Source organism: Burkholderia sp. AU17457, from assembly GCF_002223255.1.
GTDB classification, from domain to species: domain Bacteria; phylum Pseudomonadota; class Gammaproteobacteria; order Burkholderiales; family Burkholderiaceae; genus Burkholderia; species Burkholderia sola.
This window is the reverse complement of the sequence record NZ_NKFB01000003.1, coordinates 228,188-679,032: the sequence shown is the minus strand read 5'-3', so window position 1 is coordinate 679,032 and position 450,845 is coordinate 228,188. Positions and strand designations below refer to the sequence as shown.

At 66.2% G+C, this 450,845-nt stretch carries 443 protein-coding genes, 14 tRNA genes, 1 other RNA gene, 3 pseudogenes and 2 riboswitches (2 of these 463 running past the window's edge); of the genes and pseudogenes, 209 read left to right on the top strand and 252 right to left on the bottom strand.

Annotation, left to right across the window (positions count from 1 at the left end):
* Window positions 1-311: the final stretch of an LLM class flavin-dependent oxidoreductase gene (locus CFB49_RS05700; RefSeq protein WP_069620521.1), read on the top strand. Its footprint begins 688 nt before the window's first position; 311 of the gene's 999 nt are visible here — the last part of the coding sequence; its start codon lies off the left edge, out of view; it ends in the stop codon at window positions 309-311.
* A 36-nt stretch (window positions 312-347) separates the two neighbouring features.
* On the opposite strand, the gene CFB49_RS05695 is transcribed toward CFB49_RS05700, so the two are convergent.
* Window positions 348-1,409, bottom strand: coding sequence for an alpha/beta fold hydrolase (locus tag CFB49_RS05695; protein WP_089490861.1), 1,062 nt, complete (start codon window positions 1,407-1,409; stop codon window positions 348-350).
* A 184-nt stretch (window positions 1,410-1,593) separates the two neighbouring features.
* Between CFB49_RS05695 and pdxY the strand changes: the two genes are divergently transcribed.
* From pdxY to CFB49_RS05680, 3 genes are all read left to right on the top strand, one after another.
* Complete coding sequence (pdxY, locus tag CFB49_RS05690) at window positions 1,594-2,454, top strand: pyridoxal kinase PdxY (RefSeq protein WP_050011428.1); 861 nt, start codon at window positions 1,594-1,596, stop codon at window positions 2,452-2,454.
* 349 nt (window positions 2,455-2,803) lie between these two features.
* Complete coding sequence (locus CFB49_RS05685) at window positions 2,804-4,948, top strand: phosphocholine-specific phospholipase C (protein ID WP_089490860.1); 2,145 nt, start codon at window positions 2,804-2,806, stop codon at window positions 4,946-4,948.
* 368 nt (window positions 4,949-5,316) lie between these two features.
* Window positions 5,317-6,465, top strand: a complete 1,149-nt coding sequence (locus CFB49_RS05680) for a branched-chain amino acid ABC transporter substrate-binding protein (protein WP_069620524.1) — start codon at window positions 5,317-5,319, stop codon at window positions 6,463-6,465.
* 136 nt (window positions 6,466-6,601) lie between these two features.
* On the opposite strand, the gene CFB49_RS05675 is transcribed toward CFB49_RS05680, so the two are convergent.
* Entirely contained in the window at window positions 6,602-7,351 is a 750-nt protein-coding gene (locus tag CFB49_RS05675; protein WP_011544971.1) for a FadR/GntR family transcriptional regulator, read from the bottom strand.
* A 358-nt stretch (window positions 7,352-7,709) separates the two neighbouring features.
* Between CFB49_RS05675 and gudD the strand changes: the two genes are divergently transcribed.
* The gene (gudD, locus tag CFB49_RS05670) at window positions 7,710-9,062 is read left to right on the top strand and encodes a glucarate dehydratase (protein ID WP_089434751.1); all 1,353 of its coding nucleotides are present in this window, start codon (window positions 7,710-7,712) and stop codon (window positions 9,060-9,062) included.
* A 230-nt stretch (window positions 9,063-9,292) separates the two neighbouring features.
* Here gudD and CFB49_RS05665 read toward each other — a convergent pair whose 3' ends face one another.
* The 3 genes from CFB49_RS05665 to CFB49_RS05655 form a co-directional block, all read right to left on the bottom strand.
* Window positions 9,293-9,757 (bottom strand): DUF2214 family protein, encoded by a 465-nt coding sequence (locus CFB49_RS05665; RefSeq protein ID WP_089434750.1) that lies wholly within the window; start codon window positions 9,755-9,757, stop codon window positions 9,293-9,295.
* 39 nt (window positions 9,758-9,796) lie between these two features.
* Window positions 9,797-10,606, bottom strand: coding sequence for a hypothetical protein (locus CFB49_RS05660; protein WP_089490859.1), 810 nt, complete (start codon window positions 10,604-10,606; stop codon window positions 9,797-9,799).
* Between the two features lie 236 nt (window positions 10,607-10,842).
* Window positions 10,843-11,907, bottom strand: a complete 1,065-nt coding sequence (locus CFB49_RS05655; RefSeq protein ID WP_034186533.1) for a glycosyltransferase family 4 protein — start codon at window positions 11,905-11,907, stop codon at window positions 10,843-10,845.
* Between the two features lie 566 nt (window positions 11,908-12,473).
* Between CFB49_RS05655 and CFB49_RS05650 the strand changes: the two genes are divergently transcribed.
* Window positions 12,474-14,306, top strand: coding sequence for an ABC transporter ATP-binding protein (locus CFB49_RS05650; RefSeq protein WP_069620528.1), 1,833 nt, complete (start codon window positions 12,474-12,476; stop codon window positions 14,304-14,306).
* A gap of 80 nt (window positions 14,307-14,386) precedes the next feature.
* Here CFB49_RS05650 and otsA read toward each other — a convergent pair whose 3' ends face one another.
* Entirely contained in the window at window positions 14,387-15,772 is a 1,386-nt protein-coding gene (gene otsA / locus CFB49_RS05645) for an alpha,alpha-trehalose-phosphate synthase (UDP-forming) (RefSeq protein ID WP_069620529.1), read from the bottom strand.
* A complete protein-coding gene (gene otsB, locus CFB49_RS05640; RefSeq protein ID WP_089490858.1) occupies window positions 15,769-16,521 on the bottom strand; it encodes a trehalose-phosphatase in 753 nt (250 codons plus the stop codon). The genes otsA and otsB overlap by 4 nt, the downstream gene beginning before the upstream one ends.
* Before the next feature lie 464 nt (window positions 16,522-16,985).
* Between otsB and CFB49_RS05635 the strand changes: the two genes are divergently transcribed.
* Genes CFB49_RS05635 through CFB49_RS05625 form a run of 3 tightly spaced genes read left to right on the top strand, consistent with a single transcriptional unit; the run spans window position 16,986 to window position 18,956 of the window.
* Complete coding sequence (locus tag CFB49_RS05635; protein ID WP_069620530.1) at window positions 16,986-17,621, top strand: SCO family protein; 636 nt, start codon at window positions 16,986-16,988, stop codon at window positions 17,619-17,621.
* A gap of 8 nt (window positions 17,622-17,629) precedes the next feature.
* A complete protein-coding gene (locus CFB49_RS05630; RefSeq protein WP_089490857.1) occupies window positions 17,630-18,076 on the top strand; it encodes a copper chaperone PCu(A)C in 447 nt (148 codons plus the stop codon).
* 10 nt (window positions 18,077-18,086) lie between these two features.
* Entirely contained in the window at window positions 18,087-18,956 is an 870-nt protein-coding gene (locus CFB49_RS05625; RefSeq protein ID WP_089490856.1) for a cytochrome c oxidase assembly protein, read from the top strand.
* Between the two features lie 22 nt (window positions 18,957-18,978).
* Here the strand turns inward: CFB49_RS05625 and CFB49_RS05620 are convergent, their stop codons facing one another.
* Together CFB49_RS05620 and CFB49_RS05615 are read right to left on the bottom strand one after the other, a co-directional pair.
* A complete protein-coding gene (locus CFB49_RS05620; RefSeq protein WP_089490855.1) occupies window positions 18,979-19,470 on the bottom strand; it encodes a GNAT family N-acetyltransferase in 492 nt (163 codons plus the stop codon).
* Between the two features lie 141 nt (window positions 19,471-19,611).
* A complete protein-coding gene (locus CFB49_RS05615) occupies window positions 19,612-20,478 on the bottom strand; it encodes a pirin family protein (protein ID WP_069620534.1) in 867 nt (288 codons plus the stop codon).
* A 111-nt stretch (window positions 20,479-20,589) separates the two neighbouring features.
* Here CFB49_RS05615 and CFB49_RS05610 point away from each other — a divergent pair, with 111 nt between their 5' ends.
* Window positions 20,590-21,507 (top strand): LysR family transcriptional regulator, encoded by a 918-nt coding sequence (locus CFB49_RS05610; RefSeq protein ID WP_089490854.1) that lies wholly within the window; start codon window positions 20,590-20,592, stop codon window positions 21,505-21,507.
* 103 nt (window positions 21,508-21,610) lie between these two features.
* Complete coding sequence (locus CFB49_RS05605; protein WP_069620536.1) at window positions 21,611-22,114, top strand: GAF domain-containing protein; 504 nt, start codon at window positions 21,611-21,613, stop codon at window positions 22,112-22,114.
* Window positions 22,115-22,208: 94 nt separating this feature from the next.
* Here CFB49_RS05605 and map read toward each other — a convergent pair whose 3' ends face one another.
* Both map and CFB49_RS05595 read right to left on the bottom strand, forming a co-directional pair.
* Window positions 22,209-23,015, bottom strand: coding sequence for a type I methionyl aminopeptidase (gene map, locus CFB49_RS05600; protein ID WP_089490853.1), 807 nt, complete (start codon window positions 23,013-23,015; stop codon window positions 22,209-22,211).
* Window positions 23,015-23,251, bottom strand: a complete 237-nt coding sequence (locus tag CFB49_RS05595) for a ParD-like family protein (protein WP_069620538.1) — start codon at window positions 23,249-23,251, stop codon at window positions 23,015-23,017. Before CFB49_RS05595 ends, map begins: the two co-directional genes overlap by 1 nt.
* Before the next feature lie 145 nt (window positions 23,252-23,396).
* On the opposite strand from CFB49_RS05595, the gene CFB49_RS05590 reads away from it, so the two are divergent.
* From CFB49_RS05590 to CFB49_RS05580, 4 genes are all read left to right on the top strand, one after another.
* On the top strand, window positions 23,397-24,017 hold the full coding sequence (locus tag CFB49_RS05590) for a helix-turn-helix domain-containing protein (protein ID WP_089490852.1): 621 nt from the start codon (window positions 23,397-23,399) through the stop codon (window positions 24,015-24,017).
* Between the two features lie 49 nt (window positions 24,018-24,066).
* Window positions 24,067-24,615, top strand: a complete 549-nt coding sequence (locus CFB49_RS05585; RefSeq protein ID WP_089434743.1) for a GNAT family N-acetyltransferase — start codon at window positions 24,067-24,069, stop codon at window positions 24,613-24,615.
* 673 nt (window positions 24,616-25,288) lie between these two features.
* Window positions 25,289-25,678 (top strand): hypothetical protein, encoded by a 390-nt coding sequence (locus tag CFB49_RS35480; protein WP_143329239.1) that lies wholly within the window; start codon window positions 25,289-25,291, stop codon window positions 25,676-25,678.
* 1 nt (window position 25,679) lies between these two features.
* Window positions 25,680-25,910: a hypothetical protein gene (locus CFB49_RS05580; RefSeq protein ID WP_084044431.1), complete on the top strand. Its 231-nt coding sequence runs from the start codon at window positions 25,680-25,682 to the stop codon at window positions 25,908-25,910.
* A gap of 1,051 nt (window positions 25,911-26,961) precedes the next feature.
* Here CFB49_RS05580 and CFB49_RS05570 read toward each other — a convergent pair.
* Window positions 26,962-27,810: a hypothetical protein gene (locus tag CFB49_RS05570; RefSeq protein WP_179234863.1), complete on the bottom strand. Its 849-nt coding sequence runs from the start codon at window positions 27,808-27,810 to the stop codon at window positions 26,962-26,964.
* Between the two features lie 592 nt (window positions 27,811-28,402).
* Here CFB49_RS05570 and CFB49_RS05565 point away from each other — a divergent pair.
* Window positions 28,403-28,711 (top strand): hypothetical protein, encoded by a 309-nt coding sequence (locus CFB49_RS05565; RefSeq protein WP_043886999.1) that lies wholly within the window; start codon window positions 28,403-28,405, stop codon window positions 28,709-28,711.
* 132 nt (window positions 28,712-28,843) lie between these two features.
* On the opposite strand, the gene CFB49_RS05560 is transcribed toward CFB49_RS05565, so the two are convergent.
* The 3 genes from CFB49_RS05560 to CFB49_RS05550 all read right to left on the bottom strand — a co-directional run bounded on the left by CFB49_RS05560 (window position 28,844) and on the right by CFB49_RS05550 (window position 32,237).
* A complete protein-coding gene (locus CFB49_RS05560; protein ID WP_023475456.1) occupies window positions 28,844-30,940 on the bottom strand; it encodes a helix-turn-helix domain-containing protein in 2,097 nt (698 codons plus the stop codon).
* 211 nt (window positions 30,941-31,151) lie between these two features.
* Window positions 31,152-31,856 (bottom strand): SOS response-associated peptidase family protein, encoded by a 705-nt coding sequence (locus tag CFB49_RS05555; protein WP_089490849.1) that lies wholly within the window; start codon window positions 31,854-31,856, stop codon window positions 31,152-31,154.
* Between the two features lie 39 nt (window positions 31,857-31,895).
* Window positions 31,896-32,237: a hypothetical protein gene (locus CFB49_RS05550; protein WP_143329237.1), complete on the bottom strand. Its 342-nt coding sequence runs from the start codon at window positions 32,235-32,237 to the stop codon at window positions 31,896-31,898.
* A 130-nt stretch (window positions 32,238-32,367) separates the two neighbouring features.
* Here CFB49_RS05550 and CFB49_RS05545 point away from each other — a divergent pair, with 130 nt between their 5' ends.
* From CFB49_RS05545 to CFB49_RS05520, 6 genes are all read left to right on the top strand, one after another.
* Window positions 32,368-32,994: a hypothetical protein gene (locus CFB49_RS05545; RefSeq protein ID WP_089490847.1), complete on the top strand. Its 627-nt coding sequence runs from the start codon at window positions 32,368-32,370 to the stop codon at window positions 32,992-32,994.
* A gap of 90 nt (window positions 32,995-33,084) precedes the next feature.
* Window positions 33,085-33,498, top strand: a complete 414-nt coding sequence (locus tag CFB49_RS05540) for a PAAR domain-containing protein (protein ID WP_089490846.1) — start codon at window positions 33,085-33,087, stop codon at window positions 33,496-33,498.
* 3 nt (window positions 33,499-33,501) lie between these two features.
* Window positions 33,502-34,005 carry a DUF4123 domain-containing protein gene (locus tag CFB49_RS05535; protein WP_089490845.1) on the top strand — a complete coding sequence of 168 codons (504 nt, stop codon included), beginning with the start codon at window positions 33,502-33,504 and terminating at the stop codon, window positions 34,003-34,005.
* Window positions 33,998-34,477: a hypothetical protein gene (locus CFB49_RS36680; protein ID WP_249190256.1), complete on the top strand. Its 480-nt coding sequence runs from the start codon at window positions 33,998-34,000 to the stop codon at window positions 34,475-34,477. Before CFB49_RS05535 ends, CFB49_RS36680 begins: the two co-directional genes overlap by 8 nt.
* Window positions 34,365-34,955, top strand: a complete 591-nt coding sequence (locus CFB49_RS05525) for a restriction endonuclease fold toxin 5 domain-containing protein (RefSeq protein WP_256979903.1) — start codon at window positions 34,365-34,367, stop codon at window positions 34,953-34,955. The genes CFB49_RS36680 and CFB49_RS05525 overlap by 113 nt, the downstream gene beginning before the upstream one ends.
* A 2-nt stretch (window positions 34,956-34,957) precedes the next feature.
* Window positions 34,958-35,665 (top strand): immunity 52 family protein, encoded by a 708-nt coding sequence (locus CFB49_RS05520; RefSeq protein WP_043887008.1) that lies wholly within the window; start codon window positions 34,958-34,960, stop codon window positions 35,663-35,665.
* Between the two features lie 35 nt (window positions 35,666-35,700).
* On the opposite strand, the gene CFB49_RS05515 is transcribed toward CFB49_RS05520, so the two are convergent.
* The 17 genes from CFB49_RS05515 to CFB49_RS05435 all read right to left on the bottom strand — a co-directional run bounded on the left by CFB49_RS05515 (window position 35,701) and on the right by CFB49_RS05435 (window position 49,539).
* The gene (locus CFB49_RS05515; protein ID WP_089490843.1) at window positions 35,701-36,489 is read right to left on the bottom strand and encodes a DNA adenine methylase; all 789 of its coding nucleotides are present in this window, start codon (window positions 36,487-36,489) and stop codon (window positions 35,701-35,703) included.
* 170 nt (window positions 36,490-36,659) lie between these two features.
* On the bottom strand, window positions 36,660-37,154 hold the full coding sequence (locus CFB49_RS05510; protein ID WP_089490842.1) for a DUF2514 family protein: 495 nt from the start codon (window positions 37,152-37,154) through the stop codon (window positions 36,660-36,662).
* Complete coding sequence (locus CFB49_RS05505) at window positions 37,151-37,645, bottom strand: glycoside hydrolase family 24 protein (RefSeq protein ID WP_043887019.1); 495 nt, start codon at window positions 37,643-37,645, stop codon at window positions 37,151-37,153. Before CFB49_RS05505 ends, CFB49_RS05510 begins: the two co-directional genes overlap by 4 nt.
* A 2-nt stretch (window positions 37,646-37,647) precedes the next feature.
* Entirely contained in the window at window positions 37,648-37,932 is a 285-nt protein-coding gene (locus tag CFB49_RS05500; RefSeq protein ID WP_023475464.1) for a phage holin family protein, read from the bottom strand.
* 75 nt (window positions 37,933-38,007) lie between these two features.
* A complete protein-coding gene (locus tag CFB49_RS05495) occupies window positions 38,008-39,057 on the bottom strand; it encodes a phage late control D family protein (protein WP_089490841.1) in 1,050 nt (349 codons plus the stop codon).
* A 9-nt stretch (window positions 39,058-39,066) separates the two neighbouring features.
* The gene (locus CFB49_RS05490; RefSeq protein WP_089490840.1) at window positions 39,067-39,273 is read right to left on the bottom strand and encodes a tail protein X; all 207 of its coding nucleotides are present in this window, start codon (window positions 39,271-39,273) and stop codon (window positions 39,067-39,069) included.
* On the bottom strand, window positions 39,248-40,126 hold the full coding sequence (locus CFB49_RS05485; RefSeq protein WP_069232757.1) for a phage tail protein: 879 nt from the start codon (window positions 40,124-40,126) through the stop codon (window positions 39,248-39,250). Before CFB49_RS05485 ends, CFB49_RS05490 begins: the two co-directional genes overlap by 26 nt.
* A gap of 10 nt (window positions 40,127-40,136) precedes the next feature.
* Window positions 40,137-42,578, bottom strand: coding sequence for a phage tail tape measure protein (locus CFB49_RS05480; protein WP_089490839.1), 2,442 nt, complete (start codon window positions 42,576-42,578; stop codon window positions 40,137-40,139).
* A gap of 80 nt (window positions 42,579-42,658) precedes the next feature.
* On the bottom strand, window positions 42,659-42,961 hold the full coding sequence (locus CFB49_RS05475; RefSeq protein WP_089490838.1) for a phage tail assembly protein: 303 nt from the start codon (window positions 42,959-42,961) through the stop codon (window positions 42,659-42,661).
* Window positions 42,962-43,068: 107 nt separating this feature from the next.
* The gene (locus CFB49_RS05470) at window positions 43,069-43,572 is read right to left on the bottom strand and encodes a phage major tail tube protein (RefSeq protein WP_027808019.1); all 504 of its coding nucleotides are present in this window, start codon (window positions 43,570-43,572) and stop codon (window positions 43,069-43,071) included.
* Window positions 43,573-43,582: 10 nt separating this feature from the next.
* Window positions 43,583-44,752 (bottom strand): phage tail sheath subtilisin-like domain-containing protein, encoded by a 1,170-nt coding sequence (locus CFB49_RS05465; protein WP_089491420.1) that lies wholly within the window; start codon window positions 44,750-44,752, stop codon window positions 43,583-43,585.
* Window positions 44,753-44,837: 85 nt separating this feature from the next.
* Entirely contained in the window at window positions 44,838-45,548 is a 711-nt protein-coding gene (locus CFB49_RS05460; RefSeq protein WP_256979897.1) for a tail fiber assembly protein, read from the bottom strand.
* A 57-nt stretch (window positions 45,549-45,605) separates the two neighbouring features.
* Window positions 45,606-47,555 carry a phage tail protein gene (locus CFB49_RS05455; protein ID WP_089490836.1) on the bottom strand — a complete coding sequence of 650 codons (1,950 nt, stop codon included), beginning with the start codon at window positions 47,553-47,555 and terminating at the stop codon, window positions 45,606-45,608.
* A complete protein-coding gene (locus CFB49_RS05450; RefSeq protein WP_089490835.1) occupies window positions 47,543-48,121 on the bottom strand; it encodes a phage tail protein I in 579 nt (192 codons plus the stop codon). The genes CFB49_RS05455 and CFB49_RS05450 overlap by 13 nt, the downstream gene beginning before the upstream one ends.
* Window positions 48,111-49,007, bottom strand: a complete 897-nt coding sequence (locus tag CFB49_RS05445; protein ID WP_089490834.1) for a baseplate assembly protein — start codon at window positions 49,005-49,007, stop codon at window positions 48,111-48,113. Before CFB49_RS05445 ends, CFB49_RS05450 begins: the two co-directional genes overlap by 11 nt.
* On the bottom strand, window positions 49,004-49,339 hold the full coding sequence (locus tag CFB49_RS05440; protein WP_023475476.1) for a GPW/gp25 family protein: 336 nt from the start codon (window positions 49,337-49,339) through the stop codon (window positions 49,004-49,006). Before CFB49_RS05440 ends, CFB49_RS05445 begins: the two co-directional genes overlap by 4 nt.
* Window positions 49,339-49,539, bottom strand: coding sequence for a hypothetical protein (locus CFB49_RS05435; RefSeq protein ID WP_089490833.1), 201 nt, complete (start codon window positions 49,537-49,539; stop codon window positions 49,339-49,341). The genes CFB49_RS05440 and CFB49_RS05435 overlap by 1 nt, the downstream gene beginning before the upstream one ends.
* Window positions 49,540-49,618: 79 nt before the next feature.
* Here CFB49_RS05435 and CFB49_RS35475 point away from each other — a divergent pair, with 79 nt between their 5' ends.
* Complete coding sequence (locus CFB49_RS35475; protein WP_143329236.1) at window positions 49,619-49,948, top strand: hypothetical protein; 330 nt, start codon at window positions 49,619-49,621, stop codon at window positions 49,946-49,948.
* Here the strand turns inward: CFB49_RS35475 and CFB49_RS05430 are convergent.
* The 11 genes from CFB49_RS05430 to CFB49_RS36220 form a co-directional block, all read right to left on the bottom strand.
* Window positions 49,941-50,621 (bottom strand): phage baseplate assembly protein V, encoded by a 681-nt coding sequence (locus tag CFB49_RS05430; RefSeq protein ID WP_089490832.1) that lies wholly within the window; start codon window positions 50,619-50,621, stop codon window positions 49,941-49,943. The genes CFB49_RS35475 and CFB49_RS05430 overlap by 8 nt on opposite strands.
* A gap of 3 nt (window positions 50,622-50,624) precedes the next feature.
* Window positions 50,625-51,149 carry a hypothetical protein gene (locus CFB49_RS05425; protein WP_089490831.1) on the bottom strand — a complete coding sequence of 175 codons (525 nt, stop codon included), beginning with the start codon at window positions 51,147-51,149 and terminating at the stop codon, window positions 50,625-50,627.
* Window positions 51,139-51,669 carry a phage tail protein gene (locus CFB49_RS05420; protein ID WP_089490830.1) on the bottom strand — a complete coding sequence of 177 codons (531 nt, stop codon included), beginning with the start codon at window positions 51,667-51,669 and terminating at the stop codon, window positions 51,139-51,141. The genes CFB49_RS05425 and CFB49_RS05420 overlap by 11 nt, the downstream gene beginning before the upstream one ends.
* Window positions 51,670-51,671: 2 nt before the next feature.
* Window positions 51,672-51,959, bottom strand: a complete 288-nt coding sequence (locus CFB49_RS05415; RefSeq protein ID WP_089490829.1) for a head-tail joining protein — start codon at window positions 51,957-51,959, stop codon at window positions 51,672-51,674.
* Between the two features lies 1 nt (window position 51,960).
* Complete coding sequence (locus CFB49_RS05410; RefSeq protein ID WP_053524098.1) at window positions 51,961-52,956, bottom strand: major capsid protein; 996 nt, start codon at window positions 52,954-52,956, stop codon at window positions 51,961-51,963.
* A gap of 73 nt (window positions 52,957-53,029) precedes the next feature.
* Window positions 53,030-53,374: a head decoration protein gene (locus tag CFB49_RS05405; RefSeq protein WP_023475482.1), complete on the bottom strand. Its 345-nt coding sequence runs from the start codon at window positions 53,372-53,374 to the stop codon at window positions 53,030-53,032.
* Between the two features lie 30 nt (window positions 53,375-53,404).
* Window positions 53,405-54,472: a head maturation protease, ClpP-related gene (locus CFB49_RS05400; RefSeq protein ID WP_089490828.1), complete on the bottom strand. Its 1,068-nt coding sequence runs from the start codon at window positions 54,470-54,472 to the stop codon at window positions 53,405-53,407.
* On the bottom strand, window positions 54,469-55,962 hold the full coding sequence (locus CFB49_RS05395) for a phage portal protein (protein ID WP_089490827.1): 1,494 nt from the start codon (window positions 55,960-55,962) through the stop codon (window positions 54,469-54,471). Before CFB49_RS05395 ends, CFB49_RS05400 begins: the two co-directional genes overlap by 4 nt.
* Window positions 55,959-56,165 carry a phage head-tail joining protein gene (locus tag CFB49_RS05390; RefSeq protein ID WP_006497114.1) on the bottom strand — a complete coding sequence of 69 codons (207 nt, stop codon included), beginning with the start codon at window positions 56,163-56,165 and terminating at the stop codon, window positions 55,959-55,961. The genes CFB49_RS05395 and CFB49_RS05390 overlap by 4 nt, the downstream gene beginning before the upstream one ends.
* A 13-nt stretch (window positions 56,166-56,178) precedes the next feature.
* Window positions 56,179-58,098, bottom strand: coding sequence for a phage terminase large subunit family protein (locus CFB49_RS05385; RefSeq protein ID WP_315855836.1), 1,920 nt, complete (start codon window positions 58,096-58,098; stop codon window positions 56,179-56,181).
* A gap of 28 nt (window positions 58,099-58,126) precedes the next feature.
* Entirely contained in the window at window positions 58,127-58,696 is a 570-nt protein-coding gene (locus tag CFB49_RS36220) for a MarR family transcriptional regulator (protein ID WP_179234861.1), read from the bottom strand.
* A gap of 265 nt (window positions 58,697-58,961) precedes the next feature.
* Between CFB49_RS36220 and CFB49_RS35470 the strand changes: the two genes are divergently transcribed.
* The gene (locus CFB49_RS35470; RefSeq protein ID WP_143329235.1) at window positions 58,962-60,173 is read left to right on the top strand and encodes a hypothetical protein; all 1,212 of its coding nucleotides are present in this window, start codon (window positions 58,962-58,964) and stop codon (window positions 60,171-60,173) included.
* Between the two features lie 262 nt (window positions 60,174-60,435).
* Here the strand turns inward: CFB49_RS35470 and CFB49_RS05380 are convergent, their stop codons facing one another.
* The 5 genes from CFB49_RS05380 to CFB49_RS05360 form a co-directional block, all read right to left on the bottom strand.
* Window positions 60,436-61,023, bottom strand: coding sequence for a hypothetical protein (locus CFB49_RS05380; RefSeq protein WP_089490825.1), 588 nt, complete (start codon window positions 61,021-61,023; stop codon window positions 60,436-60,438).
* 221 nt (window positions 61,024-61,244) lie between these two features.
* Window positions 61,245-63,752 (bottom strand): VapE domain-containing protein, encoded by a 2,508-nt coding sequence (locus tag CFB49_RS05375; RefSeq protein ID WP_089490824.1) that lies wholly within the window; start codon window positions 63,750-63,752, stop codon window positions 61,245-61,247.
* 260 nt (window positions 63,753-64,012) lie between these two features.
* Window positions 64,013-64,396, bottom strand: a complete 384-nt coding sequence (locus CFB49_RS05370; RefSeq protein ID WP_089490823.1) for a hypothetical protein — start codon at window positions 64,394-64,396, stop codon at window positions 64,013-64,015.
* Complete coding sequence (locus CFB49_RS05365) at window positions 64,383-64,925, bottom strand: phage regulatory CII family protein (RefSeq protein ID WP_060044608.1); 543 nt, start codon at window positions 64,923-64,925, stop codon at window positions 64,383-64,385. Before CFB49_RS05365 ends, CFB49_RS05370 begins: the two co-directional genes overlap by 14 nt.
* An 83-nt stretch (window positions 64,926-65,008) precedes the next feature.
* Window positions 65,009-65,278, bottom strand: a complete 270-nt coding sequence (locus tag CFB49_RS05360; RefSeq protein WP_072465517.1) for a transcriptional regulator — start codon at window positions 65,276-65,278, stop codon at window positions 65,009-65,011.
* Between CFB49_RS05360 and CFB49_RS05355 the strand changes: the two genes are divergently transcribed.
* The 8 genes from CFB49_RS05355 (at window position 65,277) to CFB49_RS05320 (ending at window position 70,029) form a co-directional block, all read left to right on the top strand.
* Complete coding sequence (locus CFB49_RS05355) at window positions 65,277-66,014, top strand: LexA family protein (protein WP_249190258.1); 738 nt, start codon at window positions 65,277-65,279, stop codon at window positions 66,012-66,014. The two genes, CFB49_RS05360 and CFB49_RS05355, sit on opposite strands and share 2 nt — an antisense overlap.
* A 169-nt stretch (window positions 66,015-66,183) precedes the next feature.
* Complete coding sequence (locus CFB49_RS05350; RefSeq protein ID WP_249190259.1) at window positions 66,184-66,462, top strand: hypothetical protein; 279 nt, start codon at window positions 66,184-66,186, stop codon at window positions 66,460-66,462.
* Window positions 66,463-66,513: 51 nt separating this feature from the next.
* Window positions 66,514-66,876 (top strand): beta-hexosaminidase, encoded by a 363-nt coding sequence (locus CFB49_RS05345; protein WP_089491418.1) that lies wholly within the window; start codon window positions 66,514-66,516, stop codon window positions 66,874-66,876.
* Window positions 66,876-68,483 (top strand): ParB/RepB/Spo0J family partition protein, encoded by a 1,608-nt coding sequence (locus tag CFB49_RS05340; protein ID WP_089490822.1) that lies wholly within the window; start codon window positions 66,876-66,878, stop codon window positions 68,481-68,483. Before CFB49_RS05345 ends, CFB49_RS05340 begins: the two co-directional genes overlap by 1 nt.
* Window positions 68,480-68,956, top strand: coding sequence for a hypothetical protein (locus CFB49_RS05335; protein ID WP_249190260.1), 477 nt, complete (start codon window positions 68,480-68,482; stop codon window positions 68,954-68,956). The genes CFB49_RS05340 and CFB49_RS05335 overlap by 4 nt, the downstream gene beginning before the upstream one ends.
* The gene (locus CFB49_RS05330; RefSeq protein WP_089490821.1) at window positions 68,953-69,414 is read left to right on the top strand and encodes a hypothetical protein; all 462 of its coding nucleotides are present in this window, start codon (window positions 68,953-68,955) and stop codon (window positions 69,412-69,414) included. The genes CFB49_RS05335 and CFB49_RS05330 overlap by 4 nt, the downstream gene beginning before the upstream one ends.
* Before the next feature lie 16 nt (window positions 69,415-69,430).
* Window positions 69,431-69,691, top strand: a complete 261-nt coding sequence (locus tag CFB49_RS05325) for a hypothetical protein (protein ID WP_089490820.1) — start codon at window positions 69,431-69,433, stop codon at window positions 69,689-69,691.
* Window positions 69,688-70,029: a helix-turn-helix domain-containing protein gene (locus tag CFB49_RS05320; protein WP_089490819.1), complete on the top strand. Its 342-nt coding sequence runs from the start codon at window positions 69,688-69,690 to the stop codon at window positions 70,027-70,029. The genes CFB49_RS05325 and CFB49_RS05320 overlap by 4 nt, the downstream gene beginning before the upstream one ends.
* A gap of 53 nt (window positions 70,030-70,082) precedes the next feature.
* On the opposite strand, the gene CFB49_RS05315 is transcribed toward CFB49_RS05320, so the two are convergent.
* The 10 genes from CFB49_RS05315 to uvrC all read right to left on the bottom strand — a co-directional run bounded on the left by CFB49_RS05315 (window position 70,083) and on the right by uvrC (window position 76,972).
* Complete coding sequence (locus CFB49_RS05315; protein ID WP_089490818.1) at window positions 70,083-70,775, bottom strand: hypothetical protein; 693 nt, start codon at window positions 70,773-70,775, stop codon at window positions 70,083-70,085.
* A 12-nt stretch (window positions 70,776-70,787) separates the two neighbouring features.
* Complete coding sequence (locus CFB49_RS35465) at window positions 70,788-71,402, bottom strand: hypothetical protein (protein ID WP_143329234.1); 615 nt, start codon at window positions 71,400-71,402, stop codon at window positions 70,788-70,790.
* On the bottom strand, window positions 71,399-72,139 hold the full coding sequence (locus tag CFB49_RS35460) for a hypothetical protein (protein ID WP_143329233.1): 741 nt from the start codon (window positions 72,137-72,139) through the stop codon (window positions 71,399-71,401). The genes CFB49_RS35465 and CFB49_RS35460 overlap by 4 nt, the downstream gene beginning before the upstream one ends.
* Before the next feature lie 94 nt (window positions 72,140-72,233).
* Window positions 72,234-73,433, bottom strand: a complete 1,200-nt coding sequence (locus tag CFB49_RS05310) for a site-specific integrase (RefSeq protein ID WP_089490817.1) — start codon at window positions 73,431-73,433, stop codon at window positions 72,234-72,236.
* Between the two features lie 171 nt (window positions 73,434-73,604).
* Window positions 73,605-73,678 (bottom strand) — tRNA-Cys (locus tag CFB49_RS05305).
* 98 nt (window positions 73,679-73,776) lie between these two features.
* A tRNA-Gly gene (locus CFB49_RS05300) sits at window positions 73,777-73,852 on the bottom strand.
* Between the two features lie 51 nt (window positions 73,853-73,903).
* A tRNA-Gly gene (locus CFB49_RS05295) sits at window positions 73,904-73,979 on the bottom strand.
* A gap of 53 nt (window positions 73,980-74,032) precedes the next feature.
* Window positions 74,033-74,108 (bottom strand) — tRNA-Gly (locus tag CFB49_RS05290).
* Window positions 74,109-74,248: 140 nt separating this feature from the next.
* On the bottom strand, window positions 74,249-74,836 hold the full coding sequence (gene pgsA, locus CFB49_RS05285) for a CDP-diacylglycerol--glycerol-3-phosphate 3-phosphatidyltransferase (RefSeq protein WP_069620541.1): 588 nt from the start codon (window positions 74,834-74,836) through the stop codon (window positions 74,249-74,251).
* A gap of 90 nt (window positions 74,837-74,926) precedes the next feature.
* A complete protein-coding gene (gene uvrC / locus CFB49_RS05280) occupies window positions 74,927-76,972 on the bottom strand; it encodes an excinuclease ABC subunit UvrC (protein ID WP_069620542.1) in 2,046 nt (681 codons plus the stop codon).
* Window positions 76,973-77,048: 76 nt separating this feature from the next.
* Between uvrC and earP the strand changes: the two genes are divergently transcribed.
* The 3 genes from earP (at window position 77,049) to CFB49_RS05265 (ending at window position 80,590) form a co-directional block, all read left to right on the top strand.
* Window positions 77,049-78,242: an elongation factor P maturation arginine rhamnosyltransferase EarP gene (earP, locus tag CFB49_RS05275; RefSeq protein WP_089490816.1), complete on the top strand. Its 1,194-nt coding sequence runs from the start codon at window positions 77,049-77,051 to the stop codon at window positions 78,240-78,242.
* A 137-nt stretch (window positions 78,243-78,379) separates the two neighbouring features.
* Entirely contained in the window at window positions 78,380-78,937 is a 558-nt protein-coding gene (gene efp, locus CFB49_RS05270; RefSeq protein ID WP_044844759.1) for an elongation factor P, read from the top strand.
* A 267-nt stretch (window positions 78,938-79,204) separates the two neighbouring features.
* Entirely contained in the window at window positions 79,205-80,590 is a 1,386-nt protein-coding gene (locus tag CFB49_RS05265; RefSeq protein WP_089490815.1) for a sigma-54-dependent transcriptional regulator, read from the top strand.
* Window positions 80,591-80,766: 176 nt separating this feature from the next.
* On the opposite strand, the gene nagZ is transcribed toward CFB49_RS05265, so the two are convergent.
* From nagZ to CFB49_RS05155, 22 genes are all read right to left on the bottom strand, one after another.
* On the bottom strand, window positions 80,767-81,795 hold the full coding sequence (gene nagZ / locus CFB49_RS05260; protein WP_089490814.1) for a beta-N-acetylhexosaminidase: 1,029 nt from the start codon (window positions 81,793-81,795) through the stop codon (window positions 80,767-80,769).
* 16 nt (window positions 81,796-81,811) lie between these two features.
* Window positions 81,812-82,258, bottom strand: a complete 447-nt coding sequence (gene acpS / locus CFB49_RS05255; protein ID WP_089490813.1) for a holo-ACP synthase — start codon at window positions 82,256-82,258, stop codon at window positions 81,812-81,814.
* A 78-nt stretch (window positions 82,259-82,336) separates the two neighbouring features.
* Window positions 82,337-83,113, bottom strand: a complete 777-nt coding sequence (gene pdxJ / locus CFB49_RS05250) for a pyridoxine 5'-phosphate synthase (protein WP_069620546.1) — start codon at window positions 83,111-83,113, stop codon at window positions 82,337-82,339.
* Window positions 83,110-83,946, bottom strand: coding sequence for a DNA repair protein RecO (gene recO / locus CFB49_RS05245; RefSeq protein ID WP_006476492.1), 837 nt, complete (start codon window positions 83,944-83,946; stop codon window positions 83,110-83,112). Before recO ends, pdxJ begins: the two co-directional genes overlap by 4 nt.
* Complete coding sequence (era, locus tag CFB49_RS05240) at window positions 83,933-84,832, bottom strand: GTPase Era (protein ID WP_069620547.1); 900 nt, start codon at window positions 84,830-84,832, stop codon at window positions 83,933-83,935. Before era ends, recO begins: the two co-directional genes overlap by 14 nt.
* A 60-nt stretch (window positions 84,833-84,892) precedes the next feature.
* Window positions 84,893-86,116 (bottom strand): ribonuclease III, encoded by a 1,224-nt coding sequence (rnc, locus tag CFB49_RS05235; RefSeq protein ID WP_089490812.1) that lies wholly within the window; start codon window positions 86,114-86,116, stop codon window positions 84,893-84,895.
* Window positions 86,117-86,270: 154 nt separating this feature from the next.
* Complete coding sequence (gene lepB, locus CFB49_RS05230; protein ID WP_069620549.1) at window positions 86,271-87,164, bottom strand: signal peptidase I; 894 nt, start codon at window positions 87,162-87,164, stop codon at window positions 86,271-86,273.
* A 16-nt stretch (window positions 87,165-87,180) separates the two neighbouring features.
* On the bottom strand, window positions 87,181-88,974 hold the full coding sequence (lepA, locus tag CFB49_RS05225) for a translation elongation factor 4 (RefSeq protein ID WP_069620550.1): 1,794 nt from the start codon (window positions 88,972-88,974) through the stop codon (window positions 87,181-87,183).
* A gap of 196 nt (window positions 88,975-89,170) precedes the next feature.
* A complete protein-coding gene (locus CFB49_RS05220; RefSeq protein ID WP_069620551.1) occupies window positions 89,171-89,407 on the bottom strand; it encodes a glutaredoxin family protein in 237 nt (78 codons plus the stop codon).
* 8 nt (window positions 89,408-89,415) lie between these two features.
* A complete protein-coding gene (locus CFB49_RS05215; RefSeq protein ID WP_069620552.1) occupies window positions 89,416-90,906 on the bottom strand; it encodes a DegQ family serine endoprotease in 1,491 nt (496 codons plus the stop codon).
* 16 nt (window positions 90,907-90,922) lie between these two features.
* The gene (locus tag CFB49_RS05210; RefSeq protein WP_069620553.1) at window positions 90,923-91,975 is read right to left on the bottom strand and encodes a MucB/RseB C-terminal domain-containing protein; all 1,053 of its coding nucleotides are present in this window, start codon (window positions 91,973-91,975) and stop codon (window positions 90,923-90,925) included.
* 5 nt (window positions 91,976-91,980) lie between these two features.
* Entirely contained in the window at window positions 91,981-92,598 is a 618-nt protein-coding gene (locus tag CFB49_RS05205) for a sigma-E factor negative regulatory protein (protein WP_089490811.1), read from the bottom strand.
* A gap of 86 nt (window positions 92,599-92,684) precedes the next feature.
* Window positions 92,685-93,284 (bottom strand): RNA polymerase sigma factor RpoE, encoded by a 600-nt coding sequence (gene rpoE / locus CFB49_RS05200; RefSeq protein ID WP_006490873.1) that lies wholly within the window; start codon window positions 93,282-93,284, stop codon window positions 92,685-92,687.
* A 91-nt stretch (window positions 93,285-93,375) separates the two neighbouring features.
* On the bottom strand, window positions 93,376-93,840 hold the full coding sequence (locus tag CFB49_RS05195) for a hypothetical protein (RefSeq protein ID WP_069620554.1): 465 nt from the start codon (window positions 93,838-93,840) through the stop codon (window positions 93,376-93,378).
* 11 nt (window positions 93,841-93,851) lie between these two features.
* A complete protein-coding gene (fabF, locus tag CFB49_RS05190; protein WP_050011474.1) occupies window positions 93,852-95,084 on the bottom strand; it encodes a beta-ketoacyl-ACP synthase II in 1,233 nt (410 codons plus the stop codon).
* A gap of 164 nt (window positions 95,085-95,248) precedes the next feature.
* A complete protein-coding gene (acpP, locus tag CFB49_RS05185) occupies window positions 95,249-95,488 on the bottom strand; it encodes an acyl carrier protein (protein WP_004197638.1) in 240 nt (79 codons plus the stop codon).
* Between the two features lie 144 nt (window positions 95,489-95,632).
* Window positions 95,633-96,382 carry a 3-oxoacyl-ACP reductase FabG gene (gene fabG, locus CFB49_RS05180; RefSeq protein WP_069620555.1) on the bottom strand — a complete coding sequence of 250 codons (750 nt, stop codon included), beginning with the start codon at window positions 96,380-96,382 and terminating at the stop codon, window positions 95,633-95,635.
* 36 nt (window positions 96,383-96,418) lie between these two features.
* The gene (gene fabD, locus CFB49_RS05175) at window positions 96,419-97,351 is read right to left on the bottom strand and encodes an ACP S-malonyltransferase (protein ID WP_089434735.1); all 933 of its coding nucleotides are present in this window, start codon (window positions 97,349-97,351) and stop codon (window positions 96,419-96,421) included.
* Window positions 97,352-97,435: 84 nt separating this feature from the next.
* Window positions 97,436-98,425 carry a beta-ketoacyl-ACP synthase III gene (locus CFB49_RS05170; protein ID WP_006476506.1) on the bottom strand — a complete coding sequence of 330 codons (990 nt, stop codon included), beginning with the start codon at window positions 98,423-98,425 and terminating at the stop codon, window positions 97,436-97,438.
* Window positions 98,426-99,532 carry a phosphate acyltransferase PlsX gene (plsX, locus tag CFB49_RS05165; RefSeq protein ID WP_069620557.1) on the bottom strand — a complete coding sequence of 369 codons (1,107 nt, stop codon included), beginning with the start codon at window positions 99,530-99,532 and terminating at the stop codon, window positions 98,426-98,428.
* Window positions 99,533-99,661: 129 nt separating this feature from the next.
* On the bottom strand, window positions 99,662-99,841 hold the full coding sequence (gene rpmF, locus CFB49_RS05160) for a 50S ribosomal protein L32 (RefSeq protein ID WP_006051932.1): 180 nt from the start codon (window positions 99,839-99,841) through the stop codon (window positions 99,662-99,664).
* A gap of 98 nt (window positions 99,842-99,939) precedes the next feature.
* A complete protein-coding gene (locus CFB49_RS05155) occupies window positions 99,940-100,575 on the bottom strand; it encodes a YceD family protein (RefSeq protein ID WP_069620558.1) in 636 nt (211 codons plus the stop codon).
* A 230-nt stretch (window positions 100,576-100,805) separates the two neighbouring features.
* On the opposite strand from CFB49_RS05155, the gene CFB49_RS05150 reads away from it, so the two are divergent.
* Both CFB49_RS05150 and CFB49_RS05145 read left to right on the top strand, forming a co-directional pair.
* Window positions 100,806-101,438 carry a Maf-like protein gene (locus tag CFB49_RS05150; RefSeq protein ID WP_012328148.1) on the top strand — a complete coding sequence of 211 codons (633 nt, stop codon included), beginning with the start codon at window positions 100,806-100,808 and terminating at the stop codon, window positions 101,436-101,438.
* Window positions 101,435-102,157, top strand: coding sequence for an SAM-dependent methyltransferase (locus CFB49_RS05145; protein WP_011544932.1), 723 nt, complete (start codon window positions 101,435-101,437; stop codon window positions 102,155-102,157). Before CFB49_RS05150 ends, CFB49_RS05145 begins: the two co-directional genes overlap by 4 nt.
* 69 nt (window positions 102,158-102,226) lie before the next feature.
* On the opposite strand, the gene CFB49_RS05140 is transcribed toward CFB49_RS05145, so the two are convergent.
* From CFB49_RS05140 to CFB49_RS05125, 4 genes are read right to left on the bottom strand one after another with little or no spacing between them, the layout of a single operon-like run.
* A complete protein-coding gene (locus CFB49_RS05140; protein WP_069620559.1) occupies window positions 102,227-103,219 on the bottom strand; it encodes a S49 family peptidase in 993 nt (330 codons plus the stop codon).
* 12 nt (window positions 103,220-103,231) lie between these two features.
* A complete protein-coding gene (locus CFB49_RS05135; RefSeq protein ID WP_069620560.1) occupies window positions 103,232-103,633 on the bottom strand; it encodes a Rieske (2Fe-2S) protein in 402 nt (133 codons plus the stop codon).
* Window positions 103,630-104,289 carry an HAD-IA family hydrolase gene (locus CFB49_RS05130; RefSeq protein ID WP_069620561.1) on the bottom strand — a complete coding sequence of 220 codons (660 nt, stop codon included), beginning with the start codon at window positions 104,287-104,289 and terminating at the stop codon, window positions 103,630-103,632. The genes CFB49_RS05135 and CFB49_RS05130 overlap by 4 nt, the downstream gene beginning before the upstream one ends.
* Before the next feature lie 5 nt (window positions 104,290-104,294).
* Complete coding sequence (locus CFB49_RS05125) at window positions 104,295-105,299, bottom strand: RluA family pseudouridine synthase (protein WP_069620562.1); 1,005 nt, start codon at window positions 105,297-105,299, stop codon at window positions 104,295-104,297.
* A 721-nt stretch (window positions 105,300-106,020) separates the two neighbouring features.
* Here CFB49_RS05125 and CFB49_RS05115 point away from each other — a divergent pair.
* From CFB49_RS05115 to CFB49_RS05090, 6 genes are all read left to right on the top strand, one after another.
* Window positions 106,021-109,164, top strand: a complete 3,144-nt coding sequence (locus tag CFB49_RS05115; RefSeq protein WP_089490810.1) for an Rne/Rng family ribonuclease — start codon at window positions 106,021-106,023, stop codon at window positions 109,162-109,164.
* Between the two features lie 131 nt (window positions 109,165-109,295).
* Window positions 109,296-110,408 carry a GTP 3',8-cyclase MoaA gene (gene moaA / locus CFB49_RS05110; RefSeq protein ID WP_089490809.1) on the top strand — a complete coding sequence of 371 codons (1,113 nt, stop codon included), beginning with the start codon at window positions 109,296-109,298 and terminating at the stop codon, window positions 110,406-110,408.
* 28 nt (window positions 110,409-110,436) lie between these two features.
* Window positions 110,437-111,054, top strand: a complete 618-nt coding sequence (mobA, locus tag CFB49_RS05105; RefSeq protein WP_089490808.1) for a molybdenum cofactor guanylyltransferase MobA — start codon at window positions 110,437-110,439, stop codon at window positions 111,052-111,054.
* 111 nt (window positions 111,055-111,165) lie between these two features.
* Window positions 111,166-112,464 (top strand): molybdopterin molybdotransferase MoeA, encoded by a 1,299-nt coding sequence (moeA, locus tag CFB49_RS05100; protein WP_089434730.1) that lies wholly within the window; start codon window positions 111,166-111,168, stop codon window positions 112,462-112,464.
* Between the two features lie 37 nt (window positions 112,465-112,501).
* Window positions 112,502-112,777 (top strand): hypothetical protein, encoded by a 276-nt coding sequence (locus tag CFB49_RS05095; protein WP_006476519.1) that lies wholly within the window; start codon window positions 112,502-112,504, stop codon window positions 112,775-112,777.
* Window positions 112,774-113,259, top strand: a complete 486-nt coding sequence (locus CFB49_RS05090; RefSeq protein ID WP_089490807.1) for a GNAT family N-acetyltransferase — start codon at window positions 112,774-112,776, stop codon at window positions 113,257-113,259. The genes CFB49_RS05095 and CFB49_RS05090 overlap by 4 nt, the downstream gene beginning before the upstream one ends.
* An 89-nt stretch (window positions 113,260-113,348) precedes the next feature.
* Here CFB49_RS05090 and rmuC read toward each other — a convergent pair whose 3' ends face one another.
* From rmuC to pncB, 5 genes are all read right to left on the bottom strand, one after another.
* Window positions 113,349-114,827, bottom strand: coding sequence for a DNA recombination protein RmuC (gene rmuC / locus CFB49_RS05085; protein ID WP_089434728.1), 1,479 nt, complete (start codon window positions 114,825-114,827; stop codon window positions 113,349-113,351).
* Window positions 114,824-115,813 carry a 2-hydroxyacid dehydrogenase gene (locus tag CFB49_RS05080; protein WP_089491416.1) on the bottom strand — a complete coding sequence of 330 codons (990 nt, stop codon included), beginning with the start codon at window positions 115,811-115,813 and terminating at the stop codon, window positions 114,824-114,826. The genes rmuC and CFB49_RS05080 overlap by 4 nt, the downstream gene beginning before the upstream one ends.
* A gap of 81 nt (window positions 115,814-115,894) precedes the next feature.
* Window positions 115,895-117,325, bottom strand: coding sequence for a sodium:proton antiporter (locus CFB49_RS05075; protein ID WP_089490806.1), 1,431 nt, complete (start codon window positions 117,323-117,325; stop codon window positions 115,895-115,897).
* A 43-nt stretch (window positions 117,326-117,368) separates the two neighbouring features.
* The gene (locus tag CFB49_RS05070; protein WP_069621037.1) at window positions 117,369-118,031 is read right to left on the bottom strand and encodes a LutC/YkgG family protein; all 663 of its coding nucleotides are present in this window, start codon (window positions 118,029-118,031) and stop codon (window positions 117,369-117,371) included.
* An 87-nt stretch (window positions 118,032-118,118) separates the two neighbouring features.
* On the bottom strand, window positions 118,119-119,318 hold the full coding sequence (pncB, locus tag CFB49_RS05065) for a nicotinate phosphoribosyltransferase (RefSeq protein WP_069621038.1): 1,200 nt from the start codon (window positions 119,316-119,318) through the stop codon (window positions 118,119-118,121).
* A gap of 289 nt (window positions 119,319-119,607) precedes the next feature.
* On the opposite strand from pncB, the gene fdxA reads away from it, so the two are divergent.
* The 8 genes from fdxA (at window position 119,608) to CFB49_RS05020 (ending at window position 124,014) form a co-directional block, all read left to right on the top strand.
* On the top strand, window positions 119,608-119,931 hold the full coding sequence (fdxA, locus tag CFB49_RS05055; RefSeq protein ID WP_011544919.1) for a ferredoxin FdxA: 324 nt from the start codon (window positions 119,608-119,610) through the stop codon (window positions 119,929-119,931).
* A 104-nt stretch (window positions 119,932-120,035) separates the two neighbouring features.
* A tRNA-Asn gene (locus CFB49_RS05050) sits at window positions 120,036-120,111 on the top strand.
* A 72-nt stretch (window positions 120,112-120,183) separates the two neighbouring features.
* Window positions 120,184-120,259 (top strand) — tRNA-Asn (locus tag CFB49_RS05045).
* A gap of 126 nt (window positions 120,260-120,385) precedes the next feature.
* The gene (locus tag CFB49_RS05040; protein WP_069621039.1) at window positions 120,386-120,871 is read left to right on the top strand and encodes a CreA family protein; all 486 of its coding nucleotides are present in this window, start codon (window positions 120,386-120,388) and stop codon (window positions 120,869-120,871) included.
* Between the two features lie 61 nt (window positions 120,872-120,932).
* Complete coding sequence (locus CFB49_RS05035; protein WP_089490805.1) at window positions 120,933-121,841, top strand: AraC family transcriptional regulator; 909 nt, start codon at window positions 120,933-120,935, stop codon at window positions 121,839-121,841.
* 133 nt (window positions 121,842-121,974) lie between these two features.
* Window positions 121,975-122,742 (top strand): AzlC family ABC transporter permease, encoded by a 768-nt coding sequence (locus CFB49_RS05030; protein ID WP_089434724.1) that lies wholly within the window; start codon window positions 121,975-121,977, stop codon window positions 122,740-122,742.
* Complete coding sequence (locus tag CFB49_RS05025) at window positions 122,739-123,077, top strand: AzlD domain-containing protein (protein WP_089434723.1); 339 nt, start codon at window positions 122,739-122,741, stop codon at window positions 123,075-123,077. The genes CFB49_RS05030 and CFB49_RS05025 overlap by 4 nt, the downstream gene beginning before the upstream one ends.
* Before the next feature lie 160 nt (window positions 123,078-123,237).
* Window positions 123,238-124,014 (top strand): DUF4088 family protein, encoded by a 777-nt coding sequence (locus CFB49_RS05020; RefSeq protein WP_050011497.1) that lies wholly within the window; start codon window positions 123,238-123,240, stop codon window positions 124,012-124,014.
* A 131-nt stretch (window positions 124,015-124,145) separates the two neighbouring features.
* Here CFB49_RS05020 and CFB49_RS05015 read toward each other — a convergent pair whose 3' ends face one another.
* The gene (locus CFB49_RS05015; RefSeq protein ID WP_069621043.1) at window positions 124,146-124,547 is read right to left on the bottom strand and encodes a hypothetical protein; all 402 of its coding nucleotides are present in this window, start codon (window positions 124,545-124,547) and stop codon (window positions 124,146-124,148) included.
* 267 nt (window positions 124,548-124,814) lie between these two features.
* Between CFB49_RS05015 and CFB49_RS05010 the strand changes: the two genes are divergently transcribed.
* The 3 genes from CFB49_RS05010 (at window position 124,815) to fumC (ending at window position 128,139) form a co-directional block, all read left to right on the top strand.
* The gene (locus CFB49_RS05010; RefSeq protein WP_006486208.1) at window positions 124,815-125,033 is read left to right on the top strand and encodes an RNA-binding S4 domain-containing protein; all 219 of its coding nucleotides are present in this window, start codon (window positions 124,815-124,817) and stop codon (window positions 125,031-125,033) included.
* Window positions 125,034-125,171: 138 nt separating this feature from the next.
* Window positions 125,172-126,560: a multidrug efflux MATE transporter NorM gene (gene norM, locus CFB49_RS05005; RefSeq protein WP_089490804.1), complete on the top strand. Its 1,389-nt coding sequence runs from the start codon at window positions 125,172-125,174 to the stop codon at window positions 126,558-126,560.
* Between the two features lie 184 nt (window positions 126,561-126,744).
* A complete protein-coding gene (gene fumC, locus CFB49_RS05000) occupies window positions 126,745-128,139 on the top strand; it encodes a class II fumarate hydratase (RefSeq protein ID WP_069621045.1) in 1,395 nt (464 codons plus the stop codon).
* 55 nt (window positions 128,140-128,194) lie between these two features.
* Here fumC and CFB49_RS04995 read toward each other — a convergent pair whose 3' ends face one another.
* Window positions 128,195-128,707 carry an acyl-CoA thioesterase gene (locus CFB49_RS04995; RefSeq protein WP_027811985.1) on the bottom strand — a complete coding sequence of 171 codons (513 nt, stop codon included), beginning with the start codon at window positions 128,705-128,707 and terminating at the stop codon, window positions 128,195-128,197.
* 130 nt (window positions 128,708-128,837) lie between these two features.
* Complete coding sequence (locus CFB49_RS36215) at window positions 128,838-128,978, bottom strand: hypothetical protein (protein ID WP_176730261.1); 141 nt, start codon at window positions 128,976-128,978, stop codon at window positions 128,838-128,840.
* A 187-nt stretch (window positions 128,979-129,165) separates the two neighbouring features.
* Here CFB49_RS36215 and CFB49_RS04990 point away from each other — a divergent pair, with 187 nt between their 5' ends.
* Both CFB49_RS04990 and CFB49_RS04985 read left to right on the top strand, forming a co-directional pair.
* Entirely contained in the window at window positions 129,166-129,873 is a 708-nt protein-coding gene (locus CFB49_RS04990) for an ArsR/SmtB family transcription factor (protein WP_089490803.1), read from the top strand.
* Window positions 129,874-130,035: 162 nt separating this feature from the next.
* Window positions 130,036-132,597, top strand: coding sequence for a DUF6600 domain-containing protein (locus tag CFB49_RS04985; RefSeq protein ID WP_089491414.1), 2,562 nt, complete (start codon window positions 130,036-130,038; stop codon window positions 132,595-132,597).
* A 100-nt stretch (window positions 132,598-132,697) separates the two neighbouring features.
* Here CFB49_RS04985 and CFB49_RS04980 read toward each other — a convergent pair whose 3' ends face one another.
* Both CFB49_RS04980 and CFB49_RS04975 read right to left on the bottom strand, forming a co-directional pair.
* Entirely contained in the window at window positions 132,698-133,669 is a 972-nt protein-coding gene (locus CFB49_RS04980) for a thymidylate synthase (RefSeq protein WP_089434720.1), read from the bottom strand.
* A 42-nt stretch (window positions 133,670-133,711) separates the two neighbouring features.
* Window positions 133,712-135,109, bottom strand: coding sequence for a sigma-54 dependent transcriptional regulator (locus CFB49_RS04975; RefSeq protein ID WP_089490802.1), 1,398 nt, complete (start codon window positions 135,107-135,109; stop codon window positions 133,712-133,714).
* Between the two features lie 500 nt (window positions 135,110-135,609).
* On the opposite strand from CFB49_RS04975, the gene CFB49_RS04970 reads away from it, so the two are divergent.
* Entirely contained in the window at window positions 135,610-135,942 is a 333-nt protein-coding gene (locus CFB49_RS04970; RefSeq protein ID WP_069621050.1) for a hypothetical protein, read from the top strand.
* A gap of 288 nt (window positions 135,943-136,230) precedes the next feature.
* Window positions 136,231-136,731 carry a dihydrofolate reductase gene (locus CFB49_RS04965; RefSeq protein WP_069621051.1) on the top strand — a complete coding sequence of 167 codons (501 nt, stop codon included), beginning with the start codon at window positions 136,231-136,233 and terminating at the stop codon, window positions 136,729-136,731.
* Between the two features lie 89 nt (window positions 136,732-136,820).
* On the opposite strand, the gene pmbA is transcribed toward CFB49_RS04965, so the two are convergent.
* A complete protein-coding gene (pmbA, locus tag CFB49_RS04960) occupies window positions 136,821-138,191 on the bottom strand; it encodes a metalloprotease PmbA (protein WP_048984630.1) in 1,371 nt (456 codons plus the stop codon).
* Between the two features lie 127 nt (window positions 138,192-138,318).
* Here pmbA and yjgA point away from each other — a divergent pair, with 127 nt between their 5' ends.
* Both yjgA and mog read left to right on the top strand, forming a co-directional pair.
* Complete coding sequence (gene yjgA / locus CFB49_RS04955; RefSeq protein ID WP_282983214.1) at window positions 138,319-138,921, top strand: ribosome biogenesis factor YjgA; 603 nt, start codon at window positions 138,319-138,321, stop codon at window positions 138,919-138,921.
* Window positions 138,905-139,513: a molybdopterin adenylyltransferase gene (gene mog, locus CFB49_RS04950; protein ID WP_011544905.1), complete on the top strand. Its 609-nt coding sequence runs from the start codon at window positions 138,905-138,907 to the stop codon at window positions 139,511-139,513. Before yjgA ends, mog begins: the two co-directional genes overlap by 17 nt.
* A gap of 34 nt (window positions 139,514-139,547) precedes the next feature.
* Here the strand turns inward: mog and orn are convergent, their stop codons facing one another.
* Window positions 139,548-140,168 carry an oligoribonuclease gene (gene orn, locus CFB49_RS04945; protein WP_050011510.1) on the bottom strand — a complete coding sequence of 207 codons (621 nt, stop codon included), beginning with the start codon at window positions 140,166-140,168 and terminating at the stop codon, window positions 139,548-139,550.
* A 125-nt stretch (window positions 140,169-140,293) separates the two neighbouring features.
* On the opposite strand from orn, the gene CFB49_RS04940 reads away from it, so the two are divergent.
* The 3 genes from CFB49_RS04940 to CFB49_RS04930 all read left to right on the top strand — a co-directional run bounded on the left by CFB49_RS04940 (window position 140,294) and on the right by CFB49_RS04930 (window position 142,873).
* Window positions 140,294-141,553, top strand: coding sequence for a M48 family metallopeptidase (locus tag CFB49_RS04940; protein ID WP_069621220.1), 1,260 nt, complete (start codon window positions 140,294-140,296; stop codon window positions 141,551-141,553).
* The gene (rsgA, locus tag CFB49_RS04935) at window positions 141,550-142,491 is read left to right on the top strand and encodes a ribosome small subunit-dependent GTPase A (RefSeq protein ID WP_069621054.1); all 942 of its coding nucleotides are present in this window, start codon (window positions 141,550-141,552) and stop codon (window positions 142,489-142,491) included. The genes CFB49_RS04940 and rsgA overlap by 4 nt, the downstream gene beginning before the upstream one ends.
* Window positions 142,492-142,555: 64 nt before the next feature.
* On the top strand, window positions 142,556-142,873 hold the full coding sequence (locus CFB49_RS04930; RefSeq protein ID WP_011351362.1) for a putative signal transducing protein: 318 nt from the start codon (window positions 142,556-142,558) through the stop codon (window positions 142,871-142,873).
* An 81-nt stretch (window positions 142,874-142,954) separates the two neighbouring features.
* On the opposite strand, the gene CFB49_RS04925 is transcribed toward CFB49_RS04930, so the two are convergent.
* The 6 genes from CFB49_RS04925 to rpsP all read right to left on the bottom strand — a co-directional run bounded on the left by CFB49_RS04925 (window position 142,955) and on the right by rpsP (window position 147,084).
* Window positions 142,955-143,893, bottom strand: coding sequence for a CobD/CbiB family protein (locus CFB49_RS04925; RefSeq protein ID WP_069621056.1), 939 nt, complete (start codon window positions 143,891-143,893; stop codon window positions 142,955-142,957).
* A gap of 120 nt (window positions 143,894-144,013) precedes the next feature.
* Complete coding sequence (locus CFB49_RS04920; RefSeq protein ID WP_069621057.1) at window positions 144,014-144,700, bottom strand: CoA pyrophosphatase; 687 nt, start codon at window positions 144,698-144,700, stop codon at window positions 144,014-144,016.
* 87 nt (window positions 144,701-144,787) lie between these two features.
* Window positions 144,788-145,180, bottom strand: coding sequence for a 50S ribosomal protein L19 (gene rplS, locus CFB49_RS04915; RefSeq protein WP_006486838.1), 393 nt, complete (start codon window positions 145,178-145,180; stop codon window positions 144,788-144,790).
* 133 nt (window positions 145,181-145,313) lie between these two features.
* A complete protein-coding gene (trmD, locus tag CFB49_RS04910; protein WP_089434717.1) occupies window positions 145,314-146,108 on the bottom strand; it encodes a tRNA (guanosine(37)-N1)-methyltransferase TrmD in 795 nt (264 codons plus the stop codon).
* A 1-nt stretch (window position 146,109) separates the two neighbouring features.
* Entirely contained in the window at window positions 146,110-146,787 is a 678-nt protein-coding gene (rimM, locus tag CFB49_RS04905; RefSeq protein ID WP_069621059.1) for a ribosome maturation factor RimM, read from the bottom strand.
* Between the two features lie 42 nt (window positions 146,788-146,829).
* Window positions 146,830-147,084, bottom strand: coding sequence for a 30S ribosomal protein S16 (gene rpsP, locus CFB49_RS04900; protein WP_006476550.1), 255 nt, complete (start codon window positions 147,082-147,084; stop codon window positions 146,830-146,832).
* 152 nt (window positions 147,085-147,236) lie between these two features.
* On the opposite strand from rpsP, the gene CFB49_RS04895 reads away from it, so the two are divergent.
* Together CFB49_RS04895 and CFB49_RS04890 are read left to right on the top strand one after the other, a co-directional pair.
* Window positions 147,237-148,376 (top strand): PQQ-dependent sugar dehydrogenase, encoded by a 1,140-nt coding sequence (locus CFB49_RS04895; RefSeq protein ID WP_089491413.1) that lies wholly within the window; start codon window positions 147,237-147,239, stop codon window positions 148,374-148,376.
* 111 nt (window positions 148,377-148,487) lie between these two features.
* Entirely contained in the window at window positions 148,488-148,955 is a 468-nt protein-coding gene (locus tag CFB49_RS04890; RefSeq protein ID WP_069621061.1) for an NINE protein, read from the top strand.
* A gap of 50 nt (window positions 148,956-149,005) precedes the next feature.
* Here the strand turns inward: CFB49_RS04890 and CFB49_RS04885 are convergent, their stop codons facing one another.
* Complete coding sequence (locus CFB49_RS04885; protein ID WP_089490801.1) at window positions 149,006-150,184, bottom strand: PA0069 family radical SAM protein; 1,179 nt, start codon at window positions 150,182-150,184, stop codon at window positions 149,006-149,008.
* A gap of 90 nt (window positions 150,185-150,274) precedes the next feature.
* A complete protein-coding gene (locus CFB49_RS04880) occupies window positions 150,275-150,763 on the bottom strand; it encodes an Lrp/AsnC ligand binding domain-containing protein (protein WP_050011526.1) in 489 nt (162 codons plus the stop codon).
* Window positions 150,764-150,908: 145 nt separating this feature from the next.
* On the opposite strand from CFB49_RS04880, the gene CFB49_RS04875 reads away from it, so the two are divergent.
* A complete protein-coding gene (locus CFB49_RS04875) occupies window positions 150,909-152,195 on the top strand; it encodes a D-amino acid dehydrogenase (protein ID WP_069621063.1) in 1,287 nt (428 codons plus the stop codon).
* Window positions 152,196-152,306: 111 nt separating this feature from the next.
* Here CFB49_RS04875 and CFB49_RS04870 read toward each other — a convergent pair whose 3' ends face one another.
* From CFB49_RS04870 to CFB49_RS04850, 5 genes are all read right to left on the bottom strand, one after another.
* The gene (locus CFB49_RS04870; protein WP_089490800.1) at window positions 152,307-153,242 is read right to left on the bottom strand and encodes an electron transfer flavoprotein subunit alpha/FixB family protein; all 936 of its coding nucleotides are present in this window, start codon (window positions 153,240-153,242) and stop codon (window positions 152,307-152,309) included.
* A gap of 16 nt (window positions 153,243-153,258) precedes the next feature.
* Window positions 153,259-154,008 (bottom strand): electron transfer flavoprotein subunit beta/FixA family protein, encoded by a 750-nt coding sequence (locus CFB49_RS04865; protein ID WP_069621065.1) that lies wholly within the window; start codon window positions 154,006-154,008, stop codon window positions 153,259-153,261.
* Window positions 154,009-154,235: 227 nt separating this feature from the next.
* Window positions 154,236-155,030 carry a MetQ/NlpA family ABC transporter substrate-binding protein gene (locus tag CFB49_RS04860; protein ID WP_089490799.1) on the bottom strand — a complete coding sequence of 265 codons (795 nt, stop codon included), beginning with the start codon at window positions 155,028-155,030 and terminating at the stop codon, window positions 154,236-154,238.
* Between the two features lie 29 nt (window positions 155,031-155,059).
* Window positions 155,060-155,713, bottom strand: coding sequence for a methionine ABC transporter permease (locus CFB49_RS04855; protein ID WP_006476559.1), 654 nt, complete (start codon window positions 155,711-155,713; stop codon window positions 155,060-155,062).
* Entirely contained in the window at window positions 155,703-156,737 is a 1,035-nt protein-coding gene (locus CFB49_RS04850; protein WP_069621068.1) for a methionine ABC transporter ATP-binding protein, read from the bottom strand. The genes CFB49_RS04855 and CFB49_RS04850 overlap by 11 nt, the downstream gene beginning before the upstream one ends.
* A 216-nt stretch (window positions 156,738-156,953) precedes the next feature.
* Between CFB49_RS04850 and CFB49_RS04845 the strand changes: the two genes are divergently transcribed.
* Entirely contained in the window at window positions 156,954-157,871 is a 918-nt protein-coding gene (locus CFB49_RS04845) for an alpha/beta hydrolase (protein WP_089490798.1), read from the top strand.
* A gap of 31 nt (window positions 157,872-157,902) precedes the next feature.
* On the opposite strand, the gene CFB49_RS04840 is transcribed toward CFB49_RS04845, so the two are convergent.
* Window positions 157,903-158,826 carry a histone deacetylase family protein gene (locus CFB49_RS04840; RefSeq protein WP_069621070.1) on the bottom strand — a complete coding sequence of 308 codons (924 nt, stop codon included), beginning with the start codon at window positions 158,824-158,826 and terminating at the stop codon, window positions 157,903-157,905.
* A gap of 43 nt (window positions 158,827-158,869) precedes the next feature.
* On the opposite strand from CFB49_RS04840, the gene mltB reads away from it, so the two are divergent.
* Window positions 158,870-160,213, top strand: coding sequence for a lytic murein transglycosylase B (gene mltB, locus CFB49_RS04835; RefSeq protein ID WP_089490797.1), 1,344 nt, complete (start codon window positions 158,870-158,872; stop codon window positions 160,211-160,213).
* An 85-nt stretch (window positions 160,214-160,298) separates the two neighbouring features.
* Here the strand turns inward: mltB and cysM are convergent, their stop codons facing one another.
* The 16 genes from cysM to gyrA form a co-directional block, all read right to left on the bottom strand.
* Window positions 160,299-161,201: a cysteine synthase CysM gene (cysM, locus tag CFB49_RS04830; protein WP_050011535.1), complete on the bottom strand. Its 903-nt coding sequence runs from the start codon at window positions 161,199-161,201 to the stop codon at window positions 160,299-160,301.
* A gap of 213 nt (window positions 161,202-161,414) precedes the next feature.
* Entirely contained in the window at window positions 161,415-161,762 is a 348-nt protein-coding gene (locus CFB49_RS04825) for a ComEA family DNA-binding protein (protein ID WP_089490796.1), read from the bottom strand.
* Between the two features lie 74 nt (window positions 161,763-161,836).
* A complete protein-coding gene (gene rfaD, locus CFB49_RS04820) occupies window positions 161,837-162,829 on the bottom strand; it encodes an ADP-glyceromanno-heptose 6-epimerase (RefSeq protein ID WP_089490795.1) in 993 nt (330 codons plus the stop codon).
* A gap of 63 nt (window positions 162,830-162,892) precedes the next feature.
* On the bottom strand, window positions 162,893-163,843 hold the full coding sequence (rfaE1, locus tag CFB49_RS04815; RefSeq protein WP_084044486.1) for a D-glycero-beta-D-manno-heptose-7-phosphate kinase: 951 nt from the start codon (window positions 163,841-163,843) through the stop codon (window positions 162,893-162,895).
* 7 nt (window positions 163,844-163,850) lie between these two features.
* Window positions 163,851-165,251, bottom strand: a complete 1,401-nt coding sequence (locus CFB49_RS04810) for a UDP-glucose dehydrogenase family protein (protein ID WP_069621075.1) — start codon at window positions 165,249-165,251, stop codon at window positions 163,851-163,853.
* A gap of 90 nt (window positions 165,252-165,341) precedes the next feature.
* Window positions 165,342-166,514, bottom strand: coding sequence for a lipopolysaccharide assembly protein LapB (lapB, locus tag CFB49_RS04805; RefSeq protein ID WP_089490794.1), 1,173 nt, complete (start codon window positions 166,512-166,514; stop codon window positions 165,342-165,344).
* 55 nt (window positions 166,515-166,569) lie between these two features.
* The gene (locus CFB49_RS04800; protein WP_006486935.1) at window positions 166,570-166,863 is read right to left on the bottom strand and encodes a lipopolysaccharide assembly protein LapA domain-containing protein; all 294 of its coding nucleotides are present in this window, start codon (window positions 166,861-166,863) and stop codon (window positions 166,570-166,572) included.
* A gap of 221 nt (window positions 166,864-167,084) precedes the next feature.
* On the bottom strand, window positions 167,085-167,408 hold the full coding sequence (locus CFB49_RS04795; RefSeq protein ID WP_006486894.1) for an integration host factor subunit beta: 324 nt from the start codon (window positions 167,406-167,408) through the stop codon (window positions 167,085-167,087).
* A gap of 22 nt (window positions 167,409-167,430) precedes the next feature.
* The gene (rpsA, locus tag CFB49_RS04790; RefSeq protein ID WP_011544885.1) at window positions 167,431-169,143 is read right to left on the bottom strand and encodes a 30S ribosomal protein S1; all 1,713 of its coding nucleotides are present in this window, start codon (window positions 169,141-169,143) and stop codon (window positions 167,431-167,433) included.
* 142 nt (window positions 169,144-169,285) lie between these two features.
* Entirely contained in the window at window positions 169,286-169,972 is a 687-nt protein-coding gene (cmk, locus tag CFB49_RS04785; RefSeq protein WP_059574065.1) for a (d)CMP kinase, read from the bottom strand.
* A gap of 13 nt (window positions 169,973-169,985) precedes the next feature.
* Window positions 169,986-171,290: a 3-phosphoshikimate 1-carboxyvinyltransferase gene (gene aroA, locus CFB49_RS04780; protein ID WP_089490793.1), complete on the bottom strand. Its 1,305-nt coding sequence runs from the start codon at window positions 171,288-171,290 to the stop codon at window positions 169,986-169,988.
* A 13-nt stretch (window positions 171,291-171,303) separates the two neighbouring features.
* Window positions 171,304-172,230: a prephenate dehydrogenase gene (locus CFB49_RS04775; protein WP_089490792.1), complete on the bottom strand. Its 927-nt coding sequence runs from the start codon at window positions 172,228-172,230 to the stop codon at window positions 171,304-171,306.
* Between the two features lie 185 nt (window positions 172,231-172,415).
* The gene (pheA, locus tag CFB49_RS04770) at window positions 172,416-173,498 is read right to left on the bottom strand and encodes a prephenate dehydratase (protein WP_089434706.1); all 1,083 of its coding nucleotides are present in this window, start codon (window positions 173,496-173,498) and stop codon (window positions 172,416-172,418) included.
* A gap of 33 nt (window positions 173,499-173,531) precedes the next feature.
* Window positions 173,532-174,614 (bottom strand): 3-phosphoserine/phosphohydroxythreonine transaminase, encoded by a 1,083-nt coding sequence (gene serC, locus CFB49_RS04765; RefSeq protein WP_069621080.1) that lies wholly within the window; start codon window positions 174,612-174,614, stop codon window positions 173,532-173,534.
* Window positions 174,615-174,769: 155 nt separating this feature from the next.
* Entirely contained in the window at window positions 174,770-175,369 is a 600-nt protein-coding gene (locus CFB49_RS04760) for a DUF2059 domain-containing protein (RefSeq protein ID WP_006486966.1), read from the bottom strand.
* Window positions 175,370-175,452: 83 nt separating this feature from the next.
* Complete coding sequence (gene gyrA / locus CFB49_RS04755; RefSeq protein ID WP_050011545.1) at window positions 175,453-178,056, bottom strand: DNA gyrase subunit A; 2,604 nt, start codon at window positions 178,054-178,056, stop codon at window positions 175,453-175,455.
* A gap of 554 nt (window positions 178,057-178,610) precedes the next feature.
* On the opposite strand from gyrA, the gene ompA reads away from it, so the two are divergent.
* From ompA to ssrA, 4 genes are all read left to right on the top strand, one after another.
* Entirely contained in the window at window positions 178,611-179,279 is a 669-nt protein-coding gene (gene ompA / locus CFB49_RS04750) for an outer membrane protein OmpA (protein WP_050011546.1), read from the top strand.
* A 144-nt stretch (window positions 179,280-179,423) separates the two neighbouring features.
* Window positions 179,424-180,122 (top strand): bifunctional 2-polyprenyl-6-hydroxyphenol methylase/3-demethylubiquinol 3-O-methyltransferase UbiG, encoded by a 699-nt coding sequence (ubiG, locus tag CFB49_RS04745; protein ID WP_089490791.1) that lies wholly within the window; start codon window positions 179,424-179,426, stop codon window positions 180,120-180,122.
* A 13-nt stretch (window positions 180,123-180,135) separates the two neighbouring features.
* Window positions 180,136-180,849 carry a phosphoglycolate phosphatase gene (gene gph, locus CFB49_RS04740; protein ID WP_089490790.1) on the top strand — a complete coding sequence of 238 codons (714 nt, stop codon included), beginning with the start codon at window positions 180,136-180,138 and terminating at the stop codon, window positions 180,847-180,849.
* 17 nt (window positions 180,850-180,866) lie between these two features.
* Window positions 180,867-181,236, top strand: a transfer-messenger RNA (tmRNA) gene (gene ssrA, locus CFB49_RS04735).
* Window positions 181,237-181,518: 282 nt separating this feature from the next.
* Here the strand turns inward: ssrA and CFB49_RS04730 are convergent.
* The 3 genes from CFB49_RS04730 to CFB49_RS04720 form a co-directional block, all read right to left on the bottom strand.
* Complete coding sequence (locus tag CFB49_RS04730) at window positions 181,519-181,872, bottom strand: DUF4148 domain-containing protein (protein ID WP_069621083.1); 354 nt, start codon at window positions 181,870-181,872, stop codon at window positions 181,519-181,521.
* A gap of 355 nt (window positions 181,873-182,227) precedes the next feature.
* Window positions 182,228-182,497: a hypothetical protein gene (locus CFB49_RS04725; protein WP_050011550.1), complete on the bottom strand. Its 270-nt coding sequence runs from the start codon at window positions 182,495-182,497 to the stop codon at window positions 182,228-182,230.
* A 101-nt stretch (window positions 182,498-182,598) separates the two neighbouring features.
* Window positions 182,599-183,705: a substrate-binding domain-containing protein gene (locus CFB49_RS04720; protein WP_089490789.1), complete on the bottom strand. Its 1,107-nt coding sequence runs from the start codon at window positions 183,703-183,705 to the stop codon at window positions 182,599-182,601.
* A gap of 131 nt (window positions 183,706-183,836) precedes the next feature.
* Between CFB49_RS04720 and CFB49_RS04715 the strand changes: the two genes are divergently transcribed.
* From CFB49_RS04715 to CFB49_RS04700, 4 genes are read left to right on the top strand one after another with little or no spacing between them, the layout of a single operon-like run.
* A complete protein-coding gene (locus CFB49_RS04715; RefSeq protein ID WP_069621085.1) occupies window positions 183,837-184,337 on the top strand; it encodes an NAD(P)H-dependent oxidoreductase subunit E in 501 nt (166 codons plus the stop codon).
* Window positions 184,334-185,911, top strand: a complete 1,578-nt coding sequence (locus tag CFB49_RS04710) for a formate dehydrogenase beta subunit (protein WP_089434703.1) — start codon at window positions 184,334-184,336, stop codon at window positions 185,909-185,911. The genes CFB49_RS04715 and CFB49_RS04710 overlap by 4 nt, the downstream gene beginning before the upstream one ends.
* A gap of 17 nt (window positions 185,912-185,928) precedes the next feature.
* Entirely contained in the window at window positions 185,929-188,880 is a 2,952-nt protein-coding gene (gene fdhF / locus CFB49_RS04705; RefSeq protein ID WP_089490788.1) for a formate dehydrogenase subunit alpha, read from the top strand.
* A gap of 7 nt (window positions 188,881-188,887) precedes the next feature.
* Complete coding sequence (locus tag CFB49_RS04700; RefSeq protein ID WP_069621088.1) at window positions 188,888-189,139, top strand: formate dehydrogenase subunit delta; 252 nt, start codon at window positions 188,888-188,890, stop codon at window positions 189,137-189,139.
* An 8-nt stretch (window positions 189,140-189,147) separates the two neighbouring features.
* Here the strand turns inward: CFB49_RS04700 and CFB49_RS04695 are convergent, their stop codons facing one another.
* Window positions 189,148-190,794 carry an FAD-dependent monooxygenase gene (locus CFB49_RS04695; RefSeq protein ID WP_089490787.1) on the bottom strand — a complete coding sequence of 549 codons (1,647 nt, stop codon included), beginning with the start codon at window positions 190,792-190,794 and terminating at the stop codon, window positions 189,148-189,150.
* 130 nt (window positions 190,795-190,924) lie between these two features.
* Between CFB49_RS04695 and CFB49_RS04690 the strand changes: the two genes are divergently transcribed.
* Window positions 190,925-192,760, top strand: coding sequence for a tetratricopeptide repeat protein (locus tag CFB49_RS04690; RefSeq protein WP_409996491.1), 1,836 nt, complete (start codon window positions 190,925-190,927; stop codon window positions 192,758-192,760).
* 81 nt (window positions 192,761-192,841) lie between these two features.
* Here the strand turns inward: CFB49_RS04690 and CFB49_RS04685 are convergent, their stop codons facing one another.
* Complete coding sequence (locus CFB49_RS04685) at window positions 192,842-194,137, bottom strand: MFS transporter (RefSeq protein WP_089434698.1); 1,296 nt, start codon at window positions 194,135-194,137, stop codon at window positions 192,842-192,844.
* A 353-nt stretch (window positions 194,138-194,490) separates the two neighbouring features.
* Between CFB49_RS04685 and CFB49_RS04680 the strand changes: the two genes are divergently transcribed.
* The gene (locus tag CFB49_RS04680; RefSeq protein ID WP_179234860.1) at window positions 194,491-195,426 is read left to right on the top strand and encodes a hypothetical protein; all 936 of its coding nucleotides are present in this window, start codon (window positions 194,491-194,493) and stop codon (window positions 195,424-195,426) included.
* Window positions 195,427-195,512: 86 nt separating this feature from the next.
* On the opposite strand, the gene CFB49_RS04675 is transcribed toward CFB49_RS04680, so the two are convergent.
* Complete coding sequence (locus CFB49_RS04675) at window positions 195,513-196,211, bottom strand: DUF2968 domain-containing protein (RefSeq protein WP_069621093.1); 699 nt, start codon at window positions 196,209-196,211, stop codon at window positions 195,513-195,515.
* 115 nt (window positions 196,212-196,326) lie between these two features.
* The gene (locus tag CFB49_RS04670; RefSeq protein WP_089490785.1) at window positions 196,327-197,517 is read right to left on the bottom strand and encodes a gamma-glutamyl-gamma-aminobutyrate hydrolase family protein; all 1,191 of its coding nucleotides are present in this window, start codon (window positions 197,515-197,517) and stop codon (window positions 196,327-196,329) included.
* A 252-nt stretch (window positions 197,518-197,769) separates the two neighbouring features.
* Between CFB49_RS04670 and CFB49_RS04665 the strand changes: the two genes are divergently transcribed.
* The 7 genes from CFB49_RS04665 (at window position 197,770) to CFB49_RS04620 (ending at window position 205,790) form a co-directional block, all read left to right on the top strand.
* Complete coding sequence (locus CFB49_RS04665; protein WP_089490784.1) at window positions 197,770-198,450, top strand: GntR family transcriptional regulator; 681 nt, start codon at window positions 197,770-197,772, stop codon at window positions 198,448-198,450.
* A 6-nt stretch (window positions 198,451-198,456) separates the two neighbouring features.
* On the top strand, window positions 198,457-199,833 hold the full coding sequence (locus CFB49_RS04660) for an amidase (protein WP_089490783.1): 1,377 nt from the start codon (window positions 198,457-198,459) through the stop codon (window positions 199,831-199,833).
* Window positions 199,834-199,991: 158 nt separating this feature from the next.
* Window positions 199,992-200,504, top strand: coding sequence for a disulfide bond formation protein B (locus CFB49_RS04655; RefSeq protein WP_069621097.1), 513 nt, complete (start codon window positions 199,992-199,994; stop codon window positions 200,502-200,504).
* A gap of 619 nt (window positions 200,505-201,123) precedes the next feature.
* The gene (gene xdhC, locus CFB49_RS04645; protein ID WP_089490782.1) at window positions 201,124-202,128 is read left to right on the top strand and encodes a xanthine dehydrogenase accessory protein XdhC; all 1,005 of its coding nucleotides are present in this window, start codon (window positions 201,124-201,126) and stop codon (window positions 202,126-202,128) included.
* A gap of 18 nt (window positions 202,129-202,146) precedes the next feature.
* Window positions 202,147-203,172: an adenosine deaminase gene (locus CFB49_RS04640; RefSeq protein WP_089490781.1), complete on the top strand. Its 1,026-nt coding sequence runs from the start codon at window positions 202,147-202,149 to the stop codon at window positions 203,170-203,172.
* 382 nt (window positions 203,173-203,554) lie between these two features.
* Window positions 203,555-204,874: a guanine deaminase gene (gene guaD / locus CFB49_RS04630; protein WP_069621100.1), complete on the top strand. Its 1,320-nt coding sequence runs from the start codon at window positions 203,555-203,557 to the stop codon at window positions 204,872-204,874.
* Between the two features lie 127 nt (window positions 204,875-205,001).
* Window positions 205,002-205,123: riboswitch (yybP-ykoY riboswitch) on the top strand.
* Window positions 205,124-205,217: 94 nt separating this feature from the next.
* Window positions 205,218-205,790 carry a TMEM165/GDT1 family protein gene (locus CFB49_RS04620; protein WP_069621101.1) on the top strand — a complete coding sequence of 191 codons (573 nt, stop codon included), beginning with the start codon at window positions 205,218-205,220 and terminating at the stop codon, window positions 205,788-205,790.
* A gap of 57 nt (window positions 205,791-205,847) precedes the next feature.
* Here the strand turns inward: CFB49_RS04620 and CFB49_RS04615 are convergent, their stop codons facing one another.
* Entirely contained in the window at window positions 205,848-206,558 is a 711-nt protein-coding gene (locus CFB49_RS04615; RefSeq protein ID WP_069621102.1) for a DUF4136 domain-containing protein, read from the bottom strand.
* Window positions 206,559-206,745: 187 nt separating this feature from the next.
* Here CFB49_RS04615 and pepN point away from each other — a divergent pair, with 187 nt between their 5' ends.
* The 4 genes from pepN to CFB49_RS04595 all read left to right on the top strand — a co-directional run bounded on the left by pepN (window position 206,746) and on the right by CFB49_RS04595 (window position 212,078).
* Window positions 206,746-209,439, top strand: a complete 2,694-nt coding sequence (pepN, locus tag CFB49_RS04610) for an aminopeptidase N (RefSeq protein WP_089490779.1) — start codon at window positions 206,746-206,748, stop codon at window positions 209,437-209,439.
* A gap of 280 nt (window positions 209,440-209,719) precedes the next feature.
* Window positions 209,720-210,733 (top strand): class 1 fructose-bisphosphatase, encoded by a 1,014-nt coding sequence (locus CFB49_RS04605; RefSeq protein ID WP_069621104.1) that lies wholly within the window; start codon window positions 209,720-209,722, stop codon window positions 210,731-210,733.
* A 206-nt stretch (window positions 210,734-210,939) separates the two neighbouring features.
* A tRNA-Thr gene (locus CFB49_RS04600) sits at window positions 210,940-211,015 on the top strand.
* 808 nt (window positions 211,016-211,823) lie between these two features.
* Window positions 211,824-212,078, top strand: a complete 255-nt coding sequence (locus CFB49_RS04595) for a GlsB/YeaQ/YmgE family stress response membrane protein (protein ID WP_006476609.1) — start codon at window positions 211,824-211,826, stop codon at window positions 212,076-212,078.
* 79 nt (window positions 212,079-212,157) lie between these two features.
* On the opposite strand, the pseudogene CFB49_RS36675 reads toward CFB49_RS04595, so the two are convergent.
* The 3 genes and pseudogenes from CFB49_RS36675 to CFB49_RS04580 form a co-directional block, all read right to left on the bottom strand.
* Window positions 212,158-212,301: pseudogene (locus CFB49_RS36675) on the bottom strand (TlpA family protein disulfide reductase); the annotation flags it as partial.
* Between the two features lie 5 nt (window positions 212,302-212,306).
* Entirely contained in the window at window positions 212,307-214,670 is a 2,364-nt protein-coding gene (locus CFB49_RS04585; RefSeq protein WP_089490778.1) for a TonB-dependent receptor, read from the bottom strand.
* Between the two features lie 129 nt (window positions 214,671-214,799).
* Complete coding sequence (locus tag CFB49_RS04580) at window positions 214,800-215,189, bottom strand: DUF2946 domain-containing protein (protein ID WP_069621106.1); 390 nt, start codon at window positions 215,187-215,189, stop codon at window positions 214,800-214,802.
* Window positions 215,190-215,428: 239 nt separating this feature from the next.
* Here CFB49_RS04580 and CFB49_RS36210 point away from each other — a divergent pair, with 239 nt between their 5' ends.
* Complete coding sequence (locus tag CFB49_RS36210; protein ID WP_162484450.1) at window positions 215,429-215,533, top strand: chorismate mutase; 105 nt, start codon at window positions 215,429-215,431, stop codon at window positions 215,531-215,533.
* Window positions 215,534-215,756: 223 nt separating this feature from the next.
* Window positions 215,757-216,350 carry a chorismate mutase gene (locus CFB49_RS04575; protein ID WP_089490777.1) on the top strand — a complete coding sequence of 198 codons (594 nt, stop codon included), beginning with the start codon at window positions 215,757-215,759 and terminating at the stop codon, window positions 216,348-216,350.
* 29 nt (window positions 216,351-216,379) lie between these two features.
* On the opposite strand, the gene CFB49_RS04570 is transcribed toward CFB49_RS04575, so the two are convergent.
* Both CFB49_RS04570 and CFB49_RS04565 read right to left on the bottom strand, forming a co-directional pair.
* Window positions 216,380-217,507, bottom strand: a complete 1,128-nt coding sequence (locus CFB49_RS04570) for an exonuclease domain-containing protein (protein ID WP_069621108.1) — start codon at window positions 217,505-217,507, stop codon at window positions 216,380-216,382.
* A gap of 139 nt (window positions 217,508-217,646) precedes the next feature.
* Window positions 217,647-217,850: a cold-shock protein gene (locus CFB49_RS04565; RefSeq protein ID WP_027783827.1), complete on the bottom strand. Its 204-nt coding sequence runs from the start codon at window positions 217,848-217,850 to the stop codon at window positions 217,647-217,649.
* A gap of 393 nt (window positions 217,851-218,243) precedes the next feature.
* Here CFB49_RS04565 and CFB49_RS04560 point away from each other — a divergent pair, with 393 nt between their 5' ends.
* Both CFB49_RS04560 and CFB49_RS04555 read left to right on the top strand, forming a co-directional pair.
* A complete protein-coding gene (locus CFB49_RS04560) occupies window positions 218,244-218,510 on the top strand; it encodes a hypothetical protein (RefSeq protein ID WP_069621109.1) in 267 nt (88 codons plus the stop codon).
* 500 nt (window positions 218,511-219,010) lie between these two features.
* Complete coding sequence (locus tag CFB49_RS04555; RefSeq protein ID WP_069621110.1) at window positions 219,011-220,156, top strand: porin; 1,146 nt, start codon at window positions 219,011-219,013, stop codon at window positions 220,154-220,156.
* 83 nt (window positions 220,157-220,239) lie between these two features.
* Here CFB49_RS04555 and greB read toward each other — a convergent pair whose 3' ends face one another.
* Window positions 220,240-220,803 (bottom strand): transcription elongation factor GreB, encoded by a 564-nt coding sequence (greB, locus tag CFB49_RS04550; RefSeq protein ID WP_006476618.1) that lies wholly within the window; start codon window positions 220,801-220,803, stop codon window positions 220,240-220,242.
* A gap of 129 nt (window positions 220,804-220,932) precedes the next feature.
* Here greB and CFB49_RS04545 point away from each other — a divergent pair.
* From CFB49_RS04545 to CFB49_RS04535, 3 genes are all read left to right on the top strand, one after another.
* Window positions 220,933-221,009 (top strand) — tRNA-Arg (locus tag CFB49_RS04545).
* A 66-nt stretch (window positions 221,010-221,075) separates the two neighbouring features.
* A tRNA-Arg gene (locus CFB49_RS04540) sits at window positions 221,076-221,152 on the top strand.
* 60 nt (window positions 221,153-221,212) lie between these two features.
* Window positions 221,213-221,289, top strand: a tRNA-Arg gene (locus CFB49_RS04535).
* A gap of 193 nt (window positions 221,290-221,482) precedes the next feature.
* Here CFB49_RS04535 and CFB49_RS04530 read toward each other — a convergent pair.
* The 4 genes from CFB49_RS04530 to CFB49_RS04515 all read right to left on the bottom strand — a co-directional run bounded on the left by CFB49_RS04530 (window position 221,483) and on the right by CFB49_RS04515 (window position 225,890).
* Entirely contained in the window at window positions 221,483-223,849 is a 2,367-nt protein-coding gene (locus tag CFB49_RS04530; protein WP_027783823.1) for a RelA/SpoT family protein, read from the bottom strand.
* A gap of 63 nt (window positions 223,850-223,912) precedes the next feature.
* A complete protein-coding gene (gene rpoZ / locus CFB49_RS04525) occupies window positions 223,913-224,116 on the bottom strand; it encodes a DNA-directed RNA polymerase subunit omega (RefSeq protein ID WP_006025620.1) in 204 nt (67 codons plus the stop codon).
* A gap of 58 nt (window positions 224,117-224,174) precedes the next feature.
* Window positions 224,175-224,858: a guanylate kinase gene (gmk, locus tag CFB49_RS04520; RefSeq protein ID WP_089490776.1), complete on the bottom strand. Its 684-nt coding sequence runs from the start codon at window positions 224,856-224,858 to the stop codon at window positions 224,175-224,177.
* A gap of 108 nt (window positions 224,859-224,966) precedes the next feature.
* Window positions 224,967-225,890: a YicC/YloC family endoribonuclease gene (locus tag CFB49_RS04515; protein ID WP_089490775.1), complete on the bottom strand. Its 924-nt coding sequence runs from the start codon at window positions 225,888-225,890 to the stop codon at window positions 224,967-224,969.
* 173 nt (window positions 225,891-226,063) lie between these two features.
* On the opposite strand from CFB49_RS04515, the gene rph reads away from it, so the two are divergent.
* The 9 genes from rph to CFB49_RS04465 all read left to right on the top strand — a co-directional run bounded on the left by rph (window position 226,064) and on the right by CFB49_RS04465 (window position 232,573).
* Window positions 226,064-226,804: a ribonuclease PH gene (gene rph / locus CFB49_RS04510; RefSeq protein WP_069621113.1), complete on the top strand. Its 741-nt coding sequence runs from the start codon at window positions 226,064-226,066 to the stop codon at window positions 226,802-226,804.
* Complete coding sequence (gene rdgB / locus CFB49_RS04505) at window positions 226,797-227,423, top strand: RdgB/HAM1 family non-canonical purine NTP pyrophosphatase (RefSeq protein ID WP_089490774.1); 627 nt, start codon at window positions 226,797-226,799, stop codon at window positions 227,421-227,423. Before rph ends, rdgB begins: the two co-directional genes overlap by 8 nt.
* A gap of 34 nt (window positions 227,424-227,457) precedes the next feature.
* On the top strand, window positions 227,458-228,672 hold the full coding sequence (gene hemW / locus CFB49_RS04500) for a radical SAM family heme chaperone HemW (RefSeq protein WP_069621115.1): 1,215 nt from the start codon (window positions 227,458-227,460) through the stop codon (window positions 228,670-228,672).
* A gap of 44 nt (window positions 228,673-228,716) precedes the next feature.
* Window positions 228,717-228,804, top strand: a tRNA-Ser gene (locus tag CFB49_RS04495).
* 141 nt (window positions 228,805-228,945) lie between these two features.
* Window positions 228,946-229,341 (top strand): hypothetical protein, encoded by a 396-nt coding sequence (locus tag CFB49_RS04490; RefSeq protein ID WP_089490773.1) that lies wholly within the window; start codon window positions 228,946-228,948, stop codon window positions 229,339-229,341.
* A gap of 241 nt (window positions 229,342-229,582) precedes the next feature.
* Window positions 229,583-229,876 (top strand): hypothetical protein, encoded by a 294-nt coding sequence (locus tag CFB49_RS04485; protein WP_050011588.1) that lies wholly within the window; start codon window positions 229,583-229,585, stop codon window positions 229,874-229,876.
* A 307-nt stretch (window positions 229,877-230,183) separates the two neighbouring features.
* Window positions 230,184-230,675 (top strand): energy transducer TonB family protein, encoded by a 492-nt coding sequence (locus CFB49_RS04480; RefSeq protein ID WP_069621117.1) that lies wholly within the window; start codon window positions 230,184-230,186, stop codon window positions 230,673-230,675.
* A gap of 303 nt (window positions 230,676-230,978) precedes the next feature.
* The gene (locus tag CFB49_RS04470; protein ID WP_069621118.1) at window positions 230,979-232,289 is read left to right on the top strand and encodes an MFS transporter; all 1,311 of its coding nucleotides are present in this window, start codon (window positions 230,979-230,981) and stop codon (window positions 232,287-232,289) included.
* A 104-nt stretch (window positions 232,290-232,393) separates the two neighbouring features.
* Window positions 232,394-232,573: a hypothetical protein gene (locus CFB49_RS04465; RefSeq protein ID WP_006486620.1), complete on the top strand. Its 180-nt coding sequence runs from the start codon at window positions 232,394-232,396 to the stop codon at window positions 232,571-232,573.
* A 19-nt stretch (window positions 232,574-232,592) separates the two neighbouring features.
* Here CFB49_RS04465 and waaC (CFB49_RS04460) read toward each other — a convergent pair whose 3' ends face one another.
* Window positions 232,593-233,591, bottom strand: coding sequence for a lipopolysaccharide heptosyltransferase I (gene waaC / locus CFB49_RS04460; RefSeq protein WP_069621119.1), 999 nt, complete (start codon window positions 233,589-233,591; stop codon window positions 232,593-232,595).
* Window positions 233,592-233,783: 192 nt separating this feature from the next.
* Here waaC (CFB49_RS04460) and CFB49_RS04455 point away from each other — a divergent pair, with 192 nt between their 5' ends.
* Window positions 233,784-235,340, top strand: coding sequence for a chloride channel protein (locus CFB49_RS04455; protein WP_089490772.1), 1,557 nt, complete (start codon window positions 233,784-233,786; stop codon window positions 235,338-235,340).
* 116 nt (window positions 235,341-235,456) lie between these two features.
* Here the strand turns inward: CFB49_RS04455 and CFB49_RS04450 are convergent, their stop codons facing one another.
* The 5 genes from CFB49_RS04450 to CFB49_RS04430 all read right to left on the bottom strand — a co-directional run bounded on the left by CFB49_RS04450 (window position 235,457) and on the right by CFB49_RS04430 (window position 238,741).
* Window positions 235,457-235,858, bottom strand: coding sequence for a YXWGXW repeat-containing protein (locus CFB49_RS04450; protein ID WP_089434685.1), 402 nt, complete (start codon window positions 235,856-235,858; stop codon window positions 235,457-235,459).
* Window positions 235,859-236,019: 161 nt separating this feature from the next.
* On the bottom strand, window positions 236,020-236,274 hold the full coding sequence (gene minE / locus CFB49_RS04445) for a cell division topological specificity factor MinE (RefSeq protein ID WP_006476634.1): 255 nt from the start codon (window positions 236,272-236,274) through the stop codon (window positions 236,020-236,022).
* Between the two features lie 12 nt (window positions 236,275-236,286).
* Window positions 236,287-237,102 (bottom strand): septum site-determining protein MinD, encoded by an 816-nt coding sequence (gene minD, locus CFB49_RS04440; RefSeq protein ID WP_006476635.1) that lies wholly within the window; start codon window positions 237,100-237,102, stop codon window positions 236,287-236,289.
* 59 nt (window positions 237,103-237,161) lie between these two features.
* On the bottom strand, window positions 237,162-237,947 hold the full coding sequence (gene minC / locus CFB49_RS04435) for a septum site-determining protein MinC (RefSeq protein WP_046545139.1): 786 nt from the start codon (window positions 237,945-237,947) through the stop codon (window positions 237,162-237,164).
* A 170-nt stretch (window positions 237,948-238,117) separates the two neighbouring features.
* Window positions 238,118-238,741 (bottom strand): GNAT family N-acetyltransferase, encoded by a 624-nt coding sequence (locus tag CFB49_RS04430; protein WP_226093718.1) that lies wholly within the window; start codon window positions 238,739-238,741, stop codon window positions 238,118-238,120.
* A 554-nt stretch (window positions 238,742-239,295) separates the two neighbouring features.
* Here CFB49_RS04430 and CFB49_RS04420 point away from each other — a divergent pair.
* Window positions 239,296-240,456: an alkane 1-monooxygenase gene (locus CFB49_RS04420; protein WP_089490771.1), complete on the top strand. Its 1,161-nt coding sequence runs from the start codon at window positions 239,296-239,298 to the stop codon at window positions 240,454-240,456.
* Window positions 240,457-240,824: 368 nt separating this feature from the next.
* Here CFB49_RS04420 and CFB49_RS04415 read toward each other — a convergent pair.
* Together CFB49_RS04415 and serS are read right to left on the bottom strand one after the other, a co-directional pair.
* Window positions 240,825-240,915 (bottom strand) — tRNA-Ser (locus CFB49_RS04415).
* A gap of 116 nt (window positions 240,916-241,031) precedes the next feature.
* Window positions 241,032-242,333 (bottom strand): serine--tRNA ligase, encoded by a 1,302-nt coding sequence (gene serS / locus CFB49_RS04410; RefSeq protein WP_089490770.1) that lies wholly within the window; start codon window positions 242,331-242,333, stop codon window positions 241,032-241,034.
* A gap of 246 nt (window positions 242,334-242,579) precedes the next feature.
* Between serS and CFB49_RS04405 the strand changes: the two genes are divergently transcribed.
* Window positions 242,580-242,849, top strand: a complete 270-nt coding sequence (locus CFB49_RS04405) for a DUF2164 domain-containing protein (protein ID WP_050011597.1) — start codon at window positions 242,580-242,582, stop codon at window positions 242,847-242,849.
* Between the two features lie 43 nt (window positions 242,850-242,892).
* Here the strand turns inward: CFB49_RS04405 and CFB49_RS04400 are convergent, their stop codons facing one another.
* The 3 genes from CFB49_RS04400 to CFB49_RS04390 form a co-directional block, all read right to left on the bottom strand.
* Window positions 242,893-244,203: a replication-associated recombination protein A gene (locus CFB49_RS04400; protein ID WP_069621124.1), complete on the bottom strand. Its 1,311-nt coding sequence runs from the start codon at window positions 244,201-244,203 to the stop codon at window positions 242,893-242,895.
* A 213-nt stretch (window positions 244,204-244,416) separates the two neighbouring features.
* On the bottom strand, window positions 244,417-245,106 hold the full coding sequence (lolA, locus tag CFB49_RS04395; protein ID WP_069621125.1) for an outer membrane lipoprotein chaperone LolA: 690 nt from the start codon (window positions 245,104-245,106) through the stop codon (window positions 244,417-244,419).
* A gap of 46 nt (window positions 245,107-245,152) precedes the next feature.
* Entirely contained in the window at window positions 245,153-247,462 is a 2,310-nt protein-coding gene (locus CFB49_RS04390) for a DNA translocase FtsK (protein WP_069621126.1), read from the bottom strand.
* Between the two features lie 387 nt (window positions 247,463-247,849).
* Here CFB49_RS04390 and trxB point away from each other — a divergent pair, with 387 nt between their 5' ends.
* From trxB to CFB49_RS04375, 3 genes are all read left to right on the top strand, one after another.
* Complete coding sequence (gene trxB / locus CFB49_RS04385) at window positions 247,850-248,812, top strand: thioredoxin-disulfide reductase (protein WP_089490769.1); 963 nt, start codon at window positions 247,850-247,852, stop codon at window positions 248,810-248,812.
* 134 nt (window positions 248,813-248,946) lie between these two features.
* Window positions 248,947-249,726 carry a Smr/MutS family protein gene (locus CFB49_RS04380; RefSeq protein WP_069621127.1) on the top strand — a complete coding sequence of 260 codons (780 nt, stop codon included), beginning with the start codon at window positions 248,947-248,949 and terminating at the stop codon, window positions 249,724-249,726.
* Complete coding sequence (locus tag CFB49_RS04375; protein ID WP_069621128.1) at window positions 249,713-250,336, top strand: trimeric intracellular cation channel family protein; 624 nt, start codon at window positions 249,713-249,715, stop codon at window positions 250,334-250,336. Before CFB49_RS04380 ends, CFB49_RS04375 begins: the two co-directional genes overlap by 14 nt.
* Window positions 250,337-250,439: 103 nt before the next feature.
* Here the strand turns inward: CFB49_RS04375 and CFB49_RS04370 are convergent, their stop codons facing one another.
* The 4 genes from CFB49_RS04370 to CFB49_RS04355 form a co-directional block, all read right to left on the bottom strand.
* The gene (locus CFB49_RS04370) at window positions 250,440-251,558 is read right to left on the bottom strand and encodes an ABC transporter ATP-binding protein (RefSeq protein WP_069621129.1); all 1,119 of its coding nucleotides are present in this window, start codon (window positions 251,556-251,558) and stop codon (window positions 250,440-250,442) included.
* A 112-nt stretch (window positions 251,559-251,670) separates the two neighbouring features.
* The gene (locus tag CFB49_RS04365) at window positions 251,671-252,528 is read right to left on the bottom strand and encodes a carbohydrate ABC transporter permease (RefSeq protein ID WP_011544828.1); all 858 of its coding nucleotides are present in this window, start codon (window positions 252,526-252,528) and stop codon (window positions 251,671-251,673) included.
* Window positions 252,518-253,456, bottom strand: a complete 939-nt coding sequence (locus CFB49_RS04360) for a carbohydrate ABC transporter permease (RefSeq protein WP_069621130.1) — start codon at window positions 253,454-253,456, stop codon at window positions 252,518-252,520. Before CFB49_RS04360 ends, CFB49_RS04365 begins: the two co-directional genes overlap by 11 nt.
* Before the next feature lie 138 nt (window positions 253,457-253,594).
* On the bottom strand, window positions 253,595-254,842 hold the full coding sequence (locus CFB49_RS04355; protein WP_089490768.1) for an ABC transporter substrate-binding protein: 1,248 nt from the start codon (window positions 254,840-254,842) through the stop codon (window positions 253,595-253,597).
* A 431-nt stretch (window positions 254,843-255,273) separates the two neighbouring features.
* On the opposite strand from CFB49_RS04355, the gene zwf reads away from it, so the two are divergent.
* The 5 genes and pseudogenes from zwf to CFB49_RS04330 all read left to right on the top strand — a co-directional run bounded on the left by zwf (window position 255,274) and on the right by CFB49_RS04330 (window position 260,773).
* Entirely contained in the window at window positions 255,274-256,743 is a 1,470-nt protein-coding gene (zwf, locus tag CFB49_RS04350; protein WP_069621131.1) for a glucose-6-phosphate dehydrogenase, read from the top strand.
* Window positions 256,744-256,831: 88 nt separating this feature from the next.
* A complete protein-coding gene (gene pgl / locus CFB49_RS04345; protein ID WP_069621132.1) occupies window positions 256,832-257,512 on the top strand; it encodes a 6-phosphogluconolactonase in 681 nt (226 codons plus the stop codon).
* Complete coding sequence (locus tag CFB49_RS04340; protein ID WP_089490767.1) at window positions 257,490-259,418, top strand: bifunctional transcriptional regulator/glucokinase; 1,929 nt, start codon at window positions 257,490-257,492, stop codon at window positions 259,416-259,418. Before pgl ends, CFB49_RS04340 begins: the two co-directional genes overlap by 23 nt.
* A gap of 568 nt (window positions 259,419-259,986) precedes the next feature.
* Window positions 259,987-260,417, top strand: a pseudogene (locus tag CFB49_RS04335) (STM2901 family protein).
* Window positions 260,417-260,773, top strand: a complete 357-nt coding sequence (locus CFB49_RS04330) for a DUF1493 family protein (RefSeq protein ID WP_089490766.1) — start codon at window positions 260,417-260,419, stop codon at window positions 260,771-260,773. The pseudogene CFB49_RS04335 and the gene CFB49_RS04330 overlap by 1 nt, the downstream one beginning before the upstream one ends.
* A 289-nt stretch (window positions 260,774-261,062) precedes the next feature.
* On the opposite strand, the gene CFB49_RS04325 is transcribed toward CFB49_RS04330, so the two are convergent.
* Complete coding sequence (locus CFB49_RS04325) at window positions 261,063-262,280, bottom strand: Bcr/CflA family multidrug efflux MFS transporter (protein WP_069621136.1); 1,218 nt, start codon at window positions 262,278-262,280, stop codon at window positions 261,063-261,065.
* A 249-nt stretch (window positions 262,281-262,529) separates the two neighbouring features.
* On the opposite strand from CFB49_RS04325, the gene CFB49_RS04315 reads away from it, so the two are divergent.
* The 9 genes from CFB49_RS04315 to CFB49_RS04275 all read left to right on the top strand — a co-directional run bounded on the left by CFB49_RS04315 (window position 262,530) and on the right by CFB49_RS04275 (window position 270,580).
* On the top strand, window positions 262,530-262,982 hold the full coding sequence (locus CFB49_RS04315) for a hypothetical protein (RefSeq protein WP_089490765.1): 453 nt from the start codon (window positions 262,530-262,532) through the stop codon (window positions 262,980-262,982).
* Window positions 262,983-263,161: 179 nt separating this feature from the next.
* Complete coding sequence (gene hemL / locus CFB49_RS04310; RefSeq protein WP_089490764.1) at window positions 263,162-264,445, top strand: glutamate-1-semialdehyde 2,1-aminomutase; 1,284 nt, start codon at window positions 263,162-263,164, stop codon at window positions 264,443-264,445.
* 15 nt (window positions 264,446-264,460) lie between these two features.
* Window positions 264,461-265,582 (top strand): bifunctional diaminohydroxyphosphoribosylaminopyrimidine deaminase/5-amino-6-(5-phosphoribosylamino)uracil reductase RibD, encoded by a 1,122-nt coding sequence (ribD, locus tag CFB49_RS04305; RefSeq protein ID WP_089434677.1) that lies wholly within the window; start codon window positions 264,461-264,463, stop codon window positions 265,580-265,582.
* 14 nt (window positions 265,583-265,596) lie between these two features.
* Window positions 265,597-266,226, top strand: a complete 630-nt coding sequence (locus CFB49_RS04300; RefSeq protein ID WP_089490763.1) for a riboflavin synthase — start codon at window positions 265,597-265,599, stop codon at window positions 266,224-266,226.
* A 268-nt stretch (window positions 266,227-266,494) separates the two neighbouring features.
* Window positions 266,495-267,013 (top strand): DUF1993 domain-containing protein, encoded by a 519-nt coding sequence (locus CFB49_RS04295; protein ID WP_089490762.1) that lies wholly within the window; start codon window positions 266,495-266,497, stop codon window positions 267,011-267,013.
* A gap of 156 nt (window positions 267,014-267,169) precedes the next feature.
* Complete coding sequence (ribBA, locus tag CFB49_RS04290; RefSeq protein ID WP_069621141.1) at window positions 267,170-268,312, top strand: bifunctional 3,4-dihydroxy-2-butanone-4-phosphate synthase/GTP cyclohydrolase II; 1,143 nt, start codon at window positions 267,170-267,172, stop codon at window positions 268,310-268,312.
* A 53-nt stretch (window positions 268,313-268,365) separates the two neighbouring features.
* Complete coding sequence (ribH, locus tag CFB49_RS04285; protein ID WP_006476661.1) at window positions 268,366-268,881, top strand: 6,7-dimethyl-8-ribityllumazine synthase; 516 nt, start codon at window positions 268,366-268,368, stop codon at window positions 268,879-268,881.
* Entirely contained in the window at window positions 268,878-269,315 is a 438-nt protein-coding gene (nusB, locus tag CFB49_RS04280) for a transcription antitermination factor NusB (protein ID WP_006476662.1), read from the top strand. The genes ribH and nusB overlap by 4 nt, the downstream gene beginning before the upstream one ends.
* Before the next feature lie 68 nt (window positions 269,316-269,383).
* Window positions 269,384-270,580, top strand: coding sequence for a pyridoxal phosphate-dependent aminotransferase (locus CFB49_RS04275; protein ID WP_089434674.1), 1,197 nt, complete (start codon window positions 269,384-269,386; stop codon window positions 270,578-270,580).
* A 110-nt stretch (window positions 270,581-270,690) separates the two neighbouring features.
* Here CFB49_RS04275 and CFB49_RS04270 read toward each other — a convergent pair whose 3' ends face one another.
* The gene (locus CFB49_RS04270) at window positions 270,691-271,827 is read right to left on the bottom strand and encodes a lytic transglycosylase domain-containing protein (RefSeq protein WP_089490761.1); all 1,137 of its coding nucleotides are present in this window, start codon (window positions 271,825-271,827) and stop codon (window positions 270,691-270,693) included.
* Window positions 271,828-272,424: 597 nt separating this feature from the next.
* Between CFB49_RS04270 and CFB49_RS04265 the strand changes: the two genes are divergently transcribed.
* Window positions 272,425-273,981 (top strand): UbiD family decarboxylase, encoded by a 1,557-nt coding sequence (locus CFB49_RS04265; RefSeq protein WP_069621144.1) that lies wholly within the window; start codon window positions 272,425-272,427, stop codon window positions 273,979-273,981.
* A gap of 58 nt (window positions 273,982-274,039) precedes the next feature.
* On the top strand, window positions 274,040-274,705 hold the full coding sequence (locus CFB49_RS04260; RefSeq protein WP_089490760.1) for a LysE family transporter: 666 nt from the start codon (window positions 274,040-274,042) through the stop codon (window positions 274,703-274,705).
* A gap of 116 nt (window positions 274,706-274,821) precedes the next feature.
* Here CFB49_RS04260 and CFB49_RS04255 read toward each other — a convergent pair whose 3' ends face one another.
* Window positions 274,822-275,118 carry a hypothetical protein gene (locus tag CFB49_RS04255; protein WP_006488565.1) on the bottom strand — a complete coding sequence of 99 codons (297 nt, stop codon included), beginning with the start codon at window positions 275,116-275,118 and terminating at the stop codon, window positions 274,822-274,824.
* Window positions 275,119-275,630: 512 nt separating this feature from the next.
* On the opposite strand from CFB49_RS04255, the gene CFB49_RS04245 reads away from it, so the two are divergent.
* Window positions 275,631-276,560 (top strand): Rossmann-like and DUF2520 domain-containing protein, encoded by a 930-nt coding sequence (locus CFB49_RS04245; protein WP_089490759.1) that lies wholly within the window; start codon window positions 275,631-275,633, stop codon window positions 276,558-276,560.
* A gap of 75 nt (window positions 276,561-276,635) precedes the next feature.
* Window positions 276,636-277,199: a YggT family protein gene (locus CFB49_RS04240; protein ID WP_069621147.1), complete on the top strand. Its 564-nt coding sequence runs from the start codon at window positions 276,636-276,638 to the stop codon at window positions 277,197-277,199.
* A gap of 13 nt (window positions 277,200-277,212) precedes the next feature.
* Here CFB49_RS04240 and CFB49_RS04235 read toward each other — a convergent pair whose 3' ends face one another.
* Window positions 277,213-277,563 carry a DUF190 domain-containing protein gene (locus CFB49_RS04235; RefSeq protein WP_089491411.1) on the bottom strand — a complete coding sequence of 117 codons (351 nt, stop codon included), beginning with the start codon at window positions 277,561-277,563 and terminating at the stop codon, window positions 277,213-277,215.
* Between the two features lie 23 nt (window positions 277,564-277,586).
* Window positions 277,587-277,973, bottom strand: coding sequence for a fluoride efflux transporter CrcB (crcB, locus tag CFB49_RS04230; protein WP_069621148.1), 387 nt, complete (start codon window positions 277,971-277,973; stop codon window positions 277,587-277,589).
* A gap of 407 nt (window positions 277,974-278,380) precedes the next feature.
* Between crcB and CFB49_RS04225 the strand changes: the two genes are divergently transcribed.
* Entirely contained in the window at window positions 278,381-279,592 is a 1,212-nt protein-coding gene (locus tag CFB49_RS04225; RefSeq protein WP_069621149.1) for a S53 family peptidase, read from the top strand.
* 36 nt (window positions 279,593-279,628) lie between these two features.
* Here CFB49_RS04225 and CFB49_RS04220 read toward each other — a convergent pair whose 3' ends face one another.
* The 3 genes from CFB49_RS04220 to CFB49_RS04210 all read right to left on the bottom strand — a co-directional run bounded on the left by CFB49_RS04220 (window position 279,629) and on the right by CFB49_RS04210 (window position 281,703).
* On the bottom strand, window positions 279,629-280,543 hold the full coding sequence (locus tag CFB49_RS04220) for an SIR2 family NAD-dependent protein deacylase (RefSeq protein ID WP_089490758.1): 915 nt from the start codon (window positions 280,541-280,543) through the stop codon (window positions 279,629-279,631).
* Between the two features lie 183 nt (window positions 280,544-280,726).
* Complete coding sequence (locus CFB49_RS04215; protein ID WP_069621151.1) at window positions 280,727-281,107, bottom strand: DUF4406 domain-containing protein; 381 nt, start codon at window positions 281,105-281,107, stop codon at window positions 280,727-280,729.
* The gene (locus CFB49_RS04210) at window positions 281,104-281,703 is read right to left on the bottom strand and encodes an NUDIX domain-containing protein (RefSeq protein ID WP_089490757.1); all 600 of its coding nucleotides are present in this window, start codon (window positions 281,701-281,703) and stop codon (window positions 281,104-281,106) included. The genes CFB49_RS04215 and CFB49_RS04210 overlap by 4 nt, the downstream gene beginning before the upstream one ends.
* A gap of 90 nt (window positions 281,704-281,793) precedes the next feature.
* Between CFB49_RS04210 and CFB49_RS04205 the strand changes: the two genes are divergently transcribed.
* From CFB49_RS04205 to CFB49_RS04195, 3 genes are all read left to right on the top strand, one after another.
* Window positions 281,794-282,549 (top strand): DeoR/GlpR family DNA-binding transcription regulator, encoded by a 756-nt coding sequence (locus tag CFB49_RS04205; RefSeq protein WP_089490756.1) that lies wholly within the window; start codon window positions 281,794-281,796, stop codon window positions 282,547-282,549.
* 140 nt (window positions 282,550-282,689) lie between these two features.
* Window positions 282,690-283,301: a chromate transporter gene (locus tag CFB49_RS04200; RefSeq protein WP_089490755.1), complete on the top strand. Its 612-nt coding sequence runs from the start codon at window positions 282,690-282,692 to the stop codon at window positions 283,299-283,301.
* The gene (locus tag CFB49_RS04195) at window positions 283,298-283,840 is read left to right on the top strand and encodes a chromate transporter (RefSeq protein WP_089490754.1); all 543 of its coding nucleotides are present in this window, start codon (window positions 283,298-283,300) and stop codon (window positions 283,838-283,840) included. The genes CFB49_RS04200 and CFB49_RS04195 overlap by 4 nt, the downstream gene beginning before the upstream one ends.
* A gap of 144 nt (window positions 283,841-283,984) precedes the next feature.
* On the opposite strand, the gene CFB49_RS04190 is transcribed toward CFB49_RS04195, so the two are convergent.
* On the bottom strand, window positions 283,985-285,163 hold the full coding sequence (locus CFB49_RS04190; RefSeq protein WP_089490753.1) for an enolase C-terminal domain-like protein: 1,179 nt from the start codon (window positions 285,161-285,163) through the stop codon (window positions 283,985-283,987).
* 343 nt (window positions 285,164-285,506) lie between these two features.
* On the bottom strand, window positions 285,507-285,851 hold the full coding sequence (locus CFB49_RS04185; protein ID WP_027783759.1) for a cupin domain-containing protein: 345 nt from the start codon (window positions 285,849-285,851) through the stop codon (window positions 285,507-285,509).
* A gap of 200 nt (window positions 285,852-286,051) precedes the next feature.
* Here CFB49_RS04185 and CFB49_RS04180 point away from each other — a divergent pair.
* Both CFB49_RS04180 and trmB read left to right on the top strand, forming a co-directional pair.
* Window positions 286,052-286,126, top strand: a tRNA-Gly gene (locus CFB49_RS04180).
* 131 nt (window positions 286,127-286,257) lie between these two features.
* Entirely contained in the window at window positions 286,258-287,034 is a 777-nt protein-coding gene (gene trmB / locus CFB49_RS04175) for a tRNA (guanosine(46)-N7)-methyltransferase TrmB (RefSeq protein WP_089490752.1), read from the top strand.
* A gap of 93 nt (window positions 287,035-287,127) precedes the next feature.
* Here trmB and CFB49_RS04170 read toward each other — a convergent pair whose 3' ends face one another.
* The 3 genes from CFB49_RS04170 to CFB49_RS04160 all read right to left on the bottom strand — a co-directional run bounded on the left by CFB49_RS04170 (window position 287,128) and on the right by CFB49_RS04160 (window position 288,932).
* Window positions 287,128-287,958 carry an undecaprenyl-diphosphate phosphatase gene (locus CFB49_RS04170; RefSeq protein WP_089490751.1) on the bottom strand — a complete coding sequence of 277 codons (831 nt, stop codon included), beginning with the start codon at window positions 287,956-287,958 and terminating at the stop codon, window positions 287,128-287,130.
* A 78-nt stretch (window positions 287,959-288,036) separates the two neighbouring features.
* Complete coding sequence (locus tag CFB49_RS04165) at window positions 288,037-288,618, bottom strand: DUF1439 domain-containing protein (RefSeq protein ID WP_089434662.1); 582 nt, start codon at window positions 288,616-288,618, stop codon at window positions 288,037-288,039.
* Window positions 288,615-288,932 (bottom strand): YkgJ family cysteine cluster protein, encoded by a 318-nt coding sequence (locus tag CFB49_RS04160; RefSeq protein ID WP_089491410.1) that lies wholly within the window; start codon window positions 288,930-288,932, stop codon window positions 288,615-288,617. Before CFB49_RS04160 ends, CFB49_RS04165 begins: the two co-directional genes overlap by 4 nt.
* A gap of 172 nt (window positions 288,933-289,104) precedes the next feature.
* Here CFB49_RS04160 and hemN point away from each other — a divergent pair, with 172 nt between their 5' ends.
* The 16 genes from hemN (at window position 289,105) to ureG (ending at window position 303,681) form a co-directional block, all read left to right on the top strand.
* Window positions 289,105-290,496 carry an oxygen-independent coproporphyrinogen III oxidase gene (gene hemN / locus CFB49_RS04155; protein ID WP_089490750.1) on the top strand — a complete coding sequence of 464 codons (1,392 nt, stop codon included), beginning with the start codon at window positions 289,105-289,107 and terminating at the stop codon, window positions 290,494-290,496.
* Window positions 290,497-290,584: 88 nt separating this feature from the next.
* Complete coding sequence (locus tag CFB49_RS04150) at window positions 290,585-290,842, top strand: hypothetical protein (protein ID WP_006488573.1); 258 nt, start codon at window positions 290,585-290,587, stop codon at window positions 290,840-290,842.
* A 104-nt stretch (window positions 290,843-290,946) separates the two neighbouring features.
* Window positions 290,947-291,603, top strand: coding sequence for a protein-L-isoaspartate O-methyltransferase family protein (locus tag CFB49_RS04145; protein ID WP_089490749.1), 657 nt, complete (start codon window positions 290,947-290,949; stop codon window positions 291,601-291,603).
* A gap of 14 nt (window positions 291,604-291,617) precedes the next feature.
* Entirely contained in the window at window positions 291,618-291,941 is a 324-nt protein-coding gene (locus CFB49_RS04140) for a rhodanese-like domain-containing protein (protein WP_089490748.1), read from the top strand.
* Between the two features lie 345 nt (window positions 291,942-292,286).
* On the top strand, window positions 292,287-293,594 hold the full coding sequence (gene urtA / locus CFB49_RS04135) for an urea ABC transporter substrate-binding protein (protein ID WP_069621162.1): 1,308 nt from the start codon (window positions 292,287-292,289) through the stop codon (window positions 293,592-293,594).
* A 142-nt stretch (window positions 293,595-293,736) separates the two neighbouring features.
* Window positions 293,737-295,356, top strand: a complete 1,620-nt coding sequence (urtB, locus tag CFB49_RS04130; protein ID WP_089490747.1) for an urea ABC transporter permease subunit UrtB — start codon at window positions 293,737-293,739, stop codon at window positions 295,354-295,356.
* A gap of 1 nt (window position 295,357) precedes the next feature.
* A complete protein-coding gene (gene urtC, locus CFB49_RS04125) occupies window positions 295,358-296,545 on the top strand; it encodes an urea ABC transporter permease subunit UrtC (protein WP_089490746.1) in 1,188 nt (395 codons plus the stop codon).
* Entirely contained in the window at window positions 296,542-297,402 is an 861-nt protein-coding gene (gene urtD / locus CFB49_RS04120; protein WP_069621165.1) for an urea ABC transporter ATP-binding protein UrtD, read from the top strand. Before urtC ends, urtD begins: the two co-directional genes overlap by 4 nt.
* A 4-nt stretch (window positions 297,403-297,406) precedes the next feature.
* Window positions 297,407-298,099, top strand: coding sequence for an urea ABC transporter ATP-binding subunit UrtE (urtE, locus tag CFB49_RS04115; protein WP_069621166.1), 693 nt, complete (start codon window positions 297,407-297,409; stop codon window positions 298,097-298,099).
* A 165-nt stretch (window positions 298,100-298,264) separates the two neighbouring features.
* Window positions 298,265-299,140: an urease accessory protein UreD gene (locus CFB49_RS04110; protein ID WP_089434658.1), complete on the top strand. Its 876-nt coding sequence runs from the start codon at window positions 298,265-298,267 to the stop codon at window positions 299,138-299,140.
* A 231-nt stretch (window positions 299,141-299,371) separates the two neighbouring features.
* Complete coding sequence (gene ureA, locus CFB49_RS04105; protein ID WP_006406310.1) at window positions 299,372-299,674, top strand: urease subunit gamma; 303 nt, start codon at window positions 299,372-299,374, stop codon at window positions 299,672-299,674.
* 10 nt (window positions 299,675-299,684) lie between these two features.
* On the top strand, window positions 299,685-299,990 hold the full coding sequence (locus CFB49_RS04100) for an urease subunit beta (RefSeq protein ID WP_011544772.1): 306 nt from the start codon (window positions 299,685-299,687) through the stop codon (window positions 299,988-299,990).
* Between the two features lie 28 nt (window positions 299,991-300,018).
* The gene (gene ureC / locus CFB49_RS04095; protein ID WP_069621168.1) at window positions 300,019-301,725 is read left to right on the top strand and encodes an urease subunit alpha; all 1,707 of its coding nucleotides are present in this window, start codon (window positions 300,019-300,021) and stop codon (window positions 301,723-301,725) included.
* Window positions 301,726-301,743: 18 nt separating this feature from the next.
* Window positions 301,744-302,352, top strand: coding sequence for an urease accessory protein UreE (gene ureE, locus CFB49_RS04090; RefSeq protein ID WP_089490745.1), 609 nt, complete (start codon window positions 301,744-301,746; stop codon window positions 302,350-302,352).
* Complete coding sequence (locus CFB49_RS04085) at window positions 302,339-303,019, top strand: urease accessory protein UreF (RefSeq protein WP_089491409.1); 681 nt, start codon at window positions 302,339-302,341, stop codon at window positions 303,017-303,019. The genes ureE and CFB49_RS04085 overlap by 14 nt, the downstream gene beginning before the upstream one ends.
* 14 nt (window positions 303,020-303,033) lie before the next feature.
* Window positions 303,034-303,681: an urease accessory protein UreG gene (gene ureG, locus CFB49_RS04080; protein WP_089434654.1), complete on the top strand. Its 648-nt coding sequence runs from the start codon at window positions 303,034-303,036 to the stop codon at window positions 303,679-303,681.
* Between the two features lie 62 nt (window positions 303,682-303,743).
* Here ureG and waaA read toward each other — a convergent pair whose 3' ends face one another.
* The 4 genes from waaA to CFB49_RS04060 form a co-directional block, all read right to left on the bottom strand.
* Window positions 303,744-305,096: a lipid IV(A) 3-deoxy-D-manno-octulosonic acid transferase gene (gene waaA, locus CFB49_RS04075; RefSeq protein WP_089490744.1), complete on the bottom strand. Its 1,353-nt coding sequence runs from the start codon at window positions 305,094-305,096 to the stop codon at window positions 303,744-303,746.
* Between the two features lie 37 nt (window positions 305,097-305,133).
* A complete protein-coding gene (locus CFB49_RS04070; protein WP_089434652.1) occupies window positions 305,134-306,018 on the bottom strand; it encodes a Kdo hydroxylase family protein in 885 nt (294 codons plus the stop codon).
* A gap of 23 nt (window positions 306,019-306,041) precedes the next feature.
* Window positions 306,042-307,037, bottom strand: coding sequence for a lipopolysaccharide heptosyltransferase I (waaC, locus tag CFB49_RS04065; protein WP_069621173.1), 996 nt, complete (start codon window positions 307,035-307,037; stop codon window positions 306,042-306,044).
* A gap of 172 nt (window positions 307,038-307,209) precedes the next feature.
* On the bottom strand, window positions 307,210-308,604 hold the full coding sequence (locus CFB49_RS04060; protein ID WP_006496638.1) for a phosphomannomutase/phosphoglucomutase: 1,395 nt from the start codon (window positions 308,602-308,604) through the stop codon (window positions 307,210-307,212).
* A 246-nt stretch (window positions 308,605-308,850) separates the two neighbouring features.
* On the opposite strand from CFB49_RS04060, the gene CFB49_RS04050 reads away from it, so the two are divergent.
* Genes CFB49_RS04050 through CFB49_RS04030 form a run of 5 tightly spaced genes read left to right on the top strand, consistent with a single transcriptional unit; the run spans window position 308,851 to window position 314,288 of the window.
* Window positions 308,851-310,107: a lipopolysaccharide biosynthesis protein gene (locus tag CFB49_RS04050; RefSeq protein WP_089490743.1), complete on the top strand. Its 1,257-nt coding sequence runs from the start codon at window positions 308,851-308,853 to the stop codon at window positions 310,105-310,107.
* Window positions 310,104-310,928 (top strand): glycosyltransferase, encoded by an 825-nt coding sequence (locus tag CFB49_RS04045; protein WP_089490742.1) that lies wholly within the window; start codon window positions 310,104-310,106, stop codon window positions 310,926-310,928. The genes CFB49_RS04050 and CFB49_RS04045 overlap by 4 nt, the downstream gene beginning before the upstream one ends.
* Window positions 310,929-310,979: 51 nt before the next feature.
* Window positions 310,980-312,116, top strand: a complete 1,137-nt coding sequence (locus CFB49_RS04040) for a glycosyltransferase family 4 protein (protein ID WP_089490741.1) — start codon at window positions 310,980-310,982, stop codon at window positions 312,114-312,116.
* A gap of 15 nt (window positions 312,117-312,131) precedes the next feature.
* Entirely contained in the window at window positions 312,132-313,154 is a 1,023-nt protein-coding gene (galE, locus tag CFB49_RS04035; RefSeq protein WP_089490740.1) for a UDP-glucose 4-epimerase GalE, read from the top strand.
* A gap of 27 nt (window positions 313,155-313,181) precedes the next feature.
* The gene (locus CFB49_RS04030) at window positions 313,182-314,288 is read left to right on the top strand and encodes an MraY family glycosyltransferase (protein ID WP_089434647.1); all 1,107 of its coding nucleotides are present in this window, start codon (window positions 313,182-313,184) and stop codon (window positions 314,286-314,288) included.
* A 91-nt stretch (window positions 314,289-314,379) separates the two neighbouring features.
* Here CFB49_RS04030 and CFB49_RS04025 read toward each other — a convergent pair whose 3' ends face one another.
* From CFB49_RS04025 to CFB49_RS04005, 5 genes are all read right to left on the bottom strand, one after another.
* The gene (locus tag CFB49_RS04025; RefSeq protein WP_089490739.1) at window positions 314,380-316,704 is read right to left on the bottom strand and encodes a protease pro-enzyme activation domain-containing protein; all 2,325 of its coding nucleotides are present in this window, start codon (window positions 316,702-316,704) and stop codon (window positions 314,380-314,382) included.
* A 392-nt stretch (window positions 316,705-317,096) separates the two neighbouring features.
* Complete coding sequence (locus tag CFB49_RS04020) at window positions 317,097-318,977, bottom strand: polysaccharide biosynthesis protein (RefSeq protein WP_089434645.1); 1,881 nt, start codon at window positions 318,975-318,977, stop codon at window positions 317,097-317,099.
* A 12-nt stretch (window positions 318,978-318,989) separates the two neighbouring features.
* Window positions 318,990-320,006 carry an MraY family glycosyltransferase gene (locus tag CFB49_RS04015; protein WP_249190264.1) on the bottom strand — a complete coding sequence of 339 codons (1,017 nt, stop codon included), beginning with the start codon at window positions 320,004-320,006 and terminating at the stop codon, window positions 318,990-318,992.
* A gap of 5 nt (window positions 320,007-320,011) precedes the next feature.
* Complete coding sequence (locus CFB49_RS04010) at window positions 320,012-320,977, bottom strand: UDP-glucose 4-epimerase family protein (protein WP_089435323.1); 966 nt, start codon at window positions 320,975-320,977, stop codon at window positions 320,012-320,014.
* Window positions 320,974-321,819 (bottom strand): glycosyltransferase family 2 protein, encoded by an 846-nt coding sequence (locus CFB49_RS04005; protein ID WP_089434643.1) that lies wholly within the window; start codon window positions 321,817-321,819, stop codon window positions 320,974-320,976. Before CFB49_RS04005 ends, CFB49_RS04010 begins: the two co-directional genes overlap by 4 nt.
* A gap of 312 nt (window positions 321,820-322,131) precedes the next feature.
* Between CFB49_RS04005 and gmd the strand changes: the two genes are divergently transcribed.
* The 5 genes from gmd to CFB49_RS03985 all read left to right on the top strand — a co-directional run bounded on the left by gmd (window position 322,132) and on the right by CFB49_RS03985 (window position 326,924).
* Window positions 322,132-323,166 carry a GDP-mannose 4,6-dehydratase gene (gmd, locus tag CFB49_RS04000; RefSeq protein ID WP_089434642.1) on the top strand — a complete coding sequence of 345 codons (1,035 nt, stop codon included), beginning with the start codon at window positions 322,132-322,134 and terminating at the stop codon, window positions 323,164-323,166.
* A gap of 6 nt (window positions 323,167-323,172) precedes the next feature.
* A complete protein-coding gene (locus tag CFB49_RS03995) occupies window positions 323,173-324,069 on the top strand; it encodes an NAD-dependent epimerase/dehydratase family protein (RefSeq protein WP_089434641.1) in 897 nt (298 codons plus the stop codon).
* A 30-nt stretch (window positions 324,070-324,099) separates the two neighbouring features.
* The gene (locus CFB49_RS03990) at window positions 324,100-325,485 is read left to right on the top strand and encodes an acyltransferase family protein (protein WP_089490738.1); all 1,386 of its coding nucleotides are present in this window, start codon (window positions 324,100-324,102) and stop codon (window positions 325,483-325,485) included.
* A 207-nt stretch (window positions 325,486-325,692) separates the two neighbouring features.
* Entirely contained in the window at window positions 325,693-326,076 is a 384-nt protein-coding gene (locus tag CFB49_RS36670) for a hypothetical protein (protein ID WP_249190265.1), read from the top strand.
* Window positions 326,034-326,924: an acyltransferase family protein gene (locus CFB49_RS03985; protein WP_249190266.1), complete on the top strand. Its 891-nt coding sequence runs from the start codon at window positions 326,034-326,036 to the stop codon at window positions 326,922-326,924. Before CFB49_RS36670 ends, CFB49_RS03985 begins: the two co-directional genes overlap by 43 nt.
* Before the next feature lie 154 nt (window positions 326,925-327,078).
* Here the strand turns inward: CFB49_RS03985 and CFB49_RS03980 are convergent, their stop codons facing one another.
* The 17 genes from CFB49_RS03980 to rfbB form a co-directional block, all read right to left on the bottom strand.
* The gene (locus CFB49_RS03980) at window positions 327,079-327,825 is read right to left on the bottom strand and encodes a sulfotransferase domain-containing protein (protein ID WP_143328560.1); all 747 of its coding nucleotides are present in this window, start codon (window positions 327,823-327,825) and stop codon (window positions 327,079-327,081) included.
* Between the two features lie 86 nt (window positions 327,826-327,911).
* Complete coding sequence (locus tag CFB49_RS03975; protein WP_089490736.1) at window positions 327,912-330,122, bottom strand: glycosyltransferase; 2,211 nt, start codon at window positions 330,120-330,122, stop codon at window positions 327,912-327,914.
* A gap of 2 nt (window positions 330,123-330,124) precedes the next feature.
* Complete coding sequence (locus CFB49_RS03970; protein ID WP_089490735.1) at window positions 330,125-331,546, bottom strand: FkbM family methyltransferase; 1,422 nt, start codon at window positions 331,544-331,546, stop codon at window positions 330,125-330,127.
* An 84-nt stretch (window positions 331,547-331,630) separates the two neighbouring features.
* Complete coding sequence (locus CFB49_RS03965; RefSeq protein ID WP_089435322.1) at window positions 331,631-332,566, bottom strand: GDP-L-fucose synthase family protein; 936 nt, start codon at window positions 332,564-332,566, stop codon at window positions 331,631-331,633.
* 618 nt (window positions 332,567-333,184) lie between these two features.
* Window positions 333,185-335,575 (bottom strand): glycosyltransferase family 4 protein, encoded by a 2,391-nt coding sequence (locus CFB49_RS03960; protein ID WP_179234859.1) that lies wholly within the window; start codon window positions 335,573-335,575, stop codon window positions 333,185-333,187.
* On the bottom strand, window positions 335,572-337,308 hold the full coding sequence (locus CFB49_RS03955; RefSeq protein WP_179234858.1) for a glycosyltransferase family 4 protein: 1,737 nt from the start codon (window positions 337,306-337,308) through the stop codon (window positions 335,572-335,574). Before CFB49_RS03955 ends, CFB49_RS03960 begins: the two co-directional genes overlap by 4 nt.
* Before the next feature lie 66 nt (window positions 337,309-337,374).
* Entirely contained in the window at window positions 337,375-338,454 is a 1,080-nt protein-coding gene (locus tag CFB49_RS03950) for a class I SAM-dependent methyltransferase (RefSeq protein ID WP_179234857.1), read from the bottom strand.
* A 134-nt stretch (window positions 338,455-338,588) separates the two neighbouring features.
* Complete coding sequence (locus tag CFB49_RS03945; protein WP_179234856.1) at window positions 338,589-341,816, bottom strand: glycosyltransferase; 3,228 nt, start codon at window positions 341,814-341,816, stop codon at window positions 338,589-338,591.
* A gap of 208 nt (window positions 341,817-342,024) precedes the next feature.
* Window positions 342,025-343,458 carry a mannose-1-phosphate guanylyltransferase/mannose-6-phosphate isomerase gene (locus CFB49_RS03940; RefSeq protein WP_089490731.1) on the bottom strand — a complete coding sequence of 478 codons (1,434 nt, stop codon included), beginning with the start codon at window positions 343,456-343,458 and terminating at the stop codon, window positions 342,025-342,027.
* Window positions 343,459-343,520: 62 nt separating this feature from the next.
* Window positions 343,521-345,398 (bottom strand): glycosyltransferase family 2 protein, encoded by a 1,878-nt coding sequence (locus CFB49_RS03935; protein WP_089490730.1) that lies wholly within the window; start codon window positions 345,396-345,398, stop codon window positions 343,521-343,523.
* A 167-nt stretch (window positions 345,399-345,565) separates the two neighbouring features.
* Complete coding sequence (locus CFB49_RS03930; protein ID WP_089434630.1) at window positions 345,566-346,315, bottom strand: ABC transporter ATP-binding protein; 750 nt, start codon at window positions 346,313-346,315, stop codon at window positions 345,566-345,568.
* 10 nt (window positions 346,316-346,325) lie between these two features.
* Window positions 346,326-347,108 (bottom strand): ABC transporter permease, encoded by a 783-nt coding sequence (locus tag CFB49_RS03925; protein WP_089434629.1) that lies wholly within the window; start codon window positions 347,106-347,108, stop codon window positions 346,326-346,328.
* Between the two features lie 57 nt (window positions 347,109-347,165).
* A complete protein-coding gene (locus CFB49_RS03920) occupies window positions 347,166-348,074 on the bottom strand; it encodes a glycosyltransferase family 2 protein (protein ID WP_179234855.1) in 909 nt (302 codons plus the stop codon).
* Window positions 348,067-348,966, bottom strand: coding sequence for a dTDP-4-dehydrorhamnose reductase (gene rfbD / locus CFB49_RS03915; RefSeq protein ID WP_089490729.1), 900 nt, complete (start codon window positions 348,964-348,966; stop codon window positions 348,067-348,069). The genes CFB49_RS03920 and rfbD overlap by 8 nt, the downstream gene beginning before the upstream one ends.
* On the bottom strand, window positions 348,959-349,510 hold the full coding sequence (rfbC, locus tag CFB49_RS03910; RefSeq protein ID WP_089490728.1) for a dTDP-4-dehydrorhamnose 3,5-epimerase: 552 nt from the start codon (window positions 349,508-349,510) through the stop codon (window positions 348,959-348,961). The genes rfbD and rfbC overlap by 8 nt, the downstream gene beginning before the upstream one ends.
* Window positions 349,495-350,388, bottom strand: coding sequence for a glucose-1-phosphate thymidylyltransferase RfbA (rfbA, locus tag CFB49_RS03905; RefSeq protein ID WP_089488208.1), 894 nt, complete (start codon window positions 350,386-350,388; stop codon window positions 349,495-349,497). Before rfbA ends, rfbC begins: the two co-directional genes overlap by 16 nt.
* Window positions 350,389-350,399: 11 nt before the next feature.
* Window positions 350,400-351,461, bottom strand: coding sequence for a dTDP-glucose 4,6-dehydratase (gene rfbB / locus CFB49_RS03900; protein WP_089434624.1), 1,062 nt, complete (start codon window positions 351,459-351,461; stop codon window positions 350,400-350,402).
* A 339-nt stretch (window positions 351,462-351,800) separates the two neighbouring features.
* Here rfbB and CFB49_RS03895 point away from each other — a divergent pair, with 339 nt between their 5' ends.
* The gene (locus CFB49_RS03895; protein WP_089490727.1) at window positions 351,801-352,640 is read left to right on the top strand and encodes a symmetrical bis(5'-nucleosyl)-tetraphosphatase; all 840 of its coding nucleotides are present in this window, start codon (window positions 351,801-351,803) and stop codon (window positions 352,638-352,640) included.
* Between the two features lie 32 nt (window positions 352,641-352,672).
* On the opposite strand, the gene CFB49_RS03890 is transcribed toward CFB49_RS03895, so the two are convergent.
* The 8 genes from CFB49_RS03890 to CFB49_RS03855 form a co-directional block, all read right to left on the bottom strand.
* Complete coding sequence (locus CFB49_RS03890; protein ID WP_089490726.1) at window positions 352,673-353,530, bottom strand: lysophospholipid acyltransferase family protein; 858 nt, start codon at window positions 353,528-353,530, stop codon at window positions 352,673-352,675.
* Window positions 353,531-353,549: 19 nt separating this feature from the next.
* Complete coding sequence (locus tag CFB49_RS03885) at window positions 353,550-354,827, bottom strand: dihydroorotase (protein WP_089490725.1); 1,278 nt, start codon at window positions 354,825-354,827, stop codon at window positions 353,550-353,552.
* Window positions 354,828-354,888: 61 nt separating this feature from the next.
* Window positions 354,889-355,920 carry an aspartate carbamoyltransferase catalytic subunit gene (locus tag CFB49_RS03880; protein ID WP_006476735.1) on the bottom strand — a complete coding sequence of 344 codons (1,032 nt, stop codon included), beginning with the start codon at window positions 355,918-355,920 and terminating at the stop codon, window positions 354,889-354,891.
* A 73-nt stretch (window positions 355,921-355,993) separates the two neighbouring features.
* Window positions 355,994-356,518 carry a bifunctional pyr operon transcriptional regulator/uracil phosphoribosyltransferase PyrR gene (gene pyrR, locus CFB49_RS03875; protein ID WP_023475283.1) on the bottom strand — a complete coding sequence of 175 codons (525 nt, stop codon included), beginning with the start codon at window positions 356,516-356,518 and terminating at the stop codon, window positions 355,994-355,996.
* Window positions 356,505-356,954 (bottom strand): Holliday junction resolvase RuvX, encoded by a 450-nt coding sequence (ruvX, locus tag CFB49_RS03870; RefSeq protein WP_034206571.1) that lies wholly within the window; start codon window positions 356,952-356,954, stop codon window positions 356,505-356,507. The genes pyrR and ruvX overlap by 14 nt, the downstream gene beginning before the upstream one ends.
* Window positions 356,951-357,529, bottom strand: a complete 579-nt coding sequence (locus tag CFB49_RS03865) for a YqgE/AlgH family protein (RefSeq protein ID WP_069621202.1) — start codon at window positions 357,527-357,529, stop codon at window positions 356,951-356,953. The genes ruvX and CFB49_RS03865 overlap by 4 nt, the downstream gene beginning before the upstream one ends.
* A gap of 182 nt (window positions 357,530-357,711) precedes the next feature.
* Window positions 357,712-359,013: a hypothetical protein gene (locus tag CFB49_RS03860; RefSeq protein WP_069621203.1), complete on the bottom strand. Its 1,302-nt coding sequence runs from the start codon at window positions 359,011-359,013 to the stop codon at window positions 357,712-357,714.
* 104 nt (window positions 359,014-359,117) lie between these two features.
* Window positions 359,118-359,288: a rubredoxin gene (locus CFB49_RS03855; protein ID WP_004186709.1), complete on the bottom strand. Its 171-nt coding sequence runs from the start codon at window positions 359,286-359,288 to the stop codon at window positions 359,118-359,120.
* 255 nt (window positions 359,289-359,543) lie between these two features.
* On the opposite strand from CFB49_RS03855, the gene CFB49_RS03850 reads away from it, so the two are divergent.
* Window positions 359,544-360,410 carry a hydroxymethylpyrimidine/phosphomethylpyrimidine kinase gene (locus CFB49_RS03850; RefSeq protein WP_050011689.1) on the top strand — a complete coding sequence of 289 codons (867 nt, stop codon included), beginning with the start codon at window positions 359,544-359,546 and terminating at the stop codon, window positions 360,408-360,410.
* A gap of 184 nt (window positions 360,411-360,594) precedes the next feature.
* Here the strand turns inward: CFB49_RS03850 and groL are convergent, their stop codons facing one another.
* The 10 genes from groL to CFB49_RS03795 all read right to left on the bottom strand — a co-directional run bounded on the left by groL (window position 360,595) and on the right by CFB49_RS03795 (window position 368,729).
* On the bottom strand, window positions 360,595-362,235 hold the full coding sequence (gene groL, locus CFB49_RS03845) for a chaperonin GroEL (protein WP_069621205.1): 1,641 nt from the start codon (window positions 362,233-362,235) through the stop codon (window positions 360,595-360,597).
* Window positions 362,236-362,281: 46 nt separating this feature from the next.
* A complete protein-coding gene (gene groES / locus CFB49_RS03840; protein WP_004186661.1) occupies window positions 362,282-362,575 on the bottom strand; it encodes a co-chaperone GroES in 294 nt (97 codons plus the stop codon).
* Window positions 362,576-362,977: 402 nt separating this feature from the next.
* Window positions 362,978-363,490 (bottom strand): SRPBCC family protein, encoded by a 513-nt coding sequence (locus tag CFB49_RS03830; protein ID WP_089490723.1) that lies wholly within the window; start codon window positions 363,488-363,490, stop codon window positions 362,978-362,980.
* Window positions 363,491-363,533: 43 nt separating this feature from the next.
* The gene (locus tag CFB49_RS03825) at window positions 363,534-364,166 is read right to left on the bottom strand and encodes a LolA family protein (RefSeq protein WP_089490722.1); all 633 of its coding nucleotides are present in this window, start codon (window positions 364,164-364,166) and stop codon (window positions 363,534-363,536) included.
* Window positions 364,163-364,582, bottom strand: coding sequence for a quinol oxidase (locus CFB49_RS03820; protein ID WP_089435319.1), 420 nt, complete (start codon window positions 364,580-364,582; stop codon window positions 364,163-364,165). Before CFB49_RS03820 ends, CFB49_RS03825 begins: the two co-directional genes overlap by 4 nt.
* A 26-nt stretch (window positions 364,583-364,608) precedes the next feature.
* Window positions 364,609-365,391, bottom strand: coding sequence for an anti-sigma factor family protein (locus tag CFB49_RS03815; RefSeq protein WP_089490721.1), 783 nt, complete (start codon window positions 365,389-365,391; stop codon window positions 364,609-364,611).
* Entirely contained in the window at window positions 365,388-365,903 is a 516-nt protein-coding gene (locus CFB49_RS03810; protein ID WP_089488204.1) for a sigma-70 family RNA polymerase sigma factor, read from the bottom strand. The genes CFB49_RS03815 and CFB49_RS03810 overlap by 4 nt, the downstream gene beginning before the upstream one ends.
* 68 nt (window positions 365,904-365,971) lie before the next feature.
* A complete protein-coding gene (locus CFB49_RS03805) occupies window positions 365,972-366,331 on the bottom strand; it encodes a COG4315 family predicted lipoprotein (protein WP_089490720.1) in 360 nt (119 codons plus the stop codon).
* A 306-nt stretch (window positions 366,332-366,637) separates the two neighbouring features.
* Window positions 366,638-367,882, bottom strand: a complete 1,245-nt coding sequence (locus CFB49_RS03800; protein ID WP_089490719.1) for an NAD(P)/FAD-dependent oxidoreductase — start codon at window positions 367,880-367,882, stop codon at window positions 366,638-366,640.
* A 67-nt stretch (window positions 367,883-367,949) separates the two neighbouring features.
* Window positions 367,950-368,729: an ABC transporter substrate-binding protein gene (locus CFB49_RS03795; protein ID WP_069621213.1), complete on the bottom strand. Its 780-nt coding sequence runs from the start codon at window positions 368,727-368,729 to the stop codon at window positions 367,950-367,952.
* Window positions 368,730-369,088: 359 nt separating this feature from the next.
* On the opposite strand from CFB49_RS03795, the gene CFB49_RS03790 reads away from it, so the two are divergent.
* The 5 genes from CFB49_RS03790 (at window position 369,089) to CFB49_RS03770 (ending at window position 374,428) form a co-directional block, all read left to right on the top strand.
* On the top strand, window positions 369,089-370,051 hold the full coding sequence (locus CFB49_RS03790) for an ornithine cyclodeaminase family protein (RefSeq protein WP_089490718.1): 963 nt from the start codon (window positions 369,089-369,091) through the stop codon (window positions 370,049-370,051).
* Between the two features lie 151 nt (window positions 370,052-370,202).
* Entirely contained in the window at window positions 370,203-370,850 is a 648-nt protein-coding gene (locus CFB49_RS03785; protein ID WP_011694181.1) for a helix-turn-helix transcriptional regulator, read from the top strand.
* Between the two features lie 181 nt (window positions 370,851-371,031).
* A complete protein-coding gene (locus tag CFB49_RS03780) occupies window positions 371,032-371,763 on the top strand; it encodes a DsbA family oxidoreductase (protein WP_089434613.1) in 732 nt (243 codons plus the stop codon).
* A 133-nt stretch (window positions 371,764-371,896) separates the two neighbouring features.
* Window positions 371,897-373,336, top strand: a complete 1,440-nt coding sequence (locus CFB49_RS03775; RefSeq protein WP_089490717.1) for a DHA2 family efflux MFS transporter permease subunit — start codon at window positions 371,897-371,899, stop codon at window positions 373,334-373,336.
* A gap of 303 nt (window positions 373,337-373,639) precedes the next feature.
* Entirely contained in the window at window positions 373,640-374,428 is a 789-nt protein-coding gene (locus tag CFB49_RS03770) for a sulfite exporter TauE/SafE family protein (RefSeq protein ID WP_089490716.1), read from the top strand.
* Between the two features lie 278 nt (window positions 374,429-374,706).
* Here CFB49_RS03770 and CFB49_RS03765 read toward each other — a convergent pair whose 3' ends face one another.
* The 3 genes from CFB49_RS03765 to CFB49_RS03750 form a co-directional block, all read right to left on the bottom strand.
* On the bottom strand, window positions 374,707-376,542 hold the full coding sequence (locus tag CFB49_RS03765; RefSeq protein WP_089490715.1) for a S10 family peptidase: 1,836 nt from the start codon (window positions 376,540-376,542) through the stop codon (window positions 374,707-374,709).
* Between the two features lie 615 nt (window positions 376,543-377,157).
* Window positions 377,158-379,248 (bottom strand): D-(-)-3-hydroxybutyrate oligomer hydrolase, encoded by a 2,091-nt coding sequence (locus CFB49_RS03755; protein WP_089490714.1) that lies wholly within the window; start codon window positions 379,246-379,248, stop codon window positions 377,158-377,160.
* Window positions 379,249-379,385: 137 nt separating this feature from the next.
* Window positions 379,386-379,751 carry a BON domain-containing protein gene (locus CFB49_RS03750; protein WP_050011705.1) on the bottom strand — a complete coding sequence of 122 codons (366 nt, stop codon included), beginning with the start codon at window positions 379,749-379,751 and terminating at the stop codon, window positions 379,386-379,388.
* Between the two features lie 431 nt (window positions 379,752-380,182).
* Here CFB49_RS03750 and CFB49_RS03745 point away from each other — a divergent pair, with 431 nt between their 5' ends.
* From CFB49_RS03745 to CFB49_RS03735, 3 genes are all read left to right on the top strand, one after another.
* A complete protein-coding gene (locus tag CFB49_RS03745; protein WP_069616634.1) occupies window positions 380,183-381,625 on the top strand; it encodes a TAXI family TRAP transporter solute-binding subunit in 1,443 nt (480 codons plus the stop codon).
* 94 nt (window positions 381,626-381,719) lie between these two features.
* The gene (locus CFB49_RS03740) at window positions 381,720-382,358 is read left to right on the top strand and encodes a 2-hydroxychromene-2-carboxylate isomerase (RefSeq protein ID WP_069616635.1); all 639 of its coding nucleotides are present in this window, start codon (window positions 381,720-381,722) and stop codon (window positions 382,356-382,358) included.
* An 80-nt stretch (window positions 382,359-382,438) separates the two neighbouring features.
* Entirely contained in the window at window positions 382,439-383,383 is a 945-nt protein-coding gene (locus tag CFB49_RS03735; RefSeq protein ID WP_089490713.1) for a LysR family transcriptional regulator, read from the top strand.
* A gap of 44 nt (window positions 383,384-383,427) precedes the next feature.
* On the opposite strand, the gene CFB49_RS03730 is transcribed toward CFB49_RS03735, so the two are convergent.
* The 4 genes from CFB49_RS03730 to xdhA form a co-directional block, all read right to left on the bottom strand.
* Entirely contained in the window at window positions 383,428-383,829 is a 402-nt protein-coding gene (locus CFB49_RS03730; protein ID WP_089434609.1) for a nuclear transport factor 2 family protein, read from the bottom strand.
* Window positions 383,830-383,920: 91 nt separating this feature from the next.
* Window positions 383,921-384,589 (bottom strand): xanthine dehydrogenase accessory protein XdhC, encoded by a 669-nt coding sequence (xdhC, locus tag CFB49_RS03725; RefSeq protein ID WP_089490712.1) that lies wholly within the window; start codon window positions 384,587-384,589, stop codon window positions 383,921-383,923.
* Between the two features lie 69 nt (window positions 384,590-384,658).
* Window positions 384,659-387,022, bottom strand: coding sequence for a xanthine dehydrogenase molybdopterin binding subunit (gene xdhB, locus CFB49_RS03720; protein WP_089490711.1), 2,364 nt, complete (start codon window positions 387,020-387,022; stop codon window positions 384,659-384,661).
* Between the two features lie 18 nt (window positions 387,023-387,040).
* A complete protein-coding gene (gene xdhA / locus CFB49_RS03715) occupies window positions 387,041-388,639 on the bottom strand; it encodes a xanthine dehydrogenase small subunit (protein ID WP_089490710.1) in 1,599 nt (532 codons plus the stop codon).
* Window positions 388,640-388,971: 332 nt separating this feature from the next.
* Between xdhA and CFB49_RS03710 the strand changes: the two genes are divergently transcribed.
* Window positions 388,972-390,186 carry an MFS transporter gene (locus CFB49_RS03710; RefSeq protein WP_089490709.1) on the top strand — a complete coding sequence of 405 codons (1,215 nt, stop codon included), beginning with the start codon at window positions 388,972-388,974 and terminating at the stop codon, window positions 390,184-390,186.
* 246 nt (window positions 390,187-390,432) lie between these two features.
* On the opposite strand, the gene CFB49_RS03705 is transcribed toward CFB49_RS03710, so the two are convergent.
* Window positions 390,433-391,323, bottom strand: a complete 891-nt coding sequence (locus tag CFB49_RS03705) for a DMT family transporter (RefSeq protein ID WP_089490708.1) — start codon at window positions 391,321-391,323, stop codon at window positions 390,433-390,435.
* Between the two features lie 133 nt (window positions 391,324-391,456).
* Between CFB49_RS03705 and CFB49_RS03700 the strand changes: the two genes are divergently transcribed.
* Window positions 391,457-392,392: an AraC family transcriptional regulator gene (locus CFB49_RS03700; RefSeq protein WP_069616642.1), complete on the top strand. Its 936-nt coding sequence runs from the start codon at window positions 391,457-391,459 to the stop codon at window positions 392,390-392,392.
* A gap of 22 nt (window positions 392,393-392,414) precedes the next feature.
* On the opposite strand, the gene CFB49_RS03695 is transcribed toward CFB49_RS03700, so the two are convergent.
* Window positions 392,415-393,626, bottom strand: a complete 1,212-nt coding sequence (locus CFB49_RS03695) for a pyridoxal-phosphate-dependent aminotransferase family protein (protein ID WP_069616643.1) — start codon at window positions 393,624-393,626, stop codon at window positions 392,415-392,417.
* Window positions 393,627-394,388: 762 nt separating this feature from the next.
* Between CFB49_RS03695 and CFB49_RS03685 the strand changes: the two genes are divergently transcribed.
* The 5 genes from CFB49_RS03685 to CFB49_RS03665 all read left to right on the top strand — a co-directional run bounded on the left by CFB49_RS03685 (window position 394,389) and on the right by CFB49_RS03665 (window position 400,130).
* Window positions 394,389-395,372, top strand: coding sequence for a LysR family transcriptional regulator (locus tag CFB49_RS03685; RefSeq protein ID WP_089434603.1), 984 nt, complete (start codon window positions 394,389-394,391; stop codon window positions 395,370-395,372).
* Between the two features lie 30 nt (window positions 395,373-395,402).
* Window positions 395,403-396,401 (top strand): 2-hydroxyacid dehydrogenase, encoded by a 999-nt coding sequence (locus CFB49_RS03680; RefSeq protein ID WP_089490706.1) that lies wholly within the window; start codon window positions 395,403-395,405, stop codon window positions 396,399-396,401.
* Window positions 396,402-396,573: 172 nt separating this feature from the next.
* Entirely contained in the window at window positions 396,574-397,302 is a 729-nt protein-coding gene (gene bluB, locus CFB49_RS03675) for a 5,6-dimethylbenzimidazole synthase (protein ID WP_069616646.1), read from the top strand.
* A 218-nt stretch (window positions 397,303-397,520) separates the two neighbouring features.
* Window positions 397,521-398,690 carry an MFS transporter gene (locus CFB49_RS03670; protein ID WP_089490705.1) on the top strand — a complete coding sequence of 390 codons (1,170 nt, stop codon included), beginning with the start codon at window positions 397,521-397,523 and terminating at the stop codon, window positions 398,688-398,690.
* Window positions 398,691-398,969: 279 nt separating this feature from the next.
* Window positions 398,970-400,130, top strand: coding sequence for an MFS transporter (locus CFB49_RS03665; RefSeq protein WP_089490704.1), 1,161 nt, complete (start codon window positions 398,970-398,972; stop codon window positions 400,128-400,130).
* 190 nt (window positions 400,131-400,320) lie between these two features.
* Here CFB49_RS03665 and fahA read toward each other — a convergent pair whose 3' ends face one another.
* Genes fahA through CFB49_RS03640 form a run of 5 tightly spaced genes read right to left on the bottom strand, consistent with a single transcriptional unit; the run spans window position 400,321 to window position 406,239 of the window.
* A complete protein-coding gene (gene fahA / locus CFB49_RS03660) occupies window positions 400,321-401,625 on the bottom strand; it encodes a fumarylacetoacetase (protein WP_089490703.1) in 1,305 nt (434 codons plus the stop codon).
* Window positions 401,622-402,956 (bottom strand): homogentisate 1,2-dioxygenase, encoded by a 1,335-nt coding sequence (gene hmgA / locus CFB49_RS03655; protein WP_089434600.1) that lies wholly within the window; start codon window positions 402,954-402,956, stop codon window positions 401,622-401,624. The genes fahA and hmgA overlap by 4 nt, the downstream gene beginning before the upstream one ends.
* 16 nt (window positions 402,957-402,972) lie before the next feature.
* The gene (locus tag CFB49_RS03650; RefSeq protein ID WP_089490702.1) at window positions 402,973-404,331 is read right to left on the bottom strand and encodes an MFS transporter; all 1,359 of its coding nucleotides are present in this window, start codon (window positions 404,329-404,331) and stop codon (window positions 402,973-402,975) included.
* Window positions 404,328-404,558: a DUF2783 domain-containing protein gene (locus tag CFB49_RS03645; RefSeq protein ID WP_069616652.1), complete on the bottom strand. Its 231-nt coding sequence runs from the start codon at window positions 404,556-404,558 to the stop codon at window positions 404,328-404,330. The genes CFB49_RS03650 and CFB49_RS03645 overlap by 4 nt, the downstream gene beginning before the upstream one ends.
* 28 nt (window positions 404,559-404,586) lie before the next feature.
* Window positions 404,587-406,239: an FAD-dependent oxidoreductase gene (locus tag CFB49_RS03640; RefSeq protein WP_089491408.1), complete on the bottom strand. Its 1,653-nt coding sequence runs from the start codon at window positions 406,237-406,239 to the stop codon at window positions 404,587-404,589.
* A 363-nt stretch (window positions 406,240-406,602) separates the two neighbouring features.
* Here CFB49_RS03640 and CFB49_RS03635 point away from each other — a divergent pair, with 363 nt between their 5' ends.
* Window positions 406,603-407,406, top strand: a complete 804-nt coding sequence (locus CFB49_RS03635) for an EAL domain-containing protein (protein ID WP_069616654.1) — start codon at window positions 406,603-406,605, stop codon at window positions 407,404-407,406.
* Between the two features lie 198 nt (window positions 407,407-407,604).
* Here CFB49_RS03635 and CFB49_RS03630 read toward each other — a convergent pair whose 3' ends face one another.
* Both CFB49_RS03630 and CFB49_RS03625 read right to left on the bottom strand, forming a co-directional pair.
* Window positions 407,605-408,015: a GFA family protein gene (locus CFB49_RS03630; protein ID WP_069616655.1), complete on the bottom strand. Its 411-nt coding sequence runs from the start codon at window positions 408,013-408,015 to the stop codon at window positions 407,605-407,607.
* Between the two features lie 145 nt (window positions 408,016-408,160).
* Window positions 408,161-408,952, bottom strand: a complete 792-nt coding sequence (locus tag CFB49_RS03625; protein WP_089434597.1) for an IclR family transcriptional regulator — start codon at window positions 408,950-408,952, stop codon at window positions 408,161-408,163.
* A 315-nt stretch (window positions 408,953-409,267) separates the two neighbouring features.
* On the opposite strand from CFB49_RS03625, the gene CFB49_RS03620 reads away from it, so the two are divergent.
* On the top strand, window positions 409,268-410,455 hold the full coding sequence (locus tag CFB49_RS03620; protein WP_059779344.1) for an acyl-CoA dehydrogenase: 1,188 nt from the start codon (window positions 409,268-409,270) through the stop codon (window positions 410,453-410,455).
* Window positions 410,456-410,574: 119 nt separating this feature from the next.
* Here the strand turns inward: CFB49_RS03620 and CFB49_RS03615 are convergent, their stop codons facing one another.
* A complete protein-coding gene (locus tag CFB49_RS03615; RefSeq protein ID WP_006476788.1) occupies window positions 410,575-411,213 on the bottom strand; it encodes a peroxiredoxin in 639 nt (212 codons plus the stop codon).
* Between the two features lie 317 nt (window positions 411,214-411,530).
* Here CFB49_RS03615 and CFB49_RS03610 point away from each other — a divergent pair, with 317 nt between their 5' ends.
* The 3 genes from CFB49_RS03610 (at window position 411,531) to CFB49_RS03600 (ending at window position 412,830) form a co-directional block, all read left to right on the top strand.
* The gene (locus CFB49_RS03610; RefSeq protein WP_006494044.1) at window positions 411,531-411,833 is read left to right on the top strand and encodes a DUF883 family protein; all 303 of its coding nucleotides are present in this window, start codon (window positions 411,531-411,533) and stop codon (window positions 411,831-411,833) included.
* 120 nt (window positions 411,834-411,953) lie between these two features.
* Window positions 411,954-412,343: a phage holin family protein gene (locus CFB49_RS03605; protein WP_069616657.1), complete on the top strand. Its 390-nt coding sequence runs from the start codon at window positions 411,954-411,956 to the stop codon at window positions 412,341-412,343.
* Between the two features lie 43 nt (window positions 412,344-412,386).
* Window positions 412,387-412,830, top strand: a complete 444-nt coding sequence (locus CFB49_RS03600; RefSeq protein WP_089434596.1) for a DUF3318 domain-containing protein — start codon at window positions 412,387-412,389, stop codon at window positions 412,828-412,830.
* A gap of 54 nt (window positions 412,831-412,884) precedes the next feature.
* Here the strand turns inward: CFB49_RS03600 and CFB49_RS03595 are convergent, their stop codons facing one another.
* The 7 genes from CFB49_RS03595 to glyA all read right to left on the bottom strand — a co-directional run bounded on the left by CFB49_RS03595 (window position 412,885) and on the right by glyA (window position 417,679).
* Window positions 412,885-413,331 (bottom strand): type IV pilin protein, encoded by a 447-nt coding sequence (locus CFB49_RS03595; protein WP_069616659.1) that lies wholly within the window; start codon window positions 413,329-413,331, stop codon window positions 412,885-412,887.
* Window positions 413,328-413,792, bottom strand: a complete 465-nt coding sequence (locus CFB49_RS03590) for a pilus assembly protein (protein WP_089435317.1) — start codon at window positions 413,790-413,792, stop codon at window positions 413,328-413,330. The genes CFB49_RS03595 and CFB49_RS03590 overlap by 4 nt, the downstream gene beginning before the upstream one ends.
* A gap of 206 nt (window positions 413,793-413,998) precedes the next feature.
* Window positions 413,999-414,832, bottom strand: coding sequence for a PilW family protein (locus CFB49_RS03585; protein ID WP_089490701.1), 834 nt, complete (start codon window positions 414,830-414,832; stop codon window positions 413,999-414,001).
* Window positions 414,822-415,223, bottom strand: coding sequence for a type IV pilus modification PilV family protein (locus tag CFB49_RS03580; RefSeq protein ID WP_089491407.1), 402 nt, complete (start codon window positions 415,221-415,223; stop codon window positions 414,822-414,824). Before CFB49_RS03580 ends, CFB49_RS03585 begins: the two co-directional genes overlap by 11 nt.
* Window positions 415,224-415,228: 5 nt before the next feature.
* Complete coding sequence (locus CFB49_RS03575) at window positions 415,229-415,792, bottom strand: GspH/FimT family pseudopilin (RefSeq protein WP_089490700.1); 564 nt, start codon at window positions 415,790-415,792, stop codon at window positions 415,229-415,231.
* Window positions 415,793-415,945: 153 nt separating this feature from the next.
* Window positions 415,946-416,425 (bottom strand): transcriptional regulator NrdR, encoded by a 480-nt coding sequence (gene nrdR, locus CFB49_RS03570; protein ID WP_050011738.1) that lies wholly within the window; start codon window positions 416,423-416,425, stop codon window positions 415,946-415,948.
* A 6-nt stretch (window positions 416,426-416,431) separates the two neighbouring features.
* Entirely contained in the window at window positions 416,432-417,679 is a 1,248-nt protein-coding gene (gene glyA, locus CFB49_RS03565; RefSeq protein WP_069616662.1) for a serine hydroxymethyltransferase, read from the bottom strand.
* A gap of 137 nt (window positions 417,680-417,816) precedes the next feature.
* A riboswitch (ZMP/ZTP riboswitch) is annotated at window positions 417,817-417,917 on the bottom strand.
* Between the two features lie 180 nt (window positions 417,918-418,097).
* On the opposite strand from glyA, the gene CFB49_RS03555 reads away from it, so the two are divergent.
* The 9 genes from CFB49_RS03555 (at window position 418,098) to CFB49_RS03515 (ending at window position 424,661) form a co-directional block, all read left to right on the top strand.
* On the top strand, window positions 418,098-418,844 hold the full coding sequence (locus CFB49_RS03555; protein WP_089490699.1) for an SDR family NAD(P)-dependent oxidoreductase: 747 nt from the start codon (window positions 418,098-418,100) through the stop codon (window positions 418,842-418,844).
* A 108-nt stretch (window positions 418,845-418,952) separates the two neighbouring features.
* Window positions 418,953-419,438, top strand: a complete 486-nt coding sequence (ybgC, locus tag CFB49_RS03550; protein ID WP_069616664.1) for a tol-pal system-associated acyl-CoA thioesterase — start codon at window positions 418,953-418,955, stop codon at window positions 419,436-419,438.
* 144 nt (window positions 419,439-419,582) lie between these two features.
* Window positions 419,583-420,260 carry a protein TolQ gene (gene tolQ, locus CFB49_RS03545; RefSeq protein WP_006476795.1) on the top strand — a complete coding sequence of 226 codons (678 nt, stop codon included), beginning with the start codon at window positions 419,583-419,585 and terminating at the stop codon, window positions 420,258-420,260.
* Window positions 420,261-420,270: 10 nt separating this feature from the next.
* On the top strand, window positions 420,271-420,720 hold the full coding sequence (gene tolR / locus CFB49_RS03540) for a protein TolR (RefSeq protein ID WP_006484943.1): 450 nt from the start codon (window positions 420,271-420,273) through the stop codon (window positions 420,718-420,720).
* The gene (tolA, locus tag CFB49_RS03535) at window positions 420,717-421,772 is read left to right on the top strand and encodes a cell envelope integrity protein TolA (protein ID WP_089490698.1); all 1,056 of its coding nucleotides are present in this window, start codon (window positions 420,717-420,719) and stop codon (window positions 421,770-421,772) included. The genes tolR and tolA overlap by 4 nt, the downstream gene beginning before the upstream one ends.
* A gap of 109 nt (window positions 421,773-421,881) precedes the next feature.
* Window positions 421,882-423,177 (top strand): Tol-Pal system beta propeller repeat protein TolB, encoded by a 1,296-nt coding sequence (gene tolB, locus CFB49_RS03530; RefSeq protein ID WP_059574261.1) that lies wholly within the window; start codon window positions 421,882-421,884, stop codon window positions 423,175-423,177.
* Window positions 423,178-423,194: 17 nt separating this feature from the next.
* Window positions 423,195-423,707: a peptidoglycan-associated lipoprotein Pal gene (gene pal / locus CFB49_RS03525; protein WP_050011745.1), complete on the top strand. Its 513-nt coding sequence runs from the start codon at window positions 423,195-423,197 to the stop codon at window positions 423,705-423,707.
* 19 nt (window positions 423,708-423,726) lie between these two features.
* On the top strand, window positions 423,727-424,476 hold the full coding sequence (ybgF, locus tag CFB49_RS03520) for a tol-pal system protein YbgF (RefSeq protein ID WP_006484965.1): 750 nt from the start codon (window positions 423,727-423,729) through the stop codon (window positions 424,474-424,476).
* Between the two features lie 108 nt (window positions 424,477-424,584).
* Window positions 424,585-424,661: transfer RNA gene (locus CFB49_RS03515), tRNA-Lys, on the top strand.
* A gap of 128 nt (window positions 424,662-424,789) precedes the next feature.
* On the opposite strand, the gene CFB49_RS03510 is transcribed toward CFB49_RS03515, so the two are convergent.
* From CFB49_RS03510 to CFB49_RS36665, 5 genes are read right to left on the bottom strand one after another with little or no spacing between them, the layout of a single operon-like run.
* Window positions 424,790-425,737, bottom strand: a complete 948-nt coding sequence (locus tag CFB49_RS03510) for a fatty acid desaturase family protein (protein WP_089490697.1) — start codon at window positions 425,735-425,737, stop codon at window positions 424,790-424,792.
* Entirely contained in the window at window positions 425,734-426,339 is a 606-nt protein-coding gene (locus CFB49_RS03505; protein ID WP_249190270.1) for a phosphatase PAP2 family protein, read from the bottom strand. Before CFB49_RS03505 ends, CFB49_RS03510 begins: the two co-directional genes overlap by 4 nt.
* Window positions 426,340-426,347: 8 nt before the next feature.
* Window positions 426,348-427,502 carry a hypothetical protein gene (locus CFB49_RS03500; RefSeq protein ID WP_089490696.1) on the bottom strand — a complete coding sequence of 385 codons (1,155 nt, stop codon included), beginning with the start codon at window positions 427,500-427,502 and terminating at the stop codon, window positions 426,348-426,350.
* Window positions 427,499-428,248: a hypothetical protein gene (locus tag CFB49_RS03495; RefSeq protein ID WP_089490695.1), complete on the bottom strand. Its 750-nt coding sequence runs from the start codon at window positions 428,246-428,248 to the stop codon at window positions 427,499-427,501. The genes CFB49_RS03500 and CFB49_RS03495 overlap by 4 nt, the downstream gene beginning before the upstream one ends.
* Window positions 428,245-428,913 carry a hypothetical protein gene (locus CFB49_RS36665; RefSeq protein ID WP_249190271.1) on the bottom strand — a complete coding sequence of 223 codons (669 nt, stop codon included), beginning with the start codon at window positions 428,911-428,913 and terminating at the stop codon, window positions 428,245-428,247. Before CFB49_RS36665 ends, CFB49_RS03495 begins: the two co-directional genes overlap by 4 nt.
* 139 nt (window positions 428,914-429,052) lie before the next feature.
* Here CFB49_RS36665 and CFB49_RS36660 point away from each other — a divergent pair, with 139 nt between their 5' ends.
* Entirely contained in the window at window positions 429,053-429,256 is a 204-nt protein-coding gene (locus tag CFB49_RS36660) for a hypothetical protein (protein WP_249190272.1), read from the top strand.
* A gap of 73 nt (window positions 429,257-429,329) precedes the next feature.
* Here the strand turns inward: CFB49_RS36660 and CFB49_RS03485 are convergent, their stop codons facing one another.
* Together CFB49_RS03485 and yiaA are read right to left on the bottom strand one after the other, a co-directional pair.
* Window positions 429,330-430,394 (bottom strand): glycosyltransferase, encoded by a 1,065-nt coding sequence (locus CFB49_RS03485; protein ID WP_089491405.1) that lies wholly within the window; start codon window positions 430,392-430,394, stop codon window positions 429,330-429,332.
* Between the two features lie 138 nt (window positions 430,395-430,532).
* Window positions 430,533-430,976, bottom strand: a complete 444-nt coding sequence (gene yiaA, locus CFB49_RS03480; RefSeq protein WP_050011812.1) for an inner membrane protein YiaA — start codon at window positions 430,974-430,976, stop codon at window positions 430,533-430,535.
* 270 nt (window positions 430,977-431,246) lie between these two features.
* Between yiaA and CFB49_RS03475 the strand changes: the two genes are divergently transcribed.
* The 5 genes and pseudogenes from CFB49_RS03475 (at window position 431,247) to CFB49_RS03450 (ending at window position 434,993) form a co-directional block, all read left to right on the top strand.
* A complete protein-coding gene (locus tag CFB49_RS03475; RefSeq protein ID WP_069616671.1) occupies window positions 431,247-431,576 on the top strand; it encodes a carboxymuconolactone decarboxylase family protein in 330 nt (109 codons plus the stop codon).
* Window positions 431,577-431,775: 199 nt separating this feature from the next.
* Entirely contained in the window at window positions 431,776-432,609 is an 834-nt protein-coding gene (locus CFB49_RS03470; RefSeq protein WP_089435314.1) for a class II glutamine amidotransferase, read from the top strand.
* A 574-nt stretch (window positions 432,610-433,183) separates the two neighbouring features.
* Window positions 433,184-433,747, top strand: coding sequence for an adenylyl-sulfate kinase (cysC, locus tag CFB49_RS03465; RefSeq protein WP_089490694.1), 564 nt, complete (start codon window positions 433,184-433,186; stop codon window positions 433,745-433,747).
* A 102-nt stretch (window positions 433,748-433,849) separates the two neighbouring features.
* Window positions 433,850-433,993, top strand: a pseudogene (locus CFB49_RS03455) (mannose-1-phosphate guanylyltransferase/mannose-6-phosphate isomerase); the annotation flags it as partial.
* Between the two features lie 187 nt (window positions 433,994-434,180).
* Window positions 434,181-434,993 (top strand): mechanosensitive ion channel family protein, encoded by an 813-nt coding sequence (locus CFB49_RS03450; protein WP_069616674.1) that lies wholly within the window; start codon window positions 434,181-434,183, stop codon window positions 434,991-434,993.
* Window positions 434,994-435,079: 86 nt separating this feature from the next.
* On the opposite strand, the gene CFB49_RS03445 is transcribed toward CFB49_RS03450, so the two are convergent.
* Window positions 435,080-435,763: a DedA family protein gene (locus CFB49_RS03445; protein WP_069616675.1), complete on the bottom strand. Its 684-nt coding sequence runs from the start codon at window positions 435,761-435,763 to the stop codon at window positions 435,080-435,082.
* Between the two features lie 183 nt (window positions 435,764-435,946).
* Between CFB49_RS03445 and mutL the strand changes: the two genes are divergently transcribed.
* On the top strand, window positions 435,947-437,965 hold the full coding sequence (gene mutL, locus CFB49_RS03440) for a DNA mismatch repair endonuclease MutL (RefSeq protein WP_089490692.1): 2,019 nt from the start codon (window positions 435,947-435,949) through the stop codon (window positions 437,963-437,965).
* Entirely contained in the window at window positions 437,962-438,936 is a 975-nt protein-coding gene (miaA, locus tag CFB49_RS03435) for a tRNA (adenosine(37)-N6)-dimethylallyltransferase MiaA (protein WP_089434587.1), read from the top strand. Before mutL ends, miaA begins: the two co-directional genes overlap by 4 nt.
* Window positions 438,937-438,940: 4 nt before the next feature.
* Here the strand turns inward: miaA and tetR are convergent, their stop codons facing one another.
* The gene (gene tetR, locus CFB49_RS03430; protein WP_089434586.1) at window positions 438,941-439,573 is read right to left on the bottom strand and encodes a tetracycline resistance transcriptional repressor TetR; all 633 of its coding nucleotides are present in this window, start codon (window positions 439,571-439,573) and stop codon (window positions 438,941-438,943) included.
* A gap of 62 nt (window positions 439,574-439,635) precedes the next feature.
* Between tetR and tet the strand changes: the two genes are divergently transcribed.
* Window positions 439,636-440,829, top strand: a complete 1,194-nt coding sequence (gene tet, locus CFB49_RS03425; RefSeq protein ID WP_089490691.1) for a Tet(A)/Tet(B)/Tet(C) family tetracycline efflux MFS transporter — start codon at window positions 439,636-439,638, stop codon at window positions 440,827-440,829.
* A gap of 96 nt (window positions 440,830-440,925) precedes the next feature.
* Here tet and purM read toward each other — a convergent pair whose 3' ends face one another.
* The gene (gene purM / locus CFB49_RS03420; protein ID WP_006484927.1) at window positions 440,926-441,981 is read right to left on the bottom strand and encodes a phosphoribosylformylglycinamidine cyclo-ligase; all 1,056 of its coding nucleotides are present in this window, start codon (window positions 441,979-441,981) and stop codon (window positions 440,926-440,928) included.
* Window positions 441,982-442,234: 253 nt separating this feature from the next.
* On the opposite strand from purM, the gene hda reads away from it, so the two are divergent.
* The 8 genes from hda to CFB49_RS35430 all read left to right on the top strand — a co-directional run bounded on the left by hda (window position 442,235) and on the right by CFB49_RS35430 (window position 448,354).
* Window positions 442,235-442,969, top strand: a complete 735-nt coding sequence (gene hda, locus CFB49_RS03415; protein ID WP_069616681.1) for a DnaA regulatory inactivator Hda — start codon at window positions 442,235-442,237, stop codon at window positions 442,967-442,969.
* Window positions 442,970-442,980: 11 nt separating this feature from the next.
* Window positions 442,981-443,658, top strand: coding sequence for an HAD family hydrolase (locus CFB49_RS03410; protein WP_069616682.1), 678 nt, complete (start codon window positions 442,981-442,983; stop codon window positions 443,656-443,658).
* 5 nt (window positions 443,659-443,663) lie between these two features.
* Window positions 443,664-445,220 carry a polynucleotide adenylyltransferase PcnB gene (gene pcnB, locus CFB49_RS03405; protein WP_089490690.1) on the top strand — a complete coding sequence of 519 codons (1,557 nt, stop codon included), beginning with the start codon at window positions 443,664-443,666 and terminating at the stop codon, window positions 445,218-445,220.
* A gap of 35 nt (window positions 445,221-445,255) precedes the next feature.
* Window positions 445,256-445,798, top strand: coding sequence for a 2-amino-4-hydroxy-6-hydroxymethyldihydropteridine diphosphokinase (folK, locus tag CFB49_RS03400; protein WP_034187173.1), 543 nt, complete (start codon window positions 445,256-445,258; stop codon window positions 445,796-445,798).
* Complete coding sequence (locus CFB49_RS03395) at window positions 445,795-446,481, top strand: deoxynucleoside kinase (RefSeq protein ID WP_069616684.1); 687 nt, start codon at window positions 445,795-445,797, stop codon at window positions 446,479-446,481. The genes folK and CFB49_RS03395 overlap by 4 nt, the downstream gene beginning before the upstream one ends.
* Before the next feature lie 43 nt (window positions 446,482-446,524).
* Window positions 446,525-447,340 carry a 3-methyl-2-oxobutanoate hydroxymethyltransferase gene (panB, locus tag CFB49_RS03390; RefSeq protein ID WP_069616685.1) on the top strand — a complete coding sequence of 272 codons (816 nt, stop codon included), beginning with the start codon at window positions 446,525-446,527 and terminating at the stop codon, window positions 447,338-447,340.
* Window positions 447,341-447,590: 250 nt separating this feature from the next.
* Window positions 447,591-447,908 carry a BPSL0067 family protein gene (locus CFB49_RS03385; protein WP_256979896.1) on the top strand — a complete coding sequence of 106 codons (318 nt, stop codon included), beginning with the start codon at window positions 447,591-447,593 and terminating at the stop codon, window positions 447,906-447,908.
* An 8-nt stretch (window positions 447,909-447,916) separates the two neighbouring features.
* Complete coding sequence (locus tag CFB49_RS35430; RefSeq protein ID WP_141723330.1) at window positions 447,917-448,354, top strand: STY0301 family protein; 438 nt, start codon at window positions 447,917-447,919, stop codon at window positions 448,352-448,354.
* A gap of 7 nt (window positions 448,355-448,361) precedes the next feature.
* Here CFB49_RS35430 and CFB49_RS03375 read toward each other — a convergent pair whose 3' ends face one another.
* Both CFB49_RS03375 and dnaJ read right to left on the bottom strand, forming a co-directional pair.
* The gene (locus CFB49_RS03375) at window positions 448,362-450,296 is read right to left on the bottom strand and encodes a chorismate-binding protein (RefSeq protein ID WP_089490689.1); all 1,935 of its coding nucleotides are present in this window, start codon (window positions 450,294-450,296) and stop codon (window positions 448,362-448,364) included.
* 4 nt (window positions 450,297-450,300) lie between these two features.
* On the bottom strand, window positions 450,301-450,845 hold the 3' portion of the coding sequence (dnaJ, locus tag CFB49_RS03370; protein ID WP_034206478.1) for a molecular chaperone DnaJ. Its footprint extends 592 nt past the window's final position; only the last 545 of its 1,137 coding nucleotides appear in the window; its start codon lies off the right edge, out of view — the gene reads right to left on this strand; the stop codon is at window positions 450,301-450,303.

The following is a 450,845-nucleotide window of genomic DNA, read 5'->3' as shown; positions in this document are numbered from 1 at the left end:
AGGCGCGGCGCCTGTTCACGTCGCTGCAGCAGCAGTTCATCAACCTGCGGCGCGGCACGCCGGGCAAGCTGCCGCCGCCCGTCGACGCGCTCGAGGCGAACGAACTCGAACTCGCGACCGTCGCGCATTCGCTGTCGTTCGCGGCGGTCGGCTCGCGCGACACGGTCCGCGACAAGCTGCGCGACCGTATCGCGCAGACGGGCGCCGACGAGCTGATCATCACCGCGCAGATCTACGATCATGCCGCGCGGCTGCGCTCGTTCGAACTGGCCGCGCAGATCCGCGACGAACTCGCGAGCGAGGCAAGCTGACGGCGCGACCGCGCACGGCCGGCCGCCTGCGCCGCCTCACTGCGGGCGCACGGCGTCCAGCCCGTCGAGCAGCGCCTTGTGGAACGCGTCCGGGTCCTGGATCTGCGGCGCGTGGCCGAGCGCCGGAAATTCGACGAGCTGCGCGCCGGGAATCGCGGCCTGCGTGCGCTTCGCGAGCTCCGGATAGCGGCCGAGCTTCGCGTGCACGTCGGGCGGCGCGACGTCCTTGCCGATCGCGGTCGTGTCCTTGTCGCCGATCATCAGCAGCGTCGGCACGCGAATCGCGCCGAATTCGTAGACCACCGGCTGCGTGAGGATCATGTCGTAGATCAGCGCGGAGTTCCACGCGACCGCGTCGCGGCCGGCGCCGCGATACATGCCGGCGAGCATCTGCACCCAGCGCTCGTACGACGGCGACCACTTGCCCGCGTAGTAGGTCGCCTGCTCGTAGCGGCGGATGCCGTCGGCGTTGGTCTTCAGCTCGCGCGCATACCAGTAGTCGACCGACAGCGGCGGCACGCCGAGCGCCTTCCAGTCCTCGAGGCCGATCGGGTTCACGAGCACGAGCTGGTCGGTCGCCTTCGGATACATCAGCGCGTAGCGGATCGCGAGCATCCCGCCCGTCGAGTGGCCGATGAGCGTCGCCGACTTCACGCCGACCGATTCGAGCAGCGCGTGCGTGTTGCGCGCGAGTTGCTGGAAGCTGTACTGGTAGCGCTCGGGCTTCGACGACTTGCAGAAGCCGATCTGGTCCGGCGCGATCACGCGATAGCCGGCGCGGCTCAGCACGCCGATCGTGTCCTCCCAGGTTGCCGCGCAGAAGTTCTTGCCGTGCAGCAGCACGACGGTGCGGCCGTTCGGATGCGCGGGCTGCACGTCGAGGTACGCCATCTCGAGGGTTTCGCGCTGCGACACGAACGCATATTCGTGCACGGGCGCCGGATACGCGAACCCTTCCAGGCGCGGGCCGTACGCGGGCCCGTCGTTGGCGGCGGGCGTCGCGGCGACGGTCGCAACGGGCAGCGCGCACGCGGCGGCGGCGCTCGCGCAGCGCACGGCGGCGCGGGCGACAGACAGGATCTTGCAAATCGAAAGCATGGCGATCACGGTGATGGGGGATGCGCGCGGGCAGCCGGGTTGCAGCGGAGCTGTCTCGCGCCTCGCGATTCTACGCGGTCGCGTGACGACGGCGCGCAACACTCCGGGGCCGCGCGACTTCCGCGCGTACGACGAACTCGGGTATCGTGTGACGTGACCCTGAAACGCGTGCAGGCGAATTCCCATGAAAAACGTCCTCAGCATTCAGTCGCACGTCATCTACGGCCATGCCGGCAACAGCGCGGCCGTGTTCCCGATGCAGCGCCTCGGCGTCAACGTCTGGCCGCTCAACACCGTCCAGTTGTCGAATCACATGCAGTACGGCCACTGGGCCGGCAGCGCGATCGACGCCGCGAAGATGGAACAGCTCGTCGACGGCATCGCCGCCATCGGCGCGCTCAAGCGTTGCGACGCGGTGCTGTCCGGCTTCCTCGGCTCGCCGCCGCAGGCGCGTGCCGCGGTCGAGATCGTGCGCTCGGTGAAGGCGATGAATCCGAATGCGTGGTACTTCTGCGATCCGGCGATGGGCCAGACGGGCGGCGTCCGGCCCGAGCCCGGCGTCGAGGAATTCATCGTCCAGGAAGTGCCCGCGCTCGCGGACGGCATGTCGCCGAACCACACCGAACTGCAGAAGCTCGCCGGGCGACGCATCGAGACCGTCGCGGAAGCCGTCGACGCGTGCCGCGCGCTGATCCGCCGCGGCCCGAAGATCATCCTCGTCAAGCACCTGCACGACCGCAACAGCCCGGCCGACCGCTTCAACATGCTCGCCGTCACCGAAACCGAAGCGTGGATCGGCCAGCGGCCGCTGTATGCGTTTCCGCGCCATCCGGTCGGCGTCGGCGACCTGACCAGCGCGATCTTCGTCGCATGCCGGTTGCGCGGCGACTCGGTGCGCGCCGCGTTCGAACACACGCTCGCCGCCGTGCACGCGGTCGTGAAGGCCACCTACGACGCGCGCCGCTACGAGCTCGAACTCGTCGCCGCGCAGGACGAAATCGCGCGGCCGAGCGAATGGTTCGGCGCGTGGGTGACCGACGCCTGACGGTGCGCATCGCCCTCCTCGCCGCGGCCGTCGTCTGCCGCCCTCTGCCGCCCCGCGCTGCCTCCCGCTGCTCCGTCGCTCCTCGCCGCCCCTGCCGTTCTCCGCTCCTCCGGGGTGCCGCGCGCCGCCCGTCTTGCCCGTTGCCGCCGCCCTTCGGCCCGTGCGGCGGCGCACCGCCGGCTGCAACCCGAGCCACGCGTGCAAACGTTTCCGGACTTCACATGAATGACACCGATTCCTCGCTATGCTCGCGGCGGCACGCACCGACGCAGCCGCATCCTGCGATTCGGTGCGCGCCCTTTCCGCAGGTCCCGCCAATCGGCTCCCTCTTTACCCCACGATAACGACCATGACCCGATCGAACCGTCGTGACTTCCTGCGCGTCGCCGCCGGCACTGCCGGCGCCGCCGCGCTGAACCTGTTTCCGCCCGTGATCCGCGATGCGCTCGCCATTCCCGCGAACCGCCGTACCGGCACGATCCGCGACATCGAACACATCGTGATCCTGATGCAGGAGAACCGCTCGTTCGACCACTACTTCGGCACGATGCGCGGTGTCCGCGGCTTCGGTGATCCACGCCCGCTGCGCCTCGCGAACGGCAAGTCGGTGTTTCACCAGCCGGTCGGCCCGGCCGAACTGCTGCCGTTCCACCCGGGCGCCGACAAGCTCGGCCTGCAGTTCCTGCAGGACCTGCCGCACGGCTGGCAGGACATGCACGCCGCCTGGAACAAGGGCCGCTACGACCAGTGGGTGCCGAACAAGGGCACCACGACGATGGCGTACCTGAAGCGCGACGACATCCCGTTCCACTACCAGCTCGCCGACGCGTTCACGATCTGCGACGCGTACCACTGCGCGATCCCGAGCTCGACCGACCCGAACCGCTACTACATGTGGACGGGCTACGTCGGCAACGACGGCACGGGCGGCGGCCCGGTGCTCGGCAACGAGGAAAAGGGCTACGGCTGGACGACCTATCCGGAAGTGCTCGAACAGGCCGGCGTGTCGTGGAAGATCTACCAGGACGTCGGCACCGGGCTCGACGCAAACGGCTCCTGGGGCTGGACGCAAAACCCGTACATCGGCAACTACGGCGACAACGCGCTGCTCTACTTCAACCAGTACCGCACCGCGCTGCCGGGCACGCCGCTGTACGACAAGGCGCGCACCGGCACCAACATCAGCGCCGGCGGCACGCTGTTCGACGTGCTGCAGCAGGACGTGAAGAACGGCACGCTGCCGCAGGTGTCGTGGATCTGCGCGCCGGAAGCGTATTCCGAGCACCCGAACTGGCCGGCCAACTACGGCGCGTGGTACATCGAGCAGGTACTGAAGGCGCTCGTGTCGAATCCGGACGTGTGGAGCAAGACCGCGCTCTTCATCACGTACGACGAAAACGACGGCTTCTTCGACCACGTGCCGCCGCCGTTCGCGCCGCAGTCGCGCGACAACGGGCTGTCGACGGTCGCGACGACCAACGAGGTATTCGCCGGCGACGCATCGCACATGGCCGGCCCGTACGGGCTCGGGCCGCGCGTGCCGATGCTCGTCGTGTCGCCGTGGACCAAGGGCGGCTGGGTCTGCTCGCAGACCTTCGATCACACGTCGCTGCTGCAATTCATCGAGGCGCGGTTCGGCGCGCAATATCCGGTCACGGCCGCCAACGTGTCGCCGTGGCGCCGCGCAGTGTGCGGCGACCTGACGTCGGCGTTCGACTTCGCGACCGCGGACGCCGCATGGCCGACGCTGCCCGACACGAGCGGCTACGCGCCGCCCGACCGCGCGCGCCATCCCGACTACATCCCGGTGCCGCCGGTGCTGCAGAAGCTGCCGAAACAGGAAGCCGGGCTGCGTCCGGCGCGCGCGCTGCCGTACGAGCTGTTCGTGCACGGCCGCGTCGAAGCCGCGAACGGCCAGTTCCGGCTGACTTTCGCGAACACGGGCCGGGCAGGCGCCGCGTTCCAGGTCCAGTCGCGCAACCGCGTCGACGGCCCGTGGGCGTACACGGTCGAAGCCGGCAAACGCATCGCCGATACGTGGAGCGCCGCCGCGTCGCTCGGCCTGTACGACCTCGACGTATACGGCCCGAACGGCTTCTACTGCCATTTCCGCGGCCCGTTCGCGACCGGCGTCGGCAGCGCGAGCGTGAACCCCGAAGTGATCTACGGCTACGACGTCGCGAACGGCAACATCACGCTGCGCCTGATGAACCGCGGCCACAAGGCCGTGCGGCTCAAGGTCACGAACGCGTACGGCCACGGTCACGCGCGCACGTTCGACCTCGCGCCGGGCGCGCACGTCGACGATTACTGGGATCTGCGCGGCAGCCACGGCTGGTATGACCTCACCGTCAGCGACGGCCGCCTGCTCGGCTTCCTGCGCCGCTTCGCGGGCCACGTCGAAACGGGCCGCCCGAGCACCAGCGACCCGCTGATCCGCACGACCGCGTCGCACGACGACGCCGAAGTCGCGTCGGACGCCCTGTCCGACTGACGTCGACCCACGCGCGGCGCGGCCCCGGCGGGCTGCGCCGCGTCTTTGCCCCGCACCGCTCCCCTCTCCGCGCCCGTTCCGTTCGCGACGGGAAACTCCCGATACCGGCCGCCCGCGCTCGCGCGGAAGCTATGCGCAAATCCGCATCGAATGCGCGACAAATTTCCAAGACCCGCGCATATCGGCGACCTATATATCGAAGCAATCGGGGCTCTTCGCGGAGCCTGACGGGAGACGTTTCCGAGGATCACGTTGCCGACCTCCCCGCCCGATTCCGAGAAGCGGTCGAACCGCCCGCCCGTCGCACGCGCCCGGCCCGCCCGGACGCGCGCGGTACCCACTCGCCGGTGTCGAACAAGAGGAACAACATGAAATTCCGTCATTCCCTGCTGTCGGTGTCCATTGCCTCCGCGCTTGCCCTCCTCTCGCAACAGGCCGCTCACGCCGCCGACGCAACCGACGTGAAGGTCGGCTTCGCCGCGCCGCTCACGGGCGTGAACGCCGGCTACGGCAAGGATCTGCAAAACGGCGTGCAGCTCGCGCTCGACGATGCGGTCGCGCAGAAGGTACAGATCGCCGGCAAGCCTGCCCACTTCAATCTCGTCGTGCAGGACGATCAGGCCGACCCGCGCATCGGCGTGCAGGCCGCGCAGGCGCTGGTCGACCAGAACGTGTCGGTCGTGGTCGGCCACTTCAACTCGGGGACGACGATTCCGGCGTCGGTGGTCTACGACAAGGCCGGCATTCCGGTGATCGACCCGGCCGCGACCAATCCGACGCTCACGTCGCGCGGGCTCGCGAACATGTTCATGGTGATCGCGACCGACGGCCAGAACGCGGGCAACGCGGGCAAGTACGCGGTCGACGTGACGAAGGCGAAGCGCATCGCGATCATCGACGACCGCACCGCGTTCGGCCAGGGCGAGGCCGACGAATTCGAGAAGGCCGTGAAGGCCGCCGGCGGCAATCTCATCGGGCGCGAGTTCACCAACAACCAGGCGGTCGATTTCCGCGCGCAGATCACGAGCCTGAAGGGCAAGAACCCGGACCTGATCTTCTTCGGCGGCCTCGATTCGCTGGCCGCGAACTTCATCAAGCAGATGCGTCAGCTCGGGCTGAACGCGCAGTTCGTCGGCGGCGGGGGCGTGAAGGACAACGAGTTCATCAAGATCGCGGGCCCGGCCGCCGAAGGCGCGATGGCGTGGGAATACGGCCGGCCGCTCGACGAACTGCCACAGGGCAAGGATTTCGAGGCGCGCTTCAAGAAGCGCTTCGGCGTCGACGTGCTGTCGTACGCGCAGTTCGGCTATGACGCGGCGTGGGCAGCCATCAAGGCGATGCAGGCGGCCGGTTCGACCGACCCGAAGGCCTATCGCCCTGCGCTCAGGAAAGTCGACTTCGAAGGCGTGACCGGCCGCATCTCGTTCGCGAACGACGGCTCGCTGAAAAGCGGGATGTCGACGCTGTACCAGGTGAAGAACGGCGCGTGGAAGACGATCGTGACGAAGGGAGGCTGATCGGCAAGGCAGGCGGCCGGCGACGGGCACGCCGCCTGGCCGCGGAGATCGACGCGGTCACGTCGATCTCATATGACGACTGATGTTAACGCGATTTCACCCGGCCCGCATCCATGCGGGCTCCGCGACCCGGCGGTCAGCCGGCCTCGGCCTCGGCCGCCTCGTGCGCGCGGCGCAGCCGCTCGCGGCTGTTCGTGAGGTGCGTGCGCATCGCGGCGCGGGCCGCTTCCGGGTCGTGGCGCGCGATCGCCTCGTAGATGTCCTCGTGCTCGTGATTCAGCCGGCCGACGTAGCGCTCCAGGTCGTCGCCGGCAAAGCGCGCCGAATTCACGCGCGTGCGCGGGATGATCGACGTGCCGAGCTGCGTCATGATGTCGACGAAATAGCGGTTGCCGGTGGATTGCGCGATCTGCAGGTGGAACTGAAAGTCGAGCTGCGCGGTGTCGCGGCCGCCGCCCGCGCCCGTCGCGATGGCGTCGAGCGCGCGCCGCAGCGCGGCGAGGTCGGCATCATTGGCGCGCTGCGCGGCGAGGCTCGCGCACTCGCTTTCGAGACTGATGCGCAGCTCCAGCACCGCGAGCACGTCGCGCAGTGTCGTGATCGTCGCGGGATCGATGCCGAGCGTCTGGCGGCGCGACGGCTCGAGCACGAAGCTGCCGATGCCGTGGCGCGTCTCGACGAGGCCGCTCGCCTGCATCCGCGAGATCGCCTCGCGCACGACCGTCCGGCTCACGCCCTGCGCCGCCATGACTTCGGTTTCGGTCGGCAGCTTGTCGCCGGGACGCAGCGTGCCGTTTTCGATCTGCGCGGTCAGCGCGTCGACGACATCTTGTGCGAGGCTGCGTGCGCGACGGCGCGGCGCTGCGGGAAGCGTAGGCACGGACATGTGGCCGGTTCCTTTTTGAATGATCGTCATGTGAGCCGAGGGTTTACGCGGGGTTTGAGCGAAAGCCGATGATTCATTATACTGCGTCACAAGTCATCCGACGACTGATGATCAGCGCACGGTCTCCTGTCGACTCAGGTCGGCTGTTCAGTCCCGCCTGGTCCCGTGCGTGACGATCGGCCCGCGATCGCGTGCTGCGTTCCGCGGGCCCGGTTGTCGCTTCCACCCCGTGTTCGGGTTGCGTCGACATGCGGGGCTGGCGCGCCGCGCACGTCGGTTGTCGAATGATCGCACCTCAAGCCGCGCGCGGCAAAGCTTTTGCCGCCCGGCATCGCCTACTTTTTCGCCATCGCCGCCCATGAACGCCGTCACTGCCTCGCCTTCCCACGACACGCCGCGCATCGTCGACCTGCAAGCGATTCCGGTCGCCGGCCACGACAGCATGCTGCTCAACCTGAGCGGCGCGCACGGCCCGTTCTTCACCCGCAACCTCGTGATCCTGAAGGACAGCGCGGGCCGCACGGGCGTCGGCGAAGTGCCGGGGGGCGAAAGCATCCGCCGCACGCTCGACGACGCGCGCGCGCTCGTCGTCGGCCAGCCGGTCGGCAACTATCACGCGGTGCTCAACGACGTGCGGCGCACCTTCGCCGACCGCGACGCGAGCGGCCGCGGGCTGCAGACCTTCGACCTGCGCACGACGATCCACGCGGTCACCGCGCTCGAAGCCGCGCTGCTCGACCTGCTCGGCCAGCATCTCGGCGTGCCGGTCGCCGCGCTGCTCGGCGAAGGCCAGCAGCGCGAGCGCGTCGAGATGCTCGGCTACCTGTTCTACGTCGGCGATCGCACGAAGACGGCGCTCCCCTATCGCGACGGCCGCGGCGCGACCGACGACTGGACCCGCGTGCGCGACGAAGCGGCGCTGACGCCGGAAGCCGTCGTGCGGCTCGCCGAAGCCGCGCATGCGCGCTACGGCTTCAACGACTTCAAGCTGAAGGGCGGCGTGTTCGACGGGGCGAGCGAGATCGAAGCCGTGACGGCGCTCGCCGAGCGCTTCCCCGACGCGCGCGTGACGCTCGATCCGAACGGCGCATGGTCGCTCGACGAGGCCGTGCGGCTGTGCCGCGATCAGCATCACGTGCTCGCCTATGCGGAAGATCCGTGCGGCGCGGAGAACGGTTACTCGGGCCGCGAGGTGATGGCCGAATTCCGCCGCGCGACGGGGCTGCCGACGGCCACCAACATGATCGCGACCGATTGGCGGCAGATGGGCCACGCGGTGCAGTTGCACGCCGTCGACATCCCGCTCGCCGATCCGCATTTCTGGACGATGCAGGGTTCGGTGCGGGTCGCGCAGATGTGCCGCGACTGGGGCCTCACGTGGGGCTCGCATTCGAACAACCACTTCGACGTGTCGCTCGCGATGTTCACGCACGTCGCGGCCGCGGCGCCGGGCCAGGTCACGGCGATCGACACGCACTGGATCTGGCAGGACGGCGAACGGCTGACGCGCGAGCCGCTGAAGATCGAGAACGGGCTGGTGGAAGTGCCGAAGCGGCCGGGGCTCGGCATCGACATCGACATGGATGCGGTCGCGCTCGCGCACGAGCGGTACAAGCAGCACGGCCTCGGCGCCCGCGACGACGCGGCGGCGATGCAGTATCTGATCCCGGGCTGGACGTTCAACAACAAGCGCCCGTGTCTCGTGCGCTGATGGCGGAGCGAACCGGGCGGCGGGCCCGCCCGGTCGGAACGGAATGATGCGGTTCGCCCGTGGAGCGGCGATCGCCTGCCGGGGAGACCGGCGGAGCAAGAGCGGGATTCGCGAGCGCGCGGCCGGCTGGTCGGCCGTCGACCAATCCTGGCCTGCCGCCTTGAGCGGCGGCACCTACCCAGCCAGCCTTAGCCGGGCGCACCTACCCGGCCAGCCCTAGCCGGGCGCACCTACCCGGCCAGCCCAATCCCCCGCGCCATCCCCGACGCGGCGAACACGATGACGATCACCAGCACCGCCTGCCAGTGGCCGATCCGCACATAGGTGCGCGCACGGCCGGTATCGGGCATCTGCTGCCGCCGCGCGGCGGCACGCCAGCGGATCAGCCCCAGCATCGGCACGACCTCGAGCAGCAGGATCAGCACGAGCGCGGTCATCTTCAGGTGAAAGAGCGGTTCGTGCAGGTAGTACGCGGTGCCTTTCTCGAAACCGCCGAACGCGCGTGCCGCGCCCGTCGCGATCAGCACGAGCGCCGACGCGCCCCAGACCGCATCGGCCTTGAACACGCCGGGCAAATCGACCGCCTGCGCCGACGCGACGAGCCGGCGCAACGCGCGATTACGCGCCGCGATCGCGGCAAACGCGACGCCGAACGCACTCAGGTGAATGGCAGCCAGCAACCAACGGACGATCATCGCGCCTCCTTGTCGCCCGCGCCCGGTGCGCGAGCCCTGTCAGACGATTTGCTTGAGCGCCGCGTCGAGCGCGAGCACCGCGACGCGGTCGCCTTCGGTCGCGAGCGGCGTGCGCATCACGATCTGCCGGTTGTGGCCGACAGCCGCCGGCGAATCCCACAGCAGTTCCACCTTCGGCCGATTGAACAGGCTGCCGCGACGCGGCGGCACGACCGCCGGCTGCGCAGCCTGCTCGCCCGCGGCAGGCGCGGCGGATGCGACCCGGCCGGGCCAGCGCACCGACAGCTCGCGCGCGTCGTACTGGCCGACCTTGCGGCTTTCCATCCAGACGATCGCGGTGCGCGTCAGCACGTCGAGCGAGATCGCATACCGGCCGACCGCGAAGCGGCGCGCGGCCACGTTGGTCCGCCACAGCGGCCGCGGCCGGCAGATCCAGACGATCGCCGCGTACAGCGCCGGCGCGGCGACGAGCCAGCCGTTGGTCGCCGTCACCGCATGCAGCGCGCGGCGCCAGCCGGCCGCCCACGTGAACGCGCCGATCGACCACACGGCGAACAGGAAACCGATCAGCGCGAACACGCGCAGCGCCTGGCGCAGCCACTGCGGCAGCGGATGGAACGGCCGCTCGGCCCGTGCGGCGGCGCCCGGCAGCGCGAGCAGCAGGAAGATCAGGATGAGGTAGATGAATGCCCACGGCGACGACACCATCGCTGACAGCGACGAGCGATAGCCCATCTGGGACATCGAGAACAGCCAGCGCGCGAGCAGCACGAGACCGATCGCACGCAACGCGAAGATCACGCCGGCGCCGGGGGCCGGCGCTGCGCGCGTGGTTTTCGTTCTCGCCAAGACTGCTCTCCTCTGGATAGTCGTACCGGGCCGGATTTCACGGCACGGCCATTATAGGGACATTACCGTCTGGACAGACGGCAGGATGGCGTGCCGGGCCGCTGCGAGGGCGGTTCGCAGCGCCGGGCGCGGCGAGAATACAACAGATCCGCGCCGCAGATGTGACAACGCCCCGCCGGAAAACCCGGACGGGGCGTCGTGGCGGCCGCGCGCCGCCACGCGGCGGCGGCCCGCAATCAGCTTGCGTTGACTTCGCGGAGCACCGTGCGGCGCTTCTGGCGCAGCAGTTCCTCGTAGCCCTTCACGTAGTTCTGCGCCATCACCTTCGACGAGAAACGGGCTTCGAATGCGGCGCGAACCTTCTCGCGCGGCAGCGTATCGAGACGCTTGAGGGCAGCGACGGCCGACAGTTCGTCTTCGACGACGAAGCCCGACACGCCGTTGTCGATCACTTCCGGCACCGAGCCGCGCTTGAACGCGATCACCGGCGTACCACAGGCCATCGCCTCGATCATCACCAGGCCGAAAGGCTCCGGCCAGTCGATCGGGAACAGCAGCGCATGTGCGTTGCCGAGGAATTCGGTCTTCTCCGCCTCGCTGATTTCGCCGATGTACTCGACGTGCGGCAGCGCGAACAGCGGCTTGATCTTCTCTTCGTAGTACGCGCGGTCGGCCTTGTCGAGCTTCGCGGCGATCTTGATCGGCAGGCCGGCCTGCTCGGCGATGCGGATCGCGGTGTCGACGCGCTTCTCCGGCGAGATGCGGCCGAGGAACGCGAGGTAGCTCGGCTTCACGTTCGGGATCGGCGTCAGCAGGTTTTCCGGCAGGCCGTGGTAGACGGTCGACAGCCAGTTCGCCTGCGGCAGCGGGATGCGCTGGTTGTCGGAGATCGACACGACCGGCACGTCGCTGAACGCGTTGAAGATCGGCTGCAGTTCCGGCAGGTCGAGACGGCCGTGCATCGTCGTCAGATGCGGCACCGGCTGGCGCGAGAACAGCGAGAACGGGTAGTAGTCGATGTGGCAGTGCAGGACGTCGAACTCTTCCGCGCGGCGGCGCACCTGCTCGAGGAGCAGCATGTGCGGGGCCATCACGTCGCGGATCGTCGGGTCGAGGCGCAGCGCCTGCGGCCAGCACGCTTCGAGCTTCGCGGAGGTCTGCGAATCGCCGCTCGCGAAGAGCGTGACGTCATGCCCCATCTCGACGAGTGCTTCGGTGAGATAGGACACCACTCGCTCGGTACCGCCGTACAGTTTCGGGGGTACCGCTTCATGCAACGGAGCGATTTGGGCGATTCGCATGCGTAACTCCTAAAAAATCGGCAAAAAACCAGGTATGGGTCGGCAACCTGCCGGTGGTCCGGGCTGGAAACATGTCGTCCGAACCTCGGACGAATCAGCCTGCCGGGGGCGTCGAACCCGCGCTGCTCGAGGAGCGTCGGCGACGCGACAGGCATAGAACGTTTGAAACGAAGACCCGTTGACAGGGGTTCGTAAAAAAACCTGGAATCGAACCCGGAGCCGATTATCTAGGGTTATTCCCGATACGGCGCACGACATTTCAAACACTTTACTTTGTTACAAAGGCGCAACACTTTGCAACCCGCGGACTCGGGCGTCCGTTCTAGAGTGGAAGGCCGTTTTGGCGATCCTTGTTAACCCGCAGTTGCCGGCAGCGTGATTCCGGCACACGGCGCAGGACGGGATGCCGGATTTTATCTCAAAATCGAGCGCGAGCCCCTGGCCAAGGCAAGATTCGCGCAGCGCGACGCGCGGCGTTGTTTACAATGCCGGATTATTCAGTCCGGGCGAACGCCGGCCTGCGACCCAGCCGCCCCGCTCAATCACCGAATCACCGCACCCATATTTTGGAATCTCTCACCCCCGCCCAGCGCAACGCCCACAACGCGAAGCTGTCGAGCTACGCGCATCGGCCGATCGCGTTCCTGTTCCGCTACATCCGCCTCCACCCCGTCGCGCACCTGATCGTGCTCTGCAGCGTGCTGGCCGCCGTCGGCTGCGCGCTTGGCTCGCAATATGCGATCAAGCACCTGATCGACGTGCTCGCGACCGGACGCCATCACCCGGGCCCGCTGTGGAGCGCGTTCGCGCTGCTCGTCGGGCTGATCGCGGCCGACAACCTGCTGTGGCGCGTCGGCGGCTGGGTCGCCGCGCACACGTTCGTCGCGGTCACCGGCGACCTGCGGCGCGACCTGTTCCAGTACCTGATCGGCCATTCGCCGACGTATTACTCGGAGAAGCAGCCCGGCACGCTCGCCAGCCGCATCACGGCCACGTCGAACGCGGTCTACACGTCGGAGAACACGATGGCGTGGAACGTACTGCCGCCGTGCATCGCGGTGATGGGCGCGATCCTGATGATCATCGTCGTCAATCCGCTGATGGCGGCCGGCCTGCTCGGCTGTTCGGCCGTGCTGTCCATCATCCTGTTCAAGCTCGCCGGCCGCGGCTCCGCGCGCCATCACGCGTTCGCGGCGAAGGCCGCGGCGGTCGACGGCGAGCTCGTCGACGTGATCGGCAACATGGGCCTCGTGCGCGCGTTCGGGATGACGCTGCGTGAACAGAAACGCTTCAGCGCGACGGTGAAGGCCGAGATGGATGCGCGCCAGCAGAGCCTGCTCTATCTCGAAAAGCTGCGCCTGCTGCATGCGGTGATCACCGCGATGCTGTCCGCCGGCCTGCTCGGCTGGGCCCTGTGGCTGTGGGACCAGGGCCGCGCGACGTCGGGCGACATCGTGCTCGTCAGCTCGCTCGGCTTCACGATCCTGCACGGCACGCGCGATCTCGCCGTCGCGCTCGTCGACGTCACGCAGCACGTCGCACGCCTGTCCGAAGCGGTGAAGACGCTGCTCGAGCCGCACGGCATGCCGGACCGCTCGGACGCGCAGCCGCTGTCGGCCACGGGCGGCCGCGTCGACTTCGAGCGCGTGACGTTCGCGTACCCGCACCGCCGCGCGATCCTCGACCACTTCGACCTGCATATCGAGCCGGGCCAGCGCGTCGGCCTGATCGGCAAGTCGGGGGCGGGCAAATCGACCGTGCTCGCGCTGCTGCAGCGCTTCTACGATACGCAGGACGGCGTCGTGAAGGTCGACGGCCAGGACGTGAAGGCCATCACGCAGGACAGCCTGCGCCACGCGATCGCGCTGGTGCCGCAGGACATCTCGCTGCTGCACCGGACCATCTACGACAACATCGCATACGGCCGCCCCGACGCGACCCGCGACGAAGTGCTCGCGGCCGCGCGCGACGCGCGCTGCGCGGAGTTCATCGAGGCGATGCCGGAAGGCTATGACACGATCGTCGGCGACCGCGGCGTCAAGCTGTCGGGCGGCCAGCGCCAGCGCATCGCGATCGCGCGCGCGATCCTGAAGAATGCGCCGATCCTGTTGCTCGACGAAGCGACGTCGGCGCTCGACAGCGCCTCCGAGGAAGCGATCCAGAGCGCGCTCGACCGGCTGATGGTCGGCCGCACGGTGATCGCGATCGCGCACCGCCTGTCGACGCTGCGCAACTTCGACCGCATCATCGTGATGAGCAACGGCAAGGTGATCGACGACGGCCCGCCCGAGGTGCTGCGCAACCGCCCCGGCCTGTACCGCGACCTGCTCGCGAAGCAGCACGGCCGCCATCATGCGGCCCCGGACGGCAACACGCCGACCGGCGAACGCGTCGCCTGACGCGCCGGCATCCGGCCGACAAAAAAGCCGCCGTGCTTGCTGCGCACGGCGGCTTTTTCAATTGCAGCGGCAGCAATCGATCAGACCTGCTGCAGATCTCGCAGAAAATTGTCCCGCCACACCGACACGTTGTTCTCGCGCAGCTGCGCGATCATGTCCGCGTAACGCGCGCGCCGTTCGGCGAGCGGCATCGTCAGCGCCTGCGACAGCGCATCGGCCATCCCGTCGATATCGATCGGATTGACGATCAGCGCGCCCGTGAGCTCACGCGCGGCGCCCGCGAAGCGCGACAGCACGAGCACGCCCGGATCGTCCGGATTCTGCGCGGACACGTACTCCTTCGCGACGAGGTTCATCCCGTCGCGCAGCGGCGTCACGAACCCCACGCGCGCGAGCCGGTACAGCGCGGCCAGCACCTGCCGGTCGTACTGGCGGTGAATGTAGAGGATCGGCGCCCAGTCGAGCTCCGCGTAGCGCCCGTTGATGCGCCCCGACTCCGCTTCGAGCTGCAGCCGGATGTCCTGGTACGCACGCAGGTCCGCGCGCGTCGACGGCGCGATCTGCAGGAACGACACGCGGTTGCGGATCGACGCCTGATGCTCGAGCAGCTTCTCGAATGCCCGGAAGCGCTCGACGAGCCCCTTCGAATAATCGAGCCGGTCGACGCTCATGATCAGTTGCCGCCCGCGCAGCGACGTCGCGAGCGTGCGCACCGCCTTGCCGTGTTCGCCCGCCTGCGCGAGCGACGCGATCTCGTCCGGGTACACGCCGATCGGATAGGCGGCCGCGCGCAGCGTCTGGCCGAACGCCCGTACGCGCGCCGTGTGCCCGTCGTGCTCGACTTCGCCGCCCGCCTCGAACTCGACGTAGTCGCAGAACGCGCGCAGATCGGGCTCGGTCTGGAAGCCGAGCAGATCGAATGCGCACAGCGACTCGACGAGCTCGCGGTGCGGCGGCACGTTGACGAGCACCTGCGCGGCCGGAAACGGAATGTGCAGGAAGAAGCCGATGCGGTTCTTCACGCCCGCGTCGCGCAGCGCGCGCGCGAACGGAATCAGGTGATAGTCGTGCACCCAGATCACGTCGTCGTCCTGCAGCAGCGGCACGAGCTGCTGCGCGAGCCACACGTTGACGCGGCGGTAGCCGTCGAATTCGTGGCGGTCGTACTGGATCAGGTCCGCGCGGTAGTGGAACGCGGGCCACAGCGTCGCGTTCGAGAAACCGCGGTAGTACTGGTCGTAATCGCGGCGCGACAGCCCGACGGTCGCGAACGTCACGGGCCCGCGCTCCTCGATGCGGATCTGCGGCTGCGGCGCGCCGGACGCGACCACTTCGCCGCTCCAGCCGAACCACATGCCGCCGGTTTCCTTCAGCGCGTCGTAGACGCCGATCGCGAGGCCGCCCGCCGCCGGTTCGCCTTCCGAAATCGGCGCGACGCGGTTTGAAACGATGATGAGCCGGCTCATGCGTGCGGTTGCCCCGCGCCGAGCCAGCGTGCGATCTGCTCATGCAGTGCGTCGACCGAATCGAGCCGCATCCGCGCGGACGTCTCGCCCGCGCCGACCTTGATCGACAGGCCGCCGCGCGCGTTGACCACCGTGAAGCCCTTCTCGTCGGTCAGATCGTCGCCCGCGAACAGCGGTACGCGGCCCGCAAAGGGCGGCTCGTCGAGGAACGCGGCCAGCGCGCGCCCCTTGTCGACGCCCTTCGGCTTGATCTCGAACACCATCTTGCCGGGTTGCAGCACGTACGCATCCGGATAGTCGGCGACGAGGCGCTCGGCCGCTTCGCGCGCCACCGCCTCGCGCTCGGGCGCATTGCGGAAGTGCAGCGCGACGGCCGCCCCCTTGATCTCGAGCAGCATGCCCGGATGGCGGTCGACCACGCCCGCGAGCTCGCGCTCGATGCGCAGCAGGCGCTCGTCGTTGAAGCCGATGCGCTGCGTGTCGCCGTTCGCGTCGCGGCGCTCCGCGCCGTGCAGGCCGGCGATCGGCAGGCGGGGCATCTTCAGGAACGTGTCGAGGTTGTCGATCCCGCGCCCGGAGACGATCGCGACCGCGCCGTGCGAGCGGCGCGACAACTCGTCGAGCAGCGTCAGCAGCGACGGCGGAACGTGAATGCTGTCGGGGGTCGGCGCCAGCTCGACGAGCGTGCCGTCGAAGTCGAAGAAGAACGCTGTATCGGTCAGGGACAGGGAAGCCGGAACGGATTGCATCGATTCGATAGTCTGAGCGGCGGCCGGCACATGCCGGCCGCCGCTGCGCGAATGGAGTTGTGCGCATCTTACCGCGCCTGCGCCCCCAGATGGGCGAAACGGCGGCAGCGCGGACCTCGCGCCGCCCGCTGCGTCAACTGCGACATATTGCCCCGCTCGCCCGCCCCGTACCGGTTTCAAAAGGACGCAGGCGCGTGAATTGCGCTACAGTCGCAACCGCCTGCCGCGCGACGCATGGCATCGCGCCGGCCGGCTATCCATTGAGTCCGATCGAGCCTAGGGACTGTTTCCATATGGAACGCACATGCGAATGTCCGAGATTGCTCGCAGGGCAACGAGTAAGGAGTGCCGTTTGGCCGAGCCAAGCAAGCGACGCGCGACGCCACCATACGGGCAATCTCGGACATTCCCGTAGAATATTTTTTAATTTGGGGTGCGCGTTCCATATGGAAACAGTCCCTGAGATGCCGTCTGCCTGTCCCGCGCCGCGCCGGCGCCTCTCCCGCTTCATCCGCACGGCCGCGGCCCTCGCCGCCGCCGTGGCGCTCGCCGCGTGCACGCACGACGAGCCGCGCTGGAACCTGACCAACGTCACGGGCCACCTGCCCGACCTGTCGTTCAAGCTGACGGGGGGCGACGGCCGTCCCGTCGACGCCGACGCGTTCCGCGGCCGCGTCGCGCTCGTCTACTTCGGCTACACGCACTGCCCCGACGTCTGCCCCGAAACGCTGGCGCGGCTGATGGAAGTGCTGGCGAAGCTCGGCCCGCAGGCGGACAACGTGCGCATCCTGTTCGTCTCGGTCGACCCCGCGCGCGATACGCCGCAGGCGATGCAGTCCTATGTCGCCGCGTTCGACGCCGCGCATGCGCGCGGCCTGACCGGCACCGACGGCCAGATCGAATCGCTCGCGAAGCGCTATCGCGTCGCGTACCAGATGGAAAAACGCGATCCGTCCGGCGGCTACGAAGTGACGCACAGCTCGGCCGTCTACATCTTCGACGCGACCGGCCGTGCACGCCTGCTCGCGACCGATCGCGATTCGCCCGACGCCATCGCCGCCGATGTGCGCCGGATCATCGACACTGCCTCCACGACCTGAATTCCGCCATGAACACGAAAACGACCCTCAAGACGTTCGCCCTCGTCGCCGCGCTGTGCGCCGGCGCGCACGCGTATGCCGCCGGCGCGATCAGCGCGCAGAATGCGTGGGTGCGCTGGCTGCCGAACAAGCTGCCCGCGGGCGGCTACGTGACGCTCGTGAACACCGGCGACAAGCCGGTCGACCTCGTCGATGTCGACAGCCCCGACTACGGGATGGCGATGCTGCACCAGACGGTATCGAACGGCTCGACGCAGAAGATGGAAATGGTCGACAAGCTGACGATCCCCGCACGCGGCAAGGTCGACATCGCGCCGGGCGGCTATCACTTCATGCTCGAGGAACCGAAGCACGCGATCAAGCCGGGCGACACCGTGCACCTGCGCCTGAAATTCTCCGACGGCGAAACGGTCGATACGCCGTTCGCCGTGAAATCGCCGGCGAAGACGAAGTGATGCGCGCGCGATGAACGTCCTGTACTGGCTCGATCCGTGGGAACCGTCGCCGACCGTGGTCATCGCGGTGCTGACGGCCGCCGTGCTGTTCGTACGCGGCGCGAGGAAGGCGAAGGTGTCGCCGCTGCGGCAGTTCTCGTTCTGGTTCGGGCTGACGGCGCTCTACATCGCGCTGCACACGCGGCTCGACTACTTCTTCGAGCACGAATTCTTCCTGCACCGCGCGCAGCACCTCGTGCTGCATCACCTCGGACCGTTCTTCATCGCGCTGTCCTACCCGGGCGCGGCGATCCGTGCGGGCATTCCGTTCCGCTGGCGGCAGCGCTTCGTGCGTCCCGCGCTTGCATGGGCGCCGGTACGCGCGACGCTCGACGTGGTGTTCCATCCGGTCGTCGCGGTCGTGCTGTTCGTCGGGCTGATCTATTTCTGGCTGCTGTCGCCGATTCACTTCATCGCGATGCTCGACTGGCGCCTCTATCGCGTGATGAACTGGAGCATGGTGATCGACGGGCTGCTGTTCTGGTGGCTCGTCGTCGATCCGCGTCCCGCGCCGCCTGCGCGGCTGTCGCCGGGCCGCCGGATCCTGATCGTCGTCGCGGCGATCCCGCCGCAGATCGCGCTCGGCGCGCTGATCTTCTTCACGCCGCACGAGCTGTACCCGATCTACTCGATCTGCGGCCGCGCGTTCACGTGGCTGAGCCCGCTGCGCGATCAGCAGATCGGCGGCCTGCTGCTGTGGATTCCCGGCTCGATGATGAGCGTGATCGGTGCGCTGATCGCACTGCGGCACTGGCTGCGGCTGTCCGCGCGCGGGCGCCTGATCGGCGAACGGGCCGCGCGGCGCGCGGACAAACCGACGATCGCGCGCGCCGCGCACTGACTGTCGCGGCGCGTCACGCGCGTCATGCTCGCGCGCTGCTCATCCACACGTGCGGGATGCCGTCCTCGTCGTGCACGTCCGAACTCGGCGTGAAGCCGAATGCCCCGTAGAAGCGCTGCAAGTGGGCCTGTGCATGCAGGCTCACCGGCGTATCCGGCCATTGCGCGCGGATATGCTCGAGCGCGCGCGACAGCAACCCGTTGCCGAGGCCCGCGCCGCGAAACGCGGCGGTCGTCAGCACGCGGCCGATGCGCACGTCGGTGTGCCGTGCGTCCGGCAGCAGCACGCGCAGATAGCCGGCCAGGCGGCCGGCCGGATCGAATGCCGCCAGATGCCACGCGGCCTGGTCCGCATCGTCGATGTCGCGATACACGCAGTTCTGTTCGACGACGAATACGGCGCTGCGCGCCTCGAGGATCGAGTAGATTTCGCGCGCCGTCAGCGCGTCGAAGGGTTTCCAGCGCCAGTCGAGATCGGCGGCGCTCGGGGATGCGGCGGGTGAGGGGGCGTTCATGTGCGGTCCTGATTCGGCGCGCCGGCCGGCGCGCGGTAACCGTCGATTATGCCTCGAAGCGCACATCGCGCGCGACCGCCTGCCCGCGCGCGAAAAAAAGCCCCGCATCGCGCGGGGCCTGGTCGTCATGCTGTCATGCCGTCATGCAGGCATCTGGCCGAAGCGGCCACTGTTGAAGTCCTCTATCGCGGTGCGGATCTCCGCTTGCGAGTTCATCACGAACGGGCCGTAGCCGACGACCGGCTCGTCGATCGGCTCGCCGCTCAGGATCAGCAGCTTCGCGTCGCCGTTCGCTTCGATCTCGACGTCGCTGCCGTCGCGGCCGAGTTGCACGAACTGCGCTTCGCGCGCCACCGTCTCGCCGTTCACCAGCACGGTGCCGCTCAGCACGACCACCGCGAGCGTCCGTCCTTCGGCGACCGGGAACCGCGCATGGCCGCCCGCCACGAGCCGCACGTCCCACACGTCGATCGGCGTGTGCGTGCGCGCCGGGCCGCGCCGCCCGTCGAACTCACCGGCAATGATCCGCGCGCGCCCCGCGCCGTCCGGCAGCTCGACCACCGGGATATCGGCGTTCAGCAGCGTCTGGTAGCCGGGCGCGCCCATCTTGTCCGCGGCGGGCAGGTTCACCCACAGCTGCACCATCTCGAGCGGGCCGCCCCGCTTCGTGAACGCCTCCGAGTGGAATTCCTCGTGCAGGATCCCGCTCGCGGCCGTCATCCACTGCACGTCGCCCGGGCCGATCGTGCCGCCCGCGCCGGTCGAATCGCGGTGCGCGACTTCGCCGTCGTAGACGATCGTCACCGTCTCGAACCCGCGGTGCGGATGCTGGCCGACACCGCGCGGCGCGCTCGCCGGTTCGAACGTCGCCGGGCCGGCGTAATCGAGCAGCAGGAACGGGCTCAGGTGCGTGCCGTGAGACTGGTAGCTGAACATCGAACGCACCGGGAAACCGTCGCCGACCCAATGGCCGCGCGGCGCACTGTACACACCCTGGATCTTCTTCATTGCCCTTCTCCATATTGCGGCGAAACCCGTGTTTCGCATCCATGAGTGACAATATAGAGATGGAACGATCAATCCGGTAGACTGCCGAAATCGCACTCAGCGTTCCATTTCATGAACGATAAAGCGAGAGATCTGAACGATCTCTACTACTTCGTGCAGGTCGTCGAACACGGCGGCTTCGCGCCGGCCGGGCGCGCGCTGGACATGCCGAAATCGAAGCTGAGCCGCCGCATCGCGCTGCTCGAGGCGCGGCTCGGGATGCGGCTGATCCAGCGTTCGACGCGCCGCTTCACGGTCACGGACGTCGGCCAGACCTATTACGCGCATTGCCGCGCGATGCTCGTCGAGGCCGACGCCGCCGACGAGGCGATCGCGCTGCTGCACGAGGAGCCGCGCGGCATCGTGCGGGTCAGTTGCCCGATCGTGCTGCTCGATTCGCTGGTCGGCACGATGATCGCCGCGTTCATGGCCGCGTGTCCGCGCGTCGAGATCCACCTGGAAGCCACCAACCGGCGCGTCGACGTGGTCGGCGAAGGAATCGACGTCGCGATCCGCGTGCGGCCGCCGCCGCTCGAGGACAGCGATCTCGCGCTGCGCGTGCTCGCCGAGCGCGGCCAGTGCCTCGTCGCGAGCCCCGCGCTGCTGCACGAGCATGGGGTACCGGCCGTTCCCGCCGATCTGACGCGCCTGCCGAGCCTCGACCACGGCGTGCCGCAGTCCACGCACGTGTGGCGGCTGCGCGGGCCCGACGGCGCGCATGCGGAAATCCATCACCAGCCGCGCTTCGTGACCGGCGGGATGCTCGCGCTGCGCGCGGCCGCCGCCGCAGGCGTCGGCGTCGTGCAGTTGCCGACGATGATGGTGCGCGACGAGGTGTCGCGCGGTGAACTGGTCACGGTGCTGCCCGACTGGGCGCCGCGCCGCGAAATCGTGCACGCGGTGTTCGCGTCGCGCCGCGGGCTGCTGCCCGCGGTGCGGGCACTGCTCGACTTTCTGGCCGAGCGGTTCGCCGAACTCGAACCCGACTGAGCGCGCCGCATCGCCCACGGCCATGCGCTGCAGACCGCGCGCGCGTGCCGTAGACTGCGGTACGCGCAGTGCGCATTTTCACAACCCCTATCGCTTTCCCGCCATGTTCACGCTGTCCAACGACCCTACCGCCTCCAAGGCCGATCAATACGCGACGCTCGTCGAGCAGGCACGCGCGCTCGTCGAATCCGAACGCGATCTGACCGCGAACGCCGCGAATTTCTCCGCGCTCGTCTATCACTCGCTCGATCGGCTGAACTGGGCCGGCTTCTACTTCTTCGACGGCGCCGAGCTCGTGGTCGGCCCATTCCAGGGCAAGCCCGCGTGCGTGCGGATCGCGCTCGGCAAGGGCGTGTGCGGCACGGCCGCGCAAACGCGCGAGACGCAGGTCGTGCGCGACGTGCACGACTTCCCCGGCCATATCGCTTGCGATGCGGCGTCCGAATCGGAAATCGTCGTGCCGCTGGTGGCCGGCGACGGCACGCTGATCGGCGTATGGGACGTCGACAGCCCGGTCGCCGCGCGCTTCGACGACGAAGACCGCAAAGGGATGGAAGCGCTGTGCCGCGTGTTCGTCGAACACGCGTGGCAGAAGGTGCGCGGTTAAGCGTCGCGCGCCGGCCGCCGCGAACGACACGGGCCCCGCGAAGGAGCCCGTTTCATTGCAATGCCGCGCCGCCGTTTGCGGCGCACGGCATCCGTCAGGCCGCGTGCGTGCCGGAAAGCGCCGCGCACGCCTGCGGCTTCGCGTCCTCGGTCAACACCTCGAAGCCCGTTTCCGTCACCACGACCATGTGCTCCCATTGCGCGGACAGCGAATGGTCCGTCGTGACGACCGTCCAGCCATCGGCCAGCACGCGCGTGTCGCGCTTGCCCGCGTTCAGCATCGGCTCGATCGTGAAGATCATCCCCGGCCGCAACGGCAGGCCGGTACCCGGGCGACCGTAATGCAGCACCTGCGGCTCGTCGTGATAGACATCGCCGATGCCGTGCCCGCAATACTCGCGCACCACGCTGAACCCTTCGCGATGGGCAACCTGCTGGATCGCATAGCCGACGTCGCCAAGCGTCGCGCCGGGACGCACCGCGCGGATGCCGGCATGCATCGCCTCGTAGGTCGCCGCGACGAGCCGCCGCGCGAGTTCGTTCGGTTCGCCGACGAAATACATGCGGCTCGTATCGCCGAACCAGCCGTCCTTGATCACCGCGATGTCGAGGTTCACGATATCGCCGTCACGCATCGGCCGCGACGTCGGAATGCCGTGACAGACCACGTGGTTCACCGACGTGCACAGCGTCTTCGGATAGCCGTGGTAGCCGATGTTCGCGGGAATCGCGCCCAACTCGTCGACGATGTATTCGCGGCAGCGCGCATCCAGTTCGTCGGTGGTGACGCCCGGCTTCACGTACTCGGTGATCATCGTCAGCACCTGCGACGCGAGCTTCGCGGCTTCGCGCGACTTGGCGATTTCCGCGGCACCGCGGATCGGAATTTCGCGTTTCGCCATTACGCCACCTGCTCGAGGCTTTGCGCGACCGTCTCGGCCGGCCCCACGTCGGCGCCCCGCGCCTCGGCCTCGATCAACATCTTGCAGATGTCGCCGTAGGAGAGTGCCGGATTGAGTTCCGCCAGCATCCCGACGCGCAGCCAATGTTCGGCCTGCGCATTGATCGAACGGCTCAGCGCCGTGCTCGTCGAGCGCAGCCGCTCGTGCATGTGCTCGGAAATCTTGATGATGCCCATATATCCCCAATTAAACGAAACGTAGCTGTTTCGTATATTACGCCGTGCACGACGACCGGGCAAGCCGTTCGCGCCCGTCGCCACTCCCCCGTGGTCGGAAATGCCGTTGACATCAAATTCCAGTTTGCTGGAAAATCAATCCATCATGAAAGAATCATCGATCACCCCCGCCGACGATACCGGCATCAACGAGCGCATTGCCCGGCGCGTGCGCGATCTGCGCACCGTCCGAGGCTACACGCTCGACGCGCTGGCCGCGCGTTCCGGCGTCAGCCGTTCGATGATCTCGCTCATCGAACGCGCGTCGGCCAGCCCGACGGCCGTCGTGCTCGACAAGCTCGCGGCCGGCCTCGGCGTGTCGCTGGCCGGGCTGTTCGGTGGCGACCGGGACGACGCGCCCGCCCAGCCGCTCGCACGGCGCGCGCAGCAGGCCGAATGGCGCGATCCGGCGTCCGGCTATGTGCGACGCAATCTGTCGCCGGCCGGCTGGCCGTCGCCGATCCAGCTCGTCGAGGTCGATTTCCCGCCCGGCGCGCGCGTCGCGTACGACAGCGGCGGGCGCGAAAGCGCGCTGCATCAGCAGGTGTGGATCATCAGCGGCCGCGTCGACGTCACGTTCGGCGATACGCTTCACGAGCTTCGCGAAGGCGACTGCCTGGCCATGCGGCTCGACCAGCCGCTGATCTTCAGCAATCCGTCGCCGCATGCCGCGCGCTATGTCGTCGCGATTTGCGATGCATCCGCCGCCGGCATGCGCAGCGCGTAATGCACGCGTCGTGTGCACAACCGGTTTAGCCAAACAGGAAGGAACCCGTATGAATTCCCCGACACAGCGCGACGGCGTGCGCCTGATCGATTGCAGCGAGGCCGAACACGCGGCGGCCATTCTCGAGATCCTGAACGACGCGATCGTGAACTCGACCGCGCTGTACGACTACCGGCCGCGCCCGCCAGAGGCGATGGTCGCGTGGTTCGCGACGAAGCGCGCAGGCGGCTTTCCGGTCATCGGCGCCGTCGACGCAGCGGGCACGCTGCTCGGTTTCGCGAGCTGGGGTACGTTCCGCGCGTTTCCGGCGTTCAAGTACACGGTCGAACACAGCGTCTACGTGCGCAAGGATCAGCGCGGTCGCGGGCTCGGCGAACTGCTGCTGCGCGAAGTGGTGCGGCGTGCGCGCGAAGCACAGGTCCACGTGCTGGTCGGCTGCATCGACGCGACCAACGCCGGCAGCATCGCACTGCATACGAAATTGGGGTTCAGGCACTCGGGCACGATCGCGGAGGCGGGATTCAAGTTCGGCCGCTGGCTCGATGCGGCGTTCTATCAATTGAAGCTCGACACACCGGTGCAGCCGGTGGATGGGTAATTGCCTTGCGGCCGTCGCATGCTCCGTGCGCGACGGCCACCAAGCGACATTGAGACGTATAGCGCACAAGCGTGCCACAAACACCTCATCCCGGCAGGAAGACGAACTGCTCGCCTGCTCGTCAGGGCCGCTGGGCAACCCGGGTTACCCAAATAACTTCCCCCGGGTCGGCGCATAAATCGACGCCACGACCTACGCCCACCTATCCGCATCTCTTTGCCAAGAAACGGCCTCCCCTCACCAGTCTCTCGACGCACTGTGTAACAACGCGAGCGGCACGGGCAATTTTCAGCAGAGCGGCAACGGCAGCCGTATTTTTATTTAACGAGCATCCACCTTGATTGTCGCCCTCTTTTACGTGGAAATATAATCGACGCAAGATGCGGCGGTTAGCATTTACTGCGGCCACGGTCTTTAAATGCGCAACAGAGGTCGTTCATGCAAGTACGTCTGATGCAGATATCGTGATCGGCACCTGAGTTCAAAGCCGAAACCACAACAATCAGTGCTGACAAAAATAATCTCCACTCCCAAGAGAGAAACATTCAATTTAATTGGATATAAAAAATCGGGAAATCGATGCCTAGGGGTAAACGATAGAGAGGTTGCCATACCTTATTTAAGGAAATTTCCTAATATGATCTGACGGGGATGCACGATTATTGCCCGCCACATGAAGATCATTACGGCACCACTTTTTAAAATTATCGAGAAATTTCACCAGAACCCCAGACGGCCGCCAACAGGGGTGGAAAGACCTATTGCTGACGAAAAACATTTGCCGGGCACGAGCGCTGGACACTTGCTAAAAATATACAGCCCGAATCTCGGATGCCGCGCATTTTGTCTGCCAAAGAGTATCGGACCGTCAATCGCGGATCGCGGAGGCGCTTATGTAAAAAATCAAGCCATCCATGGACCGAGTGTGGCAAAACACAAACATGGCCAGCAAGTGGCCACCGAAAACAGGGCAACTAAACGGCTACGCGCCCTCCTTATGCGAGAGATAGGCGCCGTTACGGCGCTATCTTGTTACTCAAAATTTTCCGATCCGGACAATTGACATGCGAACCATTGCCAAGATTCTCTTCCCGACCTTGATGGCCTGCCTTGTGTTCAACGGCGAAGCCAGCGCCGCCGAAAAATCCTTTTGCTATTACCATCACAATTGCCCTGCCGACGGAAAGCTGCCGAAAGGTCAGTTGCCCGAGCAATATACCAAACGCCAGTGCACGAACGGGGGTGGAAAGAGCTGGGGCGAAGGCCCGAAGAGCTGCGAGAACGTGAACGATTGACGGGCCCCGGTATCGAGGGGCGACTTCAGGCGTGATTGCACGGATTTCAACGATGCCGGCATTTTCGCCGGACTGAACCGAACGGCACGGGAATCTTCCTGTGACCGGCCCTGGTTTTCCGGAGATTTTCCGTCGATACCGCCTACGTCGATTGGCACGTAGCGATCCATCGCGACGAGATCGATGGTCAATCGCCGTCGAAATCAGGCTGCCTGCCCGGACGATGCAATAGCAGGAAGAATGGCGTAATTATTTAACATCCCAACGACTGCTTTTATATTTGTGGCGCGCCTTTATCTCGTGCCTAAACGGTGCGTTCGCAGCCCCCTGCCACTGCCCTCGTTGTGGCAGGGATCTTTTAGCGTCTTCCGATATTACGGTCGCACGGTCGAGTCCTGCCATAGAAAGACCTCCGGACGGGTTGGCCGAGTTCTGCCAACGCTCGGCATGGGACGAGTTGCGCGACGGCCGAAGCGCAGTCACCTCCAAGAAATGACGCTCGAACAACCCCTCGTGCCGGAACTCCGCATGTGCGCCCGAAGTTGGAGCGCAGCGCGACCGCCGCCTGGTCGTCCGCGACGTTCTCGACGACGTCGGCTCGGGTAACGCGACGACCGGCGTCACTACGTCCGCCCAGTAACGCTGAAACCCGATGCGTTAAGGAACGGTGCCCGTTGCTGGACCATGCCCGAGCCAATGTTGCGCCCGCAGGTGTGGTTACGCGCGCCTCTTGAATGGTTCGAGGCAGCTTTGTACTGCTCGGGGTGATTGACTGACGAGAATGAAAGCGACGCAGAAAAAAGAAAAGCCCTGACGAATCAGGGCTTTGTCTCGTTCTACTTGGAGGCGCGAGCCGGAGTCGAACCGGCCTAAACGGCTTTGCAGGCCGTGGCGAAACGTGCAAATTCAATGATCTACGTTGATTAACCACCCAAATTAGCCACTTTGCGAATGATTGGCGCAGCCCTAGACCGGGACGTCTACTTCCAGCGAATTCTCCAGATCAACGAAATAGTCGATTTAGGAAACGCACACCGCCGACAGATATGTTTCAGCAAGGCACCCGGCCACCGCCCATCATGCACCATCGCTGCGTCTCCTGTTGCGGAGGCGCATATGGTAGTCCGGTCCTCGGATCGATGTGGTCATACTGCCCCGTGGGGTGCCGAGCCCTCCACGCGGCTTGGTCGGCATACTGTTGCTCGATCGCAGCTTGCTCTTGTGCCAGATCAGCCTTCTGCGCATCGTCGAGTTTCTTCGTCATGGTCACGAGCCGCGCGAACTTTGGATCGCGAACATCCTGCAGGGGCGGTAACGGTGGCGCAGGCGGCATGATGAGCACAGGGCCGGTGTATTTCGGTATCGGCAACTTGGATGGTCGGCCAAATTTTGCCGCCATATTCATCTCCCACAAAGCAGCGTCCATTCCGAGCACATGTTCGTAGTCGCGATTGACGACCGCCAGCGTGACCGGCCCCGACGGCGTCGGCAATGGCTGCAGGGAAGGTGGAAGCGTCTGTCGAGCCTCGGGATAAATGGTGCGGGCATAAGCGATTGCTGCGACGGAGTACTGCTGCAGCACTGCCTCGTACGCTTCCAGGATCTGCGCTCGACCATAGCCGCCAGGATTCTCAAACATCGGCTTATATGCCAACACTTTCTGGCTATACAACGCATTCGCATTCCGCTGCTCTGCGGCAAATCGTTGTTGAGGATCCGTCGGCGCAGACGCCGATAGGGGCGCACACCCTGAAAATACGCTGGCGACAAGCAATATCCCGACTGTCGCGCGCACAAGCAACAAGCGTTGACGCGACATATCCACGATCATCTGGTTGACCAAGGCGAGCGGCGACGAGAGTCGCGGGTTTGACGGTGTAATCTTGTGGACCCCTGCCATGTGCGTCCCTCGTTGTGAGATGTTAGTCCGCAGAGTTTAGCGGAAAGGTTGCTCGTGCCGATGTGGGGGAAGTCGCCCACTCGCCCCTGCAGCGGCCATCTAACGTTCAGCACGAATGTCCGCAAACGAAATAGTACGGCTGCGCAAATTCTATCTTTCAATGGCGGTTCTTGGCTGAACTGCGAACTTCGCGAGAGAAGATCTGGGCCGACGCGAGCCCCCAAAAGTAACTTTTCGCCTGCTCCATGACGATCCTCTCGCCCGATGCGATTGCCTCGCTCTGTCAAGCGCTTCGCAGACAGACTGGCTCGCACGCGAGGCCCCAAAATCCAACCAGTAGTTCAGGGGATGGAATGACAAGCGCAAGGCTTGTCCAGCAAGGCTTCCGCCCCTTGATGTAGCAAATTTGTAGCACTTGAAAAAGCCCGCTCGTAGCGGGCTTTTGTGCTTCTAAGCGTCAATACTGGCACTGATTCGAGACTCGGATGGGTCCGCCAGCGGTCGCTCCTCCCAAAGTAACTAGGTTGGCCCACGCGACGACCAATGAGATGATGGTTCGCACCCGGTGTCTTTCCAGCGGGTGGAGAGTCCAATGAGCAAAGGATCAAACGACGTCGCCGATCTGAGACGCTTCGCGATATCGCTGAGCGACGAACTGGAAATTGTCTCTGAGGAGGTGGTCAGATTGATGCATTGCCTCGACGCATATCAAATGGTACTGGAGGGGCTGTGCGTCGCCCACAGAGATCCGCAGACAGTCCTACGGGAGATCGAGAACCAGATCGAGCAGGTTGCCCGGATACTGTCGACCGAGCCGACGGCCCGAGACCGGTACCTCGGCCAGCTCATGGAGCACATCACTCCCCTACTGCTTGCACTTGGACGACCAGGCTGCCCGTAATCAGGAGGTGCAACGGCAGCTTCGCCGCCGGCTACCGCACCCAAACCAAACCGTTGAAGAGGCAGCAGCCGACTCGCCACCGGCTAAACGAATTAAAGCGGTCATTCGGAGCGGTGCGCACCCAAAAAGTACCTATGCCACCATCGTCCCGTCATCTGGCGCTAGTTCGATAATTCGGCATCCCGGATGGATCATGATGCGTACGACGTCACCAGAGTCGTACCCTTGCGTAAGCATCGCTTGTACCAGACGATTAAGGACTGTCGCTCCCGACGAGCGATTGACGCAGTCAACGGTCGACGTAGAATCTCGCACGCTATATTGGCCCTCAGGAACGTGCGGTACAGCGGCCGCCGGTATGACACAAACCTTACTCTCTACGGCGAACTCGGTAACGACGTAAGGAAAGCTCACGCTTCCGTCGGAGTGACGACGTACTTCAATCCGGTTGGGCGCTCCCTCACGTGGCGACGTAGCGCGTGTAAAAGCGGTTGGGGAGACGGGTCTTCCTATGATGGCGTAAATGCCGTGGCTGACCAGGCGTACAACCGGAGTCGTCATAAGGGCCGCCGAGAACGTAATCAACTTGATATCGGGAAGCGCCGATCTCAGCTCAAAACGACTGGCCACGCCGTCCCTCGCCTCCAACGCTGCAACTAAGCGCAACTCTGTCTCCGATAGTTCCACGGCGGGGCTCAGCGTAGTGTTTGCCCGATAATCGTCATGCTGGACAACATGAAGCCACGTAACTCGCTCGAGAACTGCACGCGCTATATGGATCGGCGGAATGAGCATGAGCGTGCGATCACGATCGAACTCCACCGTCGCTGTGCGGCTCCGGAATCGCATGATCGCGGCCAGCAGGTCATCGATGTCGACTCGTCCGCGCGCGACAGCGAAGATCTTCCGGGCGACGCTCAGAATAATATTGTGGCTGGGTTTCTCCGACCCAAACCAGAACCAAGACCTGTCAGCATCAAGCCACTCAAAGCCCTCTACCGACTCCAGCATATTGGTGACACTCGTATAGTCGCGTCCATGCGCGAGTAACGCGGTGCCAGCAACCGTAGGAAGGTGAGCCACGCCGCAGGAGCGGATCATCGCATATGCAACGCTACGCACCGCCTTGACGTCGTCGGCAAGTGTGACGTCATCCTCGCTCAGACCATACGCCCATAAATCGACGCGCAATCCGCCGGGTTGAGCAATCGGCTCGCTTATTCGAACGATGCGTTTTCCAAGCAGGTCATTGGCAAAAGCGCTTGCGCCCTCCAGCGTCAGATATTCGCCCAGTTGAGTACGCAGTTGGCTATTCAGCAAGGACACTGGACAGGGCAAATGAGGGGTGCACTGAAGTACCAAGGCGTCGAGCACCGGAATATCAAATTCAAACTGCGAAGATTTCTCGATCAATTTCTCGATAATCTGACGCACGCGCTCTCTGGTGATTCCGAGCGGAGCAGCAAGTTCGTTTAGCGTATTGCCTTCTGCACCGCTTACGCCATAGCGACATGCAAAAAGATCCGCATCGCGCTGTGCGCCCGAGCCTATCTGCCGATCGGGAAAGGCGAGATTCCGTCCTCGCGTAGCAAGGCAGATCGCAACTTGGCGGATCGCATCGCTTATGGTATCGGCAACAATAGTCACCCGTTGTCGGTTGCTCGCAGGAATCATCGGCTCTTCGCCGCCGGGCGCAAGGAGCCATCCAGCAGGTAGCGCGAGAGCCGTCTCCCATGCGTGCAGGCGGTCGATGTGAATCGTACGGGGAAGCTCTCCTTTTTCCCACTTGAGCAAAGTTTGTATGGATATGCCGGCCGCCTCGCCAACTTGCGCCCGCGTCAGCCCAAGCTTGCGCCGACGTGCGTGCGCACGTAAACCCAATGCATGGCTAGCGTCCGTCGGAATGAACACTCGGTCAGATTGAACTGATGCCGTAATGGAGACGCGATCGGACTCTGCAAAAACAATGTCAGAGACGAGCTTTCCATCCGGTGACAGGAGCCATCCGACGGGTACTTGCAGCGCAGCTTCCCATGCCTCGATTCGAATCGGCGTCATGCTGGCAGGCAAATCACCCGATTCCCATCGAGCAATCGTCGGCGGCGTAACATCGACAAGCGCCGCCATTTCCGACACCGACTTTCCCAATGCCTCACGGCGAATGCGTGCGCGAGCCGCGAGATCGGGCGCCAGAGATCGCGGGATATATATTCGGAATTCGGTTTTCACGGATTAGTGTAGCCGGAGGTGCGATGCTGTCTTTTGATTGGCACCCGAAGTATTCGAACATGCGCTTCAGGCGCGTAAGCGCTATAGCACACAATAATAAACGAATGTGGTAGCTCAACCGAACGAACGGTACTTACCATCCAGTCACATGCCCTGTCCCGTCAAGGGACGGGCGCGCTCCACGAATCTCCGGCGGCTCAGCAATTACAAGTTACTTTGGTTCTGCGAACATTTCGTCCGCCGGATAGAGTTGCAACATCGCTCGCGCTGCCTCAATGTTCGGCGTCGTCAGCCACTCCTCCCAGTCGTCCGGTCGCAGGATCACGACCGAGCGCTTCTCGTCGAAAGGCTTGTGCATTCGCGACATCAAGGGGTGTCCGTCAGCGTTGACCGTAAGCATCGCCATCGCATTGAGCTCCGCGCCATCCCGGCGACGCAGCGTTTGCCAGATACCGGCGACGCACATGGTGGGGCGATCGATCACGCTGATGCGCTGCCACACGCATGGCCCGAGCACCCATTTGCCATCCTCGCCTTCATACGCCTCCGGATACGACGGCTCGACGACGTATTTGGCCGGGATCAGGCAGCGGCCCCCGGCTCGCCATGTTGGAGCGAATAGCCGCGACTTCCCGACGTTGTCATCACGCACGTTCATCAGTGTACGCATGATGTCGGGCTTCTTGCCGGCCGCCTTTGCCGCTTCAATTCGCTCCTTCTGGACCGCGCGCGGCACGAAGCCGAAGCTCGCGATCAACGGCTTGAACTGCCCGTCGACATATCCAACGATCGGGGCGTCGTAGTCTTGGTAAATCTCCGGCTTCCACGGCGTCCACCGGTACAGGTCACGGAAGCTGTCAATCTTCAGCTCACTCAGGCCCGGATCTTCGCCCGGCGCGACATAGTTGGTGCACACAGTTCACGTCCTCTGGTTGTCCGAGATACACGTATCCGGCTAGTCGTAACCCAACTCCGGAGGCGATCGAATCTGGTCCAGCGGTATAACGGGGCCGCTCAACCACTCGTCCAGCGCGGTGCAGATGATGTCGTAATAGACCTCATCGAACCCGGAGCCTTCGGGCTGGCCCGGCGCGTCGGGGAACAATTCTCGGCCGAGCGTCACCTGATGCTCGCAGAAGCCATATTTCCCCACGACGATATTCCCGCCTAGATCGTTGCAGCACCGCGCTTCGTACCCTATGACCGTGACTTCCATGAGGCTCAGGATATGGTATTTGGCATCTGCAATACACATGTCGACGAATGCCGATTGCACGGCTGTCATGGGTCGGAACATATCACCCTCCGTCCGGTGGCCTCCCTCTTCAGATCTTACTGCGCCACTCCTCGATCCCTATTTTTGAGACTTGACGGCACCATCTTGGCACAAGATAAACTGTATATCCATACAGTGTCATCCCCGCATCATGATATTGCCCCCATTTAGTCCGCCGCGCTTCGACGAGTTGTCGAAATGGTGGAACACGTGTACCTACGCCGAGGTTCATCGCCTGATTCTGGAGGTGCTGCACCTGCGGATTACGCTGAGGGAAATGGATTCGCTCACAGACGATGCCAAGCGCATGATCGCGTACCTAGAACAAGCGGACACGTTGAAGTACGCGGCTCCGCTGCGGCGCTTGTCGATCAAGATCGACAAAGAGATTACGCGGGCCGGCCGAATAGGCAACGCACGTGCGCCGGTCGCGCCGTTCTCTGACGAGTGGCGTGCACGCGAAGAGATGAGGCGCAGACTGTACGACACGCCAGGTGAGCCAGATCCGGGTTCCGACAAGGCGACAAAGCTGCCAGAGTTTCAGCGGCTGACATGGGCCGAGCTACGCGATGCGTGGAGCGCGACCCCGTTCAAGAAAAACAAGCTGCCGACTCTCGAACAGCGTTTCGTGCTGGAAGTTGTGCACGTCCGCCGAACACTGCGGCTCATGGAGAAAATGGTCTGCGCGGCCGAACTGGAGCTGAAGAAGAACGGCTATCCCGATTCGTTCGCGCTCGACCAGCTCCGGCGCATGATCGACGGCGCTCGCTTCGATTGACCGTAGTTGATTGAGGGCGATCTAGCCAATCATCAGACGTTCTCCCGGAAATGGTAAATTCATACGAAAACCACACCTACGAGAGAACATATGGCCCGAGCCATGATCTGCGTCGGCGACACGACGACGCATGGCGGCCGCGTGCTGGAGGGCAGCGCGACCGCGACAATTGAGGGAAAGCCCATTGCCGGCGTCGGACACAAGGTACTTTGCCCGCAGTGCAAGGGGATCTTTCCGATCCTTCCCACCGGACGGCAATACTCGCACACGTTCGACGGACGAGAAACCGCCGTCGAGGGTATGAAAACCGCGTGCGGCGCGACGCTGATCGCATCGCAGTCGTCAGCAACGTTCGACGACGTCGGATCGGGCACAGCGACGACTGGAGGCGCAAGTGCCGCCATCGCAACGACTGCCGCTGCGCTCGCTCCCTCGCCGACGCTCTGTCTCGAATGCCTGAAAGCTGCGGCCGAGAATGCCGCGACGATGATCGCGCGCGGGTAGTCTATGACCGAAAATTCGATCGAGGCTTTCTTCTTCAGGCGTCAACAGCAGTTGACCATGCAGGTGCATCTGTACGCGCTTGTCGACGGCCTTCTCTACGCTGATGCGGCCGGCGGTTCATCGCCCCAACGATCGCAGTCGGCCATAGCGGTATTCGACGGCACGCAGGACGCGTCACTCGCAGACGCTGGGCCGTGGCTTTTCGCGTACGAGGCTGCGGCTGGCAACATCCGGCGAACGCTCTCCACAATGGCCAGCAGCTCCACCGGCGTGTCTTGGCTGATCAGCGCATATCCGATCGAATCACTCGCTGACGAGCTGCGCAGCCGCCTCGACGTACGCTTGCCGGATGGACACACCGCCCTCCTCCGCTTCTACGATGCCCGCATCATGACCGACATGGCGTCGCTGATGGAATTCACGCAGCGCATGCAATTCTTCGTGCCGACATTCGACTGGCTCGTCGAAGTGAATGGAAAACTCAGGGGAGTACACCCGCATGCTTGAGCTGACAAGCGAACAGGTCGCGGGCCTTGCCGAGATCGACGCGCGCGGATACGTCGAGCGCGTTAGGCAGGATCTCGTCAAAGCCGATCCCAAACTTGCCGACGACAGCACTCTGTCAACGCGTCTATGGAACGCATACGTTGCTGCTCGACGGTTGGGTATTCAGTCCGACGAGAACATGGCAGCGTTCCTTCGAATCGAGGCATACGCTCCGAAGTTTTACGAAAAGCCGGCCACGCGCGCATGGATAACCCGGCCCGGCCGATCTGCCGACGAACGCTTTCACGACTATTTCCGCGTCATCAAGTGGCGCATCGAACATCCGGAATACGATAGGAGATCAATAGATGGCGGGGTTCGTGGCACCGGTAATCGAAGCGGCAGCAGTGGAGCTTGGGCCGCTATTGGCACGCGCTGGCGTCGCCTTGTTGGGCGGGGCAGCAGTGGCGGGAACGGGGAGTCTGTCGGGTGACACGCCGAAGGACGAAAGCAAGGCGACGCCAGACGTCCGCGCAGTGCCTCGTACTGGTGAAAAATGCCAGCAATGCCCGCCTGAATTGGGCGGTGCTCCGGCCCGACGCCGTTACCACATGAATCGCGGGCCTCGTGAGTATCAAGGAAGAATCACGGGACGGCCATACAGCGTCGAGGAAGGATGGAGCGAGGAATGGGCATGGAACGGCACCGACTTTGATGGATTCCAACAACCGGCATGCCTCCTGCAGGAAGCGAAGGGGGACTATGACCAATTCTTCGACCGCGAGACGAAGAAGCCCGTCACGTGGTTCAAGGGGTTTTCTAAAATCACGGTGGAAATCGAAGAGCGAGCAATGAAGGTCCATGCCAACCCGCCGACCAAACTCCAGTACTATTTTCAGACTCCGCTAACGATGTCCTACTTCCGCACAACTCTCGCAGAAAACGGGATTCCCTACGTTGTCACTGGTTGAATATGAAAATCACCTCCCGCTTCAGAGATCCGCAGCATGATGCATCCGACCTGCCCGTCGTCTTTGAACAGCTCGGGTCGGTCGCGCAGGCAATACACGCTCACGCGCCGCAGCTCTCCCAATGGTTCCTGACAGGCGAGTCGAAAGAGGAAGCCCGTCTATATCCTGCATTTGAGGACTGGAAGCCGACTGCCGCTGCGCTGGCAGTGTTGCGTACCGAGTTCGAAGGCGCGGAACATCGGCCGCAGATTATTTCACTGTGGGATGGCGGCGATGACCAACGGACTGGCGCAACATTGACGTATCTCGTCGCAACGAAAGAGCGCCCGAAGAAAATCGAAGCGGACTTCAATGACGAACGATTGCTTTCGGAAGAACAAGCCATTGCGATCGTCGAATCTATTGTCCAGCACACCGCGCCGGCATACGTAACAGTCGAGCCTCAAGGTTACGTCGACAAGCAGGTCTTCGACGACAAGCCCGGCGTCGGCTGGATGCTGTACTTACCGAAGATCATCACGCAACAACAGGTGCCGGAAGCACGCGGCCTCATCCCGGTCCCCTCTTCCGGAAAGCAAACCGGCACCATCATCGTCAGTGTGATCGACGGCCCGTTCTCCATCGAGAATCCCGAGCACGTCGAAGTCGCAAATCGAATCGAGATCCGCCTCGTTGATCAGGATCTAGTGCCGAACTACGCGGGTATCTGAGGAAAGTGGGGCGCCTGCCCCACAGACCGCCTGTCCTAGAACAGTCCGACGGGCTGCGCCGCGTCGTCCCAACTGAAAATGATCAGCTCGTTTCGCTCGACGCCCCTCCCACCGCCGACTGTGTATTGAATCGGCACGGTCTCGATGTGAAAGCCGTCGAACACGCGCCGAATGTCGGGATGGTCATTGAGGCTCACGATCGCGCGCCCTTTGATCGACCGCAGACGCTGCGCCATCTTCTCGTACTCGCCGAATGCAAACGCCACGCCATAGCCTTCCGTCTCGTAATACGGCGGGTCCAGGTAGAACAGCGTATGCGGGCGGTCGTACCGATCAATGCAGGCAGCCCAATCCAGCCGCTCGATATACGCGTTCGCAAGCCGCAAGTGGGCCGCTGACAACTCTTCCTCAAGCCGCAGCAGGTTCAGTCCCGGCGGATGTTCTGTTCGCGTTCCGAACGTTTGCCCTTCCAGCTTCCCGCCAAAGCAACTTTTCTGCAGGTAGTAGAACCTCGCAGCACGCTGGATATCGGTCACGGTTTCCGGGATCGCCTGCTTCAGCCATTCGAATACCTGCCGGCTCGTCAGCGCCCATTTGAACTGGCGCACAAACTCCTCCAGGTGATGCTGCACGACGCGATAGAGGTTGATCAGCTCGCCGTTCACGTCGTTGATGATTTCGACCTTGGCCGGCGGTCGGAGAAAATACAGCGCAGCCCCGCCCGCGAACACTTCGACATAGCAGTCGTGCGCCGGGAAACGCGGGATGAGATGGTCTGCAAGACGGCGCTTGCCGCCGATCCAAGGAATGATGGGATTTGCCATTGTGAAAGCCGATTTTAAACTTGGTGTAGAATCCGGCCCGCCTACCGGTAGGTAGCAGGGCCTTGGCCGATTCACTGGCGTAGACAGTGGAAAGGCGACCGGGAAGCGTGTTGCCGCACGCTCTCCGGTCGCCCTGTTTCTTTCGAGACCGCCCGGTCTCGATAGCCGCGCTACTGCGGCAGATTGGATTGCGCGTCGCCGATCAACGCGTCATAACTGCGCTCGCACTGCTGGCCGGCGATGCCCCTCTCGTCAGCGATCTTCGCCAGCTCTCCCGCGCGCTCGTCAGACCGGCCGAACACGTCGGCAAGCAGATCGAGGGCGTCGCCGGCTGCCGGGCTTCCGGCCGAAGCGCTGGTACGCCGGACGTCGGCAACGAGCACTGCGACCTGCTTGCGCAGGCCGTCAGCAGCAGCATCGGCAGTAGCGGCATCAGCGACCGCCTGATCACGTTTCTTTGCAGCATCGGTTGCGATCCCCTCTTGTGCCGCCAGCCGGCGGCGAATCTCGTTTCGTTCGTTCCGAAGGTCATCGATCTGCCTCGCCTGATCCGCAACCTTCGCGGATTGATCAGCGTCACGGTGTCCCTTGAAGTAACCGCAGGCCGAGCCGGCAACGACGCCGGCAACGACGAGCAGCCAGATACGCGGATCGATCCATGTCATGCGACCACCTCCCCGCCGGCCGCACGATACGCGGCCAGCAAATGCTCGATGTCGTTCTCATGCTGACCGTAGCCGGCCCCCGGCAAACTGGCCCATACGTTCGACACCTTGGCGATGGCTTCACGAAACCGTCCGGCATCGATCAGCGGCAATGCGCCGTGCTCGCGCAACTGCTGCAGCGCGTACCGATCCTGCGATACCGGCCCGAAGTCGGGCAGCTTCATCTGCGCCTGATAGATCCGCCACCAGCGCGTGAGGATCTGATAGCGGCCGGCCGCCGTCGACGGCACACGGATCTGCCGGTTGAGCACATTCGGATGTGACACGTAGCTGGAGAACAGCAGCGGACGCGACGCGGTCGAACCGACCAACACGTTGTAGCCGTCGTCCGACTTCGCCAGCAACGCCGCGCCGATCTCGCTCACCGCGACTGTGTCGAGAAACGCCACACGGTTCTTTCCGCCTGCGGCGGCAATACTGATTCGAGCCATCGTTACTTCTCCCCAAACACACGCTTCGCGTGCCGACGCAGCAGCACTTCGAGGTACTGCGACCCGACAATGCCGAGCGCACTACCGAGTCCGAGCAGCGCGATCGGCGGCAGATCCGGGATCTGCAGCAGCGCAAGCCCGGCCACCATCGACGTCGCCGACCCCAAAACGGCACGGCCGGCAACGAGCCGGAGCGTCAAATGTTCGTTACCCACCAACACCTTGGCGATGCCAATCAAACCGCCCATGATGATCAGCTCCAGAATCGTCTTTTCATGGTCTTGCATCGGTTCCCCTTGCCCGATAAAAAGAAAGGCCGCTCCGGTTGCCCGTGAGCGGCCTTCGAATAACAGTGCGCGGCGTTACTTCGGCGCCGGCACCACCAGATCGATCTTCTTGCCCTTCTTCTTCCCGTGTCCGACCTTCGCTTTCCCCTTGTTCCCTCCATTTAATGTGACGACCGTGATCCACCCGCGTGACGCGAATGTGTGTTCGACCGACTCGATCAGAAACTCACCGTCCACGCCCTTCTTGAACCCCTTCAGCGCGATCGTCTTCTCGGCCGACAGATCAGCGCGGCCGCGCATCGTCAGCCGGCTCGTCGACGTGTGCCGGTTGAGCGTCGCCATTCGCGACGTCGCCCCAGCCTTCGCCGCTTCCGGGCTGGCAAACGCATGGCGCTCGGTATGCACCGCGGACGCACCTGGCGGGGCGTCCAGATTCGGGATCGTCAGGTCGATCTTCTTCCCCGTCTTGCGGTCATGCACCTTCGTACGTACGGCCGCGAAGCTCGCGCGATCCGGGAAGTTGATGTCGTACTCGAGTAGATCGCCCGGCGTGAGCGTGACGATCGGCAGCGGCTTGCCGCTGGCGCTTTTGCCTCCCCCGCGCGGCAGAACGATCAGCTTGCCTGCCTTGACCGTCGCCGTCGCACCGTACTGCCGAGCCACGCGCGTGATGAAGTGCAAATCGCTCTCGCCGAACTGGTCGATGCGCGGCACGACGACGTCGACGTCGCACGCGGCCGACCACTTGTTACGACGCGCGACGTCGCCGACGATGTCGGCCAGCTTCGCGTTCGACCAGCTCCCGTACCGCTGCGTCTTCGACGTCGCGCGCATGTTCGCGGGCTTGCCACGGATCACGACGCTGGCCGGCGGCCCGCGCAGTCCGACCTCGTCGACGGCATACTCGCCGAGCATCGACAGCCCCTGTCCCTCCCATCCGATCGACACCTTCAACATCGCGCCCTTCGGAGGAAATTCGATGCGGCCGTCACGATCGTCGAGCGTGATCGTGCACTCATCTGCGTCTAAACCGGGTTTGTCGATCGCCCGGATCTCCAGCACGCGGTCCTGAATCACCTTCGTCACGTCCGAGCCGTTCGCGACAACCTGAAAAATCGCTTCCATCGCCCCTCGCTATGTCCAGAGCTGGATCGACTCGACACGCGGCGCATCGAGATCCGGCATCACGATCTCGACGCCGGACGGGAACGGCTGCGGTCGATTCGCCAGCCCCGGATTCGTGTCGTAGACGGCCTCGACGGTGCCCAGCAGCGTCCCGTAGTACCGATAGCAGAGCGTGTCGAGCACGTCGCCGTCAGACGTTCTTAAAGTCTTCGCCATAGCGGCCGAACTCCACTGAGAATGTTTGTTTGCGCGGCATGCCGTCGGCGAGCAGCGCGTCCTGTTCCTCTTCGATCGCCTGCAACAGCCAGCGGCCGAGCACTTCGCCGTCGCCGGTCGTGAGCTGCACGGGCTTCATCCGGCCACCGATCGCACGCAGCCGGCTGATCTGCTTCGTACCGGCCCCCAGCGACGGGAACACGACGCCCGATAGCGTGATCGTCTCGCCCCCTTCACTGACCGGCTGCAGCGCCTCCTGACGATTCAAGCGCTCCTGAGATGCGACTCGATACCGCGTCGCCCGCCGCAACTTGTCGTGAGCGGCCGTCGACAGATTGAAGTGGAACGCGTCGCCGGCATCCGTCGTCATCGTCATCAGGTGCGGCGTGCTCGACGACGCTCCGTCGACCAGACCCGACAGCATCGAGCCGACGCCCGTCGACTTGATCACGTCCATCACCGCCGAGTCCTTCAGGCCGACCGCCGCGTTGAACTGATTCCACGCTCCGCCCAATGCAGACTTCACGCTGTCGGCGGCAGCCCGCACAAGGGGGAAATTCGATCCGTCGACGGCCTTCAGAATCGAGCCGATCGACGCCTGCGTCGCATTGAAGCTGCGCATAACCGCGCCGACCTGCGGAAACAGATCCGACGCCACCGACAGCGCGCTCGTCGCGCCCGTCAGCAGCTCGGCCGCGCTGCTGAGATTGCCGGTCGCGAGACGCTGTAGCACGTCGACCGTCGCCATGCTTGCCGCACGGTTCCGATCGAATATGCGAACCATCTGACGCACGCGCTCGGTCGCGATGCCTGCCTGCGTCGCGGCTCCCGTGATTTGTCGAATCACATCCATAGCGCCCCCCTTACATATGCGGCGCGTCGAACATTGCCGTTCGACTGTTCGCCTTGCGTTGATGCTCGTCCAGCGCCCGCGTCAACAGCGGACTGACCTGCGCGAGGAATTTGTTCGCCATGTCGGCATCGCTCGCTTCGATCTTCACGTGGAAGACCGGTGCGAACGTGTTCTTCTGATCGATACGCGGCCCGAAGCGGCTATCTGCCGCCGGACTCTCAGCAACCTTCGCTGCCTTGGCAACCGCTTCGGCGTTCGCGGGCACCTCGTCCGGTTTCCTGCTCAGAAACTTGTTCGCGATGGCGCTCAATGCCTTGTCGCCGACGAACGTCCCGAGTGCCCCGCCAATCACCCCGACGACTGCAGACCCGATCGGCCCACCGAGCGCACCAATCGTCGCCCCAACCTTCGCGCCGATCACACCGCCCGCGAGACTGCCGGCGATGCCGGCGAAGCGGCTCGCCTTCCGCTCGTTCGTGTCGGTGCTCGACGCGACGGCGTACGCTTCGCGAGCCGCAAGGCCAAACTTCAGCACGGTCCCCGCCACGGCAAGCTTCCCTGCCCACGGCGCGACCCGACCGAAGAGTGCACGTCCCGCGTTGACGACCCGCCCGATCCTCCCGAGCCGCCCCGCCCGAGCTGCGGCACGACGCGCGGCTCGACCGGCACGCCCACCACCCATCAGATCACCCAGCCCGCCACCGCCGATGCCGCCGCCGGGCATGTTCACAACGAACACACGCTGCACGCCACCAGCGGCGCTGGCAGCTCCGCCGAGCGCATCGAGCGCGCGACCGACAGGTCCACCCGCAGCCCCCTTCCGCCCTGCCGAGTCTCGACCACCACGCGCCAACAGCGTGCCGCGCGCGATGTCGAACATGCCGCGACCGATACTCCAAAGTGCCTTTGCTCCGCGCACCGCGAGCACCGTGCCGGCGATGCCGACGACAGCGGCCGTCACCTTCGGGGCACTGTCTGCTGCGGACTGGATGCCGCTGCCGGCTCCCTTCGCGGCCTCACCAACGCGATCCGTGACCGGCCGCAACGCGTCGCCGATGCTGCGCATCGCGTCGTCCCATCGCTGCCCGACCTCGCTCCAGATCTGTTTGGACGTCTCCCGACGCGCTTCCAGATCCTTCTGAATCTCGCCGCTCGCCTGCTGCGCGTTGCGCTTCAGGTTCGAATACAGCTCGGCGTTCTGCATGTACGCCGTCAGCGCCGCCTTGACCTGCATGTCGTTGAACAGGTCGCCGGTCTTCATCGTCTCGGCGAACGCGGCCATCTGCGTCTGACGCTTGGCGGGGTCCATCTCGGAATTGAACTGCTTCGCCGCAGCCGCGAGTTGCTTCGCCTTGGCGGGATCGACGCGCTCGATGTACGCGCGGGCGAGCACGAACGACGCTTCCAGCGTCGACCAGCCCTTGCCGATCGCCTCGCGCATCTTTGCTTGATAGTCGACGCCGGCCTTCGCATAGTTGCGTTCGGTCTCACCCGATCCGATCTTCGAAAACCAGTTCTTCAGGTTGTTCGCGGCTTCGTCCGAGCTACCGGCCGTCTTCATCTGCACCTGGAGCATCGCCCCGAGCTGCGTCACCGAGTCCTGCCCCGTGATGCCGATCTTCTTCATTTCGGCGAGCAGCACCGGGAACCACCGCGCCATGTCGACGGACTCGAACGACCCTTCCTTGCCGAGATACGCGATCGATTCCAGCGCCTTCGACATCTGCTTCGGGTCGACGATCTCCGCGTTCTGCTGCAGCGCTTGGATCATCTTCGCGGTCTCGACCGTCGTCGCCCCTTGGCCGATCGAGAACTTCGCAACCAGCGGCGCGAAGTTGAGCGCGCGATCCAGATCCATGCCGGCTGCAACCATCTGGTTGACGGCGTCCGCCAGCTCGTTACGGCCGATTCCGTTCGCCCCGGCGTCACGCCTGATCCGTGTCCCCATCGCGGCTTCTTGCTGCGTGCGCGCGATGCCGGCCTTGATCGCGATATCGCGAATGATCGCCTGATAGTTCGCCGAGATCGTCGCCGGCACCGCGACTGCCGCCGTCAGCTTCATCGCATCGCCGATCACGCCGCGACCGGCCTCTTGCCCGGCCACCAGCCGCTCGCGGCCGGCCACCTTCAGATCCAGCCCGCGCGCGGTCCGCCCGAGCTGCGCATACGCGCGATCAAGCCGGCCGACCTCGATGCCCGCGTCTCGCAGCGATTTCAGATTGCTGTCGAGCTTGCGGCGAATGCCGTCCGCCGCGCTGTCGCCCGCCAGATGCAACCGGCGGAACTCGTCCTGCAGGCGCATCGTCTCGCCGATCTGGTGCTGCCAGAGCCGCGAGTCGTTCGCCCGCTTCTTCATCGCGTCGATCTTCGACGACGTGTCGGTGATCGCCTTCCCGAACGTCGCCGAGACGGCCCCGCCGATCACGATGCCAAGCGCTAAGTCTTTCGCCATCCCGGCCCCCTCAATCCGTCAACCACCAGAGCATGTCGTCGACCGTCATCTCGTCGATCGACGTCGGCGACATGCTGTATTCACGCACCAGCCGATTCGCCAGTGCCTTGAGCGTCTTTCGGTCCAGCTTCGCGTACGGATCGAAAGGAGTAGTAGGCGTCCTGCACGCGCTCATAATCGGCCATGTCCATCTCTTCGATGTCGTCGGGCGAGACGTCGGCGAGGTTCGCGAACAGGATCAGCTCCTGTTGTTCGGCATCGTTCGGCGCGAGCTTCTGCGCCCCGCGCATGTCGCGCACCTTCGGCCGGCGCATCGTGAATTTGTCGCATTCGACGCCATTGAGTTTGATCGGATAAGCGAGCGGGACCGTGACCTTTTCCATTGCGATTCCTGAAATGAAAAATGGCGAGCCGTCGGCTCGCCATTGATTGAATAAAGTAGCTTTGCTGCATGACGTACGCATGACGTCGAGTGACGCCAACGTGGCACTTACATGCCGAGACCCTTACGGACTTCGGCGAGCTGGTCGACGCCGTTGATCACGCGCTTGCACGCGAAGATGTCGATCTCGTGCACGATCTGGCCCGCGATCTCTAGCTTGTAGTAGTCGCACGACACCGAGAATTTCGCCTCGTACTTGTCGCCCGGCTTCCAGTCGCCCGGATCGATTTCATGCAACATCCCGCGCATATACGCTGCGACGTTCTTCGTCTTGCCGCTACGGTCCATGAAGACTGCACGAAAGACGGCGTTGAATGCGCCCTGATCCACCAGCCCGAAGAAGCGCAGCACTTCGTATTCCATCGTCGACATCGCGAACGATGCGTCGAGCGCTTCCATGCCCTGATCGACCTTGACCGTCGCGTCCATCCCGCCCGCGCGGAAGTCGTCCGTCTTGATCTTCAGCTTCGGCGGCGTCACGCTCGTTGCGCGACCCGCGTATCCGCGGCCGTCGACGTGGGCGGTGCAGTTGTACAGAGTTTCCGGAATCATCGTTCCTCCCTTAGATCTGGTTATCCAGCACTTCGGTCAGCCACTGGTTCGTGACTTCGAAGCGGAAAATCGGGTTTTCGGCCGGCGGGACGTCCGTGAATCGGATGTTCCAGTACACCTTGCCGTCTTCGAGCTGGCTCGCCGTGTTCAGCAGCGGGTCCGGATAGACTTCGAAGTTGATCACTGCGCCCTGACGCTTGAGGTCGCGCATGAACGCGTGCAGCCCTTCGGTCACATCGCTGACGTACGTCGCCGTGATGCCGCGATCGACCGCCCATTTGTGGCCGGCCTGCACGGCGTCCATGACGATGTCGAGCGTGCGCACGCGCGTGACGAACTTCCACTTCGGATCGGCCGACAGCGTGCGGTTCCCCCAAAGGCGATAGCCGCCGTCGCGAATGATCGTCGTGATGTTCGCGTTGTTGAGCAGGTTCGCGCGACACGTCTCGTCTCCGTCGAGGTATTCGATCGGCCGGCCCGTGCCCGTGATCTCGACGATCTCCTTGTTCGACGGCGACGCCCAGAAGCCGATCTTCGCGTCGGTCTGACAAAAGAGCCCCGCCGCGTACGTCGACGCCGGCAGTGCGATCTCGCCGTTCGTCGCGTTGACCCATGCCTTCGCGCCCGGGTCGACCATGTACAGGCGCTTGCTGCCGAAACTCTTCGCGTATGCAATCGCTGCCTCGTCGTCGACGTTCGGACCATCGATTACGGCCACTGCACGCAGCTTGCCGGCGAGCGAGTCAGCGGCCGTCGCGACCGGCTGCTTGGACGTATGCCCAGGTGCGATCAGCAAGCGCGGTTGTGCGTTGAAACGTGACTTCGCGTCGAGCAGCGCCTGCATACCCGTGCGTGCGCCACCGGCCGAGACACCGCCGATAATCGCCGACGTGAGCTGCGCCGCGTCCGCCGCTGCCGGCACGCCAACCGCAATCACAACCGCGCTGCTCTGCGCGTAGATCGCGCGGGCAGCCCGCGCGATCGCGCTGTTTTCGCCAAACGCACGAACCGCCTCGCCGTAGCTGGTCAGTTGGACGGGGACGTTCGGCTGCGCCAGATCGGGACCGGGCGTGTACGTGTCGGCCATACCAACGACCGACGACGACGGCACCGCGATCGTGCGCGGACCGCTGTCGACGATGGTCGTCGTGATGCCGTGGAAAAAGGAAGTCGCTGCCATGCGGATCTCCGGAAACAAAAAAAAGCCGCTCATCGGAGCGGCTTGAAACGAAACGACGCCACCCGGACGAGTGGCGTCGGCAAAGTTACTTTTTGGCGGTCTCGCCCGACTCGGGCAGCGGTTCAGCGTCGTCGACATGAGTCGGCGTCGCTGCCTCTGCTGCCGCGCGATCTGCTTCGGCCTGCTTCGCTTCCGCTTCGCGCTTCGCAGCTTCGTCGGCTTCGCGAGCCGCTTTCGCCGCCCGCTCGGCCTGCACCTTCGCGAGAATGGCGTCCGGATCGGGTTCATCCGGCCACGCGAGCTGCGCCGGAAAATCCGGCGACTCGACAACACGCACCAGTGCGACCTGATAGTCCGTCCACGCATCGAACGTTGCCGCTTCGAGATCCGACAGCCGACCCGTCACGCGTGCGTCCGATTTGCCGAGATTCTGCTTGCGCGCCTTCTCCAGTCTCGCGAAGAAGTCATTCATCGCCGCTTCGCGAACCCTGCCGGCAACGATGTCTTCGTCGATCGCCCATGCACCATCACGCCAAACATGCGCGTCGGACGGTCGCGGGACTTCGGTCAATCCCACCTCATCCGGCGTCACACCTGCGACCGTGATCTCAGCCACAGCACCGGACGCGGTGCGGTAGAGGCGCACACCGCGATAGTCCGGCAGCATTTCCCATTTGTCGTTGCGCCAGAACGGCCACGTACGCGGCTCACGCTCGGGCAGCGGTTCGAGCGTGCAGAACGCGGGCACCAGATAGCGGCTGGAATTCATCGGATCGACGTCGGCCAGAAAACTCACGATGTACTGGCCCGTCAGACTGTCGTATTGATTGCAAAGCATGCTCTACCTCACTAATTAGAATGCCCGGATCATGGCCAGCACGGCGATGTTGCGCATGCGCGCCTCTGCGCCGCCATCTGCCGCCACCGTGATGGCGTGACTGTGTGCCCCGGCTCCGTTCATACCGATGTTGTGCCCATGCGCCCCAGCACCGTCCGTGTCGAACGCGTGTGCGTGGTCGCCGACCGCAGACGTACGCGCATTGCGGACCTCGTTATCAATCGAGAAGACGCTAGCTACACTGCCTCGATCAGTGTCTCCGCCGTATTGAGGAAGCGGATAATTGATCTGGTGATCGTGGCTACCAGCGCCGGCCGTGTTGCCGTGGTGTGCGTGAAAGCCCTGCGAATCAGTCCAGGCGCCGTGCACGTGATCGCCGACCGCGGCAGCCGAAGCGCCGTGCGCGTGCGAGCGGTTCTGGCTGTCCTGCCACGTCCCGACTCGCCGGCCGGGATCGGCACCTCGACCGACGTCGGCACACCGAATGCCCTCACCTCGAAACTCCGGAATCCGGAACGTGGTAGCTCCGTCGCCAGTCGAGAACGAAGCCCAATTGTTGCTCGCCCAGTCCTTCTCTTCGACCAGCGTGCCGCTGCCTTGCGCGTATGCCCATAACGCCGGATAGTCGGCACGATTCAGCAACGCGCCGTTCAACGTGAGGCATCCAGCACGCGGCGCTGTCCGGGACTCGAAAATGATCTGGCCGATTGAAGCTGATGCGATCGCGTCGACGACGAACGCCGTCGACGCTGCGTTGTTTGACCTATCACCGGCGGCAGGAGTCGGAACCTGAACCGCACGATCGAAGATCGTGCCTTTGTTGGCCGTGAATCGTACGTTGACCAATCCGTTGCAGGTCACGCCAAACTCGCCATCGGCGATGTGGTACAGCCCGGTATCCGGCGCACCGTCCTTGTCGAACGTCAGCGACGGATTCTGCGGCGTGCCTTCGGACAGGATGATGCGCGCCCCCGGAGCAAACGAGAGCGTCCCCTTCGAAGTTCCACCGACATTGAGATCGAGCGGCGTCAGGTTTCCCGAATGCCAGGCCGGCTTGCCGTTGATGCGAAACGATCCGTCCGCAGCGTAGTACTGGAACGATCCTGCGTTGACGCCCCACCACCCCACCGAAGTGGCATTACCGTAGAAGTAACCGTCTGCCGCCCCGACCTTGATCTGACCTTCGCCAGCCGCCGGCCCCACCGACAACTGACCTCCGATCCTCGTGCCCAGACCGGTTCCGTCGATGGTGACGTATCCGGTATCCAGCGACCATGCAAACGGCCGGTACGTGTTCCACGTGCCGAGCGGATCGCCCTTCTTCGTCTGCAGCAAATACGCAGACATCCCGTCATGGCGCAACAGCACCCCATAGTTCGGGTCGGTCATCCGAAGATGCCCGCCGTCAGCCCCTTCCAGCCCGGTAATTTGAACGCCGTTCGCGAACGACGCACGGTAAGCGACCTGCATCCCGTCCCGGCCGTTGTCGTCGGTCGTCCCGAGCAGCAATCGACCGGCCGGCGTGAACCGACCGCGTTCGACCCCGCCCGAGTTGAATAACAGGAAGCCACCGGGATTGAGCGTCAGATTGTTGCCGAGCATGACGACGTAGGGCACGCCGTTCGCGCCGAGCTGCAGATGACCATCTGCCGGTGAAAACATGCCCGTATCCGGATCGCCATCGAAGGCATACCCGACGTTCTTCGGGTTGTTGCCAGCGATCGCGCCGGGCTTTCCGAGCAGCGCCCCCGACACCGCACCGCCCGACTTGTCCAGCTTGCCGCTCCCGAGACCCGCGACGACCTTGTCGGCGGCGTCCGCACGATCTTTCAGGTATCGCGTCCGGTTGCCAAGTTGCTTGAGTGCGATGTTGTCGACACCGTCCGGGCCACCCTGCACCGGATCTTCCGTCTCGAACTGGCGAATCCCCGGCTCCCACTTACTCTCTTCCTTCAAATCGGCCATGTTCCGATTACCCCTCGCGTATATTGACCATTGCGCGTCGCGCGTCCGTTATGCCGGATCGCAACCTCCGAAAAATCGAGCCACGCCAGCACACTGCGCGCGGGCGCGTAGCGTTCGATAGCCCGCTTCAGGTTTTCTCCCTGATCCCGCGTCACCGGTTGCCGCAGCGTCACGATGTACTCGGCCCAAGCAGTCGAGCCGCCGTACCGATACCGGCCGTTCCGCTTGAACGATCCGTCGCGGCGCTTGATCTGACGCCCCTCCTGAATATCGATCTCGCCGAAACCGAGCCGCCGCACGATCTCGCGAATCGCCCACGGCGTACCCTTGCGCTGGTAGATCGCCAGCGATGACTTGATCAGTGCGCGTCGCGCGTCTTCGGACTCCGCCAGTTCCCACCCGTCGACCGCGAGCGACCACGCGAGCCACGGCAAAAATGCAACCGGACAGCGATCGGCGTCCCAAAGCGTCCGGATCACGTCGGGATCAACGCTCGGCCGCATCACCTGCGCGAGCGCTGCCTCAAGGCTCGTCTGGTTTGTCGGCAGCAATGCTTCAGTCGTCATCGTTCACCTTCGGATTGAGCACGATCGACGTGCAGCGCGCGAACTCGTCGATCGCACACACGACATCGGCCGCAGGGGCTTGCAAATCGACCCGCACGACGCCCGATTCATTCGGATGCAGCGCCCCGGTTATTGCCGATCTGGGCATCCCGACCCGCAATCCCCCACCTGCCGCAACCGCGATATCGAGATCCTGCCGTCGCGCAGCGAGCACAACACCCGGATCAGGCCCGCGCCCGATGTAGACATCGGCGACGATCGCGTAATTGACCGGCCGCGCCGGCACGACGAGCGGTGTGTCGTTAAGCGGCCGACGATCCTCCGGCGTAAGCGCACGGCGCACTGTGTCGAGCAGTGCAGCGCTCGCGACCCCATCGTTCGAATACGACTTCACGACCACACGCACGACACCCGGCTCGGGATGGTCGACGCGCACGTCGGCGACATCCGGAGACGCGTCCATCGCGAGCGATCGATACGAGCCAGACGGGCCGGCCGTCGATGCGCGCTCGATACCCATCTGCGTACGCAGTCGCAAGCGCTCATCGCGCTCGTACGTGACCGGAATCGGCGGGTGCGCTTCCGGATCGCCGGGATCGACGATCTCTTTCTTCAGGTTCCAGAGCGCCGCGAGGTGTTCGAGATCCGCCCCCGTTGCATAGGCCAGCAGCACGGCGCGGCCGGCGTCGTTGACACGCGCCCGAAACCGGATTTCCTCGTACGCGGCCAGCTCCAGCAGCTTCACGACCGGGTCAGATTCGAGCGCAGCCGACCAATCCGGATAGATGCTTTTGAAGTGCTCCAGCTTGCGCTGATACACCTCTTCGAAGTCGAGCGTTTCGACGAGATCCGGCGGATCAAGCGCCGACAGATCGATCACTGTCATATCGTCACCTCGAATACAACGTCATCGCCGTTGTACTGCCCGGCGATCCGAAAAGTCACTTTGCCGTCCACGACAGACAGCGCCTTCACGCTATCCAGTGCAATACGCGGCTCCCACCGTCCGATTGCACGCGCGGCTTCGGCCTGTGCCGCCGATATCCATCCGCGCGTGACCGGCAGGTCGACCATCGCAGGGAGATCCGAGCCGTAATCCGGCCGCTGGCGACGGGTTCCCTTGCGCGTGCTCAGAATGTCCGCGATGCTCTGCACCAGATGCTCGACTCCGCCGATCAGTCGGCCCGTGCGGCGACACATACCGACCAGCGCGACCATCACTGCGCCTTCGTCGGAATGCGCTTGAAGCACTCGCGCGATTCGAGATACGCGATGTGCTCGGGCTCTGTCACTTCCGTTTTGCCGGCCAGCACGGCAACGTGCGAGCCGTCCGGAAACACGATCACGCGGCTGCGGAACTCGGTATCGAGGAACACCACAGGCACGGTGGCCGCAGGTTGCAATTCGTTTTTCTTCATTTCAGCTCCAAGGGCCAGGAAACCGTGCCCACGCAGGAAATCAAAATAAACACTGAGTAGTGAGAGAATTGCCTACGGGATGGACGACACTCAAACGATCGACAAAGGCCGATCGAGCTTCAACAATCCGGAAGAAGCGAAGTTTTTTCTCGCAACCGTCAACTGGCTTCTCAATGCTGGATACATCGATTTCACGCAGTTGTCCGGGGGATTTCCCGGTAAAGCAGTTCTCACTGCGAAAGGGCTAGAGGTACTTAAAGCCATGCCCGCGACCCTCAGTACGCAAGAATCGCTTGGCGATTTACTTGTGTCCGGCGTTAAGACGGGCGCAAAAGAAGCTCTTCAGAAAGGCGTCACATACGCGCTATCGGCCGGAGCTGCGTTTGCTTGGCAGAGGATCACTACGTAGGCAAGCTCACCAACTGTCCGTCGCCTTGTTCACGATGACTGTGGCGGCTGACCGACTTACCGGCCGCGACGACGTCCTCGGTATACTCGGCACCGCCCGCGATCTTCATCGCGACACCGCCACCCTCGCCCGGCTTGCCCTGCATGCCGCCGTTGAACGTCAGCAGTTGTTCGGTCGTCGTGTTGCCCGTGAACGTCGAGTCCGGCACGTCCGCTAGCAACTTCGCGCTGCGCAGCATTGCGCCGTCCGCCTTCAGCTCGAACTCCGTACCACCGATGCGGAACACGATCCGACCACCGGCCGGCACCGACAGCACGTATTCGTGGCTCGCATGGTTGTACTGCTCGAATGCGCCGTCCGGGAAGTCGGTCGCGGTCTCATCAGGACTCGACCGCCCCGACCCGCCGTGCTGCTCCGTGTAGTAGCCGGGCGCGACGAACGCACCGGCTAGATCGCCGGACGGTGCCCACAGGGCGACCTCTTCGTCCACGGACGGCGGACGCCAATGCCGAACCTTGCCGGCCGCACCGGCCTGCCATTTGAGCCAGTCGCTTACCCAATCGCCGACACGCACTTTCACGCGCGGCGGGTCGTACGTGATCGCCTCCACGACCGCGGATTGCGTCAGGCACGCCATACGGCGATCCATCTCGCCAAGCTCGAAATCGCTCACACGTCACCCCGCTCCGTGTTCGGCCGGATTCCAGTAGCGGCCTTCGTGCCCCGGCCCGGTCTCCGGATCGACGCCCCACAACACCGCGCGCCCCTTCAGCGGTGGCTCATACGTGTCGCCCAGGTCGAATTCGTGCACCCACTCGACGAGCCAAACGAGATACGTATCCAGTTCAGGCCGGAACGGATCTTCGCCAGCCGACCCGACCTGTTTGCCGGGCGTCATCGGCAGTCCCCACGTCGCCCCGTGCACTGTTTGCAGCACGCGCGCGGACAGCTCCCGCACCTGAACCTCGGCACCGTCGACCAGCGGGTCGACGATCACACGGGCCTGCATGCGCGCGATCAGCGGCACCCGGCCCGTGCCGTCGTCGTGTCCCGGTTCCAGCTCCGCAAGCTCGATCGCGACAAACGGCGTGTCGATCGACTTGCCGATCTTCGGGTACGCGTGGATACGTTCGAGATCCGGCAGGCGCGCACGCAAGCCGGCCTCGATGCCGTCATGGAGTTGTTTCAGGTTATCGAGCACGATTCGCCGCCTTCTGGATTTCGTAATTGACCTCTTGCCGCAGCACCGTCATCAGCCGCGCTTCGCACACGCGGGCAGCGCGTCGAAATGCCGGGTCGCCCGTCTGCGACCATTCGACCGTCACCACTTCGAACGGCGTTCGTGCCTTACCGGTACGTCGGTAGATCGCGCCGTCCGGCTGCGCCTTGGTCTTGCGCCACGCGCCCTCGAACAGCGATTTGCCGGCGCGCATCCCCTTCTTCGTGCGCCGAACTGCACCTAGCCGATGCGCCTCGAGCGGGTTCAGACCGAGCCACACCTTGCCCGCGTCGAGCGACCGCATGAAGAAGTACATCCGCTGCCGCAGGAGCTTCTGCTGAATGCCCGTCGCGCCGCTGACCTCTTTGGCCGTCTGACTCCGAATCCATGCGCCTGTCTTGCGCAGCGTCCGACGCCATGCCGCCTGCATTGCTGCAGGCGGCAGGCCCGTGAGCGCTTCGAGCGCCCCCCGTACGTCGATCTCGACCTTCAGCAGATCCATCGTCACCTCAGAATCAGGATTGTCCAGCCCGTGCCAGTCGGGTGAATCTCGAAGACACGGAACCGCTCGCCACCCGCTTCGACGATGCTGCCCTCACGCACGCGTGCCGCGTCGTCGTCCGTGATGTCGAGGATCGGCGCAACGAGCTGTGTGCGTTGCGTCCCGAGATCCGGGCCAAGCCAAGGCGCCTTGAACATGCCCTGCAGCGGTTTGCCGTCGATCGTGACGTCGTCCGACAGGTCTCGCTTCACGGCCGTGTCGACGTCGGCCATCAGATCCCGGAACGCCATGTCACGCCTTCAGCTTGACGAGCGCCTTCGGGCGCGTGCACAGGTGGATCGGGTTCGACTGCGCCTCGATCTCGACGCCCTTGCCGAAGGGCATCAGTTCCTGCTTTGCGTAGTACGGAATCCCGGTCGTGTTCACCGCTTCGACGTAGTCGGCCGGCGCGAAACGCGTGATGAACAGATCGGACACGCCCTCCGGCACCGCATGCGCTTCGTCGTCCGCGACATACCCGACATCGCCGACGCGACCGCGATAACGTTCGAACGTGCAACCGCCGAAGTCGAACGCGTCGCGCGCATCGCCACGAAGCTGCGCGGCCATCACGGACGCGAGATACGTCTCCTTCACCGACTTCGCGACGATCAGCTTGTTCCAGAACTCGCGCCCGCAGAGCACGCGCACGCCCGTGTACGTCACCGCGCCGAGCGAATCTTCGATCGCGTCCTGCACCTCGACGCATTTCTGACGAATCTCGGTGGTCGCGGTCGACAGCTCGAACGGAATGACCGTCTGCTCGATACCGAAGTACTTCAGCAGGTCGATCAACACCGTCTTGCCGTCCGCGTCGAGCACGGCGCCCTTGATTGCGCCGATGCGGTGGAATTCGTGCGTCGCATCGAGCTGCTTACGCATCTTCGCGAGTCGCCGATTCACGACGGTCTGGAGCGCCTCCAGCTCCGTTTCGGAACCGAACGCACGCAGATTCGCGATTTCGTCGGCCATGATCACCGCACGCTGCGGCAGATGCACCGTGTTGAACGGGATCATGCTGCGCTTGCTGCCTGCGACAACAGCGGCCGGTGCACCGCGCTGGCCAGACGCGACGAGCGACAGCGTGTCGCCGTCGCGCTCGATCTGGATCGTAGTCGTGGTGATGCCGTCCTCTTCGAACAGTCCGAGCGTGCCGATCCGGCCGGGAACATACGGCTGCTCGTTGATCGCAGCACTCAGGGACGACAGCGAAAACGCGTCGTCTTGAAACAGGGCGATATCCGCCATACAACCTCCGACATGAAAATGGATACAAAAAAGGCCACGCGGTCGGCGTGGCCTTGAATGGGGCGTGATGCGATCAGCGGACGATCACGTGTCGCTCGGCGAGATCACCGCGACCGGCTGCATCGAGCCCCGTGAGCAGCCCGCCAGCGACTTCAGCGAGCCGGACGACACCCGTCGCCGGTCGCGGCGCTTCGGACGCCGCCAGCGGCGCGTAGAGCACCGCTGCGGCGACTTCGGAACCGTCGTTCGCGGCGTTGTCGTACGGCGCGTATTCGCCGGTACTGGTCACGCCGAGCACCTGCCCGGCCGGCAACGCCGGACCAGCCTTCACGACGATCCGCTCGCGCGAGATCTGCCCGTTACCCTCCGACACGAGAAATTCAGCCGTCAGAGCGGCCTGTACCTTCCAGTTCGACATGAGTTTTCCCCTCCTCGGGTTGCGTCAAAGTTACTTGCCGCTCTTGCGAGCCGCGTAGATGGACGCCGCACGCGGCGCATTCGCGACCACGGGTGCGTCTTGCGACGCAACCGGGGCAGCACGATGGTTGATCGGCTTCTGCGAGGCCGTCATGCGCTCGAACAGCCGCGCGCGAACCTGATCCGGCGACAGGCCATCCGATACGAAGCCGGCCGTCAGCTCGGTCAGGCTCGCGGCCAGACAGATACCGGCGATGTCCTGCGCGTTGCGGATCGCGGCGTCGACGCTCGCGCGATCCCGCAGGCCGGTCGCCAGCACGATGCCTTCCGCGCAGTGTTCGATGCGCGCGTCGCGGCACGCGGCGTACACATGCGCGGCGAGAACCGACACGTCCGGCCCCGGCGCAGGTGTGGGCGTCGGCACCGGATGAGGCGTCGGATCGGGCGTTACCTCGCCGTCGTCCTCCAGCACAGCGCGGATTTCGGCCGGCACCGCCGCATAGCGTGCGGCGAGCCGTGCCGCGCCCGCATATGCTTCGATCCGGATCGGATCGATAATCGCGTCGCAGAAACCTTGCTCCTTCGCCTGAGCGGCCGTAAGCCACGTCTCGGCATCCATGATTGCGCGGACCTCTCCCTCGGTTCGGCCGCTGCGCTCGACGTAGGCCGCCAACATGCTGTCGGACGTGCTGTCCAGCAGATCGGCGAGCTTGCGCAGATCCTCCGCCTCGCCGGCCGCGACCGTATTCGGGTTGTGGATCATCAGCCGCGCATTCGACGGCATCTCGATCGTGTCGCATGCCATCAGGACCAGCGACGCAGCCGATGCGGCAACACCGTCGACGCGCCCCGTCACCTTGCCGCTATGCCGGCGCACCGCGTTGTAGATAGCGAACGCATCGAACACGTCGCCGCCCATCGAGTTGATCGCGAGGACGATCGACGTCGCTGTCGACGCCACCTCGTCCAGCTTCGTCGCGAATAGTTCCGCGTCGGTGCCCCAGAAACCGATGTCGCCGTAGATCCGGATCTCGACCTCGTTCCCGCCCGCCGCATTCGCTTGCGCGCGGATGTCCCACCACCGCTTCTTCCCTTTCATTCGCCATCCCCGTTAGAAAGATCGCCCGCCCCGTCGACCGGATCGAGCGTGTCATATCGAATCCCGAGCCGGCGCTCACGCGCGAGATCGTCCGCGTTCTCCTGATCGACCTGCTCCGGATCGTCACCGCGCGCGAGCACTGCACCTGTCCGGCTCGCGAGGCCGGACCGGATCTCCATCCGCTTCGCCGTGACGTCCTGCACCGGATGGATGTACGGCCAGCCCTGTGGAACCCACCGGACCCGCAGATAGTCGCGACGGTGTCGGTAGTAATCCGCCATCGGCATCGCGCCCGACAATGCGCAGGCGTCGACCCACCAGCGCCACACCTTCCGGCAAAACTGATGAATGAACACATTCCACTGGATCTGCTCGATCGACCGCCGGAACTCGTTCAAGATCACGCGCAGCACGCGATCGCTCACGTCGCGCAGATCGCCGGTCATGACTTCGTACGGCATGCCGACCGAAGCCGCAGCAGCCATCAGTTGCTGACGCATGAACGGCCCGTAGTCGGTCCCCGCGCCCGGCGGTTCGGCAAACTTGACGTCTTCTCCGGGAGCCAGCTCCTGCATGCTCCCCGGTTCGAGCGATACGACCGGCGAAAAGCCGTCGACGTCGTACTCCATCGCCGCGCCCGTGACCGGATCACCCATCAGGCCCGGCTCGGCAGGCGGCTTCGTGATGAATCCGGCAAAGAGGTTGCTGACCTCCTGACGGAACAGCACCGCGTCGTCGAAGTTGTCCAGCGACTTGAGCCGCAGCAGCACGGTCGACAACTCGGGAACACCGCGCACCTGGCCGGGCCGCAACGCGAGGAACACATGCGCGATCTCGTCGGCCGGCACGCGAACCGTCTGCATGTTGGCCGTCGCAGCACGTCCGTACTCGCCGGGGTGACGCTGCAATAGGTGATACGCAACGCGTCGACCCTCGGCATTGAACTCGACGCCGTTGACGATCTCGCCCCCGCCGGGGACGATCTCATTCTTCTCCATCGGCAGCAGATCGCCTTCGAGCAGCCGGATCTGCATCGGGACCGCCAAGCCCTCGCTCGGACTGCGGAACTGGCGACGAACCAGTACCTCGCCATCACTGAAAAACGCCCGTGCGGCAAGCGTCTGCACGCCCGCCATGTCGAACAGATCGTCCGCGTCGATCTCCTCGCAGCTATCCTCCCAAAGTTGCTTTTGCATCTTGCGCACGGCGTCGTTCGGATGCTGCGGGTGCGCTTGGATGCCGTTGCCGATGGTGTTCGATACGAGCCGTGCGATCGCCGTTTTCGCCCACGGATCGTTGCGGATCGCGTCGCGAGCGCGCGAGCGCAGCAGCGGCAGGTTTTGCACCGCCGCCGCATTCGGTCCCGCGCTCGACGTCCGCCACGACTTCGCCCGCGCGCCCGTCGTGCTCGCCGACTCGTAGGCCGCCGCTTTGAGCCGCGTCGGCACCACGAATCCGCGCCGCGCGAGTGACGGAAAGCCCGCCTTCATCGCACCCCCTTGCCGGCGTGACGAATCCGGACGATCGACGAACGCCCGGCCGCGCCGTTCAGGTCGCGAATGATCTCGGTGCGCGCCTCGCGCAGCTCGCCGATCGAGCGATATTTCACGCGCCGGTCGGCATACTGGACTTCCAGCTCGCCCTTCGCGATTGCAGACTGGATGTTCTGCAAATCCTGCTTTGTGTATGCCATGCCATTCCCTCGTTTAGCGCCGCTTCAGGTACGTCGAGCGACCAACACGACGCCCCTGAATGCGCGAAACCCCGCTCGGAGGCGGGGTTTCGGTGGGTTTTGCTACCTGCGGCGACGGCCGCGGCGTCTCGATAATCTCGGGCACGTCCGGTGGATCGGGCGGCACCTCGGCCGGCAGCGCCGCAGGCAATGCCTCCAGCACCGGGACCGCATCGAACAGGGAGACCTGCGACGCACGATGCTGCTCGACCTGCCAGTGCGCCTCGGTCATCAGGTGCACCTTCACGCTCCGAGCCGCGTGCAGCGCGTACCCTTCGCAGTCCAGTGCCTCGTTACGCGGGCTGATCTTCTTCCACACGCGCTTACCGCCACGCGGCCCCGGCACCTTGACCTCCGCCGTGAGCTGCGACAGGTAGTCGCTGCGCACGCCGCTATACCAGTGCATGCGGCCCGGCCCGTCGCCTTCGAGCTTCAGCCGGTTTTCGAGGATCAGATCCTTCGCGCGGCTCACACCGACCATATACGGCCGCAGCCCGTACTTCGCAGCCTTGCTGTTGTTGCGCGTCGAGTCGATCGACGCCTTCGGTACGCTGAAGATCTCCGCGTCGATGTTGCTACTGCCCTTCGCGGCCATGACGTTGTAACCGGCCTTCTGCGCCGCGCGCACGTACTTGTATACCGCGTCCGACGTCGCTCCGTCTGACGAGTCGATCGACGTTGCGCGTACACGCATCAGCCAGCCGTTCTCATGGCGGTATCCGTGCGACAACAGCATCGTCAACGCGCCCCATACCCCGCCTGTCATCGGGTCTTGCTGCTGCTCCGTCACATTGCCGTAGATCTCGCCCCACACGACGAGCCAGCTTTCCTCGCCGCGTCCCCACGCACGCACGACGACCGCGAGCCGGTCGTGTTGCACGTCGACGCCAAGCGTCAACACCAGACCTCCGAGCGGCACCGTCAGCTCCGCGTATGGCAGCGCACGTTGTGCGAGCACGTCCAGCTCGGGCAGATCGGTCTTGTACTTGTACGCCCGGCCCTGCGAGTTGTTCACGAACGAACGCATCTTCGTATCGTCGCCCTCGCGCAGCGCCTTGTCGGCCGTCAGCCACTTCTTGACCAGCTCGGCCATGTTCGAGCCGGGGAACGGCGACACCAGCTCGTTGATGCGGAAGCCGGCAACGCCGTGAAACGGTGCCGTCGCAACCCATCGCCCGCGACGGACAGCGCGAATACGCGTCGCGTCGTCCCACAACGAGCCGCAATGCGGGCAGGTGTAGCGGGCCGTCTCCGGTTGTGCGCGGCCGTAGACCTCATGTACGACTTCGGCGCCCTCGCTCCACGTGACGTTTTCCCACGCCAGCTCATGCTCCTCGTCACAATCAGGGCACGGCACCAGATACACGCGCTGATCCGATGCCGCGTAAGCCTGCTGGATGCGCGACAGGCCGTCGATGGTCGGCGTGCCGCCCAAGATCATCTTGCGTCGCCGGGCCGAATAGCTCTTGTTCCGTTCCTCCAGCAGCGTGATCGAATCGCCCTGCTCGCGAACGTTCGTATTCGCATCGTCCGGCTCCTCAACCGCAACGACCGGGGCCGGCGTCGACTTCACTTCGTCCGGCGCGTTCGACGTGATGAACTTCAGGAAGCCGCGTGCGAACGTCTTGTGATCCCACAAGTTGTTTTTGTCGCGGGCCGCGTGCACCGGCAATTTCGCCGAGAGGCGAGGCGTCACCTCGACCATCGGCTCGAACTTCTCCAGGTTGAACTTCTTCGCCGTCTTCTCTTTCGGGAACATGACGATCATCGGGCACGGGTCAACGTCGATCCGCTTGCCGATGTAGTTCAGCAGCACGCCATCTGTCCACGCGACCTGCGCCGACTTCATACACACGATCTTCTGCACGGTCGGATCGTCCAGCGCTTCGTGCATGCCGAACACCCACGGCGTGATGTTCGGGTTATACCGGCCGGGACTGGCCGATCCCTTCGCACTCAACCGGCGATGTTTGCGCGCCCAATCCGTCGTCCCGATCCGCTCCGGCGGACGCAGCATCGTCGCGATCCGGCGAATCACCGCGTGGACGGTCTGGGTCGTATTCAGAAAGCTGCTCAAGGCATCCATATATGTGCTCGTTCAACCATTCGACGTCCACCTCGACGCCGTATAGCGTGCGCAGCTCCTGCACCAGCTTGTCGGACAGCGACAGCAGCTCCGTTTGAAATGCGCCGACCATCAGGCCGTACGCCTGTTCGAGCTGCGCCGCGTTGACGAGCTGCCCCTTCTTCTCGGCCAGCGTCAGGAGCTTGATCTCGCGATCGACGATCTCGGTCTTCGCCCGTTCGGCGACGAGATCAATTCCCGTACCACTGGACCGGCCGGCCGCGACCTCGCGCAAATGCCGGATGTACGCGACGCGGATCTCGTCGATCGACGCCACGCGGTAATCGAGCTGGACCTTGTCGACGAACCGCGAAACGGCTGACTGGTCAAGGTCGAGATGGTCAGCGATCTGCTGCTGAGTCGGCATGAATATGACCCCCTATGGAGACTCGCCAGTAGAGAAAAAACGCGGGTGCGAGCCCCCGCGTACAAATCTGCCCGGCGGGTCCCCAGCTAGCTTCGCCGACAGCAGCGAATGTCAGCCCCCGCCGCGGAGTTGGTTGCACCTGCCGTGCGCGCCGGGACATCACTAGATCAGCGACCTTGTGTAAGGCATCGCCGATTCCTAATATTTACGAGGCAGGTCGCCTCACAATTATTTCCAATTGATCTGACGATACGCGGGGATTCAAATGAAAAATACGAAAGTCGCGGCACTTACAGGGGTAATACTCAGCCTGCTCGCTGGATGTTCGACACAGCCACCGGAACAAACCGATCTAGCTAAGGCATGGAGCCAAAAGCTGGCTCCATATGATCTCGTCACAATCTTCCCGCCAAGAACAGGCATCGAGCCGGGTGATCTATATGTGTTCTGTGCCAACCCATCCGACGACGCAAAAGTGGCCAGGTTTGCACCAATCTTTGTTACGTCGCTCGACGGCTTCCAAGAACGCCTAAGCAAATTCTTCACCGGCCGGTTGGAACTACCAGCAAATGCCAGTTTCAATAAGACGGCGCAAATATTTGATATCCCGGACGACGCAAAGGGCATCCGATCCCCTGGCAAGTGGACACGCCTCGGGCTAGCCAGCTTCCCAGAGATCTTCCAGATAGAAGGGTCGACAACAACGGCGGGCGCCTCCGCCCCGACCGGCTTCGCAATATTCGGCTTGGGGGGCCAAAGGAGAAGCTTGCAGACGTACGTCTTGTCGATGCCCGCTGCGGAATGGGTCGGCCTTCCGTGGCTTCAAGCCCAAGAACAGGCAGCCACATCGATCAAGAAACTAACCCCGTTAGAGCGTGCCGGCATCGCAAGTCTGCATCAAAACTTACGGAACAAGTTCGAGAACAATGCATGCGGAAGCGTCAGGCTCGCATACGTCCAAGAGGTTTTCTACGCTCGTCACATGACATTGTCATTCGGCACGAATCGTTCGGCTGCAATTAACGCGCAGGCCCGCCTTTACATCAACCCCAATCAAGCGCGGTACAACGTTCTTCAGGCTGCATCACAACCGGCCGCAAGCGCTCCAGCTCCGGCATCCGCACCAAGCGACGCGAAACAGGCTCAGGCCGTGAACGAAATGAACGCAGCACAAGCGGGGGCCAGCGCCGCAGGCAATTTGGGCGTACCCGGGGGCTCGGTTTCATCGGCTTACGTATCGGACGACGGCATGGCATTCGATTACTCGTTTGTACGCCCCGTAGCGGTAGGCGCGAAGGTCATTGACCTCCGTGTAGATACAAATGACATCGTCGTGAGCTGGAACTCTCCCACGCTCGGCCACCATGACGTCGGAGACGGATATCTATCTCAGTACCACACGTTCCCACCTGGCACTATACTGAAAGATCTCGACAATCCTAAGAAACCTAAGGTCGAGATCGTGCCATCCAAATAGGCATGTACAGCATGATCCCCCATGCATTCGATAAGTAGAACTTCGATCAATGCATGTACAAAAGCCCTGATCGCTTACGCAATCAGGGCTTTCAAAATACGTTTCGTATAGGCGAACGCCCCCACACGACCTAACGGGCTCCACTATGTGTTCTTATGTCCCGAGAGGTTTGCACGACTAACGCGCGGTGCCAGCGAATATCCAGTAACGCGGTAAAGGATGTTCGAAGTTTACGCGATCTGCTCTTGGAATGAAAGATGTTTCATTCTCGCAATTGTCGGCGCATTGTGTCGGACACCGATCCATTCACGTGGTCGAGCAGCGCATGCATGTCATGAAAGCGACGCGACCAGTGGCGGCGGTATTCATCGAGCGGGACGCCGATCGCCTGCGCACGCGCTGGTTCGTCCATCGGACGCTTGCCCGAGCCGGCGCAATCCGGGCAGATGTAGCGGCCGTCTCGCCGCACGATGCCGCGCCCTTCGCATCGCGCGCACTGGTCGTTGATCCACTCGTCAAGCAAACGTAACGCGAAACGTTCAACGATATCGACCTTTGCACGCTCGACTTCATGTCCTGCACGCTGATCGCGCCGCTCGTCGCGCTTCAGGCCCGTGAACCGACTGCGCTTGAAACGACCCGACAAGCGGATCATCTGCGCAAACAGCAACGTCGCTTTTCGGATCGTCGCTGGCTTCGTCTCTCGCCCTGCCTTGATCCGAACCAGCAAGCGACCGAGATCGTTCGCAAAGGCGAGTGCGCCCAAAGTAACTTTAGGATCGGCAATCGGGTCGGTGAACTGACCACGAACGCTCATTGCTACACCTGCCCGCTCCATCAAATCAATCATGACTCTCTCCTATTCGTCCTAATGTCTCAATGTCCCAAGGGAAAAAGGCTTGCAGGGGTGCGCGCCCGCGACATGCGACATGCGCCGCTCACGTCGCGCATGTCGCGCCCCTGCACCCGCGCCCGAGACCGCGCCTTGGGACGTTGGGACATGGGACGTCCGCAGCGCGCCAAGACGGGGTACGTGGCGCGCCTGCCGTGCTGGCACAGCGCGCCACGCAATCACAGCGGGCTGTCGTCATCACCCGCTGCGACCAGTTCGCGCTCCGCTTCCGGCTCTTGCTCTTCCTTCACGTAGTACCAGCCACGCGACCCGGTCGACTCGCGCTTGCGCACCCACCCGAGCGACTTCAACGCCTTGCCGATGCGGCGCTGCTCGGCCAGCGTCCACTTCGACGTGTCGAGCTTCAGAATGTCCGCGAGGATCTCTTCCATCGTCGTGCGCGACACAAATTCCAGAGCTTTGGCGATCTTGTCCTCGTACACGTCGCCTTCGTAGCGCTCCGCCTGCTCGATCTCGAACAGCGGACGCTCATGCTCTTCGACGTGCCAAACGACGCCCGAGCGATACAGGTGCATGGCTTCCGCCCAGAGCTGATCGCGAACGGCCACAATGCCGTCGATGTCGACCAGCCCGCCGACACGAAGCGGCCAGTAACGCCGGTTGCCCGATTCGTCTTTCAGGTACGTGTCGAAGTTGACCGAGCCAGCGAACACGCACTGACGCGGGACGTCCGTCGCCCGCTTGCCGTAGAAGTTGCGGAACCGGTCGACGGCCGTCGCGAAGAAGCTCTTCACGGCCGACGAGTCGGCCTTGTTCAACGAGTCCAGCTCGGCCAGCTCGATCACCCACTTACCGGCCAGCACCGCGTACGTGTCTTTATTGCCGATCTGGATCGGCGTATCGGTGAACCACGGTGCGCCAGCCAGCACCTTCAGCGCCGTCGATTTGCGATGCCCCTGCTTGCCTTCGAGGATCAGGACGTTGTCGACCTTGCAGCCCGGCTCCATCACGCGCGCGACGGCGGCGATCATCCATTTCATGAACGCGAGCCGCACATACTCGCTGTCGGCCACGCGCAGGTAGGTCGATGGCATCGAGCGCACACGCGGCACGCCGTCCCATATCAGCCCTTCGAGGTATTCACGCACGTCATGGAAGTGCTTCTCGTCCGCCACCAACAGAACCGCGTTCATCACGATATCGGTGCGCACCGAGAGGCCGTAGCGCTGCGACAACCAAAGCGCGCAGCGCTGATCGTCCATGTCAGTCCACTCTCCCTTCACGCCTTGCCGGAACGGCGGTGCCTTGCGCTTCATCACGCGGCCACCGAAGTCGTCCTGTTCGATGACGCCCTGCCAAGCTTTGTGATTCGCCAGGATCATGTGCACGTTGCCGAGCGTCGGCAGCAGCGTGCCCTTGTCCGAGCGCGCGAGATCCTGCTCCCATGTGTGCGCGCCGTTCTCTGCCTCGCGGCCATCCCATTCCGGCTGTTTCGCGGCAGCGGATGTCACGGCGGATTTCGTCGGCGTGTCGTCCGCGGTCGGCACCGCAACCGTCGCCGGCCGGATCTCTTCGTTCGCTGGCGCGATGACGCGCAAGATCGCCGCCTGCACCTGCGCCTTGACCGCCTCGAAGCCCTCTTCGACGTGGAGGTCGTTGAAATCGGTCAGCTTGCGCGCGCCGCGATTGGCGAATGCCGGATAGACGACGCTGACGTCGGCGACCATCGCTGCTGCCTCGTACGCGCGCTTCAGGCCCGTGTTCTCGAAGCGCTTACGTCGCAACGGCATCACATCGTTTCCGTAGCTCACCTCGACGTACGGCACACCATTGTCGTCACGACGGCGTGACGCGGCGACCATGTACCACGTGTTCTTCGCCTCGATCCGTACCGGATCAGCACCGAATACCAGCTCACCACTGAAGGCGAACTCGTCGGTGAGCCAGTCGCGCATGCGCTGCACGATCTTCCAGTCGTCGTCGGCGCAGACCAGCACATGCACATCCGGATACGTCGCACGCAGGTAGCGCACGGCCGGGAGGATGCCGCCAGCGTCGAAGCAGACATCGACTGCGAACGCCTCGTCGATCGCCATGCGGATCGATCGCGCGGTCGCGTAGCCTTCGGCGACCAGCACGATCTGATCGTCTGCGCCGACCTCGCCGAGCAGATACGTCGCGCCCTTCTTCTCCATGCCTTTGTTGAAGCGCTTCGCGCCGTCCGGCGTGATCTTCTGCAGACCGACGAGCCGAGCGTCGTCGCCGTACTGATACATCGGCACGAAGATCGTGCCGTCCGCGTCGAAACGCACGCCTTCGGCCGTGATGCGCTTGCGTTCGAGATAGGCAGACTCGCCATGCTCTGCTGCACGGTTCCACTGATCGCGCGCGCGGTTCGCGGCGAGCTTTGCCTGACGCGCATCGCGCTCGGCCTGCTCACGGTCGGCCGCTTCCTGCCGGCGACGCGTCTCCGCGAGCACTTCCTCGCTCATCGGTGCGCCGCTCCATTCGAAGCGCTCCGTGCCGGGATCGTCGCCCGAGAAATGTCCGAACGTGCCGCCATAGCCGATTACCGCGCCCTTGCTGATGATCTCGCGAAGCTGATACCAGTATTTCTTGCGCGGCCCATACCGATGATGTTTGCCGTCCGCGATCGGATGGCCGGCAGGCAGGTCGGGATGCCCCGCAGCACGCAATTGCTGAATAATCTGGTCCAGTGTCGCCATACAAGAATTCCCTCGATCAAAGTTACTTTGGCCGCATGTCGCGGCCAGATCACAATTGGTTGCGCTATGCGCTGTTAGCTCGCACGACGAGCCGCCTCCAGCTCGACGAGACGACGGTCGCGCTCGACCTTGTGAGAAAAGCTTCGCCACGCGGCTCGCCCTGCCGCGTAGCACTGGCGTCCGCTCGGCGAGCGGCTGTACTGCGATGCACCGCGTCGCAACGCGCTACTGATTCCGTTCACGTTCACATGGGTCTCCGGTTATTTGCCGCGCAGTCGACGCCATTCCGCCGACATGAGATCGTCGAACGCGGCAAGGTCCAGCGCGCAGAAACGATCGGTAAGCTGGTCGCGGAACGCGTGACGTTCCGCCTTGGTCGCGAGCGCGGCGCATGCGCGCGCAGCTCGCTCGATGAACAAGCGCACGCGCCCCGTTGCGTTCGCTTCCGCAAGAATCGGAGCAAGGCGATCGGGGAACGTGGCGAGCAATTCGGACAGCAAGCGCCCCGCTTCGGCGGGGGCATACTCGAATTGGGATGCGAGTGTCGTGACAGCGCATGCCAATTGCTGCTCGGGCGAGCAGCAAAGGCCGATATGCTCACGGTCGGGACGACAGCACCCCATACCGGGCTTAAACCGCTCCATGACGACGACGTCGACGCGCGGCGAGGTTGCGAGCAGCGTGAATCAAACGCTGGAACAGACGCTGGCCCTTGCGGCCGGTCGCGATGATCTTCTCGGCGTGTTGGTCGTCGATCCGCTGATCAGCCAGCGCACGCGTCACGTCGTCGGCGACGAGGCCAACATGCGCCTGCAGGTGCAGCGCCGTCGAAACAAGGCGCAGCGTGCCGGGTTCGCTGACGTCGTCAGCGGCATGGTCGTCGACGTGTTCGGCAACCAGCCCGAAGCGTGCGTTCAATGCATGCAGCGCGTCGAGCGCGTACGCCTCGCCCTCTGCCTTTTCCTGCATCCACTCGATCAGCAGCTCGAACATTTCCATCGACAAGCGACTGTCGCCAACACCACGCAAGCGAAGGCGAAGCGATTCTGGCGTGATGTTCTTACCGCGTCGGATGGTGAGGTGATTCGCCGCGTCGGCGACACCGCCGGGCGTGTTGCGAACAGACGTATAGAGGACGTCCAGCCATTCGGTACTGTCGTATCGGCAGGTCATAGCGTTTGAGATCGGAGCGTTTCATCCTGTCGCGACGCGCGAAACGTCACTAGGATTCGAGATGTGCGATCGAAACCGCACCGTTAGCTGTTGCAGACATGCGTTGCGCTTGGCGATGGCCCCGATTGACGGACGAAGGCCCAATCGACCCGACTGTTCAGTTCCTCACATCGCACGGCACCGTGGCAAAGCTGCTCAATTGGAGGGCAGTGTTCAGCCGGCACCCGCCGGCCCGCCTGCTTCCATTGCTGGACCGCCGCGCGAGTCACGCCAAGGTGGTCTGCAAGCGATTGCATAGTCAGCCCGGCCGCTTTGGCGGCCCGATCCAAGGGGTGTTCAACGATGTTGTCCATGAGCTTCCATCATCAGCGCAATGATAGAAATTCTAACATTCAAGAGATAGAAAATATAGCCATACGCGCGCAAGATTTTCTTACCATTGAGCGCATGGACATCGGTGAATGGATAAAGGCCAGCCGCGAAGCTGCCAGCCTCAAGCAAGATGAACTCGCGGAGCGATTGGGGAAGACGCGCGGCAACGTGTCAGCGTGGGAGAACGGCCGTCACGAGCCAAGCTTCGGCCAGATTCTTGAGATCGCACGTATTACCAAACATGCAATTCCCATCCCCGGCGTTGCGGGTACGCCCATTGGGAACGTTGTCCCGGCGAATGTCGGCACGCGTCGCATACCGCTGATCAGCAGCGTGCAAGCCGGCCTGATGAGCGAGGCAATCACTCCGTTTCCACCTGGCGGTGCGTTCGAGTACCTGCTAACCGATCTAGAGCTATCGGATCATGCGTTCGCCCTTGAGGTAGAGGGGGAATCGATGGCACCGGAGTTTATGCCCGGCGATAGAATCATCGTTGAGCCAGCCATTGCACCTAGGCCGGGCGACTATGTCGTCGCTAAGAACGGCAAAGAAGAAGCCACGTTCAAGAAGTACAGGCTTCGTGGCGTGAGTACGACTGGCGCGGAAGTGTTTGAGCTGGTCCCACTGAATTCCGACTATCCAACGATAAATAGCGAACACGAACCCGTTCGGATTATTGGCGTGATGGTTGAACACCGTCGATATCGCCGGCGATAACTCGCTCCTCGCAGTCCCGCTTCGGCGGGATTTTTTTTGCACACCCACTCCTGACTATTGCCTACTCGACCTCAATAGATAGATTTTCTACCGGCAAGGATAGTTTTTCTTGCATATGATTGGATAGAAAATCTATCATCCTCACGTCACCACCTATCGTGAGGAACTGATGAATCGCGAACTTCCTGAACTGCACGCCTCGCAACCCGTCGCTCACCACTGTCAAGCGAGCCGCCTGATCGATTGCCAGCTCTACGACCGTCACGAATGGCTCCGCGACGAGCAAACACCCCGCATTACCCTGTCCGAGCCGGCACGCCAAAGCAACTTTGAAAAATCGAAGATCTTCCGCTGGACGGTCGTCGCCGCCCTGCTGTTTGTCGTCGTGAATGTGTTTCAAGACGATCCGGTCGTCGCCCCAACGACCGCTTACAACGTCACCGTCTAAACCGCCCCGACATTGCCGGGGCGAGCCCGCCCCGGCGTCATGGAGACCACCATGCCGCGCATCAAAGTCAAAGCAGAACCCCTATTCGACGTCGAACGTCGCGACACCCTCTCACTCCGCACTTTCACGCGATACGACCGGAGCGCACGCCGTCCGTCGACACCGCTCCTGATCGGCAAGTACGTTGTCGGACGTCGCCCGCTGCCGGACAGGGTGCATACGGAATATTTGATCCTCGACGGTACCGAGATTGCGCGCAGGCAGATCTCGATTCCGGACGAAGGCAACTGCGCCGACGCAATCAAACGCCTGCGCGACGCCAAGCGCGCAGCGGGTGTCGAGGCGTTGAACGCCATCGATAAAGCGAAGAAGCGTGGCAAGACGCGGACGGCGACACCACGGGAGGTTGCGTAATGGACGACCGCACGCAACAGCTCGACCTGACCGCGCCGATCCCGACAGGGAGCGCGAAGGCCGCAGCGGCCGCTGCGGGCGCAACGTCGGCGGATCTGTGGATGGTCCCGTACGACCAACTTCATTACGACCCGTCCGACAACATCCGCCCCGTTGATCCCGAATGGGTGACGCACCTTACTGCCCTCATCATCGAGAACGGGTACGACAAGGGTTCGCCGCTTCATTGCTACGCGCGAAAGGTTGACGGGAAGGATCTGCTGTACGTGTACAAGGGGCAGCACCGCTACCTTGCGGCCGGCAAAGCAATCGAAACAGGCAAGGACATCGGCAAGATCCCGGTCGTCGTCCGTGACGCAAAGACGGTCAACCGCGCCGAAATAGTGATCGACGGCTATCTCAGCAACAATGGTAAACCGTCGTCGCCGCTGGATCTGGCCGCTGCCGTCGCAGAGCTGCGCGACATTCACGGCATGGCGCTCGCAGCCATCTGCAAGCGCTTGAACGTCACCGATCAAACGATCCGCGACGTCGGCCTGCTCGAGCGGGCACCGGCCGAACTGCATCAGCTCATACGGAACGGCCAATGTACCGGCACACTGGCCATCGAGCAGATCCGCCTGCACGGCGGCGACAAGGCGCTCGAACGCATCGTCGTCGGGATCTCCAAAGCCGCTGAAGCCGGCAAGACGAAGGTAACGAAGAAGTACCTCGAAGCAGCGCCCCTGCTCGATACGCATCCGGACGCGGAACCCTCTCCCGAGCACGTATCCGCAGCCGCAGCCGCAGCCGCCAACAGCGACGCCGCACCGCTCGTCGCGTCAACGGCCGCGGATGTCACGATCGAGACGCAGGCGCCGATGCAGGCTGCGTCGCGCCAAAGCGCCCCCGTCAAGATCAGCGAGAAACAGTCAAAGCAACTTTTGCAGGCCCTGCAGGCTGTACTCCATGACAAAAATTTCGGCCGACTGGCAAAGCCGACGATCGAAGCCGTTCATACCGCGCTGCTGCCGCTCGCCGATCTTCTCGGTCGCCCCTCGCCCGGAAAGGTCTGGCCGGTTTCCGAGCCGGATGCAAATGGCGGCTGCGAGCCTATCGATACGGTATGTGGGCCTGAGCGAACCGGGAGGATCAAGGGCCCACTGGCCTATATTCGCGTCGCGCAACCTGCGCCCGGCGCGTGGATTTACGCGATCGAATACAACACCGGGACCAGCTTCGCGAGCGACCCGCTGAAGGTATCGCCCCAGACGCGCGCGGTATGGACGCGCGTTCAAGCGATTCGTTCCGGCGCAGCGCGGCTTATCGAGACGATCAAATCACCAGTCCATGGGCGAACGAAGGCCGAGCAAGCATCATTTAAGCGCATTCTCGAATGGGCGAACGAGGTCATCGGCATGCCTGATCCCGACATGACTGCCGAATTCTCCGCCGCCACCGCGAAGGGTGAACGCCCCGATTTGTCGGATGTGCTGACGGCCATCGGGCATAAGCAACGGATCGCGTCGAATCGGGCGCTGCTCGACGCCGCATTCCCGACTTACAAGGCGAAGCTCGCTCTTGGCCCTGCGTCCGCATGGCCGTTCCCGACCGGAGCCGCTAATTGAACCCGCGCCCGGCCCTTTCTACCCCACGTCCGCTGCCGCGAAAGCGGGAACACGCGAAGAAGCGCCCGGCTATCGCACTGGCGAGCGTCAACGGCACTTCGATGCAATCGGACAACGACGGGCTGACGCCCGTAAAAACGATCCAGTCAGACGAAGCGCCGCTCGCGCGGCGCAAACCAGTCCAGATGAACGAAGCCTTGGCGGATACCCGCCAAGGCACGCTCGCGCGGCTCGACGCTCTGCGCATCGAAATCCGCGCGTTGATTGTCGATATCTCGCACGCGGCCGACGTCGAGCTACTGGACCTGATGGCCGACGAGATCGGATCGTTCGCTCGCCACAAGGCGGCTCAGGACGCACGCACCTGGGCAGCAACCGCCGGCATCACGCTGGAAACTGGCCTGATGCAACTTGGCCGTGCACTGCCGCAACGTGAGACAGATTCAAAGAACCAAGGATTCGAATTGAAATGATCCCATCACGGAACAATCCGGCCGAAGTGTACGGACTTAAGCCAATCAGGCAAGACAGCAAAGGCCCTCTTTTTAGCAACCTCGATACGCTGACGATGGTTGCGAATTACATCAACGCCGATTCTCACTACTTTCAACGACGACTCAAAGACATGAACACCGATTTCGCGAAGGCTGAATCCACCACGCAAGATGCAATCGCCCTCTTTGAACGCTCGCTGTCCCGCATGATCGAGGCCGAAAAGCAAGTCTCTGAGTCGACAAAAAAAGCGGCGGGGAGTGTTCGGAAGTCGGCAAACGAACTCGGCGACACGATGCAACGTCTCCTGAAAACGGCCGACATTGACCGCCTTGAACGTTATGCCACCGTCCTCGAACGCATGGCAACCGCAATGCAAGCATTGGCGACCTTGGAGATCGACGGCAAGCTCGATCGTATCGTCAGCGCAATTCGATAATGGGGAGCGTTAGCCGATGACAACGCCTCCGAAGCGCGCAGTCCAGTTTCGTCTCGAATTGCAGGCAGACACCGTTGATCACCTTGTCACCGCACTTACCGATCTCGCCGCGCAGATCAGTGCTAACCGGTTGAGCGCGCATGCAATCAGCGGCGGGGCCCTCAGCAGCCACGAATGCTGGCTTGCCGTCGCGGATCACCCGACGCACGCCGAATACATCGAGCAACTGGAGCAATGGCGCGACCGCATCACTGCAGATCGAGGAGGTAACGCGTGAGGACGCTTGACCTGATCGAGTGCGCGGAATTCCTGAAGATTGACCGCACGACGCTGCTCGACATCGTCCATCGCGGCGACATCCTTGGTGCCAAGATCGGCCGAGCATGGGTCTTTCTGGAGGACGACGTCGTGGCCTACCTGCGTGAACAGGTGCAGGCGCAAACGCAGAAGCGGATCGAACAGATCCGCAGCGGATCATCCGTGACGGACGAACGGGTGCACCGAGCCATCACAAAGCAGCTTTCGTCGACCGACCCGCGCCGTCCCGGAAGGAAAGCTCGGCCGCTCCCAAGGCTTCCTGACTTCGAGGGTCAACCGACGCACCAAGCAGCATGAGTCCGAGTTCGGTCGGCCTCATGAGGCCGACCGGCAAGCACACCTTGCAGATGTTATGCACCTAGCCCAAGTCTGCGCAATTCAGCAATGGTTTCAAGCCCCGCCGGCTGCACGACACTGTGAGGTAGTGGATCGTCCTCGAAATAGTACGCAGCGCCGACCACTTCTTCGGGACGAAATCGCGGAACCTTACCAATATGATCAAACTGCGCGAGAAACTCGTCAGTCGACGTGGGTCGGGAAGCCTTCAACGTAGTCAGGATCTTGGCCTGCCATCCGGCGTCCTCTTCCGTGATCGGCCACGAAGCCAAGTCGAGCAAGTCGATGCCATAGTGCTCTAACACGGCTAAGACGAAAGTGGCACATGTCAGCCCTGCCCCAAGTTCCGTCTTGATCAGCTGCTTCGTGTCCCTATCAAAGTACTCGCCACCATCGTAGACGATCGAGTATGGCAGTCTAGTAGAGTTAATAGATTGTAGAGTTACCAATAAGCCGATCAGCGCACTGGCCGTAAATGGGTCAAGAAAATCAGAAATTACATATGCGTAACCCGGATCGATCTGTTTGTATCTGCATGTATTGTGCCATGCGAGATCAAATAAGTGGAGGGCATCCCCATCACCCTTCACTACGAAACCGACGTGCCGTTGTCCCTCAGTGTGCGTCACAGCCTCACCGCAGATCACAATTGCGAGAGACAAATCTTCCGGCAACCGATCGTCTACTTTGTGCAGCGCGATTGTCATACGTCAGTATTATTAGCGATCGAGGCCACGAAGCAATTTCGCTGCATTATGTCCACGACTATCGAGTTCTCGTCGAGCCGAATCCAACAACCCTCGCCATGCCGGCAAATGCTTCCGAGCGGAAAATGACGAACGCAACATAGCTATTATCGAGTATTCAGTCAATTCCCGCACCTCGGCCTCTTTCAGAAGGAGGTTTACCATGGCATAGGATCTTTGACGAAAACTTTGCTCGATAAAATATACGAGATAAAACGACGCCAATTGTGGCCTACCTGCCTTTTCGTAGCTCGCGACCATGCCTTTGGCACGACTCAACTCACAGAACATCGCCGTCTCCGATGACTCCGCGCCGGAGGCATCAATAGTCAGGGCGGAGGACCAAATCGTAACGGCACTTTTCAAGATAGTGCGCGACGACCTCATCCAAACGTCAGAGGCATTCAGAGCAGACAGGTCTTCGACGCTAGTTTTCCAAGTTCGGAGTATGGCACGAGCCGCATCAACCTTCACCGCTTGGCTTACCCATTCATCATCCACATCGGATGTAGTCGATGTGCTTAATACACGCTCATAGCTGTGCGGCACCTCAACGCTTCGTGCAAGATCGACACCAATACGCATCATGGCCCCACTCCTTCCTTCATCATTGCTTCAGCCGAATCTGACAACTCATCGAAAATACTAACGATTTTATCGACAGGAAGCCGACTAGTATGTTCAACGGGGGTACTAAAATCCAATTCAGCCCGACAATACATAAAATCAGACACGCTAGGAACCGGACCCGCCGGAGTTATATTTATCAACTGAAGAGAAAGTGTCGAAAGCTTAATCAGGCGATTTATGACATTGCCTTCGAGATTCTTGGAGTCACGCGGATAATTAACCTGCAAAAACAAATCTTTAACATCAGACTCTTTTGCATTGAAAATTGGCAAATAATCGCCTATGGCCGCATTACCGGCCTTGATAGACTCGACAGGCATTAGGAGCACTGCGCCGAATGCAACGCGGATCCACGGGATCTCGCTTCCCTTCGCTTCTAACCATGTCTTCACCGGCTTCCGAAGCGCCGAAAGAAAGTCGGATGCACCTCCAAGAACGGGCAGCTTGGGGCTACCTGCGTCGACTGCCGAATAGATCCAATCGGCTCGGTTGAAAGCGATTCTCATATCCAACCTGCCCGGCCCGAACGCGCCAGTTTCGGAGTGCTCAAGCACATTGGGTTTCGATGTGACCTGCTCCGGAGCAACGCCTACGGCAGTCTGCCACCAGTCCTCGGCCTTTCCAACTGGTTGCTGACTTATGAACGAAGCCCGTAGCAACTGGACTTCCCACGCACCGATGTCCGGCAAAGCCATGAAATTCTCCTGTTTTTGGCGATTGTACACGGCGCGCCGTGAGTTACATATTTTCCTTTCATGCCCAAGGGCCACCTCCGGCATCGGCTCAATATCACCACAACCTAGCCGCTAGATCGCTTCCCCGCAGGTTCACGTACCGCATCAGCACCTTGGGATTGGTGTGGCCGGTGATCTTCGCGATCTGGATATCGCTCAGTGTGGTCCGCTCGAACAGCCGCGACGTCGCCTCATGGCGCAGATCATGGAACACGAGGTCCGAACAGCCCGCTGCGTCGAAGATCCGCCCGAACTGCGCCGATAGCCGGGACGAGACACGGGCAAGCACCTTGCGCTTCAGCAGTTGCACGCCCTCGGCACGTATCGACGCCTCCATATCGTCGACCCACGGGAACAAGCGGCCGGCATCGAAGGTGAAACCGTTCATTTCAGGATCGCTGCTACTCACGGCGGCGACGTACCTGTCGTACGCGGCGATTGCGATCGTCGTGAGCGGCACCGAGCGCTTGCTGCCGTTCTTCGTCTTCTCAAGGGACACCGTCCGCCGACCAACATCAAACTGGTCGACCTCCAGCGTGTACATTTCCCGCATCCGCATGGCGGACTCGATGCCAAGCTCGAAGAGAAACACCAGCGCCGGCCGATACGGGAGATCAAACGCACGCTCGCGTCCGTTTGGCTTCCCGCCGGCCATCAGTCGTCGAATTTCGGCCTGTTCCGCCTCGCTCGGCCGTCGATCCCGGTGTACGTCCTCTTTCGCGTCAACATCCTGCGCCTCGACCGCGACCCGATCTTCATCGGTGTAGGTGGCATATCGCTTCGGGAGCAGGCGGAGAGGGTTAGTCGGCAACATCGGCGTGCCCGATCTCACCACCCAATCGAAACAGCGAGCCAATGCACCGACGTAGTGTCGGATCGTTGACGGCGAAAGGTGGTCGTGTCGCTTCATGGCGGTCACCCACTGCTCGACCCATTGGTAATCAAGTGTCGCGAGCGACTTTGCCTTGATGGCTGCTCGTCCGAGCAGCGCATTGAGCACCTGGACGTCGGAATCAGGGACCGATACCCGGCGCAGGTACGCTCGAATGGCGTCCCCTGTTGTCGCGATCGCTTCGCGCTGCTCGACCACTTCGTCCGGCACGATGCCGGCGTCCAGCAACTGCTCCAATCGGGCGACGTACGCGTCGCCTTCTTCCTCGGTGTCAAAAGTCAGGGAAAGTGGCTTTGGTAGCAGCTTCGCCCGTTTGATCGTGTATTCCCACGTGCCGGACGGCCGTAGTCGTTTGTTCGCCATGCCTAGATGAACTCGCCTCGATTGCCAACTAGCCGATTGACGGGCGGTTGGCGTCGGTTTTCAGTTGGTTACAGGCGACTTTTTACCACTCTAGGCAACTCTATTACAAGAATGAAAGCGACGCAGAAAAAAGAAAAGCCCTGACGAATCAGGGCTTTATCTCGTTCTACTTGGAGGCGCGAGCCGGAGTCGAACCGGCCTAAACGGCTTTGCAGGCCGCTGCATAACCGCTTTGCTATCGCGCCAAAAGCGGACTGTCCGAATGCCGTGAGGCAAGCGGCAGATTTTTATTCGAGGACCGGAAGTCCATCAAATAAAAAGGGAAGCGTGGCTTCCCCATTACTGGAGCGGGAGACGAGTCTCGAACTCGCGACCTCAACCTTGGCAAGGTTGCGCTCTACCAACTGAGCTACTCCCGCATTGTCCTGCACCTGCAGCGCTTCGCCGACCAACACGCTGCCAGAAAAATCTGGAGCGGGAGACGAGTCTCGAACTCGCGACCTCAACCTTGGCAAGGTTGCGCTCTACCAACTGAGCTACTCCCGCATGTGTCCTGCATCTGCAGCGCTTTGCCGACCAACACGCTGCCAGAAAAAATCTGGAGCGGGAGACGAGTCTCGAACTCGCGACCTCAACCTTGGCAAGGTTGCGCTCTACCAACTGAGCTACTCCCGCGTATTGCTGCGCTACTGCTTCCCCGCCACACACTTAATTCGTCGTGCAGCGGAGAAGCGAGATTATGTCGAAGGCACATTCGTGTGTCAAGAGCTTTTCCAGCCCTTTTTACAAAAACCGCCGCCGAGCAGGCGCGCGCGTCACGCGCCGCCACGCTCGCGAATCTGGGGCCATGCGAGCTTCATGTAGTACAGCATCGACCAGATGGTCAGCACCGCGGCCAGATACATCAGCCACTCGCCCCACACGCGCGTATCGATCGTCACGACGCCGAGCGGCAGCGGCCCGTGGAACAGCAGCATCGGAATCGCGACCATCTGGCACGCGGTCTTGAACTTGCCCAGCTGGTTCACCGCGACGCTCTTCGATGCGCCGATCTGCGCCATCCATTCTCGCAGCGCCGAAATCGCGATCTCGCGACCGACGATCACGAGCGCGATCGCCGCGTCGACCCGCGAAATCTGCACGAGGATCAGCAGCGCGGCCGTCACCATCAGCTTGTCCGCCACCGGGTCGAGAAACGCGCCGAACGACGACGTCTGGTTCCACTTGCGCGCAAGGAAGCCGTCGAACCAGTCGGTCAGCGCGGCGAGAATGAAGATCGCCGCCGCCGCAAGATTGCGGTGCGCGCCGCCCATCACCGTGTCCGGCAGGTAGAACACGCCGACGACGAGCGGAATCAGCACGATCCGTACCCACGTCAGGAAAATCGGGAAATTGAACGGCATGGCATGCGGGACAGTAAAGGATTCGCAATTGTGCCGTGTCGACCGGCCTGCCACAAGAACGCTGGCAACGCCGCCGGCCGCACGGCCGCGTCAGTGGAGCTGCTTGTAGATCTGCTCGGCGAGCGCGTGCGAAATGCCTTCGACGCTCGCCAGTTCCTCGACACTCGCGGCCACCACGCCGCGCAGCCCGCCGAAGCGCGCGAGCAGCCGCTGCCGGCGCTTCGCGCCGACGCCTTCGAGCTCTTCGAGCCGCGACGTCTGACGCGCCTTCGCCCGCTTCGCCCGCATGCCGGTGATCGCGAAGCGGTGCGCCTCGTCGCGGATCTGCGCGACGAGCATCAGCGCGGCGCTCTCCTTGCCGAGTTCGAGCGGCGCGCGGCCGTCCGCGAACACGAGCGTTTCGAGGCCGACCTTGCGCCCCTCGCCTTTCGCAACGCCGACCAGCATCGACGTGTCGAGACCGAGCTCGGTGAATACCTGCCGCGCGATCTCGACCTGGCCCTTGCCGCCGTCGATCAGCACGATGTTCGGCAGCAGGCTCGACGCCTCGGCCTCGCGCGTCGATTCGCCGTCGATGCCGGCCGCTTCGTCGGCGGCCGCCGCCTGCGCGGCCTGCTCGACCATCTTCTCGTAGCGGCGCGTGAGCACCTGCCGCATCGCTGCGTAATCGTCGCCCGGCGTGATGCCCGTGATGTTGTAGCGGCGGTATTCGCTCGACTGCATCTTGTGATGGTGATAGACGACGCACGACGCCTGCGTCGCCTCGCCCATCGTATGGCTGATGTCGAAGCATTCGATCCGCAGCGTCGCGAGATCGTCGCTGTCGTAGCTGAGCGTGTCCGCCAGCGCGCGCGTGCGCGCCTGTTGCGAGCCCTGCTCGGACAGCAGTCGCGCGAGCGCGAGCCGCGCGTTCTGCTCGGCCATCGACAGCCAGGCGCGCCGCTGCCCCTGCGGCTGCCGCACCAGCGACACCTTGTAGCCGGCCTGCTCGGACAGCAGCTCCAGCAGGTCGCGGCTCGCCGGCGCATGGCTGACGACGAGCACGGGCGGCACGCGGTTGCCGAGATAGTGTTGCGCGATGAACGCATCGAGCACCTCGGCCTCGACCGACGCTGCCGCCGCGCCGCGCGCGCTGCCCGCCTCTTCCGCAGGCTGATCCGGCCCCGCATCGACCGGCGAGTCGACCGTCGCACCGGCCGCCTCCGCCGTCTCGGCCTCTTCGCCGAGACCGCCCTCGGCGAGCGTCAGTGCGCTTTCGACATGCGTCGGGAAATACGCCTTGTCGCCGAGGTGCCGGCCGCCGCGCACCATCGCGAGGTTCACGCACACGCGCCCGCCCAGCGCGACGACGGCCAGGATGTCGACGTCGCTGTCGCTGCCGACCTCGATCGCCTGCTGGTGCAGCACCGTCGCGAGCGAGCTCATCTGGTTGCGCACGGCCGCCGCCTGCTCGAATTTCAGCTCGGCCGCGAACGCGTGCATCTTCTGCTCGAGTTCCTTCATCACTTCGGACTGCCGGCCAAGCAGGAACCGCGCGGCGTTCGACACGTCGACCGCGTAATCCTCGTCGGAGATCGCGCCGACGCACGGTGCGGTGCAACGCCCGATCTGATGCAGCAGGCACGGCCGCGTGCGGTTGTTGAAGACCGAGTCCTCGCAGGTCCGCAACTGGAACACGCGCTGCAGGATCTGGATGCTTTCGCGCACGGCCCATGCGCTCGGGAACGGCCCGAAGTACTGGTTCTGCTTGTCGACCGAGCCGCGGTAGTAGGCCATCCGCGGAAAGCGGTGCGCGGTGAGTTTCAGGTACGGATACGACTTGTCGTCGCGAAACAGGATGTTGTAACGCGGCGCGAGCGCCTTGATCAGGTTGTTCTCGAGCAGCAGCGCTTCGGCTTCCGAGCGCGTGACGGTCGTTTCGATGCGCGCGATGCGCGTGACCATCATCGCGATGCGCGGCGACAGTTGCGTCTTCGTGAAATAGCTCGACACGCGCTTTTTCAGGTCGCGCGCCTTGCCGACGTAGAGTACGGCGCCCGCCGTGTCGTAATAGCGATAGACGCCCGGCATGTGCGGCAACTGCGCAAGGATCTTCTTTGGTTCGAACGGAGTATCGGAGGCTTCTGGCGATGTCATGCGTGATCCGGGCGCCTTGTAACGCGGAACGGGTCTATTAGAATCGCCAGTTTAGAGCATTCACCCGTCCGCTTCGATGCCACGCCCCGCCGCTGCCCCCCTCCCCGCCGTCCCGCTCGCGCCGGGCGAACCGATCGCCTGCGACCTCTTCTGCGCGGTGATCGACAATTTCGGCGACATCGGCGTGTGCTGGCGCGTCGCGCGCCAGCTCGCGCACGAGCACGGCTGGCAGGTTCGGCTGTTCGTCGACGACCTGCACACGTTCGCGCGCCTGCTGCCGCAGGTCGATCCCGACGCGGAGCGGCAAACGGTCGACGCGATCGCGATCGAGCACTGGCATGCGGAAGTCGGCGACGCGCTCGACATCGCCGATGTCGTGATCGAGGCATTCGGGTGCGAGCTGCCCGGCCCGTATCTCGCGGCGATGGCGCGGCGCGCACGGCGCCCCGTGTGGATCAACCTCGAATACCTGAGCGCCGAGGACTGGGTCGCCGATTTTCATTTGCGGCCGTCGCCGCATCCGCGCTACCCGCTGCTGAAGACGTTCTTCTTCCCTGGCCTGTCGGCCGGCACCGGCGGCGTGCCGAAGGAGCGCGACCTGGACGCGCGCCGCGCGACCTTCGACGCCGATCCGTCAGCCCGCGCCGCGTGGTGGCAGCACGCGACCGGCGGCCCGCCGCCGGCGCCCGGCACGACGGTCGTCAGCCTGTTCGCCTATGAGAACCCGGCCGTCGACGCACTGCTCGTGCAGTGGCGCGACGGTCCGTCGCCCATCGTCGCCCTCGTCCCGGCCGGGCGCCTGTCGCCCGCCGTCGCGCGTTTTTTCGGGGTCGAAGCGTTCGAGGCGGGAGCGCAGGCGCGCAGCGGCAACCTGAGCGCCCATGGCCTCGCGTTCGTGCCGCAGGCCGACTACGACCCGCTGCTATGGATCGCCGATCTCAATTTCGTGCGCGGCGAGGATTCGTTCGTGCGCGCGCAGTGGGCGCGCAAGCCGTTCGTCTGGCACATCTACCCGCAGGCCGACGACGTGCATCTGCCCAAGCTCGACGCCGCGCTCGCACACCTGTCGGCCGGCCTCGCCGATGCGCCGCGCGCGGCGCTCGAACGGTTCTGGCATGCATGGAACGGTGCCGGCACGCCCGACTGGGCGGATTTCTGGCAACACCGCGCCGCGCTGGACGCCAATGCACTTCGCTGGGCCGATGCGCTCGCGGCCGTCGGCGATCTCGCGGGAAAGCTGGCGGAATACGCAAAATCTCAGTTAAAATAAGCGGTTATCCGACGGCTGACCACGCAAGCGCTCGCGCATGGGCACTTGGCGCCCACCGGAACGCCCCGCCGCTTGCGCCGTCAGCCGTTGCGCAACGCTCAGGCACTTATTTATTTGATTGGATCAGGACAGTTTTTATGAAGACCGCACAGGAACTCCGCGTAGGCAACGTCGTGCAGATCGGCAGCGAAGCATGGGTCATCGCAAAGGCGGAATACAACAAGTCGGGCCGTAACTCGGCCGTCGTCAAGATGAAGATGAAGAACCTGCTGACGAACGCAGGTCAGGAATCGGTCTACAAGGCTGACGACAAGTTCGACGTCGTCGTGCTCGACCGCAAGGAAGTGACGTACTCGTACTTCGCCGATCCGATGTACGTGTTCATGGACGCCGACTACAACCAGTACGAAGTCGAAGCCGAAATGATGGGCGAAGCGCTGAACTATCTCGAAGACGGCATGGCTTGCGAAGTCGTGTTCTACAACGAGAAGGCGATCTCGGTCGAACTGCCGACGATCCTCGTTCGCGAAATCACCTACACGGAACCGGCCGTGAAGGGCGACACGTCGTCGGGCAAGGTGCTGAAGAACGCGAAGCTGGCGACCGGCTTCGAACTGCAAGTGCCGCTGTTCTGCAACACCGGCGACAAGATCGAAATCGATACGCGCACGAACGAATACCGCAGCCGCGCGTAATCGTCGGCGATACCCGCATCGAACAAAGCGCCCTTCGGGGCGCTTTTTGTTTGTCTGGCGTCAACAGCTGCCACAACTCGGCGCCAGAAGCAGCACAAAAGCCACCGGTAAAGATATTCAATTTGTATCATCGGTAACTGTTTTATAGCGCCGGAGAAATAATGCGCGTGACGCGTTCGGTGGGGCATAAAATCAATCTTTAATCCGACATGCGGCTGCGGTCCGCTGGCCGACAGCCCGCCTCTCTTGACTCGACTCGCGTCCACCATGCCACACGCCCTGATTGTCGAAGACGATCCCAACAGCCTGTCAGGCCTCACCGCACTGCTCGCCGCAGACGGCTTCTCGGTCGATACGGCCACGTCGCTCGCCGAAGCGCGCACGGCGCTCGGCCGCTCGATCCCCGACGTCGTGCTCGTCGACCTGAACCTGCCTGATGGCAGCGGCTTCGACCTGCTCCAGCACCTGCCGCAGCAACAACCGAACGGCTCGCTGCCCGTGATCGTGCTGACCGGCAACGCGACGGTCGAGAGCGCCATCGAGGGCCTGCGTCACGGCATCTGGGACTACCTGCTGAAGCCGATCAACATCCCGCGCCTGCGCAGCCTGCTCGCGCGGATTCCCCGCCCGTACGAACTGATCGACGAAGTGCAGTCGCTGCGTGCATCGCTGCGCCATCTCGGCCGCTTCGGCGCGCTCGTCGGCCGCAGCGACGCGATGCAGCACGTGTACGACATGATCGAGCACAACGCCCGCACCGAAACGGCCGTGCTGTTCTCGGGCGAAGCCGGCACCGGCAAGAAGCTGGCCGCGCGCACGCTGCACGAACTGAGCCGGCGCCGCAAGGGGCCGTTCGTCTCGTTCGACTGCCGGATGCTCGCGCAGGCCGGCCGGCACGGCGCGTCGCTCGACAGCGTGCTGTTCGGCCATGAACGCGGCGCATTCGACGGCGCCGAGCGCCGCGAATCGGGCCTGTTCGAGCAGGCCGGCGGCGGCACGCTGTTCCTCGACGAAATCACCGCACTGCCGCTCGTGCTCCAGGAAGCGCTGCTGCACGCGCTCGATTCGCAGAACTTCATGCGGATCGGCGGCACGAGTTCGATCACCAGCGATTTCCGGCTGATCGCGGCCACGCGCCGCCCGGCCCGCGAAGCGGTGGCGAACGGCACGCTGCGCGAGGATCTGTGGCTGCGTCTCGACGCGGCGTCGATCACGATGCCGCCGCTGCGCGAGCGCGACGGCGATGCACTCGCGATCGCGGACGCGCAGATCGACGAACTGAACCGCGAAGCGCGCGCGACCGGCCGCAGCACGACCGACAAGCGCGCGGCGCCGGGCTTCGTGCGCGATTGCCTGTCCTACGAATGGCCGGGCAACGTGCGCGAACTGCAGGAACGCGTGCGTTTCGCGTACGACGCATCGGGCGACTTCATCGAGACGCTCCGTGCCGGCGAGGCCACCTTCTCCGCTGGCGCGGCGCTGAACGGCAGCAGCGTGCAGATCAAGGTCGGCACGCCGCTATCGGACGTCGAGGATCTGCTGATCCGCGCGACGCTCGACGCGGTCGGCGGGACGCGCCACCGTGCGGCGACGCTGCTCGGCATCAGCCCGAAGACGCTGTACAACAAGCTGCAGCGGATGAAGGTGAACTGAGCGGGCGCGCCCGGATTACGGGCGCTGGCCGGATTTGACCGTTAGTTGCGCCCAAGTTCACTCCGGCGACCGCACGATCGGGCTGTCGCAGCCTGTAAAAAAGCCGCGCAACTGCGCGGCTTTTCGTTTGGAAGCGACCGAATCGAAACGGCGCGCTGCGCGCGATCCCAGCCCGCTTACGCCAGCGCGCTCTTCAGCAGCGCCTGCGCCTGCAGATACTCGGGCTGCGCGATCAGCTTGTCCCACTTGAGCGCCTTGCCGCGCGCGCGCATCCGCTTGATGCGCCGCATCGACTCGGCCGAAGCCCGCGCCTTCAATCCGTTCAGCACGACTTCAGCCGCGTCCGGCTGGTTACAGACGAGCACCATGTCGCAACCGGCGGCAAGCGCGGCGTCGGCCGCCTGCGTGAGCGTGCCGCCTTCGCGCGCGGCCTCCATCGACAGGTCGTCGCTGAAGATCGCGCCCGTGAAGCCGAGCTTGCCGCGCAGAATGTCCTGCAGCCACACGCGCGAGAACCCGGCCGGCCGCTTGTCGACCTGCGTGTAGATCACGTGCGCGGGAATCACCGCGGACAGCGACAGCCCGAGCCAGTCGTACGGCGCGACGTCCTGCTCGAGGATCGCGTCGAGCGTGCGGTCGTCGGTCGGCAGCGCGACGTGCGAATCGGCCTCCGCGAAGCCGTGCCCCGGAAAATGCTTGCCGCAGTTCGCCATGCCGGCGAGCGACAGCCCGTGATTCAGGCTCTTCGCGAGCAGCGTGACGACGCGCGGGTCGCGATGGAACGCACGATCGCCGATCACCTTCGAGTGCCCGTAGTCGAGGTCGAGCACGGGCGTGAAACTCATGTCGATCCCGCACGCGCGCAATTCGGCGGCCAGGATGTAGCCGACGGCGGTCGCGACCTTCGTCGCGAGCAGCACGTCGCGATCCCACAGTTCGCCCAGGCGGCGCATCGCGGGCAGCACCGTGAAGCCGTCGGTGCGGAACCGTTGCACGCGCCCGCCTTCGTGATCGACGGCGATCAGGATGTCTTCGCGCACCGCGCGGATCGAGTCGGTCAGCGCGGTCAGTTGCGCGCGATTCTCGAAGTGCCGCGCGAACAGGATCACACCGCCGGTATTCGGATGCGCGAGGCGCCGCGCATCGTCGCGCGACAGGGTCGTGCCGACGACGTCGAGCATGACCGGGCCGGGAGTCGTTTTCATCGAATCGGGAATTCCGTCAGGAGGGGGTTCGGGAAACAGGTGCGGGGGCACGCGCGGCGGCCGTTTCAGCGTCGGTTTCGGCGACCACGAACGACACCGCATAGTCGCGTTCGTCGCTGACCGTCACGCGCGCCGTGATGCCGCGCGCGGCCAGCCACTCGGCCAGCTCGCCCGATGCGACCACGTACGGCTCGCCGCTCGGATGGTTCAGGGTTTGCAGCGCGCGCCACGTCATCGGCCAGTGCATGCCGAGCCCGATCGCCTTCGAGAATGCTTCCTTCGCGGAGAAACGCGTCGCGAGAAACGCGATGCCGCGCGCCTCGGAGCGTGCGCGCCGCGCGTGAAACACGCGCAGTTCGTCGGGGCCGAGCACCTTCTCGGCAAACCGGCCGCCCGTGCGTTCGAGCACGGCCGCGACGCGGCTCACCTGTGCGATGTCGGTACCGATGCCGTAGATCGCCATGTCAGTCTCCGCCCGGGCAACCCGGCGAGACCGGGTCAGGCGTGTCGCACACGGCGTGCGTGGCGCAGCCTCGCATCGTCACCGCGCGCCGCCGTGCAGCGCGGCGACGCGTGCGGCGACCATGATCGCCTTCATCTCGCGCACCGCGTTGTCCCAGCCCGCGAAGATCGCATGCGCGACGATCGCGTGGCCGATGTTCAGCTCGACGATGCCGTCGATCGCGGCGATCTGCTGCACGTTCGTGTAGTGCAGCCCGTGGCCCGCATTGACCTTCAGGCCCAGCCGCGCGCCGGCCTGCACGCCCGCGACGATACGCTCGTATTCGCGCTGCTGCTCCGCTTCGTCGTGCGCTTCGGCGTAGCGGCCCGTATGCAGCTCGATCACCGGCGCGCCGGCTTCGTGCGCGGCGCGAATCTGCGTATCCTCCGGGTCGATGAACAGCGACACGCGTACGCCCGCGTCGGCAAGCTGCTTGCACGCCGCGCGCACGGCCTCGAAGTGGCCGGCCACGTCGAGACCGCCTTCGGTCGTCAGCTCCGCGCGCTTCTCCGGCACGAGGCACGCGTCGTGCGGACGCACTTCGCACGCGATGTCGAGCATCTCGGCCGTCACCGCGCATTCGAGGTTCATGCGCGTCTTCAGCAGCGGGCGCAGTTCGCGCACGTCGGCGTCGACGATGTGACGACGATCCTCGCGCAGGTGCAGCGTGATCGCATCCGCACCGGCCTCTTCGGCGGCGAGCGCCGCGCGGATCGGATCGGGATAGCGCGTGCCGCGCGCGTTGCGCAGCGTCGCCACGTGGTCGATGTTCACGCCAAGGTCGATGGCGGTGGGCGTGGTCAGGAAGAAGCTCATAGGTTTTGCAGGTCGATCAGGATCTGACGCGTGGCGAGCGGCGTGCCGCCGAGATAGGTGTTCAGCAGGAAGCGCATCAGCGTCTTGCTCTGCGCGACCGTCTGGGCTCGATGGTAATCGTCCTGCTCCATGTCGAGCAACGTCTGCCCGGTAATCACCGGCCAGTGCGACGGAACGTCGTCGTCCGCATTGCGCACGCCGCGCTCGGGATCGAACACGTAGCGACGCTCGGGTTCGACCGCGCGGCGGGCCACCGTGCGGTTCAGCGCCATCGCATAGCCGGTCTCGCGCAGCAGCACGCGCTCGAACGAGCGCAGCACCTGCACGGCGGGCTCGCCGTGCGCGAGACGCGTGAGGGTCAGCACGTAATGATTGAACAGCGGCGGCTGCGGATCCTCGCGCGCGCAGAATTTCACGAGCAGTTCGTTCGCGTAGAAACCGCACAACAGCCCGTCGCCGCCGAGCGGCAGCATCCCGCCGACCCACTCGGCGCCCGTCAGCGTGCGCACCTCGGATTTGCCCGACCACGACAGCAGCAGCGGCTGGAAGGTCTGCAATACGCCGCGCAACGCGGAATGCGGGCGTTTCGCGCCCTTCGCGACGAGCGCGAGCCGGCCATGGTCGCGCGTCAGCACGTCGACGATCAGGCTCGTTTCCCGATACGGATAGCTGTGCAGCACGAACGCCGGCTGCTCGGCGACGCGGAAATCGGACGTGCGAGACGTCGCACGCCGCGCCTTGCGCGGCGGTTCGGGCGGTGCCGGCAGCGGCGCGTCGTTCGCGCCGGCCGTCACCGCGTCCTCGGTCGACGTCAGCGCGTCATTCGTACCCATAGGCACGCAGCCCCGCCTCGTTGTCGGCCCAGCCGCTCTTCACCTTCACGAAGGTCTCGAGGTACACGGGGCCGTCGAACAGCTTCTCCATGTCCATCCGCGCCTCGGTGCTGATCTGCTTGAGCTTCTCGCCCTTCTTGCCGATCACCATCGCCTTGTGCGAATCGCGCTCGACGAGGATCGTCGCGAAGATGCGCTTCAGGCGCCCCTCCTCCTCGAACTTGTCGATCAGCACGGTGCTCGTGTACGGCAGCTCGTCGCCGGTCCAGCGGAATACCTTCTCGCGCAGGATTTCGGCCGCGAGAAAGCGCGAGCTGCGGTCGGTCAGCTCGTCCTCGCCGTAGATCGGCTCGCCTTCCGGCAGGTATGGCTTGATCGTGTCCAGCAGGCGCTTGATGTCCTCCGGCTTCTGCGCCGACAGCGGCACGAGCTCGGTGAACTCGCGCAGCCCGCTCACCTTCTGCATGAACGGGAACAGCGTGGCCTTGTCGCTCACGCGGTCGATCTTGTTCGCGATCAGCAGCGTCGGCATGCCGGGCGGGATCAGGTCGAGCACCTTCTGGTCGTCGGGCCCGAAGCGGCCGGCCTCGATCACGAACAGGATCACGTCGACCGACGTCAGCGTCGACGTGACCGCGCGGTTCAGCGAACGATTCAGCGCGGTGCTGTGACGGGTCTGGAAGCCGGGCGTGTCGACGAACACGAATTGCGCGTCGTCGAACGTGTTGATGCCGGTGATGCGGTGACGGGTCGTCTGCGCCTTGCGCGACGTGATGCTGATCTTCTGACCGACGAGTGCGTTCATCAACGTCGACTTGCCGACGTTCGGACGGCCCACGATCGCGATCATGCCGCAACGGAAACCGGTAGGAGCGGGAGTGTTCATATCGTTTGGGAGACAGGTTCGGAAACGGCCGCGCGGCGCGCGGCACGATCGATGGGCAATTCAGTGGTCGGCATCGGCCACGCGCGCCTGCGCGGCAGCCAGGCTCGCGCCGCCGGGCGGCGTTTCGGCGTCGGGCGACGCGGCATCGCGTGCGCGCGCCGGCGTGCGCGCGGCGGAATCGGCGCCCGCGGCAGGTTTGTCGGCCGACGACAATGCCGGATCGGCCGCATGGCCGGCCGGCCTGTCGGCTGGGCGCGGCGCGGCCTCGGCGGGCTTTTCCGCGGCCTTGTCGGCCCGCTCGGCCGGTTTGTCGGCAACCTTGTCGGTCGCCGGCTTCGCCGCCCGTTCGCCCTTGTCCGTTGCCGGCTCGACATGCGCCGCGCGAATCGCGGCCATCGGCGCGACGGCCGGCTCGGCGCCCGCAGCCGGCGCGGTTGCCGCCGGCACCGCGCCGGCCGCCCTGGCCTCGCGCGCCGTCGCACGTTCCTTCCGCTCGGGCGAGCGCAGGTCGAGCGCTTCCTGCACGCCCTTCACGCCCGGCACGATTTCGGGCTCGACATGCTTGGACCCGCGCGCGTTTTTCGAGCGCTTCGGCTTCGCGGTCAGCATCGGCGCGGCCGCCATCACTTCGTCGAGCGCCTTCTTCGCGGCGGCCTGCTCGGCCGCGCGCCGGCTCGCGCCGGAGCCCGCTACCTTCACGTCCAGCTTCGGCACCGTGCACTCGACCTCGAACTGCTGATTGTGCGCCGCACCATGCGTCGCGACGACCGTATAGGTCGGCAGCGCGATCTTGTGCCCCTGCAGGTATTCCTGCAGCAGCGTCTTCGCGTCCTTGCCGAGCGTGCGCGGATCGATGTGGTCGAGAATCGGGATATAGAGGCGCTTGATGACCCCTTGGGCGGCTTCGAAGCCGCCATCGAGGAACACGGCCCCGATGATGGCTTCGAATGCGTCCGCGAGGATCGACGGGCGACGGAACCCGCCGCTGCGCAGCTCGCCCTCGCCCAGCCGCAGGCCGTCCGAGATATTCAGGGCCTGAGCAATTTCGTACAGCGACTGCTGTTTGACGAGGTTGGCGCGTACGCGCGACAGGTCGCCTTCATCCAGCTTGCCGAAACGCTGGAACAAAAGGGCGGCCACCGCGCAATTCAGAACGGAATCGCCGAGAAACTCGAGCCGTTCGTTGTGCGTGGCACTGTGACTGCGATGGGTCAAAGCCTGGCGCAACAATTCCGCATTGCGAAATTCGTAGCGCAGCCGGCTTTCCAACTGGGATGAGGGCATGTGCAGGAGTATAACGCGGGCGCCCGGTCGGGCCGAAACGGCACGGCCGGACACGAAAAGGCGTGACGAGGCGGTGTTACCGCCGGTTCTTAAAGTCGTTCGGCAATACGCGACGCGGCCCGTGCGTCGCGTATTGCGGATGAATCGAATGCGGTCAGTTGAAGGAACCGATGCGCTTCAGGTCGCCGAAGTTCATCCAGATGAAGAACGCGCGGCCGACGATGTTCTGGTCCGGCACGAAACCCCAGTAGCGGCTGTCCGCGCTGTTGTCGCGGTTGTCGCCCATCATGAAGTAGTGACCGGGCGGCACCTTGCAGATCACGCCGCGGCTGTTGTACGTGCAGTTGTCGCGATACGGATAGTCGTATGCGCCCATCACGAACGGCGGCACGGCCGGGTTGTTGAGGATCGCGTTCTTCTTGTTGCCGATCGTCTCCTCGAACTGCTTCGCGTAATTCTGGCGCTCGTCGTCGAAGAAATCGGGCAGCGGCGTTTCCGGCACCGGCTGGCCGTTGATCGTCAGCTGCTTGTCCTGGTACGCGACCGTGTCGCCCGGCAGGCCGATCACGCGCTTGATGTAGTCGACCGACTCGTCCTTCGGATAGCGGAACACGACGACGTCGCCGCGCGACAGCGGGCTGCCCTGCGTGATCTTCGTATTGGTGACCGGCAGGCGCAGCCCGTACTCGAACTTGTTGACGAGGATGAAGTCGCCGACGAGCAGCGTCGGGACCATCGAGCCCGACGGAATCTTGAACGGCTCGACGATGAACGAACGCACGACGAACACGGCCAGGATCACCGGGAAGAAGCTCGCCGTGTACTCGAGCCACCACGGCTGGCGCAGCTTTTCGTCACGCAGCTTCGAACGCGTCTGCGCCGCGTTTTCGTCCGCGAAACGCTTGTCGATGCGCGACTGCTGGCGATCGAACTCCTCGATCGCCGAATCGGCCGCCTTGCGACGCCGCGGCAGGAACACCAGTTTGTCCAACACCCACGCTACGCCCGTCACGACGACGAGCACAAAAAGAATCAGCGCAAAATTCATAAAAGGATCAGTCCTGTTATTTGTCTTCGACGCGCAAGATCGCGAGGAACGCCTCCTGCGGGATCTCGACCGAACCCACCTGCTTCATGCGTTTCTTACCTTCTTTCTGCTTCTCGAGCAGTTTCTTCTTCCGCGTGATGTCGCCGCCGTAGCACTTCGCGAGCACGTTCTTGCGGAGCGCCTTGATGTTCTCGCGCGCGACGATGTGCGCGCCGATCGCGGCCTGGATCGCCACGTCGTACATCTGGCGCGGGATGATCTCGCGCATCTTCGCGGCGACCTCGCGGCCGCGGTATTGCGACTGCGACCGGTGCACGATGATCGACAGCGCGTCGACCTTGTCGCCGTTGATCAGCATGTCCACCTTCACGACGTCCGACGAACGGTATTCCTTGAACTCGTAATCCATCGACGCGTAGCCGCGCGACACCGACTTCAGGCGATCGAAGAAGTCGAGCACGATCTCGGCCATCGGGATCTCGTACGTGAGTTGCACCTGGCGGCCGTGATACTGCATGTTGATCTGCGAGCCGCGCTTCTGCTCGCACAGCGTGATCACCGAGCCGACGTAATCCTGCGGCATGTACAGGTTCACGGTGACGATCGGCTCGCGAACTTCGGCGATGCGGCCGGGCTCCGGCATCTTCGCCGGGTTCTCGACCATGATCGTCGAGCCGTCGCTCTGCACGACCTCGTAGACGACCGTCGGCGCGGTCGTGATGAGATCCATGTCGAATTCGCGCTCGAGCCGCTCCTGCACGATTTCCATGTGCAGCAGTCCGAGGAAGCCGCAGCGGAAACCGAAGCCGAGCGCCTGCGACACTTCCGGCTCGTACTGCAGCGATGCGTCGTTCAGCTTCAGCTTCTCGAGCGATTCGCGCAGCGCGTCGTACTGGTTCGCCTCGACCGGATACAGCCCCGCGAACACCTGCGGCTTCACTTCCTTGAAGCCCGGCAGCGGCTCGGCGGCGGGCTTGGTCGCGTGCGTGACGGTATCGCCGACCTTCGCGGCCGTCAGTTCCTTGATGCCGGCGATGATGAAGCCCACCTGCCCGGCCGACAGCGACTCGAGATTGCGCGACTTCGGCGTGAACACGCCGACGTGCTCGACCGGATACTGCGCGCCGGTCGCCATCATCTTGATCTTGTCCTTCGGACGCAGCGTGCCGTTGACGATGCGCACGAGCATCACGACGCCGACGTAGTTGTCGAACCACGAATCGATGATCAGCGCCTGCAGCGGCGCGGCCGGATCGCCCTTCGGCGGCGGCACCTTCGCGATCAGCGACTCGAGCACGTCTTCCACGCCGAGGCCCGTCTTCGCGCTGCAGCGCGTGGCGTCGGTCGCGTCGATGCCGATCACGTCCTCGATCTCCTCGATCGCGTTCTCGGGGTTCGCGGCCGGCAGGTCGATCTTGTTCAGCACGGGCACGACCTCGACGCCGAGCTCGATCGCCGTATAGCAGTTCGCGACCGTCTGCGCCTCGACGCCCTGGCTCGCGTCGACGACCAGCAGCGCGCCTTCGCACGCGGACAGCGAACGGCTGACCTCGTACGAAAAGTCGACGTGCCCCGGCGTGTCGATCAGGTTCAGGTTGTAGACCTTGCCGTCGCGTGCACGATAGGACAACGCGGCCGTCTGCGCCTTGATCGTGATGCCGCGCTCGCGCTCGATATCCATCGAGTCGAGCACCTGCGCTTCCATTTCACGGTCGGCGAGGCCACCGCATACCTGGATGATGCGATCCGCGAGTGTCGACTTGCCATGGTCGATGTGCGCGATGATCGAGAAATTGCGAATATGATCCATTCAGTGCCGATCAAGCGAAAAAGGCGCGCTCGACGACTGCGGAGCACGCCTTGTGTAAGTCGGTGAAAAAACGGCTTATTTTAGCCGAAAAGGCTTACGCCGGGCGGGATTTCGGACGCCCGCCCCGCGGGAGCCGGCACGACGCCCGCCGGATCAAACCCCGTATGAAGCGGCACGGGCCCGCGGCAGGCCAGGCTCAACGCCGGGCCGCCAGCGCGCCGCGCACCCGCGCGTCGTCGAACCGGTGGCGGCACACTTCCGCGCCGTCCAGCAGCAGCACCGGCACATCCTCGTCGTAACGCGCGACGAGCGCCGCATCGGTGTCGATGTCGACGTAGTCGACCGCGACGCCGAATTCGGCCGCCACCGGCGCCAGTGCGTCGCGCATGTCGTCGCACAGGTGGCACCAGCCGCGGCCGTAGAGCGTGAACATCGGCCGCGTTACTTCTGGGTCGCGCGCGGCCGCACGGGCACGAACTGCGTGTTGTCGCCACGCCGCACGAGCACCGCGACCGCCTTCTGCGGATCGAGCTGCGCGGTCACGTCGGCGAACTGCTTCGCGTTCGTGATGTCGGTGTCGCCGACGCGCAGCACGATGTCGCCGCGCTGCAGGCCCGCACGGGCGGCCGGACCGTCGACGCCATCGATCTGCACGCCGTTCTTCAGCTTCAGCGTCTTCAGCTGCTCCGCCGTCAGGTCGCTGACCGTCAGGCCGAGCGAATTGGTCTGACGCGGCTTCTGCGGCGCGTTCTTGCGCTGCTCGGCCTTCGCCGTCGACTCGGCCGGCGTTTCCGCGATCGTGATCGGCAGATCGCGTGCCTGGCCCTTGCGCCACACGCTGACCGTCGCCTTCGTGCCGGGCTTCGTGTCGCCGACCATGCGCGGCAGGTCCGACGCCGCATCGACCGGACGGCCGTTGAACTTCAGGATAATGTCGCCCGGCTGGATGCCGGCCTTGTCGGCCGGGCCGCCCGGCTCGACGCTGCTGACGAGCGCGCCTTCGGCCTTCGGCAGCCCGATCGAGTCGGCCACGTCCTTCGTCACCTCGCCGATCGCCACCGCGATCCGGCCCCGGGTGACCTTGCCGGTCGCCTTCAACTGGTCGGCCACGCGCATCGCCTCGTCGATCGGAATCGCGAACGAAATGCCCATGAAGCCGCCGGTCCGGCTGTAGATCTGCGAGTTGATGCCGATCACCTCGCCCTGCATGTTGATCAGCGGGCCGCCCGAGTTGCCGGGGTTCACGGCGACGTCGGTCTGGATGAACGGCAGATAGTCGCCCGTGTTGCGGCTCTTCGAGCTGACGATGCCGGCGGTGACCGTGTTGTCGAGGCCGAACGGCGAACCGATCGCGACGACCCACTCGCCGACGCGCACCTTGTTCGAATCGCCGATCGCGACGACCGGCAGGTTCGACGCCTGGATCTTGACGACCGCGACGTCCGTGCGGTCGTCGACGCCGATCAGCTTCGCCTTGAATTCGCGCTTGTCGGTCAGCGTCACGTAGATGGTGTCCGCATCGTCGACGACGTGCGCATTGGTCATCACGTAACCGTCGGCCGACACGATGAAGCCCGAGCCGACGCCGCGGTTCTGCTCGGTGTCGGGGCCATTGTCCGGCGCCGGCGCGTTCTTCGGGCTGCCGCCGTTGCCGGGCGCCTGCGGCAGCGGAATGCCGAAGAAGCGCCGGAAGAATTCCGACATGTCGCCGTTGTCGAAGCCTGGCGGGAGCACGCCGCGCGGGCCGGGTACCGGCACGTTCGCGGTGGTCCGGATGTTCACGACCGCGGGGCCGACCTTTTCGACGAGGTCGGCGAAATCGGGCAGGCTGGCAGCGGGAGGCGTGACAGCGACAGCGGTTTGCGGGACGAGCGGCAGGCAGGCACACAGCGCCGCCGCCGCGAGCACTTTGCGCAGCGTGAGTTTCGTCATGTCGGGAGCCGTAGCGTTACTTGGAAGCCTTGTATTCTATGGCAGACGCGAACTGCTGCAACGTTGCCGGCGGCACTTCGCCGAGCACGGTGATCCAGTAGTCGCCGCGGCGCTTCACGAGAACGTGCGTCGCGCCGGTGCTGCCCGCGCCTTCCTTGCGCGTATTTTTCTCGGCCGGCTCGATGAAGACCGAGATCGTCGCGAGGCCGTCGGTGAAGACGGCCTGATCGACCGGGATCGGCGGATCGCCCGCATCGCGCGCGGCCATCGGCCGGCGCACTTCACGAATCTTCTGGAAGCCGGCGACGCTCGGCGCAAGCTGCCAGCCCTGCGCTTCCATGTCGACCGTCGCGACCGGCGGGCGCACGACCGTCCAGCCGCTCAGGTTGCGCATGCCGGCTGCGATCGCGGCCTTGTCGCCGCTTGCGCCGCCCGTCTGCACTTGCGAGAACGCGATCTGTTCGAGCACGCGATCGTTCGCGTCGAGCGTCTGCGAACGCAGCAGCAGCCCGGTGCGCGCATCGGCCCACAGCTTGTACGCAAAACGGTACGCATCCTTCGGCACGAGCTCGACGACCTGCGCGTCGATCCCGGCCACGCGGTCCTTGCCGAGCGACTTCGCATCGTAGACGGACATCACGTGCTCGCCGCTCGCGCCGAGCAGCGCGGGGAACGAGTCGCGCGTCTGACGGCGCTCGACCACGCACAGCTTGCGCTCGGGCACGAACGTGTACAGCTCGTCGTTGTGCCGCAGCAGCTTGCGCGGCTTGCCGTCGAGCGTTTCGATCCGCTCGAACTCGCCGTCGCGGGACGAGACGTGCGCGATGCGCGACGACTGCACGTACCCGCCGCGCTGGTAGACGAACGTACCTTCGTAGCTCTGCTGCTGCGCGGCCTGCTGGACGCGGTCGAGCCAGTCCGCGGCGCCCTTGCGGGTCGCGACGGGATCGTCCGGTTGCTGGGCGCTGGCGGGAAGGGAGTGAACGGACAACAGGGCGGCTGCGCAAAGCAGGAGGGCCGGCAGCCGCTTCCATCCGGAGATGGCGTGATTCAACTGCAATGTCCGCATCGGGTTTATTGGCCTGGCGTGGTGGTCACGGCAGCGCGGATCAGCGGCATCGAGCCCGTGACGACGGGCTGCTGCGCGAACTGCTGGTGCGCTTCAAGGTATTGGTCGAGGCTGGCGTCGCGAATGATGTTGACGTCCTGCAGGCCCGGCTGGGCCGATGCCTGCGCAACCGTCACGCGCTGCAGGTTGCCGTTCTGCGGCGAGCCTGCCGATGCGACCTGAACGGCGCCCGGCGCCCCGGCCGTCTGCATTTGCGGGACGACGATCCACGTCAGCGTGGCGGCCGCGGCGGCCACCGCGAACGCGGGCACGACGCGGCGGCGCAGCGCCAGCAGCTTGCGCGCGACCGGCGCGGCCGCCGGTGCCAGCAGATGCGGCTCGCTTTCGAGCGCGGCCGACATGCGCGCGGTGAACGCGACGCTCAGCGCGGGCGGCAGCGCGAGCTCGTCCGAGCGCAGCGCATCGCCGATCAGGTGGTAATGGGCCCACACGGCGCGATCCGCGCGGTCGAGCTCAGCCAGAAACTGCCCGTGGTCCGGGCCATCGAACATTTCGCCGTCGACCAGCGCGGAAAGGCGCTCGCCGCGCGAGCACGCTTGCGATTGCGTATTGACCGACCCCATGATGCTCCCCATCTTGCACACCCCGTCGTGACTTCACGACTCTATCCGTAACTAGACCCCGACCCGCGTCGTTCCGCCCGCCGCGCTTACCAGCGCTTTCCTTCGGGCGTATCGAGCAGCGGACGCAATTTGGCAGCGATTGCTTCGCGCGCGCGGAAGATCCGCGACCGGACCGTCCCGATTGGACAGCCCATCATTTCCGCGATCTCTTCGTAGCTCAGGCCCTCGATCTCGCGCAGCGTGATTGCCTGGCGCAGTTCTTCGGGCAGCAGAGCCATTGCAGCGTTGACCGTCTCGGCAATCTGCTTGCTCATCAACATCGACTCAGGCGTGTTGATATCCCTTAGTTGGTCTGCGTCGGAGAAAGTTTCCGCTTCCTCCGCATCGGCCTCGGTCGAGGTCGGCGCCCGGCGGCCTTGCGTCGCAAGGTAGTTCTTCGCCGTGTTGACGGCAATTCGGTACAACCACGTATAGAACGCCGATTCGCCGCGGAATTGCGGCAGCGCACGATACGCCTTGATGAACGCGTCCTGGGCCACGTCCTCGACCTCGGCGGGATCCCGCACGAGGCGCGAGATCAGCCGAATGATCTTGCGGTGGTATTTGGAGACCAGGAGTTCGAACGCCGCCTTGTCGCCCTTCTGTACGCGTTCGACCAGAGCCTGATCGATTTCTTTTTCACTCACCTGACAAATCCGTTAACTAGGGATGCAACGCGGAGCGTTATTGTAGCGTTCCGGCGCCGGCCGCTGGTTACGGTCGGTAACCACGCCGCCGTCATGCCCGCGCCGCCGCCCCGGCCGTTCTCGCCAGCACCGACAGCGCGCTGAATGACGCGGCATCGAGCGCGTCGGCCGGAATCAGCAGCGGCCGCGCGCGCCGGGCACCCTGCCCGACCGACAGCACCAGCAGCAGGCTGCTCCAGTGCGCATGGCCCGTCACGCGGCCGCGGGCCAGCAAGCGCCCGGTGCGGCCAAACGCCGCAATCTCCCCGAACGCATCGATTTGCAGCTCGGCCGGCAGCCGGCGGGCGCAAGCCCGCGCCGCGCATACGGCCAGCAGCGCCGCCGTCACGGCCGACACGCCTGCGCCGGCGGCAGCGCCCGCGCGCGGCGCCCAGAACAGGTACGCCGATGCGGCAGCCGACGCGACGAACGCGGCCAGCACGAGATACGACACGGCCGAGGCCCGCAACGCAAAGCGCTGCGGACGCCCGGCCGGAGCATCGAATGGACTCGTCAAGCGATTCGCCGTCAGACGCGCTTGAACACCAGCGTGCCGTTGGTCCCGCCGAAGCCGAAGTTGTTCTTCACGGCCACGTCGATCTTCATGTCACGCGCGGTGTTCGCGCAGTAATCGAGATCGCACTCGGGGTCCTGGTTGAAGATGTTGATGGTCGGCGGCGACACGTTGTTGTGCAGCGCCAGCACCGTGAACACCGATTCGAGGCCGCCCGCGCCGCCCAGCAGGTGGCCCGTCATCGACTTCGTCGAGTTCACGACGAGCTTGTACGCGTGCTCGCCGAACGCCGCCTTCACCGCGTCGGACTCGTTCTTGTCGCCCAGCGGCGTGGACGTGCCATGCGCGTTCAGGTACTGGACCTCGTCGGCGTTCATGCCGGCGTCGCGCAGTGCCGCGACCATGCAGCGGCGCGGACCATCCATGTTCGGCGCGGTCATGTGGTACGCGTCGCCCGTCATGCCGAAGCCGGCGACTTCCGCATAGATCTTCGCGCCGCGCGCCTTCGCCGCCTCGTATTCCTCGAGCACCATCACGCCGGAACCCTCGCCGAGCACGAAGCCGTCGCGGTCCTTGTCCCACGGACGCGACGCGGTAGCCGGATCGTCGTTGCGGGTCGACAGCGCGCGTGCTGCCGCGAAACCGCCGATGCCGAGCGGCGACACCGTCGATTCGGCGCCGCCCGCGACCATCACGTCGGCGTCGCCGGCCTGGATCAGGCGCGCGGCGAGGCCGATGGAGTGCAAGCCGGTCGTGCAGGCCGTGACGGCCGCGAGGTTCGGGCCCTTCAGGCCGAACATGATGCTCAGGTGACCCGAGATCATGTTGATGATCGAACCCGGCACGAAGAACGGCGAAATCCGGCGCGCGCCACGATCGACGTAGGTCTGGTGCGTATCTTCGATCATCGGCAGGCCGCCGATGCCGGAACCGACCAGCACGCCGATGCGTTCCGCATTGGCTTCGGTCACTTCCAGCCCGCTGTCCCGGATGGCCTGGACGCCGGCGGCGATGCCGTAATGGATGAACGTATCCATGTTCCGGGCTTCCTTCGCCGGGATGTACTCCTCGGCGCTGAAACCCTTCACTTCGCCCGCGAAATGGCAGGCGAGGTTCGACGCATCGAACTTCGTGACGGTGGCGATACCGGACTTGCCGGCGACGAGATTGGCCCAGCCGTCGGCAACATTATTGCCAACAGGCGAAATCAGCCCCAGGCCTGTAACGACAACACGACGGCGGCTCACGGTAACCTCTTTTCCATTATTGGATGACAAAAACAAAAGCCACAGTGGCCACAGGAACCAGCCCTGCGAGCCCTGTGGCTGTTAGTCCGTCCGGCGCGAAGCCGGCAGGATGGCGCGTCAATCGCGATGATCGCGGCGACGTGGCGGACAAGCGCGAAAGGCGCTTACGCCTTGACGTTTGCGCGAGCGTAGTCGATCGCTTGCTGAACGGTCGTGATCTTCTCTGCTTCTTCGTCCGGGATTTCCATGCCGAACTCGTCTTCCAGAGCCATCACCAGTTCGACCGTGTCGAGCGAATCGGCGCCCAGATCGTTCACGAACGAAGCTTCGTTCTTGATCTCGGCTTCCGCGACGCCCAGTTGCTCAGCGACGATCTTCTTGACACGTTGTTCGATGTTGTCCATTACCCCTCCGAGGGAAAGTTCAGATTTACAAGTGCGCGCATTTTATCAGGTTTGCTGACGGCAAAACGCGCGTTGGCTTGATGGTCGATCAAGCGCCGGTCCGCCTGAAAAACGGGATACGGCGCGGATGGTAAACGAAAACCGTTACGACATGTACATGCCGCCGTTCACGTGCAGCGTCGTGCCGGTGACGTAACCGGCTTGCGGCGATGCGAGGAACGCGACGGCATGGGCGATGTCCTCCGGGCTGCCGAGGCGGCCGAGCGGAATCTGGGTCTTGAGCGCGGCCTGCTGTTCTTCCGGCAGCGTCTTCGTCATGTCGGTGTCGATGAAGCCCGGCGCCACGCAGTTCACCGTGATGCCGCGGCTGCCGATTTCGCGCGCGAGCGCCCGCGTCATGCCTGCCACGCCGGCCTTCGCGGCCGCGTAGTTGACCTGACCCGGATTGCCGGCCGAGCCGACCACCGACGTGATGTTGATGATACGGCCGCCGCGCGCCTTCATCATCGGGCGCAGCACCGCACGCGACAGGCGGAACACCGACTTCAGGTTGGTGTCGATCACCGCGTCCCAGTCCTCGTCCTTCATCCGCATCGCGAGCTGGTCCTGCGTGATGCCCGCGTTGTTGACGAGCACGTTCAGCGCGCCGAATTCCTTCACGGTCGCATCGATCAGCGCCTCGGCGGCGGCCGCGTCGTTGACGTTCAGCACCGCGCCGCGGCCCGTGACGCCCGCTTCCGCGAACGCCGCGGTGATCGCGGCGGCGCCCGATTCGCTCGTCGCCGTGCCGATGACCGTCGCGCCGAGGCGCGCGAGTTCGAGCGCGATCGCCCGGCCGATGCCGCGCGACGCGCCGGTCACGATCGCAACCTGTTTATCGAGAGTCTTGTCCATGAATCGAATATCCGTCTCTTGAGGAAAGGCGCCGCGTCAGGCGGTCACGAGCTTCAGTGCTTCGTCGAGCGAAGCCGGATCGAACACCGACGCGCCGACCAGGTTGCCGTCGATGCGCTTCGTCAGGCCGGCCAGCACCTTGCCCGGCCCGCATTCGATCACGTGCGTGACGCCGGTGCCCGCGATGTGCCGCACGCATTCGACCCAGCGCACCGGACCCGCGGCCTGGCGTACCAGCGCATCCTTGATCGCGGCCGGATCGCCGACCACCGCGACGTCGATGTTGTTGACGACCGGAATCTGCGGCGCCTTCACGTCGACGCTCGCGAGATAGTCGCGCAGCTGGTCCGACGCCGGCTTGAGCAGCGACGAATGGAACGGCGCCGACACTGGCAGCGGCAGCGCGCGCTTCGCACCCTTCGCCTTCGCGATCTCGCACGCCTTTTCGACCGCGGCCTTGCTGCCGGCGATCACGACCTGCGCGGGCGCATTGAAGTTCACCGCTTCGACGACACCCGCTTCCGCGGCTTCGGCGCATACCGCGCGCACCGTGTCGTCGTCGAGACCCAGGATCGCGGCCATGCCGCCCTGGCCGACCGGCACGGCCGTCTGCATCGCCTGCGCACGGAAGCGCACGAGCGGCACCGCGTCCTTGAACGCGAGCGCGCCGGCCGCGACGAGCGCCGTGTATTCGCCCAGGCTGTGGCCGGCGACGATCGACGGCGCCGGGCCGCCTGCCTGCTGCCACGCGCGGTAGCACGCGTACGCGGCGGTCAGCATCACGGGCTGCGTGTTGGTGGTCAGGTTCAGCTCTTCGGCCGGACCTTCGGCGATCAGCTTGCCGAGATCCTGATTGAGCGCATCGGACGCTTCCTGGAGCGTCTCGCGCACGACGGCCAGATCGGCGAATGCGTTGAGCATGCCGATCGCTTGCGAGCCCTGCCCCGGAAAAACGAATGCAAATTTCATATCGTCCCCAATTGAATCGATTCGGACGGCGCGCACGAACGGCGCGCCGACGGGATCCGCGCGCGGCTTGTCGCGCGCCGCGGATCAGAAGCGGAAGACCGACGCGCCCCAGGTGAAGCCGCCGCCGACGCCTTCGATCAGCACGTGCTGGCCACGCTGGATGCGACCGTCGCGCACCGCGGCGTCGAGCGCCAGCGGAATCGACGCGGCCGACGTGTTGCCGTGCTGGTCGACCGTCACGACCATGCGCTCCTGCGGCAGGCCGAGCTTGCGGCAGGTGCTGGTCATGATGCGGATGTTGGCCTGGTGCGGAATCAGCCAGTCGATTTGCTCGGGCGCGAGATTCGCCTTCGCGAGCGCTTCGATCGCGACCTTTTCGAGCACGTTGACCGCGAGCTTGAACACGGCCTGCCCGTCCATGTGCAGGAACGCGCTGCCGTCGATCACGCCGCGATTGACGTTGCCCGGCGTGCACAGGATGTTCGAGTAGCTGCCGTCCGCGTGCAGCGCGCTGCCGAGCACGCCCGGCTCTTCCGATGCGGACAGGATCACCGCGCCCGCGCCGTCGCCGAACAGCACGCAGGTCGTGCGGTCCTTGAAGTCGAGAATGCGCGAGAACGTCTCCGCGCCGACGATCAGCGCGGTGCGGTGCTGGCCGCTGCGGATGAAGCTGTCGGCCGTGGCCATCGCATACGCGAAGCCCGAGCATACGGCCTGCACGTCGAACGCGGCGCCGCCGTTCTTGATGCCGAGCTTGTTCTGCAGCAGGCACGCGGTGCTCGGGAACACGAAATCGGGGGTCGAAGTCGCGACGATGATCAGGTCGATCGACTGCGGATCGACGCCGGCCGCTTCGATCGCACGACGCGACGCCTCGAGCGCGAGATCGCTCGTCGTGACGTCGGGTGCGGCGAAATGGCGCGCATGGATGCCCGTGCGCGCGACGATCCATTCGTCGCTGGTCTCGATGCCTTCCTTCGCAAGACGATCGGTCAACTGCTGGTTCGTGACGCGGTCGGGCGGCAGGTAGCTGCCCGTGCCGAGCACGCGGGAATAGAGAGTCGATTGGGCCATTTATGCTTTAGAGGATTGCGCAGCGGAAGGTTCGGCGTGATGGCCTGCGGCCGGGCTTGCCTGGCCCGCGCCGCCCGCGTCGTGTCCGCCGTCGCCGAGCGACACTGAATTATCCGCCATCGCGCGCGCGAGGCGCTCCAGCACCCCGTTTTTGACGGCATCATACCCGCGTTTGATCGCCCACTCAAACGCGTAGGCGTCGGCCGAACCGTGGCTCTTGATCACGAGGCTCTTCAGCCCCAGCAGCGCCGCGCCGTTGTACTGGCGGTGATCGACGCGCTTCTTGAAACGCATCAGCACCGGCAGCGCGAGCAGCGCCATCAGCTTCGACATCAGCGAACGGCCGAACTCCTCGCGGATGATGTCCGACAGCATCTGCGCGAGCCCTTCGGACGTCTTCAGCGCGACGTTGCCGACGAAGCCGTCGCAGACGATCACGTCGACGGTGCCCTTGTAGATGTCGTTGCCTTCGACGTTACCGCGGAAATTCAGCGTGCTGGCGCGCAGCAGCTCGCCTGCGCGCTTGATCGTCTCGTTGCCCTTGATGACCTCTTCGCCGATGTTCAGGAGGCCGATCGTCGGGCGCTCCTTGCCTTCGAGCGCGGCCACGAGCGCGTGCCCCATCTCCGCGAACTGCAGCAGGTGCTGCGGCTCGCAGTCGACGTTCGCGCCGAGGTCCAGCATCATCGTGTAGCCGGTCGGGTTCGGCAGCGCGAACGCGATCGCGGGCCGCTCGATGCCGGGCAGCGTCTTGAGTACGTAACGGGAAACGGCCATCAGCGCGCCAGTATTGCCGGCGGAGATGCAGGCCTGCGCGGCGCCTTCCTTGACGTGGTTGAGCGCGACGCGCATCGAAGAATCCTTCTTCTTGCGCAGCGCCACTTCGACAGGGTCGTCCATCGCCACGACTTCGGTGGCGGGCACGACGGTCAACGCGGGATCGTCGAGAGCTTTCAGCTTCTTCAGCTGAGCGCGAATCGCGCTTTCGATGCCGACGAGCATCAGGTGCGCATCGGGATGCGCGCGGACGAACTTGACTGCCGCGGGAACGGTCACGGACGGGCCGTGGTCGCCTCCCATGCAATCGATTGTGAGCTTTACGGTCATGGAATGCGACGAATTTCAGGCACAAAAAAGCGGCAGTTGAATGCCGCCTTTTTGTTGAGCCAGGAAAGTGTCAAGCGAACCAGTTGTCACGCGAACGGCGAGCGTAGCGCGCAACGCGTGACTTGACGCTTAGTCGTTCTTCGTCTTGACGACTTTCTTGCCGCGATAGTAGCCGTTCGGGCTGACGTGGTGACGCAGGTGCACTTCACCCGTGCTCGGCTCGACTGCCAGCGGCGCTGCCGTCAGGAAATCGTGCGAACGATGCATGCCGCGCTTCGACGGCGACTTCTTGTTTTGCTGGACTGCCATGACTAACTCCTAAATAATTTTCCGGATTCTAACACAGCCCGATCCGGCGCTTAACTACCCTGGCCCAAAGCCCTTACGCCTTCCCGCGCCACAACTGCTTAGTGTTTCTTGGTGCCGTCACCGTCCTTCTTCAGCGCTTGCAGCGCTGCGAACGGATTCGGCCGTTTGCCTTCGTCCCCGGCTTCGTCGGACTCCTCGTCCGTTTCTTCCGCGGGACCGCTCGCGCCCGACACGAGGCTTTCGTGAACTGCCGGGCAAACCTCGTGCTTGGGCACGAGCGGCAACGAAAGCAGCAATTCCTCTTCGATCAAGTCGACGAGATCGAACTGGCGTGAGCCCACGATCACATCGGCTTCATCGTCGTCGAGCGGAAATTCTTCAGCTTCTTCTTCGGTCGCGACGACCCGGTACGTCATGTCGACGTCGAACGTCTGGTCGTACGGCGTCATGCAGCGCTGGCACGTGAGCCACGCATGGCCGTGCACCGCGAGGCGCAGATACGGCTGCTGCCCGTCGGCGCCGTCGTCCTGCAACTCCTTCTGCGTGAACCCTTCCGCCTGCCACGTGAACACCGTGTCGCGATCTGGCGCGTCCGCCGGCACTTCGTTTAACATGCGCGGCAGCTGCGAGAGGCGCACCGCCCCGGCTGCCTGCCGCCCGCTGCGGGCGAACTCGAACAGGTCGACCGCGTGCGGATCGAGGGCCGCCGCAGGTTTGCCAGAAGAAGTGTTCATGTGCGCTCCTGCCTACAGGCTGACTTGCGGATCCGGCTTGGCACCGCTCGCGTACGGCTCATCGAAGGATGACGTACTTTACTTCCGAAGACCCGGCAGGCGCCACCACAACGAAAGCCTGCCGACGAAAAGCGGGAAAGCATACCTGTTTTACCTTTTGCGGTCAATCACTTAAGCTTGCGTCCGCGCAACGCCGCGCCACACCTCACGACTCACCGATCCAACCGACCATGCCGGATACCGTTTGCCGCCCGCCGCGGCTGATTCTTGCCTCCAGCTCCCGCTACCGCCGCGCGCTCCTCGAGCGCCTTGGCGTGCCGTTCGACGTCGTGTCGCCGGACCTCGACGAAACCCCGCTCGCCGGCGAAACGCCGGCCGCGACCGCGCTGCGGCTTGCCGGCGCGAAGGCGCGGGCCGTGGCCGCGACGATCGACGCGCCGGACGGCGTGCTCGTGATCGGGTCGGACCAGGTCGCGACCTTCGACGGGCATCAGATCGGCAAGCCCGGCACCCACGAGCGCGCGCTCGCGCAACTCGTGTCGATGCAGGGCCGCGAAGTCGAATTCCACAGTGCGCTCTGCCTGTACGACAGCCGCACCGACGACGCGCAGGTCGAGGACATCGTCACGCACGTGCGCTTCCGTTCGCTGCCCGAGGCCGAACTCGACGCCTACCTGCGGGCGGAAACGCCGTACGACGTGGCCGGCAGCGCGAAGTCCGAAGGGCTCGGCATCGCGCTGCTCGACGCGATCGACTCGGACGACCCGACCGCGCTCGTCGGCCTGCCGTTGATCGCCCTCACGCGGATGCTGCGCGCCGCCGATTACCCGCTGTTTGCCACCACCCGAGGAGACCGCGCATGACCGCCGGCACGCTTTATCTCGTCCCGAACACGCTCGGCGAAGGCGACGAATCGATGCTCGCCGCCGTACTGCCCGCCGCCGTGCAGGCGCGCGCCGGCACGCTCGGCTATTACATCGGCGAGAATGCGAAAACGACGCGCGCGTTTCTGAAGAAGATCGGTACGACGCGGCCGATCCAGGAAATCGAGATCAGCGAGCTGAACGTCAATACGCCGGCCGGCGCCATCGACCGGTTGCTCGCGCCCGTGCTGGCCGGTGCGGACGCCGGCCTCGTGTCGGAAGCCGGCTGCCCGGCCGTCGCCGACCCCGGCGCGCTGCTGGTGCGCCGCGCGCACGAGCGAGGCGTGAAGGTCGTGCCGCTCGTCGGGCCGAGTTCGATCCTGCTCGCGCTGATGGCGTCGGGCCTGAACGGCCAGAGCTTCGCGTTCAACGGCTATCTGCCGGTCGATGCGGCCGCGCGCGCGAAACGGCTGCGCGAACTCGAGCAACTGTCGCGCAAGGCGCGCCAGACGCAGATCTTTATCGAAACGCCGTACCGGAATCACGCGATGCTCGACACGCTGGTCGCGACCTGCGCGCCGTCGACGCAGATCTGCGTCGCGGCCGACCTGACCCTCGCAACCGAGACGATCGCGAGTCGCACGGTGGCCGACTGGAAAAAGGCGCCTGCACCGAATCTGCACAAGCGCCCCGCGATCTTCCTGCTGCTGGCGAATTGATGCCGCGAACGGCGATCAGCTCACCAGATGAAAGGCGGGCCGTCGCGGCCCGCCGATCGTCGCCAGCCGTCAGCGCAGGCTGACCGACGCGCCGCCGGCCGTCAGCGCCTTCATCGCGGCGCCCCCGACGGCCGCGCCGAACTTGCGCGCGACGCGATTCGTCAGGCTTTCCTTCACCGTATAGTCCACCAGATCCGGCGCTTTCAGCACGTCGCGCGCGACCGTGTCGGTCGTGCCGTAGCCGTCGGCAAGGCCCAGTTCGACGCTCTTTTCACCCGTCCAGAACAGGCCCGAGAACATGTCGGGCGTCTCGTGCAGCCGCTTGCCGCGGCCATCCTTCACCGCCTTGATGAACTGCGCATGCACCTGGTCGAGCAGTTCCTGCGCGTGCGCGTCCATCTTCGGCGTTTCCGGCGAGAATGGATCGTAGAAGCCCTTGTTTTCGCCCGACGTGTGCAGGCGCCGCTCGACGCCGAGCTTGCCCATCAGCCCGGTGAAGCCGAACCCGTCCATCAGCACGCCGATCGACCCGACGATGCTCGCCTTGTCGACATAGATCTTGTCGGCGGCGGACGCGATGTAATAGCCGCCCGATGCGCACATGTCGGTCACGACGACGTACAGCGGCTTGTCCGGATACTTGCCGCGCAACCGCCGGATCTCGTCGTAGACCATCCCGGCCTGCACCGGGCTGCCGCCCGGGCTGTTGATCCGCAGCACGACGCCGACCGTGCCGTCGTCGTCGAACGCGGCGTCGAGCGCCGTGTTGATGTCGTCGGCGTTGGCGTTGACGCCGGCCGCGATCTCGCCGTCGATCGTCACGAGCGCCGTATGCCGCCCGCTCGCCGAGAACTTCGAATCGCTCGAGAAATCGATCAGCGCGAACGCGAGCAGCACGAACACGCCGAGAAACGCGAAGCGGAAGAAGATTTTCCAGCGCCGTGCCGCACGCTGCTCCTTGACCGCCGCGAGCGCGATCCGCTCGAGCGCCGCGCGCTCCCAGCTGGGTTCACGGCTGTCGGGACGGGAGGAGGAATCCGGGGAATTCGGTTGGTCGGCCATGCAGTAGTGTCGTCAATCGGTCGTGGCGGAAGTGGCGGGATGCAGGTCCGCATCGGGCACCCAGAATACCGCACGGCCGTCGGGCGTGTCGCGCTCGTCGACCTCGACAGGCCGCAGGCGGCCGCCGCGGCACGGGCCGCCGACGCACTTGCCGGTATCCGGCGCGTAGATCGCGCCGTGCGTCGCGCACATCAGATAGAGGCCCGACGACTCGAAGAACTGCCCTTCGGCCCAGTCGAGTTCCATCGGCACGTGCGCGCAGCGGTTCAGGTAGCCGTAGGCGCGGCCGTCGTAGCGCACGAAGAACACGACGGCCTGCTCGCCGCGCAGCGTCGCGTCGACACGCACGCCGGCGCCGCCGTCGGTCAGCGCGTCCGACGCGCATACGCGCACGGCGTCCGGCGCCGCGCTCATGCGTGCTCCCGCAGCCATGCGGCCAGCGCGCCGACGTCCGGCGCGACGAAGCGCGGCGCGAGCGCCGCCAGCGCATCGGCCGTGTGCGCGCCATACGCGACGCCGACGCCGGCCGCGCCGGCGCTCGCGGCCATCTGCAGGTCGTGCGTGGTGTCACCGATCATCACGGTGCGCGACAGGTCCTGCCCCAATTCCCGCGACAATTCGTGCAGCATCGCCGGATGCGGTTTCGAGAACGTTTCGTCCGCACAGCGCGTCGCATCGAACAGGCTCGTCAGCTTCGACTGGTCGAGCACGCGGTTCAGCCCGACCCGCCCCTTGCCGGTCGCGACGGCGAGCAGGTAGCCCGTGTCGCGCAGTTCGGCGAGCAGCTCGCGCACGCCGGCGAACAGTTCGATGCGCTGGTCGTCGAGCAGATAGTGATAGCGGTAGCGTTCGGCCAGCCGCGCATAGTCGGACGGATCGAGGGTCGGGGCCGTAATCTGCAGCGCGTCGCGCAGCCCGAGGCCGATCACGTAGCGGGAAGCTTCGTCGGACGGCGTGGGCAGGCCGAGATCGCGGCATGCCGCCTGGATGCTGTGCGCGATGTGCGCGGTCGAATCCATCAGCGTGCCGTCCCAGTCGAAGACGATCAGGTCAAATTGCTGTCGAGCCATGCGGTTCAGGCGGTATCGCGCAATGCGCTGAGTTGATCGAGGAAGCGCCGGCATTCGGCCGGCAGCGGCGCATCGAACTGCAGCGCCTCGCCGGTCAGCGGGTGAGCGAGCTTCAGACGGTGCGCATGCAGGAACATCCGTTTCAGCGACGGCTGCGCATTCGCGCGCGCCAGCGCCTTGTTCAGTGCGAAATCGCCATACTTGGCGTCGCCGGCGATCGGCAGGCCGAGATGCGCGAGGTGCACCCGGATCTGATGGGTCCGACCCGTTTTGAGTTCCGCTTCGACGAGCACATAGTCGGACCAGCGGTCGACGAGGTTGAACACCGTATGCGACGGCAGCCCGTCGTCCTGCACGCGCACGCGCCGCTCCCCTTCCGGGGTCGAATACTTGAACAGCGGCGCCTTGACCGCGCGGCGCCGGCCCCAGTCGGGCTGCCATTCGCCGTGCGCGCACGCGAAGTAGCGCTTGTCCATCCGGTTCTCGCGGATCTGCTCGTGCAGGGCGACGAGCGCCGTGCGCTTCTTCGCGAGCATCAGGATGCCGGACGTCTCTCGGTCGAGCCGGTGCACCAGTTCGAGGAATTTCGCGCGCGGGCGCGCCTGGCGCATCTGCTCGATCACGCCGAACGCGACGCCGCTGCCGCCGTGAACCGCGACCCCGGCCGGCTTGTCGATCACGAGCATCGCGTCGTCCTCGTACAGCACGTCGAAATTCGCGGGCGGCACGACCGGCGTATCGGCGCGCGCCAGGTCGGCCGCCGCCACGCGCACCGGCGGCACGCGGACGAGGTCGCCCAGCTCGAGGCGGTACTGCGCGTCGATCCGGCCCTTGTTGACGCGCACTTCGCCGCTGCGGAGGATCCGGTAAATATGGCTTTTCGGCACGCCTTTACAGACGCGCAACAGGAAGTTGTCGATGCGCTGACCGGCCGAGTTTTCGTCGATCTCGATCATCGATACCTGGCCGCTTGCGACCGAATTCTGGGATATTTTGCCTAACTCATTCATACTGAATATAATTTTGCCCAGCCTGACGTTGTGGGTGGCCTGTTCGGCCAGCCCCGGCTGAATCGGGCAAGGCGCAAGCGCAAACTGCTATTTTACTTGCGCCGGGGGTCCGCTGCTCGCCCCTAATCAAAGAGAAGCAGCAAGTTGCACGCACGGCGCCGCCCGTCGGCAAGGATCGCGCCCACAGGCGGATTCGGTCGGCAAGGCGCCGCGGTAACGGAAAGTTGGTTGAAAAGAATTTGATCGGCAGCCCGACGGCGCGCAGTGCGTCCGCAGGCTGCCGGTTGCGAAAATTACGGCGTTGCGCCCGATTTGGCCCCGCGAAGCGTGCGGGGCTTGGCGACGTCAAACCAGGGAAGTACACCCCAAGCGGGAAAGTCGGGCTGGATTCGATACTCCCCGCTGCGGCCCAAGCCGCAGCATCTGCCGCCCGTCGGCGCGCGCGACGCATTGCGCGCGCCCGTGGCGATGCCCGGATCAGGCTTAGCGCGCTTTTGCAGCGTGCGGTGTGTGAACGCCGTGCTTTGAAGCCGTATTCGCAGGTGCCCTATGGCCGCCGGCCCCGTCTTTCGGGCCCAAGCGCCTCTTCAGGCAATTCTCCCCGCCAGCATTCCCGCTCCAGCGTGCTCGTGACAACACAACAAGGTGCGGCCTGCCGTCGTTCCCGCCCTCGCGCCTGACAACCGCGAGGCGTCGGCAGCGGAGCCGCCTGGAGTCGTTCATGAAACGCATGCTGTTCAATGCGACGCAGCAGGAGGAGCTGCGCGTCGCCATCGTCGATGGGCAAAAGCTCATCGACATCGACATCGAAACCGCCGGGCGCGAACAGCGCAAAGGCAATATCTACAAAGGTGTCATCACCCGTATCGAGCCGTCGCTCGAAGCGTGTTTCGTCAACTACGGCGAAGACCGCCACGGCTTCCTGCCGTTCAAGGAAGTCGCCCGCCAGTACTTCAAGGACGGCATCGACATGCGCTCCGCGCGCATTCAGGATGCACTGCGCGAAGGCCAGGAGCTGATCGTCCAGGTCGAGAAGGAAGAGCGTGGCAACAAGGGCGCCGCCCTCACCACCTTCATCTCGCTCGCCGGCCGTTACCTCGTGCTGATGCCGAACAATCCGCGCGGCGGCGGCGTGTCGCGCCGGATCGAAGGCGACGAGCGCCAGGAACTGCGCGAAACGATGGCGCAACTGCAGATCCCGGACGGCATGAGCATGATCGCCCGTACCGCGGGCATCGGCCGCAGCGCCGAGGAACTGCAGTGGGACCTGAACTACCTGTTGCAGCTGTGGCGCGCGATCGAAGCGGCGTCGCAAAGCGGCAACGCCGGCCAGCCGATGCTGATCTATCTGGAATCGAGCCTCGTGATCCGCGCGATCCGGGACTATTTCCAGCCCGATATCGGCGAAATCCTGATCGACACGAACGAAATCCACGATCAGGCCCGTGCATTCATGGACATCGTGATGCCGGACAACGTCGCGAAGGTGAAGCGCTACCACGATGACGTGCCGCTGTTCTCGCGCTTCCAGATCGAGCACCAGATCGAAACCGCGTACTCGCGCACGGTGCCGCTGCCGTCCGGCGGCGCGATCGTGATCGACCACACCGAAGCGCTCGTCGCGATCGACGTGAACTCGGCCCGCGCGACCAAGGGCGCGGACATCGAGGAAACGGCCACCCGCACGAACCTCGAAGCGGCCGACGAAGTCGCTCGCCAACTGCGCCTGCGCGACCTCGGCGGCCTGATCGTGATCGATTTCATCGACATGGAATCGGCGAAGAGCCAGCGTGAAGTCGAGCAGCGCCTGAAGGACGCGCTCAAGCACGACCGTGCGCGCGTGCAGATGGGCAAGATCTCCCGCTTCGGCCTGATGGAGCTGTCGCGCCAGCGCCTGCGTCCGGCGCTGTCGGAAGGCAGCCATGTGACGTGCCCGCGCTGCAACGGCACCGGCCACATCCGCGACACCGAATCGTCCGCGCTGCAGGTCCTGCGGATCATTCAGGAAGAAGCGATGAAGGAAAACACCGCGGCGATCCACTGCCAGGTGCCGGTCGAGGTGACCGCCTTCCTGCTCAACGAAAAGCGTCAGGAAATCAACAAGATCGAGTCGCGCTTCAAGGTCGGCATCGTGCTGATCCCGAACAAGCACCTCGATACGCCGCATTACAAGCTCGAGCGCCTGCGTCACGACGACGCGCGCCTCGACGATCCGCGCGCATCCTGGAAGATGGCCGAGGAAGCGGCCCGCGAACTCGAGTCGGAAACCGGCTACAGCAAGCGTGCGGCCGAAGTGAAGCCGAAGCAGGAAGCCGCGGTCAAGGGCATCACGCCCGAGCGTCCGGCCCCGAGCCCGGCGCCGCAGCGTCCGGTCGAACCCGTTGCCACCCCGGCCCCGGCGCCCGTCGCCGCGGCAAGCGGCGGCTTCATCGGCTGGCTGAAGGGCCTGTTCGGCGTGTCGCCGGCACCGGCGCCCGCACCGGTCGCGCCGGCACCGGCGAAGGAGCAGGCCGCCCGTCCGGCTCGCGAGCGCACCGAAAAGACCGAGCAGCGCGGCGGCGATCGCAACCGCAACCGTCGCGGCGGCGCCCAGCAGGCGCAAGGCGGCCGCGACCAGGCAGCCGCAGGCCGTGGCCAGCCGCAACGCCAGGAACGCGAAGGCAAGGAAGTGCGCGAACCGCGTGAAGGCCGTGAGCCGCGCGAGGGTCGTGAGCTGCGTGAAGGTCGCGAGGGCCGCGAAAACCGCGAAGGTCGTGAAAACCGTGAGGGCCGCGAAGGTCGCGAGGGCCGTGGCCCGCGCGAAGGCCGTGAGCCGCGTGAAGGCCGTGAGCCGCGCGAACCGCGCGAAAACCGCGAACCGCGCGAGCGCGTCGAACAGCCGGAAGGCGTCGACGCAGCCGGCCGTGGCGAGCGCCAGGAACGCGGCGAGCGTCGCGAGCGCGGCGAACGCCGCAAGCCGACCCAGCACGCGGCCACGCTCGAGACCGTCACCCGCGGCGAAAACCATCCGGAACCGGAAACCGACAAGGCTGCGGCAGAAGCGCTGCCCGGCGCGGAACTGGCAGCCGATGCGGAAGCCGGCGCACGTGACGGCGAAGAACGCCGCCGTCGCCGTCGCGGCCGCCGCGGCGGTCGTCGCGAGCGCGAGGAAGACGGCGCAATCGACCAGGCCGAGCAAGGCGCCGAAGGCGAAGTCGCCGCGCAAGCCGTGACGCCGGCCGCACCGGTCGCGGCCGAACCGGCCCACACGGCCGCACCGGCAGTCGTCGCGGCCGTGACCACTGCGGCGGCCGTGGAAACCGTCGCCGAGCAGCATGCCGCACCGGCCGCCGTCGAAGCGCAGCCGGCATCGGCACACGCCGAAGCGGCCCCGGCCGCCCCGGTCGAGCCCGTCGTCGCCGTGCAGGCAGCAGAACCGGCACCGGTCGCACCGGCGGTCGCGGAAGCGGGCCCGGCGCCGGTCGAGGTGTCGCCGACCGATGCGTTCGACGTGCCGGCGGCCGCGCCGGCCGCTGTCGAGGCGCCGCAAGCCGCACCGGCCGTCGCGATCGAAGCCGCTCCGGTGGTTGCCGAACCGGCACCGGTCGAAGCAGCGCCTGTCGAGGCAGCACCGGCCGCGGCCGAGGCCGTCGCCGCACCGGCTCCCGCGCCCGCACAACCGGCAGCCGCGCCCGCTTCGGCGAGCCTGGATGTCGTGCTGGAGCAGGCCGGTCTCGTCTGGGTGAACACGGACGCCGACAAGTTCGCGGCCGCGCAGGAAGCCGCATCGCGACTCCCGCGCCCGGCCCGCGTGCCGCGCGAACGCAAGGTGCTGCCGCCGGTCGATACGGCCCCGATGCAGCAGGTCGAAACGACGCACCACTGAACGGCGTATCGCCCGACCAGGAAAAGCCCGCCTCCGGCGGGCTTTTTCACGTCCGCGCTGCGGGTTTCCGCCCACCGGCCCCGCCGGCCGGTTGCGGCTAAAATAGCAGTCTGCTTCGCACTTCTTTCAACATGTCCCGACGCATCATTCCCCTCGCCGACGTCAGCGGGATGCCGGACGTCTCCGGCGTCGCGCATGCCCCCGACGGCACGCTGGCCGACACGTTCGCCCGGCCGTTGCGCGACCTGCGCATTTCGGTGACGGATCGCTGCAACTTCCGTTGCGTGTACTGCATGCCGCGCGCGGTCTTCGACAAGGACTATCCGTTCCTGCCGCACAGCGCGCTGCTCACGCACGAGGAAATCGAGCGCGTGGCGCGGCTCTTCGTCGCGCACGGCGTCGAGAAGATCCGCATCACGGGCGGCGAACCGCTGCTGCGCAAGAACCTCGAATTCCTGATCGAGCGCCTCGCGCGGCTGACGACGCACGCCGGCCGCCCGCTCGACCTGACGCTGACGACCAACGGTTCGCTGCTCGCACGCAAGGCGCGCGCGCTGAAGGACGCCGGGCTCACGCGCGTCACGGTCAGCCTCGATGCGCTCGACGATACGCTGTTCAAGCGCATGAACGATGCCGAATTCGCGAGCGCCGACGTGCTCGACGGCATCTTCGCCGCGCAGGCCGCGGGCCTCACGCCGGTCAAGGTCAACATGGTCGTGAAGCGCGGCACCAACGACAGCGAGATCCTGCCGATGGCCGAGCGTTTTCGCGGCACCGGCGTGATCCTGCGCTTCATCGAATACATGGACGTCGGCACGTCGAACGGCTGGAACATGACCGAGGTGCTGCCGTCGTCGGACGTCGTCGCGCGCATCGCCGAACATTTCCCGCTCGTGCCGCTCGAGGCGCACACGGCGGCCGAGACCGCGCAGCGCTGGGGCTATGCGGACGGCAGCGGCGAGATCGGCGTGATCTCGAGCGTCACTCAAGCCTTCTGCGGCGACTGCACGCGCGCGCGGCTGTCGACCGAGGGCAAGCTGTACCTGTGCCTGTTCGCGTCGACCGGGCACGACCTGCGTGCGCTCGTGCGCGGCGGCGCGACCGATGCCGAGATCGCGACCGCGATCGCCCGCATCTGGCAGGCGCGCACCGACCGCTATTCGCAACTGCGCGGCAGCGCGCTTGCCGACGCCGCGCCCGAGGGCGCCGGCAAGCGCGTCGAAATGTCGTATATCGGCGGCTGACGCACGCCGCTCTTTCCATCTGCGCACGATGCCCGCCCCCGCCTCCCCGTCGATCGCCGGCCTGCTGCTCGCGGGCGGGCGCGCAACCCGCATGGACGGCGTCGACAAGGGCCTGCAACTGCTCGACGGTACGCCGCTCGCGTTGCATGTACTGCGCCGGCTGTCGCCGCAGGTCGACGAGACGCTGATCAGCGCGAATCGCCATGCCGATCGCTATGCCGAACTCGGTGCGCCGTTCGACGCGCGCATCGTCGCGGATGAAACGCCCGACTTCCCCGGGCCGCTCGCGGGCCTGCTCGCCGGCATGCGCGCGGCGCGCGCGCCGCTGCTCGCGTGCTCGCCGTGCGATACGCCCTACCTGCCCGCCGACCTCGTCGCGCGGCTGCATGCGGCGCTCGACGCGCACCAGGCCGACATCGCGATGGCGGTCACCGTCGACGCGCAGCGGATGCGCTCGCCGCAGCCGACGTTCGCGCTGCTGCGCACGTCGCTGGCGGACGACCTGGCCGCCCGGCTCGCGGCAGGCGACCGGAAGGTACGTGCGTGGTACGCACGCCACACGACGGTCGAAGTCGAGTTTCGCGACGAGCGTGCGTTTTACAATGCCAACTCCTGGCAGGAACTCGCCGCGCTGGCCCGCCGCTGACGGTCCCGCGCCGTTCCCGCCCGACGCCCGCCATACGCGAAACCCGCGTCCAGGCACCCTCCTCGCGCCACCGGCCACGAACCCGATACGCCTTGCGGCGCAGTCCGACTGATGATCACGCAATCCTCGCCCGCCTCCCGAACCGCACCCGACCCCGATGCCCCGCTGTCGCTCGCCGACGCGCAGGCACTCGCGTGCCGCTTCGCGGTGCCCGTCGACGCGTGCGATACGGTGGCGCTGCGCGATGCGCTCGATCGCGTGCTCGCGGCCGACGTGAGCGCGCCGTTCGACATTCCCGCGTACGACAACTCGGCGATGGACGGCTATGCGTTCGACGGCGGCGCCGCGGCACGCGCGTCGGCGCAGGGCGAGGTCGAGATGACGGTCGCCGGCACCGCGTTCGCCGGCCATCCGTTCGACGGGGTCGTGGCGGCCGGTGCATGCGTGCGCATCATGACGGGCGCGCCGATGCCGGCCGGATGCGACACGGTGATTCCACAGGAACGCGTGCGCGTCGACGGAGACACGATTCGCTTCGCCGCGCAGGACGTCGCGCGCGGCGCGAACTGCCGCCGGGCCGGCGAGGATCTCGCGCGCGGCGCCTGTGCGCTCGCCGCGGGCCGCATGCTGCGGCCGTCCGATCTAGGCCTGCTCGCGTCGTTCGGCATCGCCGACGTCACGGTGCGCCGACGCGTGCGCGTCGCCGTGTTCTCGACCGGCGACGAGTTGCGCGAGCCCGGCGAACCGCTCGGCCGCGGCGCGCTGTACGACAGCAATCGCGGGATGCTGATCGCGATGCTCGAACGGGTGCACGTGGACGCGATCGATCTCGGCATCGTCCGGGACGACCCGGCCGCGCTCGAAACCGCATTGCGCGACGCCCTCGCCGCGCAGGCCGATGCGGTGATCACGTCGGGCGGCGTGTCGGTCGGCGAAGCCGATTTCACGCGCGACGTGATGGCCCGGCTCGGCGACGTGACGTTCGCGAGCGTCGCGCTGCGGCCGGGCCGGCCGCTCGCGTGCGGCTCGCTCGCCCGCGCGGCCGACGGCGCCGGTCGCGCGCTGTTCTTCGGCTTGCCCGGCAATCCGGTTGCGTCCGCCGTGACGTTCCATGCGATCGTGCGCCCCGCGCTGCTGACGCTGGCCGGCGCGCGGACGCCGCCGCCGGCCATGTACACGGCGCTCAGCACCCAGGCGCTGAAGAAGCGCCCCGGTCGCACCGACTACCTGCGCGGCATCGCAACGCGCGCCGCCGATGGCCAATGGCACGTCGCACCGGCCGGATCGCAAAGCTCCGCGTCGCTGAGCGGTCTCGCGGCCGCCAACTGTTTCATCGTCCTGGGCCACGATTCCGCGGCAGTCGACGCGGGCACCCCGGTCGACATCCTGCCGCTCGACGGCCTGATCTGAATTCCAATCGGTATATTTCTACGGGGGCAATCCGCACATGAAGAAACAAATCTCGTCGATCGCCGCGGGACAGACCGCAAAGGCGCTGATCCTCGTCTACCTGACGTTCAGCGTGCCGATCGTGCTGCTCGGCATTCTCGTCGCGTATATCCGTTACGGGATGGTCGAGTTGAGCACGATCCTGAGCGCGCTGCTGCTGAACGCGATCCTCGGTTTCGTGCTGCTGTGGATCGCGTGCCATGCGTACAACTGGGTCGCGTCGCGCTTCGGGGGCATCGAGATCGTGCTGTCCGATCCGCCGGAGGAAGCGTGAGCGTCACGCCGCTGATCCGCGCGGCCGACCCGCGCGACGTCGGCGCGATCCTCGCGCTGATGCGCGAGCTGGCCGAGTTCGAGAAGCTCACGGACCTGTTCGTCGCGACCGAATCCGATCTCGCGGACGCGCTGTTCGGCGAGCACCCGGCTGCCGAAGCGCTGGTGGCCGAACGCGACGGCGCGATCGTCGCGTACGCGCTGTTCTTCCACAACTATTCGACGTTCCTCGGCCGCCGCGGACTCTATCTCGAGGATCTGTACGTGCAGCCGTCGCAGCGCGGCACGGGCCTGGGCACCGCGATGCTGCGTCATCTCGCGGCTGTCGCCGTCGAGCGCCGTTGCGGGCGCTTCGAATGGTCGGCCCTCGACTGGAACCAGCCGGCGATCGACTTCTACGAGAAGATGGGCGCGACCGTGCTGCCGGAGTGGCGCATCGTGCGCGTGACGGGCGACGCGCTGGACACGCTCGCCGCGCATTGAGCGCGAGCCGGCCGCGCCGGCCGTCGCTGCAAATGAAAACGGGCGCCGCGGCGCCCGTTTTTTCGTCCGGCGGTTGCCGGCAACGCGCGTCACGCGTCGTCCGCATCGGCGCCTTCGGCCTCTTCCGCGCCGAGCAACCCGGCCGCCGTGTCGCCCGGCAACGCCTCGACCTGCTTCAGCTTGCGGTTCATCACACGCGTGCGCTGCTCGGCGGACTCGATCGAGCGCGTGACCGTTTCGAGCTGCGCCTTCGTGCGCGCGAGCACGTCGCCGAACTTGCCGAACTCCGTCTTGACCGCGCCGAGCACCTGCCAGACCTCGCTGGAACGCTGCTCGATCGCGAGCGTGCGGAACCCCATCTGCAGGCTGTTGAGCAGTGCGGTGAGCGTGGTCGGCCCCGCGACCGTGACGCGATAGTCGCGCTGCAGCAGGTCGGTCAGCCCCGGGCGGCGCAGGATCTCCGCATAGAGCCCTTCGGTCGGCAGGAACAGCAGCGCGAAGTCGGTCGTGTACGGCGGCGCGACGTACTTCTCGGCGATCGTGCGCGCTTCCATCCGCACCCGCGCCTCCAGCGCACGCGCCGCCTCCTCGACGGCCACCGCGTCGGCACGTTCCTGCGCGTCGATCAGCCGCTCGTAGTCTTCGCGCGGGAATTTCGCGTCGATCGGCAGCCATACCGGCGACGCGTCGCGCGTGCCGGCGTCGCGACCCGGCAGCCGGATCGCGAATTCGACGCGCTCGGTACGCTTCGGCACCGTCGCGACGTTCTTCGCGTACTGGTCGGGCGTCAGCATCTGCTCGAGCAGCGCCTCGAGCTGCACCTCGCCCCAGGTGCCGCGCGTCTTCACGTTGGTCAGCACCTTCTTCAGATCGCCGACGCCGGCCGCGAGCGTCTGCATCTCGCCGAGCCCGCGATGCACCTGTTCGAGCCGATCCGATACGAGCTTGAACGATTCGCCGAGCCGCTGCTCGAGCGTCGCGTGCAGCTTCTCGTCGACGGTGCGGCGCATCTCCTCGAGCTTCGCCGCGTTATTCGTCTCGATTTCCTTCAGCCGCTGTTCGAGCGTCGCACGCACTTCGCCGATCCGACGGTCGTTCGCCTCGGTCAGTTGCGTGAGCTGCCGGTTCAGCGTGTCGCCGAACAGCCGCAGCGCGCCCGCCTGTTCCTCGCGCGCCTGTTGAGCCTGGCGCTGCACGCTTTCGCGCATCGCATCGAACTGCTGCGCGTTGCCGGCGACGAGCTTGCCGAGCTGCTGCGCGAACCCCTCGATCTGGTTGTTCTGCACGGTCGCCACGCTGGTCAGTTGCGCGGCGAGCGTTTGCTGCAACTGGGCGAAGCTGCCGGCCAGCTCGGTACGCGAGCCGCGTGCGTTCTCGACGATCTCGCCGCGCAATTCGCGTTCGAGCCGCTCGACCGCGCGCGCCTGCGCATGCGCGGCGTCCTCGATCTGGTCGCCGAGCACGGCCGCGTCGTCGTGGCGGCCGCCGCCGCGCACGAGCGCGACGATCGCCACCGCGAGCGCGACGGCCAGCACGACGACCGCCGCAAGCAACAACGTCGTCGTCATGCGCGCGGCTTCCCGATCACGTCAGGGTTGATCGGATTCGGCGGCTGCCCCGCACGCGGCCCCTCGCCCAGCGCGGCGATCAGGTTGTCGGCGGCGAGATTGGCCATCGCGCGGCGCGTCTTTTCGGTCGCGCTCGCGATATGCGGCGTCAGCACGACGTTCGGCACCTCGAGCAGCGCCGGATGCACGCTCGGCTCGCCCTCGAAGACGTCGAGGCCGGCCGCGGCGATCGTCCCGTCGCGCAGCGCGGCGGCCAGCGCCGCATCGTCGACGATCCCGCCGCGCGCGATGTTGGTCAGCGTCGCCGTGGGTTTCATCTTCGCGAGCTCGGCCGCGCCGATCGTGTGATGGTTCTCCTTCGTGTACGGCAGCACGAGCACGACATGATCGGCTCGCGCGAGCAGCGCGTCCTTCGACACGTATTCGGCATTCAGCTCGGCTTCGATCTCGGGCGCGACCCGCGACCGGTTGTGATAGATCACCTGCATTCCGAAGCCGCGCGCGCGGCGCGCGAGCGCCTGGCCGATACGGCCCATCCCGATCACGCCGAGCGTCGAGCCGTAGATGTCGCTGCCGAGGAAGCCGTCGTACGCCCACTTCCGCCAGTGACCGGCGCGCAGCCAGTGTTCGGATTCGGCGATCCGGCGCGCGGCGGCCATCATCAGCGCCCAGCCGAAATCGGCGGTCGACTCGTTCAGCACGTCGGGCGTGTTGGTGCCGAGCACGTTCGCCGCGTTGAATGCGGCCATGTCGAAGTTGTTGTAGCCGACCGCCATGTTCGCCACCACCCGCAGGCGCGGCGCCGCCGCGAGCGTGGCCGCGCCGATCGGGTCGCCGGCCGTCAGCGCGCCGTCCTTGTCGGCCAGGCGCGCGGCGAGCGCATCGGGCGCGAGCGCGTCGCCGTCGTTCCAGTCGACGTCGAAATACTGCTTGAGCCGTTCGATCACGTCCGGAAAGATCGGACGCGCGACCAGGATCTTCTGCATCGCCATCTCCGCATGCCGCGGACGGATCGCGGCGCGCGATGCGCCACCGGAACCGCCCGCTCGGGGTTGAAAAACGTCAGCTTACGCCGGGAAGAAAAGCCAGGACGTCAGCAGGAATACCGGTATCAGCACGACGAGCGCCCAGCCGAGGTACGCGAAGAAGCTCGGCATCTTCACGCCGCGCGATTCGGCGATCGCCTTCACCATGAAGTTCGGCGCGTTGCCGATATAGCTGTTCGCGCCCATGAACACCGCGCCGGCGGAAATCGCGGCGAGCGTCGACGCGCCGGTCGTCATCAGCGTCTGTGCATCGCCGCCCGCGAGGTTGAAGAACACCAGGTAGGTCGGCGCGTTGTCGAGGAACGACGACAGGATGCCCGTCGCCCAGAAGTACATCGCGTCGATCGGCTTGCCGTCGGGCCCCGTGACGAGATGGACGATCTGCGCGAACGCGCCGTCCGCGCCCGCGCGCAAGATCACGATCACGGGCGCGATCGTCACGAAGATGCCCGCGAACAGCTTCGCGACCTCCTCGATCGGCGCCCAGTTGAACGCGTTGCCCTCGCGCGCGGAACGCGGCGTCAGCGCGAGCGACGCGAGCGTCACGACCACGAGCGCGACGTCGCGCACGAGATTCTGCAGCGCGACGTGCGTGCCCCACACGTCGAACGAGATGCCCGGCTTCCACACGCCGCTCATCAGCACGAGCGCGATCACGGCCGCCAGCAGCACGAAGTTGATCTTGCCGTCGATCGACAGCGCCGCGCCGTCGGGCGTCGGATCGAGCGCGGCCGGCCGCTCCTCGTCGCCCTTCCGGTAGAAGTACGTATCGAGCGCAAAGAACAACGTCAGCAGCACCACGCAGATGAACAGCATCGGCAGCGCGAGATGGGTGGTCGTCCAGAAGAAGCTCACGCCGTTCAGGAAGCCGAGGAATAACGGCGGATCGCCGAGCGGCGACAGCGAGCCGCCCGCGTTCGCGACGAGGAAGATGAAGAAGATCACGACGTGCACGACATGCTTGCGGTTGTCGTTGGCGCGCAGCAGCGGCCGGATCAGCAGCATCGCGGCGCCCGTCGTGCCCATCACGCTCGCGAGCAGCGTGCCGAGCGCGAGGATCGCGGTATTCAGCTTCGGCGAACCATGCAGGTTGCCGTTTACGCAGATGCCGCCCGCGACCGTATAGAGCGCGGTGAGCAGCACGATGAATGGAATGTATTCCTCGAGCAGCGCATGCACGAGCGTGCCGAACGCGGCGCCCGCGCCGAACGCGACCGCGAACGGCGCGAGGAACACGATCGCCCAGCCGGCCGCGATCTTGCCGAAGTGGTGATGCCAGAACACGGGGGCGACGAGCGGGAACAGCGCGATGGACAGCAGGATCCCGGCGAACGGGATGCCCCAGAGCGCGGACAGCGTGGCGCCGTCGAGCGTGGCGGCCGATGCGAGCGCGGGAACGGCGCCAAGTACGATTCCCGACGCCATGCCCGCCCAGGCGGCATGTCGTTTCATGCGGAACTTCCTTGTTCGAGTAACAGTGAATGCGGTAGGCGCGTCATGCGCCCCGTACGACGATCGCGTGCACGCGGTATGGGCCGTGTGCGCCCAGAATGATCGTTTGCTCGATGTCGCCCGTGCGCGACGGGCCCGACACGAAATTGACCGCGCGCGGCAACTCGCCGCGCTCCGCGCGAATCAGCGCGAACGCGTCTTCATGGCCGGCGACGATGCGCGACGCCGGTACGATCGCGATGTGGGTTTCCGGCAGCAGGCCGGCCGATGCGTAAGTGTCGGGGCCGGACAGCAACACCAGCGACCCCGTTTCGGCGGTCGCGCAAAAGCAGCCGGTCAGGCCGACGAGATCGCCGTCGCGCGGCTTGCGGCACTCGACCGACAGGCCGGCGCCGGCCCAGTCGAGATCGGCCAGCGTGCGCCATGCGACGGCCTGCGTCGGCAGACCACGAGCGGCAAGATAGCGGGCGGCGGCGGCCGGCACGTCGGCCAGCGTCGCGACTTCGTCGGCCGTGGTCGACAGGCGCCCCGCTTCGTCGACGAACGCGGCGACGAGGTCGGCCGGCGCCGGCGGGCGCGGGCCCGGCGGATGACGGGCGAGATAGTCGGCGACGCCGTCGCGCTCCGCTGCATCGGGTTCGGCCGCGCGCCCCTGCGCCGCGCGAATGCGCGCGAGGATCTGGCGACGGGCGGCGGAAGTGTCCATGAACGGTCCTCGTGACGTTGGCGTGCAATACGTCAGATTATACCGGCCACCTCTGCCGCGACACACCTTCGGCCGAACGGCCAAAGCCTACTTCGACGCGTCTTCCTCGACCGGCTGCGCGATGCCGAACACCTGGCGCAGGTACGCGAGATAGGCCTTGTCGTCGCACATGCTCTTGCCCGGCGAATCCGACAGCTTCGCGACCGGCTGGCCGTTGCAGCGAACCATCTTGATCACGATCTGCAGCGGCACGTAGCCGAGATCGTTGGTGAGGTTGGTGCCGACGCCGAACGCGAGCTTGCAGCGGCCGCGGAACCGTTCGTACAGCTGCATGACCTTCGGGATGTCGAGCGCGTCCGAGAACACGAGCACCTTGGTGCGCGGGTCGCAGCGGTTCGCCTCGTAGTGGCGCAGCATCCGCTCGCCCCAGTCGAACGGATCGCCCGAATCGTGGCGCGCGCCGTCGAACAGCTTGCAGAAATACATGTCGAAGTCGTTCAGGAACGCGTCCATCCCGTAGACGTCCGACAGCGCGATCCCGAGGTCGCCGCGATATTCCTTCGCCCACATCTCGAAGCCGTAGATCTGCGAATCGCGCAGCCGCGGGCCGAGCGCCTGGCACGCCTGCAGGTATTCGTGCGCCATCGTGCCGAGCGGCGTGATGCCGTGCTTCATCGCGTACAGCACGTTGCTCGTGCCCGCGAACTGCGGGCCGAGCCCGTCGCGCAGCGTGAGCGCGACTTCCTCGTGCCAGACCTTCGAGAAGCGCCGGCGCGTGCCGTAGTCGGCGATCTTGCAGTCGGCGAATTCGGGCTTCGCGCCGAGCAGCTTGATCTTCTCGCGCAGCCGCTCGCGCCCTTCGCGATAGTCGGGCTCGCGCTGCGTATTGCGGAAATAGACTTCGTTGACGATCGCGAGCACCGGGATCTCGAACAGGATCGTATGCAGCCACGGCCCCTCGATGACGACGTCGATCTCGCCGTTGCCCTTCGGCGACGGCGTGATCGAGATGTACTTCTCGTTCAGGTGGAACAGCGCGAGGAAGTCGACGAAGTCGCTCTTGATGAAGCGCATCCGCCGCAGGTAGTCGAGTTCGACGTCGGAAAAGCGCAGCGAGCACAGGCCCCGCACCTCGTCGCGAATCTCGTCGATGTACGGCACGAGATCGACGCCGGGCGTGCGGCAGCGGAAACGGTATTCGACGTTTGCAGCGGGAAAGTGATGCAGGACGACCTGCATCATCGTGAACTTGTAGAGATCCGTGTCCAGCAGCGAAGTGATGATCATGATGACGGCACCGCCAATATCGTGGCCGGGCCCCGGCGCACCGCGCGCCGCCCGGCCTGCCGGCCATGTTACCCGAATGCGGGCCGGACCATCGTGAAACCGCGCCGCCGCGTTGCCGCATTGCGCCGGTGCCCGGCGTGCGGGCAGCCGTGCCGCGCATCCCATAAACTAATCACGAAACGATATAAGCCGGATAGCCGACCTCGTCATGCGGGTTTGGCGCTTCAGTTACAATGCCGCTTTTGGCGCAAACGCCACCCCATATATACCGCCAAGCAGGAGCGTTTTAATGACTCACGTTGTGACCGAAGGCTGCATCAAGTGCAAATACACGGATTGCGTGGATGTGTGCCCGGTGGATTGCTTCCGTGAAGGTCCCAACTTTCTCGCCATCGATCCGGACGAGTGCATCGACTGCGCCGTGTGCGTCGCCGAATGCCCGACCAATGCGATCTATGCCGAAGAAGACGTTCCGGGCGACCAGCAGCAGTTCACCGAGCTGAACGCCGAGCTGGCGAAGAACTGGCCGTCGATCACGAAGACCAAGCCGGCGCCGGCCGACGCGGACGAGTGGAAGGACGTGCAGGACAAGCTGCACCTGCTCGAGCGCTGATCGCACGGCGGCGACTGCAAAAAATTTTATGCTGCGCGGCTCCAAAGTATTGACAGGTTAGCGAACACTCCATACAATCTCGTTTCTCTGCTGTTGTTGTTTGTTCCCCGATAGCTCAGTCGGTAGAGCGCCGGACTGTTAATCCGTAGGTCCCTGGTTCGAGCCCAGGTCGGGGAGCCAAAAACGCAAAGGCCCGTTGAAAGTGGACGGGTTTTTTGTTGAACGACGCAACACGCAGATGTACCGATTTATTCCCCGATAGCTCAGTCGGTAGAGCGCCGGACTGTTAATCCGTAGGTCCCTGGTTCGAGCCCAGGTCGGGGAGCCAAATAGCGAAAGGCCCGTCATTCGACGGGCCTTTTGTTTTTCCGGCCGCCGATCCGCCTTCCTGCTTTTCGTGCCCGGTCATGCGCATGCTAGAGTCTCTGTCTCGCATCCGCATCCGGTCCCATCGATGAAGCATCGCCGCCTCCGTTTCGCCCCCGCCGCCCTCCTGCTCTCCGCCGTCGCCGCCGCACCGCTCGCGTACGCGGAGGAAGTCGGCAGCGTCAACACCCACTTCCGCGTCACGGGTTCCGATCGCGTGGTCGTCGAGGCCTATGACGATCCGGTCGTGAACGGCGTGACCTGCTACGTGTCGCGCGCGCGCACCGGCGGGATCAAGGGCACGCTCGGCGTCGCCGAGGATCCGAGCGAAGCGTCGATCGCGTGCCGGCAAGTCGGCCCGATCAGCTTCAAGGAACCGCTCAAGCAGCAGACCGACGTATTCAGCGAACGCATGTCGTTCATCTTCAAGACGCTGCACGTCGTGCGCGTGGTCGACAAGAAACGCAACACGATCGTCTACCTGACCTACAGCGACCGCATCGTCAGCGGCAGCCCGAAGAACGCCGTCACCGCGGTGCCGATGCCGGCCGGCACGACGATTCCGGTCAAGTAGGCCCGCACCCGCCGGGCGCGCGAGCGATACACTGTCGATTCGACCGCTCCCGCGCCCGATCATGTCCGCCGCCCCCCGCCTCCCCGATTCCGCACGCTACTGGCGCACGCCGCTCGTGCCGGACGCGGACCTGCTCACGGCCACCTATCGCGATCACGCGTTCGCGCCCCACTGGCACGATGCGTACACGATTCCCGTGATTCTCGAAGGCGCGGAACGCTTCACCTATCGCGGCACCGGCTATGTCGCCGAAACGGGCACCGTGCCCGTGATCAATCCCGGCGAAGTGCATACGGGGTCGCGTGCCGCCGACGAGGGCTGGTGCTATCGCGTCAGCTACATGCCGGTGGAATTCATCCGCGAACTCGCGAGTGCCATCGCGGGCCGCCCGCAGGACGCGCCATGGTTCGCGCCCGACGTGATCCGCGACGCCGATCTCGCGGCCCGGCTCACGCTCGCGCACCGGATGCTGGAAGCCGGCAGCGAGCGAGCGCTGTCGTCGCATGCGCATGCGCCCGGGCAGCCGGCCTGCGATCCGGCCGCCGACGCGCCGCGCATCTACGATCCGCTCGCCGCCGAAACCGCGATGCTCGACGCGCTGTCGACGCTGATCGCGCGCCACGCCGACGTGCGGCCGCGGCCGGCGCCGCTCGCCGCCGACGAACCGCGCGTCGACGCGATGCGCGAGCGGCTCGCCGCCGATCTGACCTCCACCGTGACGCTCGACGACGTCGCGCAGGCGGTCGGCCTGTCGCCGTTTCATGCGGCGCGCCTGTTCACGCGTACGACCGGCATGCCGCCGCATGCGTGGCGCAACCAGTTGCGGCTGCAGCGCGCGCTGGCGCCGTTGCGCGCGGGCGTGCCGGTCGCCGACGTCGCGGCGGCCAGCGGCTTCGTCGACCAGAGCCACTTCACGCGGCATTTCAAACGGATGTTCGGCGTGCCGCCCGGGCGCTGGCAGGCAAGCTGACGCACGGGCTTCCCGCCGCCGCCGGCCGCGCCGCGCGGCGACCCGCGCCGGCCGGCACGCGGGCACCGGCCCCGCGCCCGAGAGCGCAAGAACATACAAGCCGGCCCGCCGCCGGCCCGCTATCCTCCCGCTTATGGAGGAGCGCTTCTTGAACAAGACACCCGCATCGTCCGCGCGCCGCCCGCTCAACGAATGGCTCGACGGCGCGCGCGACACGATTCCGATGATGATCGGCGCCGCACCGTTCGGCGTGATTTTCGGCACGCTCGTCGGCGCCGGTCCGCTCGCCGCCTGGCATGGCGCGCTGATGTCGCTCGCCGTGTTCGCGGGCTCCGCGCAGTTCATCGCGCTCGGCCTGATCGCCGGCAGCGCGGGTTTCGCCGTCGTGCTCGCCACGACGCTGATCGTGAACCTGCGCCATCTGCTGTACAGCGCGACGCTCGCGCCCTATGTCGCGCACCTGCCGCTGCGCTGGCGCGCGACGCTCGGCGCGTTGATGACCGACGAGGTGTTCGCGGTCGCGTACGGGCACTACCGGCACTATCCGCCCGGCACGATCGGCCCCCACTACTTTTTCGGCTCCGGGCTCGCGATGTACCTGAACTGGCAGGTCTGGACGCTCGCGGGCATCGGCTTCGGCACGGCGTTCCCCGGTCTGCAGTCGCTCGGCCTCGATTTCGCGATGGCGGCGACCTTCATCGCGATCGTCGTCCCGCAGCTCGGCACGCTGCGCTACTTCGCGGCGGCCGCGACGGCCGGCACGCTCGCATACTTCTGGCAGGGCTGGCCGTACAAGCTCGGGCTGCTCGGCGCGGTCGCCGCCGGCGTCGCGATCGGCGTCGCGCTCACGCTGCGGCACGATCGCACGCGCGCCCGCTCTCGCCCGGAGGCCGCATCGTGAGCTACGCGCTGTTGATCCTCGGGATGGCCGTCATCACGTACGCGATCCGCTCGACGCTGTTCCTGTTCGGCGAGCGGCTGACGTTCCCGCCGCTCGTGCGGACCGCGCTCGGCTTCGTGCCGGTCACCGTGCTGACCGCGATCATCGTGCCGATGGCCGTCTCGCCGCACGGCGGCACGGCCGAGCTGACCTGGCGGAATCCGCAGCTCGTCGGCGCGCTCGCGGCCGTGCTCGTGTCGGCCGCGACCCGCCGCCCGCTCGTGACGATCGCGGCCGGGCTCGCGGTGTTCTTCCTGTGGCAAGGCATCGTCCTGCCGCACTGGCCGCCCGCCTGAGCGTACGCTCCATCGCGCGCGCTCAAGTTTCCGCCCGGTGCGCCGATATAGGAGAGGAAGACCCGCCACCGGCCCCGGCGCGCATCGGTCAGTCGACGCTGCGCCCGCTCCGGTGCGCCGTGCCGGCGCCGGCTTGCGCGGGGCGCCATCGAGACGATTCATGGGCCAGATCACCCTTTCCCTCAAGGACGACACGCTCGAGTCCCTGCGCAAGGACTACGACGCGTTCGTCCGCGTGTCGCTGAAACTCGACCCGCAATTCGCGACGCCGTCGTTCGAGGATTTCCTGCGCGCCAAGCTGCTCGACAACATGGTGCCGCTGACCGAGCACGCCGTGCAGCGGATGCTGCAGGGCGGCCAGTACGCATGGGCCAAGCGCACGCTCGACAAGGAATTTCCGGACGTCGTCGCGATCCTGATGCGGCAGGCCGGTGAATTCGGCTTCGGCTTCGCGTCGCGCTCCGAATGGACGCCCGACGAACTCGCGAAGGCATGCCGCGACTGGGCGAAGGCGATCGTCGCCGAAGCGCAGGGCGACGCGTCGCTGATCGACCCGCTCGCGTCGCAGATCAAGGCCGCGGCGCAGGACATCCAGACGCTCGAGGAACTGATGCAGACGCCTGCGTGGCGGCTCGCGGAATCGCTGCGGCAGCGAATCTACGAGGCCAAGCTCGCGTGCGAGATGAGCGTCGGCAGCACCGCGCGCGACAAGCTCGGCGAACTGCGCGGGCTGCTGCGGCTCGGGCTCGCGCACGGCTCGTTCCAGAAACAGGAAGCGCAGCAGATCATGGAATACCTGCGGCTGTTGAAGCCGGAGATCTTCGTCGAGGAACCGTACGACGTCTTCGCGCGCCTCGCCGCGTGGCTGCGCAGCGTATTCACGCCGGCTGCCGTACGGCCGGCCCAAGGACAGGGGCAAGGCCAGCGCCGGCCGTAAGGACGCGTCCCGCTGGGCGTATCACCTCATGAAAACGGCCCGATTCGCGCGAAGCGAACCGGGCCGTCGGACGATCGCTCGTCGCGACGCACCGTCCGAAAACGAACGTCGCGACAAGCGCCGGGCACCCTTTACTGCGTCGCGCCCTGGGCCGATGCGCCGCCCTGCGCGCCGACCGATGCGCCGCCTTCGGTCGCGTCGTCGGCCTTTGCCTTGGCCGAGCCCGCATGGCTCTTGGCCGACTTCGCCGCATGCTTCGCGTGCTTCTTGGTCGAATGGACGGCCGACGACGTCGTATCCTTCGCGCCATCGGCCGCCGCGCCGACCGCATCGGTCGCGCCGCCCGTCGCATTGCCCGACGCGTTCGCGCCGGCACCACCCTGCACGCCTGCACCGACACCCGCGGCCGGGGTCTGCGCCTGCACGCCGGCGCCGGCCGCGCCTTGCGCCGTCGTGCCCGTCTGGGCGAATGCGGCCGAAGTAGCGAACGCCGTCAGCGCGGCACCGATCAGCATCGTACGAATCTTGGACATGGCAATTCTCCTCAAGAAGTTGTGCGCCCGGTCCGCAGCGATGCGGTCCGTCGCGTTCCCCGCCGCAACACGCAGCAGGTACGACAGAAGACCCGCGGCCCACGCGGCCGGTTCGCGAATCTCTCAGACTGTTACCCACCGTTTCATTTGCTGACGAATCGCTCACAGTCCTTTACAACGTGCGACGGCGGCCCGCGCTCGCGTGCCGGCCCGCGGTGCCGTATGATGCGGAGCGTTTCCTCCCGCGCGCCGCGCACCTTCCTCGTCATGCCCAATCTGGATTTCACGCTGACCGGCGAATACGTCGAGCTGCACAACCTTCTCAAGATCACCGGCCTCGCGGACAGCGGCGGCACCGCGAAGCTGATCGTCGCGTCCGGCGCCGTGAAAGTCGACGGCGCGGTCGAGCTTCGCAAGACGTGCAAGATCCGCGCGGGCCAGGTCGTGCTGCTCGGCGACACGCGCATCGCGGTACGCGAAGCGTAGCGACCGCAGGGGTTCCCCCTGCCCCCGACATGGCCATCGGCGCACGCGTTCGACACGGTACGCATAAAGCCGTAAGCTAGCCGTCTCTCAAAATAACGACATAGCGCGCGGGCCCGCACCCGCGCGAGCGCCCATTCCATGTCGCATTCCGGTCTCACGCGGACGGCCGCCGCGCCGCCGTCCCTGTCCAGTCATGCCGCCGATACCGCGCGCCTCGCCGCCCCGCTCGCGATCGCGCAACTGTCCCAGATGGCGATGAGCGTCACCGACACGGTACTGCTCGGTTCGCTCGGCCCCGATTCGCTCGCGGCGGGCGGACTCGGCGCGAACTTCTTCTTCGTGATCGTGACGATCCTGCAAGGCGTGCTGTCGTCGGTCAGCGTGAGCGTCGCGCACGCGCGCGGCGCGCAGGCCGAGGATCGCGTGCCGCACATCTACTGGACGGGCTTCGCGCTGTCCGTGCTGCTCGCGATTCCGGCGATCGTCGCGCTGTCGCTGGCCGAACCGATCCTGCTGATGTTCCACGAGCCGCCGCTGCTCGCGCATCACGTCGGCGAATACACGGGCATCCTGCGCTTCGCGGCGCTCGGCAGCCTGATCGGCGTCGGGCTGATGCGCGCGTTCCTGCCGGCGATCGGCGCCGCGCGACGGCTCTTGTGGGTGTCGATCGGCGGCGTCGGCGTCAACGGGGTGCTGAACTACGGGCTGATCCACGGCGCATTCGGGCTGCCGCGCGTCGGCTTTCTCGGGTCGGCCGTCGCGACGACGATCACGATCTGGCTCACCGCGCTCGCGCTGATCTGGCTGCTGCACGGCCGGCAGCGCTTCCGCCATTTCGTGACCGCCGCGCGCCCGAAGCTGCCGGTGATGGGCGAACTGATCGGCATCGGCTGGCCGGTCGCGATCACGTATGGCGTCGAATCGACGCTCTTTCTCGCCACCGGCCTCACCGTCGGCGTGCTGGGCGCGACGTCGCTCGCCGCGCACCAGATCGCGCTGAACGTCGCGTCGGTATCGTTCATGGTGCCGCTCGCGATCGGCCAGGCGGCCAACGTGCGCGTCGGCTACTGGATCGGCGCGGGCTCGCCCGTCGCCGCGCGGCACGCGGGCTTCGTCGCGCTCGCGCTCGGCGTCGGCTTCATGTCGCTGTCGGGCGTCGTGATGATCGTCGCGCCGCATACGATCGTCGGCCTGTACCTGCACCTCGACGACCCGGCCAACGCGGCCACGGTGTCGCTCGCCGCGTCGCTGCTCGGCATCGCCGCCGTGTTCCAGATCGTCGACGGGATGCAGACCGTCGGGTCCGGTGCGCTGCGCGGCCTGAAGGACACGCGCATCCCGATGCTCGCCGCGACCCTCGGCTACTGGGGCATCGGCTTCCCGACCGGCTACTGGTTCGCGTTCCACGCGGGCCTGGGCGCGCGCGGCCTGTGGTGGGGGCTCGCGGCGGGCCTCGCGAGCGTCGCCGTGCTGATGGCATGGCGCTTTCACCGCAAGACCGCGTCGCTCATCGCGGCGGCGCGCTAGCGCCGGTTTGCGCGCGTCACGCGCCGTGGGCGCGACACGACACGAAATCGCGGCCGGCGCTATGCTTGTCGGCTGAGCCCCTCGAGACGCCGCGCAAGCGGCGCGACTGCCTCACGATACGTCTGATTACGCCTGACGCCGCGCGACGACGCGCGGCCTTTCCCCTTTCCAGGAGGAGTGCATCATGAATGAAGCAGTTCGGATGGAACGCGACACGTTCGGCGAGATCGCCGTGCCGGCCGACCGGCTCTGGGGCGCGCAGACCGAGCGCTCGCTGCAGAATTTCCGGATCTCGACGGAGAAGCAGTCGCCCGAGCTGATCCATGCGCTCGCGATCGTCAAGCGCGCCGCGGCGACCGTCAACCAGTCGCTCGGCGTGCTCGCCGACGACAAGGCGCACGCGATCATCGAAGCCGCCGACGAGATCATCGCCGGCAAGCATCCGCGCGAATTCCCTCTCGCGGTGTGGCAGACGGGCTCCGGCACGCAGACCAACATGAACCTCAACGAGGTGATCGCGAACCGCGCGAGCGAGCTGCTGGGCGGCGAGCGCGGCGAAGCGCGCAAGGTTCATCCGAACGACGACGTGAATCGCGGCCAGTCGTCGAACGACGTGTTCCCGACCGCGATGCACATCGCGGCCGCGTACGCGATCGTCAATCACCTGCTGCCGGCGCTGCGCACGCTGCGCGCGACGCTCGACGCGAAGTCGAAGGCGTTCGCCGACATCGTGAAGATCGGCCGCACGCACCTGCAGGACGCCACGCCGCTCACGCTCGGCCAGGAGTTCTCCGGCTATGTCGCGCAACTCGACCAGGGCATCCGTCACGTCGAATCGGCGCTGCCGCACCTGTACGAGCTCGCGCTCGGCGGCACCGCGGTCGGCACCGGGCTGAATGCGCATCCGGAGTTCGCGGTGCGCGTGGCCGACGAGATCGGCCGTCTCGCGAAGCTGCCGTTCGTGACGGCGCCGAGCAAGTTCGAGGTGATGGCGGCGGCCGACGCGCTGGTCTTCGCGCACGGTGCGCTGAAGACGGTCGCGGCGAGCCTGATGAAGATCGCGAACGACGTGCGCTGGCTCGCGAGCGGGCCGCGCTGCGGGCTCGGCGAGCTGTCGATCCCGGAAAACGAGCCGGGCAGCTCGATCATGCCGGGCAAGGTGAACCCGACGCAGTCGGAAGCCGTGACGATGCTGTGCTGCCAGGTGTTCGGCAACGACGTCGCGGTCAACGTCGGCGGCGCGAGCGGCAATTTCGAGCTGAACGTGTTCCGGCCGATGATCGCGCACAACGTGCTGCAGTCGGTGCGGCTGCTCGCCGACGGCGCGCAGAGCTTCAACGATCACTGCGCGGTGGGCATCGAGCCGAATCGTTCGCGCATCGACCTGTTGCTGAACGAATCGCTGATGCTCGTGACGGCGCTCAATCCGCACATCGGCTACGACAAGTCCGCGCAGATCGCGAAGAAGGCGCACAAGGAAGGCACGACGCTGAAGGCGGCCGCGCTCGCGCTCGGCTACCTGACCGAGGCGGAATTCGATGCCTGGGTACGCCCCGAGCAGATGATCGGGACGCGATAAAGGCAGTAAAGGCAGGACAGCGGGCGCGGCGCGGCAAGCGCGGCGCCCGCGGCACTCAGACGGTGCCCTTCGCGACCTCTTCCGGCTTCATCTCGACGATCTTGTCGAGCGCGGCCCGCACGTCGGCCGCATATTTGGCGAGCACCTTCTGCTCGTCGGTTTCGGGCACGAACGGCGGCACCGGCACCGGGTTGCCGTTCTCGTCGACCGCGACGAACACGACAAGGCAATCGGTCGTCTGGCGCAGCACGCCGCCCTTCGGATCGCCGGCGTGCACCGACACGTGGATGTGCATGCTGGTACGGCCCGTCGCGACGACACGCGCCTTCAGCTCGACCAGATTGCCGACCAGGATCGGACGCTGGAAACGGATGTTGCCGACGCTGACCGTCACGCAATAGCGGCTCGACCAGACGGCCGCGCACGCATACGCGACTTCGTCGATCCACTTCATCAGCGCGCCGCCGTGCACCTTGCCGCCGAAGTTCACGGACGAAGGCTCGGCAAGAAAGCGGAATACGGTTTCGGTGCGGTCGAGAGCGGCCGGCACGGGGGACGGTTGGGGCATTGTTGTGGCTCCAGGCGGCAGGGGCGCTGTAATCGGGCCATTATACGTTGCACTGCGGCAACGCGTCGCGGCAAGCCCCGCGTGGCGGGGCGCCGGCGGCCATGCCGGCTCGCGCGCGGATCGGCGCCCGTCAGCGGCGCACCGTGATGCCCTGGTCGATCGTCCCGTACATCTCGATACTGCCGCCGCGCCCGCCGGTCGTCCCCGCGCCGCCCGACGCACAGGCCGCACACACGAGCGCGGCCGCCAACACACAGAAAATCGTCTTCATCGTTGCATCGCGTCACATGCGGCGGCCCGCTGCCGCCGCGTCCGGCCATTCTACGCGTGCCCTGCAACGGGCCGCAGCCCGGTCCGCGCAAGCGCGCCGCGGCTGCATCCGACATTTCATCCGGAAGCGAAACATCGAATGCGCGCACGGACTACACTGCCCTCAACCCGCTCGACGAGACACGACGATGACCGATCAAGACGACCACCATTTTCCGGGCCTGAGCCGCATCGGCGCCCTGATCGCCGATCCCGGCCGCGCCGCGATGCTGTGGGTGCTGATGGACGGCAGCGCGCGGCCGGCCGGCGAACTGACGATGATCGCGGGGCTGTCGCCGTCCGCCGCGAGCGCGCACCTCGCGCGCCTGACCGAGGGCGGGCTGCTGGCCCTCGACGTGCGCGGCCGGCACCGCTACTACCGCATCGCGTCGGCCGACGTCGCGGCCTCGCTCGAAGCGCTCGCGAACGTCGCCCGCGCGGCCGCGCCGCATCGCCCGGTTCCGCCGCCGTCGCGCACCGTCCCGGCCGAACTCCGCTATGCACGCACCTGCTACGACCACATGGCCGGGGAGCTCGCGGTGCGCATCTTCGATGGCCTCACCGCGCGCGGCTGGCTGTTCTCGAACGGCGACGCGATCGACACCACCGAGCGCGGCACGCAGGCGCTCGCGCAATGGGGCATCGACGTCACGCAGCAGCGCGCGCGCCGGCGCCGCTTCGCATGCGGCTGTCTCGACTGGAGCGAGCGGCGTTCGCATCTCGGCGGCGCACTCGGCGCGGCGCTGCTCGACAGCTTCTGCGCACACGGCTGGATCGAGCGCGCCGCCCGGCCGCGCGTGCTGCGCGTCACGGTGCCCGGGCAGCAGGTTTTCGATGCGTGGCTTACGTCCGCTTGACGCCGGCATTGCAGCTGCACGACAACGGCGCGCGACGGACAGGTTTTGTTACATCGCGTGCCATTCGACTTACAAAACACCGTGCCTTGAAACAGACCAAGCGGATATCGTGAACTGGACGGCACGAATCGACGCGCCGCGATCACAACGATGACGCTCACCATGGCTTCCCTGTTCGCGCTCAAGCACACCGCCCGCTACACGCTGCTCGCCTTCGCCGCACTGGCGGCGCTGCCGCTCGTCTTCGCGCAATCGGCCGATGCGCCGCCGGCTGCGGCCGCGGCACGGCAACCCGGCGGCGATCCGCCCGGCCGCGTCGCGCGGCTCAATTACCTGTCGGGCGCCGTGACGACCGAACCGGCCGGCACCGATACCTGGTCGTATGCGGCGGTGAACCGGCCGCTGACGACCGGCGACCAGCTCTGGAACGATGCCGGCGCGCGCTCGGAACTGCACATCGGCTCGACCGCGGTGCGGCTCGGCGAATCGACGAGCCTGTCGCTGCTGAACCTCGACGACACGACGACGCAGTTGAAGGTGGGCCTCGGCACCGTCTCGACGCACGTGCGCGGCCTGCCGGCCGGCGGATCGTACGAAATCGACACGCCGAACCTCGCGCTCGGGATCACGGGCCCCGGCGACTATCGCGTCGACGTCGCGCCGAACGGCGCGAGCACGACGGTGACGATGCGCAGCGGCAGCGCGACCGTCTACGGCAGCAACGGACAGTACCCGCTGTCGCCCGGGCAGCAGGTCGTGTTCACCGGCACCGACCTGCAGGTCGCGCAGCAATCGGCCGCACCGGGTCCCGACGCGCTCGACCAGTGGGCCGCCAGCCGCGACGCGGCCGAAGCGCGCTCGGTGTCGGCCCGCTACGTGTCCCGCGACATTCCCGGCTACCAGGATCTCGACGCGAACGGCACGTGGCGCGAAACCCCGAATTACGGCGCGGTATGGGTACCGAACGACACGCCCGCCGACTGGGCGCCGTATCACGACGGCCACTGGATCTGGCAGGCGCCATGGGGCTGGACCTGGGTCGACGACGCGCCGTGGGGCTTCGCGCCGTATCACTACGGCCGCTGGGCGTACGTGGACGACAGCTGGGCCTGGGTGCCCGGCCCGATGGTCGCCAGCCAGCCGCCCGCCTACGCGCCGGCGCTCGTCGCGTTCGTGGGCGGTGGGGGTGGCGGCGGTTCCGACTGGAGCGTCGCGCTCACGGTCGGCGGCGTTGCCGCGGCCGGCTGCGCGTGGTTCGCGCTCGGTCCGGGCGAACCGTGGCATCCGGGCTGGGGCGGCTGGAGCCCGCACTACTACGACCGCGTCAACCGCAACATCGTGGTGAACAACGTCAACGTGAACAAGACCGTGAACGTGACGAACATCACCAATATCACCAACATCAACAAGACGTACGTGAACTTCCGCGCGCCGCACGCGATCACGGTCGTGCCGGCCGCCGCGTTCGTGCACGGCCAGCCGGTCGCGCACTTCTCGCAGCACGTCGATCCGCAGCAATGGCGCAACGCGCACGTCACGCCGGGCACGCCCGGCATCGCGCCGGTGCGTCAGAGCTTCACCGGCGCGCTGCGCACTGCCAGCTACCGTCCGCCGGCGGCGATCGCGCAACACCCGTATGTCGCGACGCGCAATCCGGCCGTGCCGCCCGCGTATCGCGACCAGGCCGCCGCCCACCTCGCGCAGCACGGCGGGCGCGTACCGGGCGCCGGCGCGCCGGTCGTGAAGACGAACGTGCCGGCGGACTATACGGCGCGTCCGGTCCGCGTTCCGGGCCAGCCGGGCGGCAGCGCCTGGGCGATGCACAATGTGCAACTCGTGAATCCGCACGGCCCCGTCGTGCAGCCGGGCCGCGCGCGGCGCGAAGGCCCGCCGGCCGGCGAGCAGGCGGGCCGGCCGGGCGTACCGACGCCGGGCATGCCGAACGTCGCGCGGCCGGTGAACGGCGAAAACCCCACCGCTCCCCGCTTCGCCAATGGCGGGGCGCCGCAGGTGGCCGGCAGCGCGATCCCGCATCAGGCGTTCGCGCCCGGCAACGGCGTTCCGCATCCGCCGGGCGCGAACAACGCGCCGTCGGACATCGGCAATGCACGTGCAGCCGGCGCACCGTCGTCGCCCGCGTGGATGCAGCCGCACACGCCGATGGAGCGTCAGCGCGCCGCGCCGCCCAATGCGCTGCACGCGGCAGGACAGAATGCGCTGCCGCCCGTCCGTAGCGCGGCCGCGGCGCATCCGGACGGCGTGCCGACACCGCAGGGTGTGCAATCCGGCGGCCGGAACGAAACGCCTAGCGCGCAGCAACCGCAGCCGCATTCGGACCATATCGCGCAGATTCCGCAACCGCGTCCGCGCCCCGATCTCCCGACGCCGGCCCACCAAACGCAGCCGCAGCCCGAACGGGCCGCCCCCGCGCCGCGACCGCGCCAGGACTTCGCGCAACCGGCGCCCCATCGCGAAGTCGCGCCGCCGCGCGTGAACGAGTACCGCCCGCCGGCGCCCGCCGTGCATGACGTGCCGCGCCCGCAGCCGCAGGCGCCGCGCATGGAGCCGCGGCCGCAACCCCAGCCGGCGCCCCGGATGGAACCGCGCCCGTCGATGCCCGCCCCGCGGATGGAGCCACGGCCGCAGCCGGCGCCGCACGTCGAGGCGCCGCGTCCGGGCAATCCGCCGCCGCAGGGCGGCCACGAGGAGCGGCATCGCCAGTAAGTGCAGCAAACATGAAACAAAAAGGCTCGACCGGCTGATACCGGTCGAGCCTTTTTGCAGGGGTGCGGATCGATGAAGCCGCGCGGCCCCGGCCGCGCGATCAGACCGCCATCGGCGCGGTCAGCGGCTCATGGTGCCGATAGCCGACGAGCGAGAAATCGGACGGCTCGACCTGCTCCAGCCATTCGGGCGCATAGACGCCCGTCTTCGCGTACTCGGGCACGCGCTCGGCGATCTCCAGCCGCGGGCTTTCGTACGGCTCGCGCGTGAGCTGCTGCTGCAGCATGTCGAGCTGGTTCTCGTAGATGTGCGCGTCGCCGATGAAATACGTGAACCAGCGCGGCGTATAGCCCGTCAGCCGGCCGACGAGCGACAGCAGCGCGGCGCCTTCCGTCAGATTGAACGGCGTGCCGAGGCCGACGTCGTTGCTGCGGATGTACAGGCACAGCGAGATCTCGCGCTTCGTCGCGTTCGGCAGGAACTGGTACAGCAGATGGCACGCGGGCAGCGCGATCTGGTCGAGCACGGCCGGATTCCACGCGTGAAACAGGATGCGGCGATCGGACGGGTTCTCCATGATCGTATCCAGGCACTGGCGCAACTGGTCGATCGCCTTGTACAGCAGCACCTTCGGCGCGCCGTCTTCGTCGAAACGCGTGACGATCCGGAAGCCGCGGCGCGTCGCATCGGCGATCTGCGCGTCGGCGTTCGCGTCGAGCACCTTGTAGCCCGGCCACTGGCGCCATTGCACGCCGTATACGTCGCCGAGATCGTCGACGCCCTGGCGATACGGGTTCGCGAGCCATTGTGCGTTCTCGTTCGCGTTCGCATCCCATACCTTGCAGCCGAGCGCGCGGAAATCGGCCGCGCTGCGCGACGCACGCAGGAACCCGACCAGCTCGCCGATCGCGGACTTGAACGCGAGCTTCTTGGTCGTCACGGCCGGGAAGCCTTGCTGCAGGTCGAAGCGCAGCATCGCGCCCGGCATGCTGATGGTGCGGATTCCCGTGCGGTTCTCCTGCCAGGCGCCGGTATCGAGAATGGTACGAACGAGATCGAGATACTGTTTCATGCGGGTTCCTTCGGCCGCGAGGGGCGGCCGTACCCGCCAATTTTAACAAGCGTGGCGCGGAAGCTCCGGCAACGACGCCGAAAACCCTGCCAGCGTGTCGCCGCGATCGCGCATGCCGTGCGCGCACATCAGCCGGTAGAGCGTGACGCGCGACACGCCGAGCTCACGCGCGGCATCGGCAAAACGGCCGCGATGGCGCAGCAGCGCCTGCTCGATCGCCTGCCGTTCGGCCGCCTCGCGCGCCTCCAGCAGCGACACCGGAGCGAGCGTCGCATAGTCATTCAGCTCGAGATCGGCCGCGGTGATCATCCGGCCTTCCGACATCACGATCGCGCGCCGCACGCGATTGATCAGCTCGCGCACGTTGCCCGGCCACGAATAGCCGTACAGCGACGCGACCGCGTCCGGGGAAAAGCCGCGCAGGCGGCGATGCGCGTCGCCCTTGAAGCGCTCGAGCATGTGGCGCGCGAGCACCTCGATGTCCTTGCCGCGCGCGCGCAGCGGCGGCTCCTCGATCTTCAGCACGCACAGCCGGTGAAACAGGTCCTCGCGAAAGCGCCCTTCGCGCAACGCCGCTTCCATGTCCACGTGCGTCGCGCAGATCACGCGGACATCGACCGGCATCGACACGTGCGCGCCGAGCCGCTCGATCTTGCCTTCCTGCAGGAAGCGCAGCAGGCTCGCCTGGCTTTCGAGCGGCAGGTCGCCGATCTCGTCGAGAAACAGCGTGCCGCCGTTGGCGGCCTCGACGCGGCCGATCTTGCGCTGGTTCGCGCCGGTGAACGCGCCGCGTTCGTAGCCGAACAGTTCGGCCTGCAGCAGCGTCGACGGTATCGCGCCGCAATTGATCGCGATGAACGGCGCCTGCGCGCGCGACGAACGCTCGTGAATCGCGACCGCCGTCAATTCCTTGCCCGTGCCCGACTCGCCGGAGATGAACACCGGCGCGTCGGTCGCCGCGACCCGGCGAATCGTCCTGAAGAGCCCGAGCATCGCATCGCAGGTGCCGACCATCTCGCCTTCGCTGCGCCCGGCGCCGACGGGCGGCGAAACGGGATCGGTCAATGCGACCATGCCGTGCGCATGGCCGACGGTCTCGACGATCCGCCCGGTTTCGTACGGCATCGTCACGTAGTCGAAGCAATAGTCGCGGATGAGATGCCGCAGCGTCGCGTCCTGCAACTGGCCGCGCCGCGTCGCCGCGATCCAGCCGATGTGCTGGATGCTCAGGCAGGCTTCGAGTTCGCGCAGATCCGACGGCTTGAAGCCCGGCGAAAAATCGAGCAAGCCGGCGGTTGCCACGCCGTGCTGCACGACGCGCCGCACGTCGCGCACGGTCTCGGCCAGATCGACGCGCCAGCCGCGTTCGTCGAAATGGCCGCGCAACGCGTCGTTCGGTTCGCGCGAATAGTAGATCACGTGCCGCTGATCGGCTCCCATATGCTCACCCCGTTCATCAACCGTCTAACGATTGCCGCACACGTCAGATCGCGTGCAAAAGGATCGAATCGGGTCAGCCGGAGGTGGCTCGATTCGCCATGCCGATGCGCGGCGACGACAAAGCCTCGCATGATGGCGCTTATCTCGCGTCCAATAATTTTTGGCAAGACAACTTGGTTATAGGCGCTGAATACGACAAACCCGTTTCAGCGCCGATGGCGATGCGGCCGAATTGCTCAGGAGGTCGATGCAGATCAATCCTCTGCACATAATGGATGCGCAGGAATGGCTACGTCACCAACACACGCGCCGATTTTCATCCTTCGAGCGTATTGGTTGAATCAGCAATATTCCCAAGCCCCCTCGTTTCAGGCCTGAAACATTTTCAGGCGTTTTCGGCCGCCATTCGCGACGCTCGATCACGAATCGCAATGGCGGCAACGGTCCCGGTACGGTGGCATGTATTTCGCTGAATACGGAAACGACCGGAGACAGTCGCCATGCGAAAACCTTTTTTACTTTCCTTCGTGCCGATGACGCTCGTGCTGTCGGCCGCCGGCCCGCCTGCACCGGCCTGCGCGGACGAAGGCATGCAGCCGCGTCGCGCGATGCTGCTTGCCGAAAACACGCCGGGCAGGCAACACGGCAACGGGTTCGGTGTCGTGACCGTGTCGGCGCCGCAACCGCTGCCGGCACGCCAGGCCTCCGTGACGCTGTGGGACGAGATTCCACCGCCGCCCCCGTTGCCGATGCCGCTGCCGATGCCGGCGCCGCAACCGGGCGATATCCGACATGCGATGGACGGCAACGCACGAGTCAATACGCATCCCTGATCATTCGACGCGTCGAATCGATCAGGATTGCGTATTGAACCGACGATCCGGTCGAACGGGATGCCATCGGGCGGAGCCGGTATCGCCGATCTCGCGGCACAAAAAGTTTTTGTGCTCCGTCCCCCGGCGGGCACTTTTTTTATTCGAACGGCCGCCGCGGTGCGGGGCATCACGCGTCGCGGCGCACGATGCAAGAAACGCGGATACCCGTGCGGGCACGCGGAATCCGGCGCGCGCCGCCGTTCCGGTAAAATCGGCCCCATTCCGTCTTCCTCTTCCCCCACCTTCATGACGACGTTGACCCTGATCGTCGCGCGCGCCCGCAACGGCATCATCGGCCGCGACAACCAGTTGCCCTGGAAACTTCCCGAGGATCTCGCGTTCTTCAAGCGCACGACGATGGGCGCGCCGATCGTGATGGGCCGCAAGACCCACGAATCGATCGGCCGGCCGCTGCCCGGCCGCCGCAATATCGTCGTCACGCGCGACGCGACGCGCCGTTTCGAAGGCTGCGACACGGTCACGTCGCTCGCCGATGCGCTGGCGCTCGCCGCGCACGACGGCGCGCCCGAGGCATTCCTGATCGGCGGCGCGCAACTCTACGCGGAAGGCCTCACGCTCGCCGACAAGCTGATCGTCACCGAGATCGATGCCGATTTCGACGGCGACGCGTCGTTCCCGGCGCCCGACGCCGCGCACTGGCAGGAAATCTCGCGCGACGCGCATCAGGCTGCCGCGCCGAACACGTTCGGCTACGCATTCGTCGTCTACACGCGCAAGCGCGGCTGACGTCTTCGGCCGCACGATGAAAAAAGCCCGACCGGCTCGCTCGCGCCGGTCGGGCTTTTCGTTTCCTGGCGGCCTGCGCCGCGCGCGGCTTACTGCCCCGCGATCGTCATCTGCTCGATCAGCACCGAGCCGGTTTCCTTCGTCCCGCGCACGATCGAGTCCGCACCGATCGCGACGATATGGCGGAACATCTCCTGCAACGTGCTGGCGACGGTGATTTCCTCGACCGGATACTGGATCACGCCGTTCTCCACCCAGAAACCCGCCGCGCCGCGCGAATAGTCGCCGGTCACGTAGTTCACGCCCTGCCCCATCAGCTCGGTCAGCAGCAGGCCCGTGCCGAGCTTCTTCAGCATCGCGTCGAAGTCGTCGCCCGCCTGCGTGTTCGAGCTGCGCAGCGCGAGGTTGTGCGAGCCGCCCGCGTTGCCGGTGGTTTGCGTGCCGAGCTTGCGTGCCGAATAGGTCGACAGGAAATAGCCTTCGACGACGCCGTCCTTCACGACGCTGCGCGCACGCGTGCGCACGCCTTCCTCGTCGAACGGCGCGCTGCCCATCGCACGCGGCACGTGCGGATCCTCGACAACCTGGACGTGAGGCGCGAACACCGGCTTGCCGAGGCTGTCTACGAGAAACGACGTCTTGCGATACAGCGCGCCGCCGCTCACCGCCTGCACGAACGCGCCGAGCAGGCCGGCCGCGAGCGGCGCCTCGAACAGCACGGGCACCTTGCGCGTGTCGAGACGGCGCGCGCCCATCCGCGCGAGCGCGCGTTCGGCCGCGTAACGGCCCACCGCTTCGGGCGCGGCGAGATCGATCGCGCTGCGCTTCGACGAATACCAGTCGTCGCGCTGCATGTGGCGGCCGCTGCCCGCGATCGGCGCGCATGCGATGTAGTGGCGCGAGTACGGATAGCCGGCCAGGAAGCCGCGCGAGGTCGCGAGCACGAACTGCGAGTGCTGCGCCGACACGCTCGCGCCTTCCGAATTGCGGATCTGCGGGCTGACCGCGAACGCGGCGTCTTCCGCGCGCCGGGCGAGCTCGACGGCTTCGTCGGCGCTCAGCGCCCACGGGTGGTACAGATCGAGGTCGCGCGGATCGGTTTCGAGCAGTTCGGCTTCGGCGAGGCCGGCCGCTTCGTCCTCGGCCGTGAAGCGCGCGATGTTGTAGGCCGCGGCGACGGTATCCTTGATCGCGGCCGGCGAGAAGTCCGACGTGCTCGCGTTGCCGCGCTTCTTGCCGATGAACACGGTGACGCCGACCATCTTGTCGCGGTTGTGCTCGATCGTTTCGACTTCGCCGCGGCGCACCGACACCGACAGGCCGTCGCCCTCGGAGATTTCGGTCGCGGCGTCGGTCGCGCCGAGCGCCTTCGCATGGCGAAGGATGTCCGATGCGATTTCCTTGAGCTGGTCCTGCGTGTGCGGGAAATAGCGCGCTTGTACGTCGAGATTGGCTGCCATCGTCTTGGTATCCGGTGGCGGGCGGGCGCCCGCATGGTCAAAATGTTGCGTATCCCGCGATCATAGCAAGGTCCGGGGCCGCGCACAGACAAGCTTGGGGTGTCCGCGCCGCGATACAATGCGGCCCATGACACGCAAAACCCGAATCCAGCCGATCGAGCCTGTCGCCGAAGAAGACGACAACGGCTACGATCGCCCCAGCAAATCCCAGTTGAAGCGCGAGATGCACGCGCTGCAGGAACTCGGCCAGGCGCTCGTCGACCTGCCGAAAGACGCACTGAAGCGCATGCCGATGCCCGAAGACCTCGCGGACGCCGTGCGCGAGGCGCGCCGGATCACCGATCACGAAGGCAAGCGCCGCCAGCTCCAGTACGTCGGCCGCGTGATGCGCTCGCTGACCGACGACGAAACGGCCGCGCTGCGCACCGCGCTCGACGCGCAACGCGGCGTGAACAAGGCCGCGACGGCTCGCCTGCACTGGATCGAGCGTACGCGCGAACAGTTGCTCGCGAGCGACGACGCGCTGACCGAATTCCTGCGCCAGCACCCCGACGCCGACATCCAGGAAGGCCGCACGCTGATCCGCAACGCGCGCAAGGAAGCGCAGCAAGGCAAGCCGCCGCGCTATTTCCGCGAGCTGTTCCAGTGGATCAAGGCGGCCGGCGGCACGTCCGACGGCGACGACGAGGCGGCCGACGACGCCGGAGACGACCATGACGACGAAGCGTAACCACCCGGACGAGCTCGTGGTCGGCCTCGTGTCGATCAGCGACCGCGCGAGTACGGGGGTCTACGAAGACAAGGGCATTCCGGCGCTGCAGGAATGGCTCGCCGGCACGCTGGTTTCGCCGTGGCGCGCCGAAACGCGCCTGATCCAGGACGACGCGCCGACGATCTCGGCCACGCTGACCGAACTCGTCGACGTCGCCGGCTGCGACCTCGTGCTGACGACGGGCGGCACGGGCCCCGCGCGTCGCGACGTGACGCCGGAAGCCACGCTGGCCGTGGCGACGAAGGAAATGCCGGGATTCGGCGAACAGATGCGGCAGATCAGCCTGAATTTCGTGCCGACCGCGATCCTGTCGCGGCAGGTCGCGGTGATCCGCGAAACGGCCGACCATGCGGCGCTGATCATCAACCTGCCCGGCCAGCCGAAGTCGATCCGGGAAACGCTGGAAGGGCTTCGCGACGCCGACGGCAAGTCGACCGTACCCGGCATCTTCGCCGCGGTGCCCTACTGCATCGACCTGATCGGCGGCCCGTATATCGAGACCGACGCCGCGGTGGTCGCGGCGTTCCGGCCGAAAAGCGCGCGGCGCTGAGCGTTTGCCGAGCGCCCGACGCGTGCCGGCCCGCTCAGGCGGCCGGCACGGAATCGCCTGCCGGCGCCGACGCGGCCGGAATCAGGAAATGCTCGCGGTAGTACTTCAGCTCGTCGATCGACTCGTGGATGTCGGCGAGCGCGGTGTGCATCGCCCGCTTCTGGAAACCCTTGTAGATGGCCGGCTGCCAGCGGCGGCACAGCTCCTTGAGCGTGCTGACGTCGAGGTTGCGGTAGTGAAAGAACCGCTCGAATTCCGGCATCCAGCGCGCCATGAAGCGGCGATCCTGGCAAATCGAGTTGCCGCACATCGGCGACTTGCCCGGCGACACGTACTGCGCGAGGAACGCCTGCAGTTGCGCGGCGGCCTCCGCCTCGGTCACGGTCGATGCGCGCACGCGGTCGATCAGCCCCGAGCGGCCGTGCGTCGACTTGTTCCAGTCGTCCATCTTCGCGAGCGTCTCGTCGCTCTGGTGAATCGCGAACACCGGGCCCTCGACGGCGACGTCGAGCGTGGAATTGGTCACGACGACCGCGATCTCGATGATGCGGTCGTTATCCGGGTCGAGGCCCGTCATCTCCATGTCGAGCCAGACGAGGTTCAACTCGTTGCGCACGAGCGCGGGCTGGCTGGCGGAAGCGGCGGTATCGGTCATGATTCATCCTGGAAAATAGCGAACCGGGCGCGCCGATGCGGCGCCGCCCGGGCGGCCGGCATCGCATCAGCGAGGCCGGTCCGCAAGAACATATAATTCTCGCATAGAACCCTTTGGCGCCTTCGATGTCACCCTTTTCGTTCACCCTGCTGTTCGCGATCGCCGTACTCGCGATGGTCGTCACCAAGCTGTGGCTCGCGTCGCGGCAGATCCGCTTCGTCGCCGCGCACCGCAACGGCGTGCCCGCGCAGTTCAGCGCCACCATCCCGCTGACCGCCCACCAGCGCGCGGCCGATTACACCGTCGAGCGCACCCGGCTGACCATGCTCGAGATCGTCGTCAGCGCGGCCGTGCTGGTCGGCCTCACGCTGCTCGGCGGCGTCGGCGCGCTCGACACGCTGCTGACCGGCTGGCTCGGCCGCGGCTACGGGCAGCAGGTCGCGCTCGTCGCCGCGGTGCTCGCGATCACCGGCGTGATCGACGTGCCGTTCGAGTATTACCGCCAGTTCGGGATCGAGCAGCGCTTCGGCTTCAACCGGATGACGAAGCGGCTGTTCTTCACCGACATGCTGAAAAACACGTTGCTCGGCGCCGTGCTCGGCCTGCCGCTGCTGTTCGTCGTGCTGTGGCTGATGAACCAGGCCGGCAACCTGTGGTGGCTGTGGACCTGGATCGTCTGGGTCGCGTTCCAGATGCTCGTGCTGCTGATCTACCCGACTTTCATCGCGCCGCTGTTCAACAAGTTCGAGCCGCTGAAGGACGACGCGCTGCGCGCGCGCATCGAATCGCTGATGAAGCGCTGCGGCTTCGCGGCCAAGGGGCTGTTCGTGATGGACGGCAGCCGCCGCTCCGCGCACGGCAACGCGTACTTCACGGGCTTCGGCGCATCGAAGCGGATCGTGTTCTTCGACACGCTGCTCGCGCGCCTGTCCGGCCAGGAGATCGAAGCCGTGCTCGCGCACGAGCTCGGCCACTTCAAGCGCCGCCACGTGATGAAGCGGATGCTCGTGTCGTTCGTGCTGAGCCTCGTGCTGCTCGCGCTGCTCGGCTGGCTCGCGCAACGCACGTGGTTCTATACGGGGCTCGGCGTCACGCCGTCGCTCGACACCAGCAACGCGGGCGCCGCGCTCGTCCTGTTCTTCCTCGCGATTCCGGTGTTCCTGTTCTTCGCGACGCCGTTCAGCAGCCTCACGTCGCGCAAGCATGAATTCGAGGCCGACGCGTTCGCGGCCAGCCAGACCGACGCGCAGGATCTCGTCAGCGCGCTCGTGAAGCTCTATGAGGACAACGCGTCGACGCTGACGCCCGACCCCGTCTACACGGCCTTCTACTACTCGCATCCGCCCGCGTCGCAGCGGATCGACCGCCTGCTGCAGCACGCATGAGCCGGCCGACCTCCCGCCAGCCGGCCGCGCGCGCATCGGGCGCGCAGCGGGCCGAAGGCCGCGTGATCGCGGCGCACGGCCGCCACTACATCGTCGCGCCCGACGACGGCGGCCCGATGCTGCAATGCTTCCCGCGCGGCAAGAAAAGCGACATCGCGGTCGGCGACCGCGTCGCGTACGAGCTCGCATCGGCCGACCAGGGCGTGATCGTGGAGATCGGCGAACGGCGCAACCTGCTGTACCGCTCGGACCAGTTCAAGTCGAAGCTGTTCGCGGCGAACCTCGACCAGTTGCTGATCGTGCTCGCGACCGAGCCCTATTTCAGCGAGGATCTGCTGGGCCGCGCGCTGATCGCCGCCGAGGCGAACGAGCTGAAGCCGCTCGTCGTGCTCAACAAGATCGACGTCGAGGCCGCGCTGCCGGTCGCGCGCGAGCGTCTCGCACCGTACCGCGCGCTCGGCTACGACGTGCTCGAACTGTCGGTGAAAGGCGCGCCGGACGACGCGCGCGCGCAGTTGATGCCGCACCTCGCCGGGCATTCGACGATCCTGCTCGGCCAGTCCGGGATGGGCAAGTCGACGCTCGTAAACCTGCTCGTGCCCGACGCCGAGGCCGCGACCCGCGAGATTTCGGCCGCGCTCAACAGCGGCCGTCACACGACCACGTTCACGCGGCTGTACCCGCTGGAAGGCGGCGGTGCGCTGATCGATTCGCCGGGCTTCCAGGAATTCGGTCTCTACCATCTGACCGAAGGCCGCCTCGAGCGCGCGTTTCCGGAATTCCGGCCGCTGCTCGCGGACTGCCGTTTCTATAATTGCCATCATCTGCACGAGCCCGGCTGCGCGATCCTCGAAGCCGTCGCCGACGGCCGCATCGCGCCGTCCCGGCACGCGCTGTATGCGCAGCTCGTGCACGAGGCGAGCCAGATCGTCCGCTGACCGCGCGACGTGTGCGACGGCCGGCCGGCGCCACGCGAGCCAGCCTTCATCGACAGGAGCCGCGATGCGTTTCAAGGCACCCGACCTCGCGACCGCCCAGCATTGGGCCAACGTGCTCCAGGTGGCCGGCATCGGTTGCGAGCTGCACAACTGCTACGCGACCGGCGCGCTCGGCGGCCTGCCCGCCGACGCGTGCACGCCCGAACTGTGGCTCGACGACGAACGCGACGACGCGCTCGCCCGCCGGCTGCTCGATGCCGCGTCGCACGGCCCTTCGGCCGGCGCGGCGCCCTGGCGCTGCCGGCAGTGCGGCGAGGCGCTGGAAGCGCAATTCACCGCCTGCTGGCAATGCGGCGCCGTGCGCGATCCGCTCGACGACTGAACGCACTGCCCCGACGCACAGCGAAAAGGCCGGCATCGAGCCGGCCTTTTCATTTCGGCGAGCGCCGGGCTGGCGCGTCGCTCACGATACCCAGACGGCCAGCGTCAGCATCAACAGCAGGATCATCCACAGGATCACCGCGCGCCATACGAGGCCGACCGCCGACTGCAGCGTGCGCGGCGTGCAATCGTCACCGACCGTCAACGGACCACTGTCGCCGACCGCCAGCGCATCGAGGCTCGACGGCTCCGCGAGCGGCCCCGCGAGACGCGCGCCGAGCGCGCCGCTGCCCGCGGCCAGCAGGACGCCGTCGTTCGGGTCGGGCCACTGGCGTGTATGGTTGCGCCACGCGTAGATCGCATCCTCGAAATTGCCGACGATCGCGAAGCCGAGCGCCGTCAGTCGGGACGGAATCCAGTCGATCACGAAAAACGCGCGCTGCGCGAACGTCGAGAACGCGACCGTGCGGTCGTCGCCCGGCGTCGACCAGCTGCGCGCGAGGTATTCGGAAATCCGGTACAGCACGGCGCCGGCCGGGCCGATCGGCAGCACGTACCAGAAGAACACGCCGAAGACGTGGCGATGCGACGCGACGACCGCGTGAATCAGCGTATGGCGGACGATTTCGCCGACCGGCATGTCGACCGTGTCGATGCCCGTCCACTCGTGCAGGATTTCGCGCGCACGCGGCACGTCGTCGTTGTTGAGCGCGAGATGGATATCGGTGAAGTAGTGGCTGAACTGGCGGAAGCCGAGCGTGAAATACACGACGGCGACGTTCCACAGGAACGCGAGCACGAAGCTCACCTTGTACAGCAGGAAATAGATCAGCGCGACGATCAGCACCCACGGCAGCACGACCGCGAGCCATGCGAGGAGCCCATGCTTCTGCTTGCCGGCGTCGAGGCCATGCGCGACGGTTTCCGCATGAAACTGGAACAGTGCGAACACCGGATTGCTCGGCGACAACGCGCGGACCTGTTCGATGATGAGAGCGAGGAGAACCGAAAAGAAAGTCATGCGTGGCGCCGTCTTCGGAGTTATGTCATTTTTTGCATAACGATAGCACAGCGCCAGCCGCGCATGGCTGCCGGCGCGGTCGCCGGGCAGCCGGTCGCGCACGCCGGCCGGCGCGCCCGCCTAGCCGGCGGCCAAGAAGCGATACAGATTGCGAAACATGGCGGCAGTTGCGCCCCAGATGAAGTAATGCCCGTCCGGTTCGTCGTTCGGGTAAGGCATGGCAAAAAAACGACGCTCGCCGCCTTCCCACCGAAACACGCGGATCTGATGGTTCGCGGGATTCATCACGAACGCGAGCGGCACTTCGAAAATCTCGGCGACTTCGAACGTGTCGGCCTGCACGGTGAACGGCGGATGCACGAGGCCGACCACCGGCGTCACGCAGAAACCCGTGCCGGTCAGGTAGTCGGGCAGCGCGCCGAGAATCTCGACGCGTTCGGCGGCCAGCCCGATCTCTTCCTTCGCCTCGCGCAACGCGGTGGCGGTCGCATCGCGGTCGAACGGCTCGCGACGGCCGCCGGGAAAACTGATCTGTCCGGCGTGGTCGTTCAGGTGATCGGCGCGCTGCGTCAGCAGGACGGTAAGGCCCGACTCGCGGACGACGAGCGGCATGAGAACGGCCGCGCTACGCGGATCGACGCCTTCCTGCAACCTCGCTTCGCCGGGCTCGACGCTCCATTCGAGCGTGCGCGCGAAGCGTTCGCGCAGGCCGGACGGCGTCATCAGCCTGGAATCGATGACAGGCAGGCCGGCGCCGGTGCCTTCGACCGGCAATACTTCGGGATCGATGATGGGGCGGCGATTCAATGGGGCTCTCGGGTTCGTGTCGTATCGAGCATATTGTCGCGCCAGAATGAAAAAAGCACCCGGTTGGGTGCTTTTTCCTTACAGATCTTACTCTTGGGAAGCTGCTGCGGCGCGATCCTTCGACACCAGCTTTTCCTTGATACGAGCCGACTTGCCCGAACGCTCGCGCAGGTAGTACAGCTTCGCACGACGCACATCGCCGCGACGCTTCACGACGATGCTTGCCAGCAGCGGCGAGTACGTCTGGAACGTACGCTCGACGCCTTCGCCCGACGAGATCTTGCGGACGATGAAGTTCGAGTTCAGACCACGATTGCGAATCGCGATCACGACGCCTTCGTAAGCCTGAACGCGCTTGCGGTTACCTTCAACCACGTTCACGTTCACGATCACCGTGTCGCCCGGGGCGAAATCGGGGATCGTCTTGCCGGCGAGCGCGCGCTCGATTTCTTCCTGCTCAAGTTTTGCGATCAGATTCATTACTGACTCCTTATGCCATCGTGTCGGCGTTCACACCCGCCTGCTTCCAGGCCCGGCCCCGATAGAGGATGGATTCACATCAGGCGCCGCACACGCATGTACGGCACCGCCAATTCCCGCTCGCGCAGCCGCCTCAGGAGGCGTCCTTCGCTTCGCGTGCGAGGTTCGCGAGCCACGCCTCGTCGGCCCGGCTCAGCAACTTCTCGCGGCGCGCCCGGACGATCAGGTCCGGCCGCTTCCGCAACGTATTCCTCAATGCTTCCTGACGCCGCCACTTCTCGATCTCGGCATGATGCCCGCCGAGCAGCACGTCCGGCACGCGCACACCGCCGTATTCCTCGGGACGCGTGTAGTGCGGACAATCGAGCAGGCCGTCCGCGAAGCTGTCCTGCACGGCCGACAGCGAATCGTTCAGCACGCCGGGCAGCAACCGCACGACCGCGTCCATCATCGCCATCGCCGGCAATTCGCCGCCCGACAGCACGAAATCGCCGAGGCTGATTTCCTCGTCGACGCAACGGTCGAGCAGGCGCTGGTCGATCGCTTCGTAGCGACCGCACAGCACGACGACGCCGGGTTCCTGCGCCATCCGCACCGCCCGATCGTGCGTGAGCGGCGCGCCTTGCGGCGACATCATCACGACGCGCGTGCTCGCGATGCCCTGCTCCGCCTGCGCCGCTTTCGCGGCGTCGATCGCGGCTTCGAGCGGCCTGGCCAGCATCACCATGCCCGGACCGCCGCCGTACGGACGGTCGTCGACCGTACGGTAGTTGTCCGTCGTGAAATCACGCGGGTTCCAGGTGCGCAACCCGAAGCGCCCCTGCTTCACGGCCCGGCTGGTGATTCCCCAGTCGGTCAGTGCACGGAACATCTCGGGGAAGAGCGTGATGACGTCGAACTGCACCGCGCTCCCGGTAACCTGGTTCATTTCAGTAATCGGCTTCCCAGTCGACGACAATGCGACGCGCCGCCTGATCCACCGTTTTGACGTAGACGCCGACGAACGGAATCAACCGCTCGTCGGTGGTCGGCTGACCGTCTTTGCCGGTTGCCGGATACTCGACACGCATGATCGAATGCACGCCGTTGTCGATCATCCCGCTCACCTTCCCGAGCGCCACCGATTGCTCGTTGACGACCTCGAGACCGATCAGGTCGACCCAATAGAATTCGTCCGCGGCCAATGCCGGGAAATCTTCCCGGCGCACGAACACGCGAAAGCCACGCATGGACAGCGCAGCATCGCGGTCGCTGACGCCCGCGGGTTGCGCAACGACAGTGTCGCTGTGCGTCTTCGACTGCATGATGCGGACGGAAAGCCGCTCCGCACCGCGTTCCAGCCACCAGCGACGCGCGTTGAGCAGCGCGTCGCCGCCGCGACCGGCATCGGCATGCGTCGCCACCTTGACCCAGCCCTTCAGGCCGTAGGCGTCGACCACCGCCCCGACCTCGACGGCATCGTCGGGCCACGCTTGCGTCGCTTCGGGACCGCCTTGTTCGGCAGCCTGACCGGCATTCGCGACCGCGTCGCGCTCGACCGGCTTGCGGACGAATGCGCCGAATGACGCACGCCCGCGCCTTGCATTACCGGAATCGTGACCCGCCATCAATGCACCTCACAGCCGGCACGACCGGCACACCGTGCCATGTCAGGCAGCCGGTTGCGCCTTTTGCGCTTCCTTCACGAGACGCTGGACGGTCGGCGACAGTTGCGCGCCAACGCCTTGCCAGTACGTCAGGCGATCCTGAGCGATACGCAGCGATTCGCCCTTCGTGGCGACCGGGTTGTAGAAGCCGACGCGCTCGATGAAGCGGCCGTCACGACGGTTGCGCGAATCGGTAGCAACGATGTTGTAGAACGGGCGCTTCTTCGAGCCGCCACGAGCCAGACGGATGATAACCATATGATGTCCTTCGGGAAAACCGGGTTCGAAACTACTGAAACACGCGATTATAGCCGGAAACCAGAGGTACAACAAACACTTACGCGTAAAAATCCGCAGGCGCCCCGTCCGCCCGGCATACAATCGTCGTGTCCACGATGCTCCCGACCGTCATGCCGCCCCTTCGCGCCGCCTCGATGCGCCGCGTGCAGCGCCTGTTCGCGGTGCTGCTTGCCGGCCTTGCCTGCCTTGCGTCCGCTCCGGCGTTTACCGCGCCGCTGCCGGTAAACGAACTCGTCGTGCCGCCCGGCTTCCATGTGGACGTGCTGACCGACGCCGTACCGGCCGCACGGGAAATGGCGTGGTCGCCGCGCGGCATCCTGTATGTCGGCGCGCGGGACGGCCGCGTCCATGCGCTGGCGATGCACGAGGGTCGGATCAGCGCACGTTACGTCATCGCGTCCGGGCTCGACATGCCCGTCGGCGTGGCCTACCGCAACGGCGCCCTTTATATATCCGCCGTCTCGCGCATCCTGCGCCTCGACCATATCGACGACCGGCTCCCGAAACCGCCCGCGCCCGTCGTCGTGACCGACGCACTGCCGACCGACCACCATCACGGCTGGAAATTCATCGCGTTCGGCCCCGACGGCAAGCTGTACGTGCCGATCGGCGCGCCGTGCAACGTCTGCCTCGCCGATCGCAGCCGCTACGCGATCATCGCGCGGATGAACGCCGACGGCAGCGGGCGTGAGGTGTTCGCTCGCGGCATACGCAATACGGTCGGCTTTGCATGGCACCCGGATTCGGGCGAGCTCTGGTTCACCGACAACGGGCGCGACCTGATGGGCGACGACGTACCGGACGACAAGCTGAACCGCGCGCCGCGCGCCGGCCTCGACTTCGGCTTTCCATACTGCCACGGCGGCGATACACCCGACCCCGAATTCGGCAGCGCCGACGCGTGCCGCCGTTACGTGCCGCCGGTCCTGAAACTCGGCGCGCATGTCGCGGCGCTCGGAATGCGCTTCTATACCGGACCGATGTTTCCGGCGTCGTATCGCAATAACGTCTTCATTGCCGAACACGGATCGTGGAACCGCAGCACGAAGGTCGGTTACCGCGTGATGCGCGTGGTCGTCTCGGCGGACGGCAGCCACGCTCAGCAAACGCCGTTCGTCACCGGCTGGCTGCGGCCCGACGGCACGGCGTGGGGACGCCCGGCCGATGTACTGCCGCTGCCGGACGGCTCGCTGCTCGTCAGCGACGACTACGCAGGCGCGATCTACCGCGTGACTTATGCGGCACCTTGACGCAGGCGAGGGGTGACCGCTCCCGACCGGGCATCGTAGAATGCGTGCCGGGCCGCGCGCCCGCGCCGGCCTGCCGGCCCCGCCCATGCCAACGACGATACGCCGCCATCCATGTCCAGCAGCACCGCATCGCCCCGCCGCTTCCGCTCCAAGACGCTCACCGCCGCCCTCGCGTTCCTGCTCGGATCGCTCGGTGCGCATCGCTTCTATCTGTACGGCTTTCGCGACGTGTACGGCTGGGCCCACCTGCTCGCGACGATCGTCGGCATCCCGGGCTTCCTCCTGCTCGCAGCCACGCAGCGCAGCGCCGGCCTCGGCTGGTGGCTCGCGGTACCCGGCGCGATCTCGCTGCTGGCGGCATTCCTCGCCGCACTCGTCTACGGGCTGCGCCCCGATGAAAAATGGGATGCGCAATTCAACGCGGACACCGGCAAGCACAGCCGGTCGGGCTGGGCCGTGATCTTCGTCGTGATCTTCTCGCTGCTGATCGGCGCGTTCCTGTTGATGACGGCCCTCGCGCTGTCGTTCCAGACGTACTTCGAATCGCAGGTCGAAGCGGCCAAGCAGATTTCGCAGTAAGCACGACCCGTACGGTTGATACGGCCCACCGACGGCGGGCCGCTCGCCGGTCAGAACAGGTTCAACTGCACGTCGTCGCGCGACTTCGCGCCGGCTGCACGAACCGCGACGCGCGGCGCCGGCACCCCGGCGGCAGGCGCACCGCGGAACCGCGACAGATCGAGGATGCCGTTCGTACGCTCGTTCAACCCGAGCCGCTTGACAGCCTGACGGAAACGCTGCCGCAACAGGTCGGCCCAGATCCCCTCGCCTTTCATCCGTTTCGAGAAATCCGAGTCGTAATCCTTGCCGCCGCGCATGTCGCGCACGCGATTCATCACGCGCTCCGCACGATCGGGAAAATGCGCGGCAAGCCACTGCTTGAACAGCGGCGCGACCTCCCACGGCAACCGCAGGATGATGTAGCTCGCATGCGTCGCACCGGCTTCCGCGCAGGCTTCCAGCACGCGCTCCATGTCGGGTTCGGTCACGAACGGAATCACCGGGGCGATGCTCACGCCGACCGGCACGCCCGCATCGCGCAACGCGCGGATCGTGCGCAACCGCCGCGCCGGCGTGGCCGCGCGCGGCTCGAGCGTGCGCGCGAGTTCGGCATCGAGCGTCGTGATCGTGACCGCCGCCATCATCTGCCCGCGTTCGGCCATCGGCGCGAGCAGGTCGAGATCGCGCTCGATCAGCGACGATTTCGTGATCGCCGCGAACGGCAGCCCGCGGTCGTGCATCACCTGGATCACGCTGCGCGTGATGCGCAGGTCGCGCTCGACCGGCTGGTACGCATCGGTGTTGACGCCGAGCGCGATCGGCTCCGGCACGTAGCGCTTGCGCGAAATCTCGCGCTCGAGCAGTTCGGCGGCGTTCACCTTCGCGTAGATGCGGCTTTCGAAATCGAGCCCCGGCGACAGCCCGAGGTAGCTGTGCGTCGGCCGCGCGAAGCAGTAGATACAACCGTGCTCGCAGCCGCGATACGGATTGAGCGACACGCTGAACGGTATATCGGGCGACTGGTTGTGCGTCAGGATGCTCTTCGCCCGCTCCTCGAAGACCTGCGTGCGCAGCGGCGCGGGGAAATCGGCATCGTCGGACTCGTGCGTCCAGCCGTCGTCCACCGCTTCGCGCTGCGCGATTTCATACCGCCCCTGCAGGTTGTCGACCGCACCGCGCCCCTTGCGGGGCACGGGCGGCGCTATCGGAAATTCGTTGTCGGACCGATCGTCCATGTGCCCACCCATTCGCCTGCGCCCAATACTGTACATTTATACAGTATTGGGCGCAGCATGCCAAGCACGGGATAAAGGGCCGAACGACGGGCCGCCGGCGCGTCACTCGCCGACGGCGATCGTCAGCGTTTCCTTGATTTCTTCCATCACGACATAGCTCTTCGACTGCACGGCGCCGGGCAACTGCAGCAGGATGTCGCCGAGCAGTTTCCGGTAGTCCGCCATCTCGCCGATCCGCGCCTTGATCAGGTAGTCGAAATCGCCGGAGACGAGGTGGCATTCGAGCACCTCGTCGATCTTCATCACTTCCCGCCGGAATTGCTCGAACATGTTGCCGCCCTTGTGGCCGAGCGTGATCTCGACGAACACCAGCAGCGCGGCATCCAGCTGATGCGGGTCGACCCGCGCGTGATAGCCGGTGATCACGCCATCGCGCTCCATGCGCCGCACGCGCTCGATGCACGGCGTGACGGTCAGTCCGACCTGTTCCGCGAGGTCTTTCATCGCCATCCGGCCGTCGTCCTGGAGCAGCTTCAGGATGCGCCGGTCGAGCTTGTCGAGCGTACGTACGGGCTGACGTTGCGTTCTCATTTGTTTATGCTGAAAACCAGAAAAATACAATAACAAAAACTGCACATTCGACAATACCATAGCGCAAAAAACTAGATCAGCTAGAGGTTACACGGAGCCGCAGGTGCGCCCGGCCTCGACCTGGTTCCTTCCATCTGGAGCAGCTATGCGAGTCGTCATTCTGGGCAGCGGTGTGGTGGGCGTGGCAAGCGCGTATTACCTCGCGCGCGCCGGCCATGAAGTCACGGTGATCGACCGGGAAGCCGGCCCGGCGCTGGAGACGAGCTTCGCGAATGCAGGCCAGATCTCGCCCGGCTATGCGGCGCCGTGGGCCGCGCCCGGCGTGCCGCTGAAGGCCGTCAAGTGGATGTTCGAAAAGCATGCGCCGCTCGCGATCCGCCTCGACGGCACGCGCTTCCAGCTCCAGTGGATGGTTCAGATGCTGCGCAACTGCACGGCCGAGCGCTATGCGGTCAACAAGGGCCGGATGGTCCGTCTCGCCGAATACAGCCGCGACTGCCTGCAGGCGCTGCGTGCCGACACCGGCATCGAATACGAAGGTCGCACGGGTGGTACGCTGCAACTGTTCCGCACCCAGCAGCAACTCGACGGCGCGGCGAAGGACATCGCCGTGCTGCAGGAAGCGAACGTGCCGTTCGAACTGCTGTCGCCGGCCGAACTGAAAAATGCCGAGCCGGCGCTCGCCGCCGTCTCGCACAAGCTGACGGGCGGCCTGCGGCTGCCGGGCGACGAAACGGGCGATTGCCAGCTGTTCACGACGCGCCTTGCCGCGCTCGCCGAATCGCTCGGCGTCAAGTTCCGCTACAACACGCCGATCGATGCGCTCGCGATCGCGGGCGGCAAGATCGCCGGCGTGCAGTGCGGCAGCGAGACCGTGCGTGCCGACGCGTACGTCGTCGCGCTCGGCTCGTACTCGACCCGCTTCATCTCCAACCTGATGAAGATTCCCGTCTATCCGCTCAAGGGCTATTCGATCACCGCGCCGATCGTCAACGAGGCCGCCGCGCCCGTGTCGACCGTGCTCGACGAGACCTACAAGATCGCGATCACGCGCTTCGACCAGCGCATTCGCGTCGGCGGCATGGCGGAAATCGTCGGCTTCGACAAGACGCTGCGCGCAGCGCGCCGCGAAACGCTCGAGATGTGCGTGAACGACCTGTTCCCGGGCGGCGGCGACACGTCGAAGGCCACGTTCTGGACGGGCCTGCGCCCGATGACGCCGGACGGCACGCCGATCGTCGGCCGCACGCCGGTGTCGAACCTGTTCCTGAACACCGGCCACGGTACGCTCGGCTGGACGATGTCCTGCGGCTCGGGCCAACTGCTCGCGGACCTGATCTCGGGCAAGATGCCCGCGATCCAGGCCGACGACCTGTCGGTGCATCGTTACCTGAAGGACGTGCCCGGCCAGACGCGTCCGGCCTACGCTTAAACCGGAACGGCCCGCGGCGATGCGGGCCCGTTGCATCGACGACACAACGAAAAAAGGGGCGCTCTTCGCGCCCCTCTTCTCGTGTGCTTACCGCTGAAGCGTCACGCCGCGTCAGCCGAGCTCGTTCACGAGCTCCGGCACGAGCGAGAACAGATCGCCGACGAGGCCGTAATCGGCCACGCTGAAGATCGGCGCTTCCGGATCCTTGTTGATCGCGACGATCACCTTCGAATCCTTCATGCCGGCCAGATGCTGGATCGCCCCCGAGATGCCGACCGCGATGTACAGCTGCGGCGCAACGATCTTGCCGGTCTGGCCGACCTGGTAGTCGTTCGGCACGTAGCCGGCGTCGACTGCCGCGCGCGATGCGCCCAGTGCTGCCGACAGCTTGTCGGCCAGCGGCTCCAGCACCTTCGTGTAGTTCTCGCCGCTGCCCAGACCGCGGCCGCCCGACACGATGATGCTCGCGCTGGTCAGTTCCGGACGGTCCAGCTTCGTCACTTCACGGCTCACGAACTGCGACTTGCCGGCATCTGCCGCTGCATCGATCTTGTCGACCGACGCGCTGCCGCCTTCCGCCGCCACCGGATCGAAACCCGTTGCACGCACCGTGATGACCTTGATCGGGTCGCTCGACTGCACCGTCGCGATCGCGTTGCCCGCGTAGATCGGGCGCTCGAACGTGTCGGCCGAATCGACTGCCGTGATGTCCGAGATTTGCGCGACGTCCAGCTTCGCGGCGATACGCGGCGCGATGTTCTTGCCGTAGGCCGTCGCCGGCGCGAGGATGTGCGAGTAGTCCTTCGCGATGTTCAGCGCGGTCGCTTCGACGTTTTCCGCCAGGCCTTCGGCCAGTTGCGGCGCGTCGGCCAACAGCACCTTCGACACACCTGCGATCTTCGCGGCCGCGTCGGCCGCCGCTTGCGCGTTGTGGCCCGCGACCAGCACGTGGATGTCGCCGCCAATCTTCGCGGCCGCCGCCACCGTGTTCAGCGTCGCGGCCTTGATCGACGCGTTGTCGTGTTCTGCAATCACCAGAATCGTCATTTCTTTCCGCTCCCTCTTACAGCACCTTGGCTTCGGTCTTCAGCTTCTCGACCAGCGTCTTCACGTCCGGCACCTTCACGCCGGCCGCGCGCTTCGGCGGCTCGACCACCTTCAGCGTCTTCAGGCGCGGCGCGACGTCCACGCCAAGGTCTTCCGGCTTCACGGTTTCCAGCGGCTTCTTCTTCGCCTTCATGATGTTCGGCAGCGTCACGTAGCGCGGCTCGTTCAGGCGCAGGTCGGTCGTCACGACCGCCGGCAGCGTCAGCGACAGCGTTTCGGCGCCGCCGTCGACTTCGCGTGCAACCGTCGCCTTGCCGTCGGCCACCGTCACCTTCGACGCGAACGTCGCTTGCGGCAGGCCGGCCAGCGCGGCCAGCATCTGGCCCGTCTGGTTCGAATCGTCGTCGATCGCCTGCTTGCCGAGGATCACCAGTTGCGGCTGTTCCTTGTCGACCAGTGCTTTCAGGATCTTCGCGACGGCCAGCGGCTCGACGCTGTCGTTCGACTCGACGAGGATCGCGCGATCCGCGCCGATCGCCAGCGCCGTGCGCAGCGTTTCCTGCGCTTGCGCGACGCCCACCGACACCGCGATCACTTCGGTCGCGACGCCCGCTTCCTTCAGCCGCACCGCTTCTTCCACCGCGATTTCGTCGAACGGGTTCATCGACATCTTCACGTTCGCGATGTCGACACCCGTGTTGTCCGACTTCACGCGGACCTTCACGTTGTAATCGACCACTCTTTTCACTGGCACCAGGATTTTCATGCACACGCTCCAAAGTTACGAATACGACCAGAGGCCATTTTATAGCGAGGCCTCGTGACTGCGCGGCCAGGCGGACCCAACCATGATGGTTGTCGAGGATACCGCTTCTTGGCGACGCGCCAATGATAGCGAACGGTCGTTCTATTTTAAAAGAGAAAAAACCCGGACGCAAAGCCCGGGTTTTCGATCATCGACTCTAATCCCGCCGGGCGTGCGTGCTCCGCCCGTTACCAGGCGGCGATGACCGCGCCGCCGAACTTGCCTTCGATGAACTGCTTCACGTCGGCCGAGTGATAGGCGGCAATCAGCTTGGCGACCCACGGCTTGTTCCGGTCCGCCTCGCGAATCGCGAGGATGTTGGTGTACGGGCCGCTCGGCCCCTCGATCGCGATCGCATCCTGCTTCGGTTTCAACCCCGCTTCCATCGCGTAATTGGTGTTGATCGCGGCCGCGTCGACGTCGCCGAGCGAGCGCGGAATCTGCGCCGCATCGAGCTCGACGATCTTCAGCTTGCGCGGGTTGTCGACGATATCGATCGGCGTCGCCTTCAGCCCCGCATCCGCGCGCAGCTTCAGCAGCCCCTGCTTCTGCAGCAACAGCAGCGCGCGGCCGCCGTTGGTCGGGTCGTTGGGCACCGCGATGCGCGCGCCCGGCTTCAGTTCGGCCAGCGATTTCACGCGCTTCGAATAGATGCCCATCGGGAACGTGACGGTCTCCGCGACCTTGAGCAGCTTGTAGCCGCGATCCTTCACCTGCGCCTGCAGATACGGGTCGTGCTGGTAGCTGTTCGCGTCGAGGTCGCCCGACGCGAGCGCCGCGTTCGGCTGCACGTAATCGGAGAATTCGACGATGCGGATCTCGAGCCCCTCCTTCGCCGCGACCTTCTTCACCGCTTCCATGATCTGCGCGTGCGGGCCGCCCGTCACGCCGACCTTGATGGTTTCGGCCTGCGCGTGCGCGCCCGCGAACAGCGCGGCCGCACCCAGCGCCGCCGCGAATTTCAGCATGAAGCGTCGTTGCATCGTGTTTCCCCTTTCGAATCGGTTTGGTCTTATTTGTGGCTCAGCCGGCGCACCAGCCAGTCGCCGAACGATTGCACGATCTGCACGAATACGATCAGGATCGCGACGACCGTCCACATCACTTCCGGCAGATAGCGCTGGTAACCGTAACGGATCCCGAGATCGCCGAGCCCGCCGCCGCCGATCGCGCCCGCCATCGCCGAATAGCCGACCAGCGACACGAACGTGATCGTCAGCCCCGCGACGATGCCCGGCAGCGATTCGGGCAACAGCACCTTGAAGACGATCTGCGACGTGGTCGCGCCCATCGATTGCGCGGCCTCGATCAGCCCGCGGTCGACTTCGCGCAGCGCCGTTTCGACGAGACGCGCGATGAACGGCGCGGACGCGAGCGTCAGCGGCACGACCGCCGCGGCCGTGCCGATCGACGAACCCGTGACGAGCCGCGTGAACGGAATGACCGCGACCAGCAGGATGATGAACGGCGTCGAGCGCACCGCGTTCACGATGCCGCCGAGCACGCGGTTCACCGCGAGGTTCTGCAGCACGCCCTGGCGGTCGGTGAGGTACAGCAGCACGCCGAGCGGCAGGCCGACGAGCGCGCCGACCGCCCCGGAGATGCCGACCATGATCAGCGTCTCCCAGAACGACTGCACGAACATATCGAACATCTCACTCAACATACGAAAGCTCCTCTACCACCACACCTTGCTCGCGCAGGAACGCGAGCGCCTGCCCGACCTTGCCCGGTTCGCCGCCCGCGAGCACCGCGAGCGAACCGAACGCCTGCCCCTGGATCTCGTCGATCTGGCCGTGCAGGATGTTGAAATCGAGTTCGTACCGGCGGATCGTCTCCGACAGGATCGGCTGGTCGACCCCCGAGCCCGTGAACGCGAGCCGCAGCAGATGCCCGCTGCCCGTCTTCAGCCGCTCGGCCACGCGCGCCTTCAGCGCGGGCGGCAGTTCCTGCGCGATCACGTCGCCGATCAGCGCGCGCGTCACTTCGTGGTGCGGCTGCAGGAACACGTCGATCACGCGGCCTTCCTCGACCACGCGACCCGCATCGAGCACCGCGACGCGATCGCAGACCTGCTTGATCACTTCCATCTGGTGCGTGATCAGCACGATGGTCAGCCCGAGCTCGCGGTTGATGCGCTTCAGCAGGTCGAGGATCGAACGCGTGGTTTCGGGGTCGAGCGCGGACGTCGCTTCGTCCGACAGCAGCACCTTCGGCTGGCTCGCCAGCGCGCGGGCGATGCCGACGCGCTGCTTCTGCCCGCCGCTGATCTGCGACGGATAGCGGTCCTTCTGCGCGGACAGCCCGACGAGGTCGAGCAGCGGCAGCACGGCGGCTTCGATGTCGGCACGGCTCGCGCCGGCCAGCTCGAGCGGCAGCGCGACGTTGTCGAACACCGTGCGCGACGACAGCAGATTGAAGTGCTGGAAGATCATGCCGATCTCGCGGCGCGCTTCGCGCAGCGCGCTGGCCGACAGCAGCGTGAGATCGCGCCCGCCGACGACCACATTGCCTTCGGTCGGCCGCGTCAGCAGATTGATGGTGCGCACGAGCGTGCTCTTGCCGGCGCCGCTTCGGCCGATGATGCCGAACACCTCGCCTTGCGGGATCGTCAGGTTGACGTTGTGCAACGCTTCGACCCAGCCGCCCGGGCCGGGGAAACGCTGCGAAAGATTGCGTAATTCGATCATGTAAACAAAACGGCGGCCGGCCGGCGAGTTGGCCCGCCAGTCGGCCGCCGATGCATCTGGAATAGCCGGCGATTTTACCGCAAACCCCTCATTCCCCTTAATAATCGATTTCGATCTTTTCATAACCGGACGAAATTAGAGGGGCGCTGTTTGGCCCTCCCGGGAAGGCCGCGACTATGATCCGGAACACAGACCAATGAACAGAGGAGACGCCCGATGAGCACCACCACCCCGCCGGCCGCCGCACCCGCCACCGCCGGATCGGCGCCTTCGGCGCCCGCGCCGCGGATGGGCCGGCTGCGTACCGCGGACGGGCTCGAACTCGCGTCGTACCGCTGGCCGGCCGGCGACGGCACCGCGCCGCCACGCGCGACGATCGCACTGGTGCACGGCCTCGCCGAGCACGCGGGCCGCTATGCCGCGCTCGCCGCCCGGCTGAACGCAGCGGGCATCGACGTGCTGGCGATCGATCTGCGCGGGCATGGCCAGTCGCCCGGCAAGCGCGTGTGGGTCGAGCGTTTCGACGGGTACCTGAACGATGCGCAGGCGTTGGTTGCCGAAGCCGCGCGCGGCGATGCGCCGCTGTTCCTGATGGGGCACAGCATGGGCGGCGCGGTCGCGGCGCTCTACGCGATCGAACGCGCACCGGCCCGCGGCCACGCGCTGGCGGGTCTCGTGCTGTCGAGCCCGGCGCTTGCGCCCGGGCGTGACGTGCCGCGCTGGATGCTCGCGGTCAGCCGCGTCATCAGCCGCGTGTGGCCCACTTTCCCCGCGATCAGGATCGATGCGGCCCTGCTGTCGCGCGATCCGGCCATCGTCGCGGCCAATCGCGCCGACCCGCTCGTGCATCACGGCGCGGTGCCCGCACGCACCGGCGCGGAGATTCTCGACGCGATGGCGCGCATCGAAACCGGCCGCGGCGCGCTGCGCGTGCCGGTGCTCGTCTATCACGGCACCGACGACAAGCTGACCGAACCCGACGGCAGCCGCGCATTCGGCGCGCGCGTCGGCTCGCCCGATCGTACGCTGACGCTGTACGAGGGCGGCTTCCACGAAACGATGAACGATCTCGAACGCGACCGCGTGATCGACGCGCTGATTGCGTGGATCCACGCGCGCGTGCCGGCGCGCTGAGCGCGCCCGGACCAGCCGGCCGAGCCGGGAATCAGATTCCGGCGAGCACGCGCAGGTGCGCGACGACGCTGCGACCGAGCGCGGACAGGTTGTAACCGCCCTCGAGGCAGCTGACGATACGGCCCTGCGCATGCCGGCGCGCGACGTCGACGATCCGCGCGGTCAGCCATTCGAAGTCGGCCTCGACGAGGCCGAGATTGCCGATGTCGTCCTCGCGATGCGCATCGAAGCCGGCCGATACGAACAGCATCTGCGGCTTGAACGCGTCGAGGCGCGGCAGCCACAGCATGTCGACGGCTTCGCGGATCGCCATCCCGTTGCTGCGTGCGGGCATCGGCAGGTTGACCATGTTCGGCGCCTGGTGATCGACGCCCGAGAACGGATACAGCGGATGCTGGAAGAAGCTGCACATCAGCACGCGCTCGTCGTTCGCGAACGCCGCCTCGGTGCCGTTGCCGTGGTGCACGTCGAAATCGACGATCGCGACACGCTCGATGCCGTGTACGTCGAGCGCGTGCCGCGCGGCGATCGCGACGTTGTTGAAGAAGCAGAAGCCCATCGCGCGCGCCGGCTCAGCATGATGACCGGGCGGGCGGACGCTGCAGAACGCATTCGCGTAGCGGCCTTCGATCACCGCGTCGGTCGCCGCGACCGCGGCGCCTGCCGCGCGCAATGCCGCTCGCCACGTGTCGCGATTCATCAGCGTATCGGGATCGATCTCGACGTAACCGTCGACCGGCGTCATGCTGCGGATGTAGTCGATGTGCGCCTGCGTATGCACGCGGCCCAGCGCGACTTCGCTCGCGAACGGCGCGGTTTCGTGCACGATCAGGTCGTCGATGCGGCTCGCGATCAGTTGATCCTGGATCGCCGACAGGCGGGCCGGACATTCCGGATGCCATTCCCCCATCTCGTGCAGCATGCAGTCGGGGTGCGTATAGAAAGCGGTTGCCATAAGCTGTCGTCCGCGGCGCACGGTACGCCGCAGGTCTCCCTCAATGATGTCCATCGTCTGCCGCGAATTCGCCGCTAACTTACCACAACGGCGGCCGGCTTCGGCCCGGCGCGCCGGATGCGTCGGGTATACTGCGCCGAACACAATCGCCCTGTCCGCCCGCTTCGACATGAATTCCAGCAAGCCCGCCGCCCTTCTCTCCGCGCTGCTCCGTGTTCGCGCTCCGCTCGTCGTCGCTGCCGTCGCGACGCCCCTCGGCACCGCGCCCGCCGTCGCGCAGACGCAGCCGGCGAAGCCCGCCGGCACGCTCGTCGCCCAGGCCCAGCCGCAGCAACCGACGCCACAAGGCCAGACCTTCGAAGAGGAAATCGTTCCGCAGCGTTACGCGAGCAACGCGAAGGTCGACGCGTTCATCGACGAGATGGTGAGCCGCAACGGCTTCGATTCGGCGAGCCTGCATGCGCTGTTCTCGCGCGTCAGCTATTCGGCGACCGCCGTCAAGCTCGTGAGGCCCGCACCGACGCCTTCGGTGAAGAACTGGCGCGTCTATCGTTCGCGCTTCATCGAGCCGATCCGCATCAATGCGGGCGTGAAGTTCTGGAAGGCGAACCAGGCGACGCTGCAGCGCGCGTCCGAGCAGTTCGGCGTGCCGCCCGAGGTGATCGTCGGCATCATCGGCGTCGAGACGATCTATGGCCGCTACATGGGCAATTTCCGCGTGCTCGACGCGCTGACCACACTCACGTTCGACTACCCGGACACGCCGAATCGCGACAGCCGCCAGGCCACGTTCCGCAAAAACCTCGAAGACTTCCTGGTCTGGACTCGCGACAACCAGCTCGACCCCACCACCGTGCTCGGCTCGTACACCGGCGCGATCGGGATTCCGCAGTTCCTGCCGAGCAGCATCCGCGAATATGCGGTCGACTTCGACGGCACCGGCCACGTCGATCTGCGCAGCAGTCCTGTCGATGCGATCGGTAGCGTCGCGAACTACCTGAAACAGCACGGCTGGGAAACCGACCGCCCGGTGGTCTGGCAAATTACGCCCGATACGGGCAGCCTGGGCATCGCCCAGGCCGCCGCCGACGGCCAGCCCGAACCGCACTGGGCGCTGTCGCAACTGCTGCGCGCAGGCATGACGCTGAACGAGCCGGCGGTCAACATCACGACCGAAGCCGGCACGCCGGTGACCGTGGTCGACCTGCCGACGCCGGGGCGCGCGACCGAATACATGCTCGGCCTGAAGAACTTCTACGTGCTGACGCGCTACAACCGCAGTTTCTTCTACGCACTCACCGTGTACCAGCTCGGGGAAGCCGTGAAAGCGCAAATGGAAGCCAGTGGCGCGCTGCAACCCGCCGCCGACGACGCGCAGCCGCAGTAAGCGCTGGCCGCCCAAAGAAAAAGCGCCGCAGTTCACGGAACGCGGCGCTTTTTTTATCGATGCGCGAATCGCGCACCCGTCTCGCTCAGGCGGGAAACACGCCCGTGGACAGGTAGCGATCGCCGCGATCGCAGATGATGAATACGATCGTCGCGTTCTCGACCTGACGCGCGATGCGCATCGCGACTTCGCATGCGCCGCCCGACGAAATGCCCGCGAAGATGCCTTCGACCGCCGCGAGCCGGCGCGTCATCGTTTCCGACGCAGCCTGACTCACGCTCTCGACGCGGTCGACACGGCTGCGATCGAAGATGGTCGGCATGTACGCTTCCGGCCACTTGCGGATGCCCGGGATACGCGAGCCGTCTTCCGGCTGCGCACCGACGATCTCGATCGCCGGATTCTGTTCCTTCAGGTAGCGCGACGTGCCCATGATCGTGCCTGTCGTGCCCATCGCGGACACGAAGTGCGTGATGCGCCCTTCGGTATCGCGCCAGATCTCCGGCCCCGTTCCTTCGTAATGCGCGACGGGATTATCGGGATTGCCGAACTGGTCGAGGATCACGCCCTTGCCTTCGCGCTGCATCTGCTCCGCGAGGTCGCGCGCCAGCTCCATCCCGCCCTTCACCGGCGTCAGGATGATTTCGGCGCCGTAGGCCGCCATGCTCTGGCGGCGCTCGACCGACAGATCCTCGGGCATGATCAGCACCATCTTGTAGCCGCGGATCGCCGCTGCCATCGCGAGCGCGATGCCCGTGTTGCCGCTCGTCGCCTCGATCAGCGTATCGCCCGGCTTGATTCGACCGCGCGCCTCGGCCTTGCTGATCATCGACAGCGCCGGGCGATCCTTCACGGAACCGGCCGGATTGTTGCCCTCGAGCTTCGCGAGCAGCACGTTGTTGCGCGCGCGAATCTCGTCGTCCGGCAGGCGGACCAGTTGCACGAGCGGCGTATTGCCGATCGTGTCTTCGATAGTTTTGTAAGCCATGGATATACCGTGAGTGCGAGGCCGATCAATCGATCGATTGTAAACCAGCACCGGCACGCGCGCCGGCAACCCCATTGCAACGATGGAATACGCGTACCGCTCGGTTCTCGATCGCCGCGCACGCGGTCCCACGCAAAAAACCCGCGGCATGCCGCGGGAAGCCGTCGCAACGACGGCGACTGAAGGAGCCCTTTGTCGGGTATGCGCGACCCGTTATTTCTGCGCGGTGCGGGCCGGTGCGGCGGCAGGCTTCGCCGCCGCCGGTTTGGTTGCGGCCGACGGTGTGGCACCCGTACCGGCCGCCGCACCGACCGTCAATCCTTCCTGCTGAAGCCGCTCGACGGTGTGCCCGCCCATGCCCTTCACGCGTGCGGCGAGATCTTCCGCATTCCTGAACGGACCGCGTGCGCCACGCTCGTCGAGAATCGCCTTCGCCCGCGCCGGACCGATGCCCTTGATGCCGACGAGCGCATCCTCGTTCGCGGTGTTGACGTCGACGGCCGCCCAGGCCGACGCCACTGCGCCGAGCATGACCGCTGCGGCAAACCATTTCCTGATCATGTGCTGGATCTCCGAAGAAAAACGGCCGGCGGCTGCCGACCGTGAGACCCAGTCTATCGATGCAACGCGTCGGTTTAAACCTGGCCGGATAGCCAACGCACGTAGCGGTCGACGCCTTCCTGCACGGTCAGGAACGGTGCGTCGTAGCCGGCCGCGCGCAGTTTCGTCTGATCGGCCTGCGTGAAGCACTGGTACTTGCCGCGCAGCGCATCGGGGAACGGCACGTATTCGATCAACCCCTGCTCGACCTGCTGCGCGAGCGTCAGCGGCGGCTGGTTGTCGAGCGCGCGCAGCGTGTTCACGACCGTCGACGCGATATCGTTGAACGGCTGCGCGCGGCCCGTGCCGAGGTTGAAGATGCCCGACTTCTCCGGATGATCGAAGAAGAACAGGTTCACGTTGGTCACGTCCTCGACCGACACGAAATCGCGCGTCTGCTCGCCCGGCGCATAGCCGTTGTACTCGCCGAACAGCTTCACCTTGCCTTCCGCGCGGAACTGGTTGAAGTTGTGGAACGCGACCGACGCCATGCGGCCCTTGTGCGTCTCGCGCGGGCCGTACACGTTGAAATAGCGGAAGCCCGCGATCTGGCTCTTCGCGCTCGGCAGCACGCGACGGATCACCTGGTCGAACAGGAACTTCGAATAGCCGTACACGTTCAGCGGCGCCTCGACGTCGCGCTCCTCGACGAAGCGCGTCGAGCCGCCGTAGATCGCGGCCGACGAGGCATACAGGAACTGCGTGCCCTGCGCGAGGCAGGTATCGAGCACCGCGCGGCTGTAGCGGAAGTTGTTGTCCATCATGTAGCGACCGTCGGTTTCCATCGTGTCCGAACAGGCGCCTTCATGAAATACCGCACGTACCTTGCCGAAATCGCCGCGCGCGAAGCGTTCGACGAATTCGGTCTTGTCGAGATAGTCGTCGATCTCGCAATCGACGAGATTGCGGAACTTGTCCGCGCGCGTCAGATTGTCGACCGCGATGATGCGCGTCTCGCCGCGCGCGTTGAGCGCCTTGACGATGTTCGCGCCGATAAAACCGGCCGCGCCGGTGACGATGAGGGTCATGATCGTCCTGCCTGAAAAGTGCGAGCCATTCGTGCGGCGCGCTCGTCGCGCCGCCGAACGCGCTCAGTGAAACAGTTCGTCGTAGTCCACCGTGGCCGTGCCGAGCTTGCCGACCACGATGCCTGCCGCGCGATTCGCGAGCACCACGGCGTCGACGAGCGGCACACCGGCGCCGAGCATCGTCGCGACCGTCGCGATCACGGTGTCGCCCGCGCCCGACACGTCGAACACTTCGCGTGCGAGCGCCGGCGCATGCAGTTCGCCGCCCGCGGAAAAGAGCGTCATGCCCTCTTCCGAACGCGTGAGCAGCAGCGCGTCGATGCCGAGATCCGCACGCAGGGTCGCGACGCGTGCGCGCAGGTCGTCTTCCGATTTCCACTGCCCGACCACCTCGCGCAGTTCCGCGCGATTCGGCGTGATCAGCGACGCGCCGCGATAGCGTGCCCAGTCGTCGCCCTTCGGGTCGACCAGCACCGCCTTGCCGGCCGCACGCGCCTTCTCGATCATCGTCGTGACGTGCGTGAGGCCGCCTTTGGCGTAATCCGACATCAGCACGACGTCGTGCTGCGGCAGCAGCGCATCGAAGCGCGCGAGCCCCGCGAGCAGCACCTCGTGCGTCGGCATCGCCTCGAAGTCGACGCGCAGCAGTTGCTGCTGGCGCGCGAGCACGCGCAGCTTGATCGTGGTCGGCAACGCCGGATCGCGCTCGAGATGCGGCGTCACGCCGCTGCTGCCGAGCAGCTCGACGATCCGCTCGCCGGGTTCGTCGCAACCGACGACGCACAGCAGCCCGGCCTGGCCGCCAAGCGTCACCGCATTGCGCGCCACGTTGGCCGCGCCGCCGAGCCGCTCCTCCTGACGCTGCACGTGCACGACCGGCACCGGCGCTTCAGGCGAAATGCGATCGACGTTGCCGAACCAGTAGCGGTCGAGCATCACGTCGCCGACGACGAGCACGCGCGAACGCGCGAGTTGCTCGCGCGGCACCGGAACGACTTCGCAAAGAGTATTCATCGTACGTTCAGCCACGGGAAAACGACTGGGGATCGACGTACGGCCGGCCGATCGCGTAGTAGTCGATGCCGAGTTCGGCCATCGCGTCCGGTTCGTACAGGTTGCGCCCATCGAAGATCACCGGCGCTTTCAGCTCGGCCTTCAGGCGCGTGAAATCGGGGCTGCGGAATTCCTTCCACTCGGTCACGATCACGAGCGCATCCGCGCCCGTGACCGCGACGTCCTGCGTGTCGACGAGATGCAATCGCGCCAGCACGTCCGCATCGTCGCCGAAATCCAGCGCGAACACGCGCCGCGCTTCGTCGACGGCGACCGGATCGTAGGCACGCACGGTCGCGCCGCGCTCGAGCAGCGCGGCGATCAGGCGGCGGCTCGGCGCCTCGCGCATGTCGTCGGTGTTCGGCTTGAACGCCAAGCCCCAGACCGCGAATTCGCGGCCCGTCAGGTCGGCGCCGAAGCGCTGCTCGATCTTGCCGATCAGCACGTCCTTCTGCGCATGGTTGGCAGCCTCCACGGCTTCCAGGATGCGCAGCGGCTGGCCGTTCTCGCCCGCGGTGCGGATCAGCGCCTGCACGTCCTTCGGAAAGCACGAGCCGCCGTAGCCGACGCCGGCGTACAGGAAGTGATAGCCGATGCGCGGATCGGAGCCGATCCCGCGGCGCACGGCCTCGATGTCGGCGCCGACCTTGTCGGCGAGATTCGACATCTCGTTCATGAACGAGATGCGCGTCGCGAGCATCGCGTTCGCCGCATACTTCGCGAATTCGGCCGACCGCACGTCCATGTAGATCGTGCGTTCGTGATTGCGGTTGAACGGCGCGTAGAGTTTCTTCATCTTCTCGCGCGCGATCGTGCCGGTTTCGTCGTCGTCGACGCCGATGATGATCCGGTCCGGACGCATGAAGTCCTCGACCGCGGCGCCTTCCTTCAGGAATTCCGGGTTCGACACGACCGAAAAGCGATGCGCGACGCTGCCCGCGAGCCCGCGTGCGGCCAGCGCCTCGTCGACCACGCCGCGCACGCGCCGCGCGGTGCCGACCGGCACCGTCGACTTGTCGACGATCACCTTGAAGCCCGTCATGTGACGGCCGATGTTGCGCGCGGCCTCGAGCACGTATTGCAGGTCGGCCGAGCCGTCCTCGTCGGGCGGCGTGCCGACCGCGATGAACTGGATCTCGCCGTGCGCGACGCTCGCCTCGATGTCCGTCGAGAAGCGCAGGCGTCCCGCCGTGCGGTTGCGCGCGATGATGTCCAGCAGCCCCGGTTCGTGAATCGGCATCCCGCCGTTGTTCAGGATGTCGATCTTGCGCGGATCGACGTCGAGACAGAAGACGTCGTGACCGATCTCCGCGAGGCAGGCGCCCGTGACGAGGCCCACGTAGCCGGTGCCGATGATGGTGATTTTCATAGATGTTCCGGTACTTCCCGGTAATTGACTAACTTGGCCGCCGGGCCGGGCCCGGCGGCAACCGCAGCGCGTTGGCTCCGCGTGCCGGGATCAGCCCGGCATCGCAGGTTCGACGCGGCGCGGCGCATAGGTTTCCCAGCCGCTGCATCCGGGGCACTGCCAGTAGAAGAGCCGTGCCCGGAAACCGCAATTCTGGCACGTATACCGTGGCAGATTTTTCGTGCGCTGCTTGATCAGCGCACGCATCATTTCAAGTTCCTTACGACGCGGTTCGTCGGCCGCCGCGATCTGCGCATCGAGCAGGTGCAGCATCCCCGACAGGTTCGGCGACTTTTCCATCTGCGTGCGCGCGAGCGTGTGCGCGGCATCCTGGCCGCGCAACCCGGCGATATGCTGATAGGCGATGTCGAGCAGGTCGTTCGACGGATAGCGATCGACGTACCCCATCAGCAGCTCGGCGCCTTCGATGTTCTTGCCGAGCGCGACGTACGCCTTCATCAGCTTGTCGGCGACGAGCGGCAGATACGCCGGGTTCTGCGCTTCGACGCGCTTCCAGTGCTCGATCGCGGCCGCGTGGTCGCCCGCCGCTTGCGCCGCGTCGCCGGACAGGATCGTCGCGCGGACGTTCTGCGGATTCACGGTCAGCGCAAGGCGCAACTGTTCGGCGGCCGCATCGGCATGCTTGCGCTGCAGCGCGTCCTGCGCGAGTTCGCAGTGAAACTGCGCAATTTCGATGCCGAGCGGCTTGTCGCTCATCGACTCGATGCGTTTCGCCGTATCGATCGACTTGTTCCAGTCCTTCTCGATCTCGTAGATCGTCAGCAGCGCCCGCTGTGCGCCGAGCGCGTAGTCGCCGTCCGCGAGCTGGTGGAACGCCTCTTCGGCGCGATCCAGCAGGCCGGCTTTCAGAAAATCCTGGCCCAGTTCGTACAGCGCGTGGTCGCGCTCGTTGACCGGCAGGTCGGTGCGGCTCAGCAGGTTCTGGTGCACGCGGATCGCGCGGTCGGTCTCGCCGCGACGGCGAAACAGGTTGCCGAGCGCGAAGTGGAGCTCGACCGTCTCGGGATCGAGCTTGGCCACCTCGATGAACGCATCGATTGCCTTGTCGGGTTGTTCGTTCAACAGAAAATTCAGGCCGCGAAAATACGAACGCGGCAGGTTGGCGCTCTCCGACAGGAGATTCTTCAGGTCATAGCGTGACGCCGCCCAACCGAGCGCGAACGCGACCGGAATCGCGAGCAACCACCAGAAATCCAGATCCATGCGAAATATCGAAGCAGAGACGAAAACCGCGCGATGATCGCGCGGCGTCCGGGGGTTAAATGACGGGCGGCATCGGCGGCTGGTCGATGACGGCAGGCGTTTCGCGCGCCGCACGCAGATCGCGCTTCAAACGTCCGTTCTCGATACGCAGACGGAAGATCGAAGGCAGCGCGGACAGCAGGCCGGCCAGCAGCCCCACGGCGAAGAATGCCAGGCCGATCAGGATCAGCGGCGCTTGCCATGCGTAGCCGGCAACGAAATTCAGCGTCGCGGTTTGTGTATTGGCCAGCGCAAGCACCAGCAGCAGGACGAACACCAATACCCGGATCAGCCAGACGATAAACTTCATGAAGCCCTCTCTTTGTTGAGGTTTGCCGCGGCGCGCGACTCCCCTTCGCCGCACCGAATCGACCCGTATTGTAAAGGAAGCGTTTCCGCGGCTGCGCAGATCCTGTGCGCGGCGTGGCGGGTCGGTTGCCGGACATGCAGCCGGAAATGAAAAAAGCGCCCGCAAGGGGCGCTTTTCTTTTCAGCCTTCGCCGGACAGGTTCCGGGCACACCGAACGACACTCAACGCTCGTCGTCCGGATCGTCAGCCTTCAGCGGTTCACCGGCGCGGCCGTCGACGCGTTCACGCAATTCCTTGCCAGGTTTGAAGTGCGGCACGAACTTCTCGGGTACCTGCACTTTCTCCCCCGACTTCGGGTTGCGTCCGACGCGCGCCGGGCGACGATTGAGGCCGAAGCTGCCGAAACCCCGAATTTCAATGCGATGCCCTTTCGCCAGAGCGTCGGACATCGCATCGAGCATCGTTTTCACCGCGAAATCCGCATCCTTGAGGACAAGTTGCGGAAATCGCGATGCCAGCTGCGCGACCAACTCGGATTTGGTCATACTTCAGCAGACCTCGTAAGGCTTACTGGTTCTGGCCGTCGAGCTTCGCCTTCAGCAGCGCGCCGAGGTTGGTCGTACCGGTCGCAGCAGCGCTGGAATCCGACTGCAGGCCGCGGATCGCTTCCTGTTGTTCAGCCGAATCCTTCGCCTTGATCGACAGGTTGATGCCGCGCGACTTGCGATCGATGTTGATCACCATCGCGTTGACCTTGTCGCCTTCCTTCAGCACGTTGCGTGCATCTTCGACGCGATCCTGCGAGATTTCCGACGCACGCAGGTAGCCTTCGATGTCGCCCGTCAGCGTGACGACCGCACCCTTCGCATCGACCGTCTTCACGACGCCGTCGACGATCGAGCCCTTGTCGTTCATTGCAACGTAGTTGCTGAACGGGTCGCCTTCGAGCTGCTTGATGCCGAGCGAAATGCGCTCCTTCTCGACGTCGATACCGAGCACGATTGCTTCGACTTCGTCGCCCTTCTTGTACTTGCGAACGGCTTCTTCGCCGGCTTCGCTCCACGACAGGTCCGACAGGTGGACCAGGCCGTCGATGCCGCCCGGCAGACCGATGAACACGCCGAAGTCGGTGATCGACTTGATTGCGCCCGTGATCTTGTCGCCCTTCTTGAAGTTGCGGCTGAAGTCATCCCACGGATTCGGCTTGCACTGCTTCATGCCGAGGCTGATACGACGACGGTCTTCGTCGATCTCGAGGACCATGACTTCGACTTCGTCGCCCAGCTGGACAACCTTCGACGGCGCGACGTTCTTGTTGGTCCAGTCCATTTCCGACACGTGGACGAGGCCTTCGATGCCCGATTCCACTTCGACGAATGCGCCGTAGTCGGTGATGTTCGTGACCTTGCCGAACAGGCGCGTGCCCGACGGGTAACGGCGCGAGATGCCTTCCCACGGATCGTCGCCCAGTTGCTTGATGCCCAGCGAGACGCGGTTCTTCTCTTGGTCGAACTTGAGGATCTTCGCGGTGACTTCCTGGCCAACCGACAGGACTTCGCTCGGGTGACGCACACGACGCCATGCGATGTCGGTGATGTGCAGCAGGCCGTCGATGCCGCCGAGGTCGACGAACGCGCCGTAGTCGGTGATGTTCTTGACCACGCCGTTGACGATCGCGCCTTCCTTCAGCGTCTCGAGCAGCTTCGCACGCTCTTCGCCTTGCGTGGCCTCGATCACTGCACGACGCGACAGCACGACGTTGTTACGCTTGCGATCGAGCTTGATCACGCGGAACTCGAGCGTCTTGCCTTCGTACGGGGTCGTGTCCTTGACCGGACGCGTGTCGACCAGCGAACCCGGCAGGAACGCGCGGATGCCGTTGACCATCACGGTCATGCCGCCCTTCACCTTGCCGGTGATCGTGCCGGTGACGAGTTCGTTGTTGTCGAGGGCCTTTTCCAGCGACAGCCACGATGCAAGGCGCTTCGCCTTGTCGCGCGACAGGATCGTGTCGCCGTAGCCGTTTTCGAGTGCGTCGATCGCGACGGACACGAAATCGCCCGACTGCACCTCAACCTCGCCCTGATCGTTCAGGAATTCCTCGATCGGAATGTAAGCCTCGGACTTCAGGCCTGCATTGACGACCACGAAGTTGTGGTCGACGCGCACGACTTCGGCGGAAATCACTTCGCCGGCGCGCATGTCTTGGCGGGTCAGCGACTCTTCGAACAGAGCCGCAAAGGATTCGGTATTCGGGGTGGAGGTTTGCAGGTCGGACATAAAAATCTGATTGTGCATGGCTCGCTGTGCCACGCCGGCCGGAATGGCAGGCTGAAAGGGCCAGATCGAGGACCACACGGGGTTAAGGGTTCGAAACACGCTCCGCGCTTGCGATGCGGAGCACCTACCGCTGCCCGCCTTGTCAGGCGGGCTGGCCGAGCGCCCGGTACCACTGCAGCACCTGGTCGACGGCTTCATCGACCGAAAGCGCCGACGTATCGAGCAGCTTGGCATCTGCCGCAGGCTTCAGCGGCGCGGCTGCGCGATTGCTGTCGCGCGCGTCACGTTCACGAAGATCCCGGAGCAAGTCATCTATATTAGCAGAAAAACCTTTTTGCATCAATTGCTTATGCCGCCTGGTCGCGCGCGCCTCGGCGCTGGCCGTCAGGAACACCTTCAGCACGGCGTCCGGGAAGATCACGGTGCCCATGTCGCGCCCGTCCGCCACGAGGCCCGGCGTCTTGCGGAACGCGCGCTGGCGCGCGACGAGCGCGGTGCGCACGGGGCCGTGCACGGCAATCGCCGACGCGCGGTTGCCGACCGCTTCGGCACGAATGTCGTTCGACACGTCGACGCCGTCGAGCTGCGCACACCCTTCACGGAACGTGATGTGCAGGTCGTCGATCAGCTTAACCAGCGCGTCGACGTCTTCCGCGGCGATTCCGTAGCGCACGCTCGCGAGCGCGGCGAGCCGGTACAGCGCGCCGCTGTCGAGCAGGTGGAAGCCGAGGTGCGCGGCGACGAGCGCCGCGACGGTGCCCTTGCCGGAAGCGGTCGGGCCGTCGATCGTGATGACGGGAGTCGGGTGAAAGGGGCGGGTCGATTTCATCGGAACAGTCGGGTCAGGCTTTGGCGAGCGCGGCGAAGCGGTCGAAATAGTCGGGGAACGTCTTGCCGACGCACTTCGGATCGTTGATCCGCACGGGCACGCCGCCCAGGCTGACGAGCGAGAAGCACATCGCCATCCGGTGATCGTCGTACGTATCGATCGCCGCATTCGGCGTGAGCTTTTCCGGCGGCGTGACGACGAGATAGTCGGGGCCTTCCTCGACGATCGCACCGACCTTGCGCAGCTCGGTCGCCATCGCGGCGATGCGGTCCGTTTCCTTCACGCGCCAGCTCGCGATGTTGCGCAGCGTGCTCGTGCCGCTCGCGAACAGTGCCGCGACCGCGATGGTCATCGCCGCGTCGGGAATCAGGTTGAAGTCCATGTCGATCGGCTCGAGCTTGCCGTGATCGTGGCCGATGCCGCGCACGTCGATCCAGTCGTCGCCCATCGTCACGTTCGCGCCCATCTGCATCAGCGCGTTCGCGAAACCGACGTCGCCCTGGATGCTCGCCCGCCCCACGCCCTCGACCCGCAGCGGGCCGCCGCCCAGCGCGCCGGCCGCGAGGAAGTACGACGCGGACGACGCATCGCCCTCGACCATGATCCGTCCCGGCGACTTGTAGCGAACACCGGCCGGCACGACGAAGCGCTGCCAGCCGTCGCGCTCGACGGTCACGCCGAAGCGCGCCATCAAGCGGATCGTGATGTCGATGTACGGCTTCGAGATCAGCTCGCCGTCGACTTCGACGACGATCCTGCCGTCCTTCGCCTTCACGAGCGGCAGCGTCATCAGCAGCGCGGTGAGGAACTGGCTCGACACGTCGCCGCGCACGCGGATGGGCGCATCGACCGCAATCGTCGCGGGCTTGATCCGCAGCGGCGGGTAGCCTTCGTTCAGCTCGTAGTCGATCTGCGCGCCGATCTGGCGCAAGCCGTCGACGAGATCGCCGATCGGCCGTTCGTGCATGCGCGGCACGCCGTGCACGCGATAGTCGCCGCCGTTCACCGCGAGCGCGGCGGTCAGCGGCCGGACGGCCGTGCCCGCGTTGCCGAGGAACAGGTCGGCCGTCTTCGCGGTGAACGCGCCGCGCGTGCCGGTGACCACGCAGGTGTCGCCGTCGCGCGCGAGCTTCACGCCCAGCTTGCCGAGTGCGTCGAGCATCACGCGCGTGTCGTCGGAGTCGAGCAGGTTGGTGATCGTCGTTTCGCCTTCGGCGAGCGCCGCGAGCAGCAGCACGCGGTTCGAAATGCTCTTCGAGCCGGGCAGGCGCACGGTGCCCGAAGCGCTGGAGTACGGGCCGAGATCGAGGTAGTCCATGGGAATCGTCCTGTTATTTCTTGACCGGTTCGGCAGCGGGCGCGCCGCCGCGCTCCTGCCATGCCTTGCGTGCGGCGCGCGAGCGCGTGAATACGGCTTCGAGCGCCGCGCCGTCGCCGGCGTCGATCGCCGCGCGCAGCCGCGTGAGCACGCGCGTGTAGCCGTCGAGTTCGTCGAGCAGCGCCGCGCGGTTCGCGACGCACACGTCGCGCCACATTTCCGGGTTCGACGCCGCGATGCGCGTGAAATCGCGGAAACCGCCGGCCGCGTACGAGAATTTCAGTTCCGCGTCGGCCTCGCCGAGAATCTGCTCGACGAGCGCGAACGACAGCACATGCGGCAGATGGCTGATCGACGCGAACACGCGATCGTGCTGTTCGGTGCTCATCGTGCGCACGTCGGCGCCGGTCGCGCGCCACATCGCGTCGATCCGGGCCACGGCTTCGGGCGCGTTCTCCGGCAGCGGGCACAGCACGACGTTGCGGCCGACGTAGAGGTCCGGCAACGCCGCCTCGACGCCGCTCGATTCGCGCCCCGCGATCGGGTGACCGGGCACGAACTGCGCGATCCGCGCGCCGAGCGCGTCGCGCGCGGCCGCGACGACGTCGGACTTGGTGCTGCCGGCATCGGTGACGATCGTCGCGCCGTCGAGCCACGGCGCGATACGCGCGAGCAACGGGCCCGTCTGCGCGACGGGCGCGGCCAGCAGGACGAGATCGGCGCCGGCAAGCGCGTCGCGCAATTGCGCGTCGTCGTCGAGCGCCGCCGCGCGGTCGATCACGCCGAGCGAGCGCGCGCGCTCGACCGACACGCGCGAACGGCCGACGCCGACGATCTCGCCTGCGCCGCCCCGCGCGCGCTCGCGCAGCGCGCGGGCCAGCGATCCGCCGATCAGGCCGACGCCGAAGATGACCAGTTTGTTGAATGCAAAGCCTGACACGACAAGAGCCAAGTTACGCGCGCGAAACGACGCCCCGCACGCGGAATTCCAGATTCCGGGCAACGGGCCCGCACCCGGCGCAACCTGCGCCGGATACCGCCCGAACCCGCCTTCGGCAGCGCCGACCGGCCTGCCCTGCCCGCCCGGCCGCCCCGCCTGCGCAAGCAGGCGACGGCCGCCGCGCGTCAGCGCGCGCGCGGATACGAACCGAGTATCTTCAGGAACGCGGCCTTCTGACCGAGTTCCGCGAGCGCGGCCGCCACCGCCGCATCGTCACGGTGCCCTTCGATGTCGATATAGAAGTAGTACTCCCACGTGCCGACGCGCGCCGGACGCGACTCGAAGCGCGTCATCGACACGCCGTGCCGCGCGAGCGGCTCGAGCAGCTTGAACACGGCGCCCGGCTCGTTCTTCACGGACACGATCAGCGACGTCTGGTCGTGCCCGCTCTGCCCGGCCGGCTGCTTGCCGACGATCACGAAGCGCGTGCGATTGTGCGGATCGTCCTGGATCAGCGAGAACGCGATCTGCAATCCATAGTGCGCGGCCGCGCGGTCGCCCGCGATCGCGGCGACGCTCGGATCGGCCGCCGCGAGGCGCGCGGCCTCCGCGTTGCTTGCCACGGCCTGCCGCTCGAGCTGCGGCGCATTCGCCGCGAGCCACTGCTGGCATTGCGCGAGCGCCTGCGCGTGCGCGCAGACGCGCGTCACGCCGTCGAGCGTGCCGCTCTGCGTGAGCAGGTTGTGATGGATCGGCAGCGCGAGTTCGCCGCTGATCACCAGCTGGGTCTGCAGCAGCAGGTCGAGCGTGCGCGACACGGCGCCTTCGGTCGAATTCTCGACCGGCGCGATGCCGAACGCGGACGCACCGGCCTCGACCGAGCGGAACACCTCGTCGATCGACGGGCACGGCAGTCCTTCGATCGACTGGCCGAAATACTCGAGCATCGCCTGCTCGCTATACGTGCCGACCGGCCCGAGGAACGCGACGTGGATCGTCTGCTCGAGCGCACGGCTCGCCGCCATGATCTCGCGCCAGATGGCGCTGATGTGCTCGCTCGCGAGCGGCCCGGCGCTCATGTCCTGCAGCCGCGCGATCACCTGCAGCTCGCGCTCGGGCCGGAACACCGGCGCGTTGAAATGCTTCTTGACCTCGCCCACCTCGAGCGCCACCGCGGCGCGCTGGTTCAGGAGCGCGATCAGCTGCGCGTCGATCGCGTCGATGCGGTCGCGCAGCGGTTTCAGGCGGGAATTCAGTTCGTCGTCCATGCGTTTTGCCGTGCTGTTTGAACAGCGCCGCCGTCAGGCGCCGCGCTGCTCGAAGTCCTTCATGTACTCGACGAGCGCCTTCACGCCCTCGAGCGGCACCGCGTTGTAGATCGACGCCCGCATGCCGCCGACGGACTTGTGGCCCTTCAGCTGCAGCAGCCCGCGCGCCTTTGCGCCGGCAAGGAAGTCTTCGTTGCGCGTTTCGTCGGCCAGGAAAAACGGCACGTTCATCCGCGAACGCGCTGCCGGCTCGACCTTGTTCAGATAGAAGCTGCTCGCGTCGATCGTGTCGTAGAGCAGCTTCGATTTTTCGATATTGCGTGCCTCGATCGCTTCGAGGCCGCCCTGCCGCTTCAGCCACTGGAACACGAGGCCCGCGATGTAGATCGCGTAGGTGGGCGGCGTGTTGTACAGCGAGTTGTTCGCGGCGATGGTCTTCCATTCGAACGCGGACGGGCAGATCGACAGCGCGCGATCGAGCAGATCCTCGCGCACGATCACGACCGTCACGCCGGCCATCCCGATGTTCTTCTGCGCGCCGCCGAACAGCACGCCGTATTTCGCGACGTCCATCGGGCGCGACAGGATGTGCGACGAGACATCCGCGACCAGCGGCACGTCGCCGAGATCGGGGATCTCGAACGTCTCGACGCCGTCGATCGTCTCGTTGGTGCACAGATGCACGTAGGCCGGATCGTCCGACAGCTGCCATTCCGCGCGCGCGGGCGCACGCGTGAAGCCGTCTTCCGTCTTGCCGCTCGCGGCCAGATGCGGCGTGCAGAACTTCTTCGCCTCGCCGAACGATTTCTGCGACCACGAACCGGTCACGACGAAGTCGGCCGTCGTGCGCGCGCCCAGCAGGTTCATCGGCACGATCGCGTTTTCCGCAATGCCGCCGCCCTGCAGAAACAGGATCCGGTGGCTCGCCGGCACGCCGAGCAGGTCGCGCAGGTCGGTCAGCGCGGCCTCGTGGATCGACATGAACTCCTTGCCGCGATGGCTCATCTCCATCACGCTCATGCCGCTGCCGTGCCAGTCGAGCATTTCGTCGGCGGCTTGCCGCAGCACTTCCTCGGGCATCGCCGCAGGGCCGGCGGAGAAATTAAAGACGCGCATCGTGAAAACCTCGGGAGGGACGCGACCGGCTTGCCGCCGGCAAAACGCGCCAGAAAAGAAATGGCCGCTTGCGCTCGCGCGCAAACGGCCATTATCGCACTGTCGTCAGGCTCCCGCCAAACCCGGCCGAACGGCCGGGGGCGCGGCCGGACAGCTTACTTGCCCGGCTTGACTGCTGCGACTTCCTTGTCAGCCTGCGTACGCGTTGCCTGGATCGCTTGCGGCATGTACTTCTGCATCAGGCCGTTGACCACGTCGCGACCGACCTGATCCTGAACCTGGATGAACTTGCGGCCCGTCGGGCTCTTGTAGAACGTCGTCAGATCCTTGATCTCCGACGTGCTGTAGTACTTCGCGTACGCGTCGTACTGAGCCGACATCGCGTCGCTCTGGAACTGTTGCGTGCCGAACACCTTGCCCGCGCCGTCGACCAGCTTCGGCACCGCGTTCTTCTGCAGCGTCGGAACGGCAGCCTGCTTCTGCTTGTCGTTCAGCGTCTTGTTTTCCGACAGCGCGTCCGACAGGATGGCCGGCACGAGCTGCTTCGCCTGCATTTCGGCGCTGTTGCCGATTGCCGACACGAGCTTCGGCGCGTCGATCGCGTCGAGCAGATCCTTGATCGCCGCCTTCTTGTCGGCGTCGATCGGCGCAGCTGCCGCCGGAGCAGCCGGTGCGGAATTCGACAGCGCCTGCGCCATCGCGAAAGTCGGCACCAGTGCAGCCAGCAGAACCAGTTGCTTGAATTGCTTTTGCATCATCACTCCCTTTTGGAAATATGAATGGTTGCTCGCCGGCCGCGGCGCTTTTCGCCCGCGGCGGCCAGAGTCTCATCCGTTCTTCAGGCTTCGCCGTCCGACGCCTCGTCGGCTTCGCCCTCTCCCTCTTCGGCCTCGGCGATCTGCTGGAGGCCAGAGAGCTTCGTACCCTCATCGAGACTGATGAGTGTAACACCTTGCGTGGCGCGCCCCATCTCGCGAATCTCGGACACGCGGGTGCGAATCAACACGCCGGCCGTCGTGATCAGCATGATCTGATCCTCGGCGTCGACGAGCGTGGCAGCCACGACCTTGCCGTTGCGCTCGGACGTCTGGATCGCGATCATACCCTTCGTGCCGCGGCCATGGCGCGTGTACTCGGTGATCGGCGTGCGCTTGCCATAGCCGTTTTCGGTCGCGGTGAGCACGGTCTGCTCCTCGCTGCCCGCGACCAGCATCGCGATGACCTGCTGCCCGTCCTCGAGCTGCATGCCGCGCACGCCGCGCGCCTCGCGCCCCATCGGACGCACGTCGTTCTCGTCGAAACGCACGGCCTTGCCGGAGTCCGAGAACAGCATCACGTCGTGCGCGCCGTCGGTGATCGACGCACCGATCAGGTAGTCGCCGTCGTCGAGGCCGACCGCGATGATGCCCTTCTTCATCGGGCGGCTGAACGCTTCGAGCGGCGTCTTCTTCACGGTGCCGAGCGACGTCGCCATGAAGATGAACTTGTCGGCCGAGAATTCCTTGACCGGCAGCACGACGTTGATCTTCTCGCCTTCCTGCAGCGGGAACATGTTGACGATCGGCCGGCCACGCGAGTTGCGCGAACCCTGCGGCACTTCATAGACCTTGACCCAGTACACGCGGCCGCGATTCGAGAAGCACAGGATGTAGTCGTGCGTGTTCGCGATGAAGAGCGTCTCGATCCAGTCGTCTTCCTTCATTTGCGTCGCCTGCTTGCCGCGACCGCCGCGCTTCTGCGCGCGGTACTCGGACAACGGCTGCGACTTCACGTAGCCCGCGTGCGACATCGTGACGACCATGTCCTGCGGCGTGATCAGATCCTCGGTGTTCAGCTCGGTCGCGTTCAGCTCGATCTTCGAGCGGCGCGCGTCGCCGAATTCGGCCTTCACCGAGGTCAGTTCCTCGCCGATCATCGTCGTGATCCGCTCGGGGCGTGCGAGGATGTCCAGCAGGTCGGCGATCTGGGCCATCACGTCGCGGTACTCGCCGATGATCTTGTCCTGCTCGAGGCCGGTCAGGCGCTGCAGACGCATCTGCAGGATTTCCTGCGCCTGCGTGTCGGACAGGCGGTACAGCCCGTCGGTCTGCATCCCGAACGCCGGGTTCAGGCCTTCCGGACGGTACGCGGAACGGCCGCCGGCCGCGGCGTTCTCGCTCTCGGCGCGCGTCAGCATCTCGCGCACGAGCGACGAATCCCACGGCTTCGCCATCAGTTCCTGCTTCGCGATCGGCGGCGTCGGCGCGGCCTTGATGATCGCGATGAACTCGTCGATGTTCGCGAGCGCGACCGCGAGACCTTCGAGCACGTGGCCGCGTTCGCGGGCCTTGCGCAGTTCGTAGATCGTGCGGCGCGTCAGCACTTCGCGTCGGTGTGACAGGAAGCACTGCAGGATTTCCTTCAGGTTCAGCAGCTTCGGCTGGCCGTCGACGAGCGCGACCATGTTCATGCCGAACGTATCCTGCAGCTGCGTCGCCTTGTACAGGTTGTTCAGCACCACTTCCGGCACTTCGCCACGCTTGAGCTCGATCACGACGCGCATGCCGCTCTTGTCGGATTCGTCGCGGATGTCGGAAATGCCTTCGAGCTTCTTCTCGTTGACGAGCTCGGCGATCCGCTCGAGCAGCGAGCGCTTGTTCACCTGGTACGGCAGCTCGTCGACGATGATCGCCATCCGCTGGCCGCGGTCGATCTCCTCGAAGTGCGTGGCCGCACGCATCACGACGCGGCCGCGCCCGGTGCGGTAGCCGTCGCGCACGCCGGCGACGCCGTAGATGATGCCGGCCGTCGGGAAGTCCGGCGCCGGGATGATCTCGATCAGCTCGTCGATCGTCGCTTCCGGGTTGCCGAGCAGATGCTGGCACGCGTCGACGACTTCGTTCAGGTTGTGCGGCGGGATGTTGGTCGCCATGCCGACCGCGATGCCCGACGAGCCGTTGATCAGCAGGTTCGGAATGCGCGACGGCAGGACCGACGGCTGCATTTCGTTGCCGTCGTAGTTCGGCTCGAAATCGACCGTTTCCTTGTCGATGTCGGCGAGCAGCTCGTGACCGATCTTCGCCATGCGAATTTCGGTGTAACGCATCGCCGCGGCATTGTCGCCGTCGATCGAGCCGAAGTTGCCCTGCCCGTCGATCAGCATGTAGCGCAGCGAGAAATCCTGCGCCATCCGCACAATCGTGTCATAGACCGCGGTATCGCCGTGAGGGTGGTATTTACCGATCACGTCACCGACGATACGCGCCGACTTCTTGTACGCGCGGTTCCAGTCGTTGTTCAGTTCGTGCATCGCGAACAACACGCGCCGGTGCACGGGCTTGAGGCCATCGCGGACATCCGGGAGGGCACGTCCGACGATCACGCTCATCGCGTAATCGAGATACGAACGGCGCATTTCCTCCTCTAGGGAGGTGGGCAGGGTCTCTTTGGCGAATTGATCCATGTATCCGTATCGTTTCGGAGCGAAGACGGCGAACGCCTTTCGCGTGGGCGCTGCATGCGCAACGCAACGCGAGATTCTAACATGCGCCCATCGGCCGCCAATCCGCCTCCCCCTCTATATGTAAACAGCAAAAATCGCGGCCGCGGCGAATCGGCCGAAATCATCGGTCGAAACCGGCCCGGCGAAAGGGTGCGCGACGCGACGTCGCAGGCGATCGCATCCGCCGCGTTTCCTGCGCGCGAGTAAACAACTGCATGCAATCGCGCGATTTCGCCGCCCTGCTCTTGACAATCTCTAAAAGTTACGGCAGGGCGGTGTTGCGCATGCACCACAAAGTTGAAGCGATCTTGGGGTGGGGAGGATTTTTTTTCGTAGGAAGGGAACGATATGGCAAAATGCCAACGCACTGAAAGTTAGACGCTGCTCGAAGTCTACACAGAGCGGTGCCGCGTTTTTTGTGCCGCACCAATGTTATACTTCGAGCAATGTATGACTTGTCACCGTCAACAGGCTCGCAGTAAACCTGCGGTAATCTCAATTTCGAGAGGAGAAATATGAATAAACTTTCAAAGCTCGCGTTCATTGCAGCTACCGCAGTTATGGCTGCATCCGCTTCGGCACAGTCGGTGCCGGCGTCGCGTCAAGCCGTCAATGACAACTGGGTGAACGGCACGGGCGAATGGGTGTGGATGAACGGCACGAACGAGCTCTGCTGGCGCGATGCATTCTGGACGCCGGCCACCGCCAACGCGAAGTGCGATGGCGCACTGGTCGCCCAGGCACCGCAGCCGCCGGTCGCTCCGGTCGCTCCGGCCATCACGAGCCAGAAGATCACGTATCAAGCTGACGCGCTGTTCGACTTCGACAAGGCAACGCTCAAGCCGCTGGGCAAGCAAAAGCTGGACGAACTGTCGTCGAAGATCCAGGGCATGAACACGGAAGTGGTCGTCGCAACGGGCTACACGGACCGCATCGGTTCGGACAAGTACAACGACCGTCTGTCGCTGCGCCGTGCGCAAGCCGTGAAGTCGTACCTGGTCAGCAAGGGTGTGCCGGCCAACAAGATCTACACGGAAGGCAAGGGCAAGCGCAACCCGGTTACGACCGGCTGCAACCAGAAGAACCGCAAGCAACTCATCGCCTGCCTCGCACCGGACCGCCGCGTGGAAGTCGAAGTGGTCGGTACGCAAGAAGTCCAGAAGACGACCGTTCCGGCAAACTAAGCCGCGGTTTTCGACTGCTTCAAAGCCCCGCTCCGGCGGGGCTTTTTCATTGACGCCCGTCCAGGCGCTCGCTGGCCTCGCCGTCCGCCCGCTTATATACTCGGGGCTGACGCACTGCCCTCCTCTCGTAGCCCGTTTGCCGACATGACCAACGCCGATCCGCACGAACTCCAGAAATTCAGCGACCTCGCCCATCGGTGGTGGGACCCGAATGCCGAATTCAAACCGCTGCACGACCTGAACCCGGTACGGCTCGGCTGGATCGACGCACATGCGCATCTGGCCGGCAAGCGCGTGCTCGACATCGGCTGCGGCGGCGGCATCCTGTCCGAGTCGATGGCCGGACTCGGTGCGCAGGTGAAAGGCATCGACCTGTCGACCGAAGCGCTCGGCGTGGCCGACCTGCACAGTCTCGAAAGCGGCATTTCGGTCGATTACGAGGCGATCGCCGCCGAAGCGATCGCCGCGCGCGAACCGGGCAGCTACGACGTCGTCACGTGCATGGAGATGCTCGAGCACGTGCCGTCGCCCGGCGATATCGTGGCCGCGTGCGCGACCCTCGTGAAGCCGGGCGGCTGGGTGTTCTTCTCGACGCTGAACCGCAACCTGAAGTCCTACCTGTTCGCGGTGATCGGCGCGGAATACATCGCACAAATGCTGCCGAAGGGCACGCACGATTACGCGCGCTTCATCCGCCCGTCGGAACTGGCCGGCTTCGTCCGCGCGACGGATCTGCACATCGTCGAGATCAAGGGCATCACGTATCATCCGATCGGCAAGCGCTTCGCGCTGTCGAACGATACCGACATCAACTACCTCGTCGCATGCCGACGCGGCGCATGACCTGTTGACCGGCATGACGACTCCCCTTTCGACCGCGCGGATCGCAGAAGAACCGCGCCTGCTGCACTGCGATGCGGTCCTGTTCGATCTGGACGGCACGCTCGCCGACACGGCGCCCGATCTCGCGGCCGCCGTCAACAAGATGCAGCGCGAGCGCGGCCTGCCCGAAACGTCGCTCGACGTGCTGCGGCCGCTGGCCTCGGCGGGCGCGCGCGGCCTGCTCGGCGGCGCGTTCGGCATCGACCCGCACACGCCCGGCTACGAAGCGATGCGCGACGAGTTCCTGGCCAACTACGCAGCCGACCTCTGCGTGCACACGACGCTGTTTCCCGGCATCGGCGACGTGCTCGACGAACTCGATGCGCGCGGCGTACGCTGGGGCATCGTCACGAACAAGGCGATGCGGCTCACGGCACCGCTCGTCGAGCTGCTGGGCCTCGCGCCGCGCGCGGCCTGCGTCGTCGGGGGCGACACAACGCCGCACCCGAAGCCGCATCCGGCCCCGTTGCTGCATGCGGCCGACCAGTTGACGCTCGAGCCCGCGCGTATCGTCTACGTCGGCGACGACCTGCGGGACATTCAGGCCGGCAGCGCCGCCGGCATGGCCACCGTCGCAGCTGCGTACGGCTATTGCGGCGACGGCGTCGCGCCGGCCAATTGGCAGGCGCAGCACCTCGTCGACACGACGCAGGAACTGCGGGACCTGCTGCGCGATGTTGGGCTATAATGGTTGATCTTATCCGCGGGGGCGACCTGGTTTCGACAGGGGTTGTGAAGCGGCTAGGGCATGTCGAGGACCCGTCACCTCGTTAATCAATGGGAAAATCGTAACTGCAAACGACGATACGTTCGCACTGGCAGCCTAAGGGCCGCCGTCCTCTGCCTAGTTCACTGACGGGCTAGTGTCGCAAGACCGGTAGCAATACCGCCAGAGGTCATTTACGTCAGTTAAGCCCTGTCGGCGTCGCGACGCCGGGGTCGAAAATCTAGCGAATCGCCGTAGTGCAGCGTGTTCGTCCGCGTCGCTGCGGTTAAATCAAAAGACTGGACTAAACATGTAGAACTAGTCGTGGAGCGCTTCTGGACGCGGGTTCGATTCCCGCCGCCTCCACCAAATTCCGCGCTCGTCGCACGAACCCCGCATGACGCAAGTCTGCGGGGTTTTTTGTTGCCGGCGAAACGCGCACGCCCCACTCCTTCCGAAAAAGCGCCCAGCCACGGGCGGGCCGGGGGGAATGCCGCCGGTGTTCGGCGGCCGGAGGTGACGGATGTTCTGCCGCGCCCGCGCCATCATCGATTGCGCCGGGCGGCGGCCAGCCCGGTGGTCAGGCTTCGGGCAGCGCGCGATGCATCGCCGCGCCGGGGCCCGCGCCGCCGATACCGGGCGATGTGCAGCTTAGCTGCCGCGGTACAGCGACTTCATTTCTTCCGCGCTGGCCGGGCGCACGCCCATTGCGCGCGAACCCGACGCCGATGCGCCCTGTGCCTGCGCACCGTAGCCGCTGGCGTCGGCGCCGCGAGCTTGAGCGAGCGCACTGCGCTGCTGCTCCGCGACACGCGCCGTGGCGGCCTGGATCGCTTCCGGATAATGCGGATCCTCGCCGCGGGCGGTGTTGTAACCGGCCTGCTGGAGTTGAACCAGTTCGGCACGGACCTGCGCACGGGTGATCGTCGAACCCGACTGGGCGAACGACGCGACCGGAGCAACGAGAGCGGCAGCAACGACAACGGCTTGAACGAGCGACTTCATGATGACCTACCTCCAGATTTGTCTGATTCGGCGGTGAACACCTTGATCAGCGCCGACAAACCGAAGTTTATGTAGGTGGATGCTTAAGAATAAGGCAGGTTTCAGGAAGACATCCTTCCTGATTTACGGGTTAACCCTTAATCGCTGTCGGCACGGCCACGTGGGCGGACGGCCGCTTCGTTCGTCCCGCGTTACATGAACGCTCGCCGAAAAGCACGAGCCCCGCGAAGCGGCGGGCTTCGCGGGGCTCGAATCACGCGGGATCGGAGCGCAACGCACGCAGCGTCCGCCAGTTGATCAGGCCGCGGCGTAGAAGAGACGCCCCGCTCTCTGGCGCCGATACGCTGCCTGCCCGTTACCGGGTATCCATCGGGCACTTCAGGTTGCAGCCGTTCGGATCGCCCAGGTCACCCTTGCGCCGCAATGCCGACTTCTTGCCGCTCTGGTATTTCTCCGACGGCGCCGACGCCGCGAACGGCATCTGCGGATGTTCGTTCAAGCGGAACTGTTCGCTCAGGATGCCGCCGGGCACACCCGGGGAATTCTGCGCGAACGCAAACGGCGAAGCGACGACCAGCAGCCCCGCGGTCAACGCTGCCGCGGCAAGAGGAACGGAAAATTTCATGTCGGGATGACGCCTGAACGGCGTGCTTGTTGGAACGTTGATCGAGCGGCAAGCGTAGCGCAAATCCCCCGCTGCTGCAGCGCGCTTCGATCGCCGTCTCGTTACCGGGAATTGCCGTCCGTCGCGCGCGCGCCGTCGCCGCCGGCCAGCCCGGTCGCGACGGGTTCCAGCGCGCCGCACGCGGCCGGATCGTAGCCGTCGAGACGCGCGACGCGCTCGACGAAGCGGGCGTCGCGCAACAGCGCCAGCACGTCGGCCAGCGGCCGCACATCGAGCCGCGCGCGTTCGCATGCGAAGTAATAGTCTTCATCGACGACCGGGATGAAGTCGAGCCCGAAATGACGGGCGGCCGGCTCGACGCCGAAACCGAGATCGGCCATGCCGCTCGCGACGAACGCCGCGATCGCCGAATGCGTGAGCTCAGCGGACGCATAGCCGTCGATGCGCTCCGGATCGATGCCGATCGCGCGCAACGCGAGATCGAGCAGCATCCGCGTGCCCGACCCCGGCTGGCGGTTGACGAAGCGGATGTCGTTGCGTGCCAGATCCGCCAGCCCGCGGACCTGCTTCGGGTTGCCGCGCGGGACGAACAGCCCCTGCTGGCGGCGCGTCAGGTGGATCAGCACGTGGCGCGTGTCGTCGAGCCAGGGCCGGTAGATTTGCGCGCACTGCGCGCGAAACGCGCCGCGCGGCAAATGGAAGCCGGCGAGGTCGCATTCGCCACGCGCGAGCGCCTGCACGGCCTCGACGCTCTCGCGGTATTTGATGTCGACGGCCGCCTGCGCATCGACGAGCGCGGAGACGAGCGTCGCCACCGCATACCCGTGCGACGCATGAATGCGCACGGCGCCGTCGCGCTGCGCGAGCCGCCGGTTCAACTCGCTGGCCACCTCGGCCGCCAGCGTGCGCAGGTTTCCGTCGAGGCGGCTGCGCGCAAGGCGCTGCGCATCGACGACCGCCTGCCCGAGCGCCGACAACGTCGAACCCTTGCCACGCGCGGTCTCGATCAACTCGCCGCCGATGCACGACTCCAGCGCGCGGAGCATGCCCCACGCGTGCCGGTACGACAGCCCCTTGGCTTGCGCGGCCTGCGCGATGCTGCCCGTCTCGGCCACGAGCTCCAGCAGCGGCGCGACGTCGGAGAGGCTGGCCGACCGGCCTTCGGTGTCGCGTACGGTCAGATACGCGTCGCATTCGATCCGAATCAATTATGCACTCCGATTTCCTATTGCGACCGCGGAATCTTCCGCTTATCGTTGGCTAAAATCAATCAGAACGAAGTCCCGCTGCGCACTATATGAATTCCTAGCGCATATGAGACTTTGGAGGAGCATAACCGATGTCCCCGAATTCCCCTGCGCCCGACGCGCTCGTCGAGCGCCATGCGCGCGCCGGCCGGTCGCTCGTCGCGATCCTGCATGCGATCCAGGACGACGCGGGCTACGTGCCGCCGGGCTGCGTCGCGCCGCTCGCCAAAGCGCTGAACCTGTCGCGCGCGGAAGTGCACGGCGTCCTGACCTACTACCACCATTTCCGCACCGCGCCGCCCGCGCGCGTGACGATCCAGATGTGTCGCGCCGAAGCGTGCCGCAGCATGGGCTGCGAAACGCTCGCCGCCCACGCGGAAGCCCGCACGGGCTGCCGGTTCGACGCCGCGCACGGCGACGGGGCCGCGGGCCACACGCCGGACGACGTCGCGCTCGAATCGGTCTACTGCCTCGGACTGTGCGCGCAATCGCCGTCGATGACGGTCAACGGCGTGCTCCATGCGAAGGTCACGCCGGAGAAGTTCGACGTGCTGCTGGCCGACGCGGTCGCCCACACGCCGGAGGCCGCATGACGACCCGCATCTACGTTCCGCGCGATTCGTCCGCGCTGGCGCTCGGCGCCGACGCGCTCGCCGCCGCGATCGCGGCCGAAGCCGAACGACGCGGCGTCGCGATCGAACTGGTCCGCAACGGTTCGCGCGGGCTGCTGTGGCTCGAGCCGCTCGTCGAGGTCGGGACGGCCGCGGGCCGCGTCGGCTATGCGAACCTGTCGGCCGCCGACGTGCCGGCCCTGTTCGACGCCAACTGGCTCGACGGCGGCGCGCATCCGAGCGGCGTCGGCCTCGTCGACGCGCTGCCCTATCTGGCGCGCCAGCAGCGGCTCACGTTCGCGCGGATCGGCCTGACCGATCCGCTGTCGATCGACGACTACCTGCAACACGACGGCCTCGCCGGCCTGAAGAACGCCCTGGCGCTCGACGGCGACGCCGCATGCGAAGCGCTGATCGAGTCGGGGCTGCGCGGCCGCGGCGGCGCGGCGTTCCCGGCCGGCATCAAGTGGCGTACCGTGCGGCAAGCCCGCGCCGCGCAGAAATACATCGTCTGCAACGCGGACGAAGGCGACTCGGGCACGTTCTCCGACCGCCTGCTGATGGAATGCGATCCGTATTGCCTGATCGAAGGGATGATCATCGCGGGTGTCGCCACCGGCGCGACGGTCGGCTACATCTACGTGCGCAGCGAATACCCGCACGCGATCGCCATGCTCGAAGCCGCGATCGTCCGCGCGCGCGAAGCCGGCTGGCTCGGCGAGCACGTGCTCGGCTCCGCGCACGCGTTCGAGCTGCACGTCGCGAAAGGCGCGGGCTCGTACGTATGCGGCGAGGAAACGGCGCTGCTCGAATCGCTCGAGGGCAAGCGCGGCGTCGTGCGCGCGAAGCCGCCGCTGCCCGCGCTCGCGGGCCTGTTCGGCCAGCCGACCGTCATCAACAACGTGATCACGCTCGCGACGGCGCCCGTGATCTTCGCGCGCGGCGCCGCGTTCTATCGCGACTACGGGATGGGCCGCTCGCGCGGCACGCTGCCGTTCCAGCTTGCCGGCAACATCCGTCACGGCGGCCTCGTCGAGCTCGCGTTCGGCGTCACGCTGCGCGAGCTGCTGTTCGACTTCGGCGGCGGCACGGCCAGCGGCCGGCCGGCCCGCGCCGCGCAGGTCGGCGGCCCGCTCGGCACCTACCTGCCCGACCACCAGTGGGACGTGCCGCTCGACTACGAAGCGTACACGGCGATCGGCGCGGTGGTCGGCCACGGCGGCATCGTGCTGCACGACGACACGTCGAATCTCGCCGAGCTGGCCGAATACGCGATGAAGTTCTGCGCAATCGAATCGTGCGGCAAGTGCACGCCGTGCCGGATCGGTTCGACGCGCGGCGTCGAGACGATCGCGCGGATTCGCCGCGGCGACACGTCGGAGCGGCAGGTCACGCTGTTGCGCGACCTGTGCGACACGATGCTGGCCGGTTCGCTGTGCGCGATGGGCGGCATGACGCCGTACCCGGTGCTGTCCGCGCTCGACCATTTCCCCGAAGATTTCGGGCTCGCTGCCGGCAAGGATGCCGCGTCGGGCCCGGTCAAGGCCGCGGCCTGACCCAGAAGGAGCCCTGCATGTCCCTCGACACGAACAACGTCCGCCAAGGCGGCTGCGGCTCGGGCCAATGCGCGTGCAAGAGCGCCGCCCAGGCGCGCGCACGCGATCCGCACGACGATACCGACTACGGCACGCCGCAACGGTACGCCGATACCGACGTCACGCTCGAAATCGACGGCCAGCCGGTCACGGTGCCGGCCGGCACGTCGGTGATGCGCGCGGCGATCGAAGCCGGCGTCAACGTCCCGAAGCTGTGCGCGACCGATTCGCTCGAACCGTTCGGCTCGTGCCGGCTGTGCCTCGTCGAGATCGAAGGCCGGCGCGGTTATCCGGCATCGTGCACGACGCCCGCCGAAGCCGGCATGAAGGTGCGCACGCAGTCGGACCGGCTGCAGTCGCTGCGCCGCAACGTGATGGAGCTGTACATCTCCGATCACCCGCTCGACTGCCTCACCTGCCCGGCCAACGGCGACTGCGAGTTGCAGGACATGGCCGGCGTGGTCGGGCTGCGCGAAGTGCGCTACGGCAACGACTGCGCCAATCACCTGAAGGACACGAAGGACGAATCGAATCCGTACTTCACGTACGATCCGTCGAAGTGCATCGTCTGCAACCGCTGCGTGCGCGCGTGCGAGGAAACGCAAGGCACGTTCGCGCTGACGATCGCCGCGCGCGGCTTCGAATCGCGTGTCGCCGCCGGCGAAAGCGAATCGTTCATGGCGTCGGAATGCGTGTCGTGCGGCGCATGCGTCGCAGCATGCCCGACGGCCACGCTGCAGGAAAAATCCGTCGTGCAGCTCGGGCAGGCCGAGCACTCGGTCGTCACGACCTGCGCGTACTGCGGCGTCGGCTGCTCGTTCAAGGCCGAGATGAAGGGCACGCAGGTCGTGCGCATGACGCCGTACAAGAACGGCCTCGCGAACGAAGGCCACGCGTGCGTGAAGGGGCGCTTCGCGTGGGGCTATGCGACGCACAAGGACCGCATCACGAAGCCGATGATCCGCGAGAAGATCACCGACCCGTGGCGCGAAGTGAGCTGGGACGAAGCCCTCACCTACGCGGCGACGCAATTCCGCAAGCTGCAGCAGAAGTACGGCCGCGATTCGATCGGCGGGATCACGTCGTCGCGCTGCACGAACGAGGAAACCTATCTCGTGCAGAAGCTCGTGCGCGCCGCGTTCGGCAACAACAACGTCGATACCTGCGCACGCGTGTGCCACTCGCCGACCGGCTATGGCCTCAAGACGACGCTCGGCGAATCGGCCGGCACGCAGACGTTCGCATCGGTCGGCCAGGCCGACGTGATCGTCGTGATGGGCGCGAACCCGACCGACGGTCATCCGGTGTTCGGCTCGCGACTGAAGCGGCGCGTGCGCGAAGGCGCGAAGCTGATCGTGATCGACCCGCGCCGCATCGACGTCGTCGACGGCCCGCACGTGAAGGCCACGCATCATCTGCAGTTGCGCCCGGGCACCAACGTCGCGATCGTCAACGCACTGGCGCACGTGATCGTCACCGAAGGGCTGGTGGCCGACGCATTCGTCGCCGAGCGCTGCGACACGCGCGCGTTCGAGCAATGGCGCGACTTCGTCGCGCAGGCAGACAATTCGCCCGAGGCGACCGCGGACGTGACGGGCGTGCCGGCCGGGTTGGTGCGCGAGGCCGCGCGCCTGTACGCGACGGGCGGCAACGCCGCGATCTACTACGGCCTGGGCGTCACCGAACACGCGCAAGGCTCGACGACGGTGATGGGCATCGCGAACCTCGCGATGGCGACCGGCAACGTCGGCCGCGAAGGCGTCGGCGTCAATCCGCTGCGTGGTCAGAACAACGTGCAGGGTTCGTGCGACATGGGCTCGTTCCCGCACGAACTGCCCGGCTACCGACACATCAGCGACGAGGTCGTGCGCACGCAGTTCGAACAGGCCTGGTCGGCCACGCTGCAGCCGGAGCCGGGGCTGCGCATCCCGAACATGTTCGACGCGGCGCTCGACGGCAGCTTCAAGGGGCTTTACTGCCAGGGCGAGGACATCGTCCAGTCGGACCCGAACACGCAGCACGTCGCGGCCGCGCTGTCGGCGATGGAATGCATCGTCGTGCAGGACATCTTCCTGAACGAAACCGCGAAATACGCGCACGTGCTGCTGCCGGGCTCGACGTTCCTCGAAAAGGACGGCACGTTCACGAACGCGGAGCGCCGGATCTCGCGCGTGCGCAAGGTGATGCCGCCGCTCGCGGGCTACGCGGACTGGGAAGTCACGCTGCTGCTGTCGCAGGCGCTCGGCTACGACATGCACTACGCGCATCCGTCGGAAATCATGGACGAGATCGCACGGCTCACGCCGACCTTCTCGGGCGTGTCGTACGAGAAGCTCGACGCGCTCGGCAGCATCCAGTGGCCGTGCAACGAACACGCGCCGGAAGGCACGCCGACCATGCACATCGACACGTTCGTGCGCGGCAAGGGCCGGTTCGTGATCACCAAGTTCATTCCGACGCCGGAGAAAGTCACGCAGCGCTATCCGCTGATCCTGACGACGGGCCGCATCCTGTCGCAATACAACGTCGGCGCGCAGACGCGCCGAACCGAAAACGTCCGATGGCATGAAGAGGATCGGCTCGAGATCCATCCGCACGACGCGCAGGATCGCGGGATCCGCACCGGCGACTGGGTCGGCATCGAATCGCGCGCGGGGCAGACGGTGCTGCGCGCGCTCGTGACGGAGCGCATGCAGCCGGGCGTCGTGTACACGACGTTCCACTTCCCTGAATCGGGCGCGAACGTGATCACGACGGACAGCTCCGACTGGGCGACCAACTGCCCCGAATACAAGGTCACGGCCGTGCAGGTGATGCCGGTTGCGCAGCCGTCCGACTGGCAGCGCGCGTACGCGCGCTTCAACTCGGAGCAGCTCGACCTGCTCGAGCGCCGCGCGGCCGCGCCGGCCGCCGTGACGACAGGCAAGTGAGGCAATCATGGACCACGACCACCTGATCGACATGGCCAACCAGATCGGCGCGTTCTTCGAATCGATGCCCGATCGCGACGAAGCGCTGGCCGGCATCGCCGAGCATATCCGGCGCTTCTGGGAGCCGCGGATGCGTCGGGCGTTGCTCGCCGCGCTCGACGACCCGTCGAGCGAAGCCGGACGACGCGCGGCGCCGATCGTGCGCGACGCGATCGCCACGCATCGCGCGTCGCTCGCCCCTGCCGCGGCGCCCGCCTGAGCGCGCGGCTACGCGGATACCGGCATGCCCGCGAACCAGCTTTCGCAGTGGCGCAGCAACGCGTTCGCGTCGGTCGCCGTGCGCCCGCGCGCGGCGACATAGCCGTCGGGCCGCAGCAGATAGAACGACGGCCGCGAGCGGCCGTATTCCTGCGCGAGCCCCGCCGCACCGTCGCCTTCGGCATCGGCGACGCGCCACGCGCGCACCGCTTCCGGCATGATCCGTTCGAGCCCCTGCACGAGCGCTTGCGCATCGGCCGGGATCGGCGGCACCTCGCCGGCGTCGGTATTCGCCGGCTCTTCCAGCAGCAACAGCGTGAAACTCGCCGGATCGTGAAGATCGTATAGCCGCGCCGTGCCGGGCGCGCGACCGAGCGGCCCGTCGAGCACGTGCACGAGTGCATCGGGCGCGCGCTCGCCCGCGCGCGGGCCGCCGTCGAGCACGCGCTCGAGCGTGAGCGGACTCTTCCGGTACTGCACGCCGAGTTCGCTCACCGTGCGCCTGACCGCGTCGCGCATCGGCCCGAACGACGCGAGCAGCGGCACGACGTGATCACGCAACAGCTTCATCGCACCGCGCTCGGCTTCGACGACCTGCGTGACGAAACCGGTCTGCCGCAACACGTCGCGCTCGATCGGATGGCGCTCCGCGTGATACGTGTCGAGCAACCGCTCGGGCGCGCCTGCGCGGAGGACACGTGCAAGCTTCCAGCCGAGGTTGAACGCCTCCTGGATGCCGGTATTCATGCCCTGCGCGCCGGCCGGGCTGTGGACGTGCGCGGCGTCGCCCGCGAAAAACACGCGGCCGTGACGCAGCCGGTCGACCATCCGGCTGTGCAGATGGAAATAGGACGACCACGCGAGATCGCTCGGCGAGATCGATGCGCCGACGCGCGCGCGGACGATTGCGTCGCATTCGTCGAGCGACGGCGGCGCCGCGTCGGGCGATGCGCCGCTGCCGGGCGGCCGGTCCGCGACGAGCCGATAACGGCCGCCGCCCATCGGAAACAGGCCCGCGATGCCCGCGGGCGTCGTGAACAGATGGATCTCCTCGTCCGGCCAGTCGGGTATCGCCGCGAAATCGGCCAGCAGGAAAGTCTGTTCGAACGCATGCCCGGGAAAGCCCAGGCCGAGCAGGTGCCTGACCGTGCTGTGCGCGCCGTCGGCGGCAATCAGGTACGACGGGGCGAACGACTCGTCGCGGCCGTCGGCGCGGCGCAACGTCACGTCGAGCGACGTGCCGCCCGCGTCGCACGCGGTCAGCGCCGTACCGCGTTCGACGGTCACGCCCATCCCGGCCAGGTGCTCGGCGAGCAGCCGCTCGGTGATGCTCTGGTCGAGAAACATCAGATACGGATAGCGCGTTTGCAGCGGATCGAAATCGAGCCGCGCGATCACGCGACCGTCGGCATGCAGCTCCGCCGCATGTGCGCGATGGCCGAGCGCGAGAAACGGTTCGACCGCGCGATGCTGCTCCAGCAGTTCGAGCGTGCGCGCCTGGATGCCGATCGCACGCGAGAACGGCGCGGGCGCGACGAGACGATCGATGATGCGCACCGGCACGCGGGCCCGCGCGAGGCTCATCGCCGCGGCAAGGCCGGTCGGCCCCGCGCCGACGATCAGCACGGGCGGGATATCGGATAGTGTGTCAGCCATGGAGACCTCGATGACACGCGACCCTGCCAGTCTACGCCGCTCCGCGTGACGGGGCCATATGCCAACCGGCCGATGCGCGGCCTCGCCGCGCGGTGTGGGAAAATACGCGCTTTCCGCCCCTTTTCGCGTCATGGATTCCGCATTCGACCGGGCGTACGCCGCGCATCGCGCGGGCCGCCTCGCCGAGGCCGAGCACGGCTATCGCCACGCGCTCGCCTCCAACCCCGCCGACGCCGACGCACTGCACCTGTTCGGCGTGCTGCGGCACCAGCAGGGCCAGCACGCCGAGGCAGCCGATCTCGTCGGCCGCGCCGTCGCGCTGCGTCCGGACGATGCCGCGCTGCAGCTCAATCTCGGCAACGCGTTGAAAGCGCTCGGCCGGCTCGACGAAGCGATCGACCGCTTCCGCAACGCGCTGACGCTCGCGCCCGAATTTCCGCTCGCGCACTACAACCTCGGCAACGCATATGCGGCGCTGCAGCGTCACGACGATGCGATCGACGCGTTCGGCCGTGCGCTGCGGCTCACGCCCGACGACGCGTCGATCCACAATAATCTCGGCAACGCGCTGAACGCGCTCGGCCGCCACGACGACGCGCTCGCCGCGTTCGGTCGCGCGCTCGAGCTCCGGCCCGGGCATGCGGGCGCGCACAACAACCTCGCGATGGCGCTAAGCGCGATGGGTCGCGCCGACGATGCGATCGCGCACTTCCAGGCCGCGATCGCCGCGCAGCCGCGGTTCGTCGCCGCGCATTTCAATCTCGGCAACACGTTCGATGCGATCGGCCGGCATGCCGAGGCAGCCGCGGCGTTCGAAGCCGCGCTCGCGCTGCACCCGCCGTTTCCGCTCGCGCTGTTCGGGCTCGCGAATGCACTCTGCGCGCAAGCGCGCCACCGCGACGCGCTGCCCTACTACGAACGCGCCGTCGGGCTCGATCCGTCGTTCGGGCTCGCCTGGCTGAATCTCGGCAACGCACATCACGCGCTCGGCGCGCACGAGATGGCGCTGCGCGCATTCGACCAGGCGCTGCGCGTCGCGCCCGATCTCACGCTCGCACGGCTGCATCGCGCGGTCACGCTGCTGACGCTGCGCGACTTCACGCGCGGCCTGCCCGCGTACGAAGCGCGCCACGAGACGCCCGGCGCGACGCCGCTCGGCGCACTGCCGCGCTGGCAAGGCGAGCCGATTGCGGCGCGCACGCTGCTGATCCGCGCGGAACAGGGGTTCGGCGACACCCTGCAGTTCGTCCGCTTCGTGCCGCAGGTGCGCGCACGCTGCGCGCGCGTCGTCCTCGAAGTCCAGCCGGAACTCGTCGCGCTGCTGACGCCGGCCGCGTCGCGCTGGCGCGTGACGCTCGTCCCGCAAGACGCGGCGAAGCCGCCCGCCGCGGACGTCGCCTGCACGCTGATGAGCCTGCCGTTCCTGCTCGGGCTTCAGCCGGAAGACATCGTCGGCTCCCGCTACCTCGACGCGCCCGACGGCGCCCGGCGGCGCTTTCGCGGCTCGCTCGGCGGGCAGTCGAAGCGCAAGTTCGGCCTCGCGTGGTCGGGGCGCCGGCAGGCGCAGGAAAACCGCTCGATGCCGTTCGACGCGCTCGCGCCGCTACTCGCGCTGCCGGACATCGACTGGATCGTGTTGCAGCCCGCGCTCGACGACGACGAACGCGCGCGCGTCGACGCGCATCCGCGCGTGCATCGTCTCGATGGCCGGCTGAACGACTTTGCCGATACGGCCGCACTGATCGAGCGCCTCGACGGCGTCGTCACGATCGACACGGCGGTCGCGCACCTCACGGGTGCGCTCGGCAAGCCGCTGTGGGTCATGCTGCCGTTCGCGGCCGACTGGCGCTGGTTCACCGGCGGCGACTGCCCGTGGTACGCGCACGCCAGAATCGCCCGTCAGCCTGCGCCGGGCGCGTGGCCCGACGTGGCGGCCGCGGTGGCCGACATGCTGCGCGAAGCATGACCGCAAACGAACAAGGGAGCGCAATGCGCTCCCTTGTTCAAGGTGATCCGCGGCCGACGCCGCGCGCCATGCCGGCCGCCGTCACGCCGACTTGTACTGGTTGCGCGCGGCGGACGTGCGGTACAGCACGAGCGTCGCGATCAAGCCGCAGATCGCGGCCACACTCAGCCACAACCCCGGCGCCGCCTTGTTGCCCGTCTGGTGGATCAGCAGCGTCGAGATCGCCGGCGTGAAACCGCCGATCGTCGTGGCCAGGCTGTACGCGAGCGAGAAGCCGGCCGTTCGCACGTCGGCCGGCATCACTTCGGTCAGCGCGACGACCATCGCGCCGTTGTACGACGCGTACAGGAACGACAGCCACAGCTCGACCGCCAGCAGCCGCAGGAACGACGGATCGCCGACGAGCCACAGCACGGCCGGGTAAGCCGACAGCAGCGTCAGCACGGTGAACGCGATCAGCACCGGGCGGCGGCCGATGCGGTCGGACAGCGCACCGGACAGCGGCAGCCACACGAGATTCGAGATCCCGACGCAAACGGTCACGACGAGCGCGTCGAGCGACGACAGGTGCAGCACTTCCTTGCCGAAGGTCGGCGTGTACGCGGTAATCATGTAGAACGACACCGTCGTCATGATCACCATCCCCATGCCGGCCACCACGACGCCCCAGTTATCAAGCATCGAGCGCATGATCTCGCCCATCGTCGGGCGGTGGCGCTTCGCCAGGAATTCGTCGGTCTCCTTCAGCGAACGGCGGATCAGGAACAGGAACGGCACGATCAGGCAGCCGATCAGGAACGGAATGCGCCAGCCCCACGCGGTCATTTCCTCGACCGGCAACGCGCGGTTCAGCACGACACCGACGAACGCGGCGAACACGACGGCCACCTGCTGGCTGCCCGACTGCCACGACGTATAGAACCCCTTGTGGCCCTTCGTCGCGATCTCCGACAGGTAGACCGACACGCCGCCGAGTTCGACGCCCGCCGAGAAGCCCTGCAACAATCGGCCGAGCAGCACGAGTACCGGCGCGAGCACGCCGATCGTCGCATAGCCCGGTATCGCGGCCACCGCGAGCGTGCCGATCGCCATCAGCCCGAGCGTCAGGATCAGTCCTTTGCGGCGGCCGTGATGATCGATATACGCGCCGAGCACGATCGCGCCGACCGGTCGCATCAGGAAGCCGGCGCCGAATACCGACAGCGACAGCATCAGCGACGCGAACGCGTTGCCGCTCGGAAAGTACGTTTTCGCGATGGCCGACGCGTAATACCCGTAGACCATGAAGTCGTACATTTCCAGGAAGTTGCCGCTGACGACCCGGAACACGGTGCGGACTTTCGATTCCTGCGCGATGGCAGGCGACGCTGTGGACATGTCTTCTCGCTCAGCTCGGATGGCGCGAATACCGCGCCGCATGAATCCGGCGACGCGCGCCGCGCCGGGGCGGGCCGACGCGCACGGGCATCGCTGCCCACCGGCGGCACGGCGCGTAACGGCGCGCCGCCGGCATGATTCGCGAATCATGCCACGGCAAGCCGACATTTGCCTTGTAGCGGCCCCGTCACTGACGTCACGGTATCCGCCTCGTACAAGTCGCCCCGAAACGGGTACAAGAATCAGATCGATCTGATCGACCGACCTTCGCCGGCTGACCACAATGTCACGATTTGCGACGACATTTTCACGCCGCGCCGGCACGGTCGCCCGTGTCGCACGACGCCCCCGCCATGATCCCATCGCCCCTCGTCCCGGTCGAAGGCGCGCTTGCCCGCCCTCGCGCCACCCCGCTCGACCACGTCCCGCCGTTCGGCCGCGAATGGCGATTTCGCGGCGCACCCGGTGTAGGGCCCGCTCGGAACTGCCTTGCGACGCTGACGACATCCTGTATCGATGTCGAACGGCCGCACCATGCGTGCCAATGGCAGCCGCTCTCCATGGCGGCGGCGCTGCCGGCCTCGGCCGGGTTGCCGGTCACGCCGGCAGTCGTCCCCGGCCGGCGCTCGCGCCATCCGGCCCGCCGTCCTCGCGACCGGCGCGCGATGTACGCCGTCTGCTGGAGCATCGGCACACTCGGCATCATCGGCTGGCTGATCGGCGCATACGAGCCACCGGCGGGTTTCGGTCCCGCGCACGCGATTCAAGCCGCCGGCGGCCCGCTCGATCACGTCGCGACATCGAGGGGCCCCGTACGTGCCGCCGCGGCCGAATCGACCACGTCGACGAACACCATGCCGCAGCGCAAGGTCGCGACGCCTGACGCGAACACGACGGAATCGCCGCCCGCCACTCAGCGCCCCGCACCGCTTCATCCGCGAGCGACGGCCGACGTGCGGCATGCCGCCCCTGCTTCGCCACGTCGGGCAGTCGGCCAGCGCACGGCGAAAGCCTCGCCCCGCACACCGGTCATACCGAGGTTGGCTGGACATCCGCCGATCCAGCGCGCCGCGGGCGACACCGGCACACGCGATCGGCTCGCCCGGCCGCCGCGCATGGCAGACACGCGCGAGACGCGCGACTCGCTCGCCGATCCGGCCACGTTGATTGCCATCGCGAACGCGCTGCGCGCCACTCGGCCGGCGCACCCGAGCGCGGCCGGCGTCGACTGGACATCGCACCTGTCGCACCGCCGCGTGACCGACGTGCCGGACGCATTCGCGCATTGACGCCCGCCCAATAAAAAACCCGGCGAAGATCGCTTCGCCGGGTTTTCGCTCGTCTCGCTTCGTCCGCTCGTCCGCTCGTCCGCTCGTTACTTGTGCACGGGCAGCCCCGTCTCGGTCTGCTTCTCGAGTTGTCGCACCTGCTCCTGCAGATCGCGCAACTGCAACTGCGCCGCCCGCTTCTCGACCTGCAGCGCCTGCGCCTGCTCCTGCGCCGACTTCTGCCGCTGCGCGACTTCGGCCTGCTGGCTGCGCGCGACGCTCAGGTCGGCCTGCAACTGCTGCGCACGATTCGCCTGCAGCGCGATCACGCGTTCGAGAAATGCCTTCTGCGCCTGCAGCTCGGTCCGGCGAATCTCGATATCGGCGAGTTGCGCCGTCTGCTGGACGAAGTTCGCGTACACCATCTCCGCGCGATTCTTTTCCTGCGAACGGATCACGCGCCACAGGTTCTTGTCCTGGAACAGCGCGACGTAATACGTCATCTCGCGCGGATCGAACATCAGGCTCGCGCCGTAGCTGCCGTTGTACGTCGTGCGCATCTCGACGATCCGGCCGTCGTGCAGCATCTGCGTCAGCTCGGCGACGTTGCCTTGCGCGGCGGCGTCCGTCGCGACCGCGGCCGATGCAGGCGGCGACACGCCGCCGCTCAGGCTCGTGACCGCCGGACGCGTACCGGCGACGGGTGCGGTCACATCGGCGGACCAGGCCATACCCGCTTGCGCGCAGGCGGCCAGCGCAACGATCCACGTTGCGCATCGTGCAGGGGAGAAATTTCGGAAGGCCAACGTCAGACTCCGGCGAACGAATCGGAACTGGCGATTATCGTGCAAAACGAAACGGCCGCATCTCGAATTTATCGGGATGCGGCCGCCCTTGGTGCGACGCGAAAAAGACGGCGTGCTACAGACGCGTTTCGCGCGCCGCGCGCAGGAACGCATCGAGCAGCGGCGTGCAGTCGAGCAGTTCGGAACCGCCCGCGCGATGGAACTCCGGATGCCACTGCACGCCGACGACGAACGGCGAACGCCGATGGCGAATGCCTTCGATGATCCCGTCGCCGGCCGATACGGCCTCGATGTTCAGATCGCGGCCGAGATCGCGGATCGCCTGGTGGTGAATCGAGTTGACGATCGCTTCGCTGCGCCCCGGGAACATGCTCGCGAGCGTCGACGAATCGGGAAAGCGGATCGCGTGACGATGCTGGTCGTAATGCTCGCTCACGTGCGCGTTCGCAGTCGGCACGTCGGTGGCGATGTCCTGGTACAGCGAGCCGCCGAACGCGACGTTGATCAGCTGGCAGCCGCGACACACGCCGAGCACGGGTTTGCCGGACTCGACGAATTCGTGCAGCAGCTCGAGCTCGTACATGTCGCGCACGCGATCGCCGGGCCATTCGGGACGCGCATCCGACGCCGCGTAGGTCTGCGGCGACACGTCGGCGCCGCCTTGCAGCAGCAGGCCGTCGAGATGCTTCGCGTAATCGCGCAGGCGGATGTTGCTCGGATGGATCATGCCTTGATGGCCGACGGTCGGAATCATGAACACGAGCACGTCGCGCGACATCACCCAGTGGGCAATCGATTCCTCGAGATACTGCAGCGTCTTGCCGCGCAGCCCCTTCGCGCCCGGCTCCGGATGGAAGATCCGCGCCGATACGCCGATGCGCAGCGTGCGCTGCGTGATGCGCTGGCCGGCGCGGTCGAACAGCCGCCGCGCACGTGCCGCGACGATCCGGCCGAACACCGACCACGGCGTGTCGCTCTGCTTCAGATAGGCAGGCGGCGCATTCTGCGCGCTCGCGGGCGGCGGCCGCGGCGTGTCGAAATCGGGCGGCGCGCCGAATCCGGGCGGCGGCGCGCCTGGCTTCAGCGGTGCTGCCGCGGCGGCGCCATCACCGACGGCGCCTGCGGCACCGGGCGCACCCGGCTCGGATGCAGCCGTGACGGGCGACGCGCCGTCATCGGCGACATTCTCGGCGGCGGCCTGCGTGGCCGGCGCATCGGGCGTTTTCACCGGATCGGGACGAGGAGAATCGGAAGAAGCGGAAGAGGTGCCGGGCAGACCGGCCGGGGAAGGCGTGTTTTCGCTCATGACGATAGTCTGATGCGTCGCTCGCGCGTAGGGATAGACGAGGATTCATTATGCTTCAGCGCACGATCGCGCGGCAAACCTGCAACATCCTGTCGATATTGTTGCAAGTCGGCGCCCGCGCGCGCCGGCACCGCTACCCGCTTCGCGCGCTGGACATCAGTGATATATCACAATAATATCCAGCGATCGTCCACGCTTCCCGAGCCTCCGCGCCATGATCGCGCCCCTCCCGGCCGCCGCGCCGCAACCGGCATGAGTACCGTGACCGACCTCACCCGCGACCGGGCCGCCGCGTCGCCGGCCAGCCTCGCCGACCGCGCGTACGCGCTGATCCAGCGCGACATCATCACGATGCGCCTGAAGCCGGGGGCCGCGCTCAACGAAGCCGATCTCGTCGCGCGCACGGGAATCGGCCGCACGCCGGTGCATCAGGCCGTGCATCGGCTCGTGCTCGAAGGGCTGCTGTCCGTGATGCCGCGCAAGGGCTTGATGGTGCAGCCGCTGTCGCTCGACGACATCGTCGCGGTGATCGACGTGCGGCGCATCAACGAAGCGCACTGCGCCGAACTCGCCGCGCGCCATGCGATGCCCGACGATCTCGCGCGCCTGGCCGCGCTGCTCGACGACGGGCAGGCCTGCGTCGACACGCACGACGTCGAGGGCATGATGGAGCTCGACCGCGCGTTTCATCAGACGATCGCCGCGGCCGCGCGCAATGCCGTGCTCGCCGACATCCTGCGCGCGCTGCACGAGCGCTCGCTGCGCTTCTGGTTCGTCACGCTGTCCGAACCGCACCATCTCGCCGACGTCCAGCACGAGCACCGCGCGCTGTTCGACCGGCTGTCCGCGCGCGACGCCGCCGGTGCGCGCGCGGCCGTCGAAAGCCATATCGATTCGTTCCGCTCCACGCTCCTTCAACATCTTCGCCCCTGAGCCGCCATGACCACTTTCACGCCCTTCCCCCCGCTCGCCCAGCTCGCCGCCGACCTCGCCGCCGGCCGGACCACGAGCCGCGTGCTCGTCGACACCGCGCTCGACCGGATCGCCGATCCGTCGGGCCAGGGCGCCGTCGTCTTCACCGAGGTCGATGCCGACAACGCCCGCGCGGCCGCCGACGCGCACGACCGGCTGCGCGCCGCGGGCACCGTGCTGTCGCCGCTCGCGGGCATTCCGGTGTCGGTCAAGGACCTGTTCGACGTCGCGGGCCAGGTCACGCGCGCGGGGTCGCGCGTACTCGACGGCGCGCCGGCCGCGCGCACCGATGCGGTCGCCGTCGCCCGGCTCAAGCGCGCGGGCGCGGTGCTGGTCGGCCGCACCAACATGAGCGAGTTCGCGTTCTCGGGGCTCGGGCTGAATCCGCACTTCGGCAACCCGCGCTCGCCGTACCACCGCGACGTGCCGGGCGATGCGCGGATTTCGGGCGGCTCGTCGTCGGGGGCGGCCGCGTCGGTCGCCGACGGGATGGCCGCCGTCGCGCTCGGCACCGATACCGGCGGCTCGATCCGCATTCCGGCCGCGCTGTGCGGGCTGACGGGCTTCAAGCCGACCGCGAGCCGGATCCCGACGCAAGGCGGCGTGCCGCTGTCGACGACGCTCGACTCGTTCGGCCCGATCGGCCTGACGGTCGCGTGCTGCGCGCTCGTCGACCGGATGCTCGCGGGGCTCGAGCCGCACGTGCCGGCCGCGCGGCCGCTCGAAGGCGTGCGGCTCGGCGTGCTGACGAACTACGTGACGGACGGCGTCGATGCCGAAGTCGCGGCCGCGCTCGACACCGCGCTCAAGCATCTCGAAGCGGCCGGCGCGATCGTCACCGAAGTGCGCTTCCCCGCGCTCGACCGGCTGCCGGAGATCAACCGCTTCGGCTTCTCGCCGATCGAGGCGTACGCGTGGCATCGTCCGCTGCTCGCCAAGCATCGCGACCAGTACGATCCGCGCGTACTGACGCGGATCCTGAAGGGCGAACCCGCAAGCGCGGCCGACTATCTCGACCTGCTCGCCGCGCGCGCCGCGATGCTCGACGAAGCCGCGCACACGGTCTGGTCGCGCTTCGATGCGCTCGTCGCGCCGACGGTGCCGGTCGTGCCGCCGCGTATCGCCGAACTCGAAACGGACGACGACGCGTTCACGCGTACCAACGCGCTGATCCTGCGCAACCCGAGCGCGTTCAACTTCCTCGACGCGTGCGGGCTGTCGCTGCCGTGCCATCCGCGCGATGCGGCGCCGGTCGGCCTGATGCTCGCGGCGGCGCCGCATCGCGACGACGCGCTGCTTGCGATCGGCCAGTCGGTCGAGGCCGTGCTGAACACGATCCGCTGACCGCGCCGGCCGGGCGCAAGCCGCTGGCCGGCCGATCGCCGTCGGCCCGCGCGCGATGCGGCAGGCTGCCGCACGCGCGCCGTCAGTTTCGTGCCAGATCATTCGCGCTAAAATCGCGCGATTGTTTTCCGGACCGACCGACGAGGAACTCCGCCGACATGAACGACTACACGCTTGCACTCCGCCGCGAACGCCGCCTGCTGATGCTGCTCGGATGGGTGTGCATCGCCCTGCTGGCCGGCGCGCTGTACCTGCAGTACGTGAAAAACGAAGACCCATGCCCGCTGTGCATCATCCAGCGCTACTTCTTCTGCGCGATCGGGATCTTCGCGTTCCTGGCCGCCGGGATCCGCCACTGGCGCGGCGTCTGGGTGCTCGAACTGCTGATCGCGATCGCCGCGGCCGGCGGCGTCGGCACCGCCGCGCGACACCTGTCGATCCAGATGAATCCGGGCTTCAGCTGCGGCTTCGACACGCTGCAGCCGATCGTCGACAGCCTGCCGCCTGCGCAGTGGTTCCCCGGCATGTTCAAGGTCGCCGGGCTGTGCGAGACCGTCTACCCGCCGATCCTCGGCATCCTGCTGCCCGGCTGGGCGCTGATCGGCTTCGCCGCGATCCTGATCGCGGTCGTCGCGAGCCTCTGGCGCCATCGCCGCAAGCTCGCGGGCTGACCAACCGGCCGCGGTGCCGGCCCATCGCACGGGCGGCCCCGATCGAACGGGCCGCGCCGCCGGCGAGTCGTCTCCCGGCTGCGGCCTGCGCCGTCCCCGCCCGGCCATCGCGCGTAAACACCTATCCCGCCGCCACCCGGATTGCCGGGCTGGCGCGCGTCGCGCGATCGCCGCGCCCCCGCCCCGTCACACGTGCGTTTCGGCCCGATGTGCACGCATCGGTCCCCCGATCCCGCGCGGCCGGCCTATGATCGACATGATCGCCGCCTGATAGCCCGGATCACCGCCCGGCCATGTTCCCGCCGCGTGGCGGTGCTATCTTCGGGACTGGATGGCGATCTACGTGCGCGAGGCCAGGCGGTCTCACCGCTGCCTGCGTAACGCGCGCCCGATCCGCAATGTCGACTGGATTCATCATGACAACGCAAACCATCCGCATCCGTCACCCTCATGGCGTCCGCACGTCCGGCGGCGCCGTTCGCGCACGCCGTCAGTCCGCGGCCGCCGCACGGCATCGGCCGTGCAGCCGGCCTGCCCCGCTCCTGTCCGCCCTCGTTGCCGTCGTGCCCGCCAGCCCGCGCCGCGCGTCGTGCCGCGTCGTCCCGAACGGAGCGTGCTGATGGAAGCCTGGCTCGGCGATCTGCAGCAACTGCTCGCGCACGGCGAAGCGGCCGTGCTCGTGACGGTCGCGCATACCGACGGCTCCGCGCCGCGCGAGGCCGGCACCAAGATGCTCGTCACGCGCGACACGGCCCGCCATACGATCGGCGGCGGTCATCTGGAATGGAAGGCGATCGAGATCGCGCGGCACCTGCTGAAGGACGGCGCGCACGTCCCGCACGCGCGCCGGCTCGAGCGGCTCGCGCTCGGCCCGAGCCTCGGCCAGTGCTGCGGCGGCGCCGTGGTGCTCGCGTTCGAGCGGCTCGACGTCGGCGACCTCGGCTGGATCATGTCGCTCGCGAAGCGCGTCGCGGCCGGCGCCGCGACCGTGCGTAGCGTATCATTCGGCCCCTCGCCGGGCGCGCCGCTGTTGAGCGAGCCCGAATCGGAAGCCGCGCGCGCCGACTGCCTGCTGTGGGAAACCGGCGGCGTATCGCTGATGACCGAAACGATCGCGCCGTATGCGTTCCCCGTCATGCTGTTCGGCACGGGGCACATCGGCACGGCGCTCGTGAAGGTGCTGGCGACGCTGCCGTGCCACGTGCGCTGGATCGACCGGCCCGATGCGGTGTTCCCGCCGGCCGACGCGCTCGCCGGCATCGGCAATCTCGCGATCGACGCGGCCGCTTCCCCGGCGGACGCGGTCGACGCAGCGCCGCCGCAGTCCTACTTCGTCGTGATGACGCATGACCACGCGCTCGATTTCGTGCTGGCCGAGCGCATCCTGCGACGCGGCGACTATGCGTATTTCGGGATGACCGGCTCGCATACGAAACGCGCGCAGTTCGATCATCGCCTCGCCGCGATCGGCATCGACCCGGCCCAGGTCGCGCGCATGCGCTGCCCGATCGGCGTCGAAGGCATCATCGACAAGGCGCCCGAAGTGATCGCGATCTCGGTGGCCGCGCAGTTGCTGCAGGCCGTCGAGGCGAATGCGTCCGCGCAGGCTTCCCTTACCTATTGACCGACCCAAAACGACGCCATGACCCCGACATTCAAGAACAAGATTGCCCGCGCGCCGAAAGCGGAGCTGCACATCCATATCGAAGGCTCGCTCGAGCCCGAACTGATTTTCGCGCTCGCGCAGCGCAACGGCGTGAAGCTCGCGTACGACTCGATCGACGCGCTGCGCGCCGCGTACGCGTTCACCGACCTGCAGTCGTTCCTCGACATCTACTACGCCGGCGCGAGCGTGCTGCTCACCGAGCAGGATTTCTACGACATGACGGCCGCGTACTGTGAGCGCGCGCTCGCCGACAACGTCGTCCACACCGAACTGTTCTTCGACCCGCAGACGCACACCGAGCGCGGCGTGCCGATCGAAACGGTCGTCGCGGGCATCGAGTGCGCGCTCGCCGATGCCGAAGCGCGCGGGCTGTCGAGCAAGCTGATTCTGTGCTTCCTGCGCCACCTGTCCGAAGACGACGCGCTCGCGACGTTCGAATCCGCGTTGCCGCTATTCGAGCGCTATCGCCATCGGCTGATCGGCGTGGGCCTCGATTCGTCCGAGCTCGGCCATCCGCCGACGAAATTCGCGCGCGTGTTCGAGAAGGCGCGCGCGCTCGGGCTGAAGCTGGTCGCGCACGCAGGCGAGGAAGGCCCGCCCGCCTACATCTACGAGGCGCTCGACGTGCTGAAGGTCGACCGGATCGACCACGGCGTGCGCAGCATCGAGGATGCGGCGCTCGTCGAGCGTCTCGCGAAAACGCGTACGGCGCTCACCGTGTGTCCGCTGTCGAACCTGAAGCTGTGCGTGTTCGACGACATGGCGAAGCACACGCTGAAGGCGCTGCTCGACCGCGGCGTGGCGGTGACGATCAACTCCGACGATCCGGCCTATTTCGGCGGCTACGTCAACGAAAACTACTTCGCGACGGTCGAAGGGCTGCAACTTACGGATGCCGAAGTCCATGCGGTGATCCGCAACGGCTTCGAGGCGTCGTTCATCGAACCGGCGCAGCGCGATGCACTGTACGCGCGCCTCGACGCGTACTGGCAGGCCGCGTGACGGCCCGCATCGAGACTCGCTGACAGATGAAACACGGCAACGGCATCCGCTTCGCGACTCCCCGGCCGGCCTTGCGCCGGGCCGGTCGGCTGCGTGCATGCGGCGCGATCGCGCAGTACGGCGTCGCTCGCACCCGCCGGTCGTCGCGGCTTGCCGTGCCGTTCGCCGTCGTATGGGTTGCGGACGTATCGGTTGCGCGCTCAACGGCCGCGAGGTGCGCCCGCAACCACTCGCGGGCGGCTTCGGCCGCCACGTTCGGCCGTGCCGTCGCCTCCGGCGGTGCCGCACATCACGTGCCACCGCTCGCGACGCCCCGCCCCGCCCCCGTGCGGCATCGATCGCTTTCTTCTGTTCGCCTTACCTTGATGCAGGACCCTTCGTCATGACGCAAACCGCTTTCCGTTCCCAGCTGCTGACCTTCAACGGCGACCCGGCGCAATCGAGCCAGGCCGCGAACCACGAAACCGACGGGCTCCTGATCGTCGACGACGGCAAGGTCGTCGCGGCCGGCCCGTATGCGCCGCTCGCCGCGACGCTCGCGCGCGATGCGGTGGTCCACGATCTGCGCGACAAGCTGATCGTGCCCGGCTTCATCGACACGCACATCCACTATCCGCAGACGGACATGATCGCGTCGCCAGCCCCCGGGCTGCTGCCGTGGCTCGACAAGTACACGTTCCCGACCGAGCGCCAGTTCGGCGACCCCGAGCATGCGCGCGAAGTCGCCGACTTCTTCGTCGACGAACTCCTCGCGTGCGGCACGACGAGCGCGCTCGTCTACTGCACCGTGCACAAGCAGTCGGCCGATGCGCTGTTCGCGGCGAGCGACGCGCGCGACCTGCGGATGATCGCGGGCAAGGTGCTGATGGACCGCAACTGCCCCGAATTCCTGCGCGACACCGCGCAGTCGGGCTATGACGACAGCGCCGAGCTGATCGACCGCTGGCACGGCAAGGGGCGCCAGATGTACGCGCTCACGCCGCGCTTCGCGCCGACGTCGACCGAGGCGCAACTCGAGGCGTGCGGCGAACTCGCGCGCCGCCATCCGGACGTGTTCGTGCAAAGCCACGTCGCCGAAAACGTCGACGAGGTGAAATGGGTGGCCGGGCTGTTCCCCGGCCATCGCAGCTATCTCGACATCTATGACCGCTACGGGCTGCTGCGGCCGCGCGCGGTGTACGGCCACTGCATTCATCTCGACGACGAGGATCGCCGCCGGATGGCCGAGACGCGCACCGTCGTCGCGCACTGCCCGACGTCGAACTTCTTCCTCGGCAGCGGGCTGTTCGATTTCGACAAGGCCGGCGAATACGACGTGCCCGTCACGCTCGCGACCGACGTCGGCGGCGGCACGTCGTTCTCGATGCTGCAGACGATGAACGAGGCGCACAAGGTCGCGCGGCTGTCGGGCCATCACCTGACCGCCACGCGGATGTTCTGGCTCGCGACGGCCGGCGCCGCACAGGCGCTCGACCTTGCCGACACGGTCGGCACCCTCAAGCCGCGCACCGAAGCCGACTTCGTCGTGCTCGATCCGCAGGCGACGCCGCTGCTCGCGCGCCGCACGCAGCGCGCGGATTCGCTCGAGGAATTGCTGTTCGCGTTCGCGCTGCTCGGCGACGACCGCGCGGTGTACCGCACCTATGCGGCCGGCGAACTCGTGCACGAACGCGGCGCCGCGCGCCGCCCGGCCGCCGCGTAACGCCCCGCGGGTACGCCGTTCCGGCCGCGCGGCCGCTTCGCCGTCGCGCGTGCCGGAAATCGATGCGCATTGCGCGCCGTACGGCGGCTCCGGCTGCTTTCCCGCGCGCGATGCACCGTGCTAGAATTCGCCGCTCATTGGGGAGTAGCCGCTCCGCTCGATGTCCCGCGCCCGCGGCGCGCATCGTGACGGAGGCGTCCGTCAACAGACTTGGCCGTTCGGCCATGGCGGGCGCAGCCACGTTGGCCTGGCGAGACCGATGGTTCACTGCGCGCCGCATCAGGGCCCGGCGCGCGGTGGATCGTCGCTCGCACGCACAACAACGGCCCGTGGAACCCCATCCGTGTCTCAAGCCTTCCTGATCTCCACCGGCGCCGTCGCCCTCGCTGAAATCGGCGACAAGACCCAGCTGCTTTCCCTCGTTCTGGCCGCGCGCTATCGCAAGCCGGTGCCGATCATTCTCGGCGTGCTCGTCGCGACGCTCGTCAACCACGGTTTCGCCGGCGCGCTCGGCGAATGGCTGGGCGTGCTCGTCACGCCGTCGATCATGCGCTGGGCGCTCGCGTTCTCGTTCATCGCGATGGGACTGTGGATTCTCGTGCCGGACAAGCTCGACGAGAACGAAGCCAATGCGACCCGCTCGCGGCTCGGCGTGTTCGGCGCGACGCTCGTCGCGTTCTTCCTCGCGGAGATGGGCGACAAGACGCAGATCGCGACCGTCGCGCTCGCCGCCCGCTTCCAGGATTACATCGGCGTGGTGGCCGGCACGACGCTCGGGATGATGCTCGCGAACGTGCCGGCGATCCTGCTCGGCGACCGCTTCGCGCACCGTCTGCCGACGAAGCTCGTGCACGGGATCGCGGCCGTGCTGTTCGTTGCGCTCGGCGCGCTGGCGCTGCTGGGTATCGGGGTCTGACGGAAGGGAAACGGGCTGGCGCGGCCGGGCGGCGGCCGCGCCCAGAGGGATGCCGCGTTACTTCGCGACGGCCGCGCCCGAGGCTGGCGCCGCCGGCACCGCGCGCTCGTTGGCGGCCGGCGCCGCCGGCCCGCCGCGCTTGTCGACCGGCAGCCTGACCGTGCGGACCGCGCCGTTCGACAACGGGAAATCGGCGAGCGCGCTGCGCGCGAGGAACGGCATCGCGTACAGCAGCGTGCCGTTGTCGCCGGTCGTGCGCGCGGACACGTTGTAGACCTCCTTGCCCGTCGCGCGCTCGGTGATGCGGATGCCGAGCATGTAGTCGAACACCTGGTACGTCTGCGCGACATAGCCGGACGGCACCGGCCCCCAGGGACCCCACGGGCCCCAGGGACTCCACGGCCCGCCTCGCCAGTACGGCCCCGGCCCCATGAACCACGGGTCATAGTAGACCGGCTGCGGCACCGTCACGAGATCGCTGCCGACCGAATAGGTCAGCCCGACGAGATAGCGCGCCTGCGATTGCGGCACCTGCCGGAATGCATACGCGGACAGCTCGTTCGCGACGATCGGCTCGTAGGTCGACTGCTCGATGCTGTTCTTCTGCGCGTCCGTGCGCGTGAACGCATAGGTGCGGGTCGCGTCGCTGCCGCTCCAGTCGGAGAAGGCCGTGACCTGGGTGGTCACGTAGCTGGTGCAGCCGGTCAGCAGCGCGACGCACAGCGCCGCCGCCCAGCCCGCACCGCGAAAAATCCATTCGCGTTTCATGTTGATCCTCGTCGATCCGTCACCCGTTCGTCGCACCGCGCGAAGCACAACGGGATGCCGATAATACGCGGACTCCCGGGAGCGGTAAAAAGTTCGCCCGGCACGCAGCCGCAAGCCTTTGTACAATGGCCCGGTTCGCCCGGCCCGCGCGACGGGCCCGTCCCCCACTCCACCGATCTCGACGACCATGTCCGACAACGCCTCCTCCACCGTGATCCGCCGCGCCGACTACACGCCGCCGGCCTTCCTCATCGATTCCGTCGCACTCGAATTCGATCTCGCGCCGGCCCGCACGATCGTCAGGAACACGATGCGCGTGCGCCGCAATCCGGACGCCGCGCCCACGCCCCACCTGGAACTGATGGGCGAGGCGCTCGAATTCGTCGGCGCGCAGCTCGACGGCGCGCCGTACGGCGCGGTGCGCGCACACGAACACGGGCTGACGGTCGAGAACGTGCCCGACGCGTTCGAGCTGACGCTCGAAAACGCGTGCGCGCCCGATCAGAATACGACGCTGTCGGGCCTCTACGTGTCGAGCGGCAACTTCTTCACGCAGTGCGAAGCGGAAGGCTTTCGCCGCATCACCTACTTCCTCGATCGCCCCGACGTGATGGCGTCGTACACGGTCACGCTGCGCGCCGACAAGGCCGCATACCCGGTGCTGCTGTCGAACGGCAACCTCGTCGATTCGGGCGACCTGCCCGACGGCCGCCACTTCGCGAAGTGGGAAGACCCGTTCCGCAAGCCGAGCTACCTGTTCGCGCTGGTCGCGGGCAAGCTCGTCGCGATCGAGGAAACGATCACGACCGGCTCCGGCAAGGAAAAGCTGCTGCAGGTATGGGTCGAACCGGCCGATCTCGACAAGACGCGTCACGCGATGGATTCGCTGATCCACTCGATCCGCTGGGACGAAAAGCGCTTCGGCCTCGAGCTCGATCTCGACCGCTTCATGATCGTCGCGGTCGGCGATTTCAACATGGGCGCGATGGAGAACAAGGGGCTCAACATCTTCAACACGAAGTACGTGCTCGCGAACCCCGAGACCGCGACCGACACCGATTTCGCGAACATCGAATCGGTGGTCGGCCACGAATATTTCCACAACTGGACCGGCAACCGCGTGACCTGCCGCGACTGGTTCCAGCTGAGCCTGAAGGAAGGGCTGACGGTATTCCGCGACCAGGAATTCTCGGCCGACATGGCCGCCGGCGACGACGTCGAATCGGCGGCCCGCGCGGTCAAGCGGATCGAGGACGTGCGCGTGCTGCGCCAGTTGCAGTTCGCCGAGGACGCCGGCCCGATGGCGCACCCGGTGCGCCCGGAGAGCTACGTCGAGATCAACAACTTCTACACGATGACCGTCTACGAGAAAGGCTCGGAAGTCGTGCGGATGTACCAGACGCTGTTCGGCCGCGACGGCTTCCGCAAGGGGATGGATCTCTACTTCAAGCGCCACGACGGCCACGCGGTGACCTGCGACGACTTCCGTCACGCGATGGCCGACGCGAACGGGCGCGACCTCGCGCAGTTCGAGCGCTGGTACAGCCAGGCCGGCACGCCGCGCGTGTCGGTGCGCACCGCGTACGACGCGGCCGCGCGCCGCTATACGGTCACCCTCGCGCAAGGCTACGGCGACGCGTCGCCGGCCGCGCGCGAAACGCAGCAAGGGCCGCTGCTGATTCCGTTCGCGATCGGCCTGATCGGCCGCGACGGCCGCGACCTGCCGCTGCGTCTCGACGGCGAAGCCGCCGCGTCGGGCACGACGCGCGTGCTCGAGTTCACCGACACCGAGCAGACCTTCACGTTCGTCGACGTGCCGGAAGCGCCGCTGCCGTCGCTGCTGCGCAACTTCTCGTCGCCGGTCATCGTCGAGTACGACTACAGCGACGACGATCTCGCGTTCCTGCTCGCGCACGACAGCGATCCGTTCAACCGCTGGGAAGCCGGCCAGCGCCTCGCGACGCGCGCGCTCCTGACGCTCGCCGCCCGTGCCGCCGCCGACGCGCCGCTCGCGCTCGGCGAGAACTTCGTCGCCGCGTTCCGCCGCGTGCTGACCGATGAAAGCCTGTCGCCGGCGTTCCGCGAACTCGCGCTGACGCTGCCGTCGGAAACCTACCTCGCCGACCAGATGGCCGAGGCCGACCCGGCCGCCGTGCATCGCGCGCGCCAGTTCGTGCGCCGCCAGCTCGCGACCGCGCTGCGCGCCGACTGGCTCGCAGCGTACGAGCAGCACCAGACGCCCGGCGCCTACGAGCCGACGCCGGAAGCGTCGGGCCGCCGCGCGCTGAAGAACCTCGCGCTCGCGTATCTCGCCGAACTCGACGATCCGGCCGACGCCGTGCGCCTCGCCACCACCCAGTACGACGCGGCGAACAACATGACCGATCGCGCAGCGGCGCTCGGCGCGCTGCTGTCCGCGGCCGCCGCAGGTGCGAACGGGCCGGCCGAGCATGCGCTCGACGACTTCTACCGTCGCTTCGAGAAGGAGGCGCTCGTGATCGACAAGTGGTTCGCGATGCAGGCGGCGCAACGCGGTACGGCCGCGCAGCCGACACTCGCGAAGGTGCGCAAGCTGCTCGCGCACCCGGCGTTCAACCTGAAGAACCCGAACCGCGCGCGCTCGCTGATCTTCAGCTTCTGCGCGGCCAACCCCGCGCAATTCCATGCGGCCGACGGTTCCGGCTACGCGTTCTGGGCCGAACAGGTCCTCGCGCTCGATGCGATCAATCCGCAGGTCGCGGCACGCCTCGCGCGCTCGCTCGAACTGTGGCGCCGCTTCACGCCGGCGCTGCGCGACCGGATGCGCGAAGCCCTCGAACAGGTCGCCGCCGGCGCGAAGTCGCGCGACGTGCGCGAGATCGTCGAGAAGGCGCTCGCGTAAGTCGCGCGATCGCCCCAATCGCGTCCGCGCGCTCGAGCCGGCACCGCCTCATGCGGTGCCGGCTTTTTGATTGCACGCGCGCGGCTGAAACCGCGTGCACGGGGTCGGACCGCTCGGCGCGCCTCCGCGGCGACACGCGCCCCCGCCCGTCATCGCCGCCCGATACCGGTCCGATTCGACGGCCACGCCATGTAACCGGACGAAAAAAGCCGGCGGCACCGCAGGCGCGGCGGGTAAAATTGCGGCCATTCAAGGATTCTTTGGCCTTTCGGAGTCTGTCATGTCCATTGCCCGCCGCACCACGCTGTCGAAGTTCCTGATCGAACAGCAACGTGAGACCAACAACCTCCCCGCCGACCTGCGCCTGTTGATCGAAGTCGTCGCCCGCGCGTGCAAGGCGATCAGCTACAACGTGTCGAAGGGCGCGCTCGGTGAAGCGCTCGGCACCGCCGGCAGCGAGAACGTCCAGGGCGAAGTGCAGAAGAAGCTCGACATCCTGTCGAACGAAATCCTGCTCGACGCGAACGAATGGGGCGGCAACCTCGCCGCGATGGCGTCGGAAGAAATGGAAACGTTCTTCCCGATCCCGGCGAACTACCCGCGCGGCGAATACCTGCTCGTGTTCGATCCGCTCGACGGCTCGTCGAACATCGACGTGAACGTGTCGATCGGCACGATCTTTTCGGTGCTGCGCTGCCCGGACGGCCAGCAGGCGACCGAGGAATCGTTCCTGCAGCCCGGCACCGAGCAGGTCGCGGCCGGCTATGCCGTGTACGGCCCGCAGACGGTATTCGTGCTGACGACCGGCAACGGCGTGAACTGCTTCACGCTCGACCGCGAAGTCGGCTCGTGGGTGCTCACGCAAAGCAACATGCAGATCCCCGTCGACACGCGCGAATACGCGATCAACGCATCGAACGCCCGCCACTGGTACGACCCGGTCAAGCGCTACGTCGACGAGCTGAACGCCGGCAAGGACGGCCCGCGCGGCGACAACTTCAACATGCGCTGGATCGCGTCGATGGTGGCCGACGTGCATCGGATCCTGAACCGCGGCGGCATCTTCATGTATCCGGCCGACAAGCGCACGCCCGATCGTCCGGGCAAGCTGCGGCTGATGTACGAAGCGAACCCGATGTCGTTCATCGTCGAACAGGCGGGCGGCGCCGCGACGACCGGTACGCAGCGGATCATGGAAGTGCAGCCGACCGGCCTGCACCAGCGCGTGCCCGTGTTCCTCGGTTCGAAGAACGAAGTCGAGCGCGTGACCGGCTATCACGACGAAGCAAAATAATTGCACTGCAGCACTGGACGGAGGTGCGAGACATCAGTACAATCGCGCCTTCGCGATGTGGCCCTAACGGGTCGCATCGCAGTGAAGTGAAAGCGGAAAGTCCGCCGGATCGAGGGTTTCGCGAAGCAGCCGCAGCAAGCTGAAAAAATTTCGCAAAACCTATTGCCAAGATCGCGGATTTCACCATATAATTTCATTTCTCTGCTGCCGGTGTAGCTCAGTTGGTAGAGCAGCGCATTCGTAATGCGAAGGTCGTAGGTTCGACTCCTATCTCCGGCACCAAGACATAAAGGTCTGACAAGCATTGCTTGTCAGACCTTTTCTCTTTTCCGGCGTCGAAATCCTGAAGTCGTTCGACGGCGCGCACTACCGATCACGCCGTGCACGATCTTCGTGTACGGATTCGGCAATCGCTCCCCTACACGTTGTCCGGCGCCAGTCCTCGCGGCGGCCGGCCGATCGAGCTGGACAGCCCACGCAACGGCACCGCATTTGTCGCGCGTCCCGACCGGCTCGCGCTCGGCCGCCGGGACGCGCGTCGGCGACATGGCTGCCACGCTCGATCTCCCGCTCCCTCCTCACGCGTCGTCCGAAGCAAATCCATCAGGACACCGAATGAGGGTGGACATCGGATACGGCACACGCTGCACCAATCCGTGCCACACGATGCCCCGGATCGGCGAAGCGATGCCGCCGCGCGTCCCATCCGTTTCGCGCTGCTGTCGACCGCAGCGAGAAGCGATGCCGCGACCGTCGGGCGCCTGATCGCCGACGCAGCGGACGGCCTGCCCCGAAGCCACCTTGCCGGCAACGACGCTCGAGCGATGATGTGCCCGACGGACGGACTTCGGCGACAGCCATCCTTACAGACTCATTTCGCCATGCGTCGCGCGCGCACGGAACATGCGCTACGCAGACAAATCCCCTGGAAAATCTGCTTAAGGGTGCATAACATTACTTAACGATCCTGACCCGTCTATCGCGTTACATTGCGTGGGCGGCGCCACGGCCGCATGTCGCTTGCGACCCGCTCGCGGCGTGCACCGGCCGGTGCCCGGTCATTTCGACTCAACCCAAGGAGAGGACCACCATGACTCATGGCTTGATTATGTGGCTCATCATCGGCGCGATCGCCGGCTGGCTCGCCGGCTTGCTCGTGAAGGGCGGCGGCTTCGGGCTGATCGTCGACATCATCGTCGGGATCGTCGGTGCGGTGATCGGCGGCTGGCTTGCCGGGTTGCTCGGCATCAGCATCGGCAGCGGCTTCATCGGCTCGGTGATCGTCGCGGTCATCGGCGCGGTGATCCTGCTGTTCGTGATCCGGCTATTCAGGCGAGCGGCCTGACGTTTCTCTCCACGCGCCTTCGGGCGCGTTTTCGCATCGGGCCGGCGCGCGGCCGGTTCGCCGCGCGCCACCGGCTCCGTCAGCGCTTCGCGTGCCGCAACCCGCCGTCGAGCACGTCGGCCTTCCGCAATCCGCGGCGCGCTTCATGCATACCATCGCGCCCGCTCCACACGGTGCGCGACATCTCCCCTCGCCATCCCGCATCGAGCGCCGCCCGCAGCCTCGCTTTCACAGCGACCATTTCAGTTCTCCATAGAAAGTGCGGCCCGGATACGGGTGGAACACGTAATAGCGGCGATCCGTCACGTTGTCGATGCCGGCCGACGCGGTCCAGTGACGACCGAAGCGATAGCGCGCCTTCAGATCGACGACCGTGAACGAACTCGTGCCGCCGTAGACGTCCGGATTCACGTCGCTGTTGTCCAGCGTGTTGAACTGGCGACCCGAGTAGCGCACGCCGACGCTCGCGAGCCAGCGCTCGTCGAAGCGATACGACGCGAGCAGGTTCGCGCGCATGCGCGGAATGCGCGGGAAACGCGAACCGACGTAGGCCGGATTCGCGGCATCGGCGAGAATCTGCGCGTTGCTCGCCGACACGTTCGCGTCGACGTTGAGCCCGCGCAGCCCGACGTTCTCGCCGCTGAACGCGAGTTCGACGCCGCGCACGCGCACGCGGTCGACGTTCGAGATGTTGGTGACGGTGCTCGCGCCCGACACCGTTGTCTGGCTATAGATCGAATCGCGCAGGTCGCTCTGGAACACGCTCGCGCGCACGACGCCAACGCCCACATCGCGTTCGGCCGTGAAGTCCCAGTCGATCGCCTTTTCCGGCCGCAGGTTCGGGTTGTTGTTGACGATCGCGTTGTTCGAAATCGTGCCCTGGAACAGCTCGCCGACCGTCGGGAACCGCGTGCCGGTCGCGAACGACAGCCGGAAGCGCCAGACTTCCGTCGCATCCCACTGCAGCGCGATTTTCGGCGACAGCGCATTCGCGCCGCGATCCGCGTAGCCGAGCGTGCCCTTCGCATTGCCGAGCGCGCCGCCGTACGCATCCCAGCGCTCGTAGCGCAGCCCGAGCGTCGCGAGCCAACCGGGCGCGAAGCGCCACGCATCCTGCCCGAACAGCGCGTGCGTGCGGGTGTCGCCGCGATAGACGCTCGCGAGCGACGTGCTCGGCCCGGCCAGCCAGTCGGCCGTGTTGTACGTGACATTGCGCAGGAAGTAGTTGTCGTAGTGATAGCCGAACGTGAACGTATGGCCTTTCACTTCCGGCGCCTCGGCCTTCAGGTCGAGCGTGCGCCAGCCAGTGCCGTCGCCCTGGAACAGCGTGCCCGCCCCACCCTGCACGGTCGAGGCCGCACGCAACACGTCGCGCGACACGTCGTACGCGGACACCACGCCCGACAGCCGCCAGCCGGAATCGAGTCGGCCGTTCAGCCCGAGCGCATACAGCCAGTTCTCCTGGTCGCCGCGCTGCGGCGCGAACGCGTTTGGCGCGACCGTCATTTTCTGTCCGCCGATCGACACGTTGCCGCCGTAAACCGGCTCGCCCGTCGCATCGCGCAGGAAGGTCTCGCCGTGCTGCCGGTAATGGTTCTCCCAGTGCCCGAGCGTCAGCGTCGCATCGACATGATCGGTGAACGCATAGCCCATCCGGACCGTCTCGTTGAGCTGCTCGGTCCGCTCGATCGTCTGCGCGCCGACGATGGTTCGCGGCTTGCCGTTGGGTCCGATGTCGGTCACGGCGCCCGTCACGGGGACGGCGACGCCGGGTTTCGGGTTGTAGACCGAATTGGGGCTCGCGTACTGCATCGGCTGGCCGTCGTTCTCCAGCCGGTCGAGCGACAGCGCGAACCAGAACCGGCCGACGCGGTTCGCGATCCGCGCGGTCTGATGATTGCCGCCGAAGCTGTCCGCGAACCCGTAGCCGTCGTGGTAGCGCTGCGTGAAGAACTGCGTCGACAGCGACGCCTCGAGCTGTTCGGGGCGGCGCGTGGTGAGCAGCACGGTCGAGCCGATCGCGTTGCCCGGGTACAGCGCGGAAAAGGGGCCGTAGAGCACGTCGACGCGCGCGATGTCGTCGGGCGGAATCAGCGACCAGCGCGGCGGGTACGCATAGCTCGACCCGAGCAGGTTCGACAGCAGCACGCCGTCGGCATAGACGAGCCCGCGCGCGCTCTGTAGTTCATTGAAGTCGCGGCCCGCGAATACGCTGTTGCGGTCGCCGATGTAGCGCTTGCGAACCATCAGGTTCGGCGCGTACTTCAGCGCGTCCTCGGTGGTGACGTTGGTGTGCGCATCGATCTGCTCGCGCGTGACCGACGCGACGACGGCCGGCGTATCCGGATCGACCGGTTGCCGCTGCGCGGTCACGCTGACGGCGGTCAGCGTGTCGCCCGCTGGGGCGGCCGCTACAGCGACATCCATGGACGCCGACGCCGCGGCGGCGGGACGATCGATGCCACCGCCGCGGGCCGCGTCGGCGCGGGCATCGTCGGTCGAAGCCGCGTGGGCGGCCGCGCATGCGAAAGCGGCCGCGCATGCGAGCGCGAGCCGGCCGCGCGACGAACGCGCGGCAAGGGTAGACGACATGAGTGAGTTCCTGAAAACGTGATCGGGCGCCGTCGGACACGGGCGCGCGAGCCGCGCACGCACGGCGCGACGCGCGGGCCGGGGCCGCGAGCGGCTCGCGCGCCACCGGGGGCGCGCGGATGACATCAATCAGACCGGAACGTTTTCAGGCGGGGCGCGCGGCTGCGCGAGACGGATGCCCTTGCGACGCACATCGGGAACGATCGGGGCAGCCGCCCGATACGCGAACGTCCGCACGAAGCCCGGCATCGCGGGCAGGCTCGAGCCCAGCGCGACGTTCGCCGCGAAGCCCGGGCAGTACACGCAATGCGGGACGCCGGCATGGTCGAACGACGAGGTATCGCGGTCGTCGCGCGCGTGCGCGAGCACGACCTGACGCGCGCCCGCTGCACTGCACAACTCGAGCGTGAGCGCGCCGGAACCGCTCGACGCAAGACGCGCGTAGCCGACGACGGGCGACAGTACGTTCAGTACCAGCGCCAGCCATACGAGGCCCATCCATCGCGTCGTTCGTCTCATCGCGGTCCGGGAAAAAGTGCGCGCAAGTATAACAAGCGGCCCGACTGTCGCCATCGCGCCGCGCGCGATAGCGGGCATCACACTTCGCGCCGGAGCGCATGTGCCGTTAATACAACAGAGACAAAATCTAACGATTCGCCGCTGGCATAAATCCGAGCGCGAGGTTGATAATCATTGAACCTGCTGGAGAAACGATCATGGACGAAAGACCGACTCGCATGCCACCGCCCGAGCAAGTGATGAGCCCGGATCCGGAACCCGTCGGCGTGGAATTCCTCGCCGAATTGCCCGAGCACGTTCGGGCATTCTTCGACGAGCAGCACAAGCTGTACTCGCCGAAGTGAACGCCAGTTCGGTTCTGTAACCGCCACGTGTCGATCCTCGCTATCGTGCGGTTCATCCAGGCGCTTCGCGCGCAATTCGCCTCGCACCCGGGCCGCAACAGCCTGACGGTGCCGGATCAGCTCGCCTGCTGATTCTCCTGTCGCGACGCTACGCCGCGCGACTGTCTTCGTCTATCCTTCTGGTTTTCCACGTCCGGCCCGCCCGGCTCTCCCGATCGTTCCGATGAAGCAAGCCATTCGTGCCAGCGTCGCTGTCGCCGCGCTCGGCGTCGCCCTCCTTTCGTTGCCGCCTGCCGTCCGCGCAGACGGCGACGACACCGCCCTCACCAATATCGTTGCGCTCGCGTCGCAGCGCCTCGCGCTCGCCGAACCGGTCGCACGATGGAAATGGGCGAATCACAAGGCCATCGAGGACCAGCCGCGCGAAGCGGCCCTGCTCACTGCAGTCGAAAAGCGCGCGGTCCAGGCCGGCGTCGATCCCGCCTTCGCCCGCACGTTCTTCGAGGATCAGATCACCGCAAGCAAGGACGTGCAGAACGCACTGTTCACGACCTGGCGCACGACGCGGCCGCCGGAAGGCACGCCGCCCGATCTCGCGACCAGCACGCGGCCGGCACTCGACCGGCTGACGCAGAAAATGCTCGCCGGTCTCGCGCAGGTCGCCCCGCTGCGCGACGCGCCCGATTGCCAGGCGCGGCTCGCGCGCAGCATCGCGAACTGGAAGACGCTCACGCGCTACGATTCCACGCAGACGCGGGCACTCGATACCGCGCTGTCGCATGTCTGCTCCGCCGGCGGAGCCAGCGCGATCGGCTGACGCAGCGGGCGCGGATCGCCCTGCGGCGCTCAGTCCGCGGGGGTCAGCGCCACGAGCGGAATCACCTGCAGGCCGCGCGCGAGGTGCGTCTGCAGCAGGCGATGGGTGAAGGGTTCGAACGCGCCGCCTGCCGCATCGGCCACGAGCCGTGCGGCCGCATCGAGCGAGTCCGCCGAACCGAGATAGCACCAACCGTCGATCACATGAAACAGGCGGCGCTCACCGGTCGCCTCGAACGCGACGGCACCTTCGAACGGCCAGGGCGCACCGCCCGCGCGGGCGGCATCGGCCGTGGGGCGCCGGTTGTACGACGGGCGCAAGCGGGCGATCCATTGCGCTTCGGCAAGCATCGCCCCCAGCTCGTTGCCGGTCTCGCGCCATTCGACGCGCCGCACCTGCTGCGCGAGTCGCATTTCCTTCGACGAGCGGCGCTCGCCGGTCAGCAGCGCGCGCAGCCGCTGCCGCACGCGCACGCTGCGGCCGACATACAGCGCTTCGTCACGCTCCCCGAATAGCGCATACGCGCCGCACCCTGCCGGCGCGGTATCCAGCCACGCCTCGGTCAGGTCGCCGCCGAGACGGAAGTGGCGCGTCGTGCGCGCGATCTGGTCACGCAGCCGCTCGAGCGGCACGATGTCGTGCAGCTGGCGCCAGAACTGCCAGATCAGGTCGGCATCGGCCAGCGCGCGGTGACGCGCGGCCGGAACGAGCCCGTGCCGTTCGATCAACGCATCGAGCCCGTGCCGCGATTCGCGCGGAAACAGCGCGCGCGACAGTCGCACCGTACAGAGCACATCGGGATTGAACGCCAGGCCGGCGCGCTCGAATTCGGCGCGCAGGAAGCCACGGTCGAAGCTCGCGTTGTGCGCGACGAACAGCTTGCCGTCGAGCCGCTCGAACAGCGCCGGCGCGAGCGATGCGAACGTCGGTGCGTCGCGCACCATCGCGTCCGAAATGCCCGTCAGTTGCTGGATGAACGGCGGAATCGCCTGCCCCGGATTGACGAGGCTCGTCCACGTCGACACGCCGAGCGGTCCGATTTCGACCACGCCGATTTCGGTGATGCGGTGCTCGGCGGACGAGCCGCCGGTGGTTTCAAGGTCGACGAAGACGAGTGGTTGCTCGCTGCCGGGATCGGACGGAACGAAATCGGACATGAAAAGACAGGGAAACGATGCTTTCGTGAGTATGCACCGGCAGGCGTACTCGGGCCAGCCCGGACGGCGTACTCCGTCCCCGGAAAACAAAAAGCCCCCGCCATGCGGGGGCCGGACGTGATCGGCAATGCGTGGCGCGTCAGACCGCCTGGATATTCGCTGCCTGCTTGCCTTTCGGCCCGACTTTCACCTCGAACGAAACACGCTGGTTTTCCTTCAGCGTCTTGAAGCCGTCCATCCGGATTTCGGAAAAGTGCGCAAACAAATCTTCACCGCCATTGTCCGACGTAATAAAGCCAAAACCTTTAGCATCGTTAAACCATTTCACGATACCGGTATCCATGTCTTCGTTCCCCACTCTATAAGATCAAAAAAGCTATTTTTATAGCCGTTTTCCGAAATCCCGAAACATTGCGCCAGCACCCGCACCAGCACGCCGCCCGAGGACGGAGTGCTGACTTTATAAATTGGACAATCCGGGTGCGTCAAGAAAATTTTTAGCAACTGCTTTCTCGAAAAGACGCTAATACCACTGGAATCGGTACACCATCGCCGATGATTAATTGATTCGCATCAAAAACCTGTCAACATTACCGGGATCGGATCGCTAATAATCGCGGAAAGCGAAATTTCTACCGGGGACAAATCGACTCGGTAAAGTCCTCGGGTTTTTTCGGGTTGCAGAAATCCGGGGACGTTGCGATCCTGAATCAACGCCGAAAGGAAGGAGAGGGTCATGTGGCTGGACGGAATCAAGCGCTTCGCGAGCCGGCTCGGACGCGTACGTCGCAAGTCCCGCGCCCTGGCCGAGTCCGCGCGCGAAGCGCCGTGCGATACCGAATTCGATTTGACGTGGCACGGCGATCACTGGCAAAACCTGCTCGCATCGCCTCTGGATGCCCGTCACTACGTGATGGAAGACTGGACCAACACGCCGCCACCGATCGAAGCAGAGAACGCCGCGCCCGCGGGCAAGCGCAAGCGTCGCTCGTACACGTCGTAGCGCGCCGAGCAGCCGGGCAAAAAAAAAGCGCGACTGGGAAGTCGCGCCGACAAAGGTTTGGAGATCTTTTCCGTCAACGAAAAAGTCTGCTTCGGAAAGCAGAGACCGCAGTATAGCGAGAGAACTACCTTTCATTATCCATGCTCGACACAAACCTCTATTGCCGATGTGTCAATAATCGCGCTATAGCCGCCCTCGCCCGCCTCTGACGCCTGTCGCAAACGCGCAACGTCCGCTACGCAATCCCGATCGTCATTTCGTTTCGCCGCACCGCAGCGAACCCTTGCGCGGCAATCGTTTACGGGACCTTCCCGATTTTTGCGGATTCCAAAACACACTGTTTCTTAAAGTGTGGGCCGCTCCCGCTCCGCGCACTTCGTACACTGCAGATGGATTTCTGATAAGCGCACCGCCGTTCTGCCGGACCGGCTACAGCGTCAAGCAAAACACGGCCGGCCGCCCCAGGTTCGATCGACATCATCGTGTTTGGAGACAGATCCATGAAGAAAGCTCTGATCGTCACCGCGTTGTCGGGTGTGTTCGTGACCGCCGCCCACGCTCAAAGCAGCGTGACGCTGTACGGCCTGATCGACGCAGGCATCACCTACACGAACAATCAGGGCGGACACAGCGCCTGGCAGGAAACGAGCGGTTCGATCAACGGCAGCCGATGGGGCTTGCGCGGCACCGAAGATCTCGGCGGCGGCCTGAAAGCCATCTTCACGCTGGAAAACGGTTTCGGCATCAACAACGGCACGCTGAAGCAGAACGGTCGCGAATTCGGCCGGCAAGCGTTCGTGGGCCTCGCGCACACCACCTACGGTTCGCTGACGCTGGGCCGGCAGTATGACAGCGTCGTCGACTATCTCGGGCCGCTGTCGCTGACCGGTACCCAGTATGGCGGCACCCAGTTCGCCCACCCGTTCGACAACGACAACCTGAACAACTCGTTCCGGATCAACAACTCGGTCAAGTACCAGAGCGCGAACTACGGCGGCCTCAAGTTCGGTGCGTTGTACGGGTTCTCGAACTCGTCGGCGTTCGCGAACAACCGCGCGTATAGCGGCGGCGTGTCGTACAGCTACCTCGGCTTCAACGTGGCCGCAGCCTACTTGCAGCTGAACAGCGACGTGAACGCGCTCGCGCAGGCCGCGTCCGACCCGGGCGCGGTCGCCGGCGACTGGACCTTTGCGTCGCGCGTGCAGCGCACCTGGGGTGCCGGCCTGAATTACGGGTTCGGCCCCGCCACGGTCGGCTTCGTGTTCACCCAGACGCGCCTGAGCGGCCTGCGCGCGATCAGCGCCGGCCAGTCGGGCGTGGTGGGCGGCATCACGGGCCTCGGCGACACCGGGCGCTTCAGCAACTACGAAGTCAACGGCCGCTACGCGCTGACGCCGGCCCTGTCGCTCGCCGGCTCGTACACGTACACCCAGGGCCGCCTGTCCGGCGACAAGCCCACCTGGCACCAGTTCAACCTGCAAGCCGACTACGCACTGTCGAAGCGCACGGACGTGTACCTGCAGGGCGAGTTCCAGAAGGTCAACAGCGACGGACTCGACCTCGGCGCCAACATCAACGGGCTGGGCGCCGCGTCATCGACCAACAAGCAGATCGCGGTCACGGCCGGCCTGCGTCACCGCTTCTGAGCGACCGGCACATTCGCCGTACGCCGAAAGACGAAGCGCCCCATCGGGGCGCTTTTTCCTGGTCGCGGCGCGCGAGCCGCCACTCAGGCGTCGCCCCGCGCCGGATACCGGACATCGAGTATGTCGATCGGCTGCGGGCCGGCCGGCGTCATCAGCGTGACGGTGTCGCCGATCTTCGCCTTGATCAGCGCACGCGCGACCGGCGAAATCCAGCTGACGCAGCCGCGATCGAGATCGACCTCGTCGATCCCGACGATCGTCACCGTGTGATCCTCGCCGTCCGGCGTCTCGTAATCGACCGTCGCGCCGAAGAACACCTGGTCGACGTTCTCCTGCCGGCTCGCGTCGACGACTTCGGCGAGGTCGAGCCGCTTCGTCAGGAAGCGGATACGGCGATCGATCTCGCGAAGCCGCCGCTTGCCGTAGATGTAGTCGCCGTTTTCGGACCGGTCGCCGTTCGAGGCCGCCCACGACACGAGCCGCACGACCTCGGGACGTTCGACGTCGATCAGGTTCAGCAGCTCGTCCCTCAGCCGCTTGTGGCCGGCCGGCGTGATGTAGTTCTTCGCGCCCGCCGGAATCGCGGGTTGAGCCTGGTCGAGATCGTCGTCGTCACCGTCCGACTCTTTGACAAACGCCTTGTTCATGATGCAGATTCAACGTGAATGACTGATCCCCCAAGGGTACACGATGGGCGGCCGGCCAAGGCCATGGCACCAAATTCGCGAATAAGGCTTCCCTTTTTATACGACTCTGCTATACTTCCGCTTCTGCGTGCGGCTGTAGCTCAGTTGGATAGAGTACTTGGCTACGAACCAAGGGGTCGTGGGTTCGAATCCTGCCAGCCGCGCCACTTTTTCGAGGGCCTTCCGAACCGAAGGCCCTTTCAGTTCGAAGCAGTAGAAGTTTGTTTTTGCGTGCGGCTGTAGCTCAGTTGGATAGAGTACTTGGCTACGAACCAAGGGGTCGTGGGTTCGAATCCTGCCAGCCGCGCCACTTTTTGGGGGCCTTCCCATCGCAGAAGGTTCCGACAGTTGAAGCAGTACCGTTTTGCGTGCGGCTGTAGCTCAGTTGGATAGAGTACTTGGCTACGAACCAAGGGGTCGTGGGTTCGAATCCTGCCAGCCGCGCCACCTTAAAAGGGCTTTCCTTCGGGAAAGCCCTTTTTCTTTTTGCACCCGCCCTCCCGTCGTTCGCACCATCACCCCGCACGCGTTCGGCAAGCGCCGGCAACATCGCACACCCTTTCGGCGGCCCCAATGAAAACGGCGGCCATAAGCCGCCGTCCGTCGATCATCGAATCCGCCCGCCGCCGCGCGTGCGGCGTCAGTAATCCTGCCGCTCGCGCTCGATACGCATGCCGCCGTCATGGCGCGCGTGCGCACCGTCGTCGGTCGAACGCTCGCGCATGATCCGCATCACGTCCGGATTGGTTCTCACGCGCCGCATCACGTTCGCGAGATGCACGCGGTCGCTGACCTGGATCACGAAGCGCAGCACCGTCGACTCGTGCGTCAGATCCTCGTCCATCGCGATATGGACGATGTTCGCGTCGGCCGACGTGATGTCCGCCGCGACGCGCGCGAAGATGCCCTTCGTGTTCTTCACGAGCGCCTTCACCGCGACATCGAACAGGCGGCCCGGCTGCGGCGCCCATTCGACGTCGATCCAGCGCCCCGGATCGCGACGATGGATGCGCTGCGCGACGCGGCAATCCGTCGTATGAATCGCCATGCCCAGACCGATGCCGATGTAACCCATGATCGCATCGCCCGGGATCGGCCGGCAGCATGCGGACAACTGCACGGACATCCCTTCGGTGCCGGTAATCACGACCGGCGGCGCGTGATGCGCGGGGTGCCGCTCGGACTTCGGCAGATCGTCGTCCGCGTCGCGGCCGCTCATCAACACTTCGATGCGCTTGGCCATCACCGCCGCGACGCGACGACCGAGGCCGATATCCGCGAAAATTTCCTGACGGCTCTTGTTGCCCGTCCACTGCACGAGCTTCTCCCACACTTCCGGCTCGACGTCGGCCAGCGCGAGACCGTAGCCCTTCAGGCTCTGGTCGACGAGCCGCTCGCCCAGCTGCACGGACTCGTTCAGGCGCATCGTCTTCAGGTAGTGGCGGATCGCCGAGCGCGCCTTGCCGGTGCGCACGAAGCCGAGCCACGCGGGGTTCGGCTTCGAATACGGCGCGGTGATCACCTCGACGATGTCGCCACTCTTCAGCTCGGTGCGCAGCGGCAACAGCTCGTTGTTGATCTTCACGGCCACACACTGGTTGCCGAGATCGCTGTGGATCGAATACGCGAAATCGAGCGCCGTCGCGCCGCGCGGCAGCGCCATGATCTTCGACTTCGGCGTGAACACGTAGACCGCGTCGGGGAACAGGTCGATCTTCACGTGCTCGAGGAATTCGCTCGAATCGCCCGCTTCGCTCTGGATGTCGAGCAGCGACTTCAGCCACTGGTGCGCGCGCTTCTGCACGTCGCTGAGATCGGCGCTGCCGTTCTTGTACAGCCAGTGCGCGGCGACGCCCGCCTCGGCGATCTCGTGCATCTTGCGCGTACGCACCTGGAACTCGATCGGCGCGCCGAACGGGCCGACGAGCGTCGTGTGCAGCGACTGATAGCCGTTGATCTTCGGGATCGCGATGTAATCCTTGAACTTGCCGGGCACGGGCTTGTACAGCGCGTGCAGCGCACCGATGCACGTGTAGCAGTCGAGCGGGCTGTCGACGACGACACGGAAGCCGTACACGTCGAGCACCTGCGAGAACGACAGCTGCTTGTCGCGCATCTTGCGGTAGACGCTGTAGATGGTCTTCTCGCGGCCGGTGATCTCGGCGTCGATCTTCGCGTCGGCCATCGCGCGCTGCGCGGCCTCGAGGATCTTGCTGATCACTTCGCGGCGGTTGCCGCGCGCGGCCTTCACGGCTTTCTCGAGCGTCGCGTAGCGATGCGGGTTGAAGTTCGCGAAGCTCATGTCCTGCAGCTCGCGATACGTGTTGTTCAACCCGAGCCGGTGCGCGATCGGCGCGTAGATGTCCAGCGTTTCGCGCGCGACGCGGCGGCGCTTTTCCATCGGCACCGCGCCGAGCGTGCGCATGTTGTGCAGGCGGTCGGCGAGCTTGACGAGAATGACGCGCACGTCGCGCGCCATCGCGAGCAGCATCTTGCGGAAGTTTTCCGCCTGCGCTTCCTCGCGGCTGCGGAATTCCATCTTGTCGAGCTTCGACAGGCCGTCGACCAGTTCGGCGACCTTCGGGCCGAACCGCTCGGCCAGCTCGTTCTTGGTCACGCCCTGGTCTTCCATCACGTCGTGCAGCAACGCGGCCATCACGGCCTGCGCGTCGAGCTTCCAGCCGGCGCAGATTTCCGCGACGGCGACGGGATGGGTGATGTAGGGTTCGCCGCTCTGGCGATATTGACCGAGGTGGGCTTCGTCGCTGAAGTGGAACGCCGCCTTGACCTCTTTGATTTCGTCCGGAGCGAGATACTCGGCAAGCGCGGCCGTCAGTTTCGCGATCGAAACGACGCCGTGCTTGCGCGGCTGCTCCGGGGTGGCGGTCGGCCCGAACAGATGCCGGAAGGACTGTTCGAGGACCGCGTCGATGTACTGGCGCGCAGGCGACTGGGCCGTGGCTTCGGTGGTCGGATCCGCGGAGGCGGACGATGGGGTGGTGCTCATATTCGCCTCCAGGTCGAGTCGTTGCGCGCGTGGACTACATGGCTGGAACGGGCCGGATGCGCGTTACACCGGCACCTTCTTCAGCATCTCGACGCCGACCTGGCCGGCAGCGATTTCGCGCAGCGCGACGACGGTCGGCTTGTCGCGGCTTTCGATCTTCGGCGTATGGCCTTGCGCGAGCTGCCGCGCGCGATAGGTGGCGGCGAGCGCCAGTTCGAAGCGATTCGGGATTTGCTTCAGGCAGTCTTCGACGGTAATGCGAGCCATGTTGGTAATTCCTTCTGAATATAGTCCTTATTCTACCTTATGTCCCTCGTGCCCCGCGTCATTCCGCGTGGGGCAGATGGATACCGAGCTCGATGAACAGCTCCGCGTGTCGCGCGTACTGCGAAGCAAATCGCAGGCGCGTCGCCGCGACGATGCATTCGAGTTCCGCGAGCGCACGCTCGAAATTCTCGTTGATCACCACGTATTCCGCTTCCGACGCGTGCGCGATCTCGCTGCCGGCGGCCAGCAGGCGTCGCGTGATCACGTTCGGCTCGTCCTGGCCGCGCTTCTTCAGGCGTTCCTCGAGGGCGTCGAGCGACGGCGGCAGGATGAAGATGCCGACCGCGTTGCGGAACTGCTTCTTCACCTGCAACGCACCCTGCCAGTCGATTTCGAGCAGCACGTCGTGGCCGCTCTTCATCTGCTCTTCGATCCAGACGCGCGACGTGCCGTAGTAGTTGCCGTGCACTTCCGCACTCTCGAGGAATTCGTGCGCCGCATGACGCGCGCGGAAATCGTCGACGGTCGTGAAGTGGTAGTGCTGGCCGTCCTGCTCGCCCGAGCGCGGCTTGCGCGTCGTGTACGAGATCGACAGGCAGATGTCGCTGTCCTTCGACAGCAGCGCATTCACGAGCGTCGACTTGCCGGCGCCCGACGGCGCGACGACCATGAACAGGTTACCGGGATAGACGCCGCCGTGCAGCGAATGCGACGCGTGGCCGTCGCGAGTGGATTCGGTCATGACAGCCTCCGCCGGGCCTGGCCACATCCGCATGAATCAGCTTTCGAAGGATGGGGGGGCTGCGCCCCCCCAAGCGAACGTAGTGAGCGTGGGGGTCGTTTCATCTCTTTACTCCAGGTTTTGCACTTGCTCGCGCATCTGCTCGATCAGCAGCTTCAGCGCCATCGACGCGTCGGCGAGTTCCTTCGCCGCCGCCTTCGAGCCGAGCGTGTTCGCTTCGCGATTCAGTTCCTGCATCATGAAGTCGAGACGCTTGCCGACGCGGCCGCCCTTCTCGATCACGTGACGCGTTTCGTTCAGGTGCGCGGTGAGCCGCGACAGCTCTTCCGCGATGTCGATCCGGATCCCGTACATCGTCACTTCCTGACGGATGCGCTCCGCCGCTTCCTCGCGCGTGACGACCGTCGAGCCGCCTTCGGGCGCCGCGAGGCCGAGCGCTTCCTGCAGACGCTCGACGATCTTCTGCTGGTGCTTCGCGATCAGCTCCGGCACGAGCGGCGTGATGCGCGCGACGATCGCTTCCATCTCGGTGACGTTCGACAGCAGCATCGTCGCCAGTTGCGCGCCTTCGCGCGAACGTACGACGACGAGCTCGCCGATCGCTTCCTTGCCGCAGGCGAGCACCGCGTCGCGGATCGCTTCGGCCGACACGCCGCTCTCCGTGAGCACGCCGGGCCAGCGCAGGATCTCGCCCGCGCGCAGACGGCCGACGCCGGGGAACGAATCGAGCACCGCGCGTTCGAGATCGGCAAGCTGGCCGAGCGCCGACTGGTTCAGCGCGCCCGCGCCGATGCTCTGCTCGCCGCGCTGCAGGTTGATGCGCACGTCGACCTTGCCGCGCGACAGCTTGTTCATCAGCATTTCGCGCAGCGCGGGTTCGCACGCACGCACGTCGTCCGGCATCCGGAAGTTGAGATCGAGGAAGCGCGAGTTCACGGTGCGCAGTTCGACCGACACGCTAGTGCCGCCATTGCCGGCAGCCGTCGCGAGTTCGCGCGTCGCGCTCGCATAGCCCGTCATGCTGTAGATCATGGTTCGTCTCGCCGTCTGGTGCCCTCGCGGGCGGGGAATACATCGAGGCACCCGGCGCATCGGAAGGCGCGGGGCGGGAAGCGCGCATTATCCCATTTTTGCGGACCACCCCGCCGGGCAAGCGCGCCGTTCGGCGCTAAAATCGGGGTTTCCTCCCCTTCCGCGATTTCCCCATGACGTCTCCCGTTTCCCGCCCGAGCGGCCGCCGCGCCGACGAACTGCGCAAGGTCGCCCTCACGCGCCACTACACGAAACACGCCGAAGGCTCCGTGCTGGTCGAATTCGGCGACACCAAGGTGCTCTGCACCGCCAGCGTCGCCGAGCGCGTGCCCGAGTTCCTGCGCGAGCGCGGGCAAGGCTGGCTGACCGCCGAATACGGGATGCTGCCGCGCGCGACCCACACGCGCAGCGACCGCGAAGCGGCGCGCGGCAAGCAGACGGGCCGCACGCAGGAAATTCAGCGCCTGATCGGCCGCGCGCTGCGCGCGGTGTTCGATCTCGAGGCGCTCGGCCCGCGCACGATCCACCTCGACTGCGACGTGATCCAGGCCGACGGCGGCACGCGCACGGCCAGCATCACCGGCGCGTTCGTCGCCGCGCACGACGCGGTGTCGAAGCTGATCGCGGCCGGCAAGCTCGCGCGCTCGCCGATCACCGACCACGTCGCCGCGATCTCGGTCGGCGTGTACGAAGGCGCGCCCGTGCTCGACCTCGACTACGCGGAAGACTCGCGCTGCGACACCGACATGAACGTCGTGATGACAGGCGCGGGCGGCTTCGTCGAAGTCCAGGGCACGGCCGAAGGCGTGCCGTTCTCGCGCGCCGAGATGAACGCGCTGCTCGACCTCGCGCAGGGCGGGATCGCCGAGCTCGTGCGGCTGCAGAAAGAGGTCCTGGGTGCGACCCATGCCTGACGACCGCACCGTCGCGCCGCTGTCGCGCATCGTTCTCGCGTCGAACAACGCAGGCAAGCTGCGCGAATTCACCGCGCTGTTCTCGACGGTCGGCATCGAGATCGTCCCGCAGGGCGACCTCGCGGTGCCCGAGGCGGAAGAGCCGTTCGGCACGTTCATCGAGAACGCGCTGACCAAGGCGCGCCACGCGTCGCGGCTCACCGGGTTGCCGGCGATCGCCGACGATTCCGGCCTGTGCGTGCGCGTGCTGCGCGGCGCGCCAGGCGTCTATTCGGCGCGCTATGCGCAGCGCGCGGGCCGCGACAAGGGCGACGCGGCGAACAACGCGTATCTCGTCGAGCAGTTGCGCGGCGTCGCCGACCGGCGCGCGTACTACTGCTGCGTGCTTGCGCTCGTCCGCCATGCGGACGATCCGGAACCGCTGTTCGCCGAAGGGCGCTGGGCCGGCGAGATCGTCGATACGCCGCGCGGTGATCACGGATTCGGCTACGACCCGTATTTCTACCTGCCGTCGCTCGGCGCGACGGCCGCCGAACTCGAGCCGGCCGTGAAGAACACGCACAGCCACCGCGCGCTGGCGCTGAAGGCGCTGCTCGCGCGGCTCGCGGAGGAAGCATGAGCCTGCCCGATACCCCTTCGCTGCGGGAGGCGGCATGAGCCAGGCCGCGGAAACCGGCGCGCGCGTCGTCGCGACCTTCACGTCGCCCGGCCAGGTGCGCCTCACGTCGCTGCCGCCGCTCGCGCTGTACGTGCATTTCCCGTGGTGCGTACGCAAGTGCCCGTACTGCGATTTCAACTCGCACGAATGGAAAGGCGAACGGTTTCCGGAAGCCGACTATCTCGACGCGTTGCGCGCCGATCTCGAGCAGGCGCTGCCGCTCGTGTGGGGGCGGCAGGTGCATACGGTGTTCATCGGCGGCGGCACGCCGAGCCTGCTGTCGGCGGCCGGCCTCGACCGGATGCTGTCCGACGTGCGCGCGCTGCTGCCCCTCGACGCCGATGCCGAGATCACGCTCGAGGCGAATCCGGGCACGTTCGAAGCCGCGAAGTTCGCGCAGTTCCGCGCAAGCGGCGTGAACCGCCTGTCGGTCGGCATCCAGAGCTTCAACGAAGCGCACCTGAAGGCGCTCGGCCGGATTCACGACACCGCGCAGGCGCGCGCGGCCGTCGACATCGCCGCGAAGAACTTCGACAACTTCAACCTCGACCTGATGTTTGCGCTGCCGAACCAGACGCTCGACGAATGCCGCACCGACATCGAGACCGCGCTGTCGTTCGCGCCGCCGCACCTGTCGCTGTATCACCTGACGCTCGAGCCGAATACGCTGTTCGCGAAGTTTCCGCCCGTCGTCCCCGACGACGACGCGTCGGCCGACATGCAGGAATGGATTCACGCGCGCACGGCCGAAGCCGGCTACGGGCGCTACGAAGTATCCGCGTACGCGAAGCCGAATCATCAGTGCAAGCACAACCTGAACTACTGGCGCTTCGGCGACTATCTCGGGATCGGCGCGGGCGCCCACACGAAGCTGTCGTTCCCCAACCGGGTCCTGCGGCAAGCACGCTACAAACATCCGGCAACCTTCATCGAACAGGCGAAGGCCGGCACGGCCGTGCAGGAGGAGCGTGAAGTCGGCGCGCGCGACCTGCCGTTCGAATTCATGCTGAACACGCTGCGGCTCGTCGAGGGCTTTCCCGTGCACAGCTTCGTCGAACGCACGGGCCTGCCGATGAGCACGATCGAGCCCGCGCTGAAGGAAGCGGAACGGCGCGGATTGATCACGCGCGATTTCACCCAAATCGCGCCGACGCCGCTCGGCCAGCGTTTCCTCAACGACCTGCAGGAATTGTTCCTGCGCGACGACTGAACGGATGAACGAGGCGGCATTTCGGTTACAATGCCGCCTCGTGTGGAAGCGTGGCCGAGCGGTTTAAGGCACTGGTCTTGAAAACCAGCGACGGGAAACTGTCCGTGAGTTCGAATCTCACCGCTTCCGCCAGGAAATTCGCCGAACCCCGTCCATTCGCAGAATGACGGGGTTTTTGTTTGTCCGCACGCGTGCGCCCCGCACGTCCCGACGCATCGCGCCGGATGCCGTTACAATCCCGCGCTCCGATTCGCGAAACGGGAAATCCACGTCATGAAGCCCTTCCTCGCCTCGTCGCTCGTCGCCGTGCTGGCCGCCGTCAGCACGCATGCGGCGGCCGACACCGTCTCCGGCAGCGACGCGCAAGCGTCGTGCGCGATCGCGTACGTGACCGGCGTCGGCGGTTCGCCGCGCGGGCTGAGCGAATATCTCGCGAGCCCGTCGCCGTACAACTACCTGAAGGACAACGAGCTTCAGTGCAAGGTGGCGGACGACGGACGCACGTCGAACTGCACCGGCGTGACCTATCTGCGCAACGAACAGGTCAGCGTGTACGACGATTCCGATCCGGCGACGCTGACCGTCGTCGCGCGCGTGGAACTCGATCATGGCCAGAAGTATCCGGTAATCGTCGTCGTGCAGCGCAAGGACGCGCGCTGCAAGCAATGACGCCCGCCATGTGATGCCCCCTTTACGTCGCCCGCTGATGGAATCGGCGCCGGATCGTCGACGCGCCGAAGCGACGGGGTGCGAGCGTCCCGGACGCCCGCGGCCGCACACAGCCGGACACCTCCCGGCCCGCCCCGCCATCGCCTAGAATTCGTTCAACACGGCGACACGAACGCCGCCGCGTGTTCGATGTATTCGATGCCGCACGCGCCACTCCTGCGCGCGGCACACGGAGATCGCCATGACCGACCTGTCGACCGCGACGGACCACGTCGATTACGAAGGCTTCGAAATCCATGTCGTGCCGGCCGCGATGCCCGGCAGCGACACGCGCTATACCTACACCGGCTACGTGTGCCATCCGGGCGTGAATCCCGCGCTGCCCGGCCATGCAGTGCCGTTCCATGCGGACGGCGAGGAAAGCTTCGCGAGCGTCGACGAGGCGACCCACGAAGCCGTGCACATCGGCAAGAGCATCATCGACGGCACGCACCCCGACCTGTCGGTCCTGTCGCTCGTGACGCACGGCTTCTGACGCGGCCCGAACGCATCGCCGACGATTCCCCGGAAGGCCGCCGAGGTTGCCGCGTCGGCTGACCGCGCCGCGCGACCGGACGATCGCAGCGTGCCGCGGCTTTCAGCCTTCCAACACGCGCGTGCGCCGCGGACGCTGTCGCATGTCGCGTCACATCGCGTTGCTCGACGCGCGTTGCCCGACGCGACGTCCGGCCGGCGTCATCCGCGATCGCAACGACCGATCCCGCGCGCTATGCGTTTCCCCCCATATCGTCTCGCGCCGGTACGCCTATCATTTTTTTATCGTCCCTCACGGCCATCACGTCATGCGCCCCCTTCTCCGTCCGCGCGTCCCCCGGCTGCGTGTTGCTGCGCTGGCCGCGGTCGCCCTGCTCGCCGCGTGCACGATCACGCCGCCTTCGTCGTTACGCTCGGTCCTGACGATTCCGTCGGTCATACGCAGCGGCAATCTCGACCAGTATCGCGTCGAGGTCGCGCACCGCGTCGCCGAACGCAATCCGTCCGGCATGCTGCACGGTACACCGCAGGCCATGCTGCGTTCGCTCGTCGTCGTGGCCTTCACCGTCGACGGCAGCGGCCGCGTGATCAACGCATCCGTCTATCGCAGCAACGGCGACAGCGAGGCGGAAGCGCTCGCGCTCGCGTCGCTGCGCCGCTCGGCGCCGCTGCCGGCGCCGCCGTCGCGGCTGCTCGACGGCAACGGCCGGCTCGAACTGATGGAAGGCTGGCTCTTCAACGACGACGGCCACTTCCAGCTGCAAAGCACCGCGTCCGCGCAGGCGCAATCGATCGACTGACGCGCCGCCGCGGCCCGATTGCCGGTGGGCGCCGCCGCTGGCTATAATTTTCCGCACTCGCGCGGCCATCACGCCGCGCGCGCGTTCGCGCGCCCCACCCGGCAAGCGAGCCGACCACGCCGGCACCGGGCGGCGGCGACGTACCCGTCTCCATCGTCGACCGGCGGGTGACGTCCGCGCCACGGCGCACGTCCACGCCGCCACCGCGTCATCCGCATCAATCATTTGCCCGGCTATCGGCAGGCAGTCGCTTGCCCCGGCGCACGCCCAGCCGGCTGCCCCAACGACAAAACGGAGACATCCATGTCCGCATCCCCCGCAACCGTTGCACACGCAACCGGTTCGGCCGGCGCCGTCAGCCACCGGCGCATCGTGTTCGCGAGCTTCATCGGCACCGCGATCGAGTTCTACGATTTCTACGTGTACGCGACGGCCGCCGCGCTCGTCATCGGCCCCGTATTCTTCCCGCACGGCTCCGCGACGGCGCAAGCGCTGTCAGCGTTCGTCACGTTCGGGATCGCGTTCATCGCGCGCCCGATCGGCTCGTTCCTGTTCGGGCACTTCGGCGACCGCATCGGCCGCAAGTCGACACTCGTCGCATCGTTGCTCGTGATGGGCGTGTCCACCACCGCGATCGGCTTCGTGCCCGGCTACGACGCGATCGGCGCGCTCGCGCCGGTGCTGCTGTGCGTGCTGCGCTTCGGCCAGGGGATCGGCCTCGGCGGCGAATGGGGCGGCGCGGCGCTCCTCGCGACCGAGCACGCGCCGCAGGGCAAGCGCGGCTGGTTCGGGATGTTCCCGCAACTGGGGCCGTCGGTCGGCTTCCTGATGTCGAACGGGCTGTTCTTCGCGCTCGCGCTGTCGCTGTCCGACGCGCAGTTCCGCAGCTGGGGCTGGCGCATCCCGTTCCTCGTCAGCGCGGTGCTCGTCGCGCTCGGCCTGTACGTGCGGCTCAAGATCACCGAAACGCCCGCGTTCCAGGCGGCGCTCGACCGCAACGAGCGCGTGCGCGTGCCGGTCGCGACGCTCGTCACGCAACACTGGCGGCCGACGCTGCTCGGCGCGCTCGCGATGGTCGTCTGCTACACGCTGTTCTACATCTCGACGGTGTTCTCGCTGTCGTACGGCGTGTCGGCGCTGCATATTCCGCGCCAGAGCTTCCTCGGCCTGCTGTGTTTCGCAGTCGTCTTCATGGGCCTCGCGACGCCGCTGTCCGCATGGGCGTCGGACCGCTTCGGCCGCAAGCCGGTGCTGGTCGTCGGCGCGATCGCCGCGCTGCTGTCGGGGTTCGCGATGGAGCCGCTGCTCGGCAGCGGCTCGATGCCGCTCGTTGCGCTGTTCCTGACGATCGAGCTGTTTCTGATGGGCGTGACGTTCGCACCGATGGGCGCGCTGCTGCCGGAATTGTTCCCGACCAACGTCCGCTACACGGGCGCGGGCGTCGCGTACAACCTCGGCGGGATCCTCGGCGCGTCGATCGCGCCGTATATCGCCCAACTGCTGGCCGCGCGCGGCGGGCTGTCGTGGGTCGGCGGCTACGTGTCGGTGGCGGCGGCGATCAGCCTGATCGGCGTGCTGCTGATGCGCGAAACGCGCGACGCGTCGCTCGTCTGACCCTTCGGGGCGACCCGGGTTGTACGGCGGCGGGCGCTGCCTATACTCGATCCTGGGCGCGTCGTTGCGCGCCCGGGGATCCCGCCCCGAAAGGAGCCGTCGCCATGAATATCCGCCTTGCCAATGCCGATCTCGTGCTGATCCTTGCGCTCGCGCTCGGTGGCGCGCTGTTGCTCGCGCTGCGGTTCCGGCCGAAGACCTGGCGCGGCCTCGTGTTCGAGGCGCTGCTGGCGAATCTGGCGGCCATCGCAGCCGTCGTCACGGTCGAAGCACTGCTCGCCTGACCGCGGCCGCCGCGCCGCGTCAGGCCAACAGCCGCGCGCGCACCGCGCCGTAGGCCGGGCAAACCGTATCGATCGCATCCAGCGCCTCGTCGACGGTCGGCATCGCGCCCGGCTCGCCGATCGACAGCGCATTCGGCACGCCGCCGATGCCGCAATGGTGGCGCGACGTCGCGACGAAAATCATGACGGTGGGCCGCTGCAGTGCGTGCGCCATGTGCACGAACCCCGTATCGACACCCACCACGAGCGCGGCCCGGCCAAGCGCCGCGCCGAGCTCACGCACCGTCATCGCCGGTAACACGACCGCGCCCGGCGCCCGCGCGGCGATATCGCGCGCATCGTCGTGCTCGGCCGCCGATCCCCACGGCAACAGCACGCGCACGCCGCGCGCCATCATCTGCGTCGCAAGGGCGGCCCAGTGCTCGGCCGGCCACTTCTTGTCGGGATTGGACGTCGCATGGAACAGCAGCATGAACGGCCCGCCGTCGGTCACGGCGGCCGGCAGGTTCGCATCCTGCGGCGCGACGATGCCGTGCGTGGCAGGCCCTTCCGGCACGTAGCCGAGCGCTTCGCCGGCACTCACGCGCATCCCGTGCCATGCGTCGCAGTCCGGCCGCGGACCGAAACGGTGCGAATACGCGAAGCGCGCACCCGTTTCACCGAGATCCTGCGTCTGGTAGCCGAAGCGACGCGCGCCACGCGCCAGCGACGAAATGATCGCGCTCTTGTACACGCCGTGCAGATCGATGATCGCGTCGTAGCGGTGCGCACGCAACGCACCGATCGATGCCGAGATGGCCTTCAGGTCGCCGGCATTGCGCAGTTTCTTGAAACGGCGCAGCGGCGCGCACAGGACGGCGCTCACACCCGGATGCCAGCGTACGACCTCCGCGCACGATTCGTCGACGGCCCAGTCGACCGTCACGCCGGGGAAAGCGCGATGCAGGTCGGCGACGACAGGCAGCGTCTGGACGACATCGCCGAGCGACGTCACTTTCACGATAAGGATACGTTTCACGATGTGCGGGGACTCTCGACTGGCCATTCTGGCATGCTAACGACCGTTGCTATGCACAGACATTACGCGAGCATTACATTTGCAACAAATTGCATCTCTTTTGTGAATTTTTGTCGTCCTTCGCGGAGCATCGTCGCCCCCGTGGCATCCGGTTCTTTTTATAATTCCCTCTTTGCCCTCCGGCCCGAGCCCATGCCGCGCCCTGCCCTTCCCGCGCTGTTTCCCGCCCTTACCCGCCGCTCGCTGCGAATCTGGCGCCAGTATGGTGTTTTCTGGCTCGGCGCGATCGTCGTCGGCCTCGCGGCCGTACTGTATGCCCGATTGATCGACTGGGGTTACGAGACTTTTCGCGCGATGCGCGATCACGCCGTCTGGCTGCCGCTGCTGCTGACGCCGGCGATCGCCGCCTTGTCGGCATGGATCACGCGCCGCTTTTTCCGCGGCGCCGAGGGCAGCGGCATCCCGCAGGTGATCGCGACGCTGCATGCGCGCCCGAGCGCATTCGGCGCGCGGCTGCTGACGCTGCGCATCCTGTTCGGCAAGGTGCTGATCTCGTTCCTCGGCATCCTCGGCGGCTTCACGATCGGCCGCGAGGGGCCGACCGTGCAGGTCGGTGCGGCGCTGATGTTCAACCTGCGGCGCTTCTACCCGCGCTCGAACGCGCAGATCGAACGCCAGCTCGTGCTCGCTGGCGCGGCGGCCGGACTGTCGGCCGCATTCAATACGCCGCTCGCGGGCATCGTGTTCGCGATCGAGGAACTGACCCGCAGCTTCTCCGCACGCGCCAGCGGCGTACTGATCACCGCGATCATCCTCGCCGGCGTCGTCGCGCTCGGGCTGAACGGCAACTACACGTATTTCGGCACGATCAACGCCGGGCTCCATTTCCCGAAGCTGCTGGCGGTGGCGGTGCTGGTCACCGCGATCGTGACGGGCATCGCGGGCGGCTTGTTCTGCTGGCTGCTGCTGAACACGGGGCGCTGGCTGCCCGCGCAACTGCTGGGCCTGTACCGTGAGCGGCCGGTCGCGTTCGCCGCGCTGTGCGGCTTCACGATCGCCGTCGTCGGACTCGTGTCCGGCGGCACGACGTTCGGCAGCGGCTATGCGGAGGCGCGCGGCCTGCTCGACGGCAGTCAGCAGCTGTCGGTGTTCTATCCGCTCCTGAAGATGGTGTCGATGGTCGCGTCGTACCTGCCGGGCATCCCGGGCGGGATCTTCGCGCCGTCGCTGTCGATCGGCGCCGGCTTCGGCAACGTGCTGCATGCCGTGTTCAGCAACATGAGCCTGCCGATGCTGATCGCGCTCGCGATGGTCGGCTATCTGGCCGCCGTCACGCAGTCGCCGATCACGTCGTTCGTGATCGTGATGGAAATGATCAACGGTCACGCGCTCGTGATTTCGCTGATGGCGACCGCACTGGTATCGAGCCGGGTATCGCGCTTTTTCGCGCCGCCGCTCTACGAGACGCTCGCGCAGCGCTATCTCGCGCCGCCCGTCGCGCCGGCCTCGGCAACCGCAGCGCCCGCGGCGGGCAACACGACCGACGTGACCGAACCCCGGGATGCAACGGCGGCCCCCGCCGATCCGCTCGACACGCTGCGCGACGAAGGCGACGAAGGCGACGAGGAGCCGGCCGCTGCGGCGCCGGCCGACAGCGCTGCGGACACGGCGGCGCCGCACGATGCCGGGCCCGCTGCAACCGATGCGAACGGCCCGACGCAACAGCACGGCCCGCGCGACGCTCAGTAGATCACGACGGGCGCCGGTCGGTAGTAGACCGGCCGCGCCGGCACGACGATGCACCCGGCCAGTGTGATCGCGACGAGCGCGATGGCGATTGCGGTTCTTTTCATCGCGCGCCGCCATCAAGCCCAGTGGCCGCGGGTCCAGAACCAGTTCGGACCGCGCTGGTCCCAATGCCCGGGCACCCACTGCATGCCGACGCGCTCGGCCTCCCAGTGGCCGCCGATCCACACGTAGCGCCCATGCTCCCAATGCCAGTGCCCGCGCTCCCACACGTAGCCCACGCGCGTGGCCGGTACGACCTCGTAGCGCACGGGCGGCGGCGCATTCGGCGCGACGGCGACGATTTCCCCGCTAGGCACGGCGACCGGCTCCGCGATGACCATGCGCCCCTGCGGCGCGATCACGGGCGTGCCGACGAGAATCTCGTCCGCATGCGCGGCGAACGGCGCGACGACGGCCGACAGGCCCGCGGCGAACAGCGCGAGCGAAACGATACGACGTGAAACGGTAGAGACAGCCATCACAACCTCCTGGTTGAACAACACACGTGAGCGTATTCGTTCAATGCGGGAGGGTCGATGACGGACGACAGGCGTCGTGTTACGGCGTGCCCGAAAGTGCAACAGGGCGTAAGACGCGCACGGCGGCGGGCGCCGCCGTGCGGAGGGACACGCGCTCAGCGTCAGGCTTGCGGGATCTCGATCTTCACTTCGAGGACTTCGAGATCGTCCTGGCGCTCGAGGCTCACGCGGATGTCATCGTCCGAAATATGGACGTACTTCGAGATGACCGCGACGAGCTCTTTCTGCAGCGCCGGCAGGTAATCGGCAGGCGGCCGGCCGCCGACCCGCTCGTGCGCGATGATGAGCTGCAGGCGCTCCTTCGCGACCGATGCGGACTTCTTCTTCTCGCCGAGGAGAAACGAAAGGATGGACATGGGCGGCCTCCGTTACTTGCTGCCGAAGAGGCGCTGCAGCAGGCCCGGCTTCTGGTAATCGGTGAAGCGCAGCGGCTTGTCCTCGCCGAGAAAGCGGGCAACGACGTCCTTGTACGCTTCCGCAACGTCGGTACCGTCGATATGCACGGCCGGCAGACCCTGGTTCGACGCATGCAGCACGGCTTCCGACTCGGGCACCACGCCGATCAGCTTGATGCGCAGGATCTCGCTGATGTCCTCGAGCGACAGCATCTCGCCTTCGCTCACGCGCTTCGGGCTGTAACGCGTGATCAGCAGGTGTTCCTTGATCGGCTCCTTGCCTTCGGTCGCGCGCTTCGTCTTCGACGACAGGATGCCGAGAATGCGGTCCGAGTCGCGCACCGACGACACTTCCGGGTTCGTGACGATCAGCGCTTCATCCGCGAAGTACATCGCATGCAGCGCGCCGGCTTCGATACCGGCCGGCGAATCGCAGACGATGTATTCGAAGTCCATCGCGACGAGGTCGTTCAGCACCTTCTCGACGCCGTCGCGCGTCAGCGCATCCTTGTCGCGCGTCTGCGACGCCGGCAGGATGAACAGGTTCTCGCACTTCTTGTCCTTGATCAGCGCCTGGTTCAGGTTCGCTTCGCCCTGGATCACGTTCACGAGGTCATACACGACGCGACGCTCGCAGCCCATGATGAGATCGAGGTTGCGCAGGCCGACGTCGAAGTCGATCACGGCCGTCTTGTGGCCGCGCAGCGCGAGACCCGACGCGAAGCTCGCGCTCGTCGTCGTCTTGCCCACGCCGCCCTTGCCCGAGGTCACCACGATGATTTTTGCCATTTACCCAATACCCTGTGTTCGTCAATGAGAGCCGATCGATCCGGAGCGCACCGCGTGAATCACGTCAGGCGCAGCGGTTCGATCATCAGTTTTTCCTCTTCGAGCCGGATCTGTACCGATTTGCCCAGTACGTCGGCGGGCAGCGGGTTCTCGGTCGTTCGATAGATACCCGCGATCGAAATCAGTTCCGGTTCGAGACACGTGCAGAAAATGCGCGCGTCGTGATTGCCGTGCACGCCCGCGAGCGCGCGGCCGCGCAACGGCGCGTAGATGTGGATATTGCCTTCCGCGATGATTTCCGCGCCGTGACTGACCGGCGCGAGCACCACGAGGTCTCCTTTCGCGTAAATCTGCTGCCCCGAACGCAACGGCCGGTCGATCACCAGCGTCTGGCCGCCGGCCTGCACGAGCGTCGGCGCGGGCTCCGACGGCTGTTCGGGCGCCGCAGCGGCTGCCGCAGCGGCGGCGGGCTCGACGGCTGGCACGGCCGCCGGCTCCGCTTCGTCGGCAGGTTTCGCGGCCGGCGCGCGGCGATCGCGCGCCTCCAGCAACGGCAGGCCGGCTTCCCCCGCCCAGCCCTGCGTTGCCAGTGCGACGACGCCCACCGGACGCATCCGCACGTCGTTCAGCATCTGGCGGATGTCCGCGAGCGCGACGCGCTCGCCGTCAGCCAGGCGGCGAACGTCGATCGCGACGACATCGTCGGCGAAAAACTCGGGAGTCGCTTCGAAGCGCTTGACCAGTTCGGTACGCAACGCGTCGAGATCGGTCGTCTTCACGGTGAACAGCAACGTATCGACCGATCCGCTGCGCAGCTCGAAGAATGGCGATTTTTTAAGCGACATGGACACTCTGCAAAAATTTTTTGCGTATTTTACAGGCGTCCACGCGGGCGGCCATTATTTTTGGGACTCAGGGTTGCGGCGGCCCGGGCGGACGCGCAACCGGCAGGCGGGCAGGCCAGCGGGCGATCGGGCTTTCGTCGCGCCGCGCGGCGGGCTATTTCGAGGTCGGCTCAGTGCTTCACCTGCGACACGAACAGCGATTTCATCGCGCCGGGCATCCGCGCGATCGGCGCATGTTCGCCGGTGTTGCCGAAACCGGCACGCTCGTAGAAACGGATCGCGTTGCGATTCGCATCGGCGATCCACGCGTAGACGTCGGTGGCGCCGCGCTCGGCGAGCCATGCGGTGGCCGTCTCCAGCAGCAGCACGCCGCCCCGCAGATGACGCACCGCATGCGCGACCCACAGTTCGCTGACGAACGCGCGCCGATCGGGCGTGTTGTCGAAATACGCGCCGATCATGCCCGCCGGGTGGCCTTCGGTGTACAGCAGGAAAGTCGTCGACTCGTCGGACACGGCGCGCTGCGCGGCGATCGCCGACGCCGCGTCCGTTTCGACGGTCAGCAATTCGGCCTCCGGCGCTTCGCCGGGCGCATAGGGCTCACGCAGCGATGCGGCGCGGAGTTCGCGATACACGCCGCCCTGGTCGGCAGCGATACGACGAACGGTCAAGGTCGAACTCATGCAGGCACAGCCCCCTTCGGACAGCAAGCTAGTAGCTTCAACCGAAAGCGGGGCATGAGTCAAATCGTAATTTTCAAATGGCGGCGCGGATCGAAAGGCGGCAGATGTCATCAGCGACGACCCGCACCGCTCGGTGTGCAGGTGCAGCATCGGGGCATCGACGCGGACGACGGGAGGGTGAGCGCGATCGCGTGATCCGGCGCTACGCGTCGTTCTCCTTGCGATGCTCGGCCGGCCGGTCTCGAACCGCGTTGCAACGCGTCGCCGCGGCCGTAACGCTACGTAATATAAGCGAACCAAAGCGCACGGCGCCCATATTTCGGCAGCCTCATTATTGCGATGCAACATTTGTTGCAGCCCCGTCACACCGGCCTGTGCGCGCCGCACGCCGAGCCAATCGTCTGACGAACGCGCCGCCGCGCGGGCCGATCCGCCGTCATCGGTACGTTTCAATCCGCGCGTAGCGGCCCCGCCCCGCCCTGCGTCTCGCGCACCCCGCCGTTTGGAGCGCCACGCCTAGCGCGCGGGTTTGGCAAGCGCGCGCACCGGTCGTATAACAGGCAGAACCGGGCAAAGATCCGGCGCTGCCGCGCGCGTCGCGGACCACGTGGAGTCGAACAATCTTGCATGCGGCCGCCCGCGGGCCGGCCGACTGGAGGGAGACAATGGCAATGACCGACGGATCGGCCTCGGGCTGGTCGGATGGCAAGCGTTACCTGTGGCTGCTCGGCGCGCTGACGATCACGCTGCCGATCCTCGCCGCGCAACTCGCGCTGTCGACGGGCCTTCACGTGTTCTGGTGGTTCGGCCCGCTGTTCGCGTTCGGCGTGATCCCGATTCTCGACACGCTGATCGGCGACGATCGCGACAATCCTCCCGAGGCCGTCGTGCCGCGCCTCGAACGCGAGCGCTATTACCGGTACATCGTCTATCTCGCGACTTTCGTCGAATACGTCGCATTCTTCATGTGCGTCTGGATCGTCGGCACGCACACGCTCGCGTGGTACGACTACGTCGGCTTCGCGCTGTCTCTCGGCGCCGCGACGGGCATCTCGATCAACACCGCGCACGAACTCGGGCACAAGACCGACCGCTTCGAACGCTGGCTCGCGAAGATCACGCTCGCGCCGGTCGCGTACGGCCACTTCTACGTCGAGCACAATCGCGGCCATCACGTGCGCGTCGCGACGGCCGAGGATCCGGCGAGCGCGCGCTACGGCGAGTCGTTCTGGGCGTTCCTGCCGCGTACGGTGACGGGCAGCATCCGCTCCGCGTGGCGGCTCGAGAAGGCTCGCCTCGAACGGCTCGGCCATTCGCCGTGGACCTGGCGCAACGAAGTGCTTCACGCATGGGCGATGACTGTCGTCGTGTGGGGCATCGCGATCGCGATGGCCGGCAAGGTCGTGATCCCGTTCCTCGTGATCCAGGCCGTCTACGGCGCGTCGCTGCTCGAAGTCGTGAATTACGTCGAGCACTACGGGCTCGGCCGCCGCAAACTGCCGAACGGGCGCTACGAGCGCTGCACGCCGCAGCATTCGTGGAACAGCAATCACGTCGTCACGAACCTGTTCCTGTACCAGTTGCAGCGACACGCCGACCATCACGCGAATCCGACGCGCTCGTACCAGGCGCTGCGCCACTTCGACGATGCGCCGCAATTGCCGGCCGGCTACGCGACGATGATCCTGTTCGCGTACGTACCGCCGCTCTGGTATCGCGTGATGAATCCGCGAGTCGTCGCGCACTATCGCGGCGACATGGCGCAATCGAATATCAAGCCGTCGATCCGCGACAGGGTGCTGGCGCAGTATCCGGCGGCGGGGTGATGGGTCGGCAGGACTGTGTAGAAGCCGGCGAGCGCTGTGGGAGACGGTTGGCGCGCCGGCAACCGGTTTGCATGCGCACGGTGCGACAGCGACGCCGTCACGCCATTTCGGGCAACGCGGACATGGCCCGGTGACGACGGCAGTCAGCCATGCAAACCCGTCAGGACTTCCGACAGTCGGTGCGTCACGGGGCCGCGGTATTCGTCATGCAGCGAGCCGGCATCGAAGATGCGGCAGGATCGCGCCGGCACGATCCGATGCAGCCGTCGTAGCCAGCCTGTCGTCACCGCATCCGTAATCGACACATTGCACCGACGACCCAAAACGAAAAACCCCTTGATCCTTCCGGATCAAGGGGCTTCGTATTTTGGCGGAGAGGGTGGGATTCGAACCCACGGTACGGGGAAACCGTACGCCTGATTTCGAGTCAGGTACATTCGACCACTCTGCCACCTCTCCTTCCTTGCTGCATTTCGCGGCTGGTCGTTTCCGCGAGAAAAAGATTATAAGACGATCGCTTCGAGGCTGACAAGCCCTTTCTGCAATTTTTTTGCGAAGACTCCGAAAGACCCGCGTTACGACGCCTGTGCCGGCGCGTCGATCCGCTCCATGCCGCCCATGTACGGACGCAGCACTTCCGGCACCGTGACCGAGCCGTCCGCGTTCTGGTAGTTCTCCAGCACCGCGACGAGCGTGCGGCCGACCGCCAGACCCGAACCGTTCAGCGTATGCACGAGCTCCGGCTTGCCCTGCGCGTTGCGGAACCGCGCCTGCATCCGGCGCGCCTGGAACGCCTCGGTGTTCGAGCAGCTCGAGATCTCGCGATAGGTGTTCTGCGCGGGCAGCCACACCTCGAGATCGAACGTCTTCGCGGCCGAAAAGCCCATGTCGCCCGTGCACAGCGTGATCACGCGGTACGGCAGGCCGAGCTTCCGCAGGATCGCTTCCGCGTGGCCGACCATTTCGTCGAGCGCCGCGTACGACGTTTCCGGCGCGACGACCTGCACCATCTCGACCTTGTCGAACTGGTGCTGACGGATCATCCCGCGCGTGTCGCGGCCGTACGAACCGGCTTCCGAGCGGAAGCACGGGGAATGCGCGGTGAGCTTGATCGGCAGCGCGGAGGCGTCGACGATCGACTCGCGCACGGTATTCGTCAGCGAAATCTCGGACGTGGAGATCAGGTATTGCGTGACCGTGTTTTCCGCACCGCCCTTCTCGACGCGGAACATGTCGTCCGCGAACTTCGGCAACTGGCCCGTGCCGTACAGGATCTCCGGGTTCACGATGTACGGCGTATACGTTTCGGTATAGCCGTGCTGCTGCGTGTGCGTATCGATCATGAACTGCGCGAGTGCGCGGTGCAGGCGCGCGATCGGGCCGCGCAGCATCGTGAAGCGCGCACCGGCGAGCTTCGCGCCCGTCTCGAAATCGAGGCCGAGCGGCGTGCCGACGTCGACGTGATCCTTCACCGCGAAGTCGAACTGGCGCGGCGTGCCCCAGCGGCGCACCTCGACGTTGTCGGCTTCGTCCTTGCCGACCGGCACGCTTTCGTGCGCGACGTTCGGCATGCCCAGCATCAGGTCGGACAGGCGCGCCTGGATCTCGCCCAGCTTGGCTTCCGACGCCTTCATGTCATCGCCGATCCCGCTGACCTCGGCCATCACGGCCGACGTGTCCTCGCCCTTGCCCTTCATCGCGCCGATCTGCTTCGACAGGCTGTTGCGGCGCGCCTGGAGCTCTTCGGTATGGGTCTGGATCGCGCGGCGTTCCGCTTCGAGTGCGGAGAACGCGGCGACGTCGAGGGTGTAGCCGCGATCGGCGAGGCGCTTGGCGACGCCGTCGAGGTCTTTGCGCAGCAACTGGATGTCGAGCATGGGAGGACTTGGAAAATCGTTGTGTAAGACGGGAATTCTAACGCACCGCGCGGCCGCCACGGCGTCGGCCGGATGGACAATGCCGCAAATGGGCAGCCATGGCAATATCGCATTCGCGGTCCGCCGCATCGGCGGCCGGCGAATTGCCGAGCGCGTGGCCATGACGGGATCGCACAACGCCCGCGCCGGCTGGCGGCAACCGAATCGGGCGGAGCGTCGGCTCCGCGTCACAGCCCAAGGAATCCGATGACCATCGAACTCGACAAGGATGTTCGCGACCGCGCGATCGCGTCGCTGCAACGCTATTTCACAGAAAACATGGACGAGCCGATCGGCAACATCCAGGCCGGCGCGCTGCTGCATTTCTTCATTCAGGAAGTCGCGCCGGCGATCTACAACCTCGCGATCGCCGACGCGCAGGAACGCCTGCATGCGCGGGTCGCCGAACTCGACATCGAATGCCACGAAGAGCCGTTCGAATACTGGAAGAAACAGCAGCCGGCCCGCAAGCGCTGACGCCTGCACGGCAGCGCGGATCGAACCGGCGCGGGCGGCGCCGTCAATCCTTCTTGCCGGCCTCGCGATCGAGCTCGCGCAGCCATGCGAGCTTCTCGGCGATCTTCGACTCCAGCCCGCGCGGCACCGGCTGATACCAGCGCGGCTCGCGCATCCCGTCCGGCAGGTACGTCTCGCCGGCCGCGTACGCGTTCGGCTCGTCGTGCGCGTAACGATAAGCGTGACCGTAGCCGAGCTCCTTCATCAGCCTGGTCGGCGCGTTGCGCAGGTGCACGGGCACCTCGCGCGACTTGTCCTGCTTCACGAACGCCATCGCCTGGTTGAACGCGTTGTAGCCGGCGTTGCTCTTCGCCGCGCACGCGAGATAGATCACGGCCTGCCCGAGCGCGAGTTCGCCTTCCGGCGAGCCGAGCCGTTCATAGGTTTCGGCCGCATCGTTCGCCACCTGCAACGCGCGTGGGTCGGCCAGGCCGATGTCTTCCCACGCCATCCGCACGATGCGCCGCGCGAGATACTTCGGATCCGCGCCGCCGTCGATCATCCGGCAGAACCAGTACAGCGCGCCGTCCGGGCTCGATCCGCGCACCGACTTGTGCAGCGCCGAAATCTGGTCGTAGAAGTTGTCGCCGCCCTTGTCGAAGCGCCGCGCGTTCAGCGTCATCGCGTTGCTGACGAAATCGGCATCGATCGTCGTGACCCCGGCCGACGTCGCCGCCGTCTGCGCCTGTTCGAGCAGGTTCAGGAAGCGGCGCGCGTCGCCGTCCGCGTAGCCGACCAACGTATCGATCGCCTTGTCGTCGAACGCGAGGCCGTCGAGCGCGATTTCCTGCGCACGCTTCAGCAACTGGCGCATCTCGTCGTCGTTCAGCGACTTCAGCACGTACACCTGCGCCCGCGACAGCAATGCCGAATTGACCTCGAAACTCGGGTTTTCGGTCGTCGCGCCAATGAAGGTCACGAGGCCCGACTCGACGAACGGCAGCAGCGCATCCTGCTGCCCCTTGTTGAAACGGTGGATCTCGTCGACGAACAGGATCGTGTGGCGGCCGGTACGGTTCAGCGTGTCCTTCGCCTGCTCCATCGACTCGCGGATGTCCTTCACGCCGCCGAGCACCGCGGACAGCGCGATGAACTCGCAGTCGAACGCAAGCGCGGTGAGCCGCGCGAGCGTCGTCTTGCCGACGCCGGGCGGCCCCCACAGGATCATCGAATGCGGCTTGCCGGATTCGAACGCGAGCCGCAACGGCTTGCCTTCGCCCAGCAAATGCGTCTGGCCGATCACCTCGGCGAGCGTTTTCGGCCGCAGCGCCTCGGCGAGCGGGCGGCGCGGCTCGACTTGAAACAGGTCGGACATGAACCCTCGCTCCACATCAAACGGTCGCGGCCGAACCGGCCGCCGGACCTGACATTATGACAGCCGCGCGAACGCGCCGCCGGGCCTGGTGCCCGCGCCTGTTGCACGCGTCCGTTACACGCGTCCGTTACACGTGTCCGTTACACGCGTCCCAAAACAACACGGGCCTGCCGTTGCCGGCAGGCCCGTGTCGGGAAAACGGCGCGGCGAAGGTCAGCCGTTGATCACGTCCGCGCCCTTCGGCACGACAAACTTGAACGTATCGCCCTTCAGCGACGGGTTCGTCTGGATGTTCGTGAAGGTCAGCAGCGTCACGTTGCCGAACACGTCGTGCAGTTCCATCGCGGCGAGCGTGCCGTTGCGGAAACCGATGCCGATCCGCTGGAACTGCGTGTCCTGCGCCTTCGGCAACATCTCGAGCCATTCGATGCCGCCCTTCTCGCCGGCATCGCGCAGCGTGTAGTTCTTGTCGAGATCGTTGCTGCCGAACAGGATCGCCGCCGGGCTCGCGCCCAGCGCGCCGTTCAGCTTGCGCTCGGTGACCTGGTTCAGGTCGCGGTCGTACACGTAGAGCTTGTCGCCGTCGGCCTGCAGCACCTGCTGGTACGGCTTCTGGTACGTCCAGATGAACTTGCCCGGCCGCGCGAACACGAACGTGCCGCTCGAATTGTCGGTGGGCTTCGGCGCGGCCTGCGCGGCGCTCGCGCCCTTGGCCGGCGCCTTGACGATCTGCTGCGTGAAATCGCCCTTCGCCGAACGGACCTGCGACACGAAGGCCTTCAGTTGCTCGGTGCCGCCCGCGAACGCGTGCGTCGCCGCGAGCATCAGCGACGCGCCGGCGAGCGCCGCGCCAAGCCAGCGCCGCGTCGAACGAAGGGAAGGGGCGAACGAAAGTTGCTGCATGATGCGGTTTTCTCCGTGGGTGGCCGGCGCCGCGGGCGCCGCGGACTCATTCCGCGTCGCGCGCCGGCACAAGAATTTCGCGGTTGCCGCTCGACGACATCGCCGACACGAGCCCCGACTGCTCCATCTGCTCGAGCAGCCGCGCCGCGCGGTTGTAGCCGATCCGCAGATGACGCTGCACGAGCGAGATCGACGCGCGGCGGTTCTTGATGACGATCTCGACCGCCTGGTCGTACAGCGGATCAGACTCGCCGCCGCCTTCGCCGGTTCCCGCGCCGGCCGAGCCCTCGTCGCCGTCGGCGGTGCCGCCTTCGAGCAGACCCTCGACGTAGTTCGGCTCGCCCTGCTCCTTGAGCTTCTCGACGACACGATGCACTTCGTCGTCGGCGACGAACGCGCCGTGCACGCGCACGGGCAGCCCCGAGCCAGGCGGCAGATACAGCATGTCGCCCATCCCGAGCAGCGATTCGGCGCCCATCTGGTCGAGAATCGTGCGCGAGTCGATCTTCGACGACACCTGGAACGCGATCCGCGTCGGCACGTTCGCCTTGATCAGGCCCGTGATCACGTCGACCGACGGCCGCTGCGTCGCGAGGATCAGGTGGATGCCGGCCGCGCGCGCCTTCTGCGCGATCCGCGCGATCAGCTCCTCGACCTTCTTGCCGACGACCATCATCAGGTCGGCCAGCTCGTCGATCACGACGACGATGTTCGGCAGGCGGCCGAGCGGCTCAGGATCTTCCGGCGTCAGGCTGAACGGGTTCGGGATCTTCTCCTCGCGCTTCGCCGCCTCGTCGATCTTGTTGTTGTAGCCGGCGAGGTTGCGCACGCCGAGCTTGCTCATCAGCTTGTAGCGGCGCTCCATCTCCGCGACCGTCCAGTTCAGCGCGTGGCCAGCCTGGCGCATGTCGGTGACGACCGGGCACAGCAGGTGCGGAATGCCTTCGTAGACGCTCATTTCGAGCATCTTCGGATCGATCAGGATCAGGCGCACCTGCTCGGCGGTGGCCTTGTACAGCAGCGACAGGATCATCGCGTTGATCCCGACCGACTTGCCCGAACCGGTCGTGCCGGCCACCAGCAAGTGCGGCATCTTCGCGAGATCCGCGCACACCGGCTTGCCGCCGATGTCCTTGCCGAGGCTCAGCGTCAGCGCCGACGATGCGGCCGCATACACCTCGGAGCCGATGATCTCGGACAGGTGCACCGTCTGCCGACGCTGGTTCGGCAGCTCGAGCGCCATGTAGTTCTTGCCGGGAATCGTCTCGACCACGCGGATCGACACGAGCGACAGCGAACGCGCGAGATCCTTCGCGAGGTTGACGATCTGGCTGCCCTTCACGCCGGTGGCCGGCTCGATCTCGTAGCGCGTGACGACCGGGCCCGGATACGCGGCGACGACGCTCGCCTCGACGCCGAAGTCCTTCAGCTTCTTCTCGATCAGCCGCGACGTGAATTCGAGCGTATCGGCGGAAATCGCTTCCTGCGTCTTCGGCGCCGGGTCGAGCAGCGACACCGGCGGCAGCGTCGAATCGCCCGGCAGGTCGGTAAAGAGCGGCACCTGGCGTTCGCGCTCGACGCGCTCGGACTTCGCCGGCGTGACGACCGGCGGCACGATCGTCACCGGCTCGTGATCCTCGATGCGCACGCGCTCCTCCTCGACCTTGCCTTCACGGCGCACGGCAGCGGCCTCGCCGAGCTTGCGGTCGCGCTCGGCCTCGCGGCGCAGCTTCGCGACGTTGACCGCGGACAGGATCGCGCCGCCGACGCGCTCGGCGACCGACAGCCACGAGAAACGGAAATACAGCGACAGGCCGATCGCGAGCGCGATCAGCAGCAGCAGCGTGCCGCCCGTGAAGCCGAACGCGTGCGACATCGCACCGGCGACGGCCTCGCCGACGACGCCGCCCGGCGCGCGCGGCAACTGCACCTTCAGCGACCACATGCGCAGCGCCTCGATGCCGTCGCATGCGAGCACGACCAGCACGAACGCGAAGATCTCGGTGAGCCAGCCGATCGGCCGCTCCGGTTCGTCCGGAATCGCGTCGTGGCGCGTGATGCGGCGGTAGTTGACGGCGATGCGCCGCCCGAGCGGCACGATCAGCCAGTAGGCCGACAGGCCGAACAGCAGCAGGATGATGTCGGCCGTCCACGCGCCGACGCGACCGGCCCAGTTCGAGATGTGATCGACCTGGGCGGCGTGCGTCCAGCTCGGATCGCGCCGGCTGTAGCTCAGCAGGGCCATCACCAGAAAAGCGCAGAGCGCAACCTGGAGAATCCAGCGGATCTCCGTGAGGAGCTTCGACATCCGGTGCGGCAACGCCTGTGCCTGGGCGGAATAAGGAGCTTTTGCCATGAATCCGTATAAAGAGGACGGGCCGTGCGCCCGCCTGTCGTTCGATCGCGCTTATTGTAAACGCTGCACCGCGCCGCCAAGTGTAAATGACGGTTACATAGCGGGGACCGGGTGCCGAACCGGCATGGCCGGCCGCGCCATGCGGAGCCGAGGCCCACGTCTGCGACAACGCGCCGCCGCCGGCCAAGCTGCCGCCCGCCTCGCCGCCGCGATACGCGGGGCACGCCGCGAAACGCTATCGCCACGATTGAAACTCTCGTTCGGCAGCGCAGCAACGGGGCCTTTATAATGCGCGTCTGATACCCATCTATGACGGCATCCCGGTCACCCCGGACCGTCCGGCGAGCCGCATCCCGCCCGCCGCAGCCGCCTTTTACGGATTCGCACATGTCCACGCCCAAACACGCCAAAGTCCTGATTCTCGGTTCCGGCCCCGCCGGCTACACGGCCGCCGTCTATGCGGCACGCGCCAACCTGTCCCCGGTGCTGATCACCGGCATCGCGCAGGGCGGCCAGCTGATGACCACGACCGACGTCGAAAACTGGCCGGCGGACGCGAAGGGCGTGCAAGGGCCGGAACTGATGGCGCGCTTCCAGGAGCACGCGGAGCGCTTCAACACCGAAATCGTCTTCGACCACATCCACACCGCGAAGCTGCACGAAAAGCCGATCCGGCTGATCGGCGACTCGGGCGAATACACGTGCGACTCGCTGATCATCGCGACCGGCGCGTCCGCGCAGTATCTCGGCCTGGCCTCCGAGGAAGCGTTCATGGGCAAGGGCGTGTCGGCCTGCGCGACGTGCGACGGCTTCTTCTATCGCAACCAGGAAGTCGCGGTGATCGGCGGCGGCAACACGGCGGTCGAGGAAGCGCTCTACCTGACCGGCATCGCGAAGAAGGTCACGGTGATCCACCGCCGCGACAAGTTCCGCGCGGAGCCGATCCTGATCGACCGCCTGCTGGAAAAGCAAAAGGAAGGCGTCGTCGACATCAAGTGGGATCACGTGCTCGACGAAGTGACGGGCGAGGAATCGGGCGTCACGGGCCTGCGTATCAAGAACGTGAAGACCGGCTCGACGGAAGACCTGCACGTGCAGGGCGTGTTCGTCGCGATCGGCCACAAGCCGAACACCGACCTGTTCCAGGGCCAGCTGGAGATGAAGGACGGCTACATCCTGACGAAGAGCGGCCTGCAAGGCAACGCGACGTCGACGAGCGTGCCGGGCGTGTTCGCCGCGGGCGACGTGCAGGACAACGTGTACCGCCAGGCGATCACCAGCGCGGGCACGGGCTGCATGGCCGCGCTCGACGCGCAGCGCTACCTCGAAAGCCTGCACGACAAGAAGTAAGCCGGAAGGCTTGCCGCGGCGGGCGCTACAATGGCGTCCGCTGCCGCGAAGCGGGCTCGACCGGAAAGCCGCTGCCGCCGCGCAGCGGCTTTTTTTGCCCGCGCGCCCGAACGCGCCTGCCCTGTTACCGAATCATGGCGAAGAACCAGCCCCATCCGAGCGATCCCGCGAAGCGGAAGATCGCTGCCCGTCCCGTGACCCCGGCGCCCGCCGCGCCGCCGCCCGCGCCCGATGCGGCCGCGTTGCGCGGCCAGGGGCTCGCGGGCCTCGGCGCGTTGCGCAAATCGCTGCAAGGCGAGGCCGATCGTCGCGAACGCGCACGCGTCGAAGCCGCGCAGGCCGAGCGCAAGGCGGAAGCCGACGCGAACCTGTTCCGCAACGAAATCGGCACGATCCGGCCGCTGAACGCGCCGCCGCGCGCGTCGTCGGGCCGCATGCCGCCCGACCCGGTGCCGAAGCAGACGCAGCGCGACGAGGAAGCCGTGCTGAACGCGACGCTGTCCGACGAATTCGATCCCGAGACGCTGCTCGACAGCGACGACTCGCTCTATTACCACCGCCCCGGCATCAGCCGCGACGTCGTGCGCAAGCTGCGCAGCGGTGCGTGGATCGTGCAGGCGCAGATCGATCTGCACGGCATGCGGCGCGACGAAGCGCGCGATGCGCTCGCCGAATTCATCCGCGAAGCCGGCAAGAAAGGGCTGCGCTGCCTGCGCGTGATCCACGGCAAGGGGCTCGGCTCGATCGGCAAGGAACCGGTGCTGAAGGGCAAGGTGCGCGCGTGGCTCGTGCAGAAGGAAGAAGTGATCGCGTTCTGCGAGGCGCGTGGCCACGACGGCGGCGCGGGCGCGGTGCTCGTGCTGCTGCAGCCGCACGCGGCGCCGGCCGACCGGGGGCCGCGTGCCGCATCCTAGGCTGACGCTCGCGATCGCGGTACTGGAGGCGATCGCCACGTTGGCTTTCGCGATTTCGGGGTTCATCGAGGCGCGCAAGAATCGCCTCGACTCGGTCGGCACGTTCGTCGTCGCGCTCGCGACCGCCTTCGGCGGCGGCACGCTGCGCGACATCCTGCTCGAGCGCCGGCCGTTCTACTGGGTCGTGCACGACGACTACGTGATCGCGATCTTCGTGCTCGCGCTGTTCGCGCCGTTCGTGCTGCGGATGCTGTCGCGGCTGTCGGCCGAACGGCTGCTGCTGATCGCCGACGCGATCGGGCTCGGCATTTTCAGCATCTCGGGCACGTCGATCGCGCTCGACGCCGAGATGCCGCGCTTCATCGCGGTGATGATGGGCGTGATCACCGGCGTGGTCGGCGGGATCGTCCGCGACGTGCTGTGCAACGACATTCCGCTGATCCTGCGCGATTCCCGGCCGTACGCGACCTGTGCGTTCGTCGGCTGCTGGTTCTACCTGCTGCTCGTGTGGCTGCAGTTCGACTCGGTGTACAGCGTGCTGCTCGCGACCGGCTTCATCCTCGTCGCACGGCTCGCGACGTTCAAGTTCGACGTACGGTTACCGCATTGACCTGACCGGCGCATCCGCGGACGCGTCAGCCGCATCGCCGAAACGAAAAAGGGGCCGTTCATCGAAACGGCCCCTTCGTCTTTCGTTCAGCGCAAGCGTCGCGTCACGCGATCCGCTCTTCCGACGCCGGATCGAACAGCACGGCCTTCGACACGTCGAACAGCAGCGACTGCGTCTGCCCCGGCTGCGGGTTCGCGGCCGGGTGCACGCGGCTCACGATCCGTTTGCCGTTCACCTGCGCGAACACGTGCGTGTCCGGGCCGGTCGGCTCCGTCACGTCGACGCGCACGTCGATCGGCTGCAGCTTCGATGCCTCGCCGTGATGTGCGTTGCGCGCGTCGGTGATGCGCTCCGGACGCAGGCCGAGGATCACCTCGCGGCCGACGTGCGACTTCAGCTTCGCCGCGTCGAACGGCAGGATCAGCGCGCTGCGCGCGAGGCCCGTGTCGATCTCGAGCGCGATCCCGCTGCCCTGCTCGACCAGCTTGCCGTTGATGAAGTTCATCGGCGGCGCGCCGATGAAGCCAGCGACGAACAGGTTCGACGGCGAATCGTAGATGTCCTGCGGCGCGCCGAACTGCTGGACCACGCCGTCCTTCATCACCGCGATCCGGTCGCCGAGCGTCATCGCCTCGATCTGGTCGTGCGTCACGTAGACGATCGTCGTCCCGAGACGCTGGTGCAGCAGCTTGATTTCCGCGCGCATCTCGATGCGCAGCTTCGCGTCGAGGTTCGACAGCGGCTCGTCGAACAGGAACAGCGACGGATCGCGCGCGAGCGCGCGGCCCATCGCGACGCGCTGGCGCTGGCCGCCCGACAGCTGGCCCGGCTTGCGGTCGAGCAGGTGCTGGATCTGCAGCATCGCCGACACGCGGTCGACGATCTGCTGCTGTTCGTTCTTCGGCACCTTGCGGATGTTCAGGCCGAACGAGATGTTCTCGCGCACCGTCATCGACGGATACAGCGCGTACGACTGGAACACCATCGCGATGTCGCGATCCTTCGGCGACAGGTCGTTGACGACCTTGCCGTCGATGCAGATCTCGCCGCTCGTGACGGTCTCGAGCCCGGCGATCATGTTGAGCAACGTCGATTTCCCGCAGCCCGAACCGCCGACCAGGATCAGGAACTGTCCGTCCTCGATCTCGATGTCGACACCCTTCAGGACCGGCACCCCGTTCGGGTAGGTCTTGTACACGTCACGGATGGAAAGGCTTGCCATGCTGTGAATCCTCTGTCTCGTCTCGCGCGGCGCGCTCGGGCGCCGCGTCGGGTTCGTTTCGATGCGCCGCGCGTGGTGCGCAGCCGGTTCGTCGTATCGGATGAAGCCGCGCCTACCCCTTCACCGCGCCCGCCGTCAGCCCGCGCACGAAGTAGCGGCCGGCGACGATGTAGACGAGCAGCGTCGGCAGCGCGGCGATGATCGCGCCGGCCATGTCGACGTTGTATTCCTTCACGCCCGTCGACGTGTTGACGAGGTTGTTCAGCGCGACCGTGATCGGCATCGAATCGACGCCGGAGAACACGATCCCGAACAGGAAGTCGTTCCAGATTTGCGTGAATTGCCAGATCAGGCACACCATGAAGATCGGCAGCGACACCGGCAGCAGGATCTTCGTGAAGATCGTGAAGAAGCCGGCGCCGTCGATGCGCGCGGCCTTCACGAGTTCAGCCGGCACGCTCACGTAGAAGTTGCGGAAGAACATCGTCGTGAACGCGATCCCGTACACGACGTGCACGAACACGAGGCCCGGAATCGTGTTCGCGAGGCCGAGCATCCCCTGCAGGCGCGCCATCGGCAGCAGGATCACCTGGAACGGGATGAAGCAGCCGACCAGCATCATCGTGAACAGCGCGTCGGCGCCGCGAAAGCGCCAGTGGGTGAGCACGTAGCCGTTGAACGCGCCGATCAGCGACGAGATCAGCACGGCAGGGATCACCATCTGCAGCGAGTTCAGGAAGAACGGCTTCATCCCGTCGCAGCGCACGCCGGTACAGGCGCCGCTCCATGCCTTCACCCACGGGTCGACGGTCCACGTGGTGGGCGGCGTCAGCAGGTTGCCGGTGCGCAGCTGGTCGAGGTCCTTGAACGACGTCGACAGCATCACGTAGATCGGGAACAGGAAATACAGCGCGAACAGGATCAGTGCCGCATAGATCACTGCCCGGCTGATCGTCATCTTAGGCTGCATTGCGGGTGCTCCTCGATTCCATATACATCAGCGGCACCAGCACCGCGACCACGGTCGCGAGCATCATCACCGAGGACGCCGCGCCGAGCCCGAGCTGGCCGCGGTTGAACGAAAACGTGTACATGAACATGGCCGGCAGCGACGACGACGTGCCCGGGCCGCCCGCCGTCAGCGCGACGACGAGGTCGAAGGTCTTGATCGTGATGTGGCAGAGGATCAGCAGCACCGAGAAGAACACCGGGCGCATGCTCGGGATCACGATCTTGCGGTAGATGGTCGGCAGCGTCGCGCCGTCGACCTGAGCGGCCTTGAAGATCTCGCCGTCGACGCCGCGCAGCCCCGCGAGGAACAGCGCCATCACGAAGCCGGTCGACTGCCACACGGCCGCGATCACCACGCAGAAGATCGCCTTGTCCGGATCGTCGAGCCAGCCGAACGAGAAGCTCGTCCAGCCCCAGTCGTGCATCACCTTCTCGAGGCCGAGGCCCGGGTTCAGGATCCACTGCCATGCGGTGCCGGTCACGATGAACGACAGCGCCATCGGGTACAGGAAGATCGCGCGCAGCGCGCCTTCGTTGCGGATCCGCTGGTCGAGCAGGATCGCGAGGAACAGGCCGAGCCCGACGCAGATCGCGATGAACGGGATCCCGAACCACCCGAGGTTCGCGGCGGAGGTCCACCACACGTCGTTCTGGAACAGGTCCGTGTAACGGCCGAAGCCGTCGAATTCGTAGTTGGGCAACAGCCGCGAGCGGGTCAGCGACAGATAGCCGGTAATCAGGATGAAGCCGTAGATGAACACCACGGCGATCGCGACGCTCGGCGCGAGCACGAGCTTCGGGATCCAGCGATCGGCGAAGGCCGACATCGGCGACGCACGCCGTGCGGCGGCAGCGCCGGATCCGTTTCCGCTAAGAGGGGCAGCCACTTGATTCGACTCCTGGAACGAGGGCGACGCAGGCCGGGCCGGCGCCGGGTACGGCACGGGCCCGCGGGCGAGCCCGTTTGCTGCACATGCAAAAACGCCCGGCCGACGAAGCGTTTCCGGCCGGGCGCCTGGCGCGCGTTACTTGACCTTCGCGGCCTTCGCGAGCGCGGCGACCGCGCTCTTCGAATCCTGCTGCGAGTTCATGAACTTCGTCACGACGTCCGTAATCGCGCCGGCGGTCGCGTCGCCTTGCGCCATGCCGTGCGCGAGCGACGGCACGAAGCCGCCCGACTTGATCGCGGTCTGCTCGTCGGCATACGACTTCTTCGCGCAATCGTCGAACTTGTCCATCTTCACGCCGAGACGCACCGGCACCGAACCCTTCAGCAGGCTGAACTGCTCCTGGAAGTCCGGCGTCATGATCGTCTTCGCGAGCGCGAGCTGGCCCGGCGTCGCGTTCTTCTCGCCCTTCTGCTGGAAGAACACGAACGAGTCGACGTTGAACGTGTACGAATTCGCGGTGCCCGGCACCGGCGCGCACACGTAGTCCTTGCCCGCCTTCTTGCCGGCGTTCTCGAACTCGCCCTTCGCCCAGTCGCCCATGAACTGCATGCCGGCCTTGCCGTTGATGACCATCGCGGTCGCGAGGTTCCAGTCGCGGCCGTTACGGCCGGTGTCGAAGTAGCCCTGGATCTTGCGCACCGTGTCGAACACCGACAGCATCTGCGGCGACGTCAGCGTCGCCTGGTCGAGGTCGACCAGCGCCTTCTTGTAGAACGCCGGGCCCTGCGACAGCACGACGTCTTCCCACAGCGTCAGGTCCTGCCACGGCTGGCCGCCCATCGCGACCGGCTGGATGCCCGCGGCCTTCAGCTTGTCGGCCACCGCGAAGAATTCCGGCCAGGTGGTCGGCACCTTCGCGCCGACCTTGTCGAGCGCGGCCTTGTTGATGTACAGCCAGTTGACGCGGTGCACCGAGAACGGCGCGGCGACGGTATGGCCCTTGTACTTGATGATCTTGTCGATTTCCGGCGGCAGGTTCTGCTTCCAGTCGCCGGTAGCCGAATCGATGTTGACGAGCACGCCCTGGTCGGCCCAGTCCTGGATCAGCGGGCCCTTGATCTGCGCAGCCGACGGAGAATCGCCGCTGATCACCTTGGTCTTCAGCGCGGTCATCGCCGCGGCGCCGGCGCCGCCCGCGACCGCGAAGTCCTTCCACACGTAGCCCTGCTTCTGCAGGTCGTCCTTCAGCACGCCGACGGCCTTCGACTCGCCGCCCGAGGTCCACCAGTGCAGCACGGTTACGTTCTCGGCTGCCTGCGCCGCCACGGCGCCAGCCATCAGGCCTGCGGCGCAGAGCGCGCCCATGATCGAGCGAACTTTCATTACTTATCTCCTCCAGACTGAATCAACTCGTGAGGTTCCCTGACCGGGAACCGGCTTCTTGATAACGACGGGGAAATCGAGCCGCGGGACGCATGCAGCGTACGGGGCCGATGACCGGCCGGGCTCTTACAGAAAGCGTGAATCGAGATTCAACGGCGTGTCTCCTCTTTGTGTTTCTGGCCCGCCGCGATGATGCGACGCGAGCCCGGGGCCGACGGCGCGCCAACGATGCGCGCCGCCAATGTCCGATAACATTCGGCACAAGGCGTTCCCGAAGGCGAAGCTCGCGCAGTTCATCGACCGCACTTCTTTTTTTCTTCACCCAGGTGCTACCCCTTGCGGCGGATTGTAGTTAAACTACAATTCAGTGTCAAAAATATTTTTATCGCACTACGGATCGCTTCCGAGCACCCCCAACACGGCGGAGACACATGCATACCGATTCCAGCTTTACCTTCGTACTTTTCGGCGGCACCGGCGATTTGTCGATGCGCAAGATCCTGCCCGCGCTGTTCGAAGCGCACCGCGCGAGCATGCTGGCGGCGAGCGGCCGGATCGTCGCCGTGGCGCGACACGAATCGGATCGGGCGGCCTATCTCGAATGGGTCGACACGCACGTGAAGCCGCATGCGGCGAAGGCGGCCGGCAACGCATTCGACGACGCGGCATGGAAGTCGTTTCTCGACCGCATCGAGTACGTGAAGCTCGATCTCGGCCGCGCGGAGGACTACGTCGTGCTGCGCGACGCGATCGCGTCGCTGCCCGGCATCCGCGTGTTCTATCTCGCGACGGGCCCGTCGCTGTTCGTGCCGATCTGCAACGCGCTCGCGTCGGTCGGCCTGAGCGAAGGCTCGCGCATCGTGCTCGAGAAGCCGCTCGGCTACGACCTGAAATCGTCGAATGCGATCAACGACGCGGTCGGCGAGATCTTCGCGGAAGGCCAGATCTACCGGATCGACCACTACCTCGGCAAGGAGCCGGTACAGAACCTGCTCGCGCTGCGCTTCGGCAATGCGCTGTTCGAGCCGCTGTGGCGCCGCGAATGGGTCGAGAGCATCCAGATCACGATCGCCGAGGAGCTCGGCGTCGAGGCGCGCGGCGATTTCTACGACAATACGGGCGCGCTGCGCGACATGGTGCAGAACCACCTGCTGCAGTTGTTGTCGATCGTCGCGATGGAGCCGCCGCACTCGATGGATTCCGACTCGGTGCGCGACGAAAAGCTGCGCGTGCTGCGTGCGCTGAAGCCGGTCGACCCGCGCGACATCGGCAAGGTTGCCGTGCGCGGCCAGTATCATGCGGGCGTGATCAAGGGCGCGCAGGTGCCGGCCTATGCGACCGAGCCGGGCGTGAAGCCCGACAGCCAGACCGAAACCTTCGTCGCGCTGAAAGTCGAGATCGAGAACTGGCGCTGGGCCGGCGTGCCGTTCTTCCTGCGCACCGGCAAGCGTCTGGCCGACCGCGTCGCGGAGATCGTCGTCAACTTCCGCCCGGTGCCACACTCGGCGCTTGGGGCCTCCGCGCTGCGCGCCGGTGCGAATCGTCTCGTAATCCGGCTGCAGCCGAACGAGACGATCCGCCTGTACTGTCTCGCGAAGCAGCCGGGCGAAGGGATGAATCTCGCGAGCGTGCACCTCGATCTCGCGTTCGACCAGTTCTTCAAGGAAGGGCAGATGGAGGCGTACCAGCGTCTGCTGCTCGACGTGATCAACGGCCGGCTCGCGCTGTTCGTGCGTCGCGACGAACAGGAAGCCGCATGGCAGTGGGTCGAGCCGATCCTGAACGAATGGGCGCGCACGCTGAAGCCGCCGAAGCCGTATGCGGCGGGCACGTGGGGGCCGGCCGCGTCGAGCGCGATGCTCGCGCAGCACGACACCTGCTGGCTCGAAGAAGAAAACTGATACAAACCGTTGCCGCGTACGCCACCGTACGCGGCAACGTGCGTCACGATTCGTACGATTTGAACAGACAAAGCAGTCCGGAGGAGATGTGATCGAGATCCACGCTTTCGACACCCAGGAAGCGCAAAGCGAAGCGCTCGCGCGCGCCGTCGGCGATGCGCTGCGCGCGGCGCTCGCCCGCCCCGCGCGTCCGACGCTCGCGGTGTCCGGCGGCACCAGCCCGCGCCCGTTCCTGCACACGCTGTCGCACGCGGCGCTCGACTGGGCCGGCGTCGACGTCACGCTGGTCGACGACCGCTGGGTACCGGACGACGACGCGGCCAGCAACGCGCAGCTCGTGCGCGACACGCTGCTGCAACACGCGGCGGCCCCTGCCCGCTTCCTGCCGCTCGTCGACACGCGCACCACGCTCGACGCGCACGTCGCCGCGCTCAACGCGAACGCCGACTACCGCGTGCCGACCGTCGCCGTGCTCGGCATGGGCGAGGACGGCCACACCGCGTCGATCTTCGCCGACGCGCCCGAATGGGACCACGCGATCACGACACCCGAGCGGTTCGTCGCCGTGCATCCGGGCGCCGCGCCCCATGCACGCGTGAGCTATTCGCTCGATGCGCTGAAGCGTGTCGACCGGCTGTTCCTGCTGATCGCGGGCGCCCGCAAACGCGACGTGCTCGACGCCGCGGCCGCGTCGCTGCAGAAGAACGCGATTTCCCAACTGGCCAACGACAAGGGGACCCAGCTCGATGTCTACTGGTGCGCAAAGTAAGGCGGTCGTCGCGGGTCAGCATGCCGACGGCCCGCGCCTGCTCGCGGACGTCGGCGGCACCAACGCGCGCTTCGCGCTGGAAACCGGCCCGGGCGAGATCACGCAGATCCGCGTGTATCCCGGCGCCGACTATCCGACGATCACCGACGCGATCCGCAAGTATCTGAAGGACGTGAAGATCAGCCGCGTGAACCACGCGGCGATCGCGATCGCAAACCCGGTCGACGGCGACCAGGTCACGATGACCAATCACGACTGGAGCTTCTCGATCGAGGCAACGCGCCGCGCGCTCGGCTTCGACACGCTGCTGGTCGTCAACGACTTCACCGCGCTCGCGATGGCGCTGCCGGGCCTGACCGATGCGCAGCGCGTACAGGTGGGCGGCGGCGCGCGCCGCCAGAACAGCGTGATCGGTCTGCTCGGGCCCGGTACCGGGCTCGGCGTGTCGGGCCTGATCCCGGCCGACGACCGCTGGATCGCGCTCGGCAGCGAAGGCGGTCACGCATCGTTCGCGCCGCAGGACGAGCGCGAGGATCTGGTGCTGCAGTATGCGCGCAAGAAGTTTCCGCACGTGTCGTTCGAACGCGTGTGCGCGGGCCCGGGCATGGAGATCATCTATCGTGCGCTCGCCGCGCGCGACAAGAAGCGGGTGGCCGCGTCCGTCGACACGGTCGAGATCGTCGAGCGCGCGCATGCGGGCGACGCGCTCGCGCTCGAGACGGTCGAATGCTTCTGCGGGATTCTCGGCGCGTTCGCCGGCAGCGTCGCGCTCACGCTCGGCGCGCTCGGCGGCGTGTACATCGGCGGCGGCGTCGCGCTGAAGCTCGGCGAACTGTTCACGCGCTCGTCGTTCCGCGCGCGCTTCGAGGCGAAGGGCCGCTTCACGCACTATCTCGAGAACATCCCGACCTACCTGATCACCGCCGAATACCCGGCGTTCCTCGGCGTATCGGCGATTCTCGCGGAGCAGTTGTCGAACCGTTCCGGCGGCGCGTCGTCGGCCGTGTTCGAGCGGATCCGCCAGATGCGCGACGCGCTGACGCCGGCCGAGCGCCGCGTGGCCGATCTCGCGCTGAACCATCCGCGCTCGATCATCAACGACCCGATCGTCGACATCGCGCGCAAGGCCGACGTGAGCCAGCCGACGGTGATCCGCTTCTGCCGCTCGCTCGGCTGCCAGGGGTTGTCGGATTTCAAGCTGAAGCTCGCGACCGGCCTCACCGGCACGATCCCGATGAGCCACAGCCAGGTGCATCTCGGCGATACGGCCACCGACTTCGGCGCGAAAGTGCTCGACAACACGGTGTCCGCGATCCTGCAGCTGCGCGAGCACCTGAATTTCGAGCACGTCGAAAACGCGATCGAGATCCTGAACGGCGCGCGCCGCATCGAGTTCTACGGGCTCGGCAACTCGAACATCGTCGCGCAGGATGCGCACTACAAGTTCTTCCGCTTCGGGATCCCGACGATCGCGTACGGCGACCTGTACATGCAGGCCGCGTCGGCCGCGCTGCTCGGCAAGGGCGACGTGATCGTCGCGGTGTCGAAGTCGGGACGCGCGCCCGAGCTGCTGCGCGTGCTCGACGTCGCGATGCAGGCCGGCGCGAAGGTGATCGCGATCACGTCGAGCAACACGCCGCTCGCGAAGCGAGCGACCGTCGCGCTCGAGACCGATCACATCGAGATGCGCGAGTCGCAGCTGTCGATGATCTCGCGGGTCCTGCATCTGCTGATGATCGACATTCTCGCGGTCGGCGTCGCGATCCGTCGCGCGTCGACCAACGGCGAATTGCCGGAGGCCGTCGCGCAGGCGCGCGCGCGGGCGAACGACGACGAAACGGCCGACGTGCTCGACTGGCTGAGCCACGGCGCGTCGCCGGCGGCGAAGGACGTCGCGCGGGATTGACGCTCGGCGAAATACCGTCGACCCACGACACCCCGAACGCTGGATTCAAGCCCGGCGTTCGGGGTGTTTTGCATGAGCGCCCCCGGAACCACAGCGACTCGGCATGCATCGACGATGCCTTCTGCCGAGGGCTGCGCGTGACGTCATACGTTCGTACACGCTCCCATTTTCGAACAAGTCCAATTGTCAGCAGTTGTCCAGGCTCGGTAACTTCCTTCACTCCGCGTGACGCCGCCATCCCGGTCCGACGCGAGAAATGACACGTTTCTCACAGAACCCCGATTGGCACCGACAGCATCACGTTCATCCAGTTTGCGGAGAGGGATATGCCTAGACCACGTTTTTCAGCCGCATGGGCAGCAGCAATGCGCATTTACGCGCCGATAAATTCCGCGGAGCAAGTTGCGCTAACGATTGGGGCCAACGTGGCCACCAATATCCAGCGATGGGACAAAGCAGAAGGGATCAAATTCCCGCCTTCGCTGGGAGCCAGTACCCTGGACGGTAGGCAGGGATCGTTCTCTTCGAGGTATCAGCCTCGTCGATAGCCTGAGAGAGGAATACTATAATAAACAATACCTATGCCTTTGGTACACATCGAGATCTCACGCCGATGGAGCTGTTTTTCTCGTCTTTATCGATGAGACATGCAAGGAGCTTGGTGTTGACGATGTAGCAGCAGTGGTTGCGATTGTGGCCGGTCAAAATTGGATGCCAACACGAGCGAAGCCCTTTGGTACCACGCCGGGTACTTCTGTTGCGTCGATATTGAGTCGCAAGTATCTGGACTACGATTTGAAGAAGAAGATCCTCCCAACGCTGACCAATGCCAGCGTCAAGCGCTTGAAGTTCATTCTGGTAAGAAACATTGGGGTTTTCGTTGGGCGCGCGGTTCCTGTCGTTGGCTGGGTCATTGCTGCCAAGGATGTCACGACGATCAGCATTCGTTCCGTGTCGCGCTATAACGCGCTTGTTAAGCCTGAAGACAAGGTATTCTGATGAGCCAGTTCACATGGAACGAGTTTGAAGATTTTGTGAGAAGGGAGGCCGGCGTTAGTCCCAAGAAAATTCTCACAAAAAATCATGCCATCGAGGGTGATTTGGATATCACTGGCGACGATGCGGTCGAGTTCATGGAGCGCTTCTTCGATAAATTTCCGGTGCAAGTTGGAGATTTTGAGTTCAATCGCTACTTCTCGGGAGAGGGCTTTAGCTTGATTGAAGTGGCGCGGATGGTCTTCTCCAGAAAACACCGAAAAAAGTATGACAAAGTGCCACTGACTCTAGGCATGCTCTATCAGGCTATTTTGGATGGACAGTGGAACAATCAGCGTTTGGAAAGCCTGCCACGCTGATTGCACCTCGCCAAATAGACCGGTTTATTGTTTAGGCGATGCGTCGGATCCGTGCATACCTCTGGAGTCCGCCATGAGACAAAATCCGCTGCTCCGTGTGTGTCGTGCCCCACCCGAAGCGCAGCTATCGACTCGACAATCGCTCGTCAGACCGTTCCAAGTGATGCGGACGCGGAAATGACCCGCGTCGCCGGCTGACCGGGTTACATCGGCATGGTGTTCGCTCGGGTTGCCGGTTGCGCGAATATCGTCGACATACTCGCGCCCTCCGCCAGTTCCGCCGCGCCGCTCAGGCGCCCGCCTTCACCGGCCGTCCATGCCAGCGCAGCACCAGATAGCGCCCGACGAAGCACAGCACGCCGGTAACGCCGATCGTCACGCCCATCGCGAACGGCGTGCCGTCCGCGAGTGCGCCGATCGCGACGCTCGCGAGCGCGCCGAGCGCGAGCTGCATCGCGCCGAACACGGCCGCCGACGCGCCCGCGTTGTGCGGATAGCGGTGCATCAGGTCGGTCGTGCAGTTCGCGGACAGGATCCCGACCACGCCGACGACGAAGAACAGGCACACGACGATCGACCACAGCCCGCCCAACCCCGTCAGCGCGACGAACGCGACCGCGAGCGACGCGATGCAGCTCACGAGCGACGCGGCCGAAATGATGCGCAGCGAGCCGATGCGGCCGACGAGCCGCGTGTTCGCGAAGTTGCCGATCATGATCCCGACGACGTTCAGGCCGAACAGCAGCCCGTAGTGCTGCGGCGACACGTGGAAATACTCGATGTACACGAACGGCGTCGCGGTGATGTACGAGAACATCGACGCGAACGCCATCCCGCCGCACAGCATGTGCCCCCATGCGACGGGGTCGGACAGGATGCGCCCGTACGATGCGAACGACGCGAGTACGGCCGCGCTCTTGCGCCGCTCCTTCGGCCAGGTTTCGGGCACACGCAGGTACGCGGTCGTCGCGCATATCGCGCCGAACACGGCCAGCACGACGAACACGCCGCGCCAGCCGGAGAAACGCAGGATCTGGCCGCCGATCAGCGGCGCGAGCAGCGGCCCGACCGCGGTGACGATCGCGACCATCGACAGCACCTTCGCCGCGTCGCTCGGCTCGTGCGCGTCGCGCGCGATCGCCCGCGCGAGCACCGACGCGGCGCCGGCGCCGAGCGCCTGCAAAAAGCGCACGACGATCAGCATGTCGATCGAGCCCGACACGAAGCAGCCGATGCTCGCGAGCGTGAACAGCGCGATCCCGCCGAGCAGCACGGGACGGCGGCCCCACGTGTCGGACAGCGGGCCGTACAGCAGCATCCCGATCGAGAAGCCGGCCATGAAGCTCGTCAGCGTGCGTTGCGCGGCGCCGGGGCTGACGGAGAAGCCGGCGGCGATCGACGGCAGGCTCGGCAGGTACATGTCGGTGGCGATCGGCCCGCAGGCCGCGAGCGCGCCGAGCAACAGGATCAGCCGGGCATCGGGCCGGCGCCGGACGACGTGAGACATGGGTATCCGGAATGGGAGCCCGCGCGCATCGGGGCGCGCGTGACGGTGAAGACGGGAGGCCGCGCCGCAAGCGGCGCGCTCAGGTCCATGATTGTACGCGCAACTTTTTTGCCTGCCTCGAGCCCGGTGCGGCGGCGGGCGGAGATACGCCCACAGTCGCCATGCGCCGAACGAGCGCGCGGGCGGATTCGATTAAGCTTGCTGCTGCTCGCCCCTCTTGTCTGATCAATTCGACGCACGACCGAACCGATGACCGCTTTCCTGCTGATCTGGAGCCCCAAGAAATGGCCATGGCCCGAGTTGCCCGACGTCGCCGCGCGCGTGAAGGCCGGCGAGGCCGTGCATGACGTGTGGGGCTGCGGCTTCGCGCGCGGCATCCTGCCGGGCGACCGCGTGTTCCTGCACCGCGTCGCGAAGGAACCGAAGGGCGTGTTCGGCTCCGGCTATGTGACGCGCGCGCCGTACGAGGTGCCCGATCCGTCGACCAAGCGCGGCTACCGGCTGTGCATCGACTTCGTGTACGACTGGCTCGTCGACGCGCATCGGGATGTCGTGATTCCGCGTGATGCGCTGCGTGTGCATCCGTACTCGGTGCAGACGTGGGACGCGCAGAGTTCCGGCACGTCGATCAAGCCGATGGTCGAAGGTCCGCTCGAAAAGCGCTGGGCCGAGCTGACGGGCAAGCGCAAGCCGCCGCGATAAGCGAAAACCGGGGCGAATCGGGGCCGCCTTCCGCTCGGCCCTCCCCGTCGCGCGCCGAAAGGCCGCAGACCGCCCGGCGGGCTTGGCGCGCGCGTCTCCGGTACAATCAGACGATCGTTCCGCCCAGGCGCCGCGGCCCGTGCACTGGCCCCCGCGCCCTTCTCTCGCAGGTTTCGCTCATGTCCAACAATCAGATCCTCTTCGAACGCGCCCAGAAGACCATTCCCGGCGGCGTCAACTCGCCGGTGCGTGCGTTCCGCTCGGTCGGCGGCACGCCGCGTTTCGTCGCGCGCGCGCAAGGCCCGTATTTCTGGGATGCCGACGGCAAGCAGTACATCGACTACATCGGCTCGTGGGGCCCGATGATCGTCGGCCACGTCCATCCGGACGTGCTGTCGGCCGTGCAGAACGTGCTCGCCGACGGCTTCTCGTTCGGCGCGCCGACCGAAGCCGAGATCGAGATCGCCGAGGAAATCTGCAAGCTCGTGCCGTCGATCGAACAGGTGCGGATGGTGTCGAGCGGCACCGAGGCCACGATGAGCGCGCTGCGTCTCGCGCGCGGCTTCACGGGCCGCAGCCGCATCGTGAAGTTCGAGGGCTGCTACCACGGCCACGCGGACAGCCTGCTGGTCAAGGCCGGCTCGGGCCTGCTGACGTTCGGCAATCCGACGTCGGCCGGCGTGCCCGCCGACATCGCGAAGCATACGACCGTCCTCGAATACAACAACGTCGCCGCGCTGGAAGAGGCGTTCGGCGCGTTCGGCGACGAGATCGCCGCGGTGATCGTCGAGCCGGTCGCCGGCAACATGAACCTCGTGCGCGGCACGCCCGAATTCCTGAACGCGCTGCGCGCGCTGTGCACGAAGCATGGCGCCGTGCTGATCTTCGACGAGGTGATGTGCGGGTTCCGCGTCGCGCTCGGCGGCGCGCAGGCGCACTACGGGATCGCGGCCGACCTCACCTGCCTCGGCAAGGTGATCGGCGGCGGGATGCCGGCCGCCGCGTTCGGCGGCCGCCGCGACATCATGGCCCATCTCGCGCCGCTCGGCGGCGTGTACCAGGCCGGCACGCTGTCGGGCAACCCGATCGCGGTCGCCGCGGGCCTGAAGACGCTGCAACTGATCCAGGCGCCGGGCTTCTACGACGCGCTCACCGCGCAGACCAAGCGGCTCGCCGACGGCCTCGCGGCCGAAGCGCGCGCGGCCGGCGTGCCGTTCGCGGCCGATTCGATCGGCGCGATGTTCGGCCTGTACTTCGCCGAGCGCGTACCGACCAGCTTCGCGGAAGTCACGAAGAGCGACACCGAGCGCTTCAACCGCTTCTTCCACCTGATGCTCGACGAGGGCGTGTACTTCGCGCCGTCCGCGTACGAAGCCGGCTTCGTGTCGAGCACGCACGACGACGCGGTGATCGACGCGACGCTCGCGGCCGCGCGCCGCGCGTTCGCGGCGCTCGCCGCCTGACCCGGGGGCGCGCGCATGTTCTCGGACACCGATTTCGCCCACATGCAGCGCGCGCTCGCGCTCGCCGCGCGCGGCATGTACACGACCGCGCCGAATCCGCGCGTCGGCTGCGTGATCGTCAAGGACGGCGACGTGATCGGCGAAGGCTTCACGCAGCCGGCCGGCCAGGACCACGCGGAAGTGCAGGCGCTGAAGGACGCACGCTCGCGCGGCTACGACGTCGCGGGCTCGACCGTCTACGTGACGCTCGAACCGTGCAGCCATTTCGGCCGCACGCCGCCGTGCGCGAACGCGCTGATCGACGCGCGCGTCGCGAAGGTCGTCGCGGCGATGGAAGACCCGAATCCGCAGGTGTCGGGCCGCGGCCTCGGGATGCTGCGCGATGCGGGCATCGACGTGCGCTGCGGGCTGCTCGCGCATGAAGCGGGCGAGCTGAACATCGGGTTCGTGTCGCGGATGACGCGCGGCCGGCCGTGGGTGCGGATGAAGACCGCCGCATCGCTCGACGGCCGCACCGCGCTGCCGTCCGGCGAGAGCCAGTGGATCACCGGCGAGGCCGCGCGCCTCGACGGGCACGCATGGCGCGCACGCGCGTGTGCAATCCTCACCGGCATCGGCACCGTGCGCGAGGACAATCCGCTGCTGACCGTGCGCGGCATCGACACGCCGCGCCAGCCGCAACGCATCCTGGTGGACAGCCGCCTCGACCTGCCGCTCGACGCGCGGCTGCTCGAAGGCGCGCCGCTGCTGATCTTCTGCGGCCGGCTCGACGCCGCCGGCGAAGTCCGCGCGAACGTGCTGAAGTCGCGCGGCGCGGAAATCGTGCCGCTCGCGAATGCGCACGGCAAGGTCGACCTGCCCGCGATGCTGGCGGCGCTCGGCGCGCGCGGCGTCAACGAGCTGCACGTCGAGGCGGGCCACAAGCTGAACGGTTCGCTGCTGCGCGAGCACTGCGTCGACGAATTGCTGGTGTATCTGGCGCCGAGCCTGCTGGGCGCCGACGCGGCCGGCATGTTCGATCTCGCCGCGCCGGCCAGCCTCGATGCGCGCACGCGGCTGTCGTTCCACGGTATCGAGCGGATCGGCGACGACCTGCGGATCCTCGCGCGCATCGCGCCGCCCGACGCCTCTCACTGAACGGAATCGTCACGATGTTTACCGGAATTGTCGCGGCCGTCGGCCGCATCGAAACGATCGCCCCGCTCGGCACGTCGGCCGATGCCGGCGTGCGGCTGACCGTGCACGCCGGCGGGCTCGACCTGGCCGATGTCGCGCTTGGCGACAGCATCGCGATCCAGGGCGCGTGCATGACGGTGATCGAAAAGACCGACGCCACATTCGACGTCGACGTGTCGCGCGAAAGCCTGAACCGGACGGTCGGCCTCGCGCAGCCCGGCGCAGTGAACCTCGAGAAGGCGCTGCGCGCGCACGATCGCCTCGGCGGGCATATCGTGTCGGGTCATGTGGACGGCCTCGGTACCGTCACGCGCTTCGCGCCGGTCGGCGAGTCGCATGAACTGCGGATCGTCGCGCCGCGCGAACTCGGCCGCTATCTCGCGTACAAGGGCTCGATCACGGTGAACGGTGTGAGCCTGACCGTCAATACGGTCGACGACCGCGCGGACGGCTGCGAATTCTCGATCAACCTGATTCCGCATACGGTCGAAGTCACGACGCTGCGTCACATGAAGGCCGGCGACAAGGTCAACCTCGAAGTCGACATGATCGCGCGGTATGTGGAGCGGATGCTGTCGTCGTCGCAGGGCGTGCATCAGGACTGATCGGCCAACTCGGTCCCCTACATGAAATGACGGCTGACGGTTCGGCCCGGCATTGTCCGGGCGTCGCCGCAGCCCTGTCGCTCCACCGGGCGTTGCTCCCACCCTACTTCGTGCCGGGCCGCCCCGTCGGCCAGCCGACACCTGGCCGAACGGCCAACGACGCGCACGGGTCATGCCATCGCGCTAAGATGCGTCGACAGCGGTTTCCACGCCGCCACGCACGACGCGCCGCGTAGCGGCCGCCCCTCTTCCCATTGGAGTCGTCCCCATGTCCATCTCGATGTACCAGGCTTCGCTGCCCGTCCTGATCCGCGGCCTCACCAACCTGCAACACATCCTCGGCAAAGCGCAGGCGCATGCGGCCGAAAAGCAGATCGATCCGTCGGTGTTCATCGGCGCACGCCTCTACCCGGACATGCTGCCGCTCGTCCGCCAGATCTATATCGCGACCGACACGGCCAAGGGCTGCGCCGCGCGGCTCGCCGGCGCCGAGATCCCGAGCTACCCGGATGTCGAGCAGACCTTCGACGAGCTGCATGCGCGCATTCAGAAGACGATCGACTACCTGAAGAGCTTCGACGCCGCGCAGATCGACGGCAGCGAGGCGCGCCAGGTCGTGCTGAAGATGCGCGTCGGCCCGATCGAGTTCACCGGCCAGTCATACCTGCTGAATTTCGTGCTGCCCAATTTCTTCTTCCACGTGACGACCGCGTACGACATCCTGCGCCACAGCGGCGTCGAACTCGGCAAGCTCGATTACCTCGGCGGGCGCAACGAACACGCGTGACGCGCGGCCGGGACACGCCCGGCCCGCAACCGTCCGCACCCGCGCGCAGGCCGGCCGCGGCGCTTTCCGGCGCCTCGCCGGCCGCACGCGGCCCGCGCCAGCCGAAACGCCGTCCGGCTGGCGTAAAATACGCACTTTCCTCTTTCTCGCCCCCTTATGACGCTCGCCTCCACGCTCGACATCATCGCCGAGCTGAAAGCCGGCCGGATGGTGATCCTGGTCGACGAAGAAGACCGCGAAAACGAGGGCGACCTCGTGATCGCCGCCGAATTCGTCACGCCGGAAGCGATCAACTTCATGGCCAAGTACGGCCGCGGCCTGATTTGTCTGACGTTGACGCAGGAACGCTGCAAGCAGCTTCACCTGCCGCTGATGACCTATCGCAACGGCACGCAGTACGGCACCGCGTTCACGGTCAGCATCGAAGCGGCCGAAGGCGTGACGACCGGCATCTCGGCCGCCGACCGTGCGCACACGATCGCCACGGCGGTCGCGCACGACGTGCGCCCCGAGCACATCGTGCAGCCGGGCCACGTGTTCCCGATCATGGCGCAGCCGGGCGGCGTACTCGTGCGCGCCGGCCATACCGAGGCCGGCTGCGACTTCACCGCGCTCGCGGGGCTGACCCCGGCCGCGGTGATCTGCGAGGTGATCAAGGACGACGGCACGATGGCGCGCCTGCCCGACCTGCTCGAATTCGCGAAGGAACACAACCTGAAGATCGGCACGATCGCCGACCTGATCCAGTACCGCAGCCGCACCGAATCGATCATCGAGCGGATCGCCGAGCGCACGATGCAAACCGCGCACGGCACGTTCCGCGCGGTGCTGTACCGCGACCAGCCGAGCGGCTCGCCGCACATCGCGCTGGTGCGCGGCACGCCGACGCCCGACGTCGATACGCCGGCGCGCGTGCACGAGCCGCTGTCGGTGCTCGATCTGCTCGAGACGGGCGTGTCGACCCATTCGTGGACGCTCGACGCGGCGATGCGCGAGATCGCGGCGCGCGACCTCGGCGTGATCGTGCTGCTCAACTGCGGCGATACGAAGGAACACCTGATCGACGTCTTCAAGGCGTTCGACGAGGAAGAAAAGGCCGCTGCGCTCAAGCGCCGGCCGGTCGATTTCAAGACGTTCGGCATCGGCGCGCAGATCCTGCGCGATGTCGGCGTCGGCAAGATGCAGGTGCTGTCGAATCCGCGCAAGCTGGGCAGCATGTCCGGCTACGGCCTCGAAGTCACGGGCTTCATTCCGATGCCCGGCGGCGAAGCCACGTCCTGCCCGGCGTCCCACGCGTAACCCGCCACGGCGCTTTCGCCCTATAACCGTTCATCCACACCACGGACCAGATCATGGAAATCGGACAATACCAACCGAATCTCGAAGGCGACGGCCTGCGTATCGGCATCGTGCAATCGCGCTTCAACGAACCCGTGTGCAACGGCCTCGCCGACGCGTGCGTCGAGGAACTGGAACGCCTCGGCGTCACCGGTGAAGACGTGCTGCTCGTGTCGGTGCCCGGCGCGCTGGAAATCCCGCTCGCGCTGCAGAAGCTCGCCGAAAGCGGCCAGTTCGACGCACTGATCGCGCTCGGCGCGGTGATCCGCGGCGAGACCTACCATTTCGAACTCGTGTCGAACGAGAGCGGCGCGGGCATCACCCGCATCGGCCTCGACTTCAACCTGCCGATCGCGAACGCGGTCCTGACGACCGAAAACGACGAGCAGGCCGTCGCGCGCATGACCGAAAAGGGTCGTGACGCCGCGCGCGTCGCCGTCGAGATGGCGAACCTGACGATGGCGCTCGACCAGCTCGGCGACGACGAGGACGAAGAGGAAGACGAAGACGACGAAGAGGAGCGCGCATGAAGAAGAGCGCCCGCCGACAATCGCGCGAGCTGGCGACGCAGGGCCTGTATCAGTGGCTGCTGTCGAACGCGCCCTCCGGCGAGATCGACGCGCAACTGCGCGGCGCGCTCGGTTACGACAAGGCTGACAAGGAACTGCTCGAAGCGATCCTGCACGGCGTGATCCGCGAGCATGCGACGCTCGTCGAAGCGCTGGCGCCGTCGCTGGACCGTCCGATCGATCAGCTGTCGCCGGTCGAGCGCGCGGTGCTACTGATCGCGACGTTCGAGCTCACGCACCATGTCGAAACGCCGTACCGCGTGATCATCAACGAAGCCGTCGAACTCGCGAAGACGTTCGGCGGCTCCGACGGCTACAAGTACGTGAACGGCGTGCTGGACAAGCTGGCCGCGAAGCTGCGCCCCGCCGAAACGCAGGCGCGTCGCAACGGCTGATACCGTTCGTTTGTCCACGGGCGCGCAAGCGCCCGTTTTTCATTCTTTTCCCTCCGCCCTGCCCGCCGATGAATACCACCGCCGATTCGCTCGTCACGCTCGCCGCACGCGTCGACGCGATCCAGCCCTTCTACGTGATGGAACTGATGAAGGAGGCACAGCGGCTCGAGTCCTTGGGGCGCGATGTTATCCACATGGGCATCGGCGAGCCGGATTTCACCGCGCCGGAGCCGGTTGTCGAGGCCGCCGCGGCCGCGCTGCGCCGTGGCGTCACGCAGTACACGAGCGCGCTCGGCATCGCGCCGCTGCGCGAGGCGATCGCCGCGCACTACGCGCGCGCGTACGGCCTCGCGATCGCCCCCGAGCGGATCGTCGTGACGGCCGGCGCATCGGCCGCGCTGCTGCTCGCGTGCCTCGCGCTGGTCGGCCGCGACGACGAAGTGCTGATGCCCGACCCGTCGTACCCGTGCAACCGGCACTTCGTCGCGGCGGCCGAAGGTCGCCCGGTGCTCGTCCCGAGCGGCCCGGACGCGCGCTTCCAGCTCACCGAAAACGACGTCCGCACGCACTGGAACGACCGCACGCGCGGCGTGCTGCTCGCGTCGCCGTCGAACCCGACCGGCACGTCGCTCGAACCGGACGAACTGAAGCGGATCGTCGAAGCCGTGCGTGCACGCGGCGGCTTCACGATCGTCGACGAGATCTACCAGGGGCTCAGCTACGACGCCGCGCCCGTGTCGGCGCTGTCGTTCGGCGACGACGTGATCACCGTGAACAGCTTCTCGAAGTATTTCAGCATGACGGGCTGGCGGCTTGGCTGGCTCGTCGTGCCGCCGGCGCTCGTCGGCACGTTCGAAAAGCTGTCGCAGAACCTGTTCATCTGCCCGTCCGCGCTCGCGCAACATGCGGCGCTCGCCTGCTTCGAGCCGGCGACGCTCGACATCTACGAAACGCGCCGGCTCGAATTCAAGCGCCGCCGCGACTTCATCGCACCGGCACTCGAACGGCTCGGCTTCACGGTGCCGGTAATGCCGGACGGCGCATTCTATGTGTATGCGCATTGCGGCGGCGTCGCCCACCCGGCGGCCGGCGACAGCGCCGCGCTCACGCAGGCGATGCTGCACGACGCAGGCGTGGTGCTGGTGCCAGGGATGGACTTCGGTGTCCATGCGCCGCGCGACTACATCCGCCTGTCCTATGCGACCGCCTACTCGCGGCTCGAAGCGGCCGTCGACCGGCTCGCGACGCTGTTCGGCCAACACTGACGCCACGGCCGGCGCACCGGCCGCTTCACGTCCCGCAAAACGAAAAGGCACCCGATTCGGGTGCCTTTTGCATGTCCTGCCGGCCGGAGCCGCGCGGAGCGCGTGACGCGTTACGCGCCGAGCTCCGAGTGATCGCCGTGCGACTGCTTCGCGGTATCGACGCTGGCGTCGTCCTGCGACGCCGCTTCCTTCGGCGCCGCCTTGATCGACGTCGTGCCGTCGAGCGTCGCATGCACGCGCTTCGCGCCGCCTGCCGCGGCCGTCACGGCAGCGGCGGTGACGATCGGCTTCGCGGGCTGCGCGGGCGCCTGCGGCGCGTTGATCGGCACGCTGCGGCCGCGCGCGACGTCGCGCAGGCGACCGCGCTCGGCCATCACCTTCGAGCCGTAGCCGTTGTCGTCAGGGTTCGTCGAGCCGTTGTACAGGCGCAGGCCGCTCGCCAGCGAGCCGCCGCGCGCGATGCAGTCCTTCAGCACCAGGGCGCCGACCTGCAGGTTCGCGAGCGGTTGCAGCGCGGTGTCGGTGCCGCCGAAATACTCGAACTTGTCGGAGTGAACCTTCGACATCACCTGCATCAGCCCCTTCGCGCCGACGCCGCTTTCGGCGTACGGGTTGAAGCCCGATTCGATCGCCATCACGGACAGCAGCAGCAACGGATCGAGGCCGACGTCACGCCCGGTCTGGAACGCGGCCTTGACGAGCTGGCCGAGCGGCTCCTGCGCGACGCGGTAACGGCGCGACAGATAGGTGGCGACGAGCGCCTGTTCGCGGTTCGACGCGAGTGCGCGATCGTCGCGGGCATCCGCCGCCACGCGCTGAATCGGAATCAGCTTGGCCAGTGCGACGGGCGACGGGCCGTTGCGGGCCGCGTCGGACGCATCGCCCTGGGCGCCTTGAGCGCCCGGTGCGGCGGTTTCCGGTGCGACATCGAGGCCGACCGCAAGCGCATCCGCTTCGGGCGTGTCTTCCTGCTGCGGCTGCGCGCCGGCAGGCGCGAAGTTCGGCAGCGGATGGCCGGACAGCAGACGGGCCGGACCGGCCTGCACGGCCGCGGACACGACCGGCATCAGCTTCGCGGCGAGCGTGCCGCGGACGGTTGGCAGCAGCCACAGTGCAAGCGCAACCGCGACAGCGAAACAGCCGACAACGCTGAATAGATGGTGACTGACACGCGTCCCGCGACGCAGCAAGTTGCGCACGATTTGCGCATGCTGCTCAGTGGGACGCCACGATAACCAAGCGTTCATTCAGATCATCTCCCATGAACATGACTCGTGCGGCTCGCTCAGCTCGATGGCGAGACAGAAAACGCGCCGCGGAATCACGACGCCGCACGCCTTGGTTGGGACGCGCAAGCATCGGGGAAACGGTATAAGTACCGTTCGAGGCCACGGTGTAAGAAGGCCGGCGCCTTCGCACACTGGGCGAGGCGGGCATACGCGGTGGCACCCACGCAAAAAACCAGCGTCTGGTGGCGCTGGCTGGGACTACGACATAAGCCGTCGAAGACGCCGTGCAGGATTCGGCGGACGGTGACGCGCTGCGTCAAAGATCGGTGATTGGCGGCTCGAAGCCTTTTACCCTGCAACCAATGTGAGCGGATTCTAGCAGGGTTTTATAGATCGTCAACACTATAAAACTTAAAAACTATAACAAAAAGTAATTTAAAACCCCTCTTCAGAACGCAATCCCCGTGCCGTAGGGGGTTTGCGCGCGGTCGACTTTTTTCTGCGCCGGGCGGCCAGGCGGCTGCACGGGTAAAATCGTCGGTCGATTCGGGGTCGCAGCCGGCCGCTGCGCCCGCCCATCGCTGCCCGTCCCTGCGGGTAGCTCGGACCTTCTTCATGAAATACAAAGACTTACGCGATTTCATTCAGCGCCTCGAGGCGCTCGGCGAGCTGCGGCGCGTCACGCAGCCCGTGTCGCCCGTGCTCGAAATGACCGAGCTGTGCGACCGCGTGCTGCGCGCCGGCGGCCCCGCGCTGCTGTTCAACGCGCCGCCCGGCAACGCGTTTCCGGTGCTCGGCAACCTGTTCGGCACGCCGCGCCGCGTCGCGCTCGGGATGGGCGTCGATGCGGGCGACGATGCCGCGCTCGGCTCGCTGCGCGATCTCGGACGCCTGCTGTCCGCGCTGAAGGAACCCGATCCGCCGAAGAGCCTGAAGGACGCCGGCAAGCTGCTGTCGCTCGCGAAGGCGGTGTGGGACATGGCGCCGAAGTCGGTGTCGTCGCCGCCGTGCCAGGAGATCGTCTGGGAAGGCGCCGACGTCGATCTGGACAAGCTGCCGATCCAGACCTGCTGGCCTGGCGATGCGGGGCCGCTCGTCACGTGGGGCCTGACGGTCACGCGCGGGCCGAACAAGTCGCGCCAGAATCTCGGCATCTACCGTCAGCAGCTGATCGGCCGCAACAAGCTGATCATGCGCTGGCTCGCCCATCGCGGCGGCGCGCTCGACTTCCGCGAGTTCGCGCTGCAGAACCCGGGCAAGCCGTATCCGGTCGCGGTCGTGCTCGGCGCCGATCCGGCGACGACGCTCGGCGCGGTGACGCCGGTGCCCGATTCGCTGTCCGAGTATCAGTTCGCCGGCCTGCTGCGCGGCAGCCGCACGGAACTCGCGAAGTGCCTGACGCCCGGCGTCGACACGCTGCAGGTGCCGGCGCGCGCGGAGATCGTGCTCGAAGGCTTCATTCATCCGCAGGAAGGCGCTCCCGGCCCCGCTCCGGCCGGCGCGCCGCCACGCCCGGCCGGCCATGCGGCGGCCGCATACGAGCACGCGCTCGAAGGGCCGTACGGCGACCATACCGGCTATTACAACGAGCAGGAGTGGTTTCCGGTGTTCACCGTCGAGCGCATCACGATGCGCCGCGACGCGATCTACCACTCGACCTACACGGGCAAGCCGCCCGACGAGCCCGCGGTGCTCGGCGTCGCGCTCAACGAGGTGTTCGTGCCGCTGCTGCAGAAGCAGTTCACGGAAATCACCGACTTCTACCTGCCGCCCGAAGGCTGCAGCTACCGGATGGCCATCGTCCAGATGAAGAAGAGCTACGCGGGCCATGCGAAGCGCGTGATGTTCGGCGTGTGGAGCTTCCTGCGGCAGTTCATGTATACGAAGTTCATCGTGGTCGTCGACGAGGACGTGAACATCCGCGACTGGAAGGAAGTGATCTGGGCGATCACGACACGTGTCGACCCCGTGCGCGACACGGTGATGGTCGACAGCACGCCGATCGACTATCTCGACTTCGCGTCGCCGGTGGCCGGACTCGGCTCGAAGATGGGGCTCGACGCGACCAACAAGTGGCCGGGCGAAACGAGCCGCGAATGGGGCCGCCCGATCGAGATGGACGCGGCCGTGAAGGCGCGCGTCGACCGGCTGTGGCAGGAGATCGGCCTCTGACGCCACACGGCCGGCGCGCGCCGGCCCGCGCATCGCAATCGCCGCAGGCATCCAGAAGATGAGCTTTCCACCCGCCTCCATGCTGTCCGACGGATTCTTTCTGTCGCTGTCGTTGTGTCTCGACATCGGCCTCGTGAACGTCGCGATGCTGTCGCTCACGCTGTCGCATGGCTTCCGGCCGGGCTTCTGGCTCGGCGTCGGGTCGTGCGTCGGCGATCTCGTCTACGCGGCGCTCGCGCTCGCGGGGATGGCCGTGCTGCTGCAGTTCGAACCCGTGCGCTGGATCGTGTGGATCGGCGGCGGCGCGGTGCTGCTGTTCCTGACGTGGAAGATGGCGCGCGAAGCACTGACGCCCGCAAAGTCGACCGACGACGCGGACGACGCACCTCAACCGCGGGCGAGCGCGCGGCGCAGCTTTCTGCGCGGGATGCTGCTCGCGATGTCGTCGCCGAGCGCGATCCTGTGGTTCGCGGCGGTCGGCGGTGCGCTGATCGCGAAAGCCGGTGCGACCACGCCGGCCACCGCGTCGATGTTCCTGTCGGGCTTTTTCCTCGGCGGCCTCGCGTGGACGCTCTTCATGTGCACGCTCGCGAGCCAGGGCCGCAAGCGCGCGGGCGCCGGGCTGATGCGGGCGTGTCACGTCGCGTCGGCGCTGCTGTTCGCGTACTTCTCGTACAGCGTGATCGCCGGCGGCTACCGCGACCTGATCGTGCACGCGGTGTAATCGCGGCCGCGCCGGCGACGGCGCCATATGTCACAGCCCCAATGAAAAACGGCGCAGCGCCCCTCGCGGGACGTTGCGCCGTTTTGCCGCGCGCGGTCGGGCCGCGCGGAGACGAATCAGCGACGCCAGTAGCCGTGATGGCCCCAGCCGCCGTAACCATGGCGCCAGTACGGGCGACCGTAGTAGCCGCCGACGACCACCGCGGGCGGCGGCGCATAGTAGGCCGGCGCCGGCGCGTAATAGACGGGCGGAGGCGGCGGCGCGTAGTACACGGGCGGCGGCGGTGCGTAGACGGGGTAAGCGGGTGCGACCGGGATGCCGATGCCGACCCCGATCGACACGTGAGCCTGCGCGGCGCTTGCGGCACCCAGGCCCAGCGCGGCGGCGGCGATGAACGGAATGAGCTTTTTCACTTCGATTCTCCTGCTGGAGCGGTATTTTAGGCGCTCCTGTCGGCAACGGCGGGCATGCACGTCGCATGCAAGCAATGTAGCGAAAACCCGCCCCGCGCGTATCGTGCATTTGTTGCAAATTGCAATTGCACGCGGCCGCAGCGGGCCGTCCGGCGCGGTGCCGGGCGTCGGCCGCGCGCCTTGCGGGTCGCGCGATTCCGTCCGAGGAGTCGGGTCCCGGCACGCCGACCGGTCAGTCTTACCGGATGCAGCGCGCACAGCGCGCACGCATACGTAATGAACGATTACAAATTCGACACAACATGCCGACATTCCACACCGGATGTGGCGGCGCAGTGTTTAGGGGTCGGATTCTACGATCCTGATTCGGCCGCGATGCCGGGCGGCGGCCCATCGACCTCTCTGCGTACCGGTAATTCATACACGCGGCAGCCCCGCAGCCGGTCTTCCGCGAAACGGCCGTCATTCCTGCGATACTGGCGGCTGCTTCGTTTTTGCTTACATCCGCCGCCATGCCGCTTCCCGACACACCCCGCCTCGGCTTCATCGGCGCCGGCCGCCTCGCGCGCTGTGTCGCGCAGCGTTTCGCGCAGGCCGGCTTCCCCGTCGTCGCGATCGCGAGCCGCACACCCGCGTCGGCCGCCGGCCTCGCCGCGCGCATCGACGGCTGCCGCGCGGTCGCCACCCCGCAGCAGGTGGTCGACGCCGCCGACCTGATCTTCGTGACGACGCCCGACGATCATCTCGCGTCGAGCGCCGCGGCGCTGCGCTTCGACGCACCGCGCGCCGCCGGCCAGGCGGTCGTCCATTGCAGCGGCGCATCGCCGGTCGCGCTGCTCGATCCGGCAAAGCAACAAGGCGCGGCCACCGGCGGCTTCCATCCGCTCTATCTGTTCGGCGGCAGCGACGCCGACCTCGCACGCATCGACGGCTGCTCGGTCACGATCGAAGCGGACGGTGCGCTGCACGCGACGCTGCTGCGACTTGCCGCCGCACTCGGCTGTCATCCGCTGTCGATTCCGGCCGGCGGCCGGATGCTGTATCACGCAGCCGCCCACTACGCGGCGAGCTTCGCGCTGTGCGGGCTGTCGGAAGCGGTCGAGCTGTGGCGCGGCCTCGGTTTCGACGAGGACGCCGCGCTGCGCGCGCTGCTGCCGATGCTCGCCGGCACGATCGAAACCGCGCGCGACAAGGGGCTCGCGAATGCGCTGGCCGGGCCGGTATCGCGCGGCGACACGGCCATCGTCGAGCGCCAGCTCGCGCTGCTCGAAGCGCGCGGCGGCGATCACGCGATGCTGTACGCGCTGCTGACGCGCCGCGCGGTCGCGCTCGCGGCAAAACGCGCGGCGCCGCCGGCGTCGCTGCCGGCGCTGGCCGAAGCCGTTGAAACGTCCCTCGCGCGCGCGACCACGCCCCCCTCCCCGTCGCGAGACGAGGCGTGATAAGGTGTCGGCCGATGCGCCGCCAACCGGCGTTGGCGGCCGCACGCTACTGACTGTATAAAAAGGATGCCAACGATGTTCGGCGAGATCGCCCGTTTTCTGCTCAATACCGTCTTCACGCTATTCGGCGCCGCGCTGATTCTGCGCGTCTGGATGCAGGCCGTCCGCGTGCCGCCGTACAACCCCGTCACGCAAGCCGTGCTGCAGGCGACCAACTGGCTCGTACTGCCGCTGCGCCGCGTGATCGCGGGCGTACGCGGCATCGACTGGGCCAGCGTCGTCGCCGCGCTGCTCACCGCGCTCGTCTATGTCGTGCTGATGGTCGTGATGGCCGGCTTCGATCCGGCCGCCGTGATCGCGACGCTCGTCGTGGTCGCGCTGCTCACCGTCGTGAAATGGGCGCTCAACCTCGTGATCTGGATGACGATCCTGATGGCGCTGCTGTCGTGGCTCAACCCGCGCTCGCCGGCGATGCCGATCCTCTACCAGCTCACCGCGCCGTTCCTGAACCCGCTGCGCCGCGTGATTCCGAACCTCGGCGGCATCGACCTGTCGCCGATCCTGCTGTTCGTGATCGTGCAGGTGCTGCTGATGGTCGTCACACGCGCCGCCGTGTCGCTGACGATGTTCGGCATCTGATCCGGCGCGACGCCTACGCCGCCGGCCCCTGCGCCGGCGGTGCGCCGAGTGTGTCGATCACGCCGAACTGCGCGGGCATCATCGCGTAGCACACGCGCACTTTCTCGTGCGACAACCGCTCGAGCAGCCGCTGCGCTTCGTCCTCGGTGACGATGAATTCGACCTCGATCGCAAGCGAACCCTGCAGTTCGAAAAAACGATCCTCGTGCAGCACGCGATGCTGGCCGAAACCGGCCATCGCGCGAAACGCGGAACCGCCCGCGACGCCCATTCGGTTCGCCTCGTCCAACAGCCATTCCCACAGCGGCTTCCAGTGCAACCGATGCTGCTCGTGCACGTAGAAGCGCAACAAGACCCTGTCCATCGCTCCCTCCGATGGCAGCCCGTTCAGGCCGCCGCGAGCCACGCGCGCGCGGTCCACATGCCGAGCGCCGTCAGCGCGAACGATCCAGTCAAGTGTAGGACAGCCACCGCCAACGCCCATCCGAATTCGCCGTCGAGCGCGTGCGTCATCACTTCGACCGAATAGGTCGAGAACGTCGTGAGGCCGCCGAGAAAGCCCGTGATCACGAACAGCCGCCACTCGGGCGGCAACCCGACGCGAACGGTGAACACGACGGCGGCCACGCCGATCACGTAGCCGCCGAGCAGGTTCGACGCGAGCGTGCCGAGCGGCACCGCGGGAAAGAACGCGTTGAGCGCGAGGCTCAGGAACCAGCGCAGCAACGCGCCGAGCCCGGCGCCGACGAAGATCGCGACGATCGAATAGAACAAGGGCACCCCTCACGGACAACGCCGCGCACGCGGCTACGCTGAACTGTATGCGGAATCGCGCCGCGCCGGCAATGCCGACGGGCCGCGCACGCAGGCGGCGGATCGTATCGCGATCGCATGACGCGTTTCACGATTTCCCCCGCGCGCGGCCGTGGATATTTACCGAACGATTACATCCGACATGACGAACCAATTTTGAATTCACCGATTATTCATCAGCTTTTTCAAAACCGATAAAGCAGCTCGACCGCGCGCAGGTTAATCCTGCAAACGCTTGTCCCATCAAGGCTCCACGTACTTTCCCTTATCAGACATTCCCGTATTCAGCCGATATTCGATGTAGTTATCGTCGTCGATTTCGTAGAATTGTTTCGCCACTCCACTCCATCGACATGGAGACTCGAAAAATGAACAATATCCGCCTGTCATCCATGTTGATCCCGGCGCTGTGCGCGTCGCTGCTCGCGTCGGGCGTCGCGCTCGCCGACGGCAACGGGCCGCCGTCCTACGTCGAAGGCAACCGCGCACCGAAAGGATTCGCACGCCCGCCGTTCCACACGAAACCGCGCGCGAGCACCGCCACGATCGCCGGTCTCACGCCGGCGCTCACCCGACATGCATACGGATTCGACACGATCGCGAACCAGGGCGACGGGATGATCGTCGCGATCGTCGACGCGTACGACGACCCGAAGATCGAAGCCGATCTCGGCGTGTTCAGCAATGCGTTCTCGCTGCCGCCCTGCACGTCGTCGAACGGCTGTTTCACCAAGGTGTACGCCCGCGGTGCCCGGCCCAAGCCCAATGCAGGCTGGTCACTCGAGATCTCGCTCGACGTCGAATGGGTGCATGCGATCGCGCCGAAGGCGAAGATCGTGCTCGTCGAGGCGGCATCGGCCAGCTTCAACGACCTGATGGCCGCGGTGGACGTCGCGGTCAAGCGCGGCGCGTCGGTCGTGTCGATGAGTTTCGGCGGCAACGAATTCAGCAGCGAGACCGGCTTCGACAGCCACTTCAACGTACCGGGCGTCACGTTCGTAGCGTCGTCCGGCGACAGCGGCACCGGCACCGAATACCCGGCCGCGTCGCCTTACGTGGTGTCCGTCGGCGGCACGACGCTGTCGTCGGATACGGCCGGCAATTACATCGGCGAGGCGGCGTGGAGCGGCAGCGGCGGCGGCGTGAGCAGCGTCGAGGCCGAGCCGGCCGGCCAGACCGCCTGGCCGATTCCGGTGGCCGGCAAGCGCGGCGTGCCCGACGTCAGTTACGACGCGAATCCGTCCAGCGGTTTCGCGGTGTACGACTCGGTCACCTATCAGGGGCAGGCCGGCTGGTTCCAGGTGGGCGGCACGAGCGCGGGTGCGCCGCAATGGGCGGCGCTCGTCGCGATCGCGAATTCGCTGCGCACGGCGGCCGGCAAGACATCGTTGAGCGGCGCCTACGACACGCTCTATGCGGTCGGCAAAACCGCGTACGGCAGCGACTTCCACGACGTGACGACCGGGTCCAACGGCAATTGCGGCAGCGTCTGCAGCGCGGCGGGCGGCTACGACTACGTGACGGGCCTCGGTTCGCCGATCGCGCCGGCGCTCGTGCAGGCGCTCGTCGCGCGGCCGTAAACCCGGGCCCCGGCCGGTCGCCTCGTGGCGCGTGGCTCAGCCGCCGCGCCACGCGCGGTCGAGCGCGTTCAACGTCGCCCGCGCACCGCCCTTCAGCCCGATCACGTCCGCCCGGCGCGCATGCGCGTCGCGCGTGTTGATGCGGATCACGTCGGCGCCGAGCCGTTCGCTCAGCAGACGCACGGTCGGAATCGCGGTGCCCGCGCCGATCTCGACCACGGCGACGCGCCCGGCCCGCGCGATCCAGTCTTCGAGCGCGCGCTCCTGCGCGTCGTAGCGCGCACCGAGCCAGCCGGTGTCGCCGAACATCAGGATGTTCGGTCGCGCGAGACCGCCGCAGTGCGGGCAGCGCGGCATGTCGCCAACGAGGCGGCACGTCGCTTCGTCGACCGCCGGCACGAATGTCGCCGCGTCCCACGTGTCGTCCGTGCACGGGCGCAGGCACTGCATCGCATGAATCGAACCGTGGATCTCGACGATGCGCGCCGGATCGAAGCCGGCCGTCTGGAACTGGCCGTCGACGTTGCTCGTCAGCACGAAGCCGCCGTTCGGCATCGCATCGATCCAGCGGCGCAGGATCGCGAAGCCCGCATGCGGCGTCGTCGCGCGGTAAAGCGCGAGACGATGCCCGTAGAAGCCCCATGCGAGCGCCGCACGCGCACGAAACGCGTGCGGCGACGCGATCTCGTGGAATTCGAAACGCTCGTGGCGCAGCGCCGGATACGCGCGCCAGAAACCGTCCGTACCGCGAAAATCGGGCAGCCCGGAATCGACGCCGATGCCCGCGCCGGCCGTGACGAGCAATGCGTCGGCGCGCGCGAGTGCGGCGACGGCGGACGCGACGAGATCGGCGGGAAGCGGCGCGGCGGCGGAGTCGGCGGAGTCGGCGGAGTCGGCGGGATCAGCGGGATCAGCGGGATCAGCGGGATCAGCGGGATCGGAAAGCGGCATGATGGAAAAACGGTGGCGTCGAACGTTGCGCGGGTGGCGTCGCGATCATACGCCGGTTCGGGTGTCGCGCCGCATCGGCGACGCAACGGCGTGGCGCTGCGCGCGTGCGGCAGCCGGCGATGCGAATGCGCGCCGTCCGCAAGCGCCGCACCGGCGATGCCGCGATCCGGCGCCTACACTTGCTCAGTGAGCCGATTCGTCCTGCGCAACCGGCATCTCGTCGACCGCGAAATAGACCGGCTTGCCGAGTTGCCGCGCGAGCGCGACGTCCGCATCCGCCCCGCGCGACGCGCCATCGATGCGCAGTACCGCATCGCAACGCCGCAGCAGCCGGTGCGCGGCCGGATACAGGAACGCCTCGCCGATCGCGTCGCCCACCTGCGTCGAGCCGGCCGCGGCCGCGAGCGGCAACGACACCCATTCGCCGATCATCGGCACGTGCCCGCGGCGATACACGGCGAGCGCCGCTGCTTCCAGCCGGTGCAGGTTCGCGGCGATGCGCGCCGGGTCGCCGTCCGTGCCGCTGCGATACGGGCCGGCGATCAGCACGAGCCGCGGCGTCATGCGGCGCGCGCGCCGGCGGTTTCCCGCAGCGCGACGTACTGCAGCAGCATGATCGTCTTCGCGTCGACGATCTCGCCGCGCTCGATCGCGTCCAGCGCCGCCTGCAGCGGCATCTCGACGACCTCCAGATCCTCGCCCTCTTCCGCGACGCCGCCGCCCGCGCCGGTGCGCAGCGACGCATCGTATTCGCCGACGAAGAAATGCAGCTTCTCCGTCACGGAACCCGGGCTCATGAACGCCTCGAACACCTTGCGCACGCCGCGCACGCGATAGCCGGTCTCCTCCTCGGCCTCCGCGCGGATGCGCGCCTCGGGCGTGTCGTCGTCGAGCAGCCCGGCGGCCGCCTCGAGCAGCATGCCGTCGTGTCCGCTCACGAACGCCGGCATCCGGAACTGGCGCGTCAGCAGCACGTCGCCCGTCTCGGCATGACGCAGCAGGATCGTCGCGCCGTTGCCGCGATCGTAGGTCTCGCGGCTCAGGCGCTGCCACGTTCCGTCGCGGCGCAGGAAATCGAACGTCACCTTGCGCAGCACATACCAGTCGTCGGACAGCACCGTCGTATCGACGATGCGCACCCGCTCCCGCGTTGCAGCCATTCCAGCCATTGCAGCCTCCGGTTCGACAAAGGACGGCGCTCATGGTAACGTGCATATTCGTGCAATTTCAAGAATTTTCGTGCAAACACGATGCTGACGACGCAACGCAAGAAGGCGATCCTCGATGCGCTCGCGCGCGACGGCCAGGTACTGGCCGCCGAGCTGAGCGTGCAATTCGGCGTGTCCGAAGACACGGTGCGCCGCGACCTGCGCGAGCTCGCGGCCGAAGGGCTGTTGCAGCGCGTGCATGGCGGTGCGCTGCCGGCGTCGCCGACCGTCGCGCCGTTCGCGCAGCGCGAGGCGCTCGACACCACGGAGAAGCGGCGCATCGCGCGGCGAGCCGCGCAGATGATCGCGCCCGGACAGGTGGCGATCGTCGATGGCGGCACGACCTCCGCGCTACTCGTCAGCCAGTTGCCGGCCGACCTGCGCGCGACGATCGTCACGCACAGCCCGAGCGTCGCGGTCGCGCTGGCCGCGCATCCGTCGATCGACGTGATCCTGATCGGCGGGCGGCTCTACAAGCACTCGATCGTCGCGGTCGGCGCGGCGGCGATGGAAGGCATCGCGCGCATTCATGCGGACCTGTATTTCATGGGCGTCACGGGCGTGCATCCGGTCGCCGGCCTGAGCACCGGCGATTTCGAGGAAGCGGCGATCAAGCGCGCGCTGAGCGAACGCGCGGCCGAGACGATCGTGCTCGCGTCGCAATCGAAGCTGCGCGCGGCATCGCAGTTCGTGATCGGTGACATCTCGCTGGCGCAGACGGTCGTCGTCGAGAAGGAAACCGACGCCGCGCTGACGAAGCCGATCGAGGCGGCGGGCGTGACGGTGGTGCGCGCGTAGCGTGCGATGCATTGGTATTCGCGCTTGTCAGCTCGGTTGCAAAGTGTCGTCGCGCAGGCGCCCGAATCGATGTCAGCGTGCTGACAGGCACCGCTTGCTAACATGGGCGATCGCCCGATCGCCACGTGTCCGCCCGCCCGATGCCCTCGCCCTCCGCCCCGACTTCCTCGGCACCGCCCGCAGGCGACGCACCGTCGCCGGGCGTCCTCGCGCTGTTCGTCGCGTTCGCGCAGATCGGCCTGACCAGCTTCGGCGGCGGGCTCAGCGGCCGAATGATGCGCGACTTCGTGCACGAGCGACGCTGGCTCGACGAAGAGGCGTTCCTCAACGGTCTCGCGCTGTCGCAGGCGTTGCCGGGCGTCAACGTGAAGAACCTCGCGATCTGGATCGGCTACCGGCTCGCCGGATGGCGCGGCGCGGTGGCCGGCTTCACCGGCATCATCGCGCCGCCGGCCGTGCTGATCGTGCTGTTCGGCGTCGCGTTCTCGACGCTTACGCGCTTTCCGCTCACGCATGTCGCGCTCGCCGGGGCGGCGGCCGCGGCGATCGGGCTGTCGATCTCGATGGCCGTCACCGCGGTGCGCCGGCTGCCGCGCCGCGTGCTGCCGTTCGCGATCATGACGCTCACCTTCGTGTCGGTTGCGGTACTGCACTGGCCGCTCGTGTGGACCGTGCTGATCGGCGGCACGCTGAGCGTCGCGCTCGAATACCGTCGCGCGGCCGCCGCGCCGGTCGGGAGCGACGCACGATGAACGCATCTTCGCGGTACGCAGCACTGTTCGGCGTGTTCGCGCCGCTATCGATTGCAACGATCGGCGGCGGGCAGGCGGTCATCGCGGATATCCAGCGGCAGGTTGTCGACGTGCATCACTGGATGAGCGCCACACAATTCGTCAACGACTTCGCGATCGCACGGATGGCGCCTGGCCCCGGCTCGCTGCTGGCTACGCTGATCGGCTGGCAGGTGGCCGGCTTCTGGGGCGCGGTGATCGCGACGCTCGCGCTGTTCGGCCCGACCGCGTTCCTGATCTACGGCGTCGCGCATCTATGGCGGCGGCACCGGGGCGCGCGCTGGCAGATCGCGCTCGAAGCCGGCCTGCGTCCGGTTGCGGCCGGCATGATCCTCGCGTCGGTGTGCGTGCTGCTGCAGGCGCTCGACGGCGGGTGGGCCGCACGCGCGATCGCGATTGTGTCGACGCTGTGCGTGATGTACACGCGCGTTCATGCGCTGCTGTTGATCGCGGTGGGTGCACTGTTGCTCGTCGGCTTGCACGTGCTCGGCGGCGTGTAGCGCGGCGCCATTGCCTTTACGTTGCGACGCTGCCTGGGCGCCTAGACGTCCTGACGCCTGGACGGCGGCGACACACCGGCGCGCTCGGACAACAGCCGGAGTAGCGCGGGAATGCCGCGGTGCGCGATCGACGCGCTGTAGGCGTCAGCGGCCCGCTATCGACACCGATCCCGATACCGCGCGGAATACGTCGTGCGCGTGGGCATGCAGCTCGAATCCGATGCCCGGCGCTTGCGGCACGCGCGCGTATCCCGCATCGACGATTTCGCCATCGGCGAGTCCGCTGAACGGATGGAATGCGAACGGGCTGACTTCCGCACCGCCGAGCCCGAGCGCCGCGACGACGTGCAACGAGAACAGATGGCCGCCGTGCGGCCAGAACGCGTCGTGCCGCCAGCCGCGCGATACGAAGTGATCGACGATCTGCAGATAGCCCGGCAACCCGTAGCCGTGCACGGGATCGAACACCAGTACGTCGCGGTCGTTGCGCAAGCCGCCGTAACGGTCGAGCAGCTTCGCTTCCGCGAGCGAGAACAGCGCTTCGCCTGCCGCGATCGGCGGCGCGTATCGCGTGGCCACGTCTGCCTGGAGCGGCAGGTCGAGCGGATCGCAGATGTCCTCGAACCACCAGAGGCCGAACGGCGCGAGCATGTTGGCCGCCTCGTGGGCGGTCGTCGCGTCGTACGCGTTCATCGCGTCGACTGCGAGATGCGCAGGGCTGGCGAGCTGAGCGGCCGCGGTTTCGATGCGGCGCCGGTCCTGCTCGAGATCCGCGCCGCCGATCTTGATCTTCGCGTGCGTGTAACCGAGATCGACGATCCGGCGCATCTCGTCCGACAGGCGCGCGAGATCGTCATGCGGATAGCGGTAGCCGCCGCCCGCGTACACGCGCACGCGCGACTGCGGCGTGCGTTCGAGACGATCGGCGAGAAAGCCGTGCAACGGCAGGTCGGCGATCTTCGCGGCGGCGTCCCAGATCGCCATGTCGAGCGTGCCGACCGCGACGCAGCGTTCGCCGTGCCCGCCCGGCTTCTCGCCGGCCATCATCGCGCGCCACGCGCGGAACGGGTCGAGGTTGGTGCCGGCTTCGTCGGCGAGTGCGTCGGCGGCGGCGAGCAGACGCGGCGCGAACCGTTCGCGGATGAGGCCACCCTGCGCGAAGCGGCCGATCGACGCGTAGCCGTAGCCCGTCACCGGGCGGCCGCCGCGCACGATGTCGGTAACGACCGCGACGACGCTCGTCGTCAGGCCGCCGGACGGAATCGCCGGATCGGCATAGCGGGACACGGGAATCGCACGTTCGTGGATCGCGGTGATGCGCATGGTCGGGGCTCCGGAGGGGTGTCCGGCGCAGACGGAAGGTTCAGGCGCTGCAGCGGAAACGGTGGGCGGATCGCTGCATCTTAGGGGTTTGCGCGACAGCGTGCAGGACCGGTAGCGAGCGTCATCGCGTCGTCGCAGAACAACCGCGCGTCGAATTCGTCATGGGGGGCGATCGGATAGCGGAGCGCGCCGAGCACGCGCCCATCCTCGGCGCGCTGCTTCCGAACTGGGTGACTTTTATTGAGCCGGAATCTTCGCTCGCCCCTTCCGGCTTCGTGAACCGCGAAGACGCGGGGCGATGACGGTATGCATGGGTCGGGTCGGGTCGAATCGACCGCCCCGCTCAGGCGAAGACGAAGTACTTGCGGACCGTCTCCACCACTTCCCACGTGCCTTTCATGCCGGGTTCGATCACGAACACGTCGCCGGCTTTGAGGTGCACCGGCTCCTCACCTTCCGGCGTGATGATGCAGTAGCCATCGAGGAAGTGGCAGTACTCCCATTTTTCATAATTCACCTCGAACTTGCCCGGCGTGCAGATCCAGGTGCCCATGATCTTGCTGCCGTCCTTCGAGACGTACGCGTTGAGGTTCACGGTGTGCGGATCGCCGCCAATGCGCTTCCATTTGGTCGCGTCGAGGACAGGCGTCGGGCAGGTTTTGCGCAGAACGGTGATGAAATCGGACATGTCGGCTCCAGACTGATGATCGTATGAGAGACCTGTCACGTTAGTTCGAAAGCTTTACCCGGGCTTGTATGCTTCCGACGCCGACTCGTCCATTTTCGACATGGGCTGGCGGGCCGGCCGGGCCGCACCCGTTTCGATACCGGCGGCCAAGACGCCCCGCTTGCCATCCCCACCCAAACCCCTGTAGAATCGCCAATTCTGCGGGCGTCGTATAATGGCCATTACCTCAGCTTCCCAAGCTGATGACGTGGGTTCGATTCCCATCGCCCGCTCCACTTTGCGGCTGCACGACAGCCTGCGCATGAGCCGCCTCGTCGAAGGCGGCTTTTTTGTACCATGCGCCGAATCGCCCGGCAGCATTGCTGCGCAACGGGCCCTCGCCCGAACCGAGCCTTTCTCTGTACCGATGATGCACGACGATCCGAACGAAGCCGGCCTGCCGCCGCACGACGACGCCATTCCCGACGAAGCCGACCAAGCCGGCGCAGGCGCCGACGAAGTCAATCCGCTGCACCGCCGCCGCATCCGCAGCTTCGTGACGCGTGCCGGCCGCGTGTCGACCGGCCAGCGCCGCGCGCTCGACGAATTCGGCCCGCGCTTCGTCGTCCCGTATGCGCCGGAACTGCCGGACTGGAACGCGATCTTCGGCCGCAGCGCGCCGCGCATCCTCGAGATCGGTTTCGGGATGGGCGCATCGACCGCGGAAATCGCCGCGCATCGCCCGGGTGACGATTTCCTCGGCGTCGAGGTACACGAGCCGGGCGTCGGCGCGCTGCTGAAGCTGATCGGCGAGCAGGATCTGACGAACATCCGCATCATCCAGCACGACGCGGTCGAGGTGCTCGAGCACATGATCGCGCCGGAAAGCCTCGACGGCGTCCACATCTTCTTCCCCGACCCGTGGCACAAGGCGCGTCACCACAAGCGCCGGCTGATCCAGCCGCCGCTCGTCGCGCATCTCGCATCGCGCCTGAAGCCCGGCGCGTACCTGCACTGCGCGACCGACTGGCAGAACTACGCGGAGCAGATGCTGGACGTGCTCGGCGCGGAACCGACGCTCGAAAACACGGCCGCCGATTACGCGCCGCGCCCCGACTACCGCCCGGTGACGAAGTTCGAACGGCGTGGGCTGCGGCTCGGCCACGGCGTGTGGGACCTGGTGTTCCGCAAGCGCGCAAGCTGAGCGTCCCACCCTGCGCAGAATGAAAAATCCCGACCGGCGTCTCGCGCCGGTCGGGATTTTTTCATGGAGCGGCGCATCGACCGCTCGCCAGCCTCACGCCCAGTTCAGCCAGCCGCTGTAACCCACCAGCAACACGAACAGCCCGAACGCGATCCGGTACCACGCGAACACCGTGAAATCGTGCGTCGCGACGTAGCGCAGCAGCCAGCGCACGCACACGAACGCGCTGACGAACGCCGACACGAGCCCGAGCGCGAACAGGCCGAGCGAATCGACGGTGAACGCCTGCCAGTCCTTCACGGTTTCGTAGAGCGTCGCGCCGAAGATGATCGGAATCGCGAGGAAGAACGAGAATTCGGTGGCCACGCGTCGGTCGAGACCGAACAGCATCCCGCCGATGATCGTCGAGCCCGAGCGCGACATGCCGGGCACCAGCGCGAAGCACTGCGCGAGTCCGACCTTGAGCGCGTCGAGCGGCGTCAGCGCGTCGACCGACATCACGCGCGGCGGCTCGCCGCGTTCGCGCTGCCGCGCCTCGGCCCACAGGATGATCGCGCCGCCCACGACGAGCGCGAACGCGACGGGCACCGGCGAGAACAGCACGGCCTTGATCTTCTTCTCGAACAGGAGGCCGAGCGCGATCGCGGGAATCGTCGCGATCACGACGTTCAGCGCGAAGCGCTGCGCGTCGGGCCGGCTCGGCAGCCCGGACACGACGGACACGATCCGCTGCCGGTATTCCCAGCAGACCGCGAGGATCGCGCCGAACTGGATCACGACGTCGAACGTCTTCGCGTGCGAATCGTTGAAATTGAGGAAGCTGCCCGCGACGATCAGGTGACCGGTGCTCGACACCGGCAGGAATTCCGTCAGCCCCTCGACGACGCCGAGGATCAATGCCTTGCAGATCAGGATCCAGTCCATCCGTGGCCCAACTCCGAAATGGTCGAAAGAAAAGGCCACTCTTGCGCGCGCGGCCCGCCCGGCCGTGCGCGCCCGTCGTCACTTTTCGACGATCGCCACGCGTATGCCGTTTGTAAGGATCGTAATTGTACCGGGTTCGTAGTTCACCCCGGCAAATTGCAGTTGTTCCGGCTTGAACGTGTAGATCGGATAGTTGGTCAGCAGCTGCGTCGCGAGCAGGCCGGCGGCCGCGCCGACCTGCTGCGCGTACATCTGCGCGTCGCCGTCGAGCGCGAGGCTGTCGACGGCCGGCGCCTTCAGCACGACGGAGCGGCTCGGCGCGTCGTACGCGAGCTGGCCCGACACGGTGAACTTGCCGCTGACGGGCCCGCGCAGGAACGGGCTCACGAAGTTCGCGTCGAGCTGCACGGCGACGCGGTTCTGGTCGGGCAGCAGGTTGACGGCCGGATTCGCGAGCGACACGTCGACAACCTGGGCGACCGTCTTCTGGTACGGAAACTTCCGCGCGACGGCCTTCTGCACGTCGCCGCGCGAGAACGTGTAGTGGTCGGGAATGAACGGGAACGTCGACGCGCACGCGGCAAGCGATACGCACACGCCGACGGCGCCGATGGCGGCAGCGAGAAAACGGCGCCGGCCGGGCGCGCGAGGGGCGGTCATGCTGATTTCTCTCCTGGATGCGCCGGCCGCGTCGCGGCCTCGAGGCGCGTGAGCCACGCGAGCGCGTCGTCGCGCGACGCGCCGCACATGTCGGCGGACGGCTGCAGCCCGGAACAGCACGCGGGGCGCTCGGGCCGGCCGAAGATCATGCAGCGCAGGTCGTCGCCGAGCTGCACGCAGCGCACGCCCGCCGGCTTGCCGTCGGACATGCCCGGAATCGGGCTGGAAATCGACGGCGCGATGCAGCACGCGCCGCAGCGCTCGCGGCACGCATGCGGCGGCGGGGCTTCGGCGGGCGCCGGGCGGACAGGCATTTCGACGGACACTCGGCTCTCTCGACGAACACGAAAAACGGTGCGGCAACCGGACGCGGCGTCCGGCAGCCCCACCCCGCATTGTGCCATCGCCGCTGCGACGTTATTACACAATGCAGCCCGACCGCGGGTTCATATACTCGAAAGCATCTAAAAAAAGCGCGAGACCGCCATGCGTTCTGGTTCTGCCGACCCGATGTTCCGTCCCGATTTGCTCACGAAATACGGCGTGAACGGGCCGCGCTATACGTCGTACCCGACCGCGCTGCAGTTCCGCGACGATTTCGATCCGGCCGACTACGTCCGCGCGGCCGGCGACCCCGGCGCGTCGTCGAGCGACCTGTCGCTGTACTTCCACATCCCGTTCTGCAACACCGCGTGCTTCTACTGCGGCTGCAACAAGATCGCGACCAACAACCGCCGCCGCGCGCGCCCGTATCTCGACCAGATCAAGCGCGAAATGGCGCTGCAGGCCGCGCTGTTCGATCCGTCCCGCCCCGTCACGCAACTGCACTGGGGCGGCGGCACGCCGACCTTCCTGTCCGACGACGAAACGGCCGAGCTGATGGCGGCCACGCGCGAGCATTTCGCGCTCGCGCCGGACACCGACGCCGAGTTCTCGATCGAGATCGATCCGCGCACGGTCACGCCGGCGACGCTCGTCCACCTGCGCACGATCGGCTTCAACCGGCTGAGCCTCGGCGTGCAGGATTTCGACCCGCTCGTGCAGCAGGCGATCAACCGCATCCAGCCGCGCGCGATGACGGCGGACCTGCTCGCAGCCGCACGGGCGACGGGCTTCCATTCGGTCAGCGTCGACCTGATCTACGGGCTGCCGCACCAGACGATCGCCGTGTTCGCACGCACGCTGGAGACGATCATCGAGCTCGCGCCCGATCGCCTGTCGGTGTTCGGCTACGCGCACATGCCGCATCTGTTCAAGATGCAGCGGCAGATCGACGATGCGACGCTGCCGCCGCCGGAAACGCGCATCGCGCTGCTCGGCCTCGCAATCGACATGCTGACGTCGGCCGGCTACGTGTACATCGGGATGGACCACTTCGCGCGGCCGTCCGACGAACTCGTGCGCGCGCAGCGCAACGGCACGCTGCAACGCAATTTCCAGGGCTACAGCACGCGCGCGGATGCCGACCTGATCGGCTTCGGCGTGTCGTCGATCGGCAAGGTCGGCGACGTCTACGCGCAGAACGCGAAGGACCTGCCCGCATACGGCGCCGCGCTCGACGCGGGCCGGCTGCCGATCGCGCGCGGCGTGCGGCTCACGCCGGACGACCGGCTGCGCCGCGACGTGATCACGCAACTGATGTGCAACCTCGAACTGCCGTTCTCGCATGTCGAGGCCGCGCACGGCATCCGCTTCGCCGATCATTTCGCGCGCGAGCTGGACGCGCTGCGTCCGTTCGAGCGCGACGGGCTGCTGACGATCGCGCGCGACCGGCTGACGATCCATCCGGCCGGCCGGATGGTCGTGCGCAACATCGCGATGGCGTTCGACGCGTACCTCGGCCAGACGCCGCGGCAGCGCTACTCGCGCACGGTCTAGCGCGCGCTTCGCGCCGGCCACGGGCGGGCGCCGGCCCGGCCGGTTTGATAGAGTGTGAGGCTTACATCCGCTTCGCCTGCCCTCCAAGATGCGCACCACCAAAGCGACCCACGCGGTCGAACGCCTGAAGACCCGCTCCGGCAACCCGCAATTCGCGGCCGTCGCGATGGCGGGCGGCCTGTTCTATCTCGTCGACCGCTCGGGCGGCACCGCCGAGAAGCGCTGCGAGCCGCTGCCGCTCGACGAGTTCGTCAAGTTCGTCGACGAATTTGGCCCTAAAAAACCGCGCAAGGCGAGCAAGCTCGACCTCGCGTTCGAGGCGCAGATCAAGAAGAGCAAAGGGTAAAGGTCTGTTGCAGGCCGCCTGAAGGCTTCGCGGCCGTGCCGTTTGGTACAATCACGAAGTTTCTCTACCCCCGCTGATGGCCGACCAGGCTGCGTGACCACACCATGAATATCGAAAACGCGCGTTTCAACATGATCGAACAGCAGATCCGTCCGTGGGACGTGCTGGATCTGGATGTCCTGGGCCTGCTGTCGATCGTCAAGCGTGAAAACTACGTGCCGGCCCAATACCGCGATCTCGCGTTCGCCGATCTCGAACTCCCGCTGCCGGGCGGCGCGAGCAAGATGCTGTTCCCGCGCGTCGAAGCGCGCGTGCTGCAGGAGCTGGCGGTCAAGAAGCACGAGAACGTGCTCGTGATCGGCGCGGGCTCGGGCTACCTGGCCGCGCTGTTCGCGCATCGCGCACAGCACGTTACGGCCGTCGAGATCGATCCGGCGATCGCGAAGTTCGCGGAAGACAACCTGCGCAACGACGGCGTGACCAATGCCGAAGTCGTGCTCGGCGACGGCTCGCGCGGCTGGGCGGCCAAGGCGCCGTACGACGTGATCTGCGTCGCGGGCGGCCTGCCGGTCGTGCCGCAGGAAATGCTCGAGCAGCTGAAGGTCGGCGGTCGCCTGTCGGCGTTCGTCGGCGGCCGTCCGGTGATGAAGGCGCAGATCATCACACGCATCGACGACAAGCAGTACCGCGTCGCCGACGTGTTCGAAACGTACATCGACCACCTCGTCAACGCGATCGAGCCGTCGCGCTTCAAGTTCTGAGCCGCGGAGCCTCCATGCAGATCCTGACGCCCGCGATGCTCGCGGAATGGCTCGGCGACACGGCGCGCCCCGCGCCCGTCGTGCTCGACGTGCGCGAGCCGTGGGAAATCGCGACCGCGCAGATCGCCGGCAGCGTGTCGATTCCGATGCAGCAGATTCCCGCGCGCAGCGAAGAACTCGACGACGACGCGGAAATCGTCTGCGTGTGCCATCACGGGATGCGCAGCGCGCAGGTCGCGATGTTCCTCGAATCGCGCGGCTTCACGAAGCTGTACAACCTGCAAGGCGGGATCGACGCGTGGTCGCGCGACGTCGATCCGTCCGTGCCGCGCTACTGATCGATCCTTCCGGCGGCGCATCGCGCGCCGCCGCGCCGCCCGGCACGCCGCCGCCGGCCGCACCGATCCGCCGAACGGGCGCGCACCGCGCGCCCGTTTCGCTTTCCTCCCCGGTTTCCCTGCATTTCGACGCCGCGGCACCGCCGTGCACCATTTGCGCCCGTGCGTCTGCACCGCAACGGACCGCGCATGCTGCACGGCGCGTCATCCGCACCGCGCCGATGCCCGCCGATGGTCCGCGCAGGCACGCCGGGCGTGCATCCGCGCGACTGGCACATGCCTTGCGTTACACGATGGCCGGCGCCGCCACGGCGCACGCGCATCCAACACGACAAGGGGATACCGATGAAACGTCGCAGTCTGTTGAAGTTCGGTTCGATGGCCGGCGCGCTCGCGCTGGCGGGCAAGAGCCCGTTCGCGCACGCGGCCGATGCGGGCACCGGCCCGATCAAGGTCGGCATCCTGCATTCGCTGTCGGGCACCATGGCGATCTCGGAGACGTCGCTGAAGGACACCGCGCTGATGACGATCGCCGACATCAACAAGAGCGGCGGCGTGATGGGCCGCAAGCTCGAACCGGTGGTGGTCGACCCGGCGTCGAACTGGCCGCTGTTCGCCGAGAAGGCGCGCCAGCTGCTCACGCAGGACAAGGTCGCCTGCGTGTTCGGCTGCTGGACGTCGGTGTCGCGCAAGTCGGTGCTGCCGGTGTTCGAGGAACTGAACGGGCTGCTCTACTACCCGGTGCAGTATGAAGGCGAGGAAATGTCGCGCAACGTGTTCTACACGGGCGCCGCGCCGAACCAGCAGGCGATTCCGGCAGTCGAGTACCTGATGAGCGCGGAAGGCGGCGGCGCGAAGCGCTTCTTCCTGCTCGGCACCGACTACGTATATCCGCGCACGACCAACAAGATCCTGCGCGCGTTCCTGAAATCGAAGGGCGTGAAGGACGCCGACATTCAGGAGGTCTACACGCCGTTCGGCCACAGCGATTACCAGACCATCGTCGCGAACATCAAGACCTTCGCGCAGGGCGGCAAGACGACCGTGATCTCGACGATCAACGGCGATTCGAACGTACCGTTCTACAAGGAGCTCGGCAACCAGGGGCTCAAGGCGACCGACGTGCCGGTCGTCGCGTTCTCGGTCGGCGAGGAAGAGCTGCGCGGGATCGATACGAAGCCGCTCGTCGGCCATCTCGCCGCGTGGAACTACTTCATGTCGGTGAAGAATCCGACCAACACGAAGTTCAAGGACCAGTTCGCCGCGTGGGTAAAGGCGAACAACCTGCCGGGCGGCGCGAAGCGCGTGACCAACGATCCGATGGAAGCCACCTACGTCGGGATCCATATGTGGAAGCAGGCCGTCGAGAAAGCGAAGAGCACCGACGTCGACAAGGTGCGCGTCGCGATGATCGGCCAGACGGTGGCCGCCCCGTCGGGCTTCACGCTCTCGATGGACGGCAACCACCACCTGCACAAGCCGGTGATGATCGGCGAGATCCGCGGCGACGGACAGTTCAACGTCGTGTGGAAGACGAAGACGGCCGTGCGCGCGCAGCCGTGGAGCCCGTACATCGCGGGCAACCAGGGCAAGCCGGACGTCGTGAGCTCGATCCCGGCGTTCCTGCGCCGGCAGCGCGCGGCGCTGGCGTGATGCCGAGCGGCGCGTCGCGCTTCGTGTGCGACGTGCCGCTCGCTTGCCCGCCCGCTGCCGATGCGCCGGCCGCGCTTGCCGTGACCCATCGCCGGCGCCACGCCGCACCGCTCCCCTTCCCCACGTCCGACAGGATTCCCCGATGCCTACACGCTTTCGCCGAGCCGCCCGCGCGATCGCGGCATGCGCCGCCCTCGCGGGCCTGCTGCCGCACGCCGCGTTCGCGCTGACCGCGGCCGACACCGCCGCGCTCGCCGGCGACGACTTCGACGCGAAGACGGCGGCGATCGAACGGCTCGCCGCCGACACCGACCCGCGCGCCGTTGCGGTGCTCAACGCGCTGTCGAGCGGCGATGCGCTCGCGACCGGCGACGGCCGGCTGCTGATCCAGTCCGGCGACACCGCGCACGACGCGCTCACGCAGGCCGCGACGCCGGCCGGCGACGCGCAGCCGGTGATGCTGAACAACCTGCTGCGCACGAAGATCGCCGGCGCGCTGTCGGGCCTCGCGCTCGCGTCGCCCGACGTGGCCGCGCGCCGCGACGCGATCGACGCGCTGCTGAAGTCGCCCGACCCGGCGCTCAAGCCGATGATCGACCGCGCCCGTGCAAAGGAAACCGATCCGGCATTGAAACGTCGCCTCGATGCGCTGTGGGCGATCGCCGCGCTGCACGATGCCGATCCGGCGAAACGCCTCGAAGCCGTGCAGGTGGTGGCCGCGCGCAGCGATCTCGACATGATCGAACAACTGCGCCCGCTCGTCGCGAAGAACGCCGACGGCAGCTACGCGGAACCCGACGCGCGCGTGCGCGACGCCGCGCAACACGGGCTCGATACGTTGCACGCGCTGCAGCGCCGCGGCGAAATCGTCGGCACGGTGTTCGCCGGCCTGTCGCTCGGCAGCGTGCTGCTGCTCGCCGCGCTCGGCCTCGCGATCACGTACGGGCTGATCGGCGTGATCAACATGGCGCACGGCGAATTCCTGATGATCGGTGCGTACGCAACCTATGTCGTGCAGACGCTGATCCAGCGCTACGCGCCCGGCGCATTCGACTGGTATCCGCTCGTCGCCGTGCCGGTGTCGTTCGCGGTGGCCGCGCTGGTCGGCATCGTGCTCGAACGGCTCGTACTGCGGCATCTGTACGGCCGCCCGCTCGAAACGCTGCTCGCGACCTTCGGCGTGAGCCTGATCCTGATCCAGGCGACGCGCATGCTGTTCGGCGCGCAGAACGTGCAGGTCGTGAACCCGTCGTGGATGAGCGGCGGCGTGACCGTGATGCAGAACCTGATCCTGCCGTACAACCGGCTCGCGATCCTCGCGTTCGCGCTCGCGGTGGTGTTCGTCGCGTGGGCCGTGCTGACGAAGACGCGGCTCGGCCTGTTCGTGCGCGCGGTCACGCAGAACCGCCGGATGGCCGCCTGCGTCGGCGTGAAGACCGCCCGCGTCGACGCGTATGCGTTCGCATTCGGCGCGGGGATCGCGGGCCTCGGCGGCTGCGCGCTGTCGCAGATCGGCAACGTGGGTCCCGACCTCGGCCAGAACTACATCATCGATTCGTTCATGGCCGTCGTGCTCGGCGGCGTCGGGCAGATCGCCGGCACCGTGCTCGGCGGCTTCGGGCTCGGCCTCGCGAGCAAGGCGATCGAACCGTTCTGGGGCGCCGTGCTCGCGAAGATCGCGGTGCTCGTGATGATCGTGCTGTTCATCCAGAAACGCCCGCAGGGCATGTTCGCGCCGAAGGGCCGCAGCGCGGAGGCTTGACGTGACTTCATACACCGATTCGATGTCGAACCCGGTCGCCGACGCGGCGAGGCCCGCCGGCGGCGCGCGCGCGGCGGACGGCTTCGCGCTCGGCCTGCCGCCCCGCCCCGCGCTGCTGTCGCGCCGCGCGTGGCTCGCGCTCGTCGCGCTGTGCGTGGCGATCGGCGTCGGCGTGCCGCTCGCCGCGCTCGTCGCGCCGGAAGCCAGCGCGTTCCATCTGTCCGCCTACACGATGACGCTCGCCGGCAAGCTGATGTGCTACGCGATCGCCGCGCTCGCGCTCGATCTCGTGTGGGGCTACTGCGGGATCCTGAGCCTCGGCCACGGCTTGTTCTTCGCGCTCGGCGGCTATGCGATCGGCATGTACTTGATGCGCGAGATCGGCCGCGACGGCAAGTACGGCAGCGACCTGCCCGACTTCATGGTGTTTCTCGACTGGCACCAGTTGCCGTGGTACTGGAGCGGCACGCAGCATCTCGCATGGGCGCTCGCGCTCGTCGTGCTCGTGCCGGCCGTGCTCGCGTGGGTGTTCGGCTTCTTCACGTTCCGCTCGCGCGTGAAGGGCGTGTACCTGTCGATCATCACGCAGGCCATGACGTTCGCCGCGATGCTGCTGTTCTATCGCAACGAGACGGGCTTCGGCGGCAACAACGGCTTCACCGATTTCAAGCGCATCGCCGGTTTCGCGATCACGTCGCCGGGCACGCGCACGGTGCTGTTGCTGCTGACCTTCGCGACGCTCGTGCTCGCGTTCGTCGCCGCGCGCGCGATCGTCACGAGCAAGCTCGGGCGCGTGGTGACCGCGGTGCGCGACGGCGAGACGCGGCTGATGTTCCTCGGCTACAGCCCGCTCGCGTACAAGCTGTTCGTGTGGACCGTGTCGGCCGTGCTGTGCGGCATCGCCGGCGCGCTGTACGTGCCGCAGGTCGGCATCATCAATCCCGGCGAGATGTCGCCCGGCAATTCGATCGAAATGGCGATCTGGGTCGCGGTGGGCGGGCGCGGCACGCTGATCGGGCCGATCGTCGGCGCGTTCGCGGTGAACGGCGCGAAGAGTTTCTTCACCGCGTATTTCGCCGAATACTGGCTGTTCTTCCTCGGCCTGATTTTCGTGCTCGTGCCGCTCTTGCTGCCGCGCGGAATCATGGGCCTCGTCGAAACCGTGCTCGCGAAGGGGAAACGCGCATGAACGGAACGGCTCTCTATCAGTTCACGCCACCGCCGCCCGAAGACGAGCTGCTCGCCGTCAGCGGCAGTGCGTCGATGGGGCGCGTCGTGCCGGCCGGCATCGACACGTCGCACGGGACGATCCTCTATCTCGAGGATATCGAGGTGAGCTTCGACGGCTTTCGCGCGCTGAAGAAGCTGTCGCTCGCGATCGACGCGGGCGAGCTGCGCTGCGTGATCGGCCCGAACGGCGCGGGCAAGACGACGATGATGGACGTCATCACCGGCAAGACGCGGCCCGATGCGGGCAAGGTGTTTCTCGGCCAGACCATCGATCTCGCGCGGATGAACGAACCCGAGATCGCGCGTGCGGGCATCGGCCGCAAGTTCCAGAAGCCGACCGTGTTCGAACAGCATCCGGTGTGGGAAAACCTCGAGCTCGCGATGCAGACCGACAAGGGCTGGCTCGCGTCGCTGCGCGCGCGGCTCGACCGCACCGCGCAGGCGAAGATCGAGGAGACGCTCGCGCTGATCGGCCTCGAAAGCCACGCGTATCGCGCGGCCGGCGAGCTGTCGCACGGGCAGAAGCAGCGGCTCGAAATCGGCATGCTGCTGATGCAGCGTCCCGCGCTGCTGCTGCTCGACGAGCCGGCGGCCGGGATGACCGACCACGAGACGATGGAACTCGCCGAGCTGCTGAACACGCTGCGCGGCACCTGCTCGATGATGGTCGTCGAGCACGACATGGAGTTCGTCGCGGCGCTCGCGGGCGACACGGGACGCGTGACGGTGATGGCCGAAGGCGCGGTGCTCGCGCACGGCACGCTCGACCAGGTCAAGCGCGACGAAGCGGTGATCGAGTCTTACCTCGGACGATGATGCGATGCTGAAAATCGAAGCGCTGAACCAGTACTACGGCGGCAGCCATATCCTGCGCAACGTGAACCTCGCGGCCGACGACGGCAAGCTGACCGTGCTGCTCGGCCGCAACGGCGTCGGCAAGAGCACGCTGCTGCGCTGCCTGATGGGGGTCGTCGCCGCGAAAAGCGGCAGCGTGTCGTGGCGCGGCACCGCGCTCGGCGCACTGCCGCCGTATGCGCGCGTCGCGGCCGGACTCGCGTACGTACCGCAGGGCCGCGACATCTTTCCGCGGCTCACCGTCGAGGAGAACCTGCTCGTCGGCGCGGCGAGCCGCAAGGCGCCGTCGAAGGTACCGGACCGCATCTACGACCTGTTCCCGGTGCTGAAGGACATGCGCGCGCGGCGCGGCGGCGACCTGTCGGGCGGCCAGCAGCAACAGCTCGCGATCGGCCGCGCGCTGATGAGCGAGCCGCAATTGCTGATCCTCGACGAGCCGACCGAAGGCATCCAGCCGTCGATCATCCAGGACATCGGCCGCACGCTGCGCCAGCTCGTCGACGAATCGAAGATGACCGTGCTGCTCGTCGAACAGTATTACGATTTCGCGCGATCGATCGCCGATCGCTACTGGGTGATGAGCCGCGGCGAGATCGTCGCGGGTGGTGACGCGCACGACATGGAGACGAACGGCGTGCGCGAGTTGATCGCGGTGTGACGGGCGGCACGGCAGTAGGCACCGCGGTAGGCACCGCGGGGGACATGTACGGCCGGCTCGCGGGGCGCACGCACGCGGCGCTTCCTGCGAACGCGGCATCTGCATTATTGTTCCGGTAGCATCCACGTTCTTCGCACCCGCTTCCTCGTTTCCCGTTCGCCGCCGATGTCTGCCCCCGATTCGCATGCCTCGCTGTCCCGCCCCGCCGTCGCCAAGTCGTGGCGCGGCCGCCTCGAACTCGGCTTCGAGCGGCACGGTGCGCGCACGACGCTCGCGCACCGGCTGCACGACGGCCCGCTGCGCGTGCAGCGGCCGCTGTATCCGGAAGGCGACGCGATCTGCCACGCCGTGATCGTCCATCCGCCGGGCGGCGTCGCGGGCGGCGACCGGCTCGACATCGACATCGCGCTCGGCGACGGCACGCACGCGGTGCTGACGACGCCCGGCGCGACCAAGTGGTACAAGTCGAACGGCCTCGACGCGACGCAGCGCATCGGCATCGCGGTCGGTGCGCACGCGAAGCTCGACTGGCTGCCGCAGAACAACCTGTTCTTCGACGCGGCGCACGCGGCGCTCGACTTCACGGTGACGCTCGGCGCAGGCGCGAGCGCGATCGGCTGGGACGCGACGCAGCTCGGCCGGCAGGCGGCCGGCGAAACGTGGTCGGCGGGACGCATCGCGTCGACGTCCGCGCTCGTCGATGCCGACGGCCGGCCGCTGTGGACCGAGCGCGCGCTGCTCGACGCGCGCGATCCGCTGCGCGGCGCGCTGCAGGGCCTCGCCGGCTTTCCCGCGTACGGCACGCTGTGGGCGGCCGGCGCCGCGTGCGACGCCGCGCTCGCCGAATCGCTCGCCGCGCGCATGCCGTTCGACGACACGCTGCGCGCGGGCGCCACCTGCGTGACGCCCGGCGTCGTGCTCGTCCGGGCGCTGGCGACGTCGATGGAAGCGCTGCAGCGCCACTTCACCGACTGCTGGCTGCAGTTGCGACCGATCGTGCACGGCGTCGACGCGCGGCCACTGCGCCTCTGGCAAACCTGAGCGCGCATCGCGCACCGTTTCGGCGCAACGCCGCCCCGCGCGGCGCACCCTCTACATGCATCACGCACCATGAATGCGCACGGCGGCACGCCGGATGCACATGGCACGCACCTTGCTGCTTACATAAGCGATACACGACGCACGCCGAACAGCGCGGTGCTACGATGATCCGCCCCCTGCCCGGTTGCGTGCGCACCGATAAAAATTACGTTTTCCTGAACGCCTGCCTTCATGAAACTGACTCCCCGCGAAAAGGACAAGCTGCTGATCTTCACGGCGGCGTTGCTTGCCGAACGCCGCCGCGCGCGCGGCCTGAAGCTCAACTATCCGGAGGCGGTGGCCTTCATCACCGCGGCGCTGATGGAAGCCGCGCGCGACGGCAAGACCGTGGCCGAGGTCATGCATTACGGCACGACGCTGCTCACGCGCGACGACGTGATGGACGGCGTGCCGGAAATGATTCCCGACATCCAGGTCGAGGCGACCTTCCCCGACGGCACGAAGCTCGTGACCGTCCACCACCCGATTCCGTGAGGCCCCCCGCATGATCCCCGGCGAAATCCTCACCGACGACGGCGAACACGAACTGAACGCGGGCCGCGCGACGCTGTCGCTCGTCGTCGCGAACACCGGCGATCGCCCGGTGCAGGTCGGCTCGCACTACCACTTCTTCGAAGTCAACGACGCGCTGTCGTTCGACCGCGCGGCCGCACGCGGCTTCCGGCTCAACATCGCGGCCGGCACGGCCGTGCGCTTCGAGCCGGGCCAGACGCGCACCGTCGAGCTCGTCGCCCTCGCGGGCGAGCGCGCCGTCTACGGTTTTCAGGGCAAGGTGATGGGGCCGCTGTAAGCCGCGCCCCGCTCTTCAGGAACAGCACATGACACTACGCTTGAGCCGCCGCGCGTACGCGGAAATGTTCGGGCCGACGACGGGCGACCGCGTGCGGCTCGCCGATACCGAACTGCTGATCGAGATCGAACGCGACTTCACGACCTATGGCGAGGAAGTGAAGTTCGGCGGCGGAAAAGTGATCCGCGACGGGATGGGCCAGTCGCAGCGCGTCGCCGCCGACGTACCCGATACCGTCATCACGAACGCGGTGATCCTCGATCACTGGGGTATCGTGAAGGCCGACATCGCGATCAAGCACGGCCGCATCGCCGCGATCGGCAAGGCCGGCAACCCCGACATCCAGCCGGGCGTGACGATCGCGATCGGCGCGGCCACCGAAGTGATCGCCGGCGAAGGGCTGATCGTGACGGCGGGCGGCATCGACACGCACATCCACTTCATCAGCCCGCAGCAGATCGACGAGGCGCTCGCGTCCGGCGTCACGACGATGCTCGGCGGCGGCACGGGGCCGGCCACCGGCACCAACGCGACCACCTGCACGCCGGGCCCGTGGCACATGGAGCGGATGCTGCAGGCGGCCGACGGCTGGCCGATCAACCTCGGCTTCCTCGGCAAGGGCAACGCGAGCCTGCCGCAGCCGCTCGTCGAGCAGATCGCGGCCGGCGCGATCGGCCTGAAGCTGCACGAGGACTGGGGCACGACGCCCGCCGCGATCGACAATTGCCTGTCGGTCGCCGACGACACCGACACGCAGGTCGCGATCCACACAGACACGCTGAACGAGGCCGGCTTCGTCGAATCGACGGTCGCCGCGTTCAAGGGCCGCACGATCCACACGTACCACACCGAAGGCGCGGGCGGCGGCCATGCGCCCGACATCCTGAAGGTGTGCGGCGAGATGAACGTGCTGCCGTCGTCAACCAATCCGACGCGTCCGTACACGATCAACACGCTCGACGAGCATCTCGACATGCTGATGGTGTGCCATCACCTCGATCCGTCGATCGCCGAGGATCTCGCGTTCGCCGAATCGCGCATTCGCCGCGAGACGATCGCGGCCGAGGACATCCTGCACGATCTCGGTGCGCTGTCGATGCTGTCGTCCGATTCGCAGGCGATGGGCCGCGTCGGCGAAGTGATCATCCGCACGTGGCAGACCGCGCACAAGATGAAGGTGCAACGCGGCGCGCTGCCGGAAGACAACGCGCGCAACGACAACTTTCGCGCGAAGCGCTACGTCGCGAAGTACACGATCAACCCGGCGCTCACGCACGGCATCGCGCACGAAGTCGGCTCGATCGAGCCCGGCAAGTGGGCCGACCTCGTGCTGTGGGAGCCCGCGTTCTTCGGGATCAAGCCGTCGATGATCCTCAAGGGCGGGATGATCGCCGTCGCGCAGATGGGCGACCCGAACGCGTCGATCCCGACGCCGCAGCCGGTTCACTATCGCGAGATGTTCGCGACGCGCGGCGGCGCGCTCGCGCGCACGTCGCTGACCTTCGTGTCGCAGCTGGCGGCCGATGCGGGCATCGCGGAGCGTTACGGCCTCGCGAAGCGGATCGTGCCGGTACGCAACTGCCGCAACGTGACGAAGGCCGACATGATCCACAACGCATGGCGTCCGTCGATCAGCGTCGATCCGGAAACCTACGACGTGATCGCCGACGGCCAGTTGCTCACCTGCGAACCGGCAACGGTGCTGCCGATGGCGCAGCGCTATTTCCTGTTCTGATCCGGAATCCTCGGTTTCATGCGCACCCTCGACAAACGCATTGCCCCGAACGTGAAACTCGCCGCGTCGCTCGTCGCGCGCGCGCCGACGCTCACGCTCGCCTATGACGCCCGCTGCAAGAGCCGCCTCGCGGCGACGCTCGACACCGGCGAGGACGTCGCGGTCCTGCTGCCGCGCGGCACCGTGCTGCGCGACGGCGACGTGCTCGTCGCCGACGACGGCGCGCTCGTGCGTATCGCCGCTGCACCCGAAACCGTGCTGCTCGTGCGCGCGGCCGACCCGCTCACGCTGATGCGCGCCGCCTACCATCTCGGCAACCGCCACACGCCGGTCGAGATCGGCGACGGCTACCTGAAGCTCGAGGCCGATCCCGTGCTCGCGGACATGCTGCGCCGGCTCGGCACGCAGGTCGAAGAGGCACGCGCGCCGTTCCAGCCGGAAGCCGGCGCGTACGGCGGCGGTCACAAGCACGGGCACGACGCGACGTTCGCCGAGGATTACGCGCTCGCGCAGCAGGTGTTCGGCGAGCACCACGGGCACTCGCACTCGCATTCGCATTCGCACGATCACGATCATCAGCATGGTCCCGGCTGCACGCACGGCCACCACGGTCATGACCACCACTGAACTCGTCGCGCTGCTGCACCTCGCGTCGCCCGCCTTGCCGATCGGCGCGTATAGCTACTCGCAGGGCCTCGAAGCCGCGCTCGACGCGAACCTGATCCGCGACGCCGATTCCGCGCGCGACTGGATCGCCAGCGGCCTGACCGACGTGCTCGCGCACGGCGAGTTGCCGTTCCTCGCGCACCAGCTCGCCCGCTGGCAGACGCACGACATTCGCGCACTCGGTGCCGAAAACGCGTGGTTCGTCGCGAGCCGCGAATCGGCCGAACTGCGCCGCGAAACCGAACAGATGGGCTGGTCGCTCGCGCAGCTGTGCGCGTCGCTCGACTGGGGCGACGCAGCACGCCGCGCGACGCTCGCATCGCTGTCGCCGATCGCGCTGCCGACCGCGTTCGCGTACGCGGCTGCCGCACACGACGCCAGCGCCGACGCGACGCTCGCCGCGTACGCATTCGGCTGGGTCGAGAACCAGACGTCCGCCGCGCTGAAGGCCGTGCCGCTCGGCCAGCTCGCCGGGCAACGCATCATCGTCGCGCTGCGCGGCGCGATCGACGCAGCCGTGCGCCGCGCGCTCGCGACGCCGCCCGACGCCGTCAACACGTTCGCGCCGCAGCTCGGCATCCTGTCCGCGCGGCACGAAACCCAGTACTCGCGGTTGTTCCGCTCCTGAATCTGATCCACACCATGAACGCACCCGCTCCCTCCTCCGCTCGCCGCACGAAGAAACTGCCGCCGCTGCGCGTCGGCATCGGCGGCCCCGTCGGCTCCGGCAAGACCACGCTGCTCGAAATGCTGTGCAAGGCGATGCGCGACCGGTACGACCTCGTCGCGATCACGAACGACATCTATACGAAGGAAGACCAGCGGCTGCTGACGGTCGCGGGCGCGCTGCCCGAGGAACGCATCATGGGCGTCGAGACGGGCGGCTGCCCGCACACGGCGATCCGCGAGGATGCGTCGATCAACCTCGAGGCCGTCGACCGGATGCTCGCGCGCTTTCCGGATGCCGACATCGTCTTCATCGAGTCGGGCGGCGACAATCTCGCGGCGACCTTCAGCCCCGAGCTGTCGGACCTGACGATCTACGTGATCGACGTGGCCGGCGGCGAGAAGATTCCGCGCAAGGGCGGCCCCGGCATCACGAAGTCCGACCTGCTCGTGATCAACAAGACCGACCTCGCGCCGCTGGTCGGCGCGAACCTCGACGTGATGGCGTCCGACACGCAAAAAATGCGCGGCGAGCGGCCTTACGTGATGACGAACCTGAAGGCGCTCGACGGCGTCTCCGACGTGATCGCGTTCATCGAGAAGAAGGGCTTGCTGACGGTGTGAGCGGCACGGCGGCGACCAGCGACGCCGCCACGCACGCGGGGCGGCGTCGCGCCGCCCGCCGTCTAAGCGTCGTCGTCGGAAGCGCCCGGCAGCCCACGCGCACCGGCTTCGCCGGCCGGCAGCAGCGCGGCGAGCACGTCGACCGTGCGCGCGGTCGCGCCGCGGTGACGAGACGCGAAGGCCGCGCCGGCCGCGCCCATCGCGATGCGCCGCGCCTTGTCGGCGAACAGCGCGTCGAGCACGTGCGCGAGATCGAGCGGATCCGCGACCTGCATCGCCGCACCGGCCGCGACCGCATCGGCGGTCGCCTGCGTGAAGTTGAACACGTGCGACCCGATCAGCACCGGCACGCCGACCGCGCACGCTTCGATCAGGTTCTGCCCGCCGAGCGGCAGCAGGCTGCCGCCGATGAACGCGATATCGGCCGCCGCGTAGTACGCGCCGAGCTCGCCCATCGAATCGCCGAGCAGCACCGTCACGTCGGCCGGCAGCGGTTCGGCGGCCGGCCGGCCGGCCGCGAGCGCGGCCGCATCGGCTGCCCAGGCGGAGCGCCGCACACACTTGAGCCCGCTGCGCACGACGAGCGCCTCGACTTCGGCGAAGCGCTGCGGATGACGCGGCACGAGCACCAGCAGCGCACCGGGCGTGCGCATTTCCGCGAACGCCTGCAGCACCAGCGCTTCCTCGTTCTCGCGCGTGCTGGCGGCGACCCACACCGGCCGCGCGCCGATTGCGTCGCGCCACGCATGGCCGCGTGCCGCGAGTTCCGGCGGCGTCGTCATGTCGAACTTCAGGTTGCCGAGCACGGTCACGTTGCGCGCGCCGAGCGACGTCAGCCGTTCCGCATCGGCCGGGCTCTGCGCGAGCACGCGCGAGAAGCCGCCGAACACGTCGCGCGTCGCCGCGCCGAACTTCGCCGCGCGCCGGAACGAACGCGCGGACATCCGCGCATTGGTCAGCACGAGCGGCACGTCCGCGCGGCGGCACTCGTCGATCAGCGTCGGCCACACCTCGGTTTCCATCACGAGACCGAGCGTCGGCCGCCATGCGTGCAGGAAGCGCCGCACCGCGCCCGGCATGTCGTACGGCAGGTAGCAGCGCAGCACGCGATCGCCGAAGATCTGTTCGCCCGTCGCGCGCCCGCTCGGCGTCATGTGCGTGAGCAGGATGCGCGCGTCGGGACGCGCGTGCATCAACGCGTCGATCAGCGGCTGCGCGGCGCGCGTCTCGCCGACCGACACCGCATGCACCCAGATCAGCGGCGCGCGATCGTCCGGCGAGCGGCCTGCGACGTGGCCGAAGCGCTCGCCGATATGCTCGCGATAGCCGCGCTCCTTGCGCGAACGCACATAGAGCCGGATGACGGCGGCCGGCGCGACGAGCCACCACAGCGCGCGATAGATCGCCCTCAGCATGCGGCCGCCCGGATGTTGCGTCGAAGCAGGTGCGCGCTCAAACCAGCGCCCTGCCCGTCAGGCGTTCGAGAATGCCGAGCGGCGCGCACTCGCGGCGCACCATCGCATCGACCGGCAGGAAGAAGGTCTGCTCGAGCATGAACTGGCCGGACATCACAGCGTGCGAAGTCTGATCGGAGAAACATATCCACACGCTGCCCGGCGGAAACGGCATCGTCTGTTGCGGGCAAGTTTTCTGGTAGTCGAGATCGGCCTTCATCCCGTCGTGCAGGTTCAGCATCAGGTGGTCGTATGCGCTGCGCGGCGATTTCGTCACGTGCAGCAGGTTCAGCAGCCACGCCGAGCCCGGCAACTGCGGCCGGATCTTCGGCAGAAAGCGCTTCGCGACGTCCTCGAACGGCTCGCCGACACGCCACACGCGCGGCGCGCCGGCCGGGTTCACGTTCGTGAACACGCGCAGGATCCGCTCGCCGTAGTTCGGCCGCGATGGAAAAGCGTCGACGTGCAGGCGGCTGTCGTCCTTGCGCCACGACGTCTGGCGCGTTTCGACCTGCATCAGCCGCAAGCTTGTCGGCGCGACGCGCAGCTTGCCGCGGTATTCGGGAAAGAGGCCGTCGACGAGCGTGCCGGCCTGCTGCTGGAAGCGCGCGACGAGCGCGCGCACAGCGGATTGCGTGACGCTGTCGCCGAGCACGCCGGCGAGCGCGCCGCCGTTCGGCGCGAGGCTGATGTTCTTGCGTTTCGGATCGGCGAGCGCCGGATCGAGCAGCGCTTCCTCGCCGCCTTCGATCGCGAAGCGCAGGTGCGGGAAATACAGCACCTTGCCTTCCTCGACCGCGGCGAGCAACTGCTCGCGCGGCGCCGACAGGTTGTGTCCGCTCCAGTCGGCGGACGGGACTTCGATGATCTGGGATTCGCTCATGATCGGTTCGCGTGTGGACAGCGTTACAGGAGACCGAAGCCCGCGAGCGCCGACTTCACCTGCGCGATCGACGGGGGCTGCCCCGCCGTGCCGAGATTGACGACGTTCGGCGACCAGTAGCCGCCGGTCCGCCAGGCCGTCGCGAAATTGTACAGTTCGACCGTCGGACGCTTCAGCGCGGCCGCGATGTGAACCAGACCTGTATCAACCCCGATCGTCGCGGCCGCGCCGTCGATCAGACCGACCACGGCCGGCAGCGACAGCTTCGGCGGCACGATCGCCGCCGCGCCGAATTCCTTCGCGAGCCGCTCGCTGGTCGCGCGTTCCGCGTCGTTGCCCCACGGCAGCACGAGCGACGCGCCGCGCCGCACGAGCGCCTGGCCGAGCTCGATCCATGCGGCGTCCGGCCACTGCTTGTCGGCGCGCGACGTCGCGTGGACGAACACGACGTACGGCACCGGCAGGTTCAGGCCGAGCGCGGCCACCGCGAGCGCCGCCGCCCGCGTGTCGAGGCCGAACTCGACCGGATCGGCCGGGGTCGGCGCCGGGTCGTCCAGCGCGGCCGCGACGAGCTGCCGCGAGCGCTCGACCACGTGCGTGCGCGGCGCGATCGGCACGCGCTTGCGGTAGAAGAAGCGCACCGGCCATTCGTAGCCGGCGCCGTCGGTCCGGTTGCCGAGCCCGACGAGCGGGCCGCGCGCCCAGCTCGCGACCCACGCCGTCTTGATGAGGCCCTGGCAGTCGATCACGAGGTCGTACTGCTCGGCCGCGAGGCGCCGACGGAACGCGCGGATCTCGCGCCACGTCGCGCCCGAGAACGGCTTCTTGCGCCAGCGGCGCAGCGAGAACGGCAGCACGTTGCGCACGCCGTCGACGAGCCGCACGAGGTCGACGAAGCTTTCCTCGACGAGCCAGTCGATCTGCGCATCGGGGTGACGGCGCCGGATATCGGCGATCACCGGCATGTTGTGCACGACGTCGCCCAGCGACGACACGCGCACGATCAGGATCTTTTGCACGCTGAAAAAACGCCGGCTGACAGCCGGCGACAGACATAAAGGGGGGATTTTATCCCGGCCGGACGACCGGACAGACAAAAAGCGGCCGCGCGCCCGTGGCACGCGCCGCTTTTCGAGATAAACACGGCCGACGAACCGGCCGTCGTACGGGCGGCCCGCCGGCCGCCGGCGCTCAGAACGGCAGCTTGACGTCCGGCTTCGCGGCCGTCAGCACGCGGCGGAAGTCTTCCTGGATGCGCTTGAGCCCTTCCTGCGTCTCGGCTTCGAAGCGCATCACGACGACCGGCGTCGTGTTCGACGAACGCGCGAGGCCGAAGCCGTCCGGGTACTCGACACGCAGGCCGTCGATCGTCACGACTTCGTCGGCGCCGTCGAACTTCGCCTCTTTCTGCAGTTGCTCGATCAGGCGGAAATTCTCGCCTTCGTCGAGCCAGAGCTGCAGTTCGGGCGTGCTCATCGCGTCCGGCAGGCTGTTGAGCAGCGCGCTCGGATCGGCCGTCTTCGCGAGGATTTCCAGCAGGCGCGCGCCGGTGTACAGGCCGTCGTCGAAGCCGTACCAGCGATCCTTGAAGAATACGTGGCCGCTCATTTCGCCGGCGAGCGGCGCACCCGTCTCGCGCAGCTTCGCCTTCACGAGCGAGTGGCCCGTCTTCCACATCAACGGCTCGCCGCCCTTCGACTTCACCCACTGCGCGAGGTGGCGCGTGCATTTCACGTCGTAGATGATCTGGGCGCCCGGGTTGCGCGACAGCACTTCTTCCGCGAACAGCATCAGCTGGCGGTCCGGATAGATGATCTGGCCGTCTTTCGTAACGACGCCCAGGCGATCGCCGTCGCCGTCGAACGCGAAGCCGAGCTCCGCATCGGTGTCCTTCAGCGCCTGGATCACGTCCTGCAGGTTTTCCGGGTGGGCGGGATCGGGGTGGTGATTCGGGAACGTGCCGTCGATGTCGGTGAAGCGCTCGACGAGTTCGCAGCCGAGCGCCTTGAACAGGCGCGTCGCGAGCGGGCCGGCCACGCCGTTGCCGGCGTCGACGACGAGCTTCAGCGGCCGCGCGAGCTTCACGTCGCCGACGATACGCGCGATGTACTGATCGGCAACGTCGATTGCTTCATACGTGCCGCTGCCCGTCTCGAACCGCTCGTCGACGATGCGGCGATACAGCGCCTGGATCTGCTCGCCGTAGATCGCCGCGCCGCGCAGCACCATCTTGAAGCCGTTGTAGTCGGGCGGGTTGTGGCTGCCCGTGACGACGATGCACGAATCGACGCGGCGCTCGCCGCCCTTCAGCGCCAGCGGCACGTTCGCCGCGAAATAGCCGACCGGCGTCGGCACCATGCCGACGTCGACGACGTCGACACCGGCCGCACGCAGGCCGTCTGCCAGCGCGCCGACGAGTTCCGGCCCGGACAGGCGGCCGTCGCGCGCGACGACGACCGCATCGCCGCCCTGCGCACGCACTTCGCTGCCGAATGCGCGGCCGATCCCGCGCGCCGTGTCGACGTCGAGCGTCTTGCCGACCACGCCACGGATGTCATATGCCTTGAAGATGGATTGGGAGATCATCGATTCTCTTCTCTCTCAGTTGCGTGCATGGAAAATTGTCTGGCTTGGCTGGCCGCCTCTCGCCGGTGCCGCGCATGATACATGCGGCCCCGCAAAACAAGGAACGGAACGGCTGGAGCGGTCGCGATCCCACTTATAATCGCGGGTTTCGATGACGCGCATACCGCCCATTTTAATGCCTAGCCGTCCCGCCGCCGCCCACCCGCCGCTTCCGGCCGCCCCCCGCGCGCGCCACCGCTGCCGCGCATGCTGAAGCGCTTCGGCAACCCGGACGTCGCGAAGGCCGTCGCGAACCTCGTCTGGCTGGGGCTCGAACGGCTCACGCAAATCGGCGTCGCGATCGCGATCAGCGGCCTGCTGGCCCGTTATTTCGGGCCAGATGTGTTCGGCAAATGGCAGTATGCGAATACGCTTCTCCTGGTACTGGCGCCGCTCACCTGGGTGTGCGGCGCGGAAATCCTCGTCCCGACCATCGTCCAGCGCCCGCCCGCCCAGCTCGGCGCGGTGCTCGGCAGCGCGTTCGTGCTGCGCATCGCCGTGTCGGTCGCCGCGCTCGCCGCGACCTGGATCGCGATCGCCGCGGGCGCGTTCGACCCGCTGGTCGGCGCGATGCTCGCGGGCCTCGCGGTCACGATGGTGTTTCGCGAACCGTTCGTCGGCGCGATCAACGCGTGGCTGCAGAGCATGACCTACAGCAAGCCGCAGCTCGTCACCAGCATGGTCACCGCGCTCGCGAAGGCGCTGCTCGTGTGGCTCTTGGTGCGCGCGGCCGCCGGCCCCGCCCGCTTCGCGTGGCTGTGGGCGCTGGAAGCCGCCGCGATCGGCCTCGCGCTGCTGCTGTACTACCGCCATCGTAACGGCGGTGCGCTCGGCTGGACGTTCGACACACCGCTGTTCCGGCACTTTGCAACGGCCGGCACCGTGTTCTGGCTCGGCCTCATCTGCATGTACCTGTTCCTGAAACTCGACCGCCTGATGCTCGAGCGCCACGTGTCGTTCGCCGATCTCGGCCGCTATTCGGCCGCGCAGCAGCTCAACGAGAACTGGATCACGCTCGCGCTGATGCTCGCGCAGACCATCGCGCCCGCGTTCGTGTACCGCGTGCAGGACGTCGCGCGGCTGCGCCGCAACATCGTCCGGCTGATCGCGATGACGGCCGGCCTGATGATGGCCGGCGCGCTCGTGCTCGACGCGGCCGCCCCGCTGATCGTCGGCAAGGTGTTCGGCCGCGGCTACGAGGCGTCCGTCGACATCTTCCGCTGGGCCGTCTGGCTGTCCGTGCCGGCCGGCATCGAGGCGATAGGCAATCTTATCGTTCTCAAATATCAAGCAAAATTCGTGTTGCTCACGAAATGGCTGCTCGCGCTGGCGATCGCCGCGCTCGTCAACCTGTTCGCGATCCCGCGGCTCGGCCTGTACGGCGCGCTCGTCGGGCTGGCGGCCGGCTACCTGGCTGCTGCCGCCGTCAACTTTTATTACATCCGTTTCAAGCTGCGAACATGACGTCCCCTGATTGCCCGCTCCCGCTCGACGACGTGGCCGTGCTGATGCCGGCCTACAACGGGCACGACGACGTCGCCCGCACCCTCGCGTCGTTTCGCGAGGATGCGCGCGTGCACGTGCTGATCGTCGACGACGGCAGCACGCCGCCGATCGTCGCGCCCGACCTGCCGGGCCTCGCGATCGACGTGCTGCGCATGCCGCAAAACGGCGGCATCGAACGCGCGCTGGCGGCCGGCATCGACGCGCTCGCCGCGCGCGGCTTCCGCTATGCGGCCCGCATCGATGCGGGCGATCTCGCCGCGCCGCGGCGCCTCGCGAAGCAGCGCGCCTATCTCGGCGCCCACCCGCGCGTGGCCTGCGTCGGCATGTGGACGCAGGTCGTGTCGCGCGCCGGCGAGCCGCGCTTCATGCTGACGCCGCCCGCCGACCCGCGCACGTTGCGCCGCACGCGCTTCCTGCGCTCGCCGCTCGTGCATCCGTCGGTCATGTTGCGCATCGACGCCGTGCGCGAAGTGGGCAACTATCGGGCGAAGTACCGTGCGGCCGAGGATCTCGATCTTTTTTTACGGTTAATGCAACGCTACGATTGCGCGAACCTGCCGGAACTCGGCCTGTATTACGAGCTTAACGAGGGCGGGATCAGCGCGACCAAACGCCGGCGCCAGCTGGTGTCGACGCTCACGCTGCTGCTGCGCCACTTCAACGTGCTGAACCCGTACGACTGGGCCGGCCTCGCCAAGAACCTGCTGCATTTCGTGACGCCGTACCGTACGCTGCAGCGCATCAAGCAGACGCTGTTCGGCGCACGGCCGTCCGCCTGACGCGTATCCGGCCCGTTCGGCAATTTCGACGCTTTATTTTTTCTTTTTTTCATGTCCGCCACCTCCCCGCTGCGCATCGCGCTCGTCTGCAACACGGCCTGGGCGATCCATACGTATCGCCACGGGCTGATCCGTGCGCTCGTCGCGCGCGGCGCCGAGGTCATCGTGATCGCCCCGCACGATCGCACGGTGCCGCTGCTCGAGCAGATGGGCTGCCGTTACGTGGCGCTTGCCGTCGCGTCGAAAGGCACGAGCCCGCGCGAGGATCTCGGCACGCTCGCCGCGCTCGCGCGGCACTACCGCGCGCTGCGGCCCGATCTCGTGTTCCATTACACGATCAAGCCGAACATCTACGGGTCCGTCGCCGCATGGCTCGCGCGCGTGCCGTCGATCGCGGTGACGACGGGCCTCGGCTACGTGTTCATCCAGAAGAGCCGCGCGGCGAGCGTCGCGAAGCGCCTGTACCGGTTCGCGTTCCGCTTCCCGCGCGAGGTGTGGTTCCTCAATCGCGACGATCTCGCGACCTTCACCGACGAGCGCTTGCTCGCGCATCCCGAGCGCGCGCGGCTGCTGCACGGCGAAGGCGTCGATCTCGAACAGTTCTCGCCCGTGCCGTTGCCGGGCGGCGACGCGCCCGTCTTCATCCTGATCGGCCGGCTGCTGTGGGACAAGGGCGTGCGCGAATACGTGGAAGCCGCGCGTCTCGTGCGCGAACGCTTCCCGGACGCGCGCTTCCAGCTGCTCGGGCCGCTCGGCGTCGACAATCCGAGCGCGATCGGTCGCGCGGACGTCGACGCGTGGGTCGACGAAGGCATCGTCGAGTATCTCGGCGAAGCGCACGACGTGCGCCCGCACATCGCGGCGGCCGACTGCGTCGTGCTGCCGTCGTACCGCGAAGGCGTGCCGCGCACGTTGATGGAAGCATCGGCGATGGGCCGCCCGATCGTCGCGACCGACGTGCCGGGCTGCCGCGACGTCGTCACCGACGGCGAAACGGGGTTCCTGTGCCGCGTGCGGGACAGCGCGAGCCTCGCCGAACAACTGAATCGCATGATCGCGCTCGGGCCGCAAGGCCGTGCGGCGATGGGCGCACGCGGCCGGCACAAGGTCGCGGCGGAATTCGACGAACAGCAGGTCGTCGAACGCTACAGGGAGACCATCCATTCGTTGACGGGATTCACACTCTGAAGGAGCGCATCTGCAATGACCGCTAAAGGCACCATCCTCGTTACCGGCGGCGCGGGCTATATCGGCTCGCACACGGCCGTCGAGCTGCTCGACAACGGCTACGACGTCGTGATCGTCGACAACCTCGTGAACAGCAAGGCCGAATCGGTGCGCCGCATCGAGCGGATCACGGGCAAGACGCCCGCGTTCCACCAGGTCGACGTGTGCGACGAAGCCGCGCTCGCGAAGGTGTTCGACGCGCACCCGATCACCGGCACGATTCACTTCGCGGCGCTCAAGGCCGTCGGCGAATCGGTCGCGAAGCCGCTCGAGTACTACCAGAACAACATCAGCGGCCTGCTCGCCGTGCTCAAGGTCATGCGCGAGCGCAACGTCAGGCAGTTCGTGTTCAGTTCGTCCGCGACCGTATACGGCGTGCCCGAACGCTCGCCGATCGACGAATCGTTCCCGCTGTCCGCGACGAACCCGTACGGCCAGTCGAAGCTGATCGCCGAGCAGATCCTGCGCGATCTCGAAGTCTCGGACCCGTCGTGGCGCATCGCGACGCTGCGCTACTTCAACCCGGTCGGCGCGCACGCGAGCGGGCTGATCGGCGAGGATCCGGCCGGCATCCCGAACAACCTGATGCCGTACGTCGCGCAGGTCGCGGTCGGCAAGCTGGAAAAGCTGCGGGTGTTCGGTTCGGATTATCCGACGCCGGACGGCACCGGCGTGCGCGACTACATCCACGTCGTCGATCTCGCGAAGGGGCACATCGCCGCGCTCGACGCACTGGCGAAGCGCGACGCGAGCTTCGTCGTGAACCTCGGCACCGGGCAGGGCTACAGCGTGCTGGAAGTCGTGCGCGCGTTCGAGAAGGCGTCGGGCCGGCCGGTGCCGTACGAACTCGTCGCGCGCCGCCCGGGCGACATTGCCGAGTGCTATGCGAACCCGCAGGCCGCGGCCGACATCATCGGCTGGCGTGCGACGCTCGGCATCGAGGAAATGTGCGCCGACCACTGGCGATGGCAGGAGGGGAACCCGCGCGGTTTTGTATAATCCGCTGTCCATTTTTCGAGCGATCCCATGCTCAGCTTCGCGTCCGGCTTCATCGTCTCCTTGCTCGTCACGCTGTTCATCGTGCGCTACGCGCACCTTCACGAGAAATTCTCGATCGACAGCGACCTGGCCGGCGTGCAGAAATTCCACGTGCGGCCCGTGCCGCGCGTCGGGGGCATCGGGATCCTCGCCGGGGTCGTCGTGGCCGCGCTGCTCGTGTCGCGGCGCTATCCGACGATCGCCGGCAGCATTCTCGGGATCGTCGCCTGCGGGATGCCGGCGTTCCTGTCGGGCCTGGTCGAGGACCTGACCAAGCGCGTATCGCCGCGCGCACGGCTGCTGTGCACGATGGGCGCGGCCGCGCTGGCGTTCTGGCTACTGGGCATCGCGGTCAAGCGCATCAGCGTGCCGCCGCTCGACTTCCTGCTCGGCTACGTGGCCATCTCGGCGTTCATCACGGTGCTCGCGGTCGCGGCGCTCGCGAACGCGATCAACATCATCGACGGCTTCAACGGGCTCGCATCGATGGTCAGCTTCATGATGTTCGCGTCGCTCGCGTATGTCGCGTTCCATGTGAACGACCCGGTCGTGATGTCGGCGTCGATCATCATGATGGGCGCGGTGCTCGGCTTCTTCCTGTGGAATTTCCCGGCGGGGTTGATCTTTCTTGGCGACGGCGGCGCATATTTCATCGGCTTCATGCTCGCGGAGCTCGCGATCATGCTCGTGATGCGCAATCGCGAGGTGTCCGCGTGGTATCCGGTGCTGCTGTTCATGTATCCGATCTTCGAGACGTGCTTCTCGATCTACCGGAAGAAGTTCATCCGCGGGATGTCGCCGGGGATTCCCGACGGCGTGCATCTGCATATGCTCGTGTACAAGCGGCTGATGCGGTGGGCCGTGGGGACGAAGCACGCGCATGATCTGACGCGGCGGAATTCGTTGACTTCACCTTATCTGTGGCTGCTGTGCCTCGTCGCGGTGATTCCGGCGACGCTGTTCTGGCGGCATACGGTGCATTTGTTCGTGTTTGTTGTGGTGTTTGCGCTCACGTATGTGTGGCTTTATCTCAGCATCGTCAGGTTCAGGGCGCCGCGGTGGATGGTGGTGAGGAGGGAGAAGCGGGGGCACTGAGGAGCCGCGGCCAGCGTGTTGTCCGGCTCGCACGGCCCGCCGCCGGTGACGGGGGCCGTACGATTCAGCCGCGAAGCGACGAGTGAAACTGCTAGGCCCCCGCTGTATTCGTGCTCCAGCGCGGCAGTGGCGCATAGATCACGACGTTACCGTCGTCCTGAACATAAGTCGCCGCGCCTGAATTGCCGCTCGTGCCGGAATACCAGAGCGGGACTCCCGTCGAGCTGTAGACGACCAAATTGCCATCCGCTTGCATCGCCGCGAATGCGCCCGGATGACTATAAGTACCCGAATTCCATTGCACAACGCCCTGGCGGAGCAGCACGAGATTTCCGTCTCCCTGCATGACCAGCACGTTCGCGCCATTGCCCGAAGTAAAACTCTGGCCACTACCGAGAGCAACGCCGCCCTTCCAGACGCCCGGGCCGGTCGTGGAGTTCGCATATGCACTGGAAGCAGTCGATGTGGCGAATACCGGGACGAACGATCGGTAGATCACCAGGTTGCCGTCGTCCTGCACGGCAAGAAACTGGCTGTAGGACGTGCTGCTGGTCGCCGAGTTCCACAGCGCGTTGCCGCTCGCGCCGTACACCACGAAGTTGCCATCGCCCTGGAAGACGGCATACGCTCCGGGATTTCCGTAAGTGCCTGAATTCCACACCGCAGCACCATTGGTCGTGTTGTAAAGCACGAGGTTGCCGTCATTCTGCATCGCCAGCTGATGGCTTCCGGACCCCGAATACACGATTTGCCCCGGCCTGAGCGTCGTACCTTGGTTGATCACACCGCCGTAAATCGCCGCCGTCGGAACACATATCGCGGAATACATCGCGCTGACGTTCGGCGTGCCCCAGCCGGTCACGAAATCCCATCCCGAACCAGCACTGTATGCGCCGTTCGACCCGTAAGTGATATCGCGAAAGATCGATGGCGTCTTGGCCTGGGCGCTGTACAGCATGGGCGCCGCAAAACCGAGATTCGTCGTGCAGGCCCCGGACAGCATGCGCGCCCAGGTCGCAGCAAACAGCGGCGCGGACAGGCTGGTCCCCCCCATTATCACGACTTGTCCGCCCGCGATAACTGCTTCGCCGCTGTTCGGATCGGCGTCGAACGCGATGTCCGGCATGCCCCGAAACGCGCGCCCCTTGAGCGCCGGAACATTCGACTGCCACGACGGAATCGGCTCGATGCCACTAATGCCGCCCCCACTCGAGTCCCAGGCCGTCTCGCCTGCGTAGCTGCCGTTCCCGTTCGTATAGAGCGTCGTGCCGCCAACGGCCACCACGTACGGTGATGTTGCGGGATATTGCACCGATGTGCCACTGCAGCCGTACGCCACGCTGCCTGAATCGCCGGAACTGACCGAAAAAGTCTGCCCCTGCGCGACGGCGAGCTGGAACAGCGTGTCGATGACCGCCGTCGGCGCCCAGTTCTCGCAGCCGCCGATCGACATGTTGATGACCCGGGCGGTGTTGTCGGTCACGGCGCGATTGATCGCAAGCGCCATATCGCTCCAGGCAAACGACCGCGCAACGTAGAAATTCAGTTGCTTGAGGCCGCCGGACATCCCGACGATGGTCTGACTATCGAGCGACCATTCCGTGGTTGCGCTCGTGTCCCCGCTCGACAGCCCGGCATGAATCACGGAAACGGGTACGGCGGGCAGATGGTTATTGCTTTCGAACGTCGCCAAGTCGATGACGGACTGCGTCACGTCTCCTTCGGCAATGATGCCGACAGTGGTGTTCACCGCCGCCGGGGCGCTGCCGACGGAATAGATGCGGGGAAAATCCGTCGGATTGTGACCCACCGTGACGGCGGAAGTCGTCGGCGATGCGTTCGCAGTCGGCACAGCGACGGCATTGGACGCGCGTACGAAATTCGGGCGCAGGCGAGTCGCGGTATCGAGCCCGAGAACCCCTTGAACGACACCGCCGAGCGCATCGGGCAACGTCTCCGGGGCGGTATTGATATGCGTGCTGGTGCCGTCCGCCATCGCAACCGGTACAAGAGTCGTCTGGAACACACCCGATATCACGCCGGCCGGGGCATCGGCTTCGACGATCATGTTGTTGCCGGCCACGCTGATGTTCGTGAAGCCCTTACTTGCCAAGTAAGTCTTCACGGCGGCGACCTGGCCCGCGGTGGGGGCGTATCGTGCGGCGATCTGCGCAGAGGTCAGCACGGCCCCGAAATTCGCGCTTCCCGCGGTTCGCGCTTGCTGCAGAAAGCGGTTCAACCCGGCTTCGTCATTCAGCTTGAGCACCAGCACAACATGGACCGGCGCCGTTGCGCTCATCGGCGCAGCGCTCACCAAGTTGCCCGTGGCGCGCAGCGCCGATAGTTTGACCGCCTGCGCGGTATTCGCAGTCGGACCAGCGTCGTCGCCGCCGCAGCCTGCAAGCGCGAGCACCATGAGTGCCGCGCCTATTCCCCTGACAAGTTGTTCCGTTTTCATCGAATTGGTATGGACCGTAGAGCCTCGTATTTGGCTGTTCGCCTTTTTTCTTTACGGCAATCACACGGCTACCTTGAGGAAAACATAGGAAGGAATCGGTTGGTAGTCAAATACTCCGATGTATCGAACCAGAAGTGCGGGCAGCACAATTTGCCCTGCGGTCACGCTCCGATAGACGTCGCACGAGCCTCGGATGTTGCACGACCGCAAGCATCGCCTCCGCAACGCGTCCTGCGCCAAGCCGGCTGTGCTTGCGGCGAACCCACCAATAAAAATGCCGTTCAGTTCGCTACTGAACGGCATCGATTCCGCGATCGCATGTTATTTCACCGCGACCGATTACGGCGCGATCACTCGGTGGCAATCGCCCTTCTTGGCACGCTCTGAAGCACCGGGGTCATCGTCGTCTGATATTCCGGCACCCAACGCCGCAGATCGCGCCGCACTTCGTCGTCGCTGAGCACGCGGTGCTGCATCAGCCAAGGCAATAGCTCATCGAGCAGATGGTCCGGCACTTCCCGCGCACGCGCGATTCGCAGCTTCGGATGCGGCGTGCGTGTGGTGGTCTCATCGTCCGCGAGCAGTTCCTCGTAGAGCTTCTCGCCGGGCCGCAGCCCCGTGAATTCGATTCGGATCTGACCTTCAGACAAGCCGTACAGACGAATCAGGTCACGCGCGAGATCGACGATCTTGACCGGCTCGCCCATGTCGAGGATGAAGATCTCTCCGCCGCGTCCCATGCTCGACGCCTGCAGCACGAGTTGCGACGCTTCCGGAATCGTCATGAAGAAGCGCGTGATCTCGGGATGCGTGACAGTTACCGGACCGCCCTTCGCGATCTGTTGCTGAAACTTCGGAATCACGCTGCCGGCACTACCGAGCACATTGCCGAACCGCACCGTCTCGAACTGCGTGCTGTCGCTCGTCTGCTGCAACGCCTGGCACGCCATCTCGGCGAGCCGCTTGCTAGCGCCCATCACGTTGGTCGGATTGACGGCCTTGTCGGTGGAGATCAACACGAAGTGACGTACGTCGTGGCGGATCGCCGCGCGGGCCACGCGATAGGTGCCGAGCACGTTGTTACGCAGCGCCTGCCATGCGTTGTGCTCTTCCATCAGCGGCACGTGCTTGTAGGCAGCCGCGTGGAACACGATGTGCGGTGCGTGGCGCGACATCACCTGGTCGAGCAGCAGCGAATCCTTCGCGTCGCCAATGATCGGCACCACGGGCAGATCCGGAAAACGCTCGCGCAATTCCTCGGTCAGCCGATACATCGCGTATTCGGACAGATCGAACGCGACCAGTTGCGCCGGTGCGAAGCGCAGTATCTGCCGGCACAGCTCGGAGCCGATCGAGCCGCCCGCGCCCGTCACCATCACGACGCGGCCGCGCAGCAGCGCCTCAACGTGCGGCGTGTCGATCGTCACCGCGTCGCGGCCGAGCAAATCCTCGAGATCGATGTTCCGGACTTGCGACAGGAACCCTTGCCCTGGCATCAACGCAGTCAGCGACGGCAGCACCATCGCCTTGATGCCGGCGCGCACGCATAGCGTCGCGACGCGGCGCTGTGTTTCGACCGAGGCCGACGGAATCGCGATGATCGCGTATTCCACCTTCAGCGCGTCGGTCCAATGCTTCAGGTCGTTGAACGAGCCGAGTACCTTGTAGCCGTAGATTTCGCGGCCCTGCTTCGTGACGTCGTCGTCGAGCAGGCCCACCAGGCGCCATTCGCCGGAACGCGATAGCTCGCGCGCAAGGCTCGCGCCGGCCGTGCCGGCGCCAAGCACCAACACCGGCTTGCCCTTGCCGACGAGCCCGCCATACAGGTAGTACTCCTTCGTCGCGCGGTACAGCGCCCGGGCGCCGCCCATTGCAAGGAACAGCATCAGCGGCGACACGAGCAGTACCGAACGTGGAATGATCGGCTGCGGCTGGAACATCACGGCGCCGATCATCACGATCACGCCGCCGCCGATCACCGCTTTCGAGATTCGAACCAGGTCGGGAAGGCTCGCGAATACCCAAAGGCCGCGATAGAGGCCAAAGACGAGGAACATCAGCGCGTAGACCGGCAGCACCCAGACGAGCGCCGTCAGCGCGCCACCCATGAAGTCGGACGGAACGCTGCCGTTGAATCGGACGAGATAGGCGAACAACCACGCGGCGGTGACCGCCGTCAGGTCAAACAGGAAAGCGCTCAACGAAAGCCATGATGCTTTGGATCGCAACATCGGCAGGAAACCTCAAGAGTTATTTTCGGCGGCGGACTGAAACCGGCGCCAACGCATGTCGATCACCCATCCGAACCATGCCAGGACGCCGTACCACGCGAAGAACGACAGCCACTGCTGCAGTTCCGGGCGGCCCGTTGCCCACATGGCGACGATTATGCCTGCGAGCATGATGAGGTACCAATAAAGAGCAGTCCGGCGGTGACCTACGCCCGCCCGGACCATCCTCTGATAATAGTGCTCCCGGTGCGCCTGCCAGAACTTTTCGCCACGTAACAGACGTCTCAAAAGTGTTACAGATGCGTCGGCAATAAAGGGCGCGAACACCAGCGCCGGAAACCAGAGCGGCCACACGCCGCCGCGCCAGCCCCAGTAGCCGAGGGCGCCGGCCAGGAATCCGAGCGGAATCGAACCGGCATCGCCCAGGAACAGCCGCGCCGGGTGGAAATTCAGCAGCAGGAAGCCAAGCGCGGCGCCGGCGACGGCCGACCCAGCGACGATCAGATCCGGCGACGGCGTCGGGGCGGTCAGCGCCGCAACCGCGTAAGCGCCGAAGCCTAACAGCGCCATGCCGCCCGCGAGGCCATCGGCGCCGTCCATGAAGTTGTACAGGTTCGTCAGCCAGACCATCACGAAGCCGATGCCGACCAGCAGCCACCACGGTGCGTCGGCCGGAAACGCGACGATCAGCGCGACGACCGCCGCGAGGTGGGCCGAGAATCGCACGCGCGCAGGCAGGCCGCGCCGGTCGTCGATCTGGGACATCGCGGCAAGCCCGGCGGCACCGATGGCGATCAGCCACAAATGCGGCGCCAGCACGAGCAGGGCGACGACGCAGACCGGTACGATGCCCCACCCGCCGACGCGCGGCGTCGGCAGCGTGTGGAGCGAACGGTCGTTCGGAATATCGGTGGCAAGGCGCCACGCAAGGCCGGTCGCGAGCAGCATGCGCAGGATGGCCGTCGACCCGATGGCAGCGGCCAGCGCCACCGCAGCCGCTTCGGGCCAGGTAGATATCGGGAAATGCATGTCAGCTATTGTTGTGTATCGCGCGAACGATACCATGCGGCGGTCGCTTCGAGGCCCTGTCTTGTCGTATACGGCGGATGCCAGCCGAGCACGCGCGTGATCCGGCCCGTATCGAGCTGGAGGCTGCCGGTCAGACGGTCGATCGCCGCGCGGCGGCCGGTCAGCGTCCCGAGCGCACGCAGCACGGCGGACGGGACAGCGATCAGGCGGGCCGGCTTGCCGAGCGCATCGCCGACCAGATGTAACAGGCCCGTGACCGACGGCGCATCGTCGTCGGCGACGTGGAAACATTCTCCGGCGGCACGCGGATCGATCGCGCATTGCAGCAGCGCGTCGGCGAGATTGTCGATATAGATGATGCTGCGACGTGCCGCGATGGAACCGAGCGGCAGCGGTATCCCGCGCGCTACCGCGTCCATCATGCGCAGGAAGTTCGCGCGGACTGTCGGACCGTAGACGAGCGGTGGCCGAACGACCACGACGTCGAGCCCGTTCGACGCACCGAATTGCGCGAGTTCGCGCTCCGCGCGCAGCTTCGAGCGACCGTAGGCGTCGTGCGGGTTGGGTTTCACCACTTCCGATAGCGGCACCCCGCCGTCACCCTCGCCGACCGCCTTGATGCTGCTCGCGTAGACGATGCGGCGCACGCCATGCTGGCGCGCGGCTTTGGCGAGACGTAAGGTACCGGCGACATTGGTGGCATCGAACGCAGCGTCGGGATCGGGCGACTCGTCGCGCATCACGTGTACGCGTGCGGCGAGGTGGATCACGCAATCGGCGACAAGATCCGTTGGCCATCCTTCGTCGAGGCCGTCGAAATCGGTGGCGTCGTGCACCCATTCACGCACGCCTTCAATGGATCCGCCCGGGCGTCTCACCAGGGCGGTCACGGTATGCCCGGCGTCCAGCGCGCGGCGGCAGACCGCGCGACCGACGAAGCCGTTTGCGCCGGTGACGATGAGGTGGCTCACCACAGCCTCCAGCCAAAGCGGTTGTAGAACTTGAAGGCTGACGCGGCGAACATGCGGATGTGTGCGAAGCCCTTGCGGGACGCACCGCCGCCGTGGTGGATCACGCGGACCGAGGGGACGTACGCGACGCGCGCGACGTCATGGGTGCGGAGGCTGAGGTCGTAGTCCTCGAAGTAGAGAAAGTAGCGCGGGTCGAAGCCGCCGAGCCTCTTCAGGACGTCGGTGCGGAACAGCATGAAGCAGCCGCTGATGATCGGCGGGTCCCAGACGATGTCGTGATCGTTGATCAGGTCGCGCATTTCGTAGTGAGCGAGACGACCAGCAAACCACCGGCGCATACGTACGGGCAGGAAGCCGCGGACAAGCAGGTCGAGCACCGTTGGATAGCGGCGACACAGATACTGCTGATCGCCCACGTCGTGGCCGATCCATGGCGCGACCAAACCGGTGTCGGGGTTCGTGTCGAAGAACTCGCAGCCGCGTGCGAGCGCATGTAGGTCCAGATCGATGTCCGGGTTCAATATCAGATGAAAGCGACCGGTAGTTTGCCTGATGGCGAGATTGTGACCGCGACCGTAACCTACGTTGCCGTGCCCCGTCAGCAACCGGCAATCGATGCCATGCTCACGTAGCCGATCAGTCATCACGCGCACGTCGCCGAGGCCACCATTATCGACCAGGAACAATTCGACCGAATGCTCTGCCGAGATGGCACGCATGCGCTCACACGCGGCGGCCAGGCTCACGAGCGTCTGCTCGAGCCGGGCGATATCGGGTTGATAAACGACGATGGAGACCGAGAGTCCGCAATTGGACGGAGGCGACGCGCTTGTAGGATTCATGCGGGCTTCGATTGCGCGCTGGCGTTGGATTGGCCAACGTTAAAAGTACCGGGATTCGTTGCAGACAGATGCGACCCGGGTTCCGGCTCCGGATCACGCAGGCTCGCCAATTGTAACCTTCGCGGCCCCATCACTGCGGAACAGCGCTTCTTGGGTGATAGAATCCGTCCGTTGCTGCCAGCCAGACTTCGCTGTCCTGACGCAGGCGAGCGCCGGCCGCTACGGCCGACTCGACGCGTTCCTGAAGCAGGTACGCGCTCCAGTATGTAGCGGTGTACCGAAACCTTAATACACGAACCAACCGAATATCAAATGACTGTTGCAATTATCACCGGCATTACAGGTCAGGATGGAGCTTACCTCGCACAGCTTCTCCTTGAGAAAGGCTATACCGTGTATGGCACTTATCGCCGTACGAGCTCGGTGAACACCTGGCGAATCGAGGAAATCGGCGTTGCCGATCACCCCCAGCTTCACCTCGTCGAATACGATTTGACTGATCTTGGATCCAGCATCCGCCTGCTTCAAACCACGCAAGCGACGGAAGTCTATAACCTCGCGGCGCAAAGTTTCGTCGGCGTCTCGTTCGACCAACCCACGACCACTGCACAGATCACCGGTCTGGGTGCGCTGAACCTGCTCGAAGCCATTCGAATCGTCAATCCTGCGATTCGCTTCTACCAGGCCAGCACGTCCGAGATGTTCGGTAAGGTCCAGGCCGTCCCCCAGACGGAAACCACCCCGTTCTATCCCCGCAGCCCGTACGGCGTCGCCAAGCTTTATGCGCACTGGCTCACGGTCAATTACCGCGAGAGCTACAACATCTTCGGTGCCAGCGGGATCCTGTTCAATCACGAATCGCCTCTGCGCGGGCAGGAATTCGTCACGCGCAAGATCACGGACAGCCTCGCGAAGATTCGCCTCGGCAAACTTGACGTGCTGGAACTCGGCAACCTCGACGCCAAGCGCGATTGGGGTTTCGCGAAGGAATATGTCGAAGGTATGTGGCGCATGCTTCAGGCCGAGCGCCCCGATACGTACGTGCTCGCGACCAATCGCACCGAAACCGTTCGCGACTTCGTGTCCATGGCTGCCCAAGCGGCAGGCTTCGAGCTCGCCTGGCAAGGTAGCGGCGAACAGGAGGCTGGCGTCGATGCGCGCTCGGGCAAGACGATCGTCAGGATCAGCCCGAAGTTTTACCGACCCGCCGAAGTCGATTTGCTGATCGGCGATCCGGCCAAGGCGCGCAAAGAACTCGGCTGGGAGCCGAAAACAACGCTTGAACAACTTTGCCAGATGATGGTCGAGGCGGATATTCGCCGGAACGAAGCCGGGTTCTCCTTTTAAAAAAGCATGGCAAAGGTCTTCGTAACGGGGCTGGATGGGTTTACCGGCCGCTATCTCGCGGAAGAGTTGACCCGATTCGGTCACGACGTGTGTGGTGTCGTTCGCTCGAAGAAAGCAGATATTCCATGGCGAGCGCACGTCTGTGATCTGCTCGACCGCGAAGGCCTTACCCATACGTTATCTGCTGAAAAACCCGACGCGGTCGTGCATCTTGCCGCGATCGCATTCGTGCAACATGGCGACGTTGGCGGGATCTATCAGACCAACGTCGTCGGTACCCGCAACGTGCTCGACGCACTCGAACGCGCCGGATGCCGCCCCCGGTCGATATTGCTCGCGAGTAGTGCAAACGTCTATGGCAATAGCGAACGGGAAATAATCGATGAAAGCGTCCCGCCCGCGCCGGTAAACGATTATGCGATTAGTAAGTACGCAATGGAGCTGGTTGCGCGGATGTGGGCGGGAAAGCTTCCGATCGTCGTTGCAAGACCATTCAATTACACGGGTGCGGGGCAGGACGACAGATTCGTGCTGCCGAAGATCGTTCGTCACTTCCGAGACAAGACGCCCCGAATCGAGTTGGGCAATCTGCACGTCGTGCGCGATTTCTCGGACGTTCGCTCCGTGGCTTCCGCCTACCGCCGGCTGATTGAAGGTGATTTTGCCGGCCGCACTTTCAACGTTTGCTCCGGCACAGGACATTCACTTCATGATGTTCTGTCCATCATGCAGGAGTTGACTGGGCAGGCACCGGAAATATGCATCAACCCGCAGTTCGTGCGGGAAAACGAGGTTTTCAAGCTGATCGGAAATTGCGCGCAACTCGAGCAAGCGATCGGAAGCGTCCAGTCCATTCCATTGAAGGCCACGCTCGCATGGATGCTCGAAAACTCACCGGAATAATCCGGTCAAGGCTCTGACGTCGACAAGTGCGTGGGCAGCATCTCGGGCCTCGTCGCGACGCGCTACCTCTGCGAACCAGCGCCCGCGACGCTTGAAGCGCGGGCATCGATGAACATCGAATCGGGCGGGTATCGCGCATCCACGGCGATTTGGCGAATGTTCATCGCGGCCGGCGCGTTCGTCTATCGTGAGAGGCACGACATAATCCCCCAGACCGCGCATCTCGGTGACCGCGGTCGCGACGACACATGCGCCGCCCCGGGAAAACTCCAAGCATTCCGCAGGATCGACATGAGAAACACACAACTTGATGGTCTTCGAGGCTGGGCAGCGTTGTCGGTGGCGATTTATCACGGCATCAATATTCCGTCGAAAGCTGCTCATGAAGCACTGATGCTGCCCATGCAGGCCCAAACCTCCTCGTATGCCGTCGCCACCAAGTTGCTCGTCGCGACTTTCAACGGAAGCCTCGCGGTCGTCATCTTCTTTGTCTTAAGCGGGAAGGTATTGCTTGAGTCGCTCATGCGATCTCGGAAAAGTATGCCGGAGAGCTCAATCGATTTTACGATCAAGCGAATCCTTCGCATCTATCCCCCGCTTTGGGTAGCGCTCGCTGCCTACGTGCTCATGTTCTTCGTCATGCGTAAATTCGCTGGATGGGGAGCGGTGCCCGACCTACACCTCGTCCTGGTCAATGCGACATTGACCAAGATCACGATGTACGGCGTCGCTTGGACATTGGTTGTCGAGCTGCTGGCAGCCCCGTTGATCTTGATGGCCGCATGGTCTTACAAAAAATATGGGGCTCAGGCGCTCTTCATTCTGCTTGCTCTGCTCCTGCTATTCAAAGACAGTCCGATTCTCGGATTCCTGCCATATTTTTCGACATATGCGTTTCTCTTCGCGCTGGGCTTTCTCACTTGCACCAATTTTGGAAAGCAACTCGCCAAGGATGTACCAGGCGTAAGTGCCTCAGTCGTCATGCTGCTGATGATCTACGGCGTCCTGTTTACTCAATACGATTCGCCCAATGTCGTCGTCTTTCAAGGACTTGCTGCATTCCTGCTTATCGCAATGATCTCTGAAGACAAGGATACCTGGCCAAAGCGATTCTTCAATCTGCCAATATCCCAATTCCTAGGACATATTTCGTTCAGTCTCTACCTACTGCACCCGCTCGCTCTCGAGTTGCTGGAGCATTGGGCCGACCGCCTGACCGGAAACGGCTTCAGGGAGCACTATCTTGCCTCCGGTGTTGTCATTGGAATCCTGACTCCCATGCTCACCATCCCGATTGCCGCACTAATGTACAAATATGTCGAGACGACAAGCATAACTCTCGGCAAGGTGGTCTCGGACAAGATTTGCGGAGCTTTGTTCGGAAATACCATCAAGGCGACGAATAATTTGCGATAACCCTAGCCGCGGAACGCGCTGAATCTATCCGCTAATAAGCGTAATGCGGTAACTCCGAGGGCACTCCTTCCGGGCACCGGGGAGGCGCGACGGCAACGAGCACACGAATCCAGCACCATCTCCGTGCCGCCGTTTGTGGTTCCGAGCCGTTTGCAAGGACGTAGCGAATCCGCACTCGCTCCCAAAAAAAGAAAGGCGACGAAGTCAATGGCGCTCGAGCGCGGCAAGCAGCTCTTTTCATTTGTAAATGGCCTGCGAGGCATTGCAGCGTCACAGGTCGTTGTACTGCACTACGGCGCCGCGTTTCTTCCTGCGCTCGTACGAGCCGAATCTCCCGTCCACTTTGATTGGGAGCAGTCCGCAAGCGTTTCGCCGATGTTTCTGCTCGCGCAGGGCTACACAGCCGTCTACGTTTTCTTTGTGATGAGCGGATTCGTGCTCGGATCTGCCTTTATTCGATCGCAGGCCTCGGTTCCCGCAGAGATTGCAAGCGGTTCGTACGTCTCTTTCTTCCCGTCTTCGCTGCGGTCATACTCGGATTTGCCCTCTTGCGTCTGGCACCACTGGCACGGACCGAAGCATGGACGGTGAGTCAGTCGACATGGTTGGCCGGTCTCTATCAGACGCCCCTGAATACTCGTCTCGTCTGCAGCGATGCTCTCCTCCATTCGTTGCTGCTGGGATATGGTCCCAACTCGCTGTTCGAGAATGCGGGTGTTCTGAGTCCGGTCATTCAGATCTCGCAAGCCATTGACCCGCCCCTGTGGACCGTACACTATGAATTCTGGGGGTCGATCGCACTCATCGGGTTATCCGCGCTCTACAAGCGTGTCGCGAGGTGGGCGGCGATAGCAACGATCCTGACAGCGATCGCGGTCGCGGGAACCAGTTTCCTGTGCCTGTTCGTGCTCGGATTTGTTCTTTATCTGGTTCACGATCGCCTGTTTTCGGTACACAGGCCTTTGGCTGAAACGGCCGGGATCGCGCTACTGGTGACCGGCATCTGGCTGAGCGTGTCGTCCAACCAGAGAGTCATTGCCGACGTGTTTGAACTGTCTCGGAAGCTTCCGGTCATGCATGCCTTCGATGCATTTCAGTTCCAATGGCAAATCAGCGCGCTTTGCCTGTTTACCGGGTTTCATTTGAGTGCGAGGCTGAGATGTCTGGGATCTGGCCGAGCGGTCCAATGGCTCGGCAAAATCTCCTTCAGTCTTTATCTCATACACTTTCCGGTTCTGATGACACTGGGCTGCTGGTTGTTCGCGAGGCTGCAAAGCAAAGGCTATCTGTTTGCCTCCGGCGCGTCGCTCATCCTTGGCTTTACTGCCCCACTGCTTCTCGCCACGCTGGTTGAGAAGCTCGTCGACAGGCCGTCGGTAGCGCTCTCGCGGATGTGTGCCGAAAGCAACCAGCGCCCTTACCTTGACGCACGGAGTTAGCATGAACTGCCGGTAGGTGGCGGCAAGTCGACGATCTCAGCCGTCGGCCATGCCGGTCGACCAAAATCCGGCAGCACGCAGACACCGGGCAGTCGATGCACGCTCGCCAATGGATCCATCGGCCGCACCGCTCGCGGACGGCCAAAGACACGATCTACAGCAACTGCAACCAGTGCTTGTGTGCGGATCCGCGAGTCAGAAAGTATGGCTTTACGGAATATCCAAGACAATCGAACACACGCTGATGTCGCTTGTATATCCGAAATGCATCCTGCGGGACAATCAAGCGACGCCACAGACCTGGCTTCCCCTGCCAGCCGTGTCGGTTCGGCGTCGCGCGCATTTTCTCCATGCTGAGGCTGTCGAGCAACGGGCGAACCCGCTGCGCATCCCCGCCTAGGGCAGTGACCTGCGAGCCGAGCACATGCTCGGGATCACGCACCGCATCCTCGTACCGCAAGCGCATCACCTGCGCATCGTTCCACCATTGATAGGTGACCGATAGCAGATCTTCGGCCCCCGTACTTAACGCGTATTCAAGGAACTCGCGCGACGTGGGGCTCGCAGTCGCGAGGTTACCAGGCAGGTTCGTGTTCCCCTCCAGCCACCTCGATGTTCCCGGTTCGTATTTGATGTAGTGCAGCGCCGAGATAAGGACATCGAGCGGATGCCTTGCCACCGTAAGCACGGTGAATCGATTGGCGCGAAGCCACGCCTGAAAATTCGGTTCACGGTACCAGTGAATCTGCAGAAAACATCTCGCCGGCAATGTGGACGGTGCATCGAGATAATTGTGGACCGCGATTTCCTCCATCTGGAGTGCTCCCGCGATCGTCGACCGAATCCACGAATTGCCACTTCTTGGCGAGCTCACAACCGCGATGCGCGATACTTCGTCCATTGATGTTTCCAGAGATGCAACTGTCTCAAGTCGTATGGCGACGGCCATCGGCCGCGCCACGCTTTCTCAAATAAAAAACGCAGTCGTCACGCGCCTGCCTTGCTGAGCTCGTCTGCTGAACAAAAGACGAGCTCGATGTCGGGATTCATGTACGACACCGCCGTTGAAACATTGCTCACGATATGCAGCAGTATGTGGCAATAAGACATCGTCATCGCATCCCGGATTACTTCCCACGCCATTCTGGCGTCCCAGTTAGCCTGGTTCGCGGCGACAAGGTGCTGCACCTGGAATCCTTCTGCTCGTCGCTGTTCGGGTGTGAGCTGATCGTAGCGCGCATCTTCCGCGTTCGTCGTTCGACGGACGTCGGAATAGCACGCCATCCGGTCACCAAACTCGGCCCGGAATGCATCGACGACGCGATCCTGATCCGTCGCGAGAAATACTGCCCACTCCGACGAGTGCTCGTCGATTCCTCGAGCGTTCAGCTGAGAGCGGACCTTGTCTATATACGCCTGCACGTGTGCGATCTTGCCGTCGGGTTGTTCGATGACGTGACTCGGATGCTTGACGTGCGCCGCAATGACGAATTTGCCTTCGAAGTGGCGAGCACGAAATTCGTCGAGTTCGCTCTGATATTTTTCCTGAAGGCGAACGTGATCCTTGAAGACTTTGTGATACTGCCGGCGAAATCGAGCAAATTGTCCGCTCGTATACAGCTTATAGGCGTGAATATAGGTGAGCTGCGGTTCACGGTCCGCATTGAAGGTCGCAAGCGGTGGGCGCCCCTTTTTGTATAGAAAATCTGGGTCGTCCATTTCCTCTTCGGTGAGACCGTAAAGGGGCTGGAAAAGTTTGGACCAGACATTCCCCTCGCCCGGGCGCCCATAGCAGAAGCTCGTAAACTTGTCGGTGCCCAGCCGATCGATCATGCGATCCACATTCCAGTCGGGCAAAACCATGTGACATCTCTTGTCACCTTGGTCCCACACCAAATGACTCATGAATGCATTGAAGACCGAGAAGAAGCCGCCGTCATGCGCTTGCGCGATAACGCGATCCACACCCGGCAAGGCGGCGGAACGAGAACCGATCACACGCTCGACCGTTGCAAGCAATTGCGCCGGAGGTCTGGCGAAACGCGACCCTTTTTCCCGGGGGCGAAAGGACCGGAGCCGAGTGTCGATCAATTCGCCATAGTTCACCGCCAGGTTCGTAAAGCTGAATTCGGCAGCAAGCTCGCGCCGCACGCGCATCGTCTGTCCACTCAGGCCGGATGACACGTACTCGAAAGCATCCGTCAGCGCAGTCGCTATATCGGCAATGTCAGCCGCATATTGCCGTCCTGCAACCAAGTTGTCGATCTCCGGATAACGCGCAGGCATCGCGATCGTCGCCGGTATCGCGAACACCCCAGGCGCCGGGTACAGATCGTTATGACCGCCGACGTTGGTGATTGCCAGCACCTTGCCCAATGCGAGTGCCTCTCGCGGGCCGATGGAATAGCCTTCCCCACGGGAGCAATTGACAAAAATGTCGCAACCTTCGATCAGCGCGTTCTTTTCCTGATCGCTGAGCGGTGCACAACTGATCACGATATTTCGTGCATCCCGACCCTCTACCAGTCGTCGGACGCGCTCAAGGCTGTCGCCGATTGCAAGATTCGAGTGAATGGTCAGTTCAACATCATCGCGAGATCCGAACGCCTTGATGAACCCCTCAACAAGTGCCTCGACACCCTTGCGCGCATGAAACGCAGCGATCGAGCAGAACTTGATCTTGCCGCCCGACTGCGCTCTGAAGGGTCGGCTCAATAGCCGTTCGATGTCCAGCGCGAGCGGCAGCGTACCGACGCCGATCTCGACACCCGACTTCAACGCGACATCTTCCAGATGTCGACTCATGAATAGCGCGAAATCGAAATGCTCGTTGAGAATATTGACCCACTGCGACGGCAACTCGTCGGAATCGTAAGCCACATGGGCAAAACTCAACGCATCGCGCGGAACAAGCGTGTAGTTGAAGTCGTATGCACCGTTCCACAGCACGTCCGTGTAAAAAGCGACCTTCACCCTCGACAGATCCGTGCATACAGGAATCGCAGTGCCGTTCGGCAGGACGATCTCGCGTTCCGAACGGAAGTGAGGCTCAGTCGGAAAAATGGAGATCGAATAATATCGACTCAGCAACTCACACGCGGCGAAAGTGACCGCGCCAATGCCCGTCCCAAACGTACACCGCCCGATCACGCAAATCGAATCTGATTCAGCTGCCAAAACTTGCTCCGTAGAAACCATGACTATCGTCGAATTGCGAGCTTGATACTACGAAGTGGTTTCGTCAGCCGCCACGACGTACTGGCAAATACTGCTCGAAGTGCATCCGCCGATTTCCGTGCCTCGGCGGCGATCTCCGCTGACAACTGTTGGTTTTGCGATTGCAGGACTGCCACGAGCCCTTCCAGCTCTTCGTTCCGCGATTGAAGAGCTGCACTTCGCTGCTCGAATTCTTCTTTTTGCGACCGAAGCGTCATAATGAGCCGTTCGGACTCGTCGACACGCGAGAGGAGACGAATTCTTTCGTGACTCAGCCATGCGGCGTGTCTCGACGACTCGTAGAGTTCCTGATAGCAACTGTCGCTTTCGCGACCGAGCGCCGACACCCGCTTCTCACTGTCCTCAAGCTGTGCACGCAGCGCTTCGACCTCTGCCCGAAGAGACGCACCGAGGTCTTCATTACCCATGGAGCGCTTCGCGTCCGGCTCGGAATCGTCGGCCTCCCGCGTCGATTCACCATTGGATTTGTGTGTACCATTGCCCGTCTGAAAATCAATGGCGCTCAGCCTTGCCTCCAGATTCTCACGTGCGCCCTTCTCCAGAGCCCATCCCTTTTGTGCTTCGGCCAACATATTCTCCATATTCTGGCGGCCTTCCCTTTCCATCAACCAGCCATCTCGCACTTCGTGCAATTGCCGTGTCACATCCGAGAGATTTGCCTCCAAATCTGCCGTTTTTCGCACGGCGTTTGCCTCGGCAGCACGAACGAAGCCATCGAACCAGTTTGGCGGCGTCGCAAAAGCCGGTGCGAGTTCTGCGAATTTCTCATCGGCAACATAAAACCGATTCAATCCGTCGAAATAGACGAAACGATATTTCGCGTTCAGCAGGAGCTCCTCCCAATCGTAATGGGAGGGAACGGGTGAGTTCGGCTCCGTTGCCTCCACCAGTACGATCCACGGGCGGAATCTGTCGAAATCCGCACTCGCGAGCACCTCGCGCTCATTCCCCTCGACATCTATCTTCAGGAAGTGAATCGATCGATCGCCAACATATTTCTCGCAAATGTCGCTCAGCTTTGTGACGGCAACCGTTATCTGACTGACATCCCAATTCGAGTCCCGGTACGAGTCGGCCAGCCTTTTCACGCCGGTTGAAATCCCGTTACCGCCGTCGACCGCGAAATATCGTGCAGCCGTTCGTTTATTCTCGATCGCGATTTCCAGATTGACATCCTCCGGTCGCGCTTCGACGAGACGACCAAAGGGGCCGCTCATGGGTTCGATATTTATGCCACGCCAGCCACGCTCATAAAAGGCCGCAGTGACTGAATCCGCATACGGCTCCGAGGCGCCAACGTCTATGTAAAAACCACGCTCTACCTTGGCAAGAGCGCGCCACAGCATGACGTCTTCGAAGTTCTGTGCGTACGATACAAATTTCATCTGTTGGACAACGCTCGGCAACGATGGATTGAGGGGACAGCGAGTTCGCGCGCGAAGCAACGAGCCCACTCCGTGCGAAGCGTCTTACTTTCTGGCGGTTGCAACGTTGTTGCAATACCAGTCATAGGTGGCTGCAAGAGCGTCCTCGAACGGCACCCTGGGCTTGAATCCCAAGGCCTTCAGGCGCGACACGTCGTATGCACGCAATTTCTGTCCGTCCGGCTTCGTCGCATCCCACTCGACGGTGCCTTGGTAGCCCGAGATGCGGCACAGCGTATCGACCGTATCGCGGATCGTGTGCGACTCACCTGTCGCGATATTGATCGCACCGCTATGTTTTTCCGCGACGAGACGCATGGCATAGGCAGCGTCCGAGCTGAACAGGAAATCGCGCTCGGCCTTCCCCGTTCCCCAAACCGTGAGGGGTTGACCCAAGTCGACGGCCCGTTGAAACTTTGACACGAGCGACGGGATGACGTGGCCGAACTTCTCGTCAAACTTGTCGTAAGGCCCAAACAGGTTGGTGGATACGCAAAATGCGTAGTCGATACCGTACTGCTCCTTGTATGCCTCCAGTTGCGCAAGCATGCTCCGCTTGCTATGCGCATACGGCGCTTCGGAATGATGCGGCTCGCCAACCCAGATTTCGTCCTCGGACATCGGCAAGCGAACGCGATCCGAGTAAATTGCCGTGGAACCCATTGCGACAATCTTGCGGCAACCGGTCTGGCGAGCTGCATCGATCACGTTGGTGTTGATCCGGACGTTGTCGAGGTATGCAACACCGCGGTTGGACATGTTCCCCATAATTCCATAGACGCGCGCGGCCAAATGGAACACAAGTGTGGGACGCAACTCGTCGAAGGCGCGCTCCGTCGCGATCTGATCCCTTAAATCAACGTCTCCGCTTGCAATTGCAACAACGTTCTGGTATCCAGCATCGCTCAACTCCTTCTTCAGGGCGCGGCCGATTACGCCGCCTGCCCCGGTGATCAAAACTCGCTCGCTCGATACGGTCATGCCTAGCCTCTCTTTATAGCGCGCCGATCCGAGCATTCACGTAGTTGCCACAAATCGGGGAAATTGACACAAGATGGTTGTCTGACAACCTTCGCAACTTTACAGCGAGCGAAAATTATAAAGAAATTTTAAATCACTGAACTGTGCGCCCGGGAGCATTTTTGAGATGAGACAGTCCGAACCGGACAAATCCGTTGCCCAGATTACCGCCGGAAGGCGTATTTTTTGATGACGTCGTGCGGTTGTGATCGTTGCCCCGCGCAGCGGGCACGCCCCTCGTTCCGCGGCGGACCGCCATGCAGCACGTTCTACCCGGAAAATCTCGTCACTGGATCCACGCCAGATTACCGATTGACAGGTATCGGCCATATTGAGATTAGGGTCGCATTAAAGTTCGAGTATGAACCACCGAACGCCCAGGATGCGCCAAGAACGGCACGAGCATTTTGACCGTCAAATCACCCGGCACCGGGCCTTTCGGGTTGAATCCATCCCCCTCCCGTCCGCGTGGCGACCAGAAGAATTATCTGAAAGCACTTGGCCTATGGTCGACGCGGAGTGAAGCGGCGACGAGCGCCGCCTGCCCCAAGCCTCGCCATCGAAGCAGGTCGCGACGCCTTAGCCGACGCACTCCGCGATTCGCGCCTCGATTTCCGAGCCGTAATCCGCCCAATCGAAGATCTCGCGATCAAGGGCATCTTGCGCCAAGCGGCGACGCAACTCCGGCTGCGTGGCCAACTGTTCCATCGCTGCTGCAAGCGCATGTTCGTCAAGCATGTTCACGGTCATGCAGCCGCCTTTTTCCGCGAGTTCGGCCATGACTCCCTCGGAATGGCACAGACATGGTGTACCCATCCAAAGACTCTCCATGATCGGCAACCCGTATCCCTCGACAATTGACGGATAGACGGTAAAGGCGGCACGGCGAAACTCCTCGGCAAGCGCTTCATCGGTCAGCAAGCCTGCCCATTTGATACTTGGATCCTCCGCCATCATGTGCTGGAGCCATGCAATCAGGTCGTCCGCTTCGGCGAAGCGATGACCCACCAGAACGAGTTGCAACGGTAGATCCGGGCGACGCGCTCGCAGCAATCGATAGGCCTCCACCAATGTCCGGTGATTCTTGCGCGGTTCGATGCTGCAGACACAAAGGATCGTCAATGCCCCGTTACCGGGCTCGTCGGCGAATGCCTGCACACGCGGCCGGGCACCGAACTGCCCAGGCAGATAGACAGCTTCCCCCGACGGGCATGGAAGTCCAACTCGCGCGGCATAGCCCTGGAATTCCTTGAGACTCTCGCGGGAAATCGACCAGATGGTATCGAATGAAGCCAGTGCCTCCAGATAGCCGGGAAACTTCTCGACGACTTCTCGTGCACAAAACGGCGGATGCGATATCGGGATGACATCGTACAAAATACCGCCGATAACGAGATTCCGCGCGCGAGCCCATAAGACCCGCTTGTGCACCGTACCGTCCAAGGCGACCTCGGGGAAAAAGAATACCGGCGCCTTGCCATTACCGAGCACCTTCATGCAATTTTCGACAGTCCCGAACGCGTCCCGCAACGAGACGTGCACAGGTCCGTCATAGGTCGCCAACGTCTCTCCCTCGCGATCGGTGAGCAGCCGATAGCCTTCGATGTCCGGATCCCAGCGCACGAACACCGGCATCACCCCGGCCGAACCCTGAAGCGCTCGGCACAAACGTCGTGTGACGCGAATCACGCCGGGGTTGGCTGGATCGACGGCCGAATTGGTGCAATCCACCAGCACCAGTCTCGGGGCGGCAGACGCCGCGGATTCCGCAGAGAGCGTCTCGCGCACAGGTTGATCCGCGATGCGCGCCAACGCGGACAGATATTGGTCAAGCGTCGCTTTCCAACCAAAGGACGAGCGAAACCGTTCGAACCGCGCCTCGGTCAGATGAGACGGAATGCCCTGCGTCAAAATATGCACGGCCTTGTAGACCATGTCGTCCGGTTGACCACAAAGCAGCCATGGATCCGCAATGACTTCCGGGTGGGCGCCGAGGCTGAATGCAAGTACCGGGCGACTCAACCACTGCATTTCCGCCAGTGGCAAATTGAAGCCTTCCCACAGTGACACCGTTATGCCCAGTTCGCACTGGCGCATGATCTCGTTGAGCGCGGCATCCCCGACGAAACCGAGGAATACGATTGCATCGGCGATTTTTTCGGGTACCGCGAATTCTCCTTCGCGCGCCAGCACCAGCAGCCGCGCTTCAGGAACAATCTCGTGGATACGTTCGAATACCTGCAGACCGACCGGGCCATTCTTGTAGCCCAGCGGCTCGAAACGCCCAAGCAACATCACCGGTTTGAAACCGGTCGCGACGAGAGATCGTACGTGACTCAATGCCTCGTCATCGACGTGACTGCCGTCAGGCGCACCAAACAGGGAACTCTGCAAATGATCTGCGCCAAGCAGGATCGTCTCCACGCCCGCCGCGCTTCCCCGGTCCGGCAGGGTCTGGGTTTCGCGAATGAACGCACTGATTGGCAGGACGGCGCTGAAGCGGGGAAGTTCGCGCGCCCGGATGCGCCGCAATTCGCGCTGCGTCGGCAGCACGCCCTCCGGCATGCCGTCCTGAGGCACCGCGCCGGCGTCGATAAAGACAGACTTGGCGCCGCGCTCCGCGCACACCGACGCTGCCGAGAAAAAGGGCCAACCGCCAACGATGACGACATCGGGACCCTGCTCGGCAAACATCTGATTCCAGCGTTCACGCAAATGCTCGGCCGCGCGCTCCTCCGCGTACACGATCGACAGACGCCCGACGTCGTCCCATATCTGCAAGGCGGGCGAAACCTGTCGAACCGCGGCCTCGTCGCAGCGTAGACACACGAACGTAACGAGATGCCCTTGCCGCACAAGGCTTTGGCCCAGCACCAACAGGAGACGATCCACCCCGAAACGCGGTAACAAGCGCTCGTTGCAGATAACGAAGTGACGCCTCCGCACCTGATCTACTTTCGTCAAATTCATGGCCAAATGTCCGGGCAAGGGATATGGAAGGACGCTTGCGGCGCGATTGTCGCAAGCATGTCGGCAGCGCCGCGCGGATTCCACGCGCGAGGCAATGCCGCGGGATCGACCGCGACGCTCGCCAGCAGGTCCCGAACATCGGCACCGGACTCGACCGCACGAACGCCACCGAACATCTGCCCCACCACCGACAGGGATTTGCATTCGGCGGAGACAATGATCGGCAGTCCCCACCGGATGGCCTGCAATGCAGCCGCAAACTCGATGTCCTCGCTCCAGTTCCAGAAGGCAGCCGCGTCCGCCCACGCGTCCGCAGGCAACCAGTCGTGCCACAGCAAGCGTACGCGTCGCCCTGCGCCGACCTCGTCTTCCGTCTGATGGAGCGACTGCACCGCATCAACAATTTCCCGGCTCGGTGCGCCGCCCGCGCACAACACCATCGGTTCGCTGGGCAATGAGCGCGGATCCGCCAGCACGTCCTCATATACGTCAAGCAGGCGGGCAACAGCGGCTTCTTCCGCATATCCTTCGCGACGAGCCACGTTCCTTTCGCCCTCTTGGCGGGCGCGCTCGGGTGCGTCGATGTATGCCCGCATGGCTTCGGCAAGCCGGTCAGGAGCCCAGGGCGGCACAAGCGTCCCCGTCTTTCCCTGCTCGATCAACGCGCCGATACCACCAACGTCCGTTGCCAGTTGCGCCATACCCGCAGCCATTGCCTCAAGAAGCGACACAGGCTCGTTCTCGGGCCAACGTGAGGGCAATACGATCACGTCACTGGCGCTCATCAATTCAATGATCCGATCGCGCGGCACGCGCCCCAGGCACTGGACAGTCTTATCGAGTCCCCAATCGGCAATCTGACGCTGGATATCTCCCAGCAAGTGGCCGTCACCTGCGATGGTGAGCGACCAACGCCCTTTCAACGATGCGTCGTCAGACAGACGTTTCGCCGCTTCGATGAGATCGGGAATTCCCTTGTGCTCCCCCATGTAGGCGACGCACAGAAAGCGGATCGTCGAGGAAGGCACTCGCTTCAATTCCCGGAACGGGCGGAGATCAATGCCGTTCGAAATCACGAAGGTTCGATCGCGCTGGGCTGCGCCCGCCTGCACGTACGCATCGGCGAGGGAGGCGCTCGGCGACACGAGTGCCGAAGCGTGCCCGAGACACCAGACGATATAGTCTCGCCGCAAACGCATCGGCACCGAATGCGCCAGATCATGCGGGTGAATCGATGCGCTGCAATGGGTTCCGCACTCTTCGGTATTGCCGCAAATCGAACCATCGTCGCGAAGCTTCGTTCCGCGGTAGCAAACCCCCCAAAGGTCGTGGAGCGTGACCACCACCGGAATGCCTCGACGTCGCGCTAATGGAATGAGATGCATCCCAAGTCCGGCCATATTATGAAAATGGACCAAGTCTGGTTGCTCGGAATTCAATATGGCCCTGAAGTGCTCCGCGACGCGGTCGTTCCTGAAATTGTCGCTGGCTTCGAACGACGTCACGCTGGTGCGCCATACAACCATCCCGTCGTCATCTTCCCGATCGAGACGGCCGCGGGCGTCTGCGTTTTCCGCAATTCTTCCCGTAAAGACGATCACGTCATGACCGCTCGCCGCCAGGCCGAGAGCCTGACGGCGAGCCACGACCTCGGCACCACCCAACACATGTGGCGGAAACAGATTGCTGACGACAAGGATTCGCCTGCGGCGCTTCTTGGTATCTGAAAGCACGATTGGATCTTCTAATGACGAGTACGCACGCCGGTACGATTCAGCACGCCGGTTTCCCGTCTGCACTCATTGATGTTGGTCCGCCGACCCCAAGCGAATCGCGGACAGCTCGAATTCGAAGCACTGACCGTTGCGGCGGCCGCGGACCGGCACTTCGACCTGCCCGAATCCGGCTTCTTCGACCAATTTCTTGAGACTTTCCGGTGTCAACAGGTTGAAATGGAAATCGCCGTTGTAGTCCTGACTTCCGAACAACACCTCGCGGAAATCGTCGAAAGAGTAGCTGCCTGCCGCAACCCCGTTGAGCATGGCCTCGCCATCGGGCACGATCGCTCGCAAGCGTCCGCCGGGTTTCAACATGGACCGCCAGTGCGGTAACAATCGCCGACGCAGTTCCTCCTGCGGGAAATGCTCGACGAGATGCGATGAAAACACTTCGTCGACACTCCCCTTGTCAAAAGGCAAACCGCCGACATCGGCCACCACATCGACGCCCGGAACCTCACGGGCATCGACATTGACATACTCCGGCATCGCGATGTGACCACATCCCAAGTTAACCTTGAAGTTGCCCGCAGCCTTGGCGCGCTCCACTTTGTCCGGCGCCAGCACCTTCGCGACGACATCATCCGATACGGCGCCCGGTCGGGCATTGCGTCCGGCGCCGTAGCTCAGTTCGTACATCATTTCGCGACGTACGAATTCGACGCGGTCGAGCAAGTAGCGCAATGTGTCATCGACCTGGGCACTGCGCCGCGCCATGTCTTGACGAAGACCGTCGATCGGCTGCGCAGAGCCGTTCGCCACCATTTCAAGGCGCTTTTCGACTGCTGTTGCGATAGCCGCATCGAGCCGAGCTTGCAGCCGTTCTTCGATGTCCGACAGATGCGTGAGCCGATTGTCGATTCCGCTCATGTCGTTGCGCACTCGCAACCAGACCTTGGTCAGATCGTCGATCGTCCGCTGGCTACGGCTGCACTCCTGCTTCAGGCGATCCGTGGTTGCCGACGACGATCGCAGTTCGTTTTCGAGATGTTGGAGCCGGGGTTCGATCACCATCAACGGCCGATTCAAGCGAAACAGCAGCGGACCCAGCAAAGGTCGCGCGAAGCGTTTCAGGGTTTGCTTCAGTTGACTCACAGTCATAAGGTGCTCCGAATTGCGTTTGAGATGTTGGAGGAGCATCAACTTGCCCCTTCACGCGATCTCGACAGGAACTTGGCAAAATCAATTAAGCGAACGTCATGCGCTCAAGCGATGCGATGTCGATCGACCGATTCTCAATCGCGTGACAACCGTTCGGATCGACGTTTCGCCCAAATCACTTCGAGCCGGCCACGCATCGCCTCGCCCACCGGAACGGAGCCGTAGCTGCGCCAGATGCGTTCGCGCGCGAACTTGCCACGCCTGCGCCCTTCCGACGGATCCGCTGCAACGTGCCGCATCACCTCGACTGCGGCGGCTTGATCGGGCTCCGCCCAGGACTGCCCTTCCGACCACGGATATTCGTTGGACGCCACCGGCCGCAACTGGTACGGAATCGGATAGCCTGTCTCGGCGGTCAGGAAATCGGTGCAACCGGAATAATCGGTACCAATGACGATCCGCTCGAACGTCATCGCTTCCGCCATGCCGAGCCCGAAACCTTCGGCACGATGCAACGACACATAAGCATCCGACGAACGGATCAGGCCAAGCATCTCGTCGCGCGCCATGTTCGAGTCGAACATGAGAATCCGGGGATCCTGTCGCATTGCATCGCTCACGATGGCCTTGATGTCGGGGAAATGATCGGGTGCCCCGGTCGACTTGATCACCAGCCCGACATTCTCGTCGCCGAGCGGGAAAGCTTCCTGGAATGCCCGCAGGACACCCAGTGGATTCTTCCGGAACGGCGACGAGTAGTAATCGAAGCTGAACATGAAATAAAAGCGCTCCTCGTCCATGCCGAAGTGCGCCCGCCCCGGATGATCTCCGTCGGTATCGTCCATCGCGGGCGGCATGACGGTGATGGGCCCGTCGAAGATATGCGCAAACGCATCGGCAATGAACGTGTTGGGAGCCCAGATCTCATGAATGTGAGCAAGATTTCCGCGCCAGGCCTCCGGCGCCCTCGCAAGCTCCCAATACGGACACAGGATGTTATAGGACTGCGCCAATAGTCGTGGATCCAGTTCCCGAAACACGGCGGGAACCTGATCGCAAGCGACCTCGATCATGTTGACGTCGTAAGGATGCTTCTTGTCGTACCGGTGGGGCATGTATTCCCCGATCAATCGGCTTTCGATCCCCACTCGGAACGGATAGACAGCAAACGGTAAGTCGACCGCTTCGGCCGCCGTCAGGTTCGCACGGAATGCTTGCCCCAGGCCCAATGCGCCCTCGGCATAGCCGATAAACAGGACCCCGTCCCGCAGTTCCAGCGGTTCGCTCGTGAAGCGAATGGGGAGAACCAGCGCCTGCTGATCCGATGCCTGCCCTTCGCCTGCGATGCGCTGCCTGAGCCACTGCATCCGCGTCCGGAAAAAAGGAGCGACCAGTTGCTTCGACGATATCGCAAGCGCGCGCTTCCAACCCTGTTGCTCCAGACGGTCCGCAAAGAAGTTCGCCAGAAAGCCGCTACGACGGAATCCTCGCACGACAACGCCCTTCCATCTCATGGACGCGCCCGCACCCGTCGTGTTCCAGCCCGCTTCGCCAGACGACGGCGACTGCATTCCGGCCATGCCGCGTGCATTCGCAGACGTCTTCGACCGCTTTGTCGATACCTCGAACTTTCCTTCATTTTCCGCAATCAGCGCTCGACGGATCGACAGACTGCATTCGCGCCACGAGAATTTCGCGCGAATGGCTCGAACGCCCGCCTCCGAAAGAAGCCGGTATCGCGCCGCGTCCATGTCGTTCGCCTCCAGCAGCAACGTCGCCAGATGCTCGGCGGACGGCTCCCACCAGGTTCCGATCGTGCCGAAACCCTTGTCAGAGTAATCGGCCGGGATTTCGATTCCGTTCAACAACAACGCACCGGGAATCGCAAAGTCGGCCATTCCGCTGAAATTCCCGAAAATGGCTGGCGTACCGCATGCCATGGATTCGGCAATCCCGAACCCGAATCCCTCCGAGCGCGACGAGCAAACCGTGAAATCCGCACTGCGATAGAGCGTCGCCAAAAACTCCTCGTCCATGCCTGCGACGCTTTCGTAAACCGCGATCCCTTCCGAAAGGTATTCGGCTATGCGAAAGTTCCTCCAGATGCGCGTGCTGTCAGGACTCGGCATGGCTTTCAAGATGCCCGTGCCCATCAGGATCAGCCTGGCGTCAGGTCGCAAACGATGAAAGGAACGCCATGCCTTGACCATGACGTCGAGCCCCTTCCGGTACTGATTGCTGGCAAACCACAGAAAGGTTTTTCCGTCCGAAAAGCGCATCGACGGCCCCCAAGGCTGAAAGACATCGCTTTCGATACCGAGAGGAGCGTAATGAACGCGATCGAAACCGGCGCGCGTCAGTACCTCTACCCCCCAACGGGAGGACGTCAGCACCATCTTGTAGCGCTCTTTGAATGCCAGCCACGACTCGGGCAAACGCGACGTCTCCCAAACCGTATAAAGACAATCGAGAGGCTTTGCACCTGGATGCGAAAAGACAAGCTCGGGTGCGGCAGGATGAACGAGACCGTAGCGTCTCAAATACGGATGAAGATTCTTGTTGACGATGTTCCAGGAATTCGTCTCTTTCGAGTGGTGATTCCTGTGAGAAACGGAGTGCCCAAGAAACTTCTGCGCAAACAGGAGCTTGTTCTTCGCGAGGTAGTTGCGCTTGAATTCACTCGGCTTCTCCGCAACGGTCGAACTCGTCCAGTGCTCGATCTGCGAGTAAGTCAGATATGCACAGGTGTATCCGGCGTCGCGCACGCGAAAACCGAAGTCCGCATCCTCGTGATAGAACCCATATTCGTTATCGAGAAAACCGATCTTGTCGATGACCGACATGCGCACGCCCGCAAGAGTCAGCTCGCAAAAATCGGCTTCCAGACGTTTCGTATCGCCCGGAGGCGGGATGAAATCGTGCTTGAAAGTCAACGTCTCGAGATCCCAGCAGACCCGGTAGGCCAGCTTTCTCTGCGCGGCGGTCTTGTCGATGAGGATCTGTGCCGGCGCCACGATGGCGAGGTCCGGATCCGTCAAAAGCTCCGCAAGCAACTCGCGAATTACATCGGTTGTAAACGTGAGATCGTTGTTGGCGACAAAGACAAAATCACACCCGCGCTCCTTGGCCATTTCCGCGCCAATGTTGCACGCCTCGGTGTACGTGTGCGCTCGCCCAAGCTGCAGCAGGCCGACACCTGCGCTGCGACATACTTCTTCAGTATTGTCCGCACTCCCCTGATCCAGCACCACGACCAGTTCACCAGGAATCCGAAGCGTCGGCAGCATCCGCTCCAGAAGTTTGGCGCCATTGATCGATGGAATGACGAGCAGGGTTTTTCTCAGTGCAGTTTCAATAGTCATGTTTGCTTTACGTTGGCAGCCGGGGAAGACCCTCGTCCCAACCGTGGCTACGTTCATTTCCAGACCGGCCGACAGCGGCTCCGTTCATGGGGGGCACGGATGCTCGAGCGCCACCTTTCCGCCTTCGCCACCGGGCCTTCGGTTACCGGCACGCGTCCAAGACGAACCTGCCGGATGTGACCAAAAGCCTCGGCGATTGACGTGGCGCTTACGACGACGCGGGCACCCGCCCATAGTGATCCTCGAAGCGGACGATGTCGTCTTCGCCGAGGTACGCCCCGGATTGGACCTCGATCAGTTCGAGCGGGATCTTGCCGGGATTTTCAAGACGATGCGTCACACCGAGCGGAATGTAGGTCGACTGGTTTTCGCTCAGCAACGTCACCAGGTCGCCATTGAAAACGCGTGCCGTCCCACGGACGACGATCCAGTGTTCCGCGCGATGATGATGCATTTGCAGACTCAGCGATGAGCCCGGATTGACGATGATGCGCTTTACCTGAAAGCGCTCGCCCTGATCGATGCTTTCATAAGAGCCCCAAGGCCGAACGACTTTCCGGTGCGTGACCGATTCATGCCGACCCATCGCGCTGAGCCGTTCGACGATCTTCTTCACGCGTTCCGACTCGTCGCGATGCGTGACGAGCACCGCATCCGCCGTTTCGACGATGACGAGATCCTTGACGCCGATCGCGGCAACCATCCTGTGATCCGCGCGAATGTAGCTGTCGGTCACTTCGTCCGTCAGCACGTCACCCAGCACGGTATTGCCTTCCTCGTCGGCGGCGGAAATCTCTGCGAGTGCTGCCCACGAACCGATGTCGCTCCAGTTGAGGCCGGTTGTCGCGACCATCACTGCGCGATGAGTCTTCTCCATCACCGCATAGTCGATCGAGATATTCGGGCTTTCCTGGAACGCATCGGGATCGAGTCGCACGAAGTCGTCGTCGCGCTTCGCCTGCGCAAGCGCCAGTTCGACCTGCTTGAGAACGGCGGGCTCGAAGCGCGCCAGTTCTTCGAGGTACACGGACGCCTTGAGCATGAACATGCCGCTGTTCCAATAGTAGTCGCCGTCCGCGAGAAACCGCTCCGCCGTGGCGCTGTCCGGTTTCTCGATGAACGCATCCACACCGTAGGCGCCTTCATGCGACGCAAGTGCGTCGCTGCGACGAATATAGCCATAACCGGTATGCGGTTTTGTCGGTTCGATACCGAAAGTCACCAGATGCCCCTCGTTCGCGATGTCCCGGGCGGTCGACGCGATTCGTGCGAAGACTGCTTCGTCGAGAATGACGTGGTCCGAAGGCAGCACGAGCAGCAAGGCGTCCGGCGTCTGTTCCAGCGCGAGCAGCGCGGCGGCGGCCACCGCCGGCGCCGTATTCCTTCCAACCGGCTCGAGTACGACCGCAGAAGGCGTCACGTCGATGCTGCGCAATTGGTCGGCAACGAGGAAGCGCTGCTCCGTATTGGTGATCACGATCGGCGAATTCACGTCCGCCATACCATGCAAACGCCGGACCGTCTGCTGTACGAGCGTGTGACTGCCCGTCAGTTTCAGATATTGCTTCGGGTACCCGCCGCGTGACATCGGCCAGAGTCGGGTACCGCTGCCGCCACACAAGACAACCGGATATACGTTCACGTCAACTCCGTAAAATGATGATGCTCTAAGAACTGCATGTGCGAGAAGTTCGGCACAAGCGGCTATGCGGGTACTTCCACCCGCGGCGGCCATGCCAAACCAAAGTCGTCACGCGCCAAAGTCAGATTCGGGCTGTAGAAAGGATCGTGCTTCAGGCGGTCCCCCCAACGTCCCTTCATATACTCGAACTCGCGCTCGAAGCGCGCTCGCCTGACAGGATCGTCGTCACGTCCGCGCGTGGCCGACTCGTGGTGGTACAACTCTGCAAATGGGGTCCAAACGTTTCGGTAGCCGGCCTCACCGATGCGAAGGCAAAAGTCGACATCGTTATAGGCAATCGCCAGATCCCGCTCGTTCAACCCGCCCACCTCGCGATAGATCGACGTGCGCACGACAAGGCAAGCCGCAGTGACTGCCGAGAAGGCGTTGATGAGGCCTGCTCTGCCGAAATATCCACGCGCCGCGCGTGGCAGGTGTTTATGGGCGTTCCCGGCCACACCCAGAATGCCCAGGACTAGTCCGGCATGCTGAATTGTATCGTCCGGATAAAGAAGCTTCGCCCCGACGGCCCCAACTTCCGATTGCAACGCCAGCGCAACCATTTCCGACAACCAGTCCGGCGATATGACCTCGACATCGTTGTTCAGCAGCCCGACCAACTCACCGTTCGCCTGTTCGACGGCCGCATTGTTCAACGCGGAATAATTGAACGGACTGTCATCGCGCAAGACGCGGATACGGGGATCCCCGGCTATCGATTCAAAATAGCGCAAGGCTTCCGGATCGTCAGAACCATTGTCGATCAGGATGACTTCATAGTTCGCGTACGTCGTTTTCTCGAAAATGCTGGTGATACATCGGCGCACCAGTTGAGCGGCATTGCGCGTCGGGATGATCAGGCTGACGAGCGGCTGCCTCGCCGGCAACGCATACCGGGCCCGATAGCCATAGCCGATGTACTCCACTTTGCAGTCCACGCCCCGCCGCTCGAAATGCTCGTTGAGGGCCCGCTCTCCGGCGACCGCGGCATAAGGTTTCGCGTCCGAGCTGAAAGCGGTGCTCTCCGAATGAACCCGCCAGTGATAAAGCACGCGTGGAATGTGATGGATTGCCGCGACGTCCGTGCGTTCGATACAGCGCAACGCCAGATCGTAGTCTTGCGACCCTTCATATCCGACGCGGAACCCTCCCACTTCATTCAGCAACGCTCTCTCGTAAACGCCAAGATGGCTGAACATGTTGTGGGAGTAGAACAAGTCGGGATTCCACGCGCACTTGAAATAAGGGTCGTGACGCACTCCCGACTCGTCGATCTTGTCCTCATCCGAGTAGATCATGCGCGCGGAAGGATTCTGCTCGATGACGTTAGCCACATGGTAAAGCGCATGTTCCGGAAGCAAATCGTCGTGATCGAGAAGTGCGACCCACTCGCCCGTCGCCAACGCCAGAGCGCTGTTCGAGGCGGCAGAAATATGCCCGTTTTGTTCGCGAAATACAGCCTTGATACGCTGATCCTCGCTCATGTAACGCTCGATCAACGGACGAACGGCCGGATCGGTCGATACGTCATCGGCGATGCACAATTCCCAATGAGGATAAAGCTGGCCGCGTACCGATTCGATCGCTGCTGCAAACCATTCGGGCGTGGGGTTGTACACGGGCATGACCACGGAAATCACCGGCAGGCGATTGAAACCGGCGATGTGCTGCCGAATGGTATCCCGCGTCGCATCATCGATCCGATCGTAGCGACGTACCCAATCGACATAGTCGTCACGGCCAATGATTCCGGGCGCGCCGGCCCGCAGCCAAACGAGTTTGTGCATCACGCCAGCGATGCCCTCGCGGCGATATACGCCATATGCCTTGCGCAGGACGGCGCGGAGGCCACCACCTCCGGCTGCCCGTTTCGCCAGCGAATGTATCTCCAACAGTTTCAATTTGCCCCACACCTTGCCATATCTTCCGGCGCGCCGATTGCAACGCCTGCGATTCGACGACTCTCGATGTTGCGCCCGACCTTCCCGCTGCCATCGCGCCCGCCTGCCTCACGAGCCCGCGAACGGCCAACGCGACGTCCGTCAGCTTCGGAGCTTACGACGATCGCTCAGGCCGTTGCCGCTTCATATGCCGACACGATCTCTTCCGTCGGCCCGAACGCCCGTACACTTCCGCGCTCCATCCAGAGCACCTTGTTGCAAACCTTACGGATTTCCGAGTTGGAGTGCATCGCAAGCACGACGATTTCCGCGCGACTGTGCAGATCCGCCAGTCGTGCCTCGGCCTTATGCATGAACGATGCGTCACCAACGCCCATGACTTCGTCAAGCAACAGGATTTCGGCGTCGACCGCGGTCGACACTGCGAACGCAAGTCGCACCTTCATCCCGCTAGAATACGTGCGAATGGGCAGATCGAGATAATCGCCGAGCTCGCAAAATTCGGCGATGTCCCGTTGCTTCTCGCGAATCTCCGAATCGGACATGCCGAGCAGCAGCCCTCGAAGCCGGATGTTCTGCATCCCGGTCGAATTCTCGTCCATGCCGAGGCCAATATCGAGCAGCGGCACGACTTTCCCATCGCGCGCGAGCGTACCGGCGGTGGGCGGATAGATACCCGCCATCGCGCGAAGCAGCGTCGACTTCCCCGCGCCGTTATGCCCGATCAGGCCGACGCGGTCACCACGTTCGAAACGCAGATTCACGTTATCGAGCGCGCGCACGACGATCACGCCGTCGTTGCCCTCGGCGATCCGGTTACGCCGCCCCATGCGGAGCACTTGTTTCTTGAGTGATCGCCCCTGCACATCGAAGATCGGCAGATCGAGCGTCACATTGTTCAATTCAATGTATGCCATGGTACGCACCTCAAACCCAGTACGGAATGCGCTTGAGATAGCGCCCGGTCATGAGCAACGCGACAGGCCATCCAATCAGCGCCATGCCAATCGTGACCGCCCATGTCGTCACGCTCGGGACCTGCCCGATCAACGGACTACGCACGAGGTCGATCAGATATGCGAGCGGATTCCATTCGACGATGAACGAAAAGCGGGTCAGCGAGTCCGGCCGGAAGATGATCGGCGTCACGTAGAACGCAACCTGAAGCAATGCGCCGACAATCTGCGGGAGGTCGCGAAAACGCGCGGACAGCAGGCTGATCGTCATTGCGATCCACATCGCGTTGATGACATAAATCAGAAGCGCCGGTATGAAGATCGGCAACGTGTCCCACCGCTTTACACCAAAAATCGCCAGCAACACGATCACAATCAGGAAATTGTGGGCGAGCACAATAAGATTTCGCCAGACGACTTGCAGGATATAGATCAGCTTCGGGGTCGCCATCTGGCGGATATAGGACGCGCTATTGATGTATGCGACGCTCCCTTCTTGGATGGTCGCCGAAAACATGCCCCACAGCACAAGACTGCACGCCAGGAACGGCAGATACTCGTTGATCTTCTGTCCGAACAGCGTGCCGTAGACGATACCCAGAGACGTGATCATCACGCCCATGCTGATCGTGAGCCAGAAGGGCCCGAGACGCGAGCGCGCATAGCGTTGCCGGATTTCAAGCCACCCGAGCAGCGTCCACAATCGCCACGATGCGATACTTTTCTTGAGGTCAGCGAGTGAGAGATTCAGCATGCAAGCTTTCGAGAAATGAATGAATAGGGAATCATCGGACAATTATCGCCGACGAAATCAGAGCGCTCCGGCACGGCCGAGTATCCCGTGCCAGATGCCCAGCAGCGACAGCCGCAAGTGAGTCAGGCGAGGCTGCATGAAAAGCGCATAGATCGCAAGACGAAACGGCATCTTGACGAGTTCGGTCGATTTCCAGGTCCAGGGCACGTAACTGCGTCTGATCAGCGCCACGGCATTACGGAACAGGTAGTAATGGCGCACCGCACTATGCCCTGGATACTTTCTGCCGAACACGCGCACGGGTTCACCGCCAAGTTCGTGCGCAAGCCGCAGTGTCGGCGCGCCCAGTACCGCGTAGCCTTTCGAACGCGCGCGAACGCACCACTCCAAATCAACGAAATCGATGAACAGCGTATCGTCCATGGGACCGATGTCGCGCCACGCCGCGAGATTGATGCACGAACCTGACGTAATCAGAAAATCGACGTCGACCGGTCGTGTCCCGGTCGGCTCGATGCGTTGCAGCTTCAGGTAGCCAAAACGGACAAACGGTGCGATTCCGCCCAAGCGCGCATCTTCGTATGCCGGCCCGATGAGCGCCACGCGCTGATTGCGTGCGCGCTCATCGTCGAGTAGTTGCGGCAGTTCCGTCAGCAGCTGCGCCGAGGGTTCGCTGTCCTGATCGAACAGCAGCGCACTCGTGCAACCTGCGTCAAGCAATCGCTCGACGCCCTGGTTGAGCGCCGTGGCAATGCCCCGGTTCGCACCGTTTGCCAGGTAGTCGATTCCGTCGTCCAACCCCAACGCATCCGCCGTGGATACGGATTCGGTATTGTCGACGACCACGCATGGCCACGTAGCCGCGAGCCGGTTCGCCCGGGCCACGCAATCGCGGTCCGGTCGATAGAAGACGATCACGATGCCCGTGCGCTTCCGACGGGCCGATAGTTCGTTGGAGTTACTCACTCAGACAGAGCCGTAATGCATCGTCCCAAACCGGCATATGCAGGCCGAACGTCCCGGCCAGCTTGTCGAGAGACAATCTCGAATTTGCCGGACGCTTCGCAGGCACCGGATAGTCGCTTGCCGGAATCGGCACGACCTTCGGCGCACGCTCGCCCATCGCCTCCGCAAAGATGGCTTCGGCAAACCCGTGCCACGATGTCGCACCGGCCGACGTGAAGTGATACACGCCGGAACGCTGCGCCCACCAGTGCGCATCACCAGCAGCCAACGCCTGTGCGACGATGTGCGACGTAGCCGTGGCGATAGTCTTCGACCAGGTCGGCGCGCCGATCTGATCCGCGACTACCCGCAGTTCCGGACGCTCGCTCGCTAGCTTCAGCATCGTCAGCAGGAAGTTCTTGCCGCGCCGCCCGTACACCCAGCTCGTCCGCAGAACCACGTGCGCACATCCTGTCGCCGCGACCGCCTGCTCGCCTTCGAGCTTGGTCAGCCCATAGACGTTCTGCGGGTTGGTCGCGTCCGTTTCGACATAGGCGCCCTCTTTGGTGCCGTCGAACACGTAATCGGTCGAGTAATGAACCAGCGCCGCGCCGCTGCGCGCCGCTTCCTCCGCGAAGACACGCGGCACATCGGCGTTCATCCGACGCGCGGCATCGATGTCCGTCTCGGCCTTGTCGACGGCCGTATAGGCGGCCGGATTCAAGATGATCGACGGCTTCAACTCGCGCACGACACTACGCACGCGCTCGAGATCGGACAGGTCGAGCATCGAACGATCGCACGCCACTACACGCCCCAACCCTTGCAACGCGCGCAACAATTCGAATCCGACCTGACCGTTCACGCCCGTCACGAGGATCGTCGGCTCAGGTTTCACGCCCATCTCATGCATAGACTTCGGCTTCGCTCAAACGCTTGCCCGCCGCGTCCTTCGCGGCCAGCAGCGGCTCGAAATCAATCGGCCATTCGATCCTGATCGCCGGGTCGTTCCACACGATGCTGCGCTCGTGCTCCGGAAACCAGTAATCGGTCGTCTTGTAAAGGAACTGCGCAGCGTCCGACAGCACGACGAAACCGTGCGCGAACCCAGGTGGCACCCATAGCTGACGATGATTGTCGTTCGACAGGAGAACGCCGACCCACTTGCCGAAGTTCGGCGAACGCTTACGAATATCGACCGCGACGTCGAACACCTCGCCTTCGACAACACGCACGAGTTTGCCCTGCGCGTGCTGGATCTGATAGTGCAGCCCGCGCAGCACGCCCTTCGACGACCGCGAATGGTTGTCCTGCACGAATTCGACACCAGCCTCGACCTGCTCGGCGAATTCTTTCCCGTTGAAACTTTCGTAGAAGAACCCGCGTGCGTCGCCGAACACCTTCGGCTCGATGATCTTGACTTCGGGCAGCGCCGTCGCCGTTACTTGGATGGCCATGCAACTCTGTCCGTAAGAATGTTCTTGAGATACTGGCCGTACGCGTTCTTCGCGAGCGGCTGTGCGAGCTTCAGCACCTGTTCCGCGTCGATCCAGTTGCGGCGGTAGGCGATTTCCTCCGGGCACGCGACAACGAGGCCTTGCCGCTTCTGCAGCGTCGCGATGAAGCTGGCTGCCTCGATCAAGGAATCGTGCGTGCCGGTATCGAGCCACGCGTAACCGCGCCCCATGATCTCGACATTAAGCGCGCCATCCTTGAGATATCGCGAGTTGACGTCGGTGATTTCCAACTCACCGCGCGGCGACGGCTCGATGTCGGCCGCGATGTCGCACACGCGGTTATCGTAGAAATACAGGCCCGTCACCGCGTAGTTCGAACGCGGCTTTGCGGGCTTCTCCTCGATCGACAACGCGCGGAACGACTTGTCGAATTCGACGACGCCGTAACGTTCCGGATCATGCACGTGATACGCGAACACGGTCGCGCCGGCTTCCTGCGCATGCGCGCGCTCGAGCTGCTTCGCGAGATCGTGGCCGTAGAAGATGTTGTCGCCAAGGATCAGCGCCGACGGATCGTTGCCCACGAATTCCTTGCCGATGATGAACGCCTGCGCGAGTCCATCAGGCGACGGCTGCACCGCATACTGGATGTTCATCCCCCACTGGCTACCGTCGCCGAGCATCGACTCGAAACGCGGTGTGTCCTGCGGCGTCGAAATGATCAGAACGTCGCGGATACCCGAGATCATCAGCGTCGATAGCGGGTAATAGATCATCGGCTTGTCGTACACCGGCAGCAACTGCTTCGACACGACGTGCGTGATCGGATACAGCCGGGTGCCGGAGCCGCCGGCGAGGATTATGCCTTTACGTGCCATCGCATTGCTCCTCAGGCTCGTTTCGCGTAGTTGGTCTCGACCCATTTGCGATACTCGCCCGACGCCACTTCGTCAGCCCAAGCCTGATTGCCGAGATACCAGTCGACCGTCTTCGCGAGGCCTGTCTCGAACGTTTCCGCAGGCTTCCAGCCGAGTTCGCGTTCGAGCTTACGCGCATCGATTGCGTAGCGGCGATCGTGGCCGGGGCGATCGGTCACATAGGCGATCTGGTCGCGATAAGAACCGGCCGCCTTCGGGCGTGCCTTGTCGAGCAGGTCGCACAGCGTGTGCACGACTTCGAGGTTCTTCTTCTCGTTCCAGCCGCCGACGTTGTACGTCTCGCCGGGCACGCCGCGGGCGAGCACCTCGCGGATCGCGCTGCAATGGTCTCCGACATACAACCAGTCGCGCACGTTCTGCCCGTCGCCATACACCGGCAGCGGCTTGCCGGCGAGCGCATTCGCGATCATCAGCGGAATCAGCTTCTCGGGGAACTGGTACGGACCGTAGTTGTTCGAACAGTTCGTCGTCAGCGTCGGCAGGCCGTACGTATGATGGTAGGCTCGCACCAGGTGGTCCGAGCCGGCCTTCGTCGCGGAATACGGGCTGTTCGGCGCGTACGGCGTCGTCTCGGAGAATTGCGGATCGGTCGCCGACAGCGAACCGAACACTTCGTCGGTCGACACGTGGAGGAAGCGGAACGCAGCCTTGTCGGCGTCGTTGAGGCCGTTCCAGTACTGTCGGGTCGCCTCGAGCAGCGTGAACGTGCCGACGACGTTGGTCTGCACGAAGTCCGCAGGACCGTGAATCGAACGATCGACGTGGCTTTCGGCGGCAAAGTGCAGCACCGCGCGCGGCTTGTACTCGGCGAACAGCGCGTCGAGAGCGTCACGGTCACATATATCGACGCGCGCGAACACATGCTTCGGGTCTCCGTCCAACGACTTGAGCGTGCGAAGATTCCCTGCATACGTCAGCTTGTCGACGTTGAGCACGGCCTCGTCGGAATCGCGCAGCCAGTCGAGTACAAAGTTGGCACCGATAAAACCCGCGCCGCCCGTAACCAGGATCATGAGGCTCCCTCTAGTAATGCGCGGCCGGCGCCGTTGGACACCGGCCGCTTCAGATTCATAGCAAGCAACCGTGGTCGCCGCATCAGACCGGGAATTTTAACCGGTCGACATGACCGCCAAAGTCATGAAATGCTAATTTTGTTCGGGAAAACGACAATTATAGGGAGCCAAGCCACGCAAAAGCCATGCCGCTAACAACTTGATACAGCGCTCCGCACCCGGACTGGGAACGAAATTTCTTTTCAAATCAATGGCATTTTAGAGAACAAGAATCCCGAAAATTCCGGCATCCGCCAAGTACTCTTCTTTTATCCGAGAACCCCGCAGGATTCGCCTCTCATGACCCTCCCCCCCATCGCCATCGGCGACATCCAAGGCTGCCATTCCGCTTTCCAGTCGCTGCTTGACAAGCTTTCAGCCCCCGCCGACACGCCCCTCTGGATTGCCGGCGACGTCGTCAACCGCGGGCCGGGCTCTCTGGCCGCGCTGCGCGCGGTCGTCGACCTCGGCCCGCGCGCGACCGTCGTGCTCGGCAACCATGACCTCCACCTGCTCGCGGTCTCCGCCGGCCTGCGCACCGAGCGCCCGGGCGACACCATCGGCGAGATCCTCGACGCGCCCGACGCCGACGCGCTGCTCGACTGGGTGCGCCACCGCCCGTTCGTGCATGTCGAAGACGGAAAGCTGCTCGTCCACGCCGGCGTGCTACCGCAATGGGACACCACGCTCGCGCTCGAACTCGCCGACGAACTCCAGCGCGCACTCCGCGCCCCCGACTGGCGCGACACACTTCAAGGCCTGTACGGCAACGAGCCGAACCAATGGAGTCCGAACCTGAAAAAACGCGACCGGATGCGTGTCGCGTTCAACGCGTTCACGCGCCTGCGCTTCTGTACGCCCGATGGCGCGATGGAATTCAAGGCGAACGGCGGCCCCGACAGCGCGCCGCCCGGCTACCTGCCGTGGTTCGACGTGCCGGGGCGCCGCACCGAGGACGTGACGGTCGTGTTCGGGCACTGGGCCGCGCTCGGCCTGATGCTGCGCGACAACGTCGTCGCGCTCGATTCGGGATGCGTATGGGGGAATCAGTTGTCAGCCGTGCGGCTGACGGCCGATCCGGCCCAGCGCACGGTCACGCAGGTGCAGTGCGAAGCGTGCCGCACGCCGGGCGGCGAATGACGGCACGCTGATTCACGCGCGCCGCCGACGCGTCAGCCTTCGCGCCCCGGCACGGGCGCATCGGCAGTCGCATCCCCCGCCCCGTCGGCGCCGAGCTCGGTCGCCGGATACGCATGCTTCTGCAACTCGGCGAGCGACTCGGCCGTCGGCTTGCCGACCTTCTCCTGCAACGTCGCCAGCGCAGTTGCGATTGCATCGCGCGCCGCCGCGGATGTCGCACGACGATCACCGCCCGGCGGGATCGGCTCGCACACGTACAGATGCGCGACGAGCGGGCCGCCGCGCAGCACCATGTCGAGCGACTTGCCGAGCGACAGATCGCCCGTATAGGCCGGCGCGACCGACTGCCGCCCGTGCGCGTCCTCGTACATCAGGCAGATCGGCTGCACCGCGCACCCGGCCGACACCGCGGCCTGGAACAGGTTCGCATGGAACGGCAGCAGATCCTGGCCGTCGGACGTCGTCCCTTCCGGAAACACGCACATCACACCGCCGTTGCGCAGGCGCTCGGCCATCTCGTGCATGATCCGCATCGCCTCGGTGCGCTTCTCGCGCTGCAGGAACACGGTGTCGAGCTTTTCGGCGAGCCAGCCGACGACCGGCCACTGCCGCACCTCCGCTTTCGACACGAACGGCGTCGGCCGCCACGCATTGACCGCATAGATGTCGAGCCACGACACGTGGTTGCCCACGACGAGCGCGCTCGCATCGAGCCGCGCGCCGTCGTTGTGGACGACGAGGCGCATCCCGCAGATGCGCAGCATCTTGAGCGACCAGCGACGCGTCAACTCGGCGCGGTGCGCCGGCGTGACGTGCGAAAAACGCAGCGCGACGATCACCATGCCGCGCAACAGGTGAAAGACGAGACGCAGCTTGCGAAGAGCGGTCATGGCGAAGGTCCGGCGTGGTTCAGTGGCGCTCGAACGCGACCTGCCCGGCCACGAGCGTCGCGCGTACGGTGGCCGGCAGTTCGTAGCCGAGGAACGGCGAGTTGTGGCCCTGGCTCTTCAGTGCACGCGGCTCGACGCGCCAGTGCGCGCGCGGATCGAACACGCACAGGTCGGCCGCGCCGCCTTCGGCGAGGCGCCCTGCCGGCAGTTGCAGCACGTCGGCCGGCGCGGACGTGATGCGGCGCAGCGCCTGCGCGAGCGGCGTGCGCGTCTCGTCCGCCCACTTCAGCGTCAGCGACAGCAACAGCTCGAGCCCCGTCGCGCCCGGCGTCGCTTCACCGAACGGCAGCAGCTTCTCGTCGTCGTCGACCGGCGTGTGATCGGAGCAGATCGCGTCGACCGTGCCGTCGGCGAGCGCCACGCGGATCGCTTCACGATCGCGCTCGCCGCGCAGCGGCGGATCGAGCCGGAACTGCGAATCGAAGTAGCCGATGTCGACGTCGATCAGGTGGACGTGGTTCACGCCGACGTCGCAGGTCACGGGCAGCCCCTCGGCCTTCGCTGCACGCACGAGCGCCAGCCCGGCCGCCGACGACAGCCGCGCGAGGTGCACGCGCGCGCCCGTCACGCGCATCAGTTCGAAAATCGTGTGCAGCGCGATCGTCTCGGCCGCGACCGGCACGCCGGACAGCCCGAGCCGCGACGCGAGCGCGCCGCTCGCGGCCACGCCGCCGCGGCCGATGAACGCGTCGAGCGGACGCAGCCACGTCGTGTAGCCGTAGGTGCTCGCGTATTGCAGCGCGCGCAGCAGCACCTGCGTGTCGCGCACCGGCACGTTCGCATGCGTGAAGCCGACGCAGCCGGATTCGGTCAGCGCGACCATCTCGGTGATGACTTCGCCCTTGAGGCCGACGGTCAGCGCGCCGAGCGGATGCACGTTCGCCTGATGCAGGTTGCGCGCGCGGAACTTGAGCATCTCGACGAGGCCAGGCTCGTCGAGCACGGGATCGGTGTCGGGCGGGCACACGAGGGTCGTGACGCCGCCCGCGACGGCCGCGGCCATCTCGGACGCGAGCGTCGCCTTGTGTTCGTAGCCGGGCTCGCGCAGCCGCGCGCACAGGTCGACGAGGCCGGGCGCGACGATCAGGCCCGATGCGTCGATCGTCTTGTCCGCGGTGAAACCGGCCGGTGCGCTGCCCAGCGCGGCGATCTTGCCGTCCGCGACGAATACGTCGGCCTGTCGTTCGGTGCCGGCGACCGGGTCGATCAGCGTGCCGCCTTGGATATGAATCTTCATGCGCTGTCTGTAAATGCGTTGATTGCGTTGAATGCCTGAACGAGGATGCGCGAAAGCGCGCTCAGTCGCTGTTGCCGGCGACGATGCCCATTACCGCCATCCGCACGGCGATGCCGAACGTGACCTGGTTGAGGATCACCGATTGCGGACCGTCGGCGACCTGCGAATCGATCTCGACGCCGCGGTTCATCGGGCCCGGGTGCATGACGATCGCGTCGGGCGCGGCGAGCGCGAGGCGCTCGGGCGTCAGGCCCCACGTCTTGAAATACTCCTGCGCCGACGGCAGCAGCGCGCCGCTCATCCGTTCGTTCTGCAGGCGCAGCATGATGATCACGTCGACGCCCTTCAGCCCCTCGTCGAGGTTGTGGAACACCTTCACGCCCATCTGCTCGAGGCCGCCCGGCAGCAGCGTGCGCGGGCCGATCGCGCGCACTTCCGGCACGCCGAGCGTGGTGAGCGCATGGATGTCGGAGCGCGCGACGCGCGAATGCAGGATGTCGCCGACGATCGCCACGCGCAGCTTCGTGAAGTCGCGCTTGTAGTGACGGATCGTGTACATGTCGAGCAGGCCCTGCGTCGGGTGCGCGTGGCGGCCGTCGCCGGCGTTGATCACGTGCACGTGCGGCGCGCAGTGCTCGGCGATCAGGTACGGCGCGCCGCTGGACGCGTGGCGCACGACGAACAGGTCGGCATGCATCGCCGACAGGTTGTTGATCGTGTCGAGCAGCGATTCGCCCTTGCTCGTCGACGACGCATTGATGTTCAGGTTCAGCACGTCGGCCGACAGGCGGGTCGCGGCGATCTCGAAGGTCGTGCGCGTGCGCGTCGAGTTCTCGAAAAACAGGTTGAACACGGACTTGCCGCGCAGCAGCGGCACCTTCTTCACTTCACGGTCCGTCACGCTGACGAACTGCTCGGCCGTATCGAGGATGTGATTGACGATCGAGCGCGGCAGGCCCTCGATCGACAGCAGGTGCTTCAGCTCGCCGTTTTTCGTGAGCTGCGGGTTGCCCTTCAGGAAACCGTAGCGGAACCGGTCGGGGCTCGCGGCCGCCGCGGGATTGCCGGTGCGGCCAGTGGTGTCGGTGGTCATGGTGTGCGTGATTCCAACTATGCAAACGGGCCGCGGTGCAAACCAGCGGCCCGGGATACGGTTCGCGTGTCGTTCAGGCGCCGTGCGACTCGCTGTGGGCCTCGATACGCAGCGTGAAGCGCGCATCGTCGCGCGCGAGCACGAGCGTCGCGTCGGCCGGCACGTCGAGCGTGCCGCCCGCGAAGCGTGCGGCGACCGGCAGCTCGCGGCCGCCGCGATCGGCGAGCACCGCGAGCTCGACCGCGGCCGGACGACCGTAGTCGAACAGCTCGTTGAGCGCCGCGCGCACGGTGCGCCCGGTGTACAGCACGTCGTCGACGAGCACGATGCGCGCGCCGTCGATCTCGAACGGCAGCGACGTCGGGCTGGCCTGGCTGTGCAGCCCCTTCTTCGCGTAGTCGTCGCGATGCAGCGCGACGTTGACGACGCCGAACGCCGGCGCGCCGAGATCGCGCGCGAGGCGCTCGGCGAGCCACGCGCCGCCGCTGTAAATGCCGGCGAGCCGCGGGCCGCCCGGTTCGGCGAACGCCGTGCCGTACGCGGCGCGGATCTGGTCGAGCAGGACGCGGTAAAGCGCCTCGGCGTCAATGGTGCTCATGGTCGGACAATTGATCGAGATACTGTTGAAGGATGACGCGCGCGGCTTCGGCATCGAGCATGTCGGTGCGGGCGCGGCCGCGCACGTTGCGCTCGCGCAGCCCGGCCTCGGCCTCGACCGACGAATAGCGCTCGTCGATCCACGTGACGGGCAGCCCGAAGCGGCCGTTCAGCTGGTTGCCGAAGCGCTTCGCCTGCTGCGTCATGTCGTGCGGCGTGCCGTCCGGATGCATCGGCAGGCCCACGACAAGCGCGTCCGGCCGCCATTCGGCCAGCAGGTCGCCGACCGCCTTGAAGCGGTGTTCGCGGTTCAGGTTCTGGATCACGACGAGCGCACGGGCCGAGCGCGTCAGCGCGTTGCCGATCGCGACGCCGATCCGTTTTTCGCCGTAGTCGAACGCCAGGAGCGTCGCATCGCGCGCGCTCGCGCCACTCATGCGTGCCCTGCTTCGCCGGACAGCATCGACGAACTGACGCCGAGCAGGCCGAGCGCGGCTTCGAAGCGCTCTTCGGCCGGCGTGTCGAACACGATGCGCGGATCGGCGGCGACCGTCAGCCAGCCGTTGCGGGAAATTTCTTCCTCGAGCTGCCCGGCGCCCCAGCCCGCATGGCCGAGCGTCAGCAGGAAGCGTTTCGGGCCGTTGCCCGTTGCGACCGCCTCGAGCACGTCCTTCGACGTCGTCATCTCGAGCCCGCCGTCGACGGACATCGACGAGTTGTAGCTCGCGCCCTCGACCGGCTCGTGCAGCACGAAGCCGCGCTCGGTCTGGACCGGGCCGCCGAAGTACACGGGAATGTGCAGCAGCGGCTCGATGTCGAGCTTCAGGTCGATGCGGTTGAACAGCGATTCGAGGTCGATGTCGGTAGGACGGTTGATGACGAGGCCGAGCGCACCGCGCTCGCTGTGATCGCAAAGATAGATCACCGTTCCCGAGAACGTCGGATCGGCCATGTTCGGCATGGCGATCAGGAACTGGTTGGTGAGATTGATGCGATCGGAAGGCTTTGACATGGTTTGAATTTTAGCAAAGACGCCGCGACCTGACCGGGCCGCGATCAACAAGCAACGCCGCGCCGCGCTGGCAACGGCGCGCGCGGATCACACGGCACTCTAACACGCGCGCGGGCGCTGTCGGCAGCGTGTTGCGGGCCCGCGCGGCACGGGCCGCCGTCGCGTGTTCGCCCCCTTGTTCGTCAGGCCCGGCCGAGGGCCGTGCCGAGCGCTTCGGACGCCGCCGTGAGATCCGGCGGCGCGACGCCGGCCGCGATCTTCAGGAGCGCCGCGCGCAGCATATCGGACGCGTGGCGGTGCGCATCGAGGCCGCCGTCGGCGAGCGGCACGCCGTGCGCCGCACGGCGCCACGCCAGGCCCAGCGTGTCGGCCAGCAGCGCCGCGTGGCCGAGCCCGAGCGCGCACGCGGCCGTGCCGACCCGGTAGGCGGCGGCGGACGCATGCCATGCGGCGCCGGCGTCGGCCGTGGCCGGGTTGGCCGCCAGGTCGGCCATCGACGCATCGGCGGTCTGCAGGAAATCCTCATAGGCATGCGCGTTGACGGTCACGACGCCGAGCGCGCGCGTGGGCGCGGCGGCGAGCGCATCGTGCTCGGCCCGCGCGGCATCGGCTTCCCACAACGCTTCGGATGCGGGCGTGCCGGCGACGTGCCAGTCGACCGTCAACCCGTAGTCGTGCAGCACGTCGACGAGCGCGACGTCCTCGGCCGCGGCGCCGAACAGCGCGAAATCGCGCCATAGCAGCGCGACCGTTTCCCGCACCAGCTCGGGCGGCGCGCTGCGCCGGCCCTGCGCGTGTTCGCCCAGCAGCAGGTTGATTCGCGCGAGAAAGCGCTTCAGCTCGGGGGCGCCGCTCGCGCGCAGCGCGCGCACGCACGCGGCCGCGAGTCGCCAGAAATCGTACGGTCCGTCGTCAGTAAGCACGGCCAGCATCGCGTCGACTTCGTCGAGCGCCGCGCCCGGCACGCCGTGTTCGGTGCGCAGCACGCCGAGCAGCGCCTGCTCGTAGCGGGCGCGAATACGGGGCGCGAAGGCGTCGGGCAGCGCACGCAGCGTGGCAGGCGGCACCGCGCGGCCGACCAGCGCGAGCGCATCGAGCGGCGTGCTCGCGCGCAGGTCGGCGGCGCTTTGCGCGCGCAACGCACGGAAATGCTCGAAGAGAACCGGCGAGCACGCGAGCTCGCGCAGGTTGTGGCGCCCGACGGCCGCACGAAAATCGTGCAGCGCCGCGCGCCAGCCGGCCGACGTCGGCTCGGTGGCGACGAGTGGCACGGCGGCCGACAGTTGGCCGGCAAAACGGGCGGCCGGCAGCCAGCCGGCTTCCGCGAGCACGGCCGCGGCCGCCGCAAGCGGCGCTGCGGCATCGTCGCGCCGCTCGAATGCGTCGGCGGCCGCCGCCAGCCACGCGTCGGCCGCGCGTACGGCCCCGCCGCGCGGGTTGGGCAATGCGTCAGGGTGGGGAACGTTCGCCGGATCGGACGTCATGGACACGCGCGCCTGTCATCGTCAAGTCGCTCGCGCGAACCGCGGCGCGCAAGCGCCGGGCCGGTGCGAGGCCTGAGCGGAGTGTCCGTGGGCCAGCGGTCCGATCAGATCTGGACCATCTCGAAGTCTTCCTTGCGGGCGCCGCATTCGGGACACGTCCAGTTGATCGGGACGTCTTCCCAGCGCGTGCCCGGGGCAATGCCCTCTTCCGGCAGCCCGGCTTCTTCGTCGTAAATCCAGCCACAAATCAGGCACATCCAGCTCTTGTATTCCATCTTAAGCCGCGTCGGGGAAAAGTCGGTAAATTCGGGAGCCATGATGGTACCGTGTCGGGGCCGGACTGCCTAGCAATCGCGCTGGAGGACGGCAACTACGTTGCGCTGCGCTAAAAAATCCGTCGTACCGGCCGGATTCCACCGCATAATGGTTGAAAAGTGCGGCCTGCCGGGCAACACAGGGCCAAACAAGCCCATTCGCCTCGCCGTCCGCATCTCCGTCGCTTGTCCGTTTTTCTCTTGCCCCATTTTTACATGTCCAGCAACGCCCCTCCGATCGTCCTCACCTTCGGCCTGTCCGATCCCACCGGCGGCTCCGGCCTCCAAGCCGATCTGATGACCCTGGCGAGCATGGGCTGTCACGGCGTGTCCGTCCTGACCGGCTATACCGTGCGCGACTCGGCCGCCTGCGATGAAGTGACCGGCCTCGACCCCGACGTCGTCGCCGCACAGGCGCGCATGCTGCTCGAGGACATGCCGGTTGCCGCGTTCAAGATCGGCGCGGCGACGCGCGCGGAAGTCGTGAGCGCGATCGCCGAAGTCGTTGCCGACTACGACGGCGTGCCGCTCGTGCTCGCGCCGGACTTCACGCTCGACGACGAACACGTGCTCGCCGCCGACGACCTGCGCGAATCGATCGCGGACCTGCTCGCGCCGCAAACCACGCTGCTGGTGGCCGACCACGCGACGCTGATCGCGCTCGCGCAGCCGGACGGCGATGCCGAGGCGCCGAATCTCGACGCGGCCGTGTCGCACCTGCTGTCGCAGGGCTGCGAATACATCCTGTCGTCGGAAACGGGCTCGCACCGGCTCGTCAATACGCTGTACGGCGAGGAAGGCCAGCTTCGCGAGGACATGTGGGATCGCTCGCCGCACCGGCTGATGGGCATCACCGATACGCTCGGCGCGGCCATCGCGGCGCTGCTCGCGAACGGCCAGGAACCGCCGGAAGCCGTGCGCGAGGCGCAGGAATACCTGTATCAGGCCGTGCGCGACGCGTTCCGGCCCGGCATGGGCGCGTACCTGCCCGACCGGTTCTTCTGGGCGCGCAGCAACGACGAGTCGGACACGCCGCCGGCCGTGAAGGCCGACCTGGTGCCGAGGACGTCGCATCGGCATTGAGTCGCGACGCGGCAGGCCGGTCTCGCCGCCGCACGCCGCGCCGCGTTGACGCGTGACGTATCCGGCCGCCCCGCGCCCGCATCAAACCTCGCACGCATAAAAAAAGACCCGCATCGCTGCGGGTCTTTTCTTTTGGCTGGAACGCGCATCGCTGCGCGCTCCGGACACCGTCGACCGAAGTCGATTACATGTCCATGCCCATGCCGCCCATGCCGCCCGGCATGCCGCCCGGCATCGGTGCGTCTTCCTTCGGCAGTTCCGCGACAGCTGCGTCCGTCGTCAGCAGCAGGCCTGCAACCGAAGCTGCGTTCTGCAGTGCGGTGCGCGTGACCTTGGTCGGGTCGACGACGCCGGCTTCAACCATGTCGACATACTCGCCCGTTGCTGCGTTGTAGCCGTAGTTGCCCTTGCCTGCAGCAACCGCCGCCACCACGACGCTGGCTTCTTCGCCACCGTTCGTGACGATCTGGCGCAGCGGCTCTTCCATTGCGCGCAGCACGATCTTGATGCCGGCGTTCTGGTCGGCGTTCGCGCCGGTCAGGCCTGCGATCGCGGTGCGTGCGCGGATCAGCGCAACGCCGCCACCTGCGACGATGCCTTCTTCCACAGCTGCGCGCGTCGCGTGCAGTGCGTCTTCGACACGTGCCTTCTTTTCCTTCATTTCGACTTCGGTCGCAGCACCGACCTTGATCACCGCAACGCCGCCAGCCAGCTTGGCCACGCGCTCTTGCAGCTTTTCACGGTCGTAATCCGACGTCGCTTCTTCGATTTGCGCGCGCACTTGCTTCACGCGTGCTTCGATGCTTGCAGCTTCGCCTGCGCCGTCGATGATCGTCGTGTTTTCCTTGCCCACTTCGATGCGCTTCGCCTGGCCCAGTTCTGCCAGCGTTGCCTTCTCGAGCGTCAGGCCGGTTTCTTCCGCGATGACTTGACCGCCGGTCAGGATCGCGATGTCTTCCAGCATCGCCTTGCGACGATCGCCGAAGCCCGGCGCCTTGACCGCAACGGTCTTCAGGATGCCGCGGATGTTGTTGACGACCAGCGTGGCCAGTGCCTCGCCTTCGACGTCTTCAGCGATGATCAGCAGCGGACGGCCAGCCTTCGCGACTTGCTCGAGCACCGGCAGCAGATCACGGATGTTCGACACCTTCTTGTCGTGCAGCAGCACGAACGGGTTGTCGAGGACGGCGACTTGCTTGTCCGGGTTGTTGATGAAGTACGGCGACAGGTAGCCGCGGTCGAATTGCATGCCTTCGACGACGTCGAGCTCGTCGGCCAGCGACTTGCCGTCTTCGACGGTGATCACGCCTTCCTTGCCGACCTTGTCCATCGCTTCAGCGATGCGATCGCCGATCGACGAGTCGCTGTTCGCCGAGATCGAGCCGACCTGTGCGATTTCCTTGTTGGTCGTGCACGGCTTGCTGATCTTCTTCAGCTCGTCGACAGCCGCTGCGACCGCCTTGTCGATGCCGCGCTTCAGGTCCATCGGGTTCATGCCCGATGCGACGTACTTCATGCCTTCGCGAACGATCGATTGCGCGAGGACGGTTGCCGTCGTCGTGCCGTCGCCTGCGTTGTCGCTGGTCTTGGAAGCGACTTCCTTGACCATTTGCGCGCCCATGTTCTGGAGCTTGTCCTTCAGCTCGATTTCCTTCGCGACCGACACACCGTCCTTGGTGACCGTCGGGCCGCCGAAGCTGCGCTCGAGCACGACGTTGCGGCCCTTCGGACCGAGCGTGACCTTGACTGCGTTGGCGAGAATGTTCACGCCTTCGACCATCTTCGAACGGGCGGAATCGCCGAATACGACGTCTTTAGCTGCCATCTTCTAACTCCTTGAATTCTTGGGAATATGTACCGTCGGAGGACGCTTACTTGGCGTTGACCACGGCCATGATGTCTTCTTCGCGCATGACCAGCAGTTCCTGGCCGTCGACCTTCACGGTCTGACCTGCGTACTTGCCGAACAGGACACGATCGCCGACCTTCACGTCGAGCGCGATCGGGGCGCCCTTGTCGTCGCGCTTGCCCGGGCCGATGGCCAGGACTTCGCCCTGATCCGGCTTTTCAGCAGCGGCGTCGGGGATCACGATGCCCGAGGCGGTCTTGGTTTCCTGATCCAGGCGCTTGACGATCACGCGATCGTGCAAAGGACGAAGGTTCATATTCACTCCTCTCTTGACTGAGATTGAAGAACGCTTAGGGAAGCTGCCCGGCTTGGCGCCCGGCAGAGAATTGTTAGCACTCTCGTGCAGCGAGTGCTAATTATATGGACGGGTTTTGACAAATTCAAGAAGGGAAACCGGAGGAATTTTCGGGACGGCGACGCGGCGGGAAAAACGGACAAAAACAACAAAAACAACAAAAACCCCTTTTAAAACAAAGCGATGACGAATGTGGCCGCCCCGGCAGGCAGGCCCGTGCGGCCCGCTGACCCCATCCAGCCCCGTTTGGACACCGGGTAAGCCCGGAGTTCCTGGAACCGGCGACATTGCATCAAAAAAACCGTGCGGGCGTCGATTTCGTCTGCCGCGACGTGCTCGCTGGCCGGCATCGCCGGGCCGGTTTCACGCGTCGGCGCAGTCCGCGCCGGCCAGCGGCCGGAAGGTCCGGCCGTCGGTCTCGACGATCGCGCCCAGCCGGCGCGCGAGCCCCTTCGCGCCTTCGCGCATCACGACGTCGTGGTTCCATCGGAACAGCGGCCGCGCGAGCGGCTCCAGCCAGTTCATCCAGCCGTGCGTGCGGATGTGCCAGTCGTAGCGCACGACGGTGCGCGCGCCGTCGGCGGCGAACGACCAGCAGCCGTCGCCCTCGATCGCGCCGCTCGCATGGCCTTCGAGCGCATGCGGCCGCTCGACGCGCCGCACGCGCATGTCGAAGGTCAACCGGTACGGCAGCGCGCCCTTCCAGGTATACCGGTGCAACGCGCCGACGCCGCGCGCGTCGCCAGGCTCGAGCTCGACGGTGCGCACGGCGCCCTTCCACCAGTCGGGCCAGCGATCGACCTGGTAGATCGCGTCCCAGACCGCCGCGAGCGGCGCATCCACCCGCCAGGTCGTCGAAAACCGGTACTCCGCCATGCAGCCTCCGGCATGCGCGTCAGGAACGCGGCTCGGCGCGCCGTCAGGGCGCGAAGAAACGCTCGGGAAACGCGACGTCGATCTCCACGTCGTCGAGCGTCACGGTTTCGAGCGGCACGTCGTCGTCGCCGGCATAGCTGACGACCTTCAGCGGAAAACCGTCCGCGGTGTCGAGCCACAACCGGTAGCGGTGCACGCCGTCGACCGCGTGCGCGGGCGCGCCCGTGACCAGCACGCGCTGCGCGGTCCGGCCGCCGACGGCCTCCTCGCCTTCGGTCACCGTCGCACCGCCCTGCTGCAGCGCATGAACGTTGCGCAGCAGTTCGCCGACGTCCGAGCGGTCGACCCGGTGGCCGGTGCGGTCGCGCACGAGCGGATTGGACGGCGACAGCGTCAGCGCGGGCGGCGCGTGCGTGCCGAACGGGCGCAGCCTGACCTTGCCGTCGCCGGGATCGTACGCGAGCACCGCGCCGCGATGCGGCGACACGAAATCCATCCGGACGAAGCCCGGTTTCAGGTACGCGTAACGGATTTCGGTGCGCTCGCCGTCGCGCGCCGACGAGCGGATCGTCGCGCGGTACGAGCGGACGTGGTCGAAATGCGCCTGCGCGACGGTCACGGGATCGGCTGTCATGCTCGCTCCTATCAGGCTCGCGGCCAGCAACGCGGCGATCACGGCGCCGCCTCGACTTCGAGCACGCCTTCCATCCCGCGCTCGCGATGGCTGCTGAAAAACAGCAGCCGGTGCGTGCAATAGTAGGCGAATCGCCCCGGCTGCACCGGCGTGAAACGAAACGTCCTCGGCGTCGTGCCGAGCTCGGTGCGTACCGCGATGCCGGCCTGCGGCGCGTCGATTTCGAAACTGTGCGGCACCACGCCGGGCTCGGCCGACACGGTCAGTTCGACCGGCGCGTGCGCGCGGACGATCACGCGATTCGGCCGGAAGAAATAACTGCCGCCGACGATCGTCACACGCTGCACACCGTCCGCGTCGACCGGCACGCGCACGGGCGTGTCGCCATCCGCCTGCGCAAGCACCGTGCCCGCGGCGAACACCGCGAGCACGAGCGCCTTCATCATCGTCATCTTCATCGCCTGCTCCCCGCGGGCGCCGTGCGTCATCCTTTCCACGCGTCGGTCGGCCCGCCCAGCGCACCGCATGCGTCGATCGCGAGCTCGCGCAGACGCCGTTCGTCGCCACGGCCGGACAGCGCATAACCCATGCCGCGATCCGACCAGAAATACGTGTAGCGGCCGTCGGCCGACAGCGCCTGCGGCGCGAGACGCCGCACTTCGTATGCGGTCATGTACAGCGTCACGCGTGCGCCGTCCGCGCGCTGGTACATGAGCTGCGCGGCCGGCCCCGCGTCGCCTGGCAGCAGCCGGCCGCCGAGCAGCGCGTAACCGTATTCGTCCAGCGACGGTGCGCGCACCGGCCGGCCGACGCGCGCCGACAACCACGCGGCGAGACGCTCGGGATCGGTCGCACCGACTTCCACCGGATGCTCGCGGTCGGCCGCGTACACGGCGTAGGCGACATCGGCGCGCGCGACGAACGCCGGTTCGCGGCCGAACGCCGCCCAGCCCGCATGCAGCGCGACACCGATCAGCAGCCCGGCCGCCAGCCCCGCGAACGCGTGCGCGACGGCACGCCAGCGCGGCGCGCGGCGCTGCACGAACAACGCGGGCGCCGCGCCCGGCAACGGAAACAGCGCCTTCAGCGCATCGCGCTGTGCGCGGTAATGCGCGAATCGCTCGGCTTCCTGCGGATCGGCCTGCAGGCGCGCGAGCATCTCGCGCCGCTCGTGCCCGGACAGTTCGCCGTCCAGCAGCGCGGACAGCAGTTGCGCCGACGCATCGTCTTCCTGCTCGTTCGACGGCTTGCGCGGATCGTCCATCATGGCTTCCCGATCACCCGTAACGTGGCCGTGCCGTGCGTCGACGGCGCGTCCGACAGCAACGCGCGCATCTGCGCGCGCGCCCGCGCGAGCCGCGACATCACCGTGCCCACCGGCACGCCGAGCACCTGCGCGGCATCGCGATAGCTCAACTCCTCCAGCGCGACCAGCAGCAGCACCTCGCGCTGTTCGACCGGCAGCCGGTACAGCGCGCGCTGCACGTCGCGCAATTCGAGCCCGCCGACCTCGCCGGCCGGCGCGGCCATCGTCTGCCACGGCGCCGTCGCGTCGTCGACCGCGATCTCGTGCCGCGCGCGCAACTGGTCGATGAAGCGGTGCCGCAACAGCGTCAGCAACCATGCGCGCAGGTTGCCGCCGTCGCGCGGCGGCCGGTTCAGCGCGCGCTCGAGCGTGTCCTGCACGAGATCGTCGGCCCACGCACGCTCGCCCGTCAGCGCACGCGCATAGCGCGTGAGATGCGGAAGCCACACCAGCAGGTCCGATTCATAGCTCATCGGGACGCCTCGCGCGTCGCCGCGCGGCCACGGTCACGGTCACGGTCACGGTCACGCCACGGCCACGGTCACGGCCGCGCGACGTGCCACATGCCGCCGATTCCGTCGCCGCCCGCGTCGCCGGCCTTGTGGTCCATCTTCCAGCGATACAGCGGGCGGCCGCGGTATGCCCATTGCGTTTTGCCGTCGTCGCGGGCGACGAGGCTCAGTTCGCCCGACGCCTTGTCGTACGCGTCGGCGAGCGCGGGCGGCCAATTGGCCGCGCAGGTGCCGTCGCACATGCTCTTGCCCGGCGCATCGCGATCGAACACGTACAGCGTCATGTGCGCTTCGTCGACCAGTTTCCCGTCGCCGACCCGGGGCGGTTCCGCGGCCGCCGGCCGCACGATCGCCGCCGTCAGCGCGGCAGCGAAGAGCATCCGTTTCATTCCCGTTCTCCTTGGCGTCGTGTCGCGACACGGCGCCGCCGAACGGGACGATCGGCTTCGTCGCGATCATTATCCCGCCGGCCGGCTGTGCCGGAACTTGGTATGTAAACGGACGGCGGCGGCCGGTTATTCCATGCGGCGGCGCGACGACGAGCGGTGGCGACCATTCATGCGACGAAAGAACGCCGGACGCGTGAAGGTCTTTCTTGTCGATTACGCAGATCGTTTCGACAGCGCGAATTTCCAAACACGCGCGTTGCCACCGGCGCGTGCCGGCGGCCGACGCCGCATCGGCGTGCGGCCGGTTCAGCCGAAACGTGCGGGCCGATACGGACGGGGATCGATATAAGTCGGCGCGCCGGTCATCATTTCGGCGAGCAGGCGGCCGGTCGCGGGCCCAAGCGTGAGCCCGTGATGGCAGTGGCCGAACGCGAACCACAAATGGCGATGGCGCGGCGCGGGCCCGATCACCGGACGCATGTCGGGCGTGCACGGCCGCATCCCGAGCCACGGTTCCGGATCGAGCCGCTCGCCGATGCCGAACGCGTCGCGCGCCAGCGGTTCGGCGCGCGCGAGTTGCACGCCGGTCGGCGGCGCGTCGCGCGGGGCGATCTCGACGCCCGTCGTGAGCCGCAAGCGACCGCCCTCCATCGGCGCGACGACGAAACCGGCCTCGGTATCGCACACGGGCACGTTCAGCGGCGTGCGCGTCGGCCGGTAATGCATGTGATAGCCGCGCTTCGCGCGCAGCGGAATCCGGTAGCCGAGCGGCGCGAATACCTGATCGGACCACGGCCCGAGCGCGACCACGGCCGAACGCGCCGAGATCGGCCCGTGTTCGGATCGAACCTGCCAGCCGTCATCCACTTGCACGAGCGTCGTTGCGTCGCCGTGCACGAACGTGCCGCCGTCGCGCTCGAACAGCCGCGCATAGGCCTTGGTCAGCCCGCCCGGGCTCGACACGGTCTTCGGGTCCTGCCAGTGGAAGGCGCCGCAGAATGCGTCGCCGATACCGGGCTCGCGCGCGCGCAACGCATGCGCGTCGAGCACGGTCATCCGCAGCCCGTGCGCGGCGGCGACCTGCTGCTGCGCGCGCGCTTGCGCGTCGAACAGCGCGGACGAACGGAACGCCTCGATCCATCCGCCGTCGTGCACGAGCGGCTGCGCGTCAGTGCGCGCGAGCAGCGCATCGTGCTCGACGACGCTCGCCGCGACGAGCGGCAGCAGGTCGCGCGCGGCGGCCGCGAGCCGCCGCGGCGACGATTCGCGCCAGAAGCGCGCGAGCCAGCCCGCATACGCCGGCAGCGCGCGGGCGTCCCAATAGAGGTCGACCGAACGGTTGCGCGCGTAGCGCAGCAGCGTGCCGAGCCGGCGCGGAAACGCATACGGCACGACCGACGAGCGCTCGATCAGCCCCGCATTGCCGTGGCTGGTTTCCTCGCCGGGCGCGCGCCGGTCGACGAGCGCGACGCGCAGCCCGCGATCCTGCAGATGCAGCGCCGACGACACGCCGACGATGCCGGCCCCCAGAACGATGACGTCGAAATCCATGGTTCCCCGCACTGCGTCGAGATGGGATGCGCCGTGCGCCGGCCCCGCGGCCGGCACGCGGCAGCGCTTACTTCGCGATGATGTCGCGCTTGAAGTACTTCTGCGACAGCGCGCTCAGCGTGCCGTCCTGCTTCAGCGCATCGAGCGCGCCGACGATCTTCGCCTGCAGCGCCTTGTCGTTCTTGCGCATCCCGAAGCCGGTGCCTTCGCCGAGCGTCGCCGGATCCTTCAGCGGCTCGCCGACGATCCGGTAGTCGCGGCCGGCGGGCTTGTCGAGAAACCCGTCCTGCGCGGTCTGCGCTTCCTGCACGGCCGCGTCGAGACGCCCCGCGACGAGATCGGCGTAGATCTGGTCCTGATCCTGATACGACACGACGGCCACGCCCGCATTGGCCCAGTGCGCCTTCAGGAAATCCTCCTGCGACGAGCCCTGCAGTACACCGACGTGCTTGCCGCGCAGGCTCGCGACGTCGGGCTTCAGCGGCGAGCCGCGCTTCGCGACCATCACGATCGGCACCACGTAGATCGCCGGCGTGAAGTCGATGCTTTGCTTGCGCTTCGCGGTGATGTTCATCGCCGAGTTGATCGCGTCGAACTTGCGCGCCTGCAGCGCCGGGATCAGCCCGTCGAACGCATTCTCGACCCACACGCACTTCATGTTCAGCTTCGCGCATACCGCGTTGCCGACATCGACGTCGAAACCCTGCAGCTGACCGGCCGGCGTCTTGCTCTCGAACGGCGGATAGGCGGCTTCGATCCCGAAGCGCAACGTGGTCTGTTCCGCATGAGCGGTGACGACCGCGCACGCGAGCGCCGCAGCGGCGCAGAGGGAAAGTTTCCAGTTCATGACGGTCCTTCCGTTCTGGAGTGAGGCGATGAAGATCGGTCGCGCGCCGGGTCGGCATTCGACGCAGGCGGCTGCATGCCAAGGTGTCGGGTCCTGCACGCGAAATATAGACTAAAAGTCTACTGTAGACTATAGGGGATACGAGAAGATCACCGTGTCGCTCGACATCCAAATTTCGTCGATCACGCAAAATACCGTTGATTCCATGACGTTTTTCATGAGTCCGGCCCGACCACGACGTCTCGAAAAGAAAAACCATCCCGGTTTCGTTTGTCTATATTAGACTTTTAATCCACAACAAACCCCGCCGGACACCGTCTTTCGAGACTTTCTGTCCAGCCCGCACCGGAGATGTCCCGATGACGCAAACCGTCCCCACCCTGCCGCTGACCGTCGACGAAGCCGCAGTGCGCGCGGCGCTGCCGTCGCTCGACGTGCTCGGCACGCTGCGCCGCATGTTCGCGTCGCTCGCCGCGGCGCGCGCGGTGCAGCCGCCGCAAACGCTCACGCTGTTTCCCGACCAGGCCGGCGACTTCATCACGTATCTCGGCGCGCTCGCCGATGCGCAGGTATTCGGCGCGAAGCTGTCGCCGTACATCGTGACGGGCGGCAAACCCGTCGTCACCGCATGGACCGCATTGATGTCGATGCAAACCGGCCAGCCGCTGATGTGGTGCGACGCGGGGCTGCTGACCGTCGAACGCACGGCCGGCACGACGGCGCTCGCGCTCGACTGCCTCGCGTCGCGCGACGCGCGTCGTCTGGCGATCGTCGGCGCGGGCGCGGTCGGCCTCGCACACCTGCGGCACACGGCGGCGCTGCGCGACTGGGACTCGATCCGCGTGTACTCGCCCGCGCTGGCCGGCGATGCGGCGCTGCAGGCGAGCCTCGCCGCGCTCGACCCGCGCGCCCGCGCGGCGGCGAGCGTCGAGGCGTGCGTGCGCGACGCGGACGTGGTGATGCTGTGCACGTCGTCGGGCACGCCCGTGCTCGGCGACGGGATGCTCACGCGCCCCGCGCTCGTCACGTCGATCAGCACGAACGTCGCGCGCGCGCACGAAATCCCGCCCGCGTGGCTGCCGGACATGGACGTCTACTGCGACTACCGGCACACGACGCCCGCGAGCGCCGGCGAAATGCAGATCGCGGCGGCCGAGTACGGCTGGGATGCCGGCCGGATCGTCGGCGACCTGCCCGCGCTCGTCGCCGGCACCTGCGGGGCGCCGTCGCGCACGCGTCACGCGTTGTTCCGCTCGATCGGCCTCGGACTCGAGGACATCGCGATCGCGCACGCGCTGTACACGCATCTGACGCGCGGATGAGCGCCCCGCGCGCGCGGGGCCGATACAATGGCGCAACCGCCGCGGCGGCCGCGCGCGGGCGCGCGGGCGCACGGGCATGCCGGCCGACGGTGCGCCGGCCCGCCGACCCGACACGCTGCCCGGCTCCCGCCCACCCGAGATCGCGATACCGATGCGCAAGAAGAAATCTCCCGTCAAAGACCTGCTGCTCACCCGCTATGCGCCGATCGCCGACGGTATCGCCGCGCTGTTCTTTCCGTACGCGGAAGTCGTGATCCACGACCTGCACGACCAGACCGTGCTGTATCTGGCGAACAACCTGTCGAAGCGCGAGGTCGGCGACGATTCCGCGCTCGAGGAAATCGATCATTCGGCGCGCGAGCGCGTGATCGGCCCGTACGAGAAGCTGAACTGGGACGGCCGACGGATGCGCTGCGTGAGCAACGTGCTGTTCGACGACGAAGGCCGCCCGGCCGGGATGATGTGCATCAACTTCAACATCGCGGTGTTCGACGAGGTGCGCGCGACGCTCGACCTGTTCATCAAGGGCGCGGGCGTCGTCGCACAGCCCGACGAACTGTTCCGCGACGACTGGCAGGAGCGCATCAACACGTTCCTGCACGGCTGGCTGCGCGAGCGGCAGGTCGGGCTGAACGGGCTCACGCGCGAGCATCGACGCGAACTCGTCGAGGCGCTGTACGCGGAAGGCGCGTTTCGGGGCAAGAGCGCGGCGAACTACGTCGCGAACGTGCTCGGGATGGGGCGCGCGACGGTCTACAAGCATCTGAAGCATCTGAAGGAAACGCAGGGCGACGCCTGAGCGCGCAGCGGCGGCCGCAAGGACGGTCGGGCCCGGCCATCGGCACCGGGCGACCGTTTCCGCGTCGACGCTTCGCGATACGCGGGCGCGGCTGCATGCCGCACGGGCCGCGGACGACGGAGCCTCGAAGCATAAAGTGATATAGTCTCAGTTACACTTTTTTGCCGTCCCCGGACCGCCCATGACGACCGCTCCCGCCCCGACCGACCGCCCGACCCTGACCGTCGAAATCTGGTCCGACCTGATCTGCCCGTGGTGCTGGATCGGCAAGCGCCGCTTCGACGAGGCGCTGGCCGCGTTCGCGCACGCCGATCGCGTCGACGTCGTGCTGCGCGCGTACCGGCTGATGCCCGGCCAGCCCGTCGAGCCGGTCGAAGCGATGCTCGCGAGCAAGTACCGGATGGCGCCCGCGCAGGTCGACCAGATGCTGCGCCAGGTGACCGACGCGGCCGCGAGCGTCGGGCTGCGCTACGACCTGCCCGGCACGCTGGTCGGCGACACGCTCGACGGCCACCGGCTCGTGAAGCTCGCGCAAGCGACGGGCCGCGCGCATGCGCTGACCGAGCGCCTGTATCGCGCGTATTTCTGCGAGCACGGCTCGCTGTTCGATCATGCCGAACTGACCGAATTCGCGGTCGAAGCCGGGCTCGAGCGCTCGGCCGTCGAAGCCGTACTGCGCAGCGACGCGTACCGCGACGAAGTCGACGCCGACATCGCGCGCGCCGCGCGGATCGGCGGGCGCGGCGTGCCGCTGTTCGTGTTCGGCGGCCGCTACGCGGTATCGGGCGCGCAGCCGGCCGACGCGTTCGCGCAAGCACTCGACCAGGCGTGGCGCGACGGCATCGTCGAACTCGGCGACGGCGATGCAGCCGCCTGCGGCCCCGACGGCTGCGAACTGCCGGCGCGCGCGTAACGCGCATCCCGCTTCACGCGCGCCGGGCCACGCGCGCCACTACGCGACGCTCCTGCCACAAACCGGCAGGAGGCCCGTGCCGGTGGCGTCTACAATGCATCCTTCCCTATAACGACTAGAAGGCTGCGAGCCCATGACCCACGGGATACACGGCGAGAAGCGCTGGTATGCGCTGATCGTGCTCTGCCTCGGCGTGCTGATGATCGTGCTCGACAGCACGATCGTGAACGTTGCGCTGCCGTCGATCAGTACCGACCTCCACTTCACCGAAACGGCCCTCGTGTGGGTCGTCAATGCATACCTGCTGACGTTCGGCGGCTGCCTGCTGCTCGGCGGCCGGCTCGGCGACCTGTACGGGCAGCGGCGCATGTTTCTCGCGGGCCTCGTCGTGTTCACGCTCGCGTCGCTCGCCTGCGGGCTCGCGCAATCGCAGGCGATGCTGATCGCCGCGCGCGCGGTGCAGGGGCTCGGCGGCGCGGTCGTGTCGGCCGTCTCGCTGTCGCTGATCATGAACCTGTTCACCAAGCCCGGCGAACGCGCTCGTGCGATGGGCGTCTACGGCTTCGTGTGCGCGGGCGGCGGCAGCATCGGCGTGCTGCTCGGCGGACTGCTGACGAGTTCGCTGTCGTGGCACTGGATCTTCCTCGTCAACCTGCCGATCGGCGTCGCGGTCTACGCGATGTGCGCCGCGCTGCTGCCGCGCATGCGCGCGCCGGCCGGAGCCGCGCGGCTCGACGTCGCGGGCGCGATCACGGTGACGGCATCGCTGATGCTGGCCGTCTACGGGATCGTCGGCGGCAACGAGGCCGGCTGGCTGTCGACGCAAACCGTCGCGTTGATCGGCGCGGCCGGCGTGCTGCTGGCGCTGTTCATCGCGATCGAGTCGCGTGCCGCGCACCCGCTGATGCCGCTCACGCTGTTCGCCGCGCGCAACGTCGCGCTCGCGAACGCGATCGCCGTGCTGTGGGCGGCCGCGATGTTCGCGTGGTTCTTCCTGTCCGCGCTGTACATGCAGCGCGTGCTCGGCTACGGGCCGCTGCAGGTCGGCCTCGCGTTCCTGCCGGCCAACCTGATCATGGCCGCGTTCTCGCTCGGGCTGTCGGCGCGGATCGTGATGCGCTTCGGGATCCGCGGCCCGATCGCCGCCGGCCTGCTGATCGCCGCGTGCGGCCTTGCGCTGTTCTCGCGCGCGCCGGTCGACGGCGGTTTCGTATGGCACGTGCTGCCCGGCATGACGCTGCTGGGCATCGGTGCCGGCGTCGCGTTCAATCCGGTGCTGCTCGCCGCGATGAGCGACGTCGACCCGGCCGATTCCGGGCTCGCGTCGGGCATCGTCAACACCGCGTTCATGATGGGTGGCGCGCTGGGGCTCGCGGTCCTCGCGAGTCTCGCCGGCGCCCGCACCGATGCGCTCGCGGCAGCGCAAGCGACGCCGCTCGACGCGCTGAACGGCGGCTACCACGCGGCCTTCGCGTTCGGCGCAGTGTTTGCGGCCGTGGCCGCGCTGACCGGTTTGGCGCTGCGCATCCGGCCGCCACGCGCGGTCGAAGGCGCCGGGCCCGCGATGCACTGACTGTCGACGGGGGGCCGGAACCGGCATCGCGTCGGGGCGCGCATTGTCGCGCCCTTTCTTATGCGCGCCGGATACGCGGCGTCCGCCCCCGATTCGTCATCGCTTTCAGGCCGGTCGCCATTCTCGGCCCCGCTTCCGTTCAAACGCCCGTTTTACGTCCCGCCGGCCGCCTACCGGGCGGACCTTCCCGGCCGATTTTTAACGCGGTCGTACATTGACGCGCCACTTTTGCGACAATGGCGGACTTTGATGCGCGCCACGGCCGCGCGCCGCCGCCGAACGCCACATAACCGCCTGCCTCCGATGTCGCTTCCCCATATCGATCTGCTGTACTCGCTGTCCGGCCTGTTCGTCGGCATTCTCGTCGGCCTGACGGGCGTCGGCGGCGGTTCGTTGATGACGCCGATCCTCGTGCTGCTGTTCGGCGTCCACCCGGCGACGGCCGTGGGCACGGACCTGCTGTACGCAGCCGCGACCAAGGCCACCGGCACGCTCGTCCACGGCCTGAAAGGCTCGGTCGACTGGCGCATCACGGGCCGGCTCGCGGTGGGCAGCGTACCGGCGGCGGCGCTCACGCTGTGGTGGCTGCACACGCACGGGATGAACACGCCGGGCACCGCGCGGATGATCCAGCTCGTGCTCGGTGTCGCGCTGCTGCTCACGTCGCTCGCGCTGATCTTCCGCCCTCAGCTCACGGCATTCGCCGCGCGCAACCCGCTCACGCCGAACCCCACGCGCACGCTGTGGTCGACCGTGCTGACGGGCGCCGTGCTCGGCGTGCTCGTGTCGATGACGTCGGTCGGCGCCGGCGCGATCGGCGTGACCGTGCTCCTGCTGCTGTATCCGCTGCTGGCGACGACCCGCATCGTCGGTTCCGACATCGCGCATGCGGTGCCGCTCACGCTGGTCGCGGGCATGGGCCACTGGCTGCTCGGCTCGGTCGACTGGTCGATGCTGCTGTCGCTGCTGCTCGGTTCGCTGCCGGGCATCGTGATCGGCAGCCTGCTGTCGGCGCGCGCGCCCGAGCGGCTGCTGCGCAACCTGCTCGCGTCGACCCTGGTCGCGGTCGGCGTGCGGCTCGTGCTGGCGTAAGCGGGCGCCTCGCGTCCGGTGACCAATGCCGCCGTCGGCGCATGCATCCACTCATCCTCAATAGAGGGCCTTTCGTCCCTGTTTTGAGGATTAAGGAAGCCATCCCCTGCGACTTCCGGGCGACGCCCCCTCCGACGCAAAAATGCCCCCGGAGTCCACGACTCTCGGGGGCATCCTGAGGAACGACAGCCACACCATCCACGCACACGCCCCGCAACGTCGGGACGCATGCGCGAGTGCATGTCGTTGCGGCGGGCGGCGCCCGCCGCCCGCCCCGCTTACTGCCCCTGCTGCTGCAGTTTCTGCTGCTTCATCTGCTGCGTGCGCGCCTGCAGCTTCAGCACGCGTTGCAGCGCGGTGCGGTTCGCGAGGATGCCGTCGTAGAAGTTGGCGAGATCGCCCTTCAGCGCGGTCCGCGACGCGTCGTTCAGGTAGATCATGTGACCCGACGGGTAATTCTTGATCGTCAGGTTCCGCGCCTTGAGCACCGGATCGAGCGGCATCTGCGCGAGCGTCAGCTCCGTCTGGTGGAACGGCGTGACGGCGTCGAAATAGCCGTTCGCCGACAGCACCTTCAGGTCCGGGTTCACGCTCATCGTCGACGCCAGGTCGCCGGCCGTGTACAGCGTGTTGCCGCCGCCCTTGTTCGCGCCGGTCGGGTCCGTGTGGCTGAAGTCCCAGTTGTTGAAGACCTGGTCGTTCAGATCCACGAACGACGACGTCGACGTGTACTTGAGGTCGGTGTTGATGTAGCTGTTCCACAGCACCGTGTACGCGCCGCCGACGTTCGTGATCGACGGATCGTTGCTGCCCGAGTTCGGCAGGATGTACGGCGCGATGCCCTTGCCCGTGAAGTTCGCGCGACCGTCGTACTGGCCGATCTGCGTGCCCGGCACGAGCGTCAGGAAGAACGTGTACGGCGGATTGTCGTCCGACGACGGCACGTTGCCGAGCGCGGCCGGGTTGCCGAAGGTCTGGATCAGCGACGTCGGATCCGTGCCGATGTACGCGCCCATCTGCTGCGCGGTCTGCAGCTTCAGGTTCAGCCGCACGTTCACGAAGCCGCCGTCCTGCGGGTTCGGCTTCTGCGCGAGCGGCGCGAGCGTGTTGTCCGCGTAGTCGCGGGCCTGGACCATGTACGCGTCGAGATCGGTCGGCGTCGGATTGAGCGTCGTCTTCTTCCAGTAGAACGCGTCGGCCGCGAGCGTCGGGAACGTGCCCGGCGCGGACAGCGCGTTCGCATAGTCGAGAATCGACGACTGCAGCGTGATCCCGTTCAGGTCGATGCCGTCCTCGTGCAGCACCCACGACACGACCGCGCTGCGCGCGGTGCCGTACGACTCGCCGTACAGGAACTTCGGCGAATTCCAGCGCGAATACTTGGTCAGGTAGCGCTGGATGAAGCGGTCGATCGAGCGCGCATCCTGGTCGGTGCCCCAGAAGTCCTTGTTCTTCGCCGGCGCGATCGCGGTCGAGTAACCGGTGCCGACCGGGTTGATGAACACGAGGTCGGTGCGGTCGAGCAGGCTGTCCGGGTTGTCGAGCAGCTTGTACGGCGCGGGCGGCGTAAAGTTCGGGAACGACGACTGCAGGCGCTTCGGCCCGTACGAACCGAGCAGCAGGTAGACCGACGACGAGCCCGGGCCGCCGTTGTAGAAGAACGTGACCGGGCGCGGCTTCGAAGGGTCGGGATTGTCCTGCGTGTATGCGACGTAGAACATCTTCGCGTTCGGCGCCGACGTGACCGGATCGATCGTCGTCAGGTGGCCCGTGGTGGCCGTGTACGCGATCGTCTTGCCGCCGATCGTGACCTGGCGGTGCACGACCGCCGCGCCTTCCGTCGAATCCGTGACGGCATCGTTCGGCCCGGTGCCGTACACGTCGGTGTCGACGTACGGCTGGTCGGCCGCGGCGGCGGCCGTTGCGTCGGTGGCGGCCGACGTGCCGCCGCTGGACGTCGCGGCCGCGGTGGCCGCGGACGCGCTCGGGCTCGGCCCGTCGTCGCCGCCACACCCCGTGACGAGCAGCGCCGCGGCCGCCGCGGCGGCGAGCGGTACGCTCAGGGTCGTTCCGAATAGCGCGAAACCGTCTTTCAAGGACTTCCGTGTCGTCATTATTGCCTCTCGAACAGAACGATAAATACCGCCGATCGCAAAGGATCATTTGCGCCGGCGCTCCGCACCGGGAATGCATTCGTTATGCGACGCATTCCGAGTTTTTTACCGGATCGGCAAATACCGATCGGCACGATTTACCCCACCCATGTTTTTTTGCAACCGCACAATGACGTCAATTCCATTGACAACGACAATTCAACGATCCGCGGCAATACGGATTGATTCCGTGGATTTGCCGGCACAACAAAAGCGACGGACCAAAGAATGCCGCGCAAAGCCCGCCCGGCAACGCGTCTTCACTTCGAACAGACGAACGATCCCCGTCGGCGAGATACCGATTAATCGCGAAACGGCGATCAATCGCGACTCGAGCCGATTAAATAAAATCGAAAGGATCGATTAACTAAATGGAAAGGAATATTCTCGTAACCGGATTTATTAAATTAAGTGAAAATACCGGCGCATAATAGGTTCCGGATTTATCGCCGTAAAGTAAGAATTTGTTACAGCGCTCGCCATTCGGATAAAAGACAGTCCGGGACCGATTCCAGAGACGCACATTAAAAAAGCCGGACGGCTGTCCGGCTTGCGGGAGGGACGTGACGGGCGCCGTCAGAGCGGCACGTCGATCGTGCCGACGCCGACGGAAATCGCGTTCGCGCCCGGCGCGGCCGAGATCGGCGGCAGGTTCGCGCTCGTCAGCGCGGGCGCGGCGCCCGGCGTGCCGCCGCGCGGCACCGTGCGGATCACCTGCGACGGCGGCAGCGGCGCGCCGTTCTTCAAGCGCTTCCACATCAGGTTCAACGCCTGCACGTTGTAGTAGTGAACCGGCACGAAGCGCGTGTCGAAGCCCGGAACCGACAGGAACGCGTCGAAGTGCTGGCCGTTCGTCACTTCGTAGAACACCAGCTGGCTGCGCCCGGCTTCGCTGATGCCGTTCTGCGCGACGTACGCGCGCGACGCGTGGTTCACGGGCACGAGCGCGTCGCTGCGGCCCTGCACGATGATCGCCGGCTTGCCGTGCAGGTTCGCGTTCACGCGCACCGCGTCGACGTTCGCGGGCATCCCGAGCATCCCGTTCGTCCACAGCTGGCGCAGGCACAGCGCGCCCGCGAAACTTGCATCGGGCGTCGCGAGCCGGTGGTCGACACCCGCGCCGTTGTTGAACACGAGATTGATGCCGGCCGTCGGCGGCACGCCGTTGCCGGCGCCGAACACGGCCGGCATCGGCGATGCGGCGGGCGCCGCGACCGCGCCCGTCGCCGCGTTCGTCGTCGCGAAGCTGAAGTTGCACAGGTTGTCGGTGACGCGCGAGCGCGTGTACGCGTTCGCATAGGTGACCGCGATCGCGGGAATCGCCTGCGAATCCCACATCGACGCCTGCAGCAGGTCGGAATCGGCCAGATAGCCGGCCGCATGGAGCTGCGCGAGCGCGTCGGCCGCCTGACTCTGCGTGTCGGCGCCCGCCACCAGCCCGGCCGCGGCGAGCGTCGCGCAGCGCTGCGTGCGGATCGACTGCGTGGTCGCGGACGGCAGCGCGCTCAGGTACGGCGCGCCGGCGAGCGACGCCGACGCGGCCGCGCACGGTTCCAGCAGGTTCGCGAGCGTCGCGTAATCGGCCAGCGGCCGGCCGAACGACGGCGCCGGCTGGCCGCCCGTGCGGACGACCGCATTCGGCGCCATCCGCACGTTGATCTGCGGCTCGCCGACCACGACCGCGGTAATCCAGCCGCGGTTGTCCTGCTCGGCCGCCGCGAGCGACGCGCCGCCGCCGTTGCTGACCGACGCGGCGATCGTCGTGATGTCGCCCGCGCGATAGCGCACGCCGTGATGCGCGCCGTCGATCAGCGGGCCGAACTGCTCGTTGAGCGCCCAGTACGCGAACTCGACCGCCTGCAGCGTCGCGCGCCCCCAGTCCTGCTCCGGATTCTGTTGCGAATGCGCGTGCTTGAACGCATAGCGGTTCGGGAAGCGGCTGTTGAACGCGGCGAGATCGCCGCTCGTCACGTTCGCGGTGAACAGGCTCGCGGTGCCGGCCAGCACCGCGTCGGCGAGCGTGCCGTCGATCAGCGTGACGGTGTCGGAGCCGAGCTCGTGCGCGCCGTTGCCGCCGCCCTTGTCGTTGTAGGCCACCGCGCAGCCGCGCTTGAGCGCCCATTCGCCGGCCGCGGAAATCGCGCCGTACACGCCGCGCGAGCCGGACGACGTCGCGGTGACGATGCACGGCTGCGCGGGATTGAAGCTGGCGGGCACCTGCACGAGCAGCGTCACGTTCTTGGTGCCGCTGCCGTCGTCGGCATACGCGAGATATTCGGTGCCGGGGATCTTGCCTTCGCCGAGCGTGTCGTTGCCGTCGAGGTCGACGTTCGGCCCCCAGAAACGGCCGTAGCCGCCGTTCGCGCTCATGTCGACGAGCGCGCGGTAGTTCGACCAGATCGCGAGGCGGCGCAATTCGGCGCTCGTCGGCCGCGACGGGTTCGCGAAGCCCGGCGCGGTCGCCGCCGCGAGGCCCGTCTTGCCGAGGCCGGCCGTCAGCAGGTCGTCGCTCGCGCCGTCGTAGGCCGTCGTGCGCACGCTGCCGGACACGAAGCCGGGCAACCGGTTGCGCTCGGCCGACTCGTCGCCGTTGCAGGCGCCGAGCATCGCGATCGCGGCCAGCGCCGCCCCACACACCACCCGCCTGCCCCACCCGAACTTCGTCATCGCCGCCCCCTCGATATCGTTATCGGTCCGCCGCCGCGCCGCGCGCGGCTGCCGGCCTCTGAAGCGCAAACGGGCCCCGGCATGCCGGGACCCGCCTGAAACGGGCGCGCGCGGCGCTCGCGCGCCGCCGCCCGGCGTTACTGCTGCTGGACCGTCAGCTTGTTCGTGACCGACGTCACGCCGCTCACGCCCTTCGCCGCCTCTTCCGCCTTGTCGATCTGAGCCTGGTCGGGCACCGTGCCCTCCAGCGTGATCGCGCCGCCCTTCGAGCGCACGACGAGGTTCGCCACGTCGATGCCGCCTGCCTTCGTAATGGCCTTGCGCACCGCGTAGCCGAGCTTGCGGTTCGCCTTCTTCGCGGTTTTCGCGGCGGCCTTCGGCGCGCTCGTCGCGGCCGCCGGCGCTTCCGTTGCCGCTGCGTCGCTCGACTGCGCATATACGCTGCCCGACAGACAGGCCGCCACGGCGGCGACGCCCAACGCTCTCAACACGATCGACTTCATGCTATCTCCTTATCACTCCGGAACGGCCGTGCACAGTACGGCCGGATACCCCCAAAAACAGCCGGCCCGCGCGCGAACGGGCGGGACAGCCGGTGTTTTCCACGGCGATACGAGAGAGGCGTCACGGGCCGGCGGCCGGCGCACGCGAAAGCGGGCCGGCCGGGCCGGGCAGCCGCCGGCCGGACGCGCCCGGTCTCATGACGTGCCGGGTCGCGCGCGAATCGGGCGCGGCTGCGTCGCACAATGTAATCCAGCGCCCGCCGAAGCGCAAAGCTTTTGACGCGACGGCGCCCGCAGCCGTCGCCGCGCAGCCGCGCGAGCCCACCCGATTCGCGCATGCGCGGCGAAACCGGGTACCATCGCCGCGAGCATCCGCGTCGTCCCGCGACGACCGTCATCGATGCGTCACGCCAGCGTCATCCGCCGATCCCATGAAGCCTGCCCGCCCCCGCCCGCCGCGCCGCATCCTCGCCCGCTTCGTCGCCGTCTCGTGGCGCGACCTCGCGCTGTCGATCGGCCCGACCGTGCTGCTCGCCGGCGCGGCCGTCTGGCTCGCGGTCAAGCTGATCCAGCCGGCGCCGCCGTCCTCGCTCGTGATCTCGGCCGGGCCGCCCGGCAGCACGTACTGGAACGCCGCGCAGAAATACAAGACGATCCTCGCGAAAAACGGCGTCACGCTCGACGTTCAATCGTCCGAAGGTTCCGCGCAGAACCTCGCGCGGTTGTCGAACCCGAACGCGCCGGTCGACGTCGGCTTCGTGCAGAGCGGCATCGGCCCGAAGGAGCGCGACGAGCATCTGGTGTCGCTCGGCAGCATCGGCTACGTGCCGCTCGCGATCATGTACCGCGGCCCGGTCGTCGCGCGCCTGTCCGACTTCAAGGGCAAGCGGCTCGCGCTCGGCGCCGAAGGCAGCGGCGCGCGCGAACTGAGCCTCGCGCTGCTGAAGATGAACGGCATCGTGCCGGGCGGCCCGACCGAGCTCCTGCCGACCGCCGGCGAGGACGCCGCGACCGCGCTGCTCGACGGCAAGATCGACGCCGCGTTCCTGTCCGGCGACTCGACGCAGATCCCGGTGATGGCGAAGCTGTTCCGCGCGCCCGGCGTGCACGTGTATTCGTTCACGCAGGCCGAGGCGTACGCGCGGCGCTTTCCGTACCTCACCGCGATCACGCTGCCGATGGGCGTCTACGATCTCGGCCGCAACCTGCCGCCCGCCGACATCCACACGGTCGCGCCGACGATCGAACTCGTCGCGCGCGACTCGCTGCATCCGGCGCTGTCCGACCTGCTGATCGAGGCCGCGCGCGAAGTGCACGGCCACGCGACGATCCTCCAGCACGCGGGCGAATTTCCGTCGTCGGTCACGCGCGGCTTCCCGCTGTCCGACGACGCCGCGCGCTACTACAAGTCGGGCAAGAGCTTCCTGTACCGGCGGCTGCCGTTCTGGGTCGCGAGCCTCGTCGACCGGCTGCTGGTCGTGGTCGTGCCGCTGATCGTCGTGCTGATCCCCGGGCTGCGGCTCGTGCCGTCGCTGTACGGCTGGCGCGTGCGCTCGCGCATCTACCGATGGTACGGCGCGCTGATCGCGCTCGAGCGCCGCGCGCTCGGCGAACATACGGCCGAGGAGCGCGTGCAGCTGCTCGACGAGCTCGACGACATCGAGGAAGCCGTGAACCGGATGAAGATGCCGCTCGCGTATGCCGGGCAGTTCTACGTGCTGCGCGAGCACATCGGCTTCGTGCGCGAACGGCTCACCGCGCACGACCAGGATGCGCCGGCGGGGCCGCCCGGCGCCGGCAACCCGCCGGCGCGCGCGGAAACCGGCCCGCCGCCGGCCGGCGATGGCCCCCGGGCGACTCCCGGTTCCGCGTGAGCGAACGATCCGCGATCATTGCTGCATGCGCGCGCTGCCGCGTAACATGGAGGCCGCCGCCAGGCGCCGCACGCCCCACCTTCTGGAGAACGACATGACCACCGGCCTCGATACCGCCCAACCCGCCTGGTTCTTCGACTTCGTGTCGCCGTTCTCGTATCTGCTGCTCGAGCAGCACGACAAATGGCCGGACGTGCCGTTCGACCCCGTCGCCGTGTCGTTGACCGACCTCCAGCGCCACTGGGGCCAGCGCCCGACCGCCGACGTGCCGGCCAAGCGCGTGTTCACGTACCGTCACGCGCTGTTTCGCGCGGAACAGCTCGGCATCCGCTTCAAGATGCCGCCCGCGCACCCGTTCGATTCGGACAAGGTGCTGCGCCTCGCGATCGCGCTGCGCGCCGATATCGCGACGGTGCTGGAAATGTTCCGCTTCATCTGGCGCGAAGGCAACGATCCGTCGACGCCGGAAGGCTTCGCGGCACTGTGCGAACGCGTCGGCGTGAGCCACGGCGACGAGCTGATCGAGTTCGAGGAAACCGCTGCGCAGCTGGCGCGCAACACGGCCGACGCGATCGCGCTCGGCGTGTTCGGCGTGCCCACCTTCTGGATGAACCAGCAGCTGTTCTGGGGCGAGGACGCGCTGCCGATGGTGCTGTACTGCGCGCGCACGCCGAACTGGCTCGAATCGCGCGAGGTCAAGCGGATCAGCACGCTGCCGAAGGGCCGCGCGTGATGGCGTGCGTGATGGCCGGTATCACGCACGGCAACGCGCGGCTGCGGTAAGGTTACGCGTCCCCCGAATCACCCCCACCAATGGACGACGACCGTACCGCCTCGCTCGACATCTGGCTCGTGCGCGTGTTGCGCACGCTGCTGCTCGAGCGCAGCGTCACGCAGGCCGCGCTGCGGCTGAACCAGACCCAGCCCGCGATCAGCACCGCGCTGCGCAAGCTGCGCGAGACGCTGAACGACCCGATCCTCGTGCGCGGCAAATCCGGCATGGTGCCGACCGAATATGGCGCGTCGCTGCTCGAAGCCGCGTCGCGCGCGCTGCGCGAGGTCGACTTCATCGCGACGCCGCACGGCGACTTCGATCCGTCGTCCGCGCGGCGCACGTTCCGCGTCGCCGCGCCCGACTACCTGAACGATTTCTTCATGCCGACGCTGATCGAGCGCTTTCGCGACGCGGCGCCGCATGCGCATCTGGAAATCGATTCGCTGAATCCCGCGCTCGACCACGCGGGCGCGCTCGAATCGGGCGCGCTCGATCTCGTGATCGGCAACTGGCCCAAGCCCGACCCGCAGTTCGCGCGCCAGGACCTGTTCTCCGACACGATCGTGTGCCTGATGCGCGACGCGCATCCGCTCGCCCGCGAGCCGCTCACGCGCGACGCGTATGCGGCGGCCGCGCACGTCGCGCCGACGCCGTACACCGGCGACAAGCGCAACGCGATCGAGATCGGCCTGGCGCGCGCGCGCCTCACGCGGCGCATCGTGACGACGCTGCCGTACTTCGGGATCGTGCCGCAGGTGCTGCTGCAGTCGGACCTGATCTTCACGACGACGCGCCGCTTCGCGACGCACTATGCGCAACTGCTGCCGCTCGTCGTCGTCACGCCGCCCGTGCCGTTCCCGCGCATCAAGAGCTACCTGCTCACGCACCCGCAACCCGATCGGCCGACCGACATCGCGTGGCTGTGCGCGCTGATGCAGAGCGTGTCCGACGGGCTGACGGTCTCTCGCACGCGCAAGCGCTGACGCGCGACCAAGGCACGGCGCGGCTGGTCAGGCAACACGGCCGCTCAGGCCGTGCAGAAGGTTTCCTGCAGATGGGTCCAGCGCACGACGCCCGCCGCGTCGCGCGCGAACACGGCGGTCGCGCGGCGCGCCGGCAGTTCGCCCGCCGCCGCGTGCTGCGCTTCGAGATAGGTGATCACCGCATGCGCTGCATCGGCCGCGAGCACGCGCATCTCCGACAGCGTGATGCGCAGCCCCGGCTTCGCGCCGGCCAGCTTCGCGAACAGCGCGCGCATGCCGTCACGGTCGACCATGCGGCCGTCGGTCAGGATCATCGTGAAGTCGGCGGAAAACGCGGCGAGCAGCGCATCGAGCGCCGCCGGCGCGGTATCGACGCCGGACAGCCAGCGCTCGATGGCGACGAGGCTCGCATCGAGCGCGTCGAGATAGACGGAGTGATCGGACATGAGTGCGTGCACGGTGACGTGAAGCGCGGCCCGCTGCCGCGCGTTGTCGTGCAGTGTATGCAAAAACGCGCGGCCGTGCGGCGTCGGCGTTTCAGCGCGCGCAGGACACGTCGTCGCGTGCGCGACCGGCCGCGGCCGCCTTCGCCTCGGCCACCGGCATGCCCGAGCGGGCCTGCAGCAGCTCCGCGCAGACGGCCACCGCGATCGCGCCCGGCGCCTTGTCGACGATGCCCGCGACGCCGATCGGACACACCATGTCGACGAGCCGCGCCGGGTCGACGCCGCGCGCGGCGAGCCGGCGCTCGAACTTCACGCGCTTGGTGCGCGAGCCGATCATCCCGAAGTACGCGTAGTCGCGCCGCCGCATGATCTGCGCGGCGAGCGCGAAGTCGAGCGCGTGGTTGTGCGTCATCACGAGGAAGTACGCGCCGGGCGGCGCCGCGTCGACGACGGCCTCCGGCGTGTCGGTCGGCTCGGGCTGCACGTTCGGCGGACATTCGTCCGGGAACAGCTCGTCGCGCGTGTCGACCCACTGCACGACGCACGGTAGCGCGCCGAGCAGCGCGACGAGCGCGTGGCCGACGTGCCCCGCGCCGAACAGCACGACGTGCATCGGCGGCGGCGCCGCGGTCGCGCGGTTGCGCTGGCCGGTGCCCGGCGCGAACGGCTGCGGATGCGACGGCGCGTTGCCGCACGCGCCGTCGCATCCGGCGGCGGGCGCGGGCGACGCGGCACGCGGCGAACGAGCGGGGCCGTTCATGCGCGCCTCCGCCGGGCCGGGCCGCCGTGAGCGAGCAACGAACGAAGCAGGCACGAAGCGCGTTTCATCTCACCCTGCCTCGCTCGCGCTCGCCGCGCGCACCGCGCCGATCGCGCGCAGGATCGACTCGCCGGTGGCCGGCGCGTCGAGCGGCGGGTTCACCCGGTAGTCGCCGACCGCGGCCACGGCGTCGCGCACCGCGAAGAACACCGAGAACGGCAGCAGCAGCGGCGGCTCGCCGACGGCCTTCGAGCGGTGGATGCTGTCCTCGACGTTGCGGTTCCGGAACAGCCGCACGTTGAACTCGGGCGGCGTGTCGTTCACCGTCGGGATCTTGTACGTGGACGGCGCATGCGTCATCAGTTTGCCGCCTGCGTTCCACCAAAGCTCCTCGGTCGTGAGCCAGCCCATTCCCTGGATGAACGCGCCTTCGACCTGACCGATGTCGAGCGCCGGGTTCAGCGACGCGCCCACGTCGTGCAGCGCATCGACGCGCAGCGTGCGCATCTCGCCCGTCAGCGTGTCGATCACGACTTCCGACACGGCCGCGCCGTACGAGTAGTAGTAGAACGGCCGGCCCTGCAGCTTCGATTGATCCCAGTGCAGCTTCGGCGTCGCATAGAAGCCGTCGGACCACAGCTGCACGCGCGCGAGATACGCCTTCGCGACCACTTCGCCGAACGGCACGCGATGGCCGCCGACCCACACGACGTCGTTGCCGAACTTCACGTCGGCCGCATCGACCTTGCCGTCGCCGAACTGCTTCGCCGCGAACGCCGCGAGCCGCTCGCGCAACTGGCGCGCCGCATCCTGCGCGGCCTTGCCGTTCAGGTCGGAGCCCGTCGACGCGGCGGTCGCGGACGTGTTCGCGACCTTGCTCGTGTCGGTCGCGGTCACGCGGATCCGGTCGAAACGGATGCCGAGTTCGTGCGCGACGACCTGCGCGACCTTCGTGTTGAGCCCCTGGCCCATCTCCGTGCCGCCGTGGTTCACGAGCACCGAGCCGTCGGTGTAGATGTGCACCAGCGCGCCGGCCTGATTGAAGTGCGTGACGTTGAACGCGATGCCGAACTTCACCGGCGTGAGCGCGATGCCCTTCTTCAGCACCGTGTTGCGTGCGTTGAATGCGCGCACGCCCGCGCGCCGCGCGCGGTAGTCGCTCGTCGTCTCGAGTTCGCCGAGCAGCTCCTGCAGCACGTTGTCCTCGATCGTCTGCCCGTACGGCGTCACGTTGCGTTCGGTCTTGCCGTACAGGTTCGCGTAGCGGACGTCGAGCGGATCGCGGCCGAGCGATCGCGCGATGTCGTCGAGGATGTATTCGATCGCGAACGCGCCCTGCGGGCCGCCGAAGCCGCGAAACGCGGTGTTCGACTGCGTGTTGGTCTTGCCGCAGTAGCCGGCGATGTCGACGTCGCCGAGCCAGTACGCGTTGTCGAAGTGGCACACCGCGCGCGTCATCACCGGGCCCGACAGGTCGGCCGAGAAGCCGCAGCGCGACGTCATGTCGAGCGCGACGCCGTCGATGCGGCCGTCGTCGTCGTAGCCGACGTCGAAGCGGTAATGGAAGTCGTGCCGCTTGCCGGTGATCATCATGTCGTCGTCGCGGTCCGGACGCAGCTTCACCGGGCACAGCAGCTTCCATGCGGCGAGCGCCGCGCAGCACGCGAACAGGCCCGACTGCGATTCCTTGCCGCCGAAGCCGCCGCCCATCCGGCGGCATTCGACCAGCACGTTGTGCGATGCGACGCCGAGCACGTGCGCGACGAGGTGCTGCATCTCGCTCGGGTGCTGCGTCGAGCAGTACACGTGCATCCCGTCGTCGTCCTTCGGCACCGCGTACGCGATCTGCCCTTCCAGGTAGAACTGCTCCTGCCCGCCGAGCAGCATCTCGCCCGCCTCGCGATGCGGCGCGACGGCGAGCCGCGCCGCCGCGTCGCCGCGCGCGAGCTTCAGCGGCGGGATCACGTAGGTTTCGGCCTTGCGCGCTTCCTGCGCGGTCAGGATCGCGGGCAACTCCTCGTAGTCGACCTGCGCGCGGCGCGCGGCGAGCCGCGCGGTTTCATGCGACGTCGCGACGACGATGAACATCGGCTGGCCGACGAACTGCACGACGCCTTTGGCGAGCACCGGATCGTCGTGGACGATCGGGCCGCAATCGTTGACGCCCGGGATGTCGTCGGCCGTGAACACGGCGACCACGCCCGGCGTCGCGCGCACCGCGTCGAAGTTCATCGACACGATCTTCGCGTGCGGCTTCGCGGACAACCCGAGCGCCGCGTGCAGCGTGCCGGCGACGAGCGGGATGTCGTCGGTGTAGGTCGCGCGCCCGCTCACGTGCAGGTGAGCGGATTCGTGCGCGCGCGACACGTGCACTTGCGCGGCGTCGGCCTGCGGATCGAGGGTGCTGAGGAACGGTTCTGCTTGCTGGTTCATGTTCGGTGTTCTCCGTCGTCAGACGCGTGCCGCGTCGTCGGCAACTTCAGCGCCTGCTTCGGCGGCCACTTCGCGCACGTTCAGCGCCTGCGGCGGCAGCGGATCGTGCGCACGCGTCTCCAGCCAGAAGCGATACATCAGGTTCTTCGCGGTCTCGAGGCGGTACGCGCTCGTCGCGCGCATGTCGGACAGCGGCTGGTAATCGCGCTCGAGCGCCTGCATCGCGGCCTGCGCGGTGGCTTCGTGCCACTGCGCGCCGTCGAGCACGGCTTCCGTACTGGAAGCGCGCTTCGGCGTCGCGGCCATCCCGCCGAACGCGATGCGCGGCTCACGGATCGTGTCGCCGTCCGCGATGAACGCGAATGCGGCGCACACCGCGGAAATGTCGGAGTCGAAGCGCTTCGACAGCTTGTAGGTGCGGAACCGCAGCTTTTCGCGCGCACCGCTGCGGGTCGGCACCTTCAGGCCAGCGACGAATTCGTGCGGCGCCATGTCCTTCTGCTGATAGCCGGTGTACAGCGCCTCGAGGGGCAGCTCGCGCACGGTGTCGCCGCCGCGCAGCACGACGCGCGCGCCGAGCGCGATGAGGCCCGGCATCGAATCGCCGATCGGCGAGCCGTTCGCGACGTTGCCGCCGAGCGTGCCCGCGTTGCGGATCGGCAGCGACGCGAAGCGCTTCCACATCTCGGTCAGCTCCGGATAGGTGCCGGCCAGCGCCGCATAGGCCTTCTCGACCGTCACGCCCGCGCCGATCCCGATCCAGTCGTCGCCGTGCACGATCTGCTGCAGTTCGGCGATCTGGCCGACGTAGATCAGGTCGTCGAGGCGGCGCATCTGCTTGGTGACCCACAGGCCGATGTCGGTGCTGCCCGCGAGAATGCGCGCGTCGGGACGCTCGGCCTTCAGCGCGGCCAGCGCGTCGAGCGTGCGCGGCGCCGCGAAACGCGCGCCGTTGACCGCCGTGTAGTCGAACGTATCGTCGCGCTTCAGCGATGCGAGCGTGCGGGCGAGCGCGGCCGTGTCGACCGGCGCCGACGGTGCCGACGCGGCTTCGCCGGCCGCGCCGTCGGTCGCACCTTCGCCGGCCGCGTCGAACATCCGCACCGCCGCATCGACGATCGGGCGATAGCCGGTACAGCGGCACAGGTTGCCCGTCAGCGCATCGGCGATCTCGGTGCGCGTCGGCACGTCCTTCGCCTTCGCGCACGCACTGCCGCAGCCTTCGTGGCCATGCTTCTCGTACAGCGCCCACATCGACATCACGAAGCCGGGCGTGCAGAACCCGCACTGCGAACCGTGGCAATCGACCATCGCCTGCTGCACCGGGTGCAGCGAACCGTCCGGCCGGCGCAGGTCCTCGACCGTGAGCAGCGCCTTGCCGTCGAGCGTCGGCAGGAACTGGATGCATGCGTTGACGGCCTTGAACTCGACCGCGCCGGCGTCGGTCAGCTCGCCGACGACGACCGTGCACGCGCCGCAGTCGCCTTCCGCGCAGCCTTCCTTGGTGCCGGTGCAATGCGCGTCCTCGCGCAGGTATTGCAGCACGGTGCGGGTCACGTCCGCGCCGCTGACTTCGCGGATCGCGTGACGGTGGTAGAAGCGGATCGGCTCACTCATGTCTCGGTGTTTCTTCAAATGGGGGCAAGGCGGCCTGCGCGGAGCGCTCGACCGACGTTTTTCCGACAGTTTGCACGCTATCACCGTCAAATTCCGCAACCCATAGCCCATCACGCATGCGGCTCATATAACTGCCGCGATATGCGCGCCCGACCGGCCGACGCCCTTGCCGCACGGGGCGCGCCGTCCGTTCCCGGCCCGCGCGACCGTCGGCCCCTTCACGAACGGCGGGCGGTTAACTAAGCGGTACCTGCGTGAAAACCGGTTCCATGGGAAAATCCCGATTCCCTTTTCCGCCGTTTTCCGTTCGTTTCGCCATTCGTTCCGACCCCATGTCATCCGATTCCGCCACACCGCCGCGCAGCGGGTTCGCGGTCACGCTGCAAATCGTGTCCGTCGTCTGCTTCACGTTCATCTGCTACCTGACCATCGGCCTGCCGCTCGCGGTGCTGCCGGGCTTCGTCCACGACGACCTCGGCTTTTCCGCGATCGTCGCGGGCGGCGCGATCAGCGTCCAGTATTTCGCGACGCTCGCGTCGCGCCCGCTCGCCGGCCGCCTCGCCGATACGCTCGGGCCGAAGCAGACGGTGCTGCGCGGGCTGGTCGGCTGCGGCGTGTCGGGCGTGCTGCTGCTCGTCGCGCTGCTGCTCGCGCACTGGCCGGTCGCGAGCCTCGCGCTGCTCGTCGCGAGCCGGCTCGTGCTCGGCGTCGGCGAAAGCCTGTGCGGCACCGGTGCGATCCTGTGGGGCATCGGCCGGGTCGGCGTCGCGCACAACGCGAAGGTGATCTCGTGGAACGGCATCGCGACCTACGGCGCGCTCGCGCTCGGCGCGCCGGTCGGCGTCGCGATCGCGCACACGCTGAATCCGGCGCTGATCGGCGTGATCGTGATCGCGCTCGCCGCGCTCGGCTTCTACCTCGCCCGCCTGATCGCACCGGTGCCGCTCGTGCACGGCGAACGGATGTCGTATGCGAGTGTGTTCACGCGCGTGCTGCCGCACGGCCTCGGCCTCGCGCTCGGTTCGGCCGGCTTCGGCTCGATCGCCACGTTCGTCACGCTGTACTACGCGGCGCGCCACTGGCCGAACGCCGCGCTGTCGCTGACCGTGTTCGGCACGCTGTTCATCGGCGCGCGCCTGCTGTTCGCGAACACGATCAAGACCTACGGCGGGTTCCGCGTCGCGATCGTGTCGTTCGCGTTCGAATCCGCGGGCCTGCTGCTGCTGTGGCTCGCGCCGGTGCCGCACGTCGCGCTGGTCGGCGCCGCGCTGACGGGCTTCGGCTTCGCGCTGATCTTCCCGGCGCTCGGCGTCGAGGCCGTCGCGCTCGTGCCGCCCGCGAGCCGCGGCGCAGCGCTGTCCGCGTATTCGGTGTTCCTCGACCTGTCGCTCGGCATCACGGGCCCGCTCGCCGGCTATGTCGCGGGCGCGTTCGGCTATCCGCAGGTGTTCCTGTTCGCGGCGGTGGCCGCGGCCGCGGGTGTCGCGCTGTCGATGGTGCTGTACCAGCGGCAGGCGCGCATGGCGGGGAGCGGCGCGGCGGCGTGAGCTGGGTGACGCGCGTTGCGCACCGGTCACGCGAAACGTGGGTCAACGCAGCAATACGTTGAAATCCCGCAATACGCGGGCCGCATCGGGATGACGCCAGCGTAGGCGCTCGCGCAATCATCATCCCCTCCCGTTACGACCGGAATGATCGAGCGCAGCGCCGAATCGAAACCAAGTCAACCGCGTCAACTTAATCGACCGTTCACCGGGTTTCTCGATCGCGGCTTCGCGCAACCGCGAACTTCATCAGGCCGTGCGCAGAAACAACCGTCGCGTGAGGTCGAACGCGACGAGATTGCCGGCCACCACCAGCAGCAGCCCGATCACCGCGAGCGGCGACCACTGGTAGCCCTCGAACACCGTCGACACGGCCAGCGCGACGATCGGGAACAGCACCGTGCAGTATGCGGCGCGCTCCGGCCCGATCCGGCCGACGAGCGTCAGGTACGCGGTGAAGCCGATCACCGAGCCCGGCACGGCGAGGTACACGAGCGCGCCGAGATAGCGGGGGCTCATGTCGAGCGTGAACGGCATCCCGGCCACCGCGCCGCCGACGGTCAGGATCGCCGCGCCGATCAGCATCGCCCAGCCGTTGGTCGCGAGCGGGTGCAGCCCCATCGACTGCATCCGGCTCGACAGCAGGTTGCCCGCCGAGAAGCACATCGTGCCGGCGAACGCGATCGCGAGCCCCGTCCACGTCGCGTGGTCGTCGAGATGGCCGGCCATCTGCTGCCAGAACAGGCACGCGATGCCGGTCAGGCCGAGCAGCGCGCCGGCGATCGCCGACGGCCGCAGCGGGCGGCCCATGAACAGCCGGCCGTTGATCGAGTTCAGCAGCGGCGCGGTCGAGAAGATCACCGCGACGAGCCCGCTGGGCACGACCTGCTCCGCATAGTAAAAACACAGGAAATTCAGGCAGAACAGCGCGAAGCCCTGCGCGACGAGGAAGCGCCACGCTTCGCGCGGCGGGCGCACCGGGCGGCGCATCGTGCGCAGCAGCGCGAACAGCACGGCGGCCGCGAGCCAGAAGCGCCACGCGATCGACACGGGCGGCGGCACCGAGCCGAGCTGCCACTTGATCGCGATCCAGGTGGTGCCCCAGATCAGCACGGTGACGAAATAAAGCGACAGGTTCATGGCGGCGTTCCGGAAAATCGATGAATCGGGATCCCGACTATGCCGTCGCGCCGCGCGCGCCGATTGTCCGGAATTGCGGTCTTTTTCGGGACGCCGCACGCGGCGCCGCGCGCCCGCTTATACTCGGCGCATCATGAGTCTCTCCCTCTGCGCCCCGCCCGTCGACCGCGCCGCCGCCCTGGCCGGCGGCGATCTGCCGTTCGGCCTGCAGTCGGTCTGCCGCACGCTCGCCGACGCGAACGCGACGCTCGAGCGCTTCGCGTGGCTCGGCGACCACCTCGCGATCGCCGAATGGACGCGGATCACCGACGAAAGCGAGACGGTCTACGAGCAGCCCGGCCACCACACGCTGTCGTGCTACCTCGACGGCGGCTACCGGACCGAGCGCCAGCGCGTGCCGCGCTACGGCGCGCCGAGCCTGCTGTGCGCGTTGCCGGGCGACCATGAATCGCGCTGGTGGGTGCGCGGCGAAATGCATTTCATCCACCTGTATTTCCTGCCCGAGCACTTCACGCAGCGCGCGATCCGCGAGCTCGACCGCGAGCCGCGCGAGCTGAAGCTCGCCGACCGCACCTATTTCGAGGATGCGCGCGTCGCCGCGCTGCTGCGCTCGCTCGCGCTCGACGGCTGGGACAATGCCGACGATCGGCTGCGCGTGAACGAGACCGCGCACGACGTGCTGAGCCTGCTGCTGCGCGGGCAGAGCGCGACGCGCACCGACACGTCGTTCCGCGGCGGGCTCGCGCCGGCCGTGCGCCGCCGCGTGCGCGACTACATCGACACGTATCTCACGCAGCCGCTGACGCTCGGCGAACTCGCCGAGGTGGCCGCGCTGTCCGAATACCATTTCTCGCGGATGTTCCGGCTGTCGTTCGGCCGCGCGCCGCACGCGTGGGTGGCCGAGCAACGGCTCGCCCGGGCCCGAGAGCTGCTGCGCACGACGGCGTTGCCGCTCGCGCAGATCGCGGCCGACTGCGGCTACGCGAACGCCGGCCACTTCAGCCATCGCTTTCGCGACGCGCACGGCACGACGCCGAATACATACCGGCGCGCGATGCAGGGCCGCTGAGCGCGGCCCGTTTCCTCGCTGCTTACGCGCCGCGCCGCGACAGTTCCTGTTCGAGCGCCGCGACGCCGGCCGGCAGGTCGACCGGCACTTTCAGGTCGACCATCGTGCGGCCGAACGCATGCAGCGTGCGGAACAGGTTGTGTTCGCGGCACTGCTCGCCCATCTGCCCGATCCGCACGATCGGCAAGCCGAACGAGCCCGAGATCTCGACCTGGTACTGCTTCGAGATATGACCGCAGACCATCCCGGGCGTGAGCCCCTCCGGCGTCTCGATCCCGACCACCGAATTGAGCCGGCAGTCCTTCGGCGCATAGAGCTTGAGCCCCATCGATTCGACGCCAGCCTGCAGCGCCAGCGAGCAGCGCAGGTGGCGCGCGAAGCGGCTTTCGAGCGTCTCCGCGCAGACGAGCCGCAGCGCCTCGTGCAGTGCGAGCACGCCCGACACGGGCGCCGTGTAGTGATAGCCGGCGTTGTGCCAGAAGTTCTCCGCGAGCGCCATGTCGAGGCACCAGTGCGCGTTCGGCTCGGGGCGATGCTTCATGCGGTCCCACGCGGCATCGGAGAACGCGATCAGCGACACGCCCGGGATCGACGACAGCCCCTTCTGGCCGCCGGTGATCACCGCGTCGATGCCCCACGCATCCATCTCGAGCGGCATCGTCGACAGCGTGCACACCGCGTCGACGACCACCAGCGCGCCGGCCGCCTTCGCGAGCGCGGCGATGTCGCGCAGGTCGCGGTTCCACACGGTATTCGACGTCTCGCCCTGCACGATCGTGACGATCTCGGGCCGCTCGCGCGCGATCGCGTCGGCGATCTCGTCGAGGCTCGCGACCGCGCGGTCGGCCACTTCGAGCGTCGCGACGTCGGCGCCGACGCGCGTGGCCATCTCGGCCATCCGCGCGCTGAAGAAGCCGTTGCGGATCGACAGCACGCGCGTGCCGCGCCATGCGAGGTTCGAGATCGCCATTTCCATCGCGGCGGAGCCCGGACCCGCGACGCCGAGCACCCACTTCGTGCGGGTCTGGAACACGTAGCGCGCCATCTCCTTCACCTGCTCGATGATCTTCGCCATCGTCGCGCCGAGGTGGTTGATCACGATCGTGTTCGCCTTGGCCACCGCGGCCGGGATCGGAACCGGGCCGGCTCCCATCATCAGCAGCGGTTCTTCGGGCAGGATCGCGTCGAGCGGCACGACGACGGGACAGGGAATCGGCGAATAATCGATGGACATGGCTGGAAAAGGATCAGGAAAGGAAGGGCCCGGCCGCCCGCGGCACGGCGCCCGCGGCACGGCGCGGCCAACTGATCGATCATTCCGTGTTCCGCCGCCTCGCGCAAGAGGCACGCACGTCCGGACAGCACGACGGTGGCCCGGTCGCCGGACCGGGCCAGCCGGCCGCGCACTGCGCGCACGATGGCAGGCCGGATTGAAAAGGGATTGCCCGCCGGCCGCGAAACGGTTCCACTCGGGTTCCGAACGCCCGATTTTCTCCTCCAATATCGAGATGATTCGGTCGAAAACGGCGGTTCAGCCTCATTCGCGGGCCGAACGAAATGGACCGGCCACCTGATACAAATCGCGGAACGAATGCGATACACAAAATCCGAACGTGGAAAAAACATCCACTATTGCAGCATGTATTGGGGAACGACGCCGAAACCGCTCCGCCTCCGTCTGCTCTAATTTTTCACAACACTTTGATTTAAATAGAAAATTTTCGCATCGTCGTTGCACACTCCAATACCCCGCCGGTTTTTCCGGCGCGTCCTTGCTGCATTGCAGCGTTAAACCGGTACTCGCGATTTCGATTTTACGCAAGCCGCCCGTTTTCTCAGGTTGACGGATATCTGCTCTGTATTGAACAATCGTCTGCGGAATCGAAAATTCTATTTTCGAGACGAGGGAGAGCTGGGGCCGCGCAATGCGCTTTCGACGTTGTGCGGCGATAAATCACAACCAAAATCAATCAACCGGGCCAGAAATACGCAAGCCATGAACCAGATTCAGACCATGCGTGTATTCGTCTGCGTCGCCGAGCAGCAAAGCTTCCGGCGCGCGGCGCACCATCTCGGCGTGTCCAATGCGCTCGTCACGCGTTCGATCGCGATGCTCGAGGGCCACCTGAACACACGGCTGATCCATCGCACCACGCGCAACCTGTCGCTTACCGAGGCCGGCGTGCGCTACCTCGACGGTTGCCGTGCGTTGCTCGAGGAATTCGACCACCTCGAATCGTCCGTCGCGCATGCCGTGCGCGAACCGGCCGGCACGCTGCGCGTCGTGGCGTCGGGGCTGCTGTCGCCGCTCGCGCTGACGCCGCTCGTCAGCAGCTTCCGGCACCGCTACCCGGAGCTGCGCGTGCAGCTGACCGTCGCCGAAGGGCCGCTCGACGTGCTCGATTCGGGCTACGACGTCGGCATCGTCACGGGCACCCGGCTCGACGGCAACCCGTCGCTGATCGGCCATGCGCTCGCGCCGAACCCGTTCGTCGCGTGCGCGGCGCCGGCCTATCTCGACCGCCGCGGCGAGCCGCGCGTGCCCGACGATCTGCCGGGCCACGACTGGGTCACGCTCGCCCCGCACCAGCACGCGCCGACGTGGCAACTCGTCGGTCACGACGGCGTCGCCCATACGGTCACGGTGCGCCCGGCCTGCACGGTCAATCAGCTCGCGCTCGTGCAGGCGGCGGCCGTGGCCGGCGCCGGCATCGCGGTGCTGCCCGAGCCGTGCGTGGCCGACGCGCTCAACCACGGCACGCTCGTGCGGCTGATGGCCGGCTACCGGATCGACGATCCCGACGCGCAATTGTCGCTCGTCTATCCGAACCGCCAGTACGTGCCGGCCCGTACGCGCAGCTTCGTCGAGCACGCGCTCGAGCACTTCGGCGCGCCGTCCGCCCGCGGGCAGACGGACTACGACTTCCTGCGGCCGGTGCGCGGCCCCGAACGCTCCGACATCGTCACGGGCCTGCAGTAAACTGCGCGCGTCAGCCATCGGAGGTGCAGCGTGCGCGTGATCCTGTTCAGCAGCCGGCAGTACGACGACGATTCGTTCACAGCCGCCAACCGGCAGTTCGGCTATCGGCTGCACTTCCAGCCGTCGCACCTCGACGCGGAAACGGCGATCCTCGCGCACGGCTATGACGTCGTCTGCCCGTTCGTCAACGACACCGTCGACGCAGCCGTGCTCGAACGGCTCGCCGACGGCGGCACGCGGCTGATCGCGCTGCGCTCGGCGGGCTTCAACCACGTCGACCTCGCCGCCGCCGAACGGCTCGGCATCACGGTCGTGCGCGTGCCCGCGTATTCGCCGCACGCGGTGGCCGAGCACGCGGTCGCGCTGATTCTCGCGCTCAACCGCCGCCTGCCGCGCGCGGTCGCCCGTACGCGAGAAGGCGATTTCTCGCTGAACGGCCTGCTCGGCTTCGACCTGCACGGCAAGACCGTCGGCGTGATCGGCACCGGCATCATCGGCAGCGTGTTCGCGAAGATCATGATGGGCTTCGGGATGCACGTGCTCGCGCACTCGGTACCGCCGTACGACGACGAGCTGATCGCGTTCGGCGCGCGCTACGTCGAGCTCGACGAATTGCTGCATCACGCCGACATCGTGAGCCTGCATTGCCCGCTGCTGCCGTCGACGCACCACCTGATCAACGCGCGGACGCTCGCGCGGATGAAGCACGGCGCGATGCTGATCAACACGGGGCGCGGCGGGCTCGTCGATGCGCAGGCGCTGGTCGACGCGCTCAAGAGCGGCCAGCTCGGCCATCTCGGGCTGGACGTGTACGAGGAGGAAAGCGGGCTGTTCTTCGAGGATCACTCCGACCTGCCGCTGCAGGACGACGTGCTCGCACGCCTGCTGACGTTCCCGAACGTGATCGTCACGTCGCACCAGGCGTTCTTCACGCGCGAGGCGCTGGCCGAGATCGCGCACACGACGCTGCTGAACATCGAGGCGTGGCATGCGCGGGCGCCGCAGAACGTCGTGGTGGCAAATCGCTGAAAAACCGCACATTTGAGGGGTCGCGGCGCATCCGCAATCGTTTGCTCGCGCATCCCGCCGCGCACTGCACCCATCATCGTCAACAATTCAGCGCATTGTTTCGGTTGAGGTAACGTTTCGAGCGCGTCGTCTGCTATCGTTGCGCCGACGTCCTTCCCTGCCTTTGCCGCTCATGCGTTTCGACGACTCCGACATCGCTGCTGTCTACCGCGCCATCTTCGAACGGCGCGACATGCGTCACTTCACGCCGGCGCCCGTCGATCCGGCCGTGCTCGCGCGGCTGCTGCGCGCGGCGCACCACGCGCCGAGCGTGGGCTTCATGCAGCCGTGGCGCTTCATCCGCATCACCGATCCCGCATTGCGCACCGCCATTCACGCGCTGGTCGAGGCCGAGCGCCGCGCGACCGCCGACGCGCTCGGCGAGCGCCAGGACGAATTCATGCGGTTGAAGGTCGAGGGCGTACGCGAATGCGGCGAGTTGCTGGTCGTCGCGCTCGCCGACGGCCGCGAGCGCCACGTGTTCGGCCGCCGCACGCTGCCGGAGATGGATCTGGCATCCGCCGCGTGCGCGATCCAGAACATGTGGCTCGCGGCGCGCGCCGAAGGGCTCGGGATGGGCTGGGTGTCGTTGTTCGACGTCGATGCGCTGCGCACGCTGCTGCGGATGCCCGACGGCGCGAAGCCGATCGCCGTGCTCTGCATCGGGCACGTCGATGCGTTCTATGCGAAGCCGATGCTCGAAGCAGAACGCTGGGCCGCGCGGATGCCGATCGAAGCGTGCCTGTTCGAGAACGGCTGGGATGATCCGGCGGCGATCGACGGGGCCGGATCCGCGGCGTCGCGAGACGATACCGAAACGTCGGACGCGCTGCTCGACGGGGCTGCGGAGCCCACCGTCTGACCCGGTTCGGCCGGCTCCTCGCCTACAGTCGAGCCACCGCCAATCTCACAGTGTGAGCACACCGCCGGCCGCCCGTCGCACGCCGGCAACACGTATTTTGGCGCCCAGCATCAGGGTTTTCACTGAAGTAGAATCGCGGCTGACTCTCGCCTCACCGACCGCCCGTCCCGCGCATCCCGCGCCCGGCTCGAGCGGCCTTCTTTCCCGAGCCTACCGCGATGCCCCTGCCTCTTTTCGCCCTTGCCGTCGCCGCATTTGGAATCGGTACCACCGAATTCGTGATCATGGGGCTGCTGCCCGATGTCGCGCGCGACCTCGGCGTGTCGATCCCGGCCGCCGGGATGCTCGTGTCGGGCTACGCGCTCGGCGTGACGATCGGCGCGCCGATCCTCGCGATCGTCACCGCGAAGATGCCGCGCAAGCGTGCGCTGATGGGGCTGATCGGGCTGTTCATCGCCGGCAACCTGTTCTGCGCGATTGCGCCCGGCTACGCGGTGCTGATGGCCGCGCGCGTCGTCACCGCGTTCTGCCACGGCGCGTTCTTCGGCATCGGTTCGGTGGTCGCGAGCAACCTCGTCGCGCCGAACCGCCGCGCACAGGCGATCGCGCTGATGTTCACCGGCCTCACGCTCGCGAACGTGCTCGGCGTGCCGCTCGGCACCGCGCTCGGCCAGGCGTTCGGCTGGCGCGCGACATTCTGGGCCGTCACCGGCATCGGCATCGCCGCGGCCGCCGCGCTTGCGGTGTGTCTGCCGAAAAACCTCGCGATGCCGGACACCAGCATCACGCGCGAGTTCAGCGTGCTGAAGCACCCGCAGGTGCTGATGGTGCTCGGCATCAGCGTGCTCGCGTCCGCGAGCCTGTTCAGCGTGTTCACGTACATCACGCCGATCCTCGAGGACGTGACGGGCTTCTCGCCGCATCAGGTCACCTACGTGCTGCTGCTGTTCGGCCTCGGCCTGACGGTCGGCGGCACGCTCGGCGGCAGGCTCGCCGACTGGCGCCGGATGCCGTCGCTGATCGCGACGCTCGCGCTGATCGGCATTGTCCTCGCGCTGTTCGCCGGCACGATGCACCTGCCGTTCGCCGCGCTCGCGACGGTTTTCGTGTGGGGCATGCTCGCGTTCGCGATCGTGCCGCCGCTGCAGATCATGATCGTCGATCGCGCGAGCGACGCGCCGAACCTCGCGTCGACGCTGAACCAGGGCGCGTTCAACCTCGGCAACGCGACCGGCGCATGGCTCGGCGGGATGGCGATCGGCTCCGGCGTGTCGCTCGTGAGCCTGCCGTGGGTCGGCGTCGCGATGGCCGTCGCGGCGCTCGCGCTCACGCTGTGGTCGGCGTCGCTCGAACGCCGGCCGATGGCCGTACCGACCGAATACGTGTAACGCAACCCTGCGGCAATCGTTGCGTCCGCAACTCCTATAGGGCCTGTTCACGCCAATAACGGGCTTGCGAACGTGCGTTGCCGGCTGCAGTGCAAGAAGCAAGGAGCGCCGTTTGGCCGAGCCAAACAAGCGACGCGCGACGCCGCAATGCGGCCGGCAACGCACGTTCCCCTGATTGAAAAAATCCTTTGTGGGGCTGGCCCGTTATTAGCGTGAACAGGCCCCAGACGTGACGGCGTTCATGGACCTTTCAAGGGCCGCGGTGTAGCATCGCGGCCGATGAAAGCCATTCTCAATCGCGATTTCCTCGCGCTGATCCTGAGTGTCGCGGTCGTCGGCCTCGGCACCGGCGCCACGCTGCCCCTCACCGCACTTGCCCTGACCGAAGCCGGGCACGGCACCAATGTCGTCGGCATGCTGACCGCCGCGCAGGCCCTCGGCGGCCTCGCGATCGTCCCGTTCGTCACCGCGCTCGCGCGGCATATCGGCGCGCGCCGCGCGATCGTCGTGGCGGTCGTGCTGCTCGCGGCCGCCACCGCGCTGATGCAGTTCATGTCGAACCTGATCCTGTGGGGCGTGCTGCGCGTGCTGTGCGGCGCCGCGCTGATGCTGCTGTTCACGATCGGCGAGGCATGGGTCAACCAGCTCGCCGACGATTCGACGCGCGGCCGCGTCGTCGCGATCTACGCGACCAATTTCACGCTGTTCCAGATGGCCGGCCCCGTGCTCGTCAGCCAGATCGCCGGCGCGACGAGCATCCGCTTCGCGCTGTGCGGCGCGCTGTTCCTGCTCGCGCTGCCGACGCTCGCGACGATCCGCCGTGCGCCGCTCGCCGGCGACGACGCACATCACGAAGCGCACGGCCGCTGGCTCGACGTGCTGCCGCGCATGCCCGCGTTGATCATCGGCACCGGCTTCTTCGCGCTGTTCGACACGCTCGCGCTGTCGCTGCTGCCGCTCTATGCGATGGATCACGGCGTCGCGAGCGCGACCGCCGTGCTGCTCGCGTCGATCATGCTGTTCGGCGATACCGCGATGCAGTTCCCGATCGGCTGGCTCGCGGACAAGCTCGGCCGCGAACGCGTGCACCTCGGCGCGGGCTGGATCGTGCTGGCCGGCCTGCCGCTGCTGCCGTTCGTGATCGCGAATCCGTGGCTGTGCTGGCCGCTGCTGTTCGTGCTCGGCGCGGCGGCCGGCAGCATTTATACGCTGTCGCTCGTCGCCTGCGGCGAGCGTTTCCGCGGTGCGACGCTCGTCACCGCGAGCTCGCTCGTGTCGGCGTCGTGGAGCGCGGCGAGCTTCGGCGGCCCGCTGGTGGCCGGCGCGTTGATGGAGCAACTGGGCAGCAATGCGCTGGTCGGCGTGCTGGCGGCCTGCGTCGCCGCGTTCGTCGCGGCCGCGTTGTGGGAACGACGCGCGGCGGTGCAGCGCGCGGTCTGATGACGATTGGCGTTGGCGTTGGCGTTGGCGTTGGCGTTGGCGTTGGCGTTGGCGCGCAGCATCATGCACCGGTGCGCATCGGCCCGCTCGTGCCCGTCCCGCGGTCAACGAAAACGGCCCGCGCAAGGCGGGCCGCCCCGTCCTTCCGGACGACGCTTGACCTACACGTAACGTCCGGCGCTGCGATCCGTCACGCGCCGCGCGCCGGCAAAACCTTGCCCGCACAGGTGCCGAAGCCGACGCGATAGCCGTCGCCCTGGCACCAGCCGGCGAGCGTGAGCTCGTCGCCGTCCTCGATGAACGTGCGGCTGCCGCCGCCGTTCAGCGCGACCGGCTCCTTGCCGTTCCACGTCAGTTCGAGCAGGCTGCCGAACGAATCCTTCGTCGGCCCGCTGATCGTGCCCGAGCCCATCAGGTCGCCCACGCGCGTGTTGCAGCCGGCCACCGTGTGATGCGCGAGCTGCTGCGCCATCGTCCAGTACATGTGCCTGAAGTTCGTGCGGCAGATCGACGTCGCGTCGGCGGCGCCCTCCGCCCGCAGCGTCACTTCGAGCGCGATGTCGAACGCATGCTTGCCCGCATGCCGCAGATATGCGAGCGGCTGCGGCGACTGCTCGGACTGCGCGACACGGAACGGTTCGAGCGCGTCGAGTGTGACGATCCATGGCGAAATCGTCGTCGCGAACCCCTTCGAGTTGAACGGACCAAGCGGCACGTATTCCCACTGCTGGATGTCGCGCGCGCTCCAGTCGTTCAGCAGCACCATCCCGAAGATATGCGCTTCCGCGTCCTCGCACGCGATCGGCTCGCCGAGCGCGTTGCCCTTCCCGACGATGAAGCCCGTTTCCAGTTCGATATCGAGCTTGCGGCACGCGCCGAACACCGGACGCTCCTGGTCGGGCAGCTTCAGTTGCCCGTTCGGGCGCCGCACCGGCGTGCCGCTCACGACCACCGACGACGCACGGCCGTTGTAGCCGATCGGCATCTCCGACCAGTTCGGCAGCAGCGCATGCTTCGGATCGCGGAACATCGAGCCGACGTTGGTCGCATGCTCCTTCGACGAATAGAAATCGGTGTAGCCGGGAATCTCGACCGGCAGATGCAGCGTCGCGTCGCGCTGCGCGACGAGCACCTGCGCGCGCAGCGCCGCATCGTCACGCAGCGTCGCGTTGTCGCGCGAGAACAGCGCCGACAGCTGCACGCGCACGCTGCGCCACGTGTCGCGACCGAGCGCGATGAACGCGTTGAGCGTCGGCGCGGCGAACGCATCGGCATCGGCCGGCAACGTCACGAGGCCCGCACGCGCGAGCGCCGCGAGATCGACGATCTGGTCGCCGAGCGCGACGCCCGCACGGCGCGCGCGCTGCTTCGCATCGCTGAAGATTCCGAACGGCAGGTTCTGGATCGGGAAATCGCAGGCGGGATCGTTCGCCGTGTCGACCCAGCTCTTGCGAGCCGGGTCGAGCGTCGCGCGCCAGTCTTGGGTATCGCTCACTTTTGCTCCGGATTGAAGTGTTTCTTGATGCCTTGCCAGCATTCGAAGTAGTCGGCCTGCAGCTGCGCGGTGTCGAGCGCGTAGCGCGTCGGCCGGATCAGCGTGCGGGTTTCGAACATGAACGCCATCGTCGCGTCGACCTTGTGCGGCTTCGTCGTGTCGCTCGCCGACGCCTTCTCGAACGTGTCCGCATCGGGCCCGTGGCCCGACATGCAGTTGTGCAGGCTCGCGCCGCCCGGCACGAAGCCCTCGGCCTTCGCGTCGTACGCGCCGTGCACGAGCCCCATGAACTCGCTCGCGACGTTGCGGTGGAACCAGGGCGGGCGGAACGTATCTTCGGCCGCGAGCCAGCGCGGCGGGAAGATCACGAAGTCGATCGTGTCGACGCCCGGCGTGTCGCTCTGCGATTGCAGCACGAGGAAGATCGACGGATCGGGATGGTCGAAGCTGATCGAGCCGATCGTGTTGAACAGGCGCAGGTCGTATTTATACGGCGCGTAGTTGCCGTGCCACGCGACGACATCGAGCGGCGAATGACCGATGTCCGCGCGCCACAACCGGCCGTTCAGCTTCGCGATCAGCTCGAACGCGCCTTCGCGATCCTCGTACGCGGCCTGCGGCGTGAGGAAGTCGCGCGGGTTCGCGAGCCCGTTCGAGCCGATCGGGCCGAGATCCGGCAGGCGCAGCAGCGCACCGAAGTTCTCGCAGATGTAGCCGCGCGCGTCGCCATCCGGCAGCGCGACGGCAAAACGCACGCCACGCGGAATCACCGCGATCTCGAACGGCTCGACGTCGAGCCGGCCGAATTCCGTCGCGATGAACAGGCGCCCCTGCTGCGGCACGATCAGCAGCTCGCCGTCCGCGCTGTAGAAGAAGCGGTCCTGCATCGACCGGTTCGCCGCGTACAGGTGGATCGCGCAGCCGTTCATCGCCGCGGCCGACCCGTTGCCGGCCATCGTCACGAGGCCATCGATGAAATCGGTCGGCTCGACCGGCATCGGCAGCGGATCCCAGCGCAGCTGGTTCGGCGGCGTCGGCGGCACGTCGGTCGAATCGCCGAATTCCGACACGAGCCGCTGCGCGCCCGCATACGGCTCGAACGGCCGGTGCACGGCGGCCGGACGGATCCTATACAGCCACGAGCGGCGGTTGTGGCCGCGCGGCGCGGTGAACGCGGTGCCCGACAGTTGCTCCGCGTACAGCCCGTACGGCGCGCGCTGCGGCGAGTTGCGGCCGTGCGGCAGCGCGCCGGGCAACGCCTCGGTCGCGAATTCGTTCGCGAAACCGCTCAGGTAGCCGGCTTCCGCCGGTTTCGACAGGTCAAGCGTCATCGTTTTCCTTTCTCCTTCAATTCAGGGCGGCGTGCGGCGCCTGCGCGCCGCTGCGCCGCGTGACGCCGGCCAGGCCCAGCACGAACAGCGCCGAGCACAGCACCGGCACCGCGGCCGCGTGGAACAGCGCGCCGTTCGACCAGTTGAGCGCAATCAGTTGCCCGCCGACGAGCGGACCGAGCACCGAGCCGATCCGGCCGATGCCGAGGCTCCAGCCGATGCCCGTCGAGCGCAGCGATGTCGGGTAATACTGGCCCGCGAGCGCGTTCACGGCCGGCTGTCCGCCGACCACGCAGAACCCGCCCGCGAACACGACCACCAGCAGCCACGGCAGCGCATGCGCGACCGAGCCGATCAATCCCACCGACACGGCCGCGCACGCGAAGCATGCGAACAGCACGCGCACGAAGCCGTAACGTTCGATGAACCAGCCGAGCGACAGCGTGCCGATCACGCCGCCCGTCTGCAGCACCGTGCCGACGAGCACCGCCGTGCCCGGCGAATAGCCGGCTTCGCGCATCACGGTCGGCAGCCAGTTCGACAGGAAGTACAGGTCGATCAGGTTCATGAAGCTGATCGACCACAGCAGCAGCGTGACCGGCAGGCGGCCATGGCGGAACAGTTCGGCGACCGGCGCGCCGCTCGCCGCGCGCTCGCGCACGACGAGCCGCGTGTTCGCATCGATGCCGGCGTGCGGCGCGAAGCGCGCGAGCCAGTCGCGCGCCTGCGCGACGCGCCCCTTCAGCACCAGGAACTGCAGCGATTCCGGCAGCCGCGCGAGCATCGCGATCGTCAGCACGAGCGGCACCGCGCCGCCGACGAAGAACACCGAGCGCCAGCCGAGCGCCGGAATCAGCGCCGCGCTGATGAAGCCGCCGATCGCCGCGCCGAGCGTGAAGCCGCACGACACGATCATCATCCGCTTCACGCGATGCGCGGCCGGGCTGAATTCGCCGACGAGCGCCATCGCGTTCGGCATGATGCAGCCGAGGCCGAGGCCCGTGACGAAGCGCAGCGCCATCAGCATGGGGATCGAGCTCGCGAACGGCGTCGCGAGCATCGTCACCGCGAAGAACAGCGTCGAGCCGATCAGCACCGGGCGCCGCCCGATCCGGTCGGCCAGCACCGACAGCCCGAGCGCGCCGAGCAGCATCCCGAACAGGCTCGCGCTGAACACGGGCCCCAGCGCCTGCTTCGGCACGCCCCATTCGGCGATCACGCTCGGCGCGACGTAGCCCATCGCCTGCGCATCGAAACCGTCGATCACGAGGCACAGCCCGCACAGCGCGAGCAGCATCGCGTGAAAACCCGGGCGATGGGTCTCGTCGATCACGCGCTCGACTTCGAGCACGCGCGTATCGGCCGCCGCGCTCATTGCGCGACCTCGGCGGACGGATGCACGGGCGGCGTCACGCCCTGGCGCGCGAGCGCCATCGCTTCGCGCAGCACGTCGGCGTCGCCGATCTGGTTCGCGAGCAACAGGATCAGCTTCGCGTTGACGAGCTGGCTGTCGGCGTCCGACAGGTCGCGATGCATGTCGATCAGCGCTTCGTAGAACGCATCGGGGTCGGCCAGACGCGGGCGGGTATCGAGCGGGGGCATGACGGTGTCTCCGGTGTCTTTATCGTATTCAGCGTGCGCAGGTCGCGCGCGCCAGTGCGTCGGCGATCGCCTGACGGTCGAGCGTGCGCGTGCGTGCGCACACGTGCTGGTCGGGACGCAGCAGGTAGAACGTGCCGGGCTGCGCGTCGTAGCGCCGCGCGGCGAGCCCGTCGACGTCCTCCACGACGTCGACGCCGGCCGCCGGCTGCGCGTGCCCGGCCGGCACGACGAGGACCGGCCGCACCGGCAGCGCGAGACCGTCGACGGCCTGCGCGAGCGCGGCCGCGTCGCCCGGCAAGCCGAACAGCACGCCGGTGAAGCCGCCGCACAAATGCTGCAGCAGCCAGCCCGGCGCACCCTGCACGCGCACCGGCGCATCGGCCGCCGCCGCGCCCGGCCGCATCGCACATGCAAACGTGTCGCCGTTGCGGTCCGGCGTGTTCAGCGGCGAATCGGCCAGCACGGCCGGCACCGACAGGCGCCCGCTGTTCACCAGCTTGCGCGCGAACTCGCAGTCGCGCGCGAGCTTCAGCGTCGCGTCGCGGAACACGCGCGACACCGCGCTCTTCGGCGTGATGAAGTCGGTCGAGCGCGTCGAGTTGCGGATGTTCTCGTCGGCCGCGAACTCGCGCTCGCTTGCATACGTGTCGAGCAGGCGGTCGTGCGCGCGCCCGTCGAGCACCAGCTTCAGCTTCCACGCGAGGTTGTCCGCGTCCTGCACGCCGCTGTTCGCGCCGCGCGCGCCGAACGGCGACACCCCGTGCGCGGAATCGCCCGCGAACAGCACGCGGCCGTGGCGGAACGTGTCCATCCGCTGGCAGCGGAACGTGTAGACGCTCACCCACTCGAGCTCGAACTCGACGTCCGGCCCGAGCAGCGCGCGCACGCGCGGGATCACGCGCTCCGGCTGCTTCTCCGCGACGGGATCGGCATCCCAGCCGAGCTGGAAGTCGATGCGCCACACGTTGTCCGGCTGGCGGTGCAGCAGCACCGACTGGTTGCGGTGAAACGGCGGATCGAACCAGAACCAGCGCTCGGTCGGAAATTCCGCCTTCATCTTCACGTCGGCGATCAGGAAGCGATCCTTGAACGTGCGGCCACGGCTTTCCAGGCCCATCATCGTGCGCATCGGGCTGCGCGAGCCGTCGGCCGCGATCACGTACTGCGCGCGCAGCGTCGCGACGCCGTCCGGCGTCTCGATCGTCAGCACCGCGTGTTCGGCCGACTGGTCGACGCCCGTCACCTTGTGCTTCCAGCGAATGTCGATGTTCGGCAGCTCGAACGCGCGATCGGCCAGATAGCCTTCGACGTAGTACTGCTGCAAATTGATGAACGCCGGGCGCGCATGCCCTTCCTCGGGCAGCAGGTCGAACGCGTAAAGCTGCTCGTCCTGCAGGAACACCTTGCCGACATGCCAGCTCACGCCCTTGTCGACGAAGCGCTCGCCGCAGCCGAGCCGGTCGAAGATCTCGAGGGTGCGCTTCGCGAAGCAGATCGCGCGCGAGCCGGTCGACAGCGTGTCGTCGTCGTCGAGCAGCACGACCGGCACGCCCTGCTGCGCGAGGTCGATCGCGGCCGCGAGGCCCACCGGCCCCGCGCCGACGACGATCACCGGGTGGACGGCCGCGTCGTGCGCGCGGGCGCGGTACTCGAATTTCAGCGTCTGGTAATCGATGCTCATGGTCGCCATCCGCGCCTCACCCCCGCCGTGCGCGCACCGCCGCGCCCGTCGTCCCGTCCGTCTGCCGCCGGCGCGCGCGCCCGCCCGTCCTGTCAACCGCCACGTCTCGCTCCTTGCTTCCTGTTGATTCGCGAACGGCGCCGTTGCTCGGCGCCTGCCTGCCGCATTTCTTGATCGGCGACACATTCTTGGATTTACGAATAGTAAAACCAATTACGGATAGTTAAATCAACGTAAACCCTGATCGCTCGCTCGGGAACGGGATAACCATATGAGTGAAACGGCAAGCCGAGCGCGGCGCGCACTGCTAATATCAAGTCAACGAGGCGGCCCTTTCGGCCGCCATTTTTCCTTTTCACGCCGATGATTCCGCCTACCATCCCCGAGCTGGTCACCCGTGCCGGGCAACTGCCGTATCTGCGGGAGCACCTCGCGCTTGCCGAAGGCGGGACCGCGTGCGCGAATCTGCCCGAGCGCACGCTCGCCAGCGCGTACGAGCCGATCTACGACGTGACGATGCCCGGCTCGCCGCAATCGACGTCGTTCGCCGACGCGATCGAGCGCTACGGCGACGAGCTCGGCTTTCAGGCCGTCACGCTCGTCACCGGCGCGCAGCACGATCCGGTCGACGCGGCCGTCGACGACCAGACGCTGGTCGCGATCGACCGCCTGTCGCGCGCGCTGCACGCGATCAATTTCTTCGGTGCGCAACGCCACGGGCTGCTGTTCCTGCGCGTGCACGAGCGGCTGCTCAAGAGCGTGAAGTACGACCACGGCAAGCATTTCTCGTCGGTGCTGCAGCGCTTCGGGCTGCCGACCGAGCGGATCGTGATCGAGCTGCCGGCGGTCGCGGTCGCCCACAAGACGTTCCTCGGCTACCTGACCCGCAGCTACCAGCATCACGGTTTCAAGGTCGCGGACAAGCTGCCGGACCCGGGCCGCATCCTCGCGGTCGAATCGGACATGGCGCGGCCCGACTACATCAAGATGGATGCGGGCATCGCATTGCGCGACGGGATGGTCAAGGCGCTCGTCGCCTATGCGCAGCGCGTGCGGATTCCGCTGATCTTCGACGGCGTCGTCGACGAGACGCAGTGCGAGTTGCTTCGCCAGCACGACGTGCGGTTCATGCAGGGGCCGGTGTTCGCGAAGGTCGTGACGGTCTGAGCGGCGAGGCGGGAAGCGGACGCCGCGCGCGGGGCGTGGCCCGCCGGATAGCGGACTCCGGTATCGCGTTGCTTCGGGAATCGGGTTTCAGCACGCGGCGTCGCTCGACGCCGGCCGGTTTCCCGTTCGTTCATGCAGGAAGGTCGGCCCCCGCTTGCACGCGAGCCCGACATCGGTGCATCGACGCCGATGTGCGGCCTATTCTCTGCCACCATCGTCGTACTTCGGTAGATCGTCGTCGATCTCGATGCCCGGGAAACGGTCGCCGTACCAGACGTGCCACGCCGGACGCAGCCGCGACGGTTCGTCGAGCGTCGCGTAATTGATCTCGACCGTCTGCGGTGCGTCGGAACGCCGGTATTCGAGCTGCGCGCCGCAACGGCCGCAGAAGCGCCGCTCACCCCACGCGCTCGACGCGTAGACGGTCGGTTCGCCCTGCAGGTATGCGAATGCGTCGATCGGCACCGATGCCGATGCGACGACCGCCGCCCCGGTCGTGCGCTGGCAGAGCCGGCAGTGGCAGAAGCCGGCATCGGTCGGGACGTCGGCGATACGGTAGCGGATCGCGCCGCACGCGCATCCGCCTTCCATCGGTTCGGGGTGCGCCATGGCAGACCTCGTCGTCGGGAAGCAGGCGAACGATGATGAGCGCGGTTCGCCCGTCGCGCAATACGCGAGGCGACGCCTCTGTTTCCGCCCCCGCCGCGAACGAACCGGTTGGCGCGCGACGGCAACGCCCGCGCGCGCGGGTTGCTCAGACCGTCGGCCCGAGCCGCTGCGCGAGTGCCTTCAGTCGCGGTCCGACCTGCGTGCGAAACACGTCCTCGTCCATCGACGACGCGGGGCCGCTGCAGCTCAGGATCAGCCAGCGCCCCTCGCGCGGCTCGCGAAACGGCACGGCCGCCGCATTCACGTCCATGTGCCACGCGCGGAACGAATAGCAGCACCCGCCTTCGGAAAACTCGGCCACCGCGTGCTGCGCGGCCGCGACGAGCGCATCGGCGTCGGCCGCGCCGCCGGCCGCGCGGTGCAGTTCGGCATAGAGCGCGCGGCGCACGTCCTCCGGCTGCACGGCCAGGTACGCGCGCCCCATCGAGCTCGTCAGCATCGACAGCCGCGAACCGGGTGCGAGCCCGAGCGTCAGCGCGGTCTCGCTGCGGATCGTCTCCAGATAGATCATGTCGAGCCCGTCGCGGCAGCCGAGCGACACGGCCGCGCCGATCTCGCGCGCGAGCGCCTGCATGTGCGGCCGCGCGAGATCGATCGTCCCCGAGCCCGACAGCAGCGCGTAGCCGAGCGACAGCACGCCGGCGTCCAGCGCATACTTTCCGAGCGTCTCGTCGTAGCGCAGATAGCCGAGCACGGTCAGCGTATAGGCGAGCCGGTTCACCGTCGCCTTCGGCAGGCCCGTGCGTTCCGCGAAATCACGATTGCCCAGCATCGTCTCGCCGGGCCGGAAGGCGCGCAGCAGGTCGAGTCCGCGCGCGAGCGCGACGACGAACTTGCGCTCGTCGATGGCGGTGTCGTCGATGGTTGAAAGTGTCATCCGGTGCTACACTGAGGTCGATTTGCAAAACATTGTTCCGCACAGCGAAACGCAAGTCAAGCGAACTTCAGGTATCAGCCCGGAGCAAGCGCCGAAGCGCGACCTCTGCCGGACCGGCATGCACGGGCTGGCAGGCTGCGTCGAGGCGCCCGCCCCGACCGACCGCAATGCATGGAGCCGAGTGAGCGCTGACCCGGGTCGACCGCAATGCATGGAGCCCGAGTAAGCGCTGAAGCGCTAACTCGGCGCCGACCGCGATGCATGGGGCCCGAGTAAGCGCTGAAGCGCTAACTCGGGCCGACAGGAGATGAGACGATGAGTGCTGCAACTTTTCATTGGGACGATCCGCTGCTGCTCGACCAGCAACTGACCGAAGAAGAGCGGATGGTCCGCGATGCCGCGCAGGCGTACGCACAGGACAAGCTCGCGCCGCGCGTCACCGAAGCGTTCCGCCACGAACGCACCGACGCGGCCATCTTTCGCGAAATGGGCGAAGTCGGCCTGCTCGGCCCGACGATCCCCGAGGAATACGGCGGCCCCGGCCTCAACTACGTGAGCTACGGGCTGATCGCGCGCGAAGTCGAGCGGGTCGATTCGGGCTACCGGTCGATGATGTCCGTGCAGTCGTCGCTCGTGATGGTGCCGATCCACGAATTCGGCTCCGACGCGCAGAAGCAGAAATACCTGCCGAAGCTCGCGACCGGCGAATGGATCGGCTGCTTCGGCCTGACCGAGCCGAATCACGGCTCCGATCCGGGCAGCATGGTCACGCGCGCGAAGAAGGTGCCGGGCGGCTACTCGCTGTCCGGCGCGAAGATGTGGATCACCAACTCGCCGATCGCCGACGTGTTCGTCGTGTGGGCGAAGCTGGAAGAGAACGGCAAGGACGCGATCCGCGGCTTCATCCTCGAGAAGGGCTGGAAGGGTTTGTCAGCGCCGGCGATCCACGGCAAGGTCGGGCTGCGCGCGTCGATCACCGGCGAGATCGTCCTCGACGAGGTATTCGTGCCCGAAGAGAACCTGATGCCGAACGTGAGCGGCCTGCGCGGCCCGTTCACCTGCCTGAACTCGGCGCGCTACGGGATCGCGTGGGGTGCGCTCGGCGCGGCCGAGTCCTGCTGGCACACCGCGCGCCAGTACGTGCTCGACCGCCAGCAGTTCGGCCGGCCGCTCGCCGCGAACCAGTTGATCCAGAAGAAGCTCGCCGACATGCAGACCGAAATCACGCTCGGCCTGCAAGGCGTGCTGCGCCTCGGCCGGATGAAGGACGAAGGCACGGCCGCCGTCGAGATCACGTCGATCATGAAGCGCAATTCATGTGGCAAGGCGCTCGACATCGCCCGCCTCGCCCGCGACATGCTCGGCGGCAACGGCATCTCCGACGAATTCGGCGTCGCGCGCCATCTCGTGAATCTCGAAGTGGTCAACACGTACGAAGGCACGCATGACATCCACGCGCTGATCCTCGGCCGCGCGCAGACGGGCATCCAGGCATTCTTCTGACGATCCGGCCATGACGCGGCCGGCGACGACGCCGCGCCCGCCACCATGCAAAAGCCCGCCCGGCATCGCTGCCGGGCGGGCTTTTCTTCATCGGAGCCGCTGCGCCGGGCCGCCGATGCTTACTTGTTCGGCTGCGGCGTCAGGCGCAGATACGGGCGCACCGCGTTGAAGCCCTTCGGGAAGCGTTTCTTCAGCTCTTCCGGATCCTGCAGCGACGGCACGATCACGACGTCGTCGCCGTCCTTCCAGTTACCGGGTGTCGCGACCTTGTAATTGTCGGTCAGTTGCAGCGAATCGATCACGCGCAGCACTTCGTCGAAGTTGCGCCCCGTGCTGGCCGGATAGGTGATCGTGAGCCGCACCTTCTTGTTCGGGTCGATCACGAACAGCGAACGCACCGTCAGCGTTTCGTTCGCATTCGGATGAATCATGTCGTACAGCTGCGACACCTTGCGGTCCGCGTCGGCGATGATCGGGAAGCCCACGACCGTCGACTGCGTTTCGTTGATGTCGTTGATCCAGCCTTTGTGCGATTCGACGCCGTCGACCGACAGCGCGATCACCTTCACGTTGCGTTTCTCGAATTCACCCTTCAGCTTCGAGGTCAGCCCGAGTTCGGTCGTGCACACCGGCGTGTAGTCGGCCGGATGGGAGAACAGCACGCCCCAGCTGTTGCCGAGCCACTCGTGAAACTTGATGGTGCCCAGGCTCGATTCCTGCTCGAAATCCGGTGCGATGTCACCAAGACGCAGACTCATGATGTTCCCTCCTCGAACGATGCTGGTTGAAACCGCGCGCCGGACAGCGCGGGGCAGTCCATCAGCTTACGGGAAGCAATGGGCCGTGCGAACGAATATTCCGTTTGATATTCATACTTTTTTGTCATTTTTACCCGGCGTCGTGGCAGGACGGTGGGCGGCAAGGGAAACTTTTCAATCCTTTGTCGCTCTGTTCATGATTACAAGTCGTTTACCATGCAGTCTTGCGCTGCCGCCGTGTGTCTTCCCGGCTCGCCAGCAGGCAGGGGTTTCGCTACGATGTGAACCTGCAGCATGACAGCACGAAGGGAGTTGCAATGTCGGAAATCAACAAGGAGAAACTGATGTCGGATATCAAAACCGTTCTCTCGGACGCCGAAGACCTGCTCAAGCAAGCAGCGAGCAGCACGGGCGACCGTGCGGCCGAGCTGCGCGAGAAGGCCATGTCTCGCCTGAAGCAGGCCAAGGAAAAGGCTGCCGACGTCCAGGTCGTGGTGGTCGAGAAAGGCAAGAAGGCCGCGCGGGCAACCGACGACTACGTGCACGAGCATCCGTGGACGTCGATCGGCGTGGCTGCCGGCGTCGGCGTGCTGATCGGCTTGCTGATCAACCGCAAGTAACGCGCTCTGCGCCGTTTCGCCCCGCGGGCCGCGTCGCGCGACCCGCGGGCGTCGAAGTCAGCCGGCTTGCGCCGGCCGGCTTGGTCCTAGCTGCTTACTGCACGCGCAAGCACCTCATCCATGACGACAGACACCCCCTCGCAGCCGTCCGGTCAAGGACCGCTGCGCCGCCTCGTCGGCTCCGCCATCGGCCTTCTGCAGACGCGCCTCGAACTGGTGGGCATCGAGCTTGCCGAGGAGAAGGAGCGCCTGATGGGCGTGCTGTTCCTCGGCCTCGCCGCGATGATGCTCGCGACGATGGCGCTCATCAGCCTGACCGTGCTGATCGCGATCGCGTTCTGGGATACCTACCGCTGGCAGGCGCTTGCCGCGATCACCGCGCTGTATGCCATTGGCGGCATCGCGTGCGCGCTGAAGGCGCGCTCGGGCCTGCGCGACGCGCCGACCGTGTTCGAGGCGACGCTGGCCGAGCTCGAGAAAGACCGCGACCTGTTCCGCGGCAAGCCGTGAGCGCGCTCGCGCTCGTCCCTCCCACCTACTTCGCCGACGCGCCATGAGCCAGAACATCACGGGCAATCCCTCCCGCTCCCATTCGTCGCGATCGAACTGGAGCGCGTCGCAGCACCGTGCGCTTCGCAAGGAATTACTGATCCTGCGATCCGAAGTCGAGCGGCTCGAATTTGCGGAGGCCGCCGCCGAAATGCGCCAGGCCGTCACGCGCTTCAGCTGGCTCAAGGTGTTCATCCCCGGGCTGTCGACCAGCAGGTTCGGCCAGTCGGCCAGGAACCTGAACGCAAGCCTCGGCCAGCTCGTCAACCAGTATCCGATGCTGAGCTCGCTCGCATCGCTCGTGCTGGCGAAACCCGTTCGCTCGCTGCTGCGCGCAAGCACGGGCCCCGCGTTGAAGTGGGGCACGCTCGGCTTCGCCGCATGGGAGGTCTACCGGATCTGGAAGCAGTCCCGCGACGAGCGCGGGCTGGACCCACGCGACGACTGACCGTCGGCACCCCGCGCGCGCGGCCACGCGCCGCTGCGCGCGCTCCCGGCGAACTCAGCGCACGCCCCAGCAGACAGCGCCCGGTTCGTCGACACCCTCGCTTCCCGCATTGCCTTTCGTCCCGTCCGAGCGCAGCGTGAACGTGCCGCACGCATCGTCGCGCATCGGACCGGTGTCGAGCGGCGTCGCCGCCAGTTCGTAGCTCACCGGCGAATCGTCGCCGTCCGGCCGCCCCAGCGCCAATCGATACACGGCATGCCCATCCGGCGGCGCCTGCGCGAGCGCGTCCGGCAACGCCGCAGGTGGCGCACCGTCCAGCGTTTCGAGATATTGGGCCGCACGGTACAGCGCGGATACCGCCGACGCGCGGTGAACCCGTGCGACATGCTCGCGATACGACGGGATACCCCACCCGGCCAGCACCGCGACGATCGCGAGCACGATCATCAGCTCGATCAGCGTGAATCCGGCCGCTCGGCACAGGGACAGGCGGCCGTTCATCGAAGCACCGCGGCGACACGACGCCAGCGCAACACGACGATGTGGCCGTCGCGCATCACGACCTGGTGTTGCAGCCACACGGCGCTCGACGCGTGCGCGCCGACGCCACGCGCGGTGACGAGGTAAGCGCGGTCGCCGGCCTGCGCTGACGGGCGCCGCCACGCCTCGATCAGACATCGCGGCGATTGCGCGGCCATCGGCCATTCGGCGAAAGGCGCGAACGCTTCGGCAGCCGCCAGCGGCGGCATGCGACGCCAGGCGTCGGGCTCCGCGTGCCAGTCCCTTTCGTTCACATACGGTGCCGAGCCGTGCAGCAATCGCGCAGTGCACGCGGCAAGCGCGGCATCGGCCGCGTGGAATGCGATCAGCCGATCCGATAACGCACGGGTGCGGCGCGACTCCGTCAATGCGGCATCGAACCATGTGCCGGTCAGTGCCGCGACTGCTGCGCCGACCGCGATCACCGCGGGCAACGCAAGGCCTGCGTCGCGGCGCCACGCGCGGCGGGCGAGCCGGAAACGCATGTGCGGCTCGCGCGGGCTCGCAGGCGAAACGCCCGCGCCTGCAGCCGGCTGCTGGTTGTCATCACGTGCGACGGTGCGCGCTTGGGCGTGGCTCGCCTTCACGCGTGTGGAGATGTCGTCCCGCGCGCACTGCGTTGCGCCGCTCATCGCGCCACCTCGCTTGCTCGAGTTGCATCATGCAACGCAGCGTCGGATGCGGGCGCGACGTTCCGCAACGCGACGATGCGATCGAGCGTCAAACGTGCGCGGCCGTCCGGTGCAACGACGACGCGGCCGTCGCAGTCGACATGCCGCGTCGGTTCGGGCATCGGCTCGCCGCGCGCGCGCACGCAGACATGCACGGCCACGACCTCGCGCCAGTCGTCGGCACGCATCGCATCGGCGTCGACGAACTGCGTGGCGCCGCGACGCAAATAACGCAGGCGCAATTGATCGATTCCCGCCGCGACAGGCTGCGGCGTGCCCGGACGGCCGCTTCCTTCGCAATACAGTTCGGGCTCGCCCGTCGACGGGCTGACATGTACGTCGAAGCGATTCTCCACCGGCGCAGGTTCGCCCGGCTCGCCGACACCCTGCCCGAGGCAATCCGACGCGTGGCCGCTCACCGTCGTCCACGTCGATACGGCATCGCCGACATACCGGACCAGCACCGCGTCGGACGACAGACGCGCAAGCTCGCAGCGCACCTCTGCGCCGCTACCCCGCACGCGCGCCGTCGAACACCCGAACACCGGCGGCAACGACGATGGCGCTTGTGCATCGAGCGGCAGGAATCCTGCCATCTGGATCTGCTGACCGATCATCGTCAGCGCGGTCGCGGCGGCGTCGCGCATCCTGAACCCGTCTTCCGCGCGCCGCTGCGCAATGCGCTGCGCATGGTACAGCGCACCGGCCGCCGCGAGCACGAGGAGCCCGACGGTCATCGCGATCAGCACTTCGAGCAGCGTATGGCCACGCATACGGCGATCAACGTTCATCGCCCGCCCGCTCGTGAAATGGAATACGGACACACGACGGCAGCTGCGCCGACATTCCCGCGGCATCGCAGCGCACCGACGCGAGTCCATCGCCGCCACGCCAGCGGACAACCACGTAGCGCACGCCGCCCGGCCCGCCATCGAGCGTCATCGCGCCGCCCGGCAACGATGCGGCCGCCAGCGCCGCGAGGCCGTCGTCGGCCGCCGCGGCAGCATGCAGACGTTCGATGCGCGCATCGGCCAGCCACAGCGCGCGTTCGCGCCAGATCGTCGCGCGCTGCGCACGCGCCATCGCGAGCTGGCTGCCGGCCGCTGCCAGCATCACGGTGGCGAGCAGCGCGATGGCCAGCGTCGCCTCGATCAACGACGTCCCGCGCATGGCATTGCGCATGACGGTCACGCCGCGTCGCAACGGCCGGCGACCATCCGCGCGCGACCGCCTGCCGCAATCCGCACGCAACGCGATGCGCGCGCGTCGTCGGCGCCCGATACGCTGCGCCGCGGACGCACCTCGAAACGCCGGATTCCGCCGACCGCCTGACCGACCGGCGGCGCAAACGCGAGCTCATGCGCGGCGCCCGCGACGGCCACTTCGGCATCGCGCGGGTAGCGTCGCAGCACACGCGACTGCCCGTCGACATGCCCACTGACGATCCAGTCGCACGACCACTCGGCCAGATCGCATCGCTCTTCGGCACGCAGACAGGCGCCGTCGCGCCCGGCACGGCACAGCGTGACGCGCGCGCCGAGACGCGTTGCCTCGGCACGCGCAAACGACAGCGCACCGAGCAGCGCGCGCGAGCGGGCATCCACGCGTTCGCGCATGCGCCACTGGTCGAACGCGGGCACCGCATAGAGCGCGAGCCCCGCTGCCAGCGACATGGCGACCATCAGCTCGACGAGCGTGAATCCGCCCGGCCGTTGCACCACATTCTTCAGGGGTTGAGCGCCCGGTTTCATCGCAATCGTCCTCCGCAACAGTGATGCGACGACTGTAGCGGCGCGTGCGGATGCGCGCCATTGGCCGAACGGCCGACTGGCGACATGCGATCGCAACCGACACAATCGGCGCGAATCGAACCAATGGAGCAGACGATGAACGAACGTAGCGCGTCAGCGCTTACGCGGGGTCTTGGCGGGAGAGGCGCGACGGAACTCTTCGATCACGTCGGCAAATTCGGAAACGTCCTCGAACTGGCGATACACCGATGCGAAGCGCACATACGCGATCGTATCGAGGCCGCGCAACTCGTTCATCACGAGTTCGCCCAGCTTCTCGCTACGCACTTCGCGCTCGCCAGTCGCGAGCAGTTGATACTCGATGCGGGCAACCGCCGCGTCGATCGCGTCGGCGGCAACCGGCCGCTTGCGCAGCGCGAGTTGCATGCTGGCGACGATCTTGCGACGGTCGAATTCCGTGCGGCTGCCGTCCTTCTTCACGACGAACGGCAGGGACAACTCGACCCGCTCGTACGTCGTGAAACGCTTGTCGCAAGCCGAACAGCGACGGCGCCGCCGAATCGCGGCGCCATCTTCGGACACGCGCGAGTCCACCACCTGCGTGTCGTCATGCCGGCAGAACGGGCAGCGCATCGGCGATCAGCGATAGACCGGGAAACGCTTGGTCAGCTCGGCGACCTGCGCGCGCACGCGCTCGATCGTCGCTGCGTCTTCCGGGTTCTCCAGCACGTCGGCGATCAGGTTGCCGACCTGCTCGGCTTCCGCCGGCCCGAAACCGCGCGTCGTCATTGCCGGCGAACCCAGCCGCACGCCGCTCGTCACGAACGGCTTTTCCGGGTCGTTCGGGATCGCGTTCTTGTTCACCGTGATGTGCGCCGCGCCGAGCGCCGCTTCCGCTGCCTTGCCCGTGATGTTCTTCGCGCGCAGGTCGACCAGCATCACGTGGCTTTCCGTGCGGCCCGACACGATCCGCAGCCCGCGCTTCACCAGCGTTTCGGCCAGCACGCGTGCATTCTCGACGACCTTCTGCTGATATTCCTTGAACTCCGGCGACAGTGCTTCCTTGAACGCCACGGCCTTCGCCGCGATCACGTGCATCAGCGGGCCGCCCTGGATCCCCGGGAAGATCGCCGAGTTGATCGGCTTCTCGTACTCGGCCTTCATCAGGATCACGCCGCCGCGCGGGCCGCGCAGGCTCTTGTGCGTCGTCGTCGTCACGAAGTCCGCGTGCGGCACCGGGTTCGGATACACGCCCGCCGCGATCAGACCGGCGTAGTGCGCCATGTCGACCATCAGGTACGCGCCCACCGACTTCGCGATCTTCGCCAGACGCTCGAAGTCGATCTTCAGCGCAAACGCCGACGCGCCCGCGACGATCAGCTTCGGCTTGTGTTCCTGCGCGAGCTGCTCGGCCGCTTCGTAGTCGATGTCTTCGTTTTCGTTCAGGCCGTAGCTCACCACGTTGAACCACTTGCCCGACATGTTCACCGGCGAGCCGTGCGTCAGGTGGCCGCCATGCGCGAGGCTCATGCCCATGATCGTGTCGCCCGGCTTGAGCATCGCGAAGAACACGCCCTGGTTCGCCTGCGAGCCCGAGTTCGGCTGCACGTTCGCGGCTTCCGCGCCGAACAGTTGCTTCACACGGTCGATCGCCAGCTGCTCGACCACGTCGACGTACTCGCAGCCGCCGTAGTAGCGCTTGCCCGGATACCCTTCCGCGTACTTGTTCGTGAGCTGCGAGCCCTGTGCGGCCATCACGGCCGGGCTCGTGTAGTTTTCCGACGCGATCAGCTCGATGTGATCTTCCTGGCGGCGGTTTTCGTGCTCGATCGCTGCAAAGATTTCGGGATCGACGTTCGCAATGGTGCTTTGGGCTCTGTCAAACATACGGTTTCCGTTAAGTGTGTACAGGTTGACCGGAGCGGCCGAGTACGGTGCGCTGCTGGCGAGACCAGCTCGACGTGGCGGAAGAATCCGTATGACGCGAGGCAGGACAGCCACCGGCGATGCACGCGACGGCGCACAACGGCTGCCCAGGCGAACGGCAAAAACGGCGCCCCGCGCTTCACGGTGGGATGCTCCACCTTGAACCCGAAGGGTTCTATCGCCAGTCACGCAGGGGTGATGAGCGCATTAGTGTATTGGATGCGTCATGAATAGGCAACCGCCCGGCAGCGGCCTCCAAACAATAAGGGCCGGACTCTACGCGCCCGTGCCGAAACGCTTCGCCGTCTTGCCGCGGTGCGGCATTCTCAGTAGGCTTGCGGGATTCCACCCGCTATTCCGTTACCGACCAGGAGCAGCAATGATCGTGTTCGTCACAGGTGCGTCCGCCGGCTTCGGCGCCGCCATCGCCCGCGCCTTCGTCAAGGGCGGCCATCGCGTCGTCGCCACCGCACGCCGCAAGGATCGCCTCGACGCGCTCGCGGCCGAACTCGGCGACGCGCTGCTGCCGCTCGAGCTCGACGTGCGCGACCGCGCAGCAGTCGAGGTCGTGCCGGCCGCCCTCCCCGCCGAATTCGCCGCGCTCGACGTGCTCGTCAACAACGCCGGCCTCGCGCTCGGCGTCGAGCCGGCCCAGAACGCGAGCCTCGACGAGTGGCAGACCATGATCGACACGAACTGCTCGGGCCTCGTGACCGTCACGCACGCATTGCTGCCCGGCATGATCGCGCGCGGTCGCGGCCATATCTTCAATCTGGGCTCGGTGGCCGGCACGTATCCGTATCCGGGCGGGAACGTATACGGCGCGACCAAGGCTTTCGTCAGACAATTCAGCCTGAACCTGCGTACCGACCTGATCGGCACGCCGTTGCGCGTCACCGACATCGAGCCGGGCCTGTGCGGCGGCACGGAATTCTCGAACGTCCGCTTCCGTGGCGACGATGCAAAGGCGGCGAACGTCTACCAGAACGTCCAGCCGCTCACGGCCGAGGACATCGCCGACACGATCTACTGGATCGCCACGCGTCCCGCGCACGTCAATATCAATACGATCGAAATGATGCCGGTCGCGCAAGCCCCGGCCGGGCTCACGATCCATCGCGGCTGACACGTCGCCCGCAGCCGCAGGCCCGGCTCCGGCCGGCCCGCGGTGTGCTACGACGCACTACATTCCGTTACGAATCGGTTACGAATCCGGTCTTTGCCTTCCGGTAGAATGCGCGCCATGACTCAGCCTACCCGCTCCCCGGAAGCGCCGTCCGGCTTTACCTGGCCGGTGCGCGTGTACTACGAGGATACCGATGCAGGCGGCATCGTCTTCTATGCCAACTACCTGAAGTTCTTCGAGCGCGCCCGCACCGAGTGGCTTCGCGCGTGCGGCGTCGACCAGCGTCGGCTCGCCGACGATACCGATGCGATCTTCATCGTACGCAGCACGTCGCTCGACTACCGCGCGCCGGCGCGACTCGACGACACGCTGACGATCACGAGCCGGCCCGGACGCATCGGTCGCGCATCGGTGGAATTCACGCAGGAAGCCTGGTGCGGCGACACGCTGCTCGTGGCCGGGCAGATCCGCCTCGGCTGCGTCGACCGTCACGGTATCCGGCCGGCGGCCATCCCGCCGGCCGTGCTCGACGCGCTGCAACGCGGGCCCGTCATCGAGGCCGGGCAGACTGGTTTGTCAACGAAGCTCGCATGAGCGCCGTTTAGACACAGCCTATGAACTTGCCGTTCTGATTCGATACTAAGCAAGGTTCGGCGTCAGGCATGGCCGGCGCGCCGCGCCGCACGCACACCGGACGCCCTTGCCGGGCACTCCCGAAGGGACGTTACTCAAACCTCTATGAATACTGTTCAAGACCTGTCGATCATTTCCCTCGTCCTCAACGCGAGCGTGCTGGCCCAGGCCGTGATGGGGCTGCTGCTGCTGCTGTCGCTGATGTCGTGGACCTTCATCTTTCGCAAGTGGTTCGCGATCCGCCGCGCGCGCGCACAGACGGAACGCTTCGAGAAGGATTTCTGGTCGGGCGGCGACCTGCAGGCGCTGTATCAAAGCGCGGCCAACAACCGCCATACGATCGGTGCGCTCGAGCGGATCTTCGAATCCGGGATGCGCGAATTCCTGAAGGCGAAGGAAAAGCGCCTCAGCGATCCGGGTCTCGTGCTCGACGGTGCGCGCCGCGCGATGCGTGCGTCGTTCCAGCGTGAAATGGACGTGCTCGAAGCCAATCTCGCGTTCCTCGCGTCGGTCGGCTCGGTCAGCCCGTACATCGGCCTGTTCGGCACGGTCTGGGGGATCATGAACTCGTTCCGCGGCCTCGCGAACGTGCAGCAGGCCACGCTCGCGAACGTCGCGCCGGGCATCGCCGAGGCGCTCGTCGCCACCGCGATCGGCCTGTTCGCCGCGATTCCGGCGGTGGTCGCGTACAACCGCTACGCGCACGACATCGATCGCCTCGCGATCCGCTTCGAGACCTTCATCGAAGAGTTCTCGAACATCCTGCAGCGTCAGGCCCAGTAAGGAGCGCGCCATGGCAGGAAGCCCCATTCGATCCAGCATGCGCGGCGGCCGCTCGCGCCGCGCGATGGCCGACATCAACGTCGTGCCGTACATCGACGTGATGCTGGTGCTGCTCGTGATCTTCATGGTCACCGCACCGCTCGTCGCGCCGTCGATCATCAACCTGCCGACCGTCGGCAATGCCGCGCCGCAGGAGCAGACGCCGCCCGTCGTCGTCAACATCAAGGCCGACCGCACGATGAGCGTCAAGTACAAGGGCGACTCGGGCGCGACCCAGGAAGACACGATGACGAAGGCCGAGCTCGACAGCTTCATCTCGGCCCGGCAGGCCGATCATCCTGACCAGCCGGTCGTGATCGCAGCCGACAAGACCGTGCAGTACGATGCCGTCATGACCGTGATGTCCGATCTGAAGGCGCGCGGCGTCAAGCGCGTCGGCCTCCTCGTCAAATCGCAATGAACCGGCAGCAATCCACGCGCAGGTCCGCCTACCCGCTCCAGCCTCCCCGGGAGCGCGGGACGTGGCGCGCGTTCGCGCTCGCCGCGCTGATGCACGTGCTGCTCGCGCTGTTCCTCTATCACGGCGTGCAGTGGCAGAACAGCACGCCGGCCGGCGCCGAGGCCGAGCTGTGGACCGACGTGCCCGACGTCCCCGCGCCGCGGCCCGTCGTTACCCCCACGCCGCCCGCGAAGGTCGCGCCGCCCCCGCCGCCGGTGCGCGACGAGCAGGCCGACATCGCGCTGCAGCAGAAGAAGCGACAGCAGGAAGCGGCCGCGCGCGAAGCGCAGCTCGAACAGCAGCGCCGCGCGCAGCAACTGAAGGCCCGGGAGCAAGAGGAAGCCCGGCGCGCGCAGCTCGCCGCGCAACAGGCCGCCGCGCTCGCCGCCCAGAAAGCCGCGGAGCGCGACAAACAGAAGCAGGCCGACAAGCTCAAGCAACAGCAGCTCGCCGAGCAGCAGAAGCTCGAACAGCAGAAACTCCAGCAGCAAAAGCAGGCGCAGCTCGAAGCGCAGCAGGTGGCGAAGGCGAAGGCCGACGCAGCCGCGAAGGCCAAGGCGGAAGCCCAGGCCAAGGCGAAGGCCGAAGCCGCGGCGCGCGCGAAGGCCAATGCGGCGGCGAACGCGAAGCTCGACCGCGAGCGCAGCGCACGACTCGCGCAGTTGCAGGGGCTGTCCGGCGCCGGCGAAGGCGGCGGCGAAGGCCTCGCGAAAAGCGGCACCGGCACGGGCTCCGGCGGCAATGCCGCGACGCCCGGCTATGCCGACAAGGTGCGCCGTCGCGTCAAGCCGAACATCGTTTGGGGCGGCGAGCGGGCAGGCCTGACCACCGTCGTCAAGATTCGGTGCACGCCGTCCGGTGACGTATTGAGCGCATCGGTCTCCCGCTCGAGCGGGAATTCGGGGTGGGACCAAGCCGTGGTCAATGCGATCCACGCATCGGTCCCGTTGCCGCCCGATTCTAACGGCCGGACCCCGTCCGACATTACGATTACCTTCAAGGCGGCGGAGTGAAACGAAATGCGCTTACACTCCGAGCGTCGCTGTAGGACGGGAACGAATCGGGTATTTTTACTGTCTCTGCGGTTGCGCAGCGATCCAAGCCATACGGGAAGCAAGAAGCATGAGTTTGATGACAAAGCTAGGTTTCAGGGCACTCGTGGCCTCGTGTCTGATTACGGCGGGCAGCGCCGCTAACGCCCAGGTCAACGTGCTGATCACCGGCGTCGGGTCGACCCAGTTCCCCATTGCCACCGCGAATTTCACGAACGAGGCGAACCTGCCGCAGCAGGTCACGTCGATCGTGCGCGCCGACCTCGCCCGCAGCGGCAAATTCACCAACATCGACGCGGGCAGCACGCCCGTGCCCGAGACCGCATCGGTCGATCTCGGCGCATGGAAGGCCAAGGGCGCGAATGCGTTCGTCGCCGGCAGCGTGAACCGCGACGCCAACGGCCAGTACAAGGTCAACTTCATCCTGTACGACACCGTGAAGCAGCAAAGCCTCGGCGGCCTGTCGCTGACGGCCACCGACACCACGCTGCGCACGGCCGGCCACAAGATCGCCGACTACATCTACCAGAAGCTGCTCGGCGTGCGTGGCGTGTTCGCCACGCGCCTGTCGTACGTGATCAAGACCGGCAACCGCTACCAGCTGCAGATTTCGGATTCGGACGGCCAGAACGCGCGCATCGCGCTGTCGAGCACCGAACCGATCATCTCGCCGGCCTGGTCGCCGAGCGGCACGAAGGTCGCGTACGTGTCGTTCGAGCGCAAGAAGCCGATCGTCTACATCCACGACCTGCCGACCGGCCGCCGCTACATGGTCTCGGACCAGAAGGGCAACAACAGCGCACCGGCGTGGTCGCCGGACAGCAACACGCTCGCCGTCGCGCTGTCGCTGACGGGCAATACGCAAATCTATACGGTCAACGCGAACGGCGGCGGCCTGCGCCGTCTCACGCAGAGCAGCTCGATCGACACCGAACCGTTCTACTCGCCGGACGGCCGCTGGATCTACTTCACGAGCGACCGCGGCGGCGCGCCGCAAATCTACCGGATGCCCGCACAGGGTGAGAGCGCCGGCGCCGCGCAGCGCGTGACCTTCACCGGCAGCTACAACACGAGCCCGCGCGTGAGCCCGGACGGCAAGCTGCTCGCTTACATCTCCCGCACGGGTGGGGGCTTCAAGCTGTACGTTCAGGATCTGCAGACTGGCGCGGCGAACGCCATCACGAATACCAATCGCGACGAATCGCCGAGCTTCGCGGCAAACGGCCAGTACCTTCTGTACGCTACCCAGTCGGGTGGCCGCAACGTGCTGGCTGCAGTGCCCTCCGACGGCAGCGCGCCGCCGCAGATCCTGTCCGTCCAGGGCGGCTCCGTTCGCGAGCCGTCGTGGGGGCCCTTCATGCAATGACCACAAGGAGAGTAACCATGATGTCGAATAAAGCTCGTCTGGCCCTGGCCGTGATGATGATCAGCGCGCTCGCAGCGTGCAAGTCGGGCGTGAAGCTCGACGACAAGGCGAACAACGCGGGCGCAATCGGCACGCAGCCGAGCGCCGACAACGTCGCGCAAGTGAACGTCGATCCGCTGAACGACCCGAACAGCCCGCTCGCGAAGCGCAGCATCTACTTCGACTTCGACAGCTATTCGGTGAAGGACGAGTACCAGCCGCTGATGCAGCAGCACGCGCAGTACCTGAAGAGCCATCCGCAGCGTCACGTGCTGATCCAGGGCAACACCGACGAACGCGGCACGAGCGAGTACAACCTCGCGCTGGGCCAGAAGCGTGCGGAAGCCGTCCGCCGTGCGATGGCCCTGCTCGGCGTGAACGACTCGCAAATGGAAGCCGTGAGCCTCGGCAAGGAAAAGCCGCAGGCAACGGGTCACGACGAAGCATCGTGGGCGCAGAACCGTCGCGCCGATCTCGTCTACCAACAGTAAGTAACGGAAGAATCGCCGTATGACGCACCGTTCAACCTGGCTGCGCGTTGCCGCAGCATTCTGCGTCGCGGGCGCGGCGTGGTCCGCCGCGCCCGCGCACGCCGGCATGTTCGACGACAACGAAGCGCGCCGTGCCGTGCTCGATCTGCGCAGCAAGAGCGACAACCTGTCGAGCCAGTTGTCGGCCGCCCAGCGTACGATCCTCGATCAATCCGGCCGTATCGACCAGCTGAACCAGCAGGTCGCGACGCTGCGCGGCGAGAACGAGGATCTGACGAACCGGCTGACGACGCTCGAGCGGCAGCAGAAGGAGTACTACCAGGATCTCGACACGCGGCTCAAGAAGTTCGAGCCGCAGCAGGCGACGATCGATGGTGTCGAAGGCACGGTGCAGCCGGGTGAAACGGATGCGCTCAGCGCGGCGCAGCAGCAGTTCCGCAACGGCAACTTCAAGGCGGCGGCGGCTTCGTTCCGCGCGTTCATCGCGAAGTATCCGCAGAGCCCCTATCAGCCGACCGCGCAGTACTGGTACGGCAACGCGCAATACGCGCTGCGCGACTACCGCGGCTCGACCGCAACGTGGCAAGGGATCGTCAGCAAGTTCCCGCAACACCCGCGCGCGGCCGACGCCCTCGTGGCGATCGGCACGAACCAGCTCGAACAAGGCCAGAAGGCGGCCGCGAAGAAGACGTTCGAGCAGGTCGTGTCGCAGTACGCCGGGTCGAACGCGGCGCAGACGGCGCAGGGCAAGCTCGAAACCATCAAATAATTATCGTGACGGGTTGTTGACAGTCCTGCAACCCGTCGCTATAATCTTTTGCTCTTTAGGTCGTTGCCCAGCTTGTTGAAGCAACGAACCGACAGGTTTCAAGAACGTGGGGTGGTAACTCAGTTGGTTAGAGTATCTGACTTTTAATCAGAGAGTCGAGGGTTCGAGTCCCTCCCACCCTACCAACTATCTTCGATAGTGTAGAAAAGCCTCCCTCGCGGAGGCTTTTTTGCGTCTGTCGCTTTGTCGTTCGGGCTTGAATGCTCGACGATGGTCGTCACGCACTCGGCCGCGCACGCCTGGGTCCCGCCGATCACCGCGCACTCACGTCCCGCAGTACCGCACCATACCCCGCATAGAGATTGCCGTCGGGCAGCAACCGCAACTGCGCGAGTTGCCGATGCACGACCGGCAGGTTATGGAACGGCATCCGCGTGAACAAATGATGTTCGATATGGAAATGAATGCCGTGCGGGCCGAACAGGAACGTCTGCCATGAACGCCGGACGATCGTGCGCGCGTTGCGGCTCTGATCGGCGCCAGCCGGCAGCCCCGCGTGCTCGAAGATCGCGCGCACCTGCCCGGCGAACGGCAACAAGGTGATGGACGGCACGATCCACAACGCGACGTACAGCAGCGGATGTCCGACCAGCGCGAGCGCGCCGAACAGCCCGCCGTTGCCGGCCAGCATCGACGCGATCTCCCACGCCGCATACGCACGCGATTTTTCCGCCTTCGGCAACGCATGCGCGAACGCGCCGCGCGCGAGCTTCACGACGCTCGTCACGTAGCCGATCCCGCACGCGTACGCGAGCAGGCGGACGATCAACCGCCCGCGCGTCACCGGATAGTCGTGCACGCCGAACAGCAGCGCGACGGGGTCGTCCGCTTGCATCGGCGCGCGATGGTGCTTCAGATGGCCGGCCCGATACGTGCGCAGCGACAGCCATAGCGGACCGGCCGCGAGCAGTTGCCCGAGTACGTCGTTGACGCGCCGGTTCCGTGCAAGCGACCCGTGCGCCCCTTCGTGCATCATGACCGCGAGCGCGAGCTGACTGCGCGCGATCACGATCGCCGCGCAGGCGTAGGCCAGCGGATGCGCAAACGCGACCGCGGCGGCAAACGCGGCGGCGATCATCAGCCAGTCACCCGCCAGCGCCATGCCGACACGCGCCGCGCTCACGCGAAACAGCCCCGGATCGGGCACGAACCGGGCGAGCCCGACGTTCGATCCGGCGTGGTGAACGTCCGTCTGCGTCATGCGAGCCTCCTGCGCAGCGAACGCCGCCCGACCCACAGCGCACTAACCGCCGCGAGCACGAACCCACCCAGCACGTCGGCGACCGTATGCTGCTTGAGCGTCAGCGTCGACGCGCAGATCAGCAGCCCGATCGCCGCAGCGACGATCCGGCGCCGGTCCACCAGCATCCGGCACGCGAGACACGTCACCGCGACATGCAGGCTCGGGAAGCCGTTGGCCGCAAGATCGAGCTGCCACATGCGCGCAAGACGCCGACGCACGAACGCATTGCCGATCTCCGCGATGTCGGGCCGCGGCACGGCTTCCGGAAACATCAGGAAACAGGCCACGCCGAGCACGAACACGATCAGCACGGCCTCCCTGAACGCGGCGAACGCGGACGGCCGCGCGTACGCGGCGAGCGCAATCACGAACGGAAAGAACGCGACATAGACGAACCACGACCATGCGATGAACGGAATCCGCGCGTCGATCGCCGTGGTCAGCACGTAGCGCGGCGTGACGCTGCGCTCCAGCAGAAAGAAGATCGCGAGGCCCGCGATCAAGCCGAATGTCGCGGCCAGCATCTGCCGGACATCGGGCCGGCGATCGTCCTGAAACATTCGCGTTTTCATCGCGGCGTCGGTGCCTCGCATCGGGTTGCCGCGTCGGCCGCTCGAGCATGCGGACACAGCGCGAGGAGGTGCGACGTCCACGCGTCGACACGCGCACGCGCATGCTCGCGGCCCGCTCGCATCCCCGCCGGCGTACCGGGATCGCGCATCAGTTCGATCGACGCCTGCCCGACCTCGCGCCGGAATGCCGCCGCATCGCCCCGCCATGTGACCACGCGGTGCGCGAGCTGCAGCCGTGCCGCGCGCGCGGCGTTGCTTGCCTGTTCGGGCTGATCGGTCTGCACGAGCAGGATCGGGCGGCGATACACGCGCGCGATCGACAGCGCGGCCATGCCGGGCGCCGACACGATCAGCGACGCTTGCGCGGCGCGCGTCGGCCAGTCGGCATCGACGCCGGTCCAGCCGTCGTGTCCGGCGTAGCCCTCGCCCACGCGGTGGGCGGCGAGCCCCGCGTCGCGCATGCCGGCCGACAGCGCATCGGCGAGCGCGGCGTCGCGAAAGTGCGGGTTCAGATAAACGGCCGCGGCAACGCATTCGTGCGCCGGCCGTTCGGCGACGATCGGCACCGGCGTCGGCAGCCGGCGATGCCGGTGCAGCTGCGCATCGTCGGCGAAGTCGTACGCGAAATCGTGCTCGATACGGGCCCGCGCCGCGTCGATCTGCCAGTCGACGATCCGCGCGAAAGCGCGCGCCAGCATGCGCGGCAGCCGCGCATCGAAATTCGCGGTCAACGCACGGCGCAGGCTGCCGCCATACACGTGGACGACGCGACGCCGCCAGCCCGGCACCGCCCCCATGAACAGCAACGCCGGATGAAACGAGTCGTTGACCACGAGATCCGCATCGCGAACGATCGCACGCAGCCGCACGATGTCGCGCAGCATGCGGGTCGGCCTGAACACGTAGTGCGCGACATTGCGATCGGTCGCGTCGCGCAGCATGTTCTGCCACTCGTCGAACTGCACCGCGTAGTGCCGCGACAATACGCGCGCGTCGATGCCGAACGCGGCGAGAAACGCCTGGCCGGCGTCGGACGTCGTCAGCACGTCGACCTGCGCGCCGGCCGCGCGCAACGCATGCACGAGCAGTTGCGCGCGCATCAGATGGCCGCGCGCGTCGGCGGTCGCGAGATAGACGATGCGCGGCATCATGCGCGCGGACGAAGCGACTGGAGCCAGCCGGCCGCGACCATCGCCAGCGCGCCCGTCACGCCGAACCCGGCTTCGATCGCGCGGATCTCGTCCAGCAACGCGGCGAGCGACGCGGCCTCGGACGGCTCGACGAGACGGCGCAGCGTATCGGCGCAAAGCCGGACGTGGCGCGTCTCGTCGGCGAGCACGCGCGACAGCAACGGATACAGCGGATGCGCTTCGCCGATCGTCGCGCAGTGGCGCATGAGCACGCGCGTCGCCATCTGTTCCGCGCACAGGCCGGTCGCATACGCCGGCACGAGTACGCCTTGCGCGAAATGCGGTGCGTAGCGCTGCGCGAGACGACGCCATCGCATGATCTTGCGCCGGCTCAGCCAGTCGGGTTCGCGCGAGCCGGTCGACACGTCGACGCCGCGCCGGCGCAACGCATCGGCAAATGCGGCCGCGTGACGGCGCTCGTCCGCGAGATGCTGCCCGATGCGCGGCGCGAGCCAGTCCGGCGGCTGTCCGGCCCAGTCCTCGTGCAACGCGCACTCGGTCGCTTCTTCGCCGATCAGGTACATGCGCAGCATCCAGCGCTCGCCATGCGTGCTGCGATGCAGTTGCCGGATCGCCGCACGCTTGATGCGATCGACGAGATACGCACGTATCCGCGCCGTACCGCGTGGCACGGGCGCATCGAGACAATCGAAGCGTTCGCCGTGTGTCGCCTGCGACGAAGTGGGCAGTGCCCGTGTCGTGATCATGCCGGCTCGCCCCGTGCCGATGAAGATTGCGTCGCGGCAGCCGCGGCGGCCGCCGGATCGCGACGCCAGCCGAGGATCAGGCCGACGAAGCTTTCCTGCATGAATGCATGCGCCGAGGCGGCCGCGCGCGCGAACGCTTCCTCCCGGCCATTCACGCGCAGATAGCCGGTGCCGTCGCGCGCGCCGAACTCGATCCGGTCGTTCTTCCGAAAGCCGCGTTCGCGCACGTCCTTCACGAGTGCGCTGCCGTCGAGGCCGAACAGGAACAGCTCGCGCTGCGCGACCCACACCGGAATGTGATTGCTCAGCGCATCGAAGCGGATCGACCACGTACCGGACGCAAGGGCGCGATCGACGTCGGCATCGCGCGGCGCGTTCGACGTGAAGCTCGCACGCGCGACCGTCTTCGTCAGGCCGCCCACACCGAGCGCGATCGTGATGTCGTCCGCTAACGGCTGCTTCGGATCGGTCGCACTCACCTTCACGAGATGGCGCGCCAGCCGCGATGCGAGCGACGGATGCGCGAACAGCGCAAGCGTTTCGTCCGGCGTGAGCACGTCGCGCTCACGATCGCCGTCCTTCACGCGCACACGATATGGATCGATCCGCACATCGGTGAACTTGCCGTGCACGGGAGCGTGGACGTACACGTCGCGGTCCCACATCCCGGCCGTCGCGACGCAGCAGAACGTGCACGCTCAACGGCACGCGCCGCCCGTCGGCGTCGATGCCCGTGCCCTGCAGCAGCACGTCGCCGAGCACGTCCTTCGTGCGGCGGTTCGCATCGCTCGAGAAGACGATCGCATGCGCATCGGTATCGATGCTCGCGTGTGCGTCGGGCGCATCGAGCGCGACGCGATTGCAGTCCGACGCGGCCGCATTCGCGAACGGGCAGCCGCTTTGCGACGTGAAGTGATAAACCCCGCGCCCCGCATGATCGACCGGTGCGGCATCGGCGCCCACGCTGGCGGCAAACAGGGCGAGACAGGCAACGCGGGTGGCGAGTGAGGGCATGGTCGTCGTCGGAAGGGAATCAGGATATCGAAGTGTCGTTGGCCGCGCCACGAGGCGCGGCGCCGTTTCAATGACGGTGATAGGACAGCACGTCGAGATCGCGCCGGGCCGATGCGCGTCCCGTGATCCCGAAACCGCGCGCGAGCGCGCCGAGCGTATCGATGGCGGACGCGGCGATCGTGACGCCGACGGCCGCGAGATAGCGACCAGCGCCCAATGGCGGCAACTGCTGGCGATCGAGCGCGCGCAGGCTGTAGCCGAGCCGCATCGCCATCACGCAGAACGGGCCGAGCGGGCCGCTGCGGCCAAGCCACTGCCATCGACGCGGCAGGTACGCGTTCACCAAATACGGCGTCAGCCCGACGCTGTCCTCGCCGCGCATCCAGCGCAACTTCAGCGATTCGCGATGCGTGTCCGGCAGCCGATGCTCGGTGTGCGCGGCCGGCGCGAATTCGACGGCCACGCCGGCCGCCTGCATCCGCAGCCCCATCACCTGGCAATGCGCGCGATAGACGCCGTCGAGCGGCTCGTAGCGGAACCGCGCGAACACGTCGCGCCGGAACGCGACGTTGTTCGCGTAGAAGTTGCGCGTCGCGCCGTCGCGCAGCGGGCTCGGGAAATACATGAAATCGATCGACGTCAGCGCGATGCCGAGCACGTTGGGCGCGTAGCTGGTCCGCCCCGCCACCGCGACGGGCGCGTCGCCCGCGTCGCGTGCGAACGGCGCGAGCAGGTGCTCGAGCCAGTCGTCTGCCGGCCGGCAATCGGCATCGCCGAATACGACGATGTCGCTGCGATCGGCATCGACGCGATCGAAGCCGTCGTTCTTCGCATCGTAGTAGCCGGTGCTTGCGCCGATCTCGACGAAGTCGATCGGGCGGCCGGCCAGCGCGGCGATTTCCGCGCACGCGTCGGCGGGCAGGCCGTCGTGCGTGATGATCCATTGCGCAAGGGCGGCCGGCGGCACGGTCTGCTTCGACAGCACCGCCACGACGCGTTTCAGGCTGTCGATGGCCTGCGCAAGGCCCGCGCCGCCGCGCAGGTTATTGGTCTCCAGCACAAGCGCGGCCCGCGCGGCCACGGAACGGGCGGCCGCGCGCGGCCCCGCTGCGGTGTCGGCAAGGTTCGGCATCCGGAGTATCTCCATCGTCATGCGCGACGGCATGGACAAAACGAAAGGACGGCGGGCCCGCGGCACGCCGGCGAATGCGGGTGCCGCGGACATCGTCGCGCAGTGGGCGGCCTCGGCGGGCGCCCGCTGCGCGTGCCGTCACTCCTGGATCGACGGCGCGGAATCGGCGTCGGTATAGCGCGGCTTCGCGTTCTGCAAGTCGCGCGTGTTCTTCTGCACGGCCACCGAGCCGAACAGCGCGAGCACGAACGACATCGCGTAAAAGCCCTTTTCGCTCAATTGCAGCGTCGCGTTGAAGAGGCCGACGATCAGCAGCGCGATCGACAGCAGCAGCGCGATCCAGCTGAGGCCGTAGTAGATGCCGGTGACGGGGATGCCTTCCGCGCGGTCGCGCACGCTCTTCTGCAGCGAGATCGCCGCATAGAGGCCGAACACCAGCACGGTGAAGTAGTAACCCTTCTCGTTGAGCTGCATGCCGGCGTTCCAGAGCCCGATCAGGAAGGCCGCGAAACCGGCGATCAGCGCGGCCCACGACGCGGCCACGAACGCGAACGACGGTTGCTGGATGGTGGTCTGGTTCATTGCGTTGCCCTCTCTTTCTTGTTGTTCGAAATCGTTTTCGTTGAACGGCGTTTTGCGCATGGTAGCAGCTTTGACGCGCGTCACGACAGGCGAGCCGCGCATCCGCCGCGAGCGCGAGCCGCGGTTGACGCACTGCATCATGAGACGATTGCGCTGAAAATCGACACCCTGACGTATCCACACCCTCATCGAGAGCGATCAGAATAGCGTTGCATCGCCCGAGATCGCGGCGCCCGCCGCCCTCCTCACTCTTCTCGACAAGGACGCATCATGCTGAACTGGAACGAATACCGGAAGGAACTCTCGACGCGGATCGGCGACATCGCCAAGCTGTCGCCCGATACGCTGGCCGGCTACAACGCGCTGTCCGGCGCGGGCGCCAAGACCGGCCATCTCGACGCGAAAACGCGCGAGCTGATCGCGCTCGCGGTGGCCGTCACGACGCGCTGCGACGGCTGTATCGCCGTGCATACGGCCGAAGCGGCCAAGCATGGCGCGACCAAGGAGGAAGTGGCGGAAGCGCTCGGCGTCGCGATCGCGTTGAATGCGGGCGCGGCGCTCGTCTATTCGGCGCGCGTGATGGACGCGCTCGGCGACTGAGCCCGCGCGGTGCGGCACGACCGTCGTGCCGCACCGCATCGTCGCGTTGCGCTGCGTGGCGCCCGGCCGCTTGGCCGGGCGGTTGCACATCGCGCCCACGAGCCCGACATGTGTGACGAATGTCGGCGACTCGCGCGGACGCGCGAGCGTCGCGGAGTCGGCTACCATGCGCGAACGATACATCGTGAAGGAGCGCTCCATGTGCCGCTGGCTCGCTTATACGGGTAATCCGATCCATCTGGAAACCGTGCTGTTCCGCGCGAAGCATTCGCTGATCGACCAGAGCCTGCATGCGGAGCTGGGCGCGACGACCACCAACGGTGACGGCTTCGGCATCGGCTGGTACGGGCACCCCGACGAACTTCCGTTCCGCTATCGCTCCGTGCATCCCGCATGGAACGACCGCAACCTGCGCGAGGCCGCGCGTGCGATCCGCTCGCCGATGTTCGTCGCGCACATTCGCGCGGCGACCGACACGCCCGTGCAGGAAACCAACTGCCATCCGTTCCGCCACGGCCGCTGGCTATTCGCGCACAACGGGCTGATCCGCGACTTCCACAAGCTGCGCCGCGACCTGACGATGAAGGTCGATCCTGCGCTGTTCCCGACGCTCGAAGGCTCGACCGACTCCGAACTGATGTTTCGCCTCGCGCTGACGTACGGTCTCGAGCAGGCGCCACTGCCGGCGCTCGAACGGATGGTCGGCGTGGTGGAGGAAACCGCCGCGCGGCATCGCGTCGCCGATCCGCTCAACATGACGATCTGCGCGACCGACGGCGAACGGATCGTCGCGGCGCGCTATTCGAGCGAACGGCAATCGCGCTCGCTGTTCCACAGCACGTCGTTCAAGCATCTGCACGAACTGTATCCGCATAACCCGCGCATCGCCGAAGCCGGCGACGATGCGTTCATGGTCGTGTCGGAGCCGCTCGTCGACCTGCGCGGCGCGTGGGAGGAAGTGCCGGAGGGAATGGCGATCGTCGCGCACGGCGCCGATGTGCAGCAGCGGCCGTTCGGACCGCGGCACAGGTGACGTGCCGCCTTCCTGACGCAATCCAGCGTATTCAGGTGGCGAATACTTCAGCGCGACAAGGCAATCGCGGCGATCCGGCTTTCAAGGAGACCGGCGCTCGGCGCTGCCGACGCAATCGGAAGGGATGCCAAGCGTCGCCCGGCAAATAAGGTTGGAAAACATGCCCCCGGATAATTTCCCAATTCGATAATGAGTGACAGAGACGCATCGCAAAAGCAGCGCTGTACCGACTATTGCGATTTTTCGCCGAATAAAAGATTAATTCCCTTGTGACTTCATGCCGCCCCGGAACCCCGGGCGATAAATCGACTCACGGTCAAGAACCCTGTCGACGACACACATTTATTTCGAATTATTACGCCGGACCGGCAATCATTACCGGACAGATGAGGGTCGCACACCGTCGCGCCGCCTGAAGGCGAACGCTTATTCCCGATCAAAATATTCAGGTTACAAATTTTTAAAGGCCCCGTTACAATTCGGCGACGAATGAATTCGCATCAATAAAGTACGACGCAGCTGCCGGCACATCGAATCCGAGATGACGCAAGATCTCCCAAATTCCCGCCCTGTCATGTCGACGGCCAATCAATCCGTGCTTTCCAGCATGAAGCAGGACCATGCCTTCGTGGTATGGCTCACTGGTGTGTCCGGTGCCGGTAAATCGACGCTCTCGAATCTTCTGAAGGAACAGCTCGATGCGCGCGGCCTTCGGACTTTTCTGCTGGACGGCGACCAGCTTCGCGAAGGATTGAATCAGGATCTGGGATTCAGCGACGCAGACCGCCACGAGAACATTCGCCGGACGGCCGAGGTCGCGCGCCTGATGGTAGCTGCCGGGCTCGTCGTCATCGTTGCGCTGATCTCGCCGTTTCGGGAGGCACGCGCCAAAGCGCGCGCACGTTTCCCGCAGGGCATGTTTTTCGAAGTCTTCGTCGACGTTGCGCTGGATGTGGCGGAAGCGCGCGACCCCAAAGGGCTCTACGCACGGGCAAGGCAAGGGACGCTTCGGCAGTTCACCGGCATCGAATCGACCTATGAAAAACCGGTATCGCCCGACGTGCATGTGCGCACGGGCGAAGCAGGTCCGCGGGAATGCGTGCACGCGATCATGCAGAAATTGCCGTTGAACAGCTGATGCACGTCGTCGAACGTCGCCGGCCGCCCGTCGTGAACCCCCATCACCGCGAGCACCGGGCCATCGTCGGCCACCGCGACGCGATCTGACCGAAAACCCGTCACCCCCTTCCCGCGCGGCGCGACGCACCGGCTGACGAACCCCGGCAAGATTCCGCCCGAACTGATCGAAGTCCAGTGGGGCACATATCCCGGCGAGCACGACGTCGTCCGCGTCGAGGACACCTACGGCCGCGCAGCGCAGTGAGCGACGCTATACCCGGCGCGCCACGACAGGCCGGACTTCAAACGGGCAGCACGCACCCACGTCGTGCCGGCTTTTCATTACGTCAACCAATGTCAGCCCGGTTGCCCGCCGCTCACAGGTCAGGTTATAAAAGCGCCTCCCATTCCGGTGCATGCGCCGCCCTTTTACCCTTGACTTCGGAGAACGCGTGATCGATCTCGCCACCGCCCAGCAATTCCTGATGACCCGCGGCCTCGACTTCGGCCTCAACCTCCTCGCCGCCATCGTGTTGTGGTTCGTCGGCCGCTGGGCGATCCGCATCGGTACCCGCCTGCTCGGCAAGGTCGTTCGCCGCAGCGGCAAGGTCGACCCGACGCTCACCGACTACCTGACGTCCGTCGTCGGCGTGCTGCTGACGATCCTGCTGATCCTCGCGATCCTGCAGATCTTCGGCGTACAGACGACCTCGTTCGCCGCACTGCTCGCCGGCCTCGGCCTCGCGATCGGCACCGCCTGGGGTGGTCTGCTCGCGCATTTCGCCGCCGGCGTGTTCATGCAGGTGCTGCGCCCGTTCAAGATCGGCGACGTGATCAGCGCGGGCGGCGTCACGGGCACCGTGAAGGAGCTCGGCCTGTTCGGCACGACGATCATCACCGCCGACAACATCGTGACGATCGTCGGCAACAACAAGATCTTCTCGGACAACATCGCGAACTACAGCGCGACGCCGCATCGCCGCGTCGACCTGACCGCGAAGATCGCGCACAGCGTGGACGCGGCCGATGCGATCAACCGTCTGAAGACGCAGATCCAGCTGGTGCCGAACGTGCTGAAAGTGCCGGCGCCGGACGTCGGCGTGCTGCAGTTCACGCCGGAAGGCCCGCTGCTGTTCGTGCGGCCGTCGACTCAGCCGGAGCACTACTGGCAGGTGTACTGCGACACCAATCGCGTGATCCTCGATACGTTCCGCGAAGCCGGCTATCCGACGCCCGAAACCCCGGTCTCGCAACGCAACGCGTGACGGAAGCGGCGGCCGAACCGCACGAAAAAAAAGCGTGGCACTCTCGCCACGCTTTTTTATTGCGCGTCGAAACCCGTCGCGCCGCGTCAGCGCCCGCCCGCCTTCGGCGCCCCGTCCGAGCGCCGCCCGCGCACGAGCTTCCACACCGCGCCGAGCGCGACCGGCACGATCGCCGCGCCGATCCCGACCAGCACGATCACGTTCAGGTACTGGCGGATGAACGGGATGTTGCCGAAGAAATAGCCGAGCAGCACAAGCAGCAGCACCCACACCAGCGCGCCGATCACGTTGAACAACTGGAAGCGTGCGACGCTCATCGACGACGCCCCCGCGACGAACGGCGCGAACGTGCGCACGACGGGAATGAAGCGCGCGAGCACGATCGTCTTGCCGCCGTGCTTGTCGTAGAACGTGTGGGTCTTCTGCAGCGCGGCGCGATCGAGGAACCGCTCGAGCACCGGGATATGCGTATTGAACACCTTCGGGCCGACCCAGCGGCCGATCAGATAGTTCACGGTGTTGCCGGCAATCGCCGCGACGAGCAGCAGCACGATCAGCAGGCCGACGTTCATTTCGCCCGTCGCCGCGAACGCGCCGCCGATGAACAGCAGCGAATCGCCGGGCAGGAACGGGAATACGACGAGGCCCGTCTCGCAGAACACGATCAGGAACAGCACGAGATAGACCCATGCACCGTACTGCCGGATGAAATCGCCGAGGAAAGCGTCGATATGCAGGACAAGGTTGACGAAATGAAGCAGCGTATCCAAATGCGATTCCTCGAAGGCGATGGGGCCGGAACGGCCGGAACAGGCCAGACATGGCCGAGGCGGCCGCCAGCCAAGGCGGCGCGTGCAACCCAGCGATGATACCGAAACTACCTTAAGGCTCCGTGAAAAAACGTAACGGCCGGCAGCCCCGGCACGCGTTCGCCGCCTCGCTATAATTCGGCCATGTCCGATATCACCGAAACGGCCGCGGGCGCCGCACCCGCCCCTGCCGCGCGCCCGCTGCGCGCGATCCAGCCCCTGCCCGACCAGCTGATCAGCCAGATCGCCGCCGGCGAGGTCGTCGAACGCCCGGCGTCGGTCGTCAAGGAGCTGCTCGAGAACGCAATGGACGCCGGCGCGACGACGCTGCGCATCGTGCTGGAAGAAGGCGGCGTCAAGCGCATCTCGATCACCGACGACGGCTGCGGGATTCCGCCGGACGAACTGGCGCTCGCGCTGATGCGCCACGCGACCAGCAAGATCCGCTCGCTCGAGGAGCTCGAGGCGGTCGCGACGCTGGGTTTTCGCGGCGAAGCGCTCGCGTCGATCGCGTCGGTCGCCGAAATGTCGATCACGAGCCGGACGGCCGATGCCGCGCATGCGATGAAGATCGATGCGCAGACGGGCGTGCTGTCGCCCGCCGCCGGCTCGATCGGCACGACGATCGAGGTACGCGAGCTGTACTTCAACACGCCCGCGCGGCGCAAGTTCCTGAAGAGCGAGCAGACCGAATTCGGCCACTGCCTGGAAATGATCCGCCGCGCGGCGCTCGCGCGGCCGGACGTCGCGATCTCGGTGCTGCACAACGGCAAGGCCGTCGAGCACTGGAATGCGACCGAGCCCGCGCAGCGCGTCGCGAAGATTCTCGGCGACGGCTTCGCGACCGCGCACCTGCCGCTCGACGAGCAGGCCGGCCCGCTCGCCGTGTACGGCTGCGCCGGCTTGCCGACCGCGAGCCGCGGGCGCGCCGACCAGCAGTACTTCTTCGTGAACGGCCGCTTCGTGCGCGACAAGCTGCTGACGCACGCGGTGCGTGCGGCCTACGAGGACGTGCTGCACGGCGACCGCTACCCGTCGTACGTGCTGTTCCTCGACCTGCCGCCCGAAGCCGTCGACGTGAACGTGCATCCGTCGAAGATCGAAGTGCGGTTCCGCGATTCGCGCTCGATCCACCAGTACGTGTTCCACGCGGTGCAGCGGGCGCTCGCGCGCCATGCGGGCGCGTCGCCGGAAACCACGGCGGGCGGCCATGCCGCGCATCTCGAACCCGCGCCGCGCGGGCCCGCATCGTTTCTCGATACGCCGCTCGGCCAAAGCCCGGGCCACGCGACAGGCGGCAGCGGCGGAGTCGGCGGTAGCGGCTTCTCGTCGCCGTCTTCGTCATCGTCATCGTCGTCCGGCAACACGTGGATGCGCCAGGCGCGGATGACGCAAGGCACGCTGCCCGTCGCGCAGCCGCTCGCGCTCTATGACGCGCTGTTCGGCCGCAAGGACAGCGGCGCGGGCACGCCCGCCGGCACGACGCTCATCGCCCGCGATGCGGCCGACGCGGCCGACGTGCCGGTCGCGCCGCTGTCGGGTGTCGCCGCGTCGCCGCTCGCCGCCGGCGCGCACGACGAGCAGCCGCTCGGCTTCGCGCTCGGCCAGATCCACGGGATCTACGTGTTGGCACAGAACGCATACGGCCTCGTGATCGTCGACATGCACGCGGCGCACGAGCGGATCCTGTACGAGCAGTTCAAGAACGCGCTCGCCGACCGCACGGTCGCCGTGCAGTCGCTGCTGCTGCCGATCTCGATGACGGCCACGCCGGTCGAGATCGGCACGGTCGAGGAAGAGCGCGACACGCTCGAATCGCTCGGCTTCGACCTCGCGGTGCTGTCGCCGACGACGCTCGCCATCCGCGCGGTGCCGGCGCTGCTGAAGGATGCCGACCTGCAGTCGCTCGCGCGCGCCGTGCTCGCCGACCTGCATGCATTCGGCGGCTCGCGCGTGCTCACCGAGCGCCAGCACGAACTGCTCGGCACGCTCGCGTGCCATCACGCGGTGCGCGCGAACCGGCGCCTGACGCTCGACGAGATGAACGCGCTGCTGCGCCAGATGGAAGCGACCGAGCGCGCGGACCAGTGCAATCACGGCCGGCCGACCTGGTATCAGCTCACGCTGAACGATCTCGACCGTCTCTTCATGCGCGGGCAATGAGCGCTTCTTCGCAGCCCGCTCAGACGACGATCGCCTGCCTGCTCGGCCCCACCGCTTCGGGGAAGACCGCCGCGGCGCTGGCGCTCGCCGCGCGCCGCCCGATCGAGATCGTCAGCGTCGATTCGGCGCTCGTCTACCGCGACATGGATATCGGTACCGCGAAACCGTCGCGCGACGAGCGCGCGAGCGTGCCGCATCACCTGATCGACATCATCGACCCGGCCGACGCGTATTCGGCCGCGGAATTCCGTGCGGACACGCTGCGGCTGATCGGCGAGATCGTCGCGCGCGGCCGCACGCCGCTGCTCGCGGGCGGCACGATGCTGTACTACAAGGCGCTGACGCAAGGGCTCAACGACCTGCCGGGCGCCGACCCGGAGGTCCGCGCGGCACTCGACGCCGACGCCGCGCGCGATGGCTGGCCCGCGCTGCACGCGCGGCTCGCGCAGGTCGATCCCGACACGGCCGCGCGGCTTGCGCCGAACGATTCGCAGCGGATCCAGCGTGCGCTCGAAATCTTCATGCTGAGCGGGCAACCGATGTCGGCGCTGCTCGCCGCGCCGCGCCGTACGGACGATGCGGCCGCCGCGTACCGCTTCGTGCCGGTCGCACTCGAGCCGTCGGACCGCGCGGTGCTGCACGCGCGGATCGCGCAGCGCTTCGACGCGATGCTCGACGCGGGCTTCATCGACGAAGTCGAACGGCTGCGCCGCCGCGACGATCTCCATCCCGACCTGCCGTCGATGCGTTGCGTCGGCTACCGGCAGGCGTGGGAATTCCTCGACGGCGCCACCGACTACCGGACGATGCGCGACAAGGGCATCTTCGCGACACGCCAGCTGTGCAAGCGCCAGATCACGTGGCTGCGCGCGATGCCGGAGCGGATCATCGTCGATTGCATCGCGCCGGATTCGACGGCCCGCGCGCTCGACGCCCTCGAACGCGTGCTCGACGGCCGCATGCCCGGCTGACGCGTCAGCCGGCCCGACGCACCGCCAGGCGCGCGCGGGCGCCGTCGACGATCCACGCGATACCGCGCTCGAACGCTTCGTCGTCGCTGCGCTCGCGCAGCGCGGCCCAGCCTTTCGCGAGCAACGGGTACTCTGCCGCGTCCGGCAGCGGCGCATCGGCACCTGCACCCGGCCCCGCCTGCTCTTCCAGCACCCATCCGACCACGAAGCGGCTGATCGCGACCATCACGTCGACCGCCTCGTCCGGCGTGAACCCCGCGTCGCCGAGCAGCGCGACCTTGCGTTCGATCGAGCTGAAATGCAGCGCGCGCGGCCGCGTGCCGGCATGCAGGCGCGCGCCGTCGCGATAGGCCAGCAGCGCGCGGCGAAAACTGCGTGCATTCTCCGCGAGCCACGCATCCCACACGTCGTCCGGCTGCGGCAGCGACGCGCCGTGACGCTCCAGCATGATCGCTTCGGCCATCGCGTCGAGCAGCTCGGCCTTGTTCCTGAAATGCCAGTACAGCGTTGGCGACTGCACGCCGAGCCGTTCGGCGAGCCGCCGCGTCGACAGCCCGTCGATCCCCACCTCGTCCAGCAATTCGAGCGCCGCGCGCAATACGGTGTCGCGCGTCAATCGCGCGCCTGTGTCCTTCATCTCTATCACCGATAGGGAAACTGTGGAATACTTCACACTCTATCATCGATAGAGTGACACCCTTGAATCCGTCCCTGATTGCCATCCTGGCCACGGTCCTGCTCGACGCGATCGGCGTCGGGATCGTGATGCCGATCCTGCCCGGGCTGCTGCGCTCGCTCGCCGCGTCGGGCAGCACCGACACCCACTACGGAATCCTGCTCGCGCTGTACGCGTGCGCGCAGTTCCTGTGCGCACCGCTGCTCGGCGCGCTGAGCGACCGTTTCGGCCGCCGCCCGGTACTGCTCGCATCGCTCGCGGGCGCGGCGCTCGACTATCTGCTGATGGCGCTCGCGCCGACGCTCGCATGGCTTTACGTCGGCCGGCTGATCGCGGGCATCACCGGTGCGAACGTCGCGGTCGCGACCGCGTACGTGACCGACGTGACGGCCGAACCCGACCGCGCACGACGCTACGGCCAGCTCGGCGCGATGATGGGCATCGGCTTCATCGCCGGCCCGCTGATCGGCGGGCTGCTCGGCGCACTGCACCTGCGTGCGCCGTTCGTCGCGGCCGCGTTGCTCAACGCGCTGAATCTCGTGCTCGTGTGGCGCGTGCTGCCGGAATCGCGGCCGCGCCCGGCCCGGGAAGGCCGGACGGTCGGCGCGCTCAACCCGTTCGCAAGCCTGCGCCGGCTGAGCGGCGCGCCCGCGCTCGCGCCGCTGGTCGGCATCTACGTAATCGTGGCACTCGTGTCGCAGGCGCCCGCGACGCTGTGGATCCTGTACGGCCAGGCACATTTCGGCTGGTCGACGCCGGTCGCGGGGCTGTCGCTCGCCGGTTACGGCGCGTGCCACGCGCTCGCGCAGGCATTCGCGATCGGGCCGCTGATCGCGCGGCTCGGCGAGCGGCGCGCGCTCGCGCTCGGCCTCGCGGGCGACGCGCTCGGGCTTGCGGTCATCGCGTTCGCGACCGCCCCATGGGTGCCGTTCGCGCTGCTGCCGTTGTTCGCGGCCGGCGGCATGACGCTGCCGGCCTTGCAGGCGATGCTCGCGCGGCAGGTCGACGATACGCGCCAGGGCGAACTGCAAGGCGCGCTGGCGAGCGTGGCGAGCCTGATCGGCATCGCAGGGCCGCTGGTCGTCACCGCGACCTACGCGGCGACGCGCGCGACCTGGCCGGGCCTCGTGTGGGCCGCGGCCGCGCTGCTGTACCTGTTCGTGCCACCGTTGCTGGCCGGCGCGCGCCCGGCGAACGCACCGCGCGCATCCGCGTAAGCGTCGCCGCGCGCCGGCCCGCCACGCAGCGCCCGAAAAAAAAGCCGCCCGGATCGACTCCGGGCGGCTTTTCCTGCTGCATCTGCTTGTGGTGCGTCAGACCACGACCGTCTGGGCCTCGCCTTCGCGGGTCGCACGCACGGTGCCGATCTTCCACACCTGTTCGCCGGCGGCGGTCAGGTCGGCGATCGCTGCGTCGGCATCGGCCGCCGAGACGATCACGGCCATCCCGATCCCGCAATTGAACACGCGATGCATTTCCGCGTCGGCGACGCCGCCGTGCTCCTGCAGCCACTTGAACAGCGGCGGCAGCGGCCATGCGTTCTGGTCGAGCTCGGCGGTGAGGCCTTCGCGCAGCACGCGCGGGATGTTCTCGACGAGGCCGCCCCCGGTGATGTGCGCCATGCCCTTCACCGACAGCTTCTGCATCAGCGCGAGCAGCGGCTTCACGTAGATGCGCGTCGGCGCCATCAGCGCGTCAGCCAGCGAGCGGCCATGGAAATCGGCCGATAGATCCGGGTTCGCGCGCTCGATGATCTTGCGCACCAGCGAAAAGCCGTTCGAGTGGATGCCGCTCGATGCGAGGCCCAGCACGACGTCGCCTTCGGCGATCGTGCTGCCGTCGATGATCTTGCTCTTCTCGACCGCGCCGACCGCGAAGCCGGCAAGGTCGTATTCGCCGTCCGGGTACATGCCCGGCATTTCGGCCGTTTCGCCGCCGATCAGCGCGCAGCCCGACAGCTCGCAGCCCTGCGCGATGCCCTTGACGACGGTGGCGGCCGTGTCGACGTCGAGCTTGCCGCATGCGAAGTAGTCGAGGAAGAACAGCGGCTCGGCGCCCTGGACGAGGATGTCGTTCACGCTCATCGCGACGAGATCCTGGCCGACGGTGTCGTGTTTGTTCAGATGAAAGGCCAGCTTGAGCTTGGTGCCCACGCCGTCGGTGCCGGACACGAGCACGGGCTCCTTGTACTTCTTCGGCACTTCGAACAGCGCGCCGAACCCGCCGATGCCGCCGAGCACGCCGTCGCGCAGGGTTTTCTTCGCAAAAGGCTTGATCTTGTCGATGAGCGCGTCGCCTGCGTCGATGTCGACACCTGCGTCGCGATAGGACAGACCCTGAGCGTCGGGAGCGGATTTCGGAGGATTCATGGGGGAATGCGAGAAGGTCGGTAAAATGCGATTTTACCCGAAGCCGGCCCGTTGGCCGGAATTCCCAGCACCGAATCGTCAGGGATTGCATCTTGGTCAACACGTCCCCGTTTTCATCGCCGGGCGAAGCGCGCCGAAACCCGCGCCGCGCCGCCGTGCGTACGGTCGCGCGTGAAGCCAGCCCAGGCGCCTTCCCCCGCGCGTGCCCGGCGTACGGCACGCGTTTTTTCAACCGATCCGCATTGTGACTGCTGTGTCCCGTCAACTGACGCTCGATCTCGGCACGCCGCCGCCCGCCACGTTCGACAACTTCATCATGAGCGACGAGAACGACGAGCTCGTCACGCGCCTGCAGAAGCTCGATCTCGCGCTCGCGGCCGGCCCCGTGCCGGACCGGTCGTTCTACATCTGGGGCGAACCCGGCAGCGGCCGTACCCACTTGCTGCAGGCGCTCGTGAGCGACGCGTCGTACGGCTATGCACGCTACCTGACGCCGCAGAGCCCGCTCGGCGCGTTCACGTTCGACCCGCGCATCGGCATCTACGCGATCGACGATTGCGACCGGATGAGCGACACGCAGCAGGTCGCGCTGTTCAACCTGTTCAACGAAGTGCGCGCACACCCGTCGAGCGCGTTCGTCGCGGCGGGCCCGGCGGCGCCGCTCGCGCTCGACGTACGCGAGGATCTGCGCACGCGCCTCGGCTGGGGGCTCGTGTTCCACCTGACGCCGCCGTCCGACGCCGGCAAGATCGCGGTGCTCAAGCTCGCGGCGAAGGAGCGCGGGATCGCGCTCACCGACGACATCGCCGCCTACCTGCTGACCCATTTTCGCCGCGACATGCCGAGCCTGATGGCGTTGCTCGACGCGCTCGACCGCTTTTCGCTCGAGCAGAAACGCGCGGTCACGCTGCCGCTGCTGCGCCGGATGCTCGCGCGCCCGGGCGACGACATCACACCACCGGGCACGGGCCCGAACCGCTTCGAGTAAAATGCGCTTCCATGACTAATCTGGCACTCTTTGACCTCGATCACACGCTGATCCCGACCGATAGCGACCACGAATGGGGCCGCTTCATGGTGAAGCTCGGCATCGTCGACGCGGAAAGCTTCTCGCGTCAGAACGACCAGTTCTTCGCCGACTACAAGGCCGGCCGGCTCGACATCCACGCGTACCTCACGGCGATGCTCACGCCGCTCGCGAAGTATTCGCGCGCGCAGCTGGCCGAATGGCACGAGCAGTACATGCACGAGGTGATCCGGCCCGCGATGACGCCCGCCGCGCTCGAACTCGTGCGCCAGCACCTCGACGCGGGCGACCTGTGCTGCGTCGTGACGGCGACCAACGAATTCATCACGCGCCCGATCGCGACCGCGTTCGGCGTCGACACGCTGATCGCGTGCGAGGTCGAAACGACCGACGGGCATCCCGATTCGCCGTACACGGGCCGGCCGACCGGCACGCCGAGCTATCGCGAAGGCAAGATCGTGCGCACCGAAGCATGGCTCGCGTCGCTCGGCAAGCACTGGGACGACTTCGAACACAGCTACTTCTACAGCGACTCGCACAACGACATCCCGCTGCTCGAGAAAGTCACCGACCCGATCGCGACCAACCCTGACGACACGCTGCGTGCGCATGCAAGCACCCGCGGCTGGCGTATCCTCGATCTCTTCTGAACGTCGTGATCAAAAAATTCATTCGAAAGCTGCTCGGCCAGGACGAAACCGAGAAAACGCCTTCCGCACCGGCCCGGGCCGACGAAGCGGCCCCTGCTGCCCCGCGCGCCCCGAAGGGCGCCCGCGGCGGCGGCACGAAAAAACCGCGCAGCAACCATGAGCCGACCGTCGTGCCGGCCAGCGTGCACGGCATCAATCCGGCGCTGATCTCGAAGAACGCGGTGCGCGTGACCGACACGCTGCAACAGGCAGGTTTTCGCGCGTTCATCGTCGGCGGCGCGGTGCGCGACCTGCTGCTCGGCATCGCGCCGAAGGACTTCGACGTCGCGACCGACGCGACGCCGACCGAGGTGCAGCGCCTGTTCCGCCGCGCGCGCCTGATCGGCCGCCGCTTCCAGATCGTCCACGTGCAGTTCGGCCAGGAACTGATCGAGGTGTCGACGTTCCGCGCGCTGGTCGACGCGCCGCCCGAGGCAGCCGCGGCAACGACCGAGCCGCCGAGGCGCCTGAAGCGCGACGAACTCGATCGCCGCACGCACGCGGTCGACGCGAGCGGCCGCGTGCTGCGCGACAACGTGTGGGGCGAGCAGCACGAGGACGCCGCGCGCCGCGACTTCACGATCAACGCGATGTACTACGACCCGTCGACGCAGACGGTGCTCGACTATCACGACGGGATGGCCGACGTACGCGCCCGCCTGTTGCGGATGATCGGCGATCCGGCCACCCGCTTCCGCGAGGATCCGGTGCGGATGCTGCGCGTCGTGCGCTTCGCGGCGAAGCTCGATTTCGAGATCGAGCCGCATACGCGCGAGCCGATCCACGCGCTCGCCGACCTGATCAACAACGTGCCGGCCGCGCGCCTGTTCGACGAAATGCTGAAGCTGCTGCTGTCGGGCCACGCGCTCGCGTGCCTGCAGCGGCTGCGCAAGGAAGGGCTGCACCACGGGCTGCTGCCGCTGCTCGACGTCGTGCTCGAACAGCCGCAGGGCGAGAAGTTCATCACGCTCGCGCTGAACAACACCGACGCGCGCGTGCGCGCCGGCAAGCCGGTGTCACCGGGCTTCCTGTTCGCGACGCTGCTGTGGCACGACATGCGCCAACGCTTCGAGCAATACACGGCGGCGGGCGAAATTCCGGTGCCGGCGCTCCATCGCGCGATGGACGACGTGCTCGACATGCAGACCGAGAAACTCGCGATCCACAAGCGCTACTCGGCCGACATGCGCGAGATCTGGGGCCTGCAGTTGCGCCTGGAGAAACGCTCGGGCCGCAGCGCGATGCGGCTGCTGGAACACCAAAGGTTTAGAGCGGGGTATGATTTCCTCCTGTTACGCTGCGAATCCGGCGAGCTCGATACGGAAGTCGGACAGTGGTGGACGGATTTCATCGAAGGCGACGCGGCCGCTCGCGAGGCATTGCTCACGCAGGGCGGCTCGAAGGAAAAATCGCCCCGCAAGCGCCGCCGCCGCGGCGGTGCGCGAAACCGCAAGCCGGGTGAAGGCGCCGCCGAGCAGGCGCCGGATACCGCCGGCGATACCGCGAGCGGTTCCGACGACTGACGCGCGCGCCGGCGAACGACGTAGGAAGTGATGCCATGACGGTTGCATATATCGGACTGGGGGCGAATCTCGGCGATGCGCGCCAGACCCTGAAGGACGCGGTGGTGTGCCTCGCGCAGCAGCGCACCATCTCGATCCTCGGGAAATCGAGCCTGTATCGCACGGCGCCGTTCGAAGCGGGCGGCGACGACTACTACAACTGCGTCGTCAAGCTCGACACGACGCTGTCGGCCCGCGAGCTGCTCGCGCTCTGCCAGAAGATCGAACATCACTTCGGCCGCGAGCGCCCGTATCGCAATGCGCCGCGTACGCTCGACCTCGACATCCTGCTGTTCGGCGCCGATTCGATCGACGAACCCGACCTGATCGTCCCGCACCCGCGCCTCACCGACCGCGCCTTCGCGCTCGTGCCGCTCGTCGAGATCGAGCCGGCGCTCGACATCCCCGCGCGCGGCCGTGCCGACGCCTTTCTCGCCGCCGTCGCGGATCAGCGCGTCGAAAAGGTGCAAACCTGCCAGTGCCCGATGCAAAAGGCGCTTGCTGCCGGCGAAGACGCCGACAAGACCCGCTGCCGATGAACGCCACTCCGCTGACCGTCACCGCGCCCGACCTGCGCGCCCCGCACCGCTATCTCGTGATCGAAGGCCCGATCGGCGTCGGCAAGACGACGCTCGCGCGCCTGCTCGGCGAGCGCTGGTCGATGCAGGCGCTGCTCGAGCGCCCGCAGGACAACCCGTTCCTCGAACGCTTCTATCGCGACACCGCGCGCTACGCGTTGCCGGTCCAGCTGTCGTTCGCGCTGCAGCGCGCCCAGCAGGCGCGCGAGCTGATCGGCGCGCTCGACACGGGCCGCCCCGTCATCGCCGATTTCATGCCGCAGAAGAACGACATCTTCGCGCGGCTGAACCTGCCGGAAGACGAGTGGCAGCTGTATCGCTCGGTCGCCACGCACGTCGACGTGCCACAGGCGCCGTCGCCCGATCTCGTCGTCTACCTGCAGGCCAGCCCCGAGGTGCTGTTCTCGCGCATCCAGAAGCGCGGGACGCCGATGGAGCTGCAGATCAGCGACGCGTACCTGCGCTCGCTCGTCGACGCGTACAACGAATTCTTCTACCACTACGACCGCACGCCGGTGCTGACGGTCGCGGCCGAACACCTGAATCCGCTGGATTCCCCCGAAGATCTCGCCCTGCTGGTCGAGCGCATCGAGACGATGCGCGGCCGCAAGGAATTCTTCGTCAAGGGCGAGACGACGCGCTGACGCGTCCCGCCTGTCGTTTCTCACCCACCGACCCGGATTTCCCATGACCTATCTCCAGGAATCGAGCCGGCCTGCCGTGACGGTCCCCAAGCTGCAGGCAATGCGCGACGCCGGCGAGAAGATCGCGATGCTCACGTGCTACGACGCGAGCTTTTCCGCGCTGCTCGATCGCGCCGGCACCGACGTGCTGCTGATCGGCGATTCGCTCGGCAACGTGTTGCAGGGCCACACGACCACGCTGCCCGTGTCGATCGACGACATCGCGTACCACACCGCCTGTGTCGCCCGGGCGCAGCCGCGCGCGCTCGTCGTCGCCGATCTGCCGTTCGGCACGTACGGGACGCCGGCCGACGCGTTCGCGAACGCGGTCAAGCTGATGCGCGCGGGCGCGCAGATGGTCAAGCTCGAAGGCGGCGAATGGCTCGCCGATACGATCCGCTTCCTCGTCGAACGCTCGGTGCCCGTGTGCGCGCACCTCGGCCTCACGCCGCAGTCGGTGCATGCGTTCGGCGGCTTCAAGGTGCAGGGCAAGACCGAAGCCGGCGCCGCGCAATTGCTGCGCGACGCGCGCGCGATCGAGGATGCCGGTGCGCAGCTCGTCGTGCTCGAAGCCGTGCCGACGCTCGTCGCGGCCGAGGTCACGCACATGCTGAAGATTCCGACAATCGGCATCGGCGCGGGCGTCGACTGCTCGGGGCAGGTGCTCGTGCTGCACGACATGCTCGGCGTGTTCCCCGGCAAGCGGCCGCGCTTCGTGAAGGATTTCATGCACGGGCAGCCGAACATTCAGGCGGCCGTCGAAGCGTACGTGAGCGCGGTGAAGGATCGGTCGTTTCCGGGCCCGGAACATTCGTTCTGAGTGGGCCGGCAGCGCCGTGGCACACTGCCGACGTTCGCTGCAGCACACTCGCTGAGCTGACCGGCAATGCGGTACGCCGTTTCTCGTACTGCATGACCGGACAACGCGTACTTTCTAAATCGTCCTATTTCTACACGCCTTCGTCGCGGCGACCATCGAACCTTCGTCAATCGAAGGAGCGGCAAAAGATGGCTCATGTGTATGAAAAGGCGGCTGAACTCGTCGGGCAAAAGCTGGCAGGCGATGGCGAGTGCGTCGCGCTGGTCAAGATCTATACTTCCGTCGGCCCTACCGCCATCTGGCGACCGGAAAAAAAGCAGGCGGCGACCGGAGTATCCGCGTCGGAACCGTCATTGCAACTTTCGAGAACGACCGCTACCCGAGCCGATCGCATGGCAATCATGCGGCGTTCTATCTGGGCCAGGATGTGCGTGGCATCCACGTCGTTGAACAGTGGCGCTCACTCAAGGCCATTCAGAGAAGATGCATACCGTTCAAAGGCAAGGACAAGAATGGCCGCTACATCGATCCGAGCAATAACGCCGATGCATTCTCGGTCGTGAAATGAGGATGCGCATGCGCCAAACATCGCATCGACTGCTCGCCATCGCCGCGCTCGCGTACAGTTCGCTCGTCGCATTACCCGCGTCAGCTGCAGCAGCAGAGTGCCCCGCACGCGTTGCCGTTACCCAGCAGCTCGATGGCCAACCGCCCAATGGCTGGAAAAACTTCGACACGCAAGATACTTATCCGCTTGCCGCCGTCAGGTTCTGGTCAGGACCGCCGGACCGGATGACGTCGTTGGTGCCGAACCGCTCGCGTTCCGAGTCCAACAGCGATATTTATATCTGGTCGCTCGGCGAAAACAGTGAAGACTATTGGGTTTCGTGCGACTACGGCAATACGAGCGTCGTGATCGCACGGCCACTGGGCAAACAGGCACAGACCTGCGTCGCGCGCTACCGACGTGGGCACGCTATCGTACAAAGCTGGCAATGTACGCCGCAGAAGTAATCCGCGTTCAGGCCGGTGCGCAGCCGTGAAGCAAGCGCGCTGCCATCGGCCCGCGCAACGCATTGCAGATCATCAGCTCATCCGCGTTCAGCACATCGTCGAGCGTCAGCACGCGCTCTTTGGCGCCTACTGCCGGATCGTCGAGCAGCACACCGCGCAGCACGCCGGGCAGCACGCCGCACGACAGCGGTGGCGTCACCCACACACCATCCAGCTTCACGAACACGTTCGAGCGCCCGCCTTCCGTCACCTCGCCGCGCTCGTTGACGAACAGCATGTCGAACCCGCCTAGCGCCTCCGCCGCTTGCCACGCGCGGTCGTATTCGGTGCGGCGCGTGGTCTTGTGCAGCAGCAGTGGGTCGTCGGCCCGAGTCGGCGCGAAGCCGTGCGCAGAGGCCAGCAGCACGCCGACCGGCCCTGCCGGCAGCGCCTTGAGCGGCGCCGCTGCGATCTCGATCGTGCCGTCCTTCGCGAGCGCGAGCTTCATCCGATACGCGCCGTCGCCGTCGAGCGCCGCGCAGCGCGCATCGATCTCGCGACGCAACGCGTCGGCGTCGAAGCGGAAGCCGAATGCATCGGCGCTGCGCTGCAGCCGTGCGAGATGGCGATCGAGATGCCGGATGCCGTCCGTCCGCGTGGCGGCCGTCGTTTCGAACAACTGGAAGCCGGGATCGGCGTCCGTCAGGAATCGCGCTTTCAATTCGCACTCCGCATATTCGTCGGCCGCGACGCTGTCGAGCACGATGCCCGCGCCAACGCCCATCGTGCCGCGTCGCCGGCCGGCTACCGCGATGGCGGTGCCCGTGTCGTCCGTGTCGTCCGTGTCGTTGCCGATACCGTCCGCACCGACCGTCAGCGTCCGGATCGCCACCGACAGGCAGAAATCGCCGCAACCGTCCGCCGCACCGTGCAACGCCTCGCACGCGTCTTCCTTCGGTGCGTCGAGCCAGCCAATCGCACCGGTATACAACCCGCGCGGCGTCGACTCGATCGCGTCGATCAGCTGCATCGTCTTGTACTTCGGCGCGCCCGTAATCGACCCGCAAGGAAACAGCGCGCGCAGCATCTGCGCGAACGTCGTGCCGTCGCGCCAGCCGGCCTCGACCGTCGACGTCATCTGCCACACAGATGCATACGGCTCGACCGAGAACAGCGCCGGCACCTTGACGGTGCCCGTGCGCGCGATCCGCGACACGTCGTTGCGCAGCAGGTCGACGATCATCACGTTTTCCGCACGGTTCTTCGGGTCATTCGCGAGGAACGCGGCCGCTGCCGTGTCTTCACGTGGATCGGCCGAACGCGGCGCGGTGCCCTTCATCGGCCGCGCGCGCAGCACGTCGCCGTGCTTCTCGACGAACAGCTCCGGCGAGCACGATACGACCCATGCGCCGTCCGGCAGCGCGATCAGCGCGCCGTACCGCACGGGTTGGCGCGCGCGCAGCCGCCGGTACAGCGCGAGCGGCGTGCCGAACACGTCGAAATTCAGCCGGTACGTGTAGTTGACCTGATACGAATCGCCCGCGCGCAACGCGTCGTGCACCGCGGCGATCGCCGCGTCGAACGCATCGCGCGACACGCTCTTCGCGACGTGCGCGACACCCGCGATCGACGGCGTGCCGCCGCCGTCCTGCTGCACGAGCCATGCATCGACGTCGTCGCGCGACAGCCGCTCGCAGCGTGCATACAGCAAAAAGCGCAGCGGGGCATGGCCCGGCTGCGCCCGTTGCAGGTTGCGTCCGAATTCGTAATCGCCGACGACGACCGCATGCAGCCCGTCGCGCAGATCCTGCGCAACCGCCGCATCGATGGCGTCGAGCTGCGCCGGGTCCGTGCACACGCGTTCGCGCACGAAGTCCGAATACAAACGACTCGACCGCGCGGACGCGGTCGAGTCGCAATCGTCCAAGAGCGCGAACGACGCGCTCTCGTTGCCTTCAGTCATGCCATTACTCGAAGAAGCTCTTCACACGGTCGAACCAGCTCTTGCTCTGCGGGCTGTGACGCGCGCCGCCCTCGGCCAGCGACTTCTCGAACTGCTTGAGCAGGTCGCGCTGGTGGTCGGTCAGCTTCACGGGCGTCTCGACCTGCACGTGTACGTACAGATCGCCCGCAATGCTCGAACGCAGCCCCTTGATCCCCTTGCCGCGCAGGCGGAACGTCTTGCCCGACTGCGTGCCTTCCGGCACCGGGAACGACGCACGGCCTGCCAGCGTCGGTACCTCGATCTCGCCGCCAAGTGCGGCGGTCGTGAACGGAATCGGCATCTGGCAGTGGAGATCGTCGCCGTCGCGCTCGAACACCGCATGCGGCTTGATGTGGATCTCGACGTACAGGTCGCCTGGCGGCCCGCCGTTGATGCCCGGCTCGCCGTTGCCGGCCGAGCGGATCCGCATCCCGTCGTCGATCCCGGCCGGAATCTTCACTTCGAGCGTCTTGGTTTCCTTCACCTTGCCCGACCCGTGGCAATGCGCGCACGGCTCGGGGATGTAGG

Bases quoted from the DNA above. Each gene is read 5' to 3' on its own strand.
- CFB49_RS05675 (WP_011544971.1), bottom strand. From the start codon at position 7,351: ATGTCCGTGCCTACGCTTCCCGCAGCGCCGCGCCGTCGCGCACGCAGC.
- hemW (WP_069621115.1), top strand. From the start codon at position 227,458: ATGAGCCAGGCCGCGGAAACCGGCGCGCGCGTCGTCGCGACCTTCACG.
- CFB49_RS03775 (WP_089490717.1), top strand. From the start codon at position 371,897: ATGACCCACGGGATACACGGCGAGAAGCGCTGGTATGCGCTGATCGTG.
- CFB49_RS04885 (WP_089490801.1), bottom strand. From the start codon at position 150,184: ATGGGTGGGCACATGGACGATCGGTCCGACAACGAATTTCCGATAGCG.
- CFB49_RS03730 (WP_089434609.1), bottom strand. From the start codon at position 383,829: ATGTCCGATCACTCCGTCTATCTCGACGCGCTCGATGCGAGCCTCGTC.
- lepA (WP_069620550.1), bottom strand. From the start codon at position 88,974: ATGGATCATATTCGCAATTTCTCGATCATCGCGCACATCGACCATGGC.
- rplS (WP_006486838.1), bottom strand. From the start codon at position 145,180: ATGAATCTGATCGCAAAACTTGAGCAGGAAGAAATCGAGCGCGCGCTC.
- map (WP_089490853.1), bottom strand. From the start codon at position 23,015: ATGGCGAAACGCGAAATTCCGATCCGCGGTGCCGCGGAAATCGCCAAG.
- CFB49_RS04170 (WP_089490751.1), bottom strand. From the start codon at position 287,958: ATGGACTGGATCCTGATCTGCAAGGCATTGATCCTCGGCGTCGTCGAG.
- CFB49_RS05310 (WP_089490817.1), bottom strand. From the start codon at position 73,433: ATGGCGAACAAACGACTACGGCCGTCCGGCACGTGGGAATACACGATC.
- CFB49_RS04810 (WP_069621075.1), bottom strand. From the start codon at position 165,251: ATGAAAATCACCATCATCGGCACCGGCTACGTGGGCCTCGTCACGGGC.
- CFB49_RS04880 (WP_050011526.1), bottom strand. From the start codon at position 150,763: ATGAGAACGCAACGTCAGCCCGTACGTACGCTCGACAAGCTCGACCGG.
- bluB (WP_069616646.1), top strand. From the start codon at position 396,574: ATGCGTTTCGACGACTCCGACATCGCTGCTGTCTACCGCGCCATCTTC.
- pgsA (WP_069620541.1), bottom strand. From the start codon at position 74,836: ATGCCGTTCAATTTCCCGATTTTCCTGACGTGGGTACGGATCGTGCTG.
- fdxA (WP_011544919.1), top strand. From the start codon at position 119,608: ATGACTCACGTTGTGACCGAAGGCTGCATCAAGTGCAAATACACGGAT.
- CFB49_RS03485 (WP_089491405.1), bottom strand. From the start codon at position 430,394: ATGCCGAACCTTGCCGACACCGCAGCGGGGCCGCGCGCGGCCGCCCGT.
- CFB49_RS04330 (WP_089490766.1), top strand. From the start codon at position 260,417: ATGAGCCAGTTCACATGGAACGAGTTTGAAGATTTTGTGAGAAGGGAG.
- CFB49_RS03850 (WP_050011689.1), top strand. From the start codon at position 359,544: ATGTCCAGCAACGCCCCTCCGATCGTCCTCACCTTCGGCCTGTCCGAT.
- CFB49_RS05355 (WP_249190258.1), top strand. From the start codon at position 65,277: ATGAGCTTCCATCATCAGCGCAATGATAGAAATTCTAACATTCAAGAG.
- CFB49_RS03495 (WP_089490695.1), bottom strand. From the start codon at position 428,248: ATGATCACGACACGGGCACTGCCCACTTCGTCGCAGGCGACACACGGC.
- CFB49_RS05380 (WP_089490825.1), bottom strand. From the start codon at position 61,023: ATGATTGATTTGATGGAGCGGGCAGGTGTAGCAATGAGCGTTCGTGGT.
- CFB49_RS03880 (WP_006476735.1), bottom strand. From the start codon at position 355,920: ATGACCACCGACACCACTGGCCGCACCGGCAATCCCGCGGCGGCCGCG.
- CFB49_RS05020 (WP_050011497.1), top strand. From the start codon at position 123,238: ATGGGCCAGATCACCCTTTCCCTCAAGGACGACACGCTCGAGTCCCTG.
- ribH (WP_006476661.1), top strand. From the start codon at position 268,366: ATGGAAATCGGACAATACCAACCGAATCTCGAAGGCGACGGCCTGCGT.
- CFB49_RS04715 (WP_069621085.1), top strand. From the start codon at position 183,837: ATGTCCCCGAATTCCCCTGCGCCCGACGCGCTCGTCGAGCGCCATGCG.
- CFB49_RS05550 (WP_143329237.1), bottom strand. From the start codon at position 32,237: ATGTTCCGACCCATGACAGCCGTGCAATCGGCATTCGTCGACATGTGT.
- CFB49_RS03885 (WP_089490725.1), bottom strand. From the start codon at position 354,827: ATGAAGATTCATATCCAAGGCGGCACGCTGATCGACCCGGTCGCCGGC.
- CFB49_RS04050 (WP_089490743.1), top strand. From the start codon at position 308,851: ATGCTGAAGCGCTTCGGCAACCCGGACGTCGCGAAGGCCGTCGCGAAC.
- CFB49_RS35470 (WP_143329235.1), top strand. From the start codon at position 58,962: ATGAAAAATACGAAAGTCGCGGCACTTACAGGGGTAATACTCAGCCTG.
- gmk (WP_089490776.1), bottom strand. From the start codon at position 224,858: ATGACCGAATCCACTCGCGACGGCCACGCGTCGCATTCGCTGCACGGC.
- CFB49_RS04695 (WP_089490787.1), bottom strand. From the start codon at position 190,794: ATGGCTGACACACTATCCGATATCCCGCCCGTGCTGATCGTCGGCGCG.
- CFB49_RS04300 (WP_089490763.1), top strand. From the start codon at position 265,597: ATGTTTACCGGAATTGTCGCGGCCGTCGGCCGCATCGAAACGATCGCC.
- CFB49_RS03620 (WP_059779344.1), top strand. From the start codon at position 409,268: ATGAGTGCTGCAACTTTTCATTGGGACGATCCGCTGCTGCTCGACCAG.
- miaA (WP_089434587.1), top strand. From the start codon at position 437,962: ATGAGCGCTTCTTCGCAGCCCGCTCAGACGACGATCGCCTGCCTGCTC.
- CFB49_RS03395 (WP_069616684.1), top strand. From the start codon at position 445,795: ATGAACGCCACTCCGCTGACCGTCACCGCGCCCGACCTGCGCGCCCCG.
- nagZ (WP_089490814.1), bottom strand. From the start codon at position 81,795: ATGAAAACGACTCCCGGCCCGGTCATGCTCGACGTCGTCGGCACGACC.
- CFB49_RS04990 (WP_089490803.1), top strand. From the start codon at position 129,166: ATGACCGATCAAGACGACCACCATTTTCCGGGCCTGAGCCGCATCGGC.
- ureA (WP_006406310.1), top strand. From the start codon at position 299,372: ATGAAACTGACTCCCCGCGAAAAGGACAAGCTGCTGATCTTCACGGCG.
- CFB49_RS04355 (WP_089490768.1), bottom strand. From the start codon at position 254,842: ATGAAAGTTCGCTCGATCATGGGCGCGCTCTGCGCCGCAGGCCTGATG.
- CFB49_RS04595 (WP_006476609.1), top strand. From the start codon at position 211,824: ATGACTCATGGCTTGATTATGTGGCTCATCATCGGCGCGATCGCCGGC.
- CFB49_RS05520 (WP_043887008.1), top strand. From the start codon at position 34,958: ATGAAAATCACCTCCCGCTTCAGAGATCCGCAGCATGATGCATCCGAC.
- tolR (WP_006484943.1), top strand. From the start codon at position 420,271: ATGGCAGGAAGCCCCATTCGATCCAGCATGCGCGGCGGCCGCTCGCGC.
- CFB49_RS04030 (WP_089434647.1), top strand. From the start codon at position 313,182: ATGCTCAGCTTCGCGTCCGGCTTCATCGTCTCCTTGCTCGTCACGCTG.
- rpmF (WP_006051932.1), bottom strand. From the start codon at position 99,841: ATGGCAGTCCAGCAAAACAAGAAGTCGCCGTCGAAGCGCGGCATGCAT.
- CFB49_RS05445 (WP_089490834.1), bottom strand. From the start codon at position 49,007: ATGACAGTGATCGATCTGTCGGCGCTTGATCCGCCGGATCTCGTCGAA.
- CFB49_RS04965 (WP_069621051.1), top strand. From the start codon at position 136,231: ATGACGACGTTGACCCTGATCGTCGCGCGCGCCCGCAACGGCATCATC.
- CFB49_RS05340 (WP_089490822.1), top strand. From the start codon at position 66,876: ATGGACGACCGCACGCAACAGCTCGACCTGACCGCGCCGATCCCGACA.
- rmuC (WP_089434728.1), bottom strand. From the start codon at position 114,827: ATGACGACGACGTTGTTGCTTGCGGCGGTCGTCGTGCTGGCCGTCGCG.
- CFB49_RS04220 (WP_089490758.1), bottom strand. From the start codon at position 280,543: ATGCCGCTTTCCGATCCCGCTGATCCCGCTGATCCCGCTGATCCCGCT.
- CFB49_RS04265 (WP_069621144.1), top strand. From the start codon at position 272,425: ATGAAATACAAAGACTTACGCGATTTCATTCAGCGCCTCGAGGCGCTC.
- ribD (WP_089434677.1), top strand. From the start codon at position 264,461: ATGTTCTCGGACACCGATTTCGCCCACATGCAGCGCGCGCTCGCGCTC.
- CFB49_RS05375 (WP_089490824.1), bottom strand. From the start codon at position 63,752: ATGGCGACACTGGACCAGATTATTCAGCAATTGCGTGCTGCGGGGCAT.
- CFB49_RS05395 (WP_089490827.1), bottom strand. From the start codon at position 55,962: ATGAAGGCGGGCTTTCCGTCACTCGCGCGGCGCGGATTCGTGGTGCCG.
- CFB49_RS03635 (WP_069616654.1), top strand. From the start codon at position 406,603: ATGATTCCGCCTACCATCCCCGAGCTGGTCACCCGTGCCGGGCAACTG.
- CFB49_RS04985 (WP_089491414.1), top strand. From the start codon at position 130,036: ATGGCTTCCCTGTTCGCGCTCAAGCACACCGCCCGCTACACGCTGCTC.
- ybgF (WP_006484965.1), top strand. From the start codon at position 423,727: ATGACGCACCGTTCAACCTGGCTGCGCGTTGCCGCAGCATTCTGCGTC.
- rfbD (WP_089490729.1), bottom strand. From the start codon at position 348,966: ATGCATGAGATGGGCGTGAAACCTGAGCCGACGATCCTCGTGACGGGC.
- CFB49_RS05130 (WP_069620561.1), bottom strand. From the start codon at position 104,289: ATGGCTCGACAGCAATTTGACCTGATCGTCTTCGACTGGGACGGCACG.
- CFB49_RS04085 (WP_089491409.1), top strand. From the start codon at position 302,339: ATGACCACCACTGAACTCGTCGCGCTGCTGCACCTCGCGTCGCCCGCC.
- CFB49_RS05360 (WP_072465517.1), bottom strand. From the start codon at position 65,278: ATGGACAACATCGTTGAACACCCCTTGGATCGGGCCGCCAAAGCGGCC.
- CFB49_RS04570 (WP_069621108.1), bottom strand. From the start codon at position 217,507: ATGTCCGATTTCGTTCCGTCCGATCCCGGCAGCGAGCAACCACTCGTC.
- CFB49_RS05315 (WP_089490818.1), bottom strand. From the start codon at position 70,775: ATGACAATCGCGCTGCACAAAGTAGACGATCGGTTGCCGGAAGATTTG.
- CFB49_RS04850 (WP_069621068.1), bottom strand. From the start codon at position 156,737: ATGATCGAATTACGCAATCTTTCGCAGCGTTTCCCCGGCCCGGGCGGC.
- CFB49_RS05465 (WP_089491420.1), bottom strand. From the start codon at position 44,752: ATGGCAGCGACTTCCTTTTTCCACGGCATCACGACGACCATCGTCGAC.
- fabD (WP_089434735.1), bottom strand. From the start codon at position 97,351: ATGAAATTTGCATTCGTTTTTCCGGGGCAGGGCTCGCAAGCGATCGGC.
- CFB49_RS04455 (WP_089490772.1), top strand. From the start codon at position 233,784: ATGCCGCGCCCTGCCCTTCCCGCGCTGTTTCCCGCCCTTACCCGCCGC.
- CFB49_RS05140 (WP_069620559.1), bottom strand. From the start codon at position 103,219: ATGGCCGACCAACCGAATTCCCCGGATTCCTCCTCCCGTCCCGACAGC.
- CFB49_RS05655 (WP_034186533.1), bottom strand. From the start codon at position 11,907: ATGCGAATCGCCCAAATCGCTCCGTTGCATGAAGCGGTACCCCCGAAA.
- pyrR (WP_023475283.1), bottom strand. From the start codon at position 356,518: ATGAGCACCATTGACGCCGAGGCGCTTTACCGCGTCCTGCTCGACCAG.
- CFB49_RS04325 (WP_069621136.1), bottom strand. From the start codon at position 262,280: ATGTCTCACGTCGTCCGGCGCCGGCCCGATGCCCGGCTGATCCTGTTG.
- CFB49_RS03625 (WP_089434597.1), bottom strand. From the start codon at position 408,952: ATGACACTTTCAACCATCGACGACACCGCCATCGACGAGCGCAAGTTC.
- ribBA (WP_069621141.1), top strand. From the start codon at position 267,170: ATGACGCTCGCCTCCACGCTCGACATCATCGCCGAGCTGAAAGCCGGC.
- CFB49_RS03975 (WP_089490736.1), bottom strand. From the start codon at position 330,122: ATGGTTTCTACGGAGCAAGTTTTGGCAGCTGAATCAGATTCGATTTGC.
- CFB49_RS04165 (WP_089434662.1), bottom strand. From the start codon at position 288,618: ATGACCGCCCCTCGCGCGCCCGGCCGGCGCCGTTTTCTCGCTGCCGCC.
- CFB49_RS03650 (WP_089490702.1), bottom strand. From the start codon at position 404,331: ATGAGCGCGGCGGCCGATACGCGCGTGCTCGAAGTCGAGCGCGTGATC.
- CFB49_RS03475 (WP_069616671.1), top strand. From the start codon at position 431,247: ATGCTGAACTGGAACGAATACCGGAAGGAACTCTCGACGCGGATCGGC.
- CFB49_RS05510 (WP_089490842.1), bottom strand. From the start codon at position 37,154: ATGACATGGATCGATCCGCGTATCTGGCTGCTCGTCGTTGCCGGCGTC.
- CFB49_RS05475 (WP_089490838.1), bottom strand. From the start codon at position 42,961: ATGGAAAAGGTCACGGTCCCGCTCGCTTATCCGATCAAACTCAATGGC.
- rpoZ (WP_006025620.1), bottom strand. From the start codon at position 224,116: ATGGCTCGCATTACCGTCGAAGACTGCCTGAAGCAAATCCCGAATCGC.
- CFB49_RS04405 (WP_050011597.1), top strand. From the start codon at position 242,580: ATGACCATCGAACTCGACAAGGATGTTCGCGACCGCGCGATCGCGTCG.
- CFB49_RS04710 (WP_089434703.1), top strand. From the start codon at position 184,334: ATGACGACCCGCATCTACGTTCCGCGCGATTCGTCCGCGCTGGCGCTC.
- CFB49_RS03510 (WP_089490697.1), bottom strand. From the start codon at position 425,737: ATGACGCAGACGGACGTTCACCACGCCGGATCGAACGTCGGGCTCGCC.
- acpP (WP_004197638.1), bottom strand. From the start codon at position 95,488: ATGGACAACATCGAACAACGTGTCAAGAAGATCGTCGCTGAGCAACTG.
- CFB49_RS05685 (WP_089490860.1), top strand. From the start codon at position 2,804: ATGACCCGATCGAACCGTCGTGACTTCCTGCGCGTCGCCGCCGGCACT.
- CFB49_RS05420 (WP_089490830.1), bottom strand. From the start codon at position 51,669: ATGGATCTGCTGAAGGTCGAGATCGACGTACGGGGGGCGCTCGAAGCG.
- CFB49_RS03710 (WP_089490709.1), top strand. From the start codon at position 388,972: ATGTCATCCGATTCCGCCACACCGCCGCGCAGCGGGTTCGCGGTCACG.
- CFB49_RS05415 (WP_089490829.1), bottom strand. From the start codon at position 51,959: ATGGCGTTCCGGGATCTGATGGCCGACGTCGACACGGCCGTGAAGCGA.
- CFB49_RS03585 (WP_089490701.1), bottom strand. From the start codon at position 414,832: ATGAACGTTGATCGCCGTATGCGTGGCCATACGCTGCTCGAAGTGCTG.
- CFB49_RS36670 (WP_249190265.1), top strand. From the start codon at position 325,693: ATGGCGCTCGAGCGCGGCAAGCAGCTCTTTTCATTTGTAAATGGCCTG.
- mobA (WP_089490808.1), top strand. From the start codon at position 110,437: ATGCCCGCCCCCGCCTCCCCGTCGATCGCCGGCCTGCTGCTCGCGGGC.
- rfbA (WP_089488208.1), bottom strand. From the start codon at position 350,388: ATGGCACGTAAAGGCATAATCCTCGCCGGCGGCTCCGGCACCCGGCTG.
- CFB49_RS04685 (WP_089434698.1), bottom strand. From the start codon at position 194,137: ATGTCCACAGCGTCGCCTGCCATCGCGCAGGAATCGAAAGTCCGCACC.
- CFB49_RS05390 (WP_006497114.1), bottom strand. From the start codon at position 56,165: ATGGCATACACAAAGCAGGATTTGCAGAACATCCAGTCTGCAATCGCG.
- CFB49_RS04340 (WP_089490767.1), top strand. From the start codon at position 257,490: ATGTCTACTGGTGCGCAAAGTAAGGCGGTCGTCGCGGGTCAGCATGCC.
- era (WP_069620547.1), bottom strand. From the start codon at position 84,832: ATGAACACTCCCGCTCCTACCGGTTTCCGTTGCGGCATGATCGCGATC.
- CFB49_RS04465 (WP_006486620.1), top strand. From the start codon at position 232,394: ATGAATATCCGCCTTGCCAATGCCGATCTCGTGCTGATCCTTGCGCTC.
- glyA (WP_069616662.1), bottom strand. From the start codon at position 417,679: ATGTTTGACAGAGCCCAAAGCACCATTGCGAACGTCGATCCCGAAATC.
- CFB49_RS04560 (WP_069621109.1), top strand. From the start codon at position 218,244: ATGTGGCTGGACGGAATCAAGCGCTTCGCGAGCCGGCTCGGACGCGTA.
- CFB49_RS03410 (WP_069616682.1), top strand. From the start codon at position 442,981: ATGACTAATCTGGCACTCTTTGACCTCGATCACACGCTGATCCCGACC.
- rfbC (WP_089490728.1), bottom strand. From the start codon at position 349,510: ATGGCCATCCAAGTAACGGCGACGGCGCTGCCCGAAGTCAAGATCATC.
- CFB49_RS03740 (WP_069616635.1), top strand. From the start codon at position 381,720: ATGACCACCGGCCTCGATACCGCCCAACCCGCCTGGTTCTTCGACTTC.
- mltB (WP_089490797.1), top strand. From the start codon at position 158,870: ATGATGTCCATCGTCTGCCGCGAATTCGCCGCTAACTTACCACAACGG.
- fdhF (WP_089490788.1), top strand. From the start codon at position 185,929: ATGTCCCTCGACACGAACAACGTCCGCCAAGGCGGCTGCGGCTCGGGC.
- CFB49_RS04195 (WP_089490754.1), top strand. From the start codon at position 283,298: ATGAACGCATCTTCGCGGTACGCAGCACTGTTCGGCGTGTTCGCGCCG.
- trmD (WP_089434717.1), bottom strand. From the start codon at position 146,108: ATGAACCAGGTTACCGGGAGCGCGGTGCAGTTCGACGTCATCACGCTC.
- CFB49_RS03810 (WP_089488204.1), bottom strand. From the start codon at position 365,903: ATGAGCTATGAATCGGACCTGCTGGTGTGGCTTCCGCATCTCACGCGC.
- zwf (WP_069621131.1), top strand. From the start codon at position 255,274: ATGCATACCGATTCCAGCTTTACCTTCGTACTTTTCGGCGGCACCGGC.
- CFB49_RS03595 (WP_069616659.1), bottom strand. From the start codon at position 413,331: ATGAACGGCCGCCTGTCCCTGTGCCGAGCGGCCGGATTCACGCTGATC.
- ruvX (WP_034206571.1), bottom strand. From the start codon at position 356,954: ATGAGTGGCGCGAGCGCGCGCGATGCGACGCTCCTGGCGTTCGACTAC.
- CFB49_RS04485 (WP_050011588.1), top strand. From the start codon at position 229,583: ATGACCGACCTGTCGACCGCGACGGACCACGTCGATTACGAAGGCTTC.
- CFB49_RS05695 (WP_089490861.1), bottom strand. From the start codon at position 1,409: ATGCTTTCGATTTGCAAGATCCTGTCTGTCGCCCGCGCCGCCGTGCGC.
- CFB49_RS04420 (WP_089490771.1), top strand. From the start codon at position 239,296: ATGGCAATGACCGACGGATCGGCCTCGGGCTGGTCGGATGGCAAGCGT.
- rpsA (WP_011544885.1), bottom strand. From the start codon at position 169,143: ATGTCCGACCTGCAAACCTCCACCCCGAATACCGAATCCTTTGCGGCT.
- CFB49_RS05545 (WP_089490847.1), top strand. From the start codon at position 32,368: ATGATATTGCCCCCATTTAGTCCGCCGCGCTTCGACGAGTTGTCGAAA.
- rfaE1 (WP_084044486.1), bottom strand. From the start codon at position 163,843: ATGAATACTCTTTGCGAAGTCGTTCCGGTGCCGCGCGAGCAACTCGCG.
- lolA (WP_069621125.1), bottom strand. From the start codon at position 245,106: ATGCAGCAACTTTCGTTCGCCCCTTCCCTTCGTTCGACGCGGCGCTGG.
- otsB (WP_089490858.1), bottom strand. From the start codon at position 16,521: ATGCAATCCGTTCCGGCTTCCCTGTCCCTGACCGATACAGCGTTCTTC.
- CFB49_RS04640 (WP_089490781.1), top strand. From the start codon at position 202,147: ATGACCCCGACATTCAAGAACAAGATTGCCCGCGCGCCGAAAGCGGAG.
- CFB49_RS03820 (WP_089435319.1), bottom strand. From the start codon at position 364,582: ATGAAGATGACGATGATGAAGGCGCTCGTGCTCGCGGTGTTCGCCGCG.
- panB (WP_069616685.1), top strand. From the start codon at position 446,525: ATGACCTATCTCCAGGAATCGAGCCGGCCTGCCGTGACGGTCCCCAAG.
- CFB49_RS04235 (WP_089491411.1), bottom strand. From the start codon at position 277,563: ATGGACAGGGTCTTGTTGCGCTTCTACGTGCACGAGCAGCATCGGTTG.
- CFB49_RS36210 (WP_162484450.1), top strand. From the start codon at position 215,429: ATGAGCCCGGATCCGGAACCCGTCGGCGTGGAATTCCTCGCCGAATTG.
- CFB49_RS05440 (WP_023475476.1), bottom strand. From the start codon at position 49,339: ATGGTCGCGCTGGTCGGTATGTGTCGCCGCACGGGCCGACTGATCGGC.
- CFB49_RS04100 (WP_011544772.1), top strand. From the start codon at position 299,685: ATGATCCCCGGCGAAATCCTCACCGACGACGGCGAACACGAACTGAAC.
- CFB49_RS03375 (WP_089490689.1), bottom strand. From the start codon at position 450,296: ATGACTGAAGGCAACGAGAGCGCGTCGTTCGCGCTCTTGGACGATTGC.
- CFB49_RS03685 (WP_089434603.1), top strand. From the start codon at position 394,389: ATGAACCAGATTCAGACCATGCGTGTATTCGTCTGCGTCGCCGAGCAG.
- cysC (WP_089490694.1), top strand. From the start codon at position 433,184: ATGTCGACGGCCAATCAATCCGTGCTTTCCAGCATGAAGCAGGACCAT.
- CFB49_RS05030 (WP_089434724.1), top strand. From the start codon at position 121,975: ATGGAGGAGCGCTTCTTGAACAAGACACCCGCATCGTCCGCGCGCCGC.
- CFB49_RS04015 (WP_249190264.1), bottom strand. From the start codon at position 320,006: ATGCATTTCCCGATATCTACCTGGCCCGAAGCGGCTGCGGTGGCGCTG.
- CFB49_RS05620 (WP_089490855.1), bottom strand. From the start codon at position 19,470: ATGAACGCCCCCTCACCCGCCGCATCCCCGAGCGCCGCCGATCTCGAC.
- cysM (WP_050011535.1), bottom strand. From the start codon at position 161,201: ATGGCTTACAAAACTATCGAAGACACGATCGGCAATACGCCGCTCGTG.
- CFB49_RS04725 (WP_050011550.1), bottom strand. From the start codon at position 182,497: ATGAAATTTTCCGTTCCTCTTGCCGCGGCAGCGTTGACCGCGGGGCTG.
- CFB49_RS05040 (WP_069621039.1), top strand. From the start codon at position 120,386: ATGAAGCATCGCCGCCTCCGTTTCGCCCCCGCCGCCCTCCTGCTCTCC.
- CFB49_RS03970 (WP_089490735.1), bottom strand. From the start codon at position 331,546: ATGAAATTTGTATCGTACGCACAGAACTTCGAAGACGTCATGCTGTGG.
- acpS (WP_089490813.1), bottom strand. From the start codon at position 82,258: ATGGCGATCTACGGCATCGGTACCGACATCGCACAGGTGAGCCGCGTC.
- CFB49_RS05470 (WP_027808019.1), bottom strand. From the start codon at position 43,572: ATGATTCCGGAAACTCTGTACAACTGCACCGCCCACGTCGACGGCCGC.
- CFB49_RS03865 (WP_069621202.1), bottom strand. From the start codon at position 357,529: ATGTCAAAGCCTTCCGATCGCATCAATCTCACCAACCAGTTCCTGATC.
- CFB49_RS05485 (WP_069232757.1), bottom strand. From the start codon at position 40,126: ATGGATGTGATTCGACAAATCACGGGAGCCGCGACGCAGGCAGGCATC.
- CFB49_RS05515 (WP_089490843.1), bottom strand. From the start codon at position 36,489: ATGGCAAATCCCATCATTCCTTGGATCGGCGGCAAGCGCCGTCTTGCA.
- CFB49_RS04555 (WP_069621110.1), top strand. From the start codon at position 219,011: ATGAAGAAAGCTCTGATCGTCACCGCGTTGTCGGGTGTGTTCGTGACC.
- CFB49_RS03735 (WP_089490713.1), top strand. From the start codon at position 382,439: ATGGACGACGACCGTACCGCCTCGCTCGACATCTGGCTCGTGCGCGTG.
- CFB49_RS04580 (WP_069621106.1), bottom strand. From the start codon at position 215,189: ATGAGACGAACGACGCGATGGATGGGCCTCGTATGGCTGGCGCTGGTA.
- CFB49_RS05350 (WP_249190259.1), top strand. From the start codon at position 66,184: ATGAATCGCGAACTTCCTGAACTGCACGCCTCGCAACCCGTCGCTCAC.
- rnc (WP_089490812.1), bottom strand. From the start codon at position 86,116: ATGCCCTCATCCCAGTTGGAAAGCCGGCTGCGCTACGAATTTCGCAAT.
- CFB49_RS04470 (WP_069621118.1), top strand. From the start codon at position 230,979: ATGTCCGCATCCCCCGCAACCGTTGCACACGCAACCGGTTCGGCCGGC.
- CFB49_RS05115 (WP_089490810.1), top strand. From the start codon at position 106,021: ATGAAACGCATGCTGTTCAATGCGACGCAGCAGGAGGAGCTGCGCGTC.
- minC (WP_046545139.1), bottom strand. From the start codon at position 237,947: ATGTCGCTTAAAAAATCGCCATTCTTCGAGCTGCGCAGCGGATCGGTC.
- pncB (WP_069621038.1), bottom strand. From the start codon at position 119,318: ATGATCATCACTTCGCTGCTGGACACGGATCTCTACAAGTTCACGATG.
- CFB49_RS04365 (WP_011544828.1), bottom strand. From the start codon at position 252,528: ATGCAGCCTAAGATGACGATCAGCCGGGCAGTGATCTATGCGGCACTG.
- CFB49_RS04585 (WP_089490778.1), bottom strand. From the start codon at position 214,670: ATGTCGTCTACCCTTGCCGCGCGTTCGTCGCGCGGCCGGCTCGCGCTC.
- CFB49_RS03790 (WP_089490718.1), top strand. From the start codon at position 369,089: ATGACGCAAACCGTCCCCACCCTGCCGCTGACCGTCGACGAAGCCGCA.
- CFB49_RS04860 (WP_089490799.1), bottom strand. From the start codon at position 155,030: ATGCAACGACGCTTCATGCTGAAATTCGCGGCGGCGCTGGGTGCGGCC.
- CFB49_RS04875 (WP_069621063.1), top strand. From the start codon at position 150,909: ATGCGAGTCGTCATTCTGGGCAGCGGTGTGGTGGGCGTGGCAAGCGCG.
- CFB49_RS04575 (WP_089490777.1), top strand. From the start codon at position 215,757: ATGAAGCAAGCCATTCGTGCCAGCGTCGCTGTCGCCGCGCTCGGCGTC.
- CFB49_RS05615 (WP_069620534.1), bottom strand. From the start codon at position 20,478: ATGAAGAAGATCCAGGGTGTGTACAGTGCGCCGCGCGGCCATTGGGTC.
- CFB49_RS03640 (WP_089491408.1), bottom strand. From the start codon at position 406,239: ATGAGCATCGATTACCAGACGCTGAAATTCGAGTACCGCGCCCGCGCG.
- CFB49_RS05505 (WP_043887019.1), bottom strand. From the start codon at position 37,645: ATGGCTCGAATCAGTATTGCCGCCGCAGGCGGAAAGAACCGTGTGGCG.
- CFB49_RS03795 (WP_069621213.1), bottom strand. From the start codon at position 368,729: ATGAACTGGAAACTTTCCCTCTGCGCCGCTGCGGCGCTCGCGTGCGCG.
- CFB49_RS03645 (WP_069616652.1), bottom strand. From the start codon at position 404,558: ATGCCCCCGCTCGATACCCGCCCGCGTCTGGCCGACCCCGATGCGTTC.
- CFB49_RS04515 (WP_089490775.1), bottom strand. From the start codon at position 225,890: ATGATCTACAGCATGACGGGCTATGCGAGCGCGACGCGCGAACTCGCG.
- CFB49_RS04865 (WP_069621065.1), bottom strand. From the start codon at position 154,008: ATGAAAATCCTGGTGCCAGTGAAAAGAGTGGTCGATTACAACGTGAAG.
- cmk (WP_059574065.1), bottom strand. From the start codon at position 169,972: ATGAAATCGACCCGCCCCTTTCACCCGACTCCCGTCATCACGATCGAC.
- tetR (WP_089434586.1), bottom strand. From the start codon at position 439,573: ATGAAGGACACAGGCGCGCGATTGACGCGCGACACCGTATTGCGCGCG.
- CFB49_RS36665 (WP_249190271.1), bottom strand. From the start codon at position 428,913: ATGTGGGACCGCGACGTGTACGTCCACGCTCCCGTGCACGGCAAGTTC.
- CFB49_RS04855 (WP_006476559.1), bottom strand. From the start codon at position 155,713: ATGTTGAGTGAGATGTTCGATATGTTCGTGCAGTCGTTCTGGGAGACG.
- CFB49_RS04150 (WP_006488573.1), top strand. From the start codon at position 290,585: ATGCGCACCACCAAAGCGACCCACGCGGTCGAACGCCTGAAGACCCGC.
- efp (WP_044844759.1), top strand. From the start codon at position 78,380: ATGAAGACCGCACAGGAACTCCGCGTAGGCAACGTCGTGCAGATCGGC.
- CFB49_RS05220 (WP_069620551.1), bottom strand. From the start codon at position 89,407: ATGTTCACGCTCTACGGCCGCGGCTGGTGCCACCTGTGCGACGACATG.
- CFB49_RS03800 (WP_089490719.1), bottom strand. From the start codon at position 367,882: ATGGATTTCGACGTCATCGTTCTGGGGGCCGGCATCGTCGGCGTGTCG.
- hemL (WP_089490764.1), top strand. From the start codon at position 263,162: ATGTCCAACAATCAGATCCTCTTCGAACGCGCCCAGAAGACCATTCCC.
- waaA (WP_089490744.1), bottom strand. From the start codon at position 305,096: ATGCTGAGGGCGATCTATCGCGCGCTGTGGTGGCTCGTCGCGCCGGCC.
- CFB49_RS04530 (WP_027783823.1), bottom strand. From the start codon at position 223,849: ATGAGCACCACCCCATCGTCCGCCTCCGCGGATCCGACCACCGAAGCC.
- yjgA (WP_282983214.1), top strand. From the start codon at position 138,319: ATGACACGCAAAACCCGAATCCAGCCGATCGAGCCTGTCGCCGAAGAA.
- CFB49_RS04480 (WP_069621117.1), top strand. From the start codon at position 230,184: ATGCGCCCCCTTCTCCGTCCGCGCGTCCCCCGGCTGCGTGTTGCTGCG.
- CFB49_RS05405 (WP_023475482.1), bottom strand. From the start codon at position 53,374: ATGTCGAACTGGAAGGTACAGGCCGCTCTGACGGCTGAATTTCTCGTG.
- CFB49_RS05500 (WP_023475464.1), bottom strand. From the start codon at position 37,932: ATGCAAGACCATGAAAAGACGATTCTGGAGCTGATCATCATGGGCGGT.
- folK (WP_034187173.1), top strand. From the start codon at position 445,256: ATGACGGTTGCATATATCGGACTGGGGGCGAATCTCGGCGATGCGCGC.
- CFB49_RS04040 (WP_089490741.1), top strand. From the start codon at position 310,980: ATGTCCGCCACCTCCCCGCTGCGCATCGCGCTCGTCTGCAACACGGCC.
- pheA (WP_089434706.1), bottom strand. From the start codon at position 173,498: ATGGACGACGAACTGAATTCCCGCCTGAAACCGCTGCGCGACCGCATC.
- CFB49_RS04490 (WP_089490773.1), top strand. From the start codon at position 228,946: ATGAAGCCCTTCCTCGCCTCGTCGCTCGTCGCCGTGCTGGCCGCCGTC.
- CFB49_RS05540 (WP_089490846.1), top strand. From the start codon at position 33,085: ATGGCCCGAGCCATGATCTGCGTCGGCGACACGACGACGCATGGCGGC.
- trxB (WP_089490769.1), top strand. From the start codon at position 247,850: ATGTCCACGCCCAAACACGCCAAAGTCCTGATTCTCGGTTCCGGCCCC.
- CFB49_RS03745 (WP_069616634.1), top strand. From the start codon at position 380,183: ATGAAGCCTGCCCGCCCCCGCCCGCCGCGCCGCATCCTCGCCCGCTTC.
- CFB49_RS04060 (WP_006496638.1), bottom strand. From the start codon at position 308,604: ATGATCTCCCAATCCATCTTCAAGGCATATGACATCCGTGGCGTGGTC.
- CFB49_RS03960 (WP_179234859.1), bottom strand. From the start codon at position 335,575: ATGAATTTGACGAAAGTAGATCAGGTGCGGAGGCGTCACTTCGTTATC.
- pdxJ (WP_069620546.1), bottom strand. From the start codon at position 83,113: ATGAGCTTCTTCCTGACCACGCCCACCGCCATCGACCTTGGCGTGAAC.
- CFB49_RS04615 (WP_069621102.1), bottom strand. From the start codon at position 206,558: ATGAAACGCGAATGGATTTTTCGCGGTGCGGGCTGGGCGGCGGCGCTG.
- CFB49_RS05150 (WP_012328148.1), top strand. From the start codon at position 100,806: ATGCCGGATACCGTTTGCCGCCCGCCGCGGCTGATTCTTGCCTCCAGC.
- CFB49_RS03755 (WP_089490714.1), bottom strand. From the start codon at position 379,248: ATGACGAAGTTCGGGTGGGGCAGGCGGGTGGTGTGTGGGGCGGCGCTG.
- CFB49_RS04370 (WP_069621129.1), bottom strand. From the start codon at position 251,558: ATGGCAAGCCTTTCCATCCGTGACGTGTACAAGACCTACCCGAACGGG.
- gmd (WP_089434642.1), top strand. From the start codon at position 322,132: ATGACTGTTGCAATTATCACCGGCATTACAGGTCAGGATGGAGCTTAC.
- CFB49_RS03555 (WP_089490699.1), top strand. From the start codon at position 418,098: ATGATCGTGTTCGTCACAGGTGCGTCCGCCGGCTTCGGCGCCGCCATC.
- CFB49_RS05610 (WP_089490854.1), top strand. From the start codon at position 20,590: ATGAACGATAAAGCGAGAGATCTGAACGATCTCTACTACTTCGTGCAG.
- CFB49_RS04700 (WP_069621088.1), top strand. From the start codon at position 188,888: ATGGACCACGACCACCTGATCGACATGGCCAACCAGATCGGCGCGTTC.
- CFB49_RS05370 (WP_089490823.1), bottom strand. From the start codon at position 64,396: ATGGAGCGGTTTAAGCCCGGTATGGGGTGCTGTCGTCCCGACCGTGAG.
- CFB49_RS05590 (WP_089490852.1), top strand. From the start codon at position 23,397: ATGAAAGAATCATCGATCACCCCCGCCGACGATACCGGCATCAACGAG.
- CFB49_RS04145 (WP_089490749.1), top strand. From the start codon at position 290,947: ATGAATATCGAAAACGCGCGTTTCAACATGATCGAACAGCAGATCCGT.
- CFB49_RS03805 (WP_089490720.1), bottom strand. From the start codon at position 366,331: ATGAAACGGATGCTCTTCGCTGCCGCGCTGACGGCGGCGATCGTGCGG.
- CFB49_RS05155 (WP_069620558.1), bottom strand. From the start codon at position 100,575: ATGAACACTTCTTCTGGCAAACCTGCGGCGGCCCTCGATCCGCACGCG.
- gph (WP_089490790.1), top strand. From the start codon at position 180,136: ATGACGACTCCCCTTTCGACCGCGCGGATCGCAGAAGAACCGCGCCTG.
- CFB49_RS35430 (WP_141723330.1), top strand. From the start codon at position 447,917: ATGCGCCAAACATCGCATCGACTGCTCGCCATCGCCGCGCTCGCGTAC.
- pepN (WP_089490779.1), top strand. From the start codon at position 206,746: ATGTCCGACAACGCCTCCTCCACCGTGATCCGCCGCGCCGACTACACG.
- otsA (WP_069620529.1), bottom strand. From the start codon at position 15,772: ATGAGCCGGCTCATCATCGTTTCAAACCGCGTCGCGCCGATTTCGGAA.
- ureE (WP_089490745.1), top strand. From the start codon at position 301,744: ATGCGCACCCTCGACAAACGCATTGCCCCGAACGTGAAACTCGCCGCG.
- CFB49_RS04840 (WP_069621070.1), bottom strand. From the start codon at position 158,826: ATGGCAACCGCTTTCTATACGCACCCCGACTGCATGCTGCACGAGATG.
- CFB49_RS05215 (WP_069620552.1), bottom strand. From the start codon at position 90,906: ATGACGAAACTCACGCTGCGCAAAGTGCTCGCGGCGGCGGCGCTGTGT.
- CFB49_RS05095 (WP_006476519.1), top strand. From the start codon at position 112,502: ATGAAGAAACAAATCTCGTCGATCGCCGCGGGACAGACCGCAAAGGCG.
- yiaA (WP_050011812.1), bottom strand. From the start codon at position 430,976: ATGAACCAGACCACCATCCAGCAACCGTCGTTCGCGTTCGTGGCCGCG.
- CFB49_RS05605 (WP_069620536.1), top strand. From the start codon at position 21,611: ATGTTCACGCTGTCCAACGACCCTACCGCCTCCAAGGCCGATCAATAC.
- CFB49_RS35460 (WP_143329233.1), bottom strand. From the start codon at position 72,139: ATGGCTTTGCCGGACATCGGTGCGTGGGAAGTCCAGTTGCTACGGGCT.
- pmbA (WP_048984630.1), bottom strand. From the start codon at position 138,191: ATGGCAGCCAATCTCGACGTACAAGCGCGCTATTTCCCGCACACGCAG.
- CFB49_RS04200 (WP_089490755.1), top strand. From the start codon at position 282,690: ATGCCCTCGCCCTCCGCCCCGACTTCCTCGGCACCGCCCGCAGGCGAC.
- gyrA (WP_050011545.1), bottom strand. From the start codon at position 178,056: ATGGATCAATTCGCCAAAGAGACCCTGCCCACCTCCCTAGAGGAGGAA.
- CFB49_RS04390 (WP_069621126.1), bottom strand. From the start codon at position 247,462: ATGGCAAAAGCTCCTTATTCCGCCCAGGCACAGGCGTTGCCGCACCGG.
- CFB49_RS04210 (WP_089490757.1), bottom strand. From the start codon at position 281,703: ATGGCTGCAACGCGGGAGCGGGTGCGCATCGTCGATACGACGGTGCTG.
- CFB49_RS05535 (WP_089490845.1), top strand. From the start codon at position 33,502: ATGACCGAAAATTCGATCGAGGCTTTCTTCTTCAGGCGTCAACAGCAG.
- CFB49_RS36660 (WP_249190272.1), top strand. From the start codon at position 429,053: ATGCGCATCGGTATCGATGCTCGCGTGTGCGTCGGGCGCATCGAGCGC.
- CFB49_RS03695 (WP_069616643.1), bottom strand. From the start codon at position 393,626: ATGTCCATCGATTATTCGCCGATTCCCTGTCCCGTCGTCGTGCCGCTC.
- CFB49_RS04895 (WP_089491413.1), top strand. From the start codon at position 147,237: ATGCCGCCCCTTCGCGCCGCCTCGATGCGCCGCGTGCAGCGCCTGTTC.
- CFB49_RS05585 (WP_089434743.1), top strand. From the start codon at position 24,067: ATGAATTCCCCGACACAGCGCGACGGCGTGCGCCTGATCGATTGCAGC.
- CFB49_RS04760 (WP_006486966.1), bottom strand. From the start codon at position 175,369: ATGCAAAAGCAATTCAAGCAACTGGTTCTGCTGGCTGCACTGGTGCCG.
- CFB49_RS05495 (WP_089490841.1), bottom strand. From the start codon at position 39,057: ATGGAAGCGATTTTTCAGGTTGTCGCGAACGGCTCGGACGTGACGAAG.
- orn (WP_050011510.1), bottom strand. From the start codon at position 140,168: ATGACCGATACCGCCGCTTCCGCCAGCCAGCCCGCGCTCGTGCGCAAC.
- CFB49_RS04270 (WP_089490761.1), bottom strand. From the start codon at position 271,827: ATGAACGCTTGGTTATCGTGGCGTCCCACTGAGCAGCATGCGCAAATC.
- CFB49_RS03500 (WP_089490696.1), bottom strand. From the start codon at position 427,502: ATGATGCCGCGCATCGTCTATCTCGCGACCGCCGACGCGCGCGGCCAT.
- CFB49_RS03765 (WP_089490715.1), bottom strand. From the start codon at position 376,542: ATGACGACACGGAAGTCCTTGAAAGACGGTTTCGCGCTATTCGGAACG.
- groL (WP_069621205.1), bottom strand. From the start codon at position 362,235: ATGGCAGCTAAAGACGTCGTATTCGGCGATTCCGCCCGTTCGAAGATG.
- CFB49_RS03980 (WP_143328560.1), bottom strand. From the start codon at position 327,825: ATGGACGAAGTATCGCGCATCGCGGTTGTGAGCTCGCCAAGAAGTGGC.
- rfbB (WP_089434624.1), bottom strand. From the start codon at position 351,461: ATGATCCTGGTTACGGGCGGCGCGGGTTTTATCGGTGCCAACTTTGTA.
- ompA (WP_050011546.1), top strand. From the start codon at position 178,611: ATGAATAAACTTTCAAAGCTCGCGTTCATTGCAGCTACCGCAGTTATG.
- gudD (WP_089434751.1), top strand. From the start codon at position 7,710: ATGAACGCCGTCACTGCCTCGCCTTCCCACGACACGCCGCGCATCGTC.
- nrdR (WP_050011738.1), bottom strand. From the start codon at position 416,425: ATGCGCTGCCCGTTCTGCCGGCATGACGACACGCAGGTGGTGGACTCG.
- urtE (WP_069621166.1), top strand. From the start codon at position 297,407: ATGCTGAAAATCGAAGCGCTGAACCAGTACTACGGCGGCAGCCATATC.
- CFB49_RS03815 (WP_089490721.1), bottom strand. From the start codon at position 365,391: ATGATGGACGATCCGCGCAAGCCGTCGAACGAGCAGGAAGACGATGCG.
- CFB49_RS05010 (WP_006486208.1), top strand. From the start codon at position 124,815: ATGCCCAATCTGGATTTCACGCTGACCGGCGAATACGTCGAGCTGCAC.
- CFB49_RS04845 (WP_089490798.1), top strand. From the start codon at position 156,954: ATGAGCACCACCACCCCGCCGGCCGCCGCACCCGCCACCGCCGGATCG.
- CFB49_RS04025 (WP_089490739.1), bottom strand. From the start codon at position 316,704: ATGGTGCTCGCGCTTGCAGGCTGCGGCGGCGACGACGCTGGTCCGACT.
- CFB49_RS03700 (WP_069616642.1), top strand. From the start codon at position 391,457: ATGAGTCTCTCCCTCTGCGCCCCGCCCGTCGACCGCGCCGCCGCCCTG.
- earP (WP_089490816.1), top strand. From the start codon at position 77,049: ATGCCACGCCCCGCCGCTGCCCCCCTCCCCGCCGTCCCGCTCGCGCCG.
- CFB49_RS03580 (WP_089491407.1), bottom strand. From the start codon at position 415,223: ATGCGCAATGCCATGCGCGGGACGTCGTTGATCGAGGCGACGCTGGCC.
- CFB49_RS04665 (WP_089490784.1), top strand. From the start codon at position 197,770: ATGAGTACCGTGACCGACCTCACCCGCGACCGGGCCGCCGCGTCGCCG.
- CFB49_RS03785 (WP_011694181.1), top strand. From the start codon at position 370,203: ATGCGCAAGAAGAAATCTCCCGTCAAAGACCTGCTGCTCACCCGCTAT.
- trmB (WP_089490752.1), top strand. From the start codon at position 286,258: ATGATGCACGACGATCCGAACGAAGCCGGCCTGCCGCCGCACGACGAC.
- CFB49_RS03670 (WP_089490705.1), top strand. From the start codon at position 397,521: ATGCCCCTGCCTCTTTTCGCCCTTGCCGTCGCCGCATTTGGAATCGGT.
- CFB49_RS04980 (WP_089434720.1), bottom strand. From the start codon at position 133,669: ATGAAACAGTATCTCGATCTCGTTCGTACCATTCTCGATACCGGCGCC.
- CFB49_RS04380 (WP_069621127.1), top strand. From the start codon at position 248,947: ATGGCGAAGAACCAGCCCCATCCGAGCGATCCCGCGAAGCGGAAGATC.
- CFB49_RS05015 (WP_069621043.1), bottom strand. From the start codon at position 124,547: ATGTCCAAGATTCGTACGATGCTGATCGGTGCCGCGCTGACGGCGTTC.
- CFB49_RS05400 (WP_089490828.1), bottom strand. From the start codon at position 54,472: ATGAAAGGGAAGAAGCGGTGGTGGGACATCCGCGCGCAAGCGAATGCG.
- CFB49_RS05570 (WP_179234863.1), bottom strand. From the start codon at position 27,810: ATGGCAGGGGTCCACAAGATTACACCGTCAAACCCGCGACTCTCGTCG.
- greB (WP_006476618.1), bottom strand. From the start codon at position 220,803: ATGAACAAGGCGTTTGTCAAAGAGTCGGACGGTGACGACGACGATCTC.
- galE (WP_089490740.1), top strand. From the start codon at position 312,132: ATGACCGCTAAAGGCACCATCCTCGTTACCGGCGGCGCGGGCTATATC.
- plsX (WP_069620557.1), bottom strand. From the start codon at position 99,532: ATGACCGTAAAGCTCACAATCGATTGCATGGGAGGCGACCACGGCCCG.
- CFB49_RS04450 (WP_089434685.1), bottom strand. From the start codon at position 235,858: ATGGCTGTCTCTACCGTTTCACGTCGTATCGTTTCGCTCGCGCTGTTC.
- CFB49_RS03705 (WP_089490708.1), bottom strand. From the start codon at position 391,323: ATGAACCTGTCGCTTTATTTCGTCACCGTGCTGATCTGGGGCACCACC.
- CFB49_RS05330 (WP_089490821.1), top strand. From the start codon at position 68,953: ATGATCCCATCACGGAACAATCCGGCCGAAGTGTACGGACTTAAGCCA.
- urtA (WP_069621162.1), top strand. From the start codon at position 292,287: ATGAAACGTCGCAGTCTGTTGAAGTTCGGTTCGATGGCCGGCGCGCTC.
- CFB49_RS04315 (WP_089490765.1), top strand. From the start codon at position 262,530: ATGACCGCTTTCCTGCTGATCTGGAGCCCCAAGAAATGGCCATGGCCC.
- CFB49_RS04110 (WP_089434658.1), top strand. From the start codon at position 298,265: ATGTCTGCCCCCGATTCGCATGCCTCGCTGTCCCGCCCCGCCGTCGCC.
- ubiG (WP_089490791.1), top strand. From the start codon at position 179,424: ATGACCAACGCCGATCCGCACGAACTCCAGAAATTCAGCGACCTCGCC.
- CFB49_RS05680 (WP_069620524.1), top strand. From the start codon at position 5,317: ATGAAATTCCGTCATTCCCTGCTGTCGGTGTCCATTGCCTCCGCGCTT.
- CFB49_RS03575 (WP_089490700.1), bottom strand. From the start codon at position 415,792: ATGAAACCGGGCGCTCAACCCCTGAAGAATGTGGTGCAACGGCCGGGC.
- CFB49_RS05365 (WP_060044608.1), bottom strand. From the start codon at position 64,925: ATGACCTGCCGATACGACAGTACCGAATGGCTGGACGTCCTCTATACG.
- mog (WP_011544905.1), top strand. From the start codon at position 138,905: ATGACGACGAAGCGTAACCACCCGGACGAGCTCGTGGTCGGCCTCGTG.
- moaA (WP_089490809.1), top strand. From the start codon at position 109,296: ATGTCCCGACGCATCATTCCCCTCGCCGACGTCAGCGGGATGCCGGAC.
- CFB49_RS04870 (WP_089490800.1), bottom strand. From the start codon at position 153,242: ATGACGATTCTGGTGATTGCAGAACACGACAACGCGTCGATCAAGGCC.
- CFB49_RS05630 (WP_089490857.1), top strand. From the start codon at position 17,630: ATGAACACGAAAACGACCCTCAAGACGTTCGCCCTCGTCGCCGCGCTG.
- minE (WP_006476634.1), bottom strand. From the start codon at position 236,274: ATGTCCATCCTTTCGTTTCTCCTCGGCGAGAAGAAGAAGTCCGCATCG.
- CFB49_RS03615 (WP_006476788.1), bottom strand. From the start codon at position 411,213: ATGAGTCTGCGTCTTGGTGACATCGCACCGGATTTCGAGCAGGAATCG.
- CFB49_RS03770 (WP_089490716.1), top strand. From the start codon at position 373,640: ATGTCGCTTCCCCATATCGATCTGCTGTACTCGCTGTCCGGCCTGTTC.
- lapB (WP_089490794.1), bottom strand. From the start codon at position 166,514: ATGGATCTGGATTTCTGGTGGTTGCTCGCGATTCCGGTCGCGTTCGCG.
- xdhC (WP_089490712.1), bottom strand. From the start codon at position 384,589: ATGAACGGCCCCGCTCGTTCGCCGCGTGCCGCGTCGCCCGCGCCCGCC.
- CFB49_RS05345 (WP_089491418.1), top strand. From the start codon at position 66,514: ATGCCGCGCATCAAAGTCAAAGCAGAACCCCTATTCGACGTCGAACGT.
- CFB49_RS04680 (WP_179234860.1), top strand. From the start codon at position 194,491: ATGATCCCATCGCCCCTCGTCCCGGTCGAAGGCGCGCTTGCCCGCCCT.
- CFB49_RS04225 (WP_069621149.1), top strand. From the start codon at position 278,381: ATGAACAATATCCGCCTGTCATCCATGTTGATCCCGGCGCTGTGCGCG.
- CFB49_RS05325 (WP_089490820.1), top strand. From the start codon at position 69,431: ATGACAACGCCTCCGAAGCGCGCAGTCCAGTTTCGTCTCGAATTGCAG.
- CFB49_RS03750 (WP_050011705.1), bottom strand. From the start codon at position 379,751: ATGAAGTCGATCGTGTTGAGAGCGTTGGGCGTCGCCGCCGTGGCGGCC.
- uvrC (WP_069620542.1), bottom strand. From the start codon at position 76,972: ATGACATCGCCAGAAGCCTCCGATACTCCGTTCGAACCAAAGAAGATC.
- CFB49_RS04245 (WP_089490759.1), top strand. From the start codon at position 275,631: ATGCCGCTTCCCGACACACCCCGCCTCGGCTTCATCGGCGCCGGCCGC.
- CFB49_RS04690 (WP_409996491.1), top strand. From the start codon at position 190,925: ATGGATTCCGCATTCGACCGGGCGTACGCCGCGCATCGCGCGGGCCGC.
- rfaD (WP_089490795.1), bottom strand. From the start codon at position 162,829: ATGACCCTCATCGTCACCGGCGCGGCCGGTTTTATCGGCGCGAACATC.
- CFB49_RS36220 (WP_179234861.1), bottom strand. From the start codon at position 58,696: ATGCCGACTCAGCAGCAGATCGCTGACCATCTCGACCTTGACCAGTCA.
- CFB49_RS05410 (WP_053524098.1), bottom strand. From the start codon at position 52,956: ATGGCGGATATCGCCCTGTTTCAAGACGACGCGTTTTCGCTGTCGTCC.
- norM (WP_089490804.1), top strand. From the start codon at position 125,172: ATGTCGCATTCCGGTCTCACGCGGACGGCCGCCGCGCCGCCGTCCCTG.
- CFB49_RS04930 (WP_011351362.1), top strand. From the start codon at position 142,556: ATGCGTTTCAAGGCACCCGACCTCGCGACCGCCCAGCATTGGGCCAAC.
- rsgA (WP_069621054.1), top strand. From the start codon at position 141,550: ATGAGCCGGCCGACCTCCCGCCAGCCGGCCGCGCGCGCATCGGGCGCG.
- CFB49_RS03890 (WP_089490726.1), bottom strand. From the start codon at position 353,530: ATGACCGCTCTTCGCAAGCTGCGTCTCGTCTTTCACCTGTTGCGCGGC.
- CFB49_RS05665 (WP_089434750.1), bottom strand. From the start codon at position 9,757: ATGATCGTCCGTTGGTTGCTGGCTGCCATTCACCTGAGTGCGTTCGGC.
- CFB49_RS05565 (WP_043886999.1), top strand. From the start codon at position 28,403: ATGAGCAAAGGATCAAACGACGTCGCCGATCTGAGACGCTTCGCGATA.
- CFB49_RS03950 (WP_179234857.1), bottom strand. From the start codon at position 338,454: ATGACTGTGAGTCAACTGAAGCAAACCCTGAAACGCTTCGCGCGACCT.
- purM (WP_006484927.1), bottom strand. From the start codon at position 441,981: ATGAATCCTCCGAAATCCGCTCCCGACGCTCAGGGTCTGTCCTATCGC.
- CFB49_RS05450 (WP_089490835.1), bottom strand. From the start codon at position 48,121: ATGACGACTGAAGCATTGCTGCCGACAAACCAGACGAGCCTTGAGGCA.
- CFB49_RS03600 (WP_089434596.1), top strand. From the start codon at position 412,387: ATGAGCCAGAACATCACGGGCAATCCCTCCCGCTCCCATTCGTCGCGA.
- CFB49_RS05205 (WP_089490811.1), bottom strand. From the start codon at position 92,598: ATGGGGTCGGTCAATACGCAATCGCAAGCGTGCTCGCGCGGCGAGCGC.
- CFB49_RS04800 (WP_006486935.1), bottom strand. From the start codon at position 166,863: ATGAAGTTTATCGTCTGGCTGATCCGGGTATTGGTGTTCGTCCTGCTG.
- CFB49_RS04825 (WP_089490796.1), bottom strand. From the start codon at position 161,762: ATGATCAGGAAATGGTTTGCCGCAGCGGTCATGCTCGGCGCAGTGGCG.
- CFB49_RS05210 (WP_069620553.1), bottom strand. From the start codon at position 91,975: ATGCGGACATTGCAGTTGAATCACGCCATCTCCGGATGGAAGCGGCTG.
- CFB49_RS03965 (WP_089435322.1), bottom strand. From the start codon at position 332,566: ATGACCGTATCGAGCGAGCGAGTTTTGATCACCGGGGCAGGCGGCGTA.
- CFB49_RS04660 (WP_089490783.1), top strand. From the start codon at position 198,457: ATGACCACTTTCACGCCCTTCCCCCCGCTCGCCCAGCTCGCCGCCGAC.
- CFB49_RS04890 (WP_069621061.1), top strand. From the start codon at position 148,488: ATGTCCAGCAGCACCGCATCGCCCCGCCGCTTCCGCTCCAAGACGCTC.
- CFB49_RS04655 (WP_069621097.1), top strand. From the start codon at position 199,992: ATGAACGACTACACGCTTGCACTCCGCCGCGAACGCCGCCTGCTGATG.
- CFB49_RS05595 (WP_069620538.1), bottom strand. From the start codon at position 23,251: ATGGGCATCATCAAGATTTCCGAGCACATGCACGAGCGGCTGCGCTCG.
- CFB49_RS04070 (WP_089434652.1), bottom strand. From the start codon at position 306,018: ATGAGCGAATCCCAGATCATCGAAGTCCCGTCCGCCGACTGGAGCGGA.
- CFB49_RS04795 (WP_006486894.1), bottom strand. From the start codon at position 167,408: ATGACCAAATCCGAGTTGGTCGCGCAGCTGGCATCGCGATTTCCGCAA.
- CFB49_RS04975 (WP_089490802.1), bottom strand. From the start codon at position 135,109: ATGGGAGCCGATCAGCGGCACGTGATCTACTATTCGCGCGAACCGAAC.
- xdhA (WP_089490710.1), bottom strand. From the start codon at position 388,639: ATGAGTGAGCCGATCCGCTTCTACCACCGTCACGCGATCCGCGAAGTC.
- minD (WP_006476635.1), bottom strand. From the start codon at position 237,102: ATGGCAAAAATCATCGTGGTGACCTCGGGCAAGGGCGGCGTGGGCAAG.
- CFB49_RS03860 (WP_069621203.1), bottom strand. From the start codon at position 359,013: ATGACGTCCGATCCGGCGAACGTTCCCCACCCTGACGCATTGCCCAAC.
- CFB49_RS05385 (WP_315855836.1), bottom strand. From the start codon at position 58,098: ATGCACGAAGCGCTGGACGATCCGACCGTGCAGAAGATCGTGTGTATG.
- CFB49_RS04970 (WP_069621050.1), top strand. From the start codon at position 135,610: ATGCGAAAACCTTTTTTACTTTCCTTCGTGCCGATGACGCTCGTGCTG.
- CFB49_RS03930 (WP_089434630.1), bottom strand. From the start codon at position 346,315: ATGGCATACATTGAATTGAACAATGTGACGCTCGATCTGCCGATCTTC.
- CFB49_RS04205 (WP_089490756.1), top strand. From the start codon at position 281,794: ATGCTGACGACGCAACGCAAGAAGGCGATCCTCGATGCGCTCGCGCGC.
- CFB49_RS03995 (WP_089434641.1), top strand. From the start codon at position 323,173: ATGGCAAAGGTCTTCGTAACGGGGCTGGATGGGTTTACCGGCCGCTAT.
- hemN (WP_089490750.1), top strand. From the start codon at position 289,105: ATGCGTTCTGGTTCTGCCGACCCGATGTTCCGTCCCGATTTGCTCACG.
- CFB49_RS04670 (WP_089490785.1), bottom strand. From the start codon at position 197,517: ATGAGCGAAAACACGCCTTCCCCGGCCGGTCTGCCCGGCACCTCTTCC.
- aroA (WP_089490793.1), bottom strand. From the start codon at position 171,290: ATGGACTACCTCGATCTCGGCCCGTACTCCAGCGCTTCGGGCACCGTG.
- CFB49_RS05480 (WP_089490839.1), bottom strand. From the start codon at position 42,578: ATGGCGAAAGACTTAGCGCTTGGCATCGTGATCGGCGGGGCCGTCTCG.
- CFB49_RS05265 (WP_089490815.1), top strand. From the start codon at position 79,205: ATGCCACACGCCCTGATTGTCGAAGACGATCCCAACAGCCTGTCAGGC.
- CFB49_RS03895 (WP_089490727.1), top strand. From the start codon at position 351,801: ATGACCCTCCCCCCCATCGCCATCGGCGACATCCAAGGCTGCCATTCC.
- CFB49_RS05125 (WP_069620562.1), bottom strand. From the start codon at position 105,299: ATGAATGAGTTAGGCAAAATATCCCAGAATTCGGTCGCAAGCGGCCAG.
- CFB49_RS03665 (WP_089490704.1), top strand. From the start codon at position 398,970: ATGAAAGCCATTCTCAATCGCGATTTCCTCGCGCTGATCCTGAGTGTC.
- CFB49_RS04215 (WP_069621151.1), bottom strand. From the start codon at position 281,107: ATGACGCCGCGGCTCGTGCTGATCGCCGGCCCGTATCGCAGCGGCACG.
- lepB (WP_069620549.1), bottom strand. From the start codon at position 87,164: ATGAATTTTGCGCTGATTCTTTTTGTGCTCGTCGTCGTGACGGGCGTA.
- pal (WP_050011745.1), top strand. From the start codon at position 423,195: ATGATGTCGAATAAAGCTCGTCTGGCCCTGGCCGTGATGATGATCAGC.
- fabG (WP_069620555.1), bottom strand. From the start codon at position 96,382: ATGGACAAGACTCTCGATAAACAGGTTGCGATCGTGACCGGCGCGTCG.
- CFB49_RS04140 (WP_089490748.1), top strand. From the start codon at position 291,618: ATGCAGATCCTGACGCCCGCGATGCTCGCGGAATGGCTCGGCGACACG.
- xdhB (WP_089490711.1), bottom strand. From the start codon at position 387,022: ATGAACCAGCAAGCAGAACCGTTCCTCAGCACCCTCGATCCGCAGGCC.
- CFB49_RS05455 (WP_089490836.1), bottom strand. From the start codon at position 47,555: ATGGCCGATTTGAAGGAAGAGAGTAAGTGGGAGCCGGGGATTCGCCAG.
- CFB49_RS05635 (WP_069620530.1), top strand. From the start codon at position 16,986: ATGCCGTCTGCCTGTCCCGCGCCGCGCCGGCGCCTCTCCCGCTTCATC.
- ybgC (WP_069616664.1), top strand. From the start codon at position 418,953: ATGCGCGCCATGACTCAGCCTACCCGCTCCCCGGAAGCGCCGTCCGGC.
- rdgB (WP_089490774.1), top strand. From the start codon at position 226,797: ATGCCTGACGACCGCACCGTCGCGCCGCTGTCGCGCATCGTTCTCGCG.
- CFB49_RS04275 (WP_089434674.1), top strand. From the start codon at position 269,384: ATGAATACCACCGCCGATTCGCTCGTCACGCTCGCCGCACGCGTCGAC.
- CFB49_RS03605 (WP_069616657.1), top strand. From the start codon at position 411,954: ATGACGACAGACACCCCCTCGCAGCCGTCCGGTCAAGGACCGCTGCGC.
- rimM (WP_069621059.1), bottom strand. From the start codon at position 146,787: ATGGCGGGTCACGATTCCGGTAATGCAAGGCGCGGGCGTGCGTCATTC.
- CFB49_RS04240 (WP_069621147.1), top strand. From the start codon at position 276,636: ATGTTCGGCGAGATCGCCCGTTTTCTGCTCAATACCGTCTTCACGCTA.
- rpsP (WP_006476550.1), bottom strand. From the start codon at position 147,084: ATGGTTATCATCCGTCTGGCTCGTGGCGGCTCGAAGAAGCGCCCGTTC.
- tolB (WP_059574261.1), top strand. From the start codon at position 421,882: ATGAGTTTGATGACAAAGCTAGGTTTCAGGGCACTCGTGGCCTCGTGT.
- CFB49_RS05135 (WP_069620560.1), bottom strand. From the start codon at position 103,633: ATGAGCGCGGCGCCGGACGCCGTGCGCGTATGCGCGTCGGACGCGCTG.
- CFB49_RS05075 (WP_089490806.1), bottom strand. From the start codon at position 117,325: ATGAAACGACATGCCGCCTGGGCGGGCATGGCGTCGGGAATCGTACTT.
- CFB49_RS35475 (WP_143329236.1), top strand. From the start codon at position 49,619: ATGGACGACACTCAAACGATCGACAAAGGCCGATCGAGCTTCAACAAT.
- CFB49_RS04430 (WP_226093718.1), bottom strand. From the start codon at position 238,741: ATGACATCTGCCGCCTTTCGATCCGCGCCGCCATTTGAAAATTACGAT.
- CFB49_RS05580 (WP_084044431.1), top strand. From the start codon at position 25,680: ATGCGAACCATTGCCAAGATTCTCTTCCCGACCTTGATGGCCTGCCTT.
- CFB49_RS36680 (WP_249190256.1), top strand. From the start codon at position 33,998: ATGCTTGAGCTGACAAGCGAACAGGTCGCGGGCCTTGCCGAGATCGAC.
- hmgA (WP_089434600.1), bottom strand. From the start codon at position 402,956: ATGACGCTTGACCTGTCGAAACCGGCGGAAGCCGGCTACCTGAGCGGT.
- CFB49_RS03470 (WP_089435314.1), top strand. From the start codon at position 431,776: ATGTGCCGCTGGCTCGCTTATACGGGTAATCCGATCCATCTGGAAACC.
- CFB49_RS04925 (WP_069621056.1), bottom strand. From the start codon at position 143,893: ATGACTTTCTTTTCGGTTCTCCTCGCTCTCATCATCGAACAGGTCCGC.
- tolA (WP_089490698.1), top strand. From the start codon at position 420,717: ATGAACCGGCAGCAATCCACGCGCAGGTCCGCCTACCCGCTCCAGCCT.
- rph (WP_069621113.1), top strand. From the start codon at position 226,064: ATGACGTCTCCCGTTTCCCGCCCGAGCGGCCGCCGCGCCGACGAACTG.
- CFB49_RS03855 (WP_004186709.1), bottom strand. From the start codon at position 359,288: ATGGAATACAAGAGCTGGATGTGCCTGATTTGTGGCTGGATTTACGAC.
- CFB49_RS04940 (WP_069621220.1), top strand. From the start codon at position 140,294: ATGTCACCCTTTTCGTTCACCCTGCTGTTCGCGATCGCCGTACTCGCG.
- xdhC (WP_089490782.1), top strand. From the start codon at position 201,124: ATGGAAGCCTGGCTCGGCGATCTGCAGCAACTGCTCGCGCACGGCGAA.
- fumC (WP_069621045.1), top strand. From the start codon at position 126,745: ATGAATGAAGCAGTTCGGATGGAACGCGACACGTTCGGCGAGATCGCC.
- CFB49_RS03780 (WP_089434613.1), top strand. From the start codon at position 371,032: ATGACGACCGCTCCCGCCCCGACCGACCGCCCGACCCTGACCGTCGAA.
- CFB49_RS05145 (WP_011544932.1), top strand. From the start codon at position 101,435: ATGACCGCCGGCACGCTTTATCTCGTCCCGAACACGCTCGGCGAAGGC.
- serS (WP_089490770.1), bottom strand. From the start codon at position 242,333: ATGCTCGACATCCAGTTGCTGCGCAAAGACCTCGACGGCGTCGCCAAG.
- CFB49_RS04260 (WP_089490760.1), top strand. From the start codon at position 274,040: ATGAGCTTTCCACCCGCCTCCATGCTGTCCGACGGATTCTTTCTGTCG.
- CFB49_RS05035 (WP_089490805.1), top strand. From the start codon at position 120,933: ATGTCCGCCGCCCCCCGCCTCCCCGATTCCGCACGCTACTGGCGCACG.
- nusB (WP_006476662.1), top strand. From the start codon at position 268,878: ATGAAGAAGAGCGCCCGCCGACAATCGCGCGAGCTGGCGACGCAGGGC.
- CFB49_RS04295 (WP_089490762.1), top strand. From the start codon at position 266,495: ATGTCCATCTCGATGTACCAGGCTTCGCTGCCCGTCCTGATCCGCGGC.
- CFB49_RS05435 (WP_089490833.1), bottom strand. From the start codon at position 49,539: ATGAAGAAAAACGAATTGCAACCTGCGGCCACCGTGCCTGTGGTGTTC.
- CFB49_RS04005 (WP_089434643.1), bottom strand. From the start codon at position 321,819: ATGAATCCTACAAGCGCGTCGCCTCCGTCCAATTGCGGACTCTCGGTC.
- CFB49_RS03830 (WP_089490723.1), bottom strand. From the start codon at position 363,490: ATGGCGGAGTACCGGTTTTCGACGACCTGGCGGGTGGATGCGCCGCTC.
- CFB49_RS04400 (WP_069621124.1), bottom strand. From the start codon at position 244,203: ATGTCCGACCTGTTTCAAGTCGAGCCGCGCCGCCCGCTCGCCGAGGCG.
- CFB49_RS03945 (WP_179234856.1), bottom strand. From the start codon at position 341,816: ATGACTATTGAAACTGCACTGAGAAAAACCCTGCTCGTCATTCCATCG.
- guaD (WP_069621100.1), top strand. From the start codon at position 203,555: ATGACGCAAACCGCTTTCCGTTCCCAGCTGCTGACCTTCAACGGCGAC.
- CFB49_RS04565 (WP_027783827.1), bottom strand. From the start codon at position 217,850: ATGGATACCGGTATCGTGAAATGGTTTAACGATGCTAAAGGTTTTGGC.
- CFB49_RS05490 (WP_089490840.1), bottom strand. From the start codon at position 39,273: ATGGCGAAGACTTTAAGAACGTCTGACGGCGACGTGCTCGACACGCTC.
- CFB49_RS05170 (WP_006476506.1), bottom strand. From the start codon at position 98,425: ATGGCCCAATCGACTCTCTATTCCCGCGTGCTCGGCACGGGCAGCTAC.
- CFB49_RS03630 (WP_069616655.1), bottom strand. From the start codon at position 408,015: ATGGCGCACCCCGAACCGATGGAAGGCGGATGCGCGTGCGGCGCGATC.
- CFB49_RS04730 (WP_069621083.1), bottom strand. From the start codon at position 181,872: ATGAAGTCGCTCGTTCAAGCCGTTGTCGTTGCTGCCGCTCTCGTTGCT.
- CFB49_RS03505 (WP_249190270.1), bottom strand. From the start codon at position 426,339: ATGTTTCAGGACGATCGCCGGCCCGATGTCCGGCAGATGCTGGCCGCG.
- CFB49_RS05625 (WP_089490856.1), top strand. From the start codon at position 18,087: ATGAACGTCCTGTACTGGCTCGATCCGTGGGAACCGTCGCCGACCGTG.
- mutL (WP_089490692.1), top strand. From the start codon at position 435,947: ATGTCCGATATCACCGAAACGGCCGCGGGCGCCGCACCCGCCCCTGCC.
- CFB49_RS04185 (WP_027783759.1), bottom strand. From the start codon at position 285,851: ATGTCCGATTTCATCACCGTTCTGCGCAAAACCTGCCCGACGCCTGTC.
- CFB49_RS05070 (WP_069621037.1), bottom strand. From the start codon at position 118,031: ATGGACACTTCCGCCGCCCGTCGCCAGATCCTCGCGCGCATTCGCGCG.
- urtB (WP_089490747.1), top strand. From the start codon at position 293,737: ATGCCTACACGCTTTCGCCGAGCCGCCCGCGCGATCGCGGCATGCGCC.
- recO (WP_006476492.1), bottom strand. From the start codon at position 83,946: ATGGGTACGAATGACGCGCTGACGTCGACCGAGGACGCGGTGACGGCC.
- CFB49_RS36215 (WP_176730261.1), bottom strand. From the start codon at position 128,978: ATGAAGACGATTTTCTGTGTGTTGGCGGCCGCGCTCGTGTGTGCGGCC.
- moeA (WP_089434730.1), top strand. From the start codon at position 111,166: ATGATCACGCAATCCTCGCCCGCCTCCCGAACCGCACCCGACCCCGAT.
- CFB49_RS04605 (WP_069621104.1), top strand. From the start codon at position 209,720: ATGTCCATTGCCCGCCGCACCACGCTGTCGAAGTTCCTGATCGAACAG.
- urtD (WP_069621165.1), top strand. From the start codon at position 296,542: ATGAACGGAACGGCTCTCTATCAGTTCACGCCACCGCCGCCCGAAGAC.
- serC (WP_069621080.1), bottom strand. From the start codon at position 174,614: ATGCGCGTCTTTAATTTCTCCGCCGGCCCTGCGGCGATGCCCGAGGAA.
- CFB49_RS04190 (WP_089490753.1), bottom strand. From the start codon at position 285,163: ATGCGCATCACCGCGATCCACGAACGTGCGATTCCCGTGTCCCGCTAT.
- CFB49_RS35480 (WP_143329239.1), top strand. From the start codon at position 25,289: ATGAAGATCATTACGGCACCACTTTTTAAAATTATCGAGAAATTTCAC.
- pdxY (WP_050011428.1), top strand. From the start codon at position 1,594: ATGAAAAACGTCCTCAGCATTCAGTCGCACGTCATCTACGGCCATGCC.
- CFB49_RS04020 (WP_089434645.1), bottom strand. From the start codon at position 318,977: ATGTTGCGATCCAAAGCATCATGGCTTTCGTTGAGCGCTTTCCTGTTT.
- CFB49_RS04995 (WP_027811985.1), bottom strand. From the start codon at position 128,707: ATGCCCCAACCGTCCCCCGTGCCGGCCGCTCTCGACCGCACCGAAACC.
- CFB49_RS35465 (WP_143329234.1), bottom strand. From the start codon at position 71,402: ATGATGCGTATTGGTGTCGATCTTGCACGAAGCGTTGAGGTGCCGCAC.
- CFB49_RS05080 (WP_089491416.1), bottom strand. From the start codon at position 115,813: ATGCAGAAGATCCTGGTCGCGCGTCCGATCTTTCCGGACGTGATCGAA.
- CFB49_RS04045 (WP_089490742.1), top strand. From the start codon at position 310,104: ATGACGTCCCCTGATTGCCCGCTCCCGCTCGACGACGTGGCCGTGCTG.
- tolQ (WP_006476795.1), top strand. From the start codon at position 419,583: ATGAATACTGTTCAAGACCTGTCGATCATTTCCCTCGTCCTCAACGCG.
- CFB49_RS03610 (WP_006494044.1), top strand. From the start codon at position 411,531: ATGTCGGAAATCAACAAGGAGAAACTGATGTCGGATATCAAAACCGTT.
- ureC (WP_069621168.1), top strand. From the start codon at position 300,019: ATGACACTACGCTTGAGCCGCCGCGCGTACGCGGAAATGTTCGGGCCG.
- ureG (WP_089434654.1), top strand. From the start codon at position 303,034: ATGAACGCACCCGCTCCCTCCTCCGCTCGCCGCACGAAGAAACTGCCG.
- groES (WP_004186661.1), bottom strand. From the start codon at position 362,575: ATGAACCTTCGTCCTTTGCACGATCGCGTGATCGTCAAGCGCCTGGAT.
- CFB49_RS03925 (WP_089434629.1), bottom strand. From the start codon at position 347,108: ATGCTGAATCTCTCACTCGCTGACCTCAAGAAAAGTATCGCATCGTGG.
- CFB49_RS04160 (WP_089491410.1), bottom strand. From the start codon at position 288,932: ATGCCTGTCCGCCCGGCGCCCGCCGAAGCCCCGCCGCCGCATGCGTGC.